The organism is Streptomyces sp. WAC00040 (assembly GCF_056835925.1).
Map to the genome: position 1 here is coordinate 54,347 of NZ_JAKQZE010000002.1, position 457,309 is coordinate 511,655.

Annotated in this window: 404 protein-coding genes and 29 pseudogenes (2 of these 433 cut by a window edge); 239 read left to right on the forward strand and 194 right to left on the reverse strand. The window is 71.3% G+C overall.

Annotated elements, in window-relative coordinates; all coding sequences use genetic code 11:
• On the reverse strand, window positions 1-1,956 hold the 5' portion of the coding sequence (gene glgX, locus MDN94_RS19470; RefSeq protein WP_482727171.1) for a glycogen debranching protein GlgX. The gene continues 165 nt to the left of window position 1, outside the view; the window shows 1,956 of its 2,121 coding nt (coding positions 1-1,956); the start codon lies at window positions 1,954-1,956; the stop codon falls past the left edge of the window.
• Window positions 1,957-2,152: 196 nt separating this feature from the next.
• On the opposite strand from glgX, the gene MDN94_RS19475 reads away from it, so the two are divergent.
• From MDN94_RS19475 to MDN94_RS19485, 3 genes are all read left to right on the forward strand, one after another.
• Complete coding sequence (locus MDN94_RS19475; RefSeq protein ID WP_482727172.1) at window positions 2,153-2,875, forward strand: transporter substrate-binding domain-containing protein; 723 nt, start codon at window positions 2,153-2,155, stop codon at window positions 2,873-2,875.
• Between the two features lie 190 nt (window positions 2,876-3,065).
• Window positions 3,066-4,301 carry an SAV2148 family HEPN domain-containing protein gene (locus MDN94_RS19480; protein ID WP_482727173.1) on the forward strand — a complete coding sequence of 412 codons (1,236 nt, stop codon included), beginning with the start codon at window positions 3,066-3,068 and terminating at the stop codon, window positions 4,299-4,301.
• Window positions 4,302-4,392: 91 nt separating this feature from the next.
• Window positions 4,393-5,115, forward strand: a complete 723-nt coding sequence (locus MDN94_RS19485) for an exonuclease domain-containing protein (protein WP_482727174.1) — start codon at window positions 4,393-4,395, stop codon at window positions 5,113-5,115.
• Here MDN94_RS19485 and MDN94_RS19490 read toward each other — a convergent pair.
• Entirely contained in the window at window positions 5,112-5,963 is an 852-nt protein-coding gene (locus MDN94_RS19490) for a phosphotransferase enzyme family protein (RefSeq protein WP_482727175.1), read from the reverse strand. The genes MDN94_RS19485 and MDN94_RS19490 overlap by 4 nt on opposite strands.
• A 146-nt stretch (window positions 5,964-6,109) precedes the next feature.
• On the opposite strand from MDN94_RS19490, the gene MDN94_RS19495 reads away from it, so the two are divergent.
• From MDN94_RS19495 to mgt, 4 genes and pseudogenes are all read left to right on the forward strand, one after another.
• Window positions 6,110-7,039, forward strand: coding sequence for a carbohydrate ABC transporter permease (locus MDN94_RS19495; RefSeq protein ID WP_482727176.1), 930 nt, complete (start codon window positions 6,110-6,112; stop codon window positions 7,037-7,039).
• Window positions 7,040-7,044: 5 nt separating this feature from the next.
• Window positions 7,045-7,878, forward strand: a complete 834-nt coding sequence (locus tag MDN94_RS19500; RefSeq protein WP_482728183.1) for a carbohydrate ABC transporter permease — start codon at window positions 7,045-7,047, stop codon at window positions 7,876-7,878.
• Window positions 7,878-9,182, forward strand: coding sequence for an ABC transporter substrate-binding protein (locus MDN94_RS19505; RefSeq protein ID WP_482727177.1), 1,305 nt, complete (start codon window positions 7,878-7,880; stop codon window positions 9,180-9,182). The genes MDN94_RS19500 and MDN94_RS19505 overlap by 1 nt, the downstream gene beginning before the upstream one ends.
• A 295-nt stretch (window positions 9,183-9,477) precedes the next feature.
• Window positions 9,478-10,720, forward strand: a pseudogene (mgt, locus tag MDN94_RS19510) (macrolide-inactivating glycosyltransferase).
• A 327-nt stretch (window positions 10,721-11,047) separates the two neighbouring features.
• Here the strand turns inward: mgt and MDN94_RS19515 are convergent.
• Entirely contained in the window at window positions 11,048-13,306 is a 2,259-nt protein-coding gene (locus tag MDN94_RS19515; protein WP_482727178.1) for an MMPL family transporter, read from the reverse strand.
• 461 nt (window positions 13,307-13,767) lie between these two features.
• On the opposite strand from MDN94_RS19515, the gene MDN94_RS19520 reads away from it, so the two are divergent.
• Window positions 13,768-14,967: a S8 family peptidase gene (locus MDN94_RS19520; RefSeq protein ID WP_482727179.1), complete on the forward strand. Its 1,200-nt coding sequence runs from the start codon at window positions 13,768-13,770 to the stop codon at window positions 14,965-14,967.
• A 77-nt stretch (window positions 14,968-15,044) separates the two neighbouring features.
• The gene (locus MDN94_RS19525) at window positions 15,045-15,593 is read left to right on the forward strand and encodes a DUF1697 domain-containing protein (RefSeq protein ID WP_482727180.1); all 549 of its coding nucleotides are present in this window, start codon (window positions 15,045-15,047) and stop codon (window positions 15,591-15,593) included.
• 432 nt (window positions 15,594-16,025) lie between these two features.
• Here the strand turns inward: MDN94_RS19525 and MDN94_RS19530 are convergent, their stop codons facing one another.
• The 16 genes from MDN94_RS19530 to MDN94_RS19605 all read right to left on the reverse strand — a co-directional run bounded on the left by MDN94_RS19530 (window position 16,026) and on the right by MDN94_RS19605 (window position 31,576).
• Window positions 16,026-17,552: an MFS transporter gene (locus MDN94_RS19530; protein ID WP_482727181.1), complete on the reverse strand. Its 1,527-nt coding sequence runs from the start codon at window positions 17,550-17,552 to the stop codon at window positions 16,026-16,028.
• Complete coding sequence (locus MDN94_RS19535; protein ID WP_482727182.1) at window positions 17,549-18,037, reverse strand: MarR family winged helix-turn-helix transcriptional regulator; 489 nt, start codon at window positions 18,035-18,037, stop codon at window positions 17,549-17,551. Before MDN94_RS19535 ends, MDN94_RS19530 begins: the two co-directional genes overlap by 4 nt.
• 91 nt (window positions 18,038-18,128) lie before the next feature.
• Complete coding sequence (locus tag MDN94_RS19540) at window positions 18,129-18,866, reverse strand: sirohydrochlorin chelatase (RefSeq protein ID WP_482727183.1); 738 nt, start codon at window positions 18,864-18,866, stop codon at window positions 18,129-18,131.
• Between the two features lie 6 nt (window positions 18,867-18,872).
• A complete protein-coding gene (locus MDN94_RS19545; protein WP_441261340.1) occupies window positions 18,873-19,781 on the reverse strand; it encodes an ABC transporter permease in 909 nt (302 codons plus the stop codon).
• Window positions 19,768-20,562, reverse strand: a complete 795-nt coding sequence (locus MDN94_RS19550) for an ABC transporter ATP-binding protein (protein ID WP_482727184.1) — start codon at window positions 20,560-20,562, stop codon at window positions 19,768-19,770. The genes MDN94_RS19545 and MDN94_RS19550 overlap by 14 nt, the downstream gene beginning before the upstream one ends.
• A 37-nt stretch (window positions 20,563-20,599) precedes the next feature.
• Window positions 20,600-21,706, reverse strand: a complete 1,107-nt coding sequence (locus MDN94_RS19555; RefSeq protein WP_482727185.1) for an ABC transporter substrate-binding protein — start codon at window positions 21,704-21,706, stop codon at window positions 20,600-20,602.
• Window positions 21,707-21,924: 218 nt separating this feature from the next.
• On the reverse strand, window positions 21,925-23,265 hold the full coding sequence (locus MDN94_RS19560; RefSeq protein ID WP_482727186.1) for a sulfate adenylyltransferase subunit 1: 1,341 nt from the start codon (window positions 23,263-23,265) through the stop codon (window positions 21,925-21,927).
• Between the two features lie 2 nt (window positions 23,266-23,267).
• Window positions 23,268-24,203: a sulfate adenylyltransferase subunit CysD gene (gene cysD / locus MDN94_RS19565; protein ID WP_441261344.1), complete on the reverse strand. Its 936-nt coding sequence runs from the start codon at window positions 24,201-24,203 to the stop codon at window positions 23,268-23,270.
• Window positions 24,204-24,294: 91 nt separating this feature from the next.
• Entirely contained in the window at window positions 24,295-24,861 is a 567-nt protein-coding gene (gene cysC / locus MDN94_RS19570; protein ID WP_482727187.1) for an adenylyl-sulfate kinase, read from the reverse strand.
• Window positions 24,861-25,562 (reverse strand): phosphoadenylyl-sulfate reductase, encoded by a 702-nt coding sequence (locus MDN94_RS19575; RefSeq protein ID WP_482727188.1) that lies wholly within the window; start codon window positions 25,560-25,562, stop codon window positions 24,861-24,863. The genes cysC and MDN94_RS19575 overlap by 1 nt, the downstream gene beginning before the upstream one ends.
• Window positions 25,559-25,738 (reverse strand): hypothetical protein, encoded by a 180-nt coding sequence (locus MDN94_RS19580; protein ID WP_078951228.1) that lies wholly within the window; start codon window positions 25,736-25,738, stop codon window positions 25,559-25,561. Before MDN94_RS19580 ends, MDN94_RS19575 begins: the two co-directional genes overlap by 4 nt.
• Window positions 25,735-27,432 (reverse strand): nitrite/sulfite reductase, encoded by a 1,698-nt coding sequence (locus MDN94_RS19585; protein WP_482727189.1) that lies wholly within the window; start codon window positions 27,430-27,432, stop codon window positions 25,735-25,737. The genes MDN94_RS19580 and MDN94_RS19585 overlap by 4 nt, the downstream gene beginning before the upstream one ends.
• A 114-nt stretch (window positions 27,433-27,546) precedes the next feature.
• Window positions 27,547-27,630, reverse strand: coding sequence for a putative leader peptide (locus MDN94_RS19590; protein WP_310650533.1), 84 nt, complete (start codon window positions 27,628-27,630; stop codon window positions 27,547-27,549).
• A 137-nt stretch (window positions 27,631-27,767) separates the two neighbouring features.
• Entirely contained in the window at window positions 27,768-28,337 is a 570-nt protein-coding gene (locus MDN94_RS19595; RefSeq protein ID WP_482727190.1) for a GNAT family N-acetyltransferase, read from the reverse strand.
• Window positions 28,338-28,350: 13 nt separating this feature from the next.
• A complete protein-coding gene (locus MDN94_RS19600; RefSeq protein WP_482727191.1) occupies window positions 28,351-29,631 on the reverse strand; it encodes a GAF domain-containing protein in 1,281 nt (426 codons plus the stop codon).
• Window positions 29,632-29,926: 295 nt separating this feature from the next.
• Window positions 29,927-31,576: an acyl-CoA dehydrogenase family protein gene (locus MDN94_RS19605; RefSeq protein WP_482727192.1), complete on the reverse strand. Its 1,650-nt coding sequence runs from the start codon at window positions 31,574-31,576 to the stop codon at window positions 29,927-29,929.
• Window positions 31,577-31,593: 17 nt separating this feature from the next.
• Between MDN94_RS19605 and MDN94_RS19610 the strand changes: the two genes are divergently transcribed.
• Window positions 31,594-32,745 carry a YihY/virulence factor BrkB family protein gene (locus MDN94_RS19610; RefSeq protein WP_482727193.1) on the forward strand — a complete coding sequence of 384 codons (1,152 nt, stop codon included), beginning with the start codon at window positions 31,594-31,596 and terminating at the stop codon, window positions 32,743-32,745.
• Between the two features lie 192 nt (window positions 32,746-32,937).
• Window positions 32,938-33,651: a helix-turn-helix domain-containing protein gene (locus tag MDN94_RS19615; protein WP_482727194.1), complete on the forward strand. Its 714-nt coding sequence runs from the start codon at window positions 32,938-32,940 to the stop codon at window positions 33,649-33,651.
• Here the strand turns inward: MDN94_RS19615 and MDN94_RS19620 are convergent.
• Entirely contained in the window at window positions 33,591-33,983 is a 393-nt protein-coding gene (locus MDN94_RS19620; RefSeq protein ID WP_482727195.1) for a VOC family protein, read from the reverse strand. The two genes, MDN94_RS19615 and MDN94_RS19620, sit on opposite strands and share 61 nt — an antisense overlap.
• Window positions 33,984-34,094: 111 nt before the next feature.
• Here MDN94_RS19620 and MDN94_RS19625 point away from each other — a divergent pair, with 111 nt between their 5' ends.
• The 9 genes from MDN94_RS19625 to MDN94_RS19665 all read left to right on the forward strand — a co-directional run bounded on the left by MDN94_RS19625 (window position 34,095) and on the right by MDN94_RS19665 (window position 44,774).
• The gene (locus tag MDN94_RS19625; protein WP_482727196.1) at window positions 34,095-34,796 is read left to right on the forward strand and encodes a response regulator transcription factor; all 702 of its coding nucleotides are present in this window, start codon (window positions 34,095-34,097) and stop codon (window positions 34,794-34,796) included.
• Between the two features lie 5 nt (window positions 34,797-34,801).
• Window positions 34,802-35,917 carry a sensor histidine kinase gene (locus MDN94_RS19630; protein WP_482727197.1) on the forward strand — a complete coding sequence of 372 codons (1,116 nt, stop codon included), beginning with the start codon at window positions 34,802-34,804 and terminating at the stop codon, window positions 35,915-35,917.
• A 130-nt stretch (window positions 35,918-36,047) separates the two neighbouring features.
• Window positions 36,048-36,917, forward strand: coding sequence for an ABC transporter substrate-binding protein (locus MDN94_RS19635; protein WP_482727198.1), 870 nt, complete (start codon window positions 36,048-36,050; stop codon window positions 36,915-36,917).
• Between the two features lie 232 nt (window positions 36,918-37,149).
• Window positions 37,150-38,199, forward strand: coding sequence for an NADP-dependent oxidoreductase (locus tag MDN94_RS19640; RefSeq protein ID WP_482727199.1), 1,050 nt, complete (start codon window positions 37,150-37,152; stop codon window positions 38,197-38,199).
• On the forward strand, window positions 38,196-39,248 hold the full coding sequence (locus MDN94_RS19645; RefSeq protein WP_482727200.1) for an alcohol dehydrogenase catalytic domain-containing protein: 1,053 nt from the start codon (window positions 38,196-38,198) through the stop codon (window positions 39,246-39,248). The genes MDN94_RS19640 and MDN94_RS19645 overlap by 4 nt, the downstream gene beginning before the upstream one ends.
• 191 nt (window positions 39,249-39,439) lie before the next feature.
• A complete protein-coding gene (locus MDN94_RS19650; protein ID WP_482727201.1) occupies window positions 39,440-40,423 on the forward strand; it encodes a hypothetical protein in 984 nt (327 codons plus the stop codon).
• A gap of 107 nt (window positions 40,424-40,530) precedes the next feature.
• Window positions 40,531-42,453, forward strand: coding sequence for an NAD-binding protein (locus MDN94_RS19655; RefSeq protein ID WP_482728184.1), 1,923 nt, complete (start codon window positions 40,531-40,533; stop codon window positions 42,451-42,453).
• A 611-nt stretch (window positions 42,454-43,064) separates the two neighbouring features.
• Window positions 43,065-43,550, forward strand: coding sequence for a cation:proton antiporter regulatory subunit (locus MDN94_RS19660; protein WP_482727202.1), 486 nt, complete (start codon window positions 43,065-43,067; stop codon window positions 43,548-43,550).
• A gap of 6 nt (window positions 43,551-43,556) precedes the next feature.
• Window positions 43,557-44,774 (forward strand): cation:proton antiporter, encoded by a 1,218-nt coding sequence (locus tag MDN94_RS19665; RefSeq protein WP_482727203.1) that lies wholly within the window; start codon window positions 43,557-43,559, stop codon window positions 44,772-44,774.
• A 165-nt stretch (window positions 44,775-44,939) separates the two neighbouring features.
• Here MDN94_RS19665 and MDN94_RS19670 read toward each other — a convergent pair whose 3' ends face one another.
• The 3 genes and pseudogenes from MDN94_RS19670 to MDN94_RS19680 all read right to left on the reverse strand — a co-directional run.
• Window positions 44,940-45,665 carry an SDR family NAD(P)-dependent oxidoreductase gene (locus tag MDN94_RS19670; RefSeq protein WP_482727204.1) on the reverse strand — a complete coding sequence of 242 codons (726 nt, stop codon included), beginning with the start codon at window positions 45,663-45,665 and terminating at the stop codon, window positions 44,940-44,942.
• A gap of 61 nt (window positions 45,666-45,726) precedes the next feature.
• Window positions 45,727-45,819 (reverse strand): annotated as a pseudogene (locus MDN94_RS19675) (MmyB family transcriptional regulator); the annotation flags it as partial.
• Window positions 45,789-45,890: pseudogene (locus MDN94_RS19680) on the reverse strand (transcriptional regulator); the annotation flags it as partial. The pseudogenes MDN94_RS19680 and MDN94_RS19675, both read right to left, overlap by 31 nt.
• 226 nt (window positions 45,891-46,116) lie before the next feature.
• Between MDN94_RS19680 and MDN94_RS19685 the strand changes: the two are divergent.
• The 3 genes and pseudogenes from MDN94_RS19685 to MDN94_RS19695 form a co-directional block, all read left to right on the forward strand.
• Window positions 46,117-46,759: pseudogene (locus MDN94_RS19685) on the forward strand (zinc-binding dehydrogenase); the annotation flags it as partial.
• A gap of 154 nt (window positions 46,760-46,913) precedes the next feature.
• Window positions 46,914-48,188 carry a VWA domain-containing protein gene (locus MDN94_RS19690; protein ID WP_482727205.1) on the forward strand — a complete coding sequence of 425 codons (1,275 nt, stop codon included), beginning with the start codon at window positions 46,914-46,916 and terminating at the stop codon, window positions 48,186-48,188.
• Window positions 48,188-48,973, forward strand: coding sequence for a hypothetical protein (locus MDN94_RS19695; protein ID WP_482727206.1), 786 nt, complete (start codon window positions 48,188-48,190; stop codon window positions 48,971-48,973). Before MDN94_RS19690 ends, MDN94_RS19695 begins: the two co-directional genes overlap by 1 nt.
• A 44-nt stretch (window positions 48,974-49,017) precedes the next feature.
• Here MDN94_RS19695 and MDN94_RS19700 read toward each other — a convergent pair whose 3' ends face one another.
• Window positions 49,018-49,455, reverse strand: coding sequence for a subtilase-type protease inhibitor (locus MDN94_RS19700; RefSeq protein WP_482727207.1), 438 nt, complete (start codon window positions 49,453-49,455; stop codon window positions 49,018-49,020).
• A 334-nt stretch (window positions 49,456-49,789) separates the two neighbouring features.
• Here MDN94_RS19700 and MDN94_RS19705 point away from each other — a divergent pair, with 334 nt between their 5' ends.
• Window positions 49,790-50,836: a PHP domain-containing protein gene (locus tag MDN94_RS19705; RefSeq protein WP_482727208.1), complete on the forward strand. Its 1,047-nt coding sequence runs from the start codon at window positions 49,790-49,792 to the stop codon at window positions 50,834-50,836.
• Here the strand turns inward: MDN94_RS19705 and MDN94_RS19710 are convergent.
• Complete coding sequence (locus MDN94_RS19710) at window positions 50,826-51,446, reverse strand: LysE family translocator (protein WP_482727209.1); 621 nt, start codon at window positions 51,444-51,446, stop codon at window positions 50,826-50,828. The genes MDN94_RS19705 and MDN94_RS19710 overlap by 11 nt on opposite strands.
• Before the next feature lie 442 nt (window positions 51,447-51,888).
• Between MDN94_RS19710 and rsgA the strand changes: the two genes are divergently transcribed.
• A complete protein-coding gene (rsgA, locus tag MDN94_RS19715) occupies window positions 51,889-53,007 on the forward strand; it encodes a ribosome small subunit-dependent GTPase A (RefSeq protein WP_482727210.1) in 1,119 nt (372 codons plus the stop codon).
• A gap of 356 nt (window positions 53,008-53,363) precedes the next feature.
• Here the strand turns inward: rsgA and MDN94_RS19720 are convergent, their stop codons facing one another.
• The 3 genes from MDN94_RS19720 to MDN94_RS19730 all read right to left on the reverse strand — a co-directional run bounded on the left by MDN94_RS19720 (window position 53,364) and on the right by MDN94_RS19730 (window position 56,525).
• A complete protein-coding gene (locus MDN94_RS19720; RefSeq protein ID WP_482727211.1) occupies window positions 53,364-54,581 on the reverse strand; it encodes an IS110 family RNA-guided transposase in 1,218 nt (405 codons plus the stop codon).
• 448 nt (window positions 54,582-55,029) lie between these two features.
• The gene (locus MDN94_RS19725) at window positions 55,030-55,515 is read right to left on the reverse strand and encodes a DUF456 domain-containing protein (RefSeq protein ID WP_482727212.1); all 486 of its coding nucleotides are present in this window, start codon (window positions 55,513-55,515) and stop codon (window positions 55,030-55,032) included.
• 17 nt (window positions 55,516-55,532) lie between these two features.
• Window positions 55,533-56,525 (reverse strand): helix-turn-helix domain-containing protein, encoded by a 993-nt coding sequence (locus tag MDN94_RS19730; RefSeq protein WP_482727213.1) that lies wholly within the window; start codon window positions 56,523-56,525, stop codon window positions 55,533-55,535.
• Between the two features lie 186 nt (window positions 56,526-56,711).
• Between MDN94_RS19730 and MDN94_RS19735 the strand changes: the two genes are divergently transcribed.
• The 4 genes from MDN94_RS19735 to MDN94_RS19750 all read left to right on the forward strand — a co-directional run bounded on the left by MDN94_RS19735 (window position 56,712) and on the right by MDN94_RS19750 (window position 65,530).
• Window positions 56,712-60,455: a S8 family peptidase gene (locus MDN94_RS19735; protein WP_482727214.1), complete on the forward strand. Its 3,744-nt coding sequence runs from the start codon at window positions 56,712-56,714 to the stop codon at window positions 60,453-60,455.
• 1,531 nt (window positions 60,456-61,986) lie between these two features.
• The gene (locus MDN94_RS19740) at window positions 61,987-62,910 is read left to right on the forward strand and encodes a protein phosphatase 2C domain-containing protein (RefSeq protein ID WP_482727215.1); all 924 of its coding nucleotides are present in this window, start codon (window positions 61,987-61,989) and stop codon (window positions 62,908-62,910) included.
• 134 nt (window positions 62,911-63,044) lie between these two features.
• The gene (locus MDN94_RS19745) at window positions 63,045-64,787 is read left to right on the forward strand and encodes a pyruvate dehydrogenase (protein ID WP_482727216.1); all 1,743 of its coding nucleotides are present in this window, start codon (window positions 63,045-63,047) and stop codon (window positions 64,785-64,787) included.
• Between the two features lie 311 nt (window positions 64,788-65,098).
• Window positions 65,099-65,530, forward strand: a complete 432-nt coding sequence (locus MDN94_RS19750; protein ID WP_482727217.1) for an ATP-binding protein — start codon at window positions 65,099-65,101, stop codon at window positions 65,528-65,530.
• A gap of 158 nt (window positions 65,531-65,688) precedes the next feature.
• Here the strand turns inward: MDN94_RS19750 and MDN94_RS19755 are convergent, their stop codons facing one another.
• Window positions 65,689-66,759 (reverse strand): DUF2637 domain-containing protein, encoded by a 1,071-nt coding sequence (locus tag MDN94_RS19755; protein WP_482727218.1) that lies wholly within the window; start codon window positions 66,757-66,759, stop codon window positions 65,689-65,691.
• Between the two features lie 196 nt (window positions 66,760-66,955).
• On the reverse strand, window positions 66,956-67,801 hold the full coding sequence (locus tag MDN94_RS19760) for a (2Fe-2S)-binding protein (RefSeq protein WP_482727219.1): 846 nt from the start codon (window positions 67,799-67,801) through the stop codon (window positions 66,956-66,958).
• 150 nt (window positions 67,802-67,951) lie between these two features.
• Between MDN94_RS19760 and MDN94_RS19765 the strand changes: the two genes are divergently transcribed.
• The 5 genes and pseudogenes from MDN94_RS19765 (at window position 67,952) to MDN94_RS19785 (ending at window position 71,490) form a co-directional block, all read left to right on the forward strand.
• On the forward strand, window positions 67,952-68,713 hold the full coding sequence (locus MDN94_RS19765) for a GntR family transcriptional regulator (protein ID WP_482727220.1): 762 nt from the start codon (window positions 67,952-67,954) through the stop codon (window positions 68,711-68,713).
• Window positions 68,714-68,743: 30 nt separating this feature from the next.
• Window positions 68,744-69,934 (forward strand): hypothetical protein, encoded by a 1,191-nt coding sequence (locus MDN94_RS19770; RefSeq protein WP_482727221.1) that lies wholly within the window; start codon window positions 68,744-68,746, stop codon window positions 69,932-69,934.
• Window positions 69,935-70,259: 325 nt separating this feature from the next.
• Window positions 70,260-70,429: pseudogene (locus MDN94_RS19775) on the forward strand (FAD-dependent oxidoreductase); the annotation flags it as partial.
• Window positions 70,423-70,892 (forward strand): annotated as a pseudogene (locus tag MDN94_RS19780) (nuclear transport factor 2 family protein); the annotation flags it as partial. The pseudogenes MDN94_RS19775 and MDN94_RS19780, both read left to right, overlap by 7 nt.
• Before the next feature lie 229 nt (window positions 70,893-71,121).
• Window positions 71,122-71,490: a hypothetical protein gene (locus tag MDN94_RS19785; protein ID WP_482727222.1), complete on the forward strand. Its 369-nt coding sequence runs from the start codon at window positions 71,122-71,124 to the stop codon at window positions 71,488-71,490.
• Here the strand turns inward: MDN94_RS19785 and MDN94_RS19790 are convergent, their stop codons facing one another.
• From MDN94_RS19790 to MDN94_RS19800, 3 genes are all read right to left on the reverse strand, one after another.
• The gene (locus tag MDN94_RS19790) at window positions 71,491-72,009 is read right to left on the reverse strand and encodes a protein-tyrosine phosphatase family protein (RefSeq protein WP_482727223.1); all 519 of its coding nucleotides are present in this window, start codon (window positions 72,007-72,009) and stop codon (window positions 71,491-71,493) included. It lies immediately after the preceding gene.
• Window positions 72,006-72,803, reverse strand: a complete 798-nt coding sequence (locus tag MDN94_RS19795; RefSeq protein WP_482727224.1) for a hypothetical protein — start codon at window positions 72,801-72,803, stop codon at window positions 72,006-72,008. Before MDN94_RS19795 ends, MDN94_RS19790 begins: the two co-directional genes overlap by 4 nt.
• Before the next feature lie 116 nt (window positions 72,804-72,919).
• Window positions 72,920-74,188 carry a hypothetical protein gene (locus tag MDN94_RS19800; RefSeq protein WP_482727225.1) on the reverse strand — a complete coding sequence of 423 codons (1,269 nt, stop codon included), beginning with the start codon at window positions 74,186-74,188 and terminating at the stop codon, window positions 72,920-72,922.
• Between the two features lie 119 nt (window positions 74,189-74,307).
• Here MDN94_RS19800 and MDN94_RS19805 point away from each other — a divergent pair, with 119 nt between their 5' ends.
• The 11 genes from MDN94_RS19805 (at window position 74,308) to MDN94_RS19855 (ending at window position 87,273) form a co-directional block, all read left to right on the forward strand.
• The gene (locus tag MDN94_RS19805) at window positions 74,308-75,288 is read left to right on the forward strand and encodes an ABC transporter substrate-binding protein (protein ID WP_482727226.1); all 981 of its coding nucleotides are present in this window, start codon (window positions 74,308-74,310) and stop codon (window positions 75,286-75,288) included.
• A complete protein-coding gene (locus MDN94_RS19810) occupies window positions 75,285-76,256 on the forward strand; it encodes a FecCD family ABC transporter permease (protein WP_482727227.1) in 972 nt (323 codons plus the stop codon). The genes MDN94_RS19805 and MDN94_RS19810 overlap by 4 nt, the downstream gene beginning before the upstream one ends.
• Complete coding sequence (locus MDN94_RS19815) at window positions 76,253-77,284, forward strand: FecCD family ABC transporter permease (RefSeq protein ID WP_482727228.1); 1,032 nt, start codon at window positions 76,253-76,255, stop codon at window positions 77,282-77,284. Before MDN94_RS19810 ends, MDN94_RS19815 begins: the two co-directional genes overlap by 4 nt.
• 103 nt (window positions 77,285-77,387) lie before the next feature.
• Window positions 77,388-78,248, forward strand: a complete 861-nt coding sequence (locus tag MDN94_RS19820; RefSeq protein ID WP_482727229.1) for an ABC transporter ATP-binding protein — start codon at window positions 77,388-77,390, stop codon at window positions 78,246-78,248.
• Between the two features lie 83 nt (window positions 78,249-78,331).
• On the forward strand, window positions 78,332-78,469 hold the full coding sequence (gene amiA, locus MDN94_RS19825) for a streptamidine family RiPP (RefSeq protein WP_364597084.1): 138 nt from the start codon (window positions 78,332-78,334) through the stop codon (window positions 78,467-78,469).
• A gap of 77 nt (window positions 78,470-78,546) precedes the next feature.
• Window positions 78,547-79,419, forward strand: a complete 873-nt coding sequence (locus MDN94_RS19830) for a hypothetical protein (RefSeq protein WP_482727230.1) — start codon at window positions 78,547-78,549, stop codon at window positions 79,417-79,419.
• Window positions 79,416-80,975, forward strand: coding sequence for a CocE/NonD family hydrolase (locus MDN94_RS19835; protein ID WP_482727231.1), 1,560 nt, complete (start codon window positions 79,416-79,418; stop codon window positions 80,973-80,975). The genes MDN94_RS19830 and MDN94_RS19835 overlap by 4 nt, the downstream gene beginning before the upstream one ends.
• Entirely contained in the window at window positions 80,972-82,339 is a 1,368-nt protein-coding gene (locus tag MDN94_RS19840; RefSeq protein WP_482727232.1) for a YcaO-like family protein, read from the forward strand. The genes MDN94_RS19835 and MDN94_RS19840 overlap by 4 nt, the downstream gene beginning before the upstream one ends.
• Before the next feature lie 10 nt (window positions 82,340-82,349).
• Window positions 82,350-83,774 (forward strand): nitroreductase family protein, encoded by a 1,425-nt coding sequence (locus tag MDN94_RS19845; RefSeq protein WP_482727233.1) that lies wholly within the window; start codon window positions 82,350-82,352, stop codon window positions 83,772-83,774.
• Window positions 83,771-85,507, forward strand: a complete 1,737-nt coding sequence (locus MDN94_RS19850) for an ABC transporter ATP-binding protein/permease (protein ID WP_482727234.1) — start codon at window positions 83,771-83,773, stop codon at window positions 85,505-85,507. Before MDN94_RS19845 ends, MDN94_RS19850 begins: the two co-directional genes overlap by 4 nt.
• Entirely contained in the window at window positions 85,504-87,273 is a 1,770-nt protein-coding gene (locus tag MDN94_RS19855; RefSeq protein ID WP_482727235.1) for an ABC transporter ATP-binding protein, read from the forward strand. The genes MDN94_RS19850 and MDN94_RS19855 overlap by 4 nt, the downstream gene beginning before the upstream one ends.
• Window positions 87,274-87,657: 384 nt before the next feature.
• Here MDN94_RS19855 and MDN94_RS19860 read toward each other — a convergent pair whose 3' ends face one another.
• A complete protein-coding gene (locus MDN94_RS19860) occupies window positions 87,658-89,346 on the reverse strand; it encodes a PucR family transcriptional regulator (RefSeq protein ID WP_482727236.1) in 1,689 nt (562 codons plus the stop codon).
• A 294-nt stretch (window positions 89,347-89,640) separates the two neighbouring features.
• Here MDN94_RS19860 and MDN94_RS19865 point away from each other — a divergent pair, with 294 nt between their 5' ends.
• The 14 genes and pseudogenes from MDN94_RS19865 to MDN94_RS19930 form a co-directional block, all read left to right on the forward strand.
• Window positions 89,641-90,531: an FAD binding domain-containing protein gene (locus MDN94_RS19865; RefSeq protein WP_482727237.1), complete on the forward strand. Its 891-nt coding sequence runs from the start codon at window positions 89,641-89,643 to the stop codon at window positions 90,529-90,531.
• Window positions 90,532-90,533: 2 nt separating this feature from the next.
• The gene (locus tag MDN94_RS19870; protein WP_482728185.1) at window positions 90,534-91,133 is read left to right on the forward strand and encodes a (2Fe-2S)-binding protein; all 600 of its coding nucleotides are present in this window, start codon (window positions 90,534-90,536) and stop codon (window positions 91,131-91,133) included.
• 2 nt (window positions 91,134-91,135) lie between these two features.
• Window positions 91,136-93,511 carry a xanthine dehydrogenase family protein molybdopterin-binding subunit gene (locus MDN94_RS19875; RefSeq protein ID WP_482727238.1) on the forward strand — a complete coding sequence of 792 codons (2,376 nt, stop codon included), beginning with the start codon at window positions 91,136-91,138 and terminating at the stop codon, window positions 93,509-93,511.
• A 244-nt stretch (window positions 93,512-93,755) separates the two neighbouring features.
• Window positions 93,756-95,237: an NCS2 family permease gene (locus MDN94_RS19880; RefSeq protein WP_482727239.1), complete on the forward strand. Its 1,482-nt coding sequence runs from the start codon at window positions 93,756-93,758 to the stop codon at window positions 95,235-95,237.
• Window positions 95,238-95,272: 35 nt separating this feature from the next.
• A complete protein-coding gene (locus MDN94_RS19885; RefSeq protein ID WP_482727240.1) occupies window positions 95,273-96,424 on the forward strand; it encodes an XdhC family protein in 1,152 nt (383 codons plus the stop codon).
• Window positions 96,425-96,548: 124 nt separating this feature from the next.
• Entirely contained in the window at window positions 96,549-96,944 is a 396-nt protein-coding gene (locus MDN94_RS19890) for a TOBE domain-containing protein (RefSeq protein ID WP_053556799.1), read from the forward strand.
• Between the two features lie 61 nt (window positions 96,945-97,005).
• Window positions 97,006-97,824 carry a molybdate ABC transporter substrate-binding protein gene (modA, locus tag MDN94_RS19895; protein ID WP_482727241.1) on the forward strand — a complete coding sequence of 273 codons (819 nt, stop codon included), beginning with the start codon at window positions 97,006-97,008 and terminating at the stop codon, window positions 97,822-97,824.
• Window positions 97,825-97,879: 55 nt separating this feature from the next.
• Complete coding sequence (locus tag MDN94_RS19900) at window positions 97,880-99,877, forward strand: ABC transporter permease (RefSeq protein ID WP_482727242.1); 1,998 nt, start codon at window positions 97,880-97,882, stop codon at window positions 99,875-99,877.
• Between the two features lie 119 nt (window positions 99,878-99,996).
• Window positions 99,997-100,623, forward strand: coding sequence for an RNA polymerase sigma factor (locus MDN94_RS19905; protein WP_482727243.1), 627 nt, complete (start codon window positions 99,997-99,999; stop codon window positions 100,621-100,623).
• Window positions 100,620-101,456 (forward strand): hypothetical protein, encoded by an 837-nt coding sequence (locus MDN94_RS19910; RefSeq protein ID WP_482727244.1) that lies wholly within the window; start codon window positions 100,620-100,622, stop codon window positions 101,454-101,456. Before MDN94_RS19905 ends, MDN94_RS19910 begins: the two co-directional genes overlap by 4 nt.
• A 127-nt stretch (window positions 101,457-101,583) precedes the next feature.
• Entirely contained in the window at window positions 101,584-101,904 is a 321-nt protein-coding gene (locus MDN94_RS19915) for a hypothetical protein (RefSeq protein WP_482727245.1), read from the forward strand.
• 318 nt (window positions 101,905-102,222) lie between these two features.
• Entirely contained in the window at window positions 102,223-102,645 is a 423-nt protein-coding gene (locus MDN94_RS19920; RefSeq protein WP_482727246.1) for a hypothetical protein, read from the forward strand.
• A 175-nt stretch (window positions 102,646-102,820) separates the two neighbouring features.
• The gene (locus MDN94_RS19925) at window positions 102,821-104,347 is read left to right on the forward strand and encodes a pyridoxal phosphate-dependent aminotransferase (RefSeq protein WP_482727247.1); all 1,527 of its coding nucleotides are present in this window, start codon (window positions 102,821-102,823) and stop codon (window positions 104,345-104,347) included.
• Window positions 104,348-104,477: 130 nt separating this feature from the next.
• Window positions 104,478-104,768: pseudogene (locus MDN94_RS19930) on the forward strand (amino acid permease); the annotation flags it as partial.
• A 342-nt stretch (window positions 104,769-105,110) separates the two neighbouring features.
• Here MDN94_RS19930 and MDN94_RS19935 read toward each other — a convergent pair.
• Together MDN94_RS19935 and MDN94_RS19940 are read right to left on the reverse strand one after the other, a co-directional pair.
• A complete protein-coding gene (locus tag MDN94_RS19935) occupies window positions 105,111-106,145 on the reverse strand; it encodes a methyltransferase (protein WP_482727248.1) in 1,035 nt (344 codons plus the stop codon).
• Between the two features lie 89 nt (window positions 106,146-106,234).
• A complete protein-coding gene (locus MDN94_RS19940; protein ID WP_482727249.1) occupies window positions 106,235-107,095 on the reverse strand; it encodes a helix-turn-helix domain-containing protein in 861 nt (286 codons plus the stop codon).
• A gap of 120 nt (window positions 107,096-107,215) precedes the next feature.
• Here MDN94_RS19940 and MDN94_RS19945 point away from each other — a divergent pair.
• Together MDN94_RS19945 and MDN94_RS19950 are read left to right on the forward strand one after the other, a co-directional pair.
• Window positions 107,216-107,536, forward strand: a pseudogene (locus tag MDN94_RS19945) (IS5 family transposase); the annotation flags it as partial.
• Window positions 107,537-107,584: 48 nt separating this feature from the next.
• Window positions 107,585-107,920, forward strand: a pseudogene (locus MDN94_RS19950) (arginine deiminase family protein); the annotation flags it as partial.
• 27 nt (window positions 107,921-107,947) lie between these two features.
• Here the strand turns inward: MDN94_RS19950 and ppk2 are convergent.
• Window positions 107,948-108,928: a polyphosphate kinase 2 gene (gene ppk2 / locus MDN94_RS19955; RefSeq protein WP_482727250.1), complete on the reverse strand. Its 981-nt coding sequence runs from the start codon at window positions 108,926-108,928 to the stop codon at window positions 107,948-107,950.
• Window positions 108,929-109,037: 109 nt separating this feature from the next.
• Here ppk2 and MDN94_RS19960 point away from each other — a divergent pair, with 109 nt between their 5' ends.
• On the forward strand, window positions 109,038-110,165 hold the full coding sequence (locus MDN94_RS19960) for a winged helix DNA-binding domain-containing protein (protein ID WP_482727251.1): 1,128 nt from the start codon (window positions 109,038-109,040) through the stop codon (window positions 110,163-110,165).
• A 96-nt stretch (window positions 110,166-110,261) separates the two neighbouring features.
• Here the strand turns inward: MDN94_RS19960 and MDN94_RS19965 are convergent, their stop codons facing one another.
• Window positions 110,262-111,083, reverse strand: a complete 822-nt coding sequence (locus tag MDN94_RS19965; protein WP_482728186.1) for a helix-turn-helix transcriptional regulator — start codon at window positions 111,081-111,083, stop codon at window positions 110,262-110,264.
• A gap of 142 nt (window positions 111,084-111,225) precedes the next feature.
• Between MDN94_RS19965 and MDN94_RS19970 the strand changes: the two genes are divergently transcribed.
• The 3 genes and pseudogenes from MDN94_RS19970 to MDN94_RS19980 all read left to right on the forward strand — a co-directional run.
• A complete protein-coding gene (locus MDN94_RS19970) occupies window positions 111,226-112,902 on the forward strand; it encodes an AMP-binding protein (protein ID WP_482727252.1) in 1,677 nt (558 codons plus the stop codon).
• Entirely contained in the window at window positions 112,899-114,506 is a 1,608-nt protein-coding gene (locus tag MDN94_RS19975) for an AMP-binding protein (protein WP_482727253.1), read from the forward strand. The genes MDN94_RS19970 and MDN94_RS19975 overlap by 4 nt, the downstream gene beginning before the upstream one ends.
• 109 nt (window positions 114,507-114,615) lie before the next feature.
• A pseudogene (locus tag MDN94_RS19980) lies at window positions 114,616-114,741 on the forward strand (oxidoreductase); the annotation flags it as partial.
• A gap of 120 nt (window positions 114,742-114,861) precedes the next feature.
• On the opposite strand, the gene MDN94_RS19985 reads toward MDN94_RS19980, so the two are convergent.
• Complete coding sequence (locus tag MDN94_RS19985; protein ID WP_482727254.1) at window positions 114,862-115,593, reverse strand: hypothetical protein; 732 nt, start codon at window positions 115,591-115,593, stop codon at window positions 114,862-114,864.
• A 253-nt stretch (window positions 115,594-115,846) separates the two neighbouring features.
• On the opposite strand from MDN94_RS19985, the gene gcl reads away from it, so the two are divergent.
• Both gcl and MDN94_RS19995 read left to right on the forward strand, forming a co-directional pair.
• A complete protein-coding gene (gene gcl, locus MDN94_RS19990) occupies window positions 115,847-117,634 on the forward strand; it encodes a glyoxylate carboligase (RefSeq protein ID WP_482727255.1) in 1,788 nt (595 codons plus the stop codon).
• A gap of 81 nt (window positions 117,635-117,715) precedes the next feature.
• Complete coding sequence (locus MDN94_RS19995; RefSeq protein WP_482727256.1) at window positions 117,716-118,294, forward strand: YdeI/OmpD-associated family protein; 579 nt, start codon at window positions 117,716-117,718, stop codon at window positions 118,292-118,294.
• A 568-nt stretch (window positions 118,295-118,862) separates the two neighbouring features.
• Here the strand turns inward: MDN94_RS19995 and MDN94_RS20000 are convergent.
• The 16 genes from MDN94_RS20000 to MDN94_RS20075 all read right to left on the reverse strand — a co-directional run bounded on the left by MDN94_RS20000 (window position 118,863) and on the right by MDN94_RS20075 (window position 136,326).
• Window positions 118,863-120,320, reverse strand: a complete 1,458-nt coding sequence (locus MDN94_RS20000) for a catalase (protein ID WP_482727257.1) — start codon at window positions 120,318-120,320, stop codon at window positions 118,863-118,865.
• Between the two features lie 385 nt (window positions 120,321-120,705).
• Window positions 120,706-121,596, reverse strand: a complete 891-nt coding sequence (locus tag MDN94_RS20005) for a 2-hydroxy-3-oxopropionate reductase (RefSeq protein WP_482727258.1) — start codon at window positions 121,594-121,596, stop codon at window positions 120,706-120,708.
• Between the two features lie 35 nt (window positions 121,597-121,631).
• The gene (locus MDN94_RS20010; protein WP_482727259.1) at window positions 121,632-122,471 is read right to left on the reverse strand and encodes a TIM barrel protein; all 840 of its coding nucleotides are present in this window, start codon (window positions 122,469-122,471) and stop codon (window positions 121,632-121,634) included.
• A gap of 193 nt (window positions 122,472-122,664) precedes the next feature.
• On the reverse strand, window positions 122,665-123,435 hold the full coding sequence (locus MDN94_RS20015; protein WP_482727260.1) for a hypothetical protein: 771 nt from the start codon (window positions 123,433-123,435) through the stop codon (window positions 122,665-122,667).
• 58 nt (window positions 123,436-123,493) lie between these two features.
• Window positions 123,494-124,180 (reverse strand): hypothetical protein, encoded by a 687-nt coding sequence (locus MDN94_RS20020; RefSeq protein WP_482727261.1) that lies wholly within the window; start codon window positions 124,178-124,180, stop codon window positions 123,494-123,496.
• A complete protein-coding gene (locus tag MDN94_RS20025) occupies window positions 124,177-125,448 on the reverse strand; it encodes an MCE family protein (RefSeq protein ID WP_482727262.1) in 1,272 nt (423 codons plus the stop codon). The genes MDN94_RS20020 and MDN94_RS20025 overlap by 4 nt, the downstream gene beginning before the upstream one ends.
• Window positions 125,445-126,740, reverse strand: a complete 1,296-nt coding sequence (locus MDN94_RS20030) for an MCE family protein (RefSeq protein ID WP_482727263.1) — start codon at window positions 126,738-126,740, stop codon at window positions 125,445-125,447. The genes MDN94_RS20025 and MDN94_RS20030 overlap by 4 nt, the downstream gene beginning before the upstream one ends.
• Window positions 126,737-127,894 (reverse strand): MCE family protein, encoded by a 1,158-nt coding sequence (locus tag MDN94_RS20035; protein WP_482727264.1) that lies wholly within the window; start codon window positions 127,892-127,894, stop codon window positions 126,737-126,739. Before MDN94_RS20035 ends, MDN94_RS20030 begins: the two co-directional genes overlap by 4 nt.
• Entirely contained in the window at window positions 127,891-128,892 is a 1,002-nt protein-coding gene (locus MDN94_RS20040; RefSeq protein WP_482727265.1) for an MCE family protein, read from the reverse strand. Before MDN94_RS20040 ends, MDN94_RS20035 begins: the two co-directional genes overlap by 4 nt.
• Window positions 128,889-129,926, reverse strand: coding sequence for an MCE family protein (locus tag MDN94_RS20045; RefSeq protein ID WP_482727266.1), 1,038 nt, complete (start codon window positions 129,924-129,926; stop codon window positions 128,889-128,891). The genes MDN94_RS20040 and MDN94_RS20045 overlap by 4 nt, the downstream gene beginning before the upstream one ends.
• Window positions 129,923-131,191, reverse strand: coding sequence for an MCE family protein (locus MDN94_RS20050; RefSeq protein WP_482727267.1), 1,269 nt, complete (start codon window positions 131,189-131,191; stop codon window positions 129,923-129,925). Before MDN94_RS20050 ends, MDN94_RS20045 begins: the two co-directional genes overlap by 4 nt.
• A gap of 6 nt (window positions 131,192-131,197) precedes the next feature.
• Window positions 131,198-132,016 carry an MlaE family ABC transporter permease gene (locus MDN94_RS20055; protein ID WP_482727268.1) on the reverse strand — a complete coding sequence of 273 codons (819 nt, stop codon included), beginning with the start codon at window positions 132,014-132,016 and terminating at the stop codon, window positions 131,198-131,200.
• 3 nt (window positions 132,017-132,019) lie between these two features.
• Window positions 132,020-132,790: an MlaE family ABC transporter permease gene (locus tag MDN94_RS20060; protein WP_159685103.1), complete on the reverse strand. Its 771-nt coding sequence runs from the start codon at window positions 132,788-132,790 to the stop codon at window positions 132,020-132,022.
• Window positions 132,787-133,746, reverse strand: a complete 960-nt coding sequence (locus MDN94_RS20065; protein ID WP_482727269.1) for an ABC transporter ATP-binding protein — start codon at window positions 133,744-133,746, stop codon at window positions 132,787-132,789. Before MDN94_RS20065 ends, MDN94_RS20060 begins: the two co-directional genes overlap by 4 nt.
• A 378-nt stretch (window positions 133,747-134,124) precedes the next feature.
• Window positions 134,125-135,186: an RNA polymerase sigma factor gene (locus tag MDN94_RS20070; RefSeq protein ID WP_482727270.1), complete on the reverse strand. Its 1,062-nt coding sequence runs from the start codon at window positions 135,184-135,186 to the stop codon at window positions 134,125-134,127.
• A gap of 54 nt (window positions 135,187-135,240) precedes the next feature.
• Complete coding sequence (locus tag MDN94_RS20075; protein ID WP_482727271.1) at window positions 135,241-136,326, reverse strand: lytic transglycosylase domain-containing protein; 1,086 nt, start codon at window positions 136,324-136,326, stop codon at window positions 135,241-135,243.
• 178 nt (window positions 136,327-136,504) lie between these two features.
• Here MDN94_RS20075 and MDN94_RS20080 point away from each other — a divergent pair, with 178 nt between their 5' ends.
• From MDN94_RS20080 to MDN94_RS20130, 11 genes are all read left to right on the forward strand, one after another.
• On the forward strand, window positions 136,505-136,753 hold the full coding sequence (locus MDN94_RS20080; protein WP_482728187.1) for a hypothetical protein: 249 nt from the start codon (window positions 136,505-136,507) through the stop codon (window positions 136,751-136,753).
• Window positions 136,750-137,124 (forward strand): helix-turn-helix domain-containing protein, encoded by a 375-nt coding sequence (locus MDN94_RS20085; protein ID WP_482727272.1) that lies wholly within the window; start codon window positions 136,750-136,752, stop codon window positions 137,122-137,124. Before MDN94_RS20080 ends, MDN94_RS20085 begins: the two co-directional genes overlap by 4 nt.
• 585 nt (window positions 137,125-137,709) lie before the next feature.
• Window positions 137,710-138,222, forward strand: coding sequence for a 2-oxo-4-hydroxy-4-carboxy-5-ureidoimidazoline decarboxylase (gene uraD, locus MDN94_RS20090; RefSeq protein ID WP_482727273.1), 513 nt, complete (start codon window positions 137,710-137,712; stop codon window positions 138,220-138,222).
• Window positions 138,219-138,617 carry a hydroxyisourate hydrolase gene (gene uraH, locus MDN94_RS20095; RefSeq protein WP_005310076.1) on the forward strand — a complete coding sequence of 133 codons (399 nt, stop codon included), beginning with the start codon at window positions 138,219-138,221 and terminating at the stop codon, window positions 138,615-138,617. The genes uraD and uraH overlap by 4 nt, the downstream gene beginning before the upstream one ends.
• A 5-nt stretch (window positions 138,618-138,622) precedes the next feature.
• On the forward strand, window positions 138,623-139,546 hold the full coding sequence (gene pucL / locus MDN94_RS20100) for a factor-independent urate hydroxylase (RefSeq protein WP_482727274.1): 924 nt from the start codon (window positions 138,623-138,625) through the stop codon (window positions 139,544-139,546).
• Window positions 139,547-139,613: 67 nt separating this feature from the next.
• Complete coding sequence (locus MDN94_RS20105) at window positions 139,614-140,363, forward strand: solute carrier family 23 protein (protein ID WP_482727275.1); 750 nt, start codon at window positions 139,614-139,616, stop codon at window positions 140,361-140,363.
• A 45-nt stretch (window positions 140,364-140,408) separates the two neighbouring features.
• A complete protein-coding gene (locus tag MDN94_RS20110) occupies window positions 140,409-141,809 on the forward strand; it encodes an 8-oxoguanine deaminase (RefSeq protein WP_482727276.1) in 1,401 nt (466 codons plus the stop codon).
• Window positions 141,810-142,066: 257 nt separating this feature from the next.
• Entirely contained in the window at window positions 142,067-143,473 is a 1,407-nt protein-coding gene (locus MDN94_RS20115) for a nucleobase:cation symporter-2 family protein (RefSeq protein ID WP_482727277.1), read from the forward strand.
• Between the two features lie 90 nt (window positions 143,474-143,563).
• Complete coding sequence (locus tag MDN94_RS20120) at window positions 143,564-143,797, forward strand: hypothetical protein (RefSeq protein WP_482727278.1); 234 nt, start codon at window positions 143,564-143,566, stop codon at window positions 143,795-143,797.
• A gap of 10 nt (window positions 143,798-143,807) precedes the next feature.
• On the forward strand, window positions 143,808-144,395 hold the full coding sequence (locus MDN94_RS20125; RefSeq protein ID WP_482727279.1) for a TetR/AcrR family transcriptional regulator: 588 nt from the start codon (window positions 143,808-143,810) through the stop codon (window positions 144,393-144,395).
• The gene (locus tag MDN94_RS20130; RefSeq protein WP_482727280.1) at window positions 144,392-144,772 is read left to right on the forward strand and encodes a hypothetical protein; all 381 of its coding nucleotides are present in this window, start codon (window positions 144,392-144,394) and stop codon (window positions 144,770-144,772) included. Before MDN94_RS20125 ends, MDN94_RS20130 begins: the two co-directional genes overlap by 4 nt.
• Before the next feature lie 113 nt (window positions 144,773-144,885).
• Here MDN94_RS20130 and MDN94_RS20135 read toward each other — a convergent pair.
• A pseudogene (locus tag MDN94_RS20135) lies at window positions 144,886-145,363 on the reverse strand (transposase); the annotation flags it as partial.
• A 137-nt stretch (window positions 145,364-145,500) separates the two neighbouring features.
• Here MDN94_RS20135 and MDN94_RS20140 point away from each other — a divergent pair.
• A pseudogene (locus MDN94_RS20140) lies at window positions 145,501-145,794 on the forward strand (transposase); the annotation flags it as partial.
• Here MDN94_RS20140 and MDN94_RS20145 read toward each other — a convergent pair.
• The 6 genes from MDN94_RS20145 to MDN94_RS20170 form a co-directional block, all read right to left on the reverse strand.
• On the reverse strand, window positions 145,757-146,485 hold the full coding sequence (locus MDN94_RS20145; protein WP_482727281.1) for a DUF4253 domain-containing protein: 729 nt from the start codon (window positions 146,483-146,485) through the stop codon (window positions 145,757-145,759). The pseudogene MDN94_RS20140 and the gene MDN94_RS20145 sit on opposite strands and share 38 nt — an antisense overlap.
• Window positions 146,486-146,980: 495 nt before the next feature.
• Window positions 146,981-147,814: an endonuclease I family protein gene (locus tag MDN94_RS20150; protein WP_482727282.1), complete on the reverse strand. Its 834-nt coding sequence runs from the start codon at window positions 147,812-147,814 to the stop codon at window positions 146,981-146,983.
• A gap of 236 nt (window positions 147,815-148,050) precedes the next feature.
• Window positions 148,051-149,151, reverse strand: a complete 1,101-nt coding sequence (locus tag MDN94_RS20155; RefSeq protein ID WP_482727283.1) for a catalase family protein — start codon at window positions 149,149-149,151, stop codon at window positions 148,051-148,053.
• A gap of 165 nt (window positions 149,152-149,316) precedes the next feature.
• On the reverse strand, window positions 149,317-150,114 hold the full coding sequence (locus tag MDN94_RS20160; protein ID WP_482728188.1) for a chitosanase: 798 nt from the start codon (window positions 150,112-150,114) through the stop codon (window positions 149,317-149,319).
• Between the two features lie 52 nt (window positions 150,115-150,166).
• Window positions 150,167-150,763: a 3'-5' exonuclease family protein gene (locus MDN94_RS20165; protein ID WP_482727284.1), complete on the reverse strand. Its 597-nt coding sequence runs from the start codon at window positions 150,761-150,763 to the stop codon at window positions 150,167-150,169.
• 276 nt (window positions 150,764-151,039) lie between these two features.
• Window positions 151,040-151,240 (reverse strand): hypothetical protein, encoded by a 201-nt coding sequence (locus MDN94_RS20170; RefSeq protein WP_482727285.1) that lies wholly within the window; start codon window positions 151,238-151,240, stop codon window positions 151,040-151,042.
• A 202-nt stretch (window positions 151,241-151,442) separates the two neighbouring features.
• Between MDN94_RS20170 and MDN94_RS20175 the strand changes: the two genes are divergently transcribed.
• Entirely contained in the window at window positions 151,443-152,087 is a 645-nt protein-coding gene (locus MDN94_RS20175; RefSeq protein WP_482727286.1) for a CBS domain-containing protein, read from the forward strand.
• 64 nt (window positions 152,088-152,151) lie between these two features.
• Window positions 152,152-152,283 (forward strand): hypothetical protein, encoded by a 132-nt coding sequence (locus tag MDN94_RS20180; protein WP_482727287.1) that lies wholly within the window; start codon window positions 152,152-152,154, stop codon window positions 152,281-152,283.
• Between the two features lie 106 nt (window positions 152,284-152,389).
• Here MDN94_RS20180 and MDN94_RS20185 read toward each other — a convergent pair whose 3' ends face one another.
• From MDN94_RS20185 to MDN94_RS20215, 7 genes are all read right to left on the reverse strand, one after another.
• The gene (locus MDN94_RS20185; protein WP_482727288.1) at window positions 152,390-153,409 is read right to left on the reverse strand and encodes a hemolysin family protein; all 1,020 of its coding nucleotides are present in this window, start codon (window positions 153,407-153,409) and stop codon (window positions 152,390-152,392) included.
• 8 nt (window positions 153,410-153,417) lie between these two features.
• Complete coding sequence (locus tag MDN94_RS20190) at window positions 153,418-154,740, reverse strand: hemolysin family protein (protein ID WP_482727289.1); 1,323 nt, start codon at window positions 154,738-154,740, stop codon at window positions 153,418-153,420.
• A gap of 422 nt (window positions 154,741-155,162) precedes the next feature.
• Window positions 155,163-156,203 carry a vWA domain-containing protein gene (locus tag MDN94_RS20195; protein WP_482727290.1) on the reverse strand — a complete coding sequence of 347 codons (1,041 nt, stop codon included), beginning with the start codon at window positions 156,201-156,203 and terminating at the stop codon, window positions 155,163-155,165.
• A gap of 356 nt (window positions 156,204-156,559) precedes the next feature.
• A complete protein-coding gene (locus MDN94_RS20200; protein WP_482727291.1) occupies window positions 156,560-157,435 on the reverse strand; it encodes a geranyl diphosphate 2-C-methyltransferase in 876 nt (291 codons plus the stop codon).
• 15 nt (window positions 157,436-157,450) lie between these two features.
• Entirely contained in the window at window positions 157,451-158,803 is a 1,353-nt protein-coding gene (locus MDN94_RS20205; RefSeq protein ID WP_482727292.1) for a family 2 encapsulin nanocompartment cargo protein terpene cyclase, read from the reverse strand.
• 91 nt (window positions 158,804-158,894) lie between these two features.
• Entirely contained in the window at window positions 158,895-160,322 is a 1,428-nt protein-coding gene (locus tag MDN94_RS20210; protein WP_482727293.1) for a family 2B encapsulin nanocompartment shell protein, read from the reverse strand.
• A gap of 652 nt (window positions 160,323-160,974) precedes the next feature.
• Complete coding sequence (locus MDN94_RS20215; protein ID WP_482727294.1) at window positions 160,975-161,898, reverse strand: RNA polymerase sigma-70 factor; 924 nt, start codon at window positions 161,896-161,898, stop codon at window positions 160,975-160,977.
• Window positions 161,899-162,242: 344 nt separating this feature from the next.
• Here MDN94_RS20215 and MDN94_RS20220 point away from each other — a divergent pair, with 344 nt between their 5' ends.
• The gene (locus MDN94_RS20220; RefSeq protein WP_482727295.1) at window positions 162,243-162,629 is read left to right on the forward strand and encodes a DoxX family protein; all 387 of its coding nucleotides are present in this window, start codon (window positions 162,243-162,245) and stop codon (window positions 162,627-162,629) included.
• A 228-nt stretch (window positions 162,630-162,857) separates the two neighbouring features.
• Here the strand turns inward: MDN94_RS20220 and MDN94_RS20225 are convergent, their stop codons facing one another.
• Window positions 162,858-163,007 (reverse strand): hypothetical protein, encoded by a 150-nt coding sequence (locus MDN94_RS20225; protein WP_482727296.1) that lies wholly within the window; start codon window positions 163,005-163,007, stop codon window positions 162,858-162,860.
• Window positions 163,008-163,168: 161 nt separating this feature from the next.
• Entirely contained in the window at window positions 163,169-163,771 is a 603-nt protein-coding gene (locus tag MDN94_RS20230; protein WP_482727297.1) for a TIGR03086 family metal-binding protein, read from the reverse strand.
• Between the two features lie 138 nt (window positions 163,772-163,909).
• Here MDN94_RS20230 and MDN94_RS20235 point away from each other — a divergent pair, with 138 nt between their 5' ends.
• Complete coding sequence (locus tag MDN94_RS20235; protein ID WP_482727298.1) at window positions 163,910-166,048, forward strand: hypothetical protein; 2,139 nt, start codon at window positions 163,910-163,912, stop codon at window positions 166,046-166,048.
• 67 nt (window positions 166,049-166,115) lie between these two features.
• On the forward strand, window positions 166,116-166,970 hold the full coding sequence (locus MDN94_RS20240; protein WP_482727299.1) for an ATP-grasp domain-containing protein: 855 nt from the start codon (window positions 166,116-166,118) through the stop codon (window positions 166,968-166,970).
• 76 nt (window positions 166,971-167,046) lie between these two features.
• Here MDN94_RS20240 and MDN94_RS20245 read toward each other — a convergent pair whose 3' ends face one another.
• From MDN94_RS20245 to MDN94_RS20255, 3 genes are all read right to left on the reverse strand, one after another.
• Window positions 167,047-167,643: an NAD(P)H-dependent oxidoreductase gene (locus MDN94_RS20245; RefSeq protein ID WP_482727300.1), complete on the reverse strand. Its 597-nt coding sequence runs from the start codon at window positions 167,641-167,643 to the stop codon at window positions 167,047-167,049.
• Between the two features lie 425 nt (window positions 167,644-168,068).
• Window positions 168,069-170,651, reverse strand: a complete 2,583-nt coding sequence (locus tag MDN94_RS20250) for a DNA translocase FtsK (protein ID WP_482727301.1) — start codon at window positions 170,649-170,651, stop codon at window positions 168,069-168,071.
• A gap of 325 nt (window positions 170,652-170,976) precedes the next feature.
• Window positions 170,977-172,488 carry a carboxylesterase/lipase family protein gene (locus MDN94_RS20255; protein ID WP_482727302.1) on the reverse strand — a complete coding sequence of 504 codons (1,512 nt, stop codon included), beginning with the start codon at window positions 172,486-172,488 and terminating at the stop codon, window positions 170,977-170,979.
• Between the two features lie 189 nt (window positions 172,489-172,677).
• Here MDN94_RS20255 and MDN94_RS20260 point away from each other — a divergent pair, with 189 nt between their 5' ends.
• On the forward strand, window positions 172,678-173,544 hold the full coding sequence (locus MDN94_RS20260; RefSeq protein ID WP_482727303.1) for a PhzF family phenazine biosynthesis protein: 867 nt from the start codon (window positions 172,678-172,680) through the stop codon (window positions 173,542-173,544).
• A 231-nt stretch (window positions 173,545-173,775) separates the two neighbouring features.
• Here the strand turns inward: MDN94_RS20260 and MDN94_RS20265 are convergent, their stop codons facing one another.
• A complete protein-coding gene (locus MDN94_RS20265; protein WP_441261483.1) occupies window positions 173,776-173,997 on the reverse strand; it encodes a hypothetical protein in 222 nt (73 codons plus the stop codon).
• On the opposite strand from MDN94_RS20265, the gene MDN94_RS20270 reads away from it, so the two are divergent.
• From MDN94_RS20270 to MDN94_RS20285, 4 genes are all read left to right on the forward strand, one after another.
• Entirely contained in the window at window positions 173,990-174,346 is a 357-nt protein-coding gene (locus MDN94_RS20270) for a hypothetical protein (RefSeq protein WP_482727304.1), read from the forward strand. The genes MDN94_RS20265 and MDN94_RS20270 overlap by 8 nt on opposite strands.
• Before the next feature lie 53 nt (window positions 174,347-174,399).
• Window positions 174,400-175,092 (forward strand): response regulator transcription factor, encoded by a 693-nt coding sequence (locus tag MDN94_RS20275; protein ID WP_482727305.1) that lies wholly within the window; start codon window positions 174,400-174,402, stop codon window positions 175,090-175,092.
• Window positions 175,089-176,387, forward strand: a complete 1,299-nt coding sequence (locus MDN94_RS20280; RefSeq protein WP_482727306.1) for a sensor histidine kinase — start codon at window positions 175,089-175,091, stop codon at window positions 176,385-176,387. Before MDN94_RS20275 ends, MDN94_RS20280 begins: the two co-directional genes overlap by 4 nt.
• Before the next feature lie 63 nt (window positions 176,388-176,450).
• Entirely contained in the window at window positions 176,451-176,879 is a 429-nt protein-coding gene (locus MDN94_RS20285) for a hypothetical protein (protein ID WP_482727307.1), read from the forward strand.
• Window positions 176,880-176,933: 54 nt separating this feature from the next.
• Here MDN94_RS20285 and MDN94_RS20290 read toward each other — a convergent pair whose 3' ends face one another.
• Window positions 176,934-177,776, reverse strand: a complete 843-nt coding sequence (locus tag MDN94_RS20290) for a CAP domain-containing protein (RefSeq protein WP_482727308.1) — start codon at window positions 177,774-177,776, stop codon at window positions 176,934-176,936.
• A gap of 294 nt (window positions 177,777-178,070) precedes the next feature.
• Here MDN94_RS20290 and MDN94_RS20295 point away from each other — a divergent pair, with 294 nt between their 5' ends.
• Window positions 178,071-179,060: a fibronectin type III domain-containing protein gene (locus MDN94_RS20295; RefSeq protein ID WP_482727309.1), complete on the forward strand. Its 990-nt coding sequence runs from the start codon at window positions 178,071-178,073 to the stop codon at window positions 179,058-179,060.
• A gap of 42 nt (window positions 179,061-179,102) precedes the next feature.
• Here MDN94_RS20295 and MDN94_RS20300 read toward each other — a convergent pair whose 3' ends face one another.
• Window positions 179,103-179,630, reverse strand: a complete 528-nt coding sequence (locus MDN94_RS20300; protein WP_482727310.1) for a DinB family protein — start codon at window positions 179,628-179,630, stop codon at window positions 179,103-179,105.
• A 179-nt stretch (window positions 179,631-179,809) separates the two neighbouring features.
• On the opposite strand from MDN94_RS20300, the gene MDN94_RS20305 reads away from it, so the two are divergent.
• Window positions 179,810-180,061: a DUF6400 family protein gene (locus MDN94_RS20305; protein ID WP_482727311.1), complete on the forward strand. Its 252-nt coding sequence runs from the start codon at window positions 179,810-179,812 to the stop codon at window positions 180,059-180,061.
• Window positions 180,062-180,332: 271 nt separating this feature from the next.
• On the opposite strand, the gene hypE is transcribed toward MDN94_RS20305, so the two are convergent.
• The 15 genes from hypE to MDN94_RS20380 all read right to left on the reverse strand — a co-directional run bounded on the left by hypE (window position 180,333) and on the right by MDN94_RS20380 (window position 195,241).
• Entirely contained in the window at window positions 180,333-181,451 is a 1,119-nt protein-coding gene (hypE, locus tag MDN94_RS20310) for a hydrogenase expression/formation protein HypE (protein ID WP_482727312.1), read from the reverse strand.
• Entirely contained in the window at window positions 181,444-182,583 is a 1,140-nt protein-coding gene (gene hypD / locus MDN94_RS20315; protein ID WP_482727313.1) for a hydrogenase formation protein HypD, read from the reverse strand. Before hypD ends, hypE begins: the two co-directional genes overlap by 8 nt.
• A complete protein-coding gene (locus MDN94_RS20320) occupies window positions 182,580-182,900 on the reverse strand; it encodes a HypC/HybG/HupF family hydrogenase formation chaperone (protein WP_482727314.1) in 321 nt (106 codons plus the stop codon). Before MDN94_RS20320 ends, hypD begins: the two co-directional genes overlap by 4 nt.
• A 39-nt stretch (window positions 182,901-182,939) precedes the next feature.
• Window positions 182,940-185,330, reverse strand: coding sequence for a carbamoyltransferase HypF (hypF, locus tag MDN94_RS20325; RefSeq protein WP_482727315.1), 2,391 nt, complete (start codon window positions 185,328-185,330; stop codon window positions 182,940-182,942).
• Window positions 185,327-186,022 carry a hydrogenase nickel incorporation protein HypB gene (gene hypB / locus MDN94_RS20330; protein ID WP_482727316.1) on the reverse strand — a complete coding sequence of 232 codons (696 nt, stop codon included), beginning with the start codon at window positions 186,020-186,022 and terminating at the stop codon, window positions 185,327-185,329. The genes hypF and hypB overlap by 4 nt, the downstream gene beginning before the upstream one ends.
• 2 nt (window positions 186,023-186,024) lie before the next feature.
• Window positions 186,025-186,438, reverse strand: coding sequence for a hydrogenase maturation nickel metallochaperone HypA/HybF (locus tag MDN94_RS20335; protein WP_482727317.1), 414 nt, complete (start codon window positions 186,436-186,438; stop codon window positions 186,025-186,027).
• Window positions 186,439-186,587: 149 nt separating this feature from the next.
• On the reverse strand, window positions 186,588-186,704 hold the full coding sequence (locus MDN94_RS20340) for a DUF6893 family small protein (protein ID WP_482727318.1): 117 nt from the start codon (window positions 186,702-186,704) through the stop codon (window positions 186,588-186,590).
• A gap of 62 nt (window positions 186,705-186,766) precedes the next feature.
• On the reverse strand, window positions 186,767-187,279 hold the full coding sequence (locus MDN94_RS20345; protein ID WP_482727319.1) for a hydrogenase maturation protease: 513 nt from the start codon (window positions 187,277-187,279) through the stop codon (window positions 186,767-186,769).
• Window positions 187,276-188,679: a hypothetical protein gene (locus tag MDN94_RS20350; RefSeq protein WP_482727320.1), complete on the reverse strand. Its 1,404-nt coding sequence runs from the start codon at window positions 188,677-188,679 to the stop codon at window positions 187,276-187,278. Before MDN94_RS20350 ends, MDN94_RS20345 begins: the two co-directional genes overlap by 4 nt.
• The gene (locus MDN94_RS20355; protein WP_482727321.1) at window positions 188,676-189,314 is read right to left on the reverse strand and encodes a DUF6084 family protein; all 639 of its coding nucleotides are present in this window, start codon (window positions 189,312-189,314) and stop codon (window positions 188,676-188,678) included. The genes MDN94_RS20350 and MDN94_RS20355 overlap by 4 nt, the downstream gene beginning before the upstream one ends.
• Complete coding sequence (locus MDN94_RS20360; protein WP_482727322.1) at window positions 189,311-189,943, reverse strand: DUF5947 family protein; 633 nt, start codon at window positions 189,941-189,943, stop codon at window positions 189,311-189,313. Before MDN94_RS20360 ends, MDN94_RS20355 begins: the two co-directional genes overlap by 4 nt.
• A 29-nt stretch (window positions 189,944-189,972) precedes the next feature.
• Window positions 189,973-190,536, reverse strand: coding sequence for a hypothetical protein (locus tag MDN94_RS20365; RefSeq protein WP_482727323.1), 564 nt, complete (start codon window positions 190,534-190,536; stop codon window positions 189,973-189,975).
• Window positions 190,533-192,314 carry a nickel-dependent hydrogenase large subunit gene (locus MDN94_RS20370; protein WP_482727324.1) on the reverse strand — a complete coding sequence of 594 codons (1,782 nt, stop codon included), beginning with the start codon at window positions 192,312-192,314 and terminating at the stop codon, window positions 190,533-190,535. Before MDN94_RS20370 ends, MDN94_RS20365 begins: the two co-directional genes overlap by 4 nt.
• Before the next feature lie 67 nt (window positions 192,315-192,381).
• Window positions 192,382-193,470 (reverse strand): NADH-quinone oxidoreductase subunit B family protein, encoded by a 1,089-nt coding sequence (locus MDN94_RS20375; protein ID WP_482727325.1) that lies wholly within the window; start codon window positions 193,468-193,470, stop codon window positions 192,382-192,384.
• Between the two features lie 55 nt (window positions 193,471-193,525).
• A complete protein-coding gene (locus MDN94_RS20380) occupies window positions 193,526-195,241 on the reverse strand; it encodes an enoyl-CoA hydratase-related protein (RefSeq protein ID WP_482727326.1) in 1,716 nt (571 codons plus the stop codon).
• 346 nt (window positions 195,242-195,587) lie between these two features.
• On the opposite strand from MDN94_RS20380, the gene MDN94_RS20385 reads away from it, so the two are divergent.
• The 7 genes from MDN94_RS20385 to metG all read left to right on the forward strand — a co-directional run bounded on the left by MDN94_RS20385 (window position 195,588) and on the right by metG (window position 203,477).
• The gene (locus MDN94_RS20385) at window positions 195,588-195,977 is read left to right on the forward strand and encodes a hypothetical protein (protein ID WP_482727327.1); all 390 of its coding nucleotides are present in this window, start codon (window positions 195,588-195,590) and stop codon (window positions 195,975-195,977) included.
• Between the two features lie 226 nt (window positions 195,978-196,203).
• On the forward strand, window positions 196,204-196,683 hold the full coding sequence (locus MDN94_RS20390) for an SRPBCC family protein (protein WP_482727328.1): 480 nt from the start codon (window positions 196,204-196,206) through the stop codon (window positions 196,681-196,683).
• Between the two features lie 197 nt (window positions 196,684-196,880).
• Window positions 196,881-199,355, forward strand: coding sequence for a SpoIIE family protein phosphatase (locus MDN94_RS20395; RefSeq protein ID WP_482727329.1), 2,475 nt, complete (start codon window positions 196,881-196,883; stop codon window positions 199,353-199,355).
• Window positions 199,356-199,375: 20 nt separating this feature from the next.
• Entirely contained in the window at window positions 199,376-199,912 is a 537-nt protein-coding gene (locus tag MDN94_RS20400) for a hypothetical protein (protein WP_482727330.1), read from the forward strand.
• A 30-nt stretch (window positions 199,913-199,942) separates the two neighbouring features.
• Window positions 199,943-200,629 (forward strand): uracil-DNA glycosylase, encoded by a 687-nt coding sequence (locus tag MDN94_RS20405; protein ID WP_482727331.1) that lies wholly within the window; start codon window positions 199,943-199,945, stop codon window positions 200,627-200,629.
• Window positions 200,630-200,675: 46 nt separating this feature from the next.
• Window positions 200,676-201,755 (forward strand): hypothetical protein, encoded by a 1,080-nt coding sequence (locus MDN94_RS20410; protein WP_482727332.1) that lies wholly within the window; start codon window positions 200,676-200,678, stop codon window positions 201,753-201,755.
• A gap of 207 nt (window positions 201,756-201,962) precedes the next feature.
• A complete protein-coding gene (gene metG / locus MDN94_RS20415) occupies window positions 201,963-203,477 on the forward strand; it encodes a methionine--tRNA ligase (RefSeq protein WP_482727333.1) in 1,515 nt (504 codons plus the stop codon).
• Window positions 203,478-203,609: 132 nt separating this feature from the next.
• Here the strand turns inward: metG and bla are convergent, their stop codons facing one another.
• Window positions 203,610-204,548, reverse strand: coding sequence for a class A beta-lactamase (gene bla / locus MDN94_RS20420; protein ID WP_482728189.1), 939 nt, complete (start codon window positions 204,546-204,548; stop codon window positions 203,610-203,612).
• Between the two features lie 424 nt (window positions 204,549-204,972).
• Between bla and MDN94_RS20425 the strand changes: the two genes are divergently transcribed.
• Window positions 204,973-207,576, forward strand: coding sequence for an MXAN_6230/SCO0854 family RING domain-containing protein (locus MDN94_RS20425; RefSeq protein WP_482727334.1), 2,604 nt, complete (start codon window positions 204,973-204,975; stop codon window positions 207,574-207,576).
• A gap of 83 nt (window positions 207,577-207,659) precedes the next feature.
• Here the strand turns inward: MDN94_RS20425 and MDN94_RS20430 are convergent, their stop codons facing one another.
• A complete protein-coding gene (locus MDN94_RS20430; RefSeq protein WP_482727335.1) occupies window positions 207,660-208,094 on the reverse strand; it encodes a nuclear transport factor 2 family protein in 435 nt (144 codons plus the stop codon).
• Between the two features lie 116 nt (window positions 208,095-208,210).
• Between MDN94_RS20430 and MDN94_RS20435 the strand changes: the two genes are divergently transcribed.
• From MDN94_RS20435 to MDN94_RS20445, 3 genes are read left to right on the forward strand one after another with little or no spacing between them, the layout of a single operon-like run.
• Window positions 208,211-208,780, forward strand: coding sequence for a PadR family transcriptional regulator (locus tag MDN94_RS20435; protein ID WP_482728190.1), 570 nt, complete (start codon window positions 208,211-208,213; stop codon window positions 208,778-208,780).
• Window positions 208,767-209,657: an SGNH/GDSL hydrolase family protein gene (locus tag MDN94_RS20440; RefSeq protein ID WP_482727336.1), complete on the forward strand. Its 891-nt coding sequence runs from the start codon at window positions 208,767-208,769 to the stop codon at window positions 209,655-209,657. The genes MDN94_RS20435 and MDN94_RS20440 overlap by 14 nt, the downstream gene beginning before the upstream one ends.
• A complete protein-coding gene (locus MDN94_RS20445) occupies window positions 209,614-209,820 on the forward strand; it encodes a DUF5988 family protein (protein WP_441261502.1) in 207 nt (68 codons plus the stop codon). Before MDN94_RS20440 ends, MDN94_RS20445 begins: the two co-directional genes overlap by 44 nt.
• Window positions 209,821-209,969: 149 nt before the next feature.
• On the opposite strand, the gene MDN94_RS20450 is transcribed toward MDN94_RS20445, so the two are convergent.
• The 3 genes from MDN94_RS20450 to MDN94_RS20460 form a co-directional block, all read right to left on the reverse strand.
• The gene (locus tag MDN94_RS20450) at window positions 209,970-212,369 is read right to left on the reverse strand and encodes a glycoside hydrolase family 84 protein (RefSeq protein ID WP_482727337.1); all 2,400 of its coding nucleotides are present in this window, start codon (window positions 212,367-212,369) and stop codon (window positions 209,970-209,972) included.
• Window positions 212,370-212,577: 208 nt separating this feature from the next.
• Window positions 212,578-213,114 (reverse strand): hypothetical protein, encoded by a 537-nt coding sequence (locus tag MDN94_RS20455; RefSeq protein WP_482727338.1) that lies wholly within the window; start codon window positions 213,112-213,114, stop codon window positions 212,578-212,580.
• A 181-nt stretch (window positions 213,115-213,295) separates the two neighbouring features.
• Window positions 213,296-213,667, reverse strand: a complete 372-nt coding sequence (locus tag MDN94_RS20460) for a winged helix-turn-helix transcriptional regulator (protein ID WP_482727339.1) — start codon at window positions 213,665-213,667, stop codon at window positions 213,296-213,298.
• 85 nt (window positions 213,668-213,752) lie between these two features.
• Between MDN94_RS20460 and MDN94_RS20465 the strand changes: the two genes are divergently transcribed.
• Entirely contained in the window at window positions 213,753-214,661 is a 909-nt protein-coding gene (locus MDN94_RS20465; RefSeq protein WP_482727340.1) for an NAD(P)-dependent oxidoreductase, read from the forward strand.
• A 221-nt stretch (window positions 214,662-214,882) separates the two neighbouring features.
• Complete coding sequence (locus MDN94_RS20470) at window positions 214,883-215,377, forward strand: hypothetical protein (protein ID WP_482727341.1); 495 nt, start codon at window positions 214,883-214,885, stop codon at window positions 215,375-215,377.
• A gap of 114 nt (window positions 215,378-215,491) precedes the next feature.
• On the opposite strand, the gene MDN94_RS20475 is transcribed toward MDN94_RS20470, so the two are convergent.
• Window positions 215,492-216,718, reverse strand: a complete 1,227-nt coding sequence (locus tag MDN94_RS20475; RefSeq protein ID WP_482727342.1) for an NAD(P)/FAD-dependent oxidoreductase — start codon at window positions 216,716-216,718, stop codon at window positions 215,492-215,494.
• Window positions 216,719-217,205: 487 nt separating this feature from the next.
• Here MDN94_RS20475 and MDN94_RS20480 point away from each other — a divergent pair, with 487 nt between their 5' ends.
• Complete coding sequence (locus MDN94_RS20480) at window positions 217,206-217,601, forward strand: hypothetical protein (protein WP_482727343.1); 396 nt, start codon at window positions 217,206-217,208, stop codon at window positions 217,599-217,601.
• Window positions 217,602-217,751: 150 nt separating this feature from the next.
• Here the strand turns inward: MDN94_RS20480 and MDN94_RS20485 are convergent, their stop codons facing one another.
• Entirely contained in the window at window positions 217,752-218,078 is a 327-nt protein-coding gene (locus MDN94_RS20485) for a GYD domain-containing protein (RefSeq protein WP_482727344.1), read from the reverse strand.
• A gap of 296 nt (window positions 218,079-218,374) precedes the next feature.
• Here MDN94_RS20485 and MDN94_RS20490 point away from each other — a divergent pair, with 296 nt between their 5' ends.
• Both MDN94_RS20490 and MDN94_RS20495 read left to right on the forward strand, forming a co-directional pair.
• Entirely contained in the window at window positions 218,375-218,602 is a 228-nt protein-coding gene (locus MDN94_RS20490) for a DUF5133 domain-containing protein (protein WP_441261513.1), read from the forward strand.
• Window positions 218,603-218,654: 52 nt separating this feature from the next.
• Window positions 218,655-219,056: a DUF3662 domain-containing protein gene (locus MDN94_RS20495; protein WP_482727345.1), complete on the forward strand. Its 402-nt coding sequence runs from the start codon at window positions 218,655-218,657 to the stop codon at window positions 219,054-219,056.
• Between the two features lie 54 nt (window positions 219,057-219,110).
• On the opposite strand, the gene MDN94_RS20500 is transcribed toward MDN94_RS20495, so the two are convergent.
• The 3 genes from MDN94_RS20500 to MDN94_RS20510 form a co-directional block, all read right to left on the reverse strand.
• Entirely contained in the window at window positions 219,111-220,226 is a 1,116-nt protein-coding gene (locus tag MDN94_RS20500) for an AI-2E family transporter (protein ID WP_482727346.1), read from the reverse strand.
• A 227-nt stretch (window positions 220,227-220,453) separates the two neighbouring features.
• Window positions 220,454-220,594, reverse strand: coding sequence for a hypothetical protein (locus tag MDN94_RS20505; RefSeq protein WP_482727347.1), 141 nt, complete (start codon window positions 220,592-220,594; stop codon window positions 220,454-220,456).
• Between the two features lie 89 nt (window positions 220,595-220,683).
• Window positions 220,684-221,763, reverse strand: coding sequence for a saccharopine dehydrogenase family protein (locus MDN94_RS20510; protein WP_482727348.1), 1,080 nt, complete (start codon window positions 221,761-221,763; stop codon window positions 220,684-220,686).
• A 101-nt stretch (window positions 221,764-221,864) separates the two neighbouring features.
• Here MDN94_RS20510 and MDN94_RS20515 point away from each other — a divergent pair, with 101 nt between their 5' ends.
• The 4 genes from MDN94_RS20515 to MDN94_RS20530 all read left to right on the forward strand — a co-directional run bounded on the left by MDN94_RS20515 (window position 221,865) and on the right by MDN94_RS20530 (window position 228,574).
• Window positions 221,865-222,809 carry a helix-turn-helix domain-containing protein gene (locus tag MDN94_RS20515; RefSeq protein ID WP_482727349.1) on the forward strand — a complete coding sequence of 315 codons (945 nt, stop codon included), beginning with the start codon at window positions 221,865-221,867 and terminating at the stop codon, window positions 222,807-222,809.
• A gap of 691 nt (window positions 222,810-223,500) precedes the next feature.
• Window positions 223,501-224,139, forward strand: a complete 639-nt coding sequence (locus tag MDN94_RS20520) for a hypothetical protein (protein WP_482727350.1) — start codon at window positions 223,501-223,503, stop codon at window positions 224,137-224,139.
• A gap of 506 nt (window positions 224,140-224,645) precedes the next feature.
• Window positions 224,646-226,280, forward strand: coding sequence for a serine hydrolase (locus MDN94_RS20525; RefSeq protein ID WP_482727351.1), 1,635 nt, complete (start codon window positions 224,646-224,648; stop codon window positions 226,278-226,280).
• A gap of 878 nt (window positions 226,281-227,158) precedes the next feature.
• Window positions 227,159-228,574, forward strand: a complete 1,416-nt coding sequence (locus MDN94_RS20530; RefSeq protein WP_482727352.1) for an amidase — start codon at window positions 227,159-227,161, stop codon at window positions 228,572-228,574.
• A 74-nt stretch (window positions 228,575-228,648) separates the two neighbouring features.
• Here the strand turns inward: MDN94_RS20530 and MDN94_RS20535 are convergent, their stop codons facing one another.
• From MDN94_RS20535 to MDN94_RS20555, 5 genes are all read right to left on the reverse strand, one after another.
• Window positions 228,649-229,491, reverse strand: coding sequence for an alpha/beta fold hydrolase (locus MDN94_RS20535; protein ID WP_482727353.1), 843 nt, complete (start codon window positions 229,489-229,491; stop codon window positions 228,649-228,651).
• Between the two features lie 337 nt (window positions 229,492-229,828).
• Entirely contained in the window at window positions 229,829-231,142 is a 1,314-nt protein-coding gene (locus MDN94_RS20540; protein WP_482727354.1) for a hypothetical protein, read from the reverse strand.
• A 79-nt stretch (window positions 231,143-231,221) separates the two neighbouring features.
• The gene (locus MDN94_RS20545; protein ID WP_482727355.1) at window positions 231,222-236,090 is read right to left on the reverse strand and encodes a ricin-type beta-trefoil lectin domain protein; all 4,869 of its coding nucleotides are present in this window, start codon (window positions 236,088-236,090) and stop codon (window positions 231,222-231,224) included.
• Between the two features lie 863 nt (window positions 236,091-236,953).
• Window positions 236,954-238,576, reverse strand: a complete 1,623-nt coding sequence (aceB, locus tag MDN94_RS20550) for a malate synthase A (protein WP_482727356.1) — start codon at window positions 238,574-238,576, stop codon at window positions 236,954-236,956.
• Window positions 238,577-238,828: 252 nt separating this feature from the next.
• A complete protein-coding gene (locus MDN94_RS20555; protein WP_482727357.1) occupies window positions 238,829-239,443 on the reverse strand; it encodes a nucleotidyltransferase family protein in 615 nt (204 codons plus the stop codon).
• Between the two features lie 191 nt (window positions 239,444-239,634).
• Between MDN94_RS20555 and MDN94_RS20560 the strand changes: the two genes are divergently transcribed.
• Both MDN94_RS20560 and MDN94_RS20565 read left to right on the forward strand, forming a co-directional pair.
• A complete protein-coding gene (locus MDN94_RS20560; RefSeq protein ID WP_482727358.1) occupies window positions 239,635-241,533 on the forward strand; it encodes a serine/threonine-protein kinase in 1,899 nt (632 codons plus the stop codon).
• 120 nt (window positions 241,534-241,653) lie between these two features.
• Complete coding sequence (locus tag MDN94_RS20565; protein ID WP_482728191.1) at window positions 241,654-241,980, forward strand: DUF5955 family protein; 327 nt, start codon at window positions 241,654-241,656, stop codon at window positions 241,978-241,980.
• Between the two features lie 259 nt (window positions 241,981-242,239).
• On the opposite strand, the gene MDN94_RS20570 is transcribed toward MDN94_RS20565, so the two are convergent.
• The 3 genes from MDN94_RS20570 to MDN94_RS20580 form a co-directional block, all read right to left on the reverse strand.
• Window positions 242,240-242,413 (reverse strand): hypothetical protein, encoded by a 174-nt coding sequence (locus MDN94_RS20570; protein ID WP_482727359.1) that lies wholly within the window; start codon window positions 242,411-242,413, stop codon window positions 242,240-242,242.
• A gap of 141 nt (window positions 242,414-242,554) precedes the next feature.
• Window positions 242,555-243,187: a response regulator gene (locus tag MDN94_RS20575; RefSeq protein ID WP_482727360.1), complete on the reverse strand. Its 633-nt coding sequence runs from the start codon at window positions 243,185-243,187 to the stop codon at window positions 242,555-242,557.
• A complete protein-coding gene (locus MDN94_RS20580) occupies window positions 243,184-244,368 on the reverse strand; it encodes a sensor histidine kinase (protein ID WP_482727361.1) in 1,185 nt (394 codons plus the stop codon). The genes MDN94_RS20575 and MDN94_RS20580 overlap by 4 nt, the downstream gene beginning before the upstream one ends.
• Before the next feature lie 110 nt (window positions 244,369-244,478).
• On the opposite strand from MDN94_RS20580, the gene MDN94_RS20585 reads away from it, so the two are divergent.
• The 3 genes and pseudogenes from MDN94_RS20585 to MDN94_RS20595 all read left to right on the forward strand — a co-directional run.
• On the forward strand, window positions 244,479-245,543 hold the full coding sequence (locus MDN94_RS20585) for an ABC transporter permease (protein ID WP_482727362.1): 1,065 nt from the start codon (window positions 244,479-244,481) through the stop codon (window positions 245,541-245,543).
• Window positions 245,540-246,226 (forward strand): ABC transporter ATP-binding protein, encoded by a 687-nt coding sequence (locus MDN94_RS20590; protein ID WP_482727363.1) that lies wholly within the window; start codon window positions 245,540-245,542, stop codon window positions 246,224-246,226. The genes MDN94_RS20585 and MDN94_RS20590 overlap by 4 nt, the downstream gene beginning before the upstream one ends.
• Before the next feature lie 121 nt (window positions 246,227-246,347).
• Window positions 246,348-246,874 (forward strand): annotated as a pseudogene (locus MDN94_RS20595) (hypothetical protein); the annotation flags it as partial.
• Between the two features lie 66 nt (window positions 246,875-246,940).
• Here the strand turns inward: MDN94_RS20595 and MDN94_RS20600 are convergent.
• Window positions 246,941-248,182, reverse strand: coding sequence for an MFS transporter (locus MDN94_RS20600; protein ID WP_482727364.1), 1,242 nt, complete (start codon window positions 248,180-248,182; stop codon window positions 246,941-246,943).
• A gap of 98 nt (window positions 248,183-248,280) precedes the next feature.
• Here MDN94_RS20600 and MDN94_RS20605 point away from each other — a divergent pair, with 98 nt between their 5' ends.
• Window positions 248,281-249,366: a DUF5937 family protein gene (locus MDN94_RS20605; RefSeq protein WP_482727365.1), complete on the forward strand. Its 1,086-nt coding sequence runs from the start codon at window positions 248,281-248,283 to the stop codon at window positions 249,364-249,366.
• A 368-nt stretch (window positions 249,367-249,734) separates the two neighbouring features.
• On the opposite strand, the gene MDN94_RS20610 is transcribed toward MDN94_RS20605, so the two are convergent.
• The gene (locus MDN94_RS20610; RefSeq protein WP_053556767.1) at window positions 249,735-250,535 is read right to left on the reverse strand and encodes an IclR family transcriptional regulator; all 801 of its coding nucleotides are present in this window, start codon (window positions 250,533-250,535) and stop codon (window positions 249,735-249,737) included.
• 302 nt (window positions 250,536-250,837) lie between these two features.
• Here MDN94_RS20610 and allB point away from each other — a divergent pair, with 302 nt between their 5' ends.
• Window positions 250,838-252,181 carry an allantoinase AllB gene (gene allB, locus MDN94_RS20615; protein WP_482727366.1) on the forward strand — a complete coding sequence of 448 codons (1,344 nt, stop codon included), beginning with the start codon at window positions 250,838-250,840 and terminating at the stop codon, window positions 252,179-252,181.
• A gap of 3 nt (window positions 252,182-252,184) precedes the next feature.
• Window positions 252,185-253,306, forward strand: coding sequence for an allantoicase (gene alc, locus MDN94_RS20620; RefSeq protein WP_482727367.1), 1,122 nt, complete (start codon window positions 252,185-252,187; stop codon window positions 253,304-253,306).
• A 180-nt stretch (window positions 253,307-253,486) separates the two neighbouring features.
• Here alc and MDN94_RS20625 read toward each other — a convergent pair whose 3' ends face one another.
• Window positions 253,487-254,218 (reverse strand): 3-oxoacyl-ACP reductase family protein, encoded by a 732-nt coding sequence (locus tag MDN94_RS20625; protein WP_482727368.1) that lies wholly within the window; start codon window positions 254,216-254,218, stop codon window positions 253,487-253,489.
• Window positions 254,219-254,394: 176 nt separating this feature from the next.
• Here MDN94_RS20625 and MDN94_RS20630 point away from each other — a divergent pair, with 176 nt between their 5' ends.
• The 4 genes from MDN94_RS20630 to MDN94_RS20645 all read left to right on the forward strand — a co-directional run bounded on the left by MDN94_RS20630 (window position 254,395) and on the right by MDN94_RS20645 (window position 256,438).
• On the forward strand, window positions 254,395-255,009 hold the full coding sequence (locus MDN94_RS20630) for a dihydrofolate reductase family protein (protein WP_482727369.1): 615 nt from the start codon (window positions 254,395-254,397) through the stop codon (window positions 255,007-255,009).
• 92 nt (window positions 255,010-255,101) lie between these two features.
• Window positions 255,102-256,028 carry a DMT family transporter gene (locus MDN94_RS20635; protein WP_482728192.1) on the forward strand — a complete coding sequence of 309 codons (927 nt, stop codon included), beginning with the start codon at window positions 255,102-255,104 and terminating at the stop codon, window positions 256,026-256,028.
• Window positions 256,029-256,039: 11 nt separating this feature from the next.
• A complete protein-coding gene (locus tag MDN94_RS20640; protein ID WP_482727370.1) occupies window positions 256,040-256,228 on the forward strand; it encodes a hypothetical protein in 189 nt (62 codons plus the stop codon).
• A gap of 84 nt (window positions 256,229-256,312) precedes the next feature.
• Window positions 256,313-256,438, forward strand: coding sequence for a hypothetical protein (locus MDN94_RS20645; protein WP_482727371.1), 126 nt, complete (start codon window positions 256,313-256,315; stop codon window positions 256,436-256,438).
• Window positions 256,439-256,610: 172 nt separating this feature from the next.
• On the opposite strand, the gene MDN94_RS20650 is transcribed toward MDN94_RS20645, so the two are convergent.
• Window positions 256,611-256,811, reverse strand: a complete 201-nt coding sequence (locus tag MDN94_RS20650) for a hypothetical protein (RefSeq protein ID WP_482727372.1) — start codon at window positions 256,809-256,811, stop codon at window positions 256,611-256,613.
• Between the two features lie 146 nt (window positions 256,812-256,957).
• On the opposite strand from MDN94_RS20650, the gene MDN94_RS20655 reads away from it, so the two are divergent.
• Genes MDN94_RS20655 through MDN94_RS20675 form a run of 5 tightly spaced genes read left to right on the forward strand, consistent with a single transcriptional unit; the run spans window position 256,958 to window position 261,400 of the window.
• The gene (locus MDN94_RS20655; RefSeq protein WP_482727373.1) at window positions 256,958-258,187 is read left to right on the forward strand and encodes a sensor histidine kinase; all 1,230 of its coding nucleotides are present in this window, start codon (window positions 256,958-256,960) and stop codon (window positions 258,185-258,187) included.
• Window positions 258,184-258,855 carry a response regulator transcription factor gene (locus MDN94_RS20660; RefSeq protein WP_482727374.1) on the forward strand — a complete coding sequence of 224 codons (672 nt, stop codon included), beginning with the start codon at window positions 258,184-258,186 and terminating at the stop codon, window positions 258,853-258,855. Before MDN94_RS20655 ends, MDN94_RS20660 begins: the two co-directional genes overlap by 4 nt.
• A gap of 9 nt (window positions 258,856-258,864) precedes the next feature.
• On the forward strand, window positions 258,865-260,070 hold the full coding sequence (locus MDN94_RS20665) for a cytochrome P450 family protein (RefSeq protein ID WP_482727375.1): 1,206 nt from the start codon (window positions 258,865-258,867) through the stop codon (window positions 260,068-260,070).
• Between the two features lie 9 nt (window positions 260,071-260,079).
• Complete coding sequence (locus MDN94_RS20670; protein WP_482727376.1) at window positions 260,080-260,994, forward strand: hypothetical protein; 915 nt, start codon at window positions 260,080-260,082, stop codon at window positions 260,992-260,994.
• Window positions 260,981-261,400 (forward strand): PaaI family thioesterase, encoded by a 420-nt coding sequence (locus MDN94_RS20675; RefSeq protein ID WP_482727377.1) that lies wholly within the window; start codon window positions 260,981-260,983, stop codon window positions 261,398-261,400. The genes MDN94_RS20670 and MDN94_RS20675 overlap by 14 nt, the downstream gene beginning before the upstream one ends.
• A 30-nt stretch (window positions 261,401-261,430) precedes the next feature.
• Here the strand turns inward: MDN94_RS20675 and MDN94_RS20680 are convergent, their stop codons facing one another.
• A complete protein-coding gene (locus MDN94_RS20680; protein ID WP_482727378.1) occupies window positions 261,431-262,435 on the reverse strand; it encodes a Gfo/Idh/MocA family protein in 1,005 nt (334 codons plus the stop codon).
• Window positions 262,436-262,591: 156 nt separating this feature from the next.
• Here MDN94_RS20680 and MDN94_RS20685 point away from each other — a divergent pair, with 156 nt between their 5' ends.
• The 7 genes from MDN94_RS20685 to MDN94_RS20715 all read left to right on the forward strand — a co-directional run bounded on the left by MDN94_RS20685 (window position 262,592) and on the right by MDN94_RS20715 (window position 269,336).
• Complete coding sequence (locus MDN94_RS20685) at window positions 262,592-263,311, forward strand: GntR family transcriptional regulator (RefSeq protein ID WP_482728193.1); 720 nt, start codon at window positions 262,592-262,594, stop codon at window positions 263,309-263,311.
• Window positions 263,312-263,443: 132 nt separating this feature from the next.
• Window positions 263,444-264,439 carry a sugar ABC transporter substrate-binding protein gene (locus tag MDN94_RS20690; protein ID WP_482727379.1) on the forward strand — a complete coding sequence of 332 codons (996 nt, stop codon included), beginning with the start codon at window positions 263,444-263,446 and terminating at the stop codon, window positions 264,437-264,439.
• 151 nt (window positions 264,440-264,590) lie between these two features.
• On the forward strand, window positions 264,591-265,604 hold the full coding sequence (locus MDN94_RS20695) for a sugar ABC transporter substrate-binding protein (RefSeq protein WP_482727380.1): 1,014 nt from the start codon (window positions 264,591-264,593) through the stop codon (window positions 265,602-265,604).
• The gene (locus MDN94_RS20700) at window positions 265,601-266,662 is read left to right on the forward strand and encodes an ABC transporter permease (protein ID WP_482727381.1); all 1,062 of its coding nucleotides are present in this window, start codon (window positions 265,601-265,603) and stop codon (window positions 266,660-266,662) included. Before MDN94_RS20695 ends, MDN94_RS20700 begins: the two co-directional genes overlap by 4 nt.
• Entirely contained in the window at window positions 266,663-267,508 is an 846-nt protein-coding gene (locus MDN94_RS20705) for an ATP-binding cassette domain-containing protein (protein ID WP_482727382.1), read from the forward strand.
• An 83-nt stretch (window positions 267,509-267,591) separates the two neighbouring features.
• Complete coding sequence (locus MDN94_RS20710; protein ID WP_482727383.1) at window positions 267,592-268,758, forward strand: ROK family glucokinase; 1,167 nt, start codon at window positions 267,592-267,594, stop codon at window positions 268,756-268,758.
• Window positions 268,755-269,336, forward strand: coding sequence for a hypothetical protein (locus MDN94_RS20715; protein WP_482727384.1), 582 nt, complete (start codon window positions 268,755-268,757; stop codon window positions 269,334-269,336). The genes MDN94_RS20710 and MDN94_RS20715 overlap by 4 nt, the downstream gene beginning before the upstream one ends.
• 430 nt (window positions 269,337-269,766) lie before the next feature.
• Here the strand turns inward: MDN94_RS20715 and MDN94_RS20720 are convergent, their stop codons facing one another.
• The 7 genes from MDN94_RS20720 to MDN94_RS20750 form a co-directional block, all read right to left on the reverse strand.
• Window positions 269,767-270,801: a hypothetical protein gene (locus MDN94_RS20720; protein ID WP_482727385.1), complete on the reverse strand. Its 1,035-nt coding sequence runs from the start codon at window positions 270,799-270,801 to the stop codon at window positions 269,767-269,769.
• 773 nt (window positions 270,802-271,574) lie between these two features.
• The gene (locus tag MDN94_RS20725; protein ID WP_482727386.1) at window positions 271,575-273,032 is read right to left on the reverse strand and encodes a hypothetical protein; all 1,458 of its coding nucleotides are present in this window, start codon (window positions 273,030-273,032) and stop codon (window positions 271,575-271,577) included.
• Between the two features lie 79 nt (window positions 273,033-273,111).
• Entirely contained in the window at window positions 273,112-273,804 is a 693-nt protein-coding gene (locus MDN94_RS20730; protein ID WP_482727387.1) for a peptidoglycan DD-metalloendopeptidase family protein, read from the reverse strand.
• A 10-nt stretch (window positions 273,805-273,814) separates the two neighbouring features.
• Window positions 273,815-274,489 carry a hypothetical protein gene (locus MDN94_RS20735; protein WP_482727388.1) on the reverse strand — a complete coding sequence of 225 codons (675 nt, stop codon included), beginning with the start codon at window positions 274,487-274,489 and terminating at the stop codon, window positions 273,815-273,817.
• A 141-nt stretch (window positions 274,490-274,630) separates the two neighbouring features.
• A complete protein-coding gene (locus MDN94_RS20740; protein ID WP_482727389.1) occupies window positions 274,631-275,314 on the reverse strand; it encodes an SH3 domain-containing protein in 684 nt (227 codons plus the stop codon).
• Between the two features lie 147 nt (window positions 275,315-275,461).
• Complete coding sequence (locus MDN94_RS20745) at window positions 275,462-276,211, reverse strand: AfsR/SARP family transcriptional regulator (RefSeq protein ID WP_482728194.1); 750 nt, start codon at window positions 276,209-276,211, stop codon at window positions 275,462-275,464.
• Between the two features lie 108 nt (window positions 276,212-276,319).
• On the reverse strand, window positions 276,320-277,429 hold the full coding sequence (locus MDN94_RS20750; protein WP_482727390.1) for a hypothetical protein: 1,110 nt from the start codon (window positions 277,427-277,429) through the stop codon (window positions 276,320-276,322).
• Between the two features lie 269 nt (window positions 277,430-277,698).
• Here MDN94_RS20750 and MDN94_RS20755 point away from each other — a divergent pair, with 269 nt between their 5' ends.
• Entirely contained in the window at window positions 277,699-278,484 is a 786-nt protein-coding gene (locus MDN94_RS20755) for a peptidoglycan-binding protein (RefSeq protein ID WP_482727391.1), read from the forward strand.
• A gap of 61 nt (window positions 278,485-278,545) precedes the next feature.
• Here the strand turns inward: MDN94_RS20755 and MDN94_RS20760 are convergent.
• Window positions 278,546-279,148, reverse strand: a pseudogene (locus tag MDN94_RS20760) (N-acetylmuramoyl-L-alanine amidase); the annotation flags it as partial.
• 583 nt (window positions 279,149-279,731) lie between these two features.
• On the opposite strand from MDN94_RS20760, the gene MDN94_RS20765 reads away from it, so the two are divergent.
• Window positions 279,732-281,228 (forward strand): esterase/lipase family protein, encoded by a 1,497-nt coding sequence (locus MDN94_RS20765; protein ID WP_482728195.1) that lies wholly within the window; start codon window positions 279,732-279,734, stop codon window positions 281,226-281,228.
• 61 nt (window positions 281,229-281,289) lie between these two features.
• Here MDN94_RS20765 and MDN94_RS20770 read toward each other — a convergent pair whose 3' ends face one another.
• Together MDN94_RS20770 and MDN94_RS20775 are read right to left on the reverse strand one after the other, a co-directional pair.
• Window positions 281,290-281,418, reverse strand: a complete 129-nt coding sequence (locus MDN94_RS20770) for a hypothetical protein (RefSeq protein ID WP_482727392.1) — start codon at window positions 281,416-281,418, stop codon at window positions 281,290-281,292.
• Between the two features lie 225 nt (window positions 281,419-281,643).
• Window positions 281,644-281,772, reverse strand: coding sequence for a hypothetical protein (locus tag MDN94_RS20775; RefSeq protein ID WP_482727393.1), 129 nt, complete (start codon window positions 281,770-281,772; stop codon window positions 281,644-281,646).
• A gap of 112 nt (window positions 281,773-281,884) precedes the next feature.
• Here MDN94_RS20775 and MDN94_RS20780 point away from each other — a divergent pair, with 112 nt between their 5' ends.
• The 5 genes from MDN94_RS20780 (at window position 281,885) to MDN94_RS20800 (ending at window position 287,057) form a co-directional block, all read left to right on the forward strand.
• Window positions 281,885-282,682 carry a VOC family protein gene (locus tag MDN94_RS20780; protein ID WP_482727394.1) on the forward strand — a complete coding sequence of 266 codons (798 nt, stop codon included), beginning with the start codon at window positions 281,885-281,887 and terminating at the stop codon, window positions 282,680-282,682.
• A gap of 456 nt (window positions 282,683-283,138) precedes the next feature.
• Window positions 283,139-283,894, forward strand: a complete 756-nt coding sequence (locus MDN94_RS20785; protein ID WP_482727395.1) for a FadR/GntR family transcriptional regulator — start codon at window positions 283,139-283,141, stop codon at window positions 283,892-283,894.
• Between the two features lie 171 nt (window positions 283,895-284,065).
• A complete protein-coding gene (locus MDN94_RS20790) occupies window positions 284,066-284,833 on the forward strand; it encodes a (Fe-S)-binding protein (protein WP_482727396.1) in 768 nt (255 codons plus the stop codon).
• On the forward strand, window positions 284,830-286,431 hold the full coding sequence (locus tag MDN94_RS20795) for a lactate utilization protein B (RefSeq protein ID WP_482727397.1): 1,602 nt from the start codon (window positions 284,830-284,832) through the stop codon (window positions 286,429-286,431). The genes MDN94_RS20790 and MDN94_RS20795 overlap by 4 nt, the downstream gene beginning before the upstream one ends.
• Window positions 286,428-287,057 carry a LutC/YkgG family protein gene (locus MDN94_RS20800; protein WP_482727398.1) on the forward strand — a complete coding sequence of 210 codons (630 nt, stop codon included), beginning with the start codon at window positions 286,428-286,430 and terminating at the stop codon, window positions 287,055-287,057. Before MDN94_RS20795 ends, MDN94_RS20800 begins: the two co-directional genes overlap by 4 nt.
• 81 nt (window positions 287,058-287,138) lie before the next feature.
• On the opposite strand, the gene MDN94_RS20805 is transcribed toward MDN94_RS20800, so the two are convergent.
• The 3 genes and pseudogenes from MDN94_RS20805 to MDN94_RS20815 form a co-directional block, all read right to left on the reverse strand.
• On the reverse strand, window positions 287,139-287,645 hold the full coding sequence (locus tag MDN94_RS20805; protein ID WP_482728196.1) for a hypothetical protein: 507 nt from the start codon (window positions 287,643-287,645) through the stop codon (window positions 287,139-287,141).
• Window positions 287,646-287,779: 134 nt separating this feature from the next.
• Window positions 287,780-288,030, reverse strand: a pseudogene (locus tag MDN94_RS20810) (NF041680 family putative transposase); the annotation flags it as partial.
• 212 nt (window positions 288,031-288,242) lie between these two features.
• Complete coding sequence (locus MDN94_RS20815) at window positions 288,243-288,998, reverse strand: helix-turn-helix domain-containing protein (protein WP_482727399.1); 756 nt, start codon at window positions 288,996-288,998, stop codon at window positions 288,243-288,245.
• A 220-nt stretch (window positions 288,999-289,218) separates the two neighbouring features.
• Here MDN94_RS20815 and MDN94_RS20820 point away from each other — a divergent pair, with 220 nt between their 5' ends.
• The 3 genes from MDN94_RS20820 to MDN94_RS20830 are packed head-to-tail and all read left to right on the forward strand — an operon-like array spanning window position 289,219 to window position 291,653.
• On the forward strand, window positions 289,219-289,884 hold the full coding sequence (locus MDN94_RS20820; RefSeq protein ID WP_482727400.1) for a DUF4097 family beta strand repeat-containing protein: 666 nt from the start codon (window positions 289,219-289,221) through the stop codon (window positions 289,882-289,884).
• 27 nt (window positions 289,885-289,911) lie between these two features.
• Window positions 289,912-290,868, forward strand: a complete 957-nt coding sequence (locus tag MDN94_RS20825) for an ATP-binding cassette domain-containing protein (RefSeq protein WP_482727401.1) — start codon at window positions 289,912-289,914, stop codon at window positions 290,866-290,868.
• Window positions 290,865-291,653, forward strand: coding sequence for an ABC transporter permease (locus MDN94_RS20830; protein WP_482727402.1), 789 nt, complete (start codon window positions 290,865-290,867; stop codon window positions 291,651-291,653). Before MDN94_RS20825 ends, MDN94_RS20830 begins: the two co-directional genes overlap by 4 nt.
• Window positions 291,654-292,037: 384 nt before the next feature.
• Here MDN94_RS20830 and MDN94_RS20835 read toward each other — a convergent pair whose 3' ends face one another.
• Window positions 292,038-292,367, reverse strand: coding sequence for an STAS domain-containing protein (locus tag MDN94_RS20835; RefSeq protein ID WP_482727403.1), 330 nt, complete (start codon window positions 292,365-292,367; stop codon window positions 292,038-292,040).
• Window positions 292,368-292,950: 583 nt separating this feature from the next.
• On the opposite strand from MDN94_RS20835, the gene MDN94_RS20840 reads away from it, so the two are divergent.
• The gene (locus MDN94_RS20840) at window positions 292,951-293,682 is read left to right on the forward strand and encodes an SDR family NAD(P)-dependent oxidoreductase (RefSeq protein ID WP_482727404.1); all 732 of its coding nucleotides are present in this window, start codon (window positions 292,951-292,953) and stop codon (window positions 293,680-293,682) included.
• 110 nt (window positions 293,683-293,792) lie between these two features.
• Here MDN94_RS20840 and MDN94_RS20845 read toward each other — a convergent pair whose 3' ends face one another.
• On the reverse strand, window positions 293,793-294,377 hold the full coding sequence (locus MDN94_RS20845; protein WP_482727405.1) for a hypothetical protein: 585 nt from the start codon (window positions 294,375-294,377) through the stop codon (window positions 293,793-293,795).
• A gap of 160 nt (window positions 294,378-294,537) precedes the next feature.
• On the opposite strand from MDN94_RS20845, the pseudogene MDN94_RS20850 reads away from it, so the two are divergent.
• Window positions 294,538-294,757 (forward strand): annotated as a pseudogene (locus tag MDN94_RS20850) (YceI family protein); the annotation flags it as partial.
• On the opposite strand, the gene MDN94_RS20855 reads toward MDN94_RS20850, so the two are convergent.
• The gene (locus tag MDN94_RS20855; protein ID WP_482727406.1) at window positions 294,751-295,227 is read right to left on the reverse strand and encodes a DUF5958 family protein; all 477 of its coding nucleotides are present in this window, start codon (window positions 295,225-295,227) and stop codon (window positions 294,751-294,753) included. The pseudogene MDN94_RS20850 and the gene MDN94_RS20855 overlap by 7 nt on opposite strands.
• A 181-nt stretch (window positions 295,228-295,408) precedes the next feature.
• On the opposite strand from MDN94_RS20855, the gene MDN94_RS20860 reads away from it, so the two are divergent.
• From MDN94_RS20860 to MDN94_RS20880, 5 genes and pseudogenes are all read left to right on the forward strand, one after another.
• The gene (locus MDN94_RS20860; protein ID WP_482727407.1) at window positions 295,409-295,816 is read left to right on the forward strand and encodes a DUF6193 family natural product biosynthesis protein; all 408 of its coding nucleotides are present in this window, start codon (window positions 295,409-295,411) and stop codon (window positions 295,814-295,816) included.
• 430 nt (window positions 295,817-296,246) lie between these two features.
• Window positions 296,247-296,939, forward strand: coding sequence for a CPBP family intramembrane glutamic endopeptidase (locus MDN94_RS20865; RefSeq protein WP_482727408.1), 693 nt, complete (start codon window positions 296,247-296,249; stop codon window positions 296,937-296,939).
• Between the two features lie 270 nt (window positions 296,940-297,209).
• Window positions 297,210-298,247 carry a magnesium and cobalt transport protein CorA gene (locus MDN94_RS20870; RefSeq protein ID WP_482727409.1) on the forward strand — a complete coding sequence of 346 codons (1,038 nt, stop codon included), beginning with the start codon at window positions 297,210-297,212 and terminating at the stop codon, window positions 298,245-298,247.
• Between the two features lie 146 nt (window positions 298,248-298,393).
• Window positions 298,394-298,522, forward strand: a pseudogene (locus tag MDN94_RS20875) (cytochrome P450); the annotation flags it as partial.
• 146 nt (window positions 298,523-298,668) lie between these two features.
• A complete protein-coding gene (locus MDN94_RS20880; protein WP_482727410.1) occupies window positions 298,669-299,232 on the forward strand; it encodes a cysteine hydrolase family protein in 564 nt (187 codons plus the stop codon).
• A 102-nt stretch (window positions 299,233-299,334) separates the two neighbouring features.
• On the opposite strand, the pseudogene MDN94_RS20885 reads toward MDN94_RS20880, so the two are convergent.
• Window positions 299,335-299,439 (reverse strand): annotated as a pseudogene (locus tag MDN94_RS20885) (IS21-like element helper ATPase IstB); the annotation flags it as partial.
• 96 nt (window positions 299,440-299,535) lie between these two features.
• Here MDN94_RS20885 and MDN94_RS20890 point away from each other — a divergent pair.
• Window positions 299,536-300,555: pseudogene (locus MDN94_RS20890) on the forward strand (MFS transporter); the annotation flags it as partial.
• Between the two features lie 83 nt (window positions 300,556-300,638).
• Here MDN94_RS20890 and MDN94_RS20895 read toward each other — a convergent pair.
• The 6 genes and pseudogenes from MDN94_RS20895 to MDN94_RS20920 form a co-directional block, all read right to left on the reverse strand.
• Window positions 300,639-301,709 carry a helix-turn-helix transcriptional regulator gene (locus tag MDN94_RS20895; RefSeq protein ID WP_482727411.1) on the reverse strand — a complete coding sequence of 357 codons (1,071 nt, stop codon included), beginning with the start codon at window positions 301,707-301,709 and terminating at the stop codon, window positions 300,639-300,641.
• A gap of 116 nt (window positions 301,710-301,825) precedes the next feature.
• A pseudogene (locus MDN94_RS20900) lies at window positions 301,826-302,116 on the reverse strand (MFS transporter); the annotation flags it as partial.
• 55 nt (window positions 302,117-302,171) lie between these two features.
• The gene (locus MDN94_RS20905; protein ID WP_482727412.1) at window positions 302,172-304,019 is read right to left on the reverse strand and encodes a glycoside hydrolase family 15 protein; all 1,848 of its coding nucleotides are present in this window, start codon (window positions 304,017-304,019) and stop codon (window positions 302,172-302,174) included.
• Window positions 304,020-304,063: 44 nt separating this feature from the next.
• Window positions 304,064-305,398 carry a diacylglycerol/lipid kinase family protein gene (locus MDN94_RS20910; RefSeq protein WP_482727413.1) on the reverse strand — a complete coding sequence of 445 codons (1,335 nt, stop codon included), beginning with the start codon at window positions 305,396-305,398 and terminating at the stop codon, window positions 304,064-304,066.
• Between the two features lie 39 nt (window positions 305,399-305,437).
• Window positions 305,438-305,884 carry a DUF7144 family membrane protein gene (locus MDN94_RS20915; protein WP_482727414.1) on the reverse strand — a complete coding sequence of 149 codons (447 nt, stop codon included), beginning with the start codon at window positions 305,882-305,884 and terminating at the stop codon, window positions 305,438-305,440.
• A 226-nt stretch (window positions 305,885-306,110) separates the two neighbouring features.
• Window positions 306,111-306,776: an HdeD family acid-resistance protein gene (locus MDN94_RS20920; RefSeq protein WP_482727415.1), complete on the reverse strand. Its 666-nt coding sequence runs from the start codon at window positions 306,774-306,776 to the stop codon at window positions 306,111-306,113.
• A 233-nt stretch (window positions 306,777-307,009) separates the two neighbouring features.
• Here MDN94_RS20920 and MDN94_RS20925 point away from each other — a divergent pair, with 233 nt between their 5' ends.
• Together MDN94_RS20925 and MDN94_RS20930 are read left to right on the forward strand one after the other, a co-directional pair.
• A complete protein-coding gene (locus tag MDN94_RS20925) occupies window positions 307,010-307,291 on the forward strand; it encodes a hypothetical protein (RefSeq protein ID WP_482727416.1) in 282 nt (93 codons plus the stop codon).
• Between the two features lie 154 nt (window positions 307,292-307,445).
• A complete protein-coding gene (locus MDN94_RS20930; RefSeq protein ID WP_482727417.1) occupies window positions 307,446-308,855 on the forward strand; it encodes a DUF2252 domain-containing protein in 1,410 nt (469 codons plus the stop codon).
• A 185-nt stretch (window positions 308,856-309,040) separates the two neighbouring features.
• Here the strand turns inward: MDN94_RS20930 and MDN94_RS20935 are convergent, their stop codons facing one another.
• The 8 genes from MDN94_RS20935 to MDN94_RS20970 form a co-directional block, all read right to left on the reverse strand.
• Window positions 309,041-309,238 (reverse strand): hypothetical protein, encoded by a 198-nt coding sequence (locus MDN94_RS20935; RefSeq protein WP_482727418.1) that lies wholly within the window; start codon window positions 309,236-309,238, stop codon window positions 309,041-309,043.
• Between the two features lie 320 nt (window positions 309,239-309,558).
• On the reverse strand, window positions 309,559-310,293 hold the full coding sequence (locus tag MDN94_RS20940; protein WP_482727419.1) for a YhjD/YihY/BrkB family envelope integrity protein: 735 nt from the start codon (window positions 310,291-310,293) through the stop codon (window positions 309,559-309,561).
• A 534-nt stretch (window positions 310,294-310,827) separates the two neighbouring features.
• The gene (locus MDN94_RS20945) at window positions 310,828-311,436 is read right to left on the reverse strand and encodes an RBBP9/YdeN family alpha/beta hydrolase (protein WP_482727420.1); all 609 of its coding nucleotides are present in this window, start codon (window positions 311,434-311,436) and stop codon (window positions 310,828-310,830) included.
• A complete protein-coding gene (locus MDN94_RS20950; protein ID WP_482727421.1) occupies window positions 311,433-312,716 on the reverse strand; it encodes an MFS transporter in 1,284 nt (427 codons plus the stop codon). The genes MDN94_RS20945 and MDN94_RS20950 overlap by 4 nt, the downstream gene beginning before the upstream one ends.
• A gap of 105 nt (window positions 312,717-312,821) precedes the next feature.
• Entirely contained in the window at window positions 312,822-313,736 is a 915-nt protein-coding gene (locus tag MDN94_RS20955; protein ID WP_482727422.1) for a TauD/TfdA dioxygenase family protein, read from the reverse strand.
• A gap of 47 nt (window positions 313,737-313,783) precedes the next feature.
• Window positions 313,784-314,758: a quinone oxidoreductase family protein gene (locus MDN94_RS20960; RefSeq protein ID WP_482727423.1), complete on the reverse strand. Its 975-nt coding sequence runs from the start codon at window positions 314,756-314,758 to the stop codon at window positions 313,784-313,786.
• A 125-nt stretch (window positions 314,759-314,883) separates the two neighbouring features.
• Window positions 314,884-315,936 carry a beta-keto acid cleavage family enzyme gene (locus tag MDN94_RS20965; RefSeq protein WP_482727424.1) on the reverse strand — a complete coding sequence of 351 codons (1,053 nt, stop codon included), beginning with the start codon at window positions 315,934-315,936 and terminating at the stop codon, window positions 314,884-314,886.
• A gap of 337 nt (window positions 315,937-316,273) precedes the next feature.
• Window positions 316,274-317,296 carry an AraC family transcriptional regulator gene (locus MDN94_RS20970; protein ID WP_482727425.1) on the reverse strand — a complete coding sequence of 341 codons (1,023 nt, stop codon included), beginning with the start codon at window positions 317,294-317,296 and terminating at the stop codon, window positions 316,274-316,276.
• A gap of 365 nt (window positions 317,297-317,661) precedes the next feature.
• Between MDN94_RS20970 and MDN94_RS20975 the strand changes: the two genes are divergently transcribed.
• Window positions 317,662-319,155: a long-chain-fatty-acid--CoA ligase gene (locus MDN94_RS20975; protein ID WP_482727426.1), complete on the forward strand. Its 1,494-nt coding sequence runs from the start codon at window positions 317,662-317,664 to the stop codon at window positions 319,153-319,155.
• A gap of 251 nt (window positions 319,156-319,406) precedes the next feature.
• On the opposite strand, the gene MDN94_RS20980 is transcribed toward MDN94_RS20975, so the two are convergent.
• The 4 genes and pseudogenes from MDN94_RS20980 to MDN94_RS20995 form a co-directional block, all read right to left on the reverse strand.
• A complete protein-coding gene (locus MDN94_RS20980) occupies window positions 319,407-319,841 on the reverse strand; it encodes a DUF7144 family membrane protein (protein WP_482727427.1) in 435 nt (144 codons plus the stop codon).
• 30 nt (window positions 319,842-319,871) lie between these two features.
• Window positions 319,872-320,333: an SHOCT domain-containing protein gene (locus MDN94_RS20985; protein WP_482727428.1), complete on the reverse strand. Its 462-nt coding sequence runs from the start codon at window positions 320,331-320,333 to the stop codon at window positions 319,872-319,874.
• 224 nt (window positions 320,334-320,557) lie between these two features.
• Entirely contained in the window at window positions 320,558-321,904 is a 1,347-nt protein-coding gene (locus tag MDN94_RS20990; protein ID WP_482727429.1) for a hypothetical protein, read from the reverse strand.
• Window positions 321,901-322,164, reverse strand: a pseudogene (locus MDN94_RS20995) (hypothetical protein); the annotation flags it as partial. The gene MDN94_RS20990 and the pseudogene MDN94_RS20995, both read right to left, overlap by 4 nt.
• A gap of 487 nt (window positions 322,165-322,651) precedes the next feature.
• Between MDN94_RS20995 and MDN94_RS21000 the strand changes: the two are divergent.
• Window positions 322,652-322,858, forward strand: a pseudogene (locus tag MDN94_RS21000) (DUF2252 family protein); the annotation flags it as partial.
• A gap of 54 nt (window positions 322,859-322,912) precedes the next feature.
• Here MDN94_RS21000 and MDN94_RS21005 read toward each other — a convergent pair.
• The 3 genes from MDN94_RS21005 to MDN94_RS21015 all read right to left on the reverse strand — a co-directional run bounded on the left by MDN94_RS21005 (window position 322,913) and on the right by MDN94_RS21015 (window position 325,414).
• On the reverse strand, window positions 322,913-323,110 hold the full coding sequence (locus tag MDN94_RS21005) for a hypothetical protein (protein WP_069925412.1): 198 nt from the start codon (window positions 323,108-323,110) through the stop codon (window positions 322,913-322,915).
• 132 nt (window positions 323,111-323,242) lie between these two features.
• Window positions 323,243-323,770: a hypothetical protein gene (locus MDN94_RS21010; RefSeq protein ID WP_482727430.1), complete on the reverse strand. Its 528-nt coding sequence runs from the start codon at window positions 323,768-323,770 to the stop codon at window positions 323,243-323,245.
• Window positions 323,771-323,788: 18 nt separating this feature from the next.
• The gene (locus tag MDN94_RS21015) at window positions 323,789-325,414 is read right to left on the reverse strand and encodes an MFS transporter (RefSeq protein ID WP_482727431.1); all 1,626 of its coding nucleotides are present in this window, start codon (window positions 325,412-325,414) and stop codon (window positions 323,789-323,791) included.
• A 263-nt stretch (window positions 325,415-325,677) separates the two neighbouring features.
• Between MDN94_RS21015 and MDN94_RS21020 the strand changes: the two genes are divergently transcribed.
• Window positions 325,678-325,965: a SpoIIE family protein phosphatase gene (locus MDN94_RS21020; protein ID WP_482727432.1), complete on the forward strand. Its 288-nt coding sequence runs from the start codon at window positions 325,678-325,680 to the stop codon at window positions 325,963-325,965.
• A gap of 5 nt (window positions 325,966-325,970) precedes the next feature.
• Here MDN94_RS21020 and MDN94_RS21025 read toward each other — a convergent pair whose 3' ends face one another.
• Together MDN94_RS21025 and MDN94_RS21030 are read right to left on the reverse strand one after the other, a co-directional pair.
• The gene (locus tag MDN94_RS21025) at window positions 325,971-328,646 is read right to left on the reverse strand and encodes a winged helix-turn-helix domain-containing protein (protein ID WP_482727433.1); all 2,676 of its coding nucleotides are present in this window, start codon (window positions 328,644-328,646) and stop codon (window positions 325,971-325,973) included.
• A gap of 320 nt (window positions 328,647-328,966) precedes the next feature.
• Window positions 328,967-329,818, reverse strand: a complete 852-nt coding sequence (locus tag MDN94_RS21030; protein WP_482727434.1) for a class II glutamine amidotransferase — start codon at window positions 329,816-329,818, stop codon at window positions 328,967-328,969.
• A 162-nt stretch (window positions 329,819-329,980) separates the two neighbouring features.
• Here MDN94_RS21030 and MDN94_RS21035 point away from each other — a divergent pair, with 162 nt between their 5' ends.
• The 6 genes from MDN94_RS21035 to MDN94_RS21060 all read left to right on the forward strand — a co-directional run bounded on the left by MDN94_RS21035 (window position 329,981) and on the right by MDN94_RS21060 (window position 334,463).
• Window positions 329,981-330,259, forward strand: a complete 279-nt coding sequence (locus MDN94_RS21035) for a hypothetical protein (RefSeq protein WP_482727435.1) — start codon at window positions 329,981-329,983, stop codon at window positions 330,257-330,259.
• Window positions 330,260-330,345: 86 nt separating this feature from the next.
• Window positions 330,346-331,623, forward strand: a complete 1,278-nt coding sequence (gene pcaDC / locus MDN94_RS21040; RefSeq protein WP_482727436.1) for a bifunctional 3-oxoadipate enol-lactonase/4-carboxymuconolactone decarboxylase PcaDC — start codon at window positions 330,346-330,348, stop codon at window positions 331,621-331,623.
• A 12-nt stretch (window positions 331,624-331,635) separates the two neighbouring features.
• Window positions 331,636-332,268, forward strand: coding sequence for an MBL fold metallo-hydrolase (locus tag MDN94_RS21045; RefSeq protein WP_482727437.1), 633 nt, complete (start codon window positions 331,636-331,638; stop codon window positions 332,266-332,268).
• Window positions 332,269-332,322: 54 nt separating this feature from the next.
• Window positions 332,323-333,102 (forward strand): exodeoxyribonuclease III, encoded by a 780-nt coding sequence (locus MDN94_RS21050; protein WP_482727438.1) that lies wholly within the window; start codon window positions 332,323-332,325, stop codon window positions 333,100-333,102.
• A 58-nt stretch (window positions 333,103-333,160) separates the two neighbouring features.
• Window positions 333,161-333,604 carry a DUF6278 family protein gene (locus MDN94_RS21055; protein WP_482727439.1) on the forward strand — a complete coding sequence of 148 codons (444 nt, stop codon included), beginning with the start codon at window positions 333,161-333,163 and terminating at the stop codon, window positions 333,602-333,604.
• 115 nt (window positions 333,605-333,719) lie between these two features.
• Complete coding sequence (locus MDN94_RS21060; protein ID WP_482727440.1) at window positions 333,720-334,463, forward strand: amino acid ABC transporter ATP-binding protein; 744 nt, start codon at window positions 333,720-333,722, stop codon at window positions 334,461-334,463.
• 225 nt (window positions 334,464-334,688) lie between these two features.
• Here MDN94_RS21060 and MDN94_RS21065 read toward each other — a convergent pair.
• A pseudogene (locus tag MDN94_RS21065) lies at window positions 334,689-335,597 on the reverse strand (CocE/NonD family hydrolase C-terminal non-catalytic domain-containing protein); the annotation flags it as partial.
• 181 nt (window positions 335,598-335,778) lie between these two features.
• Here MDN94_RS21065 and MDN94_RS21070 point away from each other — a divergent pair.
• The 11 genes from MDN94_RS21070 (at window position 335,779) to MDN94_RS21120 (ending at window position 347,829) form a co-directional block, all read left to right on the forward strand.
• A complete protein-coding gene (locus MDN94_RS21070; protein WP_482727441.1) occupies window positions 335,779-336,525 on the forward strand; it encodes a hypothetical protein in 747 nt (248 codons plus the stop codon).
• An 83-nt stretch (window positions 336,526-336,608) separates the two neighbouring features.
• Window positions 336,609-338,420: a gamma-glutamyltransferase gene (gene ggt / locus MDN94_RS21075; RefSeq protein WP_482727442.1), complete on the forward strand. Its 1,812-nt coding sequence runs from the start codon at window positions 336,609-336,611 to the stop codon at window positions 338,418-338,420.
• A gap of 99 nt (window positions 338,421-338,519) precedes the next feature.
• Complete coding sequence (locus MDN94_RS21080; protein WP_482727443.1) at window positions 338,520-339,239, forward strand: glycoside hydrolase family 75 protein; 720 nt, start codon at window positions 338,520-338,522, stop codon at window positions 339,237-339,239.
• A gap of 177 nt (window positions 339,240-339,416) precedes the next feature.
• Window positions 339,417-339,695, forward strand: coding sequence for a helix-turn-helix domain-containing protein (locus tag MDN94_RS21085; RefSeq protein ID WP_482727444.1), 279 nt, complete (start codon window positions 339,417-339,419; stop codon window positions 339,693-339,695).
• A 42-nt stretch (window positions 339,696-339,737) separates the two neighbouring features.
• Window positions 339,738-340,106 carry a PPOX class F420-dependent oxidoreductase gene (locus MDN94_RS21090; protein WP_482728197.1) on the forward strand — a complete coding sequence of 123 codons (369 nt, stop codon included), beginning with the start codon at window positions 339,738-339,740 and terminating at the stop codon, window positions 340,104-340,106.
• A 108-nt stretch (window positions 340,107-340,214) separates the two neighbouring features.
• Window positions 340,215-341,528 carry a hypothetical protein gene (locus MDN94_RS21095; protein WP_482727445.1) on the forward strand — a complete coding sequence of 438 codons (1,314 nt, stop codon included), beginning with the start codon at window positions 340,215-340,217 and terminating at the stop codon, window positions 341,526-341,528.
• Between the two features lie 158 nt (window positions 341,529-341,686).
• Window positions 341,687-342,529, forward strand: coding sequence for a nitrilase-related carbon-nitrogen hydrolase (locus MDN94_RS21100; protein WP_482727446.1), 843 nt, complete (start codon window positions 341,687-341,689; stop codon window positions 342,527-342,529).
• Complete coding sequence (locus MDN94_RS21105; protein ID WP_482727447.1) at window positions 342,526-343,806, forward strand: aspartate aminotransferase family protein; 1,281 nt, start codon at window positions 342,526-342,528, stop codon at window positions 343,804-343,806. Before MDN94_RS21100 ends, MDN94_RS21105 begins: the two co-directional genes overlap by 4 nt.
• Window positions 343,807-343,845: 39 nt before the next feature.
• Window positions 343,846-345,249: a dihydropyrimidinase gene (gene hydA / locus MDN94_RS21110; protein WP_482727448.1), complete on the forward strand. Its 1,404-nt coding sequence runs from the start codon at window positions 343,846-343,848 to the stop codon at window positions 345,247-345,249.
• Window positions 345,250-345,260: 11 nt separating this feature from the next.
• Window positions 345,261-346,262: a TIGR03842 family LLM class F420-dependent oxidoreductase gene (locus tag MDN94_RS21115; protein WP_482727449.1), complete on the forward strand. Its 1,002-nt coding sequence runs from the start codon at window positions 345,261-345,263 to the stop codon at window positions 346,260-346,262.
• Window positions 346,263-346,287: 25 nt separating this feature from the next.
• Entirely contained in the window at window positions 346,288-347,829 is a 1,542-nt protein-coding gene (locus tag MDN94_RS21120) for an NCS1 family nucleobase:cation symporter-1 (protein WP_482727450.1), read from the forward strand.
• Here the strand turns inward: MDN94_RS21120 and MDN94_RS21125 are convergent.
• Together MDN94_RS21125 and MDN94_RS21130 are read right to left on the reverse strand one after the other, a co-directional pair.
• Window positions 347,783-348,751, reverse strand: a complete 969-nt coding sequence (locus MDN94_RS21125) for a nucleotidyl transferase AbiEii/AbiGii toxin family protein (protein WP_482727451.1) — start codon at window positions 348,749-348,751, stop codon at window positions 347,783-347,785. The genes MDN94_RS21120 and MDN94_RS21125 overlap by 47 nt on opposite strands.
• A gap of 37 nt (window positions 348,752-348,788) precedes the next feature.
• Window positions 348,789-349,580: an SDR family NAD(P)-dependent oxidoreductase gene (locus MDN94_RS21130; protein ID WP_482727452.1), complete on the reverse strand. Its 792-nt coding sequence runs from the start codon at window positions 349,578-349,580 to the stop codon at window positions 348,789-348,791.
• Window positions 349,581-349,650: 70 nt separating this feature from the next.
• Between MDN94_RS21130 and MDN94_RS21135 the strand changes: the two genes are divergently transcribed.
• On the forward strand, window positions 349,651-351,066 hold the full coding sequence (locus tag MDN94_RS21135) for an amidase (protein WP_482728198.1): 1,416 nt from the start codon (window positions 349,651-349,653) through the stop codon (window positions 351,064-351,066).
• A gap of 5 nt (window positions 351,067-351,071) precedes the next feature.
• Window positions 351,072-351,674 (forward strand): TetR/AcrR family transcriptional regulator, encoded by a 603-nt coding sequence (locus tag MDN94_RS21140; protein ID WP_482727453.1) that lies wholly within the window; start codon window positions 351,072-351,074, stop codon window positions 351,672-351,674.
• Here the strand turns inward: MDN94_RS21140 and MDN94_RS21145 are convergent.
• Together MDN94_RS21145 and MDN94_RS21150 are read right to left on the reverse strand one after the other, a co-directional pair.
• A complete protein-coding gene (locus MDN94_RS21145) occupies window positions 351,652-351,864 on the reverse strand; it encodes a hypothetical protein (RefSeq protein WP_482727454.1) in 213 nt (70 codons plus the stop codon). The genes MDN94_RS21140 and MDN94_RS21145 overlap by 23 nt on opposite strands.
• 186 nt (window positions 351,865-352,050) lie before the next feature.
• Window positions 352,051-352,449, reverse strand: a pseudogene (locus MDN94_RS21150) (carboxymuconolactone decarboxylase family protein); the annotation flags it as partial.
• Here MDN94_RS21150 and MDN94_RS21155 point away from each other — a divergent pair.
• The 6 genes and pseudogenes from MDN94_RS21155 to MDN94_RS21180 form a co-directional block, all read left to right on the forward strand.
• Window positions 352,410-353,306: pseudogene (locus MDN94_RS21155) on the forward strand (sensor histidine kinase); the annotation flags it as partial. The pseudogenes MDN94_RS21150 and MDN94_RS21155 overlap by 40 nt on opposite strands.
• Entirely contained in the window at window positions 353,303-353,971 is a 669-nt protein-coding gene (locus MDN94_RS21160; protein ID WP_482727455.1) for a response regulator, read from the forward strand. The pseudogene MDN94_RS21155 and the gene MDN94_RS21160, both read left to right, overlap by 4 nt.
• Window positions 353,972-354,132: 161 nt before the next feature.
• Window positions 354,133-354,558, forward strand: a pseudogene (locus MDN94_RS21165) (FUSC family protein); the annotation flags it as partial.
• Entirely contained in the window at window positions 354,555-355,061 is a 507-nt protein-coding gene (locus tag MDN94_RS21170; RefSeq protein ID WP_482727456.1) for a MarR family winged helix-turn-helix transcriptional regulator, read from the forward strand. The pseudogene MDN94_RS21165 and the gene MDN94_RS21170, both read left to right, overlap by 4 nt.
• Before the next feature lie 56 nt (window positions 355,062-355,117).
• Window positions 355,118-355,774, forward strand: a complete 657-nt coding sequence (locus tag MDN94_RS21175; protein WP_482727457.1) for a M15 family metallopeptidase — start codon at window positions 355,118-355,120, stop codon at window positions 355,772-355,774.
• 309 nt (window positions 355,775-356,083) lie between these two features.
• Window positions 356,084-357,847 carry an HAL/PAL/TAL family ammonia-lyase gene (locus tag MDN94_RS21180; RefSeq protein WP_482727458.1) on the forward strand — a complete coding sequence of 588 codons (1,764 nt, stop codon included), beginning with the start codon at window positions 356,084-356,086 and terminating at the stop codon, window positions 357,845-357,847.
• Window positions 357,848-357,949: 102 nt separating this feature from the next.
• Here MDN94_RS21180 and MDN94_RS21185 read toward each other — a convergent pair whose 3' ends face one another.
• Complete coding sequence (locus tag MDN94_RS21185; RefSeq protein WP_482727459.1) at window positions 357,950-360,139, reverse strand: DUF1996 domain-containing protein; 2,190 nt, start codon at window positions 360,137-360,139, stop codon at window positions 357,950-357,952.
• A 169-nt stretch (window positions 360,140-360,308) separates the two neighbouring features.
• Here MDN94_RS21185 and MDN94_RS21190 point away from each other — a divergent pair, with 169 nt between their 5' ends.
• Together MDN94_RS21190 and MDN94_RS21195 are read left to right on the forward strand one after the other, a co-directional pair.
• Entirely contained in the window at window positions 360,309-362,090 is a 1,782-nt protein-coding gene (locus MDN94_RS21190) for a gamma-glutamyltransferase family protein (RefSeq protein WP_482727460.1), read from the forward strand.
• Window positions 362,091-362,131: 41 nt separating this feature from the next.
• On the forward strand, window positions 362,132-362,950 hold the full coding sequence (locus MDN94_RS21195) for an inositol monophosphatase family protein (protein ID WP_482727461.1): 819 nt from the start codon (window positions 362,132-362,134) through the stop codon (window positions 362,948-362,950).
• Window positions 362,951-363,307: 357 nt separating this feature from the next.
• Here MDN94_RS21195 and MDN94_RS21200 read toward each other — a convergent pair whose 3' ends face one another.
• Window positions 363,308-364,117, reverse strand: a complete 810-nt coding sequence (locus tag MDN94_RS21200) for a nucleotidyltransferase domain-containing protein (RefSeq protein ID WP_482727462.1) — start codon at window positions 364,115-364,117, stop codon at window positions 363,308-363,310.
• An 87-nt stretch (window positions 364,118-364,204) separates the two neighbouring features.
• Here MDN94_RS21200 and MDN94_RS21205 point away from each other — a divergent pair, with 87 nt between their 5' ends.
• From MDN94_RS21205 to MDN94_RS21220, 4 genes are all read left to right on the forward strand, one after another.
• Window positions 364,205-365,620 (forward strand): phytoene desaturase family protein, encoded by a 1,416-nt coding sequence (locus tag MDN94_RS21205; RefSeq protein WP_482727463.1) that lies wholly within the window; start codon window positions 364,205-364,207, stop codon window positions 365,618-365,620.
• A gap of 223 nt (window positions 365,621-365,843) precedes the next feature.
• Entirely contained in the window at window positions 365,844-366,377 is a 534-nt protein-coding gene (locus tag MDN94_RS21210; protein WP_482727464.1) for an O-acetyl-ADP-ribose deacetylase, read from the forward strand.
• Window positions 366,378-366,459: 82 nt separating this feature from the next.
• A complete protein-coding gene (locus tag MDN94_RS21215; protein WP_482727465.1) occupies window positions 366,460-367,935 on the forward strand; it encodes an AlkA N-terminal domain-containing protein in 1,476 nt (491 codons plus the stop codon).
• 15 nt (window positions 367,936-367,950) lie between these two features.
• Window positions 367,951-368,526, forward strand: a complete 576-nt coding sequence (locus MDN94_RS21220; protein ID WP_482727466.1) for a methylated-DNA--[protein]-cysteine S-methyltransferase — start codon at window positions 367,951-367,953, stop codon at window positions 368,524-368,526.
• On the opposite strand, the gene MDN94_RS21225 is transcribed toward MDN94_RS21220, so the two are convergent.
• Complete coding sequence (locus MDN94_RS21225; RefSeq protein ID WP_482727467.1) at window positions 368,445-369,191, reverse strand: SIR2 family NAD-dependent protein deacylase; 747 nt, start codon at window positions 369,189-369,191, stop codon at window positions 368,445-368,447. The genes MDN94_RS21220 and MDN94_RS21225 overlap by 82 nt on opposite strands.
• A gap of 147 nt (window positions 369,192-369,338) precedes the next feature.
• On the opposite strand from MDN94_RS21225, the gene MDN94_RS21230 reads away from it, so the two are divergent.
• Window positions 369,339-369,539: a type II toxin-antitoxin system VapB family antitoxin gene (locus MDN94_RS21230; RefSeq protein WP_189464463.1), complete on the forward strand. Its 201-nt coding sequence runs from the start codon at window positions 369,339-369,341 to the stop codon at window positions 369,537-369,539.
• 16 nt (window positions 369,540-369,555) lie between these two features.
• Here the strand turns inward: MDN94_RS21230 and MDN94_RS21235 are convergent, their stop codons facing one another.
• On the reverse strand, window positions 369,556-370,050 hold the full coding sequence (locus MDN94_RS21235; protein ID WP_482727468.1) for an NUDIX domain-containing protein: 495 nt from the start codon (window positions 370,048-370,050) through the stop codon (window positions 369,556-369,558).
• Between the two features lie 108 nt (window positions 370,051-370,158).
• Here MDN94_RS21235 and MDN94_RS21240 point away from each other — a divergent pair, with 108 nt between their 5' ends.
• The 7 genes from MDN94_RS21240 (at window position 370,159) to MDN94_RS21270 (ending at window position 378,155) form a co-directional block, all read left to right on the forward strand.
• A complete protein-coding gene (locus MDN94_RS21240) occupies window positions 370,159-371,292 on the forward strand; it encodes a glycerate kinase (RefSeq protein WP_482727469.1) in 1,134 nt (377 codons plus the stop codon).
• A gap of 572 nt (window positions 371,293-371,864) precedes the next feature.
• Entirely contained in the window at window positions 371,865-372,665 is an 801-nt protein-coding gene (locus tag MDN94_RS21245; protein WP_482727470.1) for an ABC transporter ATP-binding protein, read from the forward strand.
• Window positions 372,662-373,456 (forward strand): ABC transporter ATP-binding protein, encoded by a 795-nt coding sequence (locus tag MDN94_RS21250; protein WP_441261649.1) that lies wholly within the window; start codon window positions 372,662-372,664, stop codon window positions 373,454-373,456. Before MDN94_RS21245 ends, MDN94_RS21250 begins: the two co-directional genes overlap by 4 nt.
• A complete protein-coding gene (locus MDN94_RS21255) occupies window positions 373,453-374,343 on the forward strand; it encodes a branched-chain amino acid ABC transporter permease (RefSeq protein WP_005309543.1) in 891 nt (296 codons plus the stop codon). The genes MDN94_RS21250 and MDN94_RS21255 overlap by 4 nt, the downstream gene beginning before the upstream one ends.
• A 211-nt stretch (window positions 374,344-374,554) precedes the next feature.
• Complete coding sequence (locus MDN94_RS21260; protein ID WP_441261967.1) at window positions 374,555-375,628, forward strand: branched-chain amino acid ABC transporter permease; 1,074 nt, start codon at window positions 374,555-374,557, stop codon at window positions 375,626-375,628.
• Window positions 375,625-376,884: an ABC transporter substrate-binding protein gene (locus MDN94_RS21265; RefSeq protein WP_482727471.1), complete on the forward strand. Its 1,260-nt coding sequence runs from the start codon at window positions 375,625-375,627 to the stop codon at window positions 376,882-376,884. The genes MDN94_RS21260 and MDN94_RS21265 overlap by 4 nt, the downstream gene beginning before the upstream one ends.
• Window positions 376,885-377,312: 428 nt before the next feature.
• Complete coding sequence (locus tag MDN94_RS21270) at window positions 377,313-378,155, forward strand: helix-turn-helix transcriptional regulator (RefSeq protein WP_482727472.1); 843 nt, start codon at window positions 377,313-377,315, stop codon at window positions 378,153-378,155.
• A 165-nt stretch (window positions 378,156-378,320) separates the two neighbouring features.
• On the opposite strand, the gene MDN94_RS21275 is transcribed toward MDN94_RS21270, so the two are convergent.
• Window positions 378,321-378,647, reverse strand: coding sequence for a hypothetical protein (locus tag MDN94_RS21275; RefSeq protein WP_482727473.1), 327 nt, complete (start codon window positions 378,645-378,647; stop codon window positions 378,321-378,323).
• A 697-nt stretch (window positions 378,648-379,344) separates the two neighbouring features.
• Between MDN94_RS21275 and MDN94_RS21280 the strand changes: the two genes are divergently transcribed.
• The 3 genes from MDN94_RS21280 to MDN94_RS21290 all read left to right on the forward strand — a co-directional run bounded on the left by MDN94_RS21280 (window position 379,345) and on the right by MDN94_RS21290 (window position 383,918).
• Entirely contained in the window at window positions 379,345-380,058 is a 714-nt protein-coding gene (locus tag MDN94_RS21280; RefSeq protein ID WP_482727474.1) for an ABC transporter ATP-binding protein, read from the forward strand.
• On the forward strand, window positions 380,055-382,277 hold the full coding sequence (locus MDN94_RS21285) for a hypothetical protein (protein ID WP_482727475.1): 2,223 nt from the start codon (window positions 380,055-380,057) through the stop codon (window positions 382,275-382,277). Before MDN94_RS21280 ends, MDN94_RS21285 begins: the two co-directional genes overlap by 4 nt.
• A gap of 210 nt (window positions 382,278-382,487) precedes the next feature.
• The gene (locus tag MDN94_RS21290) at window positions 382,488-383,918 is read left to right on the forward strand and encodes a glycosyltransferase family 39 protein (protein WP_482727476.1); all 1,431 of its coding nucleotides are present in this window, start codon (window positions 382,488-382,490) and stop codon (window positions 383,916-383,918) included.
• Between the two features lie 134 nt (window positions 383,919-384,052).
• On the opposite strand, the gene pssA is transcribed toward MDN94_RS21290, so the two are convergent.
• The 9 genes from pssA to MDN94_RS21335 form a co-directional block, all read right to left on the reverse strand.
• The gene (gene pssA, locus MDN94_RS21295; protein WP_482727477.1) at window positions 384,053-384,907 is read right to left on the reverse strand and encodes a CDP-diacylglycerol--serine O-phosphatidyltransferase; all 855 of its coding nucleotides are present in this window, start codon (window positions 384,905-384,907) and stop codon (window positions 384,053-384,055) included.
• Window positions 384,894-385,550, reverse strand: a complete 657-nt coding sequence (locus MDN94_RS21300) for a phosphatidylserine decarboxylase (RefSeq protein WP_189464470.1) — start codon at window positions 385,548-385,550, stop codon at window positions 384,894-384,896. Before MDN94_RS21300 ends, pssA begins: the two co-directional genes overlap by 14 nt.
• A 169-nt stretch (window positions 385,551-385,719) precedes the next feature.
• On the reverse strand, window positions 385,720-386,925 hold the full coding sequence (locus MDN94_RS21305; protein ID WP_005309527.1) for an acyl-CoA dehydrogenase family protein: 1,206 nt from the start codon (window positions 386,923-386,925) through the stop codon (window positions 385,720-385,722).
• 2 nt (window positions 386,926-386,927) lie between these two features.
• Entirely contained in the window at window positions 386,928-387,440 is a 513-nt protein-coding gene (locus MDN94_RS21310) for a MaoC family dehydratase (RefSeq protein WP_159684572.1), read from the reverse strand.
• Between the two features lie 5 nt (window positions 387,441-387,445).
• Window positions 387,446-388,420 (reverse strand): HpcH/HpaI aldolase/citrate lyase family protein, encoded by a 975-nt coding sequence (locus tag MDN94_RS21315; RefSeq protein ID WP_159684569.1) that lies wholly within the window; start codon window positions 388,418-388,420, stop codon window positions 387,446-387,448.
• A complete protein-coding gene (locus MDN94_RS21320) occupies window positions 388,417-390,429 on the reverse strand; it encodes a protein meaA (protein ID WP_482727478.1) in 2,013 nt (670 codons plus the stop codon). Before MDN94_RS21320 ends, MDN94_RS21315 begins: the two co-directional genes overlap by 4 nt.
• A 9-nt stretch (window positions 390,430-390,438) precedes the next feature.
• Complete coding sequence (ccrA, locus tag MDN94_RS21325; RefSeq protein ID WP_482727479.1) at window positions 390,439-391,776, reverse strand: crotonyl-CoA carboxylase/reductase; 1,338 nt, start codon at window positions 391,774-391,776, stop codon at window positions 390,439-390,441.
• 461 nt (window positions 391,777-392,237) lie between these two features.
• The gene (locus tag MDN94_RS21330; RefSeq protein WP_482727480.1) at window positions 392,238-393,083 is read right to left on the reverse strand and encodes a TetR family transcriptional regulator; all 846 of its coding nucleotides are present in this window, start codon (window positions 393,081-393,083) and stop codon (window positions 392,238-392,240) included.
• Window positions 393,084-393,204: 121 nt separating this feature from the next.
• Complete coding sequence (locus MDN94_RS21335; RefSeq protein WP_482727481.1) at window positions 393,205-394,986, reverse strand: 3-hydroxyacyl-CoA dehydrogenase family protein; 1,782 nt, start codon at window positions 394,984-394,986, stop codon at window positions 393,205-393,207.
• Window positions 394,987-395,323: 337 nt separating this feature from the next.
• Here MDN94_RS21335 and MDN94_RS21340 point away from each other — a divergent pair, with 337 nt between their 5' ends.
• The 3 genes from MDN94_RS21340 (at window position 395,324) to MDN94_RS21350 (ending at window position 397,091) form a co-directional block, all read left to right on the forward strand.
• The gene (locus MDN94_RS21340; RefSeq protein ID WP_482727482.1) at window positions 395,324-395,893 is read left to right on the forward strand and encodes a HEAT repeat domain-containing protein; all 570 of its coding nucleotides are present in this window, start codon (window positions 395,324-395,326) and stop codon (window positions 395,891-395,893) included.
• A 163-nt stretch (window positions 395,894-396,056) separates the two neighbouring features.
• On the forward strand, window positions 396,057-396,332 hold the full coding sequence (locus tag MDN94_RS21345) for a hypothetical protein (protein WP_482727483.1): 276 nt from the start codon (window positions 396,057-396,059) through the stop codon (window positions 396,330-396,332).
• Window positions 396,333-396,404: 72 nt separating this feature from the next.
• Window positions 396,405-397,091 carry an HAD family hydrolase gene (locus tag MDN94_RS21350; protein WP_482727484.1) on the forward strand — a complete coding sequence of 229 codons (687 nt, stop codon included), beginning with the start codon at window positions 396,405-396,407 and terminating at the stop codon, window positions 397,089-397,091.
• Between the two features lie 337 nt (window positions 397,092-397,428).
• Here the strand turns inward: MDN94_RS21350 and MDN94_RS21355 are convergent, their stop codons facing one another.
• Together MDN94_RS21355 and MDN94_RS21360 are read right to left on the reverse strand one after the other, a co-directional pair.
• Window positions 397,429-399,045 carry a sensor histidine kinase gene (locus MDN94_RS21355; RefSeq protein WP_482727485.1) on the reverse strand — a complete coding sequence of 539 codons (1,617 nt, stop codon included), beginning with the start codon at window positions 399,043-399,045 and terminating at the stop codon, window positions 397,429-397,431.
• Window positions 399,042-399,908: a response regulator transcription factor gene (locus MDN94_RS21360; protein ID WP_482727486.1), complete on the reverse strand. Its 867-nt coding sequence runs from the start codon at window positions 399,906-399,908 to the stop codon at window positions 399,042-399,044. Before MDN94_RS21360 ends, MDN94_RS21355 begins: the two co-directional genes overlap by 4 nt.
• A gap of 340 nt (window positions 399,909-400,248) precedes the next feature.
• Between MDN94_RS21360 and MDN94_RS21365 the strand changes: the two genes are divergently transcribed.
• A complete protein-coding gene (locus MDN94_RS21365) occupies window positions 400,249-400,857 on the forward strand; it encodes a carbonic anhydrase (RefSeq protein ID WP_482727487.1) in 609 nt (202 codons plus the stop codon).
• A 55-nt stretch (window positions 400,858-400,912) separates the two neighbouring features.
• Window positions 400,913-402,871 (forward strand): SulP family inorganic anion transporter, encoded by a 1,959-nt coding sequence (locus MDN94_RS21370; protein ID WP_482727488.1) that lies wholly within the window; start codon window positions 400,913-400,915, stop codon window positions 402,869-402,871.
• Window positions 402,872-403,008: 137 nt separating this feature from the next.
• On the opposite strand, the gene MDN94_RS21375 is transcribed toward MDN94_RS21370, so the two are convergent.
• The 3 genes from MDN94_RS21375 to MDN94_RS21385 form a co-directional block, all read right to left on the reverse strand.
• On the reverse strand, window positions 403,009-403,206 hold the full coding sequence (locus MDN94_RS21375) for a hypothetical protein (RefSeq protein WP_482727489.1): 198 nt from the start codon (window positions 403,204-403,206) through the stop codon (window positions 403,009-403,011).
• A gap of 136 nt (window positions 403,207-403,342) precedes the next feature.
• The gene (locus tag MDN94_RS21380) at window positions 403,343-403,861 is read right to left on the reverse strand and encodes a GNAT family N-acetyltransferase (RefSeq protein WP_482727490.1); all 519 of its coding nucleotides are present in this window, start codon (window positions 403,859-403,861) and stop codon (window positions 403,343-403,345) included.
• Between the two features lie 115 nt (window positions 403,862-403,976).
• Window positions 403,977-405,020, reverse strand: a complete 1,044-nt coding sequence (locus MDN94_RS21385; RefSeq protein WP_482727491.1) for an Rv2578c family radical SAM protein — start codon at window positions 405,018-405,020, stop codon at window positions 403,977-403,979.
• A gap of 136 nt (window positions 405,021-405,156) precedes the next feature.
• Between MDN94_RS21385 and MDN94_RS21390 the strand changes: the two genes are divergently transcribed.
• From MDN94_RS21390 to MDN94_RS21465, 16 genes and pseudogenes are all read left to right on the forward strand, one after another.
• Window positions 405,157-405,600: an SRPBCC family protein gene (locus MDN94_RS21390; RefSeq protein ID WP_364595629.1), complete on the forward strand. Its 444-nt coding sequence runs from the start codon at window positions 405,157-405,159 to the stop codon at window positions 405,598-405,600.
• 213 nt (window positions 405,601-405,813) lie between these two features.
• On the forward strand, window positions 405,814-408,222 hold the full coding sequence (locus tag MDN94_RS21395; RefSeq protein ID WP_482728199.1) for an MFS transporter: 2,409 nt from the start codon (window positions 405,814-405,816) through the stop codon (window positions 408,220-408,222).
• A 215-nt stretch (window positions 408,223-408,437) separates the two neighbouring features.
• Window positions 408,438-410,876, forward strand: coding sequence for an ATP-binding SpoIIE family protein phosphatase (locus MDN94_RS21400; protein WP_482727492.1), 2,439 nt, complete (start codon window positions 408,438-408,440; stop codon window positions 410,874-410,876).
• A gap of 33 nt (window positions 410,877-410,909) precedes the next feature.
• Window positions 410,910-411,812 (forward strand): DUF8017 domain-containing protein, encoded by a 903-nt coding sequence (locus MDN94_RS21405; protein WP_482727493.1) that lies wholly within the window; start codon window positions 410,910-410,912, stop codon window positions 411,810-411,812.
• 136 nt (window positions 411,813-411,948) lie between these two features.
• Entirely contained in the window at window positions 411,949-413,199 is a 1,251-nt protein-coding gene (locus MDN94_RS21410) for a hypothetical protein (protein ID WP_482727494.1), read from the forward strand.
• Entirely contained in the window at window positions 413,199-414,797 is a 1,599-nt protein-coding gene (locus MDN94_RS21415) for a vWA domain-containing protein (protein ID WP_482727495.1), read from the forward strand. The genes MDN94_RS21410 and MDN94_RS21415 overlap by 1 nt, the downstream gene beginning before the upstream one ends.
• Window positions 414,781-415,560: a hypothetical protein gene (locus MDN94_RS21420; protein ID WP_482727496.1), complete on the forward strand. Its 780-nt coding sequence runs from the start codon at window positions 414,781-414,783 to the stop codon at window positions 415,558-415,560. The genes MDN94_RS21415 and MDN94_RS21420 overlap by 17 nt, the downstream gene beginning before the upstream one ends.
• A gap of 38 nt (window positions 415,561-415,598) precedes the next feature.
• Window positions 415,599-416,099: an Lrp/AsnC family transcriptional regulator gene (locus tag MDN94_RS21425; RefSeq protein WP_482727497.1), complete on the forward strand. Its 501-nt coding sequence runs from the start codon at window positions 415,599-415,601 to the stop codon at window positions 416,097-416,099.
• 86 nt (window positions 416,100-416,185) lie between these two features.
• Window positions 416,186-417,025, forward strand: a complete 840-nt coding sequence (locus MDN94_RS21430) for an alpha/beta fold hydrolase (protein WP_482727498.1) — start codon at window positions 416,186-416,188, stop codon at window positions 417,023-417,025.
• Window positions 417,022-417,656 (forward strand): annotated as a pseudogene (locus MDN94_RS21435) (maleylpyruvate isomerase N-terminal domain-containing protein). The gene MDN94_RS21430 and the pseudogene MDN94_RS21435 overlap by 4 nt, the downstream one beginning before the upstream one ends.
• A 187-nt stretch (window positions 417,657-417,843) precedes the next feature.
• Complete coding sequence (gene ddaH, locus MDN94_RS21440) at window positions 417,844-418,674, forward strand: dimethylargininase (protein ID WP_482727499.1); 831 nt, start codon at window positions 417,844-417,846, stop codon at window positions 418,672-418,674.
• The gene (gene rocD / locus MDN94_RS21445) at window positions 418,671-419,894 is read left to right on the forward strand and encodes an ornithine--oxo-acid transaminase (protein WP_482727500.1); all 1,224 of its coding nucleotides are present in this window, start codon (window positions 418,671-418,673) and stop codon (window positions 419,892-419,894) included. The genes ddaH and rocD overlap by 4 nt, the downstream gene beginning before the upstream one ends.
• Before the next feature lie 123 nt (window positions 419,895-420,017).
• Window positions 420,018-420,854, forward strand: a complete 837-nt coding sequence (locus MDN94_RS21450) for a M55 family metallopeptidase (protein ID WP_453464522.1) — start codon at window positions 420,018-420,020, stop codon at window positions 420,852-420,854.
• Window positions 420,847-422,193: a M20/M25/M40 family metallo-hydrolase gene (locus MDN94_RS21455; protein ID WP_482727501.1), complete on the forward strand. Its 1,347-nt coding sequence runs from the start codon at window positions 420,847-420,849 to the stop codon at window positions 422,191-422,193. The genes MDN94_RS21450 and MDN94_RS21455 overlap by 8 nt, the downstream gene beginning before the upstream one ends.
• A gap of 11 nt (window positions 422,194-422,204) precedes the next feature.
• A complete protein-coding gene (locus tag MDN94_RS21460; RefSeq protein ID WP_482727502.1) occupies window positions 422,205-424,202 on the forward strand; it encodes a S9 family peptidase in 1,998 nt (665 codons plus the stop codon).
• Window positions 424,199-425,134, forward strand: coding sequence for a S66 peptidase family protein (locus MDN94_RS21465; protein ID WP_482727503.1), 936 nt, complete (start codon window positions 424,199-424,201; stop codon window positions 425,132-425,134). Before MDN94_RS21460 ends, MDN94_RS21465 begins: the two co-directional genes overlap by 4 nt.
• A 292-nt stretch (window positions 425,135-425,426) precedes the next feature.
• Here MDN94_RS21465 and MDN94_RS21470 read toward each other — a convergent pair whose 3' ends face one another.
• A complete protein-coding gene (locus tag MDN94_RS21470; RefSeq protein WP_482727504.1) occupies window positions 425,427-425,969 on the reverse strand; it encodes a DapH/DapD/GlmU-related protein in 543 nt (180 codons plus the stop codon).
• Window positions 425,970-426,144: 175 nt separating this feature from the next.
• On the opposite strand from MDN94_RS21470, the pseudogene MDN94_RS21475 reads away from it, so the two are divergent.
• Window positions 426,145-426,464 (forward strand): annotated as a pseudogene (locus MDN94_RS21475) (IS982 family transposase); the annotation flags it as partial.
• 11 nt (window positions 426,465-426,475) lie between these two features.
• On the opposite strand, the gene MDN94_RS21480 reads toward MDN94_RS21475, so the two are convergent.
• Entirely contained in the window at window positions 426,476-427,546 is a 1,071-nt protein-coding gene (locus MDN94_RS21480; protein ID WP_482727505.1) for an adenosine deaminase, read from the reverse strand.
• Between the two features lie 444 nt (window positions 427,547-427,990).
• A complete protein-coding gene (locus tag MDN94_RS21485) occupies window positions 427,991-428,737 on the reverse strand; it encodes a GntR family transcriptional regulator (protein ID WP_482727506.1) in 747 nt (248 codons plus the stop codon).
• Window positions 428,738-428,900: 163 nt separating this feature from the next.
• On the opposite strand from MDN94_RS21485, the gene MDN94_RS21490 reads away from it, so the two are divergent.
• The 5 genes and pseudogenes from MDN94_RS21490 to MDN94_RS21510 all read left to right on the forward strand — a co-directional run bounded on the left by MDN94_RS21490 (window position 428,901) and on the right by MDN94_RS21510 (window position 432,928).
• Window positions 428,901-429,512, forward strand: coding sequence for a GNAT family N-acetyltransferase (locus tag MDN94_RS21490; protein ID WP_482727507.1), 612 nt, complete (start codon window positions 428,901-428,903; stop codon window positions 429,510-429,512).
• Window positions 429,513-429,595: 83 nt separating this feature from the next.
• A complete protein-coding gene (locus MDN94_RS21495) occupies window positions 429,596-430,579 on the forward strand; it encodes a tetratricopeptide repeat protein (RefSeq protein ID WP_482727508.1) in 984 nt (327 codons plus the stop codon).
• 526 nt (window positions 430,580-431,105) lie between these two features.
• Window positions 431,106-431,458, forward strand: a pseudogene (locus tag MDN94_RS21500) (transposase); the annotation flags it as partial.
• 269 nt (window positions 431,459-431,727) lie between these two features.
• Entirely contained in the window at window positions 431,728-432,162 is a 435-nt protein-coding gene (locus tag MDN94_RS21505; protein WP_482727509.1) for an SMI1/KNR4 family protein, read from the forward strand.
• 85 nt (window positions 432,163-432,247) lie between these two features.
• Entirely contained in the window at window positions 432,248-432,928 is a 681-nt protein-coding gene (locus tag MDN94_RS21510; protein WP_482727510.1) for a DNA alkylation repair protein, read from the forward strand.
• A 106-nt stretch (window positions 432,929-433,034) separates the two neighbouring features.
• Here the strand turns inward: MDN94_RS21510 and MDN94_RS21515 are convergent, their stop codons facing one another.
• Together MDN94_RS21515 and MDN94_RS21520 are read right to left on the reverse strand one after the other, a co-directional pair.
• Window positions 433,035-433,388: a VOC family protein gene (locus MDN94_RS21515; RefSeq protein WP_482727511.1), complete on the reverse strand. Its 354-nt coding sequence runs from the start codon at window positions 433,386-433,388 to the stop codon at window positions 433,035-433,037.
• Window positions 433,389-433,456: 68 nt separating this feature from the next.
• Complete coding sequence (locus tag MDN94_RS21520) at window positions 433,457-434,266, reverse strand: methyltransferase domain-containing protein (protein WP_482727512.1); 810 nt, start codon at window positions 434,264-434,266, stop codon at window positions 433,457-433,459.
• Between the two features lie 109 nt (window positions 434,267-434,375).
• Between MDN94_RS21520 and MDN94_RS21525 the strand changes: the two genes are divergently transcribed.
• Window positions 434,376-434,801, forward strand: a complete 426-nt coding sequence (locus tag MDN94_RS21525) for a protein-tyrosine phosphatase family protein (RefSeq protein ID WP_482727513.1) — start codon at window positions 434,376-434,378, stop codon at window positions 434,799-434,801.
• A gap of 338 nt (window positions 434,802-435,139) precedes the next feature.
• On the opposite strand, the gene MDN94_RS21530 is transcribed toward MDN94_RS21525, so the two are convergent.
• Window positions 435,140-436,666 carry a phosphatase PAP2 family protein gene (locus MDN94_RS21530; protein WP_482727514.1) on the reverse strand — a complete coding sequence of 509 codons (1,527 nt, stop codon included), beginning with the start codon at window positions 436,664-436,666 and terminating at the stop codon, window positions 435,140-435,142.
• A 201-nt stretch (window positions 436,667-436,867) separates the two neighbouring features.
• On the opposite strand from MDN94_RS21530, the gene MDN94_RS21535 reads away from it, so the two are divergent.
• The gene (locus MDN94_RS21535) at window positions 436,868-438,085 is read left to right on the forward strand and encodes an aminotransferase class I/II-fold pyridoxal phosphate-dependent enzyme (protein ID WP_482727515.1); all 1,218 of its coding nucleotides are present in this window, start codon (window positions 436,868-436,870) and stop codon (window positions 438,083-438,085) included.
• Between the two features lie 66 nt (window positions 438,086-438,151).
• Here MDN94_RS21535 and MDN94_RS21540 read toward each other — a convergent pair whose 3' ends face one another.
• Window positions 438,152-438,817 (reverse strand): DedA family protein, encoded by a 666-nt coding sequence (locus MDN94_RS21540; RefSeq protein WP_482727516.1) that lies wholly within the window; start codon window positions 438,815-438,817, stop codon window positions 438,152-438,154.
• Window positions 438,814-439,596, reverse strand: a complete 783-nt coding sequence (locus MDN94_RS21545) for an MBL fold metallo-hydrolase (RefSeq protein ID WP_482727517.1) — start codon at window positions 439,594-439,596, stop codon at window positions 438,814-438,816. Before MDN94_RS21545 ends, MDN94_RS21540 begins: the two co-directional genes overlap by 4 nt.
• A 142-nt stretch (window positions 439,597-439,738) precedes the next feature.
• Here MDN94_RS21545 and MDN94_RS21550 point away from each other — a divergent pair, with 142 nt between their 5' ends.
• From MDN94_RS21550 to MDN94_RS21565, 4 genes are all read left to right on the forward strand, one after another.
• Window positions 439,739-441,865, forward strand: a complete 2,127-nt coding sequence (locus MDN94_RS21550; protein WP_482727518.1) for a phage holin family protein — start codon at window positions 439,739-439,741, stop codon at window positions 441,863-441,865.
• A gap of 77 nt (window positions 441,866-441,942) precedes the next feature.
• The gene (locus MDN94_RS21555; RefSeq protein WP_482727519.1) at window positions 441,943-443,334 is read left to right on the forward strand and encodes an amino acid permease; all 1,392 of its coding nucleotides are present in this window, start codon (window positions 441,943-441,945) and stop codon (window positions 443,332-443,334) included.
• Window positions 443,292-444,332, forward strand: a complete 1,041-nt coding sequence (locus MDN94_RS21560) for a zinc-dependent alcohol dehydrogenase family protein (RefSeq protein ID WP_482727520.1) — start codon at window positions 443,292-443,294, stop codon at window positions 444,330-444,332. Before MDN94_RS21555 ends, MDN94_RS21560 begins: the two co-directional genes overlap by 43 nt.
• A gap of 133 nt (window positions 444,333-444,465) precedes the next feature.
• Window positions 444,466-444,885, forward strand: a complete 420-nt coding sequence (locus MDN94_RS21565) for a hypothetical protein (protein ID WP_482727521.1) — start codon at window positions 444,466-444,468, stop codon at window positions 444,883-444,885.
• On the opposite strand, the gene MDN94_RS21570 is transcribed toward MDN94_RS21565, so the two are convergent.
• The 3 genes from MDN94_RS21570 to MDN94_RS21580 all read right to left on the reverse strand — a co-directional run bounded on the left by MDN94_RS21570 (window position 444,875) and on the right by MDN94_RS21580 (window position 447,775).
• Complete coding sequence (locus MDN94_RS21570; RefSeq protein ID WP_482727522.1) at window positions 444,875-445,705, reverse strand: helix-turn-helix domain-containing protein; 831 nt, start codon at window positions 445,703-445,705, stop codon at window positions 444,875-444,877. The genes MDN94_RS21565 and MDN94_RS21570 overlap by 11 nt on opposite strands.
• Window positions 445,706-445,782: 77 nt before the next feature.
• Window positions 445,783-446,202: an SsgA family sporulation/cell division regulator gene (locus MDN94_RS21575; RefSeq protein ID WP_482727523.1), complete on the reverse strand. Its 420-nt coding sequence runs from the start codon at window positions 446,200-446,202 to the stop codon at window positions 445,783-445,785.
• 514 nt (window positions 446,203-446,716) lie between these two features.
• On the reverse strand, window positions 446,717-447,775 hold the full coding sequence (locus MDN94_RS21580; protein WP_482727524.1) for a phosphatidylinositol-specific phospholipase C domain-containing protein: 1,059 nt from the start codon (window positions 447,773-447,775) through the stop codon (window positions 446,717-446,719).
• Window positions 447,776-447,964: 189 nt separating this feature from the next.
• Here MDN94_RS21580 and MDN94_RS21585 point away from each other — a divergent pair, with 189 nt between their 5' ends.
• Entirely contained in the window at window positions 447,965-449,503 is a 1,539-nt protein-coding gene (locus MDN94_RS21585) for an ATP-dependent DNA ligase (protein WP_482727525.1), read from the forward strand.
• Between the two features lie 87 nt (window positions 449,504-449,590).
• Here the strand turns inward: MDN94_RS21585 and MDN94_RS21590 are convergent, their stop codons facing one another.
• Window positions 449,591-450,097 (reverse strand): FBP domain-containing protein, encoded by a 507-nt coding sequence (locus MDN94_RS21590; protein WP_482727526.1) that lies wholly within the window; start codon window positions 450,095-450,097, stop codon window positions 449,591-449,593.
• A gap of 101 nt (window positions 450,098-450,198) precedes the next feature.
• On the opposite strand from MDN94_RS21590, the gene MDN94_RS21595 reads away from it, so the two are divergent.
• From MDN94_RS21595 to MDN94_RS21610, 4 genes are all read left to right on the forward strand, one after another.
• A complete protein-coding gene (locus MDN94_RS21595) occupies window positions 450,199-450,501 on the forward strand; it encodes a 4a-hydroxytetrahydrobiopterin dehydratase (RefSeq protein WP_482727527.1) in 303 nt (100 codons plus the stop codon).
• A gap of 54 nt (window positions 450,502-450,555) precedes the next feature.
• Window positions 450,556-451,293, forward strand: a complete 738-nt coding sequence (locus MDN94_RS21600) for a class I SAM-dependent methyltransferase (RefSeq protein ID WP_482727528.1) — start codon at window positions 450,556-450,558, stop codon at window positions 451,291-451,293.
• 83 nt (window positions 451,294-451,376) lie between these two features.
• Window positions 451,377-452,339, forward strand: coding sequence for an AraC family transcriptional regulator (locus MDN94_RS21605; protein WP_482727529.1), 963 nt, complete (start codon window positions 451,377-451,379; stop codon window positions 452,337-452,339).
• Window positions 452,340-452,366: 27 nt separating this feature from the next.
• Complete coding sequence (locus tag MDN94_RS21610) at window positions 452,367-453,230, forward strand: class I SAM-dependent methyltransferase (RefSeq protein WP_482727530.1); 864 nt, start codon at window positions 452,367-452,369, stop codon at window positions 453,228-453,230.
• A 57-nt stretch (window positions 453,231-453,287) separates the two neighbouring features.
• Here MDN94_RS21610 and MDN94_RS21615 read toward each other — a convergent pair whose 3' ends face one another.
• Window positions 453,288-453,746, reverse strand: a complete 459-nt coding sequence (locus MDN94_RS21615) for an RICIN domain-containing protein (RefSeq protein ID WP_482727531.1) — start codon at window positions 453,744-453,746, stop codon at window positions 453,288-453,290.
• A 174-nt stretch (window positions 453,747-453,920) separates the two neighbouring features.
• Window positions 453,921-454,751, reverse strand: a complete 831-nt coding sequence (locus MDN94_RS21620) for an aldo/keto reductase (protein ID WP_482727532.1) — start codon at window positions 454,749-454,751, stop codon at window positions 453,921-453,923.
• A gap of 304 nt (window positions 454,752-455,055) precedes the next feature.
• Here MDN94_RS21620 and MDN94_RS21625 point away from each other — a divergent pair, with 304 nt between their 5' ends.
• Window positions 455,056-455,832: a Tat pathway signal sequence domain protein gene (locus MDN94_RS21625; RefSeq protein ID WP_482727533.1), complete on the forward strand. Its 777-nt coding sequence runs from the start codon at window positions 455,056-455,058 to the stop codon at window positions 455,830-455,832.
• 7 nt (window positions 455,833-455,839) lie between these two features.
• Here MDN94_RS21625 and MDN94_RS21630 read toward each other — a convergent pair whose 3' ends face one another.
• On the reverse strand, window positions 455,840-457,309 hold the 3' portion of the coding sequence (locus tag MDN94_RS21630) for an AMP-dependent synthetase/ligase (RefSeq protein WP_482727534.1). Its footprint extends 354 nt past the window's final position; only the last 1,470 of its 1,824 coding nucleotides appear in the window; its start codon lies beyond the right edge, outside the window; its stop codon occupies window positions 455,840-455,842.

The window sequence follows — 457,309 nt, forward strand, 5'->3', positions numbered from 1 at the left end:
CTCCGCGCTCGCGTTGAACATCAGCAGGAACGAGTCGTCCGAGATCCGCTCGCCGCGCGGCCCCGGCTCGGAGATCGCGTGGCCGTTGAGGAAGACGGACAGCGCCTTGGCGTGCGCTGCCTGCCAGTCCCTGGCGACCATCTCGTCGCCCTGCGGGGTGAACCAGGCGATGTCGGTCAGCTCGTCGTGCGTCCCCTCCACCGGCCGGCCGTGGAAGAACCGGCGCCGCCGGAAGACGGGGTGGTCGCGCCGCAGCCACACCATCGTCTTGGTGAAGGCCAGGAGCGACCCCTCCTCGTCCTCGCCCGGCTCCGGCCAGTGGACCCAGGCGATCTCGTTGTCCTGGCAGTAGGCGTTGTTGTTGCCGCCCTGGGTGCGCCCGAACTCGTCGCCGTGGCTGAGCATCGGCACGCCCTGCGACAGCATCAGCGTCGCGATGAAGTTGCGCATCTGCCGCTCGCGCAGCTCCAGCACGCCCTCGTCGTCGGTCTCGCCCTCCGCGCCGCAGTTCCACGACCGGTTGTGGCTCTCGCCGTCGCGGTTGTTCTCGCCGTTGGCCTCGTTGTGCTTGTCGTTGTAGGAGACCAGGTCGTGCAGGGTGAAGCCGTCGTGGCAGGTGGTGAAGTTGATCGAGGCCAGCGGGCGCCGGCCGTCGTCCTGGTACAGGTCGGAGGAGCCGGTCAGCCGCGACGCGAACTCGGCGAGCGTCCGCGGCTCGCCCCGCCACAGGTCGCGTACGCAGTCGCGGTACTTGCCGTTCCACTCGGTCCACAGCGGGGGGAAGTTCCCGACCTGGTAGCCGCCCTCGCCCACGTCCCACGGCTCCGCGATCAGCTTCACCTGGCTGACCACCGGGTCCTGCTGGACCAGGTCGAAGAACGACGACAGCCGGTCCACCTCGTGGAACTGGCGGGCGAGCGTCGCGGCGAGGTCGAAGCGGAACCCGTCGACGTGCATCTCGGTCACCCAGTAGCGCAGGGAGTCCATGATCAGCTGGAGCACGTGGGGACTGCGCATCAGCAGGGAGTTCCCGGTGCCCGTGGTGTCCATGTAGTAGCGGCGGTCCTCCATGAGCCGGTAGTACGACTCGTTGTCCAGGCCGCGGAAGGAGAGGGTGGGGCCGAGGTGGTTGCCTTCCGCGGTGTGGTTGTAGACCACGTCGAGGATGACTTCGATGCCCGCCTGGTGCAGGGCCCGCACGGCCTGCTTGAACTCGAGGACCTGCTCGCCGCGGTCGCCCCAGGAGGCGTAGGAGTTGTGGGGGGCGAAGAAGCCGATGGTGTTGTAGCCCCAGTAGTTGTTCAGGCCTGCGTCGACCAGCCGGTGGTCGTTGACGAACTGGTGTACCGGCATCAACTCGAGCGCGGTGACGCCCAGTTCCGTCAGATGCGAGATGACGGCGGGGTGAGCGAGTCCGGCGTAGGTGCCGCGGAGCTCGGGCGGCAGCTCGGGGTGGAGCATGGTCAGGCCCTTCACATGGGCCTCGTAGATCACCGTCCGGTGGTAGTCGGTGCGCGGCAGCCGGTCGTCACCCCAGTCGAAGTACGGGTTGACCACCACCGACGTCATGGTGTGCGGTGCGGAGTCGAGGTCGTTGCGCGAGTCGGGCCGGCCGAAGTGATAGCCGTAGACCGACTCGTTCCACTCGATGGAGCCACTGATCGCACGCGCGTACGGATCGAGCAGTAGTTTCGCGGAGTTGCAGCGCTGCCCGCGCGCCGGCTCGTACGGGCCATGGACCCGGAAGCCGTAGCGCTGGCCGGGCATGATGCCCGGAAGATACGCGTGCCGCACAAAGGCATCGGTCTCCCGCAGCTCGACGGCCGTCTCCGAACCGTCGTCGTGCAGCAGACACAGCTCGATCCGGTGTGCGGCCTCCGAGTGCACCGCGAAGTTCGTGCCGGCGCCGTCGTACGTCGCGCCGAGGGGATACGCCTGTCCCGGCCAGACCTGCATAGATTCGACTCTTCCATTTCTGATCCGGGTAATGGGAGCTACTCGGACAAGATCCTCCCGCAAAGTGGGGCAAGCTCCTAGGACTTCGTACCCTCCTACCGGGTGACCGCTCGGAACAAGGAGCGAAAAGAGCCGGGAGATGAGCCGATCGGGGGCCCCGCCGGGGCCCGGGCGGTGCGGGAATACACTCCGGCCCATGAAGACCGCGACTGCTGCCGTTGTCCAGGACCTCGCGCCGAGCGGCGTGCTGCGGGCCTCCATCAACCTGGGGAATCCGGTACTGGCCCGGGGCACGCCCGACGAGCCGGCAGGAGTCACCGTCGACATCGCACGCGAGATCGGGGCCCGGCTCGGCGTACCGGTGGACCTGCTCTGCTTCGACGCGGCCCGGAAGTCGTACCGGGCGATGGCCGAGGGACACGCCGATCTCTGCTTCCTGGCCGTCGACCCCGCCCGTGAGGCCGAGGTCGCCTTCACGGCACCGTATGTACTCATCGAAGGTGTGTTTGCGGTTCCCGGCGACTCCGAGCTCACCACGGCCGCCGACGTCGGCCGGCCCGGCGTGCGGATCGGGGTGAAGGAGGGATCCGCCTACGACCTCTTCCTCTCCCGCACCCTCCGGCACGCGAGCGTCGTCCGCGGCAAGGACGGGATCGATGAGTTCCGTGCCCAGGGTCTGGAGGCCGCCGCCGGCATCAGGCAGCCCATGGCCGAATTCGTCGCCGCCCACCCCGGATTCCGGCTGGTCGAAGGCAGGTTCATGGAGATCGGGCAGGCGGTCGGCACCACCAGGAACCGCCGGCCGGAGACCGTCGGCCACCTCCGGGACATCGTCGAGGAGTTGAAGGCCGGTGGCTTCGTCGCCGAGGCACTGCGGCGCGCCGGCCAGCCCGACGACCTGGTCGCTCCGCCCGGATAGACACGGGTCTGTGAGGGGCCGGTGAACGTCAACGCTATGAATCCCCTCACTCCGGGAAGTCGGCTTCGCAAGGAACCAGGCGCATTGTTACGTGAGTTGGGGAATCCGCCGACGGATCCGGCTGCACCGGCTCCGGCGGCCGGAGTAGGCTTCCTTGATCGTTCAAGGGGGCAGGGAAGGCGGTGCGTGGGTGAGCTCGGGAGGGCTGGAGCTACCCCCCGGTGACACGGGTCACGAGGGGGGAGACTCCGCCGAGGTCCCGCCAGGAGCGGTCTCGCTCGCGCGGCCGATGGAGATCGGGGCGGAACTGGACTGGGGCGCGGACGCCTGGAGTGAGGTACGCACACGTGCCCAGCGGGCCGGGCGCGCCTACATCTGGCTGAATCTGGTGGAACAGCGGCTGCGGGCGGTGGTCGCCGCCGTGTTGCGTCCGATCTACGAGCCGGTGCACGGCGACGACTGGGTCGTCGCCGCGGCCGGCCCGGCCGGTCAGGAATGGGTGCAGCGGGCCGTCGCGGTCCGGGAGGTCTCCCGCCGCAAGGGCTATCTGCTGGACCCGGCGGACGACAACGTGCTGTCCTTCCTCACGCTGCCGCAGTTGCGCGAGCTGATGGTCCAGCACTGGCCCTGCTTCGAGCCGTACTTCGACGACCGGCGTGATGTCGAGCTGGCGCTCGACGAACTCGAGGTCGCAAGGAACGTCGTCTCCCGTAACCGCGCGCTCAACGAGGCCGTGCTCGCACAGGCCGAGCGCGCCTCGTCCCGGCTGCTGGAGATACTCGGCAACGGCGCCGGGGTCCCCTCCGCCGAGCGGCTCCGCGTCGACGCGGTCGAGGACCTGGTCGGCGACCGGTACGCGGACGTCGTCTCCGTCCATCCCGACCGCGTCAGGCTCCAGCGCCAGCTGCCCGCGGAGGACCTCTTCGGCGGCGCGCGCCGCCTCGACGCGATCGGCATAGGACTGAACCTGCTGGTCCAGAACTTCTCCGGCCGAAGGCTCGTCCGGCTGGCCGAGTCGGGCTGCCGGGTCCGGCTGCTCTTCCTGAACCCGGCGAGCAGCGCCGTCAAGCGCCGTGAGCGCGAACTCGGCCTGAAGAAGGGCGAGCTGAGCCGCACGGTGGAGATGAACATCCTCCACATGCGGCGCGTCCGGTCCCGGCTGCGGGACCCGGGCGCATTCGAGATCCAGGTCTTCGACGAGACCCCCCGCTTCACCGCCTACCTCGTCGACGGCGACGGGCCGGACGGCCTCGCCGTCGTCCAGTCCTACCTCCGCCGGGCCCGCGGCATGGAGGCCCCCGTGCTGGTGCTGCGGGGCGGCGGGCGTTCGGTCGTCCGTGCCGAACAGGACACCGAGACCGGGCTTTTCCAGACATATCGAGAGGAGTTCGAGTCGGTCTGGGCCGATTCGCGCCCGGTGTCCTGAGTGCCCGGGTCCGAACCGGCTGTCAGTGGCCCGTGCGAGAGTGGTCGTCAACTGGGGGAAGCACCACCGCACCACACAGAAGGGGGCACCCATGTCCTGGCACCGCGAGCTGCTCGTCGGCTTCGATCTGGAGACGACGGGGACCGATCCGCTCGACGCACGCATCGTCACCGCTGCCGTCGTCGAGCTGCGGGCCGGCGAGCCGGTGCGGAGCCACGGCTGGATGGCCGACCCGGGGATAAGCATTCCGGCGCAGGCGTCCGCGATCCACGGCATCAGCAACGAGCGGGCCTCCGCGGAGGGCCGGCCCGCGCACGAGGTGGTCGAGGAGATCGCCGGCACGCTGGCCGCCCACTGGCGGCAGGGCGTCCCGGTCGTCGCGTACAACGCCGCCTTCGATCTGACGCTGCTGGCGGCCGAGCTGCGGCGGCACGGCCTGCCCTCGCTCCGCGAGCGGCTGGACGGCCGCCCGATCGGCCCCGTCATCGACCCGTACACGATCGACCGTGCGGTCGACCGCTACCGCAAGGGCAAGCGCACCCTCGAAGCCGTCTGCGTCGAATACGGCGTGGTGCTCGGCAGCGCGCACCACGCCGACGCCGATGCCCGCGCCGCGGTCCTGGTGGCCTGCGCGATAGCCGAGCGGCACGCCGCGGTGGCCTCCCTCACCGTCGCGGAGCTGCACGAACGACAGGTCGACTGGTACGCGGAGTGGGCGGTCGGCTTCCAGAGCTTCCTGCGCCGCAAGGGCACCGCCGACGCGGTGATCGACACCTCCTGGCCGATGCGGGAGCCGGCGCCGGTCGTCGGCTAGAAGGGGTACCAGCGCACCTCGGGGTCGTCGTCGCGCAGGGAGGCCACCCGGCGGCGGAATTCGGCCAGTGCCTTGGGGTTGGCCGGGGTGTGCTGGGCGACCCAGGCGCAGCTGGCAGTCTCGCGGGCGCCGCGCAGGACGGCGCAGCCCTCCCACTCCCGCACGTCCCAGCCGTAGGCGCCGGTGAACGCGTCGTAAGCCTCGGCGGGCAGGCCGTAGCGGTCGCGGGACAGGGCCATGACCACCAGGTCGTGCTCGCGCAGGTCCGACGAGACGGTCTCCAGGTCGACCAGGACCGGACCGTCCGGGCCCACGAGGACGTTGCGGGGGAGCGCGTCACCGTGGATCGGGCCCGGTGCGAGGCGCGGGGTGAGGGCGTCCGCGGCGGCTTCGAACCCGTCGCGGCGCTCCCGCAGATACGCGGCGTCGGCCGGATCGATCGCGTCGCCGGCCAGCCGCAGCCAGCGTTCGACACCGCCGAGCAGCTCCCGGCGGGGCAGCCCGAAGGACGGGGCGGGGAGCGCGTGGAAGAGGCGCAGCAGTGCCGCGAGGTCGGCCGGTCCCGCCGGCCGTACGGCGTCGGGCAACCGGTGCCACACCGTCACCGGGTGGCCGTCGACCAGCCGCGCCACGGATTCGGCGGCGCGTACCGCCGGCACCCCGGCGCTCTCCAACCAGCCGGCGACGGCGAGTTCCCGCTCGGCCCGCGGCAGCGTCTCGGCGTCGCGGCCGACCTTCACCACCGCCCGGTCCGCCGCGAACACGGCGTTCTCGCCGAGCGCCAGCAAGGCCGCGTCCGCCGGGAAGCCGGCTGCCGTCAGCACCTCGCGTGCCCGTGTCTCGTCCATCGTCCTCTCCCAGCACCGTCGTGATTCCGACAAAGTCTCGCATCCGTGCAGGTCGCCTTGACGAACCGACGGCCCGTCAGCACGATGACGAGGGCCGCCGGGGCGGCCGGACAATCCATGACCAGCCGCCCGAAGGAGTCGAATACGTGATATCGGCGACCGCAACGGCGCGGTCCGGGAGGAAGGCGGCGCGGAGCACCGGGAGAGCGGTGGACCACGGGGCCTGGTTCCTCGTCCTGCCCGCGCTGATCCCCATCCTGGTGCTGAGCGTGGGACCGCTGCTCTACGGCATCTCGCTGGCCTTCACCGACGCCCAGGCCGGGCGCACCGAACCCACCGAGTGGATCGGCACGCTCAACTTCCAGGATCTCCTCCACGACACACTCTTCTGGGAGTCGTTCAGGATCGGTCTGCTGTGGGCGGTCGGGGTGACCCTCCCGCAGTTCCTGCTCGCGCTCGGCCTCGCCCTGCTGCTCGACCAGCGGCTGCGGCTGCGCTGGCTCGCCCGGGCGCTGGCGATCGTCCCGTGGGCGATGCCCGAGGTCGTCGTCGGCATCATGTGGCGGCTCGTCTACAACCCCGACGCGGGCATCCTCAACGAGACCCTGCGGGACCTGGGCCTGGGCGGTGGGCACGACTGGCTCACCGGCCTCGCCACCGCCCTGCCGGCGGTGATCGTCGTCGGGATCTGGGCCGGCATGCCGCAGACCACCGTCGCGCTGCTCGCCGGACTGCAGAACACCCCGCACGAACTGCACGAGGCGGCCGCCCTCGACGGCGCGGGTGCCTGGCGCCGGTTCCGCACCGTCACCTGGCCGGCGATCAGACCGGTCGCGCTCGCCGTCACCGCCCTGAACTTCATCTGGAACTTCAACGCCTTCGCGCTGGTGTACGTGCTCACGAGCGGCGGTCCGGGCGGCCGGACCCGGCTGCCGATGCTGTTCGCCTACGAACAGGCCTTCCGCTACGGCCAGTTCGGGTACGCGGCGGCGATGGGCTGCGTCATGGTCGCGCTCATCTCGGTGATGCTCGCCTTCTACCTGGTGGGACGGCTCAAGGGAGGTGAGGACGCATGACGGCTCTGCGTACCGGCAGGGCGGGGCGCGCCGGACAGTACGCCGCGCTCCTCGGCTATCTGGTCTTCCTCGCCTTCCCGTTCCTGTGGTTGATCTCCACGGCGTTCAAGCCGCCGCGCGAGCTGGGGTCGCTGCACCCCACGTGGATCCCGGTGAATCCGACGCTGGTGAACTTCCGGCAGGCCTTCGACGAACAGCCGCTGCTGCAGGCCGCCGGCAACAGTCTTGTCGCGGCCCTCGCCGCCGCGCTGATCGCCGTGGTGATCGCGACCCCCATGGCGTACACGATGGCCCGCCGCCGCGGCCGGCTCACGACGGCGGCGACAGGCTGGGTCGTGGTCAGCCAGGCCTTCCCGTTCGTCCTGGTGATCATTCCGCTGTTCCTGGTCCTGAAGAACATCCAGCTGATCAACACCCTGTCCGGCCTGATCATGGTGTACGTCGTCTGGTCGCTGCCGTTCGCGCTGTGGATGCTCGTCGGCTATGTACGGGCGGTGCCACGCGAGTTGGAGGAGGCGGCGGCGGTCGACGGCGCTGGCCGGCTCCGTACGCTGATGTCGGTCACCGCGCCGCTGCTGGCGCCTGGCATCGTCGCCACCGCACTGTTCGCGTTCATCACCGCCTGGAACGAGTTCTTCTTCGCGCTCGTCCTGCTCAAGACGCCGGAGAAGCAGACCCTGCCGGTCGTGCTGACCCACTTCCTCGGTGCGGAGGGCGTCGCCGACCTGGGGCCGCTCGCCGCGGCCGCGTTCCTCGCGACGATCCCCTCACTCGTCATCTTCGCGATCATCCAGAAGCGGATCACGGGCGGCATGCTGGCCGGGGCGGTGAAGAGCTGATGCGCACACGCAGCACACGGGGCCGACTGTTCGCGGCCGCCGCCGCGTTCGCCCTGCTGATGACGGGCTGTTCGGACGGCCCCGCCCGCGACGACGGCACGATCAGGCTCCGCTTCCAGTCGCTCGCCTGGCAGAAGGAGTCCGTCGACGCCAACAAGGAACTGGTGAAGGAGTGGAACGCCGCCCACCCCGACGTGCAGGTCGAGTACGTCCAGGGCAGTTGGGACAGCGTCCACGACCAGCTGCTCACCTCCTTCGAGGGCGGCGAGGCGCCCGACATCATCCATGACGCCTCCGACGACCTCGCCGACTTCGCCTACGGGGGCTATCTCGCGGACCTGACAGAGCTGCTTCCCGAGCGCCTGAGGACCGACATTCCGCGGCACAGCTGGGAGACGACGACCTTCGGCGACGGCGTGTACGGCGTCCCGTTCCTCCAGGAACCGCGGGTGCTGATCGCCAACACCGAGATTCTCGAATCGTCACGGGTCCGGGTCCCCACCGCCGACAAGCCGTGGAGCTGGGAGGAGTTCCGCCAGGTCACCAAGGACCTGACGGAGAAGATGGGCAAGGGGAAGTACGCCGTCGCGTGGCCGCTCAAGGAACCCGTGTCCGTCACGCTCAACCTGGGCCTTTCCGCGGGGGGCAGGCTGTTCCACCGGGGGCACGACGGCAAGGTCACCATCGACTTCAGGGACGGCGACGGCGTCGTGCCCGGCACGATCCACGATCAGGTCAACGTCGACAGAAGCGCCTCACGCAGCACGCTGGGCATGGGCGGGTCGGACACCCTGCCCGGCTTCTTCGGCGGCAAGTACGCCATGGTCCCGCTGGGCTTCTCGTACCGGCAGCAGATCGCCCAGCAGGCGCCGGAGGGCTTCCGGTGGACCGTACTGCCCGCGCCCGCGGGGCCGGGCGGGCCCGCCCAGGGGGTCAGCCCGCAGACGCTCTCCGTCGCGCAGGACAGCCCGCACAAGAAGGAAGCGGCGCAGTTCATCGACTTCATGCTGCGCCCGCAGAACATGGTCCGGTTGGCCAGGGGCGACTGGATGCTGCCGACGGGCGCACAGGCCCTTCGGGACCCGGCCCTGCACACCGAGAAGGACGGCTGGGCGACCGGCGCGGATCTGGCCCGGCATCTGCGGTCGGCCCCGGCCCAGTCGGTGCGCGGCTACCCGGAGTGGAAGGACAAGGTGGCGACGCCCGCGTACCAGGAGTACTACAGCGGTGCGATCGACGAGAAGGAGCTGAAGGAGCGGCTGGTGAAGGACGGGAACCTGGTGCTGGCCCGGTATCAGCGCTGAGGCCGGGGCCTCGTGCCGCGCCGGCACAGGGGTCGAAGAGCAGCGGCGTGCCGCTCGCGCGTCACGGGTACTTGTCGGTGATGCCCCACACCGTGATGCCGGTGCAGCGGGTTCGCCGCGGGGTCGGCCGCGCGGGCCGTGCGGAACGCCTCCTTGATGAAGCCGTGACTCACCCAGGTGGTCGGCGGCCACGGCCGTGCCGAAGTACCGGCCTTCTCCGCCGCGGACGCGCCGAGCGTGCCGGCGGCGTACGCGGCGCCCTCCATGCGACGGTGCCGGCGGCGGCCATGACGGCGTGTTGCACGAGACGTCTCGTCTCGCTTACTGTGGTCCGCATGACCGAACCCCAGCGTGCTCACATCGCCATGTTCTCCATCGCGGCCCCGGGGCATGTGAACCCGAGTCTCGAGGTGATCCGGGAACTCGTCGCCCGCGGCCACCGCGTCAGCTACGCGATCCCGGAGTCTTACGCCGGCCGGATCTCGGAAACGGGGGCGAAGCCCGTCGTCTACCGCTCCACACTCCCCAGCGAGGAGGAGCCCGAGGCATGGGGCACAGAACTGATCGACAACATCGAGCCCTTCCTGAACGATGCCGTCCAGGTACTGCCGCAGCTCGCCGGGGCGTTCAAGGGTGACGAGCCGGACCTCGTCATCCACGACATCACCTCCTACCCGGCGGTCGTCCTCGCCCACCGCTGGGGCGTGCCCGCCGTCTCGCTCTCGCCCAACCTCGTCGCCTGGGAGGGATACGAGGAGGAGGTCGCCGAACCGATGACCGCCGAGCTCAAGGCGTCCGAGCGCGGCAAGGCGTACTACGCGCGCTTCACCGACTGGCTTGCCCAGAACGGGATCACCACGCACCCCGACCGGTTCGTCGGCCGGCCCCGCCGCAGCATCGTCCTCATCCCCCGGGCGCTCCAGCCGAACGCGGACCGCGTGGACGAGTCGGTGTACTCCTTCGTCGGCGCGTGCCAGGGCGACCGGGCGAGCCAGGGGGAGTGGAAGCGCCCCGCGGACGCGGAGAAGGTCCTCCTCGTCTCCCTCGGCTCGTCCTTCACCAAGCAGCCCGCCTTCTACCGCGAGTGCGTGAAGGCCTTCGGGGACCTGCCCGGCTGGCACATGGTGCTCCAGATCGGCCGGTACGTGGACGAGTCCGAACTCGGCGAGCTGCCCGGCAACGTGGAAGTCCACTCCTGGGTACCGCAGTTGTCGGTACTGCGGCAGGCGGACGCGTTCATCACCCACGCCGGCGCGGGCGGCAGCCAGGAGGGCCTGGCCACCGGCACCCCGATGGTGGCCGTGCCGCAGGCGGTCGACCAGTTCGGCAACGCCGACATGCTGGTGGGACTGGGAGTGGCGCGACGCGTCGCGACGGAGGCGCCCGCGGAGGAGCTGCGCGAGGCGGTGCTGTCGCTGGCCTTTGACCCGGAGGTCGCGGCCCGGCTCGCGTCGATCCGGGCGGAGATGGCGGGGGAGGGCGGTGCACGCCGCGCGGCGGACCTGATCGAGGCGGAGCTGGTCGGGGCGGCGGGGTAGCCGCGGGGCGGTTTTCCGGGACCAGCCCCGGGCCCCGGCGCCTTCCCGGACCGGGGCTTGCCCCCGGACCCCGCCCTTGGTCGGGCCCGCCCCGGATCGGGGTCCGCCGCCGCCCCGCCCCCGGACCGGGCCCCGCCCGGACCCGTCAGCGCGCTCCGCGCAGTCTCAGGGCCCGCCTTCGCGCCTGAAGCTCCTCCCACGGCCGCCCGGACCGTAGGGGGAGATCGAGGGGACCGTTGAAGGCGGTACGGGGTCCGGGGCTTGCCCCGGTTCGGAGGGTATGGGGACAGGTCCGCCGCAGGCGCCACCCGCCCCCACCCGCCCGCCTCAGACGTGGACCGGGTCCGACCCCCGCGCCTCGTCCGCCCGGCCCGGTTCAGGCGTCGGCGGCTCGTCGTGGGTCATGTCCGGGAGCCGGCGGAGCCACTTCGGGAAGTACCAGTTCCCCTCACCCAGCAACGCCATGATCGCGGGCAGCAGCACCCCGCGGATGACCGTCGCGTCGATCAGCACCGCCGCCGCGAGGCCGACGCCCATCTGCTTCATCGACTGCATGGACAGCGTTCCGAAGATCGCGAAGACCGCGACCATGATGACCGCCGCGCTCGTCACCACGCCCGCCGTCGTCACCACGCCGTGCGTGATCGCGTCGCGGGTGTTTCGGCCCTGGGCCCTCGCCTCGCGGATACGTGACACCACGAAGACGTGGTAGTCCATCGAGAGCCCGAAAAGGATCACGAACAGGAACAGCGGCAGCCACGCGATGATCGCTCCGACGCCTTCCGCGCCGACCAGCGACGCGCCCCAGCCGTGCTGGAAGACGGCGGTCAGGATGCCGTACGCCGCGCCCACCGACAGCAGGTTGAGGACGATCGAGGTGACGGCGATCGTCAGGGAGCGGAACGACAGCAGCATCAGGACGAAGGCGAAGAGGACGACGAAGGCGAACACGGGCACGACGGCCCCGGTCAGCTGGTCGTTGAAGTCCTTGGAGCCGGCGACCTGGCCGGTGATCGGCGCCTCGACGCCCTCGACCGTGCCGAGGGTCGCGGGCCGGACCTCGTCCCGCAGCTTCTCGAGGCTCTTCTCCGCCCGGTCCTGGTCGGATCCGCCGACCAGGGGGACGGAGACGAAGGCGACGTTCTGCGCCTTGTGGGTGACGACCTCCACCGGTCCCTCGGACGCGCCGGAACTGACGGCCCCCTCCCGGAAGCCGGCGATGGCCTGCCGTACCCGCGGTGAGTCGATGTCGTCCGCCTTGACGACGACCTGCGCCGGGTCGGCGCCGCCCGGGAACGCCTCGTTGATCCGCTCGTACGTCGCCACGATCGGGACCGAGTCGCCGAACTCCTGGTCCAGGGTGAAGTTCTGGGTCCTCATGCCGAGGGCGGGCAGCGCGACGGCGACCAGCGCGCCGGCGGCGACGACCAGGGACACCAGCGGGCGCCTCAGCACACCGCCGAGCACCCGGCTCCACAACCGGCTCTCACCGCTGTGCGCACCGGCGGCCCGCTTGCGGCGGTCGAGGAAGGGGAGCCGCCCCTTCTCCACCCGCTCGCCGAGCAGGGACAGCAGCGCGGGCAGCACGGTGACCGAGCCGACCATCGCCACCGCCACCACGATCAGCGAGGCGAGTCCCATCGATTCGAACTCCCCGATGCCGGTGAAGAGCATGCCCGCCATGGCGACGCACACCGTCACACCGGACACGACGACGGCCCGCCCACTGGTGGCCGCCGCGATCATGATGGCGGTGCGGCCGTCGCGGCCGGCGGCCCGCTCCTCGCGTTCGCGCCGCAGATAGAACAGGCAGTAGTCGACGCCGACGGCGAGACCGACGAGCAGCATCACGGAGTTGGCCGTCTCGCTCATCGGCATCACATGGCTGACGACGCCCATCAGGCCCATCGTCGCCATGATCGCGGTGATGGCGAGGAGTACCGGCAGCAGTGCGGCGACGAGCGCTCCGAACGCGATCAGCAGGATGCCCAGTGCGACGGGCACGGCGGAGAACTCGGCCCGCCGGAAGTCGTCGCCGAACGCCTCGTCGAACGTCTTTCCCATGCTGGCACTGCCGAGTTCCTCGACCCGTAGGTCCGGGTGCCGGTCCTGGACGTCCGCGACGGCTTTCAGCACGGGGTCGATCCGCTCGCTCGCGGTCTCGGGGTCGCCGCGCACGTCGAACTGCACCAGGGCGCTGCGGCCGTCCTTCGAGATGCTCTTCGTCTCGTAGGGCGACGTCACGGCCGTGACCTCACCCGTTCCCTCGACCGTCCGCACGACGTCGTCGACGGCCTCGCGGAACGCAGGGTCGTCCGCCCTGGCCGCGCCGTCCTTGGCCTGCACGAGCACGCTCTCCGAGGCGGCCTCCTCGATGCCGGCCTGCTCGGTGATGCGTGCGGCCTGTGTGGTCTCGCCGGACAGCTGCTCGCTGTCCTTGAGTTCGACGGTGCCCGCGGCCGAGCCCGCCACCATGGCGAGCAGCACGAACAGTACCCAGATCCCCACAGCGGCCCAGCGGTGCCGCGCGCTCCAGCCGCCCGCCCGCGCGGCGATACCGCGCGGACCGCTTCCTGCTCTCCCCATGACAGGCAAGTCCCCTCGTAGTGCCGGTGCGTTCGTCCGGTGAATGTGAGCGAATGTGTGAATGGCGTGCGGGAATGCCCATATCCGTGATCTGCGCGTGAGGCGAGTGTGTGAGGAATCTGCGCAAAGGCCCGGCGCCCCACTCGAAGTTATGGGCGTCTTCAGGTCGTCTCGTCCTGCCGGACGGTGAGTCGGGGCGGGCGCCTTCTCCTCCTCCGGAACGGTGCGCATCCCTGACGAGAACGATGGAAGCCCCTTACAGCTAAGGCACTTTGAAGGTCCGGCCCGACTTGGGAGGGCATGGCCGATTTCTTATTACGAAACCTTGTTGACTGAGTCACAGCTGCATGAAGGCCTTGATCTGGGCGCGTCAATCGGTCAGGGTTTCGAACCAGCCCCCGGAGATCTTCCGTCCGCGGGGCGATCCCCCCACAAAAATGATGACGAGGAGACCCCTCTTCATGGCAACTCACAAGCGCGCGAGCAGGATCAAGCTCACCGCCGCCATAACCGCCGTGGCCGCCGCAGCAGGCGTCACGCTTCTCAACACGTCCTTCGCCGGGGCGGCCGCTCCGGCCGAAGGCAAGATCTACGGTGCGAATGCCGAAGGTGCCGTCGCCGGCAGCTACATCGTCATGCTGGACGAGAAGACCGACAAGAAGAGCCTGGCCAACGAGTACGGCGGCAAGCTGCAGCGCAACTACAGCTCCGCCATCAACGGCTTCTCCGCCAGCGGTCTGACCGAGACGGAGGCCAAGCGCCTCGCCGCCGACCCGGCCGTCGCCAAGGTCGTCCAGAACAAGAAGTTCACCATAAACGCCACCCAGGACAACCCGCCGTCCTGGGGTCTCGACCGGGTCGACCAGGCCGACACGGCCGGGGACACCAAGTACAACTACCCGGACAGCGCCGGTGAAGGCGTCACCGCGTACGTCATCGACACCGGGGTCCGGATCTCCCACAAGGACTTCGAGGGCCGCGCCACCCACGGCTTCGACGCCGTGGACAACGACGACTCCGCCGACGACGGCAACGGCCACGGTACGCACGTGGCGGGTACCATCGCCGGCGCCGCGCACGGTGTTGCCAAGAAGGCGAAGATCGTCGCCGTCCGGGTGCTCGACGACAACGGCTCCGGCACCACCGAGCAGGTCGTCGCGGGCATCGACTGGGTCACCCAGAACCACCAGGGCCCGTCCGTCGCCAACATGAGCCTCGGCGGCGGCGCCGACGAGGCCCTCGACGAGGCGGTCCGCAAGGCCATCGCCGCCGGTGTCACCTTCGGTGTCGCGGCCGGCAACGAGTCCTCCGACGCGGGCCAGGGCTCGCCTTCGCGGGTGCAGGAAGCCATCACGGTCGCCTCCTCCACCAAGGAGGACGCCCAGTCGGACTTCTCCAACTTCGGTGCGGTCGTGGACATCTACGCCCCCGGCTCCGACATCACCTCGTCGTGGAACGACAGCGACGAGGGCACCAAGACCATCTCCGGCACGTCGATGGCGACTCCGCACGTCGTCGGCGCCGCGGCGGTCTACCTCGCGGGTCACAAGGACGCGACCCCGGAGCAGGTCGCCACGGCGCTCACCGAAGGCGCCACGGCGGGCAAGATCACGAACCCGAGCGCGGGCACGCCCAACAAGCTGCTGAAGGTCGTCGAGTGACCGACGGCCCACGTCGCTGAACCGGCGGTCGCCGTGCCCTCCCCCACGGGGCACGGCGACCGCCTTATTGTTCGAGCATGACGACGAGGTACGCGGCACTGCTCCGCGGGATCAACGTGGGTGCGGGCAAGCAGGTCCCCATGGCGCGACTGCGGGGGCTCATCGGGGACTTGGGCCACGGCGATGTCGCGACCTATCTCCAGAGCGGCAACGCCGTCTTCAGTAGCGAGGAGAAGGACGAGGACGCGCTCGCCGCCGGCCTGGAGCAGGCGATCGAGGAGACGTTCGGCTTCCATGTCGACGTCCTGGTGCGCGACGGGCGGTATCTGAAGGCGGTCGCCGACGCGTGCCCGTTCCCCGCCGCCTCGCTCCAGGGCAAGCAGCTCCACGTCACGTACTTCTCCGAGCGGGTCGCTCCCGACCGGTTCGCACCCGTCGACGCCGCGGCCTACCTGCCGGAGGAGTTCCGGCTGGGCGACCGCGCACTGTATCTGTACGCGCCGGAAGGCCTTGGCCGCTCCAAGCTCGCGGCGGCGCTCTCCAGGCCGGGTCTGCTCAAGGGCGTCGTCGCCACGAGCCGCAACTGGAACACCGTCGTCAAACTGGTGGAGATGACCCGCGACTGACCGCGCGCCGGAGCCGGCGCCGGGCGGACTTTGACACGACCCCTGGTTCACAGCGTGCGGCTGGATACACCATGGACCTCGAGTGTGCCGTCGAACGGCGCAGAGCGATTCGACCGGCGGGATCATTGCGCTCGTGCGTTCGTGGGCACCTGTAGCGATACGGGTCCCACCAAGTCCGAACCGGCGGCAGAAGCCGAACCTTTGCCGTCGCTCTCGGGGGGGGCAACTACATCCTCGGGTACGGGTCCGGTGGTTCAGCGTGAATCGCGAACCTCGACGTGGCGCAATGCGGAAGAAGCTGTACCTGCGGTCGTCCGGGGACGCCGCGGCTGGTACGACTACCGATTCCGCCGGACCCGGACGAAGCGCGGTTTTACGAGGACACGGTCAGGCCCTGTCCGGAGACGCTGACCAGAATCATCACTCAGGAGTTCAGCCCGCCGACGGGCACGCTCGCTCATTCCGGGCAGCGGCACCACATTGCCGGCGACATACATCCACCACTGCCACATTTCTCGAACGCGAGGACGACGACTTGATGCGCCCGTGGACGATCGTCGGCCCCCTGACGGCGACCACACGACGGCGGAAGCCGCGACGGCGGCCACGGCACATGACGGGAGCCGGCGACCCGCGTGTGCCGGTCCGGGGCCGAGGGGCCCGGACCTGGACAGCGGCCGCCGCCGCGTCGGCGACTCCAGGGGCAGTGGTCTTCGCGGCAGCAGGCGGGGTGCGGTAGGCGCGAAGGGGCGCGTTGGTCGCGGACACGGCGGCGATCGCCAGGATGGCGGACAGCCCGCCGAAGACCAGGGAGAAGGAGGCGGAGGTCGCCGACGCCAGCAGGCCACCACGGAAGTTGCCGAGTTCGGGGCCCGCGACACCGATGACGTGTTCCACCGAGGAGACCCGCCCCCGGTAAGCGTCGGGGGTCTCCAATTGGACCAGGGCACCGCGGCTGACGACAGACACGGTGTCGGCAGCGCCCGCCACGGCCAGACAGCCGAGCGCAAGCCACAACGGTCCCGCCAGTCCGAAACCGGCCAGCGCCAGGCCCCAGACACCGGCTGCGGAGAGCTGTACCAGGCCGACACGGCGCCGGCGCGTCACAGTGCCGGAGAGCAGACCGGCCGCGATCCCTCCGACGGCGACGGCCGAGAGGAACAGACCGAGGGTCCGGGGGTTTCCCCCGAAGCGGATCTCGTTTACCAGCGGGAAGAGTGCGATGGGCATGGCGAGCAGCGTTGCGGACAGGTCGGTGGCCATCGAGCCCCACAGCGTCGGGCGGCGCAGGGCGATCCGCCAACCGCCGCGCTCCGGCCGGCGCTTGCGGCCTGCCGTGTCGGCGCCTTCGGGCCGCATGGCAGGCAGGCGGATCACCGCGAGCATCGAGAGGGCCACGGCCACGGTCTGGATCGCGTATGCGGCAGGGAAATCCCAGTGAGCGATGATCAGCCCGGCCGTCGCGGGACCGATCAGCATCGCTGCCTGAAAGGAGAGGTTGGTCAGCGCAAGACCGGCCGCGACCTGGTCGCCCGGCAGCAGCCGGACCGGAAAGGTGCGCCGGGCAGGAGCTCCGAGAGCGCTGCAGCTCGTCCCCACGGCCACCAGGGCGAACAGCAGTAGCACGTTGCGGTTGTCCGCCATGGCCAGGGCACACAGCCCTGCGGCTGCCAGCAGTTGGCCCGCGGTGGTGGCCCGCACCACCGCACGGCGGTCGAAGGTGTCGGCCAACGTGCCGCCGAGCAGCCCGAACAGCACCGTCGGCAGGCCGGTGGCGAGCCCGATGGCGCCGGTGCCCACTGGGCTGCCGGTCAGGTCCCAGACCTGGGCCAGCACCGCCACGTTGGCCATCTGCCCGCCGAGTTGCGAGGCGGAGGTACCGATCCACAGGTCGCGGAACGGCTGACTGCTGTGCAGCGGTCGGGTATCGAGGAACCGGACACGGACACCTCCCCTCACCGCGGTGGCTCGACGAGGTGGTCGAGGATCCGCTGCCGCATCGACCGGTGTTCCAGTGCCCGACGTACCTCCTCGACAACGGTGGTCATCGCGTACGGGATCTCGCTGTCCAGCTCGGCGACCGTCTCGTGGGTCGCGCGCCACTCCGCCTCCAGGATCGGCACCAGCGACCGGCCGCGCTCGGTCAGGTCGATCCGCCGGGTGCGGGCATCGGGCCCCGGCTCGGAGGTGACGAGATCCTCTTTGCGCATGGCGGCGACGGTCTGGCTGATCGCGGAGTGGGAGCGGTCCAGGGACTTCGCCAGCTCGCGAATGGTCAGTGGTCCGGTGTGGGAGAGCCGGATCAGCGGATAGGCAAATCTGGGCCTCACCCCCTCGATGCCGCGCTCGACGTAGACCTGCTCGATCTCCGCGTCCATGGCGGCCAGGAGTTCGTGCAGGGAGTGCCAGGGATCGGGAAGTGTCGTGGGATCGGAGGGTGTCACAGCGCTAATATAACAGTGCTGCGATAAATTGGGCCGACCGAGCGGCGCTGTCGCGCTCAAGGGAGCGGCGGAGGCCCGGCGCCGGGTCCGGTCAGGCGGTGGCCGCCAGGAGGCGCTGAACACCGGCCTCGTCGTAGCGGCGCAGCAGCAGCCGCGCCAACTCCGGCGAGTCGCCCAGCACGTCCGCCACCACGTCCGCCTCCGCGGCGCCCGCCGCTATGCGGTCGGGCAGCCGGCCGGGAGCGATCACGTACGGCGCCACGGCCACCCGCGCGCAGCCGTCGGCCCGCAGCGCGCGGACCGCGTCCTCGGTACGGGGAAGGGATGCGGAGGCGAACGCAGGCCGCACGGCGCACCAACCGGTGTGCCGCAGCTCCCGCGCTGTCTGAGCGATCACTGCGATCGCCTCCGGGTCTGTGGAGCCCGCTGCGGCCAGCACCAGGCCCGTCGAGCTCATGTCCGCCGGCGTGAGACCCGCCTCGTACAGCCGCCGCCGGACGGAGGCCAGCAGCAGCGGCGACGGGCCGAGGACCTCCGCCTGGCGGATCCGCAGTGCCGAAGGCGCCTGGCGCAGGACGGCCGGGATGTCGGCCTTGGCATGGAAGGCGCGCGTCAGCAGCAGCGGCAGCGCCACCACGTCCCGGACCTCCTCGGCCGCCAGCCGGCCGAGGACCTGCGGCACCGCCGGGGCGTTGAAGTCGAGGAACGCAGTCTCCACCCGCAGCCCCGGCCGCAGCGAGGACACCCGCCGGGTCAGCGCGTGGACGGTCGCCGCGTGCCGAGGGTCACGGCTGCCGTGCGCGACGACAAGGAGGACAGAGCTGTGCATCGGCGGTCAGCTCCTGACGAGAAGACCGCGGCTGCGCAGGATCCACCGCTCCAGCGGACTGAAGACCAGCAGGTCGATCGCGATACCGACGATCAGGATCAGGAGGATGGCGAGGAACACGCCCGGCATGTCGGCGTTGTTGCGGCCGTTCTCCAGCAACTGGCCGAGCCCGAGCCCCAGGTCGGGCGAGGAGGCGATGATCTCCGCCGCCATCAGCGACCGCCAGGAGAACGCCCAGCCCTGCTTGAGCCCCGCCACGTAGCCCGGCAGCGCCGCCGGCATCACGATGTGCCAGGTGCCCCGCAGCCCGGTCGCGCCGAGCGTGCGGCCCGCCCTGAGGAACAGCGGCGGCACCTGGTCCACGCCGGAGACCAGGCCGTTGGCGATCGAGGGAACCGCGCCCAGCAGGATGACGGCGAACATCATCGAGTCGTTCAGGCCGAGCCAGATCACGGCGGGCGGCACCCAGGCGACCGACGGCAGCGACTGGAGCCCGGAAAGGATCGGACCGATCGCTGCGCGCACGAACCTCACCCGTGACACCAGCAGGCCGAGCGGTGTGCCGATGGCGAGCGCCAGCAGGAAGCCCAGGAGACCGCGGGAGACGCTGGTCCAGATGACCTCGAACAACGTGCCCTGAAGCCACATGTCGGACAGGCCGTCCCACACCGTGGACGGCGCGGGCAGCTTGTAATCCGGCGCGACCTCCGCCCACACGAGCCCCTGCCAGGCCACCAGCACCAGCGCCACGGCGGTGACCGGCGGCAGGACCTTCTTCAGCAGCACCTCGCGCACCGGCGTGCGGTTCACCTGCACCGCGTCGAGCGCGTCGAGGCCCGCCTCGAGCCCCGCCAGATCGTCGGACCTCGCCGCGCCCTTCCCGGTGGCCGTCCCGGTCGTGTCAGTGCTGGCCATGTCGGCGGATCTCCCCACGCAGTTCTTCGGTGATCTCGACGGACAGCTCCGCCACGGCGGGGTCCTCGATACGTCGCGGCTGGTCGATGTCCACGGCCCACTCCCGCGCCACCCGTCCCGGCCGCGACGACAGCAGCACCACCCGCTGCGCGAGGCGCACCGCCTCACGGACGTTGTGCGTGACGAACAGGACCGAGACGTTCGTCTCCCGCCAGATACGGGTGAGCTCGTCGTGCAGCACATCGCGGGTGATGGCGTCGAGCGCCGCGAACGGCTCGTCCATCAGCAGCAGTTGGCTGTCCTGCGCCAGGGCCCGCGCCATCGCGACCCGCTGCCGCATACCGCCGGACAGCTCGTGAACCCGCTTGCCGTACGCGCCGCCGAGCCGCACCAGCTCCAGCAGCCGCTCCGCCTCCTCGCGCCGGGCGCCCTTCGCCACCCCGCGCAGCCGCAGCGCGAGCTCGATGTTCTTGCCCGCGGTCAGCCACGGGAACAGCGCGTGCTCCTGGAACATCAGGGCCGGCCGCCCGCCCGGGGTCTCGATGGACCCCACGGTCGGCCGGTCGAGTCCGGCGACCAGGTTCAGCAGCGTCGACTTGCCGCAGCCCGACGCTCCCAGGAGGGTGACGAACTCGCCCGGCGCGACATCGAGCGTGATGTCGTCCAGGACGAGCTGCGGCCCGGTGGGCCCGTTGAAGGACTTGGAGACATGCCCGATGCGAGCCGCGTACTCGTGCTCGACACCGACGCGGTCCTCGGCCTTGGCGATGGCAGTGGCCATGGTCGTCACCTCCTGGGAAAGTCGGTTGCTCTACGGGTTACTTGACGCCGAGTCCGGCGTCGGCGACCTCGGGCCGGCCCTCGGCCGCGAGGACCTTGTTCAGCGGCTTCAGGTCGTAGATCCCGGCGAGGTCGGGCTCCTGGAGCAGGCCCGTCCGCACCGCGTGGTCCGCCTGCGCGTCGAGGGTGGCGGCCAGCGGGTCGTCGGTGAAGCGGATCGACTTCCACGCCGGGTCGATGACCTCGGGCGCCAGCGGCTTGCCGGTCAGCTCCTGGAGCTTCGCGTTCGCCGCTTCCTTCGCCTTGTCGGGGTTGGCGTTGATCCAGGCGTTCGTCCTCACCGTGCCGCGCAGCACCGCCTCGACGACCTCCGGGTGCTCGGCGAGGAACGTCTGCGACACGATGATGTTCGTGATCACGAACTTCTTGTCCGGCCACAGGTCCGACTCGTCCAGCAGCACCTTCGCGCCGTCGCTCACCAGCTTCGACGCGGTCGGCTCAGGCACCCAGGCGCCGTCGACCGAACCGGACAGATAGGCGTTCGGAGTGACCTTGTTCTCGGTGCGGACCACGGAGACGTCACCCTTGCCGGTCTGTGCGTCGACCTTCCAGCCCTGCTCCGCGATCCAGTTGAGGAACGCGACGTCCTGGGTGTTGCCGAGCTGCGGGGTGGCGATCCGCTTGCCCTTGAGGTCCCCGAGGTTCTTGATCTTCTTCGGGTTCACCACCAGCTTCACCCCGCCGGAGGCGGAGCCGCCGATGATCCGCAGGCTCTCGCCCTTGGACTTCACATAGCCGTTGATCGCCGGAGAGGGACCGATGAAGCCGATGTCGATGGACCCGGCGTTGAGGGCCTCGATCTCCGAGGGACCGGCGTTGAAGGTCGAGGCCGACACCTTGGTGCCGCCCAGTTCCTTCTGGATGATGCCCTGCTGGTCACCGACCAGGGCGGTGGCATGGGTGAGGTTCGGGAAGTAGCCGATCCTCACGGTGTCGAGACCGCCGGTCTTCTCGCCCTTGGCGGCGGGAGCGACCGAGTCGTCCTTGGCCTGGGAGCCGTAGCCGCAGGCTGTCAGGACGACGGCGAGGAGCGGCACGGCGGCGGCGGCGAAGCCGCGCCTCAGGAAGGTACGGGTGGCTGGCACGGGAGGATTTCCTCTCGTAGGCCCGGTCTCACGTCATGTGCGACGCTGCCGGGTCGTCGGCGGACAATCGGGGTCTTCGGCGGTGGGGGGTGCGGGCGCGCATGCGGTGCGCGTACGTCATCGCGCACATCGCGCCACCCCGCCCGTGCCCGCGCCGAGCGCCCCGCTGCCGACGCGGCCGCCCTCCTTGGCGAAGGTCGAGTAGATGTCGGTCATCGTCAGAAGTCCCAGCCCTCGTCGTCCACGGGGGGAGCCGTGGCCTCGGCGGCGAACGCGTCCCCGGCCATACCGGCGGCGAGCGTGGTGCCGTCGGCCGGGTCGATCAGCAGGAACGAGCCGGTGCGGCGGGAGTGGGCGTACGAGTCGAGGGCCAGCGGCTCCGCGGTGCGGACCTTGACGCGGCCGATGTCGTTCGCGACGAGCCGGCCGGGCTCCGGGTGCTGGGAGAGGTCGTCGAGGGTGAGCCTGGAGGGGATCTCCTTGACGATCGCCTTGACCGTGCGGGTGGTGTGCTTGAGCAGCACCCGCTGGCCCACGGTGAGCGGCTCGTCCGCGACGTGGCAGACGGTCGCCTCGATGTCCTGCGTGGTGGCGGGCGCGTCGTCGCTCGGGACGATGAGGTCGCCGCGGGAGACGTCGATGTCGTCCTCCAGCAGGAGCGTGACGGACTGCGGTGTCCAGGCCACGTCCACGGACCGGCCCAGCAGGTCGATACCGGAGATCTTCGACGTGCGGCCGGAGGGCAGCACGGTCACCGACTCGCCGACGCGGAAGGTGCCGGCGGCGATCTGTCCCGCGTAGCCGCGGTAGTCGGGGTGCTCGGCCGTCTGCGGGCGGATCACGTACTGCACGGGCAGCCGGGCGTGGCAGGTCGTCAGGTCGTGGCTGACGGGGACGGTCTCGAGGTGCTCGAGCACGGTGGGGCCGCCGTACCAGTCCATGTTCGCGGACGGGTCCACCACGTTGTCGCCGGCCAGCGCGGAGATCGGGATGGCGGTGATCTCCGGGACGCCCAGCGAGGCGGCGTACGCGGTGAACTCCTCGGCGATCTTCGCGAAGACGGGCTCCGCGTAGTCCACCAGGTCCATCTTGTTGACGGCGAGCACCACATGCGGAACGCGCAGCAGGGCGGCGACCGCGGCGTGGCGGCGGGTCTGCTCGACGACGCCGTTACGGGCGTCGACCAGCACGACCGCGAGTTCCGCCGTCGACGCGCCGGTGACCATGTTGCGGGTGTACTGCACATGGCCCGGGGTGTCGGCGAGGATGAACCGCCGCCGCGGGGTGGCGAAGTAGCGGTACGCCACGTCGATGGTGATGCCCTGCTCGCGCTCGGCCCGCAGGCCGTCGGTGAGCAGCGCCAGGTCGGGGGTCTCCTGGCCGCGGCTGCGGGAAGCGTGCTCGACGGCCTCGAGCTGGTCGGCCAGGACCGACTTGGAGTCGTGCAGCAGCCGCCCGACCAGGGTGGACTTGCCGTCGTCGACGGACCCGGCGGTGGCGAAACGCAGCAGGGTGGTGGCGGAGAGCTGTTCGGCCAGCTGCTCGGTGGGGCTGGTCATCTTTAGAAGTACCCTTCGCGCTTGCGGTCTTCCATCGCGGCCTCTGACAGCTTGTCGTCGGCGCGGGTCGCGCCCCGCTCGGTGAGACGGGAGGCGGCGATCTCGGCGATCACGGCGTCCAGCGTGGTGGCGTCGGAGTCGACGGCGCCGGTGCAGGACATGTCGCCGACGGTGCGGTAGCGGACCAGCCGCTTCTCCGGCGTCTCCGTGTCCTTGGGGCCGCCCCACTCGCCGGCGGTCAGCCACATGCCGGACCGCTTGAACACCTCACGCTCGTGCGCGAAGTAGATCTGGGGGAGTTCGATCTTCTCCCGCTGGATGTACTGCCACACGTCCAGCTCGGTCCAGTTGGACAGCGGGAAGACCCGCACATGCTCGCCGGGCGCGTGGCGGCCGTTGTAGAGCTGCCACAGCTCGGGCCGCTGACGGCGCGGGTCCCACTGCGAGAACTCGTCGCGCAGGGAGAACACCCGCTCCTTGGCGCGCGCCTTCTCCTCGTCGCGCCGGCCGCCGCCGAACACCGCGTCGAAACGGTGCTGCTGGATGGCCTCCGTCAGTGGCACGGTCTGCAGCGGGTTGCGGGTGCCGTCGGGCCGCTCGCGCAGCTTGCCGGCGTCGATGTACTCCTGCACCGAGGCGACGTGCAGCCGCAGCCCGTGCCGGGCGACGGTGCGGTCCCGGTACTCGAGCACCTCGGGGAAGTTGTGACCGGTGTCCACGTGCAGCAGCGAGAACGGCACAGGCGCCGGCGCGAACGCCTTCAGCGCCAGGTGCAGCATGACGATCGAGTCCTTGCCGCCGGAGAAGAGGATCACCGGCCGCTCGAACTCGCCCGCCACCTCGCGGAAGATGTGCACGGCCTCCGACTCGAGAGCGTCCAGGTGGGAGAGCGCGTACGGGCTGTCGGTGCCCTCGTGGACAGTGGCGACGGTCGTCATGCGGTGACCCTTTCGTGAGCTTCTCGGCCTGCACGGCGCGAAGGTGCGGGAATCGCGGTCGGCTGCGGCCCGGCTGCCGCGCTTGCGTCGCTCACAGCAGGCCCCGCTCGCCGAGCAGTGCGTGGAGCGCCGCTGCGGACTCCTGCACGGTCTGGTTGTGCGACTCGATCCGCAGATCGGGCGACTCGGGCTCCTCGTACGGGTCGTCGACACCGGTCAGCCCGCTGATCTCGCCCGCCGCCTGCTTGGCGTACAGGCCCTTCACGTCGCGTACCGAGCAGACCTCGACCGGAGTGGCGACGTGCACCTCCAGATAGGGCGTGCCCTCGCTCAGGTGGCGCTTACGCACAGCGTCCCGGCTGTCCTCGTACGGGGCGATGACCGGCACCAGGACCTTCACACCGTTGGACGCCAGCAGTTCGGCGACGAAACCGATCCGCTGGACATTCGTGTGCCGGTCCTCGCGGGTGAAGCCGAGGCCCGCGGAGAGGAACTCGCGGATCTCGTCACCGTCGAGGAGCTCGACACGGTGGCCCTCCGCGCGCAGCCGGCCCGCCAGCTCGTACGCGATGGTGGTCTTGCCGGCGCTCGGCAGACCCGTGAGCCAGATGGTGGCTCCGGTCACTTCCTTCTCCTGAATCTCCGGTGTGTACGTCATCAGCCGTGCAGCCCGCACTCGGTCTTGCCCCGCCCGGCCCAGCGGCCGGCGCGCGCGTCCTCGCCCTCGAGCACCCGGCGGGTGCAGGGCGCGCAGCCGACAGAGGCGTAGCCGTCCATCAGCAGCGGGTTGGTGAGCACGCCGTGCTCGGCGACGTAGGCGTCCACGTCGTCCTGCGTCCAGCGGGCGATCGGGGAGACCTTGACCTTCTGCCGCTTCTCGTCCCAGCCGACGACCGGGGTGTTCGCCCGGGTGGGGGACTCGTCGCGGCGCAGGCCCGTGGCCCATGCTTCGTAGGCGGTCAGGCCCTCTTCGAGCGGCTTGACCTTGCGCAGCGCGCAGCACAGGTCGGGGTCGCGGTCGTGCAGCTTCGGGCCGTACTCGGCGTCCTGCTCGGCCACCGACTGCCGGGGCGTCAGCGTGATGACGTTGACGTCCATCACAGCGTCCACGGCGTCGCGGGTGCCGATGGTCTCCTCGAAGTGGTAGCCGGTGTCGAGGAAGACGACATCCACGCCGGGCATCACCCGGGAGGCGAGGTGGGCGACCACCGCGTCCTCCATCGAGGAGGTGACACAGAACCGCGGGCCGAAGGTCTTCACGGCCCACTCGAGGATCTCCAGCGCGGAGGCCTCCTCGAGGTCCCGGCCCGCCTTCTCGGCCAGCGACTTGAGATCCCGCCCGGCCTGAACCGTCGTCATATCTCTTCCCCTCCACCGTCGTTGCGCTGAAGTCCTCGCGTCAGCAGACCGAGGAACTTCAACTGGAATGCGCGGTTGCACGCCGCGCATTCCCAGGCGCCGTGACCTTCTTCGCTGGGGCGCAGATCCTCGTCGCCGCAGTAGGGGCAGTAGAACGGTGCCGCGCGCTCGCTCATGAGAGGGCCTCCTCGGATGCCCTGGCCGCCCAGGTGGCGAAGCGCTCGCCGTCCGCGCGCTCCGCCTCGAAGCGCCTGAGGACCCGCTCCACGTAGTCCGGAAGCTCGGCCGAAGTGACCTTCAGCCCGCGCACCTTGCGGCCGAACGCCGGGTCGAGCCCCAGTGCGCCGCCGAGGTGGACCTGGTAGCCCTCGACATGGTTGCCTTCGTCGTCCAGCATGAGCTGGCCCTTGAGACCGATGTCCGCGGTCTGGATCCGGGCGCAGGCATTGGGGCAGCCGTTGAGGTTGATGGTGAGCGGCTCCTCGAACTCGGGCAGCCGCCGCTCGAGTTCGTCGATGAGGGCGGAGCCGCGGCCCTTGGTCTCGACGATGGCCAGCTTGCAGAACTCGATGCCGGTGCAGGCCATCGTGCCCCTCCGGAAAGGCGAGGGCGTGACCCGCAGGTCCAGCGCCTCCAGGCCGGCGACCAGCGAGTCGACCTGGTCCTCCGTCACGTCCAGCACGATCATCTTCTGCTCGACCGTGGTGCGCACGCGGCCGGAGCCGTGGTTCTCCGCCAACTCGGCGATCTTGTTGAGGGTCGCCCCGTCGACGCGGCCGACGCGCGGTGCGAAGCCGACGTAGAAGCGGCCGTCCTGCTGGCGGTGGACGCCGATGTGGTCGCGCCACTGCTGGGCGGGCTGCTCGGGGGCCGGACCGTCGACGAGCTTGCGCTTCAGGTACTCGTCCTCGAGGACCTGGCGGAACTTCTCGGGGCCCCAGTCGGCGACAAGGAACTTCAGCCGGGCGCGGTTGCGCAGCCGGCGGTAGCCGTAGTCGCGGAAGATCGAGACCACGCCCTCCCACGCGTCGGGGACCTCGTCCAGCGGGACCCAGGCGCCGAGGCGGACGCCGAGCTTGGGGTTCGTGGAAAGGCCGCCGCCGACCCAGAGGTCGAAGCCGGGGCCGTGCTCGGGGTGCTCGACGCCGACGAAGGCGACGTCGTTGATCTCGTGCGCCACGTCGAGCAGCGGCGATCCGGAGATCGCGGTCTTGAACTTGCGGGGCAGGTTGGAGAATTCCTTGTTGCCGATGAACCGGCGGTGGATCTCCTCGATGGCCGGGGTGCCGTCGACGATCTCGTCCTGGGCGATGCCGGCGACCGGTGAGCCGAGGATGGTGCGGGGCGTGTCACCGCAGGCCTCGGTCGTCGACAGGCCGACGGCCTCGAGCCGCCGCCAGATCTCCGGGACGTCCTCGATCCGGATCCAGTGGTACTGCACGTTCTGCCGGTCGGTGAGGTCGGCGGTGCCGCGGGCGAACTCCTGCGAGATCTCGCCGATGACCCGCAGCTGCTCGGTCGTCAGCCGCCCGCCGTCGATACGCACGCGCAGCATGAAGAACTCGTCGTCCAGCTCCTCCGGCTCCAGGATCGCGGTCTTGCCGCCGTCGATCCCGGGCTTGCGCTGGGTGTAGAGGCCCCACCAGCGCATGCGTCCGCGAAGATCGGCGCCGTCGATGGAGTCGAAGCCCCGGTGCGCGTAGATCGTCTCAATGCGTGTCCGCACATTGAGACCGTCGTCGTCCTTCTTGGTCTGCTCGTTGCCGTTCAGGGGTGTGTGGTGCCCCATGGCCCACTGGCCCTCGCCACGGTGGCGTCCGGCCTTGCGGCGGGGCGTGACGGAGTCGGGCTTTTCAGGGCTGGCGGCCATGGTGATAGTCCTTCGAGACTGCAGGAGGGCGGCTCTGAGCTGCACACTCGCGGGAAGCGCGACGGTGCGCAGGGCGGGGTGGAGAAAAGGCGGAAGTGCGGCGGTGCTGAGCTCTCAGCAGGCCGGACAGATGGCGCTGGACATGCGGCCGAGGTCGACGTGCCGCCGACTCACCAAGGCAATTCCAGTGCTGGACATGACGGAAGCGTGTCATGGGACTTTGGACCCAGTCCACCTTCATCCAAGATGTGGACAACACTGTCCCGCATCGCGAGACAGTGTGTCATGGGTCACCGGAGGACGTACGCCGCCCCCCGGGCGGGACCGTTCGCCGCTCAGACCGCGGCACCCGGCCACGGGCCCGGAGCGGAGATCTCCGCCTCCTGGGTGACCTTCTCGTCGAAGACACGGAACCCGCGCCGCAGGTAGTTGTCCATCGCGTGCGGACCGTCCAGGGAGCAGGTGTGCAGCCACACCCGCTTCGTCGGCGCGATACCCGGCCACCGCTCCGCCAGGTCCCAGGCGCGGGCCACCCCGGCCGACAGAAGATGACCGCCGATCCGGCGGCCGCGGAAGGCCGGGATGAGCCCGAAGTAGACGATCTCCACCACGCCGTCGTCCTGCGCCTGGAGCTCCGCATAACCGGCCGGCGTCCCCTTCTCGTACGCGACCCATGTCTCGACCCCCGGGCGGTCCAGCAGCTCCCGCCACTCGGCGTACGTCATGCCCAGCCGGTCCGTCCACCGGACGTCCCCGCCGACCGCCGTGTAGAGGAACCGGCTGAACTCGGGCGAAGCGATCTCGGCGCGGACGACACGTATGCCCTCCCCCGGGACGGCCGACGGCCGCTGGTCGTCGGGGGAGGTCTGCTCGAGGGACCAGGTGGTCACGGTGACGGTGCTCATGCGCGACAGGGAATCACGGCACCCGCCCCCGACGCACGGCCGGGGCGCTCGAGTGCGGCAGCAGGTCCGCCGGCCGCTCGGGCAGCACCAGCTCCACCTCCAACTCCTCCGAGAAGCGGTACGGCCGGTGGGCCAGGACCTGCGCGAGATGCCGCCGCAGCCGGGACATTTCCGCCCGCACCGTAACCGTCCGCGTCGGATCCTCGAAGAGGTCCTGCGCCAGCTGCGCCGCCGACCGCCCGTCGCGGAACCGCGCGAGGACGTACAGCAGCTCGGCATGGCGGGGGCTGAGCTCGTGCGACCAGCTCCCCGAGGCCCCCGTGACGGTGACACACGGCCGCCGCGGCCGGCTCAGGTCCAGCACCACCCGCCCCGGCTCCGCGGCATCTGGAGACGCCTCGTCTAGGCGTATCATCCAGCCGCCCGGCAGCGGCTCGAGCGTGCACAGACCGAGCGACGGCAGCCACAGTCGGCCTGCCCCCACCGAGCTCGGCAGCGGCAGCCGGCCCGGCGGCGCCATGCCCGTCACCGCCGCCGGCCAGCCGTTCGCGTCCACAGCCACCGCACGGCCGCCCAACCGCCCCAGCAGCGGAGAAGCGACACTGCGCAGCCGGTCGAGAGCCTCATGGTGGCGATTGCGCAGCTCGGCCTCCGCGAGGCGGGCCACCGACGTGACCAGCGCCAGCGTCGCCGGATGCATCGTCGACAGTGGACCGCTGATGTCGACGACCCCTATCAGCCTGCCGTCCCGCGGATCCGTGATCGGCGCCCCCGCGCAGGTCCACGTGTGGTGCGTGGAGACGAAATGCTCGGCGGAGTGCACCTGCACAGGACGCCGGGACACCAGAGGAGTACCGACACCGTTCGTGCCGACCAGCTCCTCCTTCCAGTCGGCGCCCACCACGAAACCGTGCGAATCGCCCTTGCGGAGAACGGCCGCACTGCCCTCCCGCCACAGCAGCCGGCCCTCGGCGTCCGCCACGACCATGATGTGCTGCGCGCCCTCCGCCATGGCGACCAGCCCCTCGCGCAGCACCGGCAGCACTTCCAGCAACGGCGAGGCGAGCCTGCGCCGCTCCAGCTCCTCCAGCGGAAGCAGTCCGGCTCTGCGGTCCCGGTCCGGGTCCAGGCCACGACGCAGCATCCGCTGCCACGACTCGTCGATGTCCGCGCGGGGCCCCACCTTCGGCCGGCGGCCGGACAGGGCGGCGTCCCGCACACCCTTCAGCAGCCGCAGGGCCTCGGCGGTGTCCATGGCCGCGAGTCCGGCCAGATCGAGCGATGCATTCTTCACGGGTCCTCCTCGGCGACGCCGGCGTCCGGTGTGCGGGGGTGGCCGCCCCAATCCTCCACCCGGCCGGCCGCCGTGCGCCGCGATATGCCACACAAGGATGCAACCCTTTGCAACCGTCGCGAAGGGGCGTGCGCGTGTACGAAGGTGACGGAACACCGGTTCGCCGGTGTGGGTGGTGCCGTGTCGGCGCAGCACCACCCGTCAACCGTCACGGGTGCGGGCCCTCTCACAGCGGCCCGCGCCCGTTCGGTGTCTCGGGCCGGCGTGCGTCCCGGTCCCCGGGACCGCCCGGAGATCACACCACCGCGCGGGCACGCTCCACGATCGAAGCCAGATCCAGCGTGTGCGGAAGCGAGCCGAACACCGAACCGCCGTCGCCGCCCAGACGCGACGCGCAGAACGCGTCCGCCACCTCCGGCGGAGCCCACCGCACCAGCAGCGAACCCTGCAGCACCAGCGCCATCCGCTCCACCAGCCGGCGCGCCCGCGCCTCGATACCGTCCAGATCCGCCAGCTCCGTCAGCAGGCCCTTGATGGCCCCGTCCAGCCGGTGGTCCGCGCCCCGCGCCTCGCCCACCTCCTGGAGGAAGGCGTTCAGCGCCGACGGCTCCCTCTGCAGCGCCCGCAGCGCATCGAGCGCCTGCACATTGCCCGACCCCTCCCAGATCGAGTTCAACGGCGACTCCCGCAGCAGCCGCGGCATGCCCGACTCCTCCACATAGCCGTTGCCGCCCAGACACTCCAGCGCCTCCGCCACCACCGGCGTGCACCGCTTCGCCACCCAGAACTTCGCGGCCGGTACCGCAAGCCGCAAGAACGCCCGCTCCCGCTCCGTGTCCGCGTCGTACGCCGCCGCCAGCCGCATCCCCAGCGTCGTCGCCGCCTCCGACTCCAGAGCCAGATCGGCCAGCACATTGCGCATCAGCGGCTTGTCGATCAGCAGCCCGCCGAACGCGCTCCGGTACGCCGTGTGATGGATCGCCTGCGCCACCGCCTGCCGCATCAGCGCGGCCGAACCGAGAACACAGTCCAGACGGGTCGCCGCCACCATCCCGATGATCGTGCGCACCCCCCGCCCCTCCTCGCCGACCCGCCGCGCCCACGTCCCCTCGAACTCGACCTCTGCCGAAGCGTTGGACCGGTTGCCGAGCTTGTCCTTCAGGCGCTGGATCCGGAAGACGTTCCGGCTCCCGTCCTCCAGCACCCGGGGCACCAGGAAACAGGTCGGCCCGCCCCGCCCCATGGCCGAGGACGCCTGCGCCAGCACCAGGAAACCGTCGCTCATCGGAGCAGAACAGAACCACTTGTGCCCCGTCAGCAGGTACGCGCCGTCCTCCGCCAGCGGCTCGGCACGCGTCGTATTCGTCCGCACGTCACTGCCGCCCTGCTTCTCCGTCATGGCCATCCCGAACAGGACCCCATGCTTCGACGACGCCGGACGCAGACCCTCCTCGTACACGGCCGACGTCAGCCGCGGCTCCCACTCGGCGGCCAGCACCGGATCGGTACGCAGCGCCGGCACCGCGGCGTGCGTCATCGACACCGGGCAGCCGTGGCCCGCCTCGACCTGCGTCCACACCAGGAAACCGGCCGCCCGGCGGACATGCCCGCCCGGCCTGCCCCAGGCATTCACCAGACCCGCGGAGACGGCCCGGCCCAGCAGCCGGTGCCAGGCCGGATGGAACTCCACCTCGTCGATCCGGTGCCCGTACCGGTCGTGCGTCCGCAGCCTCGGCGGAAACCCGTCCGCCTGTGCCCCCCACTCCTGGGCCTCGGCCGAGCCCGCCGCCCGTCCGAGCCCCGAGAGCTCCTCGCGCGCCGCGTCACCGGCCCCCGCCGCCACGTGCCGGTCGACCGCCTCCGCGAGGGCACGGTCGGCGGCGAACACGTCGTACCCCACCAGGGGCGGAGGCTGGTTGGTCACTGTGTGGGTGCTGGCTGCCATGCCGATACGGTAAGGAGGTGCAGGCAGCAAACGAAACACCCGAGCGGCCGTCGGGCCGGCTCCACCGGGCCCGAGTCCTCTACCGCAACGTATCGAAGCGGAAGATGGCATGGCTGCTGCTGAAAGACACTGTCAATTCGTGCATCGAATACCGCATCCTCGGCCTGGCGGCCGAAGCGGCGTTCTTCACACTGCTGTCCGTCCCGCCGCTGATGCTCGGACTGATCGGCCTCCTCGGCTACATCGACGACTGGACCAACACCACCACCGTCGCCTCCATCGAGGAGAACATCCTCACCGCCGTCGGCACCGTCCTGTCCGACCGCGGCGTCGACGACATCGCCAAACCCCTCCTCGAAGACGTCACCCAGGGCGGCCGGCCCGACCTCATCTCCATCGGCTTCGCCATCGCCCTGTGGTCCGGGTCGCGGGCCGTCAACGTCTTCATCGACACCATCACCGTCATGTACGGGCTCGACGGCCACCGCGGCATCGTCGCCACCAGGCTGCTGGCGTTCCTGCTCTACATCGTCGCCCTGCTGATCGGCGCGGTCGTACTGCCGCTCGCCGTCGTCGGCCCCGACAGGGTCGTCGAGCTCATGCCCTGGGGCACGGAAGTCGTCCGGCTCCTGTACTGGCCCGTCGTCATACTGCTCTCCATCGCCTTCCTGACCACGCTCTACCACGTGTCCGTGCCCGTCCGGTCCCCCTGGGTCGAGGACATCCCCGGCGCCCTCGTGGCCCTCGGCATGTGGATCCTCGGCAGCTTCCTGCTGCGCATCTACCTCACCAGCCAGGTCGAAGGCCCCACGATCTACGGCTCCCTCGCCGCGCCCATCGCCTTCCTGCTGTGGATCGGCATCTCCGCGTTCGCCGTCCTCGTCGGCGCGGCCGTCAACGCCGCGATCGACCGGGTCTGGCCGTCGGTCGCGACGGCCGCGGCCCGCGCCGCGAACGAGCGGGCCCGCGCCGCCGAAGCGGCGCAGCTGCTGGCACGGGCGCGGGCCGCGGAGATGTACGGCGACGGGGAGCACGACGCCGACGACGAGGACGGCGGCGGGGACATGCCGTCCGAATTCCCGGAGCGCTGGTCGAAGTTCCTGCCGGTGGACGACGTGCGGGCGCGGCTGCACACGCCGAAGGAGAACGGCCGGGAGGGCCGCGAGTAGTTCCTTCGAGCGCTGCGCGCTCGGGCGTGGCCGCGGCGGGCCGGCCCGGTCGGGGGCGTGGCGTCCCTGCGGCCGTGGCCGGCCCGGCGGGTGGTGGGGGGCGTCGGCCTGCGCCGACCCCGCCCCTGGGAAGGGGACGTCGGACCCGTGGGGGGGGCGGACACGACCCCGCGGGGGCATAGCCTCGCAGACATGTACGCGGAGCGCGCCTCGGTCGTCCCCGGCGCCGTCGTGTGGACGCGGAGTGCCGGTTCCGGGGCCGGCCCCGTGCTGCCCGACGGCTGTATGGATCTGCTCTGGTCGAAGGGGCGGCTGCTCGTCGCCGGGCCCGACACGCACGCGCACGCCCCCGGCGGGGGCGGAGCCTGGGCGGGGGTGCGGTTCGCGCCCGGGAGTGCGCCTGCCGTGCTCGGGGTGCCCGCGCACGAGCTGCGGGACCGGCGGGTGGAGCTCGCGGAGCTGTGGGGCGACGCGGACGCGCGCAGGCTCGCCGAGCGGATCGGCGAGGCCCCCGACGAGGCGGCGGAGCTGGAGGCGATCGCCCTGGAGCGGGCCGTGCCGACGGACCCGCTGCTCGGGGCCGTCGTACGGCACCTGGACGCCGGTGGCACGGTCGCCGCCGCGGCCGCCGCGGCCGGGCTCGGCGCCCGGCAGCTGCACCGGCGGTCGCTGGAGGCCTTCGGCTACGGCCCCAAGACGCTGGCCCGGATCCTGCGGCTGCAACGCGCCTTGGCACTGGTGCGCCGCGGCGTCCCGTACGGGGACGCCGCGCACCGCGCCGGCTGCGCCGACCAGGCGCACCTCGCCCGGGAGATGCGCGCCCTGGCCGGGATCACACTGGGCGCCTACGAGGCGCTGGCGAAGAGCGAGACGCCGAGCCCGTCGGGGTCGAGGACGACCGCGTAACGCTGGCCCCAGACGGCGTCCCAGGGCTCGAGGTGGCCCCGGTATCCGGCGGTGACGAGTTCGTCGTACAAGGCGTCCACCTCGGCGGGGCTGCCACAGAGGAACGCCGGCGCCATGCGTTCGCCGCCGGAGGGGCGGGTCCAGTCGGGGTCGAAGGAGCGCACCGTCTCCTCGGTGTCCCACATCAGGCGCAGCCCTCCGGGCAGTACGGCCTCCGCGTGCGGCGCGGAGTCCGCCTTTGCGGGGATGTCGAGACCGAGGCGGCGGTAGAAGGCGAGTGAGGCGGCCATGTCGCTGACGACCAGGCCGATGGCGTCGAAACGTGGAGTCATGCGCATCAACGTAGGGCGGGGCGGGGCAGGTGGTCTTGAACGAATCGGACGTCACGGATTCGTAAGGCCACCCGGCCGTGGCAGGTCCCCGCGGGCGAGGACACTGGCTGTATGCAGAGCATTCTGGTCGTGGACGACGACCCGACGGTCGCGGAGGTCGTCACCGGGTACCTGGAGCGCGCGGGTTTCGCCGTGGACCGTGCCGCCGACGGGCCGCAGGCGCTGCGGCTCGCGACCGGGCGGCGGCCCGACCTGGTCGTGCTGGACCTGATGCTGCCGGGCATGGACGGGCTGGAGGTGTGCCGCCGGCTGCGGGCCGGTGAACAGGCCCCCGTACCGGTGATCATGCTCACGGCGCGCGGCGACGAGGACGACCGCATCCTCGGCCTCGAGGTGGGCGCGGACGACTACGTGACCAAACCGTTCAGCCCGCGGGAGCTGGTGCTGCGGGTCGAGTCGGTGCTGCGCAGGGGCGGCGGGGTGGCGGGGGAGCGGCGTGCCGGGCCGGAGCTGGCGGCGGCGGGCATCGTCCTGGACCCGGGCGCGCGGCGCGCGACGAAGGACGGGCGTGAACTGGCGCTGACGCTGAGGGAGTTCGACCTGCTGGTCCATCTGATGCGGAACCCGGGCAAGGCCATCGGCCGCGAGCGGCTGATGCAGGACGTGTGGGGCTGGGAGTTCGGCGACCTGTCGACCGTGACCGTCCATGTGCGCCGTCTGCGCGGCAAGATCGAGGACGACCCGGCCCGGCCGAAGCTGATCCAGACGGTATGGGGAGTCGGCTACCGCTTCGACTCGCCGGAAGAGGGCTGATCGCCGTGCGGGACATGCTGCTCATCGCGTTCTACGCCCTGATGGGCGCCGCGGCGGCCGGGCTCGTCGGCGCCCTGGTGCTGCGGGTGCTGCGGCACCGTTCCGTCGCGGTGTCGCTGACCGTGGTCGCGGCGGTGACCGTCACCGCCATGCTGGCGGGCACCCTCGCGGTCGCGCAGGCGATGTTCCTGTCGCCGCACGACCTGACGGTCGTCACCATGGTCGTGGCCATGGCGGCCGTGGTCTCCCTGGCGACGGCCCTGCTGCTCGGCAGGTGGGTCGTCGCACGCAGCCGAGAACTGGCCCTCGCGGCGCGGTCGTTCGGGGACGGCGGTGCCTTCGCCGCGCCCGGCGTCCCCTCCACGGCCGAGCTGGAGGCGCTCAGCAGGGAACTGGCGGCCACCAGCGACCGGCTCGCCGAGTCCCGGGAACGGGAACGCGCCCTCGAGACGTCCCGGCGCGAGCTCGTCGCTTGGATCTCCCACGACCTGCGCACCCCGCTCGCCGGTCTGCGTGCCATGTCGGAGGCGCTGGAGGACGGCGTCGTCCAGGACCCCGACCGCTACTTCCGCCAGATCCGTACCGAGGTCGACCGGCTCAACTCGATGGTCGGCGACCTCTTCGAGCTGTCCCGCATCCACGCGGGCGCGCTCGCGCTGACCCCGACCCGCATGTCGCTCTACGACCTGGTCGGGGAGGCTCTCGCGGGCGCCGATCCGCTGGCCCGTGAGCACGGCGTGCGTCTGGTCGGAGACGGCGTCGAACCGGTCCCGGTCGAGGTGGACGGCAAGGAGATGACCCGGGTCCTCGCCAATCTGCTGGTGAACGCCATCCGCCGGACCCCTGCCGACGGCACGGTCGCCGTCGCCGCGGAACGGCGCGAGGACCGGGTGGTCGTCTCCGTCACGGACGGCTGCGGAGGCATCCCCGAGGAGGACCTGCCCCGCGTGTTCGACACGGGCTGGCGCGGCTCCGAGGCCCGTACGCCGCCGGCCGGCGCGGGACTCGGACTGGCCATCGTCCGCGGGATCGTCGAGGCGCACGCGGGCCGCGCGGAGGTGAGCAATGTGAGCGGTGGCTGCCGCTTCGAGGTGTCCCTGCCCGCCGCCACGCCGCGCTGACCCGGCCAGGCTCCCCGGGAGCGAAGCAGCGCCGCCCGTGAGGCGTGAGGTGGCGGGCGGTGGGGCAGTCACACGTCGATGACCGGAGCGACACCACCGAACGACCGCTCGACGTGGGGGGCTTGGCCGCATGGCGCGACAATCGCACTGGGAATTCTTCGACGACCGCGGGCGGCCGGCGTCCGCACCACGCACCCCGGCCCGGCCGGTCACCTATATACAGGCGGGCGCCGCTCTTTTCGACCACGGGCTCCTGTCGGCGGGCGTGTTCGGCTCCGCCCACGACGGCGCGGGCCCCGACCCGGCCAAGGCGGGTGACCTGCCGCTGACCGACGTGAGCTACCTCGGGTCCGGCCCGGGTGTCGACGCGGACGCCGTGCTGGCGGCCGCTCCCGACCTGGTGGTGGCCGTGACGTACGGCTCCGACCAGATCTACGGCCTCGATCCGGACACGGCCAAGTACCTGGAGGAACGCGTCCCGGTCGTCGTGCTGGACGTCGGCCAGGGGCGTTCGTTCGACGAGGTGCGTGAGCGGTTCGACGCGCTGGCGCGCTCCCTCGGCGCGGTACCCGATCCGTCGGCAGCGGCCGGCCTCGAAGCGGCGCGGGCGCGGTTGGGCGCCGCCGCGGCCGAAGCGGCCGGGGTGCGGGTCCTGGCCCTCTCGCCTGCGGGCCGGGACAGCGTCCATCTGGCCAGGCCCGGAGCCTGGTCCGATCTGCGGGCCCTGTCGGCGGGCGGCGTCGGCCTGGCAGAACCGGAAGCGGGCGCCGGGGTCAACTGGTCCACCACCGACTGGGCCGCCGCCGCCCGGCTGGAACCGGACGTGGTCCTGGTGGACGTGCGGGCCAATGCCTTCCCCGTCGAGCGGTTGCGGGGCGCGGCGCACTGGGACGCACTCCGGGCCCGGGCCCGGCTCCTGCCGTGGAACCCGGAGATCCCGCCCAGCGCGCCGGCGCACGCACGCTTCTTCCACGCGGTCGCCGACGTCCTCGGGGCGTAGCGGGCCCGGGCGTTCGGCGGGCAGCGCCGCCCCGGCCCCGGTGGCCGGGTGGCGTCGGCTGCGGCGTACGTCGCACCCGGCGGCTCTTGCCCCCGGCGGGGCGGGGCCGTACGCTCACGGCGACGTACCGACTAGCCGGTATGCGCCGGTGGTGCGTCGGTACGCGGCGACGAACAGCCTGCCGGCTGTGCCCGCCGGCCCGATTCACCAGCGAACGCAGGAGCAGCCGGAGATGACCACAGCCAACCGCCAGGTGCGCCTGGCCGCACGCCCCGAGGGCGAGCCGCGCGACACCGACTGGCAGCACGTCGAGGAGCCCGTGGGTGAGCCGGCCGACGGGGAGTTCCTGGTACAGGTCCTGTACCTGTCGATCGATCCGGCGATGCGCGGCTGGATGAACGCCGGCCGGTCCTACATCCGCCCGGTGGAGATCGGCGAGGTGATGCGCGCCGGCGCGGTGGGCCGGGTGACCGCCTCCAGGCATCCCGGCTTCGCCGTGGGCGACCATGTGTCCGGCACGTTCGGCGTGCAGGAGTTCTGCCTCTCCGACGGGCGCGGCGTCATCAAGGTGGACCCGGCCGCGGCGCCCCTGCCGACCTATCTCGGCACGCTCGGCATGTCGGGCCTGACGGCCTACTTCGGCCTCATCGACATCGGACGTCCCGAGCCGGGCCAGACCGTCGTGGTCTCCGGTGCGGCCGGAGCCGTCGGCAGCATCGTCGGCCAGATCGCCAAGATCCTGGGCTGCCGGGTCATCGGCATAGCCGGCGGTGAGCGCAAGTGCCGGCTGGTGGTCGACGAGTTCGGGTTCGACGCCGCGATCGACTACCAGAGCGAGGACGTCCGCAAGGCGCTGCGCGAACACGCCCCCGACGGCGTCGACGTGTACTTCGACAACGTCGGCGGCGACATCCTGGACGCCGTGCTGCTCCGGCTCGCGCGCGGGGCCCGCGTCGTCATCTGCGGTGCGGTCTCCCAGTACAACAGCACCCGGCCGCAGGGTCCCGCCAACTACATGTCGCTGCTGGTCAACCGCGCCTCCATGACGGGCATGGTGGTGTTCGACTACGCCGACCGGTACGCGGAGGGTGTCGCGCAGCTCGCCGAGTGGCGGGCGGAGGGCCGGCTCACGTCGCTGGAGGACGTGGTGCCCGGAGGGGTCGCGGCGTTCCCGGAGACCCTGATGCGGCTGTTCCGCGGTGCGAACCACGGAAAGCTGGTTCTCGAGGTCGCAGGTGGGCAAGGTACAGGCACAGCCATAGGGGAGGGTGGGAGCCGGTGAAGGCGCTGACTTACCAAGGCCGTCATGACATCCGCTACGAGGAGGTCCCCGACCCGGTCGTGGCGAGCCCCACGGACGCGGTCGTCAAAGTCACCGCGGCCGGAATCTGCGGCAGCGATCTGCACATCTACGGCGGCAATCCGTTCAGCCCGGAGGTCGGCTACACCCCGGGACACGAGTGTGTGGGCGTGGTCGTCGAGACCGGTGACCAGGTCAGCCGCTTCAGGCCCGGTGACCGGGTCATGCTTCCCGCGTCGGTCGGCTGCACCCTGTGCCCGACCTGCGCGGCCGGGTTCACCGCCCGGTGCGAGCGCGCCAAGAGCATGACCGACCTCTGCTACGGCGTGAGCCCGCAGCTCCCGGGCAGCCAGGCCGAGGCCCTCGCGGTGCCCTACGCCGACGTCAACCTCGTGCGCCTGCCGGAGGACATCTCCGACGAGGCCGCCGTGGTCCTCACCGACAACGCGCCCACCGCCTGGTACGGCTGCCGCCGCGCCCGCATCGGCCACGGCGAGACGGTGCTCGTCATCGGCCTCGGCCCGGTGGGCCTGATGGCCGCCCAGTCCGCGTTCGCCATGGGCGCCGCCAGGGTGCTGGGTGTGGACCTGGTCGCGGAGCGCCGTGCCTTCGCCGCCACGATGGGCGTCGAGCCGGTCGAGGACGAGGACGCCCGGGCGGCCGTGCGCGACATGACCGGGGGGCGGGGACCGGACGCCGTGGTGGAGGCCGTGGGCTCGGACGCCTCCATCCAGCTCGCTCTCAAGTCCGTACGGCAGGCAGGACGCGTCAGCGTCGTCGGAGTCAGCCAGAGCGAGGCCTTCCCCTTCCACATGGGGCTGGCCCAGGTCAAGGAGCTGGAGTTCGCCATCGGCCTGTGCTCGGTCCACTACGAGCTGCCGGTCCTGATGTCCCTCACCCAGGCGGGCCGGATCACCCCGGAAGCCGTGGTCTCGCACCGCTTCGCGCTCTCCGAGGGGCCCGCGGCGTACAAGCTGTACAGCAGCCGCGCCGACGGGGTCCACAAGATCGTTCTCGATCCGTCCCGTTGATCGCTCCCGACGCCCCCGCGCCGGCCGTCCACGGCCCCGCGGCGGCGCCGCTGCCCATGGGGTGACGTCCTGCGAGGAGGCGCCCGCCGAGTCAGGCGGGCGCCTCCTTTTTCGTCCGCTGGATACCCCCTATGGGTATCTGTTAATGTGGGCCTCATACCCCCGCCGGGTATGAGTCCCGAGGAGACGTCATGAAGACACCTATGAAGATCACCGCCTTCGCCGCCGCGCTCGCCGCCTCCTTCGGAGCCGCCTACGGAGTGGGCAACATGGTCGCGCCCGTCGACGCGGCACCCCAGCCCGCCGCGCATTCCGAGCACCCGGCGGACGCCCGGGCATCCGAGGAACCGGGCGGCCACGGACCCTCCGCGGCCGGCGGGCTCCAGATCTCCGAAGGCGGCTACACCCTCGACCTCGACACTCCGCGCGTCCCCGCCGGACGGAGCAGTGAACTGCGCTTCACCGTCCGCGACGACGACGGCCGACCCGTCACCGCATACCAGCGCGAACACGACAAGGAACTCCACCTCATCCTCGCCTCGCGCGACCTCGGCACCTACCGCCATCTGCACCCCACCAGGGCCGCGGACGGCACTTGGAGCATCGCCGCAGACCTGCCGAAGGCAGGGGACTACCGCCTCTTCGCCGACTTCACCCCGGCCGCCGAGGGCGCGAAGAACCTCACTCTCGGCGCGGACCTCGCCGTCTCCGGCGCCTACCGGCCCGCCCCGCTGCCCGCGGCCAACGAGGTGGCGAAGGTCGACGGCTACACGGTCACCCTCGACGGCGCACTGCACCCCGAGAAAGCCGGCGAGCTGAAGCTGAGCGTCTCCCGCGACGGACGCCCCGTCACCGACCTCGAGCCGTACCTCGGGGCGTACGGACACCTGGTGGCGCTGCGCTCCGGCGACCTCGCCTACCTCCACGTCCATCCCGGTGGCGAGCCCGGTGACGGCACGACCCGCCCCGGCCCGGAAGTGGCCTTCACTGCCACGGCCCCGAGCCCCGGCGCGTACCGGCTGTTCCTCGACTTCAAGCACGAAGGCAAGGTCCGCACCGCCGCGTTCACCGTCGTCACGGCGGACGCCCCCGACCAGGGGACCGGCACGCAGGACACGCCGGAGAACACGCAGGAGAGCCGCGACGGGAACGGGGACGGGCACTCGCACGAGTAGGCCCGAGGACCCCGAGGCGCAACCGGCCGGTGGAGCAGGGCAGTCTATGAGGTGTGTCCTCCTCCTCACTCCCTCATCAGGCGCAACACCCCACCGCCCAGGGCCACATGATCGTGTGCGGGGACGACGCCCTCGTCCACCGGCTGGCCGGGGAACTCCGCGAGGTGTACGGCGAGCGGGTCACCCTCGTCGTGCCGGCCGCCCAGACTTCCAGGAGCCCCGAACTGCCCCTTCCCGGGCGGGTCAGGGCCTCCGCGCTGCTCGGCCGGGTGTCCGCCGCCATGACCAGGGCCGTCGGCACCACCGCCCCCACCGCTCCCGGCGACACCCCGCCGCCCGATCTGCCCAGGGTCCTCGAGACCCTGGAGCTCGACGAGGACGTACTCCTCGAAGCCGGCGTCGGACGGGCCGCCGCACTGGCCCTCGTCCACGACGACGACGAGACGAACATCCGCGCCGCCCTTGCCGCACGCAGACTCAACCCCCACCTGCGCCTGGTGATCCGGCTCTACAACCGCAAGCTCGGCCAACACCTCGCCGAACTCCTCGACCAGGCCGCCGCGCTGTCCCTCCCTGGCCTCGCCGGCCAGGCACTCGACGCCTCGACCACCGTGCTCTCCGACGCTGACACCGCGGCCCCCGCGCTGGCCGCGACCGCCGTCGCCGGCACCAGCAAGATCGTCCAGGCGGACGGTCTCCTGCTGAGGGCCGTCGAACGCACCCCGCCGGCCCGCGGCGAGGTCGCCGACCCCGGCCTGTGCACGCTCGCCCTTCTCTCGTCCACCACCAACGACCCCGCAGGCGCGGAGGGTTCCGACCGGAGCGGACAGGAAGGACCGCGCCTGCTGCCCGACGACCGAAGCGTCGCCGAGGCCACCGGACGCGGCACCGTCGTGCTCGAAGCCATCTCCCACCGGGCGGGGGGCGGCGAACCGGGCCCCCTCGCCGGCCGGAGCGTCCCCCTCGGCCGGCTCTTCTCCCGGCGGCTGCGCTGGTCGCTGGCCGGGCTCGGCGCCGCCGTCGTCGCCCTGGCCGTCGCCTCGTGGATCACCACCGGCGACGACCCGCTGCACGCCATGTACCTCGTGCTGCTGGACCTGTTCGCCATGGGCGACCCCGCGGCCGGCGCCGACGCCGACCGGCAGATCCTGCAACTCCTCACCGGGTTCGCCGGCCTGATGCTGCTGCCGCTGACGGTCGCGGCGGCACTGGAGGCGCTCGGTACCTTCCGGACCGCGTCCGCTCTGCGCCGCCCGCCGCGCGGCCTGTCCGGACACGTCGTCCTGCTGGGACTGGGGAAGATCGGCACGCGGGTCCTGATGCGCCTGCGCGAACTGGGCATCCCCGTCGTCTGCGTCGAGGAGGACCCCGAGGCACGCGGCATCGCCCTCGTCCGCCGGCTACGGGTGCCCACCGTCATGGGCGACGTGACCGAGGAAGGCGTCCTGGAAGCCGCCAAGATCCACCGGGCGCACGCACTGCTCGCCCTGACCAGCGTCGACACCACCAACCTCGAGGCCGCGCTCTACGCCCGCTCCGCCAAACCCGACCTCCGCGTGGCGTTGCGCATCTACGACGACGACTTCGCCACCGCCGTCTACCGCAGTCTGCGCGCCGCGTACCCCGACGCCCTGACCCGCAGCCGCAGCGTCTCCACGCTTGCAGCGCCCGCGTTCGCCGTCGCCATGATGGGACGCCAGATCCTCGGCGCCGTACCCGTGGAACGCAAGGTGCTGCTCTTCGCCGCCGTCGACGTGGCCGGACACCCCCAACTGGAGGGACGCACCGTCGCGGAGGCGTTCAGGCCCGGGGCCTGGCGGATCGTCGCCCTCGACGCGACGGACCCCGGCGAACGGCAGCCCGACCTGGCGAACGCCCGCCGCGACCGGGAAGGCAACCCGACCGGGCTGGTGTGGGACCTCCATCCCGGCTACGTGCTACGGGCCCAGGACCGGGTCGTCGTCGCGGCGACGCGTCGCGGCGCCGCCGAACTCCTGGGACGGCGGCCGCAGTTGCGGACGAGTGACTAGAAATGTGTTTTATATGTGGGTAGATGTCTGATTCTGTCTGATTGCTCTGCGGTAGAATTCTTTACCTGGTCATTGCAAAGCTCCTTGAGCGGCGCAATGGGCTTCAGTGGCAGGAGGGTTCACCGGCGACCTGCGGTGCCGGCCGGGCGGAGGGGTACGAGATGGCGCACGCGCGCAGCAGCCGTGCCCGCCGTCCCGGTCGTACGCCGAGCCTTGGCGGAGCGGCTTGTCCTGGTGGTTCGCCGCGCCTCCTCTGCTTCGCGTGTTGCGGTGGTCGGCCGCGCCCCGGTGGTCCGCGGCGCCCCGACGTCGTGCGCCCCGACGTCGTGCGCCTCGACGGAGTCGCGCGCGCCGGAAGCCTGCGCATCGACACGCGAGCGCGGGACGGCGTTCCCGATCCCGCCCGTGGCGACCGACGGCCGGGCCCCACCATGTCCGCCCGACTCACCTGACCGACCCTTCGACCCGATCCACGGCCGGTCGGCGCCGGTGTGAGGCGGCTGAGCCGGAATCCTCTTCCGGTGGTGCCGCCGCGACATCCAGCGGCACCACCGGAGCAGACAGCACAGCCGCCCGCACATCGTCCGACGACCGCCCGTACGGAGCCCGCCATGGAACCCACCGCTCACGTCAGCAAAACGCCCCTGCCCGGAGTGGGCACGAGGTACGACCTCAAGACCGACGCCGGCGCGCACCTGTCCGTCGTCGTGCACCAGGACGGCCGCTGCATCCTCGCCTTCCACGATCCCGAGGACGACGACAACTGCAAGGACGCCGCCGCGCTCGCGCCGCACGAAGCGACCGCGCTGTCCGAACTGCTCGTCCCCGACCCCGTCGCCCACCTGCACCAGCACATCGAGATCGACCTCGTGACGGAGCACATCCCGGTCACGAAACGCTCTCCGTACGCCGGCCGGCTGCTTGCCGACACCCGGGCGCGCACCCGCACAGGAGCGTCCATCGTCGCCGTACTGCGTCGCACCGCGGCGTTCCCCTCGCCCACGCCCGACTTCCGCTTCGCCATCGGCGACACGCTCGTCGTCGTCGGAACCCGCGAAGGCGTCGACGCCGTTGCCGAACTGATCACCGGAGGATAGCCACCCGTGCACGACACCACCGCGCTGCTCATCGAACTCGGGTCGATCATCCTTGCCCTGGGCCTGCTCGGCAGGCTTGCCGGACGCATCGGGTTCTCACCCATCCCGCTCTACCTGCTCGCCGGACTCGCCTTCGGCCACGGCGGGCTGCTGCCCATGAACGCCAGCGAGGGGTTCATCGCCACCGGCGCCGAGATAGGCGTCATCCTCCTGCTGCTGCTCCTCGGCCTCGAGTACAGCGCCTCCGAGCTCGTCACCAACCTCAAGACCCAGTACCCCTCCGGCATCGTCGACTTCGTCCTCAACGCCCTCCCCGGCGCGGTGGCCGCGCTGATCCTCGGCTGGGGACCGGTGGCCGCCGTCGCGCTCGCCGGCGTCACCTGGATATCGTCCTCCGGCGTCATCGCCAAGGTCCTCGGCGACCTCGGGAGGCTGGGCAACCGTGAAACGCCCGTCATACTCGGCGTCCTCGTCATCGAGGACCTCGCGATGGCCGTCTACCTGCCGCTGCTGACCGCCCTGCTCGCCGGCCTCAGCCTCGCCGGCGGCAGCCTCACCCTGCTCATCTCGCTCGGCACGGTCAGCATCGTGCTCTATGTCGCACTGCGCCACGGCCGGCTCATCAGCCGCGCCGTCTCCTCCGACAACCCCGAGATGCTGCTGCTTGTCGTCCTCGGCCTGACCCTTTTCGTCGCCGGCATCGCGCAGGAGCTCCAGGTGTCCGCCGCCGTCGGCGCGTTCCTCGTCGGCATCGCACTGTCCGGCGAGGTCGCCGAAGGCGCGCACAACCTTCTCGCGCCGCTGCGGGACCTGTTCGCCGCGGTCTTCTTCGTCTTCTTCGGCCTGTCGACCGACCCGGCGGACATTCCGCCGGTCCTCGTCCCCGCGCTGATCCTGGCTGTCGTCACCGCGCTCACGAAGATCGCCACTGGCTGGTACGCGGCCCGTCGCGCGGGGATCGCGCCACGCGGACGGCTGCGAGCAGGTGGCACGCTGGTCGCCCGCGGTGAGTTCTCCATCGTCATCGCGGGCCTCGCGGTCGGGGTCGAGCCCCGGATCGGGCCGCTGGCCACGGCGTACGTCCTGATTCTTGTGATCATCGGGCCGCTGACGGCGCGGTGGACGGAGCCGATCGGGCGTCGCTTCCTGCGGACGGCGACGCCGGTGGCGAAGGAGCCGGCTGTTCCACTGGAAACTGCCGACACGGCGTCGACCCCGACCTGACGGGGCCGCGGGGGGCGTGATGCCCTCCGGCCCGGTTCGACCCGGCCCGGGCAGCGCCGCCCTGCCGGGCGTGGCGCTCTTGGGCCGCGCCCGGTCCGGCACGGGGGCGCTCCTGCGGGGCGTCCGAAGAGGGCACCCGGAACGGCCCGCATCACCGCGCCCCGTTCACAGCGCCGTGCCGGTCTCCTCGGCCAGTGCCTCGAGGAGCTGGTCCTGGAATGCCTCGTCATGGACGGCGCGGTGCGGCTGCCTGAGCTTCTGGTGGTACCAGTAGCCGCCCGTGGTCAGGGCCTCCGGTTCGTCGCCGGTGGCGAGCCACGCCTGTGTCACATGCCCGAGTTCGAGATCGTCCGGTGCGCCCGGACCGCCCATCCTCGTCGGCACCCAGCCCGGGTCGACCGCATTGCTCCGCACATCGGGACGCAGTCGGGCCACCGCGGCGGCGAGCGTGGTGACGAACAGCTTGCTGTCCGCGTAGGAGCCCGCGCTGTCGCCGGCCCAGTCGACTCCCCGCACGGCCGGGCGCCCGCTGAAATGGGACCCGCTGCTCAGGTACACCAGTCGGCACGGCGCAGGCAGCAGGGCTGTGAGCAGGTAGGGGGCGATGATGTTGACCGGCATGACGGCCCGCCCGCTCCATACACCGGCGTTGTGGACGACCGCGTCCAGCGGGTCGGCATCATTCAGCTCGGCGGCGATCCGCCGTACGGCGTCACGCTCGGTGAGGTCGCCGGTGACGGCGTCCGCGCCGCGGTCGAGCAGCGGCCGCAGAGCGGTTGCCCGCTGAGGGTTGCGGGCGTGTACCACCACCTGGTGCCCGGCGGTCAGCAGTGCCTCCGCGGTGGCCCGGCCCAGGCCGTCCGTGGAGCCGGTCACCAGGATGCGGCTCACCGCCGCACCGCCGCGTATTCGTGCTCGGCTGCCTTCTGCACGGCTTGTCTCCTTCTACTCGGTCCAGGGATTCGTAGGCGAGTGTGAGGGCGCCGACCGAAGGATGGCGAAACCGCTTGGTGCCGGTGCCGTGGCGGCGGACGTCGTGAACGCCCCGAGCTGCTCCGGGGTGATCTTCGCCCGCCGCGAGGTGAGGAACTCGCGGACCTCCTCACGGTTGTCCATGTCTTCGACCGTACGGCCTGCCCGCCGCGGAAGGGATGTACCGGCGATACACCTCTCGCCGGTATCTCGCTCACCGCAGGGACGAGCGGTACCCGGAGTGCGGGCACTCCCGGGCGGCGCGGCCGCCCCGAGGTGTTACCCGGCCCGGGCAGCACGCGAAGGACAACGGGGCCTTACGCGTCCCCGGTCCGTACCCGCACACGGTTGCGGCGGGCCGAAGGGCCTGACCCTGGTCGCGACCGACGAGGTGCCGGGCGAGGAGCTGAGGCCCGGCCTGCTGGCGGTTTCCGACGTGATGGGCACCGGCTGGTACGCGGCCGACGCCGCCGAGGTCCGGCCCGGTTCCACCGCCGTGGTGGTCGGCGACGGAGCGGTCGGCTGTGCGCGGTGATCGCCGCCAAGGAGATGGGCGCGGAGCGGATCATCGTGATGAGCCGCCACGCGTCCCGTCAGGAGCTCGCCCGGGAGTTCGGCGCCACCGACATCGTCACCGAGCGCGGCGACGAGGGCGTCGCCCGGATCAAGGACCTCACCGACGGGATCGGAGCGGACAGCGTGCTGGAGTGCGTCGGCACCGCCGAGGCCATGCAGCAGGCCCTGTACTCCGCGCGTCCCGGCGGCAACGTCGGCTTCGTCGGCGTCCCGCACGAGGTCGCCGTCGACGGCCAGGAGCTGTTCTTCTCCCACGTCGGTCTGCGCGGCGGTCCGCCCCCATACGCCGCTACCTGCCCGACCTGATCGAGCGCGTCCTGAGCGGCCGGATCGACCCGGGCAGGGTCTTCGACCTCACGCTGCCGCTGGAGCAGGTCGCCGAGGGCCACAAAGCCATGGATGAACGCCGCGCCGTCAAGGCACTCCTCGAGCCCTGACGCCAGGCCGCGCTCCCAGGGGGACACACGCGTCCCCCTCGCGATCCCGCGGGCCGCCGACCAGGCCGTGCGCCCCGCGGTCGGGCCCGGCGCGCACACCGCCTCAACACCGTCCCGTTTTGGTTCCTTTGGAGATCGTCAATACGATCCGCTGATGATCATAAGAAGACGGCCCGCGGCCCGGATCTGCGTGCTCCTCGCAGTCCTGGTCGCCGGGCTGTTCCCGACAGGGATCGCCGCCGCCGACGAACCGGTGGCTAAGGAATCCCCCAAGGTCGAGCTCGTGCTCGACGTCAGCGGATCGATGCGCACCCGCGACATCGACGGCAAGAGCCGTATGGCCGCCGCGAAGCAGGCCTTCAACGAGGTGCTGGACGCCGTACCGGAGGACGTGCGGCTCGGCATCCGCACGCTCGGGGCCGACTATCCGGGCGACGACCGCAAGCGCGGTTGCAAGGACACCCGGCAGCTCTACCCCGTGGGGCCGCTCGACCGGACGGAGGCGAAGACCGCCGTCGCCACCCTCGCGCCCACCGGATGGACACCGATCGGCCCGGCGCTGCTGGGTGCGGCGGAGGATCTGGAAGGCGGTGACGCGACCCGAAGGATCGTGCTCATCACCGACGGCGAGGACACCTGCGCACCGCTCGATCCGTGCGAGGTCGCGCGGGAGATCGCGGCCAAGGGCATCCACCTCGTGATCGACACCCTCGGCCTCGTGCCCGACGCCAAGACCCGCGCCCAGCTGAGCTGTATCGCGGAGGCCACCGGCGGTACGTACACGTCCGTCCAGCACACCGACGAACTCTCCGACCGGGTGAGCCAGTTGGTCGACCGGGCCGCCGACCCGGTGATCACGCCCGTCGCAACGCAGGGCGCCGGGCAGTGCCGCGACGCGCCCCGGCTCGAGCCGGGGCTGTACACGGACCGGGAGAAGTTCGGCGAGCACCGCTGGTACCGGGTGGACGTGCTGCCCGGCCAGGAGCTGCGTGCCTCCGTGAGCGTCGGCGCCGACCGCGCGGTCAACAAGGACTACGGGGTGCTGCTGCGCGCCGTCACGGTCCACGGCCGTGAGATAGTCCGCGGCTCCGAGGCCGGCGACGGCCGTACCGATCTGATCTCGACCGGCCTTCGCTACCCGAAGCCGGAGCTCGAGGACGCCGACGGCGTCAAGCCCGCCGCGGAGACCGTGTGCCTCCAGGTGAGCAACTCCTTCTCCGCGCCGCCCGCCGTCAAGACCGAGCCCGGACTGCCCGTGGAACTCACCGTGGACGTGGTCGACGCACCCGAAGCGGCCTCCGACGTGGCCGCGTTCGGCCTCGGGCGCGGCTGGTGGCTGCTGGGCGTCCTGGTCCTGGCCGGCTTCGTGGCCGGTCTGCTCTGGGGCTGGGTCTCGCGCTGGCGTATCGCCGTCTGGAGGACCAACTGATGCGTATCGCACGCATACTGACGGTCGGCGCACTGACCGCCGCCGCGCTGTTCGGCCCGGCTGCCGCCGCCCTGGCGGAGAGCCCGTCGCCCGGCCCCGAAAGTGACGACCGGGCCCCCACGGAGGCCGGTACCACCTTCCGTACGGCCACCCCGATCGAGCAGGACCAGAAGGCCACGGCGAACGCGTCGAGCGGCGACTACCTGTACTGGGTGTTCCCCGCGGACGCGGAGCAGCAGCCCACCGTGAAGGCCCGGGTCACGCTGCCCGAGTCGGCCGAACGGCACGGCGCCTCGACGTGGCGCATCGACGTCTACGACGGGCTGCGCCGCCGCCAGGCCTGCACGTACGGCATGCAGGCCCGGACGGCGGCCGCCGGCACCACGTCGGTGGAGCTGTCGTGCACCCTGCGGACCGTCCGGTCGCTGGCCGAGCCGTGGGCCGACGACCCGCTGCCCGGCAGCTATTACGTACGCCTGACCGTGACCGGTCTCCCGGAGGAGGATCTCGGCCTCCCCGTCGCCGCGGAGATCGAAGCGGTGTCCAAGGCCGCGGGCGGGGCGTACGCGGTCGACGGTGCGCTCGCCGAGCCGCTGGTGCCGGGCGTCTCCGCCGACGAACGGCGCAACGAGGAACAGGCGGCCCTGGACTGGTCGTCCGGCCGGTGGTCCGACCGCTGGATCTGGACCGGCGCCGGCGGTCTGCTCGCGGCGCTGGCGGGCGTCGGCGGTTACGTGCTCACCCGGGGTGCCGGCCGCCCCTCGCGGATGCCGCCGGGCGTGTGAGTCCCCGGGCGGCCACGGCGTTCCGCCGTGGCCGCCCGGCCGCCTCAGAAGTCGAAGAGCACGCCGCTGCCGCTGCTCCGGATGCACGCATTGCCGAAGGTGTGGGCGTAGTCGACGCGCGTGCCGTTCCACACGCCGTCCACGGTCACCGTCACCGGATCCCACTGCTTGGTGCAGACGACGCTCGGATCCCGTGTGGTGATGGCGTCGAAAGCGCCCTCCGCGGCGCGGAGTTCCGCACAGGCGGCCTTCGCGGCGGGATGGGTGCCGGTCGCCGTGGGCGTGCAGCTCAGCGTCACCGCGCGCAGCACCGTCCCGGCCGCCGCGTCTTCCCCTGTCGTGACGGTCAGCACGAGGGCCGACGGCGGGTACAGCCTCTCCGGCCCGGGGTGCGCGGAGTTCGCGCTCCCCACGGCGGGCGCCGCGACGAGAGCCAGCGTGGTGGTGGCTGCGAGCGCGAGGCCTCTGGCGATGTACCGCATTTCGAACACTCCTTGGGGTCGTTGTTTCGGAAATCGGACGGGAGTCTTGCTCACCGCGGTGAAGAACGCTTGGCCCTGTGCACGATTTCGGTCACGCCGGGTGATGCCCGGAGGGCAGGCGGTGACCGGGTGGGTGATGCTGACCAGCGGTTCAGTAGGTCGCCGAATCGGCCGAAGAAAGACGTTCAAGGTGGTTGAGTAATTGAATATAAGGCTTAAGAATTCTTGAACCATTGATTGAAAGGTAGGGCGATGTTCGTGCCTGTGTTGCTCCCGCGTTGGACGAGCCGTCGGCATCGGGGTTCACTGAGCTGAGGACCCCAGGGAGGTGGCGATGGAACCGGTAGAGGCCCTGAACAGGGTGGCCTTCCTCCTGGAACGCTCACTCGCGGAGACCTATCGCGTCCGCGCCTTCCGCACCGCCGCCGCGGCCCTCGCCGAACTCGACGCGCAGGAGATCGCCGGCCATGCCAAGGCCGGAACGCTCGTCAAGATCAAGGGAATCGGACCCAAGACCGCCCGTGTGATCGAGGAGGCCCTCGCCGGCGGAACCCCCGCGTATCTCCAGCGGCTCGAGGAAGAGGCCGGGGCGCCGCTCGCCGACGGCGGCAGCGCACTGCGCGCCGCACTGCGCGGCGACTGCCACCTGCACTCCGACTGGTCGGACGGCGGCAGCCCCATCGACGAGATGGGCCGTGCGGCAGCCGCCATCGGCCACGAATGGGCCGTCCTCACCGACCACTCGCCCACGCTCACCGTTGCCAAAGGGCTCACCGCGGAACGGCTGCGCGCCCAACTCGACGTCGTCGCCGAACTCAACAAGCAGTGGGCGCCCTTCAGGCTCCTCACCGGCATCGAGTGCGACATCCTCCCCGACGGCAGCCTCGACCAGGATCCCGAACTGCTGGACCGCCTCGACCTCGTCGTCGCGTCCGTCCACTCCAAACTCCGCATGGACTCCGCCGCGATGACCCGGCGGATGGTCCGCGCCGTCGAGAACCCGCTCACCGACGTCCTCGGCCACTGCACCGGACGGCTCGTCACCGGCGGCCGTGGCACCCGGCCCGAGTCGCAGTTCGACGCGGACGAGGTGTTCGGTGCCTGCGCCGAGCACGGCACCGCACTGGAGATCAACAGCCGCCCCGAACGCCGCGACCCGCCGCGCCGGCTGCTCCGCCACGCCGTCGCGACGGGCGTCCTCTTCACCGTCGACACCGACGCCCACGCGCCCGGACAGCTCGACTGGCAGATCATCGGCTGCGCCCGCGCCGAGGAGTGCGGGGTGCCGGCGGAGCGGGTGATCAACACCTGGACGGCGGACGAGGTCCTCGAGTGGACCCGGACCGGACGACCGCCCGCCGCAGGCCGGGTCAGCCGCTGAACATCAGACGGACCGCCAGGAAGACGATCACCCCGTTGCCGATCAGCGCTGTGGCCAGACGCCCCTTGTCGCTGGTGAGAACACGACCGACCAGCGCCCCGCCGACGGCCAGCAGCGCCTGCCAGCCCGCCGAAGCGGCGAACGCGGCGACGACGAACAGCAAGCCGCCCGTCGGAGGCCAGTCGTCGTTGCGGAGCGCCAACACCAGTGCGGAGAAATAGACGATGGTCAGCGGGTTGAGGACAGTGAGCCCCAGAAACTGCAAGTACGCGTGGAGCGGCCGCCTTCCCTCCACCCGCTGGACCGGCCCGGGATCGAGCGAGCGGCGGACGGCGTCCGCCAGTCCCTTCGCCGCGAGGACGAGCAGCACGATTGCTGCCGTCCACCGCATGGGCCGCGCGACGGGCTGGAGCAGGCCGGCCAGTGCCGTGCCTGTCAACGCGGCGATCAACGCGTACAGACCGTCGGCCGTCGCCGTCCCCATCGCCCCCGCGAGACCCGTACGCAACGACGTCTGCGCGGAAAGCGTCACGATCATGACGGTGACGGCGCCGACCGGCATGGCGATGCCGAGACCGGCCAGCGCGCCCGAGAACAAGATGTCGTACACAACTTCCCCCGTGATGGGCGCACTGTGACTGCGCCGATCCAACTGCCGGTCCGAACGGCCGGTCAAGGCGATTTCCGACCCACGCGACGAGGCCGACGAACCTCGAAGCACAAGGCCGACGGCCCTCGAAGCCGAGACCGCCGGACGCCGTGAGCCGGCGCACGGAACGGGTCGCACAAAATGGCTGGCGCACCGCCCCGGGGCGCCGCTATCGTTCTGCTCGTTCCGGGCCGCGGCAGTGCGCCGTACCCGGCCGAACAGCGTTGGTTCGTCGAGAAGAAGACGAGCAGGAGGTGAGGACATTGATGACTGTCACCGTGACGGGCGCCGCCCGCGTTCAGAGGTTCATCATCGTTTCCACCCCTGTGGCCTCCGGCTGACACCCACTCGACGTCCGCGCGCGGAGCGCGCGCTGCCGGGGCCGCCCTTCGAAGGGTTCCCCTTGTTCAACACCCAGCCCCACACGTCTTCCACCACCTCTGCCGCCCAGGACACGCTCGCCCCGTACGGGTGGGACCCCGCCTGGGAAGCCGACTTCGCACCGTACGCCGCCCAGGGCCTGCTGCCCGGCCGCGTCGTACGCGTCGACCGCGGCCAGTGCGACCTCGTCACGCCGCGCGGTCCGCTGCGCGCCGACACCGAATTCGTCACCCCCCGCGACCCGATGGAGGTCGTCTGCACCGGCGACTGGGTCGCCGTCGACCCCGAGGGCGACCCCCGGTTCGTACGGACCCTCCTGCCGCGGCGCACCGCCATCGTGCGGTCGACGTCGTCCAAGCGGTCGGAAGGCCAGGTGCTCGCCACCAACATCGACCACATCGTCATCTGCGTCTCGCTCGCCGTCGAACTCGACCTCGGCCGCATCGAACGCTTCCTCGCCCTGGCGTGGGAAAGCGGGGCGCAGCCGCTGGTCGCCCTCACCAAGGCCGACCTCGTCCCCGATGTCACCGGGCTGTCCTACCTCGTACAGGACGTCGAGACCACGGCGCCCGGAGTCCAGGTCGTCCCCGTCAGCTCCACCACAGGCGAAGGCGTCGAGGTCCTCACCGCCATCCTCTCCGGTGGCACCAGCGTGCTGCTCGGCGTCTCCGGAGCCGGTAAATCCACTCTCGCCAACGCACTCCTGGGCGAGGACGTCATGGACGTCCAGGCCACCCGTGACGTCGACGGCAAAGGCCGGCACACCACCACCACCCGCAATCTGCTCGTCCTGCCCGACGGCGGAGTCCTCATCGACACGCCGGGGCTGCGGGGCGTCGGGCTCTGGGACGCCGAAGCCGGTGTGCAGCAGGTGTTCTCCGAGATCGAGGACCTCGCCGCGCAGTGCCGCTTCCATGACTGCGCACACGAGGCGGAGCCCGGCTGCGCGGTGCTCGGCGCGATCGAGGACGGCACGCTGTCGGAACGGCGGCTCGACAGCTACCGCAAGCTGATCCGGGAGAACCAGCGGATCGTGGCCAAGACGGACGCGAGGCTGCGGGCGGAGATCCGGCGCGACTGGAAACTGAAGGGCGCGCAGGGGAAGGCGGCGATGGAGGCCAAACGGGGGCGCCTCCGCTGACCCGGGCGAAGCCCGGTCCAGCGCGTGTCGCCCTGCGGGGCGTGGGCCATGTCGGTGGCGTGCCCGTGGGCTTGTCGCCCTGCGGGGCGGGGTCCGGCACGGGTGGGCCCTCGCGGGCCCGGCTCGGCCGGTCGGGTTTGTCCCTCTGAGGGGGGTGCCCCGGCCCGGTCCGGTGCCGTCATGGGTGGAGTGGGGGCGCGTCGGCTCCCACCAATCCTTCCTCTCCGGGAGAGGGCTGCGAGCGTCAGCACCCATGGGTCCGCACCCGCACGTGCGCTGCGGGGGCCGGGGGGGTGCCTCTATGTCCTTCGTCAAGGCACCCCTGTCGGGTTTGGGGTGATTCGGTCTTGCTGGGGTCATGCGGCGAGTTCGACGTCCGCGGGCGTGCGGGATTCGTAGAAGGTGCCGTCTCGGAGCATGGCGAACAGGACGCTGATGCGTTGGCGGGCGAGGCGGAGGAGTGCCTGGGTGTGGGTTTTGCCGCGGGCGCGTTGCTTGTCGTAGTAGGTGCGGGAGGCGGGATCGGCGTTCATGCAGGCGAAGGCGGAGAGGAACATGGCGCGTTTGAGCTGGCGGTTGCCGCCTCGGGGCGCGTGTTCGCCGTGGATCGAGGTCCCCGACGACTTCGTGGTCGGGGCGAGTCCGGCGTAGGAGGCCAGGTGGGCGGCGCTCGGGAAGCTGGTGCCGTCGCCGACGGTGACCAGCAGGACGGCGGCGGTCCTGACGCCGACGCCGGGCATCGACGTCAGGACCGGGGAAAGAGGGTGGGCCTCCAGCAGGGCGTTGATCTGGGCTTCCAGGGCCCGGCGCTGTTCGTGGACAGCGGCGAGCGAGCGGGCCAGGGAGGGCACGACGATGTCGAGGGTGCCGGTCCCCGGGACTACGATGGTCTGCTCGTCCAACGCCTCGAAGACATCGTCGATCAGCCGCTGGGCCATGCGCGGGGCCTTGGGCCGGATGAGCTCGACGAGCCTGCGGCGGCCGGCTTTGCGCAGTGCGGCCGGGGAGCCGTAGCGCTCCAGCAGCCAGGTGACGGCCTGGTGGTCGAGGCGGGGGCCCAGAACGCGCTCCAGCGACGGGTGGAACTGGGTGAGCAGGCCGCGTATCCGGTTGGAAGTGCGGGTAGCCTCGGCCGCGAGGTCCTGGTCGAAGCCGACGAGGACCGTGAGCTCGGCGGTGATCTCGTCGGTGAGTTCCAGAGAGCGCAGAGTGTGCGGCATGGTGCGGGCCGCATCCGCGATGACCGCAGCGTCCTTCGCATCGGTCTTGGCCTCGCCCGGATACAGGTCGGCGATCCGCCGCATCGCGAGTCCAGGCAGGTAGGCGACCTTGCAGCCTGCGTCCCGGGCGACCGTGAGCGGGAGGGCTCCGATCGAGGCCGGCTGGTCCACGATCACCAGAACGGTGCCGAACTTCGCGGCCAGTTTGTCGAACACGGCCCGCAGTTTCGGCTCGCTGTTGGGCAGCTGCTTGTCGAAGACCTTCTTGCCGGCCGGAGTCAGCCCGTGCCCGTGATGAGAGCTCTTGCCGACGTCCAGGCCCAGGAACACGCCCACGTCTTCGGTGTCGAACATTGCGCCCTTCCAGGAGAGTTGAACGTGCCGGCCTCGGCAGTGGTGTCGTACGCGCGCATCCACGTTATGCAGACCTGCCGCCCGCGAGCTGTCCGGCGTTGCGCCGGACCGGGTGGTGGCCGGACCTCTCATCAGCGTCTCCGACGGCACCTCCCGGGCCCGGTGACACCACCCCCCAGGTCATCCGTTCGACAGGGGGACACAGCCATGCCGGGCCCGGAGGCCAGCGGCCCTCTTGCAGGACCGCGAAGAACATAACGGGGGAGGCCTGGCCCGGCGTCGAGCTGCGGTGCTGGGGTGGGGCCGGTCAGCCCCTGCCGACACTTCCCCTCCCGCCCCGGTGGGGTCCGGGGTCTGCCCCGGCTCGGGCAGGGGCGGGGTGGGGAAAGGCCCCGCGCAGCGCGCCGGCCCCGCCGAGGGGAAAGGGGGCGGGCGCCCGGCCCCGGTGCTAGGCACCGGCCAGTACCGCGCCCATCCACGCACCCACCACCAGCAAGCACCCCATGAGCTCCACCAGCATGCTCGTGCCCGCCGCGCGCATCACCGCACGGGTCGAGGCCATCGCGGGGCCGTGGCCGCCCAGCCTGAGGCGTTCCGAGCCGTAGATGCCGCCCACGAAGCCCGGCACCGCTCCGATGACGGGCAGCAGGAAGAACCCGGCCAGCGCCCCGAGGCCCGCCGACGCGGCCATCCGGCGGGTGATGCCGAGGCCGCGTAGTCGGCGGTTCGGCAGCAGCCAGACGATGACCTGGTTGACGAGCAGGACCGCCGTCGCGCCGACGAGGAGGAACCACGCCAGGCCCGTCTTTACGTGCAGGGCCCACCAGAGCACGGCGGCCCACACCAGCCACGGCCCCGGGACGCCCGGAACGATCACCCCGAGGAGACCCAGCAGCATCACCCCGCCGACCATGAGGAGCTGCCATACGCCCACATGCCAAGCGTGCAGGATCAGGGACGGTCGTGCAGGTCGCGCGCCACCCAGCCCTTCGCGTAGGCGTGCCAGCCCAGCTGGAGGCGGGTGGTCACGCCGGTGAGTTCCATCAGCCCCTTGACCCGGCGCTGCACGGTCCGCAGCCCCAGGTCCAGCTGCTTGGCGACGCTCGCGTCGGTCATGCCGGCCAGGAGGAGCGAGAGGATCTCCAGGTCCGTGGTGTCCGGGCCGGAGACGTCCTCCTCGATCCCGCGCACCCCCAGCCGCAGGGGGAGCGCCTCACGCCAGACCGCTTCGAAGAGGCCCATCAGGGACTCCAGCAGTCCGCTGGCGTGGACGACGAGCGCGGCGGGCTCGGCGCCGCGGCCGGTCAGGGGCACCATCGCGAGGGTGCGGTCCGCGATGACGAGCTTCGTCGGCACCCGGTCGACCACCCGGACCTGTTCGTCACGGCTCAGGGCCGCCGACAGCTCGGTGATGCCGTCGGGCTTCGTCAGCACCTCGCGCTCCAGGACGACCCGGTACGCAACGCCCCTGGACGTGGCGTTCTCCTCGGCGTCGTTCTCCATGCCACTGATGGCGATGGGGTTGCCGGTGACCAGAGCGCAGACCTCCTGCGTCGCGCCGAGCTGAAGCTGCCCGAAGCGGTGCACCACGGCACTCGCCCCCGTCACCACCTCGACGAGGTCGTGGACCGCCGGCTCGTCGGACTCCGCCCGGTACTCCTCGGCAAGCAGCGCCGCCGCCAGTTCCGCCTGCTCCAGTTCGTGCCGCTGCTGCGTCAGCAGGGCGCCGAGCGCCACACCGGGCGGCGCCGCCACCCAGCGGCCGGTGCGCGCGGACGACTGCGCGGCCAGCCCCTGCTGCTCCAGCCGGCGCAGGGCCCGCTCCGTGTCCGGCTCCGGCATCGCCAGCCGGTGCGCGAGGTCGGAGATCTCGGCAGCCCCCAGCGCCACCAGCGCGCGGTATGCCGACTCCTGTCTTTCGTCGAGCCCTATCGCTCCCAGCACGGAACCCCTCCCCGGACGTGCGCCTGTCGGCCGCCGTGGCGGAAATCGGCCACGGCGTGAACCCGCCTCGGACATCATCCCCGCATCGGCCGCCGCTCTGCCAATGTGGCCGCCACCGCAGCACCAACAGCCTCCGGCAGCGGGGCCTTTGCGCCCTTTTGTGGCCGGATTCAGATGGGGAGAGCGATGCGTCCGATATCGCGTACGGCACTGGCGGCGGCAACAGCCGCCGCGCTGGCCGTCACGGCGATCGCACCGTCGGCGGCCGCGGGGCCGCAGGACGGGGCGACCGAGAAGAGACCGCTGGTGGGCAGCGAGGCCGCCGCACGGCAGGGGGAGCGGCCGGTCACGGTAACGCTCGTGACCGGGGACCGCGTCCTCGTCGGCCGGGACGCCTCAGGCGCGCCGTCCGCCACCGTACTGCCGCGTCCCGACGGCACCACGGCCACGACGCAGACCCGACGCTCGGGACAGGACCTGTACGTCTACCCGGAGGACGCCGCCGCCGCGTTGGCGGCCGGCACCGTCGACGAGCAACTTTTCAACGTCACCGGGCTGGTCCGCCAGGGCTACGACGACGCGCACACCTCGGCACTGCCGCTGATCGCCACCTACGGCGGCGACGTGGCCCGCTCGGTCCCGGCCGTCCCGCGCGGCGCGAAGCGCGGGCTCGTACTGGAAGCCGTCGGCGGAGTCGCCCTCAAGACGGACAAGAAGCAGGCTGCCGACTTCTGGGCGGACGTCACGAACACCCGCTCCCGGGCGGCCGCCGGACTGAAGAAGCTGTGGCTGGACCGCAAGGTCGAAGCCACCCTCGACCGCTCCACACAGCAGGTCGCGGCCGATCTGGCCCGGGCCGCCGGATACGACGGCAAGGGAACCAAGGTCGCCGTGCTCGACACCGGCGTCGACGCCGAACACCCCGACCTCAAGGGCCGGGTGAGCGCCGTGGAGAACTTCACCGACTCCGACACCGCCGGCGACAACCATGGGCACGGCACCCACACGCTCTCCACCGTCGGCGGCTCCGGTGCCGCGAGCGACGGCAGGAACAAGGGCGTCGCCCCCGGTGCCGAGCTGCTCAGCGGCAAGGTTCTGAACGACTACGGCAACGGCGCGGAGTCCTGGATCATCGCCGGCATGCAGTGGGCCGTCGACCAGAAGGCCGACGTCGTCTCCATGAGCCTCGGCAGCCCGCAGCCGACCGACTGCACCGACCCGATGAGCACCGCGGCCGAGGAACTCGCCCGCACCGAGGGCACGTTGTTCGTCGTTGCCGCCGGCAACTCGGGCCCCTCGCACAACACCGTCTCGTCGCCCGGCTGCGTGCCCGGCGTCCTCACCGTCGGTGCCGTCGACCGCGACGACAGCACGGCCCGGTTCTCCAGCCGGGGACCCGCGATCGTCTCCCACACGCTGAAGCCCGAGATCGCCGCGCCCGGCGTCGCGATCTCGGCCGCCGCGGCCGGCGGCCGGGGCCCATATGCGTACCGGCCGATGTCCGGCACCTCCATGGCCACCCCGCACGTCGCCGGTGCCGCCGCCGTCGTCAAGCAGCGCCACCCCGACTGGACCGCGCAGCAGATCAAGGCCGCGCTGGTGTCCTCTGCCAAGTCGTCCGTCCCCGGCGACGTACGCGAGACCGGCGGTGGCCGGCTCGATGTGAAGGCGGCCGTCGACACGACCGTGACCGGAGCGCCCGCCGTCCAGGGCGGCACGTTCAACTGGCCGCAGGACGACAACGACCGGACCACCGTCCAGATCCCCTACACCAACAGCGGCGACAAGTCCGTGCGCCTCGAGTTGGCCGTGCGGAAGGTGACCGGCAACGACGGCTCGCCCGTGCGCTCCGGCATCGCCGGGCTCGGCGCGCGTGCCGTGACCGTCCCCGCCGGCGCGACCGTCAAGGTCCCCCTGACCCTGGACCCGTCGGCGCCCATCGACCGCGCCCAGTACGGGGACATCACCGGCCGCGTCGTCGCCACCGGTGGCGACGTCACCGTCTCCACGCCGTTCTCGCTGTACGTGCAGCCGGAAACGGTGAGCCTGCGCGTCAAGCTCGTCGACCGCGAGGGCGAGCCCGCGGCCGGATCGTCCTCACTGGACGTCATCGGCACCGACGACGCGACCGGTGAACGCCGCTTCAACGACGGCGCCGCCGACCAGGTCTACCGGCTCCGTCCCGGCTCGTACTTCCTCTCCTCGTTCGTCACGTCCGGCGACGGCACCGTCAGTTACCTCGGCCGCCCCGAGATCGAACTGACGAAGGACACGACCGTCGTGCTCGACGCGCGCAAGGCGCACCGGCTGAGCATCGAGACCGACCGCGGCTCCGAGGTCCGCGTCGGAACACTCGGCTTCGCCCGCGGCTGGGACGACACCTGGCTGCACTCCGGCACGATCAGTGGCGGCCGTACGGTCACCGGCTTCTACGCCGATGTCCAAGGCCGGGCGAAGGAAGGTGACTTCGAGTTCGCCAGCTATTGGCGCGCCTACGCCCCGCTGATCGAGGAGCTCACCGTCGAGGGCGGCCCGCGACTGCGTGCCGTCGCCGCGAGCGTCGGATCGGTCAACCTCGACGGCACCGGCACCGCGGACATCGTCGACTCGGGCACCGGCACGCCGGCGGAACTGCAAGCGGCGGACGTCAAGGGCAAGTTCGCCCTCGTGCACGTCCCCGACGGCGGGACGGGCGCCGCGATCGCGGCGCGCAACGCCAAGGCGGCCGGCGCGCTCGCCGTCGTCGTGCACCGCGACGCGCCCGGCGTGTATCTGCCCTCCACCGGCTTCGGCACCGCCCCGCACCCGGTCATCGGCATCGAGGCCGCGGAGGCGCGACTCCTGCTCGAGCGACTGGCGGCCGGCCCGGTCTCGCTGCGCTGGAAGGCCACCGCCAAGAGCCCGTACGTCTACAACCTGAGCTTCCCCGAGCGCGGCCCCGTCGCCTCCGAGCGCACCTACCGGGTCCGCGACACGAAGCTCGCCAGGAACGACACCACGTACCGCGCGATGGGCGTCGCCGCCGACTACCGGGACGTCGTCGTCGCGCGCAGTCCCAGCGGCATCCAGGCGTCCGTCTCCGGCGTCGACCTGGTGCCGGCGCCCGGCGAGCGCGCCGAGTTCTACACCCCTGGTGACACGCGGTGGGAACACCACGTCTCCTCCAGCTTCCCCTGGGGCGAGCTCATGTCCGCCCCGGCCCGCACGTACGAGCCCGGCGAACGGCGCGAGGAGAGCTGGTACGGCGGCGTGCTCGCCCCGGCCGCACCCCTCGACGCGTCGGGCGAGCAGGGCCTCGCGGCCGAGCGTCAGGGCAATCTCATCGGTGTGGCCCCCGCTTTCTGGCGTGACAGCGAACATGTGGGATCGGCCGGGTCGTTCGGCGACATCGGCAACACCCGCCTCGTCCGCGACGGCGAGGAGATCGGCCGGAGCCCGTACCCGTTCGGTGTCTTCGAGGTCCCCGCCGGCGACGCCGCCTACGAACTGACCCTGATGACGATGAAGATCGGCTCGCCGGCCGCGGTCTGGAAGCGGTCCACCCGACTGGAGACGACCTGGAAGTTCCGTTCGAAGCTCGACGAGAACGTGTACTCCCAGGGCATCCCGCTCCTCTTCCCGGACTACGAACTCCCCGAGGACGGCCTCAAGACCGTCGCCGCGAGCGAGGGCCTGCGGATCGGCCTGAGCGCCACGGGGCACGCCGGTTACCGGCCCGGCGCGCTCACCAGCGCGAAGCTGTCGTATTCGTACGACGGCGGGCAGACCTGGACCGAGGCGGCCACCGGACGACAGGGCGACGGCACCTGGAACGCGACCGTGAACCACGCGGGCGGGTCCGGCAAGGCGGTCACGTTGAGATCCGAACTGACGGACGCCCACGGCAATTCCGTCACCCAGCTCGTGGTCGACGCCTACGCGGTGCGCTGACGCGCCGATCACGACCGGTCCGCCGGGCGTCCTTCCCGTGGGGGGTTGGGCCGCCCGGCGGACCTTTGACGGGTGTCTTTTCGCCAATGCCCGTTTTCTGGCCCTGGGTGCGGTCGACAATAAGGGCATGAGTGAGCAGGGGGACAGGCCCAACAGGCCTACCACCGAAGACGACTGGTGGAGCCGGCTGTACGACGACTCCGCCCCGGACACCGGCCGCCCGACCGCGTCCGCCGATTCTCTGGACGACCGCTTCGACTCGGCATCGGGCACGGTGACCGCGCGTCCGCACGCGTGGTGGGACCGCCCGCCGCCACCGCCCGCGGGGCGCGTGGGGGAGCGGGACGTCCGCGGCGACGGCCCCGCGGCCGGGGCCCCACCGGTCCCCGCCCGTCCGCCGGGCCCTCCGCCGTCTCCCGCACCGCGCGGACCCGGCGTCGGGGACGGGCCGCAGGGGGCGGATCTCCCGCCACCCGCCCCGGCGACGCGCTTACCCGGCGCGGTTCCTGCGAAGGCTGAGCGGCCGCCGGGTGGCGTGGTCCCTGACGGCTTCGTGCGTGACGAGCCGCCAGATGCCTTCGCACCGCCTGCCCCCGTGGCGGGCCCGCCCGGGGACGCGGCCGGGGCCGGCGGCTCCGTGCCGCCCGTCCGCCACGGGCCACCCGCGAGGCGCCGGACCGACCCCGGCGCAGACGCGGCGCACGACGGGTCCGGTGCCGCACCGGCCGGTGGAGACCCGCGCGGGGCGGGCGCCGCACCACCGTCTCGGCCCCAGCCCGGCGCGCCGCCCCGGCCGGACGGGTCGGCGCAGCCGCCCGTGGGCGGCGATCCGCGTGACAGTGCGCCGGGGGCGCCGCGTTCCGGCACCGGGGACCCTTCTGCCGGAGGTCCGCCGTCCGGTGCGGGAGGCGTCGGCGCCGGTGCGCCGCCGCAGGCCGAGCCGGCCGTGGGCGCCGATCCGCCCCATGGCACGCCGGCCGCACCGGGCGCCGGGGACGGCGCCGGAGGCCGGCCGCCCCGTCCGGACAGGCCGCCCCGATCGGCCGTGGGCGACGATCCGCGTGACGGTGTGCCAGGGGAATTTGATTCCGGTGCCGTCGACCGTTCCGCCGCAGGTTGGCCTTCCCGTGCGAAAGGCAAGGGCTCCGGTGCGGACGGGGCGGGGCCGGCGGGGTCGGCCGGCGGGACCGCGCCGTCCGGGTCCGCTGCCGGGAGCCGTCCTGCCGCAGGGCCGCCGGCCCGGCCGGACGGGACGGGCGCCGGAAGCGATCCACGTGAGGGCGAGGCGGGACCGGCCGGTCCCGCGTTCGACACCCGCGCCGCCGGCAGCCCGGCCTCCGCCGGGGGCGACGATCCCGCCTCGTCGCCGCCCGCCGGCGGCGGCCCGCCTTCCGGGGAGGGCGGTTCGCGCGCAGGGGCACCGCCACGCGGCCCCGCCTCACCCGCGCCGCGGGCCGTCGTACCCGCCCAGGCGCCCCGCGGCGGCGTCGTCGGTGACGGGCCGCCCACCTACGACGCGGAGCCGACCGCGTTGCCCGCTGCCGAGGCGGACACACTGGACCGGCTCGTCGCCGACACGGTGCTCGACGGCGCCAGGTACGGCACATACACACTGCGGGCCGCCTCCGTGCGGGGCGACTCCGCGCGCTTTCGTGGCGAGCCGCGCGGCGACGCCCTGCTCACCGCCCGGTTCGGCACCGGGCCCGCCGCGCTGGTGCTCGTCGCCGTGGCCCGCGGGATCCGCGGTTCGGACACCGCTCATCTCGCCGCCGCCGACGCCTGCCGGTGGATCGGCCGTGCCGTCGGCCGCAGTCACACACGGCTGGCCGAGGACATAAGGGCCGGGCGGCGCGGTGACCTCAAGTCGGGACTGCACCGGCTCACCGACCGCAGCCTGGGCAGGCTCCGCGCCCGCGCCGCCGAACTCGGTGTGGAGGCGGAGGCTTACACGGCCGGACTGCGGTGTCTGCTGCTCTCCGCCGACACCGCCTGCCGCACCCGCGTCTTCTTCGGCGTCGGCGGCGGCGGACTCTTCCGGCTGCGTGACGGCGCCTGGCAGGATCTCGAGCCGCCCGTACCCGACCGGGCCGACGTCACCGGCGCACCCGTCGTGGGGTTCGGTTCCGCCGTGCCGGAGGCCACGCCCGACGGTGACCGGCTCACCATGGACCTCGGCATCCCCACGGGCCCGGTGCCGTACATCGAGGCCTCGCCGCCCCCGGTGGCCGAGCCGTTCCGCTTCCGTGCCTCGGTGGCCCGCCCGGGCGACACGCTGCTGCTCTGCAGCCCGGGACTCGCGGCCCCGGTGCGCGGCGAGGCGGCGCTCGCGAAGGAGCTCGCCGAGCGCTGGCGCGGTCCGCAGCCGCCCGGGATGGCCCAGTTCCTCGCCGATACACAGCTCAGGGTGAAGGGCTACGCGGACGATCGGACGGCCGTGGCGGTATGGGAGGCATGACCGCGCAGGCGTAACCGCACGGGCGCGACCGGCCCGGCCATGGGTTGATGGAGCGACGGGCCCGACGTACGGAGAGGCCCGGGCGGACGTCCCGCAGGCGTTCGGGACCTCCACGAAGAAAGGGCGCGCACCCCATGGCCAGGAAGAACGTGGCGGAGCAGTTCGTCGACATCCTCGTACGCGCCGGGGTCCAGCGGCTCTACGGCGTCGTCGGCGACAGCCTCAACCCCGTCGTCGACGCCGTCCGCCGCACCGCGGGCATCGACTGGATCCAGGTCAGGCACGAGGAGGTCGCGGCGTTCGCGGCCGGCGCGGAGGCCCAGATCACCGGCAGGCTGGCCGCCTGCGCCGGTTCCTGCGGTCCCGGCAACCTGCACCTCATCAACGGCCTGTACGACGCGCACCGCTCCATGGCGCCCGTCCTCGCTCTCGCCTCGCACATCCCCTCCAGCGAGATCGGACTCGGCTACTTCCAGGAGACCCATCCCGACCAGTTGTTCCGCGAGTGCAGCCACTACAGCGAACTGATCTCCAGCCCCCAGCAGATGCCCCGGCTGCTCCAGACGGCGATCCAGCACGCCGTCGGCCGCGGCGGGGTGAGCGTGGTGGCGCTGCCCGGCGACATCGCGGACCGCCCCGCGCCGGAGAAGTCGATCGAGCACGCGCTGGTCACGACCCGCCCCACCGCCCGCCCAGGCGACGCGGAGATCGACAAGCTGGTCCGGATGATCGACGAGGCCGACCGCGTCACGCTCTTCTGCGGCAGCGGCACGGCCGGCGCGCACGCCGAGGTCATGCAGTTCGCGGAGCGCATCAAATCGCCCGTCGGTCATGCGCTCCGCGGCAAGGAGTGGATCCAGTACGACAACCCTTATGACGTGGGCATGAGCGGCCTGCTCGGCTACGGCGCCGCCTACGAGGCCACCCACGAGTGCGATCTGCTGCTCCTGCTGGGCACGGACTTCCCGTACAACGCCTTCCTACCGGACGACGTCAAGATCGCGCAGGTCGACGTCAGGCCGGAGCATCTCGGCCGCCGTTCCAAGCTGGACCTCGCCGTGTGGGGCGACGTGCGTGAGACCCTGCGCTGTCTCACTCCGAAAGTGCGGGCCAAGACGGACCGCCGGTTCCTGGACAAAATGCTGAAGAAGCACGCCGACGCCCTGGAGGGCGTGGTCAAGGCCTACACCCGCAAGGTCGACAAGCATGTCCCCGTCCATCCCGAGTACGTCGCCGCCGTCCTCGACGAACTGGCCGACGAGGACGCCGTGTTCACCGTGGACACCGGCATGTGCAACGTGTGGGCAGCCCGCTACATCTCGCCCAACGGCCGCCGCCGCATCATCGGTTCCTTCAGCCACGGCTCGATGGCGAACGCCCTTCCGCAGGCCATCGGCGCCCAGTTCGTCGACCGTGACCGGCAGGTCGTCGCGATGTCGGGCGACGGCGGGTTCACCATGCTGATGGGCGACTTCCTCACCCTGGTCCAGTACGACCTGCCGGTGAAGATCGTGCTGTTCAACAACTCATCGCTGTCGATGGTGGAGTTGGAGATGCTGGTCGCGGGGCTGCCGTCCTTCGGCACGGCCTACCGCAACCCGGACTTCGCGGCGGTCGCCCGCGCGGCCGGCGCCTACGGGGTACGGGTGGAGAAGCCCAAGCAGCTCGCTGGTGCGCTCAAGGACGCCTTCAAGCACAAGGGCCCGGCGCTGGTCGATGTCGTCACCGACCCGAACGCGCTGTCCATCCCGCCGAGGATCAGCGCCGAGATGGTGACCGGATTCGCGCTTTCGGCCAGCAAGATCGTGCTGGACGGCGGGGTGGGCCGGATGGTGCAGATGGCCCGCTCGAACCTGCGGAACGTGCCGAGGCCCTGACGGCGCATGGCTGGTGGCCACGGACAAGCGCCCGTCCAGCGCCGCCGGTCGCCGGGACGAGAACGGGTGGAGCGTGCTTATCCGGCCATCGGCATGGCGTCGGCGGCGTGCGGGCCGGCGGGCGCTGCGTCCGTGCCGCTCAGGAGGCAGGTGAACGACTCGCCGCGACCGTCCTTCCCGCGATGCGCGGCCCCACACATCGGCCGCCCGGCGGGGAACTGACGAAATCGGCATGAGTGGTGTCCCCAGGGCGGGGCATGCATCCCGTGACGCTACGACGCCATAGCACGTTCCGATGTGGGTGGGGGAAGATGACTGGACGTCACGGGGGCGCGGTTCGGGGCCGGCTGCATCGCAGACTCGGCAACGGCGATCTCACGGCCGTGCCCGAAGTGCGGCACGCGTTACGCGACCTGCTGGGCAAGTGGCCGGAGCGGGCGGAGGGCGGCACGGCGGACGCGGCAGACGTGGCCGAGTTGCTCGCCAGTGAGTTGGTGACCAACGCCTTGATACACACCGACCACGGAGCGGTGGTGACAGCCACCGTCGAGGACTCACGACTCCATGTGGAGGTCCAGGACTTCATGGCAGGGCTGCCGGTGCGGGACCTACCGACCGCCGACCTCGGTACGGGCGGCAGGGGCCTGGTCCTGGTGGAGCGCCTGGCCGACGCGTGGGGCGTGCGTACGGCCCAGGGGGTGGGCAAGGTGATCTGGTTCGAGTTGCACGCGGGCGCGGCCTGACGAGCGGTCCTTGGACCAGAGGCCGCTGCCTGATCAGCGGCCCTTGGACCAGAGGCCGCTGACCGGCGGCTGCCCGTGCACACCCCTGCCGGCCGAGCGCCCGGCCAAGGACCCTGGCCGGGACCGCCGCGGGGCCGCTCCCGGCGGCCGGCACCGCGTCAGCCGAACTGCTGCTCCAGGTACTTGAGTTTGCGTTCCAGGGAGTCGAGACGCGGCAGCGCCTGCGTGTCGTCCTCGGCCGTGAGGTCGACCGTGACCGGTTCGGGACCGGCCGGCTTCAGGGCCTGGAGCGACGGCCGGGCCCGCAGGGGCAGTTGTCCGGGCTCCGCTATGACAGGCTCCACGACGGACGAGGACGAGCTGCCCGGCTGGTGGGAGCCGCCCGTGGCCGGACCGAGGGCGGGCAGTTGCGCCCCTCGGTCCGCCCGGCCCAGCCCCCAGCTGCGGTGCTGCCGGTTGAGGGCCCTGATCTGGGCGCGTTCCAGCTTCTCCCGGTCGCGTCGGCGCATCCGGTTCTGCTGCTTCTGCCGCCGGTCCTCACGCACCTCGTCGACCGCCTCGTCCAGGGTCCGCACGCCCTCGAGGAGCATCAGCGACCAGGCCGCGAAGGTCTCCCTGGGCGCCCGCAGCCAGCGAACGATCCGGATCTGCGGCAGCGGCCGCGGCACCAGTCCCTGCTCGCGCAGCGCCGCCCGGCGGGTCTGCTTCAGCGCCCGGTCGAACAGGACCGCGGCGGACAACGACATGCCCGCGAAGAACTGCGGTGCGCCCGCGTGGTCGAGGCCCCTGGGCGCGTGCACCCAGTTGAACCAGGCCGCCGCGCCCGCGAACGTCCACACCAGGAGCCGGGAGCCGAGGGCGGCGTCACCGTGGCTGGCCTCCCGCACTGCGAGGACGGAGCAGAACATGGCCGCCCCGTCGAGGCCGAACGGCACCAGGTACTCCCAGCCGCCGGTCAGATTCAGGTTCTGCCGGCCGAAGCCCACCAGGCCGTGGAAGGAGAGCGCCGCCGCGACGGCGGCGCAGCAGAAGAGGAGTACGTAGGAGGCGGTTCCGTAGACGGCCTCCTTGCGCCTGCGGCGTTCCTCGCTGCGCTCCCAGGAGTCATCGGCCGCGGCCTTGTCACCGGCGCGCTTGCCGCGCGCGAGCACCGCCACCGCCGCCAGGACTCCCAGGATCATCACGGCGCCCGGAAGCAGCCAGTCCAGCGATATGTCGGTCAGTCTCATGTGCGGTGTCCCTTGCATCGCGGTAGGGCGTTTCGGCCGCCATATTGGCCGAACGCGGGTGACACCCAGGGGCTTTCCGAGCAAGAGAACGCCAACGGGGCCGTCCCGTACGCGAATAGGTGCGATCTGCTCGAACTGACAATTGAACAGGGAGAGTTGTGTTCGAATTCATGCCACTCGAAAAGGTGACGTGGAATCACGCAGTCTGTTGAAGGCGGGCGACCCGGTCGGCGTCGCAGGTGCGCGGGCACGTGACGCAGGTGTCTTCCGGCCGCAGCGTGTAGAACAGGCAGCAGCTGGCCCGGTCGCGGGTCGGCAGCGCCTCGCCGTTCGGTCCCGTCAGCTCGCGGAATCCGGCGGTGCCCACATAAGGCTTGGTCGCGCCCGGCAGCAGCTGCTCGAGCTCCGCCACCGCGCGCTGCTCCTCACCGAGCAGGTGGGCGACGTACCACAGGCCCTCGACGATCTCGTCGGTCGCCATCCCCCACAGGGCCCGCTTGCCGCGGCGCATCCGGGCTCCGAAGCCGTCGAGGACCGGTCCGATGTGCTCGGCGACGGCCGCGCGCACCTCGTGGCGCAGCGCCTCTTCGTCCGGTACGACGCGGGCGCCGGGCAGCTGTGCGGCGGGGTCGTCCGGCAGGCAGGCGAACTCCCTGATCCGTACCGTCATGTGACCCAGCGCACGCTGGAAGGCGACATCCTCGACCGGGACCCGCGGCACCCTGCGAACCAGGAACCAGGGGACGGTGAACAGCAGGCATGCGGGCCAGGCGTAACGGTGCAGACCGAAGCTGGCGACGACGTCGGGACGGGCCTGCTGTCCGTAGTCCTGGAGCACCTGCGCGTTGTCCCAGGCGAGGAAGGTGTCGAGCGGAGCGCCGCCGGCCGCCAGGTCTGCCGCCCGGACCCAGCCGGCGCCGTCGGGCGTTCGTCCCTCGTCCGTGAGTTCCTTCACGCGCAGCCCGGGGAAGACCTCGGCGAGGCGCGCATAGGCGTCCGTCACCGGTGAGGTGAGGCCGGGCATCAGTGCAGGAACGGTCATGCTGGGGACCACCGAATCGCGATCGTTAGCAGGTTAGCCTTACCTTACCCGATGATCTCGATGTTTGAACTGTGGCCCAGGCCGCCTATCGTGCACTCAGGGCCCCGCATCGGCGAGCCGGGCCGGTCGGACTGCCGGAGGAGGACCCGAGTGGAGCAGGCCAGAGCGCGGGACCTCGCCGTTCCGCAGCCGTACGCCTCCGTTCGCGTGCCCGCGCAGGGCGCCCCGGGAGCGGCCCGGGAACAGGTCCGCGGCGAGCACACCCACAGTGAGCCCCCGGCACCCCGTCCCGTCCGGCGTCACTCGGTTCGCGGCCAGATCCTCGACGCCCTGCGCACGGCCCTGGTCGACGGCGACCTCGTCCCCGGCGAGGTCTACTCGGCCCCGGTCCTCGGCGAGCGCTACGGCGTGTCGGCGACTCCGGTGCGCGAGGCGATGCAGCAGCTGGTCATGGAGGGCGCCGTCGAGGTCGTGCCGAACCGCGGCTTCCGCGTCGCCCGGCGCACCGCCCGCGAACTGGCCGAACTGGCGGAGGTCCGCGCGCTGATCGAGGTCCCGGTCATGCTGCGGCTGGCCCGCACGGTCCCGGCCGACCGCTGGAGCGCGCTGCGCCCGCTGGCAGAGGCGACGGCTGCCGCGGCCGCGACGGGCGACCGGGCGAGCTACGCCGAGACGGACCGCGCCTTCCACCATGCGGTCCTCGCCCTCGCGGGCAACGAGCAACTGCTGGCGGTGGCGGACGATCTCCACCGGCGCTCCCAGTGGCCGCTCAGCGGCGCACCCACCACCCGGCGCGCCGACCTGGTCGCCGACGCGGCAGAACACACGGCGCTGCTGGAAGCGCTGGCGGCCCAGGACCTGCCGGTGGTCCAGGCGCTGGTGCGGGAGCACTTCGCGGGCTCGGACATCTGAGCGCGCCCCGGGACCCGAGGGGACGACGACGTGCGCGGCACGGTGTGGGCGGTGGCCAACCAACTGGGCGTCGTGGCGGGCACCCCCGCCGAACTGCTGTCCGCGCTGCTGGCGGGGCCGCCGCGCACGGTGCGGCTCGGCGGCGCGGGCCACGCTCCGGCGGAGGTGGCGGAACTGGCCGACGTGCTCCGGGAGTTCGGTCACGTACGGGTGGTCGTGGAAGCTCCTGACGATGAGGCCCCTGGCAGGAAACCCGGTGACGACGAACCCGTGGACACGGCCGACGCGGAAGCGATCTGCGCGGCAGACCCCGTACGGGTGACCGCCGCATACGAGTCGGCCGACGACGAGTGCGGCGGCCTGCGCGGTGCCTGGCTGCGGGCCGGCCAGTCGCTGATCCGCGACCAGGACCCGGCCCGGCGCGCCCTGGTTCTGCAGACCGCCCTTTTGGCGGACGCCGACCCGAGGGTGCGGCAGGCACTCGCCCGGTCCGCCGAGGCGGCGCCCTGGCGCATGGAACGGGTCCTGCCCGGCCCGGTCGCCGCCCTGGCCGTCCTGCCGGGGGGCGCGCCGGTCGTGGCCGATCCGGGCGGTGGGGTCCGTGTCCTTCCCGACGGTGTCCGGCAGCAGACGACGGCCACCCGGGTCAAGGCCGCCGCCGTGCTGGGGCAGGACACGGTCCTGCTCCTGGACGAACGCGGCCGGCTCCACCGACACGGCGGCACCGGGACCGCGCTGACGAAGGCCGTCGCCGCCACCCTCGCCCGACATCCGGGCACGGCCCTCGCCGCGGCTGCGGACGTCGTGCTCGTCGGCGATCGCATGGGATCGGTCCACGCCTTCGGCTCGGACGGCCTCCACCAGGCGGCCCTGCACTCCGGCCGTGTCACCGCTCTCGCGGCCACCGCGTCACCCGCCCTCGCCGTCCGGACCGGCGGCACGGACGGCGCGGTCCGCGCCTGGTCGCCCGCGGGCGGCGGGTACGGCTCGACCGTGTCGCAGCGGCCCTCGCCGGTCGTCGCACTGCACACGGGGCCGACGCCCGAGGGGCCGGCCCTCGCGGTCGCATGGGCGGACGGCCTGGCGGAACTGCATCGCCCGGGAAGGCGCGAGGCGCTCACGTTCCGCCCGGGTCCGGCGATCCGGGCCGTCGCCGTCACGCCCGACGGCGCCTTGTGCGTCGGCACGGAAGAGACCCTGATCCGTCTTCGGCCCCGCTGACCCCGCCGGCGGGCAGCGGGTGAGGGACATCTGTGCCAGACCGTGCGCTGAGCCCGCGCGGCGCGCCGTCTCGCACGGAGTCGGCGGGCGGGCAGCTCGCACGAGTGACGTCAAGAACCCGCCTGGCCGTCCCCCAATTGACCGGCGCCTTCCTGGCGGCCGTTGCCCGAGGGGCCGCCGCGCCATGACGGCTTCGTGACCGCTTCGAACGCCTTGCGGCACTCTTCCGTCCCCAGTTGTGTCGTGCATCACATCCGGCCCGTGTCACGTCCTGCCCCGATCCCATCTGGTGGGCGTCAGCGAGCGAGCCGAGGAGTACGGAACGATGAGTGCACGGCAGGAGATCGGCACGACGACGGCGCACCGCGTGGTGATCCTGGGGGCGGGATACGCGGGGACGGCCGCGGCCGTGCAGCTCGCCGCCCGGGTGAAGCGGCGCGAGGACGTACGGTGACCCTTGTGAACGCCCAGGAGCGGTTCACCGAGCGCGACAGGCCGCGCCCCGGGCACGCGAGCACGTGCGGGCCCGGCGGCCGCGCTTCGCCGCGGACCGGTCACGGCAGCGCGAAGCCACCGAGCGGTTCTTCGCCGCCGCGACCGGCGGGGACGTCAACGCCCTGATGGAACTGCTCTCCCGGACGTCACCCTGTGGACCGACGGCGGCGGCAAGGTCCGCCAGGCCCTGCGCCCGGTCGTGGGCGCGGCCACGGTGGCCGCCTGGTTCGCGGCCATCGGCACCGTCACCTACCAGGGCGTCACGCCTGCCGACATGAAGGCCGAAGTCGTCGGGATCAACGGTGGACCGGGCATCGTGTTCAGCGGGCCGGGACGTGTGATCGCCACTGTCACCTTCGACTTCGACGCCGACGGTCGTATCACCGCCATCCACAACGTGGCCAACCCGGACAAGCTCCGGGCCGTCGCCGACGGCACCGCTTACGACCTCGGAACGCGGTGAGCGTCGTCACGGCATGCGGCCGCCGGGCGGAACGGCTCGGACCGCGCGCCCGCCGACGCTCCGTCAGCCGCGTACCAGGGCCGACCCGTCAGCCGCGTACCAGGGCCGACGAGGGCTCGGCGCTCGATCCGACATGGATGTCCCCATCCCCCGGCATGCCTCCCAACTGAGCCTCGGCCAGGCTGCATTAGTGTGTCCGTTCGAGTCGTTCGACAGGGTGGGGGCCGACATGACCGCGGAATCTCCGGAGGTGCCGGAGTCGTCCATATCCGACGAGGAGTGGGCGAGGTTCCAGCTCGAGAGCGAGGGGCCCGCGCGGCTGGCCGCGCCCAAGGAGCCGTCCGCCAGGGCGCGGATGGTCACCGAACGGCTGCGGCGCGCCGACGAGGAAGCCGCACGGCGGCAGGGGCGGTTGCGGCGCTGGGCACGCCGGGGGAAGCCCGTGGAGTCCCGGCCCGCCGGGTGGCGGGAGTGGCCCGGCCGGCCGCAGGCGGTGAAGCCGCGCCGCAGGGTGCGCGGATTCGTCTGGGTGGGCGTCGTGGTCGTCCTGGTGCTGCTCGCCATGAATCCGCAGCGGGTCCTCTTCTGGCTGACGTGATCAGCTCGCGGGCGGTGGCTCCAGTCCGGACAGCAGCGAGGCGATGTCCAGTCCGGTGAGCAGGTACTGCTCGAACGCCGCGTTGTGCAGTGCCCACGGTGAACGCCGCAGCCTGACCCGGTCGATGGCGCCCTCCGCGTCGTGTCCCAGTTCGACAAGGGTCTGGGCGGCCACCAGGCCGGCGCGGTTGTAGCCGGAGTAGCAGCGCACCAGCACCCGGCGTCCCGCCCGAACGGCGTCGGCGGCCGTCAGCGCCACCCGGCGCACGCGGTCGATCTCGTCCGCGGTCAGCCAGTCGTCGGGGATGGGGACGACATGATGCTCCACGCCCTCGTCGGGACCATGGCCCTGGCGGGTGTAGAGGCTGATCACGACGTCGAACTCGTCGGCGACCACGACGTCCTGGTGCCGGCCCGCGGTGTCCGCCCAGACGTGACCGCCGACCCACAGGCCGGTCGTGATCTCGTCCCAACGGCTGCGCGGCTCGGGGACGTCGCCTTCCCTGCGGCGGGTCCTCACTGGCCCGCGGGCTCGGGCTCGGCCACGGAGGGCTGCGGAGGCACCACGGGCGACAACTGCGCGCCCAGCCACACCGGCACGCCGCCCAGCAGCCGGAACAGCCTGCGCGCCTCGGAACGCAGGCGGCCCGCCTCGGGCTCCGGTTCGCAGTCCGCGAGCCCGGCGAGCGCGGGCGCGGTGCCGATCAGATAGCCGAGGTCCTCGCGGATGCGCAGGCACTCGGAGAAGCCGTGCCGGGCCTGCGTCAACTCGCCGTCCCTCAGAGCGAGTCCCGCCTGCTGCTGCCAGGTGAACGACAGCAGCAGCGGGTCGTTCTGCGCCTTCGCGCCGGCGTGGGCCCGCTGGTAGGCGGCGAGGGCCGCCTGCGGCGCGTCCGCGATGTGCTCGGAGACCAGCCCGCGCCGGAAGTCGAGCAGCGGGCGTCTCGGTGAGGCGGGGGAGAGGAGCGCGGTCGCCCTGCCGAGAGCGGAGCGGGCCTCGTCGGCCCGGTCCCGTACGCCGAGGCGGGTCGCCGCGTAGGCCAGTCGGCCGCGCTCGCTCGCGGCGCCGCCGCGTTCCTCGTCGTCGCGGGCGACGGCTTCCGCCGTGCGCAGCGCGTCCTCGGCCTCCGCCCAGCCCTCGCAGGTGAACAGGCAGCGCTCCACGAGCAGTCCGGCCCGCTCCAGTGCCGCCGCGGGGTCCGCGGCACGGGGCGCGAGCAGCGCCGCCGCATCGGTCCAACAGCCGCGCGAACGCAGCCGCCATACCGCGGTCTGGAGTGGATCGTCACCTGCTGTGGTTCCGGAACCAGACATGGCGGTATGCGCCACTTGCCCTCCCCGAGCACGCCATCGAGCTGTTGAGTCAGACGGCATCTCAGCACGGATCCGCACGCCTGGCCAAGGGTTCAGGTGAATCAATTCACAATCTTTCAGCGGCCGACGGGGTCGCCATGGGCGCCGTCGCCGGGGGAGATCAGGGCGAGATGGCCCCCGTCGTTGAGCGGTGTGGGCACCTTCAAGGTCGTCACCGGGGGTGATGTTCCAGGAGCCGCGTCGGCGTCAACCAAGTGAATCTCACCATGACCCCCACGGGTGACTGCGACGAGCGGTGATCCGGGTGACGCGGCGACCGCCCGGCGCTGTACCCCGTCCCACGGTGTGCCGCCGGGCCGAGGTGCGCCGTCCATCGCGGGCAGCGGCAGCCGGGCGGCGACGGCGGGGGAGTCCGAGTCCGTCGTGACGAGGACGAGTTCGTCGCCGTCGGGGTGCACCCGGGCGTACGCGGTGCGGCGCGCGGCGACGGCGAGACGGAAGACCAGCCCGGGGCCGAGCGGAAGGCGCCCGGTGATGTCGTGCTCCAGCGAGTGCCACCAGGCGTCGTTGGTCCACTCCGGCCAGCGGCCCGGGTCGGCGGGCCCGCCCCGTACGCACGACCAGAGCGTCCGGCGCGCCGGATCGAGACGCAGGTAGTAGCCGCGCCCCGCGCCGGCCCATGACAGCGGCTCCTCCGCCACCAGGGCTCCGCGGTCGCGGCGGGCGCGCCGGACGCCGGAGCCGGTGGCCGCGAACAGCCGCCCGGAGAGGGGGTCGTGGGCGTCGCCGTGCCCGTCGCCGTCGGGGAGCGGCAGTTCGGCCGTGGGTACGGCGGGCGGGCAGGCCGGCGGGGCGCTCATCAGGTCGGCGTGCCGGTAGGCGGTGAACGAGCCGGGTTCCCGGTGGCGCAGCACGACGAGCGCGTCGTCCTCGGCGGGGCCGCCGAGGACGGTGACGCCGGGCTCGCCCGTACGGGTGCGGACCCGCACCGAGCGCGGTCCGCCCGGTGCGCCGAGGTCCACCGCTGTCAGCAGGTCGCTCCACGCTTCCCAGTTGCGGCCGAGCCCGGTGGTGACGGCGAGCAGCCGCCCGGTCGGGTCGGCGGCGAGATGCTCGGCGGGGGCGGCCACCGGCACCGTCGCCGCCGTCAGTGGCCGCCCCGTGTCCGGGCCGTAGGGGTCGAGGACGACGAGCTCGCCCGCGAGGTCGTCGACGAACGCGGTACGGCCGCCGGGCAGGGCGAGGAAGCCGGCGTGCTCGGCGAGGTGGCGCCCTTCGACGCGGCCGGTCTCCCGCCCGTCCGGAAGGCTCAACACGTATACGGCGCCCGCGACCTGGTCGGCGACGAGCAGGCGCGGAGAGGCGGGGGCGGGGTTCACGGACACGGCGGTCTCCGGGGTCGGCGGTCGCGGGGGCCGCGGTCGGGCGGTGTTGTTGGTAATGATTATCATGTAGAAATGATGTCGGGTCATCCGTCCGGCCGAGCCGAAACGAAAGAGATGCGATGCCGCGCAGAGCGATGAGGACCGTCCGCCGATGGGCAGCCGCCGCTGTCCTGGGAACCCTGCTGGGGGGCTGCGGGGCACCCGCCGAGGAGGCCGGCGACAAGCCGGAAGGAACGGCGTCGGCGGTCGACGTACGGGCCGAACCCATCACCCCGGCACGGAAGATCACCGACGCCGCGGGCGTCACCGTCACGACGCCCGCCCCGCCCGAGCGGGTCGTCTGCCTCGTGGCCCTCTGTGACGACATGCTCTCCGAACTCGGCATGCGGCCCGTGGCCACGAACTCACAGCTGCTGGCCCGTAAGGAGTTCCTCGGCGAGAGTGAGGCCGCGGGGATCCCCGTCGTCCCCGGCGGGTTCATCAGCCCCGAGGCGGAGGCGATCCTGTCGCACGACCCGGATCTCGTCATCGGTCTCGAGGACACCCACGGCAAGCTGGCCCCCGCGCTGAAGGGCGCCACCGTCTTCTGGCCCGTGCAGCCCCGCGCCTGGGAGGACAGTGTCGGATACCTGCGCGACCTGGCCGCCCTGACCGGGCGTACGGAGCAGGGCGAGAAGGCCGAGCTCGCCTTCCGGCAGAAACTCGCCGACGCGCGGACCGCGAAGAGCGACAGCACCTCACTGATCATCTTCGGGAGCGACGAGAACTTCGGCGTCGCCACCCCCGGCACGGACGTCGCCGCCGGACTGTTCCCCGGCATCTCCCACTACCCGTGGCAGAGCCGTGGCGTCGAAGGCTCTTACAGCATGGAGGAGATCCTGGCGCGCGATGTCGACATCCTCTTCGTCGAGACGCTGTCCTTCGGCGGGCCCTCCGAGGGCAAACTGTCCGACCGGCTCGCCAAGAACCCGCTCTGGTCGCAGATCCCCGCCGTCAAGAACGGCAAGGTGTACGAGGTCGATCCCGAGGTGTGGGCCAAGGGGCGCGGCACCCGGTCCCTGAGCATCGTCCTCGACGAGGCCACGGCCAAGCTGCGGTGAAGCGCCGGATCGCCGCCGCCGGCGGACTGCTGACGGCGGCGGTGCTGTGCGCGCTGTCCCTCGGCACGCCGTACGTCCCGCTGCTCGGACTGCCCGCCGCCCTCGGCGGCGACGGGCTCGCCGGGCTCGTCGTCACCGAACTGCGGATGCCCCGGCTCGTCCTGGCGCTCGTCGCCGGAGCCTGCCTCGGCGCAGCCGGCCTGGTCCTCCAGGAGGCGCTGCGCAATCCGCTCGCCGTGCCCGAGATGCTCGGGGTCTCCTCCGGCGCGGCACTCGGCGTCGCCGCGCCCCTTGTCCTCGCCCTCTCCGTGCCTCTGGCCGTACAGCCGCTGCTCGCCGTCGGCGGAGCCGCGGTCGGGGGCGTACTGACCCTGATCGCCGCCGGTCTCGGACGCAGCCCTTCGGCGGTCCTGCTCACCGGCGCCGCGGTCGCCGCGGCGCTCCAGGCGGCGCTGCTGGTCCTGATGGTGCTGGCCGACCAGCTCGACCTCCAGCTCATCTACCGCTATCTGCTGGGCAGTCTGTCCGCGCGGACCTGGCAGGACGTCACCGGGCTCTGGCCGTGGCTCGTGGCCGCCGTCCCCGCGCTGGTGCTGTGCGCGCCGGTGCTGTCGGTGCTGCGGCTCGGCGACGACGACGCCCTGGCGCTCGGCGTACGGGTGCGGCGGGCCAGGTTCGCAGCCCTCGCCATCGCCGTCGTGCTGATCGCGCCGGTCGTCGCCGTCTGCGGACCCGTCGCCTGGGTCGGCTTCCTCGCACCCCACTTGGCCGGGCGGCTCGACCCGCGGGGCGACGCCGTGCGTCGGCTGCCCTGGTCGGCGGCGTGCGGCGCCCTCGTCGTCGCCTGCGCGGACCTCCCGGCCCGGCTCGCGCTGGCACCCGTCGAGACACCCGTCGGCGCCTGGACGGCACTCCTCGGCGTGCCGGCCGGGGTCGCCCTCATGAAGAGGAAGGCGGCCGTGGCATGAGCGCACTCGCACCCCTCACCACCCGGCGGTGGCCGCTCGTCGTGGCCGCTCTGCTCGTCCTCGCCGTGGGCTGCGCCGACCTGGTCGCCGGGCGGTCGCTGGACGCCAGGGACGTGTGGCAGGTGCTCGGCGGCGACGGCGACCCGGCGGCACGTCACATCGTGCTCCGGCTCAGAGTGCCCAGGGCGCTCGTGGCGCTGGCCGCGGGCGCGAGCCTCGGACTCGCGGGCATGGTCCTCCAGTCGGCCCTGCGCAACCCGCTCGCCGGCCCGGAGGTCACCGGCGTCACCCCCGGCGCGGTGCTCGGCGCCGTGACCGCGACGGGTCTGGGGCTGGCGGGGTGGCGCTCACCCGCGGCCGTGGTGGTCGCCGCCTGCATCGGCGGATTCGCGGGCGCCGGCCTGCTGTGGCTGCTGACCGGCCGCGAGAAGTCCGACCCGGCGCGGACGGCCGTACACGGAGTCCTCGTCTCGGCGGTCCTCTCCGGGCTCACGGCGATGGTCCTGCTCGTCGCACCCGGTGAACTCGGCAGCGTCGTCCAGTGGCTGGTGGGCTCCACCGAGGGTCGCGTGTGGGAGCACTGGGTCCTGCTGTGGCCGTGGGCGGCGGCCTGGGCGATCGCCGCCTGGGTCATGGCCGGGCCGCTGACACTGCTGCGCTGCGGCGACGAACAGGCCGCCGCGGCGGGCCTCGCGACCGGCCGGGCCCGCGCCACGGCGCTCGGCTGCGCCGTCGCACTCACGGCGGGCGCGGTCTCCGCCGTCGGCGCCCTCGGCTTCGTCGGACTCCTCGTCCCCCACCTGGCGTTCGCCGTTTTCGGCGCCGACCTGCGCCGCGCCCTGCCCGGCGCGGCGCTGCTGGGCGCGGCCGTCGTGACCGGAGCCGACGCGGGAGCCCAGTGGCTGTCGCGGGTGCTGGCCGGGGCGCTGGACATGGACCGTCTGTCCGTACCGACGGGCGCGCTGACGACATGCGTCGGGGCCGCCCTGCTGCTGGCGGTGGCCCGGCGCTCGGCGGGCCCCGAGTGATGCCGTGCACGCGACCGCCCGGCCGCACCACCCGCCGCATCGTGCAGGCGGTCCGGCAGCCAGAACCCCGGCGGCCCGGGCCGCCCCGTCAGGGAGGACACCCATGACAACGGTCACCCGCCAGGAAGCCGACGCAGGAAAACGGCGGCCGGAGCAGCAGGGGACGTTGAACATCGAGCGACTGCGCTTCGGATACGGCCGGCGGGAGGTGCTGAGCGGAGTCGATCTCGACATCGGGGCCGGCGAGAGCGTCGCCCTGGTCGGACTCAACGGCTGCGGCAAGAGCACCCTGCTGCGGCTGTGCGCGGGCCTGCTCACACCCGCGGCAGGCCGGGTGCGCCTCGGCGGCGACGACCTCGCCCGGCTGTCACGCAGGAGCACGGCCCGCAAGGTCGCCCTCCTGCACCAGTCGGCCCCGGCCGTACCCGGCATGACGGTACGTCAACTCGTCCGTCAGGGCCGCTACGCGGACCGGGGGCCGCTCGGCATGCTCAGGGACGGCGACGACGCCGTCTTCGCTCGGGCCATGGCCGACGTGGGTGTCGGCGAGTGGGCGGACCGGTCCGTCGATTCCCTGTCGGGCGGCGAACGGCAGCGCGTACGGCTCGCGATGGCCCTGGCGCAGGACACCCGTGTGCTGCTCCTCGACGAACCCACGACCTACCTGGACCTGCGTCACCAGCTCGAGGTCATGCAGACGGTCGTCCGGCTCCGGGAGGAGCGCGGACTGACCGTCGTGATGGTGCTGCACGACCTCGGGCACGCGGCGCGCTTCGCCGAGCGGATCGTGGCCCTGCGGGCGGGCGCCGTGGCCGCCGACGGCTCGCCCGCCGAGGTCGTCACGCCCGGCCTGCTCGCCGAAGTCCTCGGCGTGGCAGGGCGCGTGGGACGCGACCCGGAAGGCGGCTGGCCCGTGTGTTACCCGGATCACCCACTTCCTCTCGACGAACCTCTTGCGAAATGAAAATCATATTCATTAGTGTCCTGGGTGTCGCCGCCGCACCGTCCGGGCGGCGCAGCCAGGAACCGACGAATGGAGAGCAACTCATGGAGCAGCACAAGGTCTTCAGCCCGATCGCCGAGCAGGGCCAGCTCGCCCACCTGTCCGCCACCCACTCCAACGCCCTCGTCGAGAACCCCTTCGAGGACAGCGCCGCCGCCGTCGAGACCGACAGCGACAAGTAGCCCCCGCCATCGGGCCCGCCCGGAACACCGTTCCGGGCGGGCCCGACCCGCACCCGCCCCGAACCCCAGGAGAACCCGTGGCCACCGCGCGACTCGCCCCCGGCGTCGCCCTCGTCACCGTCCCCGGACAGGGCCTCGCCGTCCGGACGCCCGACGGCCGGTTCCTCCGCGTCGACACCGGCACGGCGGCACCGGAGACGGTCGTCGCGCACCTGACCCGCGCTCGAGGCCGGCCGGAGGGCACCGCGCTGAGCTCCCCCCACCACGGCCCGGCCGCCACGGGCTCCGGCCCCTCGGCCCCGGGCGCCGTCGACAGTGAACTCGCTCTCCTCGTCGCCGCGTTCGGCGACGCCGGCTATCTCGCCCGCGATGGGGACGGCGTCCGCGCGCCGCTCGCCGGACACACCGTCGTCGTCCTCGGCGACGACGTGCTGACCGAGCCGCTGACCCGGTTCGTACGGGCAGAGGGCGGCGAGGTGCGCCACGCGACGCGGCTCACCGACCTGCCCGACGAGACGGCACCTCGCGCTGTCGTCTGGTGCCTCGACTCGCCCGCGCCGCACGGGCTGTGGGACGAGGCGGACCGGCTGCCGGCCCGCGGGGTCGGCTGGCTGCGCTGCCACCGCGAAGGCACGACGGCGTGGCTCGAACCACTCGCGGCCGGCCCGGGGGACGTCACCTCGGCCGACGTACGGCTGCGACGCCTCGCCGCGACGCCTGCCCACCGCGAACTCGCCGCCTACTGGGCCGGATCGTGCACCGACGACACCGGACCGACCCACACCGCGGCCTCGGCCGCCCTCACGGCCTCCCTGCTGACCGCCGACCTCATCGCGTGGGCGACGGGCCGGGGCGGCGCGCGCCGACTGCGCCGCGTCGACCTGCGCGACCTCACCGTCCACGAGCACACGGTGCTGCCGGTCCCCGCCGTCGCACCCCTGACGCGATGACGGCCGGATCCGTGAACGAAGGCCCCGCCCTACCGGTGCCGGAACCCGTTCCCCTGCCCGGACCCGTCTTCGTGCGCGTGCCCGTCGACGGGGCGGGTCTTGCCACCAGCGTGCAACTCCCCGGCGGCGAAGGGCCCTTCCCGGCCGTCGTCCTGCGCACCCCGTACGACCGGCGCGGCCACCGCGACGAGGCGCGCGCCTGGGCCGTCCGGGGCTTCGCCGCCGTGGTCCAGGACGTACGCGGCCGGTACGCGTCCGAAGGCGACTGGCAGCCCTACCGGCACGAGGAGGCCGACAGCGCCGCCACGTTCCGCTGGGTACGCGGCCGGTCCTGGGCGGACGGACGAGTCGTCGCCGCCGGCTCCTCTTACGCCGCCCACTGCGCACTCGCGGCCGTCGCCGACCGCGACCCCCGGAGCAGGCCGGACGCGGTGATCGCCGCCGTGCCCGCTCTCGGCCTGGCGGAGACGGCCCGCGAAAGCGCCGGCGTGGAGCGGCTGTGGGCCCGCGCGGGCTGGTGGGCGGCGCACGGCGACCGTCCCGACTCCGACGCGGCGGCCCTCGACAAGGCCCTCGCGTGCGACCCCCGGCTCCTCGAGCACCTGCCCCTCGTCCGTCTCCCTGAGCGGCTCGGGCGCCCGCTTCCCTCCTGGCCCGGGCTCTGGGCCGCGCCGGACCGGACCGCGCCCGCGCCCCGCGTGCCACTCCCGCTCCTCGCCGTGGGCGGCGCCCGCGACCCGTTCGCCGACGACACGCTGCGGCTGTGGCGCGACTGGCACGGTCCCGCACGGCTGCTCGTCGGACCGTGGGGCCACGGCCTGACCTCCGAGCCCGCCCCGGAGGCGCGCCCCGGGCATCGGATGCGGCTCGGCGCACTGTACGTGCGGTGGGCACGCGCCGCCCTCGGAGGCGCCCTGGGGCACGAACGCCGGGGCGCCGTCGCCCTCGGCGGCAGCGAACACTGGTACCCGGCACCGCACGGCACGGGCGGGCGGACCGCCTGGCCGTTCGGCGTTCCCGGCGGACTGCGGCTCCTCCAGGGCAAAACCTTCGTCGCCGACCCCGAACAGCCCGTTCGCTCCGACGACTTGAGCGTCGAACGCCGTGAGGTCCCCGACCGCGCACTGCTCGTCACCCCGCCGCTGCCCCGCCCCGTGGACCTGTGCGGCGCCGCCGCAGCGGAGCTGTGCGCGACCGCCACCACCCCCACCGCCGACTGGGCCGTACGCCTCGTCGCCCTCGATCCGGACGGCCGTGCCCGGCCGCTCGCCGCCGGCATCGTCCGCAGGTCGGACCCGGCCGGCGAGGAGGCCCGGTTCCGGGTGCCGCTCGGCCTCGTGGCCTTTCGGCTGTCCGCGGGGACGCGGCTGCGCGTGGAGGTGGCCGGACACCACTTCCCCGCCCATGCCCGTAACCCGCACACCGGCCAGGACCCGGTCCACGCCACCCGTCTCACCGCCTCGCGCAGGAGCCTGCGGCCGGCAGGCAGCAGCCTGCTGCTGCCCGTCGTACGCGGCGGCCGGCCCATCGACCCCGTACAGGAGACATGCAGTTGACCAGCCCCCTGACCCTCGACGCGCTCGTGGACCCCGTCTGCGGGCTGATACGCGCCGTGGAGCCCGTACCGCACCCCGCGGGCGCACCTCCCCGCTACACCGCCATGACCGCGGACGTCGGCGACGCACGCCGTTTCGGGGCGTGGCCGGCCGACCGGGTGTCGCTCGGCACCACGTTCGGCGATCCCGAAGGTGCGCGGATCGCCGCGGTGGCCGAGGCAGTGGAGCGCTACTGCGGCAACCGGCTGCCCCCCGCCGGACACCCCGACGCACCCCGCCGGGCCACGGCCGCGGAACTCCTCTCCGAGGGCCGCACCCTCTACGGGCCCGGGGACCTGCCCGTCCACGCCGACTGGCAGTACGAACGCCCCCGTTTCGAGTACGGCCGCTTCACCCCCGACACTCCCGCGCTGTGGGCCCGTGCGCAGGAGGGCGGCGAGGAATGCTGGGCGCCCGTCGCACTGACTCATCTCAACTGGCGGCAGGGCGACATGCGTGACCTGCCCCGTACCCACCACCTCAACTACGCGGGCATCGCCACCGGTCAGGGCTTCGACGACGCCGTCGAGCGGGGCCTCCTCGAAGTCGTCGAGCGTGACGCCCTCGAACTGTGGTGGCACCTCGACGGCCCCACCCGCGGCATCGACCCCGGCTCCGTCCCCGGCCTCGCCCACGACCTGGACGGCTGCGGACTCGACGTGTTCATCGTGGAGATGCCCTCCGAGTTCGCGCCGTGCATGGCCGCCCTCGTCCACGACCGCGCACGCGGCATCCACGCGGCCGGCTTCGCCTGCCGCTACGACCCGGCGGAAGCCGCCCGCAAGGCCGTCCTGGAGGCCGTGCACACCTGGGTGTTCACCCAGGGCACGACGGAGGCGGACGGCTGGGTCTTCCGGGCGATCGACGCCGGGATGCTGGCACGCGGCCTGTACCTGGACCACCGTGCCGACCGCCGCTACCTCGACGACTGCGGCCCCCACTTCCGTGCCGTCCGCGACCTCGGCGCACACGTCCAGGTGTGGCTGGACCCCCGGACGGCGCCGCTGGCCGACCGCTTCACCCGACCCGCCCTCGGCGTCGTTCCCGTCAGCGCGGTCCCGCACGGAGGCCGGACCGCGCTGGAGGAGCGCCTCGCGGCCGGCGGGCACCGGGTCGTCACCCTGGACCTGACCACGGAGGACGTCGCCGAGACGCCACTGCGGGTGGCCCGCGTGCTCGTCTCCGGTCTGGTTCCCAACGCACCCGCCGCGTTCGGCTACTTCGGCTGTCCGCGGTTCGCGCAGGCCGCGCTCGGACGCGGCTGGCGCGACCGCGCACCCACCGGGCCCGGCGACTTCACCCTCACGCCGCCCCCGCACATGTGAGGCGGTGACGGTGCCGCATTCGCCCTTGGTGACCGAAGCGCTCGCCCTGGCCCGTTCCACGGCCGATCCCGGCCCCGACGTCCCCGCGGGGCCGGCGGCCGTGCCGCTGCGCGGCGAGGCGCTGCCCGTCCCCGCCAGACTGGACCGCACCCTGCGGCTCTCGCTCGCGGGCGACAGGCTGCGGCCCGTGCCCTCGGCCGGCGCACTGCACCCGGTGGACACCTGTCTGCTGCTCGGCACCGGCTGCGGGCTCCCGCCCGGCGTCTACGCCTACGACCCGGCGCGCCACAGTCTGCACCGGCACGGCCCGGCACCGGAACCGGCGCCGGCGGGCGCCTTCGCCGTCCTGGGGGTGAGCGCGCGCCGTACCGTGTCGCACTACGGCCACCGGGCCTGGCCCCTGGTGCTGCTCGACGCCGGCCACGCGGCGGCCGCACTTGCCCTGGCGGGCGCGCACGCGGTGTGCCTGGACGCGGACGGCGGGCTGTTGTCCGCCGCTGCCGGAGGCCTGCCGGTCGCCCTGGCCGCGGTGCAGCTGCTTCCCGGAGATCAGGGCACGCTCGCGCGCTGGGCAGGCGACCGGAACAGCGCCGTGTCACCACCGTGGGCGCAGGAACCGCCGGGCTGTCTGCACACGGCGCTGCGGGTCCTCGGTGAGCTCACCGACTCCCAGGGAAGCGAAGGCAGTTGGCGTACGGTCGCCGGTCAGGGACCGGACGACGCCGTGCTGCTGACGCGGCGCAGCGCGTTCCCGGGCTTCCACGGATTGCCGTCGAACGCCGTGCTGGCGCGGATCCTCGCCGCCGCGGAGACCGCGTCTCCGATAGGCCCACGCTGGTGCCTGGCGGTGGGCGGCCCGCGACCGGGTCTGCTGACGAGCCGCCCGCCGGCCGCGTCGGCCGGGGGGCGCCCCGACGAGACGGCCGCGCACGGAGGCCCGGTCCCGCACCGCGGGCCGACCGCCGCCCTCCACCGATTCGCCTCCGGTGACGTGCTGCCCACACTCGCCCACTGGGCCGCCCGGCAGGGCTGGATCGCGCGGGCAGGAGCCGTGCTCCTCGGATACGGCTGCCCGGCGGGAGAACCCGGCGCCCGGATCCGGCACGACCACCTCGCGGCCGGCTACGGCATCGGCCACGCGCAGGCCGCGGCGACCGCCGCCGGCGTGCCGTCACGACCCGTCGGCTCCTGGCAGGGCGCGGACCTCGGGGCCGCACTCGGCGGACCGCCGGGCGAGGACTGGGTGATCCACGGACTGGCCCTCGGCCGCAGCCCCGCCGACGGCGGTGCGGCGGGACCGCCGGCGGGACCGGCCACCGGACCTAAGGCGGGGCCGGCGACCTGCGGTGTGGCGGGACCGGCCACCGGCCGTACGGCCCGTCCTGCCGCCGACCGTGCGACAGGCCGTACGAACCAAGGAGACGAACCGTCATGATGCTCCACCCGGAGCTGCTGCGCGCCGCGCGTACCGCGCGGCGCCCCCTGCTCACGGCCACCGCGCTGCTCGCGGTCGTCACCGTCACCCATCTCGCGCAGGCCGCCCTCCTCGCCGTCGCCCTGGCCCGTATCGCGCGCGGGGACACCGGCGGACTCCCGCCGCTGCTCGGCGCGGTGCTCGCCGCCGTCCTCGCCCGCGCCGTCCTCTGCCGCGCGCAGCGGCGCGTCGCGGTGAACGCCGGAGCTGCCGTACGCACCGGGCTGCGCGACGAACTGCTCGTACGCCTCGGCAGGAACGGGCCGCCGCAACAGGCCGACGCGCGTTCCGGAGCCGTGCGGGCCACCCTCGTCGACGGCGTGGAGGGAGTCGACGCGTACGTCTCCCGCTACCTGCCCCAGCTGCTCATCACCTGCACCGTGCCGCCGACCATCCTGCTCGCCGTGGCTGTCGTGGAGCCGTTGGCCGTCCTCGTGCTGGCCCCCGCCATCGTGCTCGCGCTGTTCGCGCCCCGCTGGTGGGACAAGCTGCTGGAGCGCCGCGGACAACAGCACTGGGGCGCGTACGAGGCCCTGTCCGCGGACTATCTGGAGGCGTTGCAGGGCATGCCCGCCCTGCGCGCGGCCGGCGCCGTCGGACGCACCCGGGCGCGGCTGGAGGAGCGTTCACGGGAACTGCACCGTGCCACGGTCGCCAAACTCCGCGTCTCGCTCGTCGACACGGGACTCACCGACCTCGCCGTGCAGGGCGGCACGGTCGCCGCCGCGCTCGTCGCGTGCGGCGCCGCCGTGTCGGGGCACGCGCCCCCCACGAGCACGTATCTGGTGCTGATGCTCGCGGCCGAGTGCTTCCGCCCCGTGCGGGACCTGTCCAGAGAATGGCACTCCGGGTACCTCGGGGTGTCGGCCGCCGACGGTATCGCCGCTCTGCGCACCGCGGAGGGCGGCGTACCCGACACGGGACGGACCGTCGCCGCATGGCCCGCCGCCCCCGAAGTCCGCTTCGAGGAAGTGGACTTCACACATCCCGGCGGCGGACGCCCCGCCCTCCAGGGGGTGACCTTCACCGCCCCCGCCGGCCGTGTCACCGCAATCGTCGGCCCCTCCGGCGCCGGCAAGTCGACGCTGCTGGGCCTGCTGCTCCGCCGAGCGGACCCGGACCGGGGCAGGGTCCTCGTCGACGGCCTCGACGCCGGCGCGTACACGCTCGACTCGCTGCGCCGCGGTATCGCTGTCGTCTCCCAGGAGACGTACCTCTTCCACGCCACGGTCGCCGACAACCTGCGTCTCGGCGCCCCGGGGGCCACCGACGCAGCCCTGCACGACGCCGCCCGGGCGGCCGGCATCCACGACGAGATCGTCCGGCTGCCCGACGGTTACGCGACACAGGTCGGCGAACGCGGTGCCACCCTGTCCGGAGGCCAGCGCCAGCGACTGGCCCTGGCACGTGCGTTGCTCGCCGACGCGCCCGTCCTCGTGCTCGACGAGGCGACCAGCGCCGTGGACGAACGCCGCGAGGCCCGCATTGTCGGCGAACTGCTGTCGGCCGCCCGGGGCCGCACCTGCCTCGTCGTCGCCCACCGCCTCGACTCCGTACGGGACGCCGACCGCATCGTCGTCCTCGACGGCGGACGTGTCGACGCCGTCGGTGACCACGCGGCCCTGCTCGCGGGGGACGGCGTCTACGCCCGCCTCGTCGCGGCCGGACGCCCCGCAGAAGGAAGGGCCGCATGAAGACCGGACAAGAGGCCCGGCGGACGGCCACGCACAAGGCGCAACGGGCGGCTGAACGAGGCGCTCTGCGGGCCCTGTTGCCGGTGCTCGACGCCCATCGGGCCATGACCGTCCGCACATTCGCCGCTGCCCTCGCCGACCAGGCGGCCCTCGTCGCCCTGGTCACGCTCACCGCGCACACCGTCGGCACGGCCGTCGTCGAACGGCAGGCCCCCGGCCCCGTGACGGTCACCGTCCTCCTCGTGCTCGTCGCCGTGCGGGCCCTCGCCACCTGGCGCGAGATGGACCTCTCGCACGACCTCGCCTACCGCGTCCTGGCGGAACTGCGCGTCCGGGTCTTCGACGGCCTCGCCCGCAGCGCACCCGCCCGCATCCAAGGGCGACGCAGTGGCGACCTGGCCTCCGCCGCGCTCGGTGACGTGGAGGCCCTCGAGTTCTTCTACGCCCACGCCGTGGCACAACTCCTCGCTTCAGGAGCGGTGTTCTGCGGAGGATCGGTTGCGCTCGCGCTGCTCGAACCGTGGCTGCTGCTGCCCGTGCTGCCCCTCGCGGCGCTGCTCGCCCTCGGCCCGCTGCTGGAGTCCCGGGGCCGCGCGGCGCGCGGCGCCAGGACCCGGGCCGCGGTGGCAGACCTTTCGGCGGAGGCCGTGGAGACCGTCGACGGACTCGGGGAACTGCTCGCCTTCGGCGCGCTCGACGCCCGGCGCGACCGGCTCCGTGCCCACGGCCGCGCCCTGGGCGAGGCCCAGCGGTCCGAGCAGGCGTGGGAAGCGGACGCGGCAGCCGTGCGGGACCTGCTCGTCGTCGTGGCCGTCGTCGGAGCCGTACTGGCGGCCGCGCACACCGTCGCCGGTGCCTGGGCGCCCACGGCGATGGCCCTGGCGCTCGGCGTGCTGGCACCGGTCGCCGACTCGGCCGCCACGCTCGGCCAGGCGGGCGGGCTGCGGGCCGCGGCCTCGCGGGTGGGCGCCGCCGTACGGGCCCCCGCGGGCGCACCCCCGCCCGCGGCGCCCCGGCCGCTGCCCGGGGGACCACTCGGCGTACGGCTGCGGCACGTGCGCTTCGACTACGGCGACCGGGCCGTGCTCGACGGGCTCGATCTGACGGTCCGGCCCGGCGAGACACTCGCCCTCGTCGGCGTCTCCGGCGCCGGCAAGTCGACGTGCGCGCATCTGCTGGCCCGGTTCTGGGACCCGTCGTCCGGTGCCGTGGAACTCGTCCCTGAGTCGGGGCCGCCCGTCGACCTGCGCGACCTCGCCGAACCCGACCTGCGCGGCGCCGTGTCCGTCGTCGGCCAGGACGCGCCGCTGTTCCACGGGACGCTGGCGGAGAACCTGCGCCTCGCCGCACCGGACGCGGACGCTACGGCCTTCGCGGAGGCGGCACGGATGGCCGGGGTGGACCGGATCGCAGCCGAACTGCCCGCCGGGTACGAGACGCGCGTCGGCGAACGCGGCACGACCCTGTCCGGCGGCCAGCGCGCCCGCATCGCCCTGGCCCGCGCCCTGCTGACGCGCCCGCGCGTGCTGGTCCTGGACGAGACGACCGCCAACCTCGACACCGAGGGCGACGCGGCGCTGGCGTCCGCACTGACGGCCGGCGCGCCCCTGCGCACGACCGTGGTCGTGGCCCACCGCCCGTCGACGATCCGCCGCACGGACCGCGTTGCGGTACTGGAGTCGGGACGGATCGTGCAGACGGGCACGTGGGCGGAGTTGGCGGCGGAGGGCGGCGCGTTCGCGAGGGTGCTGGCGCGGGGGGTGTAGGCGGTGGGGCTGCTCCGCGGGCTGTCTCCTCCCGCCCCCTTCCCGCTGCACCGACGTGCGGCTCCGTCGCGAGGAGGGTCAGGCCCCGGGGCCCCGTACCGTGCTTCGCACGGTGCCTCAGTCTCCTCCTACGGCCTTGCGGCCGTGGGAGGTGCCCCCGGGCGGGCTGGATTTCGCTGCGCGAAACCCAGCATCGCCGGCGACTACAGCCTGTCGGCGCCGGAGGCGCGGGGGCCCGGGGGCAGAGCCCCCGAGACGCCGCGCGCGGCGCGGTGACGGGTCATCCGGGCGAGGCCCGGTACCGGGGAGGTGGATGTCTCCCCACGGCAGCCGGGCCGTAGGGGGAGGGTAGGGGAAACGACGCGCGCAGCGGCCCGCCCCCTCTCAGCTCATCCGCAACGCCAGGAAGAAGTCCAGCTTGTCCTCCAGGCGCGACAGGTCACGCCCCGTGAGCTGCTCGATGCGGCCCACCCGGTACCGCAGCGTGTTCACGTGCAGATGCAGGCGCGTCGCGCACCGGGTCCAGGAGCCGTCGGAGTCGAGGAAAGCCTCCAGCGTGGGGATGAGCTCCGCGCGGTGGCGGCGGTCGTAGTCCCGCAGCGGGTCGAGCAGGCGGGCCGTGAAGGCGCGGCGGACGTCGTCGGGGACGAACGGCAGCAGCAGCACGTGCGAGGCCAGCTCGTGGTGGCCCGCGGCGCACACCCGGCCCGGTCGTGCCGCGGCCACGCGGCGGGCGTGGCGGGCCTCCTCGAGGGCGCCGCGCAGGGCTTCCGCCGAGTGGACGGCCGCGCTGACGCCGAGCGTGAGGCGTCCGTCGTCGGCCAGGCCGGCGGTCAGCGGCAGGCGTACGGACTCGAGGAGGGCGTCCGCGTGCAGGCCGGCGTCGACCGGGGGCGGGTCCTGGTCCTCGGGGCCGCCGAGGCCCACGACCGGCAGCGGCACCAGGGCGATCGCCTCGTCGCCGGTGTGGGCGACGGCGATCCGGTCGGCGGATTCGGCGCCGGCGGCCGACGGGTCGACGAGGATCTCCTCGAGGAGCGACTGGGCGACCGGCCCGGTCTCGACGGTCGAGTCGGCGCCCCAGTCCACGCGGGCGACGATCACCTGCCAGTGCGGCGCCGCGCCGAGGCCCGGCAGCAGCACGGGCGCGGCGACCCTCAGCCGTGCCGCGATCTCCGCGGGGGCCGCGCCCGTCTGCACGAGTTCCAGGACCTCTTGGGCGAGCCGACGCCGTACCGTGCGCGCGGCCTCGCGCCGGTCCCGTTCCACGGCGATCAGCTGGGTGACGCCCTGGAGCAGGTCGAGCCGTGCCTCCGGCCAGTCGGCGGCGTCCGCCTCCACGGCCAGCAGCCAGTCGGATAGCACGCCCTCCCGTACGTCCCTGACGGCCGGCGCGGCTCCCCTTCCGGTGTTCCGGATCGGGAAGAGCGAGTAGGCCACTCCGCGTACGACGGTCCGGTGCGGGGCGCGCCGGCCGGTGCGTACGGCGGCGAGGTGCTCGCCGGCGAGGGTCGCGCCGACCTCCGCCGGCAGCCCTTCGCCGACGCCGGCGATCTGCCGCCCGGTGGGGGAGAGCACCCAGGCACGGAGGTCCAGGTCCGAGCCGAGCAGGTCCAGTACGGCGTCCGGGCCGCCGCCCGCGGGGCCGGACGTCATCAGGCGCCTGTGTCTGTCGACGACTGCCGCGAGGTCGCCGGCACGTTCGCCGGAGACCTGCCGTACGACGTACTCGGTGATCGTCGCGAACGCGACGGATTCGTTCACCGCGAACAGCGGCAGCCGGTGGCGCAAACACGCCTGGATCAGATCGTCGGGGATGTCGCCGAGTTCCGCCTCGCCCGCGGCGAGTCCCGCGACCTGCGCGGCGGCCAGGATCCGGACGAACGGCTCCGAGTCCGCCGGGCCGTGCCGCCAGGCGAGCCCGGTGAGCACCAGTTCGCCGCCGGAGAGGTACCGGCTGGGGTCGCGCAGGTCCGTGGTCATCACGCCGCGTACCCCGCGGTCGAGCTCGTCCTCGCCGCCGAGCAGCCGCAGCCCCAGCGCGTCGTTCTCCAGCAGTGCGCGCAGCCGCATCTCGTCGCCGCCGATCTGTCTCGTTGTTGCCGGTCATGGCCAAAGATCTGTCGTCGGCGTTTCCATGGGGAAACGGTGAGGTTGCTGATCTCCGCCTTTCGTTCGAATCTACAAGACGAGGGAGGCGACCAGCCAACTCCTTCATGGTTTCGGTGACTGCACCGCCCGGATCGGGCCTTGTGTACTGGACCACACCGCGTGAACAGCAGATGAACGACGGCATATGACAGGTCGAGGGCCGGCTGTCCCGGGCCCCACCGCGACGTACGACCCCGATCGAGAAGAGAGCCACCCATGGACTTCCTTCGCCCCGCCAGCTGGGAGGAGGCGCTCGCCGCCAAGGCCGAGCACCCCACGGCTGTCCCTGTCGCGGGTGGTACCGACGTGATGGTCGAGATCAACTTCGACCACCGCCGGCCGGAGTACCTCCTTGACCTGAACCGCATCGGTGAGCTGAGCGAGTGGGAGGTCGGCGGCGAGAACGTCCGGCTCGGTGCCTCGGTCCCGTACACCGCGATCATGGAGAATCTGCGCGCCGAGCTGCCCGGGCTCGCGCTGGCTTCCCACACGGTCGCCTCCCCCCAGATCCGCAACCGCGGCGGGGTCGGGGGCAACCTCGGCACCGCGTCCCCGGCCGGCGACGCCCACCCGGCGCTGCTCGCCGCCGGGGCGGAGGTCGAGGCGGAGTCGGTACGGGGCACCCGCATGATCCCGATCGACGAGTTCTACACGGGCGTCAAGCGCAACGCGCTCGCCCCCGACGAGCTCATCCGCGCCGTCCACATCAAGAAGGCCGACGGCCCGCAGCAGTTCTCGAAGGTCGGCACGCGCAACGCGATGGTGATCGCTGTCTGCGCCTTCGGTCTCGCCCTGCACCCCGGGTCGCGCACCGTGCGCACCGGCATCGGCTCCGCCGCCCCCACACCGGTCCGCGCCAAGGCCGCGGAGGACTTCTTGAACGCCGCGCTCGAAGAAGGCGGATTCTGGGAGAGCGGGGACATCATCACCCCTTCGGTCGCCAAGCAGTTCGCGGAGCTCGCCTCCGGCGCCTGCAACCCCATCGACGACGTGCGCGGCACCGCCAAGTACCGCCGTCACGCCGTCGGCATCATGGCCCGCCGCACGCTCGGCTGGACCTGGGAGCAGTACCGCGGCACCGCCCGCACGCTTGAAGGAGCTGCATGACCATGCGCGTCAATTTCACCGTCAACGGACGCCGGCAGGAAGCGGACGACGTGTGGGAGGGCGAGAGCCTGCTCTACGTGCTGCGCGAGCGCCTCGGCCTCCCCGGTTCGAAGAACGCTTGTGAGCAGGGCGAATGCGGTTCCTGCACGGTCAGGCTCGACGGCGTTCCCGTCTGCTCCTGTCTGGTCGCCGCCGGCCAGGTCGAAGGCCGTGAGGTCGTCACCGTCGAGGGCCTGGCGGACCTGGCCAAGCAGCGCGAGCAGTCCTGTGCCGGCGGAACCAGCGGCACCTCGCTCCAGGACGCCCAACGGTGGAGCGCCGCGCCTGGTGGCGGGGTCACCGACTCGCAGGCCGGCGAGGGCACCGAGCTCGCGCCGATCCAGCAGGCGTTCATCGACGCCGGCGCCGTGCAGTGCGGTTTCTGCACCCCGGGCCTGCTGGTCGCCGCCGACGAGATGCTCGAGAACAACCCGTCGCCGACCGACGAGGACATCCGCGAAGCGCTCTCCGGCAACCTCTGCCGCTGCACCGGCTACGAGAAGATCCTCGACGCCGTGCGCCTCGCGGCCGCCCGTCAGGGAAACCAGGAAGCGACGGTCTGACGATGGCCACCACCGGCACACCCGCGAACCTCACACAGAAGACCAAGGGCGGCATCGGCGAGTCCACGCTCCGGCCCGACGGCATCCTCAAGGTCACCGGAGAGTTCGCGTACTCCTCCGACATGTGGCACGAGGACATGCTCTGGGGCCAGATCCTGCGCTCCACGGTCGCGCACGCCGAGATCGTCTCCATCGACACCTCGGAGGCGCTCGCCCAGGCCGGCGTCTACGCGGTCCTCACCTACGACGACCTGCCGACCGACGTGAAGAACTACGGTCTGGAGATCCAGGACACCCCGGTCCTCGCAGGCGGCGTCGTACGCCACCACGGCGAGCCCGTGGCCCTGGTCGCCGCCGACCACCCGGAGACCGCGCGCCGCGCCGCCGCCAAGATCAAGGTCGAGTACAAGGAGCTGCCCGTCGTCACCGACGAGGCCTCCGCGACCGCGCCCGACGCGCCGCTGCTGCATCCGGGCCGCGACGACCACCACGCCGGCCATGTGCCGCACCCGAACATCGTGCACCGCCAGCCGATCGTGCGCGGCGACGCCGACGAGGCCGCGAAGCGGGCCGACGTCATCGTCTCCGGCGAGTACACCTTCGGCATGCAGGACCAGGCGTTCCTCGGGCCCGAGTCCGGTCTCGCCGTGCCGGCGGAGGACGGCGGCGTGGACCTGTACGTCGCGACCCAGTGGCTCCACTCCGACCTGCGGCAGATCGCCCCGGTCCTCGGCCTGCCCGAGGACAAGGTCCGGATGACGCTCTCCGGCGTCGGCGGCGCGTTCGGCGGCCGCGAGGACCTGTCGATGCAGATCCACGCCTGCCTGCTGGCCCTGCGCACCGGCAAGCCCGTCAAGATCGTCTACAACCGGTTCGAGTCCTTCTTCGGGCATGTCCACCGGCACCCGGCGAAGCTCTGGTACGAGCACGGCGCCACCCGCGACGGCAGGATCACGCACATGAAGTGCCGGATCGTGCTGGACGGCGGCGCCTACGCCTCCGCCTCGCCGGCCGTCGTCGGCAACGCCTCCTCGCTCTCGGTGGGCCCGTACGTCATCGACGACGTCGACATCGAGGCGCTCGCGCTCTACACCAACAACCCGCCGTGCGGCGCCATGCGCGGCTTCGGAGCGGTCCAGGCGTGCTTCGCCTACGAGGCGCAGATGGACAAGCTGGCGAAGGCCCTCGACATGGACCCCGTCGAGCTCCGGCAGCTCAACGCCATGGAGCAGGGCACGCTGCTGCCGACCGGCCAGCCGGTCGACTCGCCCGCCCCTGTCGCCGAACTGCTGCGCCGCGTCAAGGCCCGCCCGCTGCCGCCCGAGCGCCAGTGGGAGACCACCGAGGGCCCGGACGTGCGCTCGCTGCCCGGCGGCCTGTCCAACACCACGCACGGCGAGGGCGTCGTGAGGGGCGTCGGCTACGCGGTCGGCATCAAGAACGTCGGCTTCTCCGAGGGCTTCGACGACTACTCCACCGCCAAGGTGCGCATGGAGGTCATCGCGGGAGAGCCCGTCGCCACCGTTCACACCGCGATGGCGGAGGTCGGCCAGGGCGGTGTCACCGTGCACGCCCAGATCGCCCGTACCGAGCTCGGCGTCTCGCAGGTCACGATCAGCCCCGCCGACACGCAGGTCGGCTCCGCCGGCTCCACGTCCGCCTCCCGGCAGACCTACGTCACCGGCGGCGCCGTGAAGAACTCGTGCGAGCTGGTCCGCGAGAAGGTCCTCGAGATCGGCCGCCGCAAGTTCGGCAGCTACCACCCGGCATGGGCCACCGCCGAGCTGCTGCTCGAGAGCGGCAAGGTCGTCACGGACGGCGGCGAGGTACTGGCCGACCTGGTGGACCTGCTGGAGGACGAGGCCGTCGAGATCGAGGCCGAGTGGCGCCACCGCCCCACGGAGCCGTTCGACCTGCGTACCGGCCAGGGCAACGGCCACGTCCAGTACTCCTTCGCCGCGCACCGCGCGGTGGTCGAGGTGGACACCGAGCTCGGTCTGGTGAAGGTGATCGAGCTGGCCTGCGCCCAGGACGTCGGCAAGGCACTCAACCCGCTGTCCGTCCTCGGCCAGATCCAGGGTGGCACCACCCAGGGCCTGGGCGTCGCGGTCATGGAGGAGATCATCGTCGACCCGAAGACCGCGAAGGTCAGGAACCCTTCCTTCACGGACTACCTGATCCCCACCATCCTCGACACGCCGACCATCCCGGTCGACGTGCTCGAACTCGCCGACGACAACGCCCCCTACGGGCTGCGCGGCGTCGGCGAGGCCCCCACCCTGTCGTCCACTCCGGCCGTGCTCGCGGCGATCCGGAACGCGACGGGTCTGGAACTGGACAGGACGCCGGTGCGCCCCGAGCACCTCACCGGCACCTGACCCCCTCCCCACTTCTCCGGGCGGTGCGCGCCATGCCTCCAAGGAACCAGCCGGTTCCCCGCCGGCCCGCGCCGCCCGGGGAGAACACGTGCCGCACCGCTCGCGGCCGCAGCAGCACCGCAGTACCCCGAAGAGCGAGTTCGTCTCGGGCCGTCCCCCGGGTCGTGCAGCCAAGCACCATCCCAAATCCCGCCATCACCAGTCCCCACGGCGGGTGCCCCTGTGAACCTTGGGAGTAGGCACCATGACCCAGCAGTCCACCGAGCCCCGGACCATGGCGGAGGACGCCGGCGCGGATACGCACCGGCCCGCCGGACGATCCTGGCTCGACCGGTATTTCCACATCACCAAGAGAGGCTCGACGCTCGGCCGCGAGGTGCGTGGCGGCATCACCACCTTCATGGCGATGGCGTACATCATCCTGCTCAACCCGGTGATCCTGTCGGTGCCCGACGCGGCCGGCAACAGGCTCGACGGTGATCAGCTGACCACCGCGACCGCCTTCGCCGCCGCGGCGACGACCATAGTGATGGGCCTCATCGGCAATGTGCCGCTCGCCCTGGCCGCGGGACTCAGCGTCTCCGCCGTCATGGCCTTCCAGGTCGCGCCCGAGATGACCTGGGAAAACGCGATGGGCATGTGCGTCATCTACGGCGCCGTGATCGTCCTGCTCGTCGTCACCGGTCTCCGTGAACTGATCATGAACGCGATCCCGTTGGCGCTGAAGCACGCCATCACCATGGGGATCGGCCTGTTCGTCTGTCTCATCGGCCTGGTCCAGGCCGGTTTCGTGACCTCCATGCCCGGCGAGGGAGGCATCGCCGGCGCCAAGCCGATCCAGCTCGGAACCAGCGACATGCTGACCGGCTGGCCTGTTCTCTGCTTCGCCGTCACCGTCCTGCTGATCTTCATGCTCCAGGTCCGCAAGGTCCCCGGCGCCATCCTCATCGGCATCGTCGGGGGCACGCTGTTCGCCGCCGCCGTCCACCAGTTCGCCGGCCTCGACAAGGCCGACTGGGGCGGCCTCAACGCGCCCGAGATCACCGGTTCCATCGTCTCCAGCCCCGACTTCGGGCTGTTCGGCGCCGTCTCCTTCGACGGTATGGCCGGCGTCGGCGGCATCACCGTCGGCGTCATCGTCTTCACCCTGGTGCTGGCCGGCTTCTTCGACGCCATGGGAACCATCATCGGCATCGGCCAGCAGGCGGGTCTCGCCGACGACAAGGGCAAGATGCCGGGCCTCAACCGGGCCCTGGCCATCGACGGCGCGGGCGGCGCGATCGGCGGTGTCGCGGGCGCCTCCGGCCAGACCGTCTTCGTCGAGTCGACCGCCGGTGTCGGCGACGGCGCGCGCACCGGCCTCGCCAGCGTCGTCACCGGTCTCGCGTTCACGCTGTGCCTGTTCTTCACGCCGCTCGCCCAGGTCATCCCCACCCAGGTCGCGGCCGCCGCGCTCGTCGTCATCGGCTCGATGATGATGACCAACGCCAAGCACATCGACTGGAACGACTCCGCTACCTCGATCCCGGTCTTCCTGACGACGGTGCTGATGCCGTTCACGTACTCCATCACCGCGGGCATCGCGGCCGGAGTCATCGCCCATGTGCTGATCAAGGCCGTCCAGGGCCGGGCACGCGAGGTGGGCTGGCTCATGTGGGTCCTGGCCGTCGTCTTCCTTGCCTACTTCGCGCTGCACCCCATCGAGGGCTGGCTCGGAGTCAAGTAACCGCCGCCTCCGCAGAACACCCGAAGGAGACCGACATGCTGGACAGCGCCGAAGAACTGCACCGGTGGGTCGAGCAGGGCCGCAGTTTCGCCGTCGCCACGGTCGTGGCCGTCGGCGGCAGCGCCCCCAGGCAGCCGGGCGCCGCGCTCGCCGTCGACAGCGGGGGCACGGCGATCGGCTCGGTCTCCGGAGGGTGCGTGGAGGGCGCCGTGTACGAGCTGTGCCGGCAGGCCCTCGAGGACGGCGAAAGCGTCCTCGAGCAGTTCGGCTACAGCGACGAGGACGCCTTCGCGGTCGGCCTGACCTGCGGCGGCGTCATCGACATCCTCGTCACCCCCGTCCACGCGGACGCGCCCGCCAGGGAGGTGTTCGCGGCCGCGCTGGCCACCGCCGCCCGAGGAGAGGCGGCGGCGGTCGCGCGGATCACGGACGGGCCCGCCGACCTGGCGGGCCGCGCCCTGCTCGTACGGCCCGACGGCACGTACGACGGCACCCTCGGCGGCCATCGCGAACTGGACCGCACCGCGGCCCGCGAAGCCCGGGCGATGCTGGACGCCGGACACACCGGAACCGTCGTCATCGGCGAGGACGGTTCCCGCTGCGGCCGGCCGCTGACTCTGCTCGTCGAGTCGAGCGTCCCCGCACCGCGAATGATCATCTTCGGCGCCATCGACTTCGCCGCCGCCCTGGTGCGCGTCGGCAAGTTCCTCGGCTACCACGTCACCGTCTGCGACGCACGGCCCGTCTTCGCGACCACGAGCCGCTTCAAGGAGGCCGACGAGGTGGTAGTCGAGTGGCCGCACCGCTACCTGGAGTCGACCGAGGTCGACGGCCGTACGGTGCTGTGCGTACTGACCCACGACGCCAAGTTCGACGTACCGCTGCTCGAGCTCGCCCTCAGGCTGCCGGTCGCCTACGTGGGTGCGATGGGCTCCCGCCGCACTCACGAGGACCGCAACAGGCGGCTGCGCGAGGTCGGCGTCTCGGACCTCGAACTCGCCCGGCTGCGCTCACCGATCGGCCTCGACCTCGGCGCCAGTACACCGGAGGAGACCGCGCTGTCCATCGGCGCGGAGATCGTGGCCAACCGCCGCGGCGGTACCGGTGTCTCCCTGACCGGCGCGCACACCCCCATCCACCACGACGGCCCCGACGCGCCCACCGGGCGGATCGGGTCGGTGGCATAGGCGTACGGCGGGCCGCCTACGGCGGAACGCCCGGCCGCGGCATCGCCCAACGGGGGCGCATCTGCCATGGAAGTTCGGCCGAACGTGCTGTACCTGCGAGTCCAGAGCGCCTATTGTGGCGCATATGCAGTCCTATACCATCGGTCAGGCCGCGCGGCTGCTCGGCGTCAGCGCCGACACGGCTCGGCGCTGGGCCGACGCCGGACGGGTCGCGACCCATCGCGACGACAGCGGCCGGCGCCTCATCGACGGCCGGGACCTCGCCGCGTTCTCGGTCGAGGTCGCCCAGGGCGGCGTCGGCGACGAGGAGACCTCCTACACCTCGGCGCGCAACGCGTTCCCCGGCATCGTCACCGCCGTGAAGCTCGGCGATGTCGCCGCCCAGGTGGAGATCCAGGCCGGGCCGCACCGGCTCGTGTCCCTGCTGACCCGCGAAGCCGTCGAGGAACTCGGACTGGAGGTCGGGATGCAGGCCACCGCCCGCGTGAAGTCCACGAACGTGCACATCGACCGCGCCTGAACCGGGCGTGGGCCCGCAGTGTCCACGCGATACGGCGCACAGCACAGAGGAGTCCCGTCCCGTGTTCCCCATCCTCGGCGGACGCCGCCGCACTCCCGCTGCCGGGCGCCGCCGCGCCGCGGCCGCGATCCTGACGGCCGCCCTGCTCGCCCCGCTCGCCGCCTGCGGCACCGGCGACGCCGGGAGCGGGAAGAGCGCCTCCGGCGAGCCGTCCGACGCCCGCCTGACCGTGCTCGCCGCGTCCTCGCTCACCGACGTCTTCGAAACGGCGGGCGACGCCTACGAGAAGTCGCACCCCGGCACGGAGATCGCCTTTTCCTTCGCCGGCTCGCAGGAACTCGCCGCCCAGGTCAGGCAGGGCGCTCCCGCCGACGCCCTGGTCACCGCCGACAGCAGGACCATGGACGGCCTCGCCGCCGACACCGGCTCCCCGGTGGTCATCGCCAAGAACCGGCTCGTCGTCGTCACCGGCAAGGGCAACCCGCACAAGATCGGTTCGCTCGAGGACCTCGCCGGGACCGGGCTCAAGGTCGTGCTCGCCGCGCCGGAGGTCCCCGTCGGCCGCTACAGCAGGCAGATTCTCCAGGGCCGCAACGTCGATGTGCGGCCGGTGTCCGAGGAGCCGAACGTCCGGGCCGTGCTCAGCAAGGTGGAGATGGGCGAGGCCGACGCGGGCATCGTGTACCGCACGGACGCCGCCGTCGCCGCCGAGAAGGTCGACGCCGTCGACATCCCCGACGGCCACGACGCCGTCGCCTCCTACCCGGCCGCGACACTGAAGTCTTCGCAGAACGCCGACGCGGCAGAGGCTTTCGTGACCTGGCTGACCGGCCCCGAGGCGCAGAAGATCCTCCGCGACGCGGGCTTCCAGCAGCCGTAGCCGCTCCCCTCGGCCGTGGCCGCCCGCCCCCTCCGCTCGATCACCAGGACGCACCATGAAGCGCCTACGCGACACGCCCCCGTCCCGCCTCCCGGGCAGGGGAAGGCGGGACCGGCCCGGCGGGGGTGTCGGAGCGCGTACGCCCGTGGTCCTGGCGGTGCCCGCGCTGCTCGCCGTGGCGTTCCTGCTGCTGCCCCTGGCCGGCGTCCTCGGCAGGACCGCGTGGAGCGACATCGGCGGCCATCTGAGCAGCCCCGGCGTCACCGAGGCGCTGCGGCTGTCGCTCGTCGTCTCCTTCTGGGCGCTCGGACTGTCCCTGCTGCTCGGGGTGCCGCTCGCCTGGGTGCTGGCACGGATCGACTTCCCGGGCAAGACGCTCGTCCGCTCCCTCGTCCTGCTGCCCATGGTGCTGCCGCCCACCGTCGGGGGAGTGGCGCTGCTGCTCGCCTTCGGCCGGCGCGGACTCCTCGGGCCGTGGCTGGAGGACACGTTCGGCATCACCCTGCCGTTCCACACCTCCGGCGCCGTCGTCGCCGCGACCTTCGTGGCAATGCCGTTCCTCGTCATCAGCCTCGAGGGCGCCCTGGGCGGTCTGCGTCCGGGCTACGAGGAGACGGCCGCCTCGCTCGGCGCCTCGCCGCTCCGGGTCTTCCTCACCGTCACCCTGCCGATGGTCGCCCCAGGGCTGGTCGCCGGAGCGGCACTGACCTGGGCCCGTGCGCTCGGCGAGTTCGGCGCGACGATCACCTTCGCCGGCAATCTGCCGGGTACCACGCAGACGCTGCCCTTGCAGGTGTATCTGCTGCTCCAGGAAGAACCGGACGCGGCGACGTCGCTGTCGCTCCTGCTGCTCGTCATCGCCATGGCCGTGCTGATCGCCCTGCGCGGCCGGTGGACGGGCGGGGCCCCGCCCGCCGCGGCCCGCCGCGCGCCCGCCGTCGCCGAGCCCGATGAAGCCGGCCCGGTCTCCCCCGGAGCCACGGCGGCCCCGGTGGCCGGACCACCGGCGGCGGACGGACGCTGGCCGCTGCACGCGGAGGTCACCGGCTTCGACGAACTCACCCTCGACGCCGCGCCCGGCACCACCATCGCCGTCGTCGGCCCCAACGGCGCGGGCAAGACGACCCTGTTGCGGGCCCTCCTCGGACTGACCCCGCGCGCCCACGCCGCCCTGCGGCTCGGCGACACCGACGTGTCCGCCATGCCGCCCCACCGCCGCGGTGTGGCCTGGGTGCCCCAGGACGGCGCGCTGTTCCCGCACCTGAGCGCCCTCGGCAACACCGCGTACGGGCTGCGCTCGCGGGGTGTCTCCCGTGCGGAGGCCCGCCGCAGCGCACAGGAGTGGCTCGAACGGCTCGGTGTCGGTCATCTCGCCGCCCGCAGACCCGCCCAGCTCTCCGGCGGCCAGGCCCAACGCGTCGCCCTGGCCCGCGCCCTGGCCGCCCGGCCGCGGCTGCTGCTGCTGGACGAGCCGCTGGCCGCCCTCGACCAGACGACCCGGGCCCGTGTACGCCACACCCTGCGCCGCCATCTGGACAGCTTCGGCGGTGTCTGCCTGATCGTCACCCACGATCCCGTGGAGGCCGTGTCGCTGGCCGACCGGGTGCTCGTCCTCGACGCCGGCCGCGCCGTCCAGGACGCGCCGCCCGCCGAGGTCACCCGCCATCCGCGTTCTCCGTGGGTCGCGCGGATGCTCGGCCGCAATGCCTGGCCCGGCACGGCCGTGGCCGGCGGCATCGAACTCGGCGGCGGTGGACGGCTCGTGGTGGCCGACCCGCTGACCCCGGGCGCGGACGTCCTCGCGATCATCGCCCCGGAGGCGGTGTCCGTGCACCGCGAACGCCCCGGCGGCAGCCCACGCAACGTCTGGCCCGGCACCGTACGCGAGATCATCACCGTGGGCAGCCGGCTGCGCGTCCTCGTCACCTCGCCGCTCGCGCCGGACCTGGTCGCCGAGATCACCCCGCAGGCGGCGGTCGAACTGGGCCTGGCTGAAGGGGAGTCGGTCTGGACGGGCGTCAAGGCCACCGAGGTCACGGTGGTCGGCCTGTAGCTCTTCGCGTGCGCCGGCCGGGCGGCCGGAGAGCTGTGACGTTTCCGTGGACCGCGACGCTGAGACTACGGGGGACATGGGCACGGGTGCGCCGTGCCGGCGGGAACGAAGAGGACCGAGTGGGCAAGGGGCGGGGCAGCCGGCGTGCGGAGACGCGCGACAAGGAGCTCGGCGACGCGGTGGCACGGGCACAACGGGGTGACGAGGCCGCCTTTTCCGCGGCCTATCGACTCGTCCATCCCCCGCTGCTCGGATATCTGCGCGGCCTCGTGGGCGACGACGCGGAGGACGTCGCGTCCGACGCCTGGCTTGAAATAGCCCGTGACCTCGGGCGCTTCCGCGGCGACGGCGCAGGCTTCAGAGCCTGGACGGCGACCATCGCCCGCCACCGAGCCATGGACCACCTGCGTCGGATCCGGAGCCGCCCGCGCGGTACGGTCCTCGAGAGCGAGATCACCGCACTGCCCTCCGCGAGGGACACGGCGGCAGAGGCCTTCGAGACCGTCTCGACCCAGCAGGCCCTTGCCCTCATCGCCCAACTGCCCCGGCAGCAGGCGGAGGCGGTGCTCCTCCAGACCGTCATCGGACTCGACGGACCGGCCGCCGCGCGCGTCCTGGGCAAACGCCCGGGAGCCGTGCGCTCGGCCACGCACCGGGGGCTCAGACGGCTGGAGAGATTGCTGGCGTCACCGCCGCGCGGCGGTGTGACAGATTCGGACTCTCCTTCGCTGGGAGATGCGAGATGACCGAAATTCGATCCGGAGATGCCGTGGGCGCCGGCGCGCGGCCGCAGGCCTCACCGCAGCCGCAGTCGCCCGGCACGTCGCGGCAGCCGACGCTCGACGAGCTGCTCGCTGCTGCCGCCCGCCCCGTGCCCGTCGTTCCCGACGCCGAGGAGAACGCCCTGGCGGCGTTCCGCGCCGCCCGTGACGACGGGGCGCTCGAGCTGCCAACCCGCCCGGAGGACGACTGGCGGCCGGCGGAGGCGAGGACCCGTGTCCCCTGGGTCCGGGCCGGTGTCGGCACATTCGTCGCCGGTGTCATGCTCGGCGGTGTCGCGATGGCGGCCGGCGCGATCCCCGCCCCGTTCACGGACCCGCCCGCCCAGAAGCCGAGCCCGGCGCCCCGCGTCACCCCCTCCGGCGCGGGGGAGCGGAGCACCGGCGTGACCCCGCCCGCCACCGTGCCCGCCGTCCCGACCGCCATCGTCCCGGGAGCCCACGAACGCCCGCCTATCGCCGAGGACCTGACGGCCTATTGCCGCGCCTACGAGGCCACAGCGGCGGCAGGCCGGAACCACGAGCAGCCGGGCGGGAACGCGAACGGCGGCGGGACCGACGAGCGACGGACCGACGGCGACGCCAAGGAAAGCGCCGTCCGCGAGCGGCTGGCCGCAGTAGCCGGCGGGCCCGACCAGGTCGGGGCGTACTGTGCACGCCTTGCGGTGGACCGGCCGGCGGGCGCAGCGCACGGCGCGGGGGCCGGCGAGAAGGCCGGCGCCGGCGCGCCGTCCCCCCTCGATCCCCAGGCCGGACCGGACAAGTGGCATGCCCCGACGCAGAAGCCGTCACGGCAGTAGGGCGACTCGCAGGAGTGCACGACTCCGCAAGGGCCCAGGAAGTGCGGGACGCCGTAAGAGGGACGCGGCCGTGACGACGCGGTGCGCCCGGGATCATCCGCCGCCGCCCGTGCCTATGGTGCCCCTTGTGGACCTGGACGAGGATCTGAACCGGCTGAGCCGCGACGAGCTCGTGGCCGAGGTGAGAGCACTGCGCCGGGGGATCCGTGCGCACCGGGACAGCTCGGGCCACGATCTGTGCTGGCACCACCCGCAGTTGTGGGGACTGCTGCCGGAACGCGTGGAGCCCGAGGTGGCGGTACCGCCGTGGCCGCGGTTCATGCGCGGCTGTGTCCGTTACCGAGAGTCCCTCCAGGCCGAGTTGCCCGACGCGCCGGTCGACGACCGGGAGTACGGCGGCCGGACCGCCCGGCCGGGCGGGACCCGGCCAGAACGCAACAGGCCCTGACGCAGCCCGCCCTGGCGCAACGGGCCCGGACACAGCTGCTCGGCACGCAACCGGCCCTGGCGCGACGGTCCCTGACACAGCCGAACCGGGCCTGCATGACCACGGGGCCCGCGCCGATCGCTCCCCGAGCATGGCCGCCGCCAGACGCTCGGGCCGGGCCGAGGGTTGTACGCCGCTTGCTGATTTTCTTGTGAGAACAGCCACCTTTGCCGTCCGTGATGCTGCCACCCGTGTTTCCGCTGAGTCGGGTGAGGCCATCGTTGTGGAAAGGCGGGTGCCGTGGACGATCACGGAGCAGGACTGCCGGACGCCAGGGGTATGCGGAGCTACACTGCCCGGTTCGTCACGGAGATGAGCGAGCGCAGCAGACTGCCGCTCGACTACAGCGTGACGAGCCTGAGACTGGTCGATGTCGTCGTCGACGGACTCAGACGCAGCAGACCCGTCCGGACGAGAGTGGACCGCTACCTTCACGGGCTCGGCGCCTACACGGGCGAGGTGATGGTCAGACGCGCGGGCGCGTGCTGGGTCGACCTCGACGCGGGACAGCGTGAGATGTTCGGGCAGCCGGTCGGCGTGCGGATGCCGGACGGGCGGGTGTGGAACCCGCTCGGCAAGGTCGTCAAGCGGTTCGATCACGGCCCCGGAGAGTCGGTCGAGCAGTTCTATCTGCTGCTGCACGGCCGGCGTGCGCCGCGCGTACGCCGGGGTGCGGCACAGCAAGCGACCTGTGGCCGATGACATGGGGTCGGGCTCCCGCCGCACGGGCGCCCCTGCACAAGGAGCGGGCCGTCGGCATCGGTGAATGAGCCGCCGCCGGCGCTTCGGGACCGTTGAACGGCGCGTGACCTCCGCCCGTACCTTCTGGCGGCCCGTGTGGATCCGCACGGGCCGCCAAAAGGCAGGGAGGCACGTCTTGGCCGGCAGCAACGGCAACGGCAGCAATGTCACCGCGCTCTTCCGCGCGTCCACCGCGCACAGTCCGTCGTACTTCACGCTGGACCGGGCGGGCGGCGGCGCGGCCGGCGAGATCGTGGACTTCTGCATCCCCTGCAACCCGTACTTCCCGACCCCTGCCATGTTCGACGAGCTCGGCAGCAGGCTCAGGGAGATCCTGACCTACTACCCGAGCGGCTCCGAGACGATCACCGCCGAGCTCTGCCAGCTGCTCGGCCTCAATCCCCAGACGGTCGCCATGGGCAACGGATCCACAGAGCTGATCACCTGGATCGACCATCTGCTCGTCCGCGAGTCGCTGGCCGTTCCCGTGCCCACCTTCGGACGCTGGACGGACCAGCCGATGGAGACCGGCAAGCGGGTGGACATGCTGCTGCTGCCCGAGGCGCGCGGATTCGTCCTCGACCCGGCGTCCTTCGTGCAGTTCGTACGGAGCAGAGGCTCCCGCGTCGCCGTCGTCTGCAACCCCAACAACCCTGACGGAGGCCTGCTCCCCAAGCAGCAGGTGCTGTCCCTGCTCGACCAGCTCCAGGATCTGGACCTGGTCGTCGTCGACGAGTCGTTCCTCGAATTCGCCGACGCCGGCCAGGAGACCAGCGTCGCGGCAGAGGCCGTGCTGCGGACGAACGTGATCGTGCTGCGCAGTCTCGGGAAGAACTTCGGCCTGCACGGGGTGCGCTTCGGCTATCTCGTCGCCAACCCGGGTCTCGCAGGGAAGGTGCGGGCCGCGCTTCCGAAGTGGAACATCAACTCCTTCGCGGAGACAGTGGTGTTCATGCTCAAGCAGCACCGCCAGGAGTACGCGGAGAGCCTCGCGCAGGTGGGCCGCGACCGGCAGGACATGATCTGGCGGCTCTCCCAGCTGCCCGGTCTCACCGTCTATCCCTCGCAGGGCAACTTCGTGTACGTGAGGCTCCCGGAGGGAGCCGACGGCGCGATCCTCCGGGACCGGCTGCTCGCGGAGCACGGCGTCCTGGTGCGGGAGTGCGGCAACAAGATCGGCAGCTCCAGCCGGTTCGTCCGGCTGGTGGTGCGCCCCGAGCCGGACGTGGCGCGGCTGGTCTCCGCGATGGAGCTCGTGCTGTACGGCGAGCACATCAGGTCCGCGCCCGCCCCGCCGCCCGCGCCGGAGCCGCCGCAGCCGATGCTCGCGCAGATACCCGCACGGTCCCAGCCGTTGCCGCGGGTCGACGCGCAGGTGCAGGCGCAGCAACCGGCCGTGGCGTCGATGCCGGCCCAGGCGCAGGCTCCGCAGCCGGTCCCCGCCCCCATGCTGGCGCAGGCGCCCGCCCAGGCCCAGCCGCCCGGACCCCAGCCGTTGCCGCAGCACGCCCCACCGCTCGCCCTCACGCGGACTCAGCCTGCCCAGCAGCCGCTCGCCGCCCGGGGCCTCGCGCCCGCTCAGGCCGCCCGGCCCGGCGCGGCGGGAGCCGCGGGCTACACGTCGGGCACGGCTGCGGTGGACCGCCTCATCTCCCAGGCGTGAGCGCCGTCGGAGGCGCGCGCACGGCGGCGACCGGGCCCCGGACACTCCGTAACCGGCATTCGTCACAAAACCGGCGGTCGGGCGCTAGATTCCGCCATCGGTGACGGTCGGCCGTACGGAGCGGGGAGACATGACGACCCAGGGGGAAACCACCGCGGAGACCCGGCCCGCCGCCAAGCTGTCCTTGATGACGCTCACCACCATGGTCGTCGGATCCATGGTGGGCGCCGGGGTGTTCTCCCTTCCGCGGCGCTTCGCCGACGAGACCGGCGTCGCCGGCGCGCTCATCGCGTGGACCATCGCAGGCACCGGCATGCTGATGCTCGCGTTCGTCTTCCAGTCGCTGGCCGTGCGCCGGCCCGACCTCGACGCGGGCGTCTACGCCTACGCCAAGGCCGGCTTCGGCGAATACCTCGGCTTCTCCATGTGGATCTTGGTGGTCGGTCCGCCGCGAGAACCGGCCGAGTGCGTGGCCGTCCGGCGCACCGGCCGGGGCCCCTTTCGTCCTGGAACGACCGTCGGCATGGCCACCGGCCCCCCCCAGCGGAGCACGTGCGACCGCGTCGCATACCGCGGTGTGCCGCAGTGCCGACGAACGAGCCACCGCAGGCACCCGGACTGGCCCGCCGCCCTGCAGACGGCCACGGCCGTTTGCGGCGCCACCGCCACCGCCACCGCCACCGCCACCGCCACCGGTCCGGGGCGGCGCCCGCGGGCCGTGTCCTGCGGGTCAGTCGGCCCCCGCCCCGGTGCCCGCTCGTGGTCAGCAGGCCATGGTCTCGATCAGGTAGAAGGGGGCCGCCTCCAGCAGCGGGGTCACCGACACGACGGACAGTCCCGCGCGGTGGCACACTCCTTCGAAGTCCTTGAGGGTACGTTCCCTCCCGCCCAGGTTCACCAGCATGTTGAGGTCGCTGAGGTAAGTGATCCCGCCGTCTGCGGCGTGCCCAGCGGCGCCGGTACTGACGACTTCGGGAAGCACCGGCTCCACGATCAGGACGTGGCCGCCGGGCGGCAGTACCTCGCGGCAGTGGCCGAGGATCGTGACCGCTTGATCGTCCGACCAGTCGTGCAGGACGCTCTTGATCAGGTACAGCTCCGAGCCGCCGGGCACGGAGCGGAAGAAGTCGCCTGCGGCCAGGGAGCAGCGGTCCGCCACCCCGTGCCGGTCAAGCGTCTTCGGTGCCTGGGCCAGGCCGTCGTTGGTGTCGTGGAGGACGCCGGTGAGCGCCGGGTGCGCGGCGAGTATGCCGGCCAAAACGCTTCCGTCGCCGCCGCCGACGTCGGTGACCGAAGTGAAGCGGCCGAAGTCGTAGGCGTGCGGCAGCACGGCGGCCGTCTCCTCGGAGGCCTGGCTCATCGCCGCGTTGAAGTCGGCGGACAGCTCGGGGTGTCGGCCGAGATAGCTGAAGAAGTCGGTGCCGAAGACGGCGTCGAACGCGATGCCGCCGGTGCGGACGCTGCTGTCCAGGCCGTCCCAGGCCCGCACGATCGCCGGGTCGGTGAACATCCGGACGAACGAGACGAGCGAGTCGGGGCGGCCGGAATCGAGAAGGGCGCCGGCGGCAGTCACTGAGAACGCGTCGGGTTCGTGCTCCTCCATCAGGCCAAGACCGGCGAGGGCGCGCAACAGCCTCGTCATGGGTTGGTGCTCGGCTCCTGCGTCGGCGGCTACCTCGCCGGCAGGCCGCCGGCCGTCGCCGATCAGGTCGAAGACTCCGAGCCGCAATGCGGCGCGCAAGGTCTGCGAGGCCATGCTGCCGAAGGCGAGCTGGGCGATCAGACCTCGGTCGGCCATGGGCTCTTGGGTAGCAGCTGTGTCTATGGTGCTCACGGATGACTTCCCTCCTCGTCGGGATGGGTGGCTGTGATGTTCGGGGGTGCGGGTCAGAGGCCGGCCATGGCAGCGGGCGTGCACCCGGCGAAGGCGAGGACGTCGCGGTGGAGGTGGGACTGGTCGGCGTATCCGTGCGCCAGGGCGATGTCCGCGACGTTGCCACCCGCGCGCAGGGCCCGGGCGGCCTGGTCGAAGCGGACGAGCATGGCGGCGCGCTTGGGTGTGAGGCCGATCTGGGCATTGAACCGGGACCACAGCCGCTTGCGGCTCCACCCGCAGGACGCGGCGAGGTCGTCGACCCGTACCCGGCCCCCGTGCGCCACGATCGTGTCCCACACACCGGCGACCTCGGGTGTCAGCGACGGGCCCCGGGCGGCCCGGCGGGTGAGGAACTCGCTGACCAGCGTGAAACGTTCCTGCCACGAGGTGGCGGCGGCCACCCGTTCGCGGAGCTGCCGTTCCTGCCGCCCCCACAGGTCCTCCAAGCCGACGACCGCCCCCTCCAGTTCGTGCGGCGACACACCCAGCAGCGCATAAGCGGCGCCGGGCGACAGGCACATCTCGATGCACTCGACGTCCCGGCCGTGGATCCGAGTGGGACCGGGCGACAACGACGCGACCAGGCTCGGATGAGGGTTCGGGCTCGTCGAGGGTCGTTGCGCGGTGCCGCCTTCGACCGTGAACGGGTCGTTCCCCAGACCAATGACGACGACCACGGCAGGCTGGGGCAGCACCCGCATGTCCAGTGCCCGGCCGACGCGATCCCGGAAGCCGGCCATCCGGACACCGGTAACGGCAGGCGCGCCGCCGGGCCGCGCTACTTCCCACCCGCTGTCGGCTGCAGGGTCGCCGTCGGAACCATGGTCCACGGCCACGGCTCCGGCCTCGCCATCCACTTCGTCGCTGTGCATGCCCCCACCCTGACGGACCCGGGCCGCCCCGTCTTGGAAAAAAGTTCCGCGGGCCGACGCGCGGAGCCCCGAGCGGCCACCAGGGAGTTTTCTTCGGATCGTCTGATCGTTGGTTGATGTGTGTCGTTGACTGATGCCCAGTGGGCGAGGATCGAGCCGTTGCTGCCGGACCGGACTCCGAAGCGGGGTGGGCGGTGGCGTGATCACCGGCAGGTGATCGACGCGATCGCGTTCAAGTACCGCACCGGCACGCCGTGGATGGACCTGCCAGAGCACTTCGGCTCGTGGAAGGGCGCCCACAACCGGCTGCGGAAGTGGGCCGCCGACGGCGCCTGGGAGAAGGTCTTCACCGCCCTGCTCTCCCAGGCCGACGCCGAAGGCGACCTCGGCTGGGTCATCGCGGTCGACTCCACCATCGTCCGCGCTCACCAGCACGCCGCCGGCGCCTGCCAAGGGGCCCTGGCCGACGTGCCGGACCATCATGCCCTCCCGTCCGACAAGGCGCCCGGCGTCGAGATCACCGACGAGGGGTCGGCTGCCTTCACCGACGTAGTCGCCCGGGCCCTCGGCCTGTCCGGGCTGCGGATCGTCGGGACCGCGGGTGACGTCTACGCCTCCGAACGCCAGCAGTGGGACAGCGGCAACAACGCCGTCGCCCTCGAGCCGGGCGTGGTGTTCACCTACGACCGCAACACCCAGACCAACGCCCTGCTGCGCAAGGCGGGCGTGGAGGTCATCACCATCGTCGGTGCGGAACTGGGCCGGGGTCGTGGCGACGGCCATTGCATGACGTGTCCGATCGTCCGTGACCCGGTCGACTTCTGACCCGCCGGTCCGCGGCGCCCGGACCGCTCAGGCGCCCGACCCACCGCCCGGGTGCGCGCCCGGCCCCTCGGTATGACCGGCGAGCGGGGTCGGGGACAGGGAGGCGTTCTCCTCACCCGGCTCCAAGAGCGTGTCGGCCGGCCCGACGATCAGCGGATCCGGCCGTCCGATGGCCTCCGGGTCCTTGCTGTCGTAGTCCACGCGCCACAGCAGACTGCGCATGGCCTCCAGGCGACCGCGGCGCTTGTCGTTGCTCTTGACCACCGTCCACGGGGCGTGGTCGGTGTCGGTGGCCCGGAACATGTCCACCTTGGCAGCCGTGTACTCGTCCCACAGATCCAGCGACGCCACGTCCGTGGGGGACAGCTTCCACTGGCGCACCGGATCCACCTGCCGGATCGCGAAGCGGGTGCGCTGTTCCGCACGTGAGACCGAGAACCAGAACTTGACCAGAATGATCCCGTCCTCGACCAGCATCCGCTCGAACTGCGGGCACTGGTGCAGGAACAGGTCGTACTGCGGCTTGGTGCAGAACCCCATGACCTGTTCCACACCGGCCCGGTTGTACCAGGAGCGGTCGAAGAACACGATCTCGCCGGCGGACGGCAGATGGGCCGCGTAACGCTGGAAGTACCACTGCGTCGCCTCGCGTTCCGTCGGCTTCTCCAGCGCCACCACGCGGGCGCCGCGAGGATTCAGCCGCTCGGTGAACCGCTGGATCGTGCCGCCCTTCCCCGCCGCGTCGCGTCCCTCGCAGATCACGATGAGGCGCTGACCGGAATCCTTGACCCAGCGCTGCAGCTTCAGCAGTTCGATCTGCAGCACACGCTTCTGCTGCTCGTACTGGGCTCTGCGGATCTTGCGGTCGTACGGGTAGTTCTGCCGCCAAGTCTTGATCGGGCGGCCGTCCTCGTCCAGGAGCACAGGGCGCTCCGGCTGGCTCTGGTCCACGGTCATACCGTCGAGTAGCGCCTGCCCGTCCGGGTTCCGCTCTGTCGCGTCGCTCATGGCTGTCACCTGCCCGGTCCCGACGCCGTCACGTATCCATGATGATCCCACCCGACAGCTTTCGCCGCTGCGGACAGGATCTGTCCGCAAGTCCGGCTAGCGTTCGGGTATGGCTTCGAAAACGGCGACGCACCCCGTGCTCGGCACCCGCGCGCTCAACCGCGCCACCCTCGCCCGGCAGCTCCTGCTGCGGCGCGCGCCACGGGCCGAGATGCCCGTCGCGGCGGCGGTCGCGCACCTCGTCGGGCTCCAGGCGCAGAACGTGAAGCCGCCCTACTACGCGCTCGACGCCCGGCTGGAGGCGTTCGATCCGCAGGAGCTCTCCATGTTGATGGAGGCCCGCGAGGTGGGGCGGCTCGTGACCATGCGATCCACCATCCACACGCACACCGCCGACGACTGCCTGCGGCTGCGGCCCCTCGTCCAGCCGGCCAGGGACCGCGAGCTGGCGCAGTTCCGCACCGGGCTCGTCGACATCGACCTCCGGCGCCTCGCCGCCCTCGCACGCGAACTCGTCGAGGAGGAGCCGCGGACCATGAAGGAGCTGCGGGAAGCGCTCCTCGCGCACTGGCCGGAAGCCGATCCGTTCGCGCTGTCGGTCGCCGCCCGCTGCTCCCTGCCGCTGGTGCAGGTCACCCCGCGGGGGCTGTGGGGCAGGAGCGGCCAGGTCCGGCTCACCACCGCGGAGCGGTGGTTCGGCCGGCCGTCGGAGCCCCTGCCGGACGCCGAGGACGCCGTACGGCGCTATCTCGCCGCCTTCGGGCCCGCCTCCGTCAAGGACTTCCAGACCTGGTCCGGGCTGACCCGCACCCGAGAGGTCTTCGAACGGCTGCGGCCGGGGCTCGCCGTGTTCCAGGACGAACACGGCGTGGAGCTCTTCGACCTCCCCGACGCGCCCCGGCCCGACGCCGACACTCCGGCGCCGGCCCGTCTGCTGCCCGAGTTCGACAACCTCCTGCTCTCGCACGCGGACCGGCGCCGGGTGGTGTCCGCGGGGCACAAGGGCCTCGCCTGGCGGGGCAACCAGGCGTACTGCACGTTCCTCCTCGACGGCTTCCTCGCCGGGATATGGCGGCTGGAGGAGACGGCAGACACGGCGACGGTGACGCTCGAGCCGTTCGACGCGCCGACGAGGGCGCAGCGGGAGGAACTGGCGGGGGAGGCGGAGCGGATGCTGCGGGGGATGCGGGCGGGGGCGGCGCACGAGGTGAGGTTCGGGCCGGTGCGGGTGGCATAGCGCCTGCGGCGGGCGTCCTCCCCTACCCTTCGGGGGTCCGGGGGCTCCGCCCCCGGACCCCCGCGCCTCAAACGCCGGCGCAGCGGGTGGCGCCCGTCACGGGAGGAGGCCGGCCCGGCGGGCCGCCACCACCGCCTCGAGCCGCGTCCGCGCCCCCAGCTTCCGCATCGCCGACCGCAGATACGCCTTCACCGTCTCCGGACGCAGCCCCAATCGCCCCGCCGCCGCAGCGTTCGTCGCACCGGAGGCGACGCAGCCGAGCACGTCCAGTTCGCGTGGCGTCAGCGACACCTCGCCGGTCGCGGTGGCCGGCGCACGCGGGCCCGGGGCCAGTCGCGCGCAGACGGCGAGCAGTTCCTCGCGCAGGGCCCGGTCCGTGATCCGGGGGGCAAGGGCGCGGAGTTCGCCGTGGACCTCGCGTACGGTCTCCCAGTCGCGCGGACCCACGGCGTCGTCCGTGGCCGGAGGGCGGGCCAGCGCGAGCAGCTGCTGCATCTCGTCGCGGACGGCCAGCGCCTGCTCGACGTCGCGTGCCGCGGCCACCGCCGCGTCGAGGACGCGGTCGCCGAGCACGAGCGGCCGGCGCAGCGCCCCGTACAGAAGGCCTCGCACCCGGCGGTGCACCACGACCGGAACGGCGACCACCGACCGCAGGCCCTCGGAGGCCACCGCCGCGTCGTACTCGTGGCTGATGTGCCGCGCCGCGGGGTAGTCGGTCACCGCACAGGGCCTGGACAGGGCCATCGACTTGCCGCCCAGACCGTTGCCCGCGCAGATGGCGAGCCCGCGCAGCGCCCCGGTCGCCGCGCCGTTCAGCTCCCCGATGCGCAGCTGCTGGCGCCGCCCGTCGGTGAGGAGCCCGCCGAAAGCGACGGGGAGCCCTGTCGTCCGCCGCAGCCGGAGCAGCGCCGCACGCATCTCGGCCGCTTCGCCGGTTCCTGTCACGCGTGCTTCCTCCCTCCGGGCCCACGGGCGGGGACGTCACCCCCGTACGGGGGTAGTGAGACCCGGGTCACCGATTACACGATGTGGACGGCCGGTCCCGCAACGAGGAGGACACATGACGTCTGGCAGCGCGACGGAGAGGTTCCGGGCCGCACGGGACTTCCTGCTGGAGCACCGGGAGGACTACGTACGCGCGTACGGGGGCTTCGAGTGGCCCCGCCTCGAGCACTTCAACTGGGCGCTGGACTGGTTCGACGTCATCGCGGAGGGCAACGACGCGCCCGCCCTGCGGATCGTCGAGGAGGACGGGACGAGCAGCCGATTCTCGTTCTCCGAGCTGTCCGACCGGTCCGACCGGGCGGCGAACTGGATGCGCGCCCAGGGGGTCGGGGCCGGTGACCGGATCCTCGTCATGCTCGGCAACCAGGTCGAGCTGTGGGAGACCGCGCTCGCCGCGATGAAGCTGCGCGCCGTGATGATCCCGGCGACGCCGCTGCTCGGCCCGGCGGACCTGCGCGACCGGATCGAGCGCGGCCGGGTGCGGCACGTCGTGGTGCGGCCGGAGGACACCGCCAAGTTCGACGAGGTCCCCGGCGACTACAGCCGGATCGTCGTCGGCGGCGAGCACCCCGGCTGGCTGCCCTACAGCAACGCCTACGAGAGCCCGCGGAACTTCGAGCCCGACGGGCCCACCCGCGCGGACGAGACGCTGATGCTGTACTTCACCTCCGGCACCACCGCGCGCCCGAAGCTCGTCGAGCACACCCATGTGTCGTACCCGGTCGGTCATCTCGCGACCATGTACTGGATCGGTCTGAAGCCCGGAGACGTGCACCTGAACATCTCGTCGCCCGGTTGGGCCAAGCACGCCTGGTCCAACCTGTTCGCGCCGTGGAACGCGGAGGCGACGGTCTTCATCCACAACTACACGCGCTTCGACCCGGGCCGGCTTATGGACGAGATGGACCGGGAGGGGATCACCAGCTTCTGCGCCCCGCCGACGGTCTGGCGGATGCTCATCCAGGCGGACCTGAGCCGGCTGCGGAAGCCGCCGCGAGAGGTCGTCGCGGCCGGTGAGCCGCTCAACCCCGAGGTCATCGAGACGGTGCGGCGCGCGTGGGGCGTGACCATCCGCGACGGGTTCGGGCAGACCGAGACGGCCGTGCAGGTCTCCAACAGCCCCGGCCAGGTCCTCAAGACAGGCTCGATGGGCCGGCCCAGCCCCGGTTACAAGGTCGACCTCCTCGACCCGGTCACCGGTGAACCTGGCGCGACGGAGGGCGAGATCGCCCTGGACCTGTCCGGTCGGCCGGTGGGTCTGATGACCGGGTACCACGGCGACGAGGAACGCACGGCGGAGGCGATGGCCGGCGGCCACTACCGCACGGGCGACATCGGCTCCCGCGACGCCGACGGCTACATCACCTACGTGGGCCGGTCGGACGACGTCTTCAAGGCCTCCGACTACAAGATCAGCCCTTTCGAGCTGGAGAGCGCCCTGCTGGAGCACGAGGCCGTGGCGGAGGCCGCGGTGGTGCCCGCACCCGACCCGGTGCGCCTCGCCGTCCCCAAGGCGTACGTCGTCCTCGCGGAGGGCTGGGAGCCCGGGCCCGACACGGCCAAGCTGATCTTCGAGCACTCGCGCGCGGTGCTCGCCCCGTACAAGCGCATCCGCCGGCTGGAGTTCGCCGAGCTGCCGAAGACCGTGTCCGGGAAGATCCGCCGGATCGAGCTGAGGGAGCGCACGGCGCAGGGCTCGGCCGCCGAGTACACGGAAGGCGACCTGCGATGACACTCTCGTACGCACACGGCGTCAGCAGTACCCCGCTGCTGGGCGAGACGATCGGCGGAAACCTGGCGCGTACCGCCGGCGCGTACCCCGACCGGGAGGCGCTGGTCGACGTGGCGGCCGGCGCCCGCTGGACGTACGCCGAACTCGAAGCCGCCGTCGACCTGCTGGCACGCGGACTCCTCGGCTCGGGCATCGGCAAGGGCGACCGGGTCGGGATCTGGGCGGTGAACTGCGCGGAGTGGGTGCTGATCCAGTACGCCACCGCCCGGATCGGCGCCATCATGGTGAACATCAACCCGGCGTACCGGGCGCATGAGCTCGAGTTCGTACTGAACCAGGCCGGGGTCACGCTGCTGGTCGCCTCGCAGACGCACAAGACCAGCGACTACCGCGCCATGGTCGAGTCCGTGCGCCCCAAGTGTCCCGGGCTGCGCGCCGTCCACTACATCGGCGACCGCTCCTGGGACGTGCTGCAAGAGGCGGCCGCAGGAGTCACCGACGAGCAACTGCGTTCCCGGGAGGCGCAGTTGTTGTGCGACGACCCGGTCAACATCCAGTACACGTCGGGCACGACCGGTTTCCCCAAGGGTGCCACGCTCTCGCACCACAACATCCTCAACAACGGTTACTTCGTCGGCGAGATGATCGCCTACACCGAGCAGGACCGGGTCTGTATCCCCGTGCCCTTCTACCACTGCTTCGGCATGGTCATGGGCAACCTCGCCGCCACCTCCCACGGCGCGTGCATGGTGATCCCGGCGCCCTCCTTCGACCCGGCGGCCACCCTGAGCGCCGTGCAGCAGGAGCGCTGCACCTCGCTGTACGGGGTGCCGACGATGTTCATCGCCGAGCTGAACCTGCCCGGCTTCGCCTCCTACGACCTCTCCACACTGCGCACCGGCATCATGGCGGGCTCGCCCTGCCCGGTGGAGGTGATGAAGCGGGTCGTCGCCGAGATGAACATGGCCGAGGTGTCGATCTGCTACGGCATGACGGAGACGTCCCCCGTCTCCACGCAGACCCGGCGCGACGACGACCTGGAGCGCCGCACGGGCACCGTCGGCCGCGTCATGCCGCACATCGAGGTCAAGGTCGTCGACCCGGTCAGCGGCGTGACCCTGCCGCGCGGCCGGTCGGGCGAGCTGTGCACCCGTGGCTACAGCGTGATGCTCGGCTACTGGGACGAGCCGGAGAAGACAGCGGAGTCGGTCGACGGGGGCCGCTGGATGCACACCGGCGACCTCGCCGTCATGCGCGAGGACGGCTACGTCCAGATCGTCGGCCGCATCAAGGACATGATCATCAGGGGCGGCGAGAACGTGTACCCCCGGGAGATCGAGGAGTTCCTCTACGCGCACCCGAAGATCGCCGACGTGCAGGTGGTCGGCGTGCCGGACGAGCGCTACGGCGAGGAGATCCTCGCCTGCGTGATCCCGCGCGACCCGGCGGACGCCCCGACGCTGGAGGAGATCGCCGAGTTCTGCCGCGAGCAGCTGGCCCACTACAAGATCCCGCGCCGCCTGGAGGTCCTCACGGACTTCCCCATGACGGTGAGCGGCAAGGTCCGCAAGGTGGAACTGCGGCGCCGCTTCGGGGACGGCTGAGACAGCGTCGCGCACCGGACCCGGCCGGGTCCGGTGCGCGCACGGCCCGGCCGGGCGGGGCGGCGGACCTGCGTCAGGAGGCCCACGCCGTCCGGGCCCCCGAGCCCGATCCGGCCGGCTCCTCGGCGACCTCGGACGGCCGCCCTCCTCCCTGATGGACATCGGCGGCTTCGTCACCGCACGGGGAGAGGAGCACTTCGCGCTGCTCTTCATCGGGATCGCCGCCGGCGTGTGAGGCCACACATTCAACGTCGACGTCGTCACGCCGTCCCGGTAGTGAGGCGCTCCGGTCGCTGACCGGAGCGGGGGAGGCGAAGGGGGAGCGGGGGCCGGGGGAGAAGCGCCGGCGAGGGCGTCACACGCCCGTGGAGATCAGCTCGTCCGCAGGGGTGTTGACCGGCTGCGGGCAGCCGGTGAGGTCCATGACGAACAGGGGGACGCCGAGCTGGTCGGCGCGGGCACGGGCGTCGTCCGCGTAGCCGGCGAGGGAGAAGAAAACGCTCGCGGAGGACGAGCTGAGGCCGTTGAGCCACAGGCATTCGACGGCGCGCAGGGTCGCCGGTCTTGTCGTGGGGTCGACCTGGGCGACGATGCCGGGGCCCCTGAGGTCGATGCCGGACACGGGGCGGACCTCGGACTGGATCACGTCGCGGAAGCCCAGCCACTTGAGGTAGAGGGCCGCGGCGGTGACCGCGTCGCGCGCGGTGCGGATCGTCACCGGCCGGAACGAGGGCCGGGAGGCGACGGCCGTGCGCGGCAGCGATATGTGCCAGGGGCGCCGGAGACGGCTCGGCCCCTCGGCGGGGGCCGGCACCGGCCGGGTCCCGACGGGCCGGACCGGGACCCGCAGGACCGTGCCGCAGGGGCAGCCCAGCTCGGGCTGGGGCCACTGGTCCTGGCGGTCGCACTCGGGGCAGCGAACCGTCACCCAGTCGTCCGTCCAGGTGCGGTGCGTTATCGGCTCCGGCCGAGCGGCACGCAGCAGGGGCGCCGCGAGCGGGGCGCCGCAGGGGCACGGGTAGACGGGTGCCGCGAAGAGGTGGTCGCGGCGGCAGACCGGGCAGCGCACCGGAACGCTCTCGGTCATCGCGGCTCTCTCCCTCTCCTCGGTTGCCCCCATCGTCCATCAACGGCGCCCCGTTGGCGAGGTACTTCGCCGACTCGGCGGGCCGTCGGCCGCTGTGGCGGGCGTCCCTTGACGTGGCCCGGAGCGCGCCCTACATTGCTTCCGTATAGCAAAACTGAACTTCCATAATACGGAATATCGGCTCTCAGGTGGCGCGACAGAGCACGTTCCGACCGTTCCGACCAGATCCGACAGGCCGAAGCAGGAGCACCCCATGCCTCGAATGACCGCCGCCCGTGCGGCAGTTGAGATCCTCAAGCGTGAAGGCGTCACCCACGCGTTCGGTGTGCCGGGCGCAGCGATCAACCCCTTCTACAAAGCCCTCCAGGCCGGCGGCGGCATCGACCACACCCTCGCCCGCCACGTCGAGGGCGCGTCACACATGGCCGAGGGCTACACCCGTACCCGGCCGGGCAACATCGGCGTCTGCATCGGCACCTCCGGCCCCGCCGGCACGGACATGATCACCGGGCTGTACTCGGCGATCGGCGACTCCATCCCGATCCTGTGCATCACCGGCCAGGCCCCCACCTCCGTGATCCACAAGGAGGACTTCCAGGCCGTCGACATCGCCTCGATCGCGGGGCCGGTCACCAAGGCCGCCACGACCGTGCTGGAGGCCGCGCAGGTCCCCGGCGTGTTCCAGCAGGCCTTCCACCTGATGCGCTCCGGCCGCCCCGGCCCGGTGCTGATCGACCTGCCGATCGACGTCCAGCTCACGGAGATCGACTTCGACCCGGAGACGTACGAGCCGCTGCCGGTCTACAAGCCGGCCGCGACCCGGGCCCAGATCGAGAAGGCCATCGGCTTCCTGCTGGAGTCCGAGCGTCCGCTGATCGTCGCCGGCGGCGGCATCATCAACGCCGATGCCTCCGACCTGCTCGTCGAGTTCGCCGAGATCACCGGCACGCCCGTCATCCCCACTCTGATGGGCTGGGGCACCATCCCCGACGACCACGAGCTGAACGCCGGCATGGTCGGACTCCAGACGTCGCACCGCTACGGCAACGCGAACTTCCTCGAGTCCGACTTCGTCCTCGGCATCGGCAACCGCTGGGCCAACCGTCACACCGGCTACAAGCTCGACGTCTACACCAAGGGACGCAAGTTCGTCCACGTCGACATCGAGCCCACCCAGATCGGCAAGATCTTCGCCCCCGACTACGGCATCGCCTCCGACGCGAAGGCCGCCCTGGAGCTCTTCGTCGAGGTCGCGAAGGAACTGAAGGCCGCCGGCCGGCTGCCCGACCGCAGGGAGTGGGTCGACGCCACCAACGAGCGCAGGGCGACGCTCCAGCGGCGTACGCACTTCGACAACGTGCCGCTCAAGCCGCAGCGCGTGTACGAGGAGATGAACCGCGCGTTCGGACCCGAGACCCGGTACGTCACCACCATCGGTCTCTCGCAGATCGCGGGCGCCCAGATGCTGCACGTCTACCGGCCGCGCCACTGGATCAACTGCGGTCAGGCCGGCCCGCTCGGCTGGACGATCCCCGCCGCGCTCGGTGTGGCCAAGGCCGACCCGGAGGCCTCCGTCGTCGCCCTGTCCGGCGACTACGACTTCCAGTTCATGCTGGAGGAACTGGCCGTCGGCGCGCAGCACCGCATCCCGTACGTCCACGTCCTGGTGAACAACTCCTACCTGGGCCTGATCCGTCAGGCGCAGGCCGGCCTGGACATCAACTTCCAGGTCAACCTGGAGTTCGAGAACATCAACTCCCCCGAGATCGGCGTCTACGGCGTCGACCACGTCAAGGTCGTCGAGGGCCTCGGCTGCAAGGCGATCCGCGTCACCGAGCCGGACCAGCTGCTGCCGGCCTTCGAGGAGGCGAAGAAGATCGCCGCCGAGTACCGGGTCCCGGTCGTGGTCGAGGCGATTCTGGAGCGCGTCACCAATATCGCGATGAGCAAGACCGCTGACATCAGTGACGTCACCGAGTTCGAGGAGATCGCCACCGAGCCGGGCCACGCTCCGACCGCGATCAGGCCGCTGAAGGTCTGACCGCACCGCAAGCCCCCGAAGGGCCCGGTCCGCATCGGCGGACCGGGCCCTTCCGGCATGCGCCCGCGCTAGCGTGAGCGCATGGAAACGCTGGACGGACTGCCGCTGCTCGCCTTCGCCGGCCTGCCGGAGCTCGAGGCATGGCTCGAGGAGCACCACGGGACCGCACCCGGGCTGTGGGTCGAACTGGCGAAGAAGGGGTCCGGCGTGCCCTCGCCGAGCGCGGGCGACGTCAACGACGCGGCGCTCTGCTACGGCTGGATCACGGGCCTGCGACGCTCCCGCGACGACGTCCGCTACCTCCAGAAGATCACCCCCCGCCGGCCGCGCAGCACGTGGTCGCAGGTGAACGTCAAACGCGTCGAGGAGCTGAAGGCCGCGGGCCGGATGCGCGAGGCGGGACTCGCGGAGGTTGCCGCCGCGGAGGGGGACGGCCGCTGGGAGGCCGCGTACGCGTCGCAGCGCGACGCCGACGTGCCACCGGACCTGACGGCCGCCCTGCGGGAGAACCCGCGGGCGCGGGAGGCGTTCGAGAGCCTCGGCAGGACGGAGCGGTACCAGATCGTCCTCGGCCTGCTGAAGGCCCGGACGGACCGCACCCGCAAGGCCCGCCTGGAGCGGACGCTCGCCGCGCTGGCCTCCGGTGGCCCGGTTCGCTGACCCGCCGCGCCTGCCGACGGGCAGCTCGGTGCGCCGAATCGCTGTGCCGGGCTCCGGTGATGCGGTGCGCCGACCGCCGCGCGGCCTCGGACAGCCCCGGTGCGCGACCGGAACGCGGACCAGGGCCCGGCCGCTGTGCGATGGCCGGACCCTGATCTCGGGCGCGCGGCACGGGACCGTACCGGGCCGTGCACCCTGTCTGTGAAGTTGATGCCGCCCGACGGTGCGAGGCTGGCGCGACAGGACGTTCGCGCCGCCGGGCGGGGTCTTGGTGGGGTCGCCGCCCGAAGCGGCGAAGCCGCGATGCGGCGTGAAGGACCGGTCGTTCGCGCCGCGGGCGGGATCCTGCTGGTGCGTGAAGAGGGGACCGCGGCGGGGCGATCGGCTGCCGCGGACAACGTTCTTCAGGTCAGAACGGGTCCGGGAGCCTTCACCACCGCACTGGCATCGCACGCCGCCGCGGTCCTCGCTTCAGCCCGCTGCACGCACCACCCCTCATCCGGGTCCGTGCCGCGGGCTCACGCCCGGGGGCCGACCTCCGGTCGGTCCCCGGGCGCGGGTCTCGCTGTCAGTCCTCGCGCAGGGCGCGGACCGCCTCCTCCACGCGCTTGCCGTACTCGGGGTCGGCGGCGTGGAAGTGGGCCAGGTTCTTCTCGATGACGTCGTCGCGCGTGACCTGGGAGAGGCCGCCCGCGATGTTGGCCACGAGCCGGCCCTTCTCCTCCTCGGACATCAGCCGGTACAGCTCGCCCGCCTGGAAGAAGTCGTCGTCCTTGGTGTGCGCGGGCGCCTCGTGGGTGCCCGTCCAGCCGTGGACGGCGAGCGGGGCGGAGAGCGCCGCGTCGCTCTGGGCGGGCCCGGAGTAGGAGTTGGGCTCGTAGTTCTTGTCGTGGCGCGAGCCGTTGCGGGTCGCCATGAGGCCGTCACGGCCGTAGTTTTCCGCGACCGTCGCCTTCGGCGCGTTCACCGGCAGCTGGGTGTGGTTGACACCGAGGCGGTAGCGGTGGGCATCGGCGTAGGCGAACAGCCGGCCCTGGAGCATCTTGTCCGGCGAAGGGCCGATGCCCGGAACGAAGTTGTTGGGTGAGAACGCGGCCTGCTCGACCTCCGCGAAGACGTTGTCCGGGTTGCGGTCGAGGACCAGACGGCCGACCCGCTGCAACGGGTAGTCGGCGTGCGGCCACACCTTGGTGAGGTCGAACGGGTTGAAGCGGTAGTCGGCCGCCTCAGCCGCCGGCATGACCTGCACGTACAGCGTCCAGGACGGGTTCACCCCGCGCTCGATGGCCTGGAGCAGGTCCGTCTGGTGCGAGTCGGCGTCCTTGCCGACCAGCTCCGCCGCCTGCTCGGAGGAGAGCGAGCGCACGCCCTGGTTGGTCTTGAAGTGGTACTTCACGAAGAAGGCCTCGCCCGCCTCGTTGGTCCACTGGTAGGTGTGTGAGCCGTAGCCGTTCATGTGGCGGTACGAGGCGGGGATGCCGCGGTCGCCCATCAGCCAGGTCACCTGGTGCGTCGCCTCCGGGGCGTGCGCCCAGAAGTCCCATACGTTGTCCGGCTCCTGACGGCCCGTGAACGGGTCACGCTTCTGGGAGTGGATGAAGTCGGGGAACTTGATCGGGTCCTTGATGAAGAACACCGGGGTGTTGTTGCCGACGAGGTCGTAGTTGCCCTCCTCGGTGTAGAACTTCACGGCGAAGCCGCGGGGGTCACGGACGGCGTCCGCACCGCCGAGGGAGTCGGCGACGGTGGAGAAGCGCAGGAACGTCTCCGTGCGCTTGCCGACCTGGGAGAGGAAGTCCGCCTTCGTGTAGCCGGTGACGTCGTCGGTCACCTCGAAGTACCCGTACGCGCCGGAGCCGCGTGCGTGCACCACGCGCTCCGGGATGCGCTCACGGTTGAAGCGCGCGAGCTTCTCCAACAGGTGCTGGTCCTGAAGGAGGATGGGGCCACCGACGCCGGCGGTGGCGGAGTTCTGGTTGTCGGCGACGGGGGCGCCGGACTCGGTCGTAAGCACGCGCTTCGACATCGTGACCTTCCGTACGGGAGCTGCACTGGGGACGGTTCGAGGAGCGTAAATACGAGCCGAACGAAACGTCAACAGTTTGTTGAAAACGAAGGGAGGGGTTCCGGTCGGTGTCGACGCCTGGGCGCGACAGGACAGGTGTCGGCGCCGACACCGACCGGAAGTCTGCGGGGTCGTGGTCAGCCTGGGCAGGGGCCATGGACGGCGGTGCATGGTGGGGGCTGATCACGGGTCGGGGCCGCTCCACGGGGCCGTGATCGGCCTGGGCGGGGGCCCTGGACGGCTGGCGCCGCGTGAGGGCCGGCCGTGGCATGGGCCGCCGCCCGTGGTGGGCCGGCCCGTCATGGGCCGGCCGTCGTCCCCGGGGGCGGCGCGGGCGCCGGCGGGGTCAGGCCTGCGAGCCCGAGAGGCGCTCCACCCCGCGCAACAGGGCCGAGTGGTCCAGGCCGCCGTCGCCCTGGGCGCGCAGCGACGCGACCAGCTGGGCCACGACCGCGCCGACGGGCAGTGCCGCGCCGACGTTGCGAGCGGCGTCGGTGACGATGCCCATGTCCTTGTGGTGCAGGTCGATACGGAAGCCCGGCTTGAAGTCCCGGTTCAGGAAGTTGTCCTTCTTACGGGTCAGGACCGTCGAGCCGGCCAGGCCGCCGCCCAGCACGTCGAGCGCCGCCGAGAGGTTGACGCCGGACTTCTCCAGGAAGACCACGGCCTCCGCGCACGCCTGGATGTTGACGGCGACGATCAGTTGGTTGGCGGCCTTCACCGTCTGGCCTGAGCCGTGCGGGCCACAGAGCACGATGGTCTTGCCGAGCGCTTCCAGGATCGGCCTGGCGGTGTCGAAGTCGGCCTGCTCGCCGCCGACCATGATCGAGAGCACGGCCTCGATCGCGCCGGCCTCGCCGCCGGAGACGGGGGCGTCGAGGACGCGGATGCCCTTGTCGGCCGCGTTCCTCGCCAGGTCGACGGAGGTCTGCGGGGTGATCGAGGACATGTCGATCAGCAGCGCGCCCCGGCGCGCGTTCTCGAGGATGCCGTCGGGGCCGTAGGCGATGGCCTCGACCTGCGGGGAGGCCGGGACCATCGTGATGACGACGTCGGCGTCCTTGACGGCCTCGGCGATCGAGCCGGCCGCTGTGCCGCCCGCCGCCGCGAGGCGGTCGAGCTTGTCCTGCTCGAGCGTGTAGCCGGTGACGGAGTAGCCCGCCTTCAGCAGGTTCTCGGACATGGGGGAGCCCATGATGCCGAGTCCGATCCATGCGATCTTGGGGAGGGTGCTCATCGGGGGTACCTCTCTGAAAAAGCGTGCAGGGGAAGTCAGCGGGCGGCGCGCGCCCCGGCCGGCAGCCAGTCGAACGACCCGGCGCTCGGGCGGTCGCCGGCCTTGTACTCCAGGCCGACCCAGCCCTCGTAACCGGCCTTCTTGAGGCCGTCGAGGAGCTGCTCCAGCGGGAGCGAGCCGGTGCCGGGGGCGCCGCGGCCCGGGTTGTCGGCGATCTGGACGTGACCGGTCTTCTCGGTGTAGTCGTCGATGACCCGGGCGACGTCCTCGCCGTTCATGGACAGGTGGTAGATGTCCAGGAGGAACTTGGCGTTGCCGAGGCCGGTGGCGGCGTTGACCTTGTCGATCACGTCGATCGCCGCCGGGGCGCTGACCAGCGGGTACAGCGGCGACTCGGGCTTGTTGAGCGTCTCGACCAGCAGGATCGCCCCGACGCGGTCGGCGGCGCGGGCGGCGAGCACCAGGTTCTCCAGGGCCAGGGCGTCCTGGACCTGCGGGTCGGCGCCGTCGACGCGGTTGCCGTAGAGGGCGTTGAGGGCCTTGCAGCCCACCGACGCCGCGAAGTCCGCCGCCACCTCGATGTTGGCGCGGAAGCGGTCGGACTCGTCGCCGGGCACGGAGAGCGCGCCGCGGTCGGGGCCGGGCAGCTGCCCGGCGTAGAAGTTCAGTCCCACCAGCTGGGTGCCGGCGTCGTCGAGTGCCTTCTTCAAGGCGTCGAGTTCGGCTTGCGGCGGGGTGGGGGTCTCGATCCACGGCCACCACAGCTCGACCGCGGTGAAGCCGGCCGCGGCGGCGGCTGCCGGGCGCTCCAGCAGCGGGAGTTCCGTGAAGAGGATCGAGAGGTTCACGTCGTAGCGGTGGTCGCTGTATCCCATGGGGTTGTGCGCCCCTTCCGTATTGCGGAAGTCTCTTTCTGTCTGACGGAATAATCTCCGGGCGGAGTCACAGCTGTCAAGAGCGACCACGAAAAAGCGCCTCCCGAGCGGGCCGTCGGAAGGCGGGTCAGGCCTTCTTCCGTCCCTGCTCGGGAGGCGTGCGGGGGCGTCCCCCGCGTCCTGGGGATGGTCCTCAGAGCGCGTCGACGGCACTCACCTTCCAGCCGCCCGACGTACGGACCATCGTCATCCGGACCCGGTTCAGGTCGACCCGCGACCCGTTGACCTGGGTACTGGTGGTGACCTGGTTGACGAACAGCAGCACCACGGCCCGGTCGGGCGACACGGACACCACCGAAGCGGCGGGTGCGCCGCCGTCCGGGGGCGCGGCCACGCTCGCCTTGACGACCCCGCGGTACTTCTTCGCGGTGGGCCCCACCACCTTGCTCGTGGTCCTGGCGTACTCCTCCTCGAAGGCGCCGGTCAGATGGCCGCGCGCCGCGGCGAAGTCCGCCTCCAGCCTGCGGTGGTCGTACGACAGCACCACGGGCGCCGCCTTCCTCGCCGCCGCGACCGCCTCGGTCCGTGCCGCGTCGGCACGCCGCCCCTCGGCGTACTCCCACCCCACCACGCCCACCGCGGTCAGCCCGAGGACCACCAGGACGGCCAGCAGGGCGCACAGCCGGGCCCGCCGGCGTCGACGGCGCTCGGGCAGGAGCGCCGCGGCCTCATCCGCCAGTACGACAGGCCCCACATGCTGGTTCTCGTCCCGGCGGGCCTGCGACGCGTCGTCGGGGGCCTCGAGCCGCCTGGAAGCCGGGGCACGCGGTGGATCGAGCACGGTGGAGCCGCCCGGACCCGGCCGGACCCTGTCCGACCGCTTTGCGGCCGCACGCGCGGCCGCCGACATGGCACGACGGCCGGGAGAGGTGGAGCCACGGCCCCGGATGGTCGGGTTCGCCACGGTCTTGCTCCTCACTACTGCTGGTACGGGTGTGAGCTCGGGCGTGCCGCCCGCCGGGTCAGCCGACGAACTCGACATCGGACGTCAGCCAGCGGCCCTTCTCGAGGACGAGATCGAGCTGCAGCCGGTAGGTACGGGACTGCCCCTCCGGCGCGGCCTCGTTCGTCACCTTGCTGTCGGCGACGACCAGCACCCGCGCCGAGCGCTCGTCGGCCCGCGCTATGCCCGCCTCGAGCACCTGTCCCTCCGAGACGGACCTGTTTGCGGCGACCAGCTTGGTCAACTCGCCTGTCTGCGCGGCGAACTGCTCCTTGAAGTCGCCCGTCGCGCCCTTCAGCACGTTCGCGCTGTCCCGCTCGTAGTGCCGGTAGTCCAGCGACGTGAAGTTCAGCGCGGACTGGCGGGCGGCGGCCAGGATGTCCTGGTTCCGCTGCGCCTGCGCGCGCTGCTCGTACACCTCGACGCACAGCCAGCCGCTGAGGGCCGTGACCGCTACGGTCGCCACGGCGAGCGTGGCCGGCAGTGCCCTGCCGCGCCGCGCGGCCGCGGCTGTCCTGCCGCCGATCCGCCGCAGCGCCGCCAAGAGCCGGGGCCGCCGCCCTCGGGGCGTGTCGTCCTCGCCCGCGGTGTCCCCGGGGGCGCTCTCCTCGGGCGCGCTGCCCTTGCCGACGCCGTCCTCCGCCGCGCTTTCGCCGCGTGCCGCGTCCACGGGCGCGGTGTCCTCGCGTGCGTCGTCCGCGCTCATGCCATCGGTCCCACGAGCAGCCATTGCCACGAGTCCTTTCCGGACGTGCTCAGTTCTCCGCCCGTCGAGCCGATCTCGAGGAGCGTGCCGCCCGGCCCGGCGAGGGTGCCGGTCTCCGGGTCGTACGGGGTGACGTGCGCCGCCTGCCGCGCGCCGCCGGACCGCGCAGGGCCCGGCGCGTTCTGCGCGCCGCGCACGGAGGTGCCGCTGCCGCGCGGCTCGGTGCAGCGCGCCCCGGTGTCGGCGGGCCGCTGAGACGTGTCCGCCGGGTCGCGCCGCTGGGTGCCGTACCCCTTTCGGCACGGCGGCGGGTCGTCGGCGTTCACGACCATGCCGAAGTGGGTGGTGCCGTCGCCGGGGATCACGGTGTAGCTGCCGGCGACGATCACCGGGAACGTCACCAGCGCCTGCTCGACACCGGGCAGGCGCGCCACCGTGACCTGGCCGCCGCTGATCAGGTTGGAGAGCAGCACCGGCAGATGCGTCTCGTTGGACCTCAGCAGCGAGTCGACCTCCTGCGCCGCCGGGGCGGTGTTGCCGACCAGCCGCCGCAGATCACCGTCGCGTGCCTTCAGTTCCGCGGTCAGCGCGGCCAGGTCGCGGGAGAACGACTTGATGGCCGACCCCTTGTCGCTCTGGGTCTTCAGCACCACACGTGAGTCCTCGATGAGCGAAGTCGTCTCCGGAAGGTTCTCGGAGGCCGACTCGACCAGCAGGTTCCCGGAGTCCACCAGCCTGCTCAGATGCGGCCCGGTGCCGGCGAACGCCTTGCCGAGTTCGTCGACCGTGACCCGCAGATCGTCCTTGCCGACCGAGTTGACCAGCCGGTCCAGGCTGAGGACGAGCGCCGTAGTGGGCAGCGGGACCCTGGTGTCGGCGCGCGGGATCTCGCTGCCCTCGTTCAGATACGGGCCGCCGGAGCGGCGCGGCTGGAGGTCGACGTACTGCTCGCCGACCGCGGAACGGTTCGCCACCACGGCCAGCGTGTCCGCCGGTATCCGGGTTCCGTCCTCGATGTCCAGCGCCACGGAGACACCGTCCGTGCCGGCGAGGTGCAGCTCCCCGACCCGGCCCACCGGAACGCCCCGGTAGGTGACCTCGGCGCCCTGGAAGATGCCACCGGAATCGGCGAAGTCGGCCCGCACGGTGTAGCCGCGGTCCAGCACGCTGTCCACCAGGCCGGTGTAGCGGGCGCCGACGTACGAGCAACCCACCGCTGTGACAGCGGCGAAGGCGATCAGCTGGGCCCTGACCGTACGTGTGATCACGGCTGCATCCCCTTCAGCATCAGTTCGGCCAGTGCCAGGTCGATCCCCGCGGGCAGCCGCCGTCCGTCGCCGCCCGTGTGGGCGACCTGGCTGCCGGTGCACACCGGCGGACACAGCGGCCCGTCGCCGCCGGGGGGCGTCGGTGCGCCCGGCGTCGGCGCGCCGGGAACCTCGGGGGGCGTGGTCGGCAGGGGCGCTCGCGGCAGGCCGGGCACCTCGGGCAGATCGGGCGTGCCGGGAAGCTGCGGCGGCTCCGGTGTCTGCGGACCGCCCGGGCCCGGCGGTTGCTCCGCGAGGTTGCCGTAGACGCTCGCGAGGTCCAGATCCGCGGTGATCTTGAGGTTGACGTAGTCGCCCTTGATGGCGCCGGTCACGTTCCGGGGGAACGGATAGGTCGTCAGGAGCTCCAGGGAATCGGGGAGATCGCTGCCGGCCTTGTTCAACTGCTGCAGGATCGGCTGGAGGCTCTTGAGGTTGGCCACCGTGTCCGCGCGGGAGGTGTTGATCACCTTGGTGCCCGTCTTCCCCAGCTCGGAGAGCGAGGTCAGCATCGCCGTCAGGTCGCTGCGCTGGTCGGCCAGGACCTTCAGCGCGCCGGGCACCGTGTCCACGGCCTGCGCGATCGTCTTCTTCTCCGCGGCCAGCCGCTTCGCCAGCCGGTCGATGCCCTTGAGCGCCCGGACGATCTCCTTGCGCTGCTTGTCGAGCCCGCCGATGAACGTGTCCAGCTCGCCGAGCAGGTCCTTGACCCGGTTCTCCCGGCCCTCCAACGCCTTGTTCAGCTCGACGGTGATCGTCTTGAGCTGCGCCACGCCGCCGCCGTTCAGCAGTGCGGAAAGGGCGGAGAGCACCTCCTCGATCTCGGGGTTGCGTCCGGTGCGTGACAGCGGGATGCGCGCACCGTCGGTGAGCCGCCCACTGGCCTCGATGCCGACCGGCGGGGACAGGGCCACGTACTTCTCGCCGAGCATGCTGGTCTGCCGCAGCTCTGCGACGGCGTTGCCGGGCAGCTTCACGTCGTCCGCGATACGCAGGCGTACCCGAGCGTGCCAGCCGACCAGTTCCACCTTCTCGACCGCACCCACGGTGACGTTGTTGACCTTCACCGCCGACTGCGGTACCAGGTCGAGGACGTCCCTGAAGTCGGCCGTCACGTGGTAGGCCTTGCCGTCGGCGGCGGCGCCTCCGGGCAGGTCCACGTCGTACAGGCCGTTGAAGTCGCAACCTGTGAGCAGTACGGAGCCCATGGCGGTGGCCAGGGCCACGGCCCGGTGCATGCGGGGTGCGCTCATGCGCGTGCCTCCAGGATTCCGCCGAGCGTCCGGTCGACCTGGCCGGAGCCCGGCACCGCGCCGGCGTGCGGCACCTCGGGCAGCGCGTCGAACAGCTCGTCCAGCTCCGCGCAGTCGGGGTTCTCGCCCCCCGCATCGCCCGTCGTCCTCAGCAGCGAGCACAGCAGCGCCGCCGGATCCTGCGAATGATCGGGGTTGTTGCGGGTGTCGAGAGTTCCGGAGGACGGGTTGTAGGCGTTCTGGAGGTTGGAAAGGCCGGTGGGCGCGACCTCCAGCAGTTCGGCCAGCGCCGCCCGTTGGGTCACCAGCACCTTGGTGACCTTGCTGAGTCCCTTCACGTCCTCGGTCAGCGCCTTCTTGTTGTTCTTCACGAACCGGGAGACGTCGCCGAGCGCCGCCCCCAGATGCCTGAGGGCCGCCGCGAGGTCCTTGCGCTCCCCGGCGAGCTGATCGGCGACCGCCGCGAGGCTGTCGTTGAACGACCGCACGCTCTTGTCGTCGGCCGCGAGCGCCGCGGTGAACACCTGAAGATTGCGTACGGTCCCGAACAGGTCGTCCCGGCCGTCCGAGAGCGTGGTGACGGCGAGGGACAGATCCTCCACCGTCCCGTGCAGCTGGTCGCCCTGGCCGTCGAGATTGGCGGCGCTCACCCCCAGCAGCCGCGCGAGCGAGCCGTCCTCGTTGGCGCCCTTCGGACCGAGCGCCTCGGCCGTCGTGTGGAGGCTGTCGAAGACCCGGTCCAGCTCCACCGGCACGGCCGTGCGGCTCTGAGGGATCACCGCGCCGTCGCGCATCACGGGCCCGCCCCGGTACACCGGCAGCATCTGCACGTAACGGTCACTGACCACCGAGGAGTTGATGATGGCGGCCTGGGCGTCGGCGGGAATCCTGCGCCCGGGCTCGTACTCGAGCTCCACGCGCACCCGGCCGCCCTCGGGAACGATCTCGGTCACCTCACCGACGCGTACGCCGAGCACCCGCACGTCCGAGCCCGGGTAGATGCCCACGGTGCGCGGGAAGTACGCGGTGACGCGGACCGGCTCCTCTCGTGGCCACAGTACGACCGCGGCGCAGACCAGCAGCGCCGCGACGACGGCGGCGGCCGTCAGCCGGGCCGTACGGCCCTTCGGGTCGAAGCGGATACGGCCCTTCATCGCGAGCCTCCTGTCCGGGGGACCACCGGAGCGGCGACCATGTTCTGGATGTAGCTGTCGAACCAGCGGCCGTTGCCGAGGGTGTTGGTGAAGACCCGCACGTACGGGGCGAGCAGCGCGACGCTGCGGTCGAGGCTCGCCTGGTTGCGCTCCAGCATCCGCACCACCTGGTTCAGCCCGCTCAGCGCCGGGCCGATCTCCTTCTCGTTGTCCGCGACCAGGCCGGAGAGCTGAATGCCGAGTGCGGCCGAGCTCTTGAGCAGCGCGTGGATCGCCGCCCGGCGCCGTGTGATCTCCTTGAACAGCGCGTCGCCGTCCTTGACCAGGGTGGTGAACTCACCGGACCGTTCGGAGAGGATCTTGGTGACCGAGTCGGCGTGCTTCAGCAGCTCGCGCAGATCCTCGTCACGCGAGGCCACCGTCTTCGAGATCCTCGACAGGCCCTTGATGGACGCACGTACCTCTTCGGGCGAGTCCTCGAAGGTCGTCGAGATCGTGTCCAGAGCCTTCGCCAACTGCTCCGTGTCGACCTTTTCGCTGGTCGTCGTCAGATCGCTGAAGGCCTGGACGACGTCGTAGGCCGGGGTGGTGCGCTCCAGCGGGATCTCGCTGCCGGGCCGAAGCTGTCCCGACCCCTTCGGATGCAGGGCGAGGTACTTCGCGCCCAGGATCGTCTTGATTCGGATGGCCGCGCCGGTCCTCGTGCCGAACTCCGGCTCGCCCTTGACCTTGAAGGTGACCTTCACATGGTCTCCGTCGAGGTCGACCGCGTCGACCTTGCCGACCTTGACCCCGGCGATGCGCACCTCGTCACCCGGCTTGAGTCCGCCGGCCTCCGAGAAGGCCGCGCTGTACGTCTCGCCGTTGCCGATCACCGGCAGGCTGTCGGCGTTGAACGCGGCGGTCGTCAGCAGTGCGAGCGTGGTGAGGCCGACCGCGCCGATCACGACCGGGTTGCGGTCGCGGAACGGTGTGCGGGGAAGGAGCCGTATCTTCATCCGCCGCACCTCGCCCGCGCCACGTGCAGCTCCGGGGTGATCACCTCTCGGGTCTTCGGCAGCACGATCCGGCCGTCGAAGTCACAGAGGTAGAAGTTGAACCAGGAACCGTACGAGGCGGTCCCCGTCAGCTTGTCGAGCTTGTTCGGCAGCCGCTTCAGCACGCCCTCCACGGTTTTCTCGTTGTCGTTCAGCGTCTTGGTCAGGTCCCTCAGCTCGGCGATGTCGCCCCGCAGCGGCGGCCGTGCGTCCTCGAGCAGACCGGAGGTCGCCTCGGTCAGCGCGCCGATGTTCTCCAGTGAGGACCCGATCGGCTTGCGGTCGGCGGACAGGCCGGAGATCAGCCGCTGGAGCTGCTTGAGCAGTCCGGAGAACCGGGCGCCTCGGTTGTCGAGGGTCTGCAGCGTGGTGTTGAGGTTGTCGATCACCGACCCGATCAGCTCGTCCCGGTCGGCGAGGGTCGTGGTCAGGGACGCGGTGTGCGCGAGGAGGCTGTCGACCGTTCCGCCCTCGCCCTGCAACGTCTTGATGATCTCGGTGGCGAGCTGGTTGACGTCTTTCGGACTGAGCGCGGCGAACAGCGGCTTGAAGCCGCCGAGCAGGGCGTTCAGGTCGAGCGCCGGCTGGGTCCGGGCCAGCGGGATGGTGGCGCCGGGCTTCAGCCGTGTGCCGTCGCCCGCGCCCTCCGTCAGGGCGACGTAGCGCTGTCCGACCAGGCTCCGGTAGCGGATGACCGCTCCGGTGCTGGTCAGCAGCGGCCGGTCGCGGGTGACGCTGAACGTCACCTCCGCCAGCGTGCGGTCCTTGATGCGGATGGCCTCGACCTCGCCGACGCGCACTCCGGCGACGCGGATGTCGTCACCCTCCTCGAGGCTGGTGACATCGCTGAACACGGCACGGTAGGTGTGCTCCGGGGTGAAGGAGATGTTGACGATCGTCGCCGCGAGCAGCGTCGTCGCCAGGACCGTCACCGCGGCGAAGAGAAGGAACTTGACCAACGGTGCCGCGGTCGCGGTGGCTCGTGACGCCTTCATGCCACACTCACCGCCGTCCCGCGTGCCATGGGCCCGAACAGCAGCGTCGCCACGGCGGGAACCCGGTCGGCGGGCACCCCCAGGACCGGCGCGACCAGCGAGCCCACGGCCCGCTGCTCCGCCGCCGTCGCGGAGACCGGCCCGGCTCCTGGCGGGCCGCCGGCAGCGACGTCCTTCGTACCGTCGTCGAGCTTGGTGTGCCCCGCCGGCACGGAAGGGCCAGGGATGCCTCGGCAGTTCGGGCCGGAGCGCTCGGCATAGCGCGGTTCCTCACCGGGTCGGTACGCGGGTCGCGGATGGACGAATTCGAGGGTGATGCGCATCTCGCCGCCCGCGAACGCCTTCTCCGACTCCCTGCTCTGGCGCTCGAGGCCTTCGAGCAGGCACGGGTACTCGGGCGAGTAGCGGGCGAACAGGGCGAGCGTCGGGCGGGAGACACGGCCCAGGGTGATCAGCCGCTCGCCGTTGTCGTCGAAGAACTGCTCCGCCGTGCCGGCGACCTTCGCCGTTCCCGTCAGGGCGGCGGCCAGCTGCTCGCGCTTCTCCACGATGGTGCGGCTCGTGGTGACCGAGTCGCGCAGGATGTTCATCAGGTCCGGTGCCGCGTCGCCGTAGACCTCGGCGACATCGGCGAAGCGGGAGATGTCCTCCTGGAGGGAGGGCATATGGGGGTTGAGCTCGGCCAGATAGCGCTCCAGCCGTACGAGGTTGTCGCCGATGCGGTCGCCCCGCCCCTCCAGCGCGGTGGAGAACGCGTGCAGCGTGGCGTTGAGATCGGCGGGCCGAACGGTGCGCAGCAGCGGCAGCAGATCGTTCATCAGATGCTGCACCTCGATGCCCGCCCGGGTGCGGTCCTGGGTGATGACGTCCCCGGCCCGGATGTGCCGGCCCGAGGAGCCGCCCGGCACCACCAGGTCGACGAACTTCTCGCCGAACAGCGTCTTCGGCAGCAGCCGGGCGTGCACATCGGCCGGGATGCGCGACACGTGCTCCGGCTTCAGCGCGATGTCGAGCGTCGCCTTATCCCCGTCGGCCCGCACCTCGCGCACCTCGCCGACGAGCAGTCCCCGCAGCTTGACGTCGGCTCTCGGATCGAGCTGGTTGCCCAGCGTGTCGGCCTCCAGCGTGACGCGCACGACCGACGTGAACACCTGCTGGTACGTGGCCACCGCCAGCGACAGCAGCAGCGCGATGACGGCGAGGAACACCATCCCGTACAGCCGCAGTCGGCCGGCGTGCGCCGCGGCGCTTCCCTCTCTGCTCATCGGCCCTTACCCCGCTATCCGTACGGTCGTGTTGGCGCCCCAGATCGCCAGGCTGAGGAAGAAGTCGAGAATGTTGATCGCCACGATCGACGTGCGCACGGCGCGGCCCACGGCGACCCCGACACCGGCCGGGCCGCCGCTCGCGTAGTAGCCGTAGTAGCAGTGCACCAGGATGATCACGACGGCGAAGACGATCACCTTGCCGAAGGACCACAGGACGTCGACCGGCGGCAGGTACTGCTGGAAGTAGTGGTCGTAGGTGCCTGCCGACTGCCCGTAGTAGCCGGTGGTGATGGTGCGGGCCGCGAAGTACGAGGACAGCAGCCCCACCACGTAGAGCGGGATCACCGCGACGAAACCGGCGATCATCCGCGTCGTCACCAGGAACGGCAGCGACGGGACGCCCATCACCTCCAGCGCGTCGGTCTCCTCGCTGATCCGCATCGCGCCCAGCTGCGCGGTGAACCCGGCGCCGACCGTCGCGGACAGCGCCAGGCCCGCCACCAGGGGCGCGATCTCCCGGGTGTTGAAGTACGCGGAGAGGAAGGCCACGAAGTTCGACGTGCCGAGCTGGTTGAGCGCCGCGTAGCCCTGGAGGCCGACCTCGGTGCCGGTGAAGAACGACAGGAACGCGATCACCCCGACGGTCCCGCCGACGACGGCGAGCGCCCCGCGCCCGAAACTCACCTCCGCGAGCAGCCGGAGGATCTCCTTCTTGTAGCGGCGCAGTGTCCGGCCGGTCCAGGCCAGCGAACGGCCGTAGAAGACCAGCTGCCTGCCCAGCTCCTCGAGCTGCGGCGGCAGCAGACGATTGATCAGCGGCATCGCTCAGCCCCTCTGCGGAACGATCTGGAAGTACACGGCGGTCATCACGAAGTTCGTCACGAACAGCAACATGAAGGTGATCACCACCGACTGGTTCACCGCGTCGCCGACGCCCTTCGGGCCGCCCTTCGCGGTCAGCCCCTTGTACGAGGCGACGATCGCCGCGATCGCCCCGAACACCAGGGCCTTGAGCTCCGCCGCCCACAGGTCGGAAAGCTGGGCGAGCGTGGTGAACGAGGCCAGATAGGCGCCAGGGGTGCCGTTCTGCAGCACCACGTTGAAGAAGTAGCCGCCCGCCACCCCGACCACCGACACGAGGCCGTTGAGCAGCACCGCCACCAGCATGGTGGCCAGCACCCGCGGCACGACCAGCCGGTGGATCGGGTCGATGCCCAGCACTTGCATCGCGTCGATCTCCTCGCGGATCTTCCGCGCTCCGAGATCCGCGCAGATCGCCGTACCGCCCGCGCCCGCGATCAGCAGCGCGGTCACGATCGGCGACGCCTCCCGCAGCACCGCGAGGACGGAGGCCGCGCCCGAGAACGACTGCGCGCCCAGTTGCCTCGTCAGAGAGCCGATCTGCAACGCGATCACCGCTCCGAACGGGATCGACACCAGCGCCGTCGGCAGGATCGTCACACTCGCGACGAACCACGCCTGCTGGATGAACTCCCTGACCTGGAAAGGCCGCTTGGGGATCGTGCGCAGCACGTCCAGCCCCATGGCGAACAGGCTGCCCGACTGCCGCAGCGCCCCGACGGGCGACAGGCTCATGCGTCGCCCGCCCTTCCGCGCACCGACGCCCGCAGCCGCCGCAGCGCCTCACGGTCCGCGATCTCCGCCCAGCGGGGCGGCCGTTCGATGCCCTCGGTCGGCAGCAGCCGCGGCGTCAGCTCGAGCAAGCCCGGTACGCCGGCGTCCGCCGCCTCACCGAGCTGCGCGAGCTCCTGCTCCACCTGGGCGGCGTCCTTCTCCTCCGCCATGCCGATCGGTCCCTGCATCCGCCCGCCCAGGAACTGCCGCACCACGGGCTCTTCGCTGGTCAGCAGCTGCTCCCGCGGGCCGAACATCACCAGTTCGCGGCGGAACAACAGCCCGATGTTGTCGGGGACCTGGCGGGCCGAGGCGATGTCGTGGGTGACGATGAGGAACGTGGCGTCGATCTGCGCGTTGAGATCGACGATCAGCTGGTTGAGGTACGCCACGCGCACCGGATCGAGACCCGAGTCCGGCTCGTCGAACAGGATGATCTCCGGGTCGAGCACCAGGGCCCGCGCCAGTCCGGCCCGCTTGCGCATACCGCCGGATATCTCGCCGGGCAGTTTGTCCTCGGCGCCGATCAGACCGACCATGTCCATCTTCTCGAGCACGATCCGGCGGATCTCGCCCTCCGGCTTGCGGGTGTGCTCGCGCAGCGGGAAGGCGATGTTGTCGTAGAGGTTCATCGAACCGAACAGCGCGCCGTCCTGGAACAGCACGCCGAACAGCTTCCGCACCTCGTAGAGCTCGTGCTCCCGCAGCGTCGTGATGTCCTGCCCGGCGATCCGGATGGACCCCCGCTCGGGTTTCAGCAGCCCCACGAGCGTCTTCAGGAACACGGACTTGCCGGTCCCGGAGGGCCCCAGCATGACGGAGACCTCCCCGGCGGGCAGCGTCAGGGAGACGTCCTGCCAGATGACCTGGCGCCCGAAGGACTTGGTGAGCCCTTCCACGCAGATCTCGACACCCATCCGGTACACCCTTCAGCCGTGGAGCGGTCCGACAACTGCTCTACGGGGAGGGGAGGGGCGTCCGTCGCGACGGGACGAAGATTTTTTCGACGGGGTTTCGCGGGGGTGTCGGGACGGGTCCGGGTGCCGCCCGGGGCGGGCTTGTTTCCCACCCCGCCCCTTCCCGCGGTACCGATGTGCGGCTCCGCCGCGTGGCGGGGCAACGGCCTTCGGCCGTGCCCACGATCTCCCCTACCGCCCGGCGGCCGTGGAAGGTACCCCCGGCGGGCTGGATTTCGCTGCGCGAAACCCGCCTCGCCGGCGTTCGAGGCGCGGGGGCCCGGGCAGAGCGCCCGGTTTCGGGATGGGGCGGGTTGGGGGAACAGCCCCGCGTGGCGGCTACGGCTGTGCCGGAAGCGCCGGCGGGACCGGCACGGTCGGGACCGACGCCGACGGGGCCGGCACAGCCGGAGCCGAGGACGGCACGGCCGGAACCGACTGCCGAACGGCCGGGACCGACGCCGACGACACCGGTGGCAGCAACGACACCAGATCGTCCGCCTCCGGCACAGGCAGCCCCGAAACCGGCGGCGTCGACAGCGGCAGCGCCGGCAGCGGCACGCCGGGCAGTTCCGGCAGCGGCAGGCCCCGCTCGCCAACGGGGCGGGCCCCGTCCGACGCCCGCGGGGTGGGGGCGGGCGGCGGGGCGGCGTTCCCCGGCGCACCCGTACGGCCGGGTTCCGGCGTCCCGGACCCGGCCGCCTCCGTCGCCGCCGGCTGCGCCGGTCGCGGCGCGGGGGCGTTGCCGTCATGGACGTACGGCAGGACGAGGCCGGCCACCGCGAGCGTCACCGCCGTCGAGGCGAGCGCCACCGCCTGGGCGTTGCCCCCGCTGCCCGGCCTGCCCCGGCCGCACAGCCACAGCGCCACCCCGAGCGTCGCCGCCAGCGAATTGCGCAGGGTGCGGCGGGCGCGTGCCAGGAGGGACTCGACGGTGCGGTAGCTCAGGCCCATCTTCGTGGCGACCTGCCCGACGTCGAGGTCCTCCGCCTTCAGCCACAGCGCCTCCGCCTGCCGGGCGGGCAGTTCCGCGCTGCGGACCGCGAGCCAGTGCGCCTCCGCGCGGTCGCAGACCGTCTCCTCGACGGGGGCCGGGCCCGGGGGATGCAGCCTCGGGCTGCTGCGTACCTGCGCCTCCCGGTGGACCTGACGGTGGCGGTCCACGCACAGCCGCATGGTCACCGTCGTCAGCCAGGCGCCCAGCCGCTCGTCGTCGAGGTCCGGGTGCTCGGCGGCACGCAGCATCGCCTCGTGCACGGCGTCCTCGGCGTCCTCTGCGCTGACCGACCGGCGGCGGGCCACCTTGAGCAGGTCCTCGCGGTGGCTCCAGGCGCGCTGCCAGCGTTCCTTGGACTCCCGGCCCGGCCCGTCGGGCTGGGCAGGCTGCATGTCCGTAGCCATGAGGGCCCCTTCGCTCGCGCCGCCGGTCGCGTCCCTGCCCGGCGGGTGGCGACATTACCGCCCGGTATCCGGGATTGGGGAGGGGCCGGCGTCCATCGAGTCCGTTCCGTTGCTGGTCAGTCCGCCGGGCCCGGCCGGCAGCAGGCCGTCGCCGGGCGGCCGCACGTCGGGGAGGGGCGGCAACGGCTCCGCCGGTTCCTGGCCGCCGGCCGGCGCGGTGCCGCTCGGGCGCGGGGAGGGCGAGGAGGACGGCCGGGCGGCCGGCCGGGGCGAGGCGGGCACCTCCGTGGGCGACGGTGTCGCCGCGGGACTCGGCTCACCGGTGCGCCGCGGCTGCGGAGCGGCCGGGACCGACCGGGCGGGCCCGGCGGACGGGCCGCGGTCGTCCGGCACCACCCGGTGGCCGCCGAGGTAGTACGCGTACCAGGCCAGCACCGTCCGCAGGTACGCCGCGGAGTGGTTGTAGGCGAGGACCGCGCGCTCGAGGCCCGCCCGCTCCGACAGGTCCCGCCCTCCCGCACACAGGTACCTCCCGGCCGCGAGCGCCGCGTCGAAGATGTTCCCCGGGTCGGCACGGCCGTCGCCGTTGCCGTCGGCGCCCCAGTGCGCCCACGTGGAGGGGATGAACTGCATGGGCCCCACGGCACGGTCGTACACCGTGTCCCCGTCGTACGTCCCGCCGTCGCTGTCCCGGATGAGCGCGAAGCCGTTGCCGTCCAGCCGCGGGCCGAGGATCGGGGAGAGCGAGGTGCCGTCGGGGAGGACACGTCCGCCGCGGGCCTGCCCTGACTCGACCTGGCCGATCGCGGCGAGGAGCTGAAGCCGCAGGCCGCAGCCCGGAGCGCTGCGCGCGAGTGCGGCCTCGGCGGCCCGGTACGCGGCGAACACCGTCGCGGGGAGCGCCCCGGCCGCCGGTGCGGCGTGGACCCCCGGCGCCCGGACGTCCGCCGGCCCCGGCGTCCGCAGCGGCGGCAGCTCGGTGCGGTACACGCTGTCGCCGGAGACGGTCCCTCCCGTCGGCAGCGGCTGCCGCTGCCAGGCCGGGACGGCGGTCCCGGGCCCTTGCGAGGCGGTGAGCGCCGCGACCGCCATGGCGGCGGCCGCCGTCGCCTTGACACCTCTGCCTACGCGTCCTGTCATGATGCAGACCCCTCCCTGTGCCGCCGGTCCGGACGGAACCGGGACCGGCGTGGCTCTCGTCGTCTGCTCTACGCGGGACCGCCGCCGGTCCGTCGCGCCGTGGCGCGCGTTCCCGTCCGGCGCCGGTGAAGGGGGAGCGGGTCAAGGCCTACGGGACAGGCCCTAACGTGGAGGCATGGTGCGACTGAGAGTGGAGTTCACGACGGAGCCGTTCGACCTGGACGAGCCACCGCCGCACGCCGTGGCGGTGCGCGAGGTCGTGCAGGGCGCGGACCTGGACGCGGTGGACGTCGGACCGTTCGGCAACACCGCGGAGGGCGGCGCGGAGCAGGTGCTCGGCGCCGTCGACGCGTTGCTGCGCACGGCGCTGGAGAACGGCGCGACCCGGGTCTCCCTCCAGGTCAACGTGGTGGAGGGCCAGGGATGACGGCGCTCGACCACGCGCTCGCCCAAGCGGTGAAGCCTCTCGTCGACGCCATGGGCGGGGTGGTGATCGAGCCCGGCGAGGCAGCTGAGGACGACGTCGTCCTCAGCTGGGAGGGCGAGGAGGTCCTCGCGGTGCGGCTTCCGCAGCTCGCGGACTCGCTGGACCACATCCTCGCGGCCCTGGAGCGGCAGCACGGCCGACCGCTCGCCGAACTCGACCGCAGGAGCAAGCAGTCGATCGTCAGGACGCTGGAGGCGCGCGGCGCGTTCTCGGTGCGCCACGGCGTGGAGACGGTGGCCGGCGCGCTCGGCGTCAGCCGCTTCACGGTCTACAACTACCTGAACCGCGAGAAGAGCCCGTCGGACGGCTGACGCCGGTCCGTCGGCCTCGGGGGAAGGACCGGCCCGGCAGACCACTGCGCCGCCCTCGACGAGCAGGCGAGGGCGGCGCCGTGGTCCGCCGGGGTCACTGCGCCAGCGAGGTCGTTGACGGCCGCCGGCGATGTCGCCGGCGGAGTCGGCGCCATGGTCCGTACCGGTACGGTGCCGGCTGCGCGGGGGTGGCGAGGCGATCGCGCCCATGCCGAGGAGGGCGCTTGCTCCCGTACAGACGGCGAAGCGGCGAACGTTTTTCATGTGCGTGCTCCTGGCGGTTCCGACATCGTTGTCGGCGTTTGCTGCGCGACCGGTGCGGTGCTCCGATCGCCTGGGGACATTTCCGACATCAGGTCGCGTCGGGCGCGCCTGCCCCGGTGTGCTGTCGCAACGGTGCAAGGCTCGATACGAGGCCCGGAGTGGTCGGTCGGGGCGCGGGTGGGTCCCAGAGCGGGCTCGCCGCCGGGGCGCCGTATTCGTCACCCCAAGTTTTCAACAAAGTGTTGACGCCGCGTTGCCGAAGGGCGTTAGCTATCCGCAGCCCGTCCGACGCACCGCGATGAACAAGCCACGGAGGCTCCCGTGACTTCACTTCCGAACCCGGGCCTTGCCCGGTTCAACGCCTCCGAGGACAGTGCGGCCCTGGCCGCACTGCACGAGGTGTGCGCCAGTTCGGCGTGGGGGAGCAAACTGCTCGCCCAGCGACCGTACGCCACCACCCAGGCGCTTTTCGAGGCCAGCGACGCCGCAATGGCGGAACTGACCGCGGAGGATCTGGCCGAGGCCATGGCCGGCCACCCACCGATCGGCCGGCCCAAGCCGGGCGACCCCACGTCGTCCCGCGAACAGAGCGGGATGGCAGGCGCGTCCGAAGCGCTCAAGGCGGAGATGCTCGAGCTGAACCTGGCCTACCAGGACAAGTTCGGCCATGTCTTCCTGATCTGCGCCACCGGCCGCACCGGCGAGCAGATGCGGGACGCCGTACGCGACCGGATCGAGAACTCGCCCGAGCAGGAGCGGGAGATCGTCCGCGCCGAGCTGGGCAGGATCAACCGCATCCGTCTGACCCGTCTCGTAGAGCAGGAAGAAGCATGAGCACGGAAACCACCGCATCGGTGTCCACACACATCCTGGACACCAGCGTGGGACGCCCCGCAGAGGGCGTCGCCATCTCGCTGTCGTCCCGTAGCGGCGCGGGAGCGCGGTGGGTGGCGCTCGGCGCATCGAAGACCGACGCGGACGGGCGCTGCAAGGACCTGCCGGCGCTGCCGGAAGGAACGACACACGTACGTCTCGATTTCGAGACCGAGGCGTACTTCGAGAACAAGCAAGCCGATGCGCAGCAGGACGCCCCCGCGAATCGGGACAGCGGTGCCGCCGGTGTGTTCTTCCCGGAGGTGGCGATCACGTTCGCCGTCGTGCCGGGCGAGCACTACCACGTACCGCTGCTGCTCAACCCGTTCGGCTACTCCGTTTACCGAGGGAGCTAGCAGACATGCCCACGATTCTCGGCCAGAACCAGTACGGCAAAGCAGAGAACCGAGTCGTCAAGATCACGCGGGACGGCGACACCCACCACATCAAGGACCTGAACGTCTCCGTCGCCCTCTCCGGCGACATGGACGACGTCCACTACTCCGGCTCGAACGCCAACGTCCTGCCGACCGACACCACCAAGAACACGGTGTACGCGTTCGCCAAGGAGTACGGCATCGAGTCGGCGGAGCAGTTCGGCATCCACCTCGCCCGGCACTTCGTGTCGAGCCAGGAGCCGATCCACCGGGCGCGCATCCGCATCGAGGAGTACGCCTGGGAGCGCATCGCGACCTCCGACGGCAACTCGAGGTTCATCGGTGCCGACGAGGTCAAGCACTCCTTCGTCCGCAAGGGCCAGGAGACCCGCACCACCCAGATCACCTACGACGGTGAGCAGTGGGAGGTCGTCTCCGGCCTCAAGGACCTGACTGTGATGAACTCGACCAACTCCGAGTTCTGGGGCTACGTCAAGGACCGGTACACGACCCTCAAAGAGGCGTACGACCGCATCCTGGCCACCCAGGTCGCCGCCCAGTGGCGCTACAACTGGACCTCGGACGAGGACCGGATGCCGAGCTGGGACAAGTCCTACGACCAGGCCAAGAAGCACATGCTCGAGGCCTTCGCGGAGACGTACTCGCTGTCGCTGCAGCAGACCCTCTACCAGATGGGTTCGCGCATCATCAACAGCCGCAGCGAGATAGACGAGATCCGCTTCTCGCTCCCGAACAAGCACCACTTCCTGGTGGACCTCGAGCCGTTCGGCCTCAAGAACGACAACGAGGTGTACTTCGCGGCCGACCGCCCGTACGGCCTGATCGAAGCCACCATCCTGCGGGACGGCGTCGAGCCGAAGATCCCGGTCGACATGACCAACCTCTGACGCGGGACCGACCCGCCCCCGCCCGCCCGCAGCCGGGCGGGGGCCGGCCGGACCGGAGGGAAGAACCATGGCACAGCCTGCAACGGAGCCGGCGGCGCAGGCCGCACGAGGCCCCGGCCACGTATCGCCCGTCCATCCCGTGGACGAGGAGCTCCCCGTCGCGCGGCTCGTTCCGGCCGCGCTCCAGCACATCGCCGCCATGTACGCAGGCGTGGTCACCCCTCCGCTGATCATCGGCCAGGCGGTCGGCCTCGACGCCGCCGGCACGACCCGGCTGATCGCGGCGAGCCCGCCGGGCCTCGCCACCCTCCTGCAGACCACCGATCTCGCGAACTTCGCCGGGAACCGGCTCCCGTTCGTCAACGCCGCCGCCTCCGCCGGCATCGCGCCCATGCTCGCAATCGCGGAGACCAGCGCCCCCTACCGCCAACTCCCCGCCATCTACGGCGCGGTGATGGTCGCCGGAGTCTTCAGCCTCGCCGTGGGGCCCTTCTTCGGAAGGCTGCTGCGCTTCCCGATGCCCGTCCTCGGCGGCGCCGGAGTCGTCCTGTTCGGCTCGATCGCCGTCAGCGGCATCCGCACCCTCTCCGAGGGCGGACTCGACGACAGCTCCAACATCATCCTGGTGGCAGTCGCGCTGGGTGCCGGCATCATCCCGCTCGCCGCGCCCGCCTTCTACGCGGACATCCCGGCCTGGGCACAGACCGTTGTCGGCTCCGGCATCGGCGCCGGAGCGCTCGTCGCGCTCCTGCTCCACCTGTTCTCCCACCATCTCGGCACCCGCAGCCGCCCGGCTGTGGCACTCAAATCCTCCTAGGGTCCTGCCGTGCCCACCTCGCCGCCCACAGAAGAAGGAAGCACCATGGCACCTTCGGCAGCCCCGACCGCAACGGTCGAGCGCATCGTCATCGAGAACTGTGCGATCGCCACCGTGGACGCCGACGACAGCGAGTACGCCTTCGGCCATGTCGTCGTCGCGGGCAACAGGATCGAGTCCGTCGGAGCAGGCAAGGCACCCGAGGGCCTCGCGAACGTGGTACGCCGCATCGACGGGACCGGCCACCTCGTCACCCCCGGCCTGGTCAACACCCACCACCACTTCTACCAGTGGATCACGCGCGGTCTCGCCACCGACCACAACCTCTTCGACTGGCTGGTGGCGCTCTACCCGACCTGGGCGCGCATCGATGAGCCGATGGTCCGTGCCGCGGCACAGGGCTCGCTCGCGATGATGGCCCGCGGCGGCGTCACCACCGCCATGGACCACCACTACGTCCACCCGCGGGGCTCCGGCGACCTGTCCGGCGCGATCATCGGCTCCGCCCGGGAGATGGGCGTACGGTTCACCCTCGCCCGCGGATCCATGGACCGCGGCACGTCGGACGGCGGCCTGCCGCCGGACTTCGCGGTCGAGTCCCTCGAAAGCGCGCTGGCCGGCACCGAGGAGACCGTCGACAAGCACCACGACGCCTCGTTCGACGCGATGACGCAGATCGCCGTCGCGCCCTGCTCGCCGTTCTCCGTCAGCACCCAACTGCTCCGGCAGGGCGCCGAGCTGGCCCGGCGCAAGGGAGTGCGGCTGCACACCCACGGGTCCGAGACGGTCGAGGAGGAGGAGTTCTGCAAGGAGCTCTTCGGCATGGGCCCCACCGACTACTTCGAGTCGACGGGCTGGCTGGGCTCCGACGTCTGGATGGCGCACTGCGTCCACATGAACGACTCCGACATCGCGGCCTTCGCCCGCACGGGCACCGGCGTCGCGCACTGCCCCTCCTCCAACGCGCGTCTGGCGGCCGGCATCGCCCGCGTCCCGGACATGCTGCGGGCCGGTGTGCCGGTGGGACTCGGCGTGGACGGCACCGCGTCCAACGAGTCCGGGGAACTGCACACCGAACTGCGCAACGCGATGCTGATCAACCGGCTCGGCGCCCACCGCGAGGCCGCGCTGAACGCGCGCCAGGCACTGCGCCTCGGCACCTACGGCGGCGCGCAGGTCCTCGGCCGGGCGGACGCGATCGGATCCCTCGAACCCGGCAAGCTCGCCGACCTGGTGATGTGGAAGCTGGACACCTTCGCCCACTCCTCCATCGCCGACCCGGTCGTCGCGCTCGTCTTCGGCGCGGCCGCGCCGGTCACCCTCTCCCTCGTCGACGGCAGGACCGTCGTCGAGGGCAACCGCCTCACCACGGTGGACGAAGACGCCATCGCCCGCTCAACGCGGGACGAGGCACAGCGCCTGGCGCGGATCGCCGCACAGGGCTGAACCCGGTAGTCCGGTCGAGGGGGACGGCCCTCGACCGGCGGCCGTGGACCCGAGCGGGGTCCATGGCGGCCGTCGCCGGGAGGCGCGTACGACAAAGGTGCGTGCCTCCCGGTGGTGGCGCCCCCTGCCACCCGGCACGGGGACGCCGCCCGCACACCGGCTCGGGCGACCCGGTACGTGCACACCCGCACCACCTGCACCACCTCCTTGACACCACATGTCCCCCGACGACGTGTAACCCGACCGGAGGCACCGCCGTGGCCGTGCACAACTCGACCGCCGAAGCAGAGGACCGGAAGCATCCGGTCGACGAAACCCTGCCCCCCTTCAAGATGTTCACCAGCGGCCTTCAGCATGTGGCCGCCATGTACGCGGGAGTCGTCGCCCCGCCGATGATCGTGGGGCCCGCAGTGGGCCTCAGCGCCAAGGACACCGCGTTCCTGATGGGCGCGAGCCTGTTCACCGCCGGTATAGCCACCCTGCTCCAGACCCTCGGCTTCTGGCGCATCGGCGCCCGGCTGCCGTTCGTCAACGGCGTCTCCTTCGCCGGTGTGACGCCGATGGTCGCCATCGGCAGGGACCGGGGCCACGACGGTATCGCCGTCATCTTCGGCGCGATCATCGTCGCCAGCGTGCTGGGCTTCGTGCTCACCCCGTACTTCTCCAAACTGGTCCGCTTCTTCCCGCCCGTCGTCACCGGCACGGTCATCACCCTGATCGGTGTGTCGCTGCTGCCCGTCGCCTTCAACTGGTCCCAGGGCGGCAACTCCACGGCGGACGACTACGGCTCCATGAAGAACATCGGCATGGCGGCGCTCACCTTCGTGATCGTGCTGGCGCTGCGCAAGCTGCTGCGCGGCTTCATGCAGCAGATCGCCATCCTGCTTGGCCTCGTCGCCGGCACGGTCATCGCCGTACCGCTGAACATGACCAACCTCGACGCCATCAAGGACGCCGGGATCGTCGGCTTCCCCACGCCGTTCCACTTCGGCGCACCGCAGTTCGAGATCGCCGCGATCGTGTCCATGTGCATCGTGATGCTGGTCTGCATGACCGAGTCCACCGCGGACATGCTCGCGCTGGGCCGGATCGTGGACCGCCCGGCGGACGAGCGGACCATCGAGGGCGGCCTGCGCGCCGACACTCTGGGTTCCGCGATCAGCCCGCTGTTCAACGGCTTCATGTGCAGCGCCTTCGCCCAGAACATCGGCCTGGTCGCCATGACGAAGGTCCGCAGCCGGTTCGTCGTCGCTGCCGGCGGCGGCATCCTGATCCTGCTCGGACTGTGTCCGGTCGCCGCGTCCGTCATCGCGCTCGTGCCGCTGCCCGTCCTCGGCGGCGCCGGCATCGTGCTCTTCGGCTCCGTCGCGGCGAGCGGTATCCAGACGCTGGCCACGGCGGCACTGGAGAAGGGCGAGAACGCGCTGATCGTCGCGGCGGCCGTCGGTATCGGGCTGATCCCGATCGCCGCGCCGGAGTTCTACCACGCCTTCCCCGAGGACGCGCTCGTGGTGCTCGACTCGGGCATCTCCACGGGCTGCATCGTGGCGATCGTGCTGAACCTGGCGTTCAACCACCTCGGCAAGCGGGGGAGTGCGACCGAGGAGGACCCCTCGTCGGTGGAGAAGGGGACCGCGGTCGCGGAGCCGGCCGCCGTGCACTGAGCCCCGTCGCCGCTGGGTGGAGCCGTACCGTCACGGCTCCGCCCGGCGGCGTTCCGTCGCGTCGGGGGACGGCTCGGGCGTCACGAAGAGGTGGCAGCCACAGGTCCGCGAAGGCCGAAACAGCAGGCCGCCACCACCGACGGCATCGTCATCGACATCCGCGCCCGCTTCGGCTGCACCGCCGCATCCGGCACCCCCGACGACGCCCGCCTCCGCCACCTCACCCAAGCCCTGCCCCCACATGCGGTACGCCTCTTCGAAGCCGCCGGCTCCGGTTCTGAAGGGCAGGCCGGCCTCTTGTTTGCTTTACGGGTCGACCCGTAAGGTAAATGCCATGAGCTCCTCTCCGCCCTCCCGGGGGCGTCCCAGGGATCCCCGATCGCACGAGGCGATCATCCGCGCGACGGCAGAGCTGTTGGTCGAGGTCGGCTACGCCGCGACATCGATCGGGGCGGTGGCCGCGCGGGCCGGTGTCGGCAAGGACACGATCTACCGACGGTGGCCGGGCAAGCCGGAGCTGGTCTTCGAGGCCGTCTTCACGACCACCGATGACGTTCCGCCCCCGGACACCGGAACGCTGGCCGGGGATCTGACCGTGCTGCTACAGGGCCTGGTCGACGAGTTCCGCGCGCCTGCCGCCGCGGCGGCACTCCCAGGGCTGCTGGCCGACTTCGCCGCCGATCCGGAGCTGAAGGCGCGCATCCGCGGCGACTTCCTGGCCCCGTCGAAGGAGCGGCTGCTGGGTGTCTTCGAACGCGCCGTGCTGCGCGGGGAGATCGCGGCCCGAACGCCCGTGGACCTGGTCCTGGACACCATGGCAGGAGCCGTGTTCTTCCACGTAGGGCTGGTCGGGGAGCACCCTGACCCGCAGCTGGCCGCACTGCTGGCCGCTGTCGTGGCCAAAGGAATCGAGGTCCGATGAACGGCTGGCTTCTCGCGGCAGGGATCACCGCGCTCGGCGTGGCCGCAGTGCACATCGTCGGCGGGCACCGCGATGTGGTGCGCCCGCTGCTGTCCTGCGCTCTCGCGGACGAACCCAAGCGTGTCCTGCACGCCGTCTGGCACATGGTGAGCGGCGACCTGGTGCTCTCCGGACTCGGTCTGCTCTACCTCTCCCTGACGGACGGCACGCCGGGTACCGGCCTGGTGGCGTGGTTCGTGGCCGCGCACTTCATCGGATACGCGGCAGCCTTCCTGGTCGTCACGCTGTCCGTCGGCTGGCCCAGACCACTACTGCGTCTACCGCAGTGGATTCTGCTCCTGCCGGTCGCAGTGCTGGCAGCAGCGGGCGCCGCGTAACCACACGTCCGGAGAGCTCACGCGGCCGTCGCGTCAAAGCGTTCGGGCATGCCTTCGAGCCTGCCAGGTCGGCGCCCCGCACCCACCGCTGCTGCGTCGAGGTGCGACGCCCCCCAGTGGTGGGTGCCCAGGCAGTGCCGTGCCGCGTTCCTCGTCGAGCGATCGCCGGGACGATGCCACGAGCTCGGACCTGATCACGGTAGATGTCATAGTCGCGGCCTGCGAACAGCGAGTCGCCCGCCCGCCCCGATCGACCGGCGACGGGTCTGTCCGGCTCTTCCTTTTCGCGCCCTGACGTGGGAGGAGTCGACCACGCAGCGGGACCAGTTCAGCCGGGAGGCCGCCTTGAGCTCGGCCGGCGGGACCTCATGCAAGCGTTGCCGGACACCGGCCTCGTTCCAGTCCCGCAACCCGCACCAGCACGTCATGCCGGAGCCGTAGCCGAGCGCTTGGGGAAGATGCTCCCACTGGATTCCGGTGTGCAGCACGTACAGGATCCCGCACAGCACCTCCCGGTCCGGCAGTGGCTTGCGGCCGGGGGAACCGGAAGCCTTGCTCGCGCTGTGGCAGCAACGGCTCCAGGCGCTCCCACGGCTGGATGAGAGCGGTCGCTCGTGCCGTCGATGTCCGTGAAGCCACTGTGTCGCTGGGCGTGCGGGAACTCGACGGCCGAGACTGGGCTTCAGCTCCTGCCAACAGGCGCCGCGGCCGCTCGTCGAGGCGCGGCAGAATCGGGCTACGACTATGACCGCCTTCGCCTATGGCCCCGGGATCTCGGCATCACACCTCGCATAGCCCGCAAGGGTGTCGAATCCTGGCAACGGCTTGGGCGGCACCGATGGGTCGTCGAACGAACGGTGTCGTGGTTGGCGGGATGCCGACGCCTACATCGCCGCTATGAACGCAAACCTCAGCACTTCCTTGCCTTCCCAGGCCTCGCTGCCACGCTCATCTGCCACCGCCGCCTCACCACGAAGACCACTCTCAGTCCCACCAAAACCGCCACTCGCGACGCTGCATGAGCCCCTCGTGGTATGTGTCCCAGTCCAGGTCGGGATCCTCAAGAAAGACGTCCGGGCATGCAAGGAAGTGCTCCACAGCAAGGACACGGGCCTGATGGATGTCCGTCGGCCGGCCGGCAACTGAGACGAACAGGCTTCCGTGCCCGAAGCCCACGACACGGACACCGAACCGGTGCTCCCAGGAGCGCAGCACCGCCGACAGTTCCTGCGCAGTCATGTGATTTGTCATCCCCGGCCAGCCGAGCGCAACGGGGGCATCAGCGCCACGCTCGACCTGGACGAGGGCCAGACACCGGGCTCGGTCGTCGCGGACCGCAGCGGTCGCCACTTCCCCCGCGCAGGCATCAGGGTCCCTCACCGCTGCGGCCTGCTTTGCGAGACCGGGCCACTCCTTGAAGGGCGGCCACGAATCATCCTTCCATTGGCTCCGGAAGTAAGAGCCGGCATCAGCATCAGCGCCGTAGGAACCTCCTACAGGCCAGAATGAGTCGTCCGGATACTCGAGCAGGAGTGGGTAGAGGCCGGTTTCACCCCGACGCGCGTACAACTGCTTCCACAAGTCGGCAGCGTCTACGAGCGGGCCGTTACTCAGCCACACCACCGGATGCGGATGCTGACACGGCCCCATCAGCTTGCCAGGCGGCAAGCCATCCAGCAGGTCCCTGACGATTTCACTCAAGAGCTCGGGCATAGCCGGAATCTACGCGGCCCCTCTGACAGCCATCAGGAACGACGTCCAAGCCGCCCTGCCCAGTCGGGCAGACGAGGCCAAGGGCGCGGCGCGTAGCAGCGGATCCTCTCAGGGGGTACCAGTCTTCTCCAGCGTTCTCGAGGGCCGAGAAGTCCGTCCAGAGCTCCCATGCCTCGGCGATCTTGGACCGCGCCATGGGGGAGCGGAAGAGTGGTCGATCGCCTCGTCCCACTCGCTGTCGACGAACACGATCCCGGTGACCAACCGCGGCACGTCCGCATGCGCGCCTTCGGTGATCAGCACCTGTCCTCCGCGGCGGCGCACGAGCGTGGCGCCGTCGACGGGACGCAGGTGTCCGCACTTCGGCCCCTCGAGGCCGTGACCGGCCCGCATGTCCGCTGCGGGCGCCCGGTCACAGCCCGCGCCTGCGTGCACGCAGGCGCCGGGGCGCCCGGGAGCTCACCCCGGGCGCCCCGGCCCCTGGGAGGGAACGTTTCAGCCCCAGATCGCGGTGACCCACTCAGGGTGGTCGACGAACGGGTTCCGGTTGTGCTGGAAGTCGTCGTAGATGACCTGGTTGCGCCTCTTCTCGAAGGCGTCCGGCGGGTCCTGCTCGTTCCACTGCTTCAGCACGGACAGCCGGCCGTGGTACGGCATGGACCCGTTGTTCACCCGGTCGTTGACCTCCAGGTCGGCGAAGGCGTCGTCGCCCTCGTAGCGCACCGCCATGTAGAAGATCATGCGGGCCACGTCGCCCTTGACCGCGTCGCGCGGCTCGAACGAGTCGCTGTCAGTGTAGTTGCCCGGGGCCTCCCCGACCTCGGAGCCTCCCTCGTCGAAGTCCTTGTTGCCGCGGGTGCTGTTCACCGACACGTCGGTGGGCCGCAGGTGGTGGATGTCCGTACCCGGGCCGGTGGCGGTGCCGAAGTCGCCGTGCGACTTGGCCCAGGTGTGCTCACGGTTCCACTGGTCGGGGTCGCCGCCGTTGGAGGACTTGCTCTGGGAACGGCCGGTGTAGAGCAGGATCACGTTGGCGGAGTTGGCCGGATCCTCGTCGGTGGCCTTGAGCGCGTCCCACACCTGGGAGTAGGACAGCTTGGTCTGGTCGCTGATGATGGTGTGGAGGGAGTCCTTGAGGTCCTGTCCGGTCCTGCCGATCGCGTCCTGGTAGTAGGTGTCGTCGTACGCCGACGTGGACGCGGCCGGGTCGGTGGTCCCGGCCGCGGGCGCGGTGGTCGCCGTCGCCGGGCCTGTCGCGGCGACCGCCAACGACAAGCCGCCTATGGCCAGGGCGAGATGCTTCCAGCGGGTGACTGGTGTGGGGGGCATGTACGTCCTCTTCTCGGGCCTGTGCCGCCACGGCAACGCGCGTAGAACTCGGGCGGCACGACCGAACCTTCATTCGGTTGCGAAGAGTCTGCCCGTGGCCGGGCAAGGAGACATGAAGAAGACGCAGTGGTTGCGCGAAGGGAGCGTGAAGCTGATGCACCGTCAACGCTTGCTGTGTGCGCAGCGCCTCGCACTCGCCGGCGTTCCTCGGTCGGCCTCGGAATCACTGCCTCGGTTCAGCCCAGCAACTCGGCGCTGCTCCGCGGCTCCACCCGCGGCTGTCCGTTGATGCGGTGGCGCTCGAGAGAGGAGCGGCGGTAGACCTCCTCGCGCACCCGCTGGATCTCGCCGATCGGCCGGTGGTCCTCGCGCACGCGCCACGGGGTGATCGAGGTGCCGTCCGCGGCGGTGAGATTGTCCGTGCCGCCGATGTCCTGGCGCGGAATGTCGATCCTGGCGACGCTCACCCACGGGGAGAGTTGCTCGGGCCACTCCACCGAGGTGTTGTCGACCGGCATCCGGGTCAGGTCGGTGTTCAGCTGAACCTGGAGCTCGAAGGCGTGCTCGCGCTCGGCCGCCTCCGCGACCAGCGTGTTGCGGAAGGCCTCGCCGTCCGCCAGGACATCGACGTCGAGGTGGCCGACCGGCGTGACGGGCACCGCGCGCACTTTCGCGATGTGGTCGCCGTAACGGAAGGCGCCCATGCTGTTGTAGGTGTACGAGAGCAGGTTCTGCCGCTGGACCTTGGTGAAGGACAGCATCGCGAACAGCTCGTCCCACAGCCACTCGTCCGCCGTCCGCAGCGTCCCCCGCCGGGTGAGGAACTCGCCCATCCAGGACTTGCGCCGTGCAGGGTTCACCAGGGCGTCCGGCAGTTCGGAGAACAGTTCCTCGATCACCATGTAGTCGTACGCGGTGTTCGCGAAGAAGACGTTGTTGTTGATCAGGTTGAGGTCGAACGTGGTCGCCTCGGACTCGTCGGTCAGCAGTGACGTGCCCGGCACGCCGAACATCTTGATCCCCATGCCGCACGCCGCGCCCAGCAGTGAGTCGGCCCGTAGGTGGCCGAGCCCGTTGGAGTAGCGGACCACGGCGTCGTACGTCACCGGCTCAGCGAAGACGCCTTGAGCGTACGGGCCCTTCAGTTCACTCACCGTGACCGAGGCCTTCACTAGTCCGTACGTCTTGCCGTGCGCCGTCCTGACGGCCCGGTCGGCCTTCTGTCGCTCGACCGACGCGCGGGTGCGGTCCGCGACCTGCTGGACGATGTCGTCCAGCTCCTGCTGGTAGGTGGGTCGTTCAACGGGCTGGTACGTCTCGAACCTGACGAATTCCATGGAGTTTCTCCTCCTCGCGCGAAGTGGTGCGCCGCGCCGCTCGCCGCGTCACTGCCTCGACGTGTTCAATGTAGTGCTCAATTTAGTTGTGCACAACGTAACTGCTTGTGATGGTCCCCACGTCGTCCGTCGAAGAAATCCGCCCGATGCCGGGCGGGTCGCTGCTCACCCGGCAGGCGGGGCCGCCATCGCGCCGATGTGGTAACTGTCGCCGTAGACACGCCAGTTCAGCGGCGGCTCGAGGCCGAAGTTCCGCTCCCGCACGAACACGCGCTGGGCCGTCTCCACCCGGCTGGTGTCGGTGTGCGACGGCTCCTCGCGGATGGCCTCGACGCGGGCGTCGAGGAAGGCGTTCAGGTACTCCTCCTCGTCGCCGCCCTCTGCGGGCGGCTCCGCGTCGGCCAGGGCCTTCTCCCGCAGCGTGCGGAAGCCCGCGGAGCTCTCGGAGGTGTCGGAGCCGTGCATGACGTATGCGTCGAAGTAGATCAACTGCCCCAGCGCGCCGAGACCGTCTTGCTCGGCCCGGCGCACGGCGGGCAGCAGGTACGTCTCGTCGCGCTCGGCGTCCTGCGCCGCCCGGAACGCCGCGTCGGAGGTCGCGGCCCGCTCCCACGCCCCGGTGAACTCCTTGCCCAGCCCCTCGTGCGAGTCGCTGCCCTCGACCGCACGTAGCGCGGGCAGGAATCGCTCCAGGGCGTTGCCCGGCCTGGCCTTCGCGTAGCGCTCGACCACGGCGAGCATGTCGCCGGTTCCCGAGCAGAAGCCGATGATGCCGGCGGTGTAGCCGCGGCCGTCGCCGATGTCCTCGATGTACTTGTACTGCGCCTTCCAGTCCAGCGTGGAGTTCTCCGCGCTGGAAACGATCCGCATCGCGATGTCCTTCTTCGCCGGGTCCTCCAGCCCGCCCCCGTCGCCGCCGGAGCCGTCGCCGGTGCAGGCGGTGCATGCCTCCACCGCGATCAGGAACGCGAGCAGTGCGCGCAGTACGGACTTCACGGTGGACCCCCTCCCGGGGTCACACCCCCGGCCATACCATCAGATTACTGAACAGCTCCGCCTGCTCGATCGCGTCGTCCAGCGCATGGTGGGTGTGCCGCCGTGCCGACAGCAGCTCACGCGGCATCGCCGACTTCGTCACCGCCCGCAGCGGCAGTCGCGCCTTCACCGCGTACAGCGTCTTCATGTCGAGGCATCCGGAGTGGCCGAACGGGCTCGCCCCGGTGAACCGCAGCAGGTACCAGTACAGGAACGTCCAGTCGTACGAGGCCGGATAACCGCACATCACCGGTTGCGCCCCGCCGTACGCCTCGCACACCTCGCCCACCCAGACGCCGAACGCGGCCATGGCAGCCGCCGGTTCGCTGCCCTCGGCCCTCAGCCGCTCCCGGTCCAAGCCGCTCACGGCCAGTGCCTCGGGTACGAAGTCCTCGCTGATGGGCCGGAGTTCGCGGTAGAAGGTGTCCTTCTCGGGATCGGCCGGCTCGTACCCGTCGACGTTCTGGCAGCCGGCCACCGCGGCGCCGAAGCTGAGCATCGAGTACGGACCCGGGATCGGCCCGTCGGCCTCGACGTCGACGGAGAAGTAGAGGCTGGGCCTCACTCGGCGTGTCATGCCAGGAGCATCGCATCATCGGCCCTCGCGGCTCATCACCTTTCCGGCCGTGGCGGGCCTCGGCACCGGCCATCAGCGAGCGCCGCACCGGCCACCGTGACCGCCGCGGCGACGATCGGCGGGAACCGCCTCGACTCGCTCGAGGCGGTCCTGGGCGCGATCGCGTCCGGCGGAGCGCTCTGCCACGTCGTTCCGGCTCCCGACGAATGCCGGCCGCCGGGACGGCACGTGTCTCGTTCCAGCGGCCTCGCGCGGCCGGCGTGAAGCAGCGCCTCCCTACTGCGCCGGCCGGAGTCCCATCAGCCGGGCGATCACCGTCCAGAGGTTGATCAGTCCGGCGAGCCCGCCGTCGTTCGCTCTGACGACGGCCGGCGGCGCCCGGTTCCTGCGCAGCAGATCCAGCGCGTAGGAGACCGGATCATTCCCGTCGGCAGGCGCAAGGGCCGGGCGCCCAGCGTCGCCACATCTACCGCGCACTCGGCCGCACCCGGTGGCCGTGGGACCGGCGGCCCCCCGGCCGGCCCGGACGCCACTGGTCGCCGGAGCGGCGCAGTGCTGTCATGGGTGGTGAAGACGGCGTGGACGAGCCGGCAGGGCGCGGACGCCGGCACGCCGCGCGTGCTCCGCCCGGGCGGTCGGACCGCGGCCACCCAGTCGCACAGCGGAGGAGGCCGATGCCATGCTGTACCGCCGCACGGTCGGTGACGTCATGACCAAGGAGGTCGTCACCTTCCGCCCCACCACACCGTTCCACGAGGTCGCCGCCCTGCTGGACGCGAACGACATCGTCGCGGCCCCGGTCGTCGACGATGACGGCGTTCCCGTCGGCGTCGTGTCCGCGTCCGATGTGCTGCGGCACGAGACCGGCATGCCGGATCCGCAGGGTCAGGAGGGGAACTACGAGCGCTCCTGGGGCAAGGCCCGGGCCCGAACCGCGGGCGCGCTCATGAGCAGCCCCGTCTTCACCGCCCATGCTGACTGGACGATCCCCCGGGCCGCGCGGGAACTCCGCAGGCGGCACGTCAAGCAGTTGCCGGTGGTCGGCGACGACGGGCTCCTCACCGGCATCGTCACCCGCAGCGACCTGCTCGACGCCTTCATCCGCTCCGACGTCGAGATCCGTGGCGAGGTCGAGCAGGACGTCCTGGGGCGCATCCTCGGCCTGGACGAGGGCACCGTCGCGGTCGAGGTCAGAGACGGGGTCGTCACCCTGCGGGGACATGTCCCGGAACCGCGTTTCGTCCCGGTGCTCGTGGGCCTCTGCCAGGGCGTCGACGGTGTCGTCGCCGTGGACGCCCACCTCGCCGCCGCCCGGGCGGGCTAAGTGTTCTGTTCCGGGAGGGCCTCAGCTTCGGAACGGGCCGGACCAGTTCGCGGACGGTGACCACATGGCCGCGCGTGCGGGCGACGAGCCCGTCACGGGCATGGACGGAGCCCAGAACGGTGTCACCGTCCGCGACGAGCCGGGAGCGGTCGACCTCGGTGGCCCGGGCGAGGAGCGCGTCCTGGCCGGCCGGTGAATCGTCGCGAACTGGACGGATCGGCAGGTCCGGGCGGATGTGCGGCCCAGCTCCCTGGCCGGGGCGGGCACCCGTGCGCCGGGGCGGTGTACCCGGGGTACGGCGGTCACACCGCGGCGGCCGGGCCGACGAGCTCTCCGAGGACGTCCTCCATGGTGACGTAACCCAGGATCGCGCCCGTCGCGCCGATGACGGCGGCCAAGTGGCCGCCGTCCGTGCGCAGGGCGGTCAGGGTGTCGTCCAGCGGGGTGTCGATGCGGACCCGGGTGACGGGGTGCAGTGCGGTGCGCGGGAAGGGCCTGTCGCGGTCGGTGACACCGAGGGTGTCCTTGATGTGCAGGTAACCGAGGACGACGCCGCTCGGGCCCTTGACCGGGAAGCGGGAGAACTTGGCCGCGGCCGCGGCCCGCTCCAGGCCGGCGGGCGTGATGGTGTCGTCGACGGTGTGCATGCGCCGGGCGGGCACGAGGATCTCGCCGACCGGCCGCGTGCCCAGCTCCAGGGCATCGCGCAGCCGCTCGCCGTCGGCGGGCGAGAGCAGCCCGGCCTCGCTGGAATCGTCGACCATGCGCGCCAGCTCACCGTCGGTGAACACCGACGCGACCTCGTCCCTCGTCTCGACCTTCATCAGGCGTAGCAGGACGTTGGCGAAGGCGTTGATGGAGAACACGAACGGCCGCAGGGCGCGGGTCAGAGCGACCAGTACAGGCCCGAGCAGCAGAGCGGTCTTCGCCGGTGCGGCCAGGGCGATGTTCTTCGGGACCATTTCGCCGATCAGCATGTGCGCGTACGTGGCCGCGGTCAGCGCGATGACGAAGGCGATCGGGTGCACCAGGAAGTGCGGGATATGGACGGCTTCGAACGCCGGCTCCAGCAGGTGAGCGATGGCAGGTTCGGCGACCGCGCCGAGCACCAGGGACGACGCGGTGATGCCGAGCTGGGCGGTGGCCATCATCCGGGAGATGTGCTCCAGACCCCACAGCGTGATCCGGGCCCGCTTGTCGCCACGGAGGGCGGCGGGTTCGATCTGGCTCCTGCGTACGGAGATCAGGGAGAACTCGGCGGCGACGAAGAAGGCGTTGGTCAGCAGGGTCAGGGCGCCGATGAACAGCTGCAACGTGGTCATCGCGTCTCCTACAGGTCCTTCCTCACGGGCCGGGACGGTGCGGTGATCCGGACCCGGTCCGCCCGATGGTGCTCGACGTCCAGGACGTCGAGACGCCAGCCGGCCACCTCGAGCGAATCGCCCTCGACCGGGATCCGGGCCAGGCGCGTGGCGATCAGACCGGCCACGGTCTCGTACGGGCCCTCCGGTGCGAGCAGCCCTATGCCGAGGAGCTGATCCGTGCGAACGCTGCCGTCCGCCTCCCAGGAGGAGCGGCCGTCGTCGGTCGGCGGCGCGGGCAGCAGGTCGGGTGTCTCCAGGGGGTCGTGTTCGTCACGCACCTCGCCCACGACCTCCTCGACGATGTCCTCCACCGTCGCGATGCCGGCCGTGCCTCCGTATTCGTCGATGACCACGGCCATCGTGCGCTCGGCACGCATCCGCTCCAGGAGCCGGTCGGCCGGCAGACTGTCCGGCACCACCAGCGGCGCGGTCGCCAGGGACAGCACCGGGGCCGTCGCACGCTGCTCGGGAGGCAGCGCGAGGACGTCCCGGATGTGGACCGTACCGACGACCTCGTCGAGGCTGTCGCGGTAGACGGGGAAGCGGGACAGGCCGGTAGCGAGGGTCAGGTTGGCAGCGTCAGCCGCCGTCGCGTGCGCTTCGAGGGCGATGACGTCCACGCGTGGGGTCATCACGTTCTCGGCGGTCAGCTCGCCGAGGTGGAGCGTCCGTACGAACAGCTCCGCGGAGTCCTGCTCGATAGCTCCCGCACGCGCCGAGTGCTGGGCCAGTGCAACGAGCTCCTCGGGGGTGCGGGCGGTGGCGAGCTCCTCGGCCGGCTCCAGGCCGAAGCGGCGCACGAACCTGTTCGCCGCGCTGTTCAGATGCCGGATGAACGGCCCGAAGGCAGCGGTGAAGCCCCGCTGCGGGGCGGCGACCACCTTGGCCACGGCCAGCGGCCGTGAGATGGCCCAGTTCTTCGGCACCAGCTCACCGATCACCATCAGGACCACCGTCGAGACGACCACGCCGAGCACGGTGGCGACGGACGACGCCGCCGCTCCGAGTCCGATGGCCTCGAGCGGGCCGCGCAGCAGTGCGGCGAGCGACGGCTCGGCCAGCATGCCGATCACCAGCGACGTGACGGTGATGCCGAGCTGAGCACCGGAAAGCTGGAAGGTCAGCTTGCGTGCGGCCTTGAGGGCGCTGTCGGCACCGCGCTCGCCGGCATCGACGGCACGCTGCAGCTCGCCGCGCTCGACGGTGGTCAGCGAGAACTCGGCCGCGACGAACAGCGCACAGGCCAGGGTCAGTGCCAGGGCCAGCAGGAGCAGCAGTATCTCGATCACCGTGCCACCTCCGCTCCCTGGCCCATCCGGCGTCGGCAGGCGGTGACACGGCTCGTACTCGGAGGCTCACCCATCGGGGGTCCGTCGGCCCTTCTTGCGCGGGGAGGGCAGAAGCACCGCTTCTACATCCACTGTAAAGGAATGGCAAACAACGTGGCACGGCGCGGGCCACGACTTTCCCCACAGGCCCGCCATGCCTGCAACGGAGCGGGCCGCCGATTGGGTGGGGGCGCGATCTGCCGACGTTCCCGCTGGGTGAGCGTTCATCTCCAGTTCGTTGCAGCAATCACGTGGCGGGCGTTGCGTTACGTCCAGAACCGTTGCAACGAATAATGGGACCTTCGCCGCGTGCGTAGTCGCCGACCTTGTTGGTGGTGGGTGCCGGGACGGCGAAGCCCGGGGCGCAGCGGGGCGCCAAGGTGTCAGTTCATGAGCAGGAGCCGCGTGTTCGGTACGAGCTTCCGGTTCACGCTGGTGCTCTGCACGAAGATCGTGAAGTCGTCGTTGTGGTCCGGCTTGATGCGAACTTCGCTGTCCGGCAGGCCGAGCAGGGCTCGGGCCTCGGGCCCCGCGTACACCCGGTCGGTCTTCTTCTCCAGCACGGCGATCTGCTTCCGCGCCTGGATCTTCTCCGACTTGCTCAGCTGGTAGAACGCGCCACCGGTTCGGTAGGTGTGCCCGCTTTCGACGACCCAGTCCCGGATCGCCGCGTCACGAGCCACCGGGATCAGCTCGTACTCCGACGGCTTCACAGGGGTGAGCCCGGCCGCCTTGATGGTGTCCTTGTTGACTGCCTCCGCACCCGTGGAGAAGACCGCCCGCGATCCCCGGATGCCCTTCGTGCGGCCCACCATGAACTTCTCGGTGGCCTGCTGGATGACCTGCCCGGCCTCCTCCAGACCCTGTGTGCTCGTGGCGTCCCAGATGGCTATGTTTTCCTTCGGGAATCCGCACTGCATGGCCTCGCGCTTGCCCATCTGGTCCGGCACAAGCACGGCCAACGTCCAGTTGTCCTCCTGCGTCTCCATCATCTCGGCCACGGCTTTCACCAGTTCACGCGCATCCCTGGCGGGGGCATCCGGGCAGCGATGACTTGCGTTCTCCTGGCCGTCGGTGAGTACGAACGTCAGGAAGCTGTGGTCGCCGTACAGTTGAGCTGTCTGCGCCAGCTCCCGCTGGGACTTCAGTGCGGCCGCCAGCAGAGCCGTCATACCGCCGACCCGATACAGCTGCTTCAGCGACGGCATCCGCAGCACGTCCTTGTCGTAGATGACGCACTCCACCTTGTCCGCGAAGACGTACACCGTGACGCGGGTCTCCTGGTCCAGTTCCCTCGACCGGCGGGCAAGATAGGCGATCTGCTGGTCGGCGACTTCGACCACCTTGCTGCGCAGGTGCGACATGGACGAACTGGCGTCCAGCACAAGAGCAACGTGGTTGATGTAGTTCTGGGCTCCGGACATGACAGCTCCCCCTCATTCCGACCGACTCGATGCTCCTACCGTCTCACCCACCACTGACAATCGATCTTGGCTCCGGGACCGGATGAAGAGCCCACCCGGTGAGGCCCGGGCCGTCACGGTCCTGCTCAACCTGCTGGACGAGAAGCGACTGTTTCTCGGTCCGCCTGGGCATCGTCGTGTTCATGCGTAGGGCCCGAGGTGGTGCAGATGCCGAGCCGCTCAGGCCGACCGATCGACCGGCTGCACCCAGTTCGGGGCAGCGGATCGGCAGGGGCCGGCAGGAGAACCGGCGGACGACCCTCAACGGACGCGCAGGCCGGGTCCGCGACGGACGGACCCGGCCTGCGCGTCCGAGGTCAGACGCGGTCGGCCGCGATCAGGACGTACTGGAAGGAGCCGTCCCCGTACGCCTTGATGAACGCTTCCTCGATCCCGGTGACCAGGGAGGAGGTGGCCCGCAACTCCCAGTAGGGCAGCGTGTCGGGGGTGAGGTCGATCACGGCCTGCGGCACGAGCCGGTTGTCGGCCATGGCACGCAGGTATTCGCGGCGGGAGTGGATGTTGCACTCGAAGTGGGCGTTGATCTGGGAGACCCACTTCGACGGCTGGCCGTAGCGGGGGTTCCAGCAGCCGGTGATCGTCACGTACCGGCCGCCGACCTTGAGGAAGCGCGAATGCTCGGCGAGAAGGTCGTGCAGGTCGACGTACATGGACGACTCGTTGTTCCACGAGGCGGCGATGCTGCCGTTCTCGAACGGTGTGTCGAGCATGTTGCAGACGCGTGCGCGGACGCGGTCCTGGATGCGGAGTTCCTTCGCGCGCCCGTTGCCGAAGTCGGCCTGTGAGGTGGAGAGGGTGACGCCCTCGACCTTGCAGCCGAAGCGCTGGTGGGCCATGACCATGGACCCGCCGCGCCCGCAGCCGGCGTCGACGAGTGTGTCGTCGACCCCGATGGGACCGAGGTGGTCCAGGAGGACCTCGGTCTGCGCCGACTCGAGGCGGTGCAGCTCGGCGATCAGCCTCTTCTCGTACTCGCTGTCCTCGGGATCGCCGAGCGCGTCGTGGTCGACGGCGCCGATGCCGTAGTGGTGGTGGTAGAGCCCGTCCACGTCACCGAGGCGCAGGTTCACCGGCCTCGCCTCGCTGTTCCAGTAACGGGCGATGTCCCGCTGGTAGGGCGTCGCCGGGGCCGGGATCATCGCGGAGGTGGTGGGGTTCAGTTCGGTGGTCACAGAGATGTCCGTTCCTTACCAGAAGTCGGGCAGGCTGTATCGGTAGGTGTTGGTGCGGTGCCAGTAGTGGTTGCCGTCGACCCACGCGGCCACGCCCTTGAGGAAGCGCAGCACGGCGGGCAGGGGCCAGGCGGCAGCCAGGTCGGCCGCGGCTGCCTCGAAGGCGTACATGAGCTCGTTGTGGACCTCGACCGCCTTCAGGTACGCGTCGCGCTCGGAAAGCTGCTCGCGCTCCGCGATCACCACCGGCAGGTTCAGATGCCGGCCGGGGCTGTCGAGCTCCTTGGTGTAGGAGTAGAGGTCGTTGACGATGGTGGTCGCATTCCCGGCGAGTGCGATGACCCGCTGCATCTCCGGCCGGGCATGCAGGTCCGCCGGCAGTTCGTAACCGCCCACGGTGTCGGTGATGGTGGGACAGGGGCGGAAGTTGTTGAACTGGCGCATGGCCAGGTACTCCCACACCTGCGGGACGTGATCGGTCTCGGCCCAGGCGGCCTCGGCCAGGTAGCCCATGTGCAGCCGGGCCATGTCGTGCCGGTAGCGGTCTGCCTGGGAGGGTGTGGCGGCTCGTACGAAGTAGTCCATGGCGCTGCGGTACGCGCGCCGAGGGGCGTCCGTGCCGAGGGACTCCTCCCACGCCGGCTCGTACTCCGCGGTGGTGTGGAGGCCATCGAGCGCGGTGTGCGCGAGCAGGAGGCGTCCACCGAGACCGACGGGTGAGCCTCCGTGGTCCTCGCAGTAGCAGTCGTCGACGGCGTTCTCCGCGACCATCAGCCGGGTGGCGAGCATCAGATGGTCGACCAGGGGGGCGTCCGGGTGGCAGGCGACCATGTAGCGCCCGACGGAGAAACCGTCGAACTCGCCTTCCCAGTCCTCGGGGTAGAGCTGGACCTCGTCCTCGGCCCACCGCTTGATCCGGCGGCTGACCTCCTCCACCCGTAAGGGATCGGGCTCCGGTACGGGGTGGTGGTAGAGGCCCGGCACGGCACGGCCTGCGGCGGGCGGCTCGGGGTCCGGGAGCGCCGGGGCCGGCCGCGGGTCCGGGCGGCGGGCAAGGGAGAGCGAAGCCGTACCCAGACCACTCGGCCCGCGCAGGGCCCGCTGCGCGGCGGAGTCCGCGACAGGCACGGCCGCAGCGGCGGAGTCGGCCGCCGGCTCCGACGGAGTGATCGGCGCAGGCTGCACGGCCGGCAGGCCGGGGGCCACCGGCGCGGGCATGTCCACAACCGTCGCCGCGGGTGGTTCCACAGGCTCCGCCTGCGGGACGGGTGCTCCGGAGCGGGTGAGGGCGTGCGCGAAAGCGGGGACGGAGCGGGCCACGGCGTCGTGCGGCCTCGACTGCTGCGGGGAGGGTCCAGGGTCGGGCATTCCGTGGCTCCTTGCTGCGGTGGATGGGATCGTTCCGGACCTGGGGCAGGGATCCGTCGGGCAAGGCGGTTCCCTGCCGGCGCCGGGGCCGTCAGCCGGTTCCCTGGTCGCCCCTGCGGGCGATCTGCACGTTCTCCATCACGCCCAGCGCATCGGGTACGAGCACCGCGGCGGAGTAGTACGTGGTGACGAGGTAGGAGATGATCGCCTGCTCGCTGATGCCCATGAACCGCACGGAGAGTCCCGGCTCGTACTCGTCCGGCAGGCCGGTCTGCCGCAACCCGATGACACCCTGGTTCTCCTCGCCCAGACGCATGGCGATGATGGAGCTGGTCTGCTCCTTGGTGATCGGGATCTTGTTGCAGGGCAGGATCGGAACCCCTCGCCAGGCCGGCACGGACTGGCCACCGAGGTCGACGTGGTCCGGATACAGACCACAGGCGTTGAAGCCGCGCCCGATCGCGGCGATCGTCCTCGGGTGGGCGAGGAACAGCTTGGTGCCGCGGCGGCGGCAGAGCAGCTCGTCCATGTCGTCCGGGGTCGGCGGGCCCGAGTGGGGCTGGATCCGCTGCTTGAAGTCGGCGTTGTGCAGCAGGCCGAACTCGCGGTTGTTGATGAGTTCGTGTTCCTGACGCTCGCGCAGCGCCTCGATGGTGAGGCGGAGCTGTTCCTCCGTCTGGTTCATCGGACCGTTGTAGAGGTCGGCGACCCGGGTGTGGACCCTCAGGACGGTCTGCGCGACGGAGAGTTCGTACTCGCGTGGCTTCGACTCGTAGTCGACGAACGCGCCCGGCAGTTCGGCCTCGCCGACATGGCCGGCCGACATGCGGATCTCGGCCTCACCGTGCTTGTTCTGCCGTTGCTGTCCGAGAGAGCCGAACTCCTCGATGTGGGACTGGAGGCTCGGCGCGGACGCCTGTACGGCGGCGAAGTCGGCACGGGAGAGGGTGAGGAGAGTGCCGGACGTCTCGGCGGTGGCCGTGTAGTCGTAGCGGGCGTCGCTGTCCAGCAGGCCGTTCTCTCCGAAGTGGTCGCCGTCCGCGAGCACCGCGATGGCGACCTCCCCGCCGTACTTGCCTGCGGAGGTCTGCCTGACACGGCCGTGGGCGATCATGTGGATCCGGTCGGCCGCGGCGCCGCGCTCGACGAGGACGTCCCCCGCCGCGAAGTCGCGCTGCGTACAACGCCCGGCGAGGGCGTTGAGGACTTCGGAGTCCGGGAAGCCGCGCAGCAGGGCGAGTTCGCCGAGTTCGTCGGGGATGACCCTGACCGTCGCCCCGTCCTGCACGAAGTCGATGCGCCCGTCGCCGACGGTGTAGCGCAACCGGCGGTTGACCCGGTAGGCGCCGCCCTTCGTCTCCACCCAGGGGAGCATCCGCAGCAGCCAGCGGGAGGTGATCTCCTGCATCTGCGGGGCGGACTTGGTCGTGGTGGCGAGGTTGCGGGCGGCGGCGGTGCTCAGGGACTGCTGAGGCACCGCTGGTGCGGCCTGGGCTTGCGGGCTGCTGTCGACGGTCATCGAGGCGGGTTCTCCTTCGTGACGGGTGGCGGTCGGCGCACACCGGTGCGCCGACCGCGAACAGGGAGGAGTGCAGAGAGTCACCGGGATCCGTGCAGGTCCCGGAGGACCGTAACGACCGCTCGGGCGGCATCGCCCGGAGAACCCAGACGCATTACCTCGAAGCAGTGACGATCATTTGAAAACGGTTTATCCGTTCGATCAGCGACATTGCGCCACTTCGCCCGGAGCGCGGCGGGGTGCACAGGGTCGATCACCGTTTCGTGACTCCCCGCGACCCGTCGGGTCGCACGGGATCCGGCCAACTTGCCGCCGGCGAGGCTTCCTGCCGGGTTCCCGCGCCCCCGCATCGGCAAGGGCCGCCGGTCGAACCGCCCGCAGTCGCGAAGGGTCCGGTCCGGGCCTCGCCCTGGCCCGGTTATGCCCTTCCCGAAGCGAGCAGTCACCGCCCACCGGACCTGCCACCTAAAGGCCGACGCCTACGGCCACCGCCAGGATCCCCGGCGCCGCTCGCCAGGTCGGCGGGACGCTGCCTGCGCTGACCCGATGCCGCAGTGACACGGCAGCGCAGGGGCCGGCGCCCCCACCCGAGGGCCGCCGGCCCGAAACTGTTCCGGCACGTCCACGACTGCTGTCCGGGCCGGCCGCGGGGCTAGCGCGTCTGCCTGCGGGTCCGCTTCACTTCCCGGTCGACGGCCCAGGCGTCGGCGACCGGGCCGAGGTGGCCGAGCTTGTCGGGGTTGATGACGGACCGGATGGTCTGGATCTGTCCGTCGATGACGTCGAGGGCCAGGGCGTGGAGGATCCTGCCGTCCCGGTCGCGGAAGACCGCGCCCGGCTGGCCGTTGACCTCGTGCGGTTCGAAGGTGATGTCGATGCGGGCCATGAGCGGGTGGACACCGGCGAGGAGCCGGGCCACGCTCTCCGCGCCGACGAGAACCTTGGCCAGCTGCGGGGCCTTGCCGCCGCCGTCGCCGACGAGTTGGACGTCGGCGGAGAGCAGACGTTGCAGCCCGTCGACGTCGCCCTGCGACAGCGCTTCGAAGAACCGCTCCGCCAGGGCCTGCCGCTCCTGCCGGTCCGCCTCGAACCGAGGCCGGCCGGCCTCCATGTGCCGCCGGGCCCGTACGAGCAGCTGCCGGCAGGCAGCCTCCGAGCGTCCCACCGCCGAGGCGATCTCGTCGAAGCCGAAGGCGAACACCTCGCGCAGTACGAACACCGAACGTTCCAGCGGGCTGAGCCGCTCCAGGAGCAGCAGTGCGGCCATCGACACAGAGTCGGCCAACTCCGCGGCACGGGCCGGATCCTGGTACGGATCGTCGAGCAGGGGCTCGGGCAGCCACGGTCCGACGTACTTCTCCCGTCGTACGCGGGCGGAGCGGAGTACGTCGATCGCGATCCGGGTCACGGTGGCCGACAGGAACGATTTGACCGACACCGGCCGGGTCGTCGAGGCGTCGAAGCGCAGCCAGGTCTCCTGCACCGCGTCCTCGGCCTCGGCGACGCTGCCCAGGATCCGGTAGGCGATCGAGAACAGCAGCGGCCTGAGCTCCTCGAACTCCTCGACCTTGGTCACGTGTTGTCCCTTTCGTGCTTTCCCGCCCCGAGCCGGAGTCGCCGACGCGGGGAGCGTGTCGTGATCACCGGGTCGGTTGCGGAACCGGGCAAGCCCCCGCTCCGCGCCTTGTGGCCGATCCGGTGCCTGGAACGGGCGCCGTGCTCAGTGGAACCGGTCGACCCAGTAGTCGCAGCCGGGCCCCTCCGTGCTCGTCAGTGGCTTCGTCCCCCGAGACGAGGCAGCGCCCCTCCCTGTGACACGGGATATCACCCGCGTCTCGCCACCGGCCGCACTCGGGGATGTCACAGGGGGTGCTGCTGCCTCGTCCCGGGTGCGGAAGGACCTCGATCAGGGAGTCGATGATGAACGTCGCGCTGTGGATCACCGCCGGTCTGCTGGCCGCTGTCTGCCTGGCCGGCAGCGCCAAAATGTTTGTGGCACAGGAGAAGCTGGCTGCCCTGGGCGGCGCAGCCACTCAATGGGCCCACGACGTCAGCCCCACCGCCCTCAAGGCGATCGGCGCCGTCGAGCTCCTTGCCGCGATCGGGCTGATCGTGCCCGCGGTACTCGACATCGCGCCGGTCCTGGTGCCTCTGGCCGCCACCGGGCTCGTCCTGCTCTTCATCGGCGCGCTCACCGTGCGGCTCCGCCGGGGCGAGAGAGCGACGATCGCGGGAGACCTGGTCTACCTCGTGCTGGCAGCCTTCGTCGCCTGGGGCCGCTTCGGCCCCGAGTCGTTCCCCGCCTGATCGTGAAGCGGTTCACGACGCGTGACGGCGAACCGGCAGGAGCGACGGATGAAGCACAGCGTCGTCGTCCTCGGCGCCGGCCGTGCCGGGCCCCGGCACGGCCGGACCCGGCGGACACCGGGATCACCGTGCTCCATGCCGAGCCGGACCTCGCCGGACGGACGCGGCTGCACCGGTCGGCCCGGCAGGGGCGCGGCTGAGCGCACCGCGCCGCTGCTCGGGGCGGGGTCAGCCGGAGTACCGGGCCTCGAAGACACGGAAGGACTGTTCCTGCTGCCATTCCAGGCGGGCCTTGGGGCTGGCTGCCAGCAGGCGGTCGCAGCGGGCCGAATGCGCGGCGCGGCACTCCGAGGCGGCGCCGGCCGGCGTGGCGGGCAACCGCCCACGACCGGAACCGGAAGCCGCCCACGAACGGGCGTGGGCAGAGCGAGACCGGTCACTCCAGCACACTCGGCTGCGGCTTCGGAGCGGCGGAAGGTAGGTGCTCGCCCCGCCCCGCCCCGTCCCGTTCCGTCGCGGAGGGCCGCCGGCCCCCGGCGTCAGTCGCCCGGCCGCCAGTCCGGTCGCCGCCCGCTCATGCCGACGGCCCGGTCCAGCAGCGGCGCGTCGTCCGGCACTGTGACCGGCGGACCGAAGATCCCGTCGCGCAGGGAGTCGTCGTCCGACGGCTTCACCATCTCGTAGGAGACCGCCGCACTCGCTTCACCGGGGTCGTACTCCTGACCCGTTGCCCGCGCGAGGTCCCAGCCGTGGAGCACCAGCTCGTTCAGGGCGACGCGCCCGGCGACCTGCCCCGGCAGATCCACCCCGCCGGCCTGGGTCATGCCGTCCCACGCCGACGGCTGCCGCCAGGCCTCCGCCAGCTCGTCCAGCCGCTGGGGCAGCACGGTGCGCCACTTCTCGTCGAGCACCGGGAGCGAGCTGCCGGGGTCGGTACCCGTCGTCGGCCCGAAGTCCTTGCGCGCCGCGTCGCGGAACGCGAGCGACAGGCCGTCGAGGTGGGCCAGCAGCTCGCGCACCGAGTAGTCGGGGCAGGGCGTCGGAGCGCCCAGCAGTTCGTCACCGATCGCGTCCAGCAATCGGGCAACGGCGCGGGCGGCCGGGGTGAGATCGGGCACGGGTGTCGCGTCTGAGGTGTTCATACAGGGGTGACTGTCCCCTCGGCCGGAACTCATCGCCCGGCCGGGCGCCCGCGCCTGCGGAGGTGATCGCTCGCCCGATCGGGCTAACACCCGGCCCGGAAGGATCTCCGGCGCCGCCCGCCCTCATACGCTCCACAAGTGACTCGTACGAACGCCTTGAACACCGGCCGCGACGACTTCCTCACCTGGGTGTCCCGGGAAAGAGACGTGGCGCTGCCCGTGCGCACCACCGACGCGGTGCTGACGATGCTCGCGCTGCGCGGCGCGGAACGCAGGGCGGGCGTGCCCGAGCCCACGCCGCAACTGGTCAGGCAGGTCCTGCACGAGGATCTGCCGCAGCTGCTCTACGCGGGCGACGAGGAACTGGACGCGGTGCCGGTCGTCCTCACCGCCCTGGCCGACCGCGTTCGGGCCGCGGGCCGCCTCAACGCCAAGCGCCACGCGAAGCTGGTGGCCGCCGTCGAGGAGGCCGTCCCCGAGTTCCGCCGCGCCATGGCGGACCCGCTGAACCTGACCTGGCCCCGCTGGTACGCGTCGCTCCTGACCGCCGACGGCGTGGACCGCGACGACGCCGACGCCGTACTGGCCTGGCTCGACGCCCACGAGAGCACGCCGCACGCGGACCGGCCCGCCCTCCCCGAGCCGCTGCACCGTTCCGACCTCGCCGACCGGACCTTCTCCGTACGCGCCCGGCTCACCGAGGCGCTGCTCGAGGCCTTCGCCCGCGACACCCGCGCGGCGTCACTGGCCGGCCCGCTGCTGCCCGCGCCCCCACTGGACGCCGAACGTCCCGACGACGCGCTCACGGGCGAACTCGACCACATCGCGGCCGAGTTGACCGACCGGTGGTCCGCGGCCGGGCTCGAAGGGGCACTGACCGGGCCGCACGCCTCCCTCGCGCCCGGCCCTGAGGCCGTGCCGCACGCGTCCCTCGCCGACCACATGCTCGACGAACACCTCGACTACTACGGCGACTCCGCCGTCCCGCTGCCACCCCCGGCCGCCGTGCCCGAACCGGACGAGATCCAGGGCCTGCTGCACGCCGCGCCCCTGCCCGCCGCCCTGGCCTCGGGAGACTTCGACGACGAACTGCGCGAGGTCTCGGAGCGCTGCGGGCTCCCCGGTCCCGCCTCCGACGTATGGACCGGCGGCACCCCGCAGGAACTCCTCGAACTCGCAGCCGACATCCTGGCCGCGCAGGCCGAACGACTGCCGCCGGTCACCGGCCCCGAGGACGCGTACTCGTTCGATGCCGCGCACATCCTCTACTCGCTCTACGAACGCGGCAGCACCCCCGACTCGGTGGCCCGTAAGATCTGCGACGCCAAGGACGACGGTGTGGCACCCGAACTGGAGGACGCGCCCGCCCCCGTCCCGGGAAGCGCCCCGGCCGCTTACGAGACCCCGTCGCCCGAGGAACTCTCCGCGCTGCTCGGGATGCCCGGCCGCACCGAGGAGGACCGGGCCGAGATCGACGCCCCCGCGAAGGGACTGGCGGCCGTGGTCGACCAACTGGCCCTGACCGGCTGCGTCTTCCGCACGGGCGACACCTACGGACTCACCCCCCTCGGGGCGGCCGTCATGCGCCATGTGATCACGGTCGGCCATGTGGCCGCCCCCGATCAGGAGACCGTGGCCGGCTGGGACGCGGCACAGACCGTCGCGGCGGTCCGGCACTGGCCCACCCATCTCGCCGCCTCCGCCCTCGCCGCTTTCGCGGACCGGCACGGGGGCACGGACCAGGCCTGGGGGGAACTCCTCGACGCGGTCGCCGCGGCCAGGTCCGAGGACGCCAACGCCGCGCGCACGGCTGAGTACTTCGCCCAGCTCGACCGTGCGGGCGTCCCCACCACCGCTCTGCGCGCCGCGCTCGGCGACCCGGTGACCGGCGCCGCCGCCCGACGACTGCTGCTGGCCCGTGGCGAGAGTGTTCCCGAGGAAGCGGTCCCGCTCGGCGCACGCGCCACAGTGCTCGTCGAGGAGCTGGACCAGCGCTGGATCGACGACATGCTCGTCCATGTGAAGCGCCGTGACGACTCCGGCATCCCGGGACCGGCCGACATCCCGCCCGCGACCCTGCTCCCCGCCTTCGACGCGGCGGCCGCCACCTGGCCGGGCGGCGCCACCGCCCTGGTGGAGGCCCTGGCCGCAGTCGATCCCGCCACCTCGCTGCGCGTCCTCGACAGCCTGCACACCCACCACCCGGACCGTGCGGTGGCGGCCGCGGCGGGCCGTGCGCGGAAGTCCGCGCAGCGCGCGCTTTCCGGCCGGCGCTGACCCCTGGCCGGCTGCGGGCGCCTCGGGCGCGGTGGATAGGTTGGCCGCAGGCCCACCGTCCGAGGAGATGCCCGTGTCCGCCCGCCCCCGCCTGCTGTTCGTGACCGACCTCGCCTATCCGGCAAGGGGACGGCGCTACTGCGACGAGGACATCCTTCTCACGTCCCGCCTGCGTGAGGACTTCCTTCTGGCGCTGTGCCATCCGCTGGACGCGGCGGAGTCGATGGACGCCTTCGACGCGGTCGTCGTCCGCAACAGCGGCCCCGTGCTCCACTACCAGAAGGAGTACGAGGCGTTCCGCGAGCGGGCCACAGCGACGGGCATCCGCGTGTACAACCCGCTCGACGGCCGGGGCGACATGGCGGGCAAGCAGTATCTGCTGGACCTGACGGTGGCCGGTCACCCCGTGATCCCCACCGTCGACCGGCCGCAGCACCTCGCGCGGCTACCGGAGGCCGACGAGTACGCGGTGAAGCCGAAGGCGGGGGCCGACTCCATAGGCCTCGACTTCGTCCCGCGCCAGGACCTCGCCAAACTCGCCGCACGCGGTGACCTGCTCGTCCAGCCCCGGGTGGATTTCCGGTACGAGGTGTCCTTCTACTTCGTCGACGACGCCTTCCAGTACGCGCTGTACGCCCCCGATCCCGGGCAGCGGTGGGTCCTCGAGCCGTACGCGCCCACCGAGGCGGATCTGCGCTTCGCGAAGCGGTTCGTCGACTGGAACACCCTCGACCACGGCATACAGCGAGTCGATGCCTGCCGCACGAGGACGGGCGAACTGCTCCTGGTAGAGCTGGAGGACCTCAACCCGTACCTGTCCCTCGATCTTCTCCCCGAGGCTGTGCGGGACGCGTTCGTCACCGCGATGAAGGAGTCCCTGCACCGCTTCCTTGACCGGCCGGCGCCGCCCGCTCGCGGCTGACGCGGACCGGCCGTCACCGGCTACGACCGGGCGGCCCGGCGGCACGAACGCGCTGCCCGGTAGCAGGCGCGGGCGGTCAGCCGGACGCCAGCGCCGCGGCCTCGCGCCGCGCCCGCAGCAGCCAGTCCGCACGCTGCCGCTCAGTCGAGTCGGTGACCGTACGGAAGACCACCCGCCGTACGTCGTCGACACCCACGTACGGCAGCACGCACGCGGCCCAGACCCGCTGCAACGGGTCCCCGAACTCGCCCTCCTCCCGGTCGGCCGGGGTGTCCGACGTGTTCAGCACGAGCGCTCTGCCCGCCGTCAGCAGGCCGACGGGCTCGCCGTGGGCGCTGCCGAGCTTGTACGCGACGCCGGGCACCAGCACCCGCTGCACCCAGCCGGTGAGGACGGCCGGCGGCATGCCCCACCAGTTGGGATGGACGAACACCAGTGCGTCGAGCGAGGCCACTTCCGCGCGGTGCAGTGCCACTTGGGGATCGGGTGCCTCTTCCGAAGCCCGGACCGTCTCCGTCTCGCCGGCGGTCAGCACCGGCGGGAAGCCCTCGGCGCACAGGTCGTGGGCGAGCACCTCGGTCCCGTGGGCCCGCAGTTCGGCGACGACCGTGTCGAAGAGGGCGTGGTTGAAGCTGCCCGGTCGCGGATGTGCGAGATAGACCCCGATACGCATGTGCGTGATCCCCCCGGATAGATGCGGGCCGGTGACTGCCACTCGGCCGTGTTCCTGCCTTGGAATCGGATCCTAGGCTTCGTCCTGCGTTCACCGCTGAGCTGATGGTCATGGAGAAGGGTGCAGAACACGGTTGTCGCCACAAGCAGGACGCGCCACCTGAACCGGGAGAGCGAACGGGGTCTTGGTCGAAGAGGGTTTCGACAACAGGACTTGTTCCCGCTCGGACGTCAGGACAGGTGTCGGGTCGTCTTCGTGAATGGCGGGCCCGCGCTTCTGACCGACCCGGCGCGTCCGGCCGGTGCCGCGGGGAGCACGACACAGTTTGCGATGCAGCAGACCATGGACCCCGACCTGATGGACCGTGCGGAGGCGAAGGTGTGGTGATGCCCCGGCTGAGAGGCTGAGCCGGAGCCACAACCACTTCAAGCGCCCGCACGACGAAGGATGGTGAGCACTCGGTTCAAGTCCTCGGGCCTGACCAGCACGTCCCGAGCCTTCGAGCCCTCCCTCGGTCCCACGATGTTCCGTGACTCCATCAGGTCCATGAGCCGGCTGGCCTTCGCGAAGTCGACACGGAACTTGCGTTGGAGCATCGAGGTCGAGCCGAATTGGGTCGAGACGACCAGTTCGGCGGCTCGACACAGCAGGTCGAGGTCGTCACCGATGGCTTGATCGATACTTTCGTGTCTGGTGCCGCGGGTGACGTCGTCGCGGAAGACGGGTGCCATCTGGTGCTTGCAGTGCCGGACGATGCCGGCGACCTCCTGTGCGGTGACGAAGGCTCCTTGGAAGCGGATGGGCTTGTTGGTGCCCATCGGCAACAACAGCCCGTCGCCCTTGCCGATCAGCTTCTCGGCACCGGGCTGATCAAGGATGGCGCGGCTGTCGGCGAGCGAGGAGGCGGCGAAGGCGAGCCTGGAGGGCACGTTGGCCTGGATGAGAGGGGTGACGACGTCTGTCGAGGGGCGCCGAGTGGCGAGGACGAGGTGGATGCCGGCCGCTCGGGCGAGCTGAGCGATGCGCACGATGGCGTCCTCGACGTCGCGCGGCGCGACCATCATCAGGTCGGCCAGCTCATCGACGACGACCAGCAGGTAGGGGTGCGGCTGGAGCTCACGTTCGCTGCCCTCATGGGCACGCAGCCTTCCGCTGCGCACGGCCTCGTTGAAGTCGTCGATGTGCCGGTAGCCGTACGCCGCGAGTTCGTCGTAGCGCAGGTCCATCTCGCGTACGACCCACTGGAGCGCCTCTGCGGCCCGCCCGGGGTCGGTGATGACCGGCGTGATGAGGTGTGGAATGCCTTCGTAGGCGGTCAGTTCGACGCGCTCGGTGTCGACGAGGACCACGCGGACGTCCTCGGGGGTGGCCCGCGTCATGATCGAGGTGATCAGGCATTTTATGCAGGACGACTTGCCGGACCCCGTGGCGCCGGAGACGAGGATGTGCGGCATTTTGGTCAGGTCGGCCATCACATGGGCGCCCTCGACATCCTTGCCGAGCGCCACCAGCATCGGACGGTCGTCGCGCGTCGCGTCCACCGAGCGCAGCAAGTCGCCGAGGTTGACCTTCTCACGGTCGGTGTTCGGGATTTCGATGCCGACCGCGGACTTGCCGGGGATCGGGCTGATGATCCGCACGTCCGGGCTGGCCACGGCATACGCGATGTTCTTGGTCAGCGCGGTGATCCGCTCGACCTTCACGGCCCGGCCGAGTTCGAGCTCGTAGCGGGTGACCGTCGGTCCTCGAGTGAAGCCGGTGACAGCCGTGTCGACCTTGAAATCGGCGAAGACGTGGGTCAAGGAGGCGACTATCGCGTCGTTGGCCGCGGTGCGTGACTTTGCCGGAGAACCGCGCTCCAGCAGATCCATCGGCGGCAGGGTGTACATGATTTCCCCGGCTGACGGCAGGTGTGCTGCGCCGGGCAGCGTCGTCGGCCGCACGTCCGACAGAACCTTCGTGGGCGGAGGGGGCGGTACGGGCAGGGTGATCGACTGGTGCGGCAGGTCGTTCACGTTCACGGCATCCATCGGCTGGTCGGCCGGCGACTGCTGTTGTGGGGGTGCTGGAGGTGACGGTGGATACGGGGGGACACTCATCGTTGGAGTTGATCTGCGGAAGCGTCGCGTAAGTCTCCTGACCGCCGTTCCATCGAACAGCCCCGGATGGGCAGTACCCATGCTACGGAGGCGCTCACGGACCTCCACCGCGCTCTGCGGCCGATGCGATGAGCGCTTCTCCAGCAGCGCGAGAATCAGCTCATCCCAACCGGCCGGGAGATCCGGGCGACGGCGACTCGGAGGGGCGGGAGCCTCGGCCACGTGCTTGACGAGCAGGGCGACCCCGCTGGCTGCGGTGAACGGGGGCTGACCGGTAATGAGGGTGTAGAGCACACAACCGAGTGAGTACAGGTCGCTCCGGTGGTCTACCGGGACCGCCTGTGCTTGTTCCGGAGACATGTACGCGGGAGTCCCCAACAGCGTCCCTGTCGCTGTCAGGTTCGTGTCGGAAGACGCGTTGTCGAGGAACGCGGCGATGCCGAAGTCGAGGATCTTGGCGACGCCACGGGGCGTGATCATGATGTTGGCGGGCTTGATGTCGCGATGGAGTACCCCTGCGGCGTGCGCCGTTGCGAGACCGTCGCACACCTGGCTGCCCCAACCGGCCACATCAGCAAGGGGTGGCGGCCCCTCCCGGATGATGCGGTCGAGTGGCTGCCCACCGAGCAGCTCCATGACGATGAATAGCAGAGAACGGCCCTCTACTGCGGCCGCACCGATGTCGTGCACGGTCACGACATGCTGGCTGTCGAGGCGCGCGACGACTCGGGCCTCTCGATCGAACCGTGCCATGGCGCGAGGGTCCGGCCCACTGTCGCCGGCTGTCAGAGTCTTGACCGCGACTTCGCGGCCCAATCGCTCGTCGTAGGCACGCCAGACCTGGCCCATGCCGCCCGTGCCGATGAGATCGATCAGCTGATAGCGGCCATCGATCCGTGTCGCCCGCATCGTCCCCTCCCCGACATCAGCAGCGAAGTGACCAGGGACGCGGCACTCACGCTCACGCTTCTGGTGCGATTCCCTCGCGGCGCCCGGTCGCCTCGGCGATCCTACGGCCCCGGCCGTGCAGAAACACGGGAAGAAGCGTCGTCAAGTCGCGCTGCGTCCGCGAGTGGCCGCGACATCGATGCCGTCGCGTTGATGCGGTTCGGGGTACAGATGCGAACGTAGGCGGATGCAAATGCTTGCCCTCCGGGACCAGGCCAAGGTGGTCACCGCTGCGGGTAGTTGAAGCACTTGCCGGCGTTCACGGGTGGTATGCGTCGCGTCCCGGTCACGGCTCCAGCGGCCGGTACTCGAAGTCCCCCCACAGCGGCCGGGTATCGGGCAGCGGGGTGCGGGCCTCGCCGTCGTCCGGCGCCCAGACTCGGGCCGGGCCGGACCCTGCCCGCTCGAGCGGCTGCCATCCGGGATCCCCGGTCGACGCGAACGCCGCCCAGGCCGAGAGCATGCGCCGCGACAGGCGGTCGTCCGCCGGGGAGGGCGGGCCTTTGATGAGGAACTCCACCGCGGCCAGGCCGTGGTTGCCGAACGCCAAGGGCACATCGGCGCAGTGCCAGGCGAGCACCTCGCTCCGCGGGCCGCTGCGCCGCCGGTCGAAGCGGGACACGAACGCCCGGCCGCCCGCCCGTGCGTGCGCCTCGCCGAGCCTGCTGCTGTACTCGGCGAACAGCAGGTCGCCGAAGACCGAGAGGTACACGTCGAGCACCGGCGCGTCGTCCGGCAGGAGGGCCCGGTAGCGGTCCGGCAGGTCGTCCGGCAGTCCGAAGTCGGCCGCGAACCGTTTCAGCCCGTCCCAGGTCGTGACCTTCGCGCTGCTGCCGACCGCGTCCATCAGCCAGTACTCCTGCGTGGTGTGGCAGACGAGCAGGTCCACGTCCCTCCCGGCCCCCGCGGCCACGGCGGCGAGCGGGTCCGCCGGCAGCACGTCACCGTCGGCGACCGGAGCGTAGAGCACCGGGTCGTAGTGGAGGTGCCCCGACGCGGGGTCGCGACGGTAGGCGTCCGCGACCGCGTCGGAGGCGGCGACCAGGGTCTTCGGCGGTGTCGCGGCCAGGGCCGCGGCCGTCGCCGGAACGCCCGCCGCTGCCGCGACCCGCGCGGTGATCTCCTGGGCCAGCCCCGCCGACCAGCACGGGCCGACCGCACTGTGCGCGATCGCACGGCGGAACAGCCCCCGAGCCCGGTCCATCACCATCAGAGCGGCCACAGACGTCGCGCCGGCGGACTGTCCGGCCGCCGTGACGTTGTCCGGGTCGCCGCCGAACGCGGCGATGTTCTCGCGCACCCACCGCAGCGCCGCGATCTGGTCGAGCAGCCCGCGGTTGTCCGGATGACGTGTGCCGTCCCCGTCCGCCGGCACGTGCCCGAAGCCCTCGAACCCCAGCCGGTAGTTGACCGTCACCACGACCAGCCCGCCGTCGCGGGCCAGGGCCGTCCCGTCGAAGTCGGGCTGCGCCGACGACCCGAAGGTGTACGCCCCGCCGTGGATCCACACCAGCACCGGCAGCGCGGCCGCACCCGCCGGGGCCCACACGTTGAGCGTCAGGACGTCCTCGTCACCGGGCGCCCACGACGGGGCCCCCGGCAGCTCGGCCGACTGCGGGGCGACGGGCCCGAAACGCGTGCAGTCCCGCACCTCCGTCCAGGGCGCGGCAGGCAGCGGTTCCCGGAACCGAGCCGCCCCGAAAGGAGGAGCGGCGTACGGTATACCGAGGACGGCCACCACATCGTCCGCGACCCGGCGCCCACGCACAGGCCCGTCGTTCGTCCGGAACACCACCACGGAAACGCAACCCCCATCTCGCCGTCGAGCCGCCGGCGGTCCCGGCCGGCTCCCGCAGGCCAGCATCCCAGCGCACCGGCGGCGGGCACCAACACCAAGATCACAGCGATTGACGCAGTTGCGATGTCGATCCCGTCGGACCGGCACCGGCCGGGAACAAGACAGCCGCGCCCGGTAGTTCCGACGATCATGACGACGAAGAACGAAGTCCTGCGCTACACCGCATTCTCCGGCGAGCCCGAGGGCGGCAATCCCGCCGGGGTCGTCCTGGACGCCGTGGGACTGGACGACGCGGGGATGCTCGCCATCGCCGCGGAGGTCGGGTACAGCGAGTCCGCGTTCGTGACCGCGCCGCCCGAAGGGCTCGAGGGCGAGCCGGGCAGGGTCTTCACCATCCGCTACTTCAGTCCCAAGGCCGAGGTGCCGTTCTGCGGGCATGCCACCATCGCCACCGCCATCGCCCTCGGCGAGCGGATCGGGCCCGGTGACCTCGTGTTCGCGACCCGCGCCGGGACGGTCCCCGTGACCGTGACCGAGGAGGACGGCGCACTGCGGGCGACGCTGACGACGGTCGAGCCGCACAGCGAGGAGATCGCGGACGCGGACGTCGCGGAGGCGCTGGCCGCGCTGGACTGGCCGGCCGCCGACCTGGATCCCGCGCTGCCGCCGCGTATCGCCTTCGCGGGCGCCCGGCACCTGGTGCTCGGCGCCGTGACCCGGGCACGGCTGGCGGACCTGGCATATGACTTCGACCGCCTCGCGGCGCTGATGCGCCGTCTCGACCTGACCACGGTCCAGCTGGTGTGGCGGGCGTCGGCGACCGTCTTCCACGTACGCGACCCGTTCCCGGTCGGCGGCGTCGTCGAGGACCCGGCGACGGGCGCGGCGGCAGGAGCGTTCGGCGCGTACGCCCGCGAGCTGGGCCTGGTCCCCGAGGCGTCGGTGCTCACCCTCCACCAGGGCGCGGACATGGGCCGCCCCGGTCTGCTCACCGTGGAACTGCGCGAGGGCGACAAGCGGGTACGGGTGTCGGGGGCGGGCACACGGATCGCCTGACGCGGCCGCGGATACGGCGCGCCTGCGGGGGCTGCCCGGCGGATAGCGCCTGGCACGGACCGGTCCCGCCCTCGCGCGGTGGGCGCTGCCCGCCCCTGCGTCCGTACGGTGACGGTCCTGCCGTCCCGCCCGCCGTACGTCCCCTCCTGCATGCCAAGCAGTTGCCGCCGCAGACCGGAAAGGCCGCCGGACCGACGCGGTGAGAAAGAAAGAAGCGGTCAGAACGAGCGGTCAGAACGACGTCTCGCGCACGCTCGCCCGGTCGGAGGGCTCGGTCGTGGCGGTGATCTCCGAGCGGTGGCGGGCGGCCGAGAAGGTCGCCGTCAGCGTCTGGGGCGCGGTCTGCGACGTGCTGACCGTGAAGCCCTCGTTCGGCACGGCCGAGATGAGGCACACACCGCCGCTGCCGTAGCGCACGGTCGCCTTGCCGCCCTGGGACGAGATCGTGTGCACACCCGAGCCGCCCTCCTCGCAGCCCTGGCCGCTGTCCGGGGGCGCGGCGGATTGTTCCTCGGGCGGGGGCGGCGTCGTGCGCGCCGCCGGGGTGGGCGTCGCCGTACGCGGCTTCTCGGTCGTCGGGGACGGCGACGGTGACCGCGTGCGCACGCTCGGCGTCGGCTCGGGGCTGGGCGAGGGGGAGGGGCCGGCCGCGGGGGTGGACGTCCGGGGCGATGCCGCGAAGTCCCTGGGCGCGGACTGCGCGACCGGTGCCGTCGGTCTGGTCGAACCCACCACGAAATGGACCGTGATCATCACGGCCGTGACACTGGCCGCGGTGCACGACAGCCAGATGAGCAGATAACGCGGAAGGCGGGACACGACACCATACTGACTGACCGGCTAACGTGCCTGCTCATGGCCTCCGTACTTGTCGTCGAGGACGACCCTGTCATCCGGGCCGCGCTCATCGAGGTCCTCACCGGACACGGGTACGCGGTGAAGACCGCCCACCAGGGCTTCGAGGCGCTGCGCGAAGTGACCCAGTGCCCGCCCGACATCGTGGTGCTCGACCTCGGACTGCCCGATCTGGACGGGCTCGACGTCCTCCGGATGATCCGGGGCATATCCCGGGTGCCCGTCCTGGTCGCCACCGCCCGCGACGACGACACGGAGACCATCAGGCTGCTCAACGCGGGGGCCGACGACTACATGGTCAAGCCGTTCTCCGGCGGCCAGTTGGCCGCCCGGCTGGCGGCCGTGCTGCGCCGGTCCGGGCCGGCCGTGGAGGCGGCCGATCGGCAGCCCGTGGTCCAGGTCGGCGAACTGCGGATCGACCCTCGCGCCCGCACCGCCCACCTCGCCGGCTGTGAGCTTGCTCTCACACGCCGGGAGTTCGATCTTCTCGCGTACCTGGCAGCACACGCGGACCAGGTGATGTCCCGCAAGCGGATCCTCGCCGAGGTGTGGCAGCAGCCGTATCTGGAGGACCAGACCGTGGACGTCCATCTCTCCGCCCTCCGCAGGAAATTGGGCGAAAAGGCATCGCAGCCAAGATACCTCCACACAGTGCGAGGAATCGGCATAAAACTGGTCAGCTCGCCCTCATGAGGCGCGCACTCGCCGGGATCGCGCTGGCCGTGACGTCGATGGTCGCGCTGTCCTTCCTCATCCCCCTCGCCCTACTGGTCCGCGAGCAGGCCCGCGACCGGGTGACCACCGCCGCCGAACAGCGGGCGTCCGCCCTGTCGCCCGTCCTCGCCCTCACCACCCGCCGGAGCGACGTCCAGCAGGCCGTCGCGGAGCTGGACTCCCACGACCGGCTGGCCGTACGGCTCCCGGACGGCGGGTTCGTCGGCACCCCGCACGCCCCGCGGGAAGCGCTCGACAGTGCGGTGCGCAGCCGGGGCACGCTGGCCATGGACACCGCGGAGGGATGGGTCTACCTCCAGCCCGTCGTCCTGCCGGGGGACCGGGTCGCCGTCGTCGAGGCGTATGTGCCGGCCGCGGATCTGACCCGCGGCGTGTGGGCCTCCTGGGGTGTGATGTCGCTGCTGGCCCTGGGGCTGGTGGGCGGCTCCGTGCTCGTCGCCGACCGGCTGGGCGCCCGGGTCGTCCGGTCCTCGCAGAGCCTGAAACGCGCCTCACTGGCGCTCGGCTCCGGCGACCTGGACGTGCGGGTGGAACCGGACGGTCCGCCGGAACTCCAGGACGCCGGCGCGGCGTTCAACACCATGGCCGACCGTGTCGTGGAACTGCTCGCCATCGAACGCGAGATGGTCGCCGACCTCTCGCACCGTCTGCGCACCCCGCTCACCGCCCTCTACCTCGAGGCGGACCTCATGGGCCCCTCGGCGGGAGCCCGCCGGATCACCGCGGCCGTCTCCCAGCTCGAGAGCGAACTCGACTCGATCATCACCGCCGCCCGTACCCCGTTGGCCGCGAGCCAGGGAAGCGGCCAGGCGCCGGTGCGGCCCTGCGAGGTGACGGAGGTCGTTGCGATGCGACTCGACTTCTGGTCGGTGCTCGCCAAGCAGCAGAACCGGATCTGCGAACGCTCCTTCACGCCGCGCCGGACGCCCGTGCGGTTCCTGGAGGACGACCTCGCCGCGGTGGTGGACGCCTTGATCGGCAACGTCTTCCGGCACACCCCGCAGGGAACCGCCTTCGCCGTACGGGTGGAACGCGACGACCGGCAGGTGGTGCTGACCGTGGACGACGCCGGCCCTGGCGTCGCCGATCCGCAGGCGGCACTCACCCGCGGCGTCGGCGGCGGAGGCGCGGGCAGTACCGGGCTCGGCCTGGACATCGTGGCGCGAGCGGCGCAGGCCGCGGACGGCTACCTGGAGATCACCCGAGCCCCGATGGGCGGCGCGCGGGTGCGGGTGTCCTTCGGGCTGGTGTGAGGGGCCAACGGCGCCTGCGGCGAAGTTCCCTGTGATCTTCCGAATCCGGCCAGGCTCAGCAGGATGCGTCGCCCGGGTGGCACGCTCCACCGGAAGTACGGCGTCCCGGTCGCCCTGGCCTCCGGCTACCGGGCGTCGAGCGGACCTACGTCAGCCGCGAGTACCATCGGGCCGCGCTCACCTGCGAGCTGGACCACCCCGGAGCTGAAGGACCTGGCCCGCACTTGGCTGGAGTACGGCTTCCTGCAGGGCCGCAGTCTGCGGCACGACCGCGACCGCGACGGCTACGAGGTCGTCCCGACGTGCGCCCGGGGCCGCCTCGGCGACCCACATCCGGGCCCGCGCCGCGCACGGTTCCTCACGTCCCGTGCCGAGGCCGCGGTGGAACGGAAGCAGGAGGACGCCTTCCGCTTCTTCGAACGGGACTTCGGCGCCAGGCCGTCACACGGCGGGTCCCGCACGGTCGACGCGCCCGTTGTGACCGCGGGATGACGGAAAGGCCCCGGGGGTCGTACCCCCGGGGCCGCATGATGCGTCGGGCATGCCTCAGCGGCCGGCGCCGAAGTTCTGCGTCCACCACGGGCCGCCGTCACCGAAGTGGACGCCGACGCCGAGCTCCTTGAACGAGCAGTTCAGTATGTTCGCGCGATGGCCGGGGCTGTTCATCCATGAATTCATCACGGACGCGGCGTCCCCCTGCCCCCTCGCTATGTTCTCGCCGAGGGTCGACCAGACGTATCCGGCGGCCTCGACGCGGCTCGTCATCGTGGAGCCGTCGGGGCCGGTGTGCGACATCACGCCGCTGCGGGCCATGACGTCGCTGTAGTCGTCGGCGGCCTGTGTCAGCTTCGCGTTGGCGGTGAGCGGCGAGCATCCCGCGGAAGCGCGCTCCTTGTTGACGAGCGACAGGACCTGGGCCTCCGGACCGCTCGAGTCCGAGCCGCCGGATCCACCCGAAGTACCGGAGCCGGACCCGCCGGAGGAGGAGGCCGGCCGGTCGCCGCCCGTGGGGGCGCCGGTCGCCGCCTGCGTCGTCGTCCGCGGCCGGGGCTTCGTCGTGGACGCCGACGGGCTCGGCGCCCGCTTCGGTGCGGCGGAGGCGGTGACGCTCGGGCTCGGTGAGGCGCTCGCACTCGCCGAGGGGGAGGGCGATGCGAGGAGCGACGGGCTCGCCGCTGTCTCCTCGCCGCCCGCCTCGGCGGCGTCCCCGGCGGCGTTGGTCTCCACGCGGCTCGCTCCGCCCTCGTCCCCGCCCGTGGCCAAAGTGATCCCGACCCCGGCGGTCACGGTGATGACGCCGAGTGCCAGTACGGCGCTGCGGGCCCGCAGGCCGGTCCTGCGCCGGGCGTGCGAGCGGGCGTTGGGGCGAGCGGCTCGTCGAGAACCCATGCTTACGACACCTCGGAAGGAAGACGGCTGAGCAATCGTGATCCCGGGGGCGCCGCTGCGCCCACCGGGATCACGGTGGGGGGTTGCGGAGATCGTAAGCCGGTTCGAACGGTGTCGTCCCTTCCCTGAGGGCTTCTTCAAGAAGCCATAAGGAAGGCATCAGGCTCACGCAAGGTACGAAGGCGGCGAGGCCGCCGCGGTGGGGCCGGGTTCCCGGGTGCCTTGTGGGGAACACCGGACTGTGGCATACAGGTCTGGACCAATGCCCGTCGTCCGTCACGCGGAGGCCCGACCGTGCACCGTCCCCCCACCCTTGTCACGCCGTCCCGCCCCGCTGTCCTCCTTCTCACGGCTTGCACCGCCCTGGCCACCCTCGCGACCCTCACCGCCTGCGCCGGTGAGACCCCGGACGACAAGCCGCCGTCGACGCCCTCCGGTGTGACCGCCCAGGCCGGCAGTGCCACGTCGGTACACGTCATGTGGGACAAGTCCTCCGACAACAAGGCGGTCACCGGCTACGAGGTCTACCGCAAGGGCACCAAGGTCAAGGCCCTGCCGGGCAGCAAGCACATGGTCGACGTCGAGGGGCTGGCGCCGCGGACCGCGTACAGCTTCACGGTGCGGGCGCGGGACGCGGCCGGGAACCTGTCGGCGCCCAGCGCCCCGATATCCGTGACCACACCGGCCCCCGCCCCCGACGACCGCCGGGCCCCGGGCCGGCCGGCGAGGGTCGAGGGGCGTACGGACGGCGGCACCGCGGTGACCCTGACATGGGAGAGGGCCACGGACGACACCGGCGTCACCTCGTACGACATCTACCAGGAGGACTCACGCATCCACAGCGTGAGCGGCACGCAGACCGGCGCACGCGTCACCGGCCTGCGGCCCGGCACCGTCTACACCTTCACCGTCCGGGCCCGCGACGCGGCGGAGAACTCGTCGCCGGACAGCGATCCCGTCGATCTCACCACTCCGTCCGCGCCGGGCGGCAGCGGCGGCAGCACGGCGCCGACCGATCTCGAGGCGAGTGCCCGCAAGGGCGCCGTCGAGCTGCGATGGACCCCGCCGCGGACGGGCGCCCCGGTCAAGGAGCACCAGCTGTATCTGAACGGCAGGTTGGCGACCACCATCGTCTGGGGTGCGGAGCCGCCCGCCGGGACGGCCCTGTACACCATGACCGTCACCGACGAACCAGGCACGCGCTACAGCATCAAGCTCCGGGCGAAGCTGCCGGACGGCAAGTGGGGCGACTTCTCGGCCCAGCGGACGGTGGTGGTCCGCTGAAGAGGCGGAGTGCGCGCCTCCTGCCGTCGGCGACCGTCGACGCTACGCGCCCGTGACGCCGTCGATGCTCTCCCGGAGCAGATCCGCATGGCCGTTGTGGCGCGCGTACTCCTCGATCATGTGGACCAGGATCCAGCGCAGCGACACCCCTTCGCCGCCGAGCACCGCCGCGTTCTCCTTCGTGAGCGTGCCGGAATCGTCGAGCGAGGCGTCCGCGATCAGCTCACGGCTCCGGTCGACCTCGGCCTGCCACGCGGTCAGAGCCTCGTCGATCCCGCGGTCCGCGGCGAGGGCGTAGCCGAATCCGCCGTCCTCGCCGTAGAGCAGCGGGACGTCGTGGCCCGCGAACACGCGCTGGAACCAGTTGCGTTCGACCTCGGCGAGGTGCTGGACCAGTCCCAGGATCGTCATCGACGACGGTGTCACGGCGGCGCGGCGCACCTGGTCGTCGTCGAGGCCGGCGCACTTGAGTGCCAGCGTCGCGCGGTGGAAGTCCAACCAGCTTTCCAGCATGGCCCGTTCACCGGCGTACGGGGGCGGGATCGGGCGTCCGTCGGGTGTCGTCTCCATACGCGGCACCCTCGCACACGCACCGACCGGCCATCGACCCCACGACAGGGCGGGCCGGGCCCGAGACGGTCGAGGGGTGGGAGCGATGAAGTGCGTCACACCGCCTTCACGGCACGTCCGCCGCTCTGGTAGACGTGGCGGGGTCCGGCTTGTAGCACCTTCATACGAAAGCACCCCCCATGGACCAGGGCTCCGCACCCGACCACCTGAACTTCACCATCGACCTCACGCTCGAGGAGGCCCGCCGACGGGCCGAGGTCATGGCGGCCCTGGGTCCCGACTGGGATCCCGTGGCCGCACTCCGCTCGGAGGAGGCGGCCTACGCGCTCCTCTATTCCGGCCTGGACGCGGAACAGGAGCAGGTGTACCGACGGCTCGTGGCCGCGGGCGTGCTGCCGGGACGGGAGTCGGGCGATGCGGCTTCCGATTGATCCCCAGGCGGACCCCGCCCGGCGGGCATGGGTCGCCTGCCCCGGCTGCGACGACGCGCGTGGCTGCGTGACCTGCTCGGAGCGGCGCAACTGCTCCGAGCACTGGCGTTATCTCATCTCGAACGAGGGCGCCAGGGTCCATCTGCAGTGCCCGGCCTGTGCGCACACATGGACGTGGGACACGCGTGCCGACAGGGGTCGTCGGACCGCCTGAGCGTGATCCGCCGGGCGCGACGGCACCTGCGTCCCCTACGCCTGCGGCCGGTGCGCCTCAGCAGATCCGGGGCAGTTGTTCCCCGACGGGCAGATCGACGACCCGTGTGCCGCCGAGACCGGTGCGGGCGACCACCATCCCGCGGTGCTCGTCCACCACCTCGCCGATCACGGCGGCCTCCGCGCCCAGGGGATGGGCGCGCATGGCCGCGAGGACCTCCTCGGCGTGCTGACGCGGGACGAAAGCGACCAGCTTCCCCTCGTTCGCCACGTACATCGGGTCCAGGCCCAGAACGGCACACGCGTTGGCCACGGGCTGGGGGACCGGCACCTCCCGTTCCCGGACGAGGACCCCCGCCCCGGACGCGGCCGCGATCTCGTTGAGCGAGGCGGCCAGTCCCCCGCGCGTCGGATCACGCAGGACGTGCAGGTCGGGCGTGACGGCGAGCATCGCCTCGACGAGGCCCCCGAGCGCCGCGCAGTCGCTCTCGATCTCGACCCCGAACTCAAGGCCCTCACGCACGCTCATGATCGCCACCCCGTGGACACCGATGGCGCCGCTGACGATCACGACATCGCCGGGCACGACCCGCTGGGGACGCAGATCGACCCCCGGAGGGATCAGACCGATGCCGGAGGTGTTGATGTAGATACCGTCGCCGTGACCGGCCTCCACCACCTTCGTGTCGCCCGTCACCACCTCGACCCCGGCGATGCGCGCAGCCGCTCCGAGTGCATCGGCGACACGACTGACGACGTCGATCCCGACGCCCTCCTCGAGGATGAAGCCGCAGGACAGGTAGGCGGCGCGGGCCCCGCTCATGGCGAGGTCGTTCACCGTTCCGTTGACGGCCAGATCACCGATGCTGCCACCCGGGAAGAACAGGGGCCGCACCACGAAGGAGTCGGTGGAGAAGGCCAGCCGCGCCCCGCCGAGTTCCAGGGCGGCGGAGTCCGTCAGGGCGGACAGCAGCGGGCCGCCGAATGCAGGGGCGAAGACCTGCTCGACGAGCTCGGCGGACATGGCCCCGCCTCCGCCGTGGCCCATCACGATCCGTGGCCGGTCGCTCAGCGGGACGGGGCATGTCCAGGACAGCATGTCCGGCCCTACTGGTTCGCCGCACTCCGCAGCGGTGGACGGGTCCGAGGGACGGGGAGCGCTGGTGGTGTCAGACAACGGCACTGCCCTCCAGAGATGGGGCGCCCGAGGACGGGGCCTTCAGTTCGAGCCGCCGGTACAGGTAGTACGCGGCGCAGGCGCCCTCGCTGGAGACCATCGTGGCGCCCAGCGGAGTGCGGGGTGTACAGGTCGTGCCGAAGGCCTCGCACTCGTGCGGCTTCAGCAGACCCTGCAGGACCTCCCCGCTGCGGCACTCGGCCGGCTCCCTGGTGTTGATGCCGTCGACCGAGAAGCGGTATTCGGCGTCGTGGTCCCGATAGCGCTCGGACAGCCGCCAACCGCTGTCGGGAATGACGCCGATACCGCGCCACGGCCGGTCCGTGACCTCGAACACGTCCTCGAGCATGGCCCGGGCGGCCGGATTTCCCTCGGCCCTGACGGCGCGCGGGTAGGCGTTGTCCACCGAGTGCTCGCCCCTCTCCAACTGCAGGACGGTGCGCCGCACTCCCTCCAGGATGTCCAGTGGCTCGAATCCGGTGACGACGATGGGTACCCGGAAGCGCTCGGCGAGTTCCGGGTACTCCTCCGTCCCCATCACGCTGCACACATGTCCGGCGGCGAGGAACGCCTGCACACGGCAGTTCGGGGACTGCATGATCGCCTCGATCGCCGGAGGTACGCGCACGTGCGACACCAGAAGGCTGAAGTTGCGGATCCCGAGCTTGCGCGCCTGATGGACCGTCATCGCGTTGGGCGGCGCGGTGGTTTCGAATCCGATACCGAAGAAGACGACCTCACGGTCCGGGTTCTGCTCGGCGATCCGCAGGGCGTCGAGCGGCGAGTAGACCACCCTGACGTCGCCGCCTGCCCCTCGGACCTGGAAGAGGTCCCGCCCGGTGCCCGGGACGCGCAGCATGTCACCGAAGGAGCAGAAGATCACCCCGGGGCGTGAGGCGATCTCGAGAGCCTTGTCGATCACTTCGAGCGGTGTCACGCACACCGGACAGCCCGGCCCATGAATCAACTCGACTTCCTCCGGAAGAAGTTGGTCGATCCCGTGCCGGATGATGGTGTGGGTCTGGCCGCCGCAGACCTCCATCAGCGCCCATGGCCGCGTCACCGTGGCGCGGATCTCGTCCAGCAGCCTTGCCGCCAGGTCCGGGTCGTGGAATTCGTCGATGTACTTCACCGGGGTACCTCCTGGGCCGCGCCGTCCTGCGTCGGCCGTTCCGCTTCTTCCATGTGGGCGGCCGCTTCCCACGGGTCGCCGAACTCCTCCTGGAGCATCCCGAGGTTCTCGAACAGCTCCAGCGTTCTGCGGGCCGATTCCTCGTCCAGCCGCTGCAGGGCGAAGCCGACATGGACGATGGCGTACTCACCGACCCGCAGGTCCGGCAGGTACTCGAGGCACACCTCCTTGACCACTCCGCCGAAGTCGACGGTGGCCATGCGGGTGCCGTCCCTGTCCTCGACGCCCAGCACTCTGCCGGGTACCGCAAGGCACATGTGTGTCTCCTTAACGTTGGGCTGGTGGGCCTGTGCCCCTCATCCGGCCTGGGCTGCGGCGTGGGCGGCCACGACGAGCTGGCCCACGGCCAGCCCTCCGTCGTTCGGCGGGATCCGCTGATGGCGCAGGACGGTGAAGCCGTCGTCGCGCAGACCGCGGGCACAGAGGGAGGAGAGCAGGACGTTGGCGAACACCCCGCCGGTCAACGCGACGGTCTCGAGGCCGACCTCGTCACGCGCAGCGCCACACACCGTGCGGACGAGCCGCGCCACCGCCCGGTTGAAGCGCGCCGCGACGGCGGGCGCCGGGGTGCCGTGCCGCAGGTCCTCGACGACTGCGCCGAGCAGTGGTGCGGGGTCGCACGCGACGGGAGACCCGGCCGACCGGAACAGCCGGAACGCGTACCGTGCGTCGTCCTCGGACTCCGCGCCGACAGCGGCGGCCTCGAGCTCGATCGCGGCCTGCGCCTCGTAGTCCGCGAGATGGCAGACTCCGGCCAGCGACGAGACGGCGTCGAACAGACGGCCCATGCTCGACGTGGGGACGCAGTTCAGGTTGCGTGTCAACTGCTGTTCCAGTACGGCGCGTTCGTCAGTGGGGCACGCCGCTACGCACGGCAGGTCGTCGCTCCAGGGCATGCCCGCCGCACGCAGGTGCGCCAGGGCCATGCGGTAAGGACGTCGTACGGCCGCGTCCCCGCCGGGCAGTGGCACGTATGCGAGATGCCCGAACCGGGAGTACCCGGCGTAGTCCGCGATCAGGAACTCGCCGCCCCACACCGCGCCGTCGTCCCCGTGGCCGGTGCCGTCGAAAGCGACTCCGATCACCGGGCGGCTGCCGTTCAGGCCGTGCTCGGCCATGGCTGCCGCGACGTGGGCGTGATGGTGCTGGACCCGCACGACCGGCCGCCCGTCGGCGTGGCGGTGCGCCCACTGTGCCGATCGATACGCCGGGTGCCGATCGGCGGCCACCATGCGGGGCCGCACTCCAGTGATGGACTCCAGCTGCTCCTCTGCGCGCTCGAAGGCCAGCTGCGTCGCGAGGTCGTCCATGTCCCCGACGTGGGCCGAGAGCCAGGCTCTGCGGCCCTCGCCGAGACAGAAGCTGTTCTTCAGGTCTCCGCCGACGGCAAGGGCGGGGACCACCGGCACGGGCAGGGTGAGAGGCAGCGGGGCGTGTCCACGGGAGCGACGCAGCATCAGGGGCTCGCCGTCGCAGACACGCATCACCGAATCGTCGCACGGCACATGGATGGGGCGATCGTGCAGCAGCCAGGCGTCCGCGAGACCGGCCAGCCGTGTCTGTGCTTCCGTGTCGTCGGTGACGATGGGTTCGCCGGCGATGTTGCCGCTGGTCATGACCAACAGCCTGGGCGCGTCGTCCTCCTGCGTGCCCGGTCCGAGGAGCAGATGGTGCACCGGCGTGTAGGGGAGCATGACGCCGAGGTCGGGGCTGCCCGGTGCGACGTCTTCACAGGGGACGGCAGTGCCGGGCCGAGGCCGCGCGCCGGGACGGCGTCGCATCAGGACGATGGGCCGTTCCTTCCCGGTGAGCAAGTCCCTCTCGGCAGGGCCCAACCGGACAAGGTGCTCGACGTCGGAGATGCCTTTGGCCATCAGGGCGAACGGCTTGCCGCCGCGGGCCTTGCGCCGCCGCAGCTCACCCACCGCCGAGGGGTTGGTCGCGTCGCAGGCCAGGTGGTAGCCGCCGAGTCCCTTCACGGCGACGATCGCGCCACCGGCGAGCAGCCTGCGCGCCGCGGCGACCGGGTCGGTGTTCGGCGCTTCGGCCGAAAGTGCTCCTGCGCCGTCGCTCCCCGCGACGATCAACCGCAAGCGGGGTCCGCAGGCGGGGCAGGCGACCGGCTGCGCGTGGAAGCGGCGGTCGGCCGGGTCACCGTACTCCCGTGCACAATCGGGACACATCGGAAACCCGGCCATGGTGGTGTGGTCGCGGTCGTAGGGCAGACCGGTGACGATGGTGAATCGCGGCCCGCAGTGCGTGCAGGTGATGAACGGATGGCGGTACCGCCGGTCAGCCGGATCGGAGAACTCCGCGAGACAGTCGGCACAGGTGGCCGTGTCCGGGGACACCAAGGTGCGCACGGGGCCGCCGGCCCGGGACGGGACGATGACGAAGCCGTTCCCCCCGACGGCGGGCACCTCGGTGGCCTCCACCGATTCGACGAGTGCGAGGGGCGGGGCTTCGGGGGCGATGCGCGCACAGAACCGCGCGACCTCGGCAGGTTCCCCTTCGATCTCCACCACCACGCCGTCGACCGTGTTGGTCACATGGCCCGAAAGCCGCAGTCCTGTGGCCAGCGCGTACAGGTAGGGCCGGAATCCCACACCCTGTACCACGCCCCGCACGACGACCCGGCTGCGCAGCACTGCCGGCGCCAGGGCCGCACCTGACTGCGGCGTGATCACGCGCGTGCCTGAGCCATCACCGGAGCGTGGACGGCGCTTCCCCCCGCCGCCGACAGGGCCCGGTCCACGAGGCAGCCGGCGCCCTCTCCGTTGCGTACCGACGTGAGGACCACCTCCACGCCCGGGTTGACCTGCTGCACATTGCTGCGGAAGACCGCCTCGTCGAAAGCGGCGGCCTCCGCCATGTCGGTCTTGGTGACGACGACCAGGTGCGCGAGCCCGAACGCGGTGGGGTACTTGAGCGGCTTGTCCTCCCCCTCGGTCACGGAAGCGAGGACGACCCGGAGCGACTCGCCCAGGTCGTAGGAGGCGGGGCACACCAGATTGCCGACGTTCTCGACGAAGAGCAGCCGGGTGTCCTCGGGCAGCCAGTTGTGCAGGTGCCCGGCGAGCATGTCGGCTTCCAGGTGGCACAGCCCGTCGGTGAGGATCTGCTTGACGGGGACGCCGGAGCGGGCCAGGCGTTCCGCGTCGTTCTCGGTGGCCAGGTCCGCGGTGAGGGCGGCGGTGGGTACGCCGCGTTCCCGTGCCAGCAGCAGTTCCCCTTCGAGCAGGGCGGTCTTTCCGCTGCCGGGGCTGGAGAGCAGGTTGACGACCGTGGTGCCCCGGGCGGTCAGCTCGGCGCGCAGAATCCGTGCCGCCGCCTCGTTCTTCGCCAGGACGGCCTGCTGGAGGTCGACTACTCGGCACATGCTCAGCTCTCCTCGGGAGTCGGTTCGTGGATGCGTGCGTGTGTCATGTCGACATCGCTCCCGGCCGCGGCGTCGGTCCACCGCACCTCGGAGATCCGCAGCTCACGGCCGGAAATGAGGTCCGCGGCGGCATCGCCGCAGGCGGGGCAGATCAACTGCGGCGGCATGCCGACGTCCCACACGTCCGCGCAAGCGCCGCAGCGTGCGGTGCCCGTGACGGACCGGGTGACGAGTTCGGCGCCTTCGAGGACCGTGCCGGCGCAGGCGAGTTCGAAGCAGAAGGCCAGCGCGTCGGGGACGACCCCGGCCAACTCGCCCACCTCGAGGCACACGCTCTCGACACCCACTGCCCCACCGGAGCGCGCTGCCTGCTCGACCTGATCGACGACGGCGAGCGCGACGGACATCTCGTGCATCGCTCTCCGTCCTGTGCCGGGGGTGTCTCCGGCGCCCATTACAGGGCGGCGCCGTGGCGCCCGGCGTCCGGCGCGCCGGGGTCACACCGTTGCGTACGCCGTTCGGTTCACCCGGGCGGCCCCGCCGGCCCGGGTGAGTACTCCGGGCGTCACATCCTGCGGATGCGCAGGTACCGCATGATGTCGGGCAGGACGCCCCTGACGATGGCGGCGACCGCCGTAGCGGCTGTTGCGGCGGCGGCGCCGCCGATGAGGGTCTTCTTCATGGGGTTCTCCGCGCCTCTCCTACGACGGCTTGTCATGCGGCGGCTTCTCACGCGGTGGCCTTTCATACGACGGCTTCCTTCCGGACCAGGTCGGTCACCATCCGCACCGCTCCCGGCACCGCGGCGTCCACCTGTGGGCTGAGCCCGATGACTTCGTCGATGACGGAGGGTTCGCAGCCGACCAAGAACGTTCGGCGCGGGGGTGCGGCGCCGGTCCCTGCGCACAGGGTGTCGAGCAGTGCCAGGACGGCGTCGGGTGACATCCGATGCCCGTCGAGCGGGACATCTTCCTCGGGGGACCGGTCACCAGGCGTTCCTGCCTCGATCAGATACAGCGTTCCCGCCTCGCCCCCGCGCGCTGTCGCGTCGACGATCACGAGCGTGTCGTAGCCGTCGAGGAGCTGATAGGCGAGGTGGACACCGCGGATCCCGATGTCGGCCACTTCGACATCGGGCGGCAGGTCTTCCTGCGCCAGCCTTCTGGCCACCTCGACGCCGAAGCCGTCGTCGCCGAGGAAGATGTTGCCCACCCCGGCGACCAGTGTGCGGGGACCGGGCGGTACGGGAATGGTCACGCGTCCTCCAGGACTTCGACCTCGTCGGGCTGGAAGTAGAGGAACCGCCCCTGCTCGCGGCGGATGTCCGCTCCTGGGTCGTCATCGACGGTGACAGCGATGTGCACCCCTCCGTCGACGTCGTGCAGCACGGCTTCGACGAGTGCGCTGCGGCCGTGCAGGAACAGGTCCTGGGCATCGGTGTGGCGCAGGCCCGGCCGCAGCACGACCCTGCTGCCCGCGCGTACCGTCCGGCCGTCGACCAGGACATGGTCGCGGCCCGGATCGACGCTCGCGTCGCCGCCCGGGTCCCACCAGGGGGTTTCCGGCCGGAAGACCGCCTGCTCGTCAGGCTCCTGCCGCCCGGTCACCTCCCGCAGACTGCGTACCGCTCCGTGCAGGCGCTCCAGGACCTCCGGTGGCATGGTGTCGGCGAGGTCGATCACGGCCGCCGCGCGGGCGTCCGTTCCCCTGGCCTCGCGCTTCTCCTCATCGGTCAGCGCCGCGGTGCGCAGGGCCAGGATCTCGTCGATCTCCGTGGCGTCGTACAGAGCCCCAGGGCTCTCCGGCGCGATGGCCGGGTGGTCCTCGAGGATGATCGGCGAGGAGAGCACCAGGTCGCCGCTGCCCGGTTCACCGGCGAGGACGGGCCAGGTGTGCAGATTCCGGCAGGCGGCGACAGCGCCTCGCGCCCATTCGGGCGGGTCGGTCATCGAGAGGAACGCGCCGGCGTCCAGGCGTAGCAGCACATGGCTGGCGACCAGTGAGTACGGCAGGGCAGCGTCGCGGTCGCCGCCGCTGCCGGGCGTCCAGGAGCTTGTGTTCTCCACCACCATGCACAACCGTTCGACGCGGTACGGGCCGTCCAGCTCGGTCGTGGAGAGTCGTACGGCGCCGCTGATCTCCTCTCGGCGCCGTACCAGCCGTCCGACGACCCGGCCTGCGGCGTCGGTGACCGGTTCGGTCTCCTCCGACGCGGGACGCGTGAAGGGGAAGACGACACCCTCCCCGGCCAACTCCGCGACCGGGACGGTCAGTTCGACGTGTTCCTCCTGGCCCTCGTCCCAGGGCACCAGCACGCGGTCGTCCAGGTGCAGTTCGCGTACCGTCTCGAACGTCCCGTCGGGCCGGGCTTCCTGGACGACGCGCCGCTGGGTGTGCAGGAAGCGGACTTCGAGCGCGAGCGTCGCGTCACGTTTCGGTTCCATGAGGCACTCGGTGTGCTGGAAGTCGTGTTCCTCGCCCGTGGCGCTCCAAGCCGGAGGTACGAGGACGCCGAACTGCCAGCGCAACCTGTTCTTGGCGGCCGACGCCCGGTACGGGTAGAGCACATAGCCCTCGAAGAGCACCGCGTCCGCGACCTGCCGGGCGACGGCGAGCCGGGTCTGCGTGTCTGGGGTGAACGTGGTGGCGGTGGTCATGCCGTCCTCGCCCCCGCCTCTTCGAGGAGCGTCTCGACGGTCGTCTGCCAGGAGGGCAGCGCACGCCGCGAACGGTAGGCGAGCAGCGCGTCCATGGTGTCCCGCGGGAGCCGGATCCAGCCGCAGCCGGGGAAGTGCTGCTCGATCATCTCCTGCCAGACCTTCACGGGCATCCGGTAAGCGATCTCCTTGTCCCAGGGCACCGGCTCGACGTGGAAGCCGCCGGCGCCGGTGAAGGCTGTACCGGAGAACAGCATGAGCAGCGGGACCTCCCCGTCGGCCAGGGCCCGGAAGTAGCGGGATGCCGCGATGTCCGTGTCGTAGGTACAGGGCACGACCAGGTCCGTCTCGATCTCCCCCGTGAAGCCGGCGACCATGACGGACACCTGTGCGAACTGCACCGGATTGAGGCTGCTGCCCCATCGGGAGCGTTCGCCGAACAGGTCGGCCAGCGCCTCGGCCTCCGCGTCGTCGTATCCACGCCGGGCGGGCTCGATACGGATCTGGCAGCGCAGCGCGAGGGCGTGGACCCGTACGCCCTCGGAGGCGGTGATCCTCAGCCGGAACACGAGGGTCGGGCCCGCGGCGTACGCGTCGGCACGCACGCCGGTGCAACTGAAGGAGAACTCGGTCATGACCGGCTCCTTGGTACGTCGCGCGCCGTGTCGCGGACATGGGCGAAGAACGCGTCGAGGTCGGCCCGGGCCTCCGCGCCGCCGTCGAAGCCCTGCCAGCGCAGTCGCATACGGCCCACCAGTTCGTAGCAGATGTCGACCGGCACCAGATAGCACTCGGTGCGACCGCCTTCGCGTCGCAGCAGCAGGGCCTCGACGTCCGGTTCGAGCAGCGCGCCAAGGTGCGTCCCTTCGAGGACCGTCTGCCAGGACGACGGCTCGAGTTCGCTCTCGGTGGCTCCGGCCGGGCTCGGGTAGAGCGCGACGAGTCGGTCGAGGGCGGAGTTGCGCAGGAAGAAGGCCACGCCGACGGGAATGCGCAGCTTCTCCCAGGCGCTGTCGTCGAGCCGGTGGCCCGGGTCGCTCAGATACCGGCCGGGGACCGCCCGGAAGCGGCCGTTCGGCCCGCCCGAGCGGTCCAGCAACTGGGAGCACGGGCCGCAGGCGCAGGCCAGTGCCCGCTTCTCCGTGTCGACCAGGTGCCGGTGGCGTTCACCGACGAGAGCCGTCCCGCACAGTTCGCACTGCTCTTCGCGGGGGCGCCGTGGCGTGGCGAAGCGGTGCAGGCCCTGCCGGCCCGGGGGGTGCAACGGCACTCCCGGGCCGACCCGGTGCGCGCTCACGACGCCGTGGCCGACGAGCGGCCACCTGAGACGGCGTGCGGCGGGCCGCTGCCGATCTGGAGCAGCGTCGGCTCGCGCGCGGCGGCCGCCGCCTCCATGTCGACACCGGCCACCTCGGGCGCGAAGCACGCGAGCGCGTCGACAGCCGCCTGCCGGACCGACTCCTGGGTGCTGGGGCAGCCGCAGCCCGTCGAGGCCTTGACGCTCAGGCGCAGCACACCGGTCGACGGATCGAAGCCCGCGTTCTCGACGGGGTGCGGAATGCTGTTCAGGGCCCGGGCGATACGGGCAGGCAGGTCTTCCGGGTGCAAACCGTGCAGATTCAGCAGACTGGCGACGAGCTCGTCGCCCAGGAGCCCCTCGAGCGGAGTGCCGGGCGGCTGGGCGGGGGGACGTTGGAGCAGATCGACCGCCCGGCCGAACGCCGAACCGTAGAACTCCATGAGCACCCGCACCAGTTCCTCCGCCGCCGTGCAGATTTCGGCGTCCTGGGTGGCGGCCAGCCGGTCGAGGATCTCCTCGACCTGTCGGCCTGCCTGCTCCGCGGTCAGCGCGCTCATCCGGCGAGGCCGCTCAGACCGGTGGGCACGTGCATCGACTTCACCGTCTTGCCGGCGCCCACGTACATGTGGACGCCGCACGGCAGGCAGGGGTCGAAGCTGCGCACGGCACGCATGATGTCGATGCCCTTGAAGTTCTCCGGCGGGTTCTCCTCGAAGATCGGTGTGTTCTGCACAGCGTCCTCGTAGGGACCAGGAGTGCCGTAGGTGTCGCGCGTGGAGGCGTTCCACGGCGTCGGCGGGTACGGGTGATAGTTGGCGATCTTGCCGTCCCTGATGACCATGTGGTGCGAGAGGACACCGCGCACCGCCTCGGTGAAACCGACGCCGATGGACTCGTCCGGTACCTCGAACTTCTCCCAGGTCTGGGTGCGTCCGGCGCGGACCTCCTCGAGCCCCTTCTCCGCGCAGTGCAGCGCGACGGCCGCGGCGTAGGCCTGGAAGTACGTGCGGGCGCGGTTGCGCTCCAGCGCGTTGCTCCACCGGGGGATCTTCCACTCGAAGGTGGTCTCCGGCTTGGTCATGGTGCGGGGCAGGTTGATGAGGACACTGTGGCCGGTGGCCTTGACGTATCCGATGTCGACGAGCCCGGACAGGGCGGTGGACCACAGGCGGGCGATCGGACCACCGCCGGTGTCCAGCGGCAGGTGCTCTTTGCCGTCGAACCAGCGTGGCGACATGACCCAGCTGTACTTGTCGCCGAAGTCCCGCTTCTGCGGCGCGGGGATGGTGTGCTGGTTCCAGGGGTGGCGCGGGTCGACGGGGTTGCCGAGCGGGTCGTGGGTGACGAACTGCTCCTGGCCCTGCCAGTCCTCGTAGTACGAACTGCCCAGGAGGATACGGATCCCGAGGTTGATCTCGGTCAGGTCGTTGGTGACGAGCTTGCCGTCCACGATGACGCCGGGTGTGACGAACATGCGCCGGCCCCAGTCGCTCATGTTGGCGTAGGTGAAGTCGCAGTACTCGGGGTCGTTGAGCGCTCCCCAGCAGCCGAGCAGCACACGCCGGCGGCCCACTTCCTCGTATCCCGGCAGCGCTTCGTAGAAGAAGTCGAAGAGGTCGTCGTGCAGGGGGACGACACGCTTCATGAACTCCACATAGCGCATGAGGCGAGAGAGGTAGTCGGTGAAGAGCTGCACCGACGCGATCGTGCCGACGCCGCCCGGGTACAGCGTGGAGGGATGCACATGGCGCCCCTCCATCAGGCAGAACATCTCCCGCGTGTAGCGGCTGACTTGGAGCGCCTCGCGGTAGAACTCCCCCTCAAGGGGGTTGAGGGACCGCATGATGTCGGCGATGGTGCGGTAGCCGTGGTCGGCGGCGTGCGGCGCCTCCGTGCGTTCGGCGAGTTCGAGGACGCCAGGGTTGGTCTCGCGGACCATCTTTTCGCAGTAGTCGACCCCGACCAGGTTCTCCTGGAAAATGTTGTGGTCGAACATGTACTCGGCGGACTCGCCGAGGTTGATGATCCATTCGCCGAGGTGCGGCGGCTTCACGCCGTACGCCATGTTCTGCGCGTACACGGAGCAGGTGGCGTGGTTGTCGCCGCAGATACCGCAGATCCGGCTGGTGATGAAGTGAGCGTCGCGCGGGTCCTTGCCGCGCATGAAGACGCTGTAGCCGCGGAAGACCGACGAGGTGCTGTAGCACTCCGCGACGCGCTTCTGCTTGAAGTCGATCTTTGCGTGGATGCCGAGACTTCCCACGATCCGGGTGATCGGATCCCAGGCCATCTCCACCAGGCCGGTGCCGTCACCGGTCGTCGTCGAGGATGCCATTGTGTGTGCGGTGCCCTTCGTCAGTTCTTCGAGCAGGACGGGGGAGTGGTGGCCCCATGGGGAGGGGTCACCACGGCGGCCGGTAGCCCGTGGTGATCTTCTGGCCCGTGTGCCGCCACTTGGGTTCCCGGTCCACCGTCTTCGCCGTGATGGTGCGCAGCCTGCGGATCACGGATCCGTAGACGCCGCTGGCGGTGCTGGAGACCTTGCCGCCGGGCGGTTCGTCCATGAACGGCATGAACTTGTCCGGGAAACCGGGCATGGTGCAGGCGATGCAGATGCCGCCGACGTTCGGACAGCCGCCGATGCCGTTCATCCAGCCGCGCTTGGGTACGTTGCACTTGACAACGGGGCCCCAGCAGCCGAGCTTCACGAGGCATTTGGGCGAGTCGTAGGTCGTGGCGAACTGGCCCTGCTCGTAGTAGCCGGCCCGGTCGCATCCCTCGTGGACGGTGGCGCCGAAGAGCCACGTCGGCCGGAGCTTGTCATCGAGGGGGATCATCGGCGCGGACCCCGCGGCCTGGTAGAGCAGGTAGGTCAGGGTTTCGGCGAAGTTGTCGGGCTGAATGGGGCAGCCGGGCACGCACACGATGGGGATGCCCGCTTTGGACTTCCAGTCCCAGCCCAGGTAATCGGGCACGCCCATCGCACCGGTCGGATTGCCGGCCATCGCGTGGATGCCGCCGTAGGTGGCACAGGTGCCGATCGCGACCACCGCGAGGGCCTTGGGCGCAAGCCGGTCGATCCACTCGCTGGTGGTGATGGGCTGGCCCGTCTCGGGGTTGTCACCGAAGCCGCACCAGTACCCTTCCTGCTTGATCGCTTCGTTGGGCACGGACCCTTCGATCACCAGCACGAACGGGTCGATCTCGCCGCGCTCGCCCTTGAAGAACCACTCGATGAAGGTGTCCGCCCCGTCGACGGGCCCGCACTCGAAGTCGATCAGCGGCCAGTGGACGGCGATCTTGGGCAGGCCCGGCAGACCGCCGAGCGCGATCTCCTCGATGCTGGGCTGCATGGCTGCCGTCAGCGCGACCGAGTCGCCGTCGCAGCTCAGCCCGGCGTTGATCCAGAGGATGTGGATCGGCGACTCGTCGCTGCCGGGCGTACCGGATGCGACGGGCTCTTCGACCGTGGTCGGCGTTCCTGCGTTCATGAGTACGCCTCCTGGGAGGTTCGCGGCAAAAACCGCATACGGGCCTCCGGTCTTGCTAGCAGTCGGCCGGGTGCGCCGCCACCGCACCCGGGCCGTCGAAGCCGGCGGGGGCCTCCTGTTTTCGCACGAACGCACGACGCAGAGCGTGGTACGGCGCCTCGGGATCCGAGAAGGTGCGCAGCATGTGCGCGAGCTCCTCCGCGCGATAGGCGGCCAGCGGCTTCGTGGCCGCACGGCGCTCGCTCTCCGCCTTCTTGGCGGCGACGCGCAGCTGAGCGGCGGGAAGGGCCGCCAGCCGCACCGCCAGTCGGGTGACCTCGGCGGTGAAGTCCTGCGGAGCGCAGTCGACGACCCGGTCGACGAGCCCCATGCGCTGCGCGGCGGCAGCGGACACCGGGCGGGCCTCCTCGGTGAGCCGCTCCGCCATGGGGGCGCCCACTCGGCGGGGCAAGGTGTAGGTCCAGTACTCCGACCCGTGGAGACCCATGCGCCGGTAGTGCGGGTTGAGCACGGAGCCCGAGCGGCACCAGACCTCGTCCGCGGCCAGGGCGAGCATGACGCCGCCGGCGGCGGCGTTGCCGCCGATCGCGCTGACCACGAGCCGGTCGGTGGTGGTCAGAACGGCTTCCACCAGGTCGTTCATCGCGTTGATGTTGGCCCAGGACTCCGCGGCGGGATCGGCCGCCGCGTCGATCACGTTCAAGTGGATGCCGTTGGAGAAGAAGTCCCGGCTGCCGCCGAGCACCAGCACGGCGGTGGGGCGGGAGCACGCCGCCCGGTAGGCGTCCAGCAGCCGGCGGCAGTGACCGGTGCTCATGGCCCCGCCGGGGAACGAGAAGGAAAGGAGCCCGACCGGCCCCTCCTCCCGGTAGCGGATGTCGTTCCAGGTGGTGCGGTCCTCGTCCGGGTGCAGGGGCGCGGGAATCTCGGGCAGAGCCGGCAACCGGTCGGCCAGCGCGACGGTGGCGGGCAGTTTGCAGGCGCGTGGCAGCCCGGGGCCCCGGCGTGCCCGCAGTTCGGGGATCCACACCGCGCCGTCGGCCGTGGCCCGGCAGACGGCACCCGCCCGCGTGGCCAACAGCTCGCCGGGCCGGCCGCGCAGCGCGTCCTCCGCGTGCCCGCCGTGGAGGAACCACTCGCCGCCGAGCAGCTCGTCCAGCACGCCGGGCTGGGAGTCCGCGCCGCGCAGTTTGCGAAGGACCGTTTCCGTGGAGTCGTCTCGCCAGGAGATCCGGCGCAGCGCCTGACGGAAGTACGGTCGGGTCCGCGCCGCGATCGTCCGCGGAAGGCCGCTCTGCGGCTGCGGAACGTGGTGGCCCGACGCGAAACGGTCGACGGCCAGCAGGACCGCTTCGACCGCGGCGTCGGCAACCTCGTTCCGGTACAGGTCGCTCTTGGCGACCCTCGGGACGGGAAGACCGACGGTCGCCCATACGTCGCCGGCGTCCATCTCCTCGTCGGCCTGAAGCACGGTGACACCCCACGCGTCGACGCCCTCGTCGATCGCCCAGTCCAGCGAGGACGGTCCACGGTCCCCCACCGGTCCCGGATGCACGATGAGGCAGGTGTACGCCGACCACACGTCCCGGGGGACCACGGCCTTCAGCAGGGGCGCCACCACAAGGTCGGGCCGGTGCCGCTGTACCGCGACCCTCACCGCCGCGCTGTGCGGCGCCACCTCCACGGCCACGGCGTGCCTGCGGTCACGCAGTTCGGCGTGGACCCGCTGGGTGAGACTGTTGTACGCGCTGGCGACGAGCAAGATACGCATGGCGGCCCTCCCGCGAGTGGTGCTGCCTCTTCGGCCGCTCGGCACAGCCGACTGCCTGCGATGGTCGAACACATCCGTACGCGGGTGCGGGCATTGCGCCCCCACTTCACTCGTAAGCATCACGATTCGGGCCACATGGCCGGGAGCGGCAGGTGGCGACTCGCCGGGTGCCTGTGGAGCCGAGCAGTGACCGAAGTTCCCCGGCCGACGGGGCCGGGTCGGGGCCGGGGCGCGTGAGGGGGGAGAGGTTCATCCTGTATGCCGGACTTGTCTGTCAGTGGGAGAATCGCACTACACCTGGGCACCACAGGAGTGCCCGCACGACTTCGGACAGGCAGGTCGGGCCATGGCCAAGGAACCCAAGTCATCACAGCCCCCGCAGGGCGAGGGCCCGAGCCGTCACCAGGGCGGCGAGCATCACGGCTGGTCCCCGGACGTGGACGGGACCAGAAAGCAGGACAATCCCAGCGCCCGGCGTTCCTTCCACGCCGAGGAGCACGCGGGAAGCCCCGGCGAGGGCCGGAAGGTCTCCAAGGAAGAGAAGGGATCCGTTCCCGGCGACACCGTGAAGAGCGAGACCGCGAGCGGCGAGGAGTACGGCGGCGACTCGGAGAACGGCATGCGGGACACCGGCCGCAAGGGCCGCTCGCAGCGCCCAAGTGGAACGAAGGACGACTCCGCGTTCACAGGTGTCGACCCCGACGAACCCGGCAAGGGCGAGCGCCGACCGGGCTAGATCGGATGCGAAGGAAGCGGACCCCCGGCCGGCAAGGCGGGGCTCCGCGTCAGGGGGCGGGTCTTCCGCTCCCCCTGCGATCGACCGAGCGCGTCCGCCCGTGTCGTTCGCCCCTTGGGAGGGGCTCGGGCAGGCTGAATACCGGTCCGAAAGCCCCGCATCCGTTGCGGACACGCGTCGACCCGTCCACGGCCGGCTCGGCCGCCGGAGCGATACGTTGCCGCCCATGCATTCGACGTACTCGACGCAGGTGTCCCGGCACGTGAGAGCCCCGCGCGCGGTCGTCTACCGGGCGCTGCTGGACCCCGACGCCGTCGCGACATGGCGGGTGCCCGAGGGAATGAGCAGCCGGATCCACGCATTCGACGCCCGCGAAGGCGGCACGTTCCGTGTCTCGCTCACGTACGACGCGCCGGCCGGCACCGGCAAATCGGCCCCGCACACCGACACCTACCACGGCCGTTTCACCAAGCTGGTCCCGAACGAGAGGGTCGTCGAAGTGCTCGAGTTCGAGACGGCGGACCCGGCGCTCCGCGGGGAGATGACGATGACGACCACGCTCACCGACGCGGACGGCGGCACCGATGTCGTCATCGTCCACGAAGGCATTCCCGCCGTCGTCCCGGCCGCCGACAACGAGACCGGCACCCGCATGGCACTCGACAACCTCGCCAGGCTCGTCGAGACGGACGCGCAGCCCGGGTGACCGATGAGGGGCACGACTGCCTGTCCTGACCGGGGACGCACGCCCCGGTGACGCCCGGCGGCTCACTCCCGGCCTCCCCGCCTCACCGGCAACGCTTGTGCATCCGGCGGGGCAGGCAGATTCTGAAGAGGATGAACGGGTCTGTGCAGGCTGCGGGCACGTGGGACGCGGCAAGCGCCTGGCGGACATGGAGACCGATGGAGGGCGAGGATCTCCGTGGCCCGCTCGACATCGCTGTCGCCGCCACGGTGGTCCTTGATGCCCTCAACAAGGTCATCGGGTGGAGCCCGGCGGCCGAGGCGCTGCTCGGATACGGACCCGAGGACATCCTCGGCCGGCCTGTCGACGTGTTCCTGTGCGGAACCGCGCTCGCAGTCGGGTCCGGCCCGCCGCCCGGTCCGTCAGAGGCCGCACCGGCCGCTGCTCCGTCCACGGGAGGCCCTCCCCGTACGGTCTCCGCCCCCGCCCCGGAGCCCGGCGCTCCGGGGTCGTCCTTCCCCGGCCATGAGCCGCGGCTCGCGCGGCACCGCGACGGTCACGGCGTCCCGGTGGAAGCGGCGGTGTCCGAACTGGCCGGCGACGGGACGGCCGCGCGGGTTCTCGTCCTCGCGGAGTCCGAGCGGCTGCGGGTGTGGGAGTCCCGCCTGGCGATGCTCGACGGCCTGGCAACCCAGTCACCGATCGGACTGGCGATCTACGACACGGATCTCCGGCTGGCCTGGGCGAACGCCGCTTCCAGCGCGGAGATCGGCCGACCGTTCGCCCAGTACCGGGGCACGCACGCGGACGAGCTGTACCCGGGTGGCACGCTCGTCACCGAGGGGTATCCGCGCACGCTCGACGGGGTCATGCGCCAGGTCCTCGACACCGGCGAACCCGTGCTCGACGTGCATTTCCTCGGGCAGCTGCCCAGCGATCCCGGCAGGGAGCACCTGTGGTCGTGCTCGTACTACCGGCTGGAGGACGCGGAGGGCAGGGTTCTGGGCGTCTGCGAGGACGCCTTCGACATCACCGACCGCTACGACGCCCAGAACAGGCTGGCCCTGCTGGTCGAGGCCGGGCGCCGCGTCGGCACGACCCTCGACGCGGTGGTCACCGCGCAGGAACTCGCGGACGTGGCGGTGCCCGGCTTCGCCTCCGCGGTCGAGGTCGACGTCGCACCGGGCGTCCTCGAAAGCGGCGAACCGGAAACGGGCTGGCCACCGAGAGGCGGCTTCATCAGGGTCGCCAGGGCGCCGGCGCGGGCCGGCCGCACGGTCCGCGAGTACCCGCCCGGGACTCCGCAGCTCCGCAGCCTGTCGTCCGGCGGCAAGGTGGTCGACGAGAACGCGCTGGTCGTACCGCTTCGCGTCGGCTCCGAGACGCTGGGCCTCGTCACCTTCACCCGTGAGGGCCGACCGGCGGTCTTCGACAACGGCGAGGTCGCCCTTGCCGACGAACTGGTGGCCAGGGCAGCCGTATGCATCGACAACGCCCGCCGCTTCACCCGCGAACACGCCGCGGCCCTCACCCTCCAGCGCGAGCTGCTCCCGCAGCACCTTCCCTGGCACTCCGCCGTCGAGGTCGCGCACCGCTACCTGCCGACCGACGGTGCCACCGGGGTCGGCGGCGACTGGTTCGACCTCATCCCGCTGTCCGGCGCACGCGTCGGGCTCGTCGTCGGTGACGTCGTCGGCCACGGGCTCCCGGCCGCGGTCACGATGGGACGGCTGCGCACCACCGTGGAGGCCCTCGCCGAGCTGGACATGGCGCCCGACGAACTCCTCGCCCGGCTGGACGACCTGGTGGTGCCCACCTTCGACGCGTTCCAGGGACCGGGGGAGGAGCGCGCGGGAGAGGCGGCGGGAGCGTATGTCGCGGCCGGCCCGCATCCCGACGTGACGACGGGCGCGACCTGCATCTACGCGGTCTACGACCCGGTTTCCGGGCGTTGCGCGATGGCACGGGCCGGGCATCTGCCGCCGGCGGTCGTGGCCATGGACGGCTCGTACCACTACCCGGAGCTGCCCGCGGGACCGCCACTGGGACTCGGCGGCCTGCCGTTCGAGTCGATGGAGATCGACCTGCCCGCGGGCAGCCTCCTCGCCCTGTTCACCGACGGCCTGGTCGAGGCCCGCGACCGCGACATCGACGAGCGGCTCGACATGCTGGGCCAAGTGCTTGCCGAACACCGGGACCTGCCCCTGGAAGAACTGTGCGAGCGGGTGGTCACCGAACTCCTGCCGGGCGGCACGACCGCCGACGACACCGCTCTCCTCCTGGCCCGTACCCGTGAGTTCGACGCCGGCCAGGTCGCGATGTGGGAGCTGCCCGCGGAAGCGGTGGCGGCAGGACGCGCACGGGAACTCATCACCGGGCAGCTCAGCACCTGGGGCCTCGAGGAACTGGCGTTCTCGACCGAGCTGGTCGTCAGCGAACTGGTCACCAACGCGGTCCGGTACGCGGAGGGACCCCTTCAACTCCGCCTGATCCGTGACCGCACGCTCCTGTGCGAGGTGGCGGACACCGGCCACACCTCACCCCACCTGCGGCACAGCACCGCCGAGGACGAGGGCGGCCGCGGGCTGTTCATCGTCGCCCAGCTCGTCCAGCGCTGGGGCACCCGCTACACCCGCTCCGGCAAGACGATCTGGACGGAACAGGCGTTCCCGGACGGCATGCCCACGACGTGAGCGGCTGCGACACTGGGCGCATGGCCGTCTCACGACACCGCCGCGCTCCCCTCGACCGCGTGGAAGTCCTCTGTGCGACGCTCGACCGCACGGACCTCGTCGACCGCGATACCGCGAAGGACGCGGTGCGTCGTGATGTGGCGGCCGACGAACTCGGCGACCTCTTGGAGGCCGGCTGCCTCGAACAGGCGGATGCCGAAAGGGTGGTGGCGGTTCTCGTCGAGGCGGTCACCTCGCAGCGTGACCGCGACGTACAGGAGGCCGGCCTCAACGCCCTGTCCCACGCGGTCGTCCGCTACCGGATTCCGTACGCGCTCCTCGGGCCGATCGCCGACGTGACGGTGGTGCTGCACCCACGGGAACTGACCTACGTGCCCTTCGTCCTCTCGGCCACCCATGAGCCCGCGGCCAGGGCGGCCGTCGAGCCGCTGCTCCGTCACCCCGACGCGGAGGTACGCGCGGATGCCGCTCAGGCGATCGACGAGCTCGACGCCGTGGCGGCCTCCGGGGCGGAAGGTGCGACCAACTCGGCGGCACGCGCGGGCAATTCACGCTGACTCGTGGCAGTGAGCGGCATACTGCGCGACATGTCTCCGAAAGGCTTCGCGCCCACCACGGCTCCCCGCAGCCTGCGGGATCCCGTCTTCCTCACCGCGCGGCTCAAGGCAGTACGTACCGGTCCGTCGGTGCGGCCGCTCAACGACTGGGTGGCCGACCTGCGTGAACGGCTGGGTCAGGGTGAGTCCGTTCCGTGGTTCGACCCGGCCTCCGGCGGAGTCGAGGCGCGCAGTCTCTTCCTTCTGGAGGCGCCCGGCCGGACGGCCGGGGGCAGTGAGGCGGGCCTGCGGCCCACGGGCAGCGGAATCATCTCCGTCGACAACAACGACCCGACCGCCCAGAACTGCTGGCTGCTCCGCCGCGAGGCAGGGCTGCCCTACGAGCACTCCCTGCACTGGAACGTCGTGCCGTGGTACCTGGGCACGGCCGACCGGATCACCACGGCGGGACGTACGGAAGTGCAGCGCGCGGTGCCGTTCCTCCACGAAGTGATCTCGCTGCTGCCGAAGTTGGAGGTCGTCGTGCCCATGGGCCGGAGCGCCCAGGCGGGCTGGGCCGCGTACGTCGCCCGCTACGCCCCTGCGGTCCGCACCCTGGCGACCTGGCACCCCGGCCCCCGGGGCCTCGCCTCCCGCCCGGCGGCGCGGCCGGAGATCCTGCGCACCATGCGCGAGGTGGCCCGGCTCACGGCGCCGGAGGGCGCAGAGGCGCCCTGACGCCGCGGGTCGGGCGGTGTCAGTGGTGTCTTCTACGCTCCTGATCATGAGCAGATGGCTGAGCCACCCCGACATACTGCTGGACCAGGCTGCGGTCCACCGCGGGTTCGCGGAGCGCGGAGACCTTGCCGGGCTGGCACGGTCGGTCATGGAGGCCGCGTGCCACAACGGCTCCATGACCGGGCCGGGTAGCGAGGCCATGACGTGGCTGCGGAGGCTGCCGGACCGTGACCGGCTGGACCTGGCGGGCATCTGGGCCGAGTGGCATGCCCGTACGGCGGCGGGGGAGGAGCCGTCCCCCGAGGCCTTCCGCAGGAACACCTCCTATCTCAGGTCCGAGTTGCTGGTGGTGGCGACCGGTGTGGCCCGCGGCCTCGATCCGGAGCTGATGGCCGCGGAGCGCCAGGCCGCGCTCACGCAACTGGGCGGGGAGTACGTGGCGTTCGGGCACCGGGAGTGGGAGCTCGCGGACGCCGAGATCGAAGCCGGACGCATACCCGGTCCGGCGGTACTCGCGGTCTTCCGGCGCACCGTGATCGACCACCACGCCGAACCGGCCCTGCGTGAGTTGCTCACGCACTTCCCCGGTCCCGTGCTCAACCCCGGCGAGGCATGGGCCGATCAGGCTCTCGAGGACGCGGTGGCGGGCGGTGGGCCCTGGCAGCGGCTGCTCGGCCACAGGGCCCCGCTCAGCGCGGGCGCGCCGTCGGCCAAGTGGCTCGACGCAGGCCGGCAGCTGCTCGACACGGCGGGGCCGGAGTCGGTCCGTCGGCGTGTGCACGGCTGGTTCGAACTCGTCGGCCGGGAGCGCACCGTGCCGCTGCGGGGCTCGCAGCGCCCCGCGCCCTACGACCCGTACAACGTGCAGGCGCTGCGGGCGCTCGCGTGGCTGCTGTCGCTGCTACCACCCCGTGACGACACCTGCGACGCGCTCGCCCGCCTCGTCGGGACCTCGCTGAGGGGGCTGCCGCGTTCCGGTGCGTACGCCGTGAGGGTCGCGGAAGCCGGCGTGGTGGCGCTCGCGCACATCGGCACCGGGGACGCACGGCTGGAACTGGACGGGCTGCGCAGGCATGTCATCCACAAGACGGTCCTGCGTCGCATCGACCGCGCCTTGGCCGCGTGAGAAGGCGCACGGCGCTGCCGACGGAAATTGACCGGACCCGCCCCGCCGGGCTCTGTTAGCCTCCCCGCATGACCACGCACGCGTTCCCGATGATGCCCCGCAGAAGGGGCTGCTGAGTCGGACGTGTGACGTACCGAGGCCCCGGAGACGGGGCCTCTTTCGCGTATGCGCAGGTGGAAGCCCCGCCCGGGACAGGAGGAGGCTTCCATGACCGCTACCCGTACCTACATCACCACGACCATCCCGTACGTCAACGCCCGGCCGCATCTGGGCTTCGCCCTGGAACTGGTCCAGGCGGACGTGCTCGCCCGGCACGGCCGGCAGTCCGGCGAGCAGGTCCGCTTCCTGACCGGCACGGACGACAACTCCCTCAAGAACGTCCTCGCGGCGGAGGCGGAGGGCATCGGTGTCCAGGAACTGGTCGACCGCAACGCCGCCGCGTTCGCCGCCCTGCGGGGACCGCTCGCCCTGTCGTCGGACGACTTCATCCGCACCAGCAGCGACCCACGCCACCGCGCCGGTGTGGAGCGGCTGTGGCAGCGGTGCGCCGACGCGGGGGACCTGTACCGCAGACATTACGAGGGGCTGTACTGCGTCGGCTGCGAGCAGTTCTGGACTCCCGCCGACCTGGACGAGGGCCGGTGTCCCGACCACGGGACGGAGCCCCGGCCCGTGTCCGAGGAGAACTGGTTCTTCCGGCTCTCCCGCTACGCCGGCACCCTGCGGGAACTGATCACGGACGGACGCCTGCGGATCGAACCCGCCTCACGCCGCAACGAGGTCCTCGGCCTGATCGAGGGCGGTCTGCACGACTTCTCCGTCTCCCGCTCCCAGAGCCGCGCCCGCGGGTGGGGCATCCCCGTCCCCGGCGACCCCGACCAGGTCGTCTACGTGTGGTGGGACGCGCTCGGCAACTATGTCACCAGCCTCGGGTACGGCACCGGGGACGAGGCGTTCGACGAGTGGTGGCGCGGGAGCGGCAGGCGCGTCCACCTGGCGGGGAAGGGCGTGGTCAGGTTCCACGCCGTGTACTGGCCGGCGATGCTGCTGTCGGCGGGGCTGCCGCTGCCGACCGACATCCTCGTCCACGACTATCTCACCGTCGACGGCCGCAAGATCAGCAAGTCGAGCGGTACGACGGTCGATCCGGCGGAACTGGCCGCCGATGCCGGCACGGACGCGGTCCGCTGGTGGCTGCTGCGTGACGTACCCAGGGTGGGCGACGCGGACTTCACGCGGGACCGTCTCGTGGACCGCGCCAACAGCGACCTCGCCGGAGGGCTGGGCAACCTGGTGAACCGCGTCGTCACCATGGTCCACCGTTACCGTGACGGCCGTCCTCCGGTGTCGCGTCCCCTCGCGCTCACCTCGAAGCCACTGGCCGAGGCGTGCGAGGACAGCCCCCGGCTGATCGCGGCGGCCCTCGCCGGCTTCGACTTCCGCGGGGCGGCGGCCGCGGTGTGGACGATCGTTGAGGAGGCCAACCGCTGCATCGACGCCACACGGCCCTGGGAGTCGGCCAAGGCGGAGAGAGCGGGAGACCCCGACGCGGGGGAGCGCCTGGACCGGGCTCTCGACGCCCTCCTGCAGGCATGTCTGGTGCTGGGCGACCGGCTGGACCCGTTCCTGCCGGGGGCCGCGGCCCGTATCAGGGAGCAGTGCACGGCCGTCTGCGGAGTCCTCCCGGCGGCCGCTCCGCTGTTCCCCCGGATCGAGGTGTGACTCGTCCGTCGCGCCACGGGGCCGTCGGGGCGGCGTTGGCCTGCTCCGACGACCCGTCCCGGTCCCGGGCCGCCCGCGCGGGCGACGCGCCCACGGACCGGAGTTCGCGTTGGTCCTCTGGCAGGGGTTCGCCTACGCCAGGGTGGCCACCACCACCACCTCGGCGGCTCGCGCGACGAGCCTGTCGTCGTAATCCGCCTCCTCGGCGGCGCGACTGGACAGGATGGCGATGACGAAGGGGGCGGCCACGGGCGGCCAGGCGACTGCGATGTCGTTGCGGGTGCCGTAGCCGCCTCCGCCGCTCCTGTCGCCGACCACCCAGGTGTCAGGGACACCGGCGCGTACGAGCGCGTCGCCCGTGGTGTTGCGCCTGAGCCAGTCGGTCAGCAGCGCCTTCTTCTCTGCGTCGAGAATGTCGCCGAGGACGTACTCGCGCAGGTCGCCGGCGAGGGCGCGCGGGGTGCTCGTGTCGCGGATGTCGCCCGGCGTGGCTTCGTTGAGGGCGGTCTCGAGACGGTCGGCGTGCGTGACCGTGTCACCCAGGGCGGCGAGCGTGGCCTGGAAGGCCTTGGGCCCGCCGAGCTCGTCGAAGAGGAGGTTCGCGGCGGTGTTGTCGCTGTAGCGGACGGCGGCGTCGCACACGGCGCGCAGTGTCATGCCGCTGTCGACGTGCTTCTCCGTGACCGGTGAGTGGTCGACCAGGTCGTCACGGGTGTAGCGCACGAGTTCGTCGAGGCCGGCCAAGGAGTTCCGCTCGAGCACCGCGGCAGCGGTCAGTGCCTTGTGGGTGGAGCAGTAGGCGAAGCGCTCGTCGGCCCGGTGGGTGACGGTCCGCCCGCTGCCCGTGTCGACGGCGTACACACCGAGCCGGGCATCGAACTCCCGCTCCAGCCGGGCGAATGCACGGCTCGATGGCGCTGCGGACGCCTTCGGCGGTGACGTCGTCCTGGATGAGGCGGATGCCTTCGGTGGCGCCGCGTCGGCGCGGGGGGCGGCGCATCCGGTGAGCGGGGCGGCGGCGAGGGCTGCCAGCGCGGTGAGCGAGGCACGACGGGAGATTGCCACAGGGATCCTCTTCATACGCCTTCTGGTGGTCGGCCGTGGCTGAGGCTGTCCATCCAGCGGCATGAAGCCCCGGTCACAGTGTCCGTCGTATCAAAGCGAGTTGAACGGGCCCGGCCGGGGCGGCGGCGTGTCGCGCCCGGGGGGCGAAGGGGCAAGGGGCATGCTCCGGCGGGCGAGTCGGCGAGTCGGCGAGTCGGCGAGTCGGCGAGTCGGCGAGTCGGCGAGTCGGCGTGTCCGGCAGTGTGGGCCCCCAAAGCCGCCGGGTCCACACGCGGAAAAGCAGGTGATCGGCCCGCGTGGCCGCTGCTAGCTTCATGCTGCGCGGGGCGGCTCCCGGGTGTGCTTCCTTCTGACTTCTTCTGACGAATCAGCGTGCTCACTTCCCGCCCCGCGCAACACCCGGCCACTGTCCGGGAGGGGGGATCCGAACATGTCCGTCACCGTCGCCGGCACCGCCCGGCCGCACGCTCTCGCCGCCGTACTGCTGTCCCGCCGGGGTGCTGTCTACCTGCCCGGCACCGGCACCGGCGCGGTGTCCGACCCGGCCGGAGAGGCCGGCGCGGCACTGCTGGAGGCCGACCTCGCCGACCGCGGCTACCTCGTCGCACCCGCTCTGCGGGCCGCGTTCGCGGCGCTCGACACGCGAGCCCTCGGAGCGGCGGGCCGTGCCCTGCTGCACGACATCGACCAGGCACTGGGCGCCGATCGGCCCCATGAGCCGCTGTTCAGCGGCTTCCCGGAAACCACTCCGGCCGACCCGTACCGGTACTACGTCGACCGCGTGCTGACGGTGCTCTTCCAGGAGCCCGCGCAGCCGTGCGTGCTCTGCGGTACGGAAGGCTCCGTCGTGCCCGTCTCGCCGTGCGCGCACCTGGTGTGCGGTACGTGCTTCGACGGCGCCGACTTCACCGCCTGCCCGGTGTGCCAGCGCCGTATCGATCCCGCCGACCCGTTCCTGAAGCCCAAGCGCCCACGGCGGCCGTTCGGGCGACGCGCGGCTCCCCGGCGCATGCGTCTGCTCTGTCTCGGCGGGGACCTGACCGCACGTCAGGCCGATGCCGCGTACGAACTGGACACCCTGCTCGCGCGGACCGGTGCTCCGCGCCCGCAGGACGCCGACGACCTGACCTCCCTGCTGGCCGCACGCTCCCGCACCGGCCTGGACACGCTGCCCGCCGCAGTCCCCGGACGGGAGACGAGGGCCCGGCTCGTCGCCTGGCTGCTCGACGACCCCGACGACCTGACCGCGACCCTGCCGTACGCGGCCCGACTCGTCGACACCGCGACGGACGTGCTGCGCGTCCTTGCCCTGCGCTCCGGCGGCGACGCCGGACTGGTCTCGGTCCCGCGGTTCGCGGCCGTGCCCCGCCCGCTGCGCCGAGGACTGCTGTCCCTGCTCGACGCGCTCGACCCGGCCCAGGCGGCCCAGGACATGCGACGCCACCGCCGCGCCTGGATCCACGCGGCCGAGCGTCTGCACCCCTTCGAGTACGCAGCCCGTCACCCACGTGCGGCGCTGGCCTTCGCCGCGCTCCGTGGTACCCGCCTCGGGGACGACACCTTCTCCGCCGTGCTGCGCGCGGCGGCTGCCGATACCGATGCCATCGACGCCACCGGACCGGTCGTCACCGCGCACGGCTGGAGCGGGCAGGTGGAGGCCGCCCTCGCGTCGGCCGATGTCACCGGTGCCGTCGTGCTGCTGGCGCAGCGCCCGGGTGAACTGGTCCGCCGGCTCGACCATCTGCTCCGGCTCGCCGACGGCAGGGAGAGGGAGGGACAGGCGGTCGTCACCGCGCTGAGCGGCGTTATCGGCCGGGTGGCGCCTGCGGTGCTGCTGTCCGCGCTGGGCGCGCTCCGCGTCCGCACGCGGGAACAGCCGGTGCGGGTGTTCTTCCCCAAGGGCGCGTCGGCGAAGGCGCACGTCGCGGACGACGAACGCGCGGCACTGACCGCGTCTCCGGTGGAGGACGTCGTCGGCGTGCTCTCGGCGGAGCTGTCCCGTCGGGCGGGCACGGGGCAGCGCGTGGATACGGCGGTCCTCGACGCCGAACTGGCCCGTGTCATGGCCCCGTTCACGGAGCGCACCGCTTCCCGTGCCTTCGTGACCCTGCCGCGCGGAAGTGAACTGGCAGTGCCGGACGGCCGGACGCTGCGGCTGTTCCTCCACTGGACGGAGAGCGCCACTTCGGGCCGGACCGACCTCGATCTGTCGGTGGCGATGTTCGACGCCGACTGGCAGCACGTCGGCGTCTGCGACTACACGAACCTGCGGTACGCCCATGACGCGGCCGTGCACTCCGGCGACCTCCAGGACGCGCCGCCGCCGCTCGGCGCGAGCGAGTTCGTCGACCTCGACCTGGAGCGGCTCGCCGCGGCCGGGGTGCGCCATGCGGTCGCGGTCGTCTACTCGTACAACAACGTGCCCTTCGGGGACCTGGCGGAGGCGTTCGCCGGGCTCATGGTCCGCGACGCGCCCGGAGGCGCGGGCCCGGTCTTCGAACCGCGCTCCGTCGAGCAGCGCTTCGACCTGACCGGCGGCGAACGTGCCTGCGTGCCGCTCGTCGTCGACCTGCGGGCACGGACCATGCGCTGGCTCGACGTCGCCAAGGGCGTGACCGGTACACAGCACTCCGTGTGGCGTCACTCGACGGCCCTGGCCACGCTGGGCCGGAGCCTCACCGAGCTGTTCGCTTCGGGTGCCCGCGTGAGCCTGGGCGAACTGGCCCGCCTGCAGGCCGCGGCCCGTGCGTCCCGGGTGGTGCTGCGCCACGAGGACGCGGCCTCGGTCGTGTACGTACGCCGGGACGGCGAGGACGTGTCCGCCTTCGCGGCCCGCATCGGCTCACCGGACACGGACATGGGCGGGGATACCAAGTGCCCTGCGTCCGGGGCCGGGCTGGCCTTCCTCCTGCGCGGGGACGTCGAACTCCCCGACGGGTGCGAAGTCTTCGCGCTGTACCCGCAGCGGCTGGACGCGTCACGCGTGCGGCTGCTCGGCGCGGCGGACGTCGTCACGGCATTCGCCGCCCGCTGAGCGGCCCGGCGGCCGCCCGGGGCCGTGGCGTGGGGAACCCCACCGCCCTGCCGGCCCGGGCGGTCGCCGGTCGGCGCGGACCGTCATCGGCCGTGAGGCGCCGGGACCAGGCCGTCGGCGACCAGTCCGGCGAGGACCGCCTCGCCCAGCGCGTGGACGGCCGACTGCGGCCGGACCATGACGGTGAACTCCTTGATCCGGCCGTCGTCGTCGAAGTGCAGCAGATCGATGCCGTGGATCTGCTTGCCGTTCACGGTCGCGCGGAAGGGCAGGATCGCCGACGGGGCCTCTACGCCGTCCGCGCCGGTCTTTGCCGCGCCGTCGTAGTGCCCGATGTAACGGAAGTCCTCGAACACGCGCATCAGGACGCCGAAGAGGCCGAGGAGCATCGGCTTCCCCTCGAACGGCGTGAACTTCACAGGGCTGTAGAAGCGGATGTCGTCGGTGAACAGCTCGTCGAGAACCGTGAGGTCACGGGTGTCGACGGCGGTGCGGAAGCGCTCTGCTGCGGTAGCCATGGTGTCTCTTTCCTGCCTGGTCGCCGAGATTCGTCTCTACTCATGAAAGTGACTAGTCAGATTCATGAGTATCATGGTCGGTGTCCGTGCACGAGCGCAAGAAGGAGGCGGGCTCGATGGCCTTGCGGCACGCTGTTCTGGCGGCGCTGCTCGACGAGGAGTTGAGCGGATACCAGCTGGTGAAGGCGTTCGACCTCGGTGTGGCGAACTTCTGGCACGCCCAGCCGCAGCAGCTCTACGCCGAGCTCACCCGCCTGGAGAAGGACGGGCTGATCACCGGCCGTGAGGTCGTCCAGGAGAACCGGCCCAACAAGCGCCTGTTCAAGGTCACCGACGCCGGGCTGGCCGAACTCGACCACTTCACCGGTACCGCCGCCAAACCGTCGTTCATGCGCGACGACCTCGTCGTCAAGGTCCAGGCCGCCGACCACGTCGACACGGACACACTGATCGGCCGGCTCGCCGAGCGTGCGGCCATGGCCGAGGCGAAGGTCGAACTGTTCGGCAAACTGCTGGGCACCATGCGCGGCGACCGTACGGAGGAGGAGTTCCTCCGCCACGGGGCACGCGTCGGCCCCTACCTGACATGCCTGCGCGGCCTCGCCTTCGAGCAGGGCAACCACGACTGGTGCGTACGCACCATCGCCGTCCTGCGCGAAAGGGCAGCCGCCGATGTCCGCGAGTGAAGCGGAGGGCCTGCGCTACGTCGCCCTGGGGGACAGCCAGACCGAGGGACTCGGCGACGGCGACGACACGGTGGGCCTGCGCGGCTGGGCCGACCGGCTCGCCGAACACCTCGCACGCCACCACCCGGGCATCCGGTACGCCAATCTGGCCGTACGAGGACGCCTGGCCCGCCACGTCCGCACCGAGCAGCTCGCCCCCGCCCTCGCGCTGCGGCCCGACCTGGCCACCGTGGTCGCCGGTGTGAACGACCTGCTGCGGCCACGGTTCGACGCCGACGAGGTCGGTGCACACTTGGAGGCGGTGTTCGCCGCGCTCACCGCCCAGGGGGCCCGCGTCGCCACCGTCACCTTCCCCGACGTCACCCGGATCACCCCGCTCGCCGCTCCGCTCGGCCCCCGCGTCGCCGCGCTCAACGACCGGATACGCGGCGCGGCCGGGCGCCACGGCGTCGTCGTCGCCGAGACCGGCCGCCACGCGGTGGTCACCGACGTCCGGCTGTGGAGTCCGGACCGCCTCCACGCGAGCCCGCTCGGGCACGCCCGGATCGCCGCCGCCGTCGCACACGCCCTCGCGCTGCCGGGCAGCGACGACACCTGGACGCACCCTCTGCCGCCGGTCGCGCCGGCTTCCCCCGCCCGGGGGAGGGTCGCCGCCGAGCTGCGCTGGGCAGCGGCCTTCCTCGGCCCGTGGCTCGGCCGCCGACTGCGCGGCCGCTCGTCCGGCGACGGCCGCACGGCCAAACGCCCGCAGCTCCTCCCCGTCCTGACGCCGGACCCGCAGGCCCCGGCGCGTCGTGGCGAAGAGGGACAGCCGCACGGGGAAACTGACCTCCATGAGCGACGCGATGAAGGCTGTCCTGGAGGGCGGCCCGGATGACCTCCCCGAGCGAATCGTTCCCGTGGACGACCCGGGGCAGGAGCTCAAAATCCCGTTCCGCGGGGGGTACGAGCACTTCAAGTCCACGACGCGCACGCAGAACACCGACGAGGGCCAACTGCCGGTGTACGAATGGTGGGAGCGCACGGAGCTCCCGGGCTGACGCGGCAGGGGCCGTTCGTAGCTCGTAGCCCGTAGCCCGTAGCCCGTAGCCCGGCTCGTGGCTCGCGGCGGCGGCCGCGGAGGGCCACGGCCGCGCGGTGTGCCGGCATCGGGCGGCCTGGTGGCGATGCGGCCGCCCGATGCCGGGCCTCAGGACGCGGGCGCCCCGTACACGCCCAGCTCGTGGATCGAGTAGCCCCAGGTCGTCTTCCGGTCGACGCCCTGCATCCGCACGTAGCGCACGGCTTCGTCGTCAGCCGGAAGCCGCACGACATCGTTGCCGCACTCTTCGGGGCGCTGCGTGGCAACGGTCTTCCAGTCCGTGCCGTTCACGGACGTCCGGACCGTGTACTCGGTGGCGCAGGCGCTCTCCCAGGCCAGCGTCACGGCGGCCACCTTCGACGGTGCGGCGAGTTCGACCTGCACCCACTCGTCATCGGTGTAGCCGGACGCCCAACGCGTGCCCATCAGACCGTCGTTGACGTGCCGGGCAGCCAGGCGGTCGAGGTTCTGCTCGACGCTGGACGACGTCGCCCTGCCCTTCGGCGCGAGGTTCTCCCCGCCGCCGGCGACGTCCCACAGCTGGAGGCGGACCTCGGCCTGCACGAGGAACACGTCGAGCACACCGTCGCCCACCTTGGGCTGCGCGGAGCCCCAGGAGTTGCGCGGCGGGTCCACTCGTACGGCCGTGGCCTGCCGCTGGATCTCGACCGACTCGCCCCGCAAGTCCTCGGCCCCGTCCCGGTCACCGGCCTGCCGGGCTTCGAGCGCGTCCAGCATCCGCACCATCGCCCTGCCCCACAGCTCGGTGGCGTCGAGCCACGGCGCCGCGTCCACGGTGAAACCACGCTCCACGGAGCCGCTCCGGATGACGGCCGGCGCCTGCTCGATCCTCGTCGCGTAGCCGCGCAGGGACGCGACCGCCTCCGCTCGGTTCCCGGCGTCCCACGACGTCCAGAACCGGGCCACCCGGCGCGCGAGTTCCGGCGCCTGCTCCTGCCAGGGAGTGGCGCCGAACGTGGGCGCCATGTGCTCGAGGTCGCCGAGGACCAGCAGCGCCTCGGTCGCCTCGCTATCGCCGTTCGCTAGGTACGCCATGGCACGCGGCCAGCTCGCCCGCGCGTCGTACGCCGCGTCGTTCCAGGCGAAGTCGGCCGCGCCGAAGACCGCGACCTTGCTGGCGTACGGCTGGTTCATCGGGTTGGCGACGATGCCGGCGAGATGCGCGGACAGGCCCGCTTCGCGCTTGTCGTACGGGGCGAGCAGCAGCCTGCCCCGGGTGTTGCCGAAGTCGTTGACGGGATAGTTGTCCCAGACGAAGACCTTTCGTCCGAACAGCTTCGCAGCGCCTTCCGCCTGCTGGTTGGTGATGCTCGGCGGCACGACGTCCGTGCCCGTCCACATCACCTCGACCGCGGGGTCGAGGGTGGCCCGCATCGTCTGCTTGTACGCGGTGTCCGTCAGGTCGCCGTATTCGGTGGGCACCATCTGAAGGGGCCGTACGCCGGGGTGGGTGGCGACGAAGGTGCGCTGCACGTCGTTGAGCAGGTCGACCTGTGCCTCCGCGGCGGCCCGCCGGCCCGGTTCGCCGTAGGCCGCCCTGTCGCCCTCGCAGTTCCAGCGGGTGTAGCTGATGTCGTCCAAGGGGATGGAGAACGCCCGGGTGCCCAGGTCGTACATCGCCTGGAGTTTGGCCTTGAGATCCTTGCGGTGGGCGGCGTCGGAGTAGCAGATGGACTCGCCGGGGGAGACGGCGAAGGTGAAGCGGACGTGGTTGGCGGTCGCCCGCCGCACCAGCTCACCGAGCTCGGCGATCTTGTCGGCGGGGTAGGGCTCGCGCCATTTGCCGCGGTGATATGGATCGTCCTTGGGTGCGTAGATGTACGTGTTGGCCTTCACGGCGCCGTAGAAGTCCATCTGGTCGAGGCGCTCGGCGTGCGTCCAGGGCGTGCCGTAGAACCCCTCGATGGTGCCGCGCAACGGCATGGACGGGAAGTCGCTGACCTCGGCGCCGGCCACCTTCCAGCCGTCGTCGCCGGGTACGAACAGCTGGCGCAGCGTCTGCACGGCGTAGAACTGGCCCGCGGCGTCCTTGCTCGCGAGGGCGATCCGGTGCCCCGCCCCACCGGAGCCCGCGACTCGCACGGCGTAGCCCTCCGCACCGTCGGGAACGGCGGTGTCGCCGAGGGCCGCGGCGATGTCGGGCCGGTCCCCCGGACCGAGCCGCACGGTCAACAGACCGCTCGTGGCCGCAGGTTCACGATCCGGAGCGACGACATCGACCCGGCCGGCGCCGTGGCGCTTCAGCTCCGCGACGAGACGGTCGCGGGCGGCGGCGTCGGTGCGGGCGTCGGCGACGACGAACACCCGGTCGGTGACGACCGCGTCGGCGCCGGCGCGGTCGATCGACCGGGGAGTGGGGGAGACGGGGGGAAGCGGGGCGGTGGGCGCCGCCCCGGCCTGCTGGACGGGAGAGAGGATGCCCACAGTCAGGGCGGCGGCCGAGGTTGCTGCTGCGAGGGACAGGCGGACCGTTCTGTGCCTTGTCACGAGACCTCCAGAGTGGTCTAGACCACGAACTGCGGCACACCGTACCGGCGGAGTGGCCGGGGCTGTCCATGGATGCGTCCACGGCGGACTTGGACTTTCGCGCGGGGAAGGGGAAGCGCGTCCGCCCGTGGCGACCGCTCGAGACGCGGGCGCGGGGACGGGCGCGGCGCCCGGAGTCGTCGGCCCGGGGGCCAAGGGCGATGCGTCCTCAGGAACCCTGGGCCGACGGGAGCTGCCATTCCCCGGAGTGGCCGGGCGGGAGCGCAAGGTCGTTCCGGACGGCCGCGTAATACCTTTCGCGCGCGGTGCGCTGGCGCTGGAGCATCGCTGACCATGTGGCGGGGCTGACGGTCCCCTCGCGCAGGAAGGCTTCCATGTCCATCACCGCGACGACCCACTCGCGGGCCTTCTCCACCACGTCCGGACTCCCCAGCATCAACAGGGCCTCCCCGGCGGGATCCCGGGCGACAGCGGCCTCGGCCAGGTGAGGCGCCGCCTCCTCGGGCGACAGGGGGTGCGGGTGGGGGTCGTTGCCGAGATGCGCGGCGATCCGGTACGCCAGGGTGACCGTCTTCTTGAGCGCCCTGGCGTAGTCGGCGTAGACCGCCAGCCGCCGTTCCTCCCAACGGGCCGCCTGCTCGCGGCGGAAGCGGGCCGCGTCGCCCCGCGTGATCGCCAGGTACGAGCCGAGGGCGCCGACCACCACACCGATCAGGGCAGGAAGCTGTTGTATGAACGCGGACATGGTCACACGGTATAGCCGGAAGGCCGACACCGTGACAGCCCCATGGTCGGCCGAACCGCCCTGCCCGCAAGGCGTGTTGCCCGTGATGCCGCAAGGCCGGGTGATCTTTTCGGCCCGCTGCCTCTCAGCTGCTGCTACCGGTCTTCGGAGCGTGAGGACGCGGGACGCGCAAGGAAATGGCCTAGCGGCGCGAGGTTGCGGCCACGTCGACCATATCGATGGCCTCGCGGCGGATGCGCTCGGTCCCCCACGCGCCCAGCGGCCCGAGCGCCTGATTGAGCGTGCGTCCGTGTTCGGTCAGCGAGTACTCCACCCGCGGCGGCACCTCGGCGTAGACCTCCCGGTGCACGAGGCCGTCGGCCTCCATCTCCCGCAGATGCTGGGTCAGCATCTTCTCGCTCACTCCCGGCAGACCGCGACGGAGCTCGGCGAAGCGGCGTACACGATGAGTGTCGAGCTCCCAGAGGATCAGCCCCTTCCACTTGCCGCTCACCACGTCGAGCGCGGCGTCGACGCCGCAGATGTAAGGCCCGCACCTCGGCGCCTTGGCCATGACTGATCGCCCCTTACAAGAAGGTAAGTACCGCAGTAAATAGTGGGTACTACCGAGAATAGTGGCACTCTCCGAGCATGGAGGGGTGAACGAACGACAGAACCCCGCGACCACGCAAGGCAGCGCCGTCACCGTCATCGGGCTGGGCCCGATGGGACAGGCCATGACCCGGACCCTCCTCGCCGGTGGCCACCAGGTCACCGTCTGGAACCGCACCGCCGCCCGCGCCGACGGCGTCGTCGCCGACGGAGCGACGCTCGCTTCGACACCCCGCGAGGCGGTCGCATCGAGCGACCTGGTCATCCTCAGCCTCACCGACTACCGAGCCATGTACGACATCCTCGCCGACGCCACCGGATCGCTGGCAGGCCGGACGCTCGTCAACCTGAGTTCCGACACTCCCGACCGCAGCCGCGAGGCAGCGACCTGGGCGGCAGGCCACGACGCCGCCTTCCTCACCGGCGGCGTCATGACGCCGGCACCCATGGTCGGCACCGAGGCGGCCTACATCTACTACAGCGGCCCCGACGAAATCATGAACCGTCACGTGGCGGCATTGACACCGCTCGGTGCACCCAAGTACCTCGGGGAAGACCCGGGCCTCGCCCAGATGATGTACCAAGCGCACCTCGCGGTGTTCCTCACCACCCTGTCGGGACTGATGCACGCCACCGCGATGCTGGGCCATGCGGGGATGAAGGCCCGGGAAGCGCTGCCGGAGCTGCTCACCCTCACGGACTCGATCGGCGACATGCTGAGGGCCGGCGAAGCAAGCCCGGGCGCCGCACTCGATGCCGGCGAGCACCCCGGCGACCTCAGCACCGTCACCATGATGGGCGCGACGTCCGACCACATCGTCGAGACCAGCACGTCCCTCGGCCTCGACCTCGCCCTCCCGCTGGCCGTGCAGGCCCACTACCGGCGCGCGATCGAGGACGGGAACGGCGGCGACAACTGGACCCGCATCATCGACGGCATCCGAGCACCACGCTGAACCGACCGCGGCGGATTTCGGAGTGGGTCCCGTAACAGCCCTCCCGCTGAGGGAGGTTGCGCATCGGGTCCGCGGGTGAACGTGTGCCGCTCCCTCGATTGACCCGGCACGCGCAGGACCGCGCCGGTCTCTCCGCCCCCGGCCGGCACCGGCGCCTGCGGCACTGTCCGTGTCCCTGCGGCCAGGGAACCGCGGCTCTCCGATCCGGCGTGATCACGAGAATGGCAGGGACGAAGGAAGCGGAGCGCCGAGCCGCCCATCTGACAGCCGTCCGGATCACCGGAGGCGTTCTGACGGCTGTGCACTTGCAAGTGGTGCTCATCGCCCTCTTCGTGGACGGGACGACTGTCCGCGGCGGCCTCCTCGCCCTGGCGGCCGTTCTGGGACCGGGGGCGCTCGCGAGTGTCGCGAGCGCCGCCGGCACGGTCGTTCCGCTCGCCCGTCGGCGATGCGGCCGCGCCGACGCGCGTGGCTGCCCCGTTCCCTTCGGTGACCCGATCCACTGCGTGGACGACGGCGAAGGCCGCCAACTGCTCACGTACGAAGGCGATTACGGGCACCAGGAACTGCGGTTGCGCCGCGACGGCCTCGTCCACACCGTGACAGTGCAGGGCCGTCACACGGACCTCTCGGCGGCCCGCCACATCCTGGCGACACTCAGGCCGGCCACCGACGCCGAACTCACCGGCCTCCTGGACATCCCGACACGGCGCTGATCCCCGGCACGAACGCGGCTGCGCCTTTGCATAGCCGGCAAGCGCGTGAGATCGCGTCCCGTCGGAGCGGCTTGTCTGATGTCACGCGCGCTTCGGGGGCGGGATCGGGCACGGTCAGCGGGCCGTACGTTCTCCTGCCACTCGGGCCGGCTCGGTCGCCGCCACCTCTCCTTGCCGGGCCGCCAGCAGGCCCCGGCGCTTGGAGCCTCCCGACACGCGGTGCAAGCCGTACGAACCGGGCTTGTGCGCCTCGTCGGCCAGGTGCTTGACGACGCCTTTGCACACGAACTCCTTGAGCTTCGCGCCAGGGCGACCGTCGATGTGGAACCATACCGCGACGTCGTACCTGTGGGCGAACTGGAAGATGCCGGCGCGTCGGCCCAGGCTGATGCACTGGCCTGCGAACGCCTGGTTGAAGTGCGACGGCTGCTCCCCGGCGATCCTGCTGAGCACCGTGTCCGCGGCCCGCGCGCCCAGCGGCATCGCGGCCTGGCAGCTCATCCGCAGCGGCAGGTCCGACGGCGCCGCCGAGTCGCCGGCCGCGACGATGCGCACGTCGTCCACGCTGGTCAACGTCTCGTCCGTGAGGAGGCGGCCCACTGAGTCGGTGCTCAGCCCGCTGCGTGCGGCCAGGTCCGGCACGCCGAATCCGGCGGTCCAGATGGTCACGTCGCTCGGCAGCTCGCGGCCGTCACCGAGCCGAACGGCATCGCGGTTCACCGCCGTCACCAACGTGCCGGGACCGTCGACCACGGTCACACCGAGTTCGGCCAGCCGCTCGGCCACCGAGCGCCGCCCCCGAGGATGCAGGTACGGGCCGAGCACCCCGCCGCACACCAGGGTCACGCCGCGGCCCGCCTCCGCCAGCTCGGCCGCCGTCTCGATGCCGCTCGGACCGGCTCCGACCACCGTCACCACGGCCGACGCAGGCGCCTTGTCGAGGACGGGCCGCAGCCGCTGCGCCTCCTCCAGGCTTGCGAGCGGGTAGGCGAAATCGGCCGCTCCGGGCACACTCGGGTCGGCGCTGCCGCTGCCCACCGCGTAGATCAGGTAGTCGTAGCCCACCGCGCCGCCGCCCACCAGCGTCACGCTGCGCCCAACGGGTTCTATCCGTGCCACGGTATCGACGACCAGCCGGACGCCCTCGGCCAGAACGTCCCGGTACTCGACGACCGCCTCGTGGGACCCGCCCACCAGCTGGTGCAGGCGGATCCGCTCGACGAAGGTCGGACGCGGGTTGATCAGGGTCACTGTCACGTCGTCGCGCTGCCTCAGGCGATTGGCGGCCATGACGCCGGAGTATCCGCCGCCGATCACGACCACTTCGGTGTTCCCGGTCATGGTGTCTCCTTCGTTGTCGAGGGGTTCGGCCTCAAGACACCAGCCGGTCGATCGCTGTGACAGCGTGTGCGGCAGATCACTCCGCGGGGTGGGCTCGGGGGGGCGGTACTGGTCCTCTGCGTGGACGAGAAGCCGCAGAGCCAGGGCATGGACCGGTGTGCCGGTCGCCGATCAGCCCGGGGTGCCCGAACGCCGCAGGGGCGACCATGTGCGCTCGGGCGAGGTCTTTGATCGGGACACCGAGACACGGAGGTGTTGGGAACTTCCGGACCAGGCTCGAATACCCCACCAGGCCTTCAGCATGTTGATCGGGCACCCGACGGCATTCCGTCCGCACACACAGGAGGTCGAATACGGATGGTCTCTCCCCAGATACTTCGTGGCGAAGACACCGAGACAGTGCTCGACGCTGACGGCATTCGGATGGTCAACCGCGTCTCCGGCACCGAGATCCCGTTCGCGGTGGTCCAAGAGGCCCGGACCGACGGTGGGCGGGGCGTTTGAGATCGTGCTGACCGACGGGGCCGTGCATCGGGCGGACGGCGGCAACGCGACCGCTGCCACCGCGTTCGTCACCGCACTGACCGTCGCTCTGCCCGAGCAGCGGGACCCGGGCGGAAGTGCCCGGGTCACCGTCACCTCTCACGGCGTCGAGCGCACCCACCGGAGCAAGTTCCGCTCTCACGGCGTCGAGCGCACCCACCGGAGCAAGTTCCGCGGACCGCAGCCTCCGCTCGCCTATGACCCGCAGAGACCCGGGTGGGCTTCGACGGATCTGGTGTGGGGCAGCGTGCTGTTCAAAATCTGCGCCCGCAGTACGGGCATACTGGTCTTGTTCCTGGCCGGCGGCGCATTGGCGCTGACGCCGCTCATGCCGAACTGAGAGCGTTCCAGGCACCAGCGCGTGTCGGCTCGTCATCAAATACCTCACCCGCACCACCCACTGATCACGACCCGGCACGCGCTCTGGCCGAACCGCGACGCGATGTCGCCCCTCTCTCATCCCGACCAAGGCCGAAGAGCAGCGCACGCCCTAGGCGCCGGGCGCCTTGTATCGCACGTTCGCGGCCTTGCGCAGGGCGTCCATCGTCTCGTCGACCGTCAGGAGGACGGTCGTCTCCAGTGAACTGAGCGCTCCGCCGCCGGTGATCGCAAGGGCGACCGCTGCCATGGACACGTTGTCGGGGGCTTCCCACAGGGTGTAGCCGTCGTGCTTGCCGAAGGCGTACCAGAATCCGTGGAGCTTTCCGCCGACCGATTCGATGTACGCCTGAGCGGCCACTCTGCGGTCCTCGGGGTTGCCGATCATTCTGGCCCAGCTCTCCGGCGTGTAACTGAATCTCGACAGATAGAGCGGCATGGTTCTCCCTCTCGTCGCCGGTCCGGGGCGAGGTGCGGACGGGCGTCGAACATAACCGGCGGCGTCGGCCGGGAAAGGGTGCGGCGCGACCCGTGCCAGGTGATTCCCCCGATAGGCCCGGCAGCCTTTCGCGGTGGTCCCTCCGCCGCACTCGCGGGCTGCCTCCGCCGGGCAGGACAAGGTGAAGCTCCTCACTGATTCGGAGCTACTTCTGAGGCATGAGTGGCGGAAGGGAGGGCAAGCGCTCCCCACGAAGCTCCCAGAGCCCCGAACGGCAGCAACGGAAGGAGACGACTGTGTTGATGGCCCACCCCGTCATCCTTGGAAACCTGGTCGAGCAGTACGAGACCCTGAAGGTCCTGCACGCCGAGAACGGCAGCGCCGAGAGCCGGCAGCGTATGGACGACATCGCATACACCCTGTGCGTCTCCACCGGCACCGGGGACATCGACGCGGCATTGATCGCAGCCCGCCACCGGCTGCCCGGCGCCCGGCCCGAGGACGATTCACTGCTCACGGCCTGAACGACCGCATCAGGCAGGCGTGACAACGCGGCCTCGGGCAAGAAGAACGGCCATGGGAACGCTGAGCCGATGGGAACTTGCCCTCGAGCGCAAGCAGGACGCGCTGCTCGCCAAGATGTTCCAAAGGGAGCCCGTGGAACTGCTCGACGCCCTGCGGCGCGAATGCGACGACCACGCCGTGGTCTGCAGCGAAAGCCGTGTCGTGGTGCCCAACGCCTACGAGATCGAGCTCGCCGACAGCGTGCACAGAGAACTCGCCCGCAGGGAAGAGGAACTGGGCCAGGCGCTGGTCGACACACTCGCCCGTCACGGAGAGGAGAAGGGCTACGAATGGGCCGGCCCGCTCACGGTGCACATCACCGACACCCCCTCCGTGCATCTGCCCAACGGGCGCTACCGGGTGTCCAGCACCCCTGCGCCGCAGGTCCGCGCGGACTCGTTCCCGACGCACTGAGCTGCCGCCCCTCGTCAGGGCCGTCGTGGCCCACGGTCCGCTGGTGCGTGGCTGTTACGACGGGACGGCGGCAGCGGTGTGCGGTTCGTCGGTCTCCGGCTCCTGGGTCGGGTCGCTGAGCTGCTCGCGCACGTAGTTCCAGACGACCGCGATCAGCGCGGCGACCGGTACCGCGAGCAGGCTGCCCACGATGCCGGCCAGGCTGCCGCCCAGTGTCACCGCCAGCAGGATCACGGCCGCGTGGAGCCCCAGCCCGCGGCTCTGGATCATGGGCTGGAAGACGTTGCCCTCGAGCTGCTGCACCACCACGATGATGGCCAGCACGATCAGCGCGTCCGTCAGGCCGTTGGAGACCAGGGCGATCAGTACGGCGACGAAACCCGCGAACAGGGCGCCGATGATCGGTACGAACGCGGAGACGAAGGTCAGCACAGCGAGCGGGAGTACCAGCGGTACGCCGAGAATCCACAGGCCGAGGCCGATCAGGACGGCGTCGAGCAGACCGACGGCTGCCTGGGAACGTACGAACGAGCCCAGGGTCTCCCAGCCGCGCTCCGCCACGGTCGGGACGTCGGTGGCGAGCCGGCCGGGCAACTGACGGGCGAGCCACGGCAGGAAGCGCGGGCCGTCCTTGAGGAAGAAGAACATCAGGAAGAGCGCCAGGACGGCCGTGACCACGCCGTTGACCACGGTGCCCACTCCGGTGACCACGGCGGAGACCATGCTGCCGACGCCTTCCTGGGCGCGGGCCACCGCGCTGTCGAAGGCCTGGTTGATCTGGGCGTCGCCGATGTTCAGCGGCGGCCCGGCGGCCCATCCGCGCAGCTTCTGGATGCCTTCGACCACGCCGTCGGTCAGCTCGCCGGACTGGGATGCCACCGGCACCGCGATCAGTGCCACGACACCTGCGGCGACCGCGAGGAACAGCACGGTCACCGTCGACGCGGCCAGGGCGGGGCGCCAGCCGTTCCGGCGCAGGAAACGGGTCAGGGGCCACGTGAGCGTCGTGAGGAGCAGGCCGACTATGAGCGGCCACACGATCGACCACATCCGGCCAAGTACCCACAGGGCCGCCGCGGTCGCCACGAGGACCAGCAGCAACTCGACGGAGATACGCGCCGACGTCTTGAGCGCGGCGCGGGTTCTCGTGGAACTCAACGTGACAGACATGGGATCACCCTATTGGCACTTGCTTCGCGCTTCGTCATCGCGGCTGTTCCGGGAACAGTGCGCAACGGTCCGACGGCGTAACGGCCGTCGGCATGACGGCACCGTGGCGTTCGACGGATGCCATGTCCCTGCCCCGGCGGCGCGCGTGCTCACCGCTCCAGCTTCTTGTGCCCGCTCTCCGGCAACCGCGGACACACCGCCGACGAGACGAGGCGCAGCACCGCGACCTACCAGGGAAACAGGCCCGGCCGGTCCCGGGTCCTCGAAGAGCGTGCCAGCAGCACGCTCAGCACCGCGAAGCCGCCGAAGAACAGCAGCGACGGCTCGCGGCCGAAACGGTCGAACAGCAGCCCGCCGACCGGCGGCACGGACTACCCGACTCAGGGCGCCCGTACGCATGGTGCCGCGGCGCCCGCCGCACGTCGTCGACGGGTGGGAGTGCGGCGGAGCCCTGCTGCTACGGCCCTTCGACGGTGTCGAGGTGTGTGCCCACCGGCCCGCCCGCCGTGGCCGGCAGTTCGACGGAGAGGTGTGCGGACAGCGCGCGGAGGAAGTCGGACGCGTCGAAGATCTCGCCGGCGGAGGCGACGCCGACCGTCCTGGTCCGTCCCGTGAGGATGCGGTCGACCGCTTCCACCGCGAGCGGCGCGGTGACGGCGTAGATGTCCTGGCCCCTCGCCACGGCCCGCCGCTCGTTGCCGCCGGAGCGCACGACGACGTCGACCAGGAAGGTCTGCGCGGACCGCCCGTCCTCGTCGACCGCGGTGGGAGCCGGAGTGTCCGGCGCGGACAGGTCCCGGGCCGCCTCGACCGTCATGTAGGTGCGTACTTCGGGGACGGACAGATGGCTGGGGACGGTGACGACGTCGGCCATGGTGAACTCCCCGATGACCTCCCGGTGGCCCAGTGGCTCGGGGAAGGGCCACTTGAGCGTCTGCGCCTCGTCGTGGCGGTGGTCCAGCCGCCCGTTCCTGTAGACGAGGCGTGCGCCGCCCCGCCGCTGCCGGGAGACGGCGCCGGCGGCCCGCGTCCCGCCGGTGGGCTGCCAACTGCTCAGCCCGTACGCGATGTGTGCCTCGTCGGCCGTCGACCAGTCGCCCATCGCCGCGGTGGTCAGCAGGTCGCCGAGCGCGCCGAAGAAGGCCATCGCGGGGACGACCACAGCTCCCGCGGCTCGGGCACGGTCGGTGAAGTGCGCGAACGTGTCGACGTTGGCCTCGATCTCGGCCGCCACGTCCACGTACGGGATCCCGGCCCGCAGTGCCGCCTCGATCACGGGCGCGGCAGTCGTGGCGAAGGGTCCGGCACAGTTGATCACCGCTGTGGCTCCGGCCAGCGCGCGGTCGAGGGCCGCCGGATCGTCGACGGACGCCGGCCGGGCCTCGAGGCCGGGGCAGGACGCCACCAGGGCCTGGAGCTTGCCGGCGTCGCGGCCGGAGAGAACCGGGACGTACCCGCGCTTTTGAAGCTCCGCCACCACGAACCGCCCGGTGTGCCCGTACGCGCCGTACACCGTGACCAACTGTCCCGATCCCATCGGTTATCTCCTGTGCTCGAGTGATCCACTGCTTACATCCTGGCGGGCAGAGGCGACCGTTCGTGAGTGTCTGGAACGACATGACCCGTACAATTCCCGACATGGCTACTGTCGCGCTTGCCGTCACCGACGGAATGCTGCACTTCGAAATGTCCCTGGCGTACGAGGTGTTCGGCGCCGCCCCGGTCGGCGTGACGGTCCCCTGGTACGAGATCACCGTCTGCGGACCGGTCGCCGTGCCGGTCGGCCGGTTCCTGCTCGCGCCCGACTCCGGGCTCGACCGGCTCCGGCACGCCGACACCGTGATCGTCCCCGGCTGGGCCGACGTCGAGGAGGACCCGCCCGCCGGCCTGGTCGACGCGGTGCGCGCGGCCCACGAGGCGGGCGCACGTGTGGTCTCCCTCTGCACGGGCGTGTTCGTACTGGCCGCGGCCGGCCTGCTGGACGGGAAGCGCGCGACCACGCACTGGGCACACACCGAGGCTCTGGCGGCCCGTTACCCCCGGCTGGAGGTCGACCCGGACGTCCTCTACGTGGACAACGGCAGCGTGCTCACCTCCGCCGGAAAGGCCGCCGCTCTGGACCTCTGCCTGCACCTCGTGCGCCTCGACCACGGCTCGTCGGTCGCCAACGCCGTCGCCCGCCGCCTGGTCGTACCACCGCACCGGGCGGGCGGTCAGGCCCAGTTCGTCACCACCCCGGTGCCTGCCCAGGACGATCATCCGCTCGCCGCCCTGCTTCCCTGGATCCTCCAACGGCTCGACCAGCCGCTGACCGTGGAGGACCTGGCCCGCCAGGCACGGATGAGCTCGCGCCACCTGGCCCGCCATTTCAGGGCGGCGACCGGCACCACCCCGCTGCAGTGGCTCCTGACCCAGCGGATCCGCCACGCCCAAGAACTGCTGGAGAAGACCGACGACAGTGTCGACGCCGTCGCGGCGGCCACCGGCATGGGCACCGCCACGACGCTGCGCCGGCACTTCAACCGCACGGTCGGCGTACCGCCGGACACCTACCGCCGCACCTTCCGCTCACGGCCCCGCTGACGCCCCGTGGCCGGTGACCGCTGGAGCGGCGCACGGTTGGGTGCGGGAGACGCCGGAACAGCGGCGAGCGGGACGTGGCCCACTCGTCGTGATCCGGATGCCCGGTCGGCCGTGTACCCGACCGGGCCGCACCGAGCGACCCTGGATCAGTTCAGCGGCATTGGGGACGACCTGGGGCAGCGATCCTCGTTTTCGCCGCATGTGGCACTTGTCTCGCCGGGGACCAACAACTTCTCGCCCCGCATTCAGTTCGCACGCGGCCGCACCGCATCGGGAGTCGACCTGACGGGCGATGTCGTCAGACTCAGAGAGCGCAGCCCTGGGGGCCGACCATCCTTTCACGGCCACAAGCTGTGACCCCCTGGGACAGGTCGGAGCGGGGCGGTAGCGAGCGCCACCTCCAGCCCCCGGTTGACGAACCGGACGGGCCGTCAACCAGCGGGCATAGGCTGGTTCAGCTCGGGCCAGTGTCGACCCCGCTCCCTTTCCGAATCGCGCTCCGTCCCTTCGCGGAGGAACGGAGCGCACTCATTTTGGTGGTCAGCCGGACGAATCCTTTGCGGATCACGCAACAGCAGGCGGTCAATTTCTCTGCCTACGAGCCCGTTTCCAGATTTGACTGCTTCCCGACGAACCTGCTGGTGCTGGTTCCCCTCCTCCAACAAGAAACATGGGGGAGCAGGTGGGAGAGATGAGAACTACGGAACGTACCGCACTCGTTGTGGCAGTGGGGGCGCTCAGTGTCCTGCTGGCGGGTTGCGGTGCAGCGGAGTCGTCCAAGGGTTCGGTGCCATCAGGCCAGACAGCCGCGCCGTACGCCACGGCCTACCGGGCGGGCCACGAAGCAGGCAAGTCCGTATACGACGCGGCGGGCAAGGGAGCAGCAGTACGCGAGGCCACCTGGGGCGGCTGCACCCGACGGGCCCTCGACGCCAAGACTCCGGAGTCCGAGGCCGATCGCGGCGCGTGGGTCAAGGGCTGCCTCGACGGCGTGTTCAACAGGCCCTCCGTGCCACCCACCGCCAAGGTCACCAGCCGCACGGAGAACCTCGGGCTGCTTCGGAGCTTTCGCGCCTGGGCAGAAGAAGACGCTGGTCAGGAGTCATCGTCGCACTCCTCAAAGCTGACGATCACGCACCTGACGGAAGCCGACTACGACATCGAGCTGACCACCGACTACACCCGGGACGACAAGAACCAGGCCGACGAACTGGCCCAACACTTCGTCACCTGGTGGGACGGCGACCATGGGACCAGCGAGGACGGCACCGCTCGCAACGTGCTGATTCTGGGCGCCGACGGAACGAGGCTGCTGCATCGGCGGATCTGAGCACGCTCCGCCGATGCAGGCTGACCACTGACCAGCCGAGGCGAATCGCTCCCTCGCCGGCGGCTGCTGTGCGGCCGCCGGACAGGCGGTTGCACGCTCTGCTGCGTATTCCGCCCTCTGACGGGCGGTGCGACCGCCTTGCTGGTGGCGCTGAGACCATCTGCTGCTCGCGATGAGGCGGTGGGCACCGGCATCGGGCAGCCGGCCTGCCTTTCGGTCCACTACTGGTCGAGAGGATCTGCAAGACCTGCCTTCTACACGTGACGGTTGTGCCCATGCAGTTGAGGCGAGGTGGCGTCAATGATGGGCAGGGCCCTGCCGGCGATCGTGTCGGACCTGGGCGGTGGATGCCGACAGTCGCCGTTGCGTGGGGAGGTGCGACACCGTCCCGACGCCGTCCGGCCGAAGCCTCGGGTCTGAGCGTGCGAGCGTGACGGCTTACGCCGATCCCCCGAACGGTCTGCCAAGGCGCGACAGGTGCCGGAGGAGGGATTTCCATGGACGACATGTCCCGACTCGATTGCGCATGCCCACGCCCTCGTCGCACCGCCACGGCACTGGGCCTGTTAGCGGCGCTGGCCGTCGGCTGTACCGCGGCCGATGCCGACACGACCGCCGCCGGGCGTGCCGCCGTCGCGACGTCGCCGCTGCCAACCGTCCCACCCGCCCAGCCACCGCGACAGCTCACCCGGGCCGAGGTCGAGAACGCTGTGAGCCGGCTGGACGACGTCGTACGAGACGCCATGCGCCGCACCGGTGTGCCCGGAGTCGCCGTGGGCGTGGTGCACGACGACAAGGTGCTGTATCTGAAGGGGTTCGGCCTGCGGACGGCAGGCATGAAGGACCGGGTCGGACCGGGCACCGTCTTCCAGCTCGCCTCGGTCTCCAAGCCCATCGCGTCCACCGTGGTCGCAGCGGCCGTGGGCGAGAAGACCGTCGCCTGGGACGACCCGGTCGTCGACCACAGCTCCGGCTTCGCCCTCAAGGACCCGTGGGTCACCCGCCATGTCACGATGGCCGACCTGTTCTCGCATCGCAGCGGACTGCCCGACCACGCCGGAGACCTCCTGGAGGACCTCGGCTACGACCGCTCGTACATCCTGGACCACCTCCGCTACGAACCGCTGGCTCCCTTCCGTGCCCACTACGCCTACACCAACTTCGGGCTGACCGAAGCCGCCGTCGCCACCGCGCGAGCAGCGGGGACCAGCTGGGAGAAGCTGTCCGCCGACAAGCTGTACCGGCCGCTCGGCATGGACTCCACCAGCTCTTCCTTCGCCGACTACGAGAAAGCGGACAACAAGGCCGCCCTTCATGTGAAGACCGGGGAAACCTGGCGTGCCGAGCATGTGCGCGACCCGGACGCCCAGAGCCCGGCGGGCGGGGTCAGCTCCACGGCCCGGGACATGGCGAAGTGGCTGCGCCTGCAACTGGGCAACGGCAAATTCGAGGGGCGGCAAGTCGTCGACGCCGACGCACTGGAGCAGACCCACGTGCCGCACATGGTCTCCGAGCCGCCGCGCTCGCCCGCGGGAAGGACCGGTTTCTACGGGCTCGGCTGGAATGTGAGCTACGACGACCAGGGCAGGCTGAAGCTCGGCCACTCCGGCGGCTTCGCGCTGGGGGCGGCCACCAACGTCGCGTTGTTGCCCTCGGAGAAGCTCGGCATCGTCGTCCTGACCAACGGCGAGCCCATCGGCGTACCCGAGGCGATCTCCGCCACGTTCCTCGACACTGCGCAGACAGGCGGGCCGACCGTCGACTGGCTTGAGTTTCTCGGGCCGATCTTCCAGCAAGCCCTGCAGGGGGAGCACTCGAAGGTCGACTACAGCAAGCCGCCGGCCTCGCCCGCACCCGCCAAGGCAAAGAGCGCATACACCGGAACGTACGCCAATGAGTACTACGGCCCGATGACCGTCAGCGCCCAGGGGGGCGAACTCACCATGCAACTTGGGCCCAAGAAGCAACGGTTTGCCTTGCGCCACTACGACGGTGACACCTTCAGCTACAGCACCACCGGCGAAATGTCCGTCGGCCTGTCCGGCGTGACCTTTACCGTCGGGTCCGGCGGACGCGCCGACAAGGTCAGGGTCGAGAACCTCGACACGACCGGCCTCGGCACCTTCATGAGGAATGACTAGCCTCGCGCTTTCAGGAAGCGGGCTGTCCCGGCAGGCGGTCAGAAAAGCGGAAAGTGCCCCTGACCAGCAAGAATGAGGATTGTCGAGGTCCTTGTTCCTGCCCCGCCGGAGGCAATTCCCAAGTGAAGCACTCTATCGGGTCCTACCCCCGCGTCCGTGTCCAGGACGACGGCGGTCAGATCGTCTCCCGGGCCGGGTCGGTCCTGCTTGTCGAAATGGTTGGCTGTTCAGATGGCGAAGCAGACCTTTGCAAGAACCGTCTCAAAGGCCATCCCTGTTCTCGGGGCCGTTGTTTCCGGAGGGCTCACTCTTGCGACCTACCTCCCTATGGCCAAAAGACTGCCTGCGATCTGAAGACCACTGCGGAGCCTTCGCCTTGCCCACGGATTAGGTCGAACGGCAGCAGGCCCCAGTGCGCTGTGGCGAAGTGAAACCCTTGATGGACGAGTTGTCGACCAAGATCAACCGCGCCACCCGGAGCTTCGCGTGTTTACCATCCGCATTCCCGCCTTCTCGTGCACGGCCGCCAGTGCTTCCGCGAGCGTCGCGCAGAGGGACGCGGCCAGTACGGCCGGGAAGGGCCGTGGGTGGCGGTGCCGACGTCGGGAGCCGCCGTCGGACACGAGTCGGTCATGGTGGGAGCTGCTACCGCCTCGTAGCGGATCCGCGTGATCAACGTGCCGCCCGGGCGAACGGCAACGCGCCCCGCACGAACACAAGAGTGGATGGGGTGACCGACTCGTCGGCACCGGCCGTCTGGGGAAGCCAAGAGGAGCCGTCCCCTGATCCTGGCGGACAGCGGCGCACGCCTCGCGTGTTACTCATTGGTAAGGGATGATGCCGGGCAACCATCCACGCGTCCACGGGCGGAGCCAGCGGTGACGACTTTCGAGGAACAGACAACGGTGCATGCGTTCCGCGACGATGCTCTCGGCGAGCACGACGCGGTCGGGCTCGCCGAGGCGATCCGGCGTCGGGAGGTCGGCGCCGCGGAGGCCGCCCGCGACGCGGTGGCGCGGGTCAGGGCGGTTGAGGCGCGGCTCAACGCCGTCGAGGTGCACCTGGAGGACCCCGTGCCCCACTGGGAGGCGGGTGGCGTCTTCGCCGGGGTGCCGACCTTCGTCAAGGACAACACCGACTACCGGGGACTGCCCACCGGACACGGCAGCGTCGCGTTCGCTCCGAGGGCCGCTCGCCGGCATGCACCGTTCACCCGGCAGTTCTTGAGCAGCGGCGTCACCGTGCTGGGCAAGACGCGGCTGCCGGAGTTCGGGTTCAGCCCGACCACGGAGTACGAGGACGCGGAACCCGTCCGCAACCCGTGGGGCACCGGTTACTCGGCGGGCGGCTCGTCCGGCGGCAGCGCGGCGCTCGTCGCGGCCGGGGCTGTGCCCATCGCGCACGCCAACGACGGCGGCGGCTCGATCCGCATTCCCGCCGCCTGCTGCGGACTCGTCGGTCTGAAGCCGAGCCGCGGCAGAGTCGTGGCCAACGCGCAGAGCCGCCAACTGCCGCTCGACATCGTGGGCGACGGCATCGTGAGCCGCACGGTGCGGGACTCCGCGGCGTTCCTGGCCGCCGCCGAGATGCACTGGCGAAGCCCGAAGCTGCCGCCCGTCGGCCTTGTCGAAGGCCCCTCGGAGCGGCGGCTGCGCATCGGGCTCATGCTCGACTCGCCGAACGGTGTCCGAACCGACGACGCCGGCCGTGCGGCAGTCATGGACACGGCGGTGACGCTCGAGCGGCTCGGCCACACCGTTCAGCCGGTGGAGCCTGCGATGGACCCTCGCTTCACCGAAGACTTCCTCACCTACTGGGGCATGCTGTCGTTCCTGATCGGCGTCACGGGCCGCACCCTCGGCGACGGCTTCGACCGGCGCCGCATGGACGGGCTCAGCCGAGGACTGCGTGAGATGTACGTGCAGAAGTGGTCGAGCACCCCTGGTGTGCTGCGGAGGCTGAGGCGCACGCGGGAGGCCTACGCGGCGGCGTTCCGTGGGGTCGACCTCGTGCTTTCCCCCGTACTCGCCCACACCACGCCGCCGATCGGCCACCTCGCCCCGAGCGTCCCCTTCCCGACGCTGATCGAACGGATCCTCGCGTACGTGGCGTTCACGCCGCTCAACAACGTCGTCGGCACGCCCTCCATCTCGGTGCCGGCCGCGAGCGTGACGGACGAGGGGCTGCCCATCGGTGTCATGTTCTCCGGCCGCCCCGGCGACGAACGGACCCTCTTGGAGGTCGCGTTCGTCCTGGAGGCCGACCGTCCCTTCCGGCGCATCCAGGACCTCTGATCCCGGGCCGGGCCGGAGGGCTGCCCGGGCCGACTCCGCGTGACAAAGAGGGACGACGCTCCTGTCGAGCCGGGTCAGCCCAGGAAGCCGGTGACGGCACGGACGAACCCCTCCGGGGCGTCGTGCCAGGGGAAGTGGCCGGCGCCCGGCAGCACGACGGTCTCGGCGTGAGGGAACGCCTCGGCGGCCGCGGCCACCGTGCGCGGCGGTGCGGCGACATCGAACTCGGCTGCCAGCAGCAGAGTCCGTCCCTCGAACCCCGCCAGTGCTTCGCGAGTCGCCGCGGGAGTGAAGGCGCCCTCTGCGTCGTACACCGCCGCGGCATCCCGGTTCCGCTGGTCCGCGCCCGCCGCACGGTGGGCGCGGGCAGCAGCGTCCCACCGTCCGTGGGTGAAGGGGGCGACCGCCTCCCAGTCGGCGTCCGTCGCCCGGTTCTCGGTGATCGCCTTCAGCGCCTCGAAGGCAGCTGGGAACCACTCCTCTTCACGCCGCAGCCGCGCGATCTCCAAACGGTCTTCGGCGGTGACCCGGCCGCCGACGGCCTGGGAGACGGGCGTCACGAGCACCAGGTCGCAGACCCGCTTCGGGTACCGGGCCGTGTAGAGCGTCGCCAGCTCCGCTCCGGCCGAGTGTCCGAGGAGACGCATCCGGTCGAGGCCGAGGTGTAGGCGCAGCGCCTCGACGTCGTCCACCAGGCGGTCACAGCGGTATGAGGCGGGGTCGGTGGCAGCTGCGGACGCGCCCGTGCCGCGCAGGTCGAGCCCGACCACCCGATGGCCGGCCGCTGCCAGGCCCCCGAGGTCGCCGAAATAGGCGGATGCCCGCATGGGACCGCCCGGCAGGCAGATCAACGGCGGGCCGTCACCGGAGACATGGCAGGCGAGAACGGTCCCGTCAGGGGCGCGGAAGGTGGGCATGGCCCGACCCTGTCAGCACCTTCCAGGAGGGTCAAGCGAGCCGCTGCCGTACGCCGACCCGGGCTGCCCGGGCAGGGGGTTCCAAGACAGCTGAGGTGGCAGAGGCCGTGGGCGCTTCGCTCGCTCCCGACGCTTCCGCGGACGGCGCCCGTCCCCTGGGCTCCGGCCGCCGTCCGCGGCACCGCCCGGGGGCAGTCCCGCTCGACGAACTGCTCCAGTGCGTCGGACACGTGGTGCTCGCCGTAGCGGTCCGGACCGCGTCGGAGCGCCGGGCAACGCGTGATCGGCGCGCCGTGGCGGCGAGGTTCCGCTGCTCCGCGCCTCGGTCGGGTGGGCGTCAATACCGATCGGCGGGCAACCGGTCCTCGACATGGTCCTCGCTGTAGCCGAGCCGTTCGGCGATCGCCTCGAAGCGGGCCCGGCGGGCTCCGTCGATCGAGACGTCGCAGGTGCCGAGAGTCTGCAGGAGCAGGCGGAACGCGAGGTCCGGGTCGACGGCTGTGACGCACGCCTCCAGCGCCGGCACGGCGCTGCGGAGCGCCGGGGCTCCGGCGTGCTCCGGGCGGTCCGTCAGCTCCGGGGCAGCCTGCCGGACCTCGCGCAGGACCAGGTCCGCCGACTCCGTCCGGGCGGCCGACACGAGGGGGACGTAGGCGGGATCCACATCCTTCAGCCGCTCCTCGCACACCTCGGCGATCTGCTCGAGCCACGTCCGGCCGTCGGCGTCGAAGTCGTCGGTGCCGTTCCACCGTCCCGACGCCGCTCGCCACAGCGCGGTCACCGCGTCGTCCGGCAGGGCGGAGCGCGACAGGCGCTGTACGTCCTCCAGAAGCACCGCCGCCTGTGATCCCGGGACGAGCCCGGCGTCGGCATGGGCGACGCGCTCGATGTTCTCGCGCAGCGTCCCTTCGTATCGCCAGCCCGACCCGTAGAAGACGGCCGCGAGGACGGGCAGCCCGAAACGCCCGCCCGCGAAGTCGCGCCGGCCGGGGTCGACGGGGGGCCACCTCACGGTCAGCCCTTCGTACACGGTGGACCCCGGGTAGGCCAGCCGGTCGCCGATCGCGAGGAGGCGGTCGTACCGGTCCGCTTCGATCGGAACGGAGTAGGCCTTCGCGGCACGCAGGAACATGCGGAACCCGAGGTCCGCGTCCGCCTCCCGCACGACCCGGCGCAGGGCCGCGACGATGCCGGGTACGGCGACGCGGCGCTCGAGACCGGCCGCGGCCAGTTCGATCTCCGCGGTGACGGCACGGCTCAGTTCCTCCTCCGGCACCACCGGCCCGGCCTCCTCCGGTGCGCCGCCGTCGAGCCCGCCCGGCTCCGCCCTCGGCGCCGGGCACACACCGGCGATACGGCGCAGCCACGCCCGCATGTCCGTGCCCTCCTCCACCGGGTCGAAGCAGCGGCGCGTGGCGGCCAGCCACACGGTGTGGACGACCATGTCCGGAAGCTGAGAGTCCAGCAGCAGCAGGGCGTCCCTGCCCAGTTGCTCGTCCTGGTCCTCGGTCGCGGTCCGCCGCGCGAGGGCGAGCACGGTCGGCTCGTCGAGGCGCAGCGTCGAACGGGAGCAGACGGTCCAGGTCAGGCCGCTGAGGCCGAAGTCCGCTTCATGGTCGACGTAGTGGACCGGGCGTCTCCGGTGCGTCATGGGGCCTCCTGATGGGTGCGGGCACCCCTCCGCCCGGAGGGGTGCCCGCGGTTCTCGTCGGTGGATCAGTGCGGTGCGGTCACGGAAGCGGGTAGGCCGTGAAGACGACGTACTTGCTGGGCTTGTGCTGCTTGCCCACGTACTTCAGCAGGATCCTCACCTTGTTGCTCGCCGCTTCACCGGCAGCGGGGCCGCCGACCTTGAAGACGGTGCCGAGGGACCCTTCGTTCCTGAGCGTCCACTCGATGGGGAGGGCGTCCCGCTTCGCGTCGAAGATGTAACCTGGCTTGCCCTGCTTCTGGGCCTCCTTCTTCACCCAGGCGTCCAGCCGCTCCGCATTGCGCGGATCCCGGATCCACTGCTGCATGGCCTCGTCCACCGCACGGGCCGCGGTCGCTTCGTCGGTCCACCTGCCGGCGACCCCGCCCTGCGCCTTCCTGGCCTTCTCCATCATCTGGGCATCGGTCTTGTTGACGTGCTGCTCCAGGGTGTGCGCCCCTCCGACGCCCTCGTCGGCCACGATGTTGGTGCAGTTGTGGACGAGGAGGTCCTGCGCGGACCCGTCGGGGCGGACGTAGAACGTGCGCAGACCCTCGACCGTCAGGTCGAACACCTCGGTGGGGGAGAGGTCGCCCCGCTGCGCGAGTCCGGTCACGGGCCGGAGCGAGCCGTCCGGTGTGCGCATCCGGTCGCCCACCCGGAGGTCGGAGACCAGGACCCAGTCGCGGCCTTCGACGTAGAACCTGTGGCCGATGGTGCTGGTCAGCACACCGCCCGCCACCGAGATGTCCACGAGCCTCTGCGTGTCGTGCCGGAAGGTGTCGACCACCGGCCGGGCGACGGACCGTCCGGAGGACAGGTCCGTCGCCAGGACGAGGTCACCGGTGCGGACGTCGCGGATGGCCTTGCGGGTGCCGTCCGGCATCAGGACCTGCGTGTCGCCGGGGAAGCTGTTGACCCTGCAGGCGGTGGCCACGTCCTCGTAGGCGTTGACCGTGCTTTGGAGCTTGGCCAGGGTCGCCGGGTCCAGGTCCAGCGTCTTGAGCGCCTTGAACGCGTCGGCGACGCCGACACCGGTGTGCATGGCGGCGTCGAGGGCACGGATGCCCTCGGCGATCTTGGCGAAGGCCTTGCCCGGGATGAAGTTGGACGCGGCCCAGGCACAGGCACCGGCGCTGCCGTGGTAGCAGTCGACGAAGTCCTGGACCAGGACGGCCTTGATGAGCTTGTAGACGACCGTCTGCTGAATCAGGTCGAGCTTGCTGAAGTACCGGGTGACCTCCTGCTTCAGACCCGGGAAGGCCTTGGTCTCGAGAAGCAGGGTGTTCTCCGGCGGGCAGCCGGACGCCGTGGCCGGCACCTCGGGGTCGGTACAGAGGTAGAAGTCGACGGTCGCCGTGAACGTCACGTCGAAGGTGACGGTGCAGCCTTCGAAGCCGATCTCGATGACGCAGTCGTTCAGTTGCTTGGCGTCGGTGACCTTGATGGTGTCTTCGTCGACGACGTACCAGGTGCCGCCGATGCCGGTGCCGGCTCCCGTGGAGACCTGCTGGTTGGCGGCCTTGCGTTCGGCGGATTCCGCTGCCTGCTGGGCGGATTCGGCGTACTTCTGGGCGTCCTTCGCCGCTTGTTCGGCCGCGGTGGCGGCGGCGTCGGCGCGGGTGGCCGCCGCGCGGGCGTCCTTGGCGGCCTGCTCGGCTGCGGCTGCGGCGTCGCGGGCGGCCTGGGCGTCCAGCGCGGCGGCGTCGGCGGACGCGCGGGCGTCGGCGGCGTGGCTCTCGGCCCGGCCGGCGGCCTTGTCGGCGGCCGCGGCGTCCTCGGCGGCCTGGCGGTCGTACTCGATCGTGCGGGCCAGCGACGCCGAGGCCAGGGACGCGGCCTTGGCGGCGTCGGCCGCGTGGCCGAGAGCCTCCTTGGAGTAGGTACGGGCACGGGCCGCATGGCCGGCGGCGTTCGCGGCGTGCTGGTAGGCGGCCTTGGCGTCGCCCTGCGCGGCCTCGGCCAGGCTCTGGGCGAGCGCGGCCTCCTGCTGCGCGTTCTTGGCGTGCGCGTCGGCGACCGCCTTCTGCTGCTCGGCGATCGACTTCGAGGCCTGTCCGGTCAGCACGACCAGGCTCGCGGCCGAGTCCGTCGTGACGTACGGGGAACCGAGCTGGATGGCGTCGTTGGCGGGCTTGGCGACCTGCGCCGCGGCGTTCCCGGCGTCCACGGCGGCCTGGGCCGTGACATGCGCGAAGCCGGCCGCCTTCGCCGAGGCCACGAGCGCCTTGCCTGCCTCCTTGCTCGCCTCGTCCGCGTGGGACTTGGCGGCCTTCGCCTCCTTCTCGGCCTCCTCGGCCAGCTTGACCGCCGCCGCCGCCTCCGCGGAGGCGTGCTCGGAGGCGTCGATCGCGTCCGCTGCGGCGCTGGTCGCGGTCCGCACCGCGGCGTCCGCCTTCAGCTTGGCCGCCTGCGCGGCATCCGCGTCCGAGCGTGCTCGCTTCGCGGCCGCCTCGGCACGGGTGGCCGCCGCGTCCGCGTCGGCCGCCGCCTGCGTCGCGGCGTCGGCCGCGGTACGGGCCCGGCCCGCCGCCGCCTCGGCGTCATCGGCGTGCCCCGCCGCGGCGTCGGCCGCCGCCCTGGATTCCTTGGCGTTGGCATCGGACTCGTGCGCCTGCGCGAACGCCTCCTTCGCGATCGCCTTGGCCCGCGCCGCGTTCGCCTTCTGCTCCGCGTCCCACGCGTCGTCCCGCAGATCACGCGCCTTGTCGCGGGCCTTCTCCGCCGCGTTCTTCCTCTCGACCGCAGTGCCCTCGGCCGACTCCGCCGCCTCCTTGGCCGACTGCGCCTTCGACGCCTCGGCCTCGGCGGTCTTACGGTGCTGCGCCGCCTCGCCCTGCTTGGCCGCCGCGGTCGCCTTCTCCTTCTCGGCCGTCTTCTCCTCGGCCTCCGCAGACAGCCGCTTGGCGTGGGCCTCGGCAGCGGCCGCCTTGGCGTCCGCCTCCGCCCGCACCGCGACCGCCAGCTTGGCCTCGGCCGTCTCCTTGTCCTTCTTGGCGTTGTCCCGGTGCACCTTGGCCGCATCGGCCGCCGCCTTGGCCTGCAGTTCGGCGGTGTGCGCGGCCTCCTTGCGGAACTCCGCCTTCGACTGCGCGGCCTGCGCCAGCGCACGCTGCGCGATGGTCTTGCTGTCACCTGCCGACGCGCGGGTGGCGGCCTCGGCGGTCTCGCCGGCCTTCACCATCGCCGTCAGCGCGGCCACGGCACCCTTGGTGACCTGCGCCTTCTGCTGACCCACCAGCAGACCACGACCCCGCGGCGCACCGATCTTGTCGGCGACTGCGTAGGCGGCCTGCTCGGCGGTGTCGGAGGCGGTCGCCGACGCCTTCGCCGCGGCGGCGTGCTTCTTCAGGACGGCGAGCTGTGCCTTCGCCCCGGCCTGCGCCGCGGCCACACCACGCTTCGCCTTGTCGAACTGCGCCTTGTCCGGGTACGAGAGGCTGTCCGTCCCCTTGTGTCCGGACGGCTCGATGCCGAACCGCTGCGGCGCGGCGCCGCTGCACGTCCACAGCCGGGCGTTGGCGCTGTTGTCGTATTTGGGCATGTCCAGGCACTTGCCGGTGCCGCTGTTCTTCAGCGGGCTGGTGGCGCGGATGTTCGACTCCCACGTCTGCGCCGGGCTGCTGTTGCAGGTCCAGATCCGGATCGTCGTGCCATTGGCGCTGTCGTTGCCCGCGACGTCCAGGCACTTCTGGGATTTGACGTTGCGCAGGTGCATGCCGAGGTCGTCGCCCTCGAGCAGCCACTGCTGCGCGGACGACCCGTTGCACGTGTAGACCTGCACCGGGGTGCCGTTGGCCGTCTTGGCGCCCTCGACGTCGAGGCACTTGCCCGTGGTGCCGCGCAGCTCGATCACGACCGGGCTGTCACCGATCCAGCCGAGTCCTCCGGCGGACCAGTAGTTCTGCCAGCGGGCGAGGCGGTCGGCGACCCAGGAGTGTCCCAGCATCTCGCCGAGCGCCTTCGAGCCGGAGGCGAGGGCCTTCGTTGCGTCCTTGTTGGCGTTCAGCAGTTGGTTGCGCTGCGTGGCCTGGGAAGCGATCTCGTTCTGCCACTCGGCTGCGGCGGTCTCGCTGATTGGCTTGAGGACATTGCTCGGGTCGAGCGGGTCCCGCCAGGCGCAGGAGGCGAAACGCGTTTTCAGATCCTCGACGGCGATGCGGAATTCGGCCGACCCCGCCACCGGGGCGGTACGGGGGAAACCGCCGGAGGAGAGGAACATCCGGGCGTCGTCCGCGCCCGTGGGGTGGAGCCCCGATCCGGTCAGCCACTTGAAGGCGTCGCGCTCGGCGAGGGCCCGGTTCCACTCGTCCGAGGGGAGCGAGTGGTCGGGGTTCTCCGGGTAGAGCGGGGTGCCGAGGTCGGTGACGGCCTTGCGCGTCGCGTCGTCGGCCTGCGGGGTGGAGTCCTCGTAGAAGTCGGACTCGTCCTTCCAGAACCGGTCGGCGGTCCACCGGGTCAGACCGGTCTGGGTGTAGAAGTCCTCGCCGTCGCGGGTCCCGGGCGGCCAGTGGAAGCCGGTCACGGTGAACCCGGCGGGAGTCTCCAGCCCGTCGAGAGGCGCCTTCCAGGAGTCCCGGACGGCGTGGAGGGCGTCCAACTCCTTGCCGGCCGTGTCGCGGTCCTTGGTGTACGCCTGGGCGAGCGGCGTGTCCTCCCAGTGGTCCCGGTCGGCCAGTTCGTGGAGCTTGTCCTGCGGCTGGTTGAGGCCGTCCTGGCCGATCGCGGCCATGGCCGGACCGCCCACACGCAGCACGTCGGACATCAGGCACTGGTCCTGCCGCAGCTGTTCAGCGGCGGTGTCGTCGTACCAGCCGTTGGAGTCACTCGCGGCAGCAGTGCGCTGTCCGGCGAACCGGTCCGCCGGAGCGGGCTGGGCCAGGCCGCCGAGAACGGCGAGCGCCGCCACTGACGTGACGAGGGGGGTGAGTATCGGAACTTTGCGTGCTCGGGTTCTGAGCAACCCTGGTCTGGGGCGCACAAGGCATCCTTCGTGGTGAACGAGGGCAGTAGGGGGCGGCCCGTCGGAGGAGGCGGAACCGGTGCGCACGGATCAGGCGACTGTCCCGGCGTCTGAACAGGTGCGGCAGGCAGCTTGGTCGGAGCCGGCCTGCGTGGTGAGCCGGTGTCGTGGCATGACGGTCCATCCCTCCCCGTGGCGGCACCGTTCCCCCGGCCGCCGGTTGGTGTGCGCGCCACGGTGGAGCGGTCAAGGTCCACCGCGCGCGCGGCGATCACCATAGCCACAGGTCAGCATGGGCGAGCAAGGGCCGGTTTCGGCACCCGGGACCCGATGTCACGGCTGTGTTTGCGGCGTTCTCTGTTGAAACTGCTGTGCAAGTCCCGTGCGTAGAACTGGAGTTACCTGTGTGTCATCTGTGAAGGTCGAGTGGTGGTGCGGCGGAGTCTCGGCCAGAAGTTGACCGATAGTCACCCCTATTCGGTGGGCGTGCATTTGCACCGGGCCGGACCCGGCTCCGGACCATTCCCACCCGTGCCCGTCCGGCGCTGGTCCGCGGCCGCCAGGGTCGGTGCTCGGCGCCAAGGGCGACCCACACCGGATGCTTACATGGTGTGCCGCGGGCTCCAGGAAGGCGTGTCGTCGGTCAGGGCCGGTAGCGGGCGCAGCCCTGACCTCGGAGGTGGGCATCATCCTGCGCCAGTCTTCTGGCAGGTCCGGCTGGCGTGCTCGCCCCGCGTACACGCAGCGCACCGCCCCCGGTGCTGTGCGGTACCGGGGGCGGTGCAAGCGCGGCGCGGGTGGCGCAGGCGTCAGCCGACGAGCTGCTCGTACGCGGGCAGCGTGAGGAAGTCCTCGTAGTTCTCGTCCAGGGCCACCCTCAGCAGCAGGTCGTGCGCCTGCTGCCAGTTGCCGGACGCGAAGGCCTCCTCGCCGACTTCCTCCCGGATCGCGGCCAGTTCCTCCGCCGCGACCTTCCTGGCCAGCTCGGGAGTGGCACGCTCGCCGTTCTCGAAGACGACGCCCGCGTTGATCCACTGCCAGATCTGGGAGCGGGAGATCTCCGCTGTCGCCGCGTCCTCCATCAGGTTGAAGATGGCCACGGCGCCGAGGCCGCGCAGCCAAGCCTCGATGTAGCGGATGCCGACCTGCACGGCGTTGCGCAGGCCCTCGTACGTGGGCCTGGCCTCGAGGGAGTCGACGGCGATCAGGTCGCCGGGCGCCACGGAGACGTCCTCGCGCAGACGGTCCTTCTGGTTCGGCCGGTCGCCGAGGACCGCGTCGAACGAGGCCATCGCGATGGGCACCAGGTCCGGATGGGCGACCCAGGAGCCGTCGAAGCCGTCGCCGGCCTCGCGGTCCTTGTCGGCCTTGACCTTCTCGAACGCGACCTTGTTGACCTCGGCGTCCTTGCGGGACGGGATGAACGCGGCCATGCCGCCGATCGCGTGCGCGCCGCGCTTGTGGCAGGTGCGCACCAGCAGTTCGGTGTACGCCCGCATGAACGGGGCGGTCATCGTCACCGCGTTGCGGTCCGGGAGGACGAACTTCTCGCCGCCGTCACGGAAGTTCTTGACGATGGAGAACAGGTAGTCCCAGCGGCCGGCGTTCAGACCGGAGGCGTGGTCGCGGAGCTCGTAGAGGATCTCCTCCATCTCGTACGCCGCGGTGATCGTCTCGATCAGCACGGTCGCGCGGACCGAGCCCTGCGGGACGCCGACATGGTCCTGGGCGAAGACGAAGATGTCGTTCCAGAGGCGGGCCTCCAGGTGCGACTCGGTCTTGGGCAGGTAGAAGTACGGGCCCTTGCCGAGGTCGAGCAGGCGCCGGGCGTTGTGGAAGAAGTAGAGGCCGAAGTCGACCAGCGCGCCCGGCACCGGGGTCCCGTCCACGGTGATGTGGCGCTCGGCGAGGTGCCAGCCGCGCGGGCGCATCACGACGGTCGCGAGCTCCTCCGAGGGCTTCAGGGCGTACGTCTTGCCCGACCTAGGGTCGGTGAAGTCGATCCGGCGCTCGTAGGCGTCGATGAGGTTGAGCTGGCCGAGGATCACGTTCTCCCAGGTGGGGGCGGACGCGTCCTCGAAGTCGGCGAGCCAGACCTTCGCACCCGAGTTGAGGGCGTTGATGGTCATCTTGCGGTCGGTCGGTCCGGTGATCTCCACGCGGCGGTCGTCCAGGGCGGCGGGGGCCTTGGCGACCTTCCAGGAGTCGTCCGCGCGGATCGCGGCGGTCTCCGGGAGGAAGTCCAGGGTGGAGGTGCGGGCGATCTCGGCGCGGCGCTCGGCGCGGCGGGCGAGCAGCTCGTCGCGGCGCGGGGTGAAGCGCCGGTGCAGCTCGGCCACGAACGCGAGCGCCGCGTCGGTGAGGACCTCTTCCTGCCGGGGCAGGGGCTCGGCTTCGACGATGGCCAGCGGGGACGGCGCTGGTGCGGACATGAGCTGTCACTTCCTTCAGCGAGCTTCACATGCTTCGCATGCTTCACGGGCGGTGCGGGGGCGCCGTGCGGCCGCCGGGTAGCCGGTGGCGGCACTCAGTGCCAGTGGCTCCGGGGTACGGCCGAAGGCGCCGTCCGAGCAGTCAGGCGCTTCTGATCAGTGGATACTAGTTATCGCATGGTGGAAGTTCAATGGTTTGTTGATATCGAGATTCTCCGGGTCGACAGACCGTGGCGCACCGTGCCACGCCGTTCACAGCAAGTACCGGAGATCCTCCGGCGTGTCGATGTCGTACTCCTGCGCCACGTCGCCGCACTCGACGAGCGTGATCGCGTCGGCATGGGCGCGCAGATACGCCCGCGCCCCCTGATCGCCCTCGGCCCCCGCCGCGATCCCGTCCCAGAGGTCCGCGCCGAACAGCACCGGATGCCCCCGCCGCCCCCCGTACGCCGCGGCCGCCAGCGACGCACGGGAGTCGTAGGCCGCACGCACCCGCGCCACCGCCTCCGCGCCGATCCCCGGCTGATCCACCAGCAGCACCAGCGCCGCGTCCGCCGCTCCCAGCGAGGCGAGCCCCACCCGCAGCGACGATCCCATCCCCTCCTCCCATGCCGGGTTGTCCCGCACCACGCATCCGGTCAGGTCCGCCTCCTCCCGTACGCGCTCCGCCGCCGCTCCCAGCACCACATGCACCGGACCGCAGCCGCCCTCGCGCAGCGTCCGCACGGCGTGCTCGACGAGCGGCCTGCCCCGGTGTTCCAGCAGCGCCTTCGGCCTGCCGCCCAGCCGCCTGCCGCCGCCGGCCGCGAGCAACAATCCGGCGACGACCGGCTGGTGAGGGTCCGTCGGAGTACGAGGAGAGGACATGGGGACTCCTTATCCCATAAGAGGGCGAATACACGGACACCCCGCCCCGTGGGGCGCTGCACCGAACGGGCGTTGCCCACTCGTTCCTGCAACCGCCCGTGGGGCGGGCGTCGTCCGACGTGGAGAGCAGGGTGCGACTTGGATAAGGTGCACCTTCCATACTGAGGTTCGCCATGGGGGATCAAGAGTCGATGAGTGGCCGCGCACACCAGGGAACGGTCTTCAAGCCGCTGGGTGAGGACGATCCGAAGCACGTCGCCGGATACAAGCTCGCCGCCCGCCTCGGCGCCGGCGGCATGGGCAAGGTCTACCTCTCCTACACGCCCGGAGGACGCGCCGTCGCCATCAAGGTGATCCGGCCCGACTTCGGCCAGGACGCCGAGTTCCGGCGCCGTTTCGCGCAGGAGGTACAGGCCGCCCAGCGGGTGCAGGGCCTGTTCACCGCGCCCGTCATCGACGCCGACGCCGACGCCGAGCAGCCATGGCTGGCCACCGCGTACGTACCCGGTCCGTCCCTCGCGGACGCCGTGGCCCAGCACGGCAAACTGCCCGTGCAGACGGTGCTGTTGCTGGTGGCCGGCATCGCGGAGGCGCTGCAGATCATCCACGGCGCCGGCATCGTCCACCGTGACCTGAAGCCCGCCAACGTCCTCCTCGCCGCCGACGGCCCGCGCGTCATCGACTTCGGCATCGCGCGCGCCGCCGACGCCACCTCGCTCACCAGCAGCGGGGTCACCATCGGCACGCCGTCGTTCATGGCGCCGGAGCAGGCGGCGGGCAGCCATGTCACCCCGGCCACCGACATCTTCGCCCTCGGCCAGCTCACGGCGTACGCGGCGACGGGCAAGGCGGCCTTCGGCGAAGGTACTTCGCACGGCGTGCTCTACCGGATCGTGCACGAGGAGCCCGACCTCACCGGACTCCCCGACGAGCTGCGCGAGCTGGTGACGCGCTGCATGGTCAAGGAGCCGGAGGCCCGGCCCTCCGTCGCCGAGATCCTGAGCATCTGCCAGGCGGCCAATGGGGAAACGGTGCTGCGGCGCCCGGAGGAGTGGCTGCCCAGCGCGGTGGCCGCCGAGATCACGACCCGCAAGGCGGCGCCCGCGCCGCCGGTCACCCCCGCGGCCGGCCAGCCCGCCGTGACCCCTCAGGCCCCGGCCGCACCCGCCCCGACCCACCAGCCGACCGCGCACGCCGCGCCCTCGACCCCGCCGCCCGGCTTCGGTCCCGCCCCGCAGCCCCAGACGCCGCCGGCCCAGCCGCAGCAGCACATGATGCAGCCGCAGCAGGCCGCTCACCAGCAGCCCGGGACCCAGCCGCAGCAGTCCACGTACGGCTATCCGCAGACGGCGCAGCAGGCCCCCGGCTACGGCTACCCGCAGACGGCGCCGCACCACCAGCACACCGGCCCTCAGCCGTACGGCAACGTCGCACAGCAGGGACCGGACGTCGCGCCCAAGAAGAAGGGCCGCACGCTCGCCATCGCCCTGGTGGCCACTCTCGTGCTGGGCGGCGCGGCGGGTGGCGGCGCGTATCTGGCGCTCTCCGACAAGGGCTCGGGCAAGAAGACCGAGAGCCAGGACAAGGGCGCCCCCGAATCCTCCAAGCCCGCCGGCAGCACGCCGTCCGGTGGCGCCTCCACGCCCGGCGACGAGGGCGACGGACTCGACACCGCGCCCGGCGACGTGGTTCCCGACCCCGAGCCCAAGACCTACACGGGGCTCGACATCGTGAACAACTACCACGTCTTCCTCGACCACGATCCGGTCAAGCCCGTCAATGACGACTCCAACGCGGACTTCGAGTACGAAGGCGACCTCGACCAGGTCGAGACCGAGACCGGCCGGATGATCCTGCTCCGTACCGGGCAGACCGGCGACCTCGACACCTGCCGCAACGACACCCGCTACACGACCACCATCGAAACGGGGCTGCTGTCCAAGGGCTCCCAGATCTGCGTGCTGACGGATTCCGGCCATGTCGGCCTGCTCACCTACCAGGGCAAGTCGCCGGAGAACGACCCCAGCAAGTTCATCTCCGTCGATGTGACCGTGTGGCGCAACGCGATGGACGTCGTTCCGACGTCCTGAATTGCGTCCGCACGGTGGCGCGCCGTCACCCGGATGGCGTTAACTGGCCCGCACCCCTCGGGCGTTGACCACGACCCCCGGCGGGACCGTGGAGTGCACAAGACGTGCGAGGGGCTGGCTTTGTTGCGGAGCGTGGGGCAGACGCGGGTGACAGGCAGGGGCAGTGGCGAGGAGCCGAGAGCGGCGGAGCTGCGTGCTGCCGTCGCCAGGCTCAGACGCGAACTCGCGGGCTACCCCGCCGAGTTCAGCGACCGGGGGATCGCGGAGGACGAACTGGCGGTGATGGCGGCGATGGTGGCGGCGGGAGACCCCGAGATCCCGCGGATGCGGCGCTCGCTGCTGCTGATCGCGGGGGCAGTCGGCTCGGTGAGCGCGCTGTCGCCCGCGCTGATGCAGGTACGCGCGGCCGTGGACCTTTTCGGACAGTCACCGCCCCAGCGCCGCTGACTCGGTGGACGCTCGGCTCCCGCCATGCGGCGGGAGCCGAGCGCCCACCGGTCCGTGGGGTACAGGCAGGGGCGGCGCCGGAGCCGACCCTGGAGCCGGTTCGGCGGCGTCCGCCTCCACGGACCATGTGATCACACGCATCTCTTCGCTCCTCGTGCTCCGTACGGATCCCGTCCGCCGGGCGGGAAGAACCGGCGGGTGTCCCGGCCGCAGCCGAGCCGCGGCCCCGGGGGCCGTCCCGGCGCACGCGGTGACGTGCTCAGCGCCTGAAGCCGTGCTTCGCATTCTCCTTGGTCTCGCGGGCCCTGCCCCGTGTCTCCAGAGCGGCGCCCTTGGCCGCGGTGGTCTCCTTGCCCATCGCATGGGCCGCCTTCCGCACGGCCCTGCCGACAACCTGCTCGGCCTTGGCCTTGGCCTTCTCTCCGGCACTCATGTCGGTCCTTTCGTAGTCTCTCCACTCCTGCGGCTGCCCGAGCCGCAGGAGTGGAAACCGATCGCTTCGCGCGAGTGGAGAACGGCGCGAGGCTCCGGCCGCGTCGCGTTCGCGGGCCCGGAGCCTCGCGACCGTGCGGGATCACCGTCGGATCAGCCTCCGCGCCGTCGCCGCCGCCACAGCCGACGTGCGCGAGTCCACGCCCAGCTTGGCGAAGATGTGCACCAGGTGGGACTTCACCGTCGCCTGGCTCAGGAACAGCTTCTTGCTGATCTGTTGGTTGGACAGGCCGTCGCCCACCAGCTGGAGCACCTCCAGCTCGCGCTTGGTCAGCGCCTGCGCCGGGGTGCGCATACGGTCCATGAGGCGGTGCGCCACCGCCGGGGCCAGCGCGGACCGGCCGGCCGCCGCCGTGCGGACCGCCGCGGCCAGTTCCTCCGGCGGAGCGTCCTTCAGCAGATAGCCCGCCGCGCCGGCCTCCACCGCCGCAAGGATGTCCGCGTCGGTGTCATACGTGGTGAGGATCAGCACCCGGGGGCCGTCCGGGAGCGCGCTGATCGCCGCCGTCGCCTCCGAGCCGTGCATGCCCGGGCCGAACTGGAGGTCCATCAGCACCACGTCGACACCGCCCACCGCGGCCTGCCGCACCGCCGCCACCGCGGTCGCCGCCTCGCCGACGACCTCGAAGTCGGTCTCGGTGTCGAGGACCGCGCGCAGTCCCGCCCGTACGACGGGATGGTCGTCGGCGAGCAGCAGACGGATGGGCCCGGTCATGCGGCGCGCTCCGTGGCCGACGCGGGCAGCGGCAGGGTGAGGGCGACGGCCGTGCCCTGGCCGGGCGCGGACTCGACGCTCAGCGTTCCGCCGAGCGAGCCGGCCCGCGAGCGCATCGCGCGCAGCCCGAAGCCGCCGTCACCGCTGGGTGCCTCGTCGGGGTCGAAGCCCCGGCCGTCGTCGACGACGTCCAGCGACACCGAGGTGTCCATGTAGCTGAGGGTGATCTCCGCCCGCGAGGCGGCAGCATGGCGCTCGGTGTTGGCGAGCGCCGACTGCGCGGTCCGCAGCAGTGCCACCTCGTACGGCGTGGGCAGCTCCACGGGCGTGCCGCTGACCCCGAACCGCACCACCGGGCCGTGGGCTTTCGCGCACAGCCGCTCCAGCGCGCCGGCCAGCGAGCCGCGTTCCAGGTCCGGCGGGGAAAGGGCACGTACGAACCGGCGGGCCACGGCCAGGTTGTCCTGCGCCGCACGACGCGCCTGCCGCACATGCAGGGCGGCCGGGTCGTCCTCGTCCAAGGCCCGTTCCGCGGCGCGCAGCAGCAGCTGGATGCTGGACAGGCCCTGTGCGAGCGTGTCGTGGATCTCGCGGGCGAGCCGTTCCCGTTCGGCCAGCGTTCCCGCTGTGCGTTCGGCGGCGGCGAGTTCCGCGCGGGTGGAGACCAGTTCCTCGATCAGCCGGCGGCGGCTTTCGCTCTCCCGGTACAGCGCCTGGTAGCCGAGCACGGTCGCCACCGCGACGGCCGCGCCCAGCAAAGGTCCGATGAACGTGCCCGGGGTCACCGTCTGCCCGTGCAGCAGGAAGCTCCCGATCGCGGCGGCGGCCGTCGCCGCCACAGCGGCCAGGCCCCACCGCACCGGCAGCAGATGCAGCTGGAGGAAGTACAGCGGGAACGCCACCCACAGCGCGTCCGGCGAAAGGACCAGCAACGCCAGCCACGTCGCGCCGAGTGCCGCCAGCCACAGGGCTGCGGCACGCCCGGAGCGATGCACTCCGGGTGTGAGGACACCCACCGCGTACACGGCCGCGACCAGCGCGGCCGTGATCACGACCGCGTACGCCTGCGGCTCGCCGCCGGTGACGGCCCGCACGGCGGCCAGCGCCAGCAGTCCGGCCAGCAGGGCATGAAGACACACGCGCAGTACGCGCACGACGGGGGTCAGGGTCCGGGAGTCCATGGTCACTCCAGCGTAAGCACGGCGCCGGGTGACCGGCTCAATCAAAAGGTTGAGACGGATACGCACCGGAGTGCGATGTCAGGGCACGCCGTGCGCACCAGGCTGGAGCCATGTTCGTCGCATGGAGAGACCTTCGCTTCGCCAAAGGGCGGTTCGCGCTGATGGGCACGGTCGTCGTGCTGATCACCCTGCTGGTGGGACTGCTGTCCGGGCTCACCGCAGGCCTGGCCAGGGAGAACACCTCGGCCGTCACCGGCCTGCCGGCCGACCGCCTGGCCTTCGCCGCGCCACCGGGCGGCCGGCCCGTCTCGTTCGCGAACTCGGCCGTCACTCCGAGCCAGTGGCAGGGGTGGGCCGCCCGCCCCGGCGTCACGGCCGCCGCCCCGCTGGGCATCCGGACGCTGGATGCGACCGCAGGGAAGCGTACGGCAGCCGTCTCCGCCTTCGGCAGCGAGCCGTCGGCCGGTCTCGCGCCGCGTCCGGTGCGCTCCGGCGAGGTCGTGCTCTCCGAGCCGGCCGCGGACGAGCTCGCACTTCGGGCGGGCGACCGGGTCCGGCTGGGCACGCTGGACGCGACCGTCGCCGCCGTCGAGGGCGACGCCTCCTACTCCCACACGCCCGTCGTGTGGACGGCGCTCGACGACTGGCAGCGCCTCTCGACGGGCCCGGCGGCGACCGTGATCGCGCTGACCACAACCGGCGGTGCCGACATCGCCGCGGCCGACGAGGCGATCGGCACGCAGACCCGCACCGTCGACGACGCGCTGGACGCCATCGGCTCCTACCGGTCGGAGAACGGCTCGCTGCAGCTGATGCGCGGCTTCCTGTTCGCGATCTCGGCCCTCGTCATCGGCGCGTTCTTCACGGTGTGGACGATCCAGCGCAGCGGTGACGTGGCCGTGCTCAAGGCGCTGGGCGCCTCCACCCGCTACCTGCTGCGCGACGCCCTCGGGCAGGCGGTGGTGATGCTCGCCGCCGGGACCCTGCTCGGCACCGGGCTCGCGGCCGGTGCCGGGGCGCTGATCGGCGGCGGCGACGTGCCCTTCGTGCTCGACGGCCCGACCGTCCTCGTCCCGGCCGCCGTGATGATCGTCCTCGGCGCGGCCGGGGCGGCCCTGTCCATCCGGCGGATCACCGCTGTCGACCCGCTGACCGCACTTGGGAGCGCACGATGAGCCTGCTGCTCGACGACATCACCCTCACCTATCCCGACGGCCGGGGGCGGCTGACCGCACTCGACCGGGTCACGCTCGACGTTCCCGCCGGTTCGCTGACCGCCGTCGTCGGACCGTCGGGTTCCGGTAAGTCCAGCCTGCTGGCCGTCGCGGCGACGCTGGTCACCCCCGACAGCGGCCGGATCGTCGTGGACGGCGCCGACACGGCCGGGCTCGGCCCGGCGGCCAAGGCCGCTCTGCGCCGGGAGCGCATCGGCATAGTCTTCCAGCAGCCGAACCTCCTGCCGTCGCTGACGGCAGTGGAGCAGTTGCAGGTGATGGCCCATGTCTCCGGCCGGCTCGCGCGCACCGCCCGCGGCAGGGCCCTCGAACTGCTCGACGCGGTCGGCCTCGCGGCGGAGGCCCACCGCCGGCCGCACCAGCTGTCGGGCGGCCAGTGCCAGCGGGTGAACATCGCCCGGGCGCTGATGAACGACCCGGCCGTGCTCCTCGTCGACGAGCCGACCAGCGCGCTCGACCACGAGCGGGGCGCTGCGGTCCTGGACCTGCTGGTGGGCCTGACCCGCGAACGGGCCACGGCGACCGTGCTGGTGACGCACGACCTGGCGCATCTGGAACGGATGGATCGCACGGTCACCATGAGGGACGGCCGCCTCACGCCCGCGCTCACCGCCTCGCTCTGAGGGGGCGCCACGGACCGGTCTCCCCGGTGGAGGGGAAATCGGTCCAGGGCGTTGATAACGATGTCAGCCGCATGGTCGTCAAGTCTCCGCGCCGGTCCATGGATTCAGGAGAGGGACGCCCATGCATCCACTGCTCAGGAGAATACGGGCGCGCACGACGCGGGCCGCCGCCCTTCCGCTGGCGGCCGCCATGGCGTGGGGCGGGCTCCTCGCCCCCGCCCCCGCCGCGCAGGCCGCCGCGCCGGTGGCGTAAGACCTCGCCGCGCTGGTCGACCCTTCGTCGGCACGCAGAACTTCGGCAACACCTTCCCGGGCGCGAGCGCCCCGTTCGGCATGGTGCAGGTCAGCCCCGACACCGGCGGACAGGGTGGCTACGACTACCAGCAGGACAGGATCCACGGGTTCAGCCAGACCCATCTCTCCGGCGTCGGCTGCTCCGTCGCCGGCGAACTGCCCCTGATGCCCACCACCGGAGCTGTCGACACCGTCGATCCGTCCCGATACCGGTCCGCCTACTCACACGACGACGAGGAGGCCGAGCCCGGCCACTACCGCGTCGGCCTGAAGACGTACGGCATCGACGCGGAGCTCACTGCCACGCCCCGCACCGGCTGGCAGCGCTACACCTTCCCCGCGACCGGTCGGGCCAAGTTCGCGCGGTCCCGGTTCTCGTCCGCCGGTGCTTCGGACCGTCGCCGCAGGCGAGTTGCGGGCTCATGAGCCTGATCGTGTCAGGAGGCGGCAACCGATGAGCCGCTTCCCCCGGTCCTTCTCGGTGGCGACGGCGGAGGCGGAGACGAGCGTCGCGGCGGCGAGGCTCCCCCAGAGGGCGGCCGCGCCATGGGGCGCGAGAGCGGTGATGACCGCCGGGGAGACGGCGAGGCCGAAGCCCGAAGAGAGCTCGAAGCGGGCGAGGGCACGTCCCAGGACGTGGGGCGGAGCAAGGGCGGTGACGAGCGCGGTGGCGCTGCCGGCATAGATGATCTCGCCGATCGTGCAGACCACGGACACCGCGGCGACGGCAGGGGCGCCCCAGCCGTGTCCCAGTGAGGTGGCCGCGAGAAAGCCGAGATAGGACGCGGCGAGCACCACGCCGGCGAGAGCCAGCACATGGCGCCGGGGGAAGCGGGACATCAGGACGGTGAGGGGAACCTGCAGGGTGACCACCAGCACCGTGTTGGCCACGAAGATGGCCGCCGACCACACCGGCGACGCGTGCAGCTGCGTCACCAGGACCAGAGGGAGCGCGATTTCGGGGACGTTGAGGCAGAAGACGTAGACCACGTTGGCGGCCAGCAGTGCCCGCATCCGAGGCGCGGGCCCGTCGGCCTTGTCCTCGGCCGGGGCAGCGGCCGGAAGGACGTGCAGGCGGATCGACCACGCCAAGGCCGCCGCAACGAGACAGGCGAGCCCGGTGACGGCCGCCAGCGCCTGCAGAGCGGTCGTGCCGCCCGCCAGGCAGGCGGTGGCGACGAGCGCGCCCACCCCCAGACCGGCGTTGCGCAGGGCGCGACCCGCGGCGAGAGCGGCGTCGCGGTCCCGGCCGTGGGCGACCGTGGCCACGAGGGCCGCGTGGGCGGCCGGCCACGCCTGGTTGCCGATGCCGAGGAGGAGCGCCGCCGCCGCGAACAGCCAGACGTGACCCGCGGGGGTCGACAGCAGCAGCGCCACGCCGAGTGCACGCATCAGCATCGACGCCGCGACGACCGTGCTGCGTGCGCCCCGGTCCAGCCATCGGCCCACCGCGGGCATGCACACCAGGCCTACGACGATGCCGACCGTCATGGCGATGCCCGTGACCGGCGCGGACAACCTGAGCACGGTCACTCCGTAGAGCAGCAGAAAGGGCCGCAGCAGTCCGGTGCCGAGCGCGTCGACGGCCAGGGCGACGGCGTAGCGGGGTCCTCCGGAGGCACGGACGAGGGCGCGGGGCCGGATCTTGGTGGTGGTCGGCATGGCGGCAACGGTGCGTTCGGCCGCCGGGACTGCCACGCCGGTTGACGGACAACGTCAACCGGGGCCGTCGCCGCCGTCCGGTCGGTGATGCTGAGGGGATGACGTTGAGGATCGACATCGGCGGGCTGCCGTCCGAGCGGCTGCGGTTCGCCGCCTCCCCGCTGGCCGAACTGACCGCGATGCTGCACGTGCTGGCCGAACCCGGGCATCATCCGCAGCACGCCGGCTGGGCCGGGGACGTCTGGTCCGGGCTGCGGCCGGAGCTGGCAGAGCGGCTGCGGGAGGCGGAGTTCCTCTGGCGATCCTCACAGGCCGACTTCCTGATCCCCGCCAGGCCTCGGCCGACCCTCGCCGCAGAGTTGGACGACGTGGACCGGATCGACGACGAGACGTACGCGACCGCCGCACTCGTCGCCACGTGCGGCAGCAACCGGGTCCACTCCGCCGGGGCGTCGCCGCTCACCGACGCGACCGCGCGCGAGCGGGCCCTGGACCTGGCCCAGGCCCGCGGCGCGCGGCAAGAGGCATTCGCCGAACGGCTGCTCGCGGACCCGGCCGCTGTGCGGGCGCGGGTGCGCCGCACCCTCGAACAGTGCGCCGAGGCATTCTTCGACGCCGCGTGGACGGGTGTCGCCGTGCGGCTCGCCACCGATCTGCGCCTGAAGAACGACCTGTTGAAGCGCCAGGGCATCGGCGCGGCGCTCGCATCGGTCTCCGGCGCCCTCGCCCTGGCACCGGACGGCGACTGCATCATCGTGGACAAGCTGCAGGACAAGGCGACCGCCGCCCACGGCACCGGTGTCACCTTCATCCCCAGTGTCTTCGGCAGCCCCCACCTGGTGGTGGTGCATGCGCCCGGGTGGCAACCGGTGGTGCAGTACCCCGTCGCCGAGCCGGGTCCTTCGGAGCCGGTACCGCTGGAAACGGTCACCCTGCGGCTGGAGGCACTCGCGCATCCGGTACGGCTTCGGCTGCTGCGCACCCTGGCCCGCGGCCCGCACACCACCGGCGAGCTGGCCCACGCCTGGGAACTCTCACCCCCGGAGGTCTCCCGCCACCTCGCGGTCCTGCGTCGCGCGGGCCTGCTCACCGCCCGGCGGCAGGGTCGTTACGTGCGGCACCACCTCAATCTGCCCGATCTGACGGCGTTGGGGGCGGACCTGCTGGCTGCCGTACTGCGCTGAGCGGCTCCGGCCTGCCGGAACGCGGACGACCGCCGTCTTCGCGGCCTCGTCCGACTCGGCGCACGCCGCCGGGCGGCCGGGCGCGTCCTGGGCAGCCAGGCAGCCAGGGAGCCATCGGCCGCTGGGCGGTACCGACGCGCCGGCCTGCCGCCTTCGGGCAGCCGGGGAACGCACCGGCGCCACGGGCAGTACCGCGGGCAAGCGCCTGCCGCGCTCGGTCAGCCGGGGGACGCACCGGCAGCCGAGCGCAGCGGCCGACAAGCGGTACTGGTGCGCGCCTGCCTCGCTCGGTCATCCGGGGAGCGAACCGGCCGCAACCGCCGGATCCACGACGTTCACCGGCCCTCGGCCTCGGCCCTCCCGTGTCGTCAGCTCTGCGCGTTGGTGTTGGCCAGCGCCGCCGACAGGTCGAGAGCGACCTCCTGGAGGATGGGCACGATCTTCTCCGTCGCCGCCTCCGTCACCCTGCCCGCCGGACCGGAGATCGAGACGGCTGCGGCGGTGGGGGAGTCGGGCACGGAGACCGCGAGGCAGCGGACCCCTATCTCCTGCTCGTTGTCGTCGACCGCGTAGCCGGCGCGGCGGACCTGCTCGAGCGCCTCGAGGAAGCCCTCCGGAGTCGTGATCGTCTTCTCGGTCGCGGCGGGCATCCCGGTCCTGGCCAGCAGCGCCCGCACCTCTTCCGCGGGGGTGTGCGCGAGCAACGCCTTGCCCACGCCGGTGGAGTGCGGCAGCACCCGGCGGCCGACCTCGGTGAACATGCGCATGGAGTGCTTCGAGGGCACCTGCGCCACGTAGACGATCTCGTCGCCGTCGAGCAGCGCCATGTTCGCCGTCTCGCCGGTCTCCTCGACGAGGCGGGCGAGGTAGGGGCGGGCCCAGGTGCCGAGGAGCCGGGAGGCGGACTCGCCGAGGCGGATCAGCCGGGGGCCGAGCGCGTAGCGGCGGTTGGGCTGCTGGCGCACGTAGCCGCAGGCGACCAGCGTGCGCATCAGACGGTGGATCGTGGGCAGCGGCAGACCACTGCTGGCGGAGAGCTCGCTGAGGCCGACCTCGCCACCGGCGTCGGCCATTCGTTCGAGCAGGTCGAAGGCGCGCTCAAGGGACTGCACGCCGCCGCTGGCGGCGGGCTTGGCTGCGTCGGTGGCGCTGGCGCTGGACGTCGGCACGTCGGCGGTCCTTTCGGGCAGGCAGGGCAAGGCTGCAGCCTACCGGGCGCGGCTCCGGGAAACATCGCCCGCCAAGTCGCGTCGTGGCCGGTCAGGGCGTGTTTGTCCCTGTGTCTGCGGTGATGCGCGGGCCTGCTCCTGGCTGAAGCGACCACGTCGCAGTGGAATTGTACTTCCACTTTGTGGAAACGTACAAGCGTGACCTTCCGGCCCGGGCGGGTCTTGACGGGTATCGACGAGAGGGGAAGACTCCTTCAACAGTTCGTTGAAAATTCGCTGAGCAGTGAAAGTGAGGGGAGCGGGTGTCCGACGTGGAAGTGGACCTGGTGCTGCGCTCGACGCGCGTGATCACCCCCGAGGGGACGCGCGCCGCGACGGTAGCCGTCGCCGGCGGGCGGATCGCCGCGGTGGGTCCGTACGACGCCGACGTGCCGGCCGGGGCCCGGCTCGAGGACTTCGGCGACGACGCCGTCCTCCCCGGCCTCGTCGACACCCACGTTCATGTGAACGACCCCGGCCGCACCGAGTGGGAGGGCTTCTGGACCGCCACCCGCGCGGCCGCCGCAGGCGGCATCACCACCCTGCTCGACATGCCGCTCAACTCCCTGCCGCCCACCACCACCGTCGACCACCTCGCCGTCAAGCGCGACGTGGCCCGCCCCAAGGCGCACATCGACGTCGGCTTCTGGGGCGGCGCGATCCCGTCCAACGTCAAGGACCTGAGGCCGCTGCACGACGCCGGAGTGTTCGGCTTCAAGTGCTTTCTGTCGCCGTCGGGCGTCGAGGAGTTCCCCGAGCTCGACCAGGAGCAGCTTGCCCGCTCGATGGCCGAGATCTCCGCCTTCGGCGGCCTTCTGATCGTGCACGCGGAGGACCCCCACCACCTCGCCTCCGCGCCGCAGCGGAGCGGGCCCAGATACGCAGACTTCCTCGCCTCCCGGCCCCGGGACGCCGAGAACACCGCGATCGGGAACCTGATCTCGCACGCCAAGCGGCTCGGCGCCCGCGTCCACGTCCTGCACCTGTCCTCGAGCGACGCGCTGCCGCTGATCGCCGAGGCCCGGCGGGAGGGCGTGGCGATCACCGTCGAGTCGTGCCCGCACTTCCTCACCCTCACCGCGGAAGAGGTCCCGGACGGGGCGACCGAATTCAAGTGCTGCCCGCCGATCCGGGAGGCCGCGAACCAGGACGCGCTCTGGCAGGGCCTCGCCGACGGCACGATCGACTGCATCGTCTCCGACCACTCCCCCTGCACCACCGACCTCAAGACCCCGGACTTCGCATCCGCCTGGGGCGGCATCTCCTCGCTCCAGCTGGGCCTGCCCGCAATCTGGACCGAGGCCCGCAAGCGCGGCCACACCCTCGACGACGTCGTCCGCTGGATGGCGAAGGCCCCCGCCGACCTGGCGGGCCTCGGCGCCAAGGGCGCCATCGAGGCCGGCCGCGACGCCGACTTCGCCGTCCTCGCCCCCGACGCGACCTTCACCGTCGACCCGGCGGAACTGCACCACCGCAACCAGGTGACCGCCTACGCGGGCAGGACGCTGTACGGGATGGTCAGATCGACGTGGCTGCGCGGCAAGCGGATCGTGGAGAACGGCAACCTGGCCGAGCCGACGGGCCGGCTGCTCGAAAGGAACAACTGAACCGTGTCTGCATCCACCGTCCCCTCCTTCACCGGTGACGCCAGCCCCTACGGCGGCGGCGACCCGTACGCCGACTACCGTGCGGCCGACTTCCCGTTCACGCGGTACGCCGACCTCGCCGACCGCCGCCTCGGCGCGGGCGTCGTCGCCGCCAACGACGAGTTCTTCGCCGAGCGCGAGAACCTGCTGAAGCCGGAGCCCGCCGAGTTCGACCCGGAGCACTTCGGCCACAAGGGCAAGATCATGGACGGCTGGGAGACCCGCCGCCGCCGCGGCGTGAGTGCCGAGCAGCCCCACCCCACCGAAGAGGACCACGACTGGGCACTGGTACGCCTCGGCGCCCCCGGCGTCGTACGCGGCATCGTCGTCGACACCGCGCACTTCCGCGGCAACTACCCGCAGGCCGTGTCGATCGAGGGCACCTTGGTCGCCGGCTCGCCCTCCCCGGAGGAGCTCCTCGGCGACGACGTGAAGTGGACGACGCTCGTCCCGCGCACCGCCGTCGGCGGCCACGCCGCCAACGGTTTCGCGGTCGACGTCGAGCAGCGCTTCACGCACCTGCGCGTCAACCAGCACCCCGACGGCGGCATCGCCCGCCTGCGCGTCCACGGCGAGGTCGTGCCCGACCCCGCCTGGCTCGGCGCGCTGGGCACCTTCGACCTCGTCGCGCTCGAGAACGGCGGCCAGGTCGTGGACGCCTCCGACCGCTTCTACTCCCCGGCCACCAACACCATCCAGCCCGGCCGCTCCCGCAAGATGGACGACGGCTGGGAGACCCGCCGTCGCCGCGACAAGGGCAACGACTGGATCCGCTACCAGCTGGTCGGGCAGGCGGAGATCCGTGCGGTCGAGATCGACACCGCGTACCTGAAGGGCAACAGCGCGGGCTGGGCGGCGCTGTCCGTACGGGACGGCGCCGAGGGCGAGTGGCGCGAGGTCCTGCCGCGCACCCGGCTGCAGCCCGACACCAACCACCGGTTCGTGCTCGACGCCCCCGCGGTCGGCACCCATGTGCGGATCGACATCTACCCCGACGGCGGCATCTCCCGCCTGCGGCTGTTCGGCTCCCTGACCGAGCAGGGCGCGGCCCGTCTGACGGCACGTCACCAGGAGCTCGGCGGCTGATCGTTCCCCGGAGGAGCCCGGCGGGCGGGCGTTTTGCCGCAGTTCCCGCCGGAGCCCTGCGGCAGGCGTCCGCCAGGAGCGCGGGAGGCGCGCAGCCGCCACAGAACGGGGAGGCACGACACCCTCCCTGCCCCGCGGGGCGCACCGGCCGACAGCAACGGTGCGCCTCGCGCGCAGGTCTCAGGCCGCGTGCCCGCCGTCCACGGAGAACTCGGCGCCGGTGATGTACTCCGCCTCGCCGCCCGCCAGATACGCGACCATCGACGCGATCTCCTCCGGCCGGCCGAAGCGGCCGAGCGCCGTGTCCGCCTTCTGCGGGTCCGCGTACGGACCGTCCGCCGGGTTCATGTCGGTGTCGACCGGACCCGGGTGGACGATGTTCGCCGTGATGCCCCGCCCGCCCAACTCCCTCGCCAGCGCCTTGGTGAGGCCGATCAGCGCGGACTTGCTCATCGCGTACAGGGTGCCGCCGGGGCCCGGCACCCGCTGGGTCAAGCACGTGCCGATCGTGACGATCCGCGAGCCGCTCCCCATCCGTGCGGCGGCCGCCCGGGACGTGAGGTAGACGCCCCGTACGTTCACGGCCAGCACCCGGTCCACATCGGCCGGCGTGATGTTCTCCAGCGGCCCGAGCAGGCCCACGCCCACGTTGTTGACGAGGATGTCGAGCCCGCCCAGGGATTCCACGGTGCGGTCCACGGCGTTCGCCGCCTCCGTGGCGTCGGCCGAGTCGGCCCGCAGGGCCATCCCGCGCCGTCCCGACTCCTCGATCCGCCGCACGACTTCCTCCGCGGCCTCCTTCCCCGCCATATAGGTGATCGCGACATCCGCCCCGCCCCGAGCCAGCCGCAGTGCGGTCGCCGCGCCGATCCCGCGGCTTGCGCCGGTCACCAGAGCCACCTTGCCGTCCATCCGAGCCTCCAACATCCGCTAAATGGTTGCGGCTTCAATCACATCGCTTCCGGTGGCCCCGTGCTGGCGGTGATCGGACATCGCGCTCGGCGCGCCGATGAGTTCGCGGGCCCGGCGCGGTCAGAGCTGTGAGACTCATCGAAACCCGCTGAAAAGCGATGAAAGGCGAAGGAACCATGGCACAGCTCTCCCTCACCCAGTTCCTCACCCTCGACGGCGTCTACCAGGCCCCCGGCGGGCCCGAGGAGGACACCACCGGCGGATTCGAGCACGGCGGCTGGTCCGTGCCGTACGGGGACGAGGACTTCGGACAGTTCATCAACGAGGTCTTCGGGCGGGTCGGCGCCTTTCTGCTGGGCCGGCGCACCTACGACATCTTCGCGAGCTACTGGCCCAAGCAGACCGACCCCACCGACCCGGTCGCCGGCAAGCTCAACGCCCTGCCCAAGTACGTCGTCTCGACGACTCTCGAGTCGCCCGACTGGGAGAACACCACCGTCATCCGCGGCGACATCGTCAAGGAGGTCACCGCACTCAAGGACCGCACCGACGGGGAACTCCAGATGCACGGCAGCGGCAAGCTCGCCCAGACCCTGATGGCCCACGACCTCGTCGACAAGCTCTACCTGGTCGTCTTCCCGGTCGTGCTCGGCACGGGCATGCGCCTGTTCCCGGAGGGTGCGAGGCCCACTGCGTTCAGGCACCTCGAGGCGCGGACCACCGGCAGCGGTGCGGCGATCCACACGTACGAGCTCGCCGGCCGCCCCGAGTACGGCAGCTACGCGGAGTAGATGTGGCACCCCCTGCGCGGGTCCCGGTACGGTGATCGCTCCCGTGTGCGAGCCGCTGATGTCTCCACCCCGTCGTGTCCGCTGGAGACCAGGTGTCGTCGATCGCCGTACCCGCACCCGCGCTCGCCCCCCGCCGGGCCTGGCTCACCGACCTGCCGGTGCTGCTCGTCGCCGTCGTCTGGGGTGCCAGCTATCTCGCGGCGAAGGGCATCACGACCACGCACACCGTCGTGGCCGTCCTCGTCCTGCGGTTCGCGCTCGTCCTGCCGGCGCTCGCCGTGGCGGGGCGGCGCAGGCTGCGGTCGCTGACCGCCGCGCAGTGGCGGGGGGCCGGGCTGCTCGGACTGATCCTGAGCGCCGTCTTCCTGCTCGAGACCTACGGCGTGGTCCACACCTCGGCCACCAACGCCGGCCTCATCATCAGCCTCACCATGATCTTCACGCCGCTCGCTGAGGCAGCGGTGACCCGGCGCCGGCCCCCCTCGTCCTTCCTCGCCGCGGCCGCCGTATCGGTCGCCGGCGTGGTGCTGCTCACCCAGGGGGCGGGCTTCACCAACCCCTCCGCCGGTGACGTGCTGATGCTGCTGGCCGCCGCGGTCCGCACCGTCCATGTGCTCGCCATGGCCAGGATCAAGGCGGTCCGCGGCGCGGACTCCCTCTCCCTGACGACGGTGCAACTCGGGGCGGCGGTCGCCGTGTTCACCGTGCTGGCCGTTCTGCCGGGCGGCGGGGCGTCACCGTGGGCGGTGGCCGTCGGCTTCGGGCCACGTGAATGGGCCGGGCTGGTGTTCCTGTCCGTCTTCTGCACGCTGTTCGCGTTCTTCGTGCAGATGTGGGCCGTACGCCGCAGCTCGCCGTCCCGCGTCAGCCTGCTTCTCGGCACCGAGCCGCTTTGGGCCGCCGCCGCGGGCATCGCCATCGGCGGCGAACACATCGGCGCGGTCGGCCTGGTGGGCGCGGCTCTGGTGCTCGCGGGGACGACCTGGGGGCGCCGCGCCGCCGACAGGGCCGACCGCTAGTTTCGACGCTCGTGCGATCGCTTCAGTACGACATGGCCTTCCGCGCCCGCGCGAAACGGACGCAGAACTGGGGTTTCGGCCTCTTGTCCGTGGCGGCCCTGCTGTGGGTGTGGTTCGGCGTGCTGCTGCTCCTCCCGTACACCCTCGACAGCGAGTACGGCAAGGGCAGGGAGTGCGAGTCCCGGCTGCTTACCGAGTAGGGCACGGCCAACGAGGGCGGCGAGGACGCTACCTGTGAGGCCGAGCGTGACTGGCCCGAACTCCTCGGCGTCCTCGGCCTGTCCGTGCCGGTCGCGGTCGTCGGCACCGCGCTCTGCACCAGCGGGAGCCTCGGCAACCGCCTGAGCGAGCACGCGGCGGAGGTCGCCCGGCTCATGGACGCGGAGCAGCCGGCGAAGGACAAGGCCTGACGGCGGCGGGCGGCGCGGCCCGCGAAGTGCCGGCTCGACGGCGGCGGCGCGTGGCGCGGTCGGGGGGCGGCGGCGTGCGCTCCGGTCCGGCGCCGGGCGGTCCGCTCCGAAGCGGCGCGGTGCGCGGCCGTGGTCGGGCGCGGGGCGCGACCAGGGCGCCGGCACCTGATCCTCAGCGGAACCGGTCCGACGCCACCATCATCACCCCGCCCAGCACCGCCAGCACGATGCTCGCGTAGAGCTCATGGCCGTCGAGGAAGCTCAGGCGCCGCACCACTCCCCAGAGCTTGAACCAGCCTGTGAGTTCGTGGGCCGCACCCGCCGCGCCCCACACGAACAGCAGGAACCCGCCGACCTCGAGAATCTTCTTCATGCCCGCAGCCTCCCGAGGCACGGCGTCCGCGCGCGTCCGGCTTCGGCACCGACAACGGCCGACGAAAGTATCCGGTCCCACGACTTTGGTCGCTTCCGGCACCCGGAAGGGCACATCCGGGACACGGGCCTCGTAGCTTTGTCGACATGATCCGCGCCGAATACCCATGGCTGCTGCCCTCGGCCATGGCCGATCCACCCGACCCCGACCTGCCCGGCAACCAGGGCAGGGCGAGGCCCCGGCGCACCGTACACGACTGGGTCGTCGACACCTTCGTCTTCCTGGCCGCCGCCCTGATCGGCGCGCTGGCCGCCGACGCCAGTGCCCAGGCGGGGAACTCCGAAGCCGTGATTCTCGCCGATCAGATGCTGGGCGCCGCCTCCTGCTGCGCCCTGTGGGTCCGCCGGCGGGCGCCCGTATCCCTCGCCGCATCCATGGTCGCCGTCTCCGCGGTCGCCCCGGCGGCCGGGGGTGCGCTCATGCTCAGCCTGTTCAGCCTCGCCGTGCACCGCCCCTTCCGACCCGTCGCCGTCATCGGGGTGCTGGCGATGGTGTCCGGCGCGGTCCAGGCGCTCCTGCGGCCGGACCCGAGCGTCTCCTTCCTCGCGTCCACGGTCGCCGGGGTCGTGCTGGTGCTCCTGATGGTCGGCTGGGGGATGCTGGTGCGCGCCCGCCGCCAGTTGGTCATCGCCCTGCGTGAACGTGCCGGGCGGGCCGAGGCGGAGGCCGCCCTGCGCGCGGCGCAGGCACAGCGGCTGGCCCGTGAGGCCATCGCCCGCGAGATGCACGACGTTCTCGCGCACCGGCTCACGCTGCTGAGCGTGCACGCCGGAGCGCTCGAGTTCCGGCCCGACGCGCCGCCCGCGGAGGTCGGCAGGGCGGCCGGTGTGATCCGCGACAGCGCGCACGAGGCGCTCCAGGACCTGCGTCAGATCATCGGCGTGCTGCGTGCCCCCGGTGACAGCGGCGGCCCTGACCGGCCCCAGCCCACGCTCGCTACCCTCGGCGCACTGGTCGGCGAGTCCAGGGAGGCCGGTATGAGGGTCACGCTCGACAACGCCGTCGCCGACCCGGACGGCGTGCCCGCCGCCACCGGCCGCACCGCGTACCGCATCGCGCAGGAAGGACTGACCAACGCCCGCAAGCACGCCCCGGGCACCGACGTCACCCTCTCCCTGAGCGGGGGCCCGGGGGAGGGGATCATCGTGCAGATCGACAACGAGGCCCCGGCCGGCGAGGTCCCGAAGGTCCCCGGCTCCGGCCAGGGCCTGATCGGCCTGACCGAACGGGCCACCCTCGCGGGCGGACGGCTGGAACAGGGTGTGCGGGGCGACGGCGGATTCCGGGTACGGGCCTGGCTACCGTGGTCCGTATGACTATCCGGCTGATCATCGTGGATGACGACCCGCTCGTACGGGCAGGCCTCGCCCTCATGCTGGGCGGGGCCGGTGACATCGAGATCGTGGGGGAGGGGGCCGACGGCTCCGAGGTGGCGGAACTCGTCGACCGGCACGGGCCGGACGTCGTCCTGATGGACATCCGCATGCCGGTCATGGACGGCCTCGCTGCCACCGAGGGGCTACGCCGCCGGCAGGACGCGCCGGAGGTCGTGGTGCTGACCACCTTCCACGCCGACGAACAGGTGCTGCGGGCCATGCGGGCGGGCGCGGCGGGGTTCGTGCTGAAGGACACGCCGCCCGCGGAGATCGTCGCCGCCGTGCGCAGGGTCGCCGCCGGCGATCCCGTGCTGTCCCCGGCGGTCACCCGGCAGCTGATGACCCATGTGGCGGGCAGCGGCGCCGACTCCCGCAGGGCCGCGGCGCTGCGTCGCCTCGAACTGCTCGCCGGCCGTGAGCGGGAGGTGGCGCTCGCCGTCGGCCGCGGCAGTTCCAACGCGGAGATCGCGGCGGCGCTGTACATGAGCGTCGCCACCGTCAAGACGCACGTGTCCCGCATCCTGGCCAAACTGGACCTCAACAACCGTGTCCAGATCGCGCTGTTGGCGCACGACGCGGGCCTGCTCGACGACGAGGAACGCACGTAGGGTGAGCGGGTGACCATCGTTGATCTGGAACAGTACGGGCCCGACTTCACCGCGAACCCGTATCCGTACTACGCGCGACTGCGGGAATCGGGCCCCGTGCACCGCGTGCGCGGCGCCGACGGCGGGGAGTTCTGGCTGATCGTCGGCCACGAGGAGGGACGGGCGGCGCTCTCCGACGCGCGGCTGTCGAAATCGCCGGCCACCATAGGCGTGACCATGCTGGACGAGCAGGTCATCGGCCCCAACCTCCTCGTGCTCGACCCGCCCGACCACACGCGGCTGCGCAAGCTGGTCAGCCGCGAGTTCACCCCGCGTCGCGCGGAGGCGCTGCGGCCCCGCGTCCAGCGGATCACGGACGATCTCCTGGACGAGATGCTGCCGGCCGGTCGTGCCGATCTCGTCGACGCGCTCGCCTTCCCGCTGCCGATCGTCGTGATCTGCGAACTCCTGGGCATCCCCGCCGCCGACCGCGACGCCTTCCGCAAGTGGTCGAACGAGGTGGTCGCCCCTACCTCCCAGGAAGCGGGGGAGGACGCCGTCCGGCAGCTGGCGGTCTACCTCGACGAACTCATCGAGGACAAGCGCTGCGCCGCCCCGACGGACGATCTGCTCTCCGCCCTCGTCCGCGCCCTCCCCGGCCCCGCCGAAGCGGACGGTCCCGCGGCCGAGGACGACCGGCTCTCCACGGCCGAACTGCGCGCCCTCGCCTACCTCCTGCTCGTCGCCGGCCACGAGACGACCGTCAACCTGATCTCCAACGGTGTGCGCGCCCTGCTCACGCACCCCGACCAACTCACCGCCCTGCGCGCCGACTTCTCCCTCCTCGACGGCGCCGTCGAGGAGATGCTGCGCTACGACGGACCCGTGGAGACGGCTACCGTCCGCTTCAGTACCGCGCCCGTGCCCGTCGGCGACCAGGTCGTTCCGCAGGGCGCGATGGTGCTGATCGGCCTGGCGGCCGCCGACCGCGACCCGGCCCGGTACGCCGAGCCCGACCGCTTCGACATCCGCCGGGACGCCCGGGGCCATCTCGCCTTCGGGCACGGCATCCACTTCTGTCTCGGTGCGCCGCTGGCCCGTCTGGAGGCACGGATCGCCGTCCGCTCCCTCCTGGAACGCTGCCCCGACCTCGCCCTGGACTCCCCGGCGGCCACGTACGAATGGCTGCCGGGCCTCCTGATGCGTGGGGTCCGCCGGCTGCCGGTGCGCTGGTAGGGCCGGCGGGTGGCCGAGCGGGCACGTTATGTGGTGGTCAGGGACGGGGCCTGGCAGCAGTTCTACTTCCGCTGGGGCGGGCGGCGCCTGGCCGTCGACGCGGCGGAAGGGCCCGAGGAGTTCGGCCGTTTCATCGCCGGCCTGGAGCCCGTGGCGCCTCACGGCTGGATGGACGACATCTCGTGCGAGGCCGCGGCGGTCGTCGACCACGACCGACGTGTCCTGCTGCTGTTCACCTGGCACCTGGAGACGTACGAGGAGCGACGGACCCTGTTCACCGTCCTCGCCAGGACCTGGCCGGGCTGGGAGGTCCGCTGGGCGTACGACGGGCTGGAGGACGTCGTCGCCCACGTGGGCCTGGAGCGGGAGTCCGTGCGCTCGGAACTCGGCACCCGGCCCGGCGGCCCGCTGTTCGCCGCCTCCCCCGACGAGCCGGACTGCACGATCGCCGTCACGGTGATCTACCGGGACGGTCCGCAGGCGCACGCGGTCTTCGGCGAGAACGTGTCCGACGTGCTGGCACAGGGTCCCGGCGTCGTCCGCCACCTGCTGCCCGTCACCCGGGTGTCCAGGCTGCCGCGCATCCCCTACGGAGGGGTGCACATCGACGTACCCGCCCGTCGCGTCGCCGCCTGGACCCGCGGGAACTTCCACGGCGGGGCGGCGGCCGCCCGTCGGCTGCCCGGCTGGCCCGGCTGGGAGTGGACCTGCTGGTACGACGTCCACGAGCGGCAGCAGGCGGCGAGCACCGGGGCGCTCGCCTTCGCCGTGCGGGACCCGTCCGCCGGGGTCCGGGCCTGGATCGAACAGCTTGACGACCTGCGGCCGGCCGACGGCATGGAGGGCGAGGCCCGAGCCGCGCTCCGTGCCGTGCTCGACGCTCTCGACCCGACTTCCACGGAGTGCGCACATGACCGGACTTGATCTCGACACCGCGCGCAAGGCGCTCGACAGCCAGCCGTTCAGCAGGCTGCTCGGCGCGCGGATCACCGCCTTCGGCGACGGTGAGGCCGTGCTCGAGGTGGACGTCCGCGAGGACCTGCGCCAGCAGAACGGATATCTGCACGGCGGTGTCCTCGCGTACGCGGCCGACAACTCGATCACCTTCGCCGCCGGGACCACCCTCGGGCCGGCCGTGCTGACCGGCGGATTCTCCGTGCAGTACATGCGGCCCGCCATCGGACGCACGCTGGTCGCCCGTGCCGCCGTCGTGCACACCGGACGACGGCAGGCCGTCGTCCGCTGCGATCTGCTCACCGTCGGCGCGGACGGCGACGAGACCCTCTGCGCCGTCGCACAGGGCACCGTCCTGTCCGCGGGGACGACGTGACGTCCGAAGGCCGGTGACCGGCGCGCCGTGTCAGTTCGCCGGGATCTCCTCCAGCCGGACCGGCCGGTGCTCCCGGCGGGACAGTTCGCAGGCCTCCGCGATCCGCAGCGCCGTCAGTGCCTCCCGCCCGTCGCACGGGTTCTCCGCCTCGCCCGCCACCAGACGCACGAACGCGTCAAGCTCCGCCTCGTACGCCGGGGCGAAACGTTCGAGGAAGCCCGGCCACGGCTTGTCGACGGGCGGCAGGCCGTGCGGCTCCGTGGAGCTGATCGGCGTACGGTCGTCGAGGCCTACGGCGACCTGGTCGAGCTCGCCGGCCAGCTCCATCCGCACGTCGTAGCCGGCGCCGTTGCAGCGGGTGGCGGTCGCCGTGGCCAGCGTCCCGTCGTCGAGCGTGAGCAGCGCCGCCGCCGTGTCGATGTCGCCCACCTCCTTGAACATCGGATGGCCGGCGTCCGAGCCGGTCGCGTACACCTCGGTGACCTCATGGCCGGTCACCCACCGCAGGATGTCGAAGTCATGGACCAGGCAGTCCCGGTACAGGCCGCCCGACAGCGGCAGGTAGGCCGCGGGCGGCGGCGCGGGGTCGGAAGTGATGGCCCGTACGGTGTGCAGCCGGCCGAGGCGGCCGGAGCGCACCAGCTCGCGCGCCGCCGTATAGCCGGCGTCGAAGCGCCGCATGAAGCCCAGCTGGAGCGCGGTCCCTGCCTCCTCGACCGCCCGCAGCGCCCCGAGGGTGCCCGGCAGGTCCAGGGCGATCGGCTTCTCGCAGAACGCCGGGATGCCGGCGCGCGCGGCACGGGCGATCAGTTCGGCGTGCGCGGCGGTCGCGGAGGCGATCACCACCGCGTCCACGCCCCATGTGAAGACCTCGTTGCTGCTGGGAGCGGCGGTGGCGCCGCAGCGGTCCGCCACCTCCGCCGCCCGGACGGCGTCGGTGTCCGCCACGACCAGGGAACCCACCTCGCGGTGGCGGCTGAGCACCCCCGCGTGGAAGCTGCCGATACGTCCCGTCCCGATGAGTCCGATGCGCATGGCCCAAAGGTGGAGGTGAGGCCACCGCGCTGTCAAGACTTTGTCCTGACAATCGAACCTCACGACTTCCCGTCAACATGGCGTGCGACTACGCTCCCTCACGTGCCCAAGCAGCCCAGACACGAGACGGGACCGTCGCTGTCGCTCCAGCTGAGCGTGGACCGGACCAGCCCGGTCCCGCTCTATTTCCAGCTCTCGCAGCAGCTGGAATCAGCCATCGAGAGGGGGGCGCTCACCCCCGGAAGTCTGCTCGGCAACGAAATAGAGCTGGCGGGCCGGCTCGGGCTGTCCCGGCCCACCGTCCGCCAGGCCATCCAGTCCCTTGTCGACAAGGGGCTGCTGGTGCGCCGGCGAGGCGTGGGCACCCAGGTCGTGCACAGCCAGGTCAGGCGGCCGCTGGAGCTCAGCAGCCTCTACGACGACCTGGAGGCGGCCGGCCAGCGGCCCGCGACGGTCGTGCTCACCAACGAGATCGAGCCCGCGAGCGCCGAGGTCGCGGCTGCCCTCGCCGTCCCCGAGGGCAGCGACGTGCGGCTGATCGAGCGGCTGCGGTACGCCCACGGCGAGCCGATGGCCCGGCTGCGCAACCATCTGCCGGCCGGCCTGCTCGAGTGCGACACCGAACGGCTGGAGTCAACCGGCCTCTACCGGATGATGCGGGCCGCGGGCATCACCCTGCACAGCGCCCGCCAGTCGGTCGGCGCCCGCGCGGCGACGGAGCAGGAGGCCGAACTGCTCGGCGAGCCGGCCGGAACGCCGCTCCTGACGATGGAACGCGCGACCTTCGACGACACGGGCCGGCCGGTCGAGTTCGGCTCCCACGTCTACCGAGCCTCGCGCTACGCCTTCGAGTTCCAGCTCCTCGTACGGCCGTAGATCGCCCCGTCTCCGGCCGCAGGCGGACCTCTCGCGTAAGAATGTTCGGACAAAGTCTTGACGGGGTCGCGGAGCAGCCGTAGAAACTCACCCAGCCGCAACCGGGCGGCCGGGAGAGAAGGCGGACCCACCATGCGTAGCCCCCGCACGGCAGCAGCCCTGCTCGCCGCATGTGCCCTGGCCGTCGTCGCCGGATGCAGCAGTTCCGGTGGCAAGGACGCCGACGAGAAGCCGTCGGGGGGCGCGGGCGGCGAGGCCGCGAAGACCCCCCGTATGAAGATCGCCATGGTGACGCACTCAGGTCAGGGCGACACGTTCTGGGACATCGTCCAGAGCGGGGCCAAGGTCGCCGCCCGCAAGGACAACGTCGACTTCCTCTACGCGGCGAACCCGGAGGGCAAGGAGCAGGCCCAGCTGGTCCAGACGTACATCGACCAGAAGGTCGACGGGATCATCGTCACCCTCGCCAAGCCGGAAGCGATGAGAGACGTGGTGAAGAAGGCAGTGGCGGCGGGCATCTCCGTCGTCACGATCAACTCCGGAGCCGAGTTCTCCGACGGCCTCGGCGCGCTCAGTCACATCGGCCAGGACGAGTCGGTGGCCGGCGAGGCCGTCGGCGAGGAGCTCAACGCCCAGGGGAAGAAGAAGGCGCTCTGCGTCATCCACGAACAGGGCAACGTCTCCCTCGAGGCCCGCTGCGCCGGCGTGAAGAAGACCTTCGACGGCACGGTCGAGAACCTCAACGTCGAGGGCACCAACATGCCCGCCACCACCTCCTCCGTCGAGGCGAAACTCCAGAGCGCCGAGGACATCGACGCGGTCGTCACCCTCGGCGCGCCGTTCGCCGCCGCGTCGGTGAAGGCCAAGCAGGGCGCCGGGTCGGCGGCGGAGATCAGCACCTTCGACCTCAACGCGGAGGTCGTCGCCCGTCTCAAGGCCAAGGAGATCGCCTTCGCGGTCGATCAGCAGCCCTACCTCCAGGGCTATCTCGCGGTCGACGAACTGTGGCTCAACAAGGTCAACGGCAACGTGATCGGCGGCGGCAAGCCGATCCTCACCGGCCCCGCCCTGGTCACCGAGAAGGACGTCCCCGCGCTCGAGAAGCTCACGGCCGACGGCACGCGGTGAACGCGCTCGAAGTGGCCCCCGCAGCCGCCTGCCCGCCCCCGCTGCCGAACCCGCGACGAGCGATGACCGATACTTGGGCGGCCGGCCGGGTCCGTCCCGGGGCCGGCCGCAGCAGGCAGGACGGCGAGTACGGCAAGAAGGGCACCACGTCGTGGCAAGGGCAAGGACAGGGGTACGTGCGCTCGGCGCGGTGCTGGCGGCGGTACTCGGCATGTCCCTCGCGGGATGCAGCAGCACCGGCGGCAAGCGGGCGGAGGACGCCCGCAAGGCCCAGGCCGCGGCCGGGAAGGCCGCGGTGAACACGCCGCGCTGGACCTTCGCCATGGTCACCCACTCGGGCGACGGCGACACGTTCTGGGACATCGTCCAGAGCGGCGCCGAGCAGGCCGCCGCCAAGGACAACATCAACTTCCTCTACGCCCACAGCGACGAGGGACAGCAGCAGGCGCAGCTCGTCGACTCCTACATATCCAAGAAGGTCGACGCGCTGATCGTCACGCTCGCCAAGCCCGACGCGATGAAGGCCGTCGTCGCCAAGGCCCGCAAGGCCGGCATCCCCGTGATCACGGTGAACTCCGGATCCGAGCAGTCCAAGGCGTACGGCGCCCTCACCCACATCGGCCAGGACGAGACGATCGCCGGCGAGGCCGTCGGCGACGAGCTCGACGCGCGCGGAAAGAAGAAGGCCCTGTGCGTCCTGCACGAGCAGGGCAACGTGGGCCACGAGCAGCGCTGCGCGGGTGCGAAGAAGACCTTCGGCGGCGACATGCAGAACCTGTACGTCGACGGCACCAACATGCCTGACGTCCAGGCCTCCATCGAGGCGAAGCTCCAGGCCGACCGGTCCATCGACTCCGTCGTCACCCTCGGCGCGCCCTTCGCGGACGCCGCCGTAAAGGCCAGGAAGACCGCGGGGTCCAAGGCCGAGATCGACACCTTCGACCTCAACCCCAAGGTGGCGAAGGCACTTCAGGAGGGCACGCTCGGCTTCGCCGTCGACCAGCAGCCCTATCTCCAGGGCTACCAGGCAGTGGACCTGCTGTGGCTCCACAAGTACAACGCCGACGTCCTCGGCGGAGGGCGGCCCGTCCTGACCGGACCCCAGATCATCACCGAGAAGGACGCCGCCGAGCTCGAGGAATTCACGGAGCGGGGGACCCGATGAGCACGAGCGCACCACCGGCCACACCCGACAAGGCGCCGGACAGGACGGACGAGCGGCTGCTGCGAACGTCACCGCTGCGGAAGCTGATGGGCCGCCCCGAGCTGGGCTCGGTCGTCGGGGCCGTCGCCGTGTTCGTCTTCTTCTCCGTCGTCGCGGACGCCTTCCTCCGGACGTCCAGCCTCGCCACCGTCCTGTACGCGGCCTCGACCCTCGGCATCATGGCCGTGCCGGTCGCGCTGCTGATGATCGGCGGGGAGTTCGACCTCTCCGCGGGTGTGATGGTGACCAGCTCCGCGCTGATCTCCTCGATGTTCAGCTACCAGATGACCGCCAACGTCTGGGTCGGGGCCCTTGTCTCCCTGCTGGTCACCCTCGGGCTGGGCGCCTTCAACGGCCTGATGCTCACCCGTACGAAACTGCCCAGCTTCATCATCACGCTCGGCACGTTCCTGATGCTGACCGGCCTCAACCTCGGCCTCACCAAACTCATCAGCGGCACGGTCTCGACCAAGTCCATCGGCGACATGGAGGGCTTCCCGTCCGCCAAGAGCGTCTTCGGCGAGTTCACCGTGGGCGGCACGACGATCAAGGCGACCATCGTGTGGTGGGTCGTGCTGATCGCAGTGGCCACCTGGATCCTGCTCCGCACCCGCTTCGGCAACTGGATCTTCGCGGTCGGCGGCGGTGCCGACGCGGCCCGCGCCGTGGGCGTCCCGGTCAAGCGGACCAAGATCCTTTTGTACATGGGTGTGGCCTTCGCCGCCTGGGTCTCCGGCCAGCACCTGCTGTTCTCGTTCGACGTCGTGCAATCCGGGGAGGGTGTCGGAAACGAGCTGACGTACATCATCGCCGCGGTCATCGGCGGCTGTCTGATCACCGGCGGCTACGGCTCGGCGATCGGCTCGGCCGTCGGCGCACTGATCTTCGGCATGACCAGCAAGGGCATCGTCTACGCGGAGTGGAACCCGGACTGGTTCAAGTTCTTCCTCGGAGCGATGCTCCTCCTGGCCACCCTGCTCAACGCATGGGTACGCAAGCGTGCGGAGGCGACCACCTAAATGAGTGCCCTTGTCGAGCTCGACGACGTCAGCAAGAACTACGGCAACATCCGGGCCCTCGAAGGCGTCTCCCTCGAGTGCCATGCCGGTGAGATCACCTGTGTCCTCGGCGACAACGGCGCCGGCAAGTCGACCCTGATCAAGATCATCGCGGGACTGCACCGGCACGACGCCGGCACCCTGCGCATCGAGGGCGAGGAGACATCCCTCGCCGGCCCGCGCGAGGCGCTGGACCGGGGGATCGCCACCGTCTACCAGGACCTGGCGGTCGTCCCGCTGATGCCGGTCTGGCGCAACTTCTTCCTCGGCTCGGAGCCGACCCGCGGCAAGGGCCCCTTCAAACGCCTCGACGTGGAGACGATGCGGCGGACCACCCGGGCCGAGCTGCTGCGGATGGGTATCGACCTCCGCGACGTCGACCAGCCCATCGGGACGCTGTCCGGCGGTGAACGACAATGCGTGGCGATCGCCCGCGCCGTCTACTTCGGCGCCAAGGTGCTGGTGCTGGACGAGCCGACGGCCGCACTGGGTGTGAAGCAGTCCGGCGTGGTGCTGAAGTATGTGGCCGCGGCCCGCGACGCGGGTCTGGGCGTGGTGCTCATCACCCACAACCCGCACCATGCCTATCTGGTCGGCGACCGCTTCGTGCTCCTCAAGCGCGGTGTCATGTCCGGGAGCCACACCAAGGAGAGCGTCACACTCGACGAGCTCACCCGGCAGATGGCGGGCGGCAGCGAGCTGGAGGACCTCCGCCACGAGCTGGAGCGCGCCCCGGCGCCCACTCACCTCGGCGGCCACGCCGCCGGCACCGGAGAGCCCGCCGGCGAGGCGCGCCGGAAGGACTGAGACCGCGGGCCTACTAGCATCGGGAGGGCGGGCGCCGCCCGCCCCGGGACTCCGACCGGCCACCACGACCCCGCAGGGACGACTTGAGTACGTACCGCGACTTCGCGAACCGAGGCACCGCCCGCGCCACCGTCCTCAAGACGGTCGGCACGCGCGAGCGGCGCTCGCACCTCACCGCGCCCCGCGTACCCACGGTCGGCATCGACATCGGCGGCACCAAGGTGATGGCGGGCGTCGTCGACGCCGACGGACTCATCCTCGAGAAGATCCGCACCGAGACCCCCGACAAGTCCAAGAGCCCCAAGGTCGTCGAGGACACCATTTGTGAGCTGGTGCTCGACCTCTCCGACCGGCACGACGTGCACGCGGTGGGTATCGGAGCGGCCGGCTGGGTGGACGCGGACCGCTCCAAGGTGCTCTTCGCACCCCACCTCGCCTGGCGGAACGAGCCCCTGCGCGACGCCCTCTCCGCGCGTCTCGCCGTCCCCGTACTGGTCGACAACGACGCCAACACCGCAGCCTGGGCGGAGTGGCGCTTCGGCGCCGGACGTGGCGAGGACCACATCGTCATGATCACGCTCGGTACCGGCATCGGCGGCGCGATCCTCGAGGACGGCCAGGTCAAGCGGGGCAAGTTCGGTGTCGCCGGCGAGTTCGGCCATATGCAGGTCGTGCCCGGCGGCCACCGCTGCCCGTGCGGCAACCGCGGCTGCTGGGAGCAGTACAGCTCCGGCAACGCCCTGGTCCGTGAGGCCCGTGAGCTCGCCGCCGCCGACTCGCCGGTCGCCTACAGCATCATCGACCGGGTCGGCGGCAACGTCGGCGACATCACCGGGCCGCTCATCACCGAGCTGGCCCGCGAGGGCGACGCGATGTGCGTCGAGCTGTTCCAGGACATCGGGCAGTGGCTCGGGGTCGGCATCGCCAACCTCGCCGCCGCCCTCGACCCGTCGTGCTTCGTCATCGGCGGCGGCGTCAGCGCCGCCGACGATCTGCTGATCGGCCCCGCCAGAGACGCGTTCCGCCGTCATCTGACGGGTCGCGGCTACCGCCCGGAGGCCCGGATCGCCAAGGCCCAGCTCGGCCCCGAAGCGGGTATGGTCGGCGCGGCCGACCTCGCGCGGCTGGTGGCCCGACGCTTCCGTAGGGCCAACCGCCGCCGTGTGGAACGCCACGAGCGCTACGAGCGCTACGCCCAGGCCCTGCGCAACCCGAGCTCTGTACGCCCCACCCAGGAACCGCCGTCATGACAACGCTGACCACCCGCCAGCCCACGCCGCAGCCCACTCCGCCGACCCCCGAGGGCCGGCGCCACATGATCGTGCGCCGCTGGATCACCGCGATCGTCATCGTGCTGCTCATCGGCATCCCGGCCGGCTACCTGGTGATCTCCGCCGGGCAGAGCCGCGCAAGTGGCCGTGACAAGGAGGCGGAGTCCGCCGCCCAGGGCCTGCGCGACTTCTGGCCCTCCATCATGAAGCGCCGCATCTTCGAGGTGCCGGTCCCCGAAGGGGCCAAGCGTGTTTCCTACTTCGAGACCAGCAACTGGAAGACCAGCCGGCTCTACGTCCAGTTCCGCACCTCGGCCAAGGGCCTCGACACCTTCCTGAAGGGAGCGGGGACGAGCCGCGCGGCACTCGAGAACGGCAAGGTCACCATCAGCGAGCGGGACTCCGCCGTGGTCGGCTGGAACTTCGAACTGAAGGGCCGTGCCTGGGCGGGCACCGTCCACAACCAGAAGGACCCTCGGCCGAGCAAGGACATCGTGGTCGACCTGACGGAACCGGACCGCCCCTGGGTGTACGTGGTCTCCACGGCCAACCCGTAGGAGCCCGCTCGGCCGTCCGACGGCCGGTTCCCGGCGCGTGCCTGCGGCTCCTGGGTCGGGGCTGTGCAGGCTGAACATCGAGCAGGACGGGTCGTCCCGGCCGGCTTGGGACCAAGTGGTGTCGGCCGAACACGTCGCGCACGAGCAGCCGGTCCAGCTCGGGGCTTGGCGTCGGGCCGGTCGTAGTGGAATGCGCCTCCCGTCAGCTCGGTCTCCGCCGGTGCGCCGGTGACTGCGGCGCCCCGGCCGGCGGGGCGGGTTCGGCGCCGATCGCAGTACGTCCGAACCGGGAGCAACTCGATCCATTCGTCCAGCAGTAGACCGGTCACCTTGGCGCCGGGCGCGGCCTCTGCGGGGGACGCGCCCGACCAGGTGTGCAGTGGCCTGCGGGCGCCGCCCGGCGAGCGATACCGGCATCACGGGACAGCCCTCAGCCGTCCCCCTTCTTCTCGTGGGCCTTCTCGACCCAGGTTCCCGCCGCGATCCCTGCTTGGTCGAGGTGCCAAGCGGCCTGCAGGCAATGGAGCGCTGGAGTGCCGATGGCCCCGAACAGGTTGCGAGCCGGAACGAGTTCGGCGAGACGAGTGGTGAGCTTCCCCACGTTGAACGGCGCACCGTCGTGATCTCCGTTCCGCAGTCGCGCGAGGACATCGAGGGAGTCGTTCTCCCTTTCTTGTGCTTTCCAGAAGTCCTGAACCCCTTCGATTTCCCATTTCGAGGGAAGGAGGCTGTTCAGAGTCAATCCGAGAGCGCGATCGGAGGCGATGGAGAAGATGGCGTTGGTGCACACTTCGGCAGCCTGGCCGAGCGGTACGTCCGGCACGCCTTGAGCGGAAGCGGCCGCTTCCTTCCGCTTCCTCATCTCGGCGGTCTGCTGACGGAAGACCTCCTGAGCTTTCGCCCCGTCCTCCCGCGACCCCCCGGGATCACCGAGCTTGGGCAGCGACGAGGCGGCCTGAGCCGTGGCCTTCGCGAGCTCGAGCCGTTGAGCCGGAGGGGTCTTCGGATCGCTGGCCACTTCCGCAGCCCCGGCCACCTCCCCCTTCGGCCCCGCCAGCTGATTCCATTCCGGGGCGGAACTCGCTGATCGGCCGGACCGACCGGGGCCTTCCCGAGCCAGTGCGGCGGTCAGGGGGTCAAGGATCAGGATCAGCTCCCTCCGGAGTTCGGGGGGCGTCCCGGGGTCACCGATCATGTTCAGAGCCGAAGTCCCCCGCTCCACCGTCGAGATGGTGCTTGCCCGCCGTTCGGGCGGCATCCGCGGGTCGTAGCTGCCCTCCAGCGCGGAGGCCACCTGCCGCACGATCACGGTCAGCTGCTCCCGCAACTCGGAGGGCGTCTCAGAGTTGCTGATCAACGCCAGCGTGGAGGTCACCTGCTGTGCGATATCGGCGACCTCTTCGCGCTCCTGTGGTGGCGTCTTCGGGTCCTGAACCGCCTTGAGCGTGGCAGTCAGTTGCTCCACGGCGGGCGCGAGTTCCGCAGGGGCGTTCTCCCCAGCCTCTTTCAGGCCCGCCGTTGCCGTTTCGATCTCCTTGTTCTGCTGGGCCAGTTCTCCTGAGACCGACCGGTCCGATTCCCCTGTTCCTGGTGACCCGTCAGGCCCTGGCGTCTCTCCCGGCGTGGCGGTCTCTCCTGGTGGGGCGGTCTTGTCCGGAGGGGGCGTGTCCCCCGGCGGGGGAGGGTCGTCCGGCTTCGGCGGTGGCTCTGTTGGGGTTCCCGGAGGAGGCGTCTCCTGCAGGGGGGGAGGGTCGTCCGGCACCGGGGGAGGAGGCGTTGTCTGAACGGGTGCTGCCGCCGTGCTCCCGCCGCCGACGTGAGGCGCTGCCGCAGCACTCGCCATTCCGGCCGGCAGTGCGAGCGAGGCGGCCATGGCGGATGCTCCGACCATGCGATAAAGGTTGCGCCGGGCGACTATGGCCATGATTCGTTCCAGATGCGCTTCTCGGTTGGGTCGGCCTGTCCGTTCGGGGACCGGCCCCTCGGGAGCAAGGACGGCTCCCTCAGGGCGTCTGGAGCTCAGCAACGCATTAGCGATCCGATTTCTACTCTTGACCCGTACGGCACATCCTGCAACGCGGCCGCTGCAAACCGGATCGATCCGATGCTCCTCACGGCACGCAGTAGTTGTCGGTGTGCCGGGACTGTTTGAAGCGGCAAGTGTGTGAGTGGTGAAACGTGTCGTGATCAATCGGTTCGGCGGAGTCCGGTCCGGTCGCGCTTCCCGCAACGGAGAGGCTAAGTGCCGTTCGTTTTCAATACCTGCGCGAAGGGGATCGCGGCCGTGGCTTCGGTCAGTGCGACACCGTATCTTTCCCTTTCTCGCTGATCCTCTTCCTCTACCTCCTTGTTGAAGTGAAGGACTTCTCTGGGGTTGTATGACAAAATGTAGGACTGGGTTTCGGCGCTTGATCCGGTCCACCCGTAGTAGGAGACCACGTATCGAGGCTGTCGAGTCACATTGATCATGTTGTTGTTGTGGAGGACCCTGCCGCGGTTGATGACGTGGTCATAACATTCAATCGGAGGGCAGTAGAATTGTCTGTCCTTCCGGCGCCAGGAATAATGCGGGACTGTGAATTCATCATCGATCCTGCCGCGATCCTTCCGCATGATGGTCATGGTCAAGTCGGCCTCGATCACGTCGTACGTCGCCGACCTGGGCAGTTGAACAACCCGTTCCCTGACATGTTGTTCACCGGGCTCGAGCCAGTTGCCGGGGCCGTAGAAGCGTGCGGCACTGATCGTCTCCCGGGTGGGAGACTTCACGTAGCGCCCTACTCTCGATCCGTCCGTCTTGGCGTCCATCATCCTTCTCCATTCCAAGAGCCCCCTCCCGTCACTTGCGTACTTCACAGAGACCCCATAGATCCCGTAATTGTCGCTCGTGATGTAAGCAGGAACCTTTCCGGAATTGCGCGCCCGGAAGGTTACGGGGAGATGGATGATCGGCCGCCTCGCATCCGGATGTGGCGTCCCGAATTTAACTTCAAGGTCGAACAGGACTGGAGCCGACGTCGGTTGATAGAGTGCGGAATACGCCAGGTTGATGGTGGCCAGAAGCGTCGTCGCTGTCACTCCGGCCGCGAATTGCTTGGGGTAGGGAATGCCTTTCCATGCCCTTTCCCTGAGAAGCAACTGGAGTGCCCAAAGGGACCAGCCCGTGAGCGGAAGGTACGTCAGCACATAGGGCGTATATTCTCTCTCCTCGAGCCACATGAACAGCAGCAGGCCGTTGGTGACCAGTGCGATGAACGCGCCGAGCAGGATCACTGCTCCGGAAAATCTCAGCCGACGCCTTCCCCAGTAATCGAGCACCGCCAGTGCCGCCACCCCCTGCACCGCCCCCCCGAAGGCGAAGAGGAACCCGGTGACACGCCCCGCGAAAGTCAGGGCCCCGATGGCGTCAGGCATGCCCACGATGATGAGCAGGACCATGGAGCCCAGTAGACCGGCCATCATGAGCGCGATGACGGAGCGCCTCCGCCATGTGCGGGCGGGCCACGTCCCGCTGTCTCCGCCGAGCCAGACTGTGCGTGACCGGTCCTCACCATCCACGTCCTCATGACCGAGGCGACGGAGGAGCTTTCGTAACCCCTGCAGTGACCAGGCGCTGCCCACCGTCTTGCCGCCCATGGTGACCTCGCGCAGGCCACGGCCGTCCGGTGGCTGCACCACCACCTTGGGTTTGTTCATGGGGCCACGATCGGATTCGGCCCGGGTGGGTGCAAACCATGTTGGACCGTCCAGCGCAGCACGAGGCTGCGGCCCGGGATCAGTAGCGGGGCTTGGCGACTTTGCCGTAGGCCCATTCACGGCCCTTCGACATTTCGAAGTGGAGGTGCGGCCCCGTGGAGTTTCCTGTGTTTCCCACCTTCCCGATCTGCTGGCCCGCGGCGACCTTCTGGCCGGACTTCACCTGCCGCTGTGAGAGGTGGCAGTAGGTGTAGACGTGACCGTTGTCCCCACGCAGTCCGATCCATTGGCCGTACGCGCCCCCCGCGCTGTTGGACCAGGCGATGGTGCCGCTGCGTACGGCGACCACCGGGGTGCCCGACCGAGCGGCGAAGTCCTGGCCGGTGTGCCGGCCGATGCCGTCCGGCTTCCATGCGTACGGGCCGGGTGAGAAGAATTCGAAGGTGACCTTGTGGCCGGGCACAGGGGACTTCACGTGTCCCTTGCTCGGGGCGCCCGCGCGGCCGGCGGCGGGTCGTGCGCCTTTGCAGTCGACGGCGAAGCCCGCGTGACGGCCCAGTGTGGTGAGCGACTTGCAGCCGGGCACGCCGTCGGCGTCGGCTCCCTTGAAGCCCTGGGCGGTCTGTTCGGCTCGGTAGGCGGCCTTGGTCTGTTCGCCGAAGAGCCCGGTGGCTCCGTCAGGGATCTTGCGTCCCCGGGCGATCAGGGCCTTCTGCACTATGCGGACGTCCGCGTTCTTCTTGCCGAACTGGACGTTGGAGAGTGCGACCATGGCGGTCTCCTTAGTATCCGCGGGCAGGCCGGTTCGGGTCCGCCTGCTGAACACGGGCGGCGAAGTTCGAGCCCGACTGGTTCACGTGATAGCGGTCGCGCACGTAGTTGATCGTCGCGCACATGTCCGCGACCACGTCGTAGGGCGTGGTCGCCGTGCCCGACTGGTGGTAAGTGGCGAATGTCGCGGGGATGCACTGCGTGGCGCCGCGGGAGCAGTTCTGCGGGTGGCCGTCCGGCGCGAGTCGGCCGCGCGCGTTGGCGTCCACCAGGTTCACCCTGAACCTCGGGTGGTTGTGGACGGACTCGCGCCGGGTGATGGTGGTCAGCGCCGGGACGCCGAACCGCGGTTCCATTCGCGTCAGTTCGCAAGCCTTCTTGGCGTAGCGCCGCATGGCAGCCTCCCCGGCGTCGTCGTCAGGGTCGTCGTAGGTCACCTGGCTGAGGCTGATCCGGCCGTTGCCGGCGGCGGGCCGGGCGCCTGTGCAGTCGACGGTGAAGCCGGCGTGACGGCCCAGTGTGGTGAGGGACGTGCACCCGGGTATGCCGTCGGCGTCGGCTCCCTTGAAGCCCTGGGCGATCTGTTCGGCTCGGTAGGCGGCCTTGGTCTGTTCGCCGAAGAACCCGGTGGCTGCGTCAGGGATCCTGTGACCCCTGGCGATCAGGGCCTTCTGTACGATCCGCACGTCCTCGTTCCTCAGGCCCAAGCGCACTCTGGACAGGGCGACCATGACGTCTCCCCTCCTCTCGTTCCAGGGGGCCGCACGGTGAGCCGGTGCGGACTTGTCGTGAAGAACGGGCCGTCGGGGCACGGTCCGCCGCCCGGCTCAGCATTCACCGATGTCCGGGAGCCATGCGGCCGGGTGATCGATGAAGATGTTGGAGAGGTAGCCGCCGAGCGCCGGGATGAAGGACCAGGCGTTGTTGGCGTGCCCTGAGGCGTTGACCGTGTCGCCCCGCGTCTGGCACTGCACCGTCACACGAGTCGGTCCGGACAGCACATTGACTACGGGGGCCCCGAGCCGGGGCTCCGCCCTTACGTTGACGCCGGTGCCCCAGGTGACGAAGTTGCCTTCCCCGCCGCCACCGTCGACCGGCGCCTCTCCCAGGATGGGCGCGCTCCAGTCGTGGCCTTCGTCGCAGCGCGGATCCGCCACCACCGAGAGATGGAAGTGCTTGTCGTGCGGGTTGGCACCGTCGTACGGCTCCCACTGCCAGCTCCGATTGGTGGCGATCCGGCTGTTGGCGATGACGTACTTGATCCTCGGGTCGCGGGTGCCGAGCAGTTGGTCGGCCACCTGCTGGATGTCGAGACCGTGAGCGGGATCATGGGTGAAGTCGCGGGCGGTGACGATGCCGGGCCCGTACCAGGGGTTGTGGTCACTGGCACTGCCGCGCACCCAGTGGGCCTCGTCTCCTATGCCGCCGTCGGAGGCGATGCTGCGTCCGGGGAAGCGGGCGTCGAGCTGCCGCCGAAGGGTTTCCAGGCTGTTCGCGACGCGCCACGACATGGTGGCCTCCTAGTGGATATCGGCCCCGGCGTCCGTCGTCCACCACGTACGGAAGGACGACCGATGCCGGCGCGCCTTTGCGACCAAGGCTACGGACGTGCCGTCAGCTCAGCGTCAACTGCCCTCGTCCGGCCGGTACACCACGGCTCACGGGCGGTCACGAAGGGCGCGGCCCCGCCGGTGCACAGGAAGCATCCGGGTGAACCGGGGGGACGGCTCCACACCCAGTTCCTCGTTCAACAACTGGCGGAATGCCTGGTAGTGGTGGACCGCTTCGCTGAGGTTGCCCTCTGCGAGGTGCACCGACACGACGACCCGATGGCCGCTTTCCCGCAGTGGTTCGGCGCGCACACTCGCCCACGCCGCTTCCAGCGCCAGGGCCGGCTTTCCTTGCCTGACGAGCGTCTCGGCCAGCGCGTCGAGCGCGTGCAACCGCAATTGACGCAGGCGTTCACGTTCCAGCAGCACCCAGTCCTCGTCCCAGCCGGGCAGGAGATCCTCTCCTCCCAGCAGCCCGAGCGACAGGTGACCGGGGAGCCGGGCACCGTGGCCCTGTACGACGCCGAGTGCCGTCTCGGTGAAGGTGTGGACGTCCACCTGCATCGTTTCCGTGCCCACGAGCCAGTCACCGCAGCACTGGACCAAGGGGCGATCGCCGCGCGGCAACTTCCACAGAGTCGTACGCAGACTGCCCCGGGCATGCTCTTCGGTGACCTCGGGCCACAAAATGCCGGCGAGTACCGTGCGCGACACCCGTCCCCGCAGTCCTACGAAGGCCAGCAGGCGCTGGGCGTTCCGGCACAGTTCCACGGGCTCGGCACCGAATTCCAGTCGGAACTGGCCGAGCAGCCACAACCGAGGGGAAGGGGATACCAGTTTGATCGCCTCGCTCAACAGTTCCTTGTGACCGCCACCCTGCTCCCAAGGAAGCCTGTCATCTTCAGTTTCCGGCTGTCGGGCGAGCGGTGCAAGTAGCGAAGCCCTACCAGCCCGGTTCCGCTGCACCTATCTATTGGCCGGTCCTTGGGCTCGTGCGCGCTTTTCCTCCTTCTCCTTTTCGGCATCCCCGACATTACTTCCGGGCGCCTTGACGTTGTCGATCAGATGCTGGCCCTGCCGGTCGACTGCGCGCGTGACGGACTCTTGCAGGACTCCGAAGGCGAAGGCCCACGCACACACCTGGGTCGACGTGTCGAGGTTGGTCAGACCGGGAAGGAATTCGCCACTCATCAGGAGTATCCCCGCCACTGCCGTCAGCGCCCCGACGGGGAGCCGGAGGATAATCAGCCCTGTTGCCACGTGGTAGGGCCCAGAAGTACCTCTGACTCCCTTCAGGGACACAGCCCCCGCTACGGCTGCCGCGAACAGTCCGATGAATTCGAGAAAGAAGATACTCGCCGCCTTCGGTGTCTCTCCCAAGGGGCAGACCTTGTTTGCGCTTCCCCCGCCAGGCGTCCCCTCCGTGTTCGTGAAGCACACTCGCTCGGTAACGTCCGGGGCGAAGATCCCCCAAACGCCCAGGGCCACGGCTATCAGCCAGAGAGCTCCGGCGGCCATGACGACTATCTGGGTGAAGCTCCGGACTCGTGCTCTTTCAGCTTCTTCCGCCTGGTAGGCGGCGTGCAGTGTGAGGGCCGCCAATTCCCTGTCGTTCGAGCCCAGTGATTTCGGTGCTCGGCTGAAGCCGAATATTTTTCGTTCGGGGCTGTGCAACGCGGCGCTGAGCTGCTGCAGAAGTACGTCGTCATGCATGAGGTGCAGCTTGGCGTGCGAGAGGGCATACAGGCCTTTGTCGTGCAGCTCGGCTTCCGGGGCAATCCTGAGGAGAGCCACTTCTGCTTCGTGCACATTCGCGAGAGCCCTGTCCGCCGATGCGCCCAGAAGACGCTGCCACCAGGAGCAGTCCCGCAGTGTATTCCGGGCGGCAGCAAGGTGGGCATTCGCTGTTGCCACGGTCCTGGCATCCTCGGCGGACACCTTCCCCCCGGACTTCCGTCGTTCTTCGAACTTGTTCAGCTGCCCTTGGAGATGTGCCACGTGAGCATTTGCACGCTGATACCAGGAGGATCCCTTGACCGTAACGTCGGGGTCTGTACCGCCGCTGCCACCCGTCATGGGTCCGTCCTCCTCGGCAGATACCTCAACTTCAGTGAACTCCTAAGGGGTTTGGTGAGCAACTCATGTAGCGGACCGTGCGGTGCGGCGGAATCAGGCGCCGAGTTGCAGGCGGACCGGAACGGACAGACGCTGAGAGCCGATTTCCCGACTCCGCGTACAGAGAGGCAGGCGCCGCCATGCACCAGGTCGTTCGCGACCATTGGATCGCATTCAACAATCCCCTCGAAGGTCGAGTCCCTTTCATGTACCTCGATCAGAAGGGATGGGTGAGCACCGGGATCGGCAACAAGATCGATCAGACCGCCGCGGCCAACTCTCCTCCGAATCAGGCAGAGCGGTCCGCCTCCCTGGCTCTCGCCAACGAGTTGCGATGGCTGGACAGCAGCGGTTCCCCGGCGTCGGCGGACCTCGTCGCCGCCGACTGGGACAAGGTGAAGGCTCATCTCGAACTCGCTCCGCAGGGACACCGGGCCTTCAAGCCCCCGTTCACCTCGCTGCATCTGGAGGACGACGAGATCGACCGCCATGTGTTTGCCAAGCTGGATCAGATGGAGTCGTTCCTCACCCAGCGCCCCGAGTTCGCCGACTTCGCCTCTTGGCCGGCCAACGCACAACTCGCGACCATGAGCATGTGCTGGGCGCTGGGACCGGCGTTCAGATTCCCCAAACTCCAGGGCCACGTATCGGTGCGGAACTGGAGCGGTGCGGCCGACGAATGCCATTTCACCCCGGACGAAGGAACCATCAAGATCCGGAACAAACTCGACCGGGCGCACTTCCTGCTGGCCCGGACCGTCGAGGAGCAGGGCCTTCCTGCCGATCGACTGGCACTCGACCTGTCCGACGTGTTCGGCGTGCAGGGTGCTCTGCTCGCCCTCGGATACGACCCGGGGCCCCAGGACGGCGCGGACGGGCCCCGCACTCAGGGCGCGGTCCACAAGTTCCAGGGCGACACCGGACTTGTCCAGAACGGATCCTCCGACGACCCGGCCACCCTCGCTGCGCTGAGTTCCCGGCTCTCGGAGTCGGGCTTCACCGCGCTGGGGGTCTGACCGGCCGATTCCGCGGGCGCTTCGGCCCGACGTCCGGGTACCGCCCCCGAGTTCACCGGGTGCCGGCTGCCGCGACGCCCAGGCGGTCCGCGATACGCCGGCGCACTTCCGCCATCTCGATCCCCCGCGGATCAACCTTGCCCGGCTGCCATTCCAGATGGCCGATCACACTGCGCTCGCTCCAGCCGAACGCCCGGCAAATGGCGGCGGCCGCCTTCTCGATCGCCTCCACCTGCGCCTGCGGCCACGGGTCCTGGCCGTCACCGAGGTTCACACACTCGAAGCCGTAGAAGTGAGCGTTCCCGTCGGCCTCGGCCTGGTTGTCCGGAGGCGGCGCGACCTCGTCGATCACCGCCTGCAGGACGTCGGGATCGCCCTTCCCCGCGTGGTTGGCGCGGCCGTTGCCGACCATGTGTACGGTGCCGTCCTTCGCGATGACTCCGTGGCACAGCGGCCCGGGCAGCGAGGAGTGCCCGTTGTAGCACAGCTCCACGCTGGTCCTGGTGCCGGAGGTGACCGTGTGGTGGATCATCACTCCGTGCAGCGGGCCCCAGGGGCCTTTGTGGTTGCGGTTGTGGGTTCGCCATGACCGGTGTTCGACAACGGTGAGTCCTTCGGCGCGCAGCGCGGCAAGCAACCGGTCCGGTGAGAGTGGGGTGGCCATGATTCTCCTCGCGAGAATTCGAACCGGCCCCTGCTTCGAGTCCGAGGAGCCGGGAGGTCCCGACGTACAGGGCGGCCGACGGATGGCCGGCGGCCGCGGCATTCCGAACGGCGCGACCGGCCACCTTCGGCAGGGTGACGAACTTCGAGGTGTCGTCAGACATCTGAAGTCGTGCAGACCAGCTCGATTCCCACTGTAGACCGGGGCCCGGACGACCAACAGCCTCCATTCGCTCTCCAATCGGTCCGGCTCGTTGAATGCGAAGCCATTGATGGGCGGTTCGTTGAATGCGCACCGATAATCGCGGCGTTCCATCCGCACAACTCCGGTAGTAGACCCGCTTGATCGCGCCTAAACTGAAGGCGATATCGCCGTCCCGGCGCGGGAAGCGGCGAGGGACCGGACCCCGACGGGCGGGGTACCTTCCGTGACTTCGTCCACGGCTCGTCCACTGGACACAGGTCACGCCGGCCGCCCGCACAGGGGGTGGCGCACCGCAGCACCCTCATCGACCGGTCGACGGCGAGGAGCGAGACGGGCGGTGTCCGGGAAGCAGATGCCGCCCGGGGACAGCGAGGTTCCCATGCCCGACACGACCAGGCTCCCGATCGTGTACGTCCGGGGATTCGCCGGCGACACAGAAGGGATAGACAAAACCGTCAAGGACCCGTTCTACGGTTTCAACGAGGGCTCGACCCATGTCCGTGTCGGCGCGGGAAACGTGCCCAGCTTCCACCAGTTCGAAAGCCCGCTGCTGCGGCTCATCCTCGACGAGGATTACAGGATTCTGGTGGAGGGCGGCCAGGACGCCTATCTGGAAACCCATGAAAGCATTCCCTCCAATTCGATCTGGATTCTGCGTTTCTACGACGTCTCCGCCACCACGTGGGGCGCGGAGCCGAAGAAGTTCCGGATCGAGGATGCCGCCGCGGACCTTCTGACGTTGATCGACAAGCTTCGCGAGAAGTCGGGGGCGACACACGTCCACCTGGTCGCCCACTCCATGGGCGGGCTCATCTGCCGCTGCCTCCTGCAGAAGATGCTCCCCGACGCCGGCCGTGACCCGGCCGACTGCGTGGCCAAGGTCTTCACGTACGGATCGCCGCACGGAGGCATCACCTTCGACGCCGGGTTCGGCCTCTTCGAGAGGGTGCGTGACGCGACAGGCCTCAACGGTGCCGAGGTGTTCGGGCCGGAGCGCATGTACGAGTACCTGACCCCGACATCGGACCACGATCCGCAAGGACGCCCACCGGACTGGCGCGCCCGGGACATGCCCGAGCGCGACGGTACGCACCCGGAAGCATTTCCTCGCTCTCGCATCTTCTGCCTGGTCGGCACCAGTCCGAAGGACTATGACGTCGCCTTCGGCCTCTCCGCCGCCGTCGTCGGCGCGCACAGCGACGGGTTGGTGCAGATCGAGAACGCCTATGTGCCCGGCGCACACAGGGCGTTCGTGCACCGCAGCCACAGCGGCCGCTACGGCCTCGTGAACTCGGAGGAGGGTTACCAGAACCTACGGCGGTTCCTCTTCGGTGACCGCAAGGTCGAGGCCACGCTCGTCGACTGCCGGCTTCCGTCGGTCGAAGGAACCACCTGGCAGGCCGAGGTCCGGCTGTCCGTACGGGGGCTGCCGATCGTCATGCACGAGCAGACGGCCGAGCACTGGTGCCCGGTTCAACTGCCTTCGTCGGGCGCCCTGGCGGACGTTCCGCTGACCACCGTGTTCCTGTGCAGCGGCCTGCGGCCGCACGGCAGCGACACGACCATGCGCTACGCGCTCCAGCTGCGCATCCTGTCGCTCCGTGAGAGGCGCGGGTTGCTGAGCTTCGGCGACCACCTCGAGCGTACCGCCGACTTCGACGACACCCTCGTGGTCGACATCGGTGAGGGCACCTGGGCCGCATGGAACTCACTCATCCCCGGCACCATCAGGAGCCATGAACCCAGCGGCGCTTCACTCCAGGACGAGGACACGAGCGCGGGGACATGGGTGGCGAACATTCCACTGCCGGCCTCCGCGCAGCCGATCCTCGGCGAGCAGGCTCGCATCCGGCTGACCGTCACGCCCTGGACCTGACGGCGTCGGCCGGACGGCGGGCTCGGGCGCCCGGCCCGAAGACCTCCTTCGTCGCGACGGGTCAGCGAAGCAGCGCTCCGCGCAGGGTGATGGCGTGCCGTGTGCCCAGCCGCCGCAGTTCCCACATCGCCACGAGGGTGACGGACAGTGGTGCTCCCAGGGTGAAGGCCATCCGCACCCAGAACGGCACGCTGTCGTAAGGCGCCGCGGAACAGGTCGAAGAGGGCCACCTCCCAAACGAGCAGCGTCGCGAGCAGTGGCGGAAGCGTCTCGTGGAGGTCCGCTGTCCGGAAGACGTGTACGAGCGACTGCGCGATGCCGTAGAGACCGAATGGGCCGAGCCACAGCAGGAAGACGCCCAGCGCGAAGAGAAGCACCACCCGCCCTGCGGATGCCGTCCAGTCCGTGTCCTCGGTCACGAGAAAGCGGCGACGGCGACCGGGAAGGTCACCGCCAGCACGATGAGGGTCGTACGGATCTGGCCGACGGCTCGGCGCGCCGGCTGCCGCCGCCCCAGGCATCGCAAGGACCGGGCGGACGACATGCACGGATCCGGTGCATTCACGGATGGAGGGCCGTGACGGCCGGGCCGACGGGCGAGTGTCGGTGCCGGGTGTCAGTCTGGGACGAGACTTGATCTGCGAAAGGGAATCGTCGTGATCACCACTGATTTCGTCCCCGGCTCCCCCTGTTGGCTGGACCTCGGTGCCCCCGACGTCCCGGCCGCCGCAGCCTTCTACGGCGCGGTGCTGGGGTGGGACTACGAGTCCATGGGGGAGAGCGAGGACATGGAAGGCGGGATGTTCCGGAAGGACGGCAAGATCGTCGCCGGGCTCGGCAAACTCACGGAGAAAGGCGCGCGTCCCGCCTGGATGATCTACTACTGCGTCGCCGACGCGGATGCCACGACCCGGGCCGTGGAGAGCGCGGGCGGCACGGTACGGGTGGCGCCGAGGGACCTCGACGAGTGGGGCAGGATGGCGCAGTACAGCGACCCGCTGGGGGGCCAGTTCGCCGTCTGGCAGCCCGGGCAGAACAAGGGCGTCGACCTTGTGGACCAGCCGGGCTCGCTGTCCTGGACCGAGCTGTACACGAGCGACGTCGCGGCTGCGAAGGACTTCTACGGCCGGGTCTTCGGCTGGCAGTTCAGCGACATGGAGCTGCCGGGCGGCGGGGGCACGTACTCCCTCATCACTCCCGCCGGGCAGCCGGAGGAGCGTATGCACGGCGGCCTCATGCAACTCCGCAAGGAGGACCTCGCTCTGGCCGACGGGAAGCCGTACTGGCACCCGGTGTTCGCGGTGGCCGACTGCGATGCCGCGGTCGCGCAGGTCAACGAGAAGGGCGGCAGCGTTCAGATGGGGCCGGAGGACGCGGAGGGCGTCGGCCGCCTGGCGGTCTGCCTCGACCCGTCGAACGCGGACTTCGTCGTGCTGACCCCGAGCGAGAGCTGAACGCCGGAAGCCCCGGGCCGGCCGCTGCTTCGCGCGCCGACCGGCCCGGCTTGCTCCCGATTCATATGAGTGCTTGATCACTCACACTTCATGTTCCGGCCCATCAGTGGATGCCGTCCCATCCGCGCTGCCCGGACGGAGCCGCGGGGAGATGTCCGGTCGGGAAATGCCCGGTCGAGCGGTCGGAGCAGTGTCCGTCTCGGTGTGGGCGAGCCGGCCGCAGAGCGCGACGCACGCCGGTGGGCCAGGTTCGTAAGGGTCTTCCTGCCGGGACGCGGGTCGGGATGGTCGGCAGCGCCGTGTGCTCCGGCATCGAGGTCGCTTTGATGTCGACGACGCGGTCGCGTTCCTCGCCGCCGACGCCGCTCGCGGCAGTCGACCCGTTCATGGTCGGACCATATCCAAGCTGTGACATACCCTCGGACTCAACGACAAGCAGGTCCGGAAGGTGGGGCGATGGCAGCCGAATGGCGTCCCGTGCGGCAGTCGCGGACACATGAGCTCGTACTCGAGAGCATCGAGGAACGGCTGTTGTCCGGCGAGTTGAAGGCGGGCGACCGTTTGCCGCCCGAGCGCGAGCTTGCACCTGTCCTGGGGGTGAGCAGGTCCGCGCTGCGCGAGGCCCTGCGGGTGATGGAGACGATCGGCGTACTGGCCGCCCAGGTGGGACGCGGCCCCGACTCCGGGGCGCGCATCGTCCGCAATCCCGACGACGCCCTGGGCCGGCTGCTGCGACTGCATCTGGCGCTCGGGAGCTACGACCTCCAGGACGTGCTCGAGGCCCGGGTCGTGCTGGAGCGGTCGAGCTTCGAGGCGGCGGCCCGGTCGGCGCCCGAGGAACTGCTCGCCGAGGCGGCGGAGATCCTCGATCGGATGCAGCGGGACGACATCGACGTGGCGGAGTTCAACGAACTGGACACGCGCTTCCACATCCAGATCGCACGCAGCTCCGGCAATCAGCTGATCTCCATGCTGACGTCCGCGGTCCGCGAGTCCGTGCGCACGCTGATTCTGGAGGCGGAGGAGGCGGACGGGACCTGGCCGGTGACCGCGGCCGCTCTGAACGCCGAGCACACCGAACTGCTCCGCCTGGTCCGCGCGGGCGAGGGCGCCCGAGCGGCCGATCTCGCCGAGCGCCACATTCGCGGCTTCCACGGCAAGCTCGTGAAGGGTGCGGAGACAACGCGGACAGAGGAGCCGGAGGCGGAGTAGCAGCCGCGCCGGTCCGGCCCGGGGGCGATCCCTTCCGGGGCCGGTCCGTCTGCCGCCCGTAGCGCGGTCGACAGCGCACGACGCATGGGGCCGGAGCTGTCCACTGCCACAGTCCAGATTATGGATTGTCGTTAGAATGGTCGGACCATACGAGATCGTGGAGGCCTTCCCGTGCGAATCGGACTCTTCGCCACCTGCCTCGGAGACACACTCTTCCCCGACGCGGTGAAAGCCACCGCGCTGCTGCTCAGCCGGCTCGGCCACGAGCTGGTCTTCCCACCGGGGCAGACCTGCTGCGGCCAGATGCATGTGAACACCGGCTATCAGCGGGAGCCCGTCCCTCTCGTGCGGAACTTCACCGAGCAGTTCGGCGACACCTCCATCGAGGCCGTGGTCATGCCCTCCGGTTCGTGCGCAGGTTCCGTACGGCATCAGCACGAGATCATCGCCGAGCGGTACGGGGACGCGGCGCTGCGGTCCGGCGTCGCCGGCGTCAAGGCCAAGACGTACGAGCTGTCCGAGCTGCTGGTCGACGTGCTCGGTGTCGTGGACGTCGGCGCCTATTTTCCGCACCGGGTCACCTACCACCCCACCTGCCACTCGCTGCGGATGCTGCGCGTCGGCGACAAGCCGCTACGGCTGCTGCGCGCCGTCGACGGTATCGACCTGGTGGAACTGCCCGAGGCGGACGCGTGCTGCGGCTTCGGCGGCACCTTCGCCGTGAAGAACGCCGAGACGTCGACCGCGATGCTCGGCGACAAGGTCGCGGCGGTGACCGGCACCGGCGCGGCCGTCTGCACGGCGGGCGATTCCTCGTGTCTCATGCACATCGGGGGCGGGCTCTCCCGCATCAGGGCCGGGACCACGACCCTGCACCTCGCTCAGATCCTCGCCGCCACCCGTACCTCGCCGTACCCCCTGACGGAGGTCGCACGATGAGTCGCAGCACCTTTCTCGGCATGCCCGCCGCGCCGCCCCGCGCGCCGTACGGCGAGGGAAACCTGCGCGGGGAGCAGAAGTTCCCGAAAGCCGCGCACGGTGAACTGCGCAACGAGCAGCTGCGAGGGAACCTGCGCAGGGCCACCCGCACCATCCGCGCCAAGCGGATCGCCGTCACGGCGGAACTCGACGACTGGGAGCAGCTGCGCGACGCGGGCTCCGCCATCAAGACCGACACGATGAGCCGACTCCCGGAACTGCTGATGCAGTTGGAGGAGAAGGTCACGGAGGCGGGCGGCACCGTCCACTGGGCGCGGGACGCGGCCGAGGCCAACACGATCGTGACCCGCTTGATCGCCGCCACGGGGAGCGAGGAGGTCATCAAGGTCAAGTCGATGGCCACACAGGAGATCGGCCTCAACGAGCACTTGGCCGAGCACGGCATCACCGCCCACGAGACCGACCTCGCCGAGCTGATCGTGCAGCTCGCGGACGACAGGCCGTCGCACATTCTGGTGCCGGCCATCCACCGCAACCGGGACGAGATCCGCGACATCTTCCTCAAGGAGATCCCCGGAGTCGACCCGGGGCTCGACTCAGTACCGGCTCATCTCGCGGCGGCGGCACGGGCCTATCTGCGCGAGAAGTTCATGACCACCAAGGTCGCCGTCTCCGGGGCGAACTTCGGCATCGCGGAGACCGGCACCCTCTCCGTCGTCGAGTCCGAGGGCAACGGCCGCATGTGCCTCACCCTGCCGGACACCCTGATCACCGTCATGGGCATCGAGAAGGTACTGCCGCGCCACCAGGACCTGGAGGTCTTCTTCCAACTCCTGCCGCGCTCCTCCACGGGCGAGCGCATGAACCCGTACACCTCGCTGTGGACGGGCGTCACATCCGGTGACGGCCCGCAGGACTTCCACCTGGTGCTCCTCGACAACGGCCGCACCGCCGCACTCGCCGACGCCGTCGGCCGAGAGGCACTCAACTGCATCCGCTGCTCGGCCTGTCTGAACGTCTGCCCGGTGTACGAGCGGGCCGGCGGGCACGCGTACGGGTCGACGTACCCCGGCCCGATCGGGGCCGTCCTCACTCCGCAGCTGGCCGGCATGCACGAGGCGAAGGACGATCCCAACTCCTCGCTGCCGTACGCCTCCAGCCTCTGCGGGGCGTGTTTCGACGCCTGCCCGGTGAAGATCGACATCCCGTCGCTGCTCGTGGAGCTGCGACATCAGCACACCGAGCAGTCGGGCACGACTGCGGAGAAGCTCGCCATGAAGGCCGCCGCCGGCGTGATGGCCCGGCCGGGCCTCTACACCTCCGCACAGAAGGCCGCCCGCCTCGGCCGGATCGCCGCCGGACGTGACGGGAAGATCTCGCGTCTCCCTCCGCCGTTCAGCGGCTGGAGCGACAGCCGGGACACCCTGGCGCCGCCCAAGGAGACCTTCCGCGCGTGGATGGCCTCCGCCGAGGGCGCGAACGCGCTGCGCGCGGCGGCGCAAGGCGCGGAGAACCGCGCGGCCGGGCCCCGCCCGGCGCAGGACCGGGAAGAGCGGGACCCGGTGATCGGGCACGACTCGACCGAGGAGCAGCGATGAGCGCACGAGAGACGGTTCTCGGCCGCGTCCGGGACGCACTGACACTCGCCCCCCAGCCGCCGGTGACGGTGCCGAGGGCCTACCGCACCGGCACCACCCTGCCCGACCGGGAGCGCCTCGCGCTGTTCACCGACCGGCTGGTGGACTACAAGGCGCAGGTCCACCCGTGCACCGCGGCCGGCACCGCCGGCACTCTCGCGCGTGTGCTGCGCGAGCGCGGCGCCCGCACCGTCGGCGTACCGGCGGGGCTCGACCGCTCGTGGCTCGTGGCCTTCGACGGCACGGTCCAGGTGGACTCGGCCGACATCCCGGCGCCCCGCCTGGACGCGCTGGACGGCGTGGTGACGGGCTCGGCCGTGGCGTGCGCCGAGACCGGCACGATCTTTTTGGACGGCTCGGCCGACCAGGGCCGACGGGCCCTGTCCCTCGTGCCCGACCTGCATGTCTGCGTGGTCGACCTGTCCGCCGTCGCGGTCGGCGTTCCGGACGCCCTGGCCCGCCTGGTGCCGGCCCGGCCCACGACCCTGATCAGCGGCCCGTCCGCGACGTCCGACATCGAACTGGAGCGCGTCGAGGGGGTGCACGGCCCGCGCACGCTCGACGTGGTGATCAGGACGGACGCTTAGCTTGCATTCAACCTCTGCCTCGATCAGTTCTTGGCTGGTCGAGGCAGACGAGAGAGCTCGCACGGAGCTGAGTGCCGGCTCTCAATCTTCATGCGACACACCGAGGTCGTGGCGCATGGCGGTTCTCATAGTTCGGAGCATCTCCCAGACCTCGTACTGGGCCTGGGCCGCGGTCTCCATCGTTTCGCCCGGTTCGGGGGCACCGCGTTCGAGGCGTTTGACCTGGCCGTAGACCTTGTTCAGGGCTTGGTTGACGAAACTCGCTCGCCTGAGTACTTCTTCGGGGGCGATCATCTGTGCTTCGGAGTATCGATCGCGGTGCGCGTTCTTCGCCTCCTCGAGTGCGTCGCTGTCGGCGTCCTCCACGCCGCGTTCCCTCATGACGTGCAGGTGGCGGTTGAGAGCGGTGGTGAACTGGCGAGCATCCCGGTTGAGTTCCGCATAGCAGGTGCGTCGCAGCGAACGGTTCTCGCGAACCTCCTCATGGTCTCGAACGAGCTCTATCTCCAGGCGCTTCGCTCGCTCGGAGCCGCGCTGGGTGAGTAGCGCCCCTCCCAAGGTTCCTGCGACGCCTGCGACAGCGATCATCACTGAGCTGAGATCCACCGACGTACCCCGTAAAATTCTTCGGCCTCGTGCCCGGTGCACAGGGCCCAGGCCGTCAAGTTTGCCGCTCCTCGGTGTGCCGTCGTGCCCTTCTTGTGGTGGGCGGGGCGGCTGTATGCCTCGCCGGTGGCAAGGACTCTGCCCACGTCATGACGGATGGCCGGGCCGCGGTTCTTCGAACCCGGCGGCCGACGCCCGGGACGAGACGGTTTCTGTGCCTGGAGTCGGTCTTCGTGCACAGGTTCCTCGACCCCCTGCGGACCCGGGCGGGCGTGAGCCCGTTCTTCAGCGGGGCCGGTTTGTCCCATGGGCGCCGGAGATCGGTGGCCAGCGGCCGCGCGGGCCGGAGCTGGGCATAGGCGGCGATCCTCTGCGACGGAGCACAGGATCGGACGAAGGCCACCTTGACGTTCGCTGAACTGCGAGAGCACGGGTCAAGTGCGAGTCGCGTTCGACGCTGACGGTAAATGACAAGGAGTCCGTCTCCGAGATCCGGTGAGGAGGTGGTCGTGCTCATGACCGGATCCCTGGCACCGACGTTTTCGGACGTCTCATGGCTGTGACGATCGAGACGCTCGGCTATCCGTGATCCGGATCCGTTTCGGCAGTGCCGCCCGAGGGTGTTGTGGGTTTGGTGTGGAGGACTTCGCGGGCCTGCTCCGCGGCGCGCATGGTGCTCTCGGAGACGAAGTCGAGGAAGCGGGCGATGTTCTCGAGGCGGACGCCGGCCGGGGTGTGGGGGCCGAGGATGCCGGCGCCCTGTTGTGCGGTTCGGACTATCTGGTTCATGGACCGGGCGCTGGCGACCATCGACTGGTACATGACGTCGTCGTCGATGACATAGCGTTCGCGGCGGCGTTCGTCGCGCTCCCTTCGGACCATGCCCTGGCTCTCGAGGAACGCGATCGCCTTGGAGACGGACGCCGGGCTGACGTCGAGGCGTCGGACGAGTTCGGACGCGGTGAGGCTGCCGGTGTCGGTGAGGCTGAGGGCGGTCATGACCCGGGCCATCATCTTGGGCATTCCCGACTGCATCATGACGGTCGTGAACGTCTCCTCGTAGGCGCGGACCGCTTCGGCGTCGCGTCCGTGGGCCTGCGGGGGAGCCTCCGCGCCTCGGGGAGCGGCCTGTCGGCGGCGGTGGGCGCGGTGTTCGGTGGCGCGGTGGGCCAGGTCGGCGCGGTAGGCGGTGGGGCCGCCGTTCCGCATGACCTCACGTGTGATCGTCGAGGTCGGGCGGTCGAGCCGTCTGGCGATCTCCGCGTAGGCGAGGCCGTCGGCCAGCCCCAGGGCGATCTGCTGGCGTTCCTGCTGGGTGAGCCTGCCTCCCGGCATTTGCGGTCTCCTTCGTGCTCATCGGGCCCACAGCATAGCGTTCATTTCCAATCCATTGCAACGGATCGCTGGCTGACGTTGCGTTACCTTCGGAGCCGTTGCAACGATTAACAGGGTTTCACCTGCAGTTATAGCTTTCACGTGCAACGAGCCTGTTGCAAGGTCTGTGAATGCAACGTAGCTTTCTGGCATCGGAAACAACGACTCCCAGGAGAGCACGATGCAGAAGTTCGACACCCCCGCCCCGGTCTCCGCCGTCCTCGCCATCCCCGCGGGACGCATCCGGTTCATCGCCGCCGACCGGGCCGACACCGTCGTCGAGGTCCTGCCGGCGAACGCCGCCAAGAGGCGCGATGTCCAGACCGCCGAGCAGACCACCGTCGCCTACGCCGACGGTGTCCTGCGGATCCGCACCCCCGAGCCCAAGAACCAGCTCCTCGGCCCGTCGGGATCCCTGGAGGTCACCGTCCAGCTGCCCGCCGGTTCCCGCGTCGAGGCCAAGGTGGCCGGCGCCGAGCTCCGCGGCGTCGGCCGGCTCGGCGACGTCGCCTTCGAGGGCGCTTACCGCCAGATCAAGATCGATGAGGCCGCGAGCGTCCGCCTCACCGCCTTCGACGGCGACGTCGAGGTCGGCCGGCTGGGTGGCCCCTCGGAGATCAGCACCATGAGGGGCGACATCCGGATCGCCGAGGCCATGTGCGGCCTGGTCGTACTGAGCACCCAGTCCGGCGACATTTCGGTCACCGCCGCCGCCGGTGTCTCCGCATCCCTGGATGCCGGCACCTCCTACGGCCGGATCCACAACGCCCTCAAGAACGACGGCACCGTCGGTCTCGAGATCCGAGCCACCACCTCCCAGGGCGACATCACCGCCCGCAGCCTCTGACCCGCAGCCTCTGAAGGAGCACGCATCATGACCAGCTTGGCCATCGCGGCGAACGGGCTGCGCAAGTCCTACGGCGACAAGGTCGTCCTCGACGGCGTCGACCTGACCGTCCCCGAAGGAACGGTCTTCTCCCTGCTCGGCCCGAACGGTGCCGGCAAGACCACCGCCGTGAAGATCCTTTCCACCCTGATCAGCGCGGACGCCGGCGAGATCCGCGTCGGCGGCCACGACCTCGCCACCGACTCCCAGACCATCCGTGCCAAGATCGGCGTCACCGGTCAGTTCTCCGCCGTCGACGGCCTGATCACCGGCGAGGAGAACATGCTCCTCATGGCGGACCTGCACCACCTGCCCAGGCGTGAGGGGCGGCGGGTCGCGGCCGAACTGTTGGAACGCTTCGATCTGGTCGACGCCGCGAAGAAGCCTGCCTCCACTTACTCCGGGGGCATGAAGCGCCGCCTCGACATCGCCATGACCCTCGTGGGCAACCCGCGGATCATCTTCCTCGACGAGCCCACCACCGGCCTCGACCCCCGCAGCCGCCACAACATGTGGCAGATCATCCGCGAGCTCGTCACGGACGGAGTCACCGTCTTCCTCACCACCCAGTACCTCGAGGAGGCCGACCAACTCGCCGACCGCATCGCGGTACTCAACGACGGGAAGATCGCCGCTGAAGGCACCGCCGAGGAGCTCAAGCGGCTCATCCCCGGCGGCCACGTCCGGCTTCGGTTCTCCGACCCGTCCGTGTACCGGAACGCCGCCTCCACGCTGCGTGAGGTCGCCCGGGACGACGAGGCCCTGGCGCTGCAGATCCCCAGCGACGGCACCCAGCGTGAACTGCGATCCATCCTCGAGCGGCTGCACTCCGCCGGAATCGAGGCAGACGAGCTGACCGTGCACACCCCCGACCTTGATGACGTGTTCTTCGCCCTGACCGGCAGCGCCACCGTCCCCGACCAGCCCAAGGAGGCCGTCCGATGAGCTCCCTCTCCCTCGCCGCACGCGACACGAGCACCATGCTGCGCCGCAACCTCCTGCACGCGCGCCGCTACCCGTCCCTCACCCTGAACCTGCTGCTCACGCCGGTCATGCTGCTGCTGCTCTTCGTCTACATATTCGGCGACACCATGAGCGCGGGCATCGGCGGCGGCACCGACCGCTCGGCGTACATCGCCTACCTCGTGCCGGGCATCCTGATGATGACCATCGGCGGTACCACGATCGGCACCGCGGTGTCCGTCTCCACCGACATGAACGAGGGCATCATCGCCCGCTTCCGCACGATGGCGATCCACCGCGGATCGGTGCTCATCGGACACGTCATCGGCAGCGTGCTGCAGTGCGTGATGAGCGTGGTCCTCGTCGGCGCCGTCGCCGTGGCCATCGGCTTCCGCTCCACCGACGCCACCACCCTGGAGTGGCTCGCGGCGTTCGGACTCCTCACCCTGTTCGCCCTGGCGCTCACCTGGATCGCGGTCGGGATGGGCCTGATCAGCCCGAACGCCGAGGCCGCCAGCAACAACGCCATGCCGCTCATCTTCCTGCCGCTCATCTCCAGCGCGTTCGTCCCGGTCGACGCGATGCCGGGCTGGTTCCGGCCGATCGCCGAGTACCAGCCGTTCACGCCGGCCATCGAGACCCTCCGCGGCCTGCTCCTCGGCACCGGGATCGGCCACCACGGGTGGCTCGCCATCGCCTGGTGCCTGGCTCTGACCGTGCTCGGCTACTTCTGGTCGAAGGCATCCTTCAATCGCGACCAGAAGTAACGGCCATGACAGCGCGGGTCATCTCCCGCGACCCGTCCCGCCCTGGGCGGCGTACTCCGACACCGCGTCGGAGTGCGCCGCCCCGTGCTTGTGCAACGGATCATCGAACAGCCTCGACCTGAGCGCGGAGGTGCGGCGGATGCTGGGGGGACTGGAGCCGATGGCAGGCAGTTGACGTCGACGTGGACAGCTCGTACGCGGACTGTCCGGCAGGGTTCTGTGACTGGCAGCCGGCTGAGGCTCCCGGCTGGAAGGTCGGCGGCCGGCTCCCAGGGGGCCGCACCGACCCGTATCCCCGATTCTGCTCTGCCTGCGAGGTTCGGACGGTCCGCTGCTGACCATCGCCTTCTCCGCCACGACATGCGGCGTGCCGGGTTCCCCGGGTCAGACTTCGAAGGTTGCGACGGCTTCCGTACCGACGTGATGGAGGATGCGCTTGACGCGGTGGTTCGGACGGTAGATGGTCACCTTCGGGGCGTCTGCGGCGCTGGCCGCGCGCAGCAGCGCGTAGGCGCACACCAGGTCGATCCGGTCCAGAGCGCGCATGTCGAAGAGCCACTCCCGGGCATCCCGCAGTCGCGGATCCTGCAGTTGTTCCTCGATGGCCCGTGCCGTCGAGGAGTGCAGGACGCCGTGGAACGTCACGGTCGCGCGTTCGCCGTCGGAAGAGATCGCGAGGGGGAGCCGGCGTCCGGGGCTAGTAAATGTGCGCATGTTGGTCGCTCCGATACAAGAGAAACGTCGACGCCGCTTCAGGTGTGATTGCGTCTTGAATCAGGCATACGCCTCGAAAGTGAATGAATGGCTTCTTTCATGTTAAGGACATGGTGGCCGCCGCACGCGCACAGCCGGGAGCGGGCCGGTGTGAGTACGGCAAGGCGGCCTTCGTCGTCCTGCGTTGGCGGTGACCGGGGTGCGCAGCGCGTCGCGGGCAGGGCGGTGACGACTTCACGTCGTGGCTGTCCCGGTGGGGCGTGGGACGTCCTTGCTCATCAGGCCGAAACCCCTGGCGGCGTGGGTGTGGGTCATCCGGCTTCAGGGGGCGTGTGACCCTGGCGCCTCCAGGACGTTGATCAACCATGACGACGTACACGCTGGGGATCGAGGGCGGCCCGCTGGACGGGCGGAGCGGCGACGGTGGACGCCGCCGACGGCCGGCCGCTGGGGCCGCCTGCGGCAGCCGACGCCTGGATGTACTGACCTGCAGCGTTTTTCTCGCGACTGGTGGGTCTGGCCTGTGAGCGCCGTGCGGCTGCGGGGTCCAAGTGATCGAACTTCGACGAAGTAGGGAAATCGCATGCTTCTGGAGAACAAGACTGCCATCGTCTACGGCGGCGCTGGAGCGATTGGCTCCGCCGTCGCCCGCGTCTTCGCAGGCGAAGGCGCCACGGTCCACCTGGTCGGGCGGACCCACGCACCTCTGGCTGAGCTGGCCGGCACCATCGCCGGATCCGGGGGTCGCGTCGAGGTCGCCACGCTCGACGCGACCGACCGCGCCGCGGTGGAGCAGCACGCCGACGCCGTCGCCCGGCACTCCGCGGGGATCGATATCGCTTTCAACGCCACTTCCAACGACGACCTGCACGGCACCCCTGTGGTCGACATGGCCGACGAAGACGTGCTGCGCCCCGTCATCAAGGCAGTCACCACCCACTTGATTCTGGCCACGGCCGTCGCCCGCCATATGATCCGTCGCCACACCGGCGTGATCCTGGCCATGGGTGGCGGCCGAGAAGCCATCCCTGGCCTCGGCGGCTCCCATATTGCCTGGTCCGCCCTCGCCGGTCTGTGCCGGCAGCTCGCCGGCGAACTCGGCCCGCACGGCATCCGGGCAGCCTGGCTGCTCTCTCCCGGCTCGCCCGATCCCTCCATCCCGCCCGAGGACGACCCTGAGGCGACCGTGACTCTGCTCCACCGTCGGCCCCGTCTCGAAGACGTCGCCTACGCCGCGGCCTTCCTCGCCTCCGACCGCGCGCCGACCATGACCGCCACAGAGGTCAATGTCACCGGCGGCGCCGTCGTCGACTGAACGCACTCGGAAGGTGTTGTTGCGCCACGCCTCCCGGGCAGCCGGTCGAGAACGCCTGCCCTGTGCAGTTCTCCGCGCCCCTGGCGGACCGCTCACCGTGCATTTGCGGCTCAGCCGAAGATGTCCAGGAGGTCCGGCCAGGAACCGTCGTCGGAGGGACGGGCCCGCATCGGGCGCGGCTCCGGGTAGGTTGCCGCTGCGGCCCTCGCGCGGACGACTTCCGGCCCGCCGCACGCCGCGACCGCGAAGGCGCCGAAAACCTTGGCGAACGCGGCCGGGTCGCGAAACTCCACGCCGAATGCCCGGCCGTCCTGCAGCGGCACCCACACCACCCGGTCGAACCGTGTCCATTCCCGCACCGGCTGGTCGTCCGCGGTCGACCGCCCCTCCAGCCACAGCCGCGCCACGTGCAGCAGGTTCACCTTCTCCATCGGCAGCCGTTTGCGCCGTACCCGCAATTCACGCGTCGTCAGCTCGACGCGCTGGTCCTTCTTCGGATACCAGACGACGCCGATCCCGAACGGCACCCACAGCAGGATTCCGATCAACGGCCAGACCAGAGCGTCGCCCCACGATCGGAGCAGCCCGCCGTCCAACAGGTACAGGGCGCCGAATACCAGAACCCACTTCGCCGTCATCCGCCAGAACCCAGTGCCCTGCCGGTACAGGACCCGCCGCTTCGTCGCCATCGTCATGCCCGCACGCTATCCGCCGCACCGCAGCTGCCGGCCCCCGGCTTCATCATCACTCCCTGGCAGGCCGGTGACGCGACGGCGTTCGACCAGGGTCATGGCCGGTCGGAGGCGCTGACTGCCCGTCTGAGTCGGTTCCGTGCTGGGACCGCAGACCGCTTGTGAAGCTGGAACTTCCGGAACGTGGCTGTTCGATCCTCCGCACACCGCGATCCGGTTCACTGCCCAGCACGTGGACATGGCCCATGTACACGGCCGATGCCCCCACTTCCAGGGCGGCATCCACGTCGCACCGAACATGGGCGACTCGCACGTCTCGGTGCGCATCGACGCCTCCAGCATCACCACGGGCAACAACACCCCTCTCCGCCACCCGCTACGTCCTGTCGGCACACCCGGACGAGAAGGACGACCCCATCGCCCCATGAAGCCCATCCGGTCTGATCGGGTAGGTGGGATTCACGGCGGGCAGCCTGTGCCACCAGTGACCGCATCCGTCGGAGCAGTAGAGGTCGCGGCGCCGTTTGTCGGCGATCGCGAGTACCGCGATCAGCAGCCGAAACGCCTTGCGGCGCTCGTCGAGAGGGGCGAGGCTGGCGATCTTCCCCAGTTGCAGATCGATCCTGCCGCGTGTGATCAGCACCGCCGGCGTGTGCGTCGGGCGCAGTCCGGCACGGCGGATGCTCTCCGGTCCGTCCTCGATGACAGCGTGAGCTTGGACGCAGTGATGGCGTAGGAACCGCAGTGTCTCGGACTGCTCCTCCGGGCCGAGACCGTCGAACCACTCGATGCCCTGTGACATCGGACGCAGCCCCTGGGCGAGTTCGTTGAGTATGACGTCGCGTCCGGTCACGACTTGCTCCTGGTGGACAGGCGGCGCTCCGCCGCGGTGATCAGGATTCCGAGCAGCGCCGCCAGATCGGCTGCGCCTGCGCGTCGCCAACGACGCAACCGCGGCCGCCAGGGCGGCCGACCACCGATCTGCCAGCGGGTGATCTTTGATGACGGGGACCCAGGACCTGCACAATCACGGCATGACCAAGACTGTCGAAGCGGCCTGGCAGAAGATCCTTACCATGGCGGGCGAACCTCGTCGACCGGAAGAGTCGCCGCTTCTGGCTCCGTTTGCCGAGCTGGTGCTGGTGGCGCATGCCGAGCCGCTGCTTCGTCAGCTCTACCCCTGGACCGGTATGTGGGAGCTGCACTTCAGCAGGTGCACGGAGATCCGCCACACCTGGGACATCCCCTACATCGGCACAATGGGAGACGGCCGGTACTGCGTCGAAGGGCCGAGCCGCAACAGCCCGCGGATCGCCGAGACGGACAGCGCACAAGCCGCGGTGGCGATGGTCATCAATCGCCTGCCACCACACTGCGGCCCGGCCTTCATCGGCAATGCTGAGGAACTGGCTGCTTGCGAGAAGACACGGGACAGCAGGTAGAAGCGACCCATCGACTTCACGGAAGCAGCAACCAGCTCCATAGGCGGCTTTGAAGACGGGTCCTGGTCCGCACCGCAGGACACATACCCGGGCCCGCGCTGCTCCTGGCCCCTTGGGCGGTGCGCGGGCCCTTTCCTCTGAACAGGTATCCACGTGATCGAAGCCGTCTTCCAGGACCACCTCACTCTTCTCGCGCTTGCCGTCGCAGCAACTCTGGCCACCGGCGCCGTCGTCCACCTCACTGCCGCTCGACGCGTCGACCGTGTGCGCGCTGTGTTCTACGGGCTGTGGGCCTCCTCGACCATCGGGCCCATCATCCTGACCACCTGGGGCGGCGGGGCCGCTCGAACTGTGGGGGAGTGGAGGGTGGCGCGCCGTGGAAGGCGCGTTGCGGGCCGCGCTCGCGCACGTCGGCAATCCTTGAGCGGCCATGTGGATGCTGCTCCTGGCCGTCGTGGTGCTCGCGGCCGCCAATGTGCTCAACGACCGGCTCGCGCCCGGTTGGTACGTGCCGGTCTGTGCAGTCGCGGCCGTGCTGCTTTTGCTGATCGCCCGCCGGTCCGGCCTCGCTCCGGACGACCTGGGGCTCGGCAGGGCCGCTGCCCGCCGCGGTCTGCGCTGGGGCCTGGTCCTCGTCGGAGCCGTTCTCCTCGTCTATTCGGTGGCTCTGGTAGTGCCGTTCACCCGGGAGGCATTCCAGGACGAGCGCGCCGCGGGCCTGTCTCCCGAGGAGCTGGTGTACCGCGTACTGGTCCGCGTACCTCTCGGCACGGTGCTGCTTGAGGAGATCGCATTCCGCGGCGTGCTGTGGGCCATGCTTCTGCGACGGTGGGGCCCTGTATGGGCCACCGTCGTTTCCTCGGTGCTCTTCGGGCTCTGGCACGTACAGCCGTCACGCGGGCTCACACGCGCGAACGCGGCGGCCCAAGCAGTCTTCGGAGCCGGCCAGGCCGGACTCGCCCTGTCGGTGACGGCGGCGGTCGTCGGCACCGCTCTCGCCGGTGTGCTTCTCTGCGAGCTCCGCCGCCGCTCCGGCAGCCTCGTCCCACCCGTGGCGCTGCACTGCGCCCTCAACAGCGCGGGCTACGCAGTCGCTTGGGCGGCGAGTCGTTGGTGGGGCTGAGGGCGCCCGTCGGGGGCGTCGACGGCGCACCGACGCCCGTATCGAGTCTCTCGGGTGCGTTCCGCTGTGGCTCAACATGATCACCGGCCGAACCAGCGGGCCGTCCAAGGGGGGCCGCCTACACCACCCCGGTGAGCGACCCCGAGGTACGCGAGCGGCACGACCCGGTGCGCCGAACCGATGTCGTACAGAAGCGCGACGGGATCCGAACACATCGGTGCTCACCTGTAGGTTGCCCCCTACCGGTCGGACGAGGACAAGAGGCAGCACATGGCGGCGCAGCAGGACAGCAAGGACAGCGCGGGGCTGCCGTCGGCGGTGGTGGACTGCGCCTTGTACGAGGAAGGGCGTCGCGTTCCCGGTCGGGTGAGCCTGGACGCGATCATGAAGCTGATGGACCCGCAGGCCGGGCGCTTCGCGTGGATCGGTCTGTACGAGCCCACCGCCGAGCAGTTCCAGCAGGTCGCCGAGGCCTTCGACCTGCACCCCCTCGCCGTCGAGGACGCCGTTCATGCCCACCAGCGGCCCAAGCTCGAGCGGTACGGCGACGTACTGTTCCTGGTCCTGAAGACCATCGTCTACGTCGACCATGAAACGGTCACCGCGACCAGCGAGATCGTCGACACCGGGGAAATCATGGTCTTCGCCGGGCCCGGCTTCGTGATCAGCGTCCGCCACGGCAGCGCCCCGCCCCTCGACGTCGTACGCCGCCGGCTGCAGGACGACCCGCGGCAGCTCGGCCGCGGACCCGCCGCCGTCCTCCACGCGATCGCCGACTTGGTCGTCGACCGCTACGTCGAGGTAGCCGATGCCTTCGCCGGCGACGTCGACACCCTGGAAAGCGAAGTCTTCTCCCCGGACCTCCCGGTCGACGCCGGGCGCATCTACCAGCTCAAGCGGGAACTCCTCGAATTCAAGCGCGCCGTCATGCCCCTCGCCCCCGCCCTTCAACGCCTCAGCGAGGGATCCCTCCCGCAGATCCCACCGAAGGTGGCCACGTACTTCCGCGACGTGGCCGACCACCACCAGCGGGTCAGCGAGCAGATCCTCACCTTCGACGAGTTGATCACCGGCATGCTCAGCGCCAGCATTGCCCAACTCGGCGTCCAACAGAACGCCGACATGCGCCGCATCAGTGCCTGGGCCGCACTCATTGCCGTTCCCACCATGGTCGTAGGCATCTACGGCATGAACTTCGAGTACATGCCCGAACTCAAGTCCCCCTATGGCTACCCGGCCGTTCTCATCGTCATCGCCGTCGCCTGCACCGTGGTCCACCGAGCCCTGCGCCGCAACAAATGGCTGTGATGCGCCGCGTCCGCGCTTGTGCAGGTACGTGGCCGGGCCCTGATCCCCGCCGATCGGGGCCCGCCCCATGCTCCGGGTCAGGCGGCGGTCCACTGGGGGCGCGTCACGTCCATGTCCGCTGAGCCTTCGTCTTCGAGCCACGTACGCGGGTCGCGTTCTCCGCCCTGCTCAGCCGCCTTCCCACGCTGCGCCTGGCCGTCCCGGCCGAAGAGGTCGGCCTGCGCCCGGAGACCGCGGGCGTCTACGGAGTGAAGAGCCTCCCGGTCATCTGGGACGCTTCCTCTAGCAGCGCCCAGGGGTGCGGCGGGGCGGCGAGGACCGTCGCGGGCGCGACGCTGACGAGGATCTCCGAAACCTCCACCGCGGCCCGGTTGATCCACCAGACTTGCTCGTGTTTCCCGACGGAGAAGGGGCGGCATTCATGGCGAGCAGCGCGCTTCTGGTGATGGACGTCCAACGGGACGTCGTGGCCATCGCCGACGACGGTTCCGGATATCTGCCGCGCTTGCGCAGGGCGATCGACGGTGCCCGTGCTGCAGGCATCACCGTGATCTACGTGGTGCTCGGGTTACGGCCGGGCGATCTCGAAGTCAGCCCTCGCAACAAGGTGATGACAAACGTCGTGCGGGCCGGCCTGTTCACCGAGGGTGCCCCCGGCACCGAGATCCATGACGACGTCGCGCCCCAGCAGGGTGACGTGGTGGTCACCAAGAGGCGGGGGAGCGCGTTCTCGGGCAGCGACCTCGACCTGGTGCTCAGAGCTCGCGACATCGACAGCCTTGTTCTCACCGGTATCGCCACCAGCGCTGTAGTGCTGTCAACCCTGTGGCACGCCATCGACCTGGACTTCGGGCTCACCGTCCTGGCGGATGCCTGCCTGGACACCGACCCCGAGGTTCACATGATGCTCACCGAAAAGCTGTTCCCGCAGTGGGCAGATGTCCTCACCGTCGAGGACTGGCTCAAGGCCGTCGCACCGCAATAGCGGGACGCGTCCGGACCCTCGCGTGCGGGGCAAGACGGCATCGCCTCCCGCTCGGCCGGGTGAGGCAGTCGGCGGCGTTCTGTGCTGCTGCCCAGGATCGGGCGAGGCCAGACGGTAGGAGTCGGTGCCGCTCCGGAGCAGGTTGCCGCCGAAGGGGAGCCGGTCGGCGGCGGTCGCGCAGCGCCGGGGATCGGTGAAGGTCTTGGTCAGCCGCCGGACTCTCGTTCGAGGCAACACGGAAGATGACGGTGTGCGGGAACTTCACTGACAGAAGATGTCAGTGAACCTCCGGACAGTGGTGCCATGATCCTCAGTCACCACTCCCGCCGGGCCGAGCGGCTGCTTGTGCCCGCTGCCTTCGCCACCGCTCTCGGCAACAATGTCCAACTCATCGTCGGTGCACTGCTCATGATCAGAGAGCAGCAGACCATGATGGCCGTCGGTTGGCTCTTCATCGCCGTCGCCGGGCCGCAGGCGCTGCTGTCCCCCTTCTGCGGACGGCTGGCCGACCGTTTCGACCGGCGGTCCCTGTGGATAGGCTGCGACATCACCAGTGCGGCGCTGGCCCTTGCACTGCCGCTGTGGCTGGCCTGCGGCGGCGCCCCGGGGCCCGGCATCTACAGCGCCAATCTGGCGCTCGCCGTGGTCGGTGCACTGTTCCTCCCGGCAAGCTCCGCGCTGATCAAGGAACGGGTCCCGGCGGACCGGCTGCGGCGGTTCAACGCCCGCTACGAGATGGGGACCCAGGCGGGGATGCTGCTGTCGGCCACGGTCGGCGGGCTGTCCGTCCAGGCGTTCGGTGCTGTGCCGCTGCTGGTGTTCAATGCCGGGACCTTCATCGTCTCGGCGCTCTGCGTCGCCGCGGTGGGGCACCGCCCGGACCGGGCGCCGACGGCCACCTCCGCCGGGGGGCCGGCGCCGGCGGCGGCTCCGCACGGGCCGCTGCGGATGCGCCGCTTCATCCTGCTCTACGCCCAAGGGAGCGTGGTCGTCACGGTGTTCAACGCTCTGCTGCCCACCGCCGTCATCGGTGAACTCCACCTGGGAGCAGCTACGTTCGGTGCGGTGGACGCCCTGGGGTGCCTCGGTTTCCTGGCGGCCACCGGTGCGTACCGGATCGTCAGCAGACGCAGTCCGGACCTTCGCATCGCCGTCGTGGGCTTTCTGCTCTGCGATGTCGGCCTGGTGCTGCAGAGCCAGTTCGGGATCGTCGGCTATCTCGTCGGGGTGCCACTGGGTGCGTTCTTCTTCGGGCAGGCCCGGATCGCCTCTCGTACCATGCTGATGACCTCGGCCGACGAGGCCTCGGTGGGCAGGGTCTTCGGGCTGGCGAACGGTGGCGCGCTGGCGGCTACGGTCGGGGTGATGTTCCTGGTCGCGACGGTCACCGACCACAGTGACACACGCTACGGCTTCGGGGTCCTGGCCGCCCTCGCGCTGCTGGCGACCCTGTCCGCCGGACTGCTGCTCAGGTCGCCGGCCCCCGCCCGGCCTGATGTGTCCGCCGGTCGGTACCGATCGAGCACGGCCCCCGCCGCCTCCGCGATCCCACGGCGCAGCTCCTCGGGGGCGAGCACCTTGATGTCCGGTCCCAGTGACAGCAGTGCGGGCACCGCCAGTTCGACCGATTCCAGCGGCATCGTCGCCGTCACCCAGCCGTCTGCCTCCGGCGGCCCTGCCGAGGCTTCGACGGCGCGGACCAGTGCCGCGTCCAGGCGGTCCGACAGCACGGACAGCAGCGTTGGAGCAATCCGGACGGAGGCCTGAAGCCGCAGCCTGCGGGCGTCGTAGACGGTGAGGTACTCCTGCCAGTGGGCGGCCAGGTCGAACCCTTCGGGGCGCTCGAAGCCGACCTCCTCGACGTCCAGGCGGAGGATCGAGGACACCCGGTACGTCCGCACCGCGCCGTCCACCGCTGCGACGAGGTACCAGACGCCCGCCTTGAGGACCAGGCCGTAGGGGTCGAGCTCGCGCTCGACCTCCTGCGGCTCGGCCCAGCGCCGGTAGCGCACCCGGATCCGCTTCTGGTTCCACACCGCATCGGCGAGCGCCGCGAGAGCGGGCGGGGAGTCCTGTTCCCGGTACCAGCCGAGAGCGTCGAGGTGGAACCGCTCGCGGACCCGACCGGCCCTGTCCCGCAGCGGCGCCGGCAGTGCCGCGGTCAGTTTCAACTGCGCTGCCGCCAGCACCTCTCCCAGTCCCAAATCGTCCGCCGCGCCCGGCAGCCCGGCAAGAAACAGGGACTCGGCCTCGTCGGCATGCAGTCCGGTGAGCCGGGTCCGGTAGCCGCCGAGCAGTTGGTATCCGCCGCCGTGCCCGCCGTCCCCGTAGACCGGAATGCCCGCGCCGCTCAGCGAGTCGATGTCCCGATAGACGGTCCGGACCGAGACTCCCAGCTCCTCAGCGAGCTCACCAGCCGTCAGCCTGCCCCGGTTCTGCAGCAGGAGGATGAGGGAGAGAAGCCGGGCCGCACGCATGAACCAATCATTCCAGGACCGAGCGCTGGTCCAGGCCCGGAGGCGGCGGGAGTCCACCTACCGTGGATGCGGCTACTGATGTGGCCCCGACGGCGGGTCGGGGGCGGCCGGGTGTGGCCGGCGGCAGGTGCGGCGGTTCGGGGAAGGAGGGCAGCGGCGGCCAGGCCGCCGAGCCCGACCACGGCGAGGACGGCCATCGCGGCGGCGTAGGCGTTCTTCGACAGGCCGGCGACGAGGATGGTGCCGGCGATGGCGGTGCCGAAGGACGAGCCGAGGTCGGAGATGCTGCGGGAGAGGCCGGAGATCTCTCCCTGGCGCTGTTCGGGAAAGGCTGATTGGACGACGTTGACCGAAGGGGTAAGCATCACGCCGAGGCCGAGGCCGATCAGCAGCAGGCCCGGAGCGAACCGCCTGCTCGGGCATGGTCTCTCCGCAGCTTGTGATCCGTCGTGGCGACGGTCGTCATCGGGCCCGGTCTTCTGCCCTGTCGAGTTCCTCGTCGAGGGCGATGGCCGCGTCGATGAGGGCCAGGTGGGTGAATGCCTGGGGGAAGTTCCCGAGTTGCTCGCCGGACGGCCCGATCTCCTCTGCGAAGAGACCGACGTGGTTTGCGTAGGTGAGCATCTTGTCGAAGGCGTAACGGGCCTTGTCGACGCGGCCGGCCTTGGCGAGGGCCCGGACGTAGAGGAAGCTGCACAGATTGAAGGTGCCCTCGGAGCCTTGGAGTCCGTCGGGGGAAGCGGCCGGGTCGTAGCGGTACACGAGGCTGTCGCTGACGAGTTCCTCGTCCATGGCGTCGAGAGTGGTCAGCCAGTCGGGGTCGTTCGGGGCGAGGAATCCGACGCGGGGCATGAGGAGCAGGGAGGCGTCGAGAACGTCCGTGTCGTAGTGCTGGACGAACGCGCGGCGCTTCTTGCTCCAGCCACGGTCCACGATCTGGCGGAAGACGGTGTCGCGGACGGCGGCCCACTGACCGAGGTCGGCCGGGCGGGAGTGGGCGGTGGCGAGCTTGACGCCGCGGTCGAACGCCACCCAGGTCATGAGGCGGCTGTAGGTGAAGTCCTGGCGGCCGCCTCGGGTCTCCCATATGCCCTCGTCGGGACGGTCCCAGTGGTCGACCAGCCAGTCCAGGAGGCCGGCGAAGGCCTTCCAGCCGCGGATGCCGCCGATGTCCTCGGCCTGAGCGAGGGCGTAGGCGGCCTCGCCGTAGATGTCGAGCTGGATCTGGTCGGCGGCGGCGTTTCCGGCCCTGACCGGTGCGGAGCGACGGTATCCCTCCAGGTGGTCGAGGACCTCCTCCGTCAGGTGGGGTTCGCCGTCGACGCGATACATGATCTGGAGCGGTTCGCCCGAGGCGGTGACTCCGGTATCCAGGCGATCGCGCAGCCAGTGGCGGAAGGCCTGGGCCTCGTCGGTGAAGCCGAGGTCGATCAGCGCGCGGACGGAGAGCGAGGCGTCGCGGACCCAGGTGAAGCGGTAGTCCCAGTTGCGTTCGCCGCCGATCTGCTCCGGCAGGCCCATCGTCGCGGCGGCGATCGGGGCGCCCGTGGGGGCATAGGTGAGGAGTTTGAGGGTGATGGCGGATCGTACGACCATCTCGTGCCAGCGGCCGCGGTAGCGACAGGAGCGCAGCCAGGTCAGCCAGAACATGCGGCAGGTGTTGAAGGCGCGGGTGATCCCCTCGATGTCGAGTGGCGGGCCGCCGGGGCGCCCGCTGCGGGCGGCGGCGTCGCCACTCTCGGTGGTGAGGACGATCCCGGCCCGTTCGCCGGCGTGCAGGGTGAAACGGGCGGTGACATCGGTGCCGTCCGGGCGGAGGACGATCGGGGCGGTGGCCTGCAGGTGCAGGTCCGTGCCGGGGCCGTGGAAGACGACGGACCCGTCGTCCAGGCGGTCGAGGGAGTGCACGGCGCGGCCGTAGTCGAAACGCGGCCGGCAGATCAGCTCGAACGGCAGGCTGCCCCGCACCACGCGCGCCACCCGCACCAGGCGGTGCCGGTCGGAGGGAGTCGTCGACGTGTCCGGCTCCATGAAGTCGAGGACCTCGCCGACGCCGTCCGAGGCCATGTAGCGGGTCACCAAGACGGCGGTGTCCGGCATGTAGAGCTGGCGGACGGTGACCTCGTCGCCGGCGTCGACGGCCAGGCGGCAGTCGCCGCCGCGATCGCTGTCGAGCAAGGAGGCGAACAGGCTGGGAGAGTCGAACCTCGGGGCGCACCACCAGTCGACCGTGCCGTCGGCGGCGATCAGTGCCGCGGTCTGCAGGTCGCCGACGAGCCCGTGGTCGGCGATCGGTGGGTAGTCGTTCATGGCTTCTCCTCGCGGTGCGGGGGCACGAGCGTGTCCACCGCGGGTCAATCCGATGCCGTGGCAGGGCGGCCCAGCGCCAGGCGCGCCACGCGTGGCCAGTCGGCCGCCGCTCCGCTCGCCCGTGGCGTACCGGGGCGATGCCGTGGCACGCGGACCCGAAGTACGCCGGGTGCGCTGCGGCATACGACGGGCGCAGGCAGCACGGTGTGCTCCCCGTCGATGCCGACGGGGAGGGTGGCCGTGTCGGCTTCTACGACAACTTCCTCGGCACTCAGCCGGATGAGTCCCTTGGCGCGCGGACCGCGCACCATGCGCGCCGCCTGAGCTGCGCTTTCGACCCGCACGCAGACCACGCCGAGCCGCCCCGCGTCAAGCCGCTCCCTGCGCCCGGGATGGGCGGCGTCCACGGCACGCCCATAGAGGTTGTTGCTGACGAGCAGCGCCTGAAGTCCCTCGGCGTATGTCCGGCCGGCTCGCATCCGCAGCCTGGGTGCGTCAGCTCCGGTGAGGAGGCCGGGGAGGGACTGGAGGACTGTGTGCGCCTTCGCGTTCCGGTACGCGGGGTCGGCGACCACGGACGCGTACGTTCCGAAGGAGGCGTTGTTGACGAAGACCCGGTCTGCGGCGTACCCGAGGTCGACACGCAGCTCCACGGCGTCGGACAGGGCCTCCAGAGCCGCCGCCGGATCGTCACGGTCGAGGCCGAGATCGAGGGCGAAGTGGTTGCGGGTCCCGACGGGAACCACAGCGAACGGCAGGTCGTGGCGTGCAGCGACCTCGGCCACCAGCGCCTGGGTGCCGTCACCGCCCGCCACCGCCAACAGGTCGGCTCCGTCGACGACGGCCTGTCGCGCCAGCTCTGCCACATCCTGGTGCCCGTCGAGCAGGGACACCCGGCAGCCGGCGGCCCGGGCCTTCTCCACGAGGCCGAAGCGGCCCACCTTCCCGCCGCCGGAGCGAGGATTCATGAGTATCCAGGGGTGCCGGGGCGCCTCGGTGACCGCCTGTTCGAAGTTGCTGGGCCCGGGGGCCAGAGCGGTACGCGCCGTCGCGACGGCCAGCACCCACAAGGCCAGGGACAAACAGGCCGCCCACAGCATGCCGGCCGTCGCGTACAGGGCGAACACCGCAACCGGCGCGGCCACCGACAGAGCCGCCCCGAGCGCCCGGACCACACCGGTGTGCGCCAGGGCCCACCACACCCCCACTGCGGCGAGCGCCAACCCGGCGACGCCGACCAGCACCCACAGCACGCTCCGCAGACCGGCCGTGATGAGCGGCACCAGGATGCTTCCCAGCAGAGCGAGGACGGCGAGGCGAGCCTTTCCCCGATCGCCCGCCCGTGGCGTTCTGGGCCTGTCCTCTCGGGGGTTGTTCATGAGTCACCGTGCCCTTCCTTCTGCGGGCCTGCTCATCACTCACCTGTCGTGAGGTGCACGCCGGTGCGTGTCGAAGGACTCGTCGCGCCGGACCACGCACAGCGCCCAGATGATGAAGGTGGACATCGCGATCATCACGACCGACCAGACCGGGTAGTACGGCAGGGAAAGGAAGTTCGCGATGATGACGAGTGCGGCGATGGCGATGCCGGTGATGCGGGCCCACGTCGCGGCGCGGACCAACCCAAGACTGACGAGCACGGCGAGTGCGCCCAGAGCGACGTGGACCCAGCCCCAGCCGGTCAGGTCGAACTCGAAGACGTAGTCGGGTGTGGTGACGAAGATGTCGTCCTCGACGATCGCCATGATGCCGCGGCAGATGTCGAGCACACCGACGATCATGAGCAGGACGCCCCCGACTACCGTCAGACCGCTGGCGATCTCCTGCTTCCTCGTGTCCGCCTGCCGTGTGTGTGTCGCAGTCATGCTGGTGCCTCGTTTCGCGTCGTCCGGCACACGTTTCGGCGTCCGGAGGCCGTCCCGGGCGCTCGCCCGGCCGCCGTTGGTTGCTTCCCCCAGCGTGGGCGCGGCCCGGGCGGGGTGGCTTCACCCGACGCGGGTGAGACCGCGGGGGCCCGGCAACCCGTCGTTGGACGCACCCTGCGACGGGATCAGGGTCCCCGAGTACGGGTGCGCGGCGACAGTTCCGGTTTCAGTCCGTCGTGGCAGGGCCGTGCGGGCCCGTCGGGGATGCCCTTCTGAGCGCGGCCCGCCATGCGAGGGCGACGGCCGCCTCGGCGAGGCCGAGCAGGACGAGCCACAGGCCGAGCAGCCGGGTCAGAGCACGGGCCGACTCCATGGGCAGGGCGAGCACCACGATCCCCGCGACGATGCCGAGAACGGCGACGACCAGGACGACGCTGCGGTGCGGCAGATCCTTGGCGGCGATGGCCGTGTAGAGAGTCAGGACGCCCGACACGAGCCACACGCCGCCGACGATCAGCGAGAGCGCGGCGACGGTCTGCAGCGGGTTCCGCAGGCACAGCACCCCGGCCAGGAGGTAGAGCACCGCCACCAGCAACCCTGGGAGCCGTTCACCGTGCTCCTCCCGCGCGAAGACGGCCACGAATCGGAACACACCGGTCACCAGCAGGTACAGGCCGATGAGGACCGCCAGGACGTGCAGGGTCGCGTCCGGCCACACCAGTACAAGGACGCCCGGCACCAGCGTCGCCACCGCCGAGCCCAGCACCCAGGTCCACGAATGGCCGAGGCGCTCCAGCACGTCCGCAGGACGGAGGACTGCCCCGTCGGCCATGAGTTCCGGGCCGTTGTCTTCCGGTCCTGCAGGTGGACCAGGACCACGTGATTCGGTCATCGCGTACTCCTCGCGCATTGGATGCGGGTCGCTTGCGTACCCGATGGGGCGGTGTCCGGGAACCTGACCCTCAGCGTCCCGCGCGCAACCGGCTCCCGGATCACCCACGGCGGGTGATCCGCCAGTGCCGCCGGGGGTGTCGGATGGGCACCGGAGGCGTTCGCCGTCTTGCGACGGAACGGCGTGAGACGACGCAGAACGACTTGTGGTGGAACGGAACGAAGAGGCGTGCGATGAGCGACCCCAAGGCTGCCCGGACGGACCGTCCAGGATCGGGACCGATCGCGATCCGGTGGGGTCGGTGGCTCCACCCCGGTCAGGGGGCGGCGGTCGCTGCCGTCACCCGTCTGTTCCCGGTCCGGTTCGCCGGCGCCTACTACCTGCTGGATCACTCAGGCCCGAGATCCTTCACTGAGCCGTTGACCAGGAAGGACGCCCCGTATTTCGCGCTGACCAGGTTCAGCGCCGTCGGCTTCGGGGACATCGGCGCGCGCTCCCGGGCAGGGGAGTGGTGACGATGCCGCAGACGACGGGAGGGCTGCTGTTCGCGGGGGTCGCGGCACGGGTGCCGTCGCGCGCGGTCCGGGCCGGGCTCCGCGGGCAGCGCCGTGGGCCACCCGGGGAGCCGGGTGCCGGAACAGACACCACGACGGACCGGGAGGCAGGACCATGACCGTACCCCTCGACTTCACCGCCTCCCTGACACCGGCTGAGCGAGCCGCGCACGGCAGAGCGGCGCGCACGCGTGCGTCGCGTTCGAGCCACGGCTGGTTCGAGACGGATCAGGGGCGCCCCGACCCGGTCGAGGTGCTTGAGCGTCAGTCGGCGGACCGCGTGCCCGAGTTGGTGCCGATCCGCTACGGCCGCATGCTCGAGTCACCGTTCCGCTTCTACCGCGGCGCCGCGGCGGTCATGGCGGCGGACCTGGCACCGCTCCCGAACACGGGTCTGCGGGTGCAACTGTGCGGGGACGCCCACCTGCTGAACTTCCGGCTGCTCGCCTCGCCGGAGCGCCATCTGGTCTTCGATCTCAACGACTTCGACGAGACCCTGCCCGGGCCCTTCGAATGGGACGTCAAGCGGCTGGCGGCAAGTTTCGTGACAGCGGGCCGGGCCAACGGCTTCTCGCTCAAGGAGCAGAACAGAGCTGTGCGCAGCTGCGTGCAGGCGTACCGGAAGCGGATGCACCAGTTCGCTGCCATGCGAACCCTCGACATCTGGTACGCCCAGGACGACGTCGACCGGATGCGGGAATTGATGGCCTCGTCGATGGACGCGGAGGCCAGGCGCCGTGCCGCTCGCGCGACGGCGCGGGCCCGCACGCGTACGCATCTCCAGGCCTTCACGAAGCTCACCCGGCTCACGGCAGAGGGACGGCGCATAACGCCGGACCCGCCGTTGATCACTCCGCTCGGCCAGCTGCTGGCCGAGCCGTCCGAGGCCGGTCGGGAGAATGAGCTCAAGACCCTCCTGAACAGTTACGCCAGCACCCTGCCGTCCGAACGCCGGCACCTGCTGCGTCACTACCGACTGGTGGACATGGCTCGGAAGGTGGTGGGCGTCGGTAGTGTGGGGACGCGCTGCTGGATCCTGCTCCTGCTGGGCAGGGACGAGGATGATCCCCTTCTGCTGCAGGCCAAGGAGGCCCAGGAGTCGGTGCTGTCGGCCCACATCGCCGGCGAGGGCTACGACAACCATGGCCGCCGGGTGGTGACCGGTCAGCGCCTGATCCAGACGACCAGCGACATCTTTCTGGGATGGACGCACGTCGTGGGCCTCGACGGGCAGAGCCGCGACTTCTACGTGCGACAGCTGTGGGACTGGAAGGGCATCGCACGGCCGGAGACCATGGGGCCGGGCCTGCTCTCCCTCTTCGGCATGCTGTGCGGGGCGTCTTTGGCGCGGGCCCACGCCCGTTCCGGCGACCCTGTCGCCATAGCCGCCTACCTGGGTGGCAGCGACCGCTTCGACCGCGCGCTCACCGAATTCGCCCAGTCCTACGCCGATCAGAATGAGCGGGACTTCGAGGCGCTGGGCGCCGCTCGCAGCTCCGGCAGGATCAGCGCGGAACACGGTTGAGCGGCCCTCGCGGCAGACCCTGCTCGTTCTCCTGCACTCGTTTCTCCCGCCCGTGGGCTCACTTCGTCGTCAGGCGCCCGGGTGGGCGCCTGAGCGCCCCGCAGAAGGGACCGGTGTGCGCTCACGCCCCCGCGTGGGCTGATCTCGTTCCAGTCGGCCCGGGAGCGCCCACTTCGGCCGGCCGATCACTCCGGTACCTGCCGCATCTCCAGGACGCGTAGTCCGAGCGATTGGAAGCGGGCCAGCAGCCCGTACAGGTGCGCATCGTCCACGACGGGGCCGAACAGAACCGTTTGGCCGGACATCACCACATGGCCCAGCTCCGGGAAGGCTTTGGCCAGCGTTTCCGACATGTGTCCCTCGACGCGGATCTCGTAGCGCATGGGCTGTTCTCCTGCGGGCGGCGTGGGCAGGCGGACGGCGCACTCCCTGCGATATTCCCGCAAGGTGCCGCGCCGGGCCTCACCCGGTACAGGTGAACTGCTGCCCGACACTACTGATGACCTGGTTCAGTGGGTCATAACGATCTTGAAGGTGATGATCGGCAGACCGAGCGGCAGGTCGACCAAAGCAGGGGCAGTCGTGAGACGCCACGAGGCGCCGGCCCGCCGTGCCGCGGCCACGGACGAGCCCACCTGCCCCGCCACCGCGGACGCAGGCCCGCTCGGAACCATCACTTGCCGCCTGCCTGCTCAAGGGGCTGTCAGTGGTGCGGCCGGGAGCCCTGCCCGGCACGGTGCTCAAGGTACAAGCGACCTACGACGGCTCCCAGGTGGATGACCACCCCTACCGCCACCAGCCAGGACAGAATGACCATGACGACACCGATGGGGCCGTACTTCTCGCTGTTCTCCACGATCGCCGCGGAGAAGAAGCGGGCGGAGAAGAGGCCCAGGCCCGTCCAGCACACAGCTGTGACGACGGCCGGGGGTAGGAGCGTGTTCCACCGCACGGTGGGAAAGAGCAGTACGTACATGGTCACCCACCAGAAGCACGTCGCGACGCCGAGACCGAACAGGCTCCGCAGTACCGGCCCCTCGAGCGCTCTGCCGACCACGGCATGCGCGGAGCAGTAGGCCAGCAGGAGCGCGAGCCAGCAGAGCTGCGCCGGAATGTCCCGCCAGCCGCGGTGCGGGACATCGAAAAGCCTCTGATACCAGCTCTGGAGGGTGCCGGCGACGGCCACGGCACCGACGATCAGCAGGCCGGCGCTCGCCACCGTGAGGGATCCAGGGTCCTCGCCTCCGGCGAAGAGCGACGCCACAGCTTGGGCCGCCTGCCGGCTGAGCCCCAGCCAGCCGGCGACCGCTGTGGCGGCGTCACGGCCGGCCGCGGCCGTGACGACGATGAGGAAGGGGAAGAAGCACAGCAGTGAAAGCGCGGCGAGCTGGAAACAGTTGCCGAAGAAATCGATCGCCGAGAGCCGACTCCACACCATGCCTGCATGGCTGTCCCGGAAGCGGAGGGCGGCAGCCTGCCTCTGCCGGTCCAGTGTGGACCTGCGACGCGCTCGCGGACTGTTGCGTGTCATGGAATCAAGTGAACCGCTGCCGGCCGGGCGATGTGCGGGACACGTCCGTGGCCGAACCGCGGGCGGCGGGAATCACGCCGTCCGACGCACCGGTAGGCGGCAGCCGAGCGACGCGGCCCTGCCGGCCGGCGCGAGCGCCTGCTCCGCATCCCGCCGGGAGACCGACGCCGACGCAGGACGGGTCCGGTGAATGCCGCCGCTCCCCCCGCACCGGTCTCTGCGTCGGGGATCGGACCGCGCCGCAGCGCCCTGGCCCTTCGACCAGGGCGAGGCAGACGCCCTCAAGGCGTACGCGGAGGCGCGTGAGTCCGGCGTTCCGTGCGCTACAGGACCGGCAGCCCCCTGGCCCGTGCGGCCGGGGGCTGCTGTCAGTGGTGCCAGGTATGTGCGCGGATGAGGCTCTGCACATGCTGTTGTCGTACGGAGCCTGAGCGCGGCGGCCTATGAGGCCGGCCGGGGGCCCGCATGGCTCCAGCCGTGTGCGAGTGCCTCGACGAGCTCCTCGGCCTGGAGCCACGGGCCGTGTCCCGAGGCGGGGTTGAGGTGTCCGACGGGGCCGAGTTCCACCAGGCGGCTTCCCCAGTCCCGAGCGAGTTCGGCAACGCGCCCCAGGGACGCCAGGGGATCGTTCGAACTTGCCGCGACGATGCTGCGGAAGGGCAGCGGCTTCCGGGGCACGGGTGTCCAGCCGTACGTCGCCAGCTCGTCGGGAGTGGGACAGCCGTCCGGCAGCGGCGTCTCGAAGTCCGGGGGCGCTGCCAGCAGGGCGCCCCGGACGTCCGCGTCGTGCCACTGTGCCCACTGCACCGTCGTCATGACACCCGCGCTGTGGGCGACGATCACGACCGGCCCGGTGATCTGCACCATCACCTCGACCACGTTGGCGACGTGGGCGTCACGGCTGAGACGGTTCCACGCCGGCGGTGGGACGATGCGGACGGTGCGGCCGGCTTGGCGGAGCTGCTCGGCAAGGATGGTCTGCCAGTGGTCCTCGACGTGGTCCCGCATGCCGGGAACGATCACGATCGTGGGCTTCGAGGTTCCTGTCATGAGGACGCCTCCGGTTCCTCGGGCTCCGTCGTCGCGACGGGTCGGGTCAGACGGTGGAGATCGCGTTCGTACCGGTGGCGGCCGATCAGAAGGGCCCCGGTGGCCGCGATCGCCACGAGCGGGACGAGCTGGAGTGCGCCGAGCAGACCGAGCCGGTCCGCGAGCGCCCCGGTGACCGCGGGGCCGGGGGCCAGTCCGAGCAGGCTCTGGGCCAGCGTGAGTGTGGCGAACGCCGTCGCTGCGATGGCCGCAGGGGTCAGGTTCGCCACCATGGCGGCCCCCGGCCCGGCCGTTCCGGCGCACAGCAGGGCTCCGAGCGCCAGCGTCAGCAACTGTGTCGGGCCGGCAGGCAGGCGGAACGCGGTCATCAGCAGGACGAGAGAGCCGACGCTGCAACTGATGGCGACGGTCCACTTGCGGATCGGGGCACGCCGGCTGAACCGGTCCGAGGCGATTCCGCCGGCGATCATGCCGATTCCGATCACCAGGGCGAAGAGGCCCGCGGTCGCGCCGGCCTTGGCGGTGGGCATGTCGTAGTAGCGGTTGAAGTAGCTGGGCAACCAGGCGATCAGGGCCCCCGCGATGAACAACTGCAGACCGCTGCCGATGTAGGCGCTGATCACGGAGACGGAGGAGAACAGCCGTGGGAGGAGCACGCGAAGGCGGTCGGGCGCGGCGACGCCGGCCCTGCCCTCGGCCGGACCCTGTCGCGGGGCCAGCCGCTTCTCCGTGACGACGAGGGCGTAGATGCCCGCGAGCACCAGGCCGAAGACGCCCATCACTGCGAACGCCCAACGCCAGCCGTATGCCTGGCCCACGGCGCCGCCGATGGATATGCCCAGGACCGAGCCGAAGGCCCCGCCGGCTATGAAGGCTCCGGAGAGCGTGGCCCGCAGGGCGCGGGGGAAGACGCTGAGGACCACGGCGATGCCGACGCTGCCGTACGCCGCCTCGCCGATGCCGACGAAGAGCCGGCCGACGAACATCTGGCCGTAGGTCGCCGCCACCGCGCAGCCGAGGGTCGCCAGGCTCCACATCGTCGCCGCGATGACCAGTGACCTGACCCTGCCCCACCGGTCGGCCAGCAGCGACAGGGGGAAGGTGAGCAGACCGACCATCAGCGCCACGATGCCGCTGAGGGAGCCCAGCCGGGCGTCCGACAGCAGCCAGTCGGCCTTCAGCATCGGGAAGACGGCGTTGAGGACCTGCCGGGACATGTAGTCCGAGAGCAGGAGCCCGAAACTCAGTGCAAAGACGACCCAGGCATAGCGCCGGGACACGGGCCACTCCGAGGAACCGGCACCGGTTCTGCCCGGGGCGGGTTCCGCAGTGGTGAGAAACCCCATTGTCATCACCTCAACTGCTCTTGACGGAAAGGGAAAGGGTCAGAACGGTCTGTCGCCGACGATCCCGGCGCGCTCCATCCGGCGGACGGCGGGCCAGTAGTCCTGGACGGCGTAGTGCTGGGTGGAGCGGTTGTCCCAGATGGCGACACTGTTCGGCGTCCAGCGCCAGCGCACCTGGTACTCGGGGACCGCGGCCTGGCTGATCAGGTAGTTCAGCAGCAGGCCCGCGCCGGGGGCGTAGTCCTGCCCGAAGCGGACGTTCCCGGGCGTGTGGTAGTTGACGAAGTGCGTGGTGAAGGCGTTGACGAAGAGGATCTGTTCGCCGGTCTCGGGGTGGGTGCGCACCACCGGGTGTTCCGCGTCGGGGAACCGAGCCTTGAGGGCGTGACGCTCCTCCTGTGGCATGACGGCGCCGAAGGTGGCCTCGATGCTGTGCCGGGCCCGCAGGTCCCGGATCTGGGTCCTGATGTGTTCCGGCAGCCGGCGGTGGGCCTCCACCATGTTCACCCAGATCGTGTCGCCGCCCACGGGGGGCGACTCGACGCAGCGCAGCACGGCTCCCATGGACGGGTTCTCACGCCAGGTGCCGTCGGTGTGCAGTGCGTTCTCGTAGTGTTCCGGAGCGCTGTCGAGGTCCTTGTAGATGCGGACGAGGCCAGGGTGGTCGGGGTCGCTGCCCGCCACCGGGTGGTCCTCCAGCGGGCCGAAGCGCTCGGCCAGGGCCACGTGTTCGGCGCGCGTGATGTCCTGGTCGCGTAGGAACAGGACCTTGTACTGCAGGAGCAGAGCCCTGATCTCGGCGAACAGCTCACCGTCGCGGGAGGCGTCGCCGAGGTTCACGCCGGAGAGTTCGGCGCCGATGGTGCAGGTCAGCGGCTCGACGCCGATCGAGCCTCGGGAGTGGGCGCGCACCGACGCGGGCGCGCCCTGCAGAGGGGCAAGTGTCTTGTCCATGGTGCTTCCTCCTGGAGCGGGTAGTGGTGTGCTGGGTCGGCAGGGGCTCAGAGGACGAAGACGGACGAGCCCGTGGTCCGTCCCGCTTCCAGCTCGCGGTGCGCCTCGACGGCGTCCTCGAGCGCGTAGCGCTGGTTGATCTCGATGGCTATGCGTCCGGAAGCGACGTGGTCGAAGAGTTCGCCCGCAAGTTCGGCCCGTTCCGCAGGGTCGGCGATGTAGTCGGCCAGCGCGGGCCGGGTGACGAACAGTGAGCCGCTGACGGCAAGTTGCATGGCGTCGATGGGGGGGACGGGCCCGGAGGCCGTACCGAAGCAGACCAGCAGCCCGCGGCGCCGCAGGGAGGCGAGCGAGGCGGCGTAGGTGGTCCTGCCCACGCTGTCGAAGGCGACGGGGACCCCGGCGCCGTCGGTCAGTTCGCGTACCCGCTCGGCCACGTTCTCGCGCTGGTAGTGGATGACGTGGTCGCAGCCGTGGGCGCGGGCGAGTTCGGCCTTCTCCTCGGTGGAGACGGTGCCGATGACGTTCAGCCCGAGCAGCTTGGCCCACTGGCAGACGATGAGGCCGACGCCTCCCGCCACCGCGGTCAGCAGGATCGTGTCGCCGGCCTTCAGCGGGTGGATCCTGCGCAGCAGGTACGCGGAGGTGAGTCCACGCATGGTCATCGCAGCCGCGGTCTCGAAGCCGATGCCCTCCGGCAGCCGGATCAGGGAGTCGGCGGGCATCACCCGTTCCGTGCTGTAGGCACCGAGCGGGCTTCCGGTGTATGTGACCCGGTCGCCCTCGGCGACGTGTGTGACCCCCTCGCCCACTGCCTCGACCACACCCGCGGCCTCGACGCCCAGTCCGGCGGGCAGCGCCGCGGGATACAGGCCACTGCGGAAGTAGGTGTCGGCGAAGTTGAGTCCGACGGCTTCGTGCCGGATCCGTACCTCGCCCGGACCGGGGTCGCCGACGACGACCTCTTCCCGGCGCAGGACCTCGGGACCGCCGGTCTCCTTGAAGCGGATGGCGTGGGCCATGGGCGTACTCCGTTGTTCGTAAGGAAAGGAGGAGAAGGGGACCGCCGGTGCCGGGGCCCGCCCCGGTGGCCCCATGGGGCTCCAACACGCGGCGGGCGCGGCGGCGCGGTGGTCCCGTGCCGCGATCAGACGTCGCGCAACATGAAGCCGCGTCGGCCAGGACGGCGGTTCGGCACCATGCCGAGGCGGGCCAGCGTCTCGTCGGCGTCGGAGTAGGACTCGCCGAGCTTGTAGATCTTCTTGGCCTCGGCGCCGGTCGCGATGTCACGGCCGAGCGCCTCGGAGATCTGCACCATCTGCTCGACCTGCTCGACGGTGGTCATACGCTCGCCCTTACGCCGCCACAGGTTGTCCTCGTTGCCTACGCGCACGTGCACGCCGAGCGCGATGCCGATCGCGTTCATCGGCGCCACAGCACGCATGGAGCTCTCGATGGTGAGGACGGCGCCGTCCGGGGTACGGCGGACGAACTCGATCAGGTCGGCCGGGTGCCGGCCCGCGAAGCCGCCCCCGATGGCCACGTAGTTGAGGACCAGCGGACCCGTGTGGACCCCTGCCCTGATGAGCCGCTCCACGGTCTCGAGCTGGGCCAGCGTGGCGAGCTGGAAATGCGGCTGGATGCCGTTCGCGTGCAGGCGCTTGAGGTGCTCCAGGTAGAAGTCGGGACCCGCCTCGACGACCATGTCGCGGTATGCCTTGTAGTACTCGGGCTTGGCGATCGAGGTGCCTTCCAGATCGTCGTCGGTCATGATCTCGACGATGTTCATCTGACTGGTGTTGATCGCGATCGTCACCTGGTCCGGCGCCGGGGTGAGGTCTGCCAGCAGGTGGCGTGTGTCGTAGCTCAGCCACTTCGCCTCGCTGCCCTCGTCCTCCGGGGCGAATGAGATCGAGCCGCCGATCTGCAGGACCATGTCCGGCACGGCCTCCCGCAGTCGGCCCAGCAGCTCGTTGAACATGGACATCCGCTTGGAGCCCTTGCCGTCGAGCTCACGTACGTGGATGTGGAGCACGGTGGCGCCGGCGTTGTAGCAGTCGACGGCCGCCTGGACGTGCTCGTCCATCGTCAGGGGAAGGTCGTCGGCGTCCCCGGGCAGCCACTCCGGCCCGTAGGGAGCGGCCTGGATCACCAGCTTCTCCTGGTTCTCCGGGAAAAGTGAGTCGTCGTGGAAGTGCACGGTCCGTCTCCTTCGTGCGATCGGTGATCACTCGCCGGGAGCAGCGCCCCGTGCGATGCGAGGCATGAGATGTCGGCGAGGATCGAGGCGGGTCACCGGGGGACAGCGGGCGCATGGCGGCCCGGTACGCTCGACCGGTCCGGAGGGGACGTGCACTGGGGGAGTACCACGGCTGTCCTCCGGCGGCCGACCGCGTCTCTGCGGTGCTGCAAAGGTAGGGGCGAGCACCCGAGCCTGCTTGACCTTCGGGGACGGATAACTTGTCATTTGGGGACATCGCTCAATGACGCGCCGAGTGAGCCGGCCCGCCCCGGCCGACCTCGGGCCGCTTGGGGCGTCAGTCCTGGCCCGGGAGTTGCTGCCGGCTCCTGTCGGTGCGCCACGACCTCGGGCTGCATCCGAACTGCTCGCGGAACCAGCGCGAGAAGGCGCTCAGCGACGAGAAGCCCAGGAGGTCGGAGATCTCCGTCAGCGTGCGCCGCGGATTCGCGACGAACTGCTCGGCGAGGTGTACGCGGGTGGCGTTCAGGAGTGAGGAGAACGTGTCGCCCGAGGAGGCCAGGTGCCGGTGGACGGTGCGCCGGTCGACCTCCAGGCTGCGCGCGACCTGCTCGATCGAGCAGCGTCCGCTCGGCAGCAGCACCTCGATCAGCTCCCGTACCCGGTCCGCGACGGTGGTGTCCTTGGGGACCGCGATCGCCTCGAAGTACTGGCGGGCGTACTCCCGCAGCAGCGGGTCCGCCGTGGCGTTGGGCGCATCGAGGTCGTCGGCGTAGAAGACGATGCCGTCGAACTCGCGACCGAACTCCACCGCGGGGCCGAACACGCGTCGGTGCGTCGCGGCGTCCGCCGGTCCGGGGTGCCTGAACCAGACGGAGAGAGGCTGCCACCGTGTGTGCAGGAAGCCCCGCAGGATCCGGTGGAAGGCGGCGACGGCCAGTTCCGTGGCCTGCCGGGTCTCCATCGTCTCGCCGAGCCGCAGGTCGACCCGCAACGTGGCCAGCCCGTCGCCTTCGGACAGCCGGGCGTGCAGGACCTCGTTGTACATGTGCTGATGACGGATCAACAGCCCCAGCGCGCTGCGTACGTCGGGTTCCTCGCGGACGACCAGACTGACGGGGCCGAGGTTGGAGAAGCGCCGGAATTCGGCCATCAGTACGCCGAAGTCCTCGTGCCCGGAGGCGGCTGCCGACAGTTCGAGCACCTGGACCGCGGCAGCCCCGGAGATCCACCGGTCCTGGACCGCGAGGGCCGCGGTGTCCAGGCCCACGCGCTGCATCAGGGACTGCGGGTCGATGTCGAGCGAGCGGCACAGCTCGACATAACCGCTGAGGGCCGCGGTGCGGACCAGAGGCCTCATGCGGCCCTCCAGAGGCTGTCCGGATCGTGTCCCGAGAAGATAAGTCACATGTCACGCCAGGACAAGCAAGACGGGCGCGGGCAACCTAGCATGGCCCACGTTCACCGGCCGGCCCCCTTCGGCGACGGCCCGGGCCGGCATACGCGTGACGGTACGGAGGCGCACATGACCGGTACGGCAGACCCGGGTGGGGCGCCGCGCACGCACGACCAGCCCGAACTCAAGCGCCATCTACTGCGACTGTGGCTGACCCCGCCACACCGCCCCTGCACGGACCGTGCTCGCGGCGGGGTCACCCCGCGCGATGTGATTCGCCTCCGGAACACCGCCCCGCAGGCGGGGACGAACCCAAGGAGATTGCCGAAATGACCAACCTCGCCACGTTCCTGGTGAACTCCGCCACGGCCCAGGGCGATCGCATTGCCGTGCGCCACGACGACAGCATGCTCACCTACGCCCAGTTGGACGACGCGAGTGCCAGACTCGCCGCCCTCCTGCGCGACCGTGGCGTCCAGCCCGGCGACCGCGTCGCGGTGACCATGCCCAACGTCCCGCTGTTCCCGGTCGTCTACTACGGCGTCCTCCGGGCGGGCGGTGTGGTCGTGCCGCTGAATCCGCTCCTGAAGGCCCGTGAGGTGGCCTTCACCCTGCGTGACTGCGGGGCGCGGATCGCGTTGGTGTACCCCCTGTTCGCGGACGAGGTGGCGAAGGCCGCAGCAGAGACCGGAACCGCTTGCCTGGTCACTGAGCCCCTGGCCTTCGACGATGTCCTGCGGGCCCACGAACCGATGCCCGGCATCGTCGACAGGACCGATGACGACCCGGCCCTCATCCTCTACACCTCGGGCACGACCGGGACGCCGAAGGGGGCCGAACTGTCCCACCGGAACCTGGCCACCAACACGGCCACCACGGCCGAGACGCTGCTCCAGGTCGGAGCTGACGACGTGCTCTTCGGTGGCCTCCCCCTCTTCCATGCCTTCGGCCAGACCTGTGCGCTCAACACCGCCGTCGCCGCCGGCGCCACGCTGACCCTGCTGCCGCGGTTCGAGCCGGGGCGCGCCCTGGAGATCATTGCGCGCGACGGGGTCACCGTGTTCCTAGGCGTGCCGACGATGTACGCGGCGCTGCTCCACGCCGAGCTCCCCGAAGGCTTCGACGCGCACAGGCTGCGCCTCGCCGTCTCCGGCGGCGCTTCGCTTCCGGTCGAGGTGCTGCACGGCTTCGAGCGGCGCTTCGGCGTCACCGTTCTGGAGGGATACGGACTCTCCGAGACTTCGCCGGTTGCCGCGTTCAACCACCCCGACCGCCCGCGCAAGGCGGGCTCGATCGGGCAGCCCATCCGCGGAGTCGAGATGAAGCTCGTCACCGAGGACGGCGGCGCGGTCCCCCCGGGCGAGGTCGGCGAGATCGTGATCCGCGGCGAGAACGTGATGACCGGCTACCGCAACCGTCCGCAGGCCACGGCGGAGGCGATCCGCGACGGGTGGTTCCACAGCGGCGACCTGGCCCGTGCCGACGAGGACGGCTTCTATTTCATCGTCGACCGCAAGAAGGACCTGATCATCCGAGGTGGCTACAACGTCTACCCACGTGAGGTCGAGGAGGTGCTGTACGAGCACCCGGCCGTCGCCGAAGCCGCCGTCGTCGGCGTGCCGCACCCGGTTCACGGCGAGGAGATCGCCGCGGTGATCACACTCCGGCCCGGTGCCCGCGCCACGGCCGAGGAGATTCGCGACCACGTCAAGGACCGGCTGGCGGCGTACAAGTACCCGCGGATCGTCACCTTCACGGCCGAGCTGCCCAAGGGCCCCACCGGCAAGATCCTCAAGCGCGAGATCGTGGTCACCGATCGGTGACCACGCGGCGTCCGACTGCCAACCGGCTCCCCAGCCGTGAACCGACACGCTGGTCAGCTGTCGCGGCAGCCGACTGAAGATGGCCGCCGCGGTGGCGTGTCCGCGGACCGGACGGCGCACCGCCGACCGTGCCATGCGCGGCCGGTCGGCCACCACGCCCCGACGACCCGCGGCGCGTGGTGGCGACGGCGTGGTACGCGGACCCGGAGAGCGCCGGGCGCGCTGCCGTGGCCGGCTCACACCGTGCTCGGTCAGCGCCGCTCGGACAGTTCGAAGAGGCTGCCGCGCTCGACCACGCACAGGGCCCAGATGACGAAGCCGGAGAGCGCGATCATCACGATCGACCACACCGGGTAGTACGGCAGGGAGAGGAAGTTGCCGATGATGACGAGTCCGGCGATGCCCACGCCGATGACGCGCGCCCACGTCGCGGTCCGGAGCAGTCCGATGCTGACGATCACGGCGAGGACCCCAAGGACGAGGTGGATCCATCCCCAACTGGTCAGGTTGAACTCGAACACGTAGTTGGGCGTCGTGACGAAGATGTCGTCCTCGGCGATGGCCATGATGCCCCGGAAGATGTCGAGCACACCGACGAGGAAGAGCATCACGGCTGCGAAGACCGTCAGGCCGGTTGCCCATTCCTGCTTTGCCGTGTCCGTCGGGCGAGTGTGTGTTGCTGTCATCTTGCGCCTCGTTTCGTGGTGTTCGGATGCTCAGCGTCCGGAGGTGTGAGGGGTGGAGCCCGAGTGCTCCGCCGGGCTGTGGCCGGCAAGGACCAGTTCCTTCGCCCTGCGGAACTCCTCGTCCGTGATGGCGCCGCGGTCGCGGATCTCGGACAGTCTGGCGAGCTCGTCGACGCTGCTGGACCGCCCGCCCGCGGCTTCCCTGACGTACGCGTCGAACGCCTCCTGCTGCGACCGCGCCTGCGCCATCTCTCGGCGGCCCATGTTCCTGCCGCGGGCGATCACGTAGACGAACACGCCCAGGAAGGGCAGGAGGATGCAGAACAGGAGCCAGCCGGTCTTCGCCCAGCCGTTCAGCGCGTCGTCACGGAAGATGTCGGCGATGATCCGGAAGAGCAGGATGAACCACATGATCCACAGGAAGAAGAAGAGCATGGTCCAGAAGGCGCCCAGCAGCGGAAAGTCGTACGCCAGATAGGTCTGCGCGGTCATGTCCGGCCTCCGTCCCGGGCGTTCGCCCGGCAGCGGTTCTCTGTCACCTTCAGCCTGCCCACGGCGATCCCCGGGCGCCTCACCCGGCGCGGGTGAGTGTGCGCGCTGAGCTGTGATCGCCGCCGCTCGACCCGTTTCCCCCAGTCTCGGATCAGGAGTCGCTCCCCTGCCGCGGTTGCGGGGTGCGGCGGCCGCCTTCGGGACCACTGGTTGCCGACCATGGCTCATGAAGCCGCCCGGTCCGCCGCCCGGTCGGTCGGTCCTGAGGCGGCCGCGAGGATCGCCAGGACGATCAGGACGGCCAGGGCGACGCCGAGTACGAGCGCCACCGCTCCGACCGTGGGGTGGTTCCAGAGCACCAGCGCCAGCGCTGCGGCGGCGATGATCCCACCCGTGGTCCACGCCCGGTGGTCCGCCAGCAGGCGTCCGGTGGATCCGGTGCGCACTCCCACGCGGCGCAGGCCCCGGCCGGCGGCCGTCGTGCTCCTGTCCGCCACCGCGCGGACGGCACGGGCGGGGCGACCGGGACCGTAGAGGTACGCGATCAGTGCAGTGATCGCCGACACGACCAGCAGTGTGCGGGTGCTGTCGCGCAGGAAGCGGATGAACGTGTCGTAGATCGCCGCGGCCGCGTCGGTGGGCAGTGCCGTGGGCGGGACAGAGTCCAGATAGACACGTCTGACGACGGCGAGAGCGACGAGCAGCACGACCATCATCAAGCCGACACCCGTCGCGGTGATCATCAGCATCACCCGGTGTGCCGGAGCGGTCCAGACGGCGAGGGCGGCGAGTGCGACGGTCAACAGGGGCAGCCAGACGCCCAGGACGTCCAGCAGGCGCATGGCGTCCTGCGCCTTGCCCAGCTCCTCCGTCTGGAACAGCGTGATCGTCCGGTCGGTGTCCGGGATGGCGGCGGCCTTTTCGAAGCCCGCGTCGACGAGTCGCTCCCGTGCCTGGTCGACGACCTCGCCCACATCCAGTTGGACGGTTCCCCCCTCGGCGCGCAGGGCGCCCCCGCCGTCATCGGTGAGCATGTTCACCACCGCGGCGTGCGACCGCCGGTTGGCGCCTTCCCAGGCCTGCTGGAAGGCGTCGCTGGTGATCACCCCGCGTACGGTGCGGTCCACGACGTTCCTGACCGCGTCCTGCAGGGGAGCGGTGAGGGCGTCGGCCCCCTCCACGACGCGGGGTGGTGCTCCCGCGTCCTGGAGTGCCTTGGTGAGCGAATCCGTCACCGCCCCGACGTCCACCTGCTCCACCACGCGATCCGTGAGCCGGTTGATCACGGCGTCCTGGACGGGCGGCTCGGATGCCAGTGGCGCCATGGTCTCCACGTACCTGTCTGTGTCGGTGACCGTGTCCTGGACCCAGGCCGCGACGACGGCCAGGGGCGCGAGCAGCAGGGTCAGCACAAGAAGTACGGAGGAGCCCGCCCGGCGTACCCGCCGGTGGCGCACCGCCGCGTGGTGGCGCAGCCGCTCGTACTCCGCACGTTCCTCGGGGGTGAGGGCGTGCTTGCCGTTCGTGGCTCCGCCGGAGTCGGAAGGACCGGGGGTCGTGGTCGGGTTCACGGGGTACTCCTCGGGGCGGCTGCGGCGTCAGGCCGCAGGAGGGGGACCTTGCGGCCCGGGACGTGCGTCCTCGCGAGCGCAGCCCGCCACGTGAGGGCGACCACCGCTTCGGCCGGGCCGAGCAGGACGAGCCACAGGCCGAGCAGGACGAGCCACAGGCCGAGCAGCCGGGTCAGGGCATCGGCCGACTCGGTCGGCACGGCGAGAACCACGACGCCCGCGACCATGCCGAGCACCGCGGCGGCCAGGAGCACGGTCCTGGAACGGCCCAGCCGGGCAAGGACGCACGCGGGATCGCCGCCCGTCGGACCTGGGGCCGATTCGTCCGAGTGGTGCTCCTGCCCGGTGTGCGATGCCTGACGATGCGGCATGGTCATGGCTCCTCCACGCGTGATCGAGCGGTTGCTTCACGACGCCCCGGGGTGGTGCGAGGGCGGTGGGCCACCCGACCGCTTCAGGATCACGCCTGTCACCGGGTCAGGGGTCACCCACCACGGGTGATCCGGAGACGCCGCCCGGCGGTGAGCCAGGAGTCCGCGGATGACCTGCCCACCGGTGCGGAGACAGGGGACGAGAACGGTCCGAGCACAGCCCGGACCCACGACCGATCCCGGCCCCGGAGGGCGGGGCGGCTGCCGCTCGTGGGCGTCGCGGCGAACGCTGTCCACGCGGGCCTCGAGTCGGCAGCGCCGAGAGCCGTCGCACTAGCCGCGATCCGGCCCTGATGCCGGGACCTCACCGGGAGGCCTGGGGGAGCGGAAGGGCATCGCACGGCCGGAAACCATGGGGCTGGGTCTGCTGTCCCTCTTCGGCCGGCTGTACGGGGCGTCCCTCGCACGGGCCCATGCCCGCTCGGGCACCCATCGCCCTGGCCGCCTACCTGGGTGGCGCGGCCGTTTCGACCGCGCGCTCGCGAAGATCTACGCCGACCAGAACGAGCGGGACCACGGAGCGCAGGGCGGCCATGGGGAAAGGTTCCCGTGCGGAGCCGGTGTCCCCGCCGCCCTGTCACTCCGGCAACTGCCGCATCTCCATGACGCGCAATCCGAGCGACTGGCAGCGTGCCAGCAGACCGTACAGGTGCGCTTCGTCCACGACAGGACCGAACAGGACCGTCTGGCCGGACATCACCACGTGGCCCAGCTCCGGAAAAGCCTTGGCCAAGGTTTCCGACAGGTGCCCCTCGACGCGGATCTCGTAGCGCACGAGCAGTCCTCCCATGGACATGCTTGGGACAGTCGGGCGACTCCCTTCCCTGCGATCGTCCGCCCTGACGCCACTTCACACATCACCCGCGGCAGGTGACCCGTCGCACGGCGGCGACGGGCCGACACGTCCTCAATGGGTCAGAAAGATCTTGAGAAAGACGATCAGTAGACCGAGCAACAGATTGACCGACGCGGTGACGGCCATGAGCCGCGGCGTAGCACCGGCGCGGCGTGCAGCGGCGATGGACCAGCCCACCTGGCCGGCCACAGCGACAGACAGAGCCAGCCAGAGAGCACCCCGCACATCAAGGCCCAGGAGCGGACTGACGGCCACCGCGGCGGCCGGCGGGACGGCCGCGTCGACGATCGGCCACTCCTCGCGGCACACGCGCAGCACGACCCGGCGGTTCGGAGCCTGCTGCGCCAGGCGCGCCCCGAACAGCTGGGCATGCACGTGCGCGATCCAGAACACCAAAGAGGTGACGAGCAGCAGCAGCACCAGCTCGGTGCGTGGGAACGAGCCCAGCGAGCCGGCGCCGATCACCACGGAGGCGGCGAGCATCGATCCGTAGACGCCGCCCGTGTAGTCCGCGTGGGCACGGTGCTCGGCATCGCCCGCCCCACGCGCTGTGTTCGGGCCGGATCTGTGTCTGGGCACTGGTGACTCCCCTCGGACTCAGTGCGTCGATCCGGTCGCGCCGGCCGAAGTGCCGTCACCGGGCCGCGGGCGGCTTTCCCGGGCTGTCGGAAGGTGCGGTGTGACCAGGAAACTGGCGAGAGCGATCCCGCCGGTGGCGAGGATCGCCGCCTTCAGGCCGTCCAGCTGCGCGGAGGCGTAGGCGTCCGCGACGGCATCGACCTCGGACGGGGGCAACCCGGCGCGCTCGGCCGCGGAGCGCACCTGATCGGTGGGGACGAAGGTGACCCCCGCCTGGAGCGCGACACCGACCTGCTCGCGGGTCTCTGCGGACAGCCGCGGGTTTTCCGCCACCTGCGTCGTGAAGGCGTGCGCCAGCGCACCGATGAGGATCGAGCCGATGAGTGCGGTGCCCAGCGCTGAGCCCAGGTTCTGTGCCGTGAACTGGAGTCCCCCGGCCTCGCTGCGTTCCTCCTCGTCGACGCCGGACTGGACGACGTTGCCCAACTGCGATGCGAGCAGGCCCACGCCCACGCCCAGTAGGGCCATGGATCCGGCGAATTGCGCGTCGTCGATGACCGGGTCGATGGTGGCCAGCAGCCACACGACCGCCGCCGCCAGGGTCACCAGGGCCAGCCGGACCACCCGGCGCGGCCCCAGTACCCGCCCCAGCGAGGCGGCGGACAAGGAGGTCACGAACATGGTGATGGACACCGGGAGCAGACGCAGCCCCGTCTGGAACGCGTCGAAGCCCTGAACCACCTGCAAGTACAGCGGGATGGCGAAGAACAGCCCGAGCAGGATGAGGTTCTGGCTCAGCAGTGTCATCAGGCCGGACCGGAGCACGGGCCTGCGCAGCAGGGCCAAGTGCACGAGGGGATCCGCGCCCTGCTGCTCCCGCCGCCGCTCCCAGTACCGGAAGAGGGCCAGGACGGCCGCCCCGGCACCGACGACGAACAGTGTCGGGGCGAAGCCGAAGACGGTGAAGGGAGGGTTGCGGGGCTGCACCCATCCCCAGGTGCTGCTCTGCAGCACCCCGAGCACGCCCAGCGCGAGTCCGGCCGCGGAGAGCACCGCACCGACCACATCCAGCCGGGGACGAGGGACGGTCGGGGCGGAGGCCGGGATCATCCGGTGGCACAGAAGGACGGCCACGACGACCACGACCTCACCTGCGAAGACGAGCCGCCAGGTCAGGTACGTCGTCACCCAGCCGCCCAGCAGCGGGCCGACCGCGATCCCGGCGCCGGCGAGCCCGCCGATGACCGCGTAGGCGACGGCCCGGTCCCGCCCGCGGTACGACTCCGCGACGAGGGCGGCCATGGCCGGCAGCACCATGGCGGCGCCGATCCCCTCGATGATGGACCAACCCAGCAGGAGGACCCACAGCGTGGGCGCCACGGCGGTCAGAGCCGACCCCACGCCGTAGACGGCCAGCCCCATAAGGAACATGCGGCGGCGCCCCACGATGTCACCGAACCTGCCGCCGATGATCATGAACGCCGCCATGACGAGCGCGTACAGAGTGATGACGGCCTGGATCGCGGTGACCTCCGTGTCGAAGTCCTCGACCAGCTGACTGATGGACACGTTCATGACGGACGTGTCCAGGACCATCAGGAACTGGGCCGTGCCGAGGACGATCAGAGCCCGCCAGTGCTTCACGCTGTCCACCTCGCCGAGTCGGCCGGAACGCCGACGGAGTCGCCGGGCAGCGGCCGGCGCATGCCCGGCCGCTCTTCCCATCGGAACCGAAGAACCCGCCCCGCGCCTCACCCGTGACGGGGGAAGGGACCGGATCCCTGGAGAGCCTGCGCCGGTCGCGCAACGGCCCGGTCATGGCGCTCCGGGCGCCGCTCGTCGCGCGGCCCAAGGATTGTTCGAGGACCGCGCGCCGGGCCCGAGGCTCAGGAGAGTGGTGTCGTCGTGTGCTGGACGAAGGACCGGCGTCCGGTGCTCCAGCCGCGCTCCATCACCTGGTCGGCTCGCGGCAGAACATGCCACCTCCCCTCGGCCGTCCACTGCGCCGCGAAGCGCTCACCGCCGAGTGCGTACAAGCCGTCCACGACCCGCTGACCGGCACCCGCATCCTGACCGCGGCGGGCGGGCCCGCTTCCCTCGTCGTGCGCCCCGACGCCACCGTGGCTGCCCCCGCCACACCGCCCGCGCCCCCTCTGGGCATGCAGCAGGACGCGTCCATCGAGGCCACCGAGTAGAGCCGTCACAGCAGCCGTTGGTCGCGTGCCCGGCGCACTGCGTCGCCGCGCCTGTTCACCGCCAGCTTTCGGTACACGCTCTTGAGATGCGTCTTCACCGTGTTCGGCGACACGTACATGTCGGCGGCGATCTCCTCCGTCGACATCATGCGGGCCAGCCGCTCCAGGACGTCGCGCTCGCGTGCGCTCAGCTCCACCGCGACGAGCGGTGGGGGTGGCGAAGCCTGCTGCGGCTGCTCGTTCCGTCGGGGCGGGCCGGGTGTGAGCCAGTCGGTGGCCAGTTCGTCCAGCGGGGGCGTGGCCAGGAGCGGCCGTATCCATGCTCCGGCGTCGAGGAACGGACGTCGCAGCCGCTCCCGCCGGGCGTCGAGGAGTGCCTGCCCGACGAGTCTGCGGGCAGTGGCGGTGTCCCCCGCCCGCTCAGCTGCCTGAGCCCTCACCAGCGCCGCCCGCACGGTCACGGCCGGCCCGGACCGGCCCCCGGACCGGATGCCGTCGAGCAGATCGATGGCCGCCCCGGTAAAGCCCGCGCCGAGTTGGATCGCCGCGGCCTCCGCGACGCACACCGGTTGGTCGCCGGACACGCCCCGGAGCTCCTCGGCCGCTTGGTCCGGCCGTCCTTCGGCCAGATGGGCGGCGGAGACGACGAGCGCCGCCCGGCTTGCCGCCCAGGGCGAGGCCACAGCGGTGGAGACGGCCGGGTCCGTCGCCTCGGCAGCGGCTCCCGCCTTGCCCCTGACCAACAGGAGCCGAGCCGTGACGAGGGCTCGTCCCGCAGCCGACACCGGGTCATGTGCTCCTGGTGGGAGCGGCGCCTCATCGAGGAGGGCCCGTGCCCGGCCCAGCTCATGGCGGTCGACGGCCACGGCTGCGAGGACCAACTGGCCGATGCCGGAGCCGGACGGCTGGGGAACACCGTCCCGCTCCGCCTGGGACACCGCCGCCAAGGCCTTGCGCTCCGCCCGGCCGAGCCAGCCGTCCAGATAGTCGAGCAGGGCCAGGTGCTCCATCGAGTCCTGCCGGGGAAGGACGGTAGAGGGTCCGCCCGGGGCGCCGGCCGCCGTGGTCAGAGCAGTTCTCGCATCCTCGAAGTGCCCGGCCCACAGGCGGGCCGAGCCCAGATGGGTCAGCAGCAGAGCGGTGAGTTCAGGATGTTTGTCCAAGAGGTGTGCCGGGACCTCATGGACCAGTCCGTCGGCCGCTTCAGCGGCCTTCTCGGCCAGTGAGGGACATCCGGACAGCCGACCGGCCAGTGCCTCGAGCAGCGCACAGCTCAGCTGGGCGGCCGCCAAGTCGGGCGTGTCGTCGGTCAGACGCTTCTCGGCGTGGCGCAGGCGGGTCATGCCGCGTTCCAGGTCGTACCCGGACAGGTTGCGGGCCGCGCGCACGAGGTCGGAAGCCGGACTCCTGGCCTCGGGCCCCATATGAGAGAACAACTGGGTCAGGTCACCCGAGCGCAGGCTGGTGAAGAGCTGCCCGATCGCCAGGTCGTCGACGAGGGCACCGGCGGCGAAATCCCAGTCGCCCGCAGCGGCGCCGTGGGCGAGGGTCTCCGGCAGGAATCCGGAACGACGCAGCCACCGCGCGGCCCTCAGGTGGAGTTCCGGCTCCAGGCCGGGCAGGCGCTCGCGCAGATGTGCCCGGAGTATCTCCCCGAACAGGGGATGGAGCTGATACCACGAGTGCCCCAAGGACTCGACGAACGCATTGTCGCGGTGCAGCGCGGCGAGAATGGGCTCGGCATCGGTCCGCAGGGTCAGCGCGTTGGCCAGATCGGGACAGAAACGGTCCAGGACGCTGACACGCAGCAGGAGATCCTGTGTTTCCTCCGGCTGTCCCTTCAGGACCTCGGCCAGCAGGAAGTCCGCGACCGTACTGCGGTCCGCCTCGAACTCCTTCAGGTAGAGCTCCGGATCAGCGCTGTCCAGAGCGGCCAGGGCGGACAGGCGCAAGCCGGCCGCCCAGCCCCGGGTCCGGTCCACCAGGGCGCGCGCGGCGCGGAGCGGAAGGCTCAGACCGTGCAGCTCCAGCAGTGCGACGGTCTCCTCCGGCGTGAAGGCGAGCTCAGCGGCACGGATCTCCGTCAGCTCACCGGCCGCCCGGTATCGATGCAACGGAAGCAACGGTTCGGTGCGGGTGATGAGGACGAGGTGCAGCCCCTGACCGGCATGGTGCAGGACGAACTCGAGCTGCTGAGCGATGTCCGGAGCGGTCACACGGTCGTACTCGTCGAGTACGAGGACCATGGGCCGGTCGCGATCGTTGAGCTCGGCAGCGAGGGTCGCCAGCAGCCTTCGGTCCACACGGTCGGCGTCCGCGGGAGCCACCACCGCATCGGACAGCGGCCCTTCGCAAGCGCGCATGGCCTGAAGAACGTACGCCCAGAACACCCCCGGACGCAGCGTTCCGGCCTCAGCCGTGAGCCAGGCCACCGGCTGCCTCAGTCCGGCGGCCCAGTTCGCTGCCAGCACGGTCTTGCCGGCCCCTGCCGCGCCGTTGACCACTGTCAACGGCGTCCGGAGAGCCTGATCGAGATGGTCGATGAGCCGCTGCCGCCGCAGAAAGGTGACCGGCTTCGCGGGAAGGGCGAATCGGGCCCGCAGGAACGGGTCTCCGACGGGGTCGGCGTACGGCACGGCCGGAATGGTCGGGCCCCTGGCATGGTCGGAGAACTCAGTCACAGCGCTCACCACCTGTCGGCAGCGTCACTTCCATAGCGACTCCCGTCCAGCATCCCAGTCCTCCTGCCGCTGCGCACGGGACACCGGCCCCTGGCCCCCTCACCAGCCAGTACGTCGCCACGGACCCGAATCACAGCCCTTGAGACGCTCCGCGCCGACGCGGTTCGGCAGCTGTGAGTGAAGCGGCACGCACCACCGAGCCGCTCACCGGCCTCCTGACCGCCATGGTCGGACCCGGCGGCTTGCGGCCGCCGTGCCCTTCCCGGATCCCCGGCAACAGACGACTCCGCGGACGCCTTGCCCAGGCGAGGTCGGCGCGCTCAGGCCGGAGGCGGACCGCCGGGGAGTTCGGGACGGAAGGCGTGCAGCGCGTCCCCACCCGGCTGGATGATGCCGTAACTGCTCTCAGGCACCTCGTTCCAGGCTCCGGGGAGAGCACCCAGCGGTTCGGAGACCACGAGGCGGGTCTCGTTCGAAATGTCCCGCAGGAACGAGGCCTCCGGGTGCAGCGCGCGCAGAGCGTCCACCTTGGTGCTGTAATACAGCGACCGGGAGCGGCCCTCGCTGGAATAGCGAAAGGCCCATACACGTTCGCCGTCGGCAACCGCGATGGTCATCTGCAACGGGTTGGGGACGTCGTGCGCGTGCCCCGTCTTCTCGATCAGGCCCGCCATACGCGCCACGGCACCGGGCGGATCCTCTGCCAGGCCGAATGTGAGAGCCAGGAAGAACATGAGCTCGGAGTCGGTGGAACCCTCGATGTCCGGGTACAGAGCCGGATCGACGGCCAGGACCAGGTCACGCCTGAACCGGTGGAATCCGCTGATCATCCCGTTGTGCATCCACATCCAGCGACCGTGCCGGAAGGGGTGGCAGTTGGTCTGCTGCACGGCCGTTCCGGTCGAGGCCCTGATGTGCCCGAAGAACAGACCCGACCGGACATGGTGGGCGACCTCCTGAAGATTGCGGTTGTTCCAGGCCGGGCCCACGTCCCGCAGAACGGCCGGAGTGGTTGTGTCCTGCGTGTACCAGCCGACGCCGAAGCCGTCACCGTTGGTCGTCTCCACGCCCATACGGGAATGCAGGCTCTGGTCGATCAAGGAGTGTTCCGGCTCGAACAGCACCCGGCTGAGAAAGACAGGTGTACCCGTGTACGCGATCCAGCGGCACATCTGATTCCTCCGTTTCTCGTAGTCAGAGGCATCAAGAGACAACGGCGGGGGCCGGATGGGGCGTTCCGCCGACCCGGGCCGGACGGAATGTCACCAGTATCCCTTGCGCACGTCCTGGCACCCGGGTCACGGAATGGGCGCGGTCCGGCCGAGGTCTGTGGCATGCGACGGGCCGACGTCGACCTGGACAGGGCCGCCCTCGCCAGGGGCTACGTGCTGCCGAAAGCCCTCGGTGCGGCGCTCAACGGCCGGCACCTGCGCGTCCGGGCGGGCGGGCTCATGGACGAGTACGGCCTTCGCAGGCTCCGCTTGTACGATGCCCGGGCGTCGTGCTCGGCCTCTCTCGCGGACAGCGGTGTCCCGGGAGCGCGTCCTGCCCGGTGGGCGGGTCGCGCCGACGTCACGACGACCGACAGTGGTGAAGCCGGACGTGGAGGATGATCGCCCGGCGGCGGAAGCGTGGGGCGGCTCGGTGAGCGTCCTACCCCCGCCCGTAAGAAATCGTGAGATGTGGGAGCGTGAGCAGGGTGAGCAAGACGACGACTGAAACCCTGCAATACCGCGTCGACGGGCCGGACGACGCGCCGATCCTGGTCCTGGGACCCTCTCTCGGCACCACATGGCACATGTGGGACCGGCAGATCGCCGAGCTCTCCGAGCGGTGGCGGGTGATCCGCTACGACCTGCCCGGCCACGGCGGCGCGCCGGCCTACCCGGCCGCGTCCATCGGCGACCTCGCGGAGCGGCTGCTCGCCACCCTGGACCAGCTCGGTGTGCAGCGGTTCGGCTACGCCGGCTGCTCGGTCGGTGGCGCCGTGGGCATCGAGCTGGCGCTGCGCCACCCGCAGCGAGTGGCGACCCTGGCGCTCGTCGCGGCGTCCCCCCGGTTCGGCACCGCGGACGAGTTCCGCCGGCGTGGTGTCGTCGTCCGAACCAACGGGCTCGACCCGATCGCCCGCAGCGCGCCCGAGCGTTGGTTCACCCCGGCGTTCGCCGCCGCCCAGCCGGCGATCGTCGAGTGGGCCGTCCAGATGGTCCGCACCACCGACCCCGGCTGCTACATCGCCGCCTGCGAGGCGCTGGCCGCGTTCGACGTCCGCGCCGGTCTCGGCCGTATCCAGGTCCCCACCCTCGTCGTGGTCGGATCCGAGGACCAGGTCACCGGGCCCGCGGAGGCCCGCACCCTCGTCGCCGGGATACCGGACGCCCGGCTCGCGCTCGTCCCCGGCGCCTCCCACCTGGCGCCGGTCGAGCAGCCCGCCGCCGTGACGGATCTGCTCGCCCACCACTTCGCCACCGCCTGGCACGACACGCTCGCGGCCATCCCGGCCCCGTCGGCTCCCGTGACCTCGCCGCCCGTCGCGCCGGTCGCCGAGATCGCGCCCGCCGCCACGGAGCAGCCGCAGGCCACCGGGCCGGGCAGGCCCGACCCGTACCAGGCGGGGATGAAGGTGCGCCGTGAGGTGCTCGGCGACGCGCACGTCGACGACGTGCTGGCCGACGGCGACGACTTCACCGGCGACTTCCAGGAGCTGATCACCCGCTTCGCCTGGGGCGAGGTGTGGACCCGCGACGGCCTGGACAGGCGCATGCGCAGCTGTGTGACGCTGACCGCGCTGGTCGCCGGGGGGCACCTGGACGAGCTGGCCTCCCACACCAGAGCGGCGCTGCGCAACGGCCTGACCCCCTCGGAGATCAGGGAGATCCTGATCCACACGGCCGTCTATTGCGGCGTCCCCGCGGCGAACTCCGCTTTCCGGGTGGCGCAGGCGGTGATACAGGAGGAGACGACGCCCCGGGCGTAGCAGGATGTCGGCATGAGGCTCACCAAGCGGATCCATGCCTGTGTCCAGCTCGAGAAGGACGGGCGGCGTCTGGTCATCGACCCCGGCGGGTTCAGCGAGCAGGACGCCGCCGTCGGGGCCGACGTCCTGCTCGTCACGCACGAGCATCCCGACCACTTCGACGAGGGCAGACTGCGGGCGGCGCTCGAGGCGAACCCGTCCGCCCGGCTGTGGACCCTGCGCAGCGTGGCCGAGCGGCTGTCCGCCGCATTCCCCGGGCGGGTGAGCACCGTGGGCCACGGCGACACCTTCACCGCGGCGGGCTTCGACGTCCAGGTGCACGGCGAGCTGCACGCGGTGATCCACCCGGACATCCCGCGGATCACCAATGTCGGCTACCTGGTGGACGGAACCGTCTTCCACCCGGGCGACGCGCTCACCGTCCCGGGCCGGCCGGTGGACACGCTGATGCTGCCGGTGCATGCTCCGTGGAACAAGATCTCCGAGGTCATCGACTACGTCCGCGAGGTGGCGCCGCGCCGGGCCGTCGATGTCCACGACGCCCTGCTCACGGACCTGGCCCGGCCCATCTACGACCGGCAGATCGGCGAGCTCGGCGGCGCCGGACACGAGCGCCTGGCCGCCGGGCGGACGCTGGAGCTGTGAGCATCCCGCGGCGGGCTCGGACGACTGTCACACCCCGCCGTTAGGCTTTGGGTCATGCGTATCGCCACGTGGAACGTCAACTCGATCACCGCCCGGCTGCCGCGGCTGCTGGCCTGGCTGGAGAGCAGCGGCACGGACGTGCTGTGCCTCCAGGAGACCAAGTGCACCGAGGAGCAGTTCCCCGCCGCGGAGCTCCGTGAGCTGGGCTACGAGTCCGCGGTCAACGCCTCCGGCAGGTGGAACGGCGTGGCGGTGATCTCCCGGGCGGGCCTCGACGACGTCGTGCGCGGGCTGCCCGGCGCCCCGGACTACGAGGGCGTGCAGGAGCCGAGGGCGATCTCCGCCACCTGCGGCCCCGCCCGCGTCTGGTCGGTCTATGTGCCCAACGGCCGCGAGGTCGCCCATGACCACTACGGCTACAAGCTGCGCTGGCTGGAGGCGTTGTCCGTCGCGGTGACCGAGGACGCTGCCGCCGTGCGTCCGTTCGCCGTCCTCGGCGACTTCAACATCGCCCCGACCGACGACGACGTTTGGGACCCGTCCTTCTTCGACGGCATGACGCATGTGACGCCGCCCGAGCGCGCGGCACTGGAGGCACTGCGCAAGCGCGGACTGGCCGATGTGGTGCCGCGCCCGCTGAAGTACGAGCACCCGTTCACCTACTGGGACTACCGCCAGCTCTGCTTCCCCAAGAACCGAGGCATGCGCATCGACCTGGTCTACGGCAACGAGCCCTTCACCACGGCGGTCAAGGACAGCTTCGTCGACCGCGAGGAGCGCAAGGGCAAGGGTGCCTCCGACCACGCGCCGGTCGTTGTCGATCTCGACATCTGACGTTGGTTGACGCGCGCCCGGTGGTGCGTTCGGGTGCAGGGATGCGAGGCTTTGCGGTATGAACATCCCCTTCTTGGATCACTGGCTGGGACGCCACGGCGAACGGGACAAGGGCGATGCGGCCGTCGGGCACGACCCGGAGCGAGCGGCGGCCATTACCGAGCTGCTGTCGGAGTGCGAACTGCTGCGTTCCAGAGCGGCCCAGGCCGGACTCGAACTGGACGACTCCCCGGGGTCCTTGAGCGCGCTGGACCAGCTTCCGCCGCGCTGGCGCGACGATCCGGAGGAGCTTCCCTGGCTGGGGAACGACGCGGGCCTCTACCTCGGCACGGTGATCGTGCGCACCGTGCCCGGGGCTGCCTGGCACATCTGGCCGGGCGGCCATCCGGTGGTACGTCTCGCCTCCGGGCGGGAGATCGGTGTGGTCGAGGCCGGTGTGGAGTGGGCGTTCAACGGGGCTCCCGAGCTGTCACAGGTGTACGCGGAGGCGTCGGAAGCCTAGATTCCGTATTAGTACGGCTTTTGATCCGCCTGTGCGTGTCGGTTGTGGACCCCCTTGGCGGCCCGGTTAGTTTGCGCTGGCCACGACACACAGCTGAGAGTGGGTAGAGCAGCGTATGGCCGTCGATCCGTTGATCGAGCTGCGCGAGGTCAACAAGCACTTCGGGCAGTTGCATGTACTCCAGGACATCCACCTCACCGTCGGCCGCGGGGAGGTGGTGGTGGTCATCGGCCCGTCGGGCTCCGGGAAGTCGACGCTCTGCCGGGTCATCAACCGGCTGGAGACCGTCGAGTCGGGTGACATCCTGATCGACGGACAGCCGCTGCCCGCCGAGGGCCGCGAGCTCGCGAAGCTCCGGGCGGACGTCGGCATGGTCTTCCAGTCGTTCAACCTCTTCGCGCACAAGACCGTGCTGGCCAATGTCTCGCTCGGCCCGGTCAAGGCCCGCGGCCGCAAGAGGGAGGAGGCGGACCGCCGATCCCGTGAACTGCTCGAACGGGTCGGGCTCGCCGACCAGGCGGACAAGTACCCGGCCCAGCTCTCCGGCGGCCAGCAGCAGCGCGTGGCCATCGCACGCGCGCTCGCCATGGACCCCAAGGTCATGCTCTTCGACGAACCGACCTCGGCCCTCGACCCGGAGATGATCAACGAGGTGCTGGAGGTGATGCAGCAACTCGCCGCCGAGGGGATGACCATGGTCGTCGTCACCCATGAGATGGGTTTCGCCCGCTCCGCCGCGAACCGCGTCGTCTTCATGGCCGACGGCCGCATCATCGAGGACCGCTCCCCGGACGACTTCTTCACGCGTCCGGAGACCGACCGTGCCAAGGACTTCCTCTCCAAGATCCTCAAGCACTGATGGGGCCGCCCGCACCGATGGGGCCGGTCACGGAACACAGGGAACGCCGGGTCCGGACCCGCCCGCACGGCGCGAGGAGATGCCGCGTGCGGACGGGCCCGACCGGGAACGTCGCTGCCGAAGGCACCCCGAGCCCCTTGGCGGGCGGGAGCGGGCCGGCGCAGTGGCGCATGGAGCACCACTCGGCCCCTGCCTGAGTGGGGGCCAACCGGCAGCGGCCGGTGATCACTTCTGCTGCAGTGGGACCGAGAAGTACGACGGGTCGGCCGCGGGCGAGGAGAAGGTCAGCCGCGCGCCGGTCGGGTTGTGCTCGATGTAGAGCGGGTCGACGGTGTCGACGACCACGGCGAGACGGTGGCCGGCCGGTACGTCGTAGGCGGTGGAGTACAACTCCAGGTCGACGGCGAACGGCTGACCAGGCGTCCTGCCGCGGAACGTGTACGGCGCGCTTGCGACCAGCTTGCCGAGGCCGAGCGGGCCCACGTCGTAGAGGTACGCGACGAGGGTGCCGCTCCCCTTGGTGCTCGTGACCGTGGTGTGCGGCTCCGCGGTGCCGCGCACCCGTTGCTCGGTCCGGTACCACTCCAACTGCCACACCGCCGCGTAGGAGCGCGGCAACAGCGGGATCGACGCCGTCGGCGCCAGCTGGGCGAATTGGTCGAGCATGCTGGAGAGGAAGATGAGCCCGCCGTTCGCACCGGAGTCGACGCCCGTCCGGATGCTCTTTGCCCCGCCGAGTGCGATCTTCTTCCGGTCCGTGCCCACCGACTTCCAGTAGGGGTAGGACTCCACGGCGCCTTGCGTGCGCGTCCGGATGCGTACGGGCTGCTCGCGGTCCACGCCGTTGTCGGCGCCCTTGAGGTGGTCCAGCCACCGGTGGGCGCTGGTCCAGGTGCCGTTGGGCAGCCCGAGCAGTCCGGTGCCCTCCGCGACGGCGTTGGCAAGCGCCCAGTCGATCACCTTGGACGCGTGGGCGATGTGTGGCAGTCCGGCCGTCTCGGTCTCACCGCCGGACTGCCAGAAGCCGCGGGAGTTGTAACTCACCACCACATAGCAGGAGTCGGCGAGCTTCTTCGCTTGGGCGAGGTACTCGATCTGCGGCATCGCCCAACTGGTGGTCAGGACGATGGCGGGCTACGTCCGCCGGCCGTCGGCGCCGGCGCCGGCGGAGCAAGGTCGCCGAGCTACCTGAGGTAACTCTCCACTAAGTTACGCCACCGTGACGATTATTGGGCGTCGTGTCAGCAGGCTGAGCGGCAGTTGCCGAAGGGACCGGCTCGAACAGGTGTCTGCGGCACCGCTAACATGCGCGCCCATGACTGACGACGTACGCAACATCGTGCTCGGTGTGGTGGCGGCGGGAATCAGTGCCGCCATCGGCTGGCTCGCCCGCACCTACCTCTGGCGCCGCCGGCTGCGGCGCAAGCAGGGCTTCTTCGGCCTGCCCGGGAACTCGGAGTCCCTGCTCGTCGTCAACCGCGAGGCGGGCCGCGACGGTTCGGTGCACCGCTTCGACGTCTTCGCGTTGCTGGAGCTGTCCGCGCTCATCAAGGCCTGCGGAGCGAACGCCCAGATCGTCTGGCACGACACGGCGCAGCAGGGTTTCGGCGAGCGCACCGAGTTCTGCGTGGGCGGGCCGGTGTCCAACCGCCGCATGGCGGCGCACCTGCACTCCATGCTGCCCGGCGTGAAGGTGAACACCGATGCCGAACCGGGGCCGGACCAGGGCGCGTTCCAGATCGGCTCCGAGCGCTACCGCATGGAGCCCGGCGCGGCGGAGTACGTGCTGCTCGCGCGGCTCACCGCGGGTGAGGATGCCCGGCCCGTGTTCCTGTTCTGCGGGCAGCGCGCCATCACCAACCAGGCGGCCACCCGCTATCTGGCCCGGCACCACGAGAAGCTCGCCCGCAAGCACGGCAACGGTTCTTTCTGCCTGCTCCTCAAGGTGGTCAACTCGCAGGCGTACGGCCCGGATGTGGTCGAGCTCGTGGCCGATGTGACGCGGGCGGCCCGGACCGCGGTGCCTCAGGCGGCGCGCAGCTCGCACCGGGCGGCCGGCTGAGCCGGCGACGCGCCCGCAGGCACCCGGGACTCCCGACCCGTGAACCGTTACGCTGCGCCGACACCGGCTGACTGGAGGTACGAATGCGTCGCTCCACCGCACGGAAGATCTCAGGTGTGGCCCTTGCCGCGGCTGTCGTCTCGATCGGCGCCGCATCCCCGCCCAAGCCCCGCACCGCCCCTCCCACGGCGCCACCTGTCAAAACCCCGGTTGCCGTCGGCCACGGCGGGGCGGTCGCGAGCGTCGACGCCGACGCCTCGGCGGCTGGTATCGAGGTCCTCCGCAACGGCGGCAACGCCGTTGACGCGGCGGTGGCGACCGCCGCGGCGCTCGGCGTGACGGAGCCGTACTCCGCCGGCATCGGCGGCGGTGGCTACTTCGTCCACTACGACGCCAGGACCCGTACCGTGCACACCGTCGACGGCAGGGAGACCGCCCCCCGTTCGGCCGACGCCTCCCTCTTCCTGGAGAACGGCACGCCCGTACCGTTCGCGGAGGCCGTGACCAGCGGCCTCGGTGTCGGCACGCCCGGCACCCCCGCCACCTGGGACACCGCCCTCGAGGAGTGGGGCAGCCGGTCGCTGGGCGAGCTGCTGAAGCCCGCGGAGCGCCTGGCGGAGCGCGGGTTCACCGTCGACGAGACCTTCCGTTCGCAGACCGCGGCCAACGAGGCGCGCTTCCGTGACTTCCCCGCCTCCGCCGAGCTGTTCCTGCCCGACGGGCGTCTCCCGGTCGTCGGATCGGTCATCAGGAACCCCGACTTGGCCCGCACCTACAAGGAACTCGGCAGAAAGGGCGCCGGGGCGCTCTACGAAGGCGCCCTCGCCAGGGACATCGTCGACACCGTGCGCAACCCCCCGGTCGCCGAGGACGCCACCCGGGTGGTCCGGCCCGGAGACCTGACCCGGCGCGACCTGCGGGCGTACGAGACGGTGCGCCGCGAACCGGCGAAGGTGTCGTACCGGGGCCTCAACGTCTACGGCATGCCCCCGTCCTCCTCGGGCGGCACCAGCGTCGGCGAGGCGCTCAACATCCTGGAGCGCACGGACCTGTCGGACGTCTCGGAGGAGCGGTATCTGCACCGGTTCATCGAGGCGAGCCGCATCGTGTTCGCGGACCGCGGGCGGTGGGTCGGCGACCCGGCGTTCGAGGACGTGCCGACCGCCGGTCTGCTGTCCCAGCGGTTCGCCGACTCGCGCGAGTGCCTGATCAAGGACGACGCGGTGCTCACCAGTCCGCTGGCGCCGGGCGACCCTCGCCGGCCGGAGCGCTGCGGGTCGGCGGGAGCGGCGGCCCCGACGACGTACGAGGGGGAGAACACCACCCATCTGACGACCGCCGACAAGTGGGGCAACGTCGTCGCCTACACGCTCACCATCGAGCAGACCGGCGGCAGCGGCATCACCGTCCCCGGGCGCGGATTCCTGCTCAACAACGAGCTGACCGACTTCTCCTTCCGGCCGGCCGACCCCGCGGTCCACGACCCGAACCTGCCCGGCCCGGGCAAGCGGCCGCGTTCGTCCATGTCGCCCACGATCGTGCTGGACCACCACGGCCGTCCCGTTCTGGCGCTCGGCTCACCGGGCGGCGCGACCATCATCACGACGGTCCTGCAGACCCTGACGGGCCATCTGGACCGCGGACTGCCTCTCGTGGACGCGATCGCCGCGCCCCGGGCCAGCCAGCGCAACCAGCCGACGACCGAGCTCGAACCGGCACTGTGGAACAGTCCGCTGAGGCAGCGTCTCGAGGCGATCGGGCACCAGTTCCGGCTGAACCAGGAGATCGGCGCCGCCACGGGTGTCCAACGGCTGCCGGACGGCCGGTGGCTCGCGGCGGCGGAGAAGCAACGGCGCGGCGGCGGCTCCGCGATGGTGGTCCGCCCCTCCCGCTGACGAGGCCCGGGACACGCCGGCGGGTCACCCGGCCGGCGGTGCGGCTGTGGCTGTTCGCGCACGTGCGGGTAGGGAGCCTTTCGAACAGAAAGGCTCCCTGTGCGCATTCGGAACACCGCTCTCATCGTGGCAGTCGTTTCGGTCATGCTCGGAACGGCTGCGCTCCCGGCTGCCGCCAAGCCCGGCTCCGTGCCACCGCCGCCCGCGCCCGACCAGTACCGCACGGCACCGGCGGGGGGTGTCGGTGCGGCGGAGCTGCTGGCCGAGGTGGAGCACTGCACCAGGATCTCCAAGGGCGACTACAGCACCGACCGGGGCAGGCCGGCGAACATTCCCGTCTGCGAGCACGACGGGGCCGTCTTCTGGAAGGCGGACATGGACATCGACTGCGACGGGCGGCGCAGCACGCGGTGCAACAGCGGCACCGACCCCTCGTTCCAGCCGGCCACGGCCTTCACCGGCTCGGACGGGAGGTATCTCGACGCGGCGGAGCTGCCGTTCGTCGTCGTGCCCGGCCCGAGCCCGGTCTGGAACTACTCGGCGTCCGGCATCCGCGGGGGGTCCGCCGCCGCGATCATCCATGACGGCAAGGTCTTGTACGGGGTGGTCGGCGACACCGGGCCGAGCGGCATCATCGGTGAGGCGTCCTACGCGGCGGCGGAGGCGCTCGGGATCGACCCGGACCCGGCGACGGGCGGCGTCGCCTCAGGAGTCACCTACATCGTCTTCAAGGACTCGAAGGTGTCGCCGATCGAGAGCCGTGCCGCGGCGGAGAAACTGGGCGAGGAGCTGGCCCGGCGGTTCGTCGGCGGAGGCTGACACGCCTCCTTGGCGGCAGGGCGGACGGGCTTCGGGCGACCCACGGCGTCGTGAGGATCCGAGGGTCGCCGTCCGTGAATCCACAAAGAGGCCCAGGCCCGGCCGGGAACGGGACCGGGGCCCGGTCCGGCTGGAGGGTATTACCGGTATATGAATACCGGCGCTAGGATGCGCGACATGGTGCGCACCCCTCTCACCGCCGAAGAGCGCGAACGCGGCGAACGGCTCGGCCGGCTGCTCCGCCGGGCGCGCGGCGATCGCAGCATGGTCGAGGTGGCCGCCACGGCGGGTCTCTCCCCGGAGACACTGCGCAAGATCGAGACGGGGCGGGCGCCCACCCCCGCGTTCTTCACCGTCGCCGCTCTGGCCGTGGCTCTCGGCCTGTCCATGGACGAACTCGCCGTCCACTGTGCCGCTGTGCCTGTGCCTGCGCCCGTGCCGGTACCGGTGGCCTGAGCCGGCGGCAGGGGGCGTAGTCTCGCTGGCGTGAGTGCCGAGATGTTCGCCAGTGCCAGGTACGTCAGTGTCACCACGTTCCGCAAGAACGGGACCGGAGTGGCCACGCCCGTGTGGTTCGCGGTGGACGGCGGTGAGTTGTTCCTCTGGACCCGCACGGACTCGTGGAAGGTCAAGCGCCTGCGCAACGACAGCCGGGTCGTCGTCACCGTCTGCGACGTACGGGGCAGGGTCGAGGAGGGCGCCCCCACCGCGGAGGGCACCGCCCGGCTCCTGGACGGGGCCGAACTGGGCGCGGTCCGCAAGCTCCTGTCGCGCAAGTACACCTGGCAGTTCTGGGCCGTCGACTGGCCGGCGATGATCGTGCGACTGGGCAAGCGCCCGCACACCGGTATCGCGGTCACGTTCTGAAAAGGCGCCGTAGCAGCCTCGTAACACCCCTGCGGTCGAATGCCTGCGGTGCCCTCGGAGTGGAGGGCTCCATTCGGCAGTGGGGCGGCAGGGGCGGCAGGGGCGGCGATGACGGTGCATCAACTCCCGGCGGACATCGGGACGTTCGCGCGGTACTTCGGGGAGCTGGTGAGGCGGCTCGACCCGGCCGGAGGCTGGTACGCGGTCTTCCTGCGGCGTGACCCGGAGGGCATGCGGGCCTGCCTGGACGGGAGCGAGATCCCGCCCTGGGACGTGGTCGAGGCCCTGCTGCACGACCTGCCCGCCCAGGACGCCGCGGAGTCCGCGCGGGCGGCCGGGCTGCACGCGGCGGCCGCCGCCACGCACGACCGGCTGCCGGGCGGTCGTGAAAGGCTCGAGGAACGGGTCGAGTTCATGCGGCGGGAACGGCTGCGCGCACAGGGCCGGGCCGAGGAGCTCCTCCGGCTGCTGCCCGGGTGCGCACAGGGCTCGGCGGAGGCGGAACGCCTCACCCACGAGCTTGCGTGGACCAGGGACGACCACACCAGGGCGGTGCGTCGGCTCGCGGAACTGGACTCCCGTCTGGCCGGCCTCGTCCCGCCCGGTCCGGGACCCGCAGACGACCCGGCGCACCGGCCCGCGGAGCCCGCGGGCGCCGGAACGCGGTCCGAGGAGCGGCGGCCGCCCGAGGCCCCGCCGGGCGACGGGAAGAGGCGCGGCGCGGGGAAGAAGCGCCGTCCTCGCGGCGGCGCCCGGTTCGCCGGCATGGAGGACGCGGGGGACGACGCCGTCGCCGTGCCCCTGCTTCCGGTCGCGGGTGACGTGCCGCGCGGAGCCCGCTACGGCGGCGCCGCGGCCGAGCCCGCCCCGGAGGCGCCGCCTGTGCCGGAGGGCGCGTACCGCGCCGCCAGGGACACCGTCGCCGCGCTCGGTCGGCTCCGCGCCGAGGGCCGCGGCGGCGAGGCGCACGCCCTGATCTGCGAGGCCGCCGCCCGGCCCGCGGCCTGGCTGCCTGCGCTCGCCGACGAGCTGAACCGCTCAGGGCCTGCGGCGGACTGGGCCACCCTGCTGTGGGAGGTGGCGTCACAGCCGGCCTTACGGCTCGCCGCCGCCGCGGAGGCGCTCGTCGCGGCGGGCCGGGGCGACGACGGCGGGCAGCTGCTGCGCCAGGGGGTGTTCCGTTCCCCCGACGAGATCGCGGACGCCGTCCTCACGCTGGAGGAGGCGGGAACGCCGCACCGTGCCCGTACCCTGCTGGCCGCGTTCGTGCAGGTCCGCACCGCCGCGGACGCGGCTGCCTGCGTGGCGCTGGACCCCGCCCGGCTGGTGCCGATGCTGCTCGGCGCCGCCCGGGACGTCTCGTCGGCCAGGGAGCGGGACATCGTCCACGCACTGCGCGTGGCCGGACACCTCCGCGGCTGAAAATGATCGATGTCGACCGCTCGGGTGCGAAACAAGATCGACTCAGCGGGTTCACGACGATGGTCTTGCCCCCGAGTGTGACGCGGCTTACGTTCTCCTCCTACGCATTGTGTCTACGTGCGTAGAAGCTCTCGGACGTCCTGTCGAAGGAGCAGCTCATGGCCACTGTCGTACGCGCCGCACTCGTCCAGGCCACCTGGACCGGCGACACCGAATCCATGATCGCCAAACATGAGGAACACGCCCGGGAGGCGGCCCGGCAGGGCGCCAAGGTCATCGGCTTCCAAGAGGTCTTCAACGCCCCCTACTTCTGCCAGGTCCAGGACCCCGAGCACTACCGCTGGGCGGAGCCGGTGCCGGACGGTCCGACGGTCCGGCGGATGCAGGAGCTCGCCCGCGAGACCGGCATGGTGATCGTGGTCCCGGTCTTCGAGGTCGAGGGCGCGGGCTTCTACTACAACACCGCCGCCGTGATCGACGCCGACGGCAGCTACCTGGGCAAGTACCGCAAGCACCACATCCCCCAGGTCAAGGGCTTCTGGGAGAAGTACTACTTCAGGCCCGGCAACGCCGGCTGGCCCGTGTTCGACACCGCGGTGGGCAAGGTCGGCGTCTACATCTGCTACGACCGCCACTTCCCCGAGGGCTGGCGGCAACTTGGCCTCGGCGGCGCCCAGTTGGTGTACAACCCGTCCGCGACCCACCGCGGACTGTCCTCCTACCTGTGGCAGCTGGAGCAGCCCGCCGCCGCCGTCGCCAACGAGTACTTCGTCGCCGCCATCAACCGCGTCGGCATCGAGGAGTACGGCGACAACGACTTCTACGGCACCAGCTACTTCGTCGACCCGCGCGGCCAGTTCGTCGGCGACGTCGCCAGCGACAAGGAGGAGGAGCTCGTCGTGAGGGACCTCGACTTCGACATGATCGAGACGGTGCGGCAGCAGTGGGCGTTCTACCGCGACCGCCGGCCCGACGCCTACGAGGGGCTGGTGCGGCCGTGACCGACCTCTACGAGCGGCACCGTGCCGTCATCCCCGACTGGGTCGCGCTCTACTACAAGCAGCCGATCGAGATCACCCACGGCGAAGGACGCCACGTCTGGGACGCGGACGGCAACCGGTACCTGGACTTCTTCGGCGGCATCCTCACCACCATGACCGCCCACGCGCTGCCCGAGGTCACCAAGGCGGTGAGCGAGCAGGCCGGACGGCTCATCCACTCCTCCACCCTCTACCTCAACCGCCCCATGGTGGAGCTCGCCGAGCGGATCGCCGCGCTCTCCGGCATTCCGGACGCCCGCGTCTTCTTCACCACCTCCGGCACGGAGGCCAACGACACCGCGCTGCTGCTGGCGACCGGCCACCGCCGCTCCAACCAGATCCTGGCGATGCGCAACAGCTACCACGGCCGGTCGTTCTCCGCGGTCTCCGTCACCGGCAACCACGCCTGGTCGCCGACCAGCCTCTCGCCGCTCCAGACGCTGTACGTGCACGGCGGCGTCCGCAGCCGAGGCCCCTTCGCCCACCTCTCCGACGCGCAGTTCATCGAGGCGTGCGTCGCCGACCTCGAGGACCTCCTCGGACACACCCACGACGTGGCCGCGCTGATCGCTGAGCCGGTGCAGGGCGTCGGCGGCTTCACCTCACCGCCCGACGGCCTGTACGCCGCCTTCCGCGAGATCCTGGACCGGCACGGCATCCTGTGGATCTCCGACGAGGTGCAGACCGGCTGGGGCCGAACCGGCGAGCACTTCTGGGGCTGGCAGGCCCACGGCCGAAGCGGTCCGCCCGACATCCTCACCTTCGCCAAGGGCATCGGCAACGGTATGTCCGTGGGAGGCGTCGTCGCCCGCGCCGAGATCATGAACTGCCTCGATGCGAACTCCATCTCCACCTTCGGCGGCAGCCCCGTCACCATGGCCGCCGGCGTCGCCAACCTCTCCTACCTCCTGGAACACGACCTCCAGGGCAACGCCCGCCGGGTCGGCGGCCTGCTGATCGAGCGGCTGCGCGGCATCGCGGCGAGCGTGCCCGCTGTGCGGGAGGTACGGGGCCGGGGACTCATGATCGGCATCGAGCTGGTCAGGCCGGGCACCGACGAGGCGGACCCCCAGGCTGCGGCGACCGTCCTCGAGGCCGCCCGCGAGGGCGGGCTGCTGATCGGCAAGGGCGGCGGCCACAACACCAGCGTCCTGCGCATCGCCCCGCCGCTCTCCCTGACCGTCGCAGAAGCGGAAGAGGGCGCCCTGGTCCTGGAACGGGCCTTGCGCATCCTGTAGTTGTCACGCGATCGCCGCCACTTCCCACGCGAGGAGACCATGAGCAACCGCACCCTGATCCGCGGCGGACTCGTCGTGACCGCCGCCGACGAGATGCACGCCGACGTCCTCGTCGAGGACGGCCGCATCGCCGCGCTCGCCGCGCACAACTCGCCCGTTTCGCAGACGTGGACGGTCGCCCGCACCATCGACGCCACCAACAAGTACGTCCTGCCGGGCGGCGTCGACGCCCACACCCACATGGAGCTGCCGTTCGGCGGGACCTTCGCCTCCGACACGTTCGAGACGGGCACCCGAGCCGCCGCCTGGGGCGGCACGACCACGATCATCGACTTCGCGGTGCAGTCGGTGGGGCGGGCGCTGCGGGAGGGCCTCGACGCCTGGTACGCCAAGGCCGACGGCAACTGCGCCATCGACTACGGCTTCCACATGATCCTCTCCGACGTCAACGAGCAGTCGTTGAAGGAGATGGACCTGCTGGTGGAGGAGGGCATCACCTCCTTCAAACTCTTCATGGCCTACCCCGGCGTCTTCTACAGCGACGACGGGCAGATCCTGCGCGCGATGCAGCGCTCCGCCGTCAACGGCGGCCTGATCATGATGCACGCGGAGAACGGCATCGCCATCGACGTGCTGGTCGAGCAGGCGCTCGCCGAGGGCCGCACCGATCCCCGCTACCACGGCGAGGTACGCAAGGTCCTGCTGGAGGCCGAGGCCACCCACCGGGCCATCCAACTCGCCCGCGTCGCCGGCGCCCCGCTGTACGTGGTGCACGTCTCCGCGGAGGAGGCCGTCGCGGAGCTCGCCGCGGCCCGCGACATGGGACTGCCCGTCTTCGGCGAGACCTGCCCGCAGTACCTCTTCCTGTCCACCGACAACCTCGCCGAACCCGACTTCGAGGGCGCCAAGTACGTCTGCTCCACACCGCTCAGGCCGCGCGAGCACCAGGCGGCACTGTGGCGGGGCCTGCGCACCAACGACCTCCAGGTGGTCTCCACCGACCACTGCCCCTTCTGCTTCACCGGCCAGAAGGAACTGGGGCGCGGCGACTTCTCCAAGATCCCCAACGGTCTCCCGGGCGTGGAGAACCGCATGGACCTCCTCCACCAGGCCGTGGTCGACGGGCACATCAGCCGCCGCCGCTGGATCGAGATCGCCTGCGCCGCACCCGCCAGGATGTTCGGCCTCTACCCGAAGAAGGGCACCATCGCCCCCGGCGCCGACGCCGACATCGTCATCTACGACCCGCACGCCGAACAGACCCTGTCCGTCCGGACACACCACATGAACGTCGACTACTCGGCGTACGAGGGCAAGCGGATCACCGGCCAGGTGGAGACCGTGCTGTCCCGGGGGGAAGTGGTCATCGACGGGCGGACGTTCACCGGCCGCGCCGGCCACGGCGTGTACACCCCCCGCTCCACCTGCCAGTACCTGAACTAGGAGACGATGCCGTGGACTTCGGACTTGTCCTGCAGACCGACCCGCCCGCTTCCGCGGTCGTCGGGCTGATGCGGCGCGCGGAACGCAACGGCTTCCGCTACGGCTGGACCTTCGACTCCGCGGTGCTGTGGCAGGAGCCGTTCGTCATCTACAGCCGCATCCTGGAGCACACGACGAAACTCACCGTCGGGCCCATGGTGACCAACCCCGGTACCCGCACCTGGGAGGTGACCGCCTCCACCTTCGCCACCCTCAACGACATGTACGGCAACCGCACCGTGTGCGGCATAGGGCGCGGTGACTCCGCCATGCGGGTGGCCGGACGCCGGCCCAACACGCTCGCCAGGCTCGGCGAGGCCATCGACGTGATCCGCGATCTCGCGGAAGGGCGCGAGACCGTCGTCGACGGGCAGCCGCTGCGGATCCCCTGGGTCAGGGACGGGAAGCTGCCCGTGTGGATGGCCGCCTACGGGCCCAAGGCCCTGGCTCTCGCCGGGCAGAAGGCCGACGGCTTCATCCTCCAGCTCGCCGACCCGTATCTGACGGAGTGGATGGTGAAGGCCGTGCGCACCGCCGCCGCCGACGCCGGACGCGACCCGGCCTCCGTCACAGTCTGCGTCGCGGCTCCCGCGTACGTGAGCGACGACCTGGCACACGCCCGGGAGCAGTGCCGGTGGTTCGGCGGGATGGTGGGCAACCATGTCGCGGACCTCGTCTCCCGCTACGGCGAGCACTCCGGCATGGTCCCGGAGGCGCTCACCGCCTACATCAAGGGGCGGCACGGCTACGACTACAGCCACCACGGCCGCGCCGGCAATCCGTCCACCGACTTCGTCCCCGACGAGATCGTCGACCGGTTCTGCCTGCTCGGGCCGGCCGAGGCACACATCGAAAAGCTCCAGGCGCTGCGCGACCTGGGCGTCGACCAGTTCGCGCTCTACAACATGCACGACGCGAAGGAAACGACGATCGACGCGTACGGCGCGGAGATCATTCCGGCACTGAACCGCTGACCTCCTCCGAAGGGCCCTCGCCGCCATGACCGCGACCGTCCCGCCCGTGCCGTCACAAGAACCGATACCGGACCCGGCGGGACGCGTCGAACTCCCGCCGGGCACGACCCTCGCGGACAACCGTTTCGTCAATGACGACCTGCTGCCCGTACCGGTCGCCCGCCGCCGGTGGACCACCTACAACTTCGCCGCCCTGTGGGTCGGCATGGCCCACAACATCCCTTCCTGGCTGCTCGCCTCCGGGCTGGTCGCGCTCGGCATGGACTGGAAGCAGGCGGTGTTCACCATCGCCCTGGCCAACGTCATCGTGCTGCTGCCGATGCTGCTGACCGGCCACGCGGGTCCCAAGTACGGCATCCCCTTCCCGGTGCTCGCCCGCGCCTCCTTCGGACTGCGCGGCGCGAACCTGCCCGCGATGATCCGGGCCGCGGTGGCCTGCGCATGGTTCGGCATCCAGACGTGGATCGGCGGCCAGGGCATCTTCGTCCTGCTCGGCAAGATCTTCGGCGGCTGGGCCGAGGCGGCCGAGGTCGGCGGGCAGCCGTGGACGCTGTGGGTCTGCTTCGTCCTCTTCTGGGCGCTGGAACTCGCCATCATCTACCGGGGGATGGAGGCGCTGCGCCGGTTCGAGAACTGGGCCGCGCCGTTCGTCATCGTCGGCGCGGTGGTGCTGCTGGTGTGGGTCACCGCCAAGGCGGGCGGTGTCGGCCCGCTGCTCGACCAGCCCTCGAAGCTGGGCTGGGGCGCGGACTTCTGGCCGGTGTTCTTCCCGTCCCTGATGGGCATGATCGCCTTCTGGGCGACCCTCTCGCTGAACATCCCCGACTTCACCCGGTTCGGGGCGGGCCAGCGCGCCCAGATCTGGGGCCAGACGCTCGGCCTGCCCACCACGATGACCCTGTTCGCGCTGCTGTCGGTGTTCGTCACGTCCGGCTCGCAGGCGGTGTACGGGGCGGCTGTGTGGGACCCCGTCGCGCTGGCGGCCAAGACCGACAACGTCTTCGGTCTGCTCTTCGCCCTGGTCACCGTGCTCGTCGCGACGATCTCGGTGAACATCGCGGCGAACGTGGTGTCGCCGGCGTACGACCTGGCGAACCTGGCGCCCAAGTTCATCAACTTCCGTACCGGCGCGCTGATCACCGGCGTCGTCGGCGTGTTGATCATGCCGTGGAAGCTGACCGAGACGCCCGAGTTGTACATCTTCACCTGGCTGGGGCTCGTCGGTGGGCTGCTCGGCACCGTCGCGGGCATCCTCATCGCCGACTACTGGCTCGTGCGCCGGACCGTCCTCGACCTGACCGCGCTCTACACGCCCGGCGGCCCCTACTGGTACACCTCGGGCTGGAACCTGCGTGCCGTGGCCGCCTTCGTGGTCGGCGGGGCGCTCGCGGTCGGCGGCTCCCATTCGGCCCCGGGCAAGGGCCCGTTCCCCGAGGACGGCCTGATCCCGTTCCTGCGTCCCCTCGCGGACTACGGCTGGGCAGTGGGCCTCGCGGCGTCGCTGGTGCTGTACGTGGTGCTCATGCGGCTCGGCGGACAGCCGGGAACAGCGGCGCGAGCGCGCTGACCAGCCGCCCGCGCCAGTGGTCCGCACCGCCGCGCAGCGAGGGGTGGACGGCCCGGAGGCCCTCCAGGTCGACGGGCAGGGACACCAGTGCCTCCGGACGGAAACGGCCGGCGTGCTCACCGAGCACGGTCCGCAGCAGCCGTGGCCCGAGCCGGGTGCAGGGTGCTTCGGCCAGCAGCACGGCGTCGTACAGGTCCTTGCCCCGCGCGACGTCGTCGCCGCACAGCCACAGCAGCTTCCAGGCGAGCGAGAGCTCCGGACTCGCCGTCACCGTCACGGTCGGCGGCCCGCCGTCGCCGCGCGGTACGGGCGTCCGTACCGGGGCCTGCGGCAGAGTCTCGTCGCTCGCGAAGTCCAGCTGGATCTCGCCCGCCCCGCCGTCCGCCGTGCGGAACGGCACCGTGAGACGCACGCCGGGCGTCTCGTAGACCCTGTAGGTCCAGGTGCCGTCCTCGCGGATGCCGCCGACGTCCAGGACGACCCCGCCGCCCGCGTGAGGCTCCTCCGCCACCGCCTCGTACAGCCGCGCGGCCGGCGACTCGTGGTCGAAGTCGTCGGCGTCCATCCAGCGCAGCCCGTCGGGAGGCAGCCGCGGCCGGGTGCCGTACGTGCCGTCATCGCCCTCCGGGTCCCACAGTTCGGAGCCGGCCGCGCCGTGCGCCGCCTCCGGCCACTGCTGGACGTCGGCCGGCTGATCGATGTACGGGAAGGGGGAGAGCCGGTCCACCGCCGAGCCTTTGCCCGGCTCCAGCACGACGAAGTCCAGGTCGCCGGGCTCGCGGGCCGCCGCCCCCACCCACGCCTGGAGCGTCATGGAGCCGCGCAGCACCAGGCCGCCGCTCCAGGGGGCTTCGGCGATCAGGCCCAGCACATGGTCGAGGGCCGCCCGGCGGGCGCTCTGCACGGTGACCTCCCCTGGCATGGGGGAGACCGTAGCAACGCCCGCCGACAGCGGCGTCTCAGCGGCGGTCGCGCTGGGCCGCCACCACCTCGCGCAGGGTCCGCTCGCCCGGGCCGCCGCGCTGGAGGCGCTCGGCGAAGCCGGGGAACTGGCCCCCGATCGCGCTCAGCAGCCGCATTTCGATCGGAGCCACGTTGATCTCCGCGACGTCACGTTCCACGGCCCGCACGACACCCTCGACGACCTGGCGCGGCGACACCGTCCGTATGCCCGTCGGGGGCTTCGCGCCGGTCACGGCGAACATGCCCACGTCCCGTACGAAACCGGGCTGGACGATCGACACGCCGACGCCCGTGCCGTGCAGGTCCTGACGCAGCCCCAGCGCGAAGCCGCGCAGGCCGAACTTGCTGCCGCTGTAGAGGGACATCGACCTCGTGGTCACCTTCCCCGCCAGGGAGCCGACGAAGGCGAGGTGGCCGCCGCCGGCGTCGACCATGGACGGAACGAGCAGCCGGGCGAGCATGGCAGGAGCGCGCAGGTTGACGGCGAAGGCGCGGTCCATCTGTTCGGGCGTGCAGTCCAGCAGATCGCCGCTGCCGGGCAGGGCGGCGTTCGATATGAGGATGTCCGTGCCGGCGGCTTCCGCGGCGAGCCGTTCCACATCGGCCGCATCGGCCAGATCGGCGACCACCGGGCGGGCGCCGTAGCGCTCCGCGAGCGGTACGAGTGCGTCGGCGCGCCGACCGCTGACTGTCAACTTGGCCCCTCGCGCAGCCAGTTCGGCGGCGAGTTCGCCACCCAGACCGCCGGTCGCCCCGGTGAGCAGAACGCTTGCTCCGCTGATCCGCATCTGGTTACCCTCCAGTCCTGTTCGTTCGAACGAACAATAGGGAGGCGGGTGCGGCGTGTCCAGAGACGAGATGGGCGAACTGACCCAATATTGCCGGGCGTTGGCGGCAGGGAACACAACTTCGGAGGCACTCGTCGCGGAGGCACTCGCCCGCATCGAGGCAACCCGGAGCAGCATCAACGCTTTCAGGACCGTCCGCGGTGACCAAGCCCTCGAGGAGGCACGGGACGCGGACCGGAGGCTCGCGGCGGGGGAGCGGCTGCCGCTGCTCGGTGTACCGGTAGCCGTCAAGGACGACACCGACGTCGCGGGTGTCCCCACCTACTTCGGCTGCCCCGGCGACATCCCGCCGGCCACGGCCGACGGAGAGGCCGTACGCAGGCTCCGGGCCGCCGGAGCGGTCATCGTCGGCAAGACCAACTCCTGTGAACTCGGCCAGTGGCCCTTCACGGAGGGCCCCGCCTTCGGCGTCACCCGCAACCCCTGGTCACCCGCGCACACACCGGGCGGTTCCTCCGGCGGCTCGGCGGCCGCCGTCGCCGCCGGGCTCGTGCCCGCCGCCCTCGGTTCCGACGGCGCCGGCTCCATCCGCATCCCCTCGGCCTGGACCCATCTCGTCGGCATCAAGCCCCAGCGCGGCCGGGTCTCCGTCCACCCCTACACCGACTGCTTCCAGGGCCTCACCGTCAACGGCCCCCTCGCACGGACCGTCGCGGACGCGGCCCTGCTGCTGGACGCCGCCTCCGGCGGGCACCCCGGAGAGCGGTACCACCCGGACGCCATCGACGCCTCGGCCGCCGCCCGCCGTGAACCGGGCAGGCTGCGCATCGCGCTCGCCCTGCGCCCGCCGCTCACCCTCACCGGCACCCGCCCCCACCCCGAGGTGCGCCGGGCGGTGGTCGCGCTCGCCGAGACGCTCGCGAAGCTCGGGCACGACGTCGAAGAGGCCCGACCCCGCTACGGTCTCATCGGCCTGAGCTTCCTGCCCCGTGCCGCGACCGGCATCGCCGAGTACGCCGACCGGCACCCCGATCCGTCGCTCCTCGACCCGCGCACCCGGGCCGCCACCCGCTCCGGCCACCGGCTCGGCGGACGCGTCGTACGCGCCGCCCGCGCCCGCGAGGCCGCCCAGCAGGGCAGGATCGGCGCCTTCTTCGACCACTACGACGTCCTGCTCACGCCCAGCACGGCCACCCCGCCCCCGCCGGTCGGCGCCTTCGACGGAAAGTCCGCCGGGGCCACGGACATCGGCATCGCCGCCGCCTGCCCCTACGCCTGGCCGTGGAACGTCCTCGGCTGGCCCGGCGTCGCCGTCCCCGCGGGCCTCACCCGCGACGGACTGCCCCTCGGGGCCCAACTGCTCGGCCCCGAAGGCGCCGAGGAACGCCTGATCTCCCTCGCCGCCCAGCTCGAGGCGGAGCTGCGCTGGTACGAGAAGCGCCCGCCCACCCGTATGACCAGCGGAAGTGCCCCGATGGGACAATGAGGGCCATGTCCTCCGCCGCCCGCTCCGCGCCCACCAGGCAGCGCATCATAGAAGCCGTCCTGCACATCATCGGCAGGGACGGTGTGGCCGCGGTGACCAATCGCCGGATCGCCAAGGAGGCGGGCGTGTCGCTCGGCTCCGTCACGTACCACTTCGCGACGCAGCACGAGCTGCTGCGCGAAAGCCTGCTGCACTTCGTACGGGACGAGACCCGGCGCTTCACCGAGCTGGCCGACGAGTGCCGGAGCGACGGCATAGACATCGCGGGCGCCGCGGCCCTCGCCGGCCAGGTGGCCGGCGGCACCGGCTTCGACAGCGGGCACATCGCGACGTTCGAGCTCTACGTCGAGGCAGGCCGGGACGAGCGGCTGCGGGAGGCGGCGGCGGAGGCGTTCGCCGCGTACGACCGGCTCGCCACGCAGATCCTGACCGGCCTCGGCGTCCCGGACGCGGAAGGGCTCGCGGCGACGACGGTGGCGCTGGTGATGGGCCTTCAGCTCCGGCGGCTCGCCACCGGCAGCCCGGCGGAGGACCTGGTGGACGCGCTGCTGCTGCTTGCGCGTGGCGCCGTCGACCCGGGGACGCTCAGCCGTCCCGGCGGGCAGTGACCACCCACACGCCGGCGTCCAGCAGGACGCCCCGGTCCGTCTCGTAGGGCCGCAGGGCGGCACGCATGGCATGCAGTGTCTCCTCGGGGACCTCGGCGCCCGGCCTCCGCGACACGAAGAAGTCCACGGCGTCGCCGGCGTCCCGCCCCCACGCCGACCCCGTGACCGCGCGCCGCGAGCCGTGCGGCACGCCGCGTCGTCGACCCGCTGCCGCATCCGATGTCCAGGACGCGGTCCCGCTCCCCGATCCCCGCGGCCGCGAACAGCGTCTCGTCGAAGGACGCGAGCATCGCGTCGTAACGCTCGTGGTGGTCCGCCCAGTGCTGTCCCACGGGACCGTTCCACGCGTCGGCCTGACGGGTGTTCACGATGGTGCTCACAGCTGCTCCTCGATCCGCTCGACGGCGGTGATCGCCCCGTACGCGATCAGATGGACCAGGCAGTGGTCCGTGTGCCGGGGAGTGCGCCAGGCCCGTACGTCCTCCTCGGTGATCCGGTACGGCGCGAGGGCCGCGAGCAGCGCCAGCCGGACTCCGGGACGGTCCACGCGATCGGGCAGCCAGTCGGCCGGCAGCGGCGGATGGGCGACGCCGTCGTGGGCGGCCACCGTCTTGCGCACCAGTGCCCGGTCGTCCTCCGACAGCAGCCCGGCACCCATGAGCGCCGCCTCACGCAGCGCCCCGTACGCAATGCCGACGGGCGTGCCCGCCGCCCACGCGGGTTCGATGCCGGAGGTCCGCAGCAGCCGCGTTGTTCCTGGTCGTCTTCTTCGCCGCCGACACAGTCAGTTCCGCCGAGGGCAGCGTCGAACGCTCTCTGCTGCTGCTCGGCTGGTTCCTGTGCGCAGGGGTGACCGGCCTGATCGACAAGAACTGGCAGGCGTATCTGCGTCAGACCGAACAGCGGGCCCTGGAGGCCGAACGCGGCCGCGAGGAGGCCGCGTTGCGCAGGGCGGGGGAGGAACGACTGCGGATCGCCCGCGAGTTGCACGACACGCTCACCCACTCCATCTCGATCGTCAAGCTCCAGGCGGGGGTCGCCGTGCACCTGGCCCGCAAACGGGGCGAGGACGTGCCACCCGCGCTGCTCGCCATCCAGGAGGCGAGCGGGGAGGCCATGCGGGAGCTGCGCTCGACACTCGAGGTCCTGCGGACGGAGGAACGCGAGCCGGCCGCCGGCCTCGTGCGCGTCGGCGAACTCGCCGACCGCGCCCGGGCGGCGGGCATCCCCGTCTCCGTGACCGTCAGCGGTGAACAGCGCGCGCTGCGGCCCGACGTGGACCGCGCGGCCTACCGGATCGTGCAGGAGGCGCTGACCAACGTGGCGCGGCACGCCGACCGGGCCCCGACCCGGATCCGCCTCGACTACGGCGCCGACGAAGTGGCCGTCACCGTCGAGGACGACGGCCCCGCCGCACCGGGCGGGCCCGTCGTGCCGGGCACCGGCCTGACCGGCATGCGGGAACGCGTCACCGCCCTCGGAGGCACGCTGGACACGTCGCCACGGTCCTGCGGCGGCTTCTCGGTGCGCGCCCGTATCCCGCTTCAGGGGCGCCGGGCGCGTCCCGACGGCCGGGAAGATCTCGGAGACCGGGCAGGCCCAATGGACCGGGCCGCCGTGGAGGCGCTGTGATCCGGGTCCTGATCGTGGACGACCAGGCGCTCATGCGGGCCGGCTTCCGTGCCCTGCTCGACGCGGAGGACGGCATCGAGGTCGTGGCCGAGGCCGAGGACGGCCGGCAGGGCCTCGAGCAGGCCCGCCGCCATGTCCCCGACGTCGCCCTGGTCGATGTGCAGATGCCGGTGATGACGGGGATCGAGGCCACCCGGCACATCGCCGCCGATCCGCTCCTCGCGGACGTGCACGTCGTGATCCTCACCAACTACGGCCTGGACGAGTACGTCTTCGACGCGCTGCGCGCGGGGGCCGCGGGCTTCCTGCTCAAGGACACCGAGCCCGCCGAACTGCTGCACGCCGTGCGCGTCGCCGCCCGAGGTGACGCGCTGCTGTCGCCCGCCGTCACCCGGCGTCTGATCGGCGAGTTCGTGGCACGGCCGCCGGACCGGTCCACCGCCCCCGGCATGGAGCACCTCACCCGCCGGGAACGGGAGGTGACGGCTCTGGCGGCCCGTGGGCTGACGAACGAGGAGATCGCCGCCCACATGGTGATCAGCCCCTTCACCGCCAAGACCCACATCAGCCGCGCGATGACCAAGCTCGGCGCCAGGGACCGCGCCCAGCTGGTCGTGTTCGCGTACGAATCGGGGCTGGTGGAACCGCGCGACCCGCTGCGGTGAGAGCCGCGACTCCATATTTCGTTTACAGGTGTAATACTTGTTGAATCAAATAGCTGAGTGCTACAAGCATCCGGCACCGCCCGCGCCCCTGGACGCCGCGGCCGACCCCGGCCACCGCAGCCGGCACACCGCGGCGGCGGCCGTGCACGCCGCCCGGCAGGCCCTCCTCGACGCCGGCCGTCGAGGCGAGCGGCGCGCACCCGGTGGGCACGCTCATCGGCGACCGGGTCCTGGACACCCTGATCGGCGTCGCCCTCGGACCCCTCGCCGCCGTCGCCGTAACCAACCGCCGGGCGGCCCGGCCGGGTGGAGAGGGCACTCGCCGCCGCCGGCGCCCGCGCCGCCGTGGAGCGGACCCTCGCATGCCCGGCCCCTCCGCGGCCGACCTCGACGCCGGGAGCCGCCGGCCGGCCTCCGCCCTCGTGGACCTGCGCGACGCCCAGGACGCCGTGGCGGGCGAATGGTGGCAGCGGCCCCTCCCGGAGGAAGAGGTTCTCGAGGCCGAGCGGGCAGGACACCGTACGCTCGCGGCGACAGCACAACGGCGTGGGCTGCACCGCCCCGCCCCTAGGATCGGAGCGGTGTGACCGACGACATCGTCGCCTCGGTGGTACGGCAGTGGCAGGCCGTGCACCCCGGCCTGGACACCGGGCCCATGGAACTCATCGGCCGCATCAATCGCTGCGCCGCGCTCCTGCAACAGGCGGAGGACGCGCCGCTGCGTGCCGCCGGGCTCACCCGCGCCGAGTTCGACCTGCTCGGCGCGGTCCGCCGCAACGCCCGCGAACTCACCCCCGGCGAGCTGGCCCGCGAGACGTTCTCCTCCGGGGCGGCCGTCACCAAACGGCTGCGCGCCCTCCAAGAACGCGGTCTGGTCGAGCGCCGCGGCGACGAACGAGACCGGCGCGTCGCCCATGTCCGGCTCACCGACGACGGGCGCACCCTGGTCGACCGGCTGCTGCCCGAGCAGCTCGCGTACGAGAGCGCCGTCCTCTCCGGCCTCGGCGAACGGGCCCGCACCGGCCTGGCCGCACACCTCAGGGACCTGCTGGTCCAGCTGGAAGGCCGCCTCGGAACACCGCGGCGCTGACCGGAGCCCCGGCGCGCGGGGCGGCCGACAGGCCGCGATGTCCTTAACCTGAAAGGGTGAACGTCGCGCGCCGGGCCGCCGCGCCCGTCCTGGCCCTCGGGCTCACATTCTGCGCCGTGCCCGCCCACGGTGCCACGGCCGCCGCCCCGCAGCTGTCAGCCACCGTCAGCGACGTACCCCCGTCCAAACTCGGTGCGAGCTACGAACCGGGCTGCCCGGTGCCCCCGTCCCGGCTGCGGCTGCTCACCATGAACCACTGGGGTTTCGACGGCCGTCTCCACCGCGGAGAACTGATCGTCCATCAGGACGAGGTCCGGCCCCTGCTGCACGTCTTCGAGAAGGCCTTCCAGGATCGTTTCCCCATCCGCCGCATGCGGGTCATGGCCGAGTACGGCGGCGACGACGCCAAGGCGATGGCGGCCGACAACACTTCCGCCTTCAACTGCCGCCGGGTGACGGGCGACGCCCGCCATCTCTCGCGCCACTCCTTCGGGGACGCGGTCGACATCAACCCCGCGGAGAACCCGTACGTCGACCGCTCGGGAAAGGTGCACCCGCCGGGCGCGGAGGGCCACCTCGACCGTGACCGGCCCGCCAAAGGCGTGATCGCCCCGGGCGACGCCGTCACCAGGGCGATGGACGACGCCGGCTGGGAGTGGGGCGGCCGCTGGTCGCCCCCGGACTACCACCACTTCTCATCAGACGGCACCTGACCGGGCGACGGCCGGCGGCACCCGACCTCGTCCCGGGCCGACGGCCCCTGTGGCCCGGCTGCCTCGGCCGACGCATCTGACCCGCTGGCGGGCCGACGACGTCCGGCGGGGCCGCCCCGACTCGAGCGGGCCCGGCCCCGTTCCGGGCTGACGGCACCCGGCCGACCTGACCGCCCCGGCGGTCTCTCACTCGAACAGCCCGCACGGAACGGTCGGCGCAGGCGGTCCTCTGCGCATGGATATTACGTTGCCGGTATGGCCTTCCAGAGGCCGAACGACCTTCCGTTCCCCGGGAAAGGTTCCCCCACCATGCCGCCTCCTCCGACGGACGCCCCAGCCCGCATACGCCGCTCACCCGTACCCGCGGCCCGCACCCCCCGCTCCTCGAGGAAACCCCTCTCCCTCGTCGCCTCCGCCACCCTGATCCTGGCCTTCCTCGCCCCCGATTCCGTCGCCGGCGGGCCGATCGGCCCCGATACCGGCGCACGCCCCGAGGCGCACCTCCAACTCGTCCTGGACGGCGAGTCACTGACCGCCCAGGACATGTTCGACGTCCTGGACGCCGAGTCGGTCGCGGTGAAACTCTCCGACGAGAGCCGCACACGGATGCGGCAGATCCGCGACGGCGCGCTCCACGAACTCGCCAAGGGCGCTCGCGTGTACGGCTGGAACCAGGCCCTGGGCCCGCTCAAGGACAAGCAGCTCGACAACGAGCAGCAGAAGGAGTTCCAGAAGCGCATTCTGCGCTCGCATGCCGCAGGCGTCGGCGAGCCGCTGCCCGAGCGGGTCGCACGGCTGGTCATGGTGCTGCGGGCCAACCAGATGGCCCGGGGCGCGATGGCCGTTCGCCCGGAACTCGTCGACCGGATGAACGCCCTCGTCACCGCCGGCGTCACGCCGGTCGTCCCCCACGTCGGCTCGCTCGGCTCCGGCGACCTCCAGCCCATGGCCGCCGTCGGCATGGTCCTCTCCGGGGACCGGGCGCCCGCCCGCTACCGCGGTGAGCAGGGACCCGCCTCGCAGATCCTCGCCCGCGCCGGTCTCGAACCGTCCTTCGAGCTCCAGCAGGGCGAGGCCCTGCCCATCATCAGCGGCAGCACGGTCGTCCTCGCCTCGTACGCCGACGCCCTGCACCGGGCGACCAAGGCCGCCGGCCTGGGCGAGGGCGTCCTTGCCATGTTCATGGACGCCACCCGGGCGGAGATCAGCAGCCTGGACGCCCGCACGCACGCCGAACGCCGGATCCCGGAGGAGGAGAAGGTCGCGGAACGCCTCCGGGCACTGCTGCGGGGCAGTGAGTGGACCACCGAACAGGGCCGCCGGCGGCTCGGCGAGGACCACCCCCGCATCCAGGACGCGGTGTCCCTCCGCGCGGCCCCGCACATCTACGGAGCGCTGCGCGAGACCCTCGCGAAGGGCCGCGAGAACATCGAACGCGAGGCCAACGCCTCCACCTCCAACCCCCTGGTCCTCGCCCGCGGCTCCGGCCGGGGCCACGAGTTCGTGATGGGCGGCAACTGGGACGGAGCTCTCCTCGGCCACGCCGCCGACACACTGAACGCCCAGATCGCCGACTTCGGCGTCCACACCCAGGAACTGTCCGCGCGGCTGCTCTCCCCCAAGTGGAGCTACGGCCTCCCCGCCAACCTCGCCGGCGGCACGCCGGGCCTGAACTCCGGCATGGTGCAGGTCCAGACCGTGGCCGCCGCGCTCGTGCCGGAGATGCAGATCCGCGCCTTGCCCGCCGGCACGCTGTCCCGGCCCGCCAAGGACGGGCAGGAGGACCACAACACCATGGCGATGGCCTCCGTACGCCACCTTCACGAGAATCTGGACCGCCTCGGGACCTTGCAGGCCGTGCTGGCGCTGATGGCCGCGCAGGGCATCGACCTGATCGAGGACAAGATGGCCGGCCTGTCCCTCGGTGAGGGCGTCCGCTCGCTCCACGACATGGTCCGCGCGCACATCGACCCGCTCCACGACGACCGTTACCTCACGCCAGACCTGGTCGAGATGACCGACATCGTCCGGGAGGGCGAGCTGATGGACCGGGCTGCGCCGCCGGGTCGTTGACCATCACGCCGGAGGAGTGCGAGTGCGCCGTCCCCAAGGTGGACGGCCAGGGCTGCCCGGCTTCCCGCTCTTCTCGGAGCGGGAAGCCGGGCAGCCGCTGCGTCAGCGGTGACGCGGGACCTCGCGGCGGCTGCGTGCCCGCAGCAGCACGACGCCCACGATCAGCAGCACGGCCCCGGCGGCCGACGGCCACAACTGCGCGCCGGTCTCGGCCAGTCCGCCCGCCACGGCCTGCGGAGCGGCGTCACCGTTCGGCACCGGGACGTCCGACCCGTTGGCCGTGGCGGGGGCGGTCGTCCCGGCCGGGGCCTTGGGGCTCTGCCCGTCGGCAGCGCGGGCCGGCTCGCCCTGCGCGGTCGAGCGCGCGGCACGGTCGGCGGGCACGCCGGGGGCGGCCGGTTGTGCGGGTGCCTCTGCCGGTTCGGGCCGTGCCCGTTCCGCATCGGGTGTTCCCGGCGCCTGCCCGGCCCCGACCGCGGGCCTTTCGGCGGCGGGCTGCTCGGTGGCGGGCTGTTCGGCAGGCTGTTCGGCGGGCTGCTCGGCCACGGGCGCCGTCGGCGCCGCCGGTGCCGGGTGCGTCGCGGGTTCTTCGGGGGCTTCGGGCGCCGGCACCGGATCGGCGGTGGGCGCGGTGGGACGCGCGGGGACTTCCGGCTCCTGCCGCGACTGGGCCGGCGCCGGCGAGCCGGTCGGAGCGGCGGTGGCCGTCGCCGGGGCGTCCTTCGGCTCCGGACCGTCGCCGCCCGGTGCCTGCGCCGGATCGGCGGCGCCGCAGCGGCGCCCCTCGTTGAGACAGCTCACCATCTCCCGCATGAGCTTCTCGTCGAAGACGTTGATGAAGTCACCGTGGTCGGTGACCGGTTTGTGCAGCTGCTCGGGGAACGAGTCGAGCGCGAAGACGGCGGCGGCCGCGCCCGCGAAGACCGGCGGCGGCACGTCGTAGACGATCCGCTGGACGAGCTGCGGAATGGGGATGAAGCCGCCCGGGCAACGGCCGCTCGCGTCCGTGAAGGCCACATGCGTGCGGTGGTTGGCGCTGTCGGTGTTCCGGCCGTCCCAGCAGCTCTGGAACCTGAAACTGCGCACCACTTTGCTGCCCCGGGGACAGACCGGGTACTTGTCCTTCAGCTGCCGGTCCTCGAAGCCGGTACAGCTCCAGGAGGCGTTGGCATTGGCATTGCCGTTGACGAAGGCCTTCGCGTCCCCGGTGATGATCCGCAGGAAGCGCGGCATGGCGGTGACCTTGCCGCGCGGGTTGCCGACGAAGTCGAGCGTCACCTGCGACGGGGTCAGGATCCTGCCGACGTTCTTGTCCTTGCCGCCGCCGTCCGCCTGGGCGTCTGCCTCTCCCTGACCGTTCTGGAGCCGCAGCACGGGCCAGTAGTACGTCGAGCGGTCGCCCTGGTCGCGGCACGTCGTCGCGCCCGCCGCGAGGTCCTCGTCAGACGCGAACGCGTCGTTGGCCTGGTTGCCCACGTAGTCGTGCATGTGGTGGGCGCCGTTGCTCACTCCCGGAGCGACGATGACGTTGTCCGGGTTGAACTTGCCGTTCGCGTTGACGCCGCAGTCCGTGGTGAACGTGCCGCGGGAGGCGCCGCGCAGCCGCGGGGGATCCTGCACGTTCGGGGACACGGTGCTGATGTCGGCGAAGTCGGACGCCTCGGGGCCGTTGCCGGCCTGGCCGCCGTTGTCTTTCTGCCCGTCGCCCTGTCCGCCGCCGTCGCCCTGTCCGCCGCCGCCGTCCTGTCCGCCGTCGCCTTGGCCGTCGGCGCCCGGTCCGGCCCCGTCGGCCCCGTCCGCGCCGTCGGTCTGCAAGGTGCAGGGAGCGAGTGCCCGCAGATCCTGCGGCCGTTGCCCGGTGATCCGGCCGATGGCTTCCGCGATGCGGTCGATGCCCGCTTCCCGCTTGCTCTGGAGGGGCCCGAGGATCGCGTTCTGCGCGAACTGCGGATCCCGTTCGATCTGTTCCCTCTCGTCGGCGAACCGCTGATAGGCCTCGGTGATCTGGCTGTCCATCGTCGCCAGCTCGCGGTCGACCTCCGCCCTGGCCGCTTCCGGCACGTCCGGCAGCCCGTTCGCGACCTCCGGGCACTTGACCGTCGCCGGCACGGGTCCTGAGCCGAGGGTCCCCGGCTGTTCCTGCCTGGCCCCGCTGGGCCAGGGACCCTGTCCCTCACCGGCGGCGGCATAGGAGTTGACCGCGATGAGCCCGCCGCCGGCGAGGATGAGGGCGATCGAGGCGGCAGCCGTGCGTCTGCCGGCTCTCGGACGTCTTCGCGTTGTTCGTCCCATGAAGAACTCCATCTGCTGCATGGTCAAGTGGGGGCATGACGGCGTCCGGAAAGGGGCACGTCCAGTTCCATACGCGTGGGACGGGCGATGTGTTCAAAGCCGCCTGAACCTCGCGCCCGACCAGGGCGGTTCTGGTCGGTCCGGACGCACAGCGAGGCGAGAGGGCCCTATGTTCACGACCCGGCCGACCCTCCAGGGGACTTTCGGGATGGTGTCCTCCACGCACTGGCTCGCCTCGCAGTCCGCGATGGCCGTGCTCGAGCGGGGTGGCAACGCCTACGACGCCGCTGTGGCCGCCGGGTTCGTGCTCCACGTCGTCGAGCCGCATCTGTGCGGGCCCGCCGGCGAGGTGCCGGTCATCGTCGCGCCGGCCGGCGGCGAGGTGCGCGTGCTGTGCGGCCAGGGCGTCGCGCCCGCCGGGGCCACGATCGCGCAGTACCGCTCGCTCGGCCTCGAACCGGTCCCCGGCACCGGGCCTCTGGCCGCCGCCGTACCGGGAGCGTTCGACGCGTGGATGGTCCTGCTTCGCGACCATGGCACCAAGTCCCTTGCCGAGGTGCTGCATTACGCCGTCGGCTACGCAGAGCACGGACACCCTCCCGTCGAGCGGCTCTGCGAGACGGTGGAGACCGTACGGGGGCTCTTCGAGACCGAATGGACCTCGTCCGCCGCGGTGTTCCTGCCCGGCGGGCAGGCCCCCGCCCCCGGCACGCTGTTCCGCCACCCCGCCCTCGCCGCCACCTGGCGGCGGCTGATCGCGGAGGCGGAGGCCGCCGCTTGTGACCGGATCGGGCAGATCGAGGCCGCGCGGGAGGTGTGGCGCACCGGTTTCATCGCCGAGGCGCTTGTCCGCCAGGCCGGGCGGCCCACCATGGACACCAGCGGCACCCGCCACACCGGCACCCTCACGGCGGCGGACCTGGCCGGGTGGTCGGCCACGTATGAGGCACCGGTCACCTACGACTGGAACGGCTGGACCCTGTGCAAGGCGGGCGGGTGGAGCCAGGGGCCCGCGTTCCTCCAGCAACTGGCCCTGCTGCCGCCGGAACTGCCCGCCTACGGCTCCGCCGAGTACGTCCACCTGCTCGTCGAGGGCTGCAAACTCGCGATGGCGGACCGGGAGGCCTGGTACGGCGACGCGGCCGAGGTCCCCCTCCGCGATCTGCTGTCCGAGCCCTACAACAGGGCCCGCCGCGCGCTCGTCGGCGACAAGGCCTCCTACGACCTGCGGCCCGGCAGCCCCGGCGGACGCACCACCGTCATGAGCCCCCGCGCCGCCGACGTGCTGGACGACGGCGCCGGCGCATTGGGCGCGGGGGAGCCGACCGTCGCACGGGACGGCGCGGTCCAGGGCGACACCTGCCACCTCGACATCGTCGACCGGTGGGGCAACATGGTCGCGGCCACCCCCAGCGGCGGCTGGCTGCAGTCCAATCCCGTGGTGCCGGAGCTGGGCTTCCCGCTCGGCACGCGACTCCAGATGACCTGGCTCGAGCCGGGCCTGCCGAACTCCCTCACGCCCGGCCGCCGCCCGCGCACCACCCTGACGCCCTCGCTGGCGCTGCGCGACGGCATGCCCGTGATGGCGTTCGGCACCCCGGGCGGCGACCAGCAGGACCAGTGGCAGCTGCACTTCTTCCTGGCCGTCGCGCTGCGGCCCCCGGTGCGCGGCGGATACGACCTGCAGGGCGCCGTCGACGCTCCCAACTGGCACAACGACGCCTTCCCCGGCTCGTTCTACCCGCGCGGGATGCGGCCCGGCAGCGTCACCGTCGAATCCCGCACGCCCCCGGAGGTGGTCGCCGGGCTGCGTGAGCGCGGACACGACGTCACCGTGGGCGGGCCCTGGTCGGAGGGCAGACTCTGCGTGGTCGCACGCGACCCCAGCACAGGAGTGCTCTCCGCGGCGGCGAACCCCAGGGGAATGCAGGGTTACGCGGTGGGACGCTGACCGCCTCCCTCGATGTCGGCCGGGCATGATTGTCTGAGGACATGATCGATGACTTTCTGACCGGGGATCTGTCCGATGTCGAGGAGGCGGTCCGCAAGGCGGCGGCCGCCGAGATCGTGCCGCGCTACCGCCGGCTCGCCGCGCACGAGGTCGACGAGAAGACGGGCCCGCACGACCTCGTCACGATCGCCGACCGCAGCGCGGAGGAGCACCTCACCGCATCGCTCACGGCGCTCGTGCCGGGCTCCGTCGTCGTCGGCGAGGAGGCTGTGCACGCGGACCCGGCCGTCGCCGACGCACTGCACGGCGACGCGCCGGTGTGGATCGTCGACCCGGTCGACGGCACCCGCCAGTTCGTGCGCGGCGAGCCCGGGTTCTGCACGCTCGTCGCGCTCGCGGTGCGCGGCGAACTGCTTGCCTCGTGGACGTACGCGCCGGTGCTCGACGAGTTCGCCGTCGCCGTGCGCGGTGGCGGCGCCCGGCTCAACGGCGAGCCGCTGAGGTCCGGTTCGCCCGCTCCCGGCTCGGTGCTGCGAGTCGCGATGTCCCATCCCGACTACACCACCCCGGAGCAGAAGCGCGCGCTGCTCGGGCTGGCAGAGCCCGGCGTCGAGGCCAGGCCCTGCGGCTCGGCGGGCCTCGAATACCTGGACGTCGCACGCGGCGGCCTGGACGCGGTGGCCTTCTCCTGGGAGCTCGCGTGGGACCACGCGGCCGGTCTGCTCCTGGTGACGGAGGCGGGGGGCGCGCATCTCACCGTCGCCGGCGAGCCCTTCCGCGTGACGGGCCCCAACGTCCTCCCGTTCACGGCGGCCCGCGACGAGGCCACGGCCCGGCGGATCCGCGAACTCCTTACCTGACGCGCCGGGCCACGGCCCCGGCACCCGGACCCGCCGGGTCCCGTCCGGACCCCGCCGGGTCCGGACCGCCCGGCCGAGCCCCGACCGGGGCCCCGACCGGGCGGGCGCGCGGTCGCCCACGTTCGGTCGACCGCGCGCCGGGCGACGCTTCCGGGCCCGCCCGAAGGGCCGTCTGTCCGCTTCGGGCCGCAGGCAGCCGGCCCTGCTCGCAAGGCCGGCTGCCTGCGGCCGTCCCGCAAGGCTGATGCCGCTCCCGCCTGCTCCGTCGGAGAACGGCTCCGTCCGAAGCCCGCCTGCGCGCCGACGCAAGGCCGGCCCGACGGCAAGGCGGAACCCGACCCCGTCGGCCGGCCCGTCTCAGGCCGGGGCGTCCGCGGCGAGCAGGGTCCTGGTCTCCCGGACCAGCGTGTCCGCGGACGCCACCGCGGCCGGGTCCAGGCCGGTCAGGGCCGCGGACACGCGGGCGGCGAAGTCCGCGGGCATGCCCGGGAGCGCCGCGGCCGTCGCCAACGCGCCCTTCTCGTTGAGGCACCACACCCGGTGGTCGGCGTGCACGGCCTGCACCAGCACCCCGAACGCACGTGACAGGCACAGCGCCACATGCAGCGTGTCCGCCGCCCCGGCGGACTTCGCCGCGGCGGCCACAGAGAAGTCCGCCTCCCACGCCGCGTCGACCAGTGCGCGGCGCAACGGCTCCGGATACCCCTGTGTCCGCTCCCGCAGCGCCGTCAACTCGCCCGCCGGGTCGACCAGTACGCGGCACAGCGCGACCTCACCCACGTACGCGGGCGACCAGAAGCCCAGCGGGTGCCCCGGCTGGACGCCCGTCTCGAACCGCCCTGCCCAGCACTCCGCCCGGACCCGTTCCACCCGGTCGAGGTCCCGCAGGATCCAGTCCACCGCCACGCCGTTCACCGAGAGCCACGCGCCGCCGTTCACCCACGGCCCCCAGCCGCCGGGCCCGGCCACCTCCACCGGCTCTCCCGCCACGTCCGACGCCAGGGCCGCCAGGGCGGCGACGTCGACCTCGCCCCGGTAGTAGACGCCGAGATCCCAGTCGGAGTCGGGCCGGTGGGTGCCCCGAGCGCGGCTGCCGCCGAGCGCGACCGCACGCACACCGGGCACCTCGGCGAGCCGCGCCGCCATATCTTCGATGGTGTTGTTCATCGCGCACGGACGGTACTCCGCCCGCGATGACGGTGCCCGGGAATATCCTTGGGTCTCTTGGCCGTCGGCTGACGAAGGAGTCCGAAGGTGCCGTCGATGTTCGATGCCGTCGTCGTGGGAGCCGGCCCCAACGGGCTGACCGCCGCGGTCGAACTGGCCCGCCGCGGCTTCTCGGTCGCCGTCCACGAAGCCATGGACACCGTCGGTGGCGGTGCCAGGACGGAGGAACTGACCCTCCCCGGTTTCCGCCACGACCCGTGTTCCGCCGTCCACCCGCTCGGCGTCGGCTCGCCCGCCTTCCGCGCGATGCCCCTCGAGCGGCACGGCCTGACCTGGCTGCACCCCGAACTGCCGCTCGCCCATCCGTTCCCGGACGGCACGGCGGCCGTGCTCAGCCGCTCGGTCGGCGAGAGCGCCATGTCTCTGGGCGCGGCGGACGCAGGCGCGTACCGCCGCCTCCTCGCGCCCTACCTCGGCCACTGGGACGGCATCGCGGCGGACTTCCTGCGCACGCCCTGGGACGGGCTGCCCATCGACCCGTACCGCTACGTCCGCTTCGGCCTGGACGCGATCCGGCCCGCGAGCATGCTCGCCCGCCGCTTCCGCGGCGAGAAGGCCCGCGGTCTGTTCGCCGGGCTCGCCGCGCACGCCATCGCCCCCACCAGCGGCATCGCCACCGGAGGAGTCGCCCTGCTGTTCGCGCTGGCCGCGCACGAGGTCGGCTGGCCCGTCCCGCGCGGCGGCTCGCAGGCCATCTCTGACGCCCTCGCCTCCTACCTGCGCTCCCAGGGCGGCACCATCCACACGGGCAGCGCGGTGCGGCGCCTCGACGAGCTCCCGCCGGCCCGGGCGTACGTCTTCGACACCTCACCTACCGCGCTCGCCAGGATCGCCGGGCTCGGCCAGGCGTACTGGCGCTACAGGTACGGCGCCTCCGCGTTCAAGATCGACTACGCGCTGTCGGGGCCGATGCCGTGGCAGGCCAAGGAGGCCAGGGCCGCGGGGACCGTGCACATCGGCCCCACGGCGGCCGAGATCGAGAGCGCCCTCGGCGCGGCCGTCTCCGGGCGGCCCCCCGAGGTCCCGTTCCTCATCACCGCCCAGCCGAGCGTGACCGACCCGACCAGGGCGCCCGAAGGCAAGCACGTCCTGTGGGCGTACGGCCATGTCCCGGCCGGCTGGGAAGGCGACGCGACCGAGGTCGTCGAACGCCAACTGGAGCGCTTCGCACCGGGCTTCCGCGATCTGGTCCTCGCCCGCGCCGTCGCCGGCCCTCCCGAGATCGCCGCTCGCAACGCCAACTACGTCGGCGGTGACATCGCGTGCGGCGCCTTCTCCGGGCTCCAGACCGTCATCCGCCCCAAGCTGGCCCGTGTCCCCTACGCGACCGCCCACCCCGCCGTCTTCATCTGCTCCTCGGCGACCCCGCCCGGCCCCGGCGTCCACGGTATGTCGGGCCACCACGCCGCCAAGGCGGTGTGGCGCCGGCTGCGGCAGCGCTGACGGAAGGCCGAGCCTGAGCGAGCGCGCAGCGCCCCCTCGTCGACGCCACCCGTCCGCCGAAACACCGGCCGCGCGCCTGCCTTCTCACCGGTGAGCCGCTCGCTGCGCGTGTCATGACCGAACGACGCGTGCCTCGCGCCGTCGCCGACGAGCGGGCAGGCCCCGCAAGCGGCTCGCGCGGGCCGGATCGTGAAGGGCCGGTGTGGGGAACGATGATGGGTCCATGACCCAGAATGCTCCGACCGTCACCCTCGTCCGCGGTGACATCACCGAGCAGCACGCCGACGCGATCGTCAACGCCGCCAACTCCTCGCTGCTCGGCGGCGGGGGAGTCGACGGCGCGATCCACCGCAAGGGCGGTCCCGAGATCCTCGCCGCGTGCAGGGCCCTGCGTGCCTCCCACTACGGCAAGGGGCTCCCGACCGGGCAGGCCGTCGCCACCACGGCCGGACGCCTTGACGCGGAGCACGTCATCCACACCGTCGGGCCGGTCCACAGCGCCTCCGAGGACCGCTCGGGGCTGCTCGCCTCCTGCTACCGCGAATCGCTGCGCGTCGCGGCGGAGCTGGGCGCGCGGACCGTGGCGTTCCCGGCGATCTCCACGGGCATCTACGGGTGGCCCATGGACGACGGCGCCAGGATCGCCGTCCAAACCGTTCGCGAGGCCGCCGCGGCGCCGGTCGAAGAGGTGCGGTTCGTCCTGTTCGACGACGGCGCCTACGCGGCCTTCGAATCGGCCCTCTCATCCCCCGCCTGAGCCGCGCCGAGGTCCAGGCAGCCGGACGCTGATGTCGGATTCCTGCCAGCCACCCGTCCCCGACACCCGCCATCCTTGAGGCATGCACACCGACACCGAGCGATGCGTGCGCGCCGTCCGTTCCAAGGACGCGCGGTTCGACGGATGGTTCTTCACCGCCGTGCTGACCACCCGGATCTACTGCCGTCCCAGTTGCCCGGTGGTGCCGCCGAAGGCCGAGAACATGGTCTTCTACCCGAGCGCCGCCGCCTGCCAGCAGGCAGGTTTCCGGGCGTGCAAGCGGTGCCGTCCCGACACCAGCCCCGGCTCGCCAGAATGGAACGCCCGCGCCGACGCCGTCGCGCGGGCGGTCCGGCTCATCCAGGACGGTGTGGTCGACCGTGAGGGCGTGCCCGGCCTGGCGGCCCGGCTCGGCTACTCGACCCGGCAGGTCGAGCGCCAGCTGCTCGCCGAGCTCGGCGCGGGGCCGCTGGCCCTGGCCCGGGCGCAGCGCGCGCAGACGGCGCGGCTGCTCATCGAGACGACGCCGATACCGATGGCGGAGGTCGCCTTCGCGGCGGGTTTCTCCTCGATCCGCACGTTCAACGACACCGTCCGCGAGGTCTTCGCGCTCGCCCCGGGCGAGCTGCGGGCGAGGGCCGCCCGCGGGCGGGCTGCTGCCACGCCGACGCCCGGCGTCATCGCGCTCAGGCTCCCGTACCGCGCACCGCTCGAGCCCGGCAACCTCTTCGGGCATCTCGCGGCGACCGGCGTGCCCGGCGTGGAGGAGTGGCGGGACGGCGCGTACCGGCGCACGCTCACCCTCCCGTACGGGCACGGCATCGTCTCCCTCGCCCCGCACCCCGACCACATCGCCTGCCGGCTGTCGCTGACCGACCCGCGCGACCTCACCATCGCGATCAGCCGATGCCGCTGGATGCTCGATCTGGACGCCGACCCGGTCGCCGTGGACGACCAGTTGCGCGACGATCCGCTGCTGGCGCCGCTGGTCGGCAAGGCGCCCGGCCGACGGGTGCCGCGCACGGTCGACGCGGCCGAGTTCGCCGTACGGGCCGTGCTCGGCCAGCAGGTCTCCACGGCCGCCGCCCGCACCCACGCGGGCCGCCTCGTCCGGGCACACGGCGTGCCCGTGGAGGACCCGGAGGGTGGCCTGACCCACCTTTTCCCCGCGCCGGAGGCGCTGGCGTCACTCGACCCGGAGGCCCTGGCGCTGCCCCGCAGCCGCCGGGCGACCCTGACCACGCTCGTCGCCGCCCTCGCGGACGGCACGCTGAAGCTCGACCCCGGCAGCGACTGGGACAAGGCGCGCGCCCAACTCGCCGGCCTGCCGGGCTTCGGCCCCTGGACCGTGGAGGTCATCGCGATGCGTGCCCTCGGCGATCCCGACGCCTTCCTTCCCACCGACCTCGGCATGCGGCGCGCCGCGGCCGCACTCGGCCTGCCGTCCACGCCCGCCGCCCTCACCGCACGCGCGGCCGCCTGGCGGCCGTGGCGGGCCTACGCGGTCCAGTACCTGTGGGCATCGGACGACCACCCCATCAACCATCTTCCCGCGTAAGGAGACGGAACGGACATGACGACCCGGCAGCACACCGTCGTCGACAGCCCGTACGGCCCGCTGACCCTCGTCGCCACCGATGGCGTGCTCAGCGGGCTGTACATGACCGAGCAGCGACACCGCCCCGCGGAGGAGACCTTCGGCGAGGAGGACGAGCGGCCGTTCGGCGAGACGATCCGCCAGCTCGACGCCTACTTCGCCCGCGAACTCACCGAGTTCGACCTGCCGATGCACTTGTCGGGGACACCCTTCCAACGCAGCGTGTGGGAGCAGCTGTGCCGGATCCCGTACGGGCAGACCCGCACCTACGGCGAACTCGCGGAGAACCTCGGCAACCGGGGAGCGTCCCGCGCCGTGGGTCTCGCCAACGGCAAGAACCCGATCGGCATCATCGTGCCCTGCCACCGCGTCATCGGCTCGTCCGGCAGCCTCATCGGCTACGGCGGCGGCCTCGACCGCAAGCAGCGGCTGCTCACGTTCGAACGCGGCGGCTTCGACGACGCGCTCTTTCAGCCCGCCAGCCGCTCCAGCAGCGCCGGCAGCGCCGTCCCGATGGGCTCCCGTACAACCTCGTGGGCCAGCTCGTCGTAAGGCGTCGGCTCGGCGTTGACGACGATCAGCCGGGCCCCGTGCTCGGCCGCGATGCCTGCGAGGCCCGCCGCCGGCTGGACCTGGAGGCTGGTGCCGACGGCGACGAAGACCTGGCAGGCCTTGGTGACCGCGACGGCCTGACCCAGTACCGCCGGGTCGAGGCGCTGGCCGAACATCACGGTCGCCGACTTCAGGATCCCGCCGCACTCCAGGCACGGCGGGTCGTCCTCACCGGCCTCCACACGGGCGAGGGCGTCCTCCATCCGTCCGCGCGCATGGCACTTGGTGCACACGAAACTCCGTGCGCTGCCGTGCAGTTCGAGGACCTTGCGGGCGGGCAGCCCGGCGAGCTGGTGCAGGCCGTCCACGTTCTGCGTGATCACCCGCACCGGTACCCCGGACCGCTCGAGGTCGACGACCGCCCGGTGCGCCGCGTTCGGCTCGGCGTTCAGCGTCCGGTTCTTGCGCCGCATCTGCCACGACCGCCGCCGGATCTCCGGATCAGCCATGTAGTACTGGTACGTGACGAGCTTCTGCGCCTCCGGATCCTGCCGCCACAGCCCGTTGGGCCCGCGATAGTCAGGGATCCCGGAATCGGTGGAGACGCCGGCGCCACTGAGGATGGCGACGAGGGGCCGGTCATGGCGCGAGGTCGCTTCTGCCATTGCTCTGCTCCGTGGAGTGCCGGCGTCCCCTCACAACCGCGCCTGCCGAAGCCGCGCCCGGATCGCGGGGGCTGTCATATGTCCGAATGTACGCAGACGGCGCCACCGGTGGCGAACGGTTCGCGCGCCGGTGCTACCGTCCCGCCCATGGCCAAGGTCACGATCAGTCTGGATGCCGAACTCGTCGTCGAGGTCATGGTGCTGGCGGGCGTGGGCAGTCCGCAGGACGCCGTCGAGCTGGTCGTGCGCGACTACATCGCGCGGGGCCACCGCACGGAGGCGCGCGTGGCCGCCCGCGACGAGCCCCAGGGCAAGCGCGACGTCCAGCCGCCGGATCCCCAGGCGTGACCTGCGGGGCGACCGGTCAGGACACGGGCGGCAGCCCGTTGACCAGCTCGACCGTCCCGGTCCCCGCCTCCAGCGCGTCGAGGGCGGCCCGGACCCGGTGCCCGAGGGAACCGAGCAGATACCGGGGAAGGTCGTCCCTGGCCACCAGCCGCCAGGAGACCAGTTCCTCCTCCTGGAGCCGGATCGTCTTGAGACGTGCCTCCGTGAGCACACCGCCGTCGTACACGTACGCGGTGATCGGCGGCCGGCCCTCGCCCGGCACCCAGTCGACCACGAGCAGCGCTCCCGGCTCGACGTCGAGCCCGATCTCCTCCGCCGTCTCCCGCCGGGCGGCCTCGCGCGGGGTCTCGCCCCGATCGGACTCGATGGTGCCGCCCGGGAGCGTCCAGCCCTTGCGGTAATTGGGCTCCACCAGCAGCACGAGGCCCTCGTCGTTCCGCAGCAGCATCGCGGCCCCGGCGAGTACGCGGGGCAGGGAAGCGATGTACGCGGCGTAATCGGAGGTGGTCACGGCACGCAGCGTAGGACACATGGCGTTCCAGCGGGACTGGCATGCCCTCCGGTGCTGCCGATAAGGTCGGGGCGGCGCGACTGCCTGTTCGATAGCAAGGGATGCAAGGTGACGGACGGAGCAGTTACTCAGCCCGCGCGGGTGCTCGTCGCGGCTGACAAGTTCAAGGGCTCGCTCACGGCCGTACAGGTCGCGGAGCGGGTGACGGCCGGCCTGCGGCGGGTCCTGCCCGGGCTGGAGGTCGAGGCCCTGCCCGTCGCCGACGGCGGCGACGGCACGGTCGCGGCAGCGGTCGCCGCGGGCTTCGAACGCCGCGAGGTGCGGGTCACGGGGCCGCGCGGGGAGTCACTGACCGCGGCGTACGCCCTCCGGGACGGCACGGCGGTGGTCGAGATGGCTGAGGCCTCCGGCCTCCAGCACCTGCCGGCCGGCGTCTTCGCGCCGCTGACGGCCACGACGTACGGCTCCGGGGAACTCCTGCTCGCCGCGCTCGACGCGGGCGCGCGCACGATCGTCTTCGGTGTCGGCGGCAGCGCCACCACCGACGGCGGCGCGGGAATGCTAGCCGCGCTCGGCGCACGCTTCCTCGACGCCTCCGGAGCGCCGGTGCCACCCGGCGGGGGAGGCCTGCGCGAACTGGCGACGGCCGACCTGTCCGGTCTCGACGCCCGCCTCAAGGACGTCGACCTGATCCTGGCCAGCGACGTCGACAACCCACTGACGGGGCCGAAGGGCGCGCCGGCAGTGTACGGGCCCCAGAAGGGCGCCACGCCGGACGACGTGGCCCTCCTCGACGAGGCCCTCGCGCACTACGCGTCCGTCCTCGGCCCCGGACACGCGGACTCGCCCGGCGCGGGCGCGGCCGGCGGCATCGGCTACGGCGCACTCGTGGCGCTCGGCGCGAGCTTCCGGCCGGGCATCGAGGTCATGCTCGACGTCCTCGGTTTCGCCCCCGCGCTGGAGAGGGCGACCCTCGTCATCACCGGCGAGGGCTCCCTCGACGAGCAGACCCTCCACGGCAAGGCCCCGGCGGGCGTCGCGGCGGCGGCCCGCGCCCGCGGCATCGAGGTCGTCGCGGTCTGCGGCCGCCTGGCCCTCCCACCGGAGGCGCTGGACGACGCGGGCATCCGCCGCGCGTACGCCTTGTCGGCGCTCGAACCGGACCCGGCGAAGTCCATGTCCGAGGCGGGCCCCCTCCTGGAAGGCGTGGCGGAGTCGATCGCACGCGACTTCCTGAGCTGATCGCGCCCCGCCGCGCTTCCCCCACCCCGCCCCTTCCCGAATCCGGGGCAGGCGCCGGCCCCGGCCCCCTTCCCGGGGAGGGAGAGGGCTGGCGCCCCTACCCAGGCGGCACCTTCGCGCCGCGTGAGGTCCTGCGGCCCCGGCTGGGCACTGCTCGGGACGGTTATCTCCTGGCGGCGCCCGGGCCGGGACGGATCCCGGTCGTGATGAGGGCCCGCCCCCCACGGGCCCCTCTCCCAGGGACGGGGAGGGTATGGGGCCTGTGCCCCCACCAGGGCGGCAGCTTCGCGCCGGGTGAGGTCCTGCGGCCCGGCCCGCCGCCCCCTGGGGCGGCACTGCCCGTACAGCACGCCACCTCGGCCGGGCCTCGCCCGAAGACCGACACGTGCCCCGCGCAGCGCCACGCCACCGGAGCACGGCGTGTCTGCTGTGCCGGTGCACAACGTGGCTGTCCCGCCGCTGGTCAGGCGCAGCGAGTCCCGTGACAGCCGTGGACCGCGCACACCGCCCGGTGCTGGTGTTGGCCCCTGAGAGGCGAGCCGACCGTTGGCGAGCCGGACAAGGGGTTGCGTATGGCCGCCGCGTTGGAGGTGCGGGCGCTGTCCGTGGGGTACGGGCCCGTGCGGGCGTTGCGGGACGTCTCCGTCGAGGTGCCCGAGGGTGCCGTCGTCGCCGTGCTCGGCGGCAACGGCGCCGGCAAGTCCACCCTGCTGCGAGCGGTGTCACGCACACTGCCGTTCCAGCGTGGGCAAGTCACCGCCGGAAGCATCAGTTTCGAGGGCCGTCCGCTGGACGGTCTCAGCGCCGCCCGGGTCGTGGCGGCCGGAGTCGTCCAGGTGCCGGAGGGCCGCCAGGTCTTCGCACGGATGACCGTGGCGGACAATCTGCGGGCCGGCACGCTCGGGGTGCGCGGACGGCGGGAGTCCGCCGCCGCGCTCGCCCGCGTGCACGAGCTGTTCCCCGTGCTGGCCGACCGCGCCCAGCAGAAGGCCGGTCTCCTGTCCGGCGGTGAACAGCAGATGCTCGCGATGGGACGTGCGCTCATGGCGCGCCCCCGGCTGCTGCTCCTCGACGAGCCCTCGCTGGGCCTCGCCCCGCTCATGGCGGCGCGGATCGCGGAGACGATCAAGGAGATCAACGCCGCGGGCACGCCCGTGATGCTCGTGGAGCAGAACGCGGCGATCGCCCTGCGACTGGCTTCGAGGGCCTATGTCCTGGACGTCGGCGAGGTCGCGCTCGAGGGACCGGCCGACGAGCTGGCGGCATCGGACGAGGTCCGTCGCCGCTACCTCGGGGTCGTCGACGAGGATGCCGCGCAGGACGCCGTGCAGGCGCAGCACGCCGCGCCGACACTGCGGAGGTGGTCCGCATGAACGCGACGACGACCACGGCGATCGCACCGCTCGTCGTCGAGGAGGTGACGGTCCGCTTCGCCGGTCTCACCGCACTGGACGGAGTGTCCTTCACCGTCGAGCCGGGCAGCGTGCACGCCGTCATCGGGCCGAACGGGGCCGGCAAGTCCACCACGTTCAACGTGCTCTCGGGTGTGTACAGGGCGACGGAGGGCAGCGTCCGCTTCGGCGACGACGAGCTGACCGGTCTGCCGCCGCACCGCATCGCGGCCCTCGGTGTCGCCCGTACCTTCCAGAATCTCGCGCTGCCGCCCCGGGCGACGGTCGCCGACAGCCTGCTGCTCGGTCGGCACCGGCTCACTCGTACCGGGTTCGTCGCGGCGGGGCTGCGGCTGCCGTCGGCGGCCCGCGAGGAACGCCGGCACCGCGAACGCGTCGCGGAGATCGCCGAGTTCGTCGGCCTCGCGGACGACCTCGACCGGCCCGCCGGTGAACTCCCTTACGGAAAGCAGAAACTCGTGGAACTGGCCCGCGCCCTGTGCATGGAGCCGCGGATCCTGCTCCTCGACGAGCCCGTCGCGGGCATGACCGCCGACGAACGGCGGCAGACCGCCGCGGTCGTCGCGGGCGTCCGCGACAGCCTCGGTATATCGATCGTGCTCGTGGAACATGACATGGGGGTGGTGATGCGGCTCGCGGACGCCGTGACCGTGCTCGACTTCGGACGCCGTATCGCGGGCGGCACGCCCGCCGAGGTACAGGGTGATCCGGCGGTAGTGCAGGCGTACCTCGGTACGGAGGCCACGCCATGACCACGTTCACAGAACTTCTCCTCGGCGGGCTGTCCATCGGCTCCGTCTACGCGCTGATCGCCCTCGGCTTCGTCGTCATCTTCAAGGCGACGGAGGTCGTCAACTTCGCCCATGCCTCGCTGCTCCTCGCGGGCGGCTACATCACCGCCGTCCTCCACGACGACCTCGGCTTCTGGCCGGCGCTGGCCGTCGGGATCGCGGGCGCGGCGGTCGTCGGCTCCGCCGTCGACTTCCTGGTCATGCGCCGTTACCGGGGTTCCGACCACAGCGTCCTCGCCATCGTCACGATCGGTGTGGACATCCTGCTGACGACCGAGCTCACCCGGCTGATCGGCACGGACGTGATGGCGCTCGGCGACCCCTGGGGCGACCGGGTGGTGAACCTCGGCGAGATCACGATCGCGCAGACCCGGATCGCGGCGTTCGTCGCCGCCGCGCTCCTCATCACGGCGTTCCTGCTCGCCTTCCGCTACACCTCCTGGGGTGTGGCGATGCGGGCAGCGGCGGAGAACCCGCAGACGGCCGCGCTGATGGGCGTACGCCTCGGACGGGTCTCGATGTCGGCCTGGGCGGTCGCCGGCGCGCTCGCCGCCGTCGCCGCGCTGTTCCTGACGGTCTTCCCGACGCCCGGTCTGGAACGGGCCACCTCACTCGCCGCCCTCAAGGCGTTCCCCGCCGCGATCCTCGGCGGGCTGGACTCGACCACGGGTGCCCTGGCGGGTGGTCTGATCGTCGGGGTCACGGAGTCGTTCGCGACGGGCTACCAGAGCGAACTGACATTCCTGGGCGGGGGGATCGGGGACCTTGCCCCGTATCTGGTGATGCTGCTCGTGCTGTTGGCGCGGCCCGCCGGACTCTTCGGCACGAAGGAGCTCGCCCGTGTCTGACAACGACCGCCCAGGCTCCGCCGAGGGCGCAGAGCGCGTCGGGACCGCGAAGCCTTCTGTTCCCGCGCCGTCGGGCGAGGCCGCGAAGCCTTCCGTTCCCGCGCCGTCGGGCGAGGCCGCCGCGCCGGCGAAGACCGCCGACACCGCTCCCGTACCGCCCGGCGTTGCGGAGCCCGCGAAGGCCGCGTCAGAGGCCGCCCCTCCCGGCCGGGTGACCGGCGTACGGCAGGGGCCGCCATGGCGGCGCCCCCGCGCGTACCTCTGGTGCGCCCTGTCGCTCCTGCTCCTCGCGCTGCCCTTCTATCTCGACCGCTTCTGGCTCCAGGCAGGCCTCTTCGCCATGGCCGCAGCGATCGGCGCCATCGGCATCAACCTGCTCACCGGCGCGACGGGGCAGCTCTCCATGGGGCACGCCTTCTTCCTTGCCATCGGCGCGTACGGCTACTGCGTCCTGGCCGGCGGCAATGACGTGGAGAGCGGACACGAGTTGGCCGGTCTCGGCCTGCCGACGTGGCTGGCGGCCGTGCTCGCGGTACTCCTCGCGGGCCTGGCGGGCGGGGTGTTCAGCCCCATCGCAGGCCGGCTGCGCGGGGCGTACCTCGGTATCGCCACGCTCGCGCTGATCTTCGTCGGCCAGCATGTGCTGTTCAACGCCCGTGACCTGACCGGCGGTTTCAACGGCCGCGCCGTCCCCCCGCTCTCCCTCTTCGGATTCGAGTTCGACGACAGCGAGCTCCTCGTCGCCGCCGTCCCGTTCCAGTCCATGGAGAAGCTCTGGTACGCCGCGCTCGTCGCCCTCCTGGTGTGCGGCCTCTTCGCCCGCGGAGTGCTTCGCGGCCGGCCCGGCAGGGCGATGAACGCCCTGCGGGACCACCGCATCGCCGCCGGCGTGATGGGCGTGCCGGTCGCCCGCTACCGGGCCGCCGTCTTCGTCCTGTCCTCGATGTACGCGGGTCTCGCCGGCGTCCTGCTGGCCCTGATCTTCCAGCGGACCGTGCCCGAGTACTTCGGCATGATCCTTTCCCTCGAGTACCTGGCCATGATCGTCATCGGCGGTCTCGGCTCGGTCGCGGGAGCCGTCGTCGGCGCGATCTTCGTCTCGCTGCTCCCCCAGGTCCTCACTCGCTGGAGCGACGCCCTGCCCCTGGTCTCCGCACCGGGCACCGGCGGCGTGTCCCCCGGGGAGGCCTCCCGCTATCTGTACGGCGCGGCTGTCGTCGCGGTCGTGCTGTTCCTGCCCGGCGGACTCACCCGCCTCGTTCCGTCCCCTCGGGAGAAGAAATGAAGTCAAGAACGTACGCGGCGGTCCTCGCCGTCCTCGCGCTGACGGTGACGGCCGGTTGCAGCAGCAAGGCCACCAGCGGCGACGGTGACACCAACGGCGCCGGGGGAGTCAAGACCGACAAGGGGGTCACGGACAAGGCGATCACGCTCGGTGTGCTCACCGACATGACGGGCGTGTACGCGTCCCTCGGCAAGAGCGTCACCCAGGCCCAGCAGCTGTGGGCGAAGCAGACCAACGCGGCCGGCGGCATCTGCGACCGGAAGATCGAGCTGACGGTCCGCGACCACGGCTACGACCCGCAGAAGGCCGTCGCCGGCTACACCGAGCTGGAGCCGAAGGTGCTCGGCTTCGCGCAGTTCATCGGCTCGCCGTTCGTCGCGGCGGTCAAGGAGCGCGTCAACGGCCAGGACAAGGGGCTCGTACTGCCCCAGGCGTGGTCCGCGAGCCTGCTGGGCAGCCCGTACGTCCGGGTCCTCGGCGCCACGTACGACGTCGAGACGATCAACGCCGTCGACTACCTCCTCGCCGAGAAGCGCATCGCCAAGGGCGACAAGATCGGTCACGTCTTCTTCGAGGGCGACTACGGCGAGAACGCGCTTGCCGGCTCCAAGTACGCGGCCCGGAAGGCGGGCCTCACGGTCGTGGAGCAGAAGATCAAGCCGACCGACAACGACATGTCGGCGCAGGTCGCGGCCCTGAAGAAGGCCGGCGTCAAGGCGATCCTGCTCAGCGCGGGTCCCCGGCAGGCGGCGTCCCTGGCCGGTGTGGCGGCGGCGGGCGGCTTCAACGTCCCGATCGTCGGCAACAACTCCGCGTTCGCGCCCCAGCTGCTGGCGACGCCGGCTGGTCCGGCGCTCGCCAAGGACTTCTACATCGCCTCCTCCACGCTCCCGATCGGCGCGCCGGAGCCCGGGCCGTCGAAGCTGGCCAAGGAGTACGCGGCCGAATACCCGAAGGACGGGCTCGACAACGGTGTGGTCGCCGGCTACACGGCGGCGACGGTCTTCGGCGAGGCGCTGAAGAAGGCGTGCGCCGACAAGGATCTGACGCGGGAGGGCGTCGACAAGGCGCTGCTGACGCTCAACGCGTACAAGAGCGACTTCGGTATCACCCACGACCTCTCGGATCCGGCGGCGCCGTCCACCCGTGAGAGCTTCATCATGAAGCCGGACAAGTCCGTGCCGGGCGGCCTGAAGGTGGTCCGGCCGGGGACGGCGTCGGAGGCGGCCAAGTCCTTCCAGCCGTCGGCGTCGTAGCCCGTCACAACGCCGCTCGCCGCTCGCCCCTCGTCCCCCGGCTCATGGGGGCGAGGGGCGAGGGCGTCCCGTGGCGACGGCTACGGCCACCGCGACGGGGAGTTCTCGCCGTAGGGAACGATCGTGCCCGCCCCCGGTCGACGCCGCGGGCGGCACCTACAGGTCGCCGGAGGCGGCGAACCGCACATCTACGGTCGCGGGGGAGGCCCGCCGCCTTCGGTCCGAACCCCCGTGGCGGACCGCCGGCGCGCCGACCCCGCCAGAACTATCGCCGAGCCGGCTCACCCTCGCCATGGGGACAAGTACGTATTGACGGCCGGACATCCGCTGGCCACGGTCCGCTCCGCTACGGCAAGCTGCTCCGTACGCCACGCTCGATCGCCGCGTGGCGCCCTCTGCCCAGGCAGAGGGACGCGAAAGGCAGAGGGATGTCCGACCCGGCAGAAAACGACTACGCACGCATGCTGGAACTGGCCGTGAGTCTCCTGGAGACCAGGGACCCGAATCATCTGTGGCGTGCTGTGGCGGAGGAACTGATGCGCGCGCTCGGCGGGGACGTGGTGGTCGCCAAGGACTCCGAGTGGGCCGCGGACGACGGGCCCGTGCGGGCGTGGCGAAGAGGCGCGGGCAGCGCGGCTGACGTCCCCTCGCGCCGGGCCGTACGCCTCATCCGCGCGGGCTACCCCTTCGCCGGGCACTACGGCACCGGGCAGGACCGCGCACCCCGAACGGCGGCCCAGCTCACCGGCGCCCGGTGGCGGAACAGCGAGACCGCGAGCGTCCTCCGCCAGTGCCTCGGGACCGATCACATGCTGGGCCTGCCCCTGCCCGGCCGGGGCCACCCGGTGCGGGGCTTCCTGATCCACCGCGCCGGCCCCGACTTCGACGAGCGGGCCCTGCGGTACGCGGCGGCCGTCCAGCCGCTGCTGCGCGCGGCCGCGGCCCAGCACGAACTGCTCAGCGGCTACGCGGTGCCGGGCATGGCGGGCGGAGACCGCGGTGCGGCATGCCCGTCCGACGCGCGGACGGCCGACCTCGGCCTCACCCCGCGGGAGACCGCGGTCCTGCGGCTGCTCGCCGAGGGCCTGCCCGCGCAGACCATCGGCCGTCGACTGCACGTGTCGGTGCGGACCGTGCACAAGCATCTGCAGAGCATCTACCGGAAGCTGGAGGCTCCGGACCGTCTCAGCGCCGTGCTGCACGCGCAGCGGCTCGGCCTGCTCGACCCGGACGTCCCGCGCGACGTACCGGCGCCCGCGTGCAGCGGGTGAGGGCGCCGGCGCGTGCAACGGGCGAGGCCCGGATGCGGAAGTCATCCGGGCCTCGACACGATCAGGAGGTGCCGCACGGGATGTGCGATCAGCGTCCGTCGCCGGGCCGGTCGTCAGGGCCGCACTTGTCCGGGGTCAGGTCGTACTGCACGCAAGCGGTGACCTTCACGACGTAGTTGCTCGTGGAGGAGTCGCTGTAGGTGGTCTCTCCCTGGCCCTTCGTGTTCCAAAGGCGCAGGCCCTTGGTGTTCTTGCGGTCGAACTCCGAGTAGACGGCGTTGCCGTCCCCCTCTCGTCGCGCACGGCAACGTTCTTGTTGCCGGACGGCTGCCAGCTGTAGGCGTAAGAGATGTGGATGTTCGGGTTGGTGTGGTGGTTGAGCCTGGACGTGACGTCTTCGCCGGCGTCGGCGTAGGCCGGCGATGCCCCCGCGACGGCGCCGAGCATGGCAACGGCCATGGCGGCCTTCTTGGCGTTCCTGGATATCTGCATGACTTCTCCCCTTTGACGCAGCAAGCAACAGCCGCGATTGGCGGTCAGCACGATGAAGGCCCTCAGATATGACGCATCCATGGGGAGAGCAACGCGAGGCAGGTCAGGCCGAGCGGCTTCGATTCGTAGGGCCCACATGGAAACGAGAAAAGGTTTTCCTCGCGAACCAGTGCAAGATCACATGCCAAAGCAGACGGCAGGCAAGCGCACATTCCGGGGGCTCGGATCAGCGCTCCTCGGCAGGTCGTACCGATCCTTCTCCGGGCCGGCGGTTGAGGCATTCCTGGCGGTCCGCGGTGGCTGTCGCACCGTCAAGAGGCTTGCGCAGCAGGCAAATCAGCGTGTCGCACATCACAGGCCCGGGCTCATGCGCACCGTTTCGGTCGGCCCGACTCCGCTTCACCGGGCAATGGAAACCCATCGAGATCCTGAGGTCCGATTGCCATTGTGGCGCAAACGTGCACAGGCCGAGGGTAACTGGGTTGCTTTCTTTTGCGTGTTGATCGCCTTCGCCTAATATCGGCACTGATCGCGAGAGGCTGACCTCTCTCGCGCCACGGGGGACGATTCACGGGGGCGCTGTTTCATGCTCGCCGGAAAAGCCCGCCATCCGCGGGACAGGGGGTTCGCCTCTGCCCTGCAGCGCCACCGCGACGTCGCACGGTGACGCGGCAACAGCTACCCGAGGGCACATCACGTGAGCAACAACTCCGACACCGGGCACGCGCCCGACCCAGTACTCCACATCAAGGATTTGAACTACTCGGTCCGGAACCGGACCCTGTTCAAGGGCCTGCGGCTCACTGTCCGTGCCGGCGAGTCGGTGGCGATCACGGGTCCGAGCGGCTCGGGCAAGAGCACGCTGCTCTCGTCGATCCTCGGTCTGATCACGCCGCACGGCGGAAGCATCAGGGTCGCCGGTGCGGAAGTGACCAAGCTGCGGGGCAAGCGGATCGCGAAGCTGCGCAGCGAGACGATCGGCACCGTCTTCCAGTTCGGGGAGCTGCTGCCCGAACTCAGCCCGCTGGACAACGTGGCGCTGGCGGCGCTGTTGTCGCGTTCCGACCGGGCCGGCGGGTACCGCCAGGCGCAGGAACTGCTGGACGAACTACGCGTTCCGAGGGCCGAGACGACGGAGGAACTCTCCGGAGGCGAGCTTCAGCGGACAGCGGTGGCCCGTGCGCTGATCAACTCGCCCGAGCTGATCCTGGCCGACGAGCCCACCGGCTCCCTCGACCCTGACGCCACTGCCCGCATCGCGGAGCTGCTCTTCGATGTCCCTCGGCGGCGCGGGTGCGGTCTGGTGCTGGTGACGCACGATGCCGAGGTTGCCGCACGGGCGGACCGGGTGCTGCGTCTCGAGGCCGGTCTGCTGGTTCCTGCCCCGGTGCGGGAAGCGGTGGAGGCGTGAACGGGGCGAGACATGGCCGCCTGTCACTTCAGCTGCTCCGTACAGGGCGCGACGCGGGTCGACGCTCGCAGGCGGCCGGAACCAGGGCCGCGGCCCTGGCGCTCTCGGCCTTCGCCGTCGCACTGTGCCTCGGCCTGTTGGCGATGGTCCACGCCTCCTATGCCGGCAAGGAACTGCGGCGTGACGCCAGGACGCCGGCCCAGCAGGCGGAGCAATCACCGGCAACCGGGGCCACGTTGTGGCTGGTCGGCTCGGACGCGCTGAAAGGGCAGCGGAGTTTCAGCGTCGTCTTCATCGCGCCGCATACGCCCGATGCCCCACTTCCTCCAGGCGTGGATCGTTGGCCGGGGCCGGGCGAGGCCGTTCTGTCCCCCGGTCTGCTGGCAGCCGGCGCCGCGGAGGGGATCGCCGAGCGTTACGCAAAGCTCTCGGGCACGATCGGGCAGGAGGGGTTGGACGACCCGGGGGAGTGGCTCGCCTATGTCAGGCCCGCCAAGGGCATGAAGCCCGAGGCGCCGATCGAGGCCGTCGTCGGATTCGGGCCGAAGGCAGGCATACCGGCTGAAGGCTTGCAGGCCGGAACGGGACGCGACAACGACAAGCCGGAGTGGATGTTCCACGGCCTCGTCATCGGCCTGCTGCTCGTACCGAGTCTCGTGCTCCTGTTCACCGCACTCCGTGCCGGGGCACATGGGCGGGACCGCAGGGGCGCCCTGGTCGACGCACTGGGAGGACTCAGGCGCGACCGCGCCCTGATCGCCGTGGGCGAGGCGGTGCGACCGGTGACGTGGGGAGCCCTCGCGTCGATGCCGTTCTTCGCCGTGGCCGCGTACGTCGACGTCCGGGTCCCGTTCGTCGGCTACGTGATGTCGTCCGCCGACGTGCGTCGGCACGGCTGGCCGGTACTGCTCACTCCCGTGGCCGTCATCGTGACGGCGCTCGCCCTCGCCGTCATCAGCGACCGTCTGTCCAGCAGGGGTGAGGGGACCCGGCCCGCCGGCGCGAGCAGGCCACGCCGACAGCGGTACCTCGCGGTTCTCTGCGCGCCGGCGATCCTGCTCGCAAGCCGCGGTCCGGAACTCGCCGGCGACAGTACGCAGAACCGGGCATGGATCAGCTGGATCGGCCTTGCCCTCGTCGTACTCACCCTGCCGGCCGCAACCTCAGTCGTCGCGGCCGGGCTCGGGGGAAGCCTGGAGCGGGCAGGGCGACAGCGAGGGTGGGCCGGTGCCCTGATCGCGGGCCGCCGTATCAGCCGCTGCCCGGCGGCCACGGCCCGTCTGATCACCGGTGTGACCGTTGCGCTGATCGTCTTCATGCAGGCCCTCGCCTGGCAGGCGATGTTCGGGACCTACCACGCAGAAATGGAGAAGATCCTCGGCGCCGCCGAGAGGGATGTGGCCGAGATCGGCCCCAGGGGGACGGTCTCCGCCGGGGAGGCCGCCGCCTATCTCGAGTCGTTTCCCGACGGCGATGTGCCGGTCGTCGTCGCGCCTCCCCGCACCGCCGCTGACGGCCCCGTCACCATCAGCGGCGGATGTGTCGCTCTCGAGAGCCTTCGGCTGCCGTGCTCGCCCGCACCGGCCCGCGTCGATGTCGCTCTCGATCGGCGCCTGCAGCAGTTGCTCCGCTGGAACACGGAGGGCGGCACCTATCTGAAGGTCGTCCGGGCCGACCACGCCGAGCTGGCCGAGCAGATCGTGCGGAGCGCCAACACCCTGGCGGTGGTGAGGGCCGATGGGGGCGTCCCTGCCGTCGCGGCTCTCAAGGAATCCTCCTACCGGGCCTATCCTCGCGGCGCCCAGGTCCGTTTCCCCGGGGAGGAGTGGCTGGCGGACGGCATTCCGGACCGGGACCAGGGCCGGTGGACCCGGCTGTTCGGTGTGCTGGGGACGGGGATCCTCGTGCTCGCCGTCGGCCTCGGCGGCAGGGCCGAGTTCCTGCGCCAGGGCCGGGCGATGGCCCCGCTGACCGGCGGGTACCGCGTCTTCCGCAGCTGCGCGGCCTGGACGATCGTCGCGCCGCCGGCGCTCGCCGCGTCGGCGGGTTGCGTCGTCGCTGCCTGGACCGCACGACCCGTCGCCCGGCCGGGAATGGCCTACTACGTCCCCTGGGACCTCATGGCGACCGCCGTCTCAGTGGTGCTCGCCGTGTCCGCCGTGATGGGGCTGTGGGCCGCCCGGAGCGCCGGACAGCAGGCCCGCGCCTGGCGGGCCTAGACGCCGCTCCCGGCCCGGCCTCCAAGGACGTGCAACCGAGGCGACCTTGACCTGAGCGTTTCCGCATGCGTCGGTGATCCAGCCGATCACCGCTCCCGCCCGCCAGGGCGCTCCTTCCGCGCGCGGCCGTCGGCCCGCATCACCTCGCCCGAGGCCGACTGCGGCCGGGCTCCGCCACCCCGAGGACCCAACGACTCCATGAGCTGCCACATGACCGTCCTGGGGCGCCGCCTGCCCGTCTGGCCGATACCGATGCTGTGGACCCTCGCCCTGGGCCTGTGGGGGCTGTCCCGGCAGCACAGCGTGTGGCGGGACGAGGCCGCGACCTGGCAGGTGGCCCGGCGGCCCGTCGCCGACATCTGGCACATGCTGGGCGAGGTCGATGCCGTGCACGGCCTCTACTACCTGCTGATGCACGCGCTCTTCGAATGCTTCGGGCCCGGCATCACGACACTGCGCCTGCCCTCCGTGCTCGCCACGGCGGTGGCGGCGGCGTGTGTGACGGTCGTCGGACACCGGCTGGCCGGTGTCCGGGCGGGGCTGGGAGGCGGGCTGACGTTCGGGTTGCTTCCCGCTGTGCAGTTCCACCTCCAGGAGGGACGCCCGTACGCACTGGTCGCGGCAGGAGCGGGCATCTCCACGCTGCTGCTGGTCACCGCGTTGCAGGGACGCGACCGGAAAGGACACTGGGCGGCTTACGGCGGCACGGTCCTGCTGTGCGCGCTGCTCAACTGGCTGTCGCTGCTGATCCTGCCCGCGCACGCGGCGACTATGGCCTGGACGAAAGCCGGGCGTGGGACATGGATCCGATGGGCGGCGGCCGTCACGGCCGCCGTGGCGGCCGCCCTGCCGATGATCCTTTTCACCCTGACCCAGTCCCGGCAGGTGTCCTGGATACCGCCGCTGACCTGGCCGATGCTGGTCGGCCCGGCGATTTTGCTGGCCATCGGCGCTCTCGGGGCCCTTCTTGACCGGCCGCGGGCAGGCCTTCTCTCGCCGGCGGCCGTCGCTCTGCCGTTGCTGGCCGTGCCGCAGATCGGCCTGGTCGGCCTCTCCTTGGCCAAGCCGCTCTTCCTGGACCGCTACGTTCTGTTCAGCATGCTGGGCCTGGCCCTGCTGATCGGCGCGGCACTGGGTGCGGTGGCACGGATGATCGAGCCGCGGTTCCCTCGGGCGTCACGATGGCTGGTGCCGGCCGTGGTCGCCGCGGCCGTCATCGCGCTGCTGCCGCAGTCGCTGGCCAAACGGTCCCCGGCCAGCCGCGTGGACGATGTCCTGGCGGTGGCGGCGGACGTGCGGCGCCTCAAGAAGGACGGCGACGCGGTTGTCTTCGTTCCCGCGGCCCGGCGCGATACCGCGCTGGTTTCCCCCGCCGCGTTCGCCGGTCTGCGTGACATAGCGCTGGCGGAGAGTCCGGTGGCGTCCGGGACGCTCAAGGGTGAGGAGGCGAGTCCGGAGCGCATACGGACCGCGATGCTGGCGCAGCGGCGGATCATGCTGATCACCGACACGCCCGAGGTGGCCCGGCCGGTGTCGGCGGAACGGGACAAGGCGAAGGTCGCCGTCCTGAAGCAGTGCTTCACCGTGGTGGCGGACGAGCAGGTCCGTGGCCGGCGGGTGACGGTGTACGAGCGGCTCTGACCGGCCGAGTGGAGCATCGAGGGTGCCGGCCGCGGGAAGCCGAACGGAGCACGGAGGGCGCTGCCACGGGAAAGCCGAGGGGCCCGGACCGAATCTGGATTCGGTCCGGGCCCCTCGGGCTGCGTACAGGCTCGTTACGGCAGCTGCGCCGCCCGTGCCTCGCGGCTCTCGCGCCGGTTGTCGCGGAACGTGTTCACGCGGCGTGCCGTCGCGAAGAGCGGGATGGTCGCCGCCATCACGATCTGCAGCGCGCAGCCCATCTGCAGCAGCACCTGGCCGCCCGGCGCGTCGAACGCCCACGCCGCCAGCATGCCCATGGCCGCCACGATCCAGGCGAGCACCGCCACCGCGAGGACGCCCCGCGGCTTGGGGTACTCGACCCGGCTCACCATCAGCCACGCGGTACCGACGACCGCCAGCAGTGTCGCCTCGAACGGCAGCTCGAGGAGCACGATCGAGACGACCGTAAGGGCTCCGAACGGGGACGGCATGCCCTGGAACGTGCCGTCCTTCACGGTGACGCACGAGAAGCGGGCAAGCCGCAGCACCACCGCCAACAGCACAACGATCGCGCCCACCGCCGCGACCCGCTCATGCGCGTCACTGGCGACCATGCCGTACACGAGCACGAAGTACGCAGGCGCCAGACCGAAGCTGATCAGGTCGGAGAGGTTGTCCAGCTCCGCGCCCATCGGCGACGACCGCAGCTTGCGCGCGACGAGACCGTCGAACAGGTCGAAGACGGCCGCGCACAGCATCAGTATCACCGCGGTGGCCGCGCTGTTGCGGGCCATGCCCGACTCGTCACCCGAGAGGTGCGGGATGAGGATGCCGGTGGTGGTGAAGTACACCGCCATGAAGCCGCACGTCGCGTTACCGAGCGTGAGGGTGTCCGCTATCGACAGCCGAAGAGACAGCGGCATCTCCTCCGCGTCGTCGTCCTCGGCGACCCAGTTGGTGGCCTGTGTGTCGGGATCAATCACGGTCAATTCGAGTCACCCCCGCGGTCGTGGTCTGACCGACCTCGACAGCGACGTCGACACCTTCCGGAAGGTAGATGTCAACGCGCGATCCGAAGCGGATCAGACCGATGCGGTCGCCCTGCTCGACCTTGGTGCCCTGCGGGATGTACGGGACGATCCGCCGCGCGACCGCGCCGGCGATCTGCACCATCTCGATGTCACCGAGCTCGGTGTCGAAGTGCCAGACAACGCGCTCGTTGTTCTCGCTCTCCTTGTTGAACGCGGGAACGAAACCGCCCGGGATGTGCTCGACCGACGTCACCGTGCCCGAGAGGGGCGCCCGGTTGACGTGGACGTTGAGCGGGCTCATGAAGATCGCGACGCGGGTACGTCCGTCCTTCCACGGCATGATGCTCTGCACCACACCGTCGGCGGGCGAGATGACCCGGCCGTGTGCGATCTCACGCTCGGGGTCGCGGAAGAACCACAGCATGCCCGCCGCGAGCGCGGTGGTGGGCACGGCGATGGCCGCGGCACGCCGGGAGCGGCGCGAGCGGGCCAGGCTGAGTGCAGCGGTGGCGACGGTCGGCAGAAGCCACGGCGATGCTCCGCGAGCGATACGTACGCCAAGGAGGCTGTCGCGAGGTGCAGAGGTTTGGCTGTGGGGCATGGATGACCTTCGTAGCGGATGATGCCGCGCTGGCAACGGGGGACGGCGGCTTTCCCGCGATCGTATCGGTTACGACCCGCAACTGGGAAAGGCAGAAGCCGAGTCGGCGGCCGGAAGATGATGACAGGGTGTGATCATCTTCCGGCCGTAACCGACTCAAAAGCGACAATCAACCCTGGAATCGGTACTCCTCGAGCAGCCGACGACCAATGATCATTTTCTGGATCTCGGCGGTACCTTCGCCGATCAGCAGCATCGGGGCCTCGCGGTAGAGGCGCTCGATCTCGTACTCCTTGGAGAAGCCGTAGCCGCCGTGGATACGGAAGGCGTCCTCGACGACTTCCTTGCAGTACTCGGAGGCGAGGTACTTCGCCATCCCTGCTTCCAGGTCGTTTCGTTCCCCGGAGTCCTTTTTGCGAGCTGCGTTGACCATCATCGCATGCGCGGCCTCGACCTTGGTAGCCATCTCGGCCAGCTTGAACTGGATGGCCTGGTGCTGGGCGATCTGCTTGCCGAAGGTGTGGCGCTGCTGGGCGTAGGAGACGCCCAGCTCAAAGGCACGCTGCGCGACACCGCAGCCACGCGCGGCCACGTTCACGCGGCCGACCTCGACGCCGTCCATCATTTGGTAAAACCCTCGGCCGGTGGTGCCGCCGAGTACCCGATTGGCCGGAATGCGCAGTCCGTCCATGATGAGTTCGGTCGTGTCGACGCCCTTGTAACCCATCTTGTCGATCTTCCCGGGGATGGTGAGGCCGGGGCGGACCTCTCCGAACCCGGGCTCCTTCTCGACGAGGAAGGTCGTCATCGACTTGTGCGGGGCGGTCCCCTCGGGGTGTCCTTCGTCACTCCGGCACAGGACGGCGACCAGAGTGGACGTGCCGCCGTTCGTCAGCCACATCTTCTGGCCGTTGAGGACGTACTCGTCGCCGTCCTTGACGCCCTTGGATGTGATGGCCGACACGTCGGAGCCGAGGCCGGGCTCGGACATCGAGAACGCGCCCCGCACCTCGCCCAGTGCCATGCGCGGCAGGAAGGTGTCCTTCTGCTCCTGCGTGCCGTGCTGCTTGAGCATGTACGCCACGATGAAGTGGGTGTTGATGATGCCGGACACGGACATCCAGCCACGGGCGATCTCCTCCACGCACAGCGCGTACGTGAGAAGGGACTCGCCCAGGCCGCCGTACTCCTCCGGGATCATCAGGCCGAACAGGCCGAGTTCCTTCAGGCCCTCGACGATCTGCGTCGGGTACTCGTCCTTGTGCTCCAGCCCGGTCGCGACAGGAATGATCTCCTTGTCGACAAAGTCCCGCACGGTGGCGAGGATCTCCTGCTGAACATCGGTCAGACCGTGGGTCTGGGCGAGTCGCGCCATGACTACTTCTCCTGTGACTTCAGCTCGGGCCGGCCGGGCTGCTCGCCGCCGCGCTCCTTGATGTACGTCTCCGTCGGGACCATCACCTTGCGCCGGAAGACGCAGACGAGGGTGCCGTCCTGCTTGTAGCCCTTGGTCTCCACGTAGACGATCCCGCGGTCGTTCTTCGACCTGGAGGGCGTCTTGTCGAGGACGGTGGTCTCGCCGTAGATCGTGTCGCCGTGGAAGGTCGGCGCCACGTGCCGCAGGGACTCGATCTCCAGATTGGCGATGGCCTTGCCGGAGACGTCCGGCACGGACATGCCGAGGAGCAGCGAGTAGATGTAGTTGCCCACCACGACGTTCTTGCCGAAGTCCGTCGTGTTCTCCGCATAGTTGACGTCCATGTGGAGGGGGTGGTGGTTCATCGTCAGGAGGCAGAAGAGGTGGTCGTCGTACTCGGTGACCGTCTTCCCGGGCCAGTGCTTGTAGACCGCCCCGACCTCGAACTCCTCATAGGTGCGTCCGAACTGCATGGTCGTCAGGCCTCCGGGATCTCGAACTTGCTGGTGCGCTGCATGCCGGCCGCGCGCCCCTTGCCGGAGACGACGAGCGCCATCTTGCGGCTGGCCTCGTCGATCATCTCGTCGCCGAGCATCGCCGAGCCCTTCTTGCCGCCGGCCTCCGACGTGTAGTAGTCGTACGCGTCGAGGATCAGCTCCGCATGGTCGTAGTCCTCCTGCGACGGCGAGAAGATCTCGTTGGACGCCTCGACCTGACCCGGGTGGAGCACCCACTTGCCGTCGAAGCCGAGCGCGGCGGCGCGCTGCGCGACCGCGCGGTAGCCGTCGATGTTGCGGATCTGCAGGTAGGGGCCGTCGATCGCCTGGAGGTTGTTGGCGCGGGCCGCCATCAGGATCTTCATCAGGATGTAGTGGTACGCGTCGGCGTCGTAACCGGGGGGCTGCTCGCCGACCACCAGGGACTTCATGTTGATGGAGGCCATGAAGTCGGCCGGGCCGAAGATGATCGTCTCGACGCGCGGCGACGCCTGGGCGATCGCGTTGACGTTGTTGAGGCCCTGCGCGTTCTCGATCTGCGCCTCGATGCCGATCTTGCCGACCTCGAAGCCCATCGTCTTCTCGATCTGGGTGAGCAGCAGGTCCAGCGCCACGACCTGCTGGGCGTCCTGCACCTTCGGCAGCATGATGCAGTCGAGGTTCTGGCCGGCGCCCTCGACGACCGTGACGACGTCACGGTAGGTCCAGTGCGTGGTCCAGTCGTTGACCCGCACGACCCGCGTCTTGCCGGTCCAGTCGCCCTCGTTGAGGAACTTCACGATGGTGTGGCGCGCGTCCGGCTTGGCGAGCGGCGCGCAGGCGTCCTCCAGGTCCAGGAAGACCTGGTCGGCGGGCAGACCCTGGGCCTTCTCCAGGAACCGCGGGTTCGAGCCGGGCACCGCCAGGCAGGAACGGCGCGGACGAAGACGGTTGACCGGGTGCACAGGGGTGCTCATGCGGAGACCTCCAGAGGGTCGAGCTTGTTCGCTTTACGGATCTCGTCGACGATACGGCCGATGATCTCCGTGATACCGAAGTCCTTCGGGGTGAAGACGGCGGCCACGCCCGCCTGCTTCAGTGCGGCGCCGTCGGCGTTCGGGATGATCCCGCCGACGATCACCGGAATGTCCGCGGCGCCCGCCTCACGCAGCCGTGCGAGCACGTCCGGCACCAGCTCGGCGTGCGAGCCGGACAGGATGGAGAGGCCGACGCAGTGCACGTCCTCCGCGAGGGCGGCGGAGACGATCTGCTCGGGCGTGAGCCGGATGCCCTGGTAGACCACCTCGAACCCGGCGTCGCGGGCACGTACGGCGATCTGCTCGGCGCCGTTGGAATGCCCGTCCAGACCGGGCTTGCCGACCAGCAGCCGCAGCCGGCCGGAACCCAGCTCGTCCGCGGTGCGCGCCACCTTCTCGCGCACGGCGGCGAGCGGGGTGCCCGCCTCCGCGGTGACGGCCACCGGGGCGCTGCTGACGCCCGTCGGCGCACGGAACTCGCCGAAGACGTCACGCAGCGCCCAGGCCCACTCGCCGGTGGTGACGCCCGCACGCGCACACTCGACGGTGGCCGCCATCAGGTTCTCGGTGCCCGCCGCGGCCTTCTTCAGCGCCGCGAGGGCCTCGGCCGCACGGGACTCGTCGCGGTCCGCCCGCCACTCGTGGAGCTTGGCCACGACACGGGCCTCGTTCGCCGGGTCGACCGTCATGATCGCGGTGTCGAGGTCCGCGGTGAGCGGGTTCTCCTCGGTGGTCTCGTAGATGTTGACGCCGACGATCTTCTCGTCGCCCGCCTCGATCCGTGCCCGCCGCTCGGCGTGCGAGGAGACCAGCTGCGACTTGAGGTAGCCGGACTCGACGGCCGCCATGGCGCCGCCCATCTCCTGGATCCGGTCGATCTCCTCGAGACACTCGGCGACAAGCGACTCGACCTTGGCCTCGATGACGTGCGAGCCGTCGAAGATGTCCTCGTACTCCAGCAGGTCCGACTCGTGCGCCAGCACCTGCTGGATGCGCAGCGACCACTGCTGGTCCCAGGGCCGGGGCAGACCCAGCGCCTCGTTCCACGCGGGCAGCTGCACGGCCCGCGCCCGGGCGTCCTTGGAGAGCGTCACGGCCAGCATCTCGAGGACGATGCGCTGGACGTTGTTCTCCGGCTGTGCCTCGGTCAGCCCGAGGGAGTTGACCTGGACGCCGTAGCGGAAGCGGCGCTGCTTCTCGTTCTCGATGCCGTAGCGCTCACGGGTGACCTTGTCCCAGATGCGCCCGAACGCGCGCATCTTGCACATCTCCTCGATGAAGCGGACGCCCGCGTTCACGAAGAACGAGATACGGGCGACCACGTCACCGAACTTCGAGGCCGGCACCTGGCCGGAGTCGCGCACCGCGTCGAGCACGGCGATCGCGGTGGACATCGCGTACGCGATCTCCTGGACCGGCGTGGCCCCGGCCTCCTGCAGGTGGTAGCTGCAGATGTTGATGGGATTCCACTTGGGGATGTTGGCCACCGTGTACGTGATCATGTCGGTGGTCAGGCGCAGCGAAGGACCGGGCGGGAAGACGTGCGTCCCGCGCGACAGGTACTCCTTGACGATGTCGTTCTGGGTCGTGCCCTGGAGCCTGGTGATGTCCGCACCCTGCTCCTCGGCGACCACCTGGTACAGCGCCAGCAGCCACATGGCGGTGGCGTTGATGGTCATCGAGGTGTTCATCTGCTCCAGGGGGATGTCCTGGAACAGCCGGCGCATGTCGCCCAGATGGGAGACCGGCACGCCGACCCGGCCGACCTCGCCGCGGGCGAGGATGTGGTCGGGGTCGTAACCGGTCTGGGTCGGCAGGTCGAAGGCCACCGACAGGCCCGTCTGGCCCTTGGCGAGGTTGCGCCGGTACAGCTCGTTGGACGCCTCCGCGGTCGAGTGACCGGCGTACGTCCGCATGAGCCAGGGCCGGTCCTTCTGGCGCTCTGTCATCTGCAGACCTCAGACATTCCTGAAGCGGTTGATGGCGTCGAGGTGCTTCTCGCGCATCTCCGGGTCGCGGACACCGAGGCCCTCCTGCGGGGCGAGGGCGAGGACGCCGACCTTGCCCTGGTGGAGGTTGCGGTGCACGTCGTACGCGGCCTGGCCGGTGTCCTCGAGGGAGTAGACCTTCGAGAGCGTCGGGTGGATCTTGCCCTTGGCGATGAGGCGGTTGGCCTCCCACGCCTCGCGGTAGTTGGCGAAGTGCGAGCCGATGATCCGCTTCAGTGACATCCACAGGTAGCGGTTGTCGTACTCGTGCATGTAGCCCGAGGTGGAGGCGCAGGTGGTGATCGTGCCGCCCTTGCGGGTGACGTAGACGCTCGCGCCGAAGGTCTCGCGGCCGGGGTGCTCGAAGACGATGTCGATGTCCTCGCCGCCGGTGAGTTCGCGGATGCGCTTGCCGAAGCGCTTCCACTCCTTCGGGTCCTGGGTCTGCTCGTCCTTCCAGAACTTGTAGCCCTCGGCGTTGCGGTCGATGATCGCCTCGGCGCCCATCTTCCGGCAGATGTCCGCCTTCTGGTCGCTGGAGACGACACAGATCGGGTTGGCGCCGCCGGCCAGCGCGAACTGGGTGGCGTAGGAGCCGAGTCCGCCGCTGGCACCCCAGATGAGGACGTTGTCGCCCTGCTTCATGCCGGCGCCGTTGCGGGAGACGAGCTGACGGTAAGCGGTGGAGTTGACCAGGCCCGGGGAGGCGGCCTCCTCCCAGCTGAGGTGCTTGGGCTTGGGCATCAGCTGGTTGGACTTGACGAGTGCGATCTCGGCCAGGCCGCCGAAGTTGGTCTCGAAGCCCCAGATGCGCTGCTCGGGGTCGAGCATCGTGTCGTTGTGGCCGTCGGAGGACTCCAGCTCGACGGAGAGGCAGTGCGCGACGACCTCGTCCCCGGGGTTCCATGCGTTCACGCCGGGACCGGTGCGCAGGACGACGCCCGCGAGGTCGGACCCGATGACGTGGTACGGCAGGTCGTGGCGCTTGGTGAGCTCGGACAGGCGTCCGTAGCGCTCGAGGAACCCGAAGGTCGAGAGCGGCTCGAAGATCGAGGTCCACACGGAGTTGTAGTTGACCGAGGAGGCCATGACCGCGACGAGGGCCTCGCCGGGGCCGAGCTCCGGCACCGGCACGTCCTCGACGTGGAGGGACTTGCGGGGGTCCTTCTCCCGCGTGGTGAGGCCCTCGAACATGTCGACCTCGTCCTTGTGCACGGTGACCGCGCGGTAGGACTCGGGGATGGTCAGAGCGGCGAAGTCGGCGGTCGTGGACTCCGTCGACTGGATCGCGTCCAGGATTTCCTTCACGGTGTTGCCTCCGGCGAAGAGCGTCTGAGGGGGACGCTGAGGGGTACGTCGGGGTGGTGCTGCTGTGGAGGTGTGCCGTCGGTTCGGCGGGTGGTGCTCGATGGCGGCGCTGGTGGGCGCCTGAAGGTGCCTGTGACGCAGGCGTCCGGGCGCGCAGCGCGATGGTTGCGGGGACAGCCGGCGTACGAATGGTCTCTGCACGCCGGCCGCCCGGACAACATCAACGTATGGCACCCCGTGCCAGGTGACAAGACACTGCGTGCCAAGAATTTTTCTCAGATGCAATCCGCCGGACACATATGAGCGATGATCGATCGAATGGGGCCCTGAGCAGCGCGAACGGCCGCCCCTGGACGGGGCGGCCGTGACGGTGGGTGCGTATGCGTGCTGCTGGAGTAAGGAGTGGTGATGTGACTCTCGCGGCGGCAGGTACCGCCGGACGGGTGAATCCGTGCGGTGAGTCAGCCGCTCCTGAGCGCCTGCTCGATCGTCCGCATGACCTCGCTCAGTGGCGCGTCCGTACGCGCCACGGCCACCAGCACCTCGCCATGTGTGCGGGCCGTCGCCGCGGGCTCCTCGGCCGCCGGGGCGGCCTCGCCCGTGACCGTGCCGCTCTTGCGGCCGGCCCCTATGCCCGAGCCGAACGTGTCACGGACGATCGCGAACGCGTGGTCGAGCTGGGCCTCCACGTCGCCCTGGCCGCCGGCCCGCAGCCAGCGGCGCAGCACGTGGTTGTGCGCGGTGACGACCGCGGAGGCGGCCACTTCCGCCAGCAGCGGGTCGTCATTGCCGTCGTGGTGGTCGCGCTCGTCGAAATGGCCCAGCAGATAGCGCGTGAACAGGCGCTCGTAGCGGGCCACCGACGCGATCTCGCGCTCCCGCAGCGTCGGCACCTCACGGGTCAGGCGGTAGCGCTCCACGGAGACCGCGGGAGAGGCCGCGTACATCCGCATGACCTCTTTGATGCCGCGGCAGACCGTGTCCAGCGGGTGCTCGTGGGGAGGTGCGGCGTTCAGCACCGCCTCCGCCCGTACCAGCGTGTCGTCGTGGTCGGGGAAGATCGCCTCTTCCTTGGAGCGGAAGTGGCGGAAGAAGGTCCGCCGTGCCACGCCCGCCGTGGCGGCGATCTCGTCGACGGTCGTCGCCTCGTAGCCCTTGGTCGCGAACAACTCCATGGCCGCCGCCGCCAGTTCACGGCGCATCTTCAGACGTTGCGCAGCGGCGCGGGAGCCTGCGGCGCTCTCCGGGGCGTCGGCCTGTGCGCCGGCGCGGCCGGTGCGGCGGGAGGTATCAGCGGGCTGGGGCATGATCTGAACGTACTGCATTCGAGCAGCTGAATGCGCCCACGGGGCGGTGCCGGCGTCGGACGGGCCCGGAGCCGGGGACGGGCCGCCCGGACCGAGCAGCCCGCCCCAGCCGGCGTCGGACTCAGCGCCGGGCATATTCGCGGAAGCCGCGTCCCGTCTTGCGGCCGAGGCAGCCCGCCGCCACCAGGTGCTCCAGCAGCGGCGCCGGGGCGAGACCCGGGTCGCGGAACTCGCTGTGCAGCACCTTCTCGATGGCCAGCGAGACATCGAGCCCGACCACGTCGAGCAGCTCGAACGGGCCCATCGGGTAGCCGCCGCCGAGCTTCATCGCGGCGTCGATGTCGTCGAGGCTCGCGTAGTGCTCCTCGACCATCTTGATCGCGTTGTTGAGGTACGGGAAGAGGAGCGCGTTCACGATGAAGCCGGCGCGGTCGCCGCAGTCCACCGGGTGCTTCTTGATCTTCGAAGTGACCTCACGGACGGTGGCGTGCACATCATCGGCGGTGAGGACCGTGCGGACCACCTCGACCAGCTTCATCGCCGGCGCCGGGTTGAAGAAGTGCATCCCGATGACGTCCTCGGGGCGCGAGGTGGCGCGGGCACAGGCGACGACCGGCAGAGACGAGGTCGTGGTGGCGAGCACCGCGCCCGGCTTGCAGATCTTGTCCAGGGTGGCGAACAGCTGCTGCTTGATCGCCAGGTCCTCGGCCACCGCCTCCAGCGCCAGATCGACGTCGGAGAAGGCGTCCAGCGAACCGGCGGGCGCGATCCGGGCGAGGGTGGCCTCACGGGCCTCCTCCGTCATCCGGCCCTTGGAGACCGAGCGGGCCAGCGACTTGCCGATCCGGGCCTTGGCCACCTCCGCCTTCTCCAGGCTGCGAGCGGCGAGGACCACCTCGTAACCGGCCTTGGCGAAGACCTCGGCGATGCCGCTCGCCATGGTGCCCGAGCCGGCCACACCCACCGAGCGCACCTCGCGGCCGGCGGCCGCCTCCGCCGAGGGCCTCGGGGTCAGCGCGTCGTCGACCACCTCCGCGGTGTCCGGCGCGGCGTACGTGTAGAAGCCGCGGCCGGCCTTGCGGCCGGTCAGGCCCGCCTCGCTGAGCTGCTTCAGGATGGGCGCCGGGGCGTGCAGCCGGTCGTGCGACTCCGCGTACATGGCGTCGAGGACGGTACGGGCGGTGTCGATGCCGATCAGGTCGAGCAGCGCGAGCGGTCCCATCGGCAGACCGCAGCCCAGCTTCATCGCGGCGTCGATGTCCTCACGGGAGGCGTACCGCGACTCGTACATCGCCGCCGCCTGGTTGAGGTAGCCGAACAGCAGGCCGTCGGCCACGAACCCGGGCCGGTCGCCGACCGCGACCGGCTCCTTGCCGAGCTCCCTGGCGAGCGCGGTGACGGCCTCCACGGCCGCCGGCGCGGTGAGCACGCAGGAGACCACCTCGACCAGCTTCATCGCCGGCGCCGGGTTGAAGAAGTGCAGGCCGAGCACGCGCTCGGGGTGCTCGGAATCGGCGGCGAGCCGGGTCACGGAAAGCGCGTTGGTGCCGGTGGCGATGATCGCCTGCGGCCGGACGATGCCGTCCAGCTCCCGCAGGACCTGGAGCTTGGCCTCGTACGACTCGGGCACCACCTCGATGACGAGGTCGGCCTCCGCTGCGGCCTGAAGGTCCGAGAAGGTGCGGAAGCGGGCGAGGGTGTTGCGGCGCTCCTCCTCGGTGATCCGCTCGCGCTCCACGGCGCGGGCGGTCGAGGCCTCGAGCGCGAGGACGGCACGGCGTGCCGCGGCGTCGCTGACGTCGATGCCGATGACCTCACGGCCGGCGCGGGCGAGGACCTCGGCGATGCCGGTGCCCATGGTGCCGAGGCCGACGACGGCAATGGTGTGGAGAGGGGTGTCCATCACGGGACTCCAGGGATGAGTGACGACTGAATGAGGAGCGCGCGGGCGGAACGGAAGAACGCCGAAAAGCGCCGAATGCGCACAGGCCGTACACCGAGGGGCGTGCGGCGCGCGTGAAACGCGTGTCGTGGTGCTGGGCCGACGGGCCTGTCCCGGGCCACGTCGTACTGCGGGCTTCGAAAAGCCGAACCGACAACCTCTCGGCGGCTGCGTCACCAGGCCGCCGAAAGCGCGGGGGTTACCCGCTCACCTGAGGTTAACTCGCTGGTAACGAGCGCGCCAGCCCCGGGGTGATGTGATCTGGATCGCGCCCCCACCCGCTCGATACCCTGCTCACATGGACGAGGAGTTACGGTCGCTCGCAAGCCGGCTACGGGACGAGGCGGGCGGCGGTCCGGTGTACGAGCGCCTGCTGGCCACCACCGACCGTGACGAACTGGCCGCAGTCCTCACCCGAGGCGAACACGCCCTGTGGGCCCGCGAACTCGCCGCCTTCCGCCTCGGGTGCGCCGGCGACCGCCGGGCCTTCGAGTCCTTGGTCCTGCTCCTCAACCACCGCGACCCGGAGCGCTGCGTCTCCGCGGCCCACGCGCTGTTCCTGCTGGGCGACCCAAGAACCCCTCGCGCGGCGGCGGCACTCGCCACCAACGAACTCCGCGTCGCCTACGCCCTGTCGCCGGTCCGCCTGCTCACCAGGTTGCGCGCCCCCGAGTCCGCGCCGGCGCTGATGACGGTCCTGTGTCGCAGACTGACGGCCGGGGATCCCCACTGGCGCGTGGCCCTGGCCTGCGTGGAGGGCCTGGGGGCGCTCGGTGACAAACGCGCGGCGGACATCGTCCGCGCGGCCCTGCCCCACCCTCGCCTGACGGCCGCCGCGGCGGCGGCGCTGGCCAGGCTGGAGGTGTGAGGGGAGGGCGCCGCCTGCCCGCGGAGAGAGCCGCACGGCAGATCCGGGTCGCCGAGCGGTCGTCGAAGCGGCTTGTGGGCAGCTTGGTTGAAAGACCACTGCGGGAACGGTCGGGGCTCTGGCGGTCGTCGAGGCCGAACTGGCGCTGTGCGCCGGTTTCGTCGTGGCCGGCGCGACGGTCCGGGCCCCGGCGGATGCCGGCGCCGACTCGGTGACCTTCGTCGCCACCGGCGAGGACGGCCGTGCCGCCGAGGACCTGGCCTGTGCCGATTACCTGGACCGGCTCCTGGCGGGGGAGCGTGTCGACCCCGGCCCCTGTCTGCACCGCAAGCCGGCCCCTCCCCGGCCGCGGACGACCTGCGCGGCGGGCGACGCGGCGGCGCTCACCCCGCCGATGTGGGGTTGTGTCTGGAGGTGGACCGGTTCGACTTCGCCATGAGGTCGGACGCGAGGAAGGGACGGCGGTACTGCGGCCGCTCCGGTACGAATCGTCTGCTGGCATGATCGACGGGTGATCGGCGAAACCGCGCGCCCCGGCGCCATGAAGTACGTCCTGTTCGATGTCGACGGCACATTGATCGATGCCGTGGAAAATCAACGCAGGGTCTGGCGAGCATGGGCGGAGCGGTACGGGCTGGACGCCGACGCGGTCTACCGGGTGGCGTTGCGTACGCGTCCGTCGGAGACCTTCGCGCAGGTCGCTCCGGGCGAGGATCCTCAAGAGTGCCTGGCCGCACTGCACGCGTTGGAGGACGAGGACGTGCGTTCCGGCACCTACGCGGCCTTCGACGGGGCCTTGGAACTGCTGACCGCGCTGCGGCCCGGAAGCTGGGCCTTGGTCACCTCGAACTACGAACACCGGGTACGCGGCCGCTTCGCCCGGACCGGCCTGCCGGTCCCGGACGTCCTCGTGGACGCGGCCGCCGTCCACGAGGGCAAGCCGTCGCCCGTGCCCTACCTGCAGGCCGCCGCGCGACTCGGCGCCGAACCGGCGGACTGTCTGGTCATCGAGGACGCCCCTTCCGGGGTGCGGTCCGGACTGACTGCCGGAATGACGGTGTGGGGCGTCAACGCGGCCGCGGCGGTGGACGGCGTGCACCGCCACTTCGGCACCTTGCGCGAAGCGGTGCGCGACATCATCGCGTTCACGTCCGTGCCGCACTCTCACCGGCCGGCAGGATCGGACGCGGTGGAATGAATCAGCTTCGGAATCGGGCCCGCCCTTGCGACGGTCCGCGCCCGGTGGTCCTTGCTTCCCTGACCGCGTCCACTGCCCTGACGGCGTCCGGCCCGCCCGCGGGCGGCTGTGGCCGCGGATGGCATCGGCCGGTTCGAGAACTGCCCACTTCCATGCGGGGCAGAGACGGGAGTCCGACCGGGAGCGACGACGGGCAGGCCGACCGTGGATGCGGTCGGCGGAGCGACAGGGGAGAACGGGGCAGCCGCCGCGGCCCGCGCACGCCGTGTTCTCGTCGCCCGCGTCCGGCGGGCCGCGGCGGCGGCCCGGGCCGGCCCGTGCCCGCGTAGGGGCGGGCTCAGGTCCGTGGAGGCGGCCCCGCCTCGCTCGGTGCCCGCGCCCGCGTCCGGTGCTGCGGGAAGTCGTCGGGGTCCTGGACGGCGGGGGACGCCCCGCGGTGGAGGCGGGGGCGCAGGCGCGCGCGGGCCGCGTCCGCCATGCGGCGCGGCTTCCAGGGCGCGCGCGGGCCGTCCACCGGACGCGGCGGCGGCACGGACGGCCGGGACGGCACAGAGGGCAGGCGGACCACCGCGTCCAGACCGCCGTGCGGCGCCTCCTCCAGCGTGGCCCGCCCGCCGCCGGCGACGGCGAGCCGCTGCACCAGGGCGAGCCCGAGGCCGCTGCCGCCGGCGGCAGCGCCCGGTGCGCGCCAGAAGCGGTCGAAGGCCCGGGCACGTTGCTCCGGTGGCAGGCCCGGACCCTCGTCGATGACGTGCAACTCCGCCCAAGGAGAGCGTGCTTCGCGCGACGCCCGCCGAGAAGCGCGCACCGGGCGGGTCTCGAGCCGGACCTCGGTCCCCGGCCCGGACACCCGCAGGGCGTTGGAGAGCAGGTTGTCCAGGATCTGTTCCACCGCGCCCGGTACGGCGAGCGCATGGCCGACGCGCTCGCCGCCGAGGGTCAGCCGGCATCCGCGGGATGCGAACAACGGCCCCCAGGTGGCGGCCCGTTCACGGGCGCAGCGGTCGACGTCGACCGGCTCGCGGGCGGTCGCGTGCTCCTCGAGCCGGGCCATGGCGAGCAGCGTCTCGACCATCCGGGCGAGCCGTTCGGTCTCCGTCATCGCGGCGGTCAGATTGGCGCGGGAGCCGGGAGCGATCCCGGGTTCCAGATTGTCCAGTCTCAGCCGCAGCGCGGCGAGCGGTGTCTTGAGCTGGTGGGACGCCTCGCCCGCGAACGCCCGCTGCGAACGCATCACATGCTCCAGGCGCGCGGCGGTGTCGTTGAAGGTGCCGGCCAGCCGGCGGACCTCGGGCGGGCCCGTGGTCGTCGCCAGCGTCGCGCGGACGGAGAGGTCGCCGCGGGCCAGCCGGGCCGTGACGGCCTCCAGCTCCATGATGGGGCGGCCGGTCCAGCGCGCCACGGCGAGTCCCAGCCCGGCGAAAGCCGTCAGGACGAGCAGTCCCGCGACGGCGAGCGTCAGCCAGACCCGGTGCACCCGCTGGGAGACCACCTCCGTGGGCAGTGTCAGGTGCACCGCACCCGACCGCGATGCCCCGGCGGTCACCGGGGCCGCCGCGGCCAGCACCTCCACCCGGCCGTAGCCACCGGTGCGCACGTCGGTGGCCGCCCGCCCGCCAAGTGCGGCGCGCACGTGCCTGCGGTCCAGCATGTCCCGGGCCTCGCGGTCGCTCATCGGGCGTGACGCCGCGCGGACCCTTCCGTCGTGGTCGAGGACGAACACCTCTCCGTCGATCCGCTCGGCACAGTGGATCACCCGGCGGGCGAGCGCCGCCGTCTCGTCGGACCGAAGGGAGAGCCGCGCGTACGCGGCGAGCGCCTCGGCCTCGTCCTCCGCGGCGCGCACGACTCGCTGTCGCTCCGCGCCGCCGTAGACGATGCCCAGCGGTATCTCCAGGCTGAGCAGCACCAGCACGACGAGGGTGAGGTAGCTCAGCCGCAGTCGGCGGGTCACGGTGGCGGCACCCGATCAGGGCCCGGCGGCACCCGATCAGGGCCTGGTGGGACGCGGTCGGGGGCAGCAGCCTGGCCGGGGACGGAGACGTCGTCGGCCAGCCGGAAACCCACACCGCGCACGGTCTCGATCCAGCGGGCGTCACCGAGCTTGCGCCGCAGGGTCGCCACGTGGACGTCCAGCGTCCTGGTCGGGCCGTGGAAGTGCGGGTCCCACACCTGGTCGATGATCTGCCGGCGGGTGTAGACGGCACCGGGATCCTCCGCCAGCAGCGCCAGCAGGTCGAACTCCTTCGGCGTGAGTGCCACTTGTTCGGCACCCAGTCGGACCTGGCGGGTGCGCCGGTCGATGACGAGCCCTCCAGGCCGGGCGGCCTCCACCGCACCGGCGGGCCGCCCGGTACGGGCGCCGGCCGCCGGGCCCGTGCCGGGCGCGCCGGCACAAGGCTCCGGCAGGGCGGTCACCACAGCCGGGCGGGCCGGTTCCGGCGGGCCCGTGAAGCCGTGGGCGGCAACGGCCGTGCGCCGCGTGACCGCCCGGACCCGGGCTATCAGTTCACGAATGCTGAAAGGTTTCGCCAGGTAATCGTCGGCTCCGATCTCCAGACCCACGATCCGGTCGGCCTCCCCGCCCCGCGCGGTGAGCATGATGATGGGCACGTCGGATACCTGGCGAATGCGCCGGCAGACGTCGATACCGTCGATGTCGGGCAGGCCGAGATCCAGCAGGACGATGTCGCCGTAGGGGGCGCCGAGCGCCTCGGTACCGGTGGCGACCCGTTCCACCGCCAGCCCGAAGCGTGCCAGACCTTCGGCCAGGGGCTCGGCGATGGTGTCGTCGTCCTCGATGAGCAACACCCGCATGGTTGTCCTCCCATCCGTCCGTTCTCGGCGACACGTCGGAGCCCTGCCGCCAACGCGACTGCGCCGCGCCTCAAGTGCCTTATGAACAGGGCGAGTTCGGCATCTGCACCGTACAACAGGCAGTCGCCGGGAAGATCGTGACTCATCCCACGCCCGACGACCCGCGTTCCGGGGCCTGTTCTTCGTACACACCCCGCCGTCGCAGAGAACTGGCCGGATCATGGGCGCGCCTTGACGTGCTGCTGGCCCGGCTCTGACGACCGCGTCCCTACGGTCGTTGCCACAGTCCGCAGGTGCCGCCCCCGTGGCGAGCGCCGCTGCGACCCCCCAGGAGGCAACCATGCAGGCCCTTCTCGACCATGCGCGCTCCTTCCACCGGAATCCGGGCAGGGATGCCGACACCCTTCGCGCCCTCGCGGCCGGCCAGTCGCCCGAGGCCATGGTCATCAGCTGCTCGGACTCCCGCGTCGTCCCCGCGCTCATCACCGGCGCCGGCCCCGGCGAGGTGTTCGAACTGCGCAACGCCGGCAACATCGTGCCCCCGCCCGGCTCGGGCGTCCCCTCCGGCGAGGCCGCCACCATCGAGTACGCCCTCGAGGTGCTCGGCGTACGGGATGTGGTGGTGTGCGGCCACTCGCACTGCGGCGCGATGGACGCCCTGGCCTCGGGCAGCGACCTGTCCGGGCTCCCGCGCGTCGAGGCGTGGCTGTCGCTGGTGCGGCCCGCCCTCACCCCGTACCTCGGCACGCGCCCCGACCCCGGCAAGGACGCGCGGCTCGAGCGGATCGTGCAGCGCAACATCGTGCACCAACTCGCCGTGCTCGGCTCCTACCCGGCGGCCGGCAGGCTCATCGATGCGGGCGAACTCCGCCTGCACGGCTGGTACTACCGCGTCGAGACCGGAGCGCTCCTGGAACTCGGGGACGACGGGACGTTCGAGGCCCGCTGACGCCCACCTGCTCGGCCCCCGTCACACCGAACGGCTCCCCCAAAGGACTCCCTTCATGACTTCCCCCACCCGAAAACGCGCCCGTCACGCACGCCCCCCGAGCAGGACCTTCCCCACCCGTCCCGCCGCCGGGCGCCGCCCTGGCGGCGCGCCCGTGGACCGGCGCCCCACGCTCGCCGAAGAACTGCGCGGGGCCTCACTTGTGACCGAGATCGTGGCGTCGTTCGTCGTCTTCCTCGTCGCCCTGCCCCTGTGCATCGGAGTGGCTGTCGCCTCCGGCGCGCCCGCCGAACTCGGCATCGTCTCCGGTGTGGTCGGCGGGCTGCTCGTCGGCCTGATGCGCGGCAGCACCCTTCAGGTGAGCGGACCCGCGGCAGGGCTCGCCGCGCTGGTCGCGGAGGCCATCGCCGCGCACGGAGCGGCGACGCTCGGCGTCATCGTGCTGGCGTCAGGAGTCCTCCAGATCGCCCTCGCGCTCGTCAAGCTCGGCCGGATGTTCCAGGCGATCTCCGTCGCCGTCGTCCAGGGCATGCTGGCGGGCATCGGCCTGCCCCTCATGATCAGCCAGTCCTATGTGCTGGCCGACAGCAAGGCTCCGGGTACTCCCGTGGAGAACGCACTGGGCCTGCCCGGTCTGCTCACCACGGCCCTGAGTACGACCGACGCGCTGATCGCCACGGCGCTCGGACTCGCGACCGTGGCGCTGTGCTTCGTCTGGAAGAAGGTTCCCGGCCCCGTGGCCAAGGTGCCGGCTCCGCTCGTCGCGGTCGCCGTGGGAATGGCCGTGGCCGCGCTCCCGGGGGTGCGGATCGACACCCTGCGCGTGGGCGATCTGACGGCCGCCGTGCACTTTCCCGGCGCCGCCGAGTTCGCCTCACTGGCCGACCCGGCCGTGCTGGCCACCGTGCTCACCTTCACGGTGATCGCCTCGGCGGAGAGCCTGTTCACCGCCGCCGCCGTGGACCGTATGCACACCGGTCCCCGCACCCGCTACAACAGCGAACTGCTCTCCCAGGGCGTCGGCAACACGGTGTGCGGCTCCCTGGGCGCACTGCCCATGACGGCCGTGGTCGCGCGCAGTTCGGCCAACGTCCAGGCCGGAGCGAGGACACGGCTCTCCCGCACCCTGCACGGCCTGTGGCTGCTGGGCTTCGCGCTGCTGCTGCCCGGCCTCCTCGCGTTGATCCCCATCACGGTGCTGGCCGGTGTGCTGGTGCACAGCGGCTGGAAACTCCTCGCGCCGGAACAGTTCCCGCGGCTGTGGAAACAGGACAAGGGGGAGGCGGTCGTGATGGTCGTCACCACCTTCGCCATCTTCGGTACGGCTCTGCTGGAAGGCGTCCTCATCGGTCTGGCCGCGGGGGTCGTGCTCGCCGTGCTCCGCATGTCCCGGACCACCGTGCGGCACAGCACCGACGGGGACACGGCCAAACTCACGATGACCGGCAGCGCCACCTTCATCAGGCTCCCGCAGCTGCTCGACGCGCTCGACGCCGTCGCCGCGGCCGGCAGCCCACGGATCCGGCTCGACCTCACGGCCATGACCCACCTCGACCACGCCTGCCGAACCCAGATCGACGAGTTCGTCGCCCAGCAGCGCAGAAGCGGAACGGTCCGGGTGGAACTGCTGCTCCCGAGCGGCCCGATGGGTGCTCCCGCGGTGGAGCCCGGCGGACCGCCGCACGGAGACGGCGTGCCCCGGGTGGCGGGGGAGGAGCTGCCGGACCTCCCGTACCGCATGGAGCGGCCGGCCGCTGGCCGGGTGGCCGCCCCGCCTCGTACCGACGCCGAACCCTTCGCTCCGGAACGGGAATTCACGGGCACCGCCACGACGGAAGCGTTCGATGTCGGCGAGTGGGAGCAGGCATACGTGGGTGAGGCCGCCCGCCGTGGCGCCGCCGCCGTCCAAGGGGATGCGCACGGCGGCGACATGAGCCGGTGGAACCCCGCCGGAGGTGGCCGTCGCGATGCCCGGGCTCCCGGCCCGTACGGCGTCTTCGACGGCCTCGGCTGACACGTCCGGCCCCGGGACCGTCGGCGGGTCACCGCAGGCGTTGCGCCCGTGGGGCGGCGTCGTGGGTGTGGTGGCGCCGACGGGGCCGGGGCCGGGTCCCGTCGGTCAGGACGGTCCAGTCGTGGCCTTGCCTTGTCTCACAGGCCGTGGCGGCGGTCGCCCAGGACCCGTTCGCACACCCGGGCTTCGGATTCGGGGGAGAAGGGATCGTTGTGGGCCCCCGCGGAGCGGCGGGTCTCCTCGACGGGACCGGGGTCGAGGTCGGCGATCATGCCGGCGCCGACCCTCTCCGGACGAGGCGTGGGTTCCGGACCGGGCCGGGAATGTCGGGTCATCGTGACCACCTCCGACACCAACGTGCCTCCGCCGCGGGCGATCTGACAAAGTTCCTTGCGGAAAGAGCAAAAAAGGGGGCGGGCCCGGACGATCCCCTGCGCCGGTGGGATTTGCGGCGGCGCACCTGGCCGAGGCTCAGGCGCCGGGGGCCGCCGAGGGTGCCGCCAGCCACCGTGCATAGCGCACTTCGGGGACGGCGACGCCGTCGACCTCGAAGGGCTCCTCCCTGCCGTCCGGCAGGAATCCGGCCCGCTCGTAGAAGCGGCGGGCGCGTGCGTTCTCCTTGAGGACCCACAGTTGCATCAGATTGAAGCCGCTCGCCCGTGCCCGACCGGTCAGCTCTGCCGTCAGCGCGTGGCCGACGCCGGAAGATATCCGCTCGGGCAGCACGTAGAGGGCGTAGAGCTCGCATGTTCCGGGCGGGGCGTCCTCGTCCCTGGCCGGTCCGAAGCAGCCCCAGCCGATCACGTTCCCGTCCCGCTCCGCGACCACGTCGGTGACCTCGGTGCCGTCGGCCAGGTACCGGCGCCGGCGTACCGCGTCCTCCTCGACGCTCATGGCGTCCAGATACGACTGGGGCATCAGCCCGGCGTACGCGTAGCGCCACCCGCCCACGCGGATCGCCGCCACCGCCTCGCAGTCGTCGATGGTCATGTGCCGCACCTTCACCGTCATCGGTACGCGCCCTCCCTCGCCGTTCCGAACAGCACACTGCCCGCCGGCTCTCGCCGACGCCACCAATAATCCGTCACCCGCCGGTGACTGCGGGTCACAGCAGTGTCAGCTGGGTGGGTTCGTCGCCGGTGGGCAGGGTCGCCGGTTCGCCGCGTACCGGCAGGCGCCGGTGCCCGTCGGGCCGGGAGGCCGGGCCGATGCCGAACTCCGCGGCGAGTTCGTGCACATGCCGGGTGATCCGGCGCTGGTACCACCGCGGCGCGTAGGCGCCTTCGGCGTAGAGACGTTCGTAGCGCGCCACCAGGTGCGGATGGTGTTCGCGCAGCCAGGTCATGAACCACTCGCGGGCGCCCGGCCGCAGGTGCAGCACGAGCGGGGTGACGGAGGTGGCCCCGGCGTCGGCGATCGCCCGGACCGTCGCGCGCAGCTGGTCCGGACGGTCGCCGAGGAAGGGGATGACCGGCGCCATCAGGACACCGCAGCCGATGCCGTGGTCGGTGAGGGTGCGTACGGCGTCGAGCCGGCGTTCGGGGGAGGGGGTGCCGGGTTCGACGGTGCGCCACAGCTCGCGGTCGGTGAAGCCGACGGAGACGGACACGCCGACCTCGGTGACCTCCGCGGCCTGCCGCAGCAGGTCCAGGTCGCGCAGGATCAGGGTGCCCTTGGTGAGGATGGAGAACGGGTTCGCGTGGTCGCGCAGCGCGGAGATGATGCCGGGCATCAACCGGTAGCGGCCCTCGGCGCGCTGGTAGCAGTCGACGTTGGTGCCCATGGCGATGTGCGCCCCCTGCCACTGCCGGGAGGCGAGCTGGCGGCGCAGCAGCTCGGGGGCATTGACCTTGACGACGATCTGGGAGTCGAAGCCGATGCCGGTGTCGAGGTCCAGGTAGCTGTGGGTCTTGCGGGCGAAGCAGTACACGCAGGCATGGGAGCAGCCGCGGTACGGGTTCACCGTCCATTCGAACGGCATCCGGGACGCTCCGGGCACCCGGTTGAGGATCGAACGGGCGCGCACCTCGTGGAAGGTGATGCCCCTGAACTCGGGCGTGTCGAAGGTCCGGGTGGTGACGGCCGACGTCCCGAACAGGGCGGCGTCCCCTGATGTGGCGGGGCTTTCTGCCAGATTGTCCCAGCGCATGGGTGCCTCCTCGTTCGCACTGACCCCAGAATAGAACACCTGTTCCCATGATCGCCGCAAGCGCGATTTGGGGGCCCGGGCCCGAAGTGGTTGGCTAGCCGCATCCCGCTGGAGCTAGTGCTGGAGGAGCAACGAAATGGCGCAGGTCGAAGCCACCACGGAACGGATCGTCGCGGCGGACGCGGAGACGGTGTTCGATGCCGTGGCCGACTACGAGAACACCCGCGCGAAGCTCCTGCCCGAGCACTTCAGCGAGTACGAGGTTCGTGAGGGCGGCGACGGCGAGGGCACCCTCGTCCACTGGAAGCTCCAGGCGACCAGCAAGCGTGTCCGGGACTGTCTGCTCGAGGTCACGGAGCCGAAGGACGGGGAACTGGTCGAGAAGGACCGCAACTCCTCCATGGTCACCACCTGGACGGTCACCCCGGCCGGCGAGGGGAAGTCCCGGGTCGTCGTGCGGACCGTCTGGAACGGCGCGGGCGGCATCGGCGGCTTCTTCGAGAAGACCTTCGCCCCCAAGGGGCTCGGCCGGATCTACGACGCGGTGCTCGCCAACCTCGCCGCGAACGTGGAGAAGTAACCTCACCGGTTCGAGTGGTCTTCCCCGGGGCCCGGTAGTGCGCCCGGCGCGCGCCGGGTCCGGGGAAAGCCGCTGGTGGGCACCCCAAATGCGCCCCCTGCGGGGCGTGTTGAGGGGCTCTCGAACGCCTGGCCGGGATCGTGACCGACTTGCTCCCTCTTCATGCGCAATGCGAAGAATGACGCCGCGCAGTGCGACGAGGGGAGCAGGGACGTGGGCGGCATCACTCTGGTGCAGGACGAGCAGGCCGGGCCGGCCTCCGCCGGACCCGCGGACCCGCCGCCGCACGCCGCGGAGAGCGCCCCCGCGCCGCTCGGCCCCCGCCGCGTACGGCTCGTGTTCACGGGCCTGATGCTCGCGCTGCTGCTCGCAGCGCTCGAGCAGATGATCGTCGCCACCGCGCTCCCGAAGATCGTCGGTGAGCTGCACGGGCTGGACCGGATGTCGTGGGCGATCACCGCGTATCTGCTCACCGCCACCATCGGTCTGCCCATCTACGGCAAGCTCGGCGACCTCTACGGCCGCAAGGGCGTCTTCCAGTTCGCCATCGTCGTCTTCGTCGTCGGCTCCGCCCTGGCCGGCTGGTCGCGCACCATGAACGAGTTGATCGCCTTCCGCGCCGTCCAGGGGCTCGGCGCCGGCGGGCTCATGATCGGTGTGCAGGCGATCATCGCCGACATCGTGCCGCCTCGTGAACGCGGCCGCTTCATGGGGCTGATCGGCGCCGCCTTCGGGCTTGCCTCCGTCGCCGGTCCGCTGCTCGGCGGGTTCTTCACCGATCACGCCTCCTGGCGCTGGTGCTTCTACTTCAACGTCCCCTTCGGCCTGATCACCCTGGTCGTCGTCAGCGTGGTCCTCAAACTGCCCAGGCCCGAGGGCAGGGCCCGACTCGACGTCCTCGGCGCCCTGTTCCTCGCCGCCGCCTCCACCTGCCTGGTGCTGCTCACCAGTTGGGGCGGCACCGAGTATGCGTGGGGCTCCCGCGTGATCCTCGGACTCGGCGCCGGCGCCGCGGCAAGTACCGTGCTCCTCCTCGTCGTCGAGCGCTACGCACCCGAACCGATCATCCCGCTGCGCCTGTTCAAGGACTCCGTCTTCAACATCACCTCGCTCGTCGGCGCGGTCGTCGGCATCGCCCTCTTCGGCGCCGCCAGCTATCTGCCGACCTTCCTCCAGATGGTCGACGGGGCCAGCGCCACCGAGTCGGGCCTGCTGATGCTGCCGATGATGGGCGGGGTCGTCGTCGCCTCGATCGTCTCCGGCAGGCTCATCAGCCGCACCGGTCGCTACAAGGTCTACCCCGTGCTCGGCAGCGCGATCTCGGTCGTCGGCATGTGGCTGCTGTCCCGGCTGGAGGTGGACACCTCTCGGCTCGAGTACAGCATCGGGCAGGCGGTCCTCGGTGTCGGCATCGGCCTGGCGATGCCCGTCCTGATCCTCGCCGTGCAGAACGCCGTGCCGCCCGCCGACCTCGGCACCGCGACGAGCGCCAACAACTACTTCCGCCAGATCGGCGGCAGCGTCGGCGCCGCCGTCTTCGGCACGCTCTTCGCCGACCGGCTCACCGACGCGCTCGCCGACCGCGTCCCGGCCGGCGCGGGCCTGCCCGACCCGGCCGCCATCACTCCGCAGCTGGTGCACGCCATGCCGCCCGCACTGCGCGACGCGTACGTGCAGGCCTACGCCGACGCGATGCCACGGATCTTCCTCTACCTCGTGCCGGTGCTCGTCCTCGGCCTGCTCATCGCCTTCTTCCTCAAGGAGAGACCACTGGTGTCCCACTACGCCCCCGCCGACGCCGCCGTGCCGCACGCCCGCACCGCCCCCGCGCCCGCAGCAGGGCAGCCGGCCGCTCCGTACCAGCCCGGTGTACCCGTCTGCGGCAGTGTCCAGCACCACGACGGCACCAGCGTCCCGCGCGCCGCACTGACCCTGATCGACGTGCAGGGCACCCAGATCGGCCGGGGCGCGAGCGGCGAGGACGGCCGGTACGCGCTGAGCGCCCCCGGTCCGGGGGCGTACGTGATGATCGCGGCGGCCGGCGGCCACCAGCCCCAGGCCGTCACGGTCACCGTGGGCGAGCGGCCCGTGGACCTCGACGTTGTCCTCGGCGGAGCCGGCCGCCTCGCCGGGATGGTCGTCACGGCCGACGGCAGCCCCGTACGGGACGCTGCCGTCACCCTCACCGACGTGCGCGGCGAGGTCGTGGCCACCACCCGCAGCGGGCGCGAGGGCAGCTATGTGATCAGCGAACTGGTGGCGGGGGAATACACCCTGGCGGCCAGCGCCCCCGCCTTCCGGCCCGCCGCACACCCCGTCAGCGTGCAGGCGTCCCGGGAGACCCGCCAGGACATCGAGCTGGCCGGCGGGGCCGTGCTGCGCGGAACCGTGCGGGCGGGCGACGGCCGGCCGGTCGACGACGCCCGCGTGACCCTGCTCGACGCGGCCGGCAACGTGGTCGACACGCTCACCACCGGGCCCGACGGCACATTCCGCTTCGTCGACCTGTCGTCGGGCGAGTACACGGTCATCGCGTCGGGCTACCCGCCGGTCGCGACCGTGCTGCAGGTCGCCGGCGGCGGGCGCACCGAGCGCGACCTGCAACTCGGTCACGCCGACTGACTCCAGGGCCCGGCGCCCCTTCCCAGCTGCGGGGTGAGAGGGCGCACGCTGCGCGGCTCGCCGGCGCCCCGGGAGGCCTGCGCCCGCTCGGCCGTCCGCCGGCTTCGCGCGGGCGCACGACCTCTTCCACCAACGCCCGGCGCCAGGCGTGGAGATACCCCTACCGTGGTGAACAAGGCCGTTGTCTCCTGGCGGCGGGGAAGGAGCATCCACTCGTGGACAGTGGCGTTCCGCCGGTGCCCCGACAGCGGTACCCGGTGGCCGGACGGATTCCGCTTGCCGTGATCGTCGTGGACGGTGACGGCCTGGTGTCGCACTGGTCCACCGGTGCGCGACGCCTCTTCGGCCCCACGAAGGCGGAGGCGCTCGGGCGTCCGGCCGTCGAACTGCTGCCGGTCTCCGGCGCCCTGGCCGGTGAGGACTGCGACCATGAGGCGGAGCACGACGGCGACGGCATCGGCCCCTGCCCCGCATGCAGCGCGTACAGCGGGCTTGGGCAGGGCCTGGACGCGTGCCTGGGCGGGCTCACCGCTTATCCGACGGCCGGCCGTGCCCGGGTCTCCGAACCGGGCCAGGACCGGGTCGACGTGCTGTGGTGGGCGTATCCGATGGTGGGCCCCGGCGAGGAGCGGCTGCTCGTCCTCGCGGCGGACGCAGGGCGGCTCGGGACCGATGAAGGCAGCGTCGAACGGATCGCGCCCGGCTTCGCCCTGCACACCGAATTCCCCGGCGCCGAGGAACTGGCGCGCCGGCTCCCGGAGATCCTGCCCAGCATGAGCGTGCGGGAGTCGACGCGGATCGTCTCCCGGATCCTCGACCTCGGCTACCCCGTCCTCGAGTTCAGCCACCACGACCGGGTGCCCGTCACCCCCGACTGGGGCGTGCCCCGCCGCGCCGCCCGCAGGGCACGGCAGCAGGCTGCCGAGCATGCGCTCGCGGCCGGGCATCCCGTGGAGGAGGCGGAGCTCGGGCCGGACCTCGAATACGCCGCGGTGCGCGAACGCCTGGAGTTCCTGAACGAGGTCAGCGGCCGGATCGGCTCCTCACTGGACCTCGCCCGCACCGTCCGGGAGATCAGCTCCGCGATCGTGCCCCGTTTCAGCGACGTGGCGTGCACTTATCTGCGGGAGGAGGTCGTCGCCGGCGAGGGCTTCTGCGACGGGGACCCCGACGCGACGACCATGTGGCACCGGGTGGCGTTCGAGCACGTCGACGAGCCCGGCCGCTGGGACGACATCGTCCCCGTCGGCGAGTCCATGCCGTTCCCCGCCCACACCCCGTTCTTCCAGTGCATGGTCTCCGGTGAGCCGGTCCTGGTGCCGCGGATCACGGAGGAGATGGGCACCGCCATGGCCGAGCAGTTCGACAAGCGGGACATGCGCCCGCTGATCAACGGCCGATCCATGCTGGTCGCACCGCTCAAGGCACGCAACGTGGTCCTCGGCTGCATGATCCTGCTGCGCCACCCCGAACGGCCCCTGTTCAACGACATGGACCGGGTCACCGGCGCAGAACTGGCCGCCCGTGCGGGGCTGGTGCTCGACAACGCCCGTATGTACACCTACCAGGAGAACGTCGCGGAGACGCTCCAGGATTCGATGCTGCCGCAGGTCGCCCCACGCACGGCGGGCTGCGACACGGCGACCCGCTATCTGCCGGGCACGATGCTGGGCCGGGTCGGCGGTGACTGGTTCGACTCCGTGAAGCTGCCGGGCTCACGCACCGCGCTCGTTGTCGGCGACGTGATGGGTCACGGGCTCAACTCGGCCGCGATGATGGGCCAGTTGCGTACCGCGGTGCAGACGATGGCGGCGCTCGACCTGCCGCCCGCCCAACTCCTGCGCAACCTCGACGACCTCGCCCAGCGCCTCGGCGAGCACTACCTGGCCACCTGTGTCTACGCGGTGTACGACCCGGTCCGCGGCGAGCTGGAGCTGGCCAACGCGGGCCATGTGCCCCCGGTGCTCGTCCGCGCCGCCGACGGCCGCAGCGAACTGCTGGAACTGCCCTCGGGAGCGCCCATCGGGGTGGGCGGGGTGCCCTTCCGCAGTGTCCGCGTCGCGGTGTCGCCCGGCGACCGGCTCGTGATGTGCACCGACGGGCTGGTGGAGGTACGCGGCGAGGACATCGGCGTGGGTCTCGCGACGCTCTGCGAGTCCGCCGCGCACCCCGCGGCGTCGATGGACGAGGCCTGCGACACGATCATCCGCGCGCTGAACACGCGTGGCGGGCGCAAGGACGACGTCGCCCTGCTGATGGCGCGGCTGAACGGCATCGATCCCGGCTCCGTCGCCACCTGGGACCTCTCGCTCGAGCCGCGGGAGGCGGCGAGAGCACGGCGACTGGTGCGAGGACAGCTGAACGCCTGGGGGCTCGGGAAGCTCACCGGCACGGCGGAACTCCTGGTCGGCGAGGTCGTCGCCAACGCGGTGCGGCACGCCTCCGGCCGCCGCGCCGAACTGCGGCTCGTACGGGCCGATTCGCTGCTGTGCGAGGTGGCGGACGACGACCACACCCTGCCGACCCTGCTGGACGCCCGCCCCGACGAGGACGGCGGGCGCGGTCTGCGGGTGCTGAGCGCCCTGTCGCGGGAGTGGGGCACGAACCGCACCGCGGGCGGCAAGACGGTCTGGTTCGAACTGCCCCTCCCCTGAGGCGCTCCGGCGCGCCTTCTAGGGTTGCCGCTCATGAGTCCTGGACAACAGCACCCGGAAGGCGGGCAGCGCCCGCGCCACCCGCAGCCCGGTCCCTACGGGCCGTCGGGCGACCCCCGGCAGCGGTGGGACATGCCCACGCAGCCCGCCGGCCCCGCCGCATCCGTCCGCGAGCGCCGCGGGACCGTCATGGTCGTCGCCGTGGTCGCGGCCGCGGTCGTCGTCGTGGCCGCCGCGGTCACCGGATATCTGGTCCTCGGCGGCGACGGTGACGACAGCGCCCGTCCGCCCGCCCCTGCCTTCTCCGCACCTGCGGCGGACGACGCCCGTACGGACGCCGGCGAGCAGCCGACCGTGCCCGGCTGGCGGACCGTGACGAACCCGAGGACCGGCATCGTCTTTGACGTGCCGCCCGAGTGGGGCCTGAAGCCGACGTCGTGGGCGACCTATGTCGCCGACGACGGGGACCCGCAGGAGATCCCCCTCGTCGGTTTCTCCGCTCCGGCGATGCTCAAGGAGAAGTGGTGCGTCTCCGACGCGGACCTGGACGGCTCGTCCGACGAGACCTGGCTCGCCGCCGCCGGCTCCCGCGGCGAACGCGGGGCGAGAACGCCGCAGGAGGCCGCCCGCGACAACGCCTCCCTGTGGGTGTACGGCGGCTACACCCAGCCGGACAAGGCCAAGGTGACCAAGGGCGCGGCAGAGCCGTACACCACCGCCTCAGGCATCACCGGCAGTGTGGCCACCGCCTCCTCCACGGGCGTCGAACCCGGGGGCAAGTGCGACACCGACGGAAAGGCGACCGCCTTCGCCTTCAAGAGCCCGGAGGGCGACATCGTCTCCTGGACGTTCGTAGGAGCGAAGGGGGTAGGCGAGGAGGTGCCGGACGGAGTCGTCCGCAAGGTCCTGAGCACAGTCCGCCTGGCCGACGGCTGACGGGTGCGCCTGTCGGCCAACACGGCTTCACCCCAACGGAGTTGTTCACCGAATATTGGCCGAGTTGTCGTACTGGAGCCGCCCGGAAGGGTAAGGCTGTTCCCGAGGTGACGCGGGGGACGAAGGGGGAGCGCCCGTGGCTGTCGGAGAGAGACGGGTCACAGCGGAACCGCGGCTGGGCATCAAGCGTGAGTCGCGCTCGTCATGGTCGAGGCGCGGTTTCCTCCTCGTCGTTCTGCCCCTGCTGGCGGCCGTGCTGACAGGCGTCGCCGTGCTGGCCGTGTCCGGGAACGTCCTGCTGCCCTTCCAGGCCGTCATCACCCTGGAAGGGAAGATGGCGTCCAAGCGGGACTTCTTCGAGGACGAAGAGGTCCAGCGAATTCTGATGAAGCATCACATACGGGTCCACATCACGGCGTCGGGTTCGCGGGAGGTCGCGATCCGGGACATCTCCTCGTACGACTTCGTCTTCCCCTCCGGTCAGCCTGCCGGGGACCTGATCACCGCCGAACGGGCCAAGAGCAACCAGTACGCCAAGGTGCACCGTCCCTTCGTCAGCCCCATCGTGCTGGCCACCTACCGGGAGTACGCCAGAACGCTCGAGGACGCGGGCGTGGCCAAGGCGCACCGGGGGACGGGAGCGGTCGCGGACCAGCCGCCCTACTACGTCCTGGACATGGCCGGGTTCCTGCGCCACATTCACGACAAGAGGCGCTGGGACGACATCGGCATCGAGCGGCACGGTATCGCCAACGCCAACCGCATCGTCGCGCAGACCCCCGACGTCTGCGGTTCCAACTCGGCAGGCACCTACCTCGCCCTGGTGGCGTTCACCTGGCACGGCGACGGCGACGAGGTGCCCGACACCGACCAGGAGGCCGACGCGCGCGGCCGCGAGATCAAGCACCTGCTGGAACAGGGCCTGCCCGCCGCGGACGTGTTCCGCACCTATGTATCGCCGGAGGGCAAGAACATCGCGCCCGTGGTGGTGGCCTACGAGCACCAGTACCTGGCCTACCAGCTGAACTACAAGGCACGGTCGAAGAAACTCGACGAGCAGCGGGTCCTTCTCTACCCCTCCGGACAGTTCGTCACCCAGCCGCAGTTCATCGCCCTCAACAAGGACGGCGATCGGCTCGGCGAACTGATCACGCACGACCCCGAACTGCGGCAGCGCGCCATGGAGCTGGGCTTCCGTATCCTCGATCCGACGGGGCAGGTCGCCGGGGACCAGCTGACGCGGTTCCTCGAGGAGCGCGGCGTCCCCACCCCCGCGACGGAAGGCGACGACACCCGGACCGCGATGCCGAGGCTTCGCTACCTGGAGAGGATGATCTCCGTCGTGGGCGATTGTCCCCCGGCCGACGTCCTGCCGGGGCGGCCCTGATGAGGCCCCGGCGCCGGGCGATCTCGCTGATCGCCCTGTGCATGGCGGGCCTGTGGCTCGCCGCGGCCACGGCCTGCGCGCCCGGCGGCCCCGAGCCGGTGACCCTGCGCGTGCTGGCCAGTTCCGAGCTCGCCGACATGGCCCCCCTGCTCGACGACCTGCGCCGCGACACCGGCATCACGCTCGAGATGGAACACCGGGGCACGGTGGACGCCAGCAACGAACTCGCGGCGCACGAAGGCCGCCCCCGGCACGACGTCGCCTGGCTCTCCTCCGACCGCTACTACCTGCTCAAGGTCAAGGCGAACGGCGGGCACGGGGAGAAACCGCTGGCCACCAACATCATGCGCTCGCCCGTCGTCCTCGGCGTGAAGCGGGCCACGGCCGACAGGCTGCGCCGGGCCGCGGCGGGCGGCCGGATCTCCTGGGCGGACGCCGCCGACGCCGCGGCGGACGGATCGCTGCGCTTCGGCATGGCCGACCCGCGGCACACCAACAGCGGTCTCGCGGCCCTCGTCGGGGTGGCGACGGCCGCCGCGGGCACGGGTACCGCTCTGCGTCCGCAGGACGTCTCCTGTGAGCGGCTGCACGGCTTCTTCGCCGGGCACCTCCTCACCGGCGACGCCTCCGGGGAGCTCGCCGACGGCTACGTCGCGCGCCAGGACGAACTGAACGGGCTGATCACCTACGAGTCCGAACTGCTGGCGCTCAACAGCAGCGGCAAGCTCCGCGAGCCGTTGGAGATCGTCTATCCCAGGGACGGCATGGTGCTCTCCGACTATCCGGTCCTGCTGCTCGACCCCTCCAAGCGGGCGGCCTACGACAGGCTCGTCGACTGGCTGCGCAGCGGACCCGTCCAGAAGAAGATCATGGAACGCACTCTGCGCCGGCCGATCGACCCCGGTGTGCCCCGGATCGACCGGCTGCGTGAGCCGGTCGGCAACGCACTGTACTTCCCGGACGATCAGAAGGTCGTCGATCGTCTCCTCGCGGACTACGGCGACCCGGAACGGGACCGGGCGGCCCAGGTGATCTTCGTCCTCGACTTCTCCAGCTCGATGCGGGGCGAACGCATCGCGGCACTGCGCGAGACCATCGACGGTCTCGCCGGCGGCGACGACTCGGCCTCGGGAAAGTTCGTCCGCTTCTACCGGGGCGAGACGCTCACCGTGATGCGGTTCGGCGGCCGCGTGCTCGAGGAGCGCAACATCACTTACGAGGGGCAGCGGGACCTGGAGCGGCTGCGCGAGGTCGTGGCGTCCGACGACTTCGCCGGATCCACCGCCATATGGTCCTCGCTCGACCACGCGTACCGCACCGTGGCCCGCGAGCCGCGGGACAGGCCGGAACGGCGGATCTCCATCGTGCTGATGACGGACGGTGAGAACAACGCCGGCATGGACGTGGACGCCTTCGTCCGTGGGCACGCGCGGCTGCCGGAGGACGCCCGCCGGGTGCGCACGTACACGATCCGCTACGGCGAGGCGGACACGAGGGAACTCGACCGAGGGGCACGGGCGACGGGCGGCCGCATGGTCGACGCCACCGACCGGTCCCTTCTCAGCGCGTTCAAGGAGATCCGTGGGTGTGTTCACTGAGATGTGGTGGAGCGTCTGGTGGCCCTGGATGCTGCTGTGGCTCCTGACTGCCGCGGGGGCGGGGGCACTGCTCGTCCTCGCCGCCGCACGGCTGGCAGCCGGCCGGCGCGGCGGGGCCCGGAACCTCACCTACAGCATCTGCTTCTACCTCCACGACCGGTCCGTCATGGACCACTACCAGATGCGCGGTTACGCGGCGGCGCTGCGAAAGGAGGTCGAGCAGCGGACCAGCGACAGCAAGGACGGCACCATCAGAGCCACCGTCTTCGGACTGAGCGCAGGCGGGGGGAGGCGTGACAACAGCGAGATCGTCAGCAAGTACATGGAAGTCGCGGAACCCATCTCGGTGATCGGGATCATCATGGACGTGCTCGAGGAGAACGACGTCATCGTCCATGTCGACCTCGCGGGCGGCACGGTCAGACGCAACGCGGCACTCACCCGGGCACTGGCGAACCGGCCCGGCGGTGAGGGCCGCTCCTCCCAGCAGGATGTACGGCTGCGGGACATCGAGGACTTCGTGCTCATCCGCGGCCGCTTCCGAAAGATCGACGAGTCGCCCGAGTCCACGGTGTTCCTCGCGCCGTACGGTGACCCCGAGGACCCGGCCGCGGGGCCGCGCGTACGGGTCACCTGCGCCACCGAAGGGCTGCGCAACCAGGTGCCGAGCGGCACGTTCTCCGCCCGCTGCCTCGGCAAGGTCCAGGACTGGAACTCCGAGGAAGCGGTGCTGGAAGTGCAGGCCATGGCAATCTTCCGATAGGGTCCGCGCGCGACAGGGCCGTCCGGAGGAACCTTGACATGACGAACAGATCCGCGCCGTTCGACGATCTCGACCGCAAGATCGTCGCGGCCCTGGTGCAGAACGCGCGGACCAGTTTCACGGAGATCGGCTCGGCGATCGGGCTGTCGGCCACGGCGGTCAAGCGCCGGGTCGACCGGATGCGCGAGAACGACATCATCACCGGTTTCACCACCACGGTGCGTCCCGCCGCGCTCGGCTGGGCCACCGAGGCCTACGTCGAGGTGTACTGCGACGGCGCCGCCCCGCCCCGGCGGCTCGCCGAAGTCGTGCGCAACCACCCGGAGATCACGGCCGCGATGACGGTGACCGGCGGCGCGGACGCGCTGCTGCACGTACGGGCGACGGACGTCGAGCACTTCGAAGAGGTCCTCGAACGCATCCGGGCCGAGCCGTTCATCCGCAAGACGATCAGCTACATGGTGCTGTCCCACCTGCTGACAGGCAGCCCGGAGGCCGGCGCCGGCCGCGCCGCGACGAGTGGCGACGCCGGCATGTGACCCCATGTCCGTCATGTGGACCCCTCTCCGGCAGGCGCACAGAACCCGGTTGCCCTGCCGGACCGCCGGTGAAAGGGTCTCGGCCCATGCCTACCTTTTCCGCGCACGACGGAACCCGTCTCTCCTACCGGGTGTCCGGGCACGGCGCGCCCCTGATCTGCGTCCCCGGCGGACCCATGCGGGACTCCACATACCTGGGCGACCTCGGAGGGCTCTCCGCGCACCGTCGGCTGATCATGCTCGATCTCCGGGGCACCGGACGGTCGGAGGTGCCGCGGGACACCTCCTCCTACCGCTGCGACCGGCTCGTCGACGACCTGGAAGCCCTGCGCAAGCACCTCGGCCTCGAGCGGGCCGACCTGCTCGGGCACTCCGCCGGCACCAACCTGGTGGCCCTCTACGCGGCGGCCCTTCCCGAGCGGGTCGGCAGACTCGCCCTGATCACACCGAGCGTCATGGCACTCGGCGTCACCGTCACCGCGCAGACCCGGCGGGAAACGGCGCTGCTCCGCAAGGACGAACCGTGGTTCCCGACCGCGTTCGCCGCCCTCGAGGAGGTCTTCGCCGCAAAGGCGGACGGCGACGCCCAGCGGGCCGTCGCCCCCTTCTTCTACGGCCGCTGGGACGAGGCGGCGCGGGCCCACCGGGCGGCGGAGGACGAACAGCGCAACGACGCGTCGGCAGCCGCCTTCGGCGCCGACGGCGCCTACGACCCCGAGGCCACCCGCACCGCGCTGGGGCGGTTCACCTCGCCGGTGCTGGTGCTCGCCGGCGAGGTCGACCTCAACTCCCCGCCCTCCGCCATGAGCGAAGTCGCCGGACTGTTCCCACAGGCCGAGCTCGTCCTCCAGCCGGGAGCCGGGCACTTCCCGTGGCTCGACGACGCCGAGCGTTTCGTCGCGGCCACGTCGGCGTTCCTGCGGTGAACGGCCGCCCACCCGTCACCGCCGACGACCTCGACGCCGCCGTGCGGCTCGCCGTCGCCGCCCTCCGAGAGGTACCCGCGACGGCCTGGGACGGCAACGCGGGCACCCTCGAGTGGACCTGCTGGGAGACCGTGGAGCACCTCGCCGACGACTTGTTCGCCTACGCCGTACAACTCGGCCCCGCACCCCGCCGCTGGACCGGGAGGTGCCCTTCGCCTACGAGAGCCGCCGGCCCGGCGGTCCCGCCAACTCCGTCCACGCCGATCGCGCGGCGGGCCCCGACGGGCTGCTCCAGGTGCTGGAGGCCGGCGGCGCGCTGCTCGTCGCCATGGCGCGCACGACATCGCCGCAGGTGCGTTCCCACCATGTCTTCGGTGCGTCCGACGCCGAGGGCTTCGCCGCGATGGGCATCGTGGAGACCCTGGTGCACACCCACGACATCGCCGACGGGCTCGGCCTCACCTGGGACCCGCCCGCCGGCATCTGCTCACGGGTGCTCGCCCGGCTGTTCCCCGACGCCCCCGCGGACGCCGCACCCTGGCCCGCGCTGCTCTGGTGCACCGGCCGCCTCGACCTCCCCGGGCGGCCACGCCCCGTCACTTGGCGGTGGCACGGCGCGCCGCCCGCATAGCCCGAACGGGTGGTGCAGGCCCGGCGGGCGACGCGAAACGCCGCCGAGGGGCCGTACGACGCAGGATTGCTGCGCATACACGCAGCGGTTGTTCCTTGTCGCCCGAACCTCCCGATTCCTACCGTTGAGACGTCACCGGTCGTCACCGGTCGTCACCGGCCATCTCAGGAATCGGGAGGAACCCCGGGTGCCACCCAGCCGCGTGCCTCGCCCCAGGCGTTACCTGGTCTGCGAACCCCGTTACTTCGACGTGAAGTACGCCATCAATCCGTGGATGACCGAGAACACCGAGGTCGATCAGGACCTCGCCCGGTCCCAGTGGAACGCCCTGACCGACGCCTACCGCGCTCTCGGCCACAAGGTCGAGTCCGTGGAGCCCCACGCCGAACTGCCCGACATGGTCTTCGCCGCCAACTGCGCGCTGGTCCTCGACGGCAAGGTCTTCGGCTCCCGCTTCCACGCGCCGCAGCGCCGGCCGGAGGAAGAGGCGTACGCGGCCTGGTTCAAGGTCGCGGGATTCGACATGCACCGGCCCGGGTCGGTGTGCGAGGGCGAGGGAGACCTCGTCCCCGTCGGCGGCCACATCCTGGCCGGCACGGGATTCCGGACGACCACCGAGGCGCACCGCGAGGTTCAGGAGTTCTTCGGCGTACCCGTGATCGGCCTCCGGCTCGTCGACCCGTACTTCTACCACCTCGACACCGCCCTGTTCGTCCTCGACGACGGGAGCGACGGGCAAGGCGCGAACATCGCCTACTACCCGGAGGCGTTCTCGCCGGGCAGCCTCGCGGTGCTGCGGCGGCTGTTCCCCGACGCGGTGATCGCCACACGCGAGGACGCCATGGCCTTCGGCCTCAACTCCGTGTCCGACGGCCGCCACGTCCTCGTGGCCCCGCAGGCGAAGGCACTCGTCGGACAGCTCGCCGAACACGGCTACGAGCCCGTCCCCGTAGACATGTCCGAATTCCACAAGGCCGGCGGCGGCATCAAGTGCTGCACTCAGGAGATCCGCGCATGACTCTCACCCCCGTACGCACGCAGCGCTCATCCGAGGAGCTCATCCGCGCCGAGAGCACGGCGCTCGCGCACAACTACCACCCGCTTCCCGTCGTCGTCGCACGCGCCGAGGGCGTCTGGGTCGAGGACGTCGAGGGCCGCCGCTACCTCGACATGCTGGCCGGCTACTCGGCGCTCAACTTCGGCCACCGCCACCCCGGCCTCGTCGCCGCCGCCCACCGCCAGCTCGACGAGGTCACCCTCACCTCGCGCGCCTTCCACAACGACCGGCTCGCCGGCTTCGCGGAAGGTCTCGCCGAGCTCACCGGCCTCGAGATGACCCTGCCGATGAACACCGGCGCGGAGGCCGTCGAGAGCGCGGTCAAGGTCGCTCGCAAATGGGCCTACGAAATCAAGGGCGTCGCACCCGACCGGGCGACGATCATCGTCGCCGACGGCAACTTCCACGGCCGCACCACCACCATCGTCAGCTTCTCCACCGACGAGTCGGCGCGCGGCGGCTTCGGCCCCTTCACGCCAGGCTTCCGGATCGTGCCCTACAACGACCTGGCCGCGCTCGAGAACGCGATCGAGGAGACCACGGCCGCCGTGCTCATCGAGCCGATCCAGGGCGAGGCGGGCGTCCTCATCCCCGACGACGGCTACCTCGCGGGCGTGCGCGAGCTGACCCGGCGGGCCGGGTGCCTGTTCATCGCCGACGAGATCCAGTCCGGTCTCGGACGCACCGGCACGACCCTCGCCGTCGACCACGAGTCGGTCGTCCCCGACATGCTGCTGCTCGGCAAGGCGCTCGGCGGCGGCATCGTCCCCGTCTCCGCGGTCGTCGCTCGCCGGGACGTGCTGGGCGTGCTGCGCCCCGGCGAGCACGGCTCCACCTTCGGCGGCAACCCGCTGGCCGCCGCGGTCGGTTCCGCCGTGGTCGACCTGCTGGCCACCGGAGAGTTCCAGCGCAGGGCCGCCGACCTGGGCGAGGTGCTGCGGGAGGGCCTCACGGGGCTGGTGGGCAAGGGCGTGATCGGCTTCCGCTCCCGCGGGCTGTGGGCGGGCGTCGACGTCGACCCGGCCATCGGCAGCGGCCGGGAGATCAGCGAACGGCTGATGGCCGAGGGCATCCTCGTGAAGGACACCCACGGTTCCACCATCCGGATCGCGCCGCCGCTGACCATCACCCAAGAGGAACTCGGTTCGGCCCTCGCCTCCTTGGAGAAGGTCCTCGGTTAGCGGGCCGCACCCGGCCGCTCCCCGGAGCGGCCGGGACGCGGCGTGACCAGCCACTCCGCTCCACGGCCACCCTGTCGTAAGGTGCACTTCTGGCAGCGTGGCCGTGGCGGAACGGAGAGAGCCGTGAAGATCCTTATCAGCGCCGACATGGAGGGCGCCACGGGGGTGACATGGCCGGCCGACGTCCTGCCCGGCACACCCCAGTGGGAACGCTGCCGCTCCCTGTTCACCTCCGACGTGAACGCGGCCGTCCTCGGCTTCTTCGACGGCGGCGCCGACGAGGTGCTGATCAACGAGGCCCACTGGACGATGCGCAACCTCCTTCTCGAGGAACTCGACGAACGCGCCGAGATGCTCACCGGGCGTCACAAGTCGCTGTCCATGGTCGAGGGCGTCCAGCACGGCGACGTCGACGGCATCGCCTTCATCGGCTACCACACCGGCGCCGGCGCGGAAGGCGTCCTGGCCCACACCTACCTCGCCAACTCAATCACCGGTGTCTGGCTGAACGGCGTCCGCGCGAGCGAGGGCCTGCTCAACGCCCATGTCGTCGCCGAATACGGCGTCCCCGTCGTCCTTGTCACCGGAGACGACCTGACCTGCGAGGACGCCCTCGGCTACGCCCCCGAAGCGCTCAAGGTCGCGGTCAAGGACCATGTTTCGCGCTATGCGGCCGTCTGCCGGACCCCGGCCCGCACCGCGGCGGACATCCGCGCCGCGGCCAAGGAGGCCGCCGCCCTCGCCGTACGCCACGCGCCCGTGGAGGGCGGGCCGTTCACCGTCGAGCTCGAGTTCGACGCCGAGCACCTCGCGGCCGCGGCCACCGTCGTCCCGGGCGTGGCACGGGCCCGGGGGGAGAGGCGGGTGGTGTACACCAGCGGGACGATGTACGAGGGCATCCGCACATTCAAGGCGGTCACGACGATCGTCTCCGCCGCCGTGGAGGAGCAGTATGGCTGACGTGACAGAGACCCCCATCGACGCCCGCGCCCTCGACGAGGTGGTGACCTTCACCTCCGAGCTCATCCGCATCGACACCACCAACCGTGGTGGCGGCGACTGCCGTGAGCGGCCCGCCGCCGAGTACGTCGCCGAAAGGCTGGTCAACGCGGGGCTCGACCCGGTCCTGCTGGAACGCACCACCGGCCGCACCAACGTGGTGGCCCGCTATGAAGGCTGGGACCCGGCCGCCGACGCGCTCCTCGTCCACGGCCACCTCGACGTGGTCCCCGCGGAGCCCGCCGACTGGACCGTTCACCCCTTCTCGGGCGAGGTCCGCGACGGAGTGGTCTGGGGCCGCGGCGCCGTCGACATGAAGAACATGGACGCCATGGTCCTCGCGGTGGTAAGGGCCTGGGCCCGGCACGGCATCAGGCCCCGCCGCGACATCGTGATCGCGTACACGGCCGACGAGGAGGCGAGCGCCGAGGACGGCTCCGGCTTCCTCGCCACCGAGCACGCCGACCTCTTCGACGGCTGCACCGAAGGCATCAGCGAATCCGGCGCCTACACCTTCCACGCCGGCCCCGACATGGCGCTCTACCCGGTCGCCGCCGGCGAACGCGGCACGGCGTGGATGAGACTCACCGCGGACGGCAGGGCGGGCCACGGCTCCAAGGTCAACCGCGAGAACGCCGTGACCCGGCTCGCCGCGGCGGTCGCCCGGATCGGCGAACACCACTGGCCGGTACGGCTCACACCGACCGTCAAGGCCGCCCTGCTCGAACTCGCCGCGCTCCATGGCATCGACGTGACAAGGAAGGACCTGGAGACCACCGGGTTCGACGTCGACGAGCTGCTCGCCAAGCTCGGCCCGGCCGCGAAGCTCGTCGAGGCGACGGTCCGCAACAGCTCCAACCCGACAATGCTGAACGCCGGTTACAAACTCAACGTCATCCCCGGCAACGCCACCGCCTACGTGGACGGGCGGATCCTCCCCGGCACCGACGAAGAGTTCCACGCGACCATGGACGCGCTCACCGGCCCGGACGTCCAATGGGACTTCTACCACAACGAGATCGCCCTCCAGGCGCCGGTCGACTCCCCGACCTTCGCCAAACTCCGCGCCGCGATCGAGGCGTTCGACCCCGACGCCCACGTGGTCCCGTTCTGCATGTCGGGCGGCACCGACGCCAAGCAGTTCGCCCGGCTCGGCATCACCGGCTACGGCTTCTCACCGCTGAAGCTGCCACCCGGCTTCGACTACCAGGCGCTCTTCCACGGCGTCGACGAACGCGTCCCCGTCGACGCCCTCCACTTCGGCGTCCGGGTCCTCGACCACTATCTGCAGACCGCTTAGGGGGATCGGACATGGTGCCCACCGGGGCCTACGGAACCTGGCCGTCGCCGATCGACGCGGCCCTGGCCGCGTCGCACGACGGACGCCCCGAGTATCTCGACGTGGTCGGCGACGAGGTGTGGTGGACCGCGCCCCGCCCGGCGGAGGGAGGCAGACGCGCCCTGATGCGCAGGCGGTCCGACGGCGCAGAGGAATCGGTGCTCCCCGCCCCGTGGGACGTCCGCAGCCGCGTCATCGAGTACGGCGGCATCCCCTGGGCCGGCTTCGACCGTGCGGAGCACGGCCCGCTCGTCGTGTTCGTCCACTTCCCCGACCAGCGGCTCTACGCCTACGAGCCCGACCGTCCGGGCGCCGAGCCGATGCCCCTCACCCCCGTGTCGGACATCGGCGGCGGACTGCGCTGGGCCGATCCGCAACCGCGGCCCGAGCGCGGCGAGGTGTGGTGCGTCCTCGAGGAGTTCACCGGACCCTCTCCCACCGACGTCCGCCGGGTCGTGGCCGCCGTACCGCTGGACGGCTCGGCGGCCGGTGACCGGTCCGCGGTACGCGAACTCAGTGACGATCGGCACCACTTCGTCACGGGGCCGCGGCTGTCGCCCGACGGGACCAGGGCGGCCTGGATCGCCTGGGACCATCCGCGGATGCCGTGGGACGGCACCGTCGTCATGGTCGGCGACGTGACGGAGCACGGCCCGTTCGAGAACGTCCGGGCGGTGGCGGGCGGGAGCGACGAGTCGGTCGCCCAGGTCGAATGGGCCCCCGACGGCTCTCTCCTGTTCAGCGCCGACGGCGGCGGATGGTGGGAGCTCCAGCGCATCAGGCCCGGCGCCGCGGACCCCGAGAGGCGCACACCGCTGTGCCCGGGCCGCGGCGAGGAGTTCGGCGGGCCGCTGTGGAAGATCGGCTCGCAGTGGTTCAGGCCGCTCCCCGGTGGACTGATCGCCGTCATCCACGGCAGAGGGGCGACCGCGCTCGGGATACTGGACCCGGAGACCGGCGAACTCGTCGACGCCCCCGGGCCGTGGAGCGAGTGGGCGCCGACCCTCGCCGTGCACGGCGACCGGGTGTTCGGCGTGGCGGCAAGCCCGCGCAGCGCGTACGAGATCGTGGAGCTGGACACCCGTACCGGTCGCGCCCGCGTCATCGGCAGCCCGCACGACGACCCCGTGGACCCGGCGTACTACCCCGAGCCGCAGATCCGTACCTTCACCGGGCCCGGGCACCGCGAGATCCACGCCCACATCTACCCCCCGCACAGCCCCGACCGGGTGGCGCCCGACGACGAGCTGCCGCCGTTCGTCGTCAGGGCGCACGGCGGCCCGACCGGCCGTGCGGGGCTCGTGCTCGACCTGGAGATCGCCTACTTCACCTCCCGCGGCATCGGGGTGGCCGAGGTCAACTACGGCGGCTCCACCGGCTACGGCCGCGAGTACCGCGACCGGCTCAAGGAGCAGTGGGGCGTCGTCGACGTCGAGGACTGCGCGGCCGTCGCGCAGGCGCTCGCCGACGAGGGGACCGCGGACCCCGCCCGCTTGGCGATCCGCGGCGGCAGCGCGGGCGGCTGGACCGCCGCCGCCTCACTCGCCACCACGGATGTGTACGCCTGCGGCACCGTCCTCTTCCCTGTCCTCGACCTCTTCGCCTGGGCCACGGGGGAGACCCACGACTTCGAGTCGCGGTACCTGGAGTCGCTGGTCGGCCCCATCGACGAGGTCCCCGCCCGCTACCGGGAACGCTCGCCGATCGACCACGTCGACCACATCACCGCGCCGTTCCTGCTGTTGCAGGGCCTGGACGACGTGATCTGCCCGCCGGTGCAGTGCGAACGGTTCCTGGAGCAGATGGCGGGGCGACGGATCCCGCACGCGTACATCGCCTTCGAGGGCGAGGGCCACGGATTCCGCAGGACCGACACCCTGGTCCGGGCGCTCGAGGCCGAACTGTCGCTGTACGCACAGACCTTCGGCGTCTCCCGTCCGGATGTCCCCCTGCTGGAGCTGAGGAAATGAACCTGGAGCCGCTCGCACGTCCCAAGCGTCTGCGGGCCGGGGACCGGGTCGCCGTCGTCGCGCCCAGCGGTCCCGTCCCGGAAGAGCGCCTCGACGCCGGTCTGGACATCCTGCGCGGCTGGGACCTCGACCCCGTGGTCATGCCGCATGTCCGCGAGACGCACCCGGAGCTGGGGTATCTCGCGGGCACGGACGAGTCCCGTGCCGTCGACCTCACCCGGGCGTGGTGCGACCCGTCGGTCTCCGCCGTGATCTGCGCACGGGGCGGGTACGGCGTCCAGCGGATGGTGGACCTCGCCGACTGGGACGCGATGCGCGCCGCCGGACACAAGGTCTTCGTCGGCTACAGCGACATCACCGCGCTCCACGAGGCGTTCGCGGTGCGGATGGGACTCGCCACCCTGCACGGGCCGATGTCCGGCACGGAGGTCTTCCTCAAGGACGCCCGCACCCAGGATTCGCTGCGCGCCACGCTCTTCGAGCCGGAGACCGTGCAGCGGCTCCACGGTCTCGCGGACGTCCGCCCCATGGTGCCCGGCCGCGCCCGCGGCGTCACCCTCGGCGGCTGCGCCTCGCTGATCGCCGCGGACCTGGGCACCCCCTGTGCCCGGCCGTCCGCACGGGGCGGACTGCTGCTGATCGAGGACGTGGAGGAGGAGAACTACCGCCTCGACCGGATCCTTACGCAGCTGCTGCGTGCCGGGTGGCTCGACGGCGTCGCGGGCGTCGTCCTCGGCTCCTGGGCGCAGTGCGGCCCTTACGAGCAGATCCGCGCGGTCCTCGCCGACCGGCTCGGCGGGCTGGGCGTCCCGGTCGTCGAGGAGTTCGGCTTCGGGCACGGCCCCACGAACCTCACGATGCCGCTCGGTGTCCCGGCCGTGCTGGACGCGGACGCGGGGACGCTGACGTTGGACGTGCCGGCGCTGATCTGATGCGCCGCCGGTCCGATCCCTGCTGACAGCTGTCGACAACCTCGCGCACGAGCGTTGATGTGCACTTGGCGTGTCCCGCAGCATGGGCGTCGGTCGCCTGCATATTGGTCGGTACGGCGAGTCGGGCCATGTCGACCTCGGGCACGGCAGCCCCTGTTCGTCGCCCAGGCCTGCGACACGCTGCGCCTGCTCAATTACACCTTGGCCTGGAGCCGGTTGCGTCGGGGGAAGACTCCAGACTTCAGGTGGTTATGGCTCCCCCCACTGGGGCTCGGCGTGGCCCCAAAAGGCGTCACCACTTTCGGTGCACGGTTGCCTTACCGCCGGTCACCAAACTTGCCGACGGGACGTCATCGGCCACGACCGCGCCGGCGGCGACCACGGCGTCACGGCCAATGCTGACGCCGGGCAGGATCGTGGCACCGGCACCGATCCACACATTCTCCGCCACGTCGATGGGTGCGCCGGTGAGGTACAGCCGCCGCTCCTCGGGATCAACCGGGTGGCCGCTGGTGATGAACGTGACCTTCGGTCCGATCATCACGCGCTCGCCGAGCCGGATACCGGCATAGTCCAGGAACGTGCAGTTCTGGTTGATGAAGACGCGCTCGGCGAGGTCGAGGTTCAGGCCATGGTCCGTATAGAAGGGCGGATAGATCGTGACTCTCCGGGGCAGTGGCTTGCCAAGGATCTGCTCGAACAGTTCCGCCTTGCCCGCTTCGTCTTCGAAAGGCAGGGCGTTCAGGCGGGAGGTGAGCTCGGTGACCCGCAGGACCCTCTCGGCCATGGCCTGGAACTCGGCGCTGCGGATGCGCATGAGACGGTCGCTGGACATGCCACGACCCTTTCTGTGTACGGGTGGTGTGACAAGACTCACCGGATGATCAAGGTCAAGGGGTGCCGACGGAACGAGAACAAGGGCGTCCAAGATCGTTTTGTGACGAATAGCCTGGACACCCTCGCGACGGCACTCTATGTGAAGAGCTCCGCCACCCCCGCGGACCTGCGGCACCCTGATCGGCGACAAGAATTGCTTCGGCCGCACCTTCGAGGACCAGCTCGCCGAACTCGACATCCGGCTGCCGGGGTCGGCCCGCAAGAGCTGGCCGGAACGGCCCGGCGCCCCGCTGTTCAAACCATTGCGGCAGGTCGTCGAGTCGGTCAACGAGACCTTCAAGGGCCAACCCGACTCGAACGGCACCGAGGCCGCACACCAGGCGGCGTGATCGCCCGCGTCAGGCAGCGCATCCTCGGGCTGACCGCCGCGATCCGGCACAACGACCACACCGGACAGCCCGTCCTGCGCTCATTGACCGCCTACGACCACTGACTTGGAATTGATCACCAGGCTCCGAGGGCCGCGTACCCGGGCCGGATCACCTCGTCGATCAGCCGTTGCCGCTCCGGCAACGGCAGGAACGCCGACTCCACCGCCGCGACGGTGAACTCCTCGAACACCTCGGGCCCGTAGCCGAAGGCGTCCACCAGGTGCCGGAACTCCTCGCTCATGGTGGTGCCCGAGACGAGACGGTTGTCGGTGTTCAGCGTGACGCGGAAGCCGAGACGGCGCAGCAGGTCGACGGGATGCGTGTCGTACGACTTCGCCGCCCCCGTCTGGAGGTTGGACGTCGGGCAGACCTCCAGAGCGATGCGGTTGTCGCGCACGTACGAGGCGAGTCGGCCGAGCGTGGCCGTGCCGTCGTCGTGGACCTGGATGTCGTCCGTGATCCGGACACCGTGTCCGATCCGCTCCGCGCCGCACACCTGCACGGCCTCATGGATCGACTCGGCGCCGACCGCCTCGCCGGCGTGGATCGTGAAGTGGCAGTTGTGGCGGCGCAGGTGCTGGAAGGCGGCGAGGTGGCGGGCCGGCGGATTGCCCACCTCACCGCCCGCTATGTCGAACCCGGCCACACCGCGATCGCGGTGCGCGACCGTCAACTCGGCGATCTCCAGGGAACGGTCGGTGTGCCGCATACCGGTGAGCAGCGCACGCACGGTGATCCTCCCGCCGCTGCGCCGCTCACCCTCCCGCAGCCCCGCGTTGACCGCGTCCACGACCTCGTCGAGACCGAGACCCCGCTCCTGGTGCTGCTCGGGCGCGTACCGCACCTCCGCGTACACGACACCGTCCGCGGCCAGGTCCTCCGCGCACTCGGCGGCGACACGCTCCAGCGCCTCGCGGGTCTGCATCACCGCGCAGGTGTGGGCGAAGGTCTCCAGGTAACGCTCCAGCGACCCCGAGTCGGCGGCGTCCCGGAACCAGACCGCGAGAGCGGCCGGATCCTCGGTCGGCAGGCCCTGATAGCCGCAGTCGCGAGCCAGCTCGATGATCGTCCCGGGTCGCAGCCCGCCGTCGAGGTGGTCATGGAGGACGGCTTTGGGTGCGCGCAAGATGTCAGACAAGTGCATCCGGGGAGTGTACGGCACAGGGACGGGGTGCCTGCGGCGGGCTCGTTCCCCACCCCTACCCCTTCCCGAAACCGGGCTCCGCGCGGATCGGCAATGCGCTCCGTGCTCCGCGCGGATCGGCAATGCGCTCCGTGCTCCGCGCGGTGTGACGTGGGCAACTGCCCTGCGCCTGGCGGCATGGGGGACCCCACCGGACCCCCGCGCCTCAAACGCCGGCGGGCTGGAGTGCCTCCGCCGACGGGGCTTGAAAGGCCCCCGCCCGGGGGCACCTCCCGCGGCCGCCAGGCCGTAGGGGGAGTCCGACGGCACCGCGCGGAGCGCGGTACGCCGCCCGCACAGCGGTAGGGGGTCCAGGGCTTGCCCCGGTTGGGAGTGGGGTTCCCCACGGCCGCCGGGCCGTAGGCGGAGGGTAGGGGAAACGCCCCGCGCAGCGGCCCGTCCCGCTCAGTTCGACTGGCGTACCGGCAGCGCTCCCGCCCCCGTCGCCAGTACATGCTTCGCCGCCAGTACCGGCACCTCCCCCACCCGCACCACCTGCGTCACCAGCACCGCCGGCGTGTCCGCCGCCCGGTCGAGCTGTCGGCCGCGGCGGGTGCCGAGAAGCGTCGCGGTCACGCCGCTGTGCGCGGTGAGGGCGATCCCGCGGGACGCGTCGGTCAGCGCGGCGAGCATCGAGACCGCAGGCCCCGCCTCCCGCAGCGCCGCCGCGAACGCGGGATGCGCCGCCTCCAGCGTCTCCTCCGGCGCGGCCCACTCGTGGCTCAGCGCTCCCGTAGCGCCGTCGCCGTCCAGCAGGGACTCCCAGAAGCGCAACTCGGACCCCGCGGGCGCGAGCAGATGCTGGGTGGTGAAATCGGTCGGTTCCTCCGTGGTCCGCAGCAGCGGCCGCACCCGCAGCGGCGTTCCGCCGCCGGAGAGCAGCAGTTCCAGCGGCTGCAGGTGCTCGTAACCCCGCCGGGGCGGATGGGCGTTGACCGTACGGCCGACCCCTCGGCGTACGGACAGCAGGCCGTCCTCCTGAAGCAGCAGCAACGCCTCGCGCAGGGCGGGGCGGCTGACGCCGAGCTCGCCGGCGAGCCGGGGCTCCGAGGGCAGGGTGGACCCGGGCGGGTAGACGCCCTCGCGGATGGCGTCCGCGATCCGCTCGTACAGGACGACGACGGGTCTGCGCTGCTGCCTGCTGACTGCCACTGGACCGGTCCTTCCCTGGCTCACCACGTGGTGCGGGCATCCTCTGTGATCCCGAAGAGGGGCGCACACCCTGTCTGACAAGTGTCTCACCGATGTGGCGCGGGGGACGGGAGCCCTGGTACCGGAGCGGCCTCGGATACCGGCCGCATGACAAGCTGACGCCATGTCCGAGCCCGAGCCCCGGTCTTCCGCAGGCGACCCGTACGTCGCCACCGGCACACGCGTCGCCCTGCGCCACCTCACGTACGAGGACGCCGCCGAATTCACCGCGGCCGCGCGGCGGAGCAAGGACCACCACCGGCCGTGGCTCTTCCCTCCCCTCACGCCCGACGACTACGCCGGGTACGCGCGGCGGCTCATCGAGGACCCGGCCCGTGCGGGCTTCCTGGTGTGTGAGCGCCCGGCCGGCAGGATCGCGGGATACATCAACATCAACAACATCGTCCACGGCGCGTTCCTCAGTGGCGCCGTGGGTTACGGGGCCTTCGCGCACGCCGTGGGCCGCGGTCTGATGGGGGAAGGGCTGCGGCTCCTGGTCGGGCACGCCTTCGCGCGGGGCGGCCTGGGGCTGCACCGCCTGGAGGCCAACATCCAGCCCGGCAACACGGCTTCGCTGGGACTCGTACGGTCGGTCGGCTTCCGGCTCGAGGGCTACTCGCCCGACTTCCTGTACATCGACGGCGCCTGGCGCGACCACGAGCGCTGGGCGATCACCCGGGAGATGACGACCCGCGACCGAGCCGTCGAACACGCAGGCAGCCCCCGTCCGCGGTGAGCGTGCCGTGGCCGACGGACGTCGTGTGCAGCGGGCCACGACCGACGGGTCTGACGTGACCGGGTCAGGGATATCCTCGGACGATGTCGAATCGGGCGGTAGCAGCCGGTGTCGGTCTCGCGCGGGTGCTGGCGCACTGCGGGGGCAGTCCGGCGGCAGCGGTGGATCATCTGGCGGCTGCCATCGCCTCCGCGCCGGACGACCCGGAGCCCTATGCGGTCCTTGCCGAATTGTGGAAGGACAAGCGGTCGGAGCTGGCCGAGGTAGTGCGGAACGGCGACTCGTTGAGGACGGTACTGGCGCGGTCGTACATCAGCTTCCTCGAGGGTGACATGGACGACGCGGCGCTGGCGATCGGCTCGGTCACGGGTGTGCGGCCCGGCATCGCCTGGGCCAGAGCCCCCTGGTTCGGTGACGAACGATTCCTCGGCGCGGTGAGTGCCGACGCGCTGGCCGAGGCCGCGATGCGGACGATGGACTACGGCCATGCTCTGGACACCGAAAGCATGCGGGAACGATTCCGGCCCTGGTTCGACGCCATCGACGCGGTCGCCGCCCGTCGGCCGCTCCCGGAGGCGTTGGCCAGGATGGCGATCCTGCTGCGTGCGTGCGGTCTCACCGACGCCTCGTTCGCCCTCTGCGACCGGGCGGACGCCGTTGAGCGGCTCATGCTGACGGAAGTCGTGAGGGCGGGCACATGGCGCAAGTTGGGGGATTTCGAGCAGACCGCCACGGCGTTCGAGCGCGCGCTCGCGCTGGACCTGGCCAACTGGTCGCTCTTTCTCGACCTGGCCGACGTGCGCGCCGAGCAGGGCGACTTCGCCTCCGCCGTCCGGCTGGTCGCCGAGGGAATGAAGCACGAGCCGGCCGACCTCACACTCCGCGCGGCCGGGGCGGCCTACCGGGCTCGGCTCACCGGCTCCCCGGCGGACCTGACCGAACTCGTCGAACTGGCGCCGAACCTGCCGAACGACTCGTACCGGGACCTGCTGATCGATGTCGCGTGCGCCGGCCCCGCGCTGCCCGCCGCCCTCGTGACGGCGGCCCGCCGCATCCAGAACACCTGAGGCATCCACAAGCACCATGACCGGAGCCTCGCCCTGGACGCAACCGAGTTCGCGGACTTCATTCACAACTTCGCCAAGGACCTATGAGGAAGAGGGACGTGGACGAACCCCCGCGTCTCGTAAGAGGAACGCAGCCCGTCGTCGACTGTTCTCCGCGCACCGCCGCGATCACTCGCGCTTGCGCAGCTGCCGTGCGATGTCGACGTCCTTCTGGAGGGCACTGAGCCGCGGAGGGGTCCTGGAGTCGTCCAGGACAACAGCATGCAGGCGATCTCCCACGCGGGGAGGAGCCACATCCGCCGACCACCACGAGGGGTGCTTCACCTGGTCGATGCGATCCGACGGGGGCTACAGCGGTGATCGTGACGTCGACCTCCTGGTGATTGACCAGCACCATCAGGGACCTCCGAATCCCGACAGCCCCGTTGGGACCGTTTACGGTCGTGCACCTTGGCATAATCCATGAACTCCTCAAGGAATGAGGGGTACATCTCGTGTTCGCCCGTTTCCTTGGCGCAGTTCAAGGCCCGTGCGCGGCAAGCGTGGCCGGCCTCGTCGTCGCCCGGACATTGTGACGGGTGACCGTTGCTATGACCACGACAGGTATCGCCGCCTGGTCTGAGGCCTCGTGTGAAACCGCTCATCCGCCGTGGTACTGAGCACGGTCCTGGCCTGGTCACCCAGCGTTGGGTTGTTGAGCGTGCGGTTGCCCACCTGCACTGGTTCCGTAGCCTGCGCATTCGCTGGGAGGCCCGCGACGATATCGACGAAGCGTTCCTCGCACTCGCGTGCGTATTGGTCTGCTGGAGGCGGCTCAGACCGGCGCGTGGGCAGCCCTGGAAGGGGGCCAGCAGGAATCGGAGGCAGGTGTGGGGTTGACACGATTCCCGCCACGCATCTCCAACGGCCAGCGCTGGTCAATAATGGCCGCGGTTTCCTTGCAAGCGCCGCAGGCGTTGCTCCGATCCGGCACCCACCAGTAGGCTCCTTCACCGGCAAGTCCCACGCCATTCGCGGTTCCGCCACCGGTGTCTGCCGCATCTCGTGTCCACACACATCACACGTCACAGCCGGATAACTCCACACCTACTCCCGGCAGCATGCCCCTCGGTCGAACCGCATTTCGTCAGGGCTCTTAGGCTGCCTGTATGTGGAGAGAAGTCGCGGGCCAGGCATTCCCGGAGGCCGAGTTCAGCCCGCCGGTCGACGCGGCCCTGGTGGCCGCCGCAGAGCAACGGCTGAGGTGCTCGCTGCCGTCCGATCTCGGGCGTCTGTTGCAGGAGACCGACGGCATCGTGGGTCACTACGGGGTCGAGACGGTCTGGCCCCTGGAGCGGATCGTCGAGGACAACCTCCGCTTCTGGTCGGACGGCTCGCTCGTCGACCTGTACATGCCGTTCGACGCGCTGCTCTTCTTCGGGGACAACGGGGGCGGAGATCAGTTCGCCTTCGTCCGGCGCCCCTCGCGAGCCGACATCTTCGTGTGGGAACACGAGGACGACAGTCGTCGCTGGGTCGCCCGGGACCTGCGGGACTACCTCGGCCGGTCCCTCGCGGACGAGGGAGACGGCTGGTGCCGGTAGCCGCCCGCGTCAGGTGGCGTGGCCGGTCGGGAGGCCGGCCTCCTGCGTGGGTGAATCCCCGCACACGACGGACGGGAGGGCCGAGGTGGCCGAGACGACGCCGGCCGAGGTCATGGCCGAACTGGCAGGGCTCGAGGACCCGAAGGCACGCGAGGTGAACGAGAGACACGGTGACGATCACGGTGTGAATCTCGGCAAGCTGCGCGCGCTCGCGAAGCGGCTCAGGACGCAGCAGGAACTCGCGTGCCGGCTCTGGGAGACGGGCGACAGCGCGGCGAGACTGCTGGCGATCCTGATCTGCCGCCCGAAGGCGTTCGAGCGTGACGAACTGGACGCCATGGTGCGCCAGGCGCGCACGCCCAAGGTTCACGACTGGCTCGTGAACTACGTGGTGAAGAAGAACCCGCACTCCGAGGACCTGCGCCAGGCCTGGTCCGCCGATCCCGACCCGGTGGTCGCGAGTGCCGGCTGGGCGCTGACCACCGAACGTGTGGCGAAGAAGCCCGACGGTCTCGACCTCGAGGGGCTCCTCGACGTCATCGAGGCGGAGATGAAGGACGCCCCGGACCGCCTGCAATGGGCGATGAACCACTGCCTGGCCCAGATCGGGATCGAGCACGCCGAGCACCGCGCCCGCGCGATCGGTATCGGCGAGCGCCTGGAGGTCCTCAGGGACTACCCGACTTCCCCGGGCTGCACGCCTCCGTTCGCGCCGACCTGGATCACCGAGATGGTGCGCCGGAAGGACGACAAGGCAGTGGTTTGACCCGCGGTGGGGTGTCCCGGGGAGCCGGCGCCGCGGACCGAAGCGCGCCGGTGCGAAACGATCGCTCCGCCGGGCTGCGCGGCGCCTCCCGGCGGAATCCCGGGGCTCAGGCCGCCGGCCTGCGGTCGACGTACTCGAACACGGAGCCGTCGGGATGGACGGCGATCAGGTTGCGGCCGACCGGAGTCTCCACCGGGCCGGCGAGCACCCGTGCGCCGATGCCGGTGAGGGTGGAGTACGCCTCGTCCACGTCCTTCACGGCGATCGTCGCCGACACCTTCCGCAGGATCTCCAGTTCCGCCTCCGGGCCGCTCATCAGCAGGAAGCAGCCGACGGCCGCCACGGAGACCCCGCCGCGTTCGAACCGGAGCGGCGGGGCGCCGGTGAGGCGTTCGTAGAACGCGGCGGAGGCTTCCAGGTCGTCGACGCAGATGCGGAGCGTGGTTCCGAGGATCTCCATACGGGCGAGCCTAGTTGGCGATCCCGCGCGACGGAATCGGGCCCGACGGGCTTGAAGGCCCGGCCGGATCACACCCGGCAGAGCACCTCGCCGTGCGGAACCATGAACCATGCGTCGTCGTGGCCGCCCCAGGTGCGCCACGCGTCGGCGATCGTCCGCAGGTGCTCGTGGGTGGTGTGTCCGCCCTCCACCGCGAGCTCCGCGTACACCGACGCGACCGTGCGGTCGGCCCACAGGCCGCTCCACCATGTGCGATCGGCAGGTGTGGCGAAGCACCATGCCGCCGCGCTGGGGGTGATGTCCGTGAAGCCGGCGGCGCGGGCCCACGAGAGCAGCCTGCGGCCGGCGTCCGGCTCGCCGCCGTTGGCGCGGGCCACGCGCCGGTAGAGGTCCAGCCACTCGTCCAGGGCGGGGAGCCGGGGATACCAGGCGAACGCGTCGTAGTCGCTGTCGCGCGCCGCGACGATCCCGCCCGGGCGGCACACCCGCCGCATCTCGCGCAGCGCCTGCACCGGGTCACCGACGTGCTGGAGCACCTGATGGGCGTGGACCACGTCGAAGGCGTCGTCGGGGAAGTCCAGCGCGTGGACGTCGGCGACGGCGAACCGTACGTTGTCCAGGCCGCGTTGCTCCGCGTGCGCTCGTGCCTGCTCGAGCACGCCCTCCGCCGCGTCCACCGCCGTGACCCGGCCCGGCGCGACCAGCTCCGCGAGGTCGGCGGTGATGGTGCCGGGCCCGCACCCCACGTCCAGAACCGTTGCCCCCGGCCGCAGTTCACCGAGGAGGTACGCGGCCGAGTTCGCCGCGGTGCGCCAGGTGTGCGAGCGCATGACGGACTCGTGGTGCCCGTGCGTGTAGACGGCTGTCTCCTGCGGCATGACGTGTCTCCTTCTGATGAGGCGATGCAGCAACGCTACGCCTTCGTCCCGCATTTCAAGACCCGCGTCTTGAATCGTGGACACGGCCATGGGTGGTTAGGCTGGTCGGATGACGGAGACATGGCCATCCGACGGTGATGGGATCATGCGCCTGCCCAGCGGCAGGCTCGTACGCGGCAGGGGCCTGCGCAGGCCCCTGCCTGACGGTCCCCGGCCGGAGTTCGGCGTCTATCTGCTCGGCCGACGGCCTCCCGCGACCGACTGGGAGGCGGGCTGGATCCGCTGGCCCGACTTCCGGCTGCCGGCCGACCGGGCGCAGGCGCGGCAACTGCTGGAGCGGGCATGGGACCGCGCCGCGACGGAGCGGGTCGAGATCGCGTGCGGCGGCGGCCGTGGCCGCACGGGCACCGCCCTTGCCTGCCTCGCCGTCCTCGACGGCGTCCCCGCCGAGGACGCCGTCGCGTATGTGCGCGAGCACTACCACCGGGGCGCGGTGGAGACACCGTGGCAACGGCGGTACGTCCTGCGCTTCTGACACCGCCGCCCGTACGCACCGCCCGCGCGGGAGGCGCTGCCGGCGCCGCACGACGTCACTGCGGGCACGGGTCGGGCGCACTGCCCGCGTGGCATGACGCACCGCCCGTGTGGGGGAACGCGCCGCCCCCATGGTCCGGACGCGCCTGCGCGGCAGGAGGCACCACGGGCACGGGTCGGGCGCACTGCCCGCGTGGGGCGTACATCGGGCGGGTCGGACGCACGCCCGTGCGGGACGCGCTCCCGTGCGGCAAGACGCATCGCCCGTGCGGGAAACGCGCCGCTCCCGCGGGCGACCGCACCGCGCCCCGGCGGGATGCGGGACCCTGCCGCACGCGCCTACAGCAGGGCCTGCGGACGGTAGACCGTCAGTGCCTCCGGGACCTTGTCCAGGATCAACTCCGATGGTGCCGGGGCCACTTCACCGTCGTAGGCGAGCAGGGTCCCCGGAGCCAGCCCGCCGATGTGCAGCCGCCGCAGGTGCCGTGTCGCGTGGACGGGGGAGCGGCGCAGCTTGCCGACGAGCGCCGCGCCCAGCAGCCGCCAGCCGGGCGCCCGGCCCCCGTGCACCACGCGGACGTCCAGCAGGCCGTCCACGAGATTCTGCCGGTGGCCGGGTGTCGGGCCGACGCCCTTGTAGACGCCGTTGCCCGCGAACAGCAGCCACATCGGGCGCCGGCGGCCCTGGACCTGCGCCTCCAGCGGCCGCCGGCCGCGCAGCACCAGCAAGGCCGCCAGCACACCGGCGGGCCAGCCGCCGATCCGCGGCGACCAGCGTTCCCTGACGCTCACCAGGTCCGGGTACACGCCGAGGCTGAAGGTGTTGAGGAAGTGGCCGGGCTCCGCGCTGCCGTCGGGCCCCGGTGTGAACCGGCCCAGGTCGACCCGGACCGCGTCACCCGCGGCGAGCGCCCGGCAGGTGTCCTCGACGGACTCTATTCCCAGGTCGTACGCGAAGTGGTTGAGCGTGCCTCCGGGGAAGACGGCCAGCGGCAGGCCCCGGCCCGCGGCGACGGCCGCCGCCCTGTTGACCGTCCCGTCCCCGCCGAGGATGCCCAGCGCGCGTCCCCGCCCGGCGGCCTTCTCCAGCTCGGCCGGCAGCTCGTCGGGGGCGCACTCCACCACCTCCGCCCGCGGCAGTGCCTGCTGCACGACCGGCGCCATGTCGGCAGACCCCGACTCCCGGTTGACGATCACGATCAGGCCCTCGCCGTCGGGCAGCTCCGGAGCGTCGGCGTGCGGCGTGCCGGGGGTCGGCAGCTGCGACCTCGTGGGGACCGCGCCGCGCACCGCGAACGCCGCGCCCACGCCCAGCGCCGCGCCGACCAGGACGTCGCTCGGAAAGTGGACACCCGTGTAGACGCGGGAGAAGGCGACGGACGCCGCCACGGGCGCGACGGCGGCACCCCATCCCTTCGACTCCAGGGCGACACCCGTCGCGAAGGCTGCGGCGGACGCGGAGTGCCCGGAGGGGAAGGACGTGGTGAACGGCTGCCTCTTCAACTGCCGTATGACGGGCACCGCGTCGAGCAGCGGCCGTGCCCGGCGGACGGACCGCTTGCCGACGGTGTTGATGACGGCCGAGGCGACGGCCAGGGAGGCGACACCGCGCACGGCGGCGCGCCGCGAGCGCGTGTCACGGCCCAGAGCGGCAATCCCGGCCGCCGCGCCGAACCACAGGAGGCCGTGGTTGGCGCTGCGGCTCAGCCGAGGCAGCACCGGCTCCGCGCCGGGCCATTCCCGTGTCGCCACGGCATGGAAGACGCTGCGGTCCCATCGGCCGAGGAGTGCCGTGATCCGCCCGCGGAGCGGCTGCCCGCCGAGCGAGGGTTTGCCTGGTACGTGAGTTGCGTGAGCGTCCGACATGTTCCGCGCTTACCCCGGGAGCGCCGCAACCACGCCGGGCCGCAACCATCCGTGTCGCACCGCCCGGCACCGTCCCGCCTCGCGCCACGCCGCCGCACCGGCGTACGGACCCTCCTACGGGGCGCCGGGCGGCGATCCTCCGTATAAAGGGCTCGTGGGCGGGCAGGTGAGCCCGGGGCGCGAGCGGCGGAGGTGGACGGGATGACGGGGACCGACCAGGAGGGCCACGGCCCCGTGCGCTACGGACCGCCCGCACCCGACGTGGGGCTTCCCGTGCTGCCCGCGCTGAGTGCCGTCCTGGCCTCCGCCTCCGACGCGGCGGAGGGCGAGCCGCCGGGCGGCGGGCCGACGCTGCGGGAGGCTGCCTGCGGATACTGGTGGCGGCGCGGACTGCGCAGCCGCCCCGGTGAAGTCGTCGCCGCGCCCGGCGCGCAGTCCCTGCTGTTCGCGGTGCTCGGAGCGTACGGCGGAGACGTCCTGATGCCCCGTCCGTGCCCCGCCAGGTGGACCCCGCAGGTGCGGCTGCTCGGGCGCCCCGCCTACCACGTGCCGGTCCCCGCGGAGTGCGGGGGAGTGCCGGACCCGGTCGCGCTGCTCGAGACGGTGCGCAGGGTGCGGCTGGAAGGCGGCCGGCCGCGGCTGCTCCTGCTGTCCGTCGCCGACGATCCCACCGCCACCGTCACCCCGCCGGAGATGCTGAGCGAGGTCTGCGAGGCGGCGGTCGGTGAGGGTCTGCAGATCATCAGCGACGAGACCTGGCGCGACACCGTCCACGAGCCGCACGAGACGATGCTGGTCAGCCCCGCCGAGATGTACGCCGAGCAGGTGACGGTCATGAGCGACCTCGCCGGCGCGCTCCTCCCGTCGTCATGGCCGGTCTCCGTCGCCCGCTTCCCGCAGGGGGAGCGGGGCGCGGCCCGGCGGGCCAGGACCCTCGACATCCTCACCGCGCTCGGCGCCGTCGTCCCCGCTCCGGTCGCCGCCGCCGCGGCGCACGCGCTCGACGAGCCCCCGGAGATCACCGAGCGGGCCGCGGAAGCGGTCGCGCTGCACGCGCGGACGGCGGCCGCCGTGCACCGCACGGTGGTGGACGCCGGCGCGGTCTCCCGGCCCCCGCAGGCGGGCCGGCACCTCTACGCCGACCTGAGCCCGCTGCGCGGCCGCCTCGCGGAGCTGGGGGTCAGCGACTCCATGGAGCTGGAGGAGTATCTGACCGAGCGCCTCGGCATGCCCGTACCCGGGGGGCACCGGTTCGGCGACGAACTGGGCGCACTGCACGTCAGGCTGGACACGGCGCCCTTCCTGGGGGCCACCACCGAGCAACGGCTCGAGTCGCTCGCCGCTCCGGAGCCGCTGGAACTGCCGCATGTCGCGCGGGCGTTGGAGAATCTGCGATCGGTCTTCGAGGGGCTCCGCTGAGGGCTGTCCACCGCCGTGGCGCTGCCCGCCCCGGCTGCGGGGAAGGGCGCTACGGGGCGCGGGCGGTCAGGCGGGCCGGCTGTTGGAGCCGTAGGCCGTCCGCAGTCTGCGCCAGACGGCAGGCGCCCCGCTGATCACCAGCGTCAGCGCGACCGCGGCGACGACCCCCTGCCACGGCTCGGCGAACAGCGAACCGCCCACGATGCCGATCAGCCCGTAGGTCGCGGCCCACGCCAGGCAGGCCGGGACGTCGCCGCGTACGAAGCGGCGCAGCGGCATTCTGGCCAGCAGACACGCCAGCATGACCGGAATGCGCCCGGCGGGCACAAGACGCGAGAGAACCAGCACCGTCACGCCGTGCTCGTCCAGCCTGCGCTGCGCCTGCTCCAGCCGGTCGGGTGCGGCGCGCCGGCGCAGGGCGGCGAGCCAGCGCGATCCGTTCCTCGAGCGGACCCCGCGCCGTCCGAGCCAGTACAGGGTGACGTCTCCCATGAACGCGGCCGCGGCGGCGAGGAGGAAGACGTACAGCAGGGCGAGCGGTGCCATCTGGTGGAAGGCCACCACGGCGGCGGAGGAGACCACGGCTCCGGTCGGCACGACCGGGACCAGCGCGCCGAGCACCACCAGCAGGAAAAGCGACGGATAGCCGACCGCCTGCTGTGTCGACTCGGGGGGCAGTTGCCGTACCAGCTCCGACAACGGGCCGAGCGCCTCGGCGAGCTGCGTCCTCACCGCATTTCCTCCGGCCGGATCCGCTCGCAGTGTCCGAGCCGGTGCACCGTCACCTTCGGGGCCAGCAGCGCCGCCTTGCGCGCGAACTCGTCCCCCGGCGCGTAGAACTCGTGCGGCCGGATGCCGTCCATCCCGATCGGCCAGTACGTGCCGTAGTGGACGGGCACGGCCGCCCGCGGCGCGAGCGCGGCGGCGGCCTGCGCCGCACGGCCCGCGTCCAGGTGACCGTGGCCGAGAAACGGGCCCCACCCGCCGACCGGCAGCAGTGCCACGTCCACGGGCCCGACCTCTTCCGCCATCGAGTCGAACAGGCCGGTGTCCCCCGCGAAATAGGTGCGCGACTCGCCGCTGACGACGAAGCCGAGCGCCGGTGAGCGGTGCGGCCCGAGCGGCAGCCGGCGGCCGTCGTGCATCGCCGGCACAGCTCGTACGAAAAGGTCCCCCACCCGTACCTCGTCGCCCGGACCGACCTCTGTGACCCGCAGGGCGGCCGTGCGGACGAGCCGGCAGAGCCGCGGCACCGAACGGGCCGCGCCGCGCGGCAGGATCACGCGTGTGCCGGGCGCCAGGCGGGCGAGCGACGCGAGGTGCAGATGGTCGGAATGCAGATGGGAGACGAGGACCGCGTCGGCTACGGCGGCCTGCGGCGGCGGCAGTTCCCCGCGGCGTCTGCGCAGATGGGCCAGCCGCCGCACGAACAGCGGATCGGTCAGCACCCGGACCCCGGAGTCCTCGATCGTGCAGGTGGCATGACCCCACCAGGTGACCTCCACCGGCACGCGACGCCTCCTCCTTCGAACCCCCGTACCGTACGAGCCTAGGGCCTTCGCGGGCGGTCCGGGCCCGGTGCGGCCACCCCTCCGGAGCCGGCTTCGCGCTGTGCCACGCTGGAGTCCTGCTCGAAGGATGAGGTGAAGGGGCGTGGGTGAAGGACGGTGGCGCAGGGCCGGCAGCGCCGTCGTACGTGTGGCTGTCGTGTGGGCGGTCTCGACGCTGACGATGCTGGCGCTGGCCGGGCTTCTGCCGGACTTCCGGCTCCAGTCCGACGACGGCGACAGCGCCACCCGGACCGCGGTCACCGCGGCCTCGGGTGCGGGCGCGTTCGGACTTCTCACGGGCCTCGTCTGGCCCGTGGTGGTGCGGGCCCTGCTGCTCGTACCCGCCCTGGTGCTCGGCCTGCTGGTGTTCTTCCTCAACGGCTCGTTGCTGCTGATCGCCCTGTGGATCGTTCCCGACGGGCGCGGCACGGCCAACCCGGAGACGGCGGTGGTGGTGGCGGCCGTGATGTCGGCCGTCGCCTCCGCCACCTCCACGGCGCTCGCCGTCCGCGACGACAACGCCTACCGGCGAAGGTTGTACCGGCTCGCCCACCGCCGCGGGCGCGGCAGGACCTCACCGGACCGCTCGGGTCCGCCGGGCACGGTCTTCCTCCAGCTCGACGGCGTCGGCTACGAGGTGCTGCGCGGCGCCGCGGAGAGCGGTGTGATGCCGACCGTGGCGGGCTGGGTGGGTGCCACTCACCGGCTCACGCCCTGGCGCACCGACTGGTCGAGCCAGACCGGTGCGAGTCAGCTCGGCATCCTGCACGGCTCCAACCACGACGTGCCCGCGTTCCGCTGGTACGAGAAGGACACCCGCCGGATCGTGGTGAGCAACCGTCCGGCGAGCGCCGGGGAGCTCCAGCGGCGGGCGATCGAGCTCACCGGCGACGGCGGGCTGCTGACGGTGGACGGCGCGAGCCGCGGCAACCTGTTCAGCGGTGGCGCGGACCAGCTCGCCCTGGTGCTGTCGATGGCGGCCCGGCGCGGTAGGGCGAACCGTTCACGGGCCGGCTATTTCGCGTACTTCTCCGATCCGGCCAACGCGGTGCGCACCGCGGTGTCCTTCGTCGCGGAGGTCGGCCGCGAGATCGGCCAGTCGACGAGGGCCAGGCTCCGCGGGGACACGCCCCGGGTCGGGCGTGGCGGTCTCTATCCCTTCATCCGGGCGTTCGCCACCGTGGTCGAGCGCGATGTGGTGGTCGCCGCCGTGATGGGGGACATGCTCGCCGGACGCCGGGCCGTCTACGCCGACCTGGTCGCCTACGACGAGGTGGCCCACCACTCAGGGCCGCACAGCGGGGACGCCTTCGCGGTGCTGGAGCGGCTGGACCGGTCCATCGCCCTGATCGCCAAGGTCGCGGAGCACGCGCCGCGTGCCTACCGGATCGTGCTGCTCTCCGATCACGGCCAGAGTCCGGGCGACACTTTCGAGGGCGCCTACGGGCTGACGCTGAAGGATCTGGTGCGGGCGGGCTGCGGGCTGCCGGTGCCGCGGCGGGCCGAGCGGTCGAAGAGCGGTGCGGAGGCTCGCGACGCTGCGCGCGACGCGCTGCGGACCGCGCTGCACCGGCAGCCGGCCGGGGACGGTGAGGAGCGTCCGGCGACGGGCTCCGACCCGATCGTGCTCGCCTCGGGGAACCTGGCCCTGATCTCGTTCCCAGACGTGCCGTACCGCATGAGCCAGGAGGAGATCCGCTGCCGCCACCCCGCGCTGCTGCCGACTCTCGCCAATCATCCGGGCATCGGCTTCCTGCTGGTGCGCAGCGAGGTGTACGGCTCCGTGGTGCTCGGCCCGAACGGCACGGAGGTGCCCGTCGAAGCGCTGAAGGACGACGACGGACCGCTGTCCGGTTTCGGAACCGGCGCGGCCGACGCCGTGCGCCGCACCGACTCGTTCCCCCACGTCGCGGACATCATGGTCAACTCGATGCACGACCCGAGGACGGGTGTCGTGCACGCCTTCGAGGAGCAGATCGGGTCGCACGGAGGGCTCGGCGGGGAGCAGTCGCAGGCGTTCCTGCTGTCGCCGTTCGAAGTGTCCCCGCCGGTCCCTCCAGGGGTCGATCTGATCGGCGCCGAACAGGTGCACCGGGTGCTGCGCCGCTGGCTGCGGGAGGGGGAAGGCCCGCAGATCCCGATCGGCACGGTGCAGGTTTCCCGGCCGGACAGCGAAACGGAAGAAGAAATTCCGGTTGATGGTGGAGTCGTGCCGGACAAAAACGGGTGATTTCTCCGCAGGCTCTCCCGTGCCGGAACATGTCCCGGTCCCCGAATCCCCGCGCATCGGAAGAGGCCGCACACCCCATGACCACCCAAGCCCTACAGAACAGGCATGCCCGCAGGTTCGGGCTGCCCGTCGCCACGGCCCTGGTCATGGGCAACATCATCGGCGGCGGCATCTTCCTGCTGCCCGCGTCCGTCGCCCCGTACGGCACCATCAGCCTGGTCGCGTTCGTGGTTCTCACCGCCGGAGCGATCGCGCTCGCCCTCGTCTTCGGCCGGCTCGCGGAGCGGCACCCCGGGACCGGCGGCCCGTACGTCTACGCCCGCGAGGCGTTCGGCGACTTCGCAGGCTTCCTCGCCGCCTGGTCGTACTGGATCACCACCTGGGTCTCCAACGCGGCCCTCGCCGTCGCCGCCGTGGGCTACCTCGACGTGCTGATACCCGTCCGGCACTCCGCGGCGGCCACCATCGCCGCCGCGCTGGTACTGCAGTGGCTGCCCGCGCTCGCCAATCTGGCCGGCACCCGTTACGTCGGCGCCGTCCAGCTCGTCTCCACCGTGCTGAAGTTCGTGCCGCTGCTGCTCGTCGCCGTCGGCGGGCTGTTCTTCTTCGACACCGACAACCTCGGCCCCTTCCGGGGCGGTGACCACAGCGCGGTCGGAGCGGTCTCCGCGTCCGCCGCCATCCTGCTCTTCAGCTACCTGGGCGTCGAGTCCGTCGCGGTCAGCGCCGGAGAGGTCAAGGACCCCGCGCGCAACGTCGGCCGGGCCACCGTCCTCGGCACCGCCGCGGCCGCCGGCATCTACCTGCTCGGCACCCTCTCCGTCTTCGGCACCGTCGCACACGACGAGCTCGTCGGCTCCACCGCGCCCTTCAGCGACGCGGTCGACTCCATGTTCGGCGGCAGCTGGGGAGGCTCCGTCGTCGCCCTGGCCGCCCTGGTCTCCATGGTCGGCGCCCTCAACGGCTGGACCCTGCTCAGCGCCCAGACGCCGTACGCGGCGGCGAAGGACGGCCTGTTCCCCCGGGTGTTCGCCACCAAGCGGCGCGGCGTGCCGACCGCCGGCGTCCTCGTCACCGTCGTCCTCGCGTCGCTGCTGACCGTCTACAACTACACCGCGGGATCCCAGCGGGTCTTCGAGATCCTGGTCCTTGTCACCACCTTCACCGCCACCGTGCCCTACCTGCTGGCGACCGCCGCCCAGATCCACTACCTGCTCTCCGGCCGGCCGGAGAGGGTGGACCGGCGGCGCCTCGTGCGGGACGCGGTCCTCGCCGCCGCGGCCTTCGGATTCTCCATGTGGCTGGTCGCCGGCTCCGGCTACGCGGCCGTCTATCAGGGGGTGCTGTTCCTCTTCGCCGGGGTGCTGGTGTACGCCTGGATGTCGGCCCGCAGGACCAGGGCCGCAGGAGCCGAGGAGAGTGTCACGTGCGCGCGGTCGTATTCGACGAGTTCGGTGGAAGGCCGGTAGTACGCGAGGTCCCGGACCCGCAGCCGTCGCCCGACGGCGTCGTCGTCCGGGTCGGGGCGACGGGGCTGTGCCGCAGCGACTGGCACGGCTGGATGGGCCACGACGAGGGCATAGCCGTCCCGCACGTCCCGGGGCACGAGCTGGCGGGCGTGGTCCACTCCGTCGGCCCGGACGTCGTCCGCTGGAGCCCCGGTGACCGGGTGACCGTGCCGTTCATCTGCGCCTGCGGGCGGTGCGCCGCCTGCGCAGACGGCAACCAGCAGGTGTGCGAACGCCAGGAGCAGCCGGGGTTCACGCACTGGGGCTCCTTCGCCGAGTACGTCCCGCTCCGCCACGCGGACACCAACCTGGTGGCGCTGCCGGAGACCATGTCGTTCACCACCGCCGCGAGCCTCGGCTGCCGCTTCGCCACCGCCTTCCGCGCGGTGGCGGGCCGGGGGAGGGTGCGGCCGGGGGAGTGGGTCGCGGTGCACGGCTGCGGGGGAGTGGGCCTCTCCGCGGTGATGATCGCCGCGGCCTGCGGGGCCCGGGTCGTCGCCGTCGACGTCTCGCCGGGAGCGCTGGAACTGGCCCGCACCTTCGGCGCGGAGGTCTGCCTGGACGTCTCCGAGTTCGCCGAGGGCGAGGTCGGCGCGGCGCTGCGTGACCTGACCGGCGGCGGCGCCCACCTCTCGCTGGACGCCCTGGGCGCCCCGGTGACCTGCGTGAACTCGGTGCAGAGCCTGCGCAGGCAGGGCCGACACGTGCAGGTAGGCCTACTCCCGTCGGGCGTCGGACTGCCCATGGACCGGGTGGTCGCCCTCGAGCTGGAGATCCTCGGCAGCCACGGCATGGCGGCCCACGCCTATCCGGAGATGATGGCCATGGTCGCCTCCGGCGCCCTGCGGCCCGACCTCCTGGTCACCAAGGAGATAGGCCTCGACGCCGTACCGGACGCCCTGACGGTGCTCGGGACCACGTCCGGCACGGGCGTCACGGTGATCGTCCCGGGCGCCTGACGCCATTACCTCACGCGTAATCGACCGTCCGGCGGGCGCAGGGCAGTCTGTGAGCACCGGGACCCGGGCGGCGCACTCCGTCCGGGGTCCGGGCCCACGACCAGCCCGCAACCTCGACGGAGGCTGATCCACCATGTCCGCCACCCTGCTCGCCGGTATCTCCCGTACCACCGAGCCGCAGACCATGCTGCGCCGGTTCCTTGCCGCCGACGCCGCCGTGACCGGCGCCAACGGCCTTGCCTATGCGGCCGCTTCGGGGCCGCTCGGACGGCTCCTCGGAGTCGACGGCACCCTCCTGCTCGGCCTCGGTCTCTTCCTGACCGCCTACGCGGCGTGCGTCGGAGTGCTTGCCGCCCGCCCCCGGCCGCCGCGGGCCGCGGTCACCCTGGTCGTCGACACGAACATCCTGTGGTCGGTGCTCAGCCTCGCCGCTCTGGTGCTGTGGCTCGATCCCACCGCCGTGGGCGCAGCCTGGGCCGTGGTCCAGGCGCTGACCGTCGCCGGCTTCGCCGTCCTCCAGTGGTCCGCGCTGCGCGCGACCACTACGGCGTGAGCGACTGGAGGTACTTCACCGTCGCCGGGTCGGCCGGGAGCAGCGTCTCGATGGCCAGCTCGGCGACTGTCACGTCCATGGGCGTGTTGAAGGTCGAGATCGATGACACGAAGGAGAGGACCCGGCCCTCGTGCTCGATCCGCAGCGGCAGCGCGAAGTACGGGAACGGTGCTCCCCCTGCCTCGCTCTCGTCCTCCGCGAGGCCCGTGTGCGCGTCGTCGCCGGCGTCCGGCAGCGGATAGGAGGCGACCTCGTCGTACAGCGCGCGCAGCGCGTCGGAGCGGGCCAGCGCGATCTGCCGCTCCATCTGGGCCAGCAGATGGGCGCGCCACTGGCGCAGATTGCGGATCCGGGGCGCGAGACCCTCGGGGTGCAGAGTGATCCGCATGGCGTTCAGCGGCGGGGCGAGCAGGTGCTCCGGCAGGCTGTCGAGCAGCATCGCGATCCCCCGGTTCGCGGCGAGCACGTTGTACGTGCCGTCGACGACCAGCGCGGGGTACGGCTCGTAGCCGTTAAGGAGCTGCTCCATGCCCTCGCGCAGTGCCTCCATCGCCGGGTCGCCCAGCGGTGTCTCCGCGTATCGGGGGGCGTAACCCGCCGCAAGAAGGAGCGAGTTGCGTTCCCGCACCGGGATGTCGAGATGCTCGGCGAGGCGCAGGACCATGTCCTCGCTGGGGCGGGAGCGGCCCGTCTCGACGAAGCTGATGTGGCGGGCGGAGGAGCCGGCGCGCAGAGCCAGTTCGAGCTGGCTCAGCCGCCGGCGCTCGCGCCAGCCGCGCAGCAGCGACCCTACTCCCGTACCGGAAGCGACAGTTGTCATAGCCAGACCGTAGTACGCCGGCCACCGGTGACCCACCCCCGGCCCGCGGTGGCACCGGTCCGGCAGGGGCGGCCGGCTCAGCCCCGGGCGTTGCCCAGCAGCGCCGCGAGGGCGCGTTCGAGGTCGAGAGCCGCCGCCTCGTTGCCGGCCGGCACGGTCGCGTACGAGCGGACCAGGAACCGGCGCAGGCCGGCCGTGTCGAGCTGGAGCAGCGCGACGCCCTCCGGCGAACGCAGTTCGATCATGGTCTGCACGCGCCCGCAGGGCCAGACGTGCACATCGCCGTCGCCGGTCGGTGCGCGCAGTCCGGCGTCGAGCAGGCTGCGGGCGAAGGTCCAGGTCACCCCGGTGTCGTTCAGGCATGCCTCCGGAGGGAAGACCATGCGGACGGCGAACGGGTCGGTGTCGCAGTAGCGCAGAACCACCGGCACGGACAGGGAGTGGGGCGCATCGCTGATGAGGCGGGCCCGGACGGATTGCTCGATGGTCGATGACATCGCTCGCTCCTCTGCTGCTGCGCGGTTCCGCACTCGTGCACGTACGTCGTCACGGGCAGGCCGCGGCCCGCGAGCGACGCCAGTGGCGCGTGTGACCTGCATCACCAAGACTGAAACGATTGAGCCAGGATGGCTAGGGTTTTGCGCCACCGCATATCCGTGTATTTGGGACCGGGGGCGGGTTACGGGCGGGTATCCGGAAAGCTGATCCGCGCGGCGCCGGCAGCGAGCGCGGCGGGCGGGAAGGGGAGGCCCCGGCCGGACGGGGGTTTCCGGCCGGGGCGGTCACCGGGCGTGGCGCGAACGTCGGTCGCCACTGGGTGATGCGCTCCGCGGGGGTGCCGGTCGAACGGCCTTCGCGGTGCGCAGATGGCGAGGTCCGGGGGCTGTGCCCCATTCACATCCACGTGTAGATGAACGATAAACCATCGAACGGCCATCCATGGCATCCCCGGCCCCGTCTGTGACGAGTGTTACTCGCCGTTACCCTCGGAGCGGCTTACCGCGCCCCGTCTCACTCCGCGCCCCGCGGGACCACGGAGCCCAGCACCTGCGGTAGCGGGTACCAGTCGGCGGACACCACGCTCGCGTGCCGCCCCGCCAGCAGCGCGACGCGGTCGCGGGCCTGCTGCTCCGTCGGGTTCGTCCTGTCGATCGCGGGCGCGACGCCGTGCGCGGCCGTCATGACGACGAGGTAGCGATTGCGGGCGTACCAGGAGGTGTCGACCGTCCCGCCGGCGTACACCCCCGCGTCCCCGTCGAACACGACGAACCACGGCCGGATCGAGGGGTCCGCGTACCGGGTGCGCGGATCGCCCGCCGCGGCGCGGTTCACGGCGGGGAACGCGCCCGCCTCGCCGAGACGCCCCGCCGCCCGGAGATCGCGCAGATGGGTCGCGTACTCCCGGTCGGTCCACAGCGAGTCGAACGGGTTGTCCTGCTCGACGGTGCCCGGAATCAGCTCGACGATGAACTTCCCGGCCAGCGCCGAACGCGCCGGCCAGCCGTCCGCCCGTACCGCGGTGTCGAGATCCGGGTGCCCGCCGGCCAGGTCCGCCGGCCGGTACAGGGCGTCTCCGAGCCGCGCCCTCAGCAGGGAGTCCAGCGCCGCCGGCCCCCGGCCATGCCTGCCCTGGAAGCCGTCCTTCAGCTCCATCTTGATGAGGATCGGCCGATGGCCGGGGTGCGCGTCGTGCCAGGCCCTCATGTCAGCCAGGCAGCCGGCCAGGTCCTGGTTGCGGGCCTTGGCGCGCAGCTCCGCGGCGACGGCGGCGTTCACGCAGTTGTTGTCGTTGCCCACCGGGTTGCTGTGCGAGACCCGCCACGATCTGCCGAAGGCGTTGGTCCACACGTCGATCTCGAGCATCGCCGCGCCCGAGTCGAGCGCGTCCGCGAAGTAGCCGTACTTCGACTTCTCGTAGGCGTTGTGGACGCCGACCCCCGTCGTGGCGGAGTAGGGCAGCTGCCCGGTGTCCGCGGGGCCGGTGGTGGTCGCCTGCGCCGGAGCGAGCGCGGCGGTGAGGAGTCCGGCGGCGACGGCCGTCGTCGTAGCGGCGCGAGAGAACGTACCCATGGGGCCCCTGTCTGTGCGTCGATTGGTCAAATCGACCGCACATTAGGGGAGTTGGGTGACCCGTGGGGAGACTGTACCCGGCCGTTCCGCACGCCGCGGGTGTGCGGCGCGCCCCGGCCGTCCGGGGCTGATCGGCCGGGCCTCCGCGCCGGGGGTGCGTGCGTCGCCCGGCCGGGGCACGATGGCCGCATGCTGCTCGCCCGCGTCGCCGAAGTGTCCCGTGAGGTGGCCGCCGCATCGGCCCGTTCGCGCAAGATCGCCGCGCTGGCGGACCTCTTCTCGGAGGCCTGGCCGGAGGATGTCGCCCTGGTCATCTCGTACCTGGCCGGGCGGGTGCCCCAGGGCCGCATCGGCATCGGCTGGAGCGTCCTCAAGGAATCAGTGCCGCCCGCCTCCGTGCCGTCCCTCACCGTCGGCGGGACCGACGCCGCGCTCGCGGCCCTCGCCCGGGTCTCCGGCCCCGGCGCCCGGGCGGAGCGCCGCAGCCGGGTGCACCGGCTGATGTCGGCGGCCACCGCGGAGGAGCAGGAGTTCCTCGTACGGCTCCTCACCGGGGAGGTCCGTCAGGGCGCCCTGGACGCCGTCGCGCTGGAGGCCGTCGCGAAGGCCGCGGGAGCTCCGTCGGCGGACGTGCGCCGTGCGGTCATGCTGGAAGGGTCACTGCCCCGCGTCGCGGCGGCGCTGCTCGCCGGCGGCACGGCGGCACTCGAGCAGTTCCGGCTGAGGGTCGGCAACCCCGTGCAGCCCATGCTCGCCCACAGCGCGAAGTCCGTGACAGAGGCCGTCGAGGCCCTCGGTGCCGCCTGCGTCGTCGAGGAGAAGCTCGACGGCATCCGTGTGCAGGTGCACCGCGAGGGGACCGATGTCCGGATCTTCACCAGGTCCCTCGACGACATCACCCACCGGCTGCCCGAAGTGGCCCAGCAGACCCGGGAAATGGTGGGCGACCGGTTCATCCTCGACGGGGAGGTCATCGCGATGGCCGCCGACGGCAGGCCCGTCCCCTTCCAGGACATCGCCTCCCGCGTGGGCTCGCGCCTCGACGTCGAGGCGGCCCGCACCACCCTGCCGCTGTACCCGGTGTACTTCGACGTGCTCGCCGTCGACGGGGAGCCGGCGCTCGACCTGCCGGGCCGTGAGCGGCACCGGATCCTCGCCCGGCTCGTCCCCGAACCGACGCGGGTACGGCGTACGGTCGTCGAGGACCCGTCCGACCCCGCACAGGTCGCCGCCGCGGAGGAGTTCTTCACCGCGACCCTGGACCGTGGGCACGAGGGCGTCCTCGTCAAGGCACTGGACGCGCCGTACAGCGCCGGCCGCCGCGGCCGCTCCTGGCTCAAGGTCAAGCCGGTCCACACCCTGGACCTGGTGGTCCTGGCCGTCGAACGGGGCCACGGCCGGCGCACCGGACTGCTCTCCAACCTCCACCTCGGCGCCCGCTCGGCCGACGGCGGCTTCGTGATGCTCGGCAAGACCTTCAAGGGCCTCACCGACGAGATGCTGCGCCGGCAGACCGACATGCTCGGCGAACTGGCCGTCGAGGACGACGGTTTCACCGTCCGCGTCCGGCCGGAACTGGTCGTGGAGGTCGCCTACGACGGGCTCCAGCGGTCCACCCGCTACCCGGCGGGCGTGGCCCTGCGGTTCGCGCGGGTGCTCCGCCACCGGCCGGACAAGTCCGCGGCGGAGGCCGACACGATCGAACAGGTCCTGGCCGCCGGCCGCTGATCCGCCTCCCCCGCGCCCTTCCGCCCCCGGCCGCTGATCCGGGCCGGCAGTGCGGACCGGCCGCCGGGCGCCGCCCGGCCCGGCTGATCAGCGCATGCCGAGCACCTTGTCGGCGAAGGCCCACAGGTTGCCCGTGGTCCGGTCGATCTGCTCCTCCAGAGTGAGGTTCTCCTCGTAGCGTCCGTGCCGCAGCTTCGGCTGCCGCTTGCCGCGGATGTACAGCGAGCAGGCCAGATCGGCGCACAGATACGTGCCGACCGTGTTCCCCTCCCGGCCCGCCGCTCCGGCCAGCGGCGCCGCGAACAGGGTCACCCCCGACGAGGCGTGGGCGGTGAGGCACGCCTGGCACATGCTCGACTTCACCGCACTGGTCCGTCCGGTGGACGGGACGCGGAGCGTGATGCCGACCGGTCCCTCCTCCCGCGGCAGCACCAGGTGCGCCTTCAGCGGCGCTCCCGGGTCGACCCAGCCGAGGAAGTCCAGCTGGGGCCAGGGGAGTTCGGCGAAGTCGGCGGGCAGGCGCATACGCGTCGCCTCACCCTTGGTGCAGTTCACGAAGGAGGCACGGATCTGATCGTCGGTCAATGGTTCCACTCGGGGAACGTACACAGCGTGGCCCGTGCGAGCACCCGATTTATCGGGCATCGGATCTATGGTGTTCCCGTCCGCCGCCCCCTGCCGGAAGGATCATGGCCATGCCCACAGAGCCGCTGTCGCAGAAGGAGATCGAGGACCGGCTCCGGGAGCTTCCCGGCTGGTCCCTGGAAGGCGACAGGATCGCCCGCTCCTACCGCCTCGACTCGCACTTCGCGGCGACCGCCCTGGTCGTCCACATCGCCCAGATCCAGGAGGAGCTGAACCACCACTCCGACCTCACCCTCGGCTACAACTCGGTCGCCCTGACCGTCCAGTCGCACGATGTGAACGCCCTGACGGAACGCGACTTCGCCCTGGCCGAGCGCGTCGAGCGGATCGCCCCGGCCCACGGGGCGAACTGAGGCGGGACGCGAAAACAGCACCGTCCCGCCCGTCTGTCCGGCATGCTTCGGATCATGCTGGACTACGACCTGGAGGCCGACGCGTACGACGCCACGCGCGGTGGCGTGCCCAGGGCGGAGGCCGCCGCCGCGGCGGTCCTCGGCCTGGTGCCGGACCGGGCGCGCACGCTGCTCGACATCGGCTGCGGCACCGGCCTGGTGACCGAACGGCTGCGCCGCCCCGGGCTGCGCGTGCTCGGCTGCGACGGTTCGTACGGTATGGCCCGCAAGGCCACGGGCCGCATCGGCGGCTCCGTGGTCCTCGGCGACGTACGGCGGCTGCCGCTGCGCGACGCGGCCGTGGACGCGGTCAGCGCCGTGTGGCTGCTGCACCTCGTCCCCCGGTCCGCGGCGGTCGTGGCGGAGGCCGCCCGGGTGCTCAGGCCCGGCGGGGTGTTCGTCACCACCGTCGACAAGGACGCTGGTCATGACGTGGGCAGCGACATCGACACCGTCCTGCGCCCCCATCGCTCCTTCGCCGCCGCCTCCGACCGCGCCGAGAGGATCGAGGCGTACGCCTCGGCGCACGGCCTGCGGCCCGCGGGTGGAGCGCTCTTCGCCGGACACGGCCAGGGCCGCACACCCCGCGGCGCCGCCTCCGCCGTGTCGGCGGGACGCTTCCGCTCCTGGTTGACCGACACGGACGGCGCGACGGCCCGTGCGCTCGCCGCGGAACTGGCCCTGCTGCCCGGCCAGGACTCCCGCCGCCCCGATCCGTCGTACACGCTCCGGGCGTTCCGTAAGGAAGGCTGACGCGGCGGGAGGCCCCGCAGGCAGTCACTCGTCGGCAGGTGTCGCGGCCCTGTCGGCATACGCGTCCGTCTACGCTGGTGGACATGGACGCTCTCGCCGGACTTCTGGACGGGCCGCGGGCCAGGGGGGCTTTTCTGCTGCGCATGGTGATGGAGCCGCCGTGGTCCGTGCACATCGACGACGAGGCCCCGCTCTGCCTCATGTGCGTCACCCAGGGGGAGTCATGGATCGCCCCGGCCTCCGGCGAACCGGTGCTGCTGCGGCCCGGCGACGTGGCGATCGCCCGCGGACCTGAGCCGTACACGGTCTCCCACGCGCTCGGCGCGGAGCCGCAGGCCAGGATCGGACCCGGCGGCTCCTGCCACACCCTCCAGGGGGAACCGCTCGCCCAGGCCATGCGGCTCGGCGTGCGGACCTGGGGCAACGCGCCCGACGGCTCGATGTCCATGCTGATCGGCACCTATCAGATGAAGGGCGAGGTCAGCGGCCGGCTGCTGGACGCGCTGCCGCCGCTGCTGCATCTGTCGGCAGAGGTGTGGAACCACCCGCTGATGACCGTGCTCGACGAGGAGATCGCCCGCGACGACCCCGGCCAGAGCGTGGTGCTCGACCGCGTCCTGGACCTGCTGCTGATCGCCGTGCTGCGGACCTGGTTCTCCCGCCCTGACGCGGAGGCCCCCGCCTGGTACCGGGCCATGGGCGACCCCGTGGTCGGGCAGGCGCTGCGGCTGATCCAGAACGGTCCGGCCCGCCCGTGGACCGTCGCGACGCTGGCCGCCGAGTGCGGGGTCTCCCGGGCGGCGCTCGCCCGGCGCTTCAACGACCTCGTCGGCGAGCCGCCGATGGCCTACCTCACCGGCTGGCGGCTCGCGCTCGCCGCCGATCTGCTGCGCGAGAGCGACGCGACGGTGGAGACGGTGGCCAGGAAGGTCGGCTACAGCGGCTCGTTCGCGCTGAGTGCCGCCTTCAAGCGGGTACGGGGCATCAGCCCGCAGGAGCACCGAACGGGTGGCGCTTTGCCGGAACGGCAACAAAGCTCGCCGTAATCGCAGGTCCCGGTCCACTCTGTGCCCATGAGCCATCACCACGACTCCACACACATCGACTGGGACGAGCACGCGCAGCTGCTGGAGCAGGGTGCGGAGCTGCAGAGCCCCATGTACCGGCAGACGGCCGACTGGCTGCGCGAGCTGATGCCGGCCGGCGGCGTCCGGCGCGTACTCGACATCGGCAGCGGTCCCGGAGTGATCACCGGGCTGCTGGCGGAGGCGTTCCCGTACGCAGAGGTCGTCGCCGTGGACGCCACAGCGCCTCTGCTGGAACGGGCAAAGGCGCGCGCCGCCCGCAACGGCCAGGCCGACCGCGTCCGTACGCATCTCGCCGAACTGCCCGACGGCATCGAGGACCTGGGTGAGGCGGACCTCGTCTGGGCGGCAGGATCCGTGCACCATCTGGGCGACCAGCGCGCCGCGCTCGGGGCGCTGGCCCGCCTGGTGCGGCCGGGCGGTCTGGTCGCCGTCCTCGAGGGCGGGCTGCCGGCCCGCCATCTGCCGCGCGACTTCGGGATCGGCAGGCCGGGCCTGGAGAGCCGGGTCGGTGCCGCCGTCGACGACTGGTTCGCGCGGATGCGGTCGGAGCTGCCCGGCGCGAAGGACGAGGTCGAGGACTGGCGGGCGCTGCTCGCCGCGTCGGGGATGACGCCGAGCGGTACGCGTTCCTTCCTCCTCGACATCCCGGCGCCCGTGCCGGCGGCGGTGCGGGCGCAGCTGGTGTCAGCCTTCGCGTGGCAGCGCCGGCTGGTCGAGGGGCTGCTGCCGGACGAGGACATCGCGGTGCTGGACCGGCTGCTCGACCCCGAGGACCCGGCAGGGCTGCTGCGGCGGTCCGACGCCTACTTGCTGGCCGCGCGCACCGTGTTCACGGCCCGTAAGGACTGAACGGACACCAGAACCGAAGGGACGCGGGGGCCGCGGCCCGAACCCGGCTCCGGCCCGTCAGGAGTGCACCGGCTCCAACCGCCACCACTGGCCGGGGGAGTCGGTGTCCTCCCACTGCTGGACGTTCGCCCCGTCCTCCCTCGAGCCGTCGGCCACCTCCAGCAGCAGTCCGCTGATGAAGCTGACGATGGTCACCGTGCCCGGCGAGTCGAGATGCTGCTCGACGATCCACTCCTGGGCGCCGAAGTTGTTCGCCTTCCACTGCTGGACGTTGGCGCCGTTCTCCGTGGAGGCGTTCGCCACGTCGAGGCGTTTGCCACCGGCCACATTGACGAAGTGGTACAGCCCGTTGCCGTTGGGCACGGGATCGATCCGCCACTGCTGGGCGGGCGAACCGTTCTCCTTGCCCTGCTGGACGTTGACGCCGCTGCCGCCGCGTCCCCCGAACACCTCCAGCAGCAGCCCGCTGCCGACGTTGCGCACCAGGTAGACCCCTGGCTCGAGTGGCCCGTTCACGCTCCCCGCCTCCCTACGGCGCCTCCGGGTGGGAGGCGGGGATCATCGTCGCACCCGCCACCGACAGTGGCCGGCCGCGGCGGTGCCCCGTCGTTCGACAGCGAACGGCGGGCCGGTTGCCCGGCCCGTCGTCCAGCGTTCTCGACGGCTCGTCGTGCCTGCGGCGCAGGCCGCTCAGGAGTTGACGTCCGCCGGCTCCGGACCGAGCCGCCGGCCCTCGTCCAGGGCGGTGAGCGCCGCCAGGTCGTCGGCGTCGAGCTCGAAGTCGAACACGTCGATGTTCTCCTGGATCCGGGACGGGGTCACGGACTTGGGGATGACCACGTTGCCGACCTGGAGGTGCCAGCGCAGCACCACCTGGGCGGGTGTGCGGTCGTGCTTGCGGGCGACCGCGACGACCGTGGGCGCCTGGAGGAGGTCCTTGCCCTGTCCGAGCGGCGACCAGGCCTCGGTGGCGATGCCGTGCTTCGCGTGGAAGTCCCTGAGAGCGGACTGCTGGAGCTGCGGGTGCAGCTCGACCTGGTTCACCGCGGGGACGACGGACGTCTCGCCGATGAGGCGCTCGAGGTCCTCGACACGGAAGTTGGAGACGCCGATGGCCTTGGCGCGCCCGTCCGCGAGGATCTTCTCGAACGCCTTGTACGTGTCCACGTACGTGTCCTTGGCCGGCATCGGCCAGTGGATGAGGTACAGGTCGACGTAGTCGAGCCCCAGCTTCCCGAGCGAGGCGTCGAAGGCGCGCAGGGTCGAGTCGTACCCCTGCTCGGAGTTCCACAGCTTGGTGGTGACGAACAGCTCCTCGCGGGCGATCCCGGAGCCGGCGACGGCCTTGCCGGTGCCCGCTTCGTTCCCGTAGATGGCGGCGGTGTCGATGCTGCGGTAGCCCGCCTCCAGGGCGGTGGTGACCGTCTGCACCGCTTCGTCGTCGGGCACCTGCCAGACACCGAAGCCGAGTTGCGGCATCGCGACGCCGTTGTTGAGGGTGATGAAGGGGACCTTGCTCACGAGCGGTCGATCCTTACGTCGGCGGTTGGGTTCTCCCTATCGTCAACGATCACCCCGGTGGACGCATTCCCGCCCTGGAAGTTGGCGCGATACCGCCCCCTTTCCCAGGTCCAGACCATTGACCGCGACCCGTCAACGCGGGACTCTGCTTCAGATCGCTGAACGGTGCACACCCACATGAATCCTGGCGCGGTGTGCGTCGTTCAGCGGAACTCCCGCCCCCCACATCGCAGGGGTTGTCGCGCTCCGGCTGTGGACACGACACCGGCCGCCCGGCTGCCTCCACCGCAAGGAAGGACCAAACATGAACGCATCCCGCAGGGCGGTGCTCGGCGCGGCACTCGGCGGCGCGGTCGCGGCCGGACTGCCCGCGACCCCCGCGAGCGCCGCCTCCTGGCAGTTGCGCTGGTCACCCTCCGCGAGCCGCGACGGGCTCCGCGCCTTCGAGACGATCGAGGACGACCGGGCCGGCTCGCACCCGTCCGGCGCGCCCCACATCCGCACCGAGGGCGGCAACTTCCGCTTCACCATGCACATGGCCGACCGTGACACGCACACCGACCGGCAGCGCAACGAGGTCACCGGCTGCCGCAACGGCGATTCGTACCTCCGCTGGACATCCGGACAGACCTGGCGGATCACCTACTCGATGTTCCTGCCCAGTTCGCTCAAGGCGACCACCACCTTCACCCACATCATGCAGATGAAGCAGCCCGGCACCGGCACGTCCCCGATCCTCGTCCAGTCGCTGCGGCGCGTCGGCGGCGTGCAGCGAATCGAGCTCAAGGTGTTCACCGGTGACGTCCTCGTCGGCGGTACCGACCTCGGACCGCTCCACGACAAGTGGACCGACGTCGATCTGCGGATGAAGATCGGAAACGGCACGTCCGGGACCGTGCGCTGGATCCTCAAGAGCGGCGGCGCCACGGTGATCGACGCGTTCGAATCGGGCGTCGACACCTTCCTCGCCGACCGCGTTCGCCCCAAGTGGGGCATCTACCGCTCGCTCGGCGACACTTCGGGCTCGCTCCAGAACTGCCACATGCTGCTGGCCCGCATGCGGGCCTACCAGCTCGTCTGAGTCGCGTTCAGCCGTAGAGAGCGTCGACCTCGGCGGAGTAGGCGTTCTCGATCGCCTTCCGCTTCAGCTTCAGCGACGGCGTCAGCAGCCCGTGCTCCTCGCTGAAGGGATGCGCCAGGATCCGGAACGTACGGATCGACTCGGACTTGGAGACCAGGGTGTTCGCGGCGACCACCGCGCGGCGGATCTCCATCTCCAGGTCCGGGTCGCGCACCATCTCCGCGGGCGCCAGCAGCGGCCTGCCCTGGATGGCCAGCCAGTGCTCGACCGACTCCGGGTCGAGGGTGACGAGCGCCGCGATGTAGGGCCGGTCGTTGCCGACGACGATGCACTGCGCCACCAGGGGATGCGCCCGCACCCGCTCCTCCAGCCCGGTGGGCGAGACGCTCTTGCCGCCGGAGGTCACCAGGATCTCCTTCTTCCGCCCGGTGATGGTCAGATAGCCGTCCTCGTCGAGCGCGCCCAGGTCGCCGGTGGCGAGCCAGCCGTCGTGCAGCACGGCGTCGGTGGCCTTCGGGTCGCCCAGGTACCCCTGGAAGATGTTCGCCCCGTGCAGCCAGACCTCGCCGTCCTCCGCGATGTGGACGGTCGTGCCGGGGACGGGCAGGCCGACGGTGCCGTAACGGGTGCGCTCGGGCGGGTTCGCGGTGGCCGCGGCCGTCGACTCGGTGAGTCCGTAGCCCTCGAAGATGGTGACGCCGGCGCCCTCGAAGAACAGGCCGAGCCGCCGGTCCATGCCGGACCCGCCGGACATCGCGTGGCGCACCCGCCCGCCCATCGCGTCGCGGACCTTCCCGTACACCAGCTTCTCGAAGAGCTGATGCTGCATCCGCAGACCCGCGGAGGGGCCAGGGCCGAGACCGAAGGCACGGTGCTCCAGAGCCTCCGCGTACCTCACGGCCACCTCGACGGCCTTGTCGAAGGCGCCCGCCCTGCCTTCGCTCTCGGCCTTGCGGCGGGCGGCGTTGAAGACCTTCTCGAAGATGTACGGGACGGCCAGGATGAACGACGGCCGGAAAGCGGCCAGATCGGGCAGCAGCGCGCTCGCCTGGAGCACCGGCTGGTGACCCAGTTTGACCCGCCCTCGGATCGCGGCCACCTCGACCATCCGGCCGAAGACGTGCGACAGCGGCAGGAACAGCAGGGTGGAGGCCTCGTCGCCCGGCTTGGAGTGGAAGACCGGCTCCCACCGGCCGATCATCGTGTCCGCCTCGAACATGAAGTTGGAGTGGGTGATCACGCAGCCTTTGGGGCGGCCCGTGGTGCCGGACGTGTAGATGATCGTGGCCACCGAGTCCGGCGTCACCGCCCGCCGGTGCCGGTGCACCACGTCGTCGTCGATGTGCGCGCCCGCCGCGACCAGCTGCTCCACCGCCCCCGCGTCCAGCTGCCACAGCCGTTTCAGCAACGGCAGCCGGTCGATCACCGAGCCGATCGTCATGGCGTGGTCCTCGTACTCGACCATGCACGCGGAGAC

Bases quoted from the DNA above. Each gene is read 5' to 3' on its own strand.
- MDN94_RS19475 (WP_482727172.1), top strand. From the start codon at position 2,153: ATGAAGACCGCGACTGCTGCCGTTGTCCAGGACCTCGCGCCGAGCGGC.
- MDN94_RS19485 (WP_482727174.1), top strand. From the start codon at position 4,393: ATGTCCTGGCACCGCGAGCTGCTCGTCGGCTTCGATCTGGAGACGACG.
- MDN94_RS19490 (WP_482727175.1), bottom strand. From the start codon at position 5,963: ATGGACGAGACACGGGCACGCGAGGTGCTGACGGCAGCCGGCTTCCCG.
- MDN94_RS19505 (WP_482727177.1), top strand. From the start codon at position 7,878: ATGCGCACACGCAGCACACGGGGCCGACTGTTCGCGGCCGCCGCCGCG.
- MDN94_RS19515 (WP_482727178.1), bottom strand. From the start codon at position 13,306: ATGGGGAGAGCAGGAAGCGGTCCGCGCGGTATCGCCGCGCGGGCGGGC.
- MDN94_RS19520 (WP_482727179.1), top strand. From the start codon at position 13,768: ATGGCAACTCACAAGCGCGCGAGCAGGATCAAGCTCACCGCCGCCATA.
- MDN94_RS19525 (WP_482727180.1), top strand. From the start codon at position 15,045: ATGACGACGAGGTACGCGGCACTGCTCCGCGGGATCAACGTGGGTGCG.
- MDN94_RS19540 (WP_482727183.1), bottom strand. From the start codon at position 18,866: ATGCACAGCTCTGTCCTCCTTGTCGTCGCGCACGGCAGCCGTGACCCT.
- MDN94_RS19545 (WP_441261340.1), bottom strand. From the start codon at position 19,781: ATGGCCAGCACTGACACGACCGGGACGGCCACCGGGAAGGGCGCGGCG.
- MDN94_RS19550 (WP_482727184.1), bottom strand. From the start codon at position 20,562: ATGGCCACTGCCATCGCCAAGGCCGAGGACCGCGTCGGTGTCGAGCAC.
- MDN94_RS19560 (WP_482727186.1), bottom strand. From the start codon at position 23,265: ATGACCAGCCCCACCGAGCAGCTGGCCGAACAGCTCTCCGCCACCACC.
- cysD (WP_441261344.1), bottom strand. From the start codon at position 24,203: ATGACGACCGTCGCCACTGTCCACGAGGGCACCGACAGCCCGTACGCG.
- cysC (WP_482727187.1), bottom strand. From the start codon at position 24,861: ATGACGTACACACCGGAGATTCAGGAGAAGGAAGTGACCGGAGCCACC.
- MDN94_RS19575 (WP_482727188.1), bottom strand. From the start codon at position 25,562: ATGACGACGGTTCAGGCCGGGCGGGATCTCAAGTCGCTGGCCGAGAAG.
- MDN94_RS19580 (WP_078951228.1), bottom strand. From the start codon at position 25,738: ATGAGCGAGCGCGCGGCACCGTTCTACTGCCCCTACTGCGGCGACGAG.
- MDN94_RS19585 (WP_482727189.1), bottom strand. From the start codon at position 27,432: ATGGCCGCCAGCCCTGAAAAGCCCGACTCCGTCACGCCCCGCCGCAAG.
- MDN94_RS19590 (WP_310650533.1), bottom strand. From the start codon at position 27,630: ATGTCCAGCACTGGAATTGCCTTGGTGAGTCGGCGGCACGTCGACCTC.
- MDN94_RS19595 (WP_482727190.1), bottom strand. From the start codon at position 28,337: ATGAGCACCGTCACCGTGACCACCTGGTCCCTCGAGCAGACCTCCCCC.
- MDN94_RS19605 (WP_482727192.1), bottom strand. From the start codon at position 31,576: ATGGCAGCCAGCACCCACACAGTGACCAACCAGCCTCCGCCCCTGGTG.
- MDN94_RS19615 (WP_482727194.1), top strand. From the start codon at position 32,938: ATGTACGCGGAGCGCGCCTCGGTCGTCCCCGGCGCCGTCGTGTGGACG.
- MDN94_RS19620 (WP_482727195.1), bottom strand. From the start codon at position 33,983: ATGACTCCACGTTTCGACGCCATCGGCCTGGTCGTCAGCGACATGGCC.
- MDN94_RS19625 (WP_482727196.1), top strand. From the start codon at position 34,095: ATGCAGAGCATTCTGGTCGTGGACGACGACCCGACGGTCGCGGAGGTC.
- MDN94_RS19635 (WP_482727198.1), top strand. From the start codon at position 36,048: ATGGCGCGACAATCGCACTGGGAATTCTTCGACGACCGCGGGCGGCCG.
- MDN94_RS19640 (WP_482727199.1), top strand. From the start codon at position 37,150: ATGACCACAGCCAACCGCCAGGTGCGCCTGGCCGCACGCCCCGAGGGC.
- MDN94_RS19650 (WP_482727201.1), top strand. From the start codon at position 39,440: ATGAAGACACCTATGAAGATCACCGCCTTCGCCGCCGCGCTCGCCGCC.
- MDN94_RS19655 (WP_482728184.1), top strand. From the start codon at position 40,531: ATGATCGTGTGCGGGGACGACGCCCTCGTCCACCGGCTGGCCGGGGAA.
- MDN94_RS19660 (WP_482727202.1), top strand. From the start codon at position 43,065: ATGGAACCCACCGCTCACGTCAGCAAAACGCCCCTGCCCGGAGTGGGC.
- MDN94_RS19690 (WP_482727205.1), top strand. From the start codon at position 46,914: ATGATCATAAGAAGACGGCCCGCGGCCCGGATCTGCGTGCTCCTCGCA.
- MDN94_RS19695 (WP_482727206.1), top strand. From the start codon at position 48,188: ATGCGTATCGCACGCATACTGACGGTCGGCGCACTGACCGCCGCCGCG.
- MDN94_RS19700 (WP_482727207.1), bottom strand. From the start codon at position 49,455: ATGCGGTACATCGCCAGAGGCCTCGCGCTCGCAGCCACCACCACGCTG.
- MDN94_RS19705 (WP_482727208.1), top strand. From the start codon at position 49,790: ATGGAACCGGTAGAGGCCCTGAACAGGGTGGCCTTCCTCCTGGAACGC.
- MDN94_RS19720 (WP_482727211.1), bottom strand. From the start codon at position 54,581: ATGTTCGACACCGAAGACGTGGGCGTGTTCCTGGGCCTGGACGTCGGC.
- MDN94_RS19735 (WP_482727214.1), top strand. From the start codon at position 56,712: ATGCGTCCGATATCGCGTACGGCACTGGCGGCGGCAACAGCCGCCGCG.
- MDN94_RS19745 (WP_482727216.1), top strand. From the start codon at position 63,045: ATGGCCAGGAAGAACGTGGCGGAGCAGTTCGTCGACATCCTCGTACGC.
- MDN94_RS19750 (WP_482727217.1), top strand. From the start codon at position 65,099: ATGACTGGACGTCACGGGGGCGCGGTTCGGGGCCGGCTGCATCGCAGA.
- MDN94_RS19755 (WP_482727218.1), bottom strand. From the start codon at position 66,759: ATGAGACTGACCGACATATCGCTGGACTGGCTGCTTCCGGGCGCCGTG.
- MDN94_RS19760 (WP_482727219.1), bottom strand. From the start codon at position 67,801: ATGACCGTTCCTGCACTGATGCCCGGCCTCACCTCACCGGTGACGGAC.
- MDN94_RS19785 (WP_482727222.1), top strand. From the start codon at position 71,122: ATGACCGCGGAATCTCCGGAGGTGCCGGAGTCGTCCATATCCGACGAG.
- MDN94_RS19795 (WP_482727224.1), bottom strand. From the start codon at position 72,803: ATGTCTGGTTCCGGAACCACAGCAGGTGACGATCCACTCCAGACCGCG.
- MDN94_RS19805 (WP_482727226.1), top strand. From the start codon at position 74,308: ATGCCGCGCAGAGCGATGAGGACCGTCCGCCGATGGGCAGCCGCCGCT.
- MDN94_RS19815 (WP_482727228.1), top strand. From the start codon at position 76,253: ATGAGCGCACTCGCACCCCTCACCACCCGGCGGTGGCCGCTCGTCGTG.
- MDN94_RS19820 (WP_482727229.1), top strand. From the start codon at position 77,388: ATGACAACGGTCACCCGCCAGGAAGCCGACGCAGGAAAACGGCGGCCG.
- amiA (WP_364597084.1), top strand. From the start codon at position 78,332: ATGGAGCAGCACAAGGTCTTCAGCCCGATCGCCGAGCAGGGCCAGCTC.
- MDN94_RS19835 (WP_482727231.1), top strand. From the start codon at position 79,416: ATGACGGCCGGATCCGTGAACGAAGGCCCCGCCCTACCGGTGCCGGAA.
- MDN94_RS19850 (WP_482727234.1), top strand. From the start codon at position 83,771: ATGATGCTCCACCCGGAGCTGCTGCGCGCCGCGCGTACCGCGCGGCGC.
- MDN94_RS19855 (WP_482727235.1), top strand. From the start codon at position 85,504: ATGAAGACCGGACAAGAGGCCCGGCGGACGGCCACGCACAAGGCGCAA.
- MDN94_RS19860 (WP_482727236.1), bottom strand. From the start codon at position 89,346: ATGCGGCTGCGCGCACTGCTGGAGAACGACGCGCTGGGGCTGCGGCTG.
- MDN94_RS19865 (WP_482727237.1), top strand. From the start codon at position 89,641: ATGGACTTCCTTCGCCCCGCCAGCTGGGAGGAGGCGCTCGCCGCCAAG.
- MDN94_RS19870 (WP_482728185.1), top strand. From the start codon at position 90,534: ATGCGCGTCAATTTCACCGTCAACGGACGCCGGCAGGAAGCGGACGAC.
- MDN94_RS19875 (WP_482727238.1), top strand. From the start codon at position 91,136: ATGGCCACCACCGGCACACCCGCGAACCTCACACAGAAGACCAAGGGC.
- MDN94_RS19880 (WP_482727239.1), top strand. From the start codon at position 93,756: ATGACCCAGCAGTCCACCGAGCCCCGGACCATGGCGGAGGACGCCGGC.
- MDN94_RS19885 (WP_482727240.1), top strand. From the start codon at position 95,273: ATGCTGGACAGCGCCGAAGAACTGCACCGGTGGGTCGAGCAGGGCCGC.
- MDN94_RS19890 (WP_053556799.1), top strand. From the start codon at position 96,549: ATGCAGTCCTATACCATCGGTCAGGCCGCGCGGCTGCTCGGCGTCAGC.
- MDN94_RS19900 (WP_482727242.1), top strand. From the start codon at position 97,880: ATGAAGCGCCTACGCGACACGCCCCCGTCCCGCCTCCCGGGCAGGGGA.
- MDN94_RS19910 (WP_482727244.1), top strand. From the start codon at position 100,620: ATGACCGAAATTCGATCCGGAGATGCCGTGGGCGCCGGCGCGCGGCCG.
- MDN94_RS19920 (WP_482727246.1), top strand. From the start codon at position 102,223: ATGCGGAGCTACACTGCCCGGTTCGTCACGGAGATGAGCGAGCGCAGC.
- MDN94_RS19935 (WP_482727248.1), bottom strand. From the start codon at position 106,145: ATGGCCGACCGAGGTCTGATCGCCCAGCTCGCCTTCGGCAGCATGGCC.
- MDN94_RS19940 (WP_482727249.1), bottom strand. From the start codon at position 107,095: ATGCACAGCGACGAAGTGGATGGCGAGGCCGGAGCCGTGGCCGTGGAC.
- ppk2 (WP_482727250.1), bottom strand. From the start codon at position 108,928: ATGAGCGACGCGACAGAGCGGAACCCGGACGGGCAGGCGCTACTCGAC.
- MDN94_RS19960 (WP_482727251.1), top strand. From the start codon at position 109,038: ATGGCTTCGAAAACGGCGACGCACCCCGTGCTCGGCACCCGCGCGCTC.
- MDN94_RS19965 (WP_482728186.1), bottom strand. From the start codon at position 111,083: ATGCGTGCGGCGCTGCTCCGGCTGCGGCGGACGACAGGGCTCCCCGTC.
- MDN94_RS19970 (WP_482727252.1), top strand. From the start codon at position 111,226: ATGACGTCTGGCAGCGCGACGGAGAGGTTCCGGGCCGCACGGGACTTC.
- MDN94_RS19975 (WP_482727253.1), top strand. From the start codon at position 112,899: ATGACACTCTCGTACGCACACGGCGTCAGCAGTACCCCGCTGCTGGGC.
- MDN94_RS19985 (WP_482727254.1), bottom strand. From the start codon at position 115,593: ATGACCGAGAGCGTTCCGGTGCGCTGCCCGGTCTGCCGCCGCGACCAC.
- gcl (WP_482727255.1), top strand. From the start codon at position 115,847: ATGCCTCGAATGACCGCCGCCCGTGCGGCAGTTGAGATCCTCAAGCGT.
- MDN94_RS19995 (WP_482727256.1), top strand. From the start codon at position 117,716: ATGGAAACGCTGGACGGACTGCCGCTGCTCGCCTTCGCCGGCCTGCCG.
- MDN94_RS20000 (WP_482727257.1), bottom strand. From the start codon at position 120,320: ATGTCGAAGCGCGTGCTTACGACCGAGTCCGGCGCCCCCGTCGCCGAC.
- MDN94_RS20005 (WP_482727258.1), bottom strand. From the start codon at position 121,596: ATGAGCACCCTCCCCAAGATCGCATGGATCGGACTCGGCATCATGGGC.
- MDN94_RS20010 (WP_482727259.1), bottom strand. From the start codon at position 122,471: ATGGGATACAGCGACCACCGCTACGACGTGAACCTCTCGATCCTCTTC.
- MDN94_RS20020 (WP_482727261.1), bottom strand. From the start codon at position 124,180: ATGAGCGCGGACGACGCACGCGAGGACACCGCGCCCGTGGACGCGGCA.
- MDN94_RS20030 (WP_482727263.1), bottom strand. From the start codon at position 126,740: ATGAGCGCACCCCGCATGCACCGGGCCGTGGCCCTGGCCACCGCCATG.
- MDN94_RS20035 (WP_482727264.1), bottom strand. From the start codon at position 127,894: ATGAAGGGCCGTATCCGCTTCGACCCGAAGGGCCGTACGGCCCGGCTG.
- MDN94_RS20040 (WP_482727265.1), bottom strand. From the start codon at position 128,892: ATGAAGATACGGCTCCTTCCCCGCACACCGTTCCGCGACCGCAACCCG.
- MDN94_RS20045 (WP_482727266.1), bottom strand. From the start codon at position 129,926: ATGAAGGCGTCACGAGCCACCGCGACCGCGGCACCGTTGGTCAAGTTC.
- MDN94_RS20050 (WP_482727267.1), bottom strand. From the start codon at position 131,191: ATGAGCAGAGAGGGAAGCGCCGCGGCGCACGCCGGCCGACTGCGGCTG.
- MDN94_RS20055 (WP_482727268.1), bottom strand. From the start codon at position 132,016: ATGCCGCTGATCAATCGTCTGCTGCCGCCGCAGCTCGAGGAGCTGGGC.
- MDN94_RS20060 (WP_159685103.1), bottom strand. From the start codon at position 132,790: ATGAGCCTGTCGCCCGTCGGGGCGCTGCGGCAGTCGGGCAGCCTGTTC.
- MDN94_RS20065 (WP_482727269.1), bottom strand. From the start codon at position 133,746: ATGGGTGTCGAGATCTGCGTGGAAGGGCTCACCAAGTCCTTCGGGCGC.
- MDN94_RS20070 (WP_482727270.1), bottom strand. From the start codon at position 135,186: ATGGCTACGGACATGCAGCCTGCCCAGCCCGACGGGCCGGGCCGGGAG.
- MDN94_RS20075 (WP_482727271.1), bottom strand. From the start codon at position 136,326: ATGACAGGACGCGTAGGCAGAGGTGTCAAGGCGACGGCGGCCGCCGCC.
- MDN94_RS20085 (WP_482727272.1), top strand. From the start codon at position 136,750: ATGACGGCGCTCGACCACGCGCTCGCCCAAGCGGTGAAGCCTCTCGTC.
- uraH (WP_005310076.1), top strand. From the start codon at position 138,219: ATGAGCACGGAAACCACCGCATCGGTGTCCACACACATCCTGGACACC.
- pucL (WP_482727274.1), top strand. From the start codon at position 138,623: ATGCCCACGATTCTCGGCCAGAACCAGTACGGCAAAGCAGAGAACCGA.
- MDN94_RS20105 (WP_482727275.1), top strand. From the start codon at position 139,614: ATGGCACAGCCTGCAACGGAGCCGGCGGCGCAGGCCGCACGAGGCCCC.
- MDN94_RS20110 (WP_482727276.1), top strand. From the start codon at position 140,409: ATGGCACCTTCGGCAGCCCCGACCGCAACGGTCGAGCGCATCGTCATC.
- MDN94_RS20125 (WP_482727279.1), top strand. From the start codon at position 143,808: ATGAGCTCCTCTCCGCCCTCCCGGGGGCGTCCCAGGGATCCCCGATCG.
- MDN94_RS20130 (WP_482727280.1), top strand. From the start codon at position 144,392: ATGAACGGCTGGCTTCTCGCGGCAGGGATCACCGCGCTCGGCGTGGCC.
- MDN94_RS20145 (WP_482727281.1), bottom strand. From the start codon at position 146,485: ATGCCCGAGCTCTTGAGTGAAATCGTCAGGGACCTGCTGGATGGCTTG.
- MDN94_RS20150 (WP_482727282.1), bottom strand. From the start codon at position 147,814: ATGCCCCCCACACCAGTCACCCGCTGGAAGCATCTCGCCCTGGCCATA.
- MDN94_RS20155 (WP_482727283.1), bottom strand. From the start codon at position 149,151: ATGGAATTCGTCAGGTTCGAGACGTACCAGCCCGTTGAACGACCCACC.
- MDN94_RS20165 (WP_482727284.1), bottom strand. From the start codon at position 150,763: ATGACACGCCGAGTGAGGCCCAGCCTCTACTTCTCCGTCGACGTCGAG.
- MDN94_RS20175 (WP_482727286.1), top strand. From the start codon at position 151,443: ATGCTGTACCGCCGCACGGTCGGTGACGTCATGACCAAGGAGGTCGTC.
- MDN94_RS20180 (WP_482727287.1), top strand. From the start codon at position 152,152: ATGGCCGCGCGTGCGGGCGACGAGCCCGTCACGGGCATGGACGGAGCC.
- MDN94_RS20185 (WP_482727288.1), bottom strand. From the start codon at position 153,409: ATGACCACGTTGCAGCTGTTCATCGGCGCCCTGACCCTGCTGACCAAC.
- MDN94_RS20195 (WP_482727290.1), bottom strand. From the start codon at position 156,203: ATGTCCGGAGCCCAGAACTACATCAACCACGTTGCTCTTGTGCTGGAC.
- MDN94_RS20205 (WP_482727292.1), bottom strand. From the start codon at position 158,803: ATGCCCGACCCTGGACCCTCCCCGCAGCAGTCGAGGCCGCACGACGCC.
- MDN94_RS20210 (WP_482727293.1), bottom strand. From the start codon at position 160,322: ATGACCGTCGACAGCAGCCCGCAAGCCCAGGCCGCACCAGCGGTGCCT.
- MDN94_RS20220 (WP_482727295.1), top strand. From the start codon at position 162,243: ATGAACGTCGCGCTGTGGATCACCGCCGGTCTGCTGGCCGCTGTCTGC.
- MDN94_RS20230 (WP_482727297.1), bottom strand. From the start codon at position 163,771: ATGAACACCTCAGACGCGACACCCGTGCCCGATCTCACCCCGGCCGCC.
- MDN94_RS20240 (WP_482727299.1), top strand. From the start codon at position 166,116: ATGCCCGTGTCCGCCCGCCCCCGCCTGCTGTTCGTGACCGACCTCGCC.
- MDN94_RS20245 (WP_482727300.1), bottom strand. From the start codon at position 167,643: ATGCGTATCGGGGTCTATCTCGCACATCCGCGACCGGGCAGCTTCAAC.
- MDN94_RS20250 (WP_482727301.1), bottom strand. From the start codon at position 170,651: ATGCGGGCGACACGGATCGATGGCCGCTATCAGCTGATCGATCTCATC.
- MDN94_RS20260 (WP_482727303.1), top strand. From the start codon at position 172,678: ATGACGACGAAGAACGAAGTCCTGCGCTACACCGCATTCTCCGGCGAG.
- MDN94_RS20275 (WP_482727305.1), top strand. From the start codon at position 174,400: ATGGCCTCCGTACTTGTCGTCGAGGACGACCCTGTCATCCGGGCCGCG.
- MDN94_RS20280 (WP_482727306.1), top strand. From the start codon at position 175,089: ATGAGGCGCGCACTCGCCGGGATCGCGCTGGCCGTGACGTCGATGGTC.
- MDN94_RS20285 (WP_482727307.1), top strand. From the start codon at position 176,451: ATGCGTCGCCCGGGTGGCACGCTCCACCGGAAGTACGGCGTCCCGGTC.
- MDN94_RS20290 (WP_482727308.1), bottom strand. From the start codon at position 177,776: ATGGGTTCTCGACGAGCCGCTCGCCCCAACGCCCGCTCGCACGCCCGG.
- MDN94_RS20300 (WP_482727310.1), bottom strand. From the start codon at position 179,630: ATGGAGACGACACCCGACGGACGCCCGATCCCGCCCCCGTACGCCGGT.
- MDN94_RS20305 (WP_482727311.1), top strand. From the start codon at position 179,810: ATGGACCAGGGCTCCGCACCCGACCACCTGAACTTCACCATCGACCTC.
- MDN94_RS20320 (WP_482727314.1), bottom strand. From the start codon at position 182,900: ATGTGCCTTGCGGTACCCGGCAGAGTGCTGGGCGTCGAGGACAGGGAC.
- hypB (WP_482727316.1), bottom strand. From the start codon at position 186,022: ATGTGCCGAGTAGTCGACCTCCAGCAGGCCGTCCTGGCGAAGAACGAG.
- MDN94_RS20335 (WP_482727317.1), bottom strand. From the start codon at position 186,438: ATGCACGAGATGTCCGTCGCGCTCGCCGTCGTCGATCAGGTCGAGCAG.
- MDN94_RS20340 (WP_482727318.1), bottom strand. From the start codon at position 186,704: ATGAAGAAGACCCTCATCGGCGGCGCCGCCGCCGCAACAGCCGCTACG.
- MDN94_RS20350 (WP_482727320.1), bottom strand. From the start codon at position 188,679: ATGACCACCGCCACCACGTTCACCCCAGACACGCAGACCCGGCTCGCC.
- MDN94_RS20355 (WP_482727321.1), bottom strand. From the start codon at position 189,314: ATGACCGAGTTCTCCTTCAGTTGCACCGGCGTGCGTGCCGACGCGTAC.
- MDN94_RS20365 (WP_482727323.1), bottom strand. From the start codon at position 190,536: ATGAGCGCGCTGACCGCGGAGCAGGCAGGCCGACAGGTCGAGGAGATC.
- MDN94_RS20370 (WP_482727324.1), bottom strand. From the start codon at position 192,314: ATGGCATCCTCGACGACGACCGGTGACGGCACCGGCCTGGTGGAGATG.
- MDN94_RS20375 (WP_482727325.1), bottom strand. From the start codon at position 193,470: ATGAACGCAGGAACGCCGACCACGGTCGAAGAGCCCGTCGCATCCGGT.
- MDN94_RS20380 (WP_482727326.1), bottom strand. From the start codon at position 195,241: ATGCGTATCTTGCTCGTCGCCAGCGCGTACAACAGTCTCACCCAGCGG.
- MDN94_RS20385 (WP_482727327.1), top strand. From the start codon at position 195,588: ATGGCCAAGGAACCCAAGTCATCACAGCCCCCGCAGGGCGAGGGCCCG.
- MDN94_RS20390 (WP_482727328.1), top strand. From the start codon at position 196,204: ATGCATTCGACGTACTCGACGCAGGTGTCCCGGCACGTGAGAGCCCCG.
- MDN94_RS20395 (WP_482727329.1), top strand. From the start codon at position 196,881: ATGGAGGGCGAGGATCTCCGTGGCCCGCTCGACATCGCTGTCGCCGCC.
- MDN94_RS20400 (WP_482727330.1), top strand. From the start codon at position 199,376: ATGGCCGTCTCACGACACCGCCGCGCTCCCCTCGACCGCGTGGAAGTC.
- MDN94_RS20405 (WP_482727331.1), top strand. From the start codon at position 199,943: ATGTCTCCGAAAGGCTTCGCGCCCACCACGGCTCCCCGCAGCCTGCGG.
- MDN94_RS20410 (WP_482727332.1), top strand. From the start codon at position 200,676: ATGAGCAGATGGCTGAGCCACCCCGACATACTGCTGGACCAGGCTGCG.
- metG (WP_482727333.1), top strand. From the start codon at position 201,963: ATGACCGCTACCCGTACCTACATCACCACGACCATCCCGTACGTCAAC.
- MDN94_RS20425 (WP_482727334.1), top strand. From the start codon at position 204,973: ATGTCCGTCACCGTCGCCGGCACCGCCCGGCCGCACGCTCTCGCCGCC.
- MDN94_RS20430 (WP_482727335.1), bottom strand. From the start codon at position 208,094: ATGGCTACCGCAGCAGAGCGCTTCCGCACCGCCGTCGACACCCGTGAC.
- MDN94_RS20435 (WP_482728190.1), top strand. From the start codon at position 208,211: ATGGCCTTGCGGCACGCTGTTCTGGCGGCGCTGCTCGACGAGGAGTTG.
- MDN94_RS20440 (WP_482727336.1), top strand. From the start codon at position 208,767: ATGTCCGCGAGTGAAGCGGAGGGCCTGCGCTACGTCGCCCTGGGGGAC.
- MDN94_RS20445 (WP_441261502.1), top strand. From the start codon at position 209,614: ATGAGCGACGCGATGAAGGCTGTCCTGGAGGGCGGCCCGGATGACCTC.
- MDN94_RS20455 (WP_482727338.1), bottom strand. From the start codon at position 213,114: ATGTCCGCGTTCATACAACAGCTTCCTGCCCTGATCGGTGTGGTGGTC.
- MDN94_RS20460 (WP_482727339.1), bottom strand. From the start codon at position 213,667: ATGGCCAAGGCGCCGAGGTGCGGGCCTTACATCTGCGGCGTCGACGCC.
- MDN94_RS20470 (WP_482727341.1), top strand. From the start codon at position 214,883: ATGGCAGGGACGAAGGAAGCGGAGCGCCGAGCCGCCCATCTGACAGCC.
- MDN94_RS20475 (WP_482727342.1), bottom strand. From the start codon at position 216,718: ATGACCGGGAACACCGAAGTGGTCGTGATCGGCGGCGGATACTCCGGC.
- MDN94_RS20485 (WP_482727344.1), bottom strand. From the start codon at position 218,078: ATGCCGCTCTATCTGTCGAGATTCAGTTACACGCCGGAGAGCTGGGCC.
- MDN94_RS20495 (WP_482727345.1), top strand. From the start codon at position 218,655: ATGGGAACGCTGAGCCGATGGGAACTTGCCCTCGAGCGCAAGCAGGAC.
- MDN94_RS20500 (WP_482727346.1), bottom strand. From the start codon at position 220,226: ATGTCTGTCACGTTGAGTTCCACGAGAACCCGCGCCGCGCTCAAGACG.
- MDN94_RS20510 (WP_482727348.1), bottom strand. From the start codon at position 221,763: ATGGGATCGGGACAGTTGGTCACGGTGTACGGCGCGTACGGGCACACC.
- MDN94_RS20515 (WP_482727349.1), top strand. From the start codon at position 221,865: ATGGCTACTGTCGCGCTTGCCGTCACCGACGGAATGCTGCACTTCGAA.
- MDN94_RS20520 (WP_482727350.1), top strand. From the start codon at position 223,501: ATGAGAACTACGGAACGTACCGCACTCGTTGTGGCAGTGGGGGCGCTC.
- MDN94_RS20525 (WP_482727351.1), top strand. From the start codon at position 224,646: ATGTCCCGACTCGATTGCGCATGCCCACGCCCTCGTCGCACCGCCACG.
- MDN94_RS20535 (WP_482727353.1), bottom strand. From the start codon at position 229,491: ATGCCCACCTTCCGCGCCCCTGACGGGACCGTTCTCGCCTGCCATGTC.
- MDN94_RS20540 (WP_482727354.1), bottom strand. From the start codon at position 231,142: ATGACGCACCGGAGACGCCCGGTCCACTACGTCGACCATGAAGCGGAC.
- aceB (WP_482727356.1), bottom strand. From the start codon at position 238,576: ATGTCCGCACCAGCGCCGTCCCCGCTGGCCATCGTCGAAGCCGAGCCC.
- MDN94_RS20555 (WP_482727357.1), bottom strand. From the start codon at position 239,443: ATGTCCTCTCCTCGTACTCCGACGGACCCTCACCAGCCGGTCGTCGCC.
- MDN94_RS20560 (WP_482727358.1), top strand. From the start codon at position 239,635: ATGAGTGGCCGCGCACACCAGGGAACGGTCTTCAAGCCGCTGGGTGAG.
- MDN94_RS20570 (WP_482727359.1), bottom strand. From the start codon at position 242,413: ATGAGTGCCGGAGAGAAGGCCAAGGCCAAGGCCGAGCAGGTTGTCGGC.
- MDN94_RS20575 (WP_482727360.1), bottom strand. From the start codon at position 243,187: ATGACCGGGCCCATCCGTCTGCTGCTCGCCGACGACCATCCCGTCGTA.
- MDN94_RS20580 (WP_482727361.1), bottom strand. From the start codon at position 244,368: ATGGACTCCCGGACCCTGACCCCCGTCGTGCGCGTACTGCGCGTGTGT.
- MDN94_RS20585 (WP_482727362.1), top strand. From the start codon at position 244,479: ATGTTCGTCGCATGGAGAGACCTTCGCTTCGCCAAAGGGCGGTTCGCG.
- MDN94_RS20590 (WP_482727363.1), top strand. From the start codon at position 245,540: ATGAGCCTGCTGCTCGACGACATCACCCTCACCTATCCCGACGGCCGG.
- MDN94_RS20600 (WP_482727364.1), bottom strand. From the start codon at position 248,182: ATGCCGACCACCACCAAGATCCGGCCCCGCGCCCTCGTCCGTGCCTCC.
- MDN94_RS20605 (WP_482727365.1), top strand. From the start codon at position 248,281: ATGACGTTGAGGATCGACATCGGCGGGCTGCCGTCCGAGCGGCTGCGG.
- MDN94_RS20625 (WP_482727368.1), bottom strand. From the start codon at position 254,218: ATGGACGGCAAGGTGGCTCTGGTGACCGGCGCAAGCCGCGGGATCGGC.
- MDN94_RS20630 (WP_482727369.1), top strand. From the start codon at position 254,395: ATGGCACAGCTCTCCCTCACCCAGTTCCTCACCCTCGACGGCGTCTAC.
- MDN94_RS20650 (WP_482727372.1), bottom strand. From the start codon at position 256,811: ATGAAGAAGATTCTCGAGGTCGGCGGGTTCCTGCTGTTCGTGTGGGGC.
- MDN94_RS20655 (WP_482727373.1), top strand. From the start codon at position 256,958: ATGATCCGCGCCGAATACCCATGGCTGCTGCCCTCGGCCATGGCCGAT.
- MDN94_RS20660 (WP_482727374.1), top strand. From the start codon at position 258,184: ATGACTATCCGGCTGATCATCGTGGATGACGACCCGCTCGTACGGGCA.
- MDN94_RS20675 (WP_482727377.1), top strand. From the start codon at position 260,981: ATGACCGGACTTGATCTCGACACCGCGCGCAAGGCGCTCGACAGCCAG.
- MDN94_RS20680 (WP_482727378.1), bottom strand. From the start codon at position 262,435: ATGCGCATCGGACTCATCGGGACGGGACGTATCGGCAGCTTCCACGCG.
- MDN94_RS20690 (WP_482727379.1), top strand. From the start codon at position 263,444: ATGCGTAGCCCCCGCACGGCAGCAGCCCTGCTCGCCGCATGTGCCCTG.
- MDN94_RS20700 (WP_482727381.1), top strand. From the start codon at position 265,601: ATGAGCACGAGCGCACCACCGGCCACACCCGACAAGGCGCCGGACAGG.
- MDN94_RS20705 (WP_482727382.1), top strand. From the start codon at position 266,663: ATGAGTGCCCTTGTCGAGCTCGACGACGTCAGCAAGAACTACGGCAAC.
- MDN94_RS20715 (WP_482727384.1), top strand. From the start codon at position 268,755: ATGACAACGCTGACCACCCGCCAGCCCACGCCGCAGCCCACTCCGCCG.
- MDN94_RS20725 (WP_482727386.1), bottom strand. From the start codon at position 273,032: ATGAACAAACCCAAGGTGGTGGTGCAGCCACCGGACGGCCGTGGCCTG.
- MDN94_RS20730 (WP_482727387.1), bottom strand. From the start codon at position 273,804: ATGGTCGCACTCTCCAACGTCCAGTTCGGCAAGAAGAACGCGGACGTC.
- MDN94_RS20740 (WP_482727389.1), bottom strand. From the start codon at position 275,314: ATGTCGTGGCGCGTCGCGAACAGCCTGGAAACCCTTCGGCGGCAGCTC.
- MDN94_RS20750 (WP_482727390.1), bottom strand. From the start codon at position 277,429: ATGACGGGTGGCAGCGGCGGTACAGACCCCGACGTTACGGTCAAGGGA.
- MDN94_RS20765 (WP_482728195.1), top strand. From the start codon at position 279,732: ATGCCCGACACGACCAGGCTCCCGATCGTGTACGTCCGGGGATTCGCC.
- MDN94_RS20775 (WP_482727393.1), bottom strand. From the start codon at position 281,772: ATGTCGTCCGCCCGGTCCTTGCGATGCCTGGGGCGGCGGCAGCCGGCG.
- MDN94_RS20785 (WP_482727395.1), top strand. From the start codon at position 283,139: ATGGCAGCCGAATGGCGTCCCGTGCGGCAGTCGCGGACACATGAGCTC.
- MDN94_RS20795 (WP_482727397.1), top strand. From the start codon at position 284,830: ATGAGTCGCAGCACCTTTCTCGGCATGCCCGCCGCGCCGCCCCGCGCG.
- MDN94_RS20800 (WP_482727398.1), top strand. From the start codon at position 286,428: ATGAGCGCACGAGAGACGGTTCTCGGCCGCGTCCGGGACGCACTGACA.
- MDN94_RS20805 (WP_482728196.1), bottom strand. From the start codon at position 287,645: ATGATCGCTGTCGCAGGCGTCGCAGGAACCTTGGGAGGGGCGCTACTC.
- MDN94_RS20815 (WP_482727399.1), bottom strand. From the start codon at position 288,998: ATGCCGGGAGGCAGGCTCACCCAGCAGGAACGCCAGCAGATCGCCCTG.
- MDN94_RS20820 (WP_482727400.1), top strand. From the start codon at position 289,219: ATGCAGAAGTTCGACACCCCCGCCCCGGTCTCCGCCGTCCTCGCCATC.
- MDN94_RS20825 (WP_482727401.1), top strand. From the start codon at position 289,912: ATGACCAGCTTGGCCATCGCGGCGAACGGGCTGCGCAAGTCCTACGGC.
- MDN94_RS20830 (WP_482727402.1), top strand. From the start codon at position 290,865: ATGAGCTCCCTCTCCCTCGCCGCACGCGACACGAGCACCATGCTGCGC.
- MDN94_RS20835 (WP_482727403.1), bottom strand. From the start codon at position 292,367: ATGCGCACATTTACTAGCCCCGGACGCCGGCTCCCCCTCGCGATCTCT.
- MDN94_RS20840 (WP_482727404.1), top strand. From the start codon at position 292,951: ATGCTTCTGGAGAACAAGACTGCCATCGTCTACGGCGGCGCTGGAGCG.
- MDN94_RS20845 (WP_482727405.1), bottom strand. From the start codon at position 294,377: ATGACGATGGCGACGAAGCGGCGGGTCCTGTACCGGCAGGGCACTGGG.
- MDN94_RS20860 (WP_482727407.1), top strand. From the start codon at position 295,409: ATGACCAAGACTGTCGAAGCGGCCTGGCAGAAGATCCTTACCATGGCG.
- MDN94_RS20865 (WP_482727408.1), top strand. From the start codon at position 296,247: ATGTGGATGCTGCTCCTGGCCGTCGTGGTGCTCGCGGCCGCCAATGTG.
- MDN94_RS20870 (WP_482727409.1), top strand. From the start codon at position 297,210: ATGGCGGCGCAGCAGGACAGCAAGGACAGCGCGGGGCTGCCGTCGGCG.
- MDN94_RS20880 (WP_482727410.1), top strand. From the start codon at position 298,669: ATGGCGAGCAGCGCGCTTCTGGTGATGGACGTCCAACGGGACGTCGTG.
- MDN94_RS20895 (WP_482727411.1), bottom strand. From the start codon at position 301,709: ATGCGTGCGGCCCGGCTTCTCTCCCTCATCCTCCTGCTGCAGAACCGG.
- MDN94_RS20905 (WP_482727412.1), bottom strand. From the start codon at position 304,019: ATGAACGACTACCCACCGATCGCCGACCACGGGCTCGTCGGCGACCTG.
- MDN94_RS20910 (WP_482727413.1), bottom strand. From the start codon at position 305,398: ATGAACAACCCCCGAGAGGACAGGCCCAGAACGCCACGGGCGGGCGAT.
- MDN94_RS20915 (WP_482727414.1), bottom strand. From the start codon at position 305,884: ATGACTGCGACACACACACGGCAGGCGGACACGAGGAAGCAGGAGATC.
- MDN94_RS20920 (WP_482727415.1), bottom strand. From the start codon at position 306,776: ATGACCGAATCACGTGGTCCTGGTCCACCTGCAGGACCGGAAGACAAC.
- MDN94_RS20925 (WP_482727416.1), top strand. From the start codon at position 307,010: ATGAGCGACCCCAAGGCTGCCCGGACGGACCGTCCAGGATCGGGACCG.
- MDN94_RS20930 (WP_482727417.1), top strand. From the start codon at position 307,446: ATGACCGTACCCCTCGACTTCACCGCCTCCCTGACACCGGCTGAGCGA.
- MDN94_RS20935 (WP_482727418.1), bottom strand. From the start codon at position 309,238: ATGCGCTACGAGATCCGCGTCGAGGGACACATGTCGGAAACGCTGGCC.
- MDN94_RS20940 (WP_482727419.1), bottom strand. From the start codon at position 310,293: ATGGTGTGGAGTCGGCTCTCGGCGATCGATTTCTTCGGCAACTGTTTC.
- MDN94_RS20945 (WP_482727420.1), bottom strand. From the start codon at position 311,436: ATGACAGGAACCTCGAAGCCCACGATCGTGATCGTTCCCGGCATGCGG.
- MDN94_RS20955 (WP_482727422.1), bottom strand. From the start codon at position 313,736: ATGGACAAGACACTTGCCCCTCTGCAGGGCGCGCCCGCGTCGGTGCGC.
- MDN94_RS20960 (WP_482727423.1), bottom strand. From the start codon at position 314,758: ATGGCCCACGCCATCCGCTTCAAGGAGACCGGCGGTCCCGAGGTCCTG.
- MDN94_RS20970 (WP_482727425.1), bottom strand. From the start codon at position 317,296: ATGAGGCCTCTGGTCCGCACCGCGGCCCTCAGCGGTTATGTCGAGCTG.
- MDN94_RS20975 (WP_482727426.1), top strand. From the start codon at position 317,662: ATGACCAACCTCGCCACGTTCCTGGTGAACTCCGCCACGGCCCAGGGC.
- MDN94_RS20980 (WP_482727427.1), bottom strand. From the start codon at position 319,841: ATGACAGCAACACACACTCGCCCGACGGACACGGCAAAGCAGGAATGG.
- MDN94_RS20985 (WP_482727428.1), bottom strand. From the start codon at position 320,333: ATGACCGCGCAGACCTATCTGGCGTACGACTTTCCGCTGCTGGGCGCC.
- MDN94_RS21030 (WP_482727434.1), bottom strand. From the start codon at position 329,818: ATGTGCCGCTGGATCGCGTACACGGGTACACCTGTCTTTCTCAGCCGG.
- MDN94_RS21035 (WP_482727435.1), top strand. From the start codon at position 329,981: ATGCGACGGGCCGACGTCGACCTGGACAGGGCCGCCCTCGCCAGGGGC.
- MDN94_RS21045 (WP_482727437.1), top strand. From the start codon at position 331,636: ATGAGGCTCACCAAGCGGATCCATGCCTGTGTCCAGCTCGAGAAGGAC.
- MDN94_RS21050 (WP_482727438.1), top strand. From the start codon at position 332,323: ATGCGTATCGCCACGTGGAACGTCAACTCGATCACCGCCCGGCTGCCG.
- MDN94_RS21055 (WP_482727439.1), top strand. From the start codon at position 333,161: ATGAACATCCCCTTCTTGGATCACTGGCTGGGACGCCACGGCGAACGG.
- MDN94_RS21060 (WP_482727440.1), top strand. From the start codon at position 333,720: ATGGCCGTCGATCCGTTGATCGAGCTGCGCGAGGTCAACAAGCACTTC.
- MDN94_RS21070 (WP_482727441.1), top strand. From the start codon at position 335,779: ATGACTGACGACGTACGCAACATCGTGCTCGGTGTGGTGGCGGCGGGA.
- ggt (WP_482727442.1), top strand. From the start codon at position 336,609: ATGCGTCGCTCCACCGCACGGAAGATCTCAGGTGTGGCCCTTGCCGCG.
- MDN94_RS21085 (WP_482727444.1), top strand. From the start codon at position 339,417: ATGGTGCGCACCCCTCTCACCGCCGAAGAGCGCGAACGCGGCGAACGG.
- MDN94_RS21090 (WP_482728197.1), top strand. From the start codon at position 339,738: ATGTTCGCCAGTGCCAGGTACGTCAGTGTCACCACGTTCCGCAAGAAC.
- MDN94_RS21095 (WP_482727445.1), top strand. From the start codon at position 340,215: ATGACGGTGCATCAACTCCCGGCGGACATCGGGACGTTCGCGCGGTAC.
- MDN94_RS21100 (WP_482727446.1), top strand. From the start codon at position 341,687: ATGGCCACTGTCGTACGCGCCGCACTCGTCCAGGCCACCTGGACCGGC.
- hydA (WP_482727448.1), top strand. From the start codon at position 343,846: ATGAGCAACCGCACCCTGATCCGCGGCGGACTCGTCGTGACCGCCGCC.
- MDN94_RS21120 (WP_482727450.1), top strand. From the start codon at position 346,288: ATGACCGCGACCGTCCCGCCCGTGCCGTCACAAGAACCGATACCGGAC.
- MDN94_RS21125 (WP_482727451.1), bottom strand. From the start codon at position 348,751: ATGCCAGGGGAGGTCACCGTGCAGAGCGCCCGCCGGGCGGCCCTCGAC.
- MDN94_RS21130 (WP_482727452.1), bottom strand. From the start codon at position 349,580: ATGCGGATCAGCGGAGCAAGCGTTCTGCTCACCGGGGCGACCGGCGGT.
- MDN94_RS21135 (WP_482728198.1), top strand. From the start codon at position 349,651: ATGGGCGAACTGACCCAATATTGCCGGGCGTTGGCGGCAGGGAACACA.
- MDN94_RS21140 (WP_482727453.1), top strand. From the start codon at position 351,072: ATGTCCTCCGCCGCCCGCTCCGCGCCCACCAGGCAGCGCATCATAGAA.
- MDN94_RS21180 (WP_482727458.1), top strand. From the start codon at position 356,084: ATGCCGCCTCCTCCGACGGACGCCCCAGCCCGCATACGCCGCTCACCC.
- MDN94_RS21185 (WP_482727459.1), bottom strand. From the start codon at position 360,139: ATGGGACGAACAACGCGAAGACGTCCGAGAGCCGGCAGACGCACGGCT.
- MDN94_RS21190 (WP_482727460.1), top strand. From the start codon at position 360,309: ATGTTCACGACCCGGCCGACCCTCCAGGGGACTTTCGGGATGGTGTCC.
- MDN94_RS21195 (WP_482727461.1), top strand. From the start codon at position 362,132: ATGATCGATGACTTTCTGACCGGGGATCTGTCCGATGTCGAGGAGGCG.
- MDN94_RS21200 (WP_482727462.1), bottom strand. From the start codon at position 364,117: ATGAACAACACCATCGAAGATATGGCGGCGCGGCTCGCCGAGGTGCCC.
- MDN94_RS21210 (WP_482727464.1), top strand. From the start codon at position 365,844: ATGACCCAGAATGCTCCGACCGTCACCCTCGTCCGCGGTGACATCACC.
- MDN94_RS21215 (WP_482727465.1), top strand. From the start codon at position 366,460: ATGCACACCGACACCGAGCGATGCGTGCGCGCCGTCCGTTCCAAGGAC.
- MDN94_RS21220 (WP_482727466.1), top strand. From the start codon at position 367,951: ATGACGACCCGGCAGCACACCGTCGTCGACAGCCCGTACGGCCCGCTG.
- MDN94_RS21225 (WP_482727467.1), bottom strand. From the start codon at position 369,191: ATGGCAGAAGCGACCTCGCGCCATGACCGGCCCCTCGTCGCCATCCTC.
- MDN94_RS21230 (WP_189464463.1), top strand. From the start codon at position 369,339: ATGGCCAAGGTCACGATCAGTCTGGATGCCGAACTCGTCGTCGAGGTC.
- MDN94_RS21245 (WP_482727470.1), top strand. From the start codon at position 371,865: ATGGCCGCCGCGTTGGAGGTGCGGGCGCTGTCCGTGGGGTACGGGCCC.
- MDN94_RS21250 (WP_441261649.1), top strand. From the start codon at position 372,662: ATGAACGCGACGACGACCACGGCGATCGCACCGCTCGTCGTCGAGGAG.
- MDN94_RS21255 (WP_005309543.1), top strand. From the start codon at position 373,453: ATGACCACGTTCACAGAACTTCTCCTCGGCGGGCTGTCCATCGGCTCC.
- MDN94_RS21265 (WP_482727471.1), top strand. From the start codon at position 375,625: ATGAAGTCAAGAACGTACGCGGCGGTCCTCGCCGTCCTCGCGCTGACG.
- MDN94_RS21270 (WP_482727472.1), top strand. From the start codon at position 377,313: ATGTCCGACCCGGCAGAAAACGACTACGCACGCATGCTGGAACTGGCC.
- MDN94_RS21275 (WP_482727473.1), bottom strand. From the start codon at position 378,647: ATGCAGATATCCAGGAACGCCAAGAAGGCCGCCATGGCCGTTGCCATG.
- MDN94_RS21290 (WP_482727476.1), top strand. From the start codon at position 382,488: ATGACCGTCCTGGGGCGCCGCCTGCCCGTCTGGCCGATACCGATGCTG.
- MDN94_RS21300 (WP_189464470.1), bottom strand. From the start codon at position 385,550: ATGCCCCACAGCCAAACCTCTGCACCTCGCGACAGCCTCCTTGGCGTA.
- MDN94_RS21305 (WP_005309527.1), bottom strand. From the start codon at position 386,925: ATGGCGCGACTCGCCCAGACCCACGGTCTGACCGATGTTCAGCAGGAG.
- MDN94_RS21310 (WP_159684572.1), bottom strand. From the start codon at position 387,440: ATGCAGTTCGGACGCACCTATGAGGAGTTCGAGGTCGGGGCGGTCTAC.
- MDN94_RS21315 (WP_159684569.1), bottom strand. From the start codon at position 388,420: ATGAGCACCCCTGTGCACCCGGTCAACCGTCTTCGTCCGCGCCGTTCC.
- MDN94_RS21320 (WP_482727478.1), bottom strand. From the start codon at position 390,429: ATGACAGAGCGCCAGAAGGACCGGCCCTGGCTCATGCGGACGTACGCC.
- MDN94_RS21330 (WP_482727480.1), bottom strand. From the start codon at position 393,083: ATGCCCCAGCCCGCTGATACCTCCCGCCGCACCGGCCGCGCCGGCGCA.
- MDN94_RS21335 (WP_482727481.1), bottom strand. From the start codon at position 394,986: ATGGACACCCCTCTCCACACCATTGCCGTCGTCGGCCTCGGCACCATG.
- MDN94_RS21340 (WP_482727482.1), top strand. From the start codon at position 395,324: ATGGACGAGGAGTTACGGTCGCTCGCAAGCCGGCTACGGGACGAGGCG.
- MDN94_RS21360 (WP_482727486.1), bottom strand. From the start codon at position 399,908: ATGCGGGTGTTGCTCATCGAGGACGACGACACCATCGCCGAGCCCCTG.
- MDN94_RS21365 (WP_482727487.1), top strand. From the start codon at position 400,249: ATGCAGGCCCTTCTCGACCATGCGCGCTCCTTCCACCGGAATCCGGGC.
- MDN94_RS21370 (WP_482727488.1), top strand. From the start codon at position 400,913: ATGACTTCCCCCACCCGAAAACGCGCCCGTCACGCACGCCCCCCGAGC.
- MDN94_RS21375 (WP_482727489.1), bottom strand. From the start codon at position 403,206: ATGACCCGACATTCCCGGCCCGGTCCGGAACCCACGCCTCGTCCGGAG.
- MDN94_RS21380 (WP_482727490.1), bottom strand. From the start codon at position 403,861: ATGACCATCGACGACTGCGAGGCGGTGGCGGCGATCCGCGTGGGCGGG.
- MDN94_RS21385 (WP_482727491.1), bottom strand. From the start codon at position 405,020: ATGCGCTGGGACAATCTGGCAGAAAGCCCCGCCACATCAGGGGACGCC.
- MDN94_RS21390 (WP_364595629.1), top strand. From the start codon at position 405,157: ATGGCGCAGGTCGAAGCCACCACGGAACGGATCGTCGCGGCGGACGCG.
- MDN94_RS21405 (WP_482727493.1), top strand. From the start codon at position 410,910: ATGAGTCCTGGACAACAGCACCCGGAAGGCGGGCAGCGCCCGCGCCAC.
- MDN94_RS21415 (WP_482727495.1), top strand. From the start codon at position 413,199: ATGAGGCCCCGGCGCCGGGCGATCTCGCTGATCGCCCTGTGCATGGCG.
- MDN94_RS21425 (WP_482727497.1), top strand. From the start codon at position 415,599: ATGACGAACAGATCCGCGCCGTTCGACGATCTCGACCGCAAGATCGTC.
- MDN94_RS21430 (WP_482727498.1), top strand. From the start codon at position 416,186: ATGCCTACCTTTTCCGCGCACGACGGAACCCGTCTCTCCTACCGGGTG.
- rocD (WP_482727500.1), top strand. From the start codon at position 418,671: ATGACTCTCACCCCCGTACGCACGCAGCGCTCATCCGAGGAGCTCATC.
- MDN94_RS21455 (WP_482727501.1), top strand. From the start codon at position 420,847: ATGGCTGACGTGACAGAGACCCCCATCGACGCCCGCGCCCTCGACGAG.
- MDN94_RS21460 (WP_482727502.1), top strand. From the start codon at position 422,205: ATGGTGCCCACCGGGGCCTACGGAACCTGGCCGTCGCCGATCGACGCG.
- MDN94_RS21465 (WP_482727503.1), top strand. From the start codon at position 424,199: ATGAACCTGGAGCCGCTCGCACGTCCCAAGCGTCTGCGGGCCGGGGAC.
- MDN94_RS21470 (WP_482727504.1), bottom strand. From the start codon at position 425,969: ATGTCCAGCGACCGTCTCATGCGCATCCGCAGCGCCGAGTTCCAGGCC.
- MDN94_RS21480 (WP_482727505.1), bottom strand. From the start codon at position 427,546: ATGCACTTGTCTGACATCTTGCGCGCACCCAAAGCCGTCCTCCATGAC.
- MDN94_RS21490 (WP_482727507.1), top strand. From the start codon at position 428,901: ATGTCCGAGCCCGAGCCCCGGTCTTCCGCAGGCGACCCGTACGTCGCC.
- MDN94_RS21495 (WP_482727508.1), top strand. From the start codon at position 429,596: ATGTCGAATCGGGCGGTAGCAGCCGGTGTCGGTCTCGCGCGGGTGCTG.
- MDN94_RS21505 (WP_482727509.1), top strand. From the start codon at position 431,728: ATGTGGAGAGAAGTCGCGGGCCAGGCATTCCCGGAGGCCGAGTTCAGC.
- MDN94_RS21515 (WP_482727511.1), bottom strand. From the start codon at position 433,388: ATGGAGATCCTCGGAACCACGCTCCGCATCTGCGTCGACGACCTGGAA.
- MDN94_RS21520 (WP_482727512.1), bottom strand. From the start codon at position 434,266: ATGCCGCAGGAGACAGCCGTCTACACGCACGGGCACCACGAGTCCGTC.
- MDN94_RS21525 (WP_482727513.1), top strand. From the start codon at position 434,376: ATGACGGAGACATGGCCATCCGACGGTGATGGGATCATGCGCCTGCCC.
- MDN94_RS21530 (WP_482727514.1), bottom strand. From the start codon at position 436,666: ATGTCGGACGCTCACGCAACTCACGTACCAGGCAAACCCTCGCTCGGC.
- MDN94_RS21535 (WP_482727515.1), top strand. From the start codon at position 436,868: ATGACGGGGACCGACCAGGAGGGCCACGGCCCCGTGCGCTACGGACCG.
- MDN94_RS21555 (WP_482727519.1), top strand. From the start codon at position 441,943: ATGACCACCCAAGCCCTACAGAACAGGCATGCCCGCAGGTTCGGGCTG.
- MDN94_RS21565 (WP_482727521.1), top strand. From the start codon at position 444,466: ATGTCCGCCACCCTGCTCGCCGGTATCTCCCGTACCACCGAGCCGCAG.
- MDN94_RS21570 (WP_482727522.1), bottom strand. From the start codon at position 445,705: ATGACAACTGTCGCTTCCGGTACGGGAGTAGGGTCGCTGCTGCGCGGC.
- MDN94_RS21575 (WP_482727523.1), bottom strand. From the start codon at position 446,202: ATGTCATCGACCATCGAGCAATCCGTCCGGGCCCGCCTCATCAGCGAT.
- MDN94_RS21580 (WP_482727524.1), bottom strand. From the start codon at position 447,775: ATGGGTACGTTCTCTCGCGCCGCTACGACGACGGCCGTCGCCGCCGGA.
- MDN94_RS21585 (WP_482727525.1), top strand. From the start codon at position 447,965: ATGCTGCTCGCCCGCGTCGCCGAAGTGTCCCGTGAGGTGGCCGCCGCA.
- MDN94_RS21595 (WP_482727527.1), top strand. From the start codon at position 450,199: ATGCCCACAGAGCCGCTGTCGCAGAAGGAGATCGAGGACCGGCTCCGG.
- MDN94_RS21600 (WP_482727528.1), top strand. From the start codon at position 450,556: ATGCTGGACTACGACCTGGAGGCCGACGCGTACGACGCCACGCGCGGT.
- MDN94_RS21605 (WP_482727529.1), top strand. From the start codon at position 451,377: ATGGACGCTCTCGCCGGACTTCTGGACGGGCCGCGGGCCAGGGGGGCT.
- MDN94_RS21610 (WP_482727530.1), top strand. From the start codon at position 452,367: ATGAGCCATCACCACGACTCCACACACATCGACTGGGACGAGCACGCG.
- MDN94_RS21625 (WP_482727533.1), top strand. From the start codon at position 455,056: ATGAACGCATCCCGCAGGGCGGTGCTCGGCGCGGCACTCGGCGGCGCG.